The organism is Paenibacillus sp. YIM B09110, from assembly GCF_037167145.1.
Lineage (GTDB): Bacteria > Bacillota > Bacilli > Paenibacillales > Paenibacillaceae > Pristimantibacillus.
The window spans coordinates 1-461,373 of record NZ_JBANSP010000002.1 but is presented as its reverse complement, the minus strand read 5'-3'; the positions used below and the strand labels follow the sequence as shown (position 1 = coordinate 461,373).

Below are 461,373 nucleotides of genomic sequence, written 5' to 3'. Positions count from 1 at the left end.
TCCGTCACTCCATAAAGCTCGTTCAAACTGCAGCATCATATTGTTTCCCCCTAGCCCCGGCTAGTCGTTTCTTCCAGGCATATCATCATACGGCGCTTCAAGCGTAATCCGGCCAAGCTTGCCAGCTCGCAGATCGCGCAAAATAATGCCCGACGTTTTCTCCAAGTCTACTCGCCCGCCGCCAATCAAGCAGCCTCTGCGACGTCCGATATCTTCCATGACTCGTACGATTTCATCCGAATCCTGAATATCCTTCGGCGGTGTATCCAGCCCGTAACGTTCGCTAATCGTCGGCCAATAACGGTCTGCCAGCTCCCGAACGGCAAAAAACGCAATATCATCAACGTTCAATATCTGCTCTTTAATTGCTCCTGTCATCGCAAGTCGATAACCAACGAGCTCATCCTCGAACTTCGGCCACAAAATGCCCGGCGTGTCGAGCAGCTCAATATCGCCGCCAACGCGAATCCATTGCTGCCCCTTCGTCACACCCGGACGATCGCCCGTTATCGCAATATTGCGGCCGGCGAGACGATTAATGAGTGTAGACTTGCCGACATTCGGAATGCCGACGATGAGCGCTCTAATCGCGCGCGGGTTCATGCCTTTCGCGATTTGGCGGGCAATCTTCTCATGAAGAATTTGCTTCGCCTTCACGGGAATGTCGCCAATTCTTGTGCCTGTCGACGAATCGACCGCTACGCATTCATGACCTTCATTGGCAAAATATTGCATCCAGCTTTCCGTTGCTTTCGGATCGGCAAGATCTGACTTGTTAAGCACGATAAGACGCGGCTTATTGTTCAGAATATCGTCGATCATCGGATTACGGCTGGAGATCGGCACACGCGCATCAAGAAGCTCGATCGCGATGTCGATTAATTTGAGCTTGTCCTGTATCTGTCTTTTGGCCCGTGTCATATGACCGGGAAACCATTGAATCGCCATTCCTTCACCTCAAACCTCAATCAAACTTCTGTTACTTCGTCCAATGCTTAATAAACTCCAGCTTGTTCAGCGGCCAGAAAATAATGTCCGCGCGGCCGACGATTTCTTCGTCCCTTACGAAACCGATAAACCGACTGTCCGTACTGTTGCTGCGATTGTCGCCAAGCGCGAAAATCGTATTCTCTGGTACCGTTGCCTCTGTAACTTGACTATTCGGAAAGTCGGTATTAATGCCTGGCTCATTGTAAAGACCGCCATTTGCATGAGCTTCTTCGATCGCTTCCTTAATATACGGCTCTTCGACTTTTTTATCATTAATATATAGATCGTCACCTTCAAGGCGAATCACATCGCCCGGGACGCCGATTACGCGCTTAATGAACTTGCGGTGCTGATCAGGCACGTCGAACACGACGACCTCGCCAAACTTAGGCTCACGAATCGAATACAATATTTTATTAACAATTAGCCGCTCGCCAGTCTCGAAGTTAGGCTCCATCGAGGGACCATCGACAATAAAAGGCGAGAACAAAAATTGCCGTATAATAAACACCAGCACTACCGCAATGACGAGCGCTTTAATCCATTCCACGATTTCCTTATAAGCGCCGCCCTTCTTAACCGATCCTGTTCCATATGTAACAGCACGCCCCGGGAGCGGGTTCTGCCCATCCTCACCAGCTGTATGCTTCATTTCATTGCTGTCATCATTCTCTGAAACACCATTGTTCTTCTGTAGGTCCATCTGTCCCGCCCTCTTTCCTTAAGCGTTGTTAAGTAAGTAAAGCTGCAAAAAAACGAAGAGGAGCTTGTTTGCGCAAGCCCCCCTTGTTTGTTCATCTTAACGAATCTCTTTAATTCTAGCAGCTTTACCGCGCAGACTGCGAAGGTAGTACAGTTTCGCACGACGTACTTTACCACGGCGAGCCACTTCGATTTTTTCGAGTTTTGGCGAGTGCAGCGGGAAAGTTCTTTCCACGCCTACACCGTAAGAAATTTTGCGCACTGTAAAAGTTTCGCTAATTCCGCCGCCGCGACGTTTGATAACAACGCCTTCGAACAACTGAATACGCTCACGAGTACCCTCGATAACTTTAACATGTACTTTCAAAGTGTCGCCTGGACGAAAGTTTGGAAGATCTTTGCGCAATTGCTCTTGTGTAATTGCTTGTACGATATTCATTTAAAATTTCACTCCTTCCACCATAGACGTTCATAGAAGCTCGCCGAATTCCATTGAATTGGTTCATCACTGCTAGCGGACCGCCCGATATACGAACAACATTAAAAATCTTACCACAACCACACTTACAATTCAACTTGTTTTTCCTACGGACTGAATCATGTATACTAATACGTATATATATAATGACAAACTACGACAGAATCGAGGTGCAAATTGCTTCATCATTCCCGAAAATCCAACCCAATGATGAAATTCGGTATCGCCATCATAATCATCTATGCCCTCTCAGCATTTTACTCAGTCAAGCCGCTCGCGGCAAGCTCCCCCGTACCGTTCGTCGATACGGATGGGCACTGGGCGCAGTCCTACATAAGCTGGGCAGTAGATGAACATCTGGCAGCAGGATACGAGGACGGATCCTTTCAACCGAACAGGCCGATTAGCGAACCTGAGTTTTTGGCAATGCTGCTCCGGGCTTATAGCCTCGTGCCGCAAGCCTCCGAGTCTGGCAGCTCATGGCATAAGCCTTATTACGAGTATGCAGAGGAGCATGGATGGCCCGTTACCTATGTGACATCAAGCCATGTTTTCCAGCGCGGACAAGCCGCTCAGCTTCTTGCCTCTGCCGCAGTAGGCAAAGCATTTACCGAGACCGAGGCCATCAAGTGGCTGCTTGACGAAGGGATATCGAACGGTCGAACATCGGCTACCGTAAGCGGATTCGATGCAAACAGCTTGCTTTCACGAGCAGAAGCGCTTACCTTCTTCTATAAGCTCAAGCTGCATAGTCCTTCACTCTCGAGCGTTAGGATTACTCCGGCGGGTTATACATTAGGCGGCATCTCGATTGGTGATTACGGTCAACGACTGGAACATCTGTTAGGCGTCCCTACAAGAATAGAAGCAAGCGGATACAACTTTGCCTGGCATATTTACAATACCGACAAAAGCTACAAACAATATCTCATGATCGGCATGCAGAGCAACCGCGTTGTAGCTCTATTCTCAGGTTCTAAGTCCGTATGGCAAGCCAAGACCGGCATAGTACCGGGTATAACGATCGCCGAAGCGAAGACGAGGACTGGGACTGTCGGGCAGGCAGCCGCACATGACGACTACTATGCATACATCTCAGAAGGCGTTCATACAACGCTTTTCATTGACCGCAAGGACGGAAATAAAATAAGCGGGATGCTGCTGGTTGACTCCGCAAGCATGAACGCCGATTATTCCAAACCTTCCGAGACGCTCCAAGCCGCGCTCGAGCAGCAAAGCTTTGACCTCACGAACGCCGAACGAGCGAAGCGCGGTATCTCCTTGTTGACATGGGACAAGCTGGCTGCTGCTTCAGCCCGCTCACACAGCGTCGATATGGGTAATAGAGATTTCTTTGCCCATACGAACCTTAACGGCAAATCGCCATTCGACCGTATGAAAGCGATGGGCGTCCGTTACATGCTGGCAGCGGAAAATATAGCTGCAGGTTATAACAACAGCATTTACGCTCACTACGGCTGGATGAATTCCGATTCCGGTCACCGAGAAACATTGCTGAACAGCAAGCTGGAGAAGCTTGGAACAGGTGTCGGCTTCGGTAACTCTAACAGTACCTATAGCATCTATTATACCCAAGATTTTTATACGCCATAATCAGATCACTGTCTAAAAAAACAACAAGCTGCTATCGGTTGCAATTTACCGAACGCAGCTTGTTGTTTTTCCGCCTCTTATGTTTTCCACTTGATTCCCTCTTGGGCGGCAGCCTCTTTAAGAAACTTGCGCTCCTTCTCCGATAAATCTGCGTGCTCCAGCAGATCAGGACGACGTCGCAACGTGCGCAGCAGCGATTGTTGACGTCTCCATACGACTATGTTGGCGTGATGCCCGGACAACAGGATATCGGGCACTCCCCAACCTCGGAACTCAGCTGGCCTCGTATAATGCGGATACTCTAATAAACCGGTGCTGTATGAATCCGTTACCGCAGACGTTTCATTGCCAAGCACCCCCGGAAGCAGCCGAACAACGCTGTCGATGACGGTCATCGCTGGGATCTCTCCGCCTGTTAGCACGTAATCGCCGATCGAGAGCTCGTCCGTGACCAGATATTCGCGTATACGCTCGTCATAGCCCTCGTAGTGGCCGCAGATAAGGACGATATGCTCTTCGCCCGCAAGCTCCTCGGCTTTTTTCTGCGTGAAGGTTTCTCCCTGCGGACACATCAAGATGACGCGAGGCTTCACATTAGGGGCAAGCTTCAGATCCTCTACTGCGGCAAAGACTGGTTCTGCCTTCAGCACCATACCGCCGCCTCCGCCATAAGGGTAGTCGTCGACGGTATTGTGTTTATTGTTCGAATAATCGCGGAAGTTGATCGCCTGCAGAGAGACAATGCCTTTATCCTTCGCTTTGCCCAATATGCTCGCACCGAACACGCCTTCGAACATTTCCGGGAACAACGTCAGCACATCAATCTTCATTCGTTAGATCAATCCTTCCATCAACTTAACCGTAACCATCTTCTCAGTGACGTCAACACGAAGCAGCACCTCATCAATAACCGGAATAAGAATCGGCTTGCCTGCTCCCTTAGGGCGTTCTACGACCCACACATCGTTTGCTCCAGGGCTAAGTATTTCAGTAATCGTGCCGAGCTCCTGACCTTCATCCGTCTTCACCTTGCAGCCGATAATTTCGTGGTAATAATATTCGCCTTCATCCAGCTTGCCTTGCTGGTCCTCCGATATTTTGAGCGCCCAGCCTTTGTATTTCTCCACAATGTTAATATCGTCGAAACCAGCCAGTTTTAAAATATATACGTTTTTGTGCGCTCTTGAGCTTATGATCTTCACTTCAAGGGAAGTGCCTTTTTCTTCATCTTGCAGCAGCAGCTTGCTGCCAGGAGCGAACCGCTCGTCTGCGAAGTCCGTCTGCGACAACACCTTGACCTCGCCTTTAATGCCATGCGTGTTAACAACTTTACCTACCGTTAAATATTTTCCGCTCATTGTGACCAGCCTTTCACCTATATGTATATATGTATTATACATGAAAAACAGCTTCGTTCCACGTCAAGCCCGCGGAAGGAAGCCGTCTAGAATGTCTCCCTAAAATGGAAAAGGGTTAGGACTGTTCATCCTAACCCTCGCATGCGTGTATTATGACATGATATCGACGACGACGCGCTTCTGCGATTTGACGGAAGCTGAAGTCACAACTGTACGCATCGCTTTCGCAATACGTCCTTGTTTACCGATAATTTTACCGATATCCTCAGGGTGAACCGAAAGCTCGTAAATCGTATTGCGGTCATCATCCTTCACGTTCACACGCACTTCCTCCGGATGATCCACCAAAGCCTTCGCTATGACAAGAATTAATTCTTTCATCTCAAAGCCCTCCGCTGTTCAACCGTTATTATTTTTGAAGTTTAAGCTCGTGGAACTTTTTCATGACACCAGCTTTGGAAAGCAGGTCGCGAACAGTGTCAGAAGCCTGAGCACCAGTTTGCAGCCATTTCAACGCTTTCTCTTCGTCGATCTTTACTTGAGCCGGTTGTGCAACCGGATTGTAAGTACCGATTTCTTCAATAAAACGTCCGTCACGCGGCGAACGGGAGTCCGATACAACAACGCGGTAGAAAGGTGCTTTGTGAGCGCCCATCCGTTTCAAACGAATACGTACTGCCATTAGAATTCACCTCCTTCGAAAAATAAACGTTTCGTATTTCTGCTATGCAACCCGCATTAGAACGGGAACTTCATATTTTTGCCGAGCATGCCTTTGAGCCCTTTCTTGCCGCCTTTAGGCCCTTTCGGTCCCATCATCGACGAGAACTGCTTCATCATTTTCTTCATATCGTCGAACTGCTTAATCAAGCGGTTAACCTCAACGATTGTTGTACCGCTGCCCGTTGCGACGCGCTTGCGACGGCTATGGTTGAGCAGCTCAGGCTTCTGCTTCTCTTCCTTCGTCATCGAGCGAACAATCGCTTCGACGCGGCCGATCTGCTTCTCGTCGATCTTCATATCCTTAACGCCCTTCATCTTGTTCATGCCGGGCAGCATATCCATAATTTGATCGAGCGGGCCAAGCTTGCGCACCTGAGCCATCTGTTCCAGGAAGTCGTCAAACGTGAATTCCGCCGTGCGCATCTTGCGTTCCATCTCTTTGGCTTGATCCGCGTCGATTCCGGCTTGCGCCTTCTCGATCAACGACAGCATGTCGCCCATGCCGAGTATACGCGATGCCATCCGCTCCGGATGGAACGGCTCAAGCGAATCAATCTTCTCGCCCATTGCGGCGAACTTGATCGGACAGCCTGTTACAGCCTTAACCGACAGCGCCGCGCCGCCGCGAGTATCGCCGTCAAGCTTCGTCAGTACAACACCTGTAAGCTCGAGCTGCTCGTGGAAGCTTTGGGCTACGTTTACGGCGTCTTGACCAGTCATTGCATCGACTACGAGCAGCACCTCATCAGGCTTAACGATCTGATGAATGTTCTTGAGCTCTTCCATCAGCGCTTCGTCAATATGTAGACGGCCCGCTGTATCGATAATGACGTAATCATTATTGTTTTCCTTCGCGAACTGCAAGCTCTGACGAGCAATCTCAACGGGCGATGTCTGATCGCCAAGCGCAAATACTGGCGCATTAATCTGTTCGCCGAGCACTTGAAGCTGTTTAATTGCCGCCGGGCGATAAATATCGCACGCAACAAGCAACGGCTTGTGATTGCCCTTCTGCAGCAGCTTCGCTAGCTTACCGGACGTCGTTGTTTTACCTGCGCCCTGCAAGCCGGCCATCATGATGACAGTCGGAGGCTTGTTCGCCTTAGCAAGCTTGCTTTGCGTACCGCCCATTAATTCCGTGAGCTCTTTATTTACGATATCGATGACGACCATGCCGGGCGTAAAGCTCTTGGATACGTCCAAGCCCAAAGCCTTTTCCTTCACCTTGGCGATAAAGTCCTTCACGACTTTGAAGTTAACGTCCGCTTCCAGAAGCGCCAGCCGCACTTCGCGCATCGCTTCGTTCAGATCGTCCTCGGTTACTTTTCCCTTACCCCTCAGCTTGCTGAATACATTCTGAAGCCTATTCGATAAGCTCTCAAATGCTGCCATGAACCGTCACCTCCTTCTCTAGTCGATTATCCGCCGCTCGGAATGCATCTATCACATTCACTAGCGCGGCTCTTGCTGTATCATCTATTACTAAGCTCATTACACTCTTCTCCAACTGTTCGGTTAGCTTTAGCAGCGTTTCATGCTTTGCAAGCAGGTTCAGCTTGCTTTCATAGCCTTCGAGCGCTTGCTCCGCTCGCTTCACGTTATCGTATACAGCCTGACGGCTAATGCCGAATTCCGCGGCGATCTCGCCGAGTGAGAAGTCGTCGTGAAAATAATATTTAAGAAACGTCTGCTGCTTCTCGGTTAGAAGCGGCTCATAAAAGTCGAATAGCAAATTAACTCTGGTAGTCTTCGATAAGGCGTCTGGTTCATTTGCTTTCATCCCCTTCGCCTCCCGATTCCCTAACTTCACTATTGAGCTAACAGCAAGCCGTCAAGGCATTCACCTTTACAGCATTGCAACGTCTCTTATCATACATGACGCAATGGGCGGCTGTCAAGCTTTTGTACTTGTCACCAAAATGAATTATTGACCAGCCTGCGCTTCCTCTTCTTCGCGCTGAATTAAGCCGGCGAACAGCGCATGCACGAACTGCTCGGAATCGAATTGCTGCAGGTCGCCCATCTTCTCGCCGAGACCAACAAGCTTCACCGGCAGATTAAGCTCGTTGCGGATTGCAATGACGATGCCGCCTTTGGCCGTACCGTCAAGCTTCGTCAGCACGAGGCCGGTTACGCCGCTTTTCTCGCCGAACAGCTTCGCTTGGCTAAGCGCGTTCTGTCCCGTTGTCGCGTCGAGAACGAGCAATACTTCATGAGGCGCATCAGGCAGCTCGCGCTGGATAACGCGGAATATTTTATTAAGCTCTTCCATCAGGTTCGTCTTGTTCTGAAGACGTCCGGCCGTATCGCACAGCAACACGTCAACGCCGCGCTGCTTAGCCGCTTGAACGGCATCGAACATGACGGCTGCAGGATCGGAGCCGGATTGCTGCTTAATGACGTCAACGCCTACGCGCTGTCCCCAAACTTCAAGCTGCTCGATCGCTCCGGCACGGAACGTATCGCCGGCAGCCATCAGAACGCTCTTGCCTTCGCTCTTGAACTTATGCGCAAGCTTGCCGATCGTCGTCGTCTTGCCGACGCCGTTAACGCCTACGAACAGAATAACGGTAATTCCGCTGGAAGCCATTCGCAGTGCCGATTGGTCGTCGCCCTTCATCAAGCCGATCAGCTTCTCAGAGAGGATCGGCTGCAGGTCGGCAGCATCCTCGATCTTGCGCTTCTTCACCTCTGCGCGCAGCTCGTCAATAAGCTGCATAACCGTATTAACGCCTACGTCAGCGCCGATCAGGATTTCTTCAAGCTCCTCGTAGAACTGCTCGTCGATTTTTTTGCGGCGAAGAATAAGCTCTTCAACCTTCTCGACGAAAGCGGTACGCGTCTTGGTGAGACCTTCCTTAAATATATTCGTAACCGCTTCTGTCTTTGTAGCGATACTTTCCTTCAGTTTCTTAAAAAAGCTCATTCTCTATTTCCTCCATCCTAAGCATAGGGGCCATTCTTTACCACATCAGAATATTTAAGTGCTTTACAGCGATAAAGCGTAACGGAGATCATTAAGATTGGCGATAAAAACTTCCGATTAAACGCGGTCGCTCATCCTCGAAGTACTCCGATAGGAGTTTTTCTCATTTCTACGTTTCTACGCCGAAACCGGTTCTTCTTCTTCCAAACGCACGGACACCAGCTTCGATACGCCGCCTTCTTCCATCGTTACCCCGTATAGCACGTCGGCTTCCTCCATTGTGCCTTTACGGTGCGTCACGACGATGAATTGCGTCAACCCGGAGAATTCGCGTAAATATTGGGCGAAACGCGCGACGTTCGCTTCGTCGAGCGCAGCTTCTACTTCGTCCAGTACGCAGAACGGCACCGGCTTCACTTGCAGGATCGCGAACAACAGCGCAATCGCTGTGAGCGCCCGCTCCCCGCCCGACAACAGCTGCAGGTTTTGCAGCTTCTTGCCCGGCGGCTGAGCCACAATGTCGATACCCGTATCGAGCACCTTATCCGGCTCGACCAGGACGAGATCGGCACGTCCGCCGCCGAACAGCTTCGCAAATACAACGACGAAGTGGCCGCGAATCGCTTCGAATGTCGTCTTGAATCGCTTCGACATCTCATCGTCCATCTCGCGAATAACTTGATACAGCGTCGTCTTCGCTTCAATAAGATCGTCCTTCTGCTCCGACAGGAAGTCGAAACGCTCCTTCACGCGCTCATATTCATCGATCGCGCCAAGGTTCACTTCACCGAGTGCCGTAATCTGACGCTTCAGATCGCGTACTGCCGTCTGCGTGCCAAGCACATCCTCCGGCACCGGATACTGCTCCTTCGCCAATTCGAAGCTAAGCTCGTATTCTTCGCTTAGCTTGCGAAGCAGGTTATCAAGCTCTACGTCGAGTCTATTAGCGGCGATTTCGGTCTGCCGCATTTGCTCTTCGACTGTTCTAAGCTGAGCGCGCTGCTCCTTCGTCTCGCTCTCGCCTTCCTCGATTTCCTGGAAGCGCTGCGAGCGTTCGGCACGCTTCAGATCCGTCTGCTCCGCGCATTGCTGCTTCTTAATGCGCAGCGCATTAAGCTGTTCGATCTGGCGAACCGACTCCTCGCCATGACGAGCGAGCTCCTCATCCTGCTGCTCGGACAACGAGCGCAGGCTTGCAAGCTCTTGCTTCGCCCGCTGAATGTCCGAGCGCACCCGCGTCGCTTGATCATCGAATGACTGCTTCTCTTGATCAGTCTTCGCTGCGGCGATCTTAATATCGGTTAGCTGACCTTGCAGCTCCTCCTTCGCGAACTCGCTCGCTTTGCGCCGCTCCTCTGCCAGACGAATCGCTTCCTGCAGCCTCGCTTCATCTATTACGAGCTGCTCTAACCGCTTCTCGGCAGCTGCCGCAGCCTCTAGCAGCGTCTCCAGCTCATTCTTGTTCGTGCTGCGGTCAGCCGTATGCAGCTGCTGCTGCTCGTCCAAGTTCTTCGCTTCATTATTTAATTGCTGGAGCTCGGCGCGGATTTGCTGCTCTTCGATCCGGCACTGTTCTGCCTTTGCACGCAGCTCTTCCATGTTATGCGAACGAATGGACTGCTCCTTGCGCAGGTCGCTTAGCTTGTCCCGCAATTGTTCAACTGTAACTCTTGCATCAGCTATCTCTTGGTCGAGCGCTTCGATCTGACGCTGTCTGCCAAGCAAGCTCGCGCCTTTCTTCTGCAAGCTGCCGCCTGTCATCGATCCGCCTGCGTTCACAATATCACCGTCCAGCGTAACGACACGGTAGCGGTATTGGCACTTGGACGCGATACGATTCGCTTGCTCCAACGTCTCGGCGAGCAATACGTTGCCGAGCAAGTTGTTCACGATCGCTTCGTACTTCTTGTCGCTTCCTACGAGGTCGGCTGCGACGCCAATGAAACCTTCGACTTCGGATGCGATCCGCTTATCATGTTCAGGCACTTGCCGCCCGCGAATGACATCGAGAGGCAGGAATGTCGCTCTGCCCAGCTGTCTTTGCTTCAAGAAGCTGATTGCCGCGCGAGCCGACTTCTCATCTTCCATTACGACATGCTGGAGCGCTCCTCCGAGCGCCGTCTCGACAGCTGTCTCGATCCGCTCCGGTACGCGCACGAGCTCAGCGACCGCTCCATGAACGCCGGATATGCCGCCTGAACTGCGGCGTGCAGCCTTCAGCACTTCCTTAACGCCGTGCATGAACCCATCAAGCGCATCCTGCATTTCTTTCATCGTGTCGCGGCGCGATATATGACTGTCCAGCTTCTGATCCCACTTGCGAATAGCTATCGTCACTTCATCGATTGTCTGCGTATTCGACTTCGACTGCTCCGACTCCGCTATCGATTTACTACGCGCTTGCTCCAACTGCTCCAGCGTCGTTTGCAACGCTTGCTGCAATTGTTCTCTTCGCTCGCTTACACGGGTCTGCTGCTCGGACCATTTGGACTCGTCCTCGCTCATCCGCTCCATTCGGCGCTGCAATGCCTCTTGCTGCTGCGCAGCATAACGAATTTCGTTGCGGCTTTGCGCCATCGAACTGAGCACCTCAAGCAGCTCGCTCTTGAGCGTCTCCTCTGCATCGGGAGCCGTTCCGCCGGCAACGCCGAGCAACCGGAATTCTTCTTCCTTCATCTTGGCGCGCAGATCGGCAAGCTCCAGCTCCAATGCCGCAGCTTTGCTTCGGAATTCAGCTTCTTCCTTCGTCAAAGCGCCAATACGCGCATCTTGCGAAGCAACCGATTCCTCCAACTGCCGCTTATTCTGCTCCAAGTTACGAAGACGTTCCTTAAGCACCTCTCCGTAGCCTTCACACTTCTCGAAATCTTCGCTGATTTGCAGCATTAATTCATGCAGCTGATCCAGCGTCGTCTCCAGTTCGCGAAGCATATGGCGATCCTTCTCCAGGTGAGCGTCATGTGAGCTTACGATCGTCGACAACTGCATCTGCTCATTCGTCAGCTTCTCAAGCTTGCCGCTCGCTTCCGTCCACGAACCGTGGATCTGCTCGATATTATGTACGTACATGGAGATTTCTTTGTTTTTCAACTGTTCCTTAAGCGCCTTGAAGTGGATCGCCTTCTCCGACTGCTTACGCAGAGGTTCAACCTGATCCTCAAGCTCGGTGACCAGATCGTGAATCCGAAGCAGGTTCTGCTCCGTTTCATCCAGCTTCTTCTGTGCTTCGCGCTTACGGGATTTATATTTGACGATACCCGAAGCCTCTTCGAAAATACCGCGGCGATCCTCGGAGCGCGTACTCAATATCTCCTCGATTCGGCCTTGTCCGATAATCGAATACGCTTCCTTCCCGATGCCCGTATCCATGAACAGCTCGGTAATATCCTTCAGCCTGCATGGCTGTTTATTAATTAAGTACTCACTGTCGCCGCTTCGATGAACCCGGCGGGTGACCGTTACTTCATTATATTCGAGCGGCAGCGCGCCATCCGCGTTATCCAGCGTCAGCGATACCTCACCGTAGTTAACCGCTTTGCGGGCGTCGCTTCCGGCGAATATAATGTCTTCCATCTTGCCGCCGCGCAAGCTCTTCGCGCTCTGCTCGCCCAGCACCCATCTGATACCGTCGGAAATATTACTCTTGCCCGAGCCGTTCGGCCCGACAACAGCCGTAATGCCGGTTACAAATTCCATTTCCGTGCGGTCGGCAAATGATTTAAAACCTGATAATTCAATCCTCTTCAGAAACATGGTTTGGCTTTCACCTCACCCTACATTGTACCACAACCGAGCGGCATTCGTTAACCATAATAGTAGACAAAACGACAGTTGCAGCTAAGTCTTTTAGCAGAAAGCAGAGTGTGTCGATTCATTCGGCCCGCTTAGAAGCACACTAACTTTTGGGATGGATTTGATTCAATCAAATGATTAGGAATGAAAAAATTGCAGGGTTTGAGTGAATTTTGTACAGCCAAAAGGACGGTAAAAGGTTGCTGAAGGCTGAAATGCCGGTTTTGGCTGTGTAAAATCCGCTCATACGTCACTAAACAGGCGAATGCTGTTCTGAGAGTATAAAGTCGTAGACTTGAACTGAATCCAATAAATAGAGCAGCGACAGAACAAGACTTGATAAATAAAGTCTTAGACTGCCGCTGTTGTTGTTCAGGGCCCTCCCTTTCCCGAACCAATGTATCCCGTCCCGCCAGAAGGATGACCCTGCCCTTATTAGACCATATTATAATAGCTCATCTGCTATCATTTTTGCTTGTTCTGCAAGCTTCCTCATATCATCGGCCGGAACAAGCTTGGCTAAATCGTAGGATAGTGGATGACGAGAAAACTTGTTCAATTCATCCCTAAGCTGGTTTCTTGTTTCATCGGAGGCATCAATATAAAGTTTGCGCGACTGCCTAGCCTCATCCAAATCATGCAAATCGACATAGCCTGATTTAAGACTCTCCAATACAATGGCTGAAAGATCGATTAGAGCACTGCAGGCAATATCAATTTCTACTCGAAACATGCCGTTAGCACTTCTCCTATCAAAACCAATATTTCCGCCTTTTTTCAAATCTCCCTCGGAAAGCAGAATATCGAAACCAAAGTCCTTTAAAATATGATTGAGCGTCACATCCGTTAAGTCCGATTGTTCCAAATAGTCTATTAATATAAGCGAGTCATCGGAACCGCCTATCAAATCCCCCCACCATTTGCTTATGTACATGTTCATCTCCACTTTCTTTTGAGTAACTTTTTCACTGTATAGGTCTTCATTTTGCTTTCACTACACTAATGTCTTTTTCATAGTGTTGGAAAACTCTCGGTAAGCATGTCGGGTAATATCATTTCGATGCAACAGACGACTATTGTACTTAGATAATTCCAATCAATCTAATACAGCTCGTGAAAAAAGGTCTTTCATTAATGCGTCATCTTCACATGCTTCCTTAAAGGCGATTGCAAAACCAAGTATGGCTTCTATATTGTCTGAATAAACGCAGAACGTATCGGCTTCCGGGTCAAATCGTATGACATCAACGAAGTGAGGCATTTTTTCTTCAAGAAACACGGCTGCTAATGAACCCCAATCATAGCCATTGCCTTCAAAACCTTCTTCGGCTCTTGTTTGAAAAATTTCATGCTTATATTTGCCAACACCTAAAATCATCGATACGCTTCCATTATGATGAGCAACTAGTCCAAATGGGTTTATTTTTTCTTCAACTTCTAACAACCGGGGGTCATCCCCCATCCGCAGCTCTTTTTCGACGTTCACTATATGGATGGTTTCATCTCCAGCTCTAGCAGCGGCGTTGATACTCATATTTAAAAACATGCTGGCTTGTGAATCTTCAGGGTCTAGCGCTGCAGATTGTTCAAAAGCAACGATCGCTTCCTTATACTGTTTAAGGTGATAATAAGCATATCCTATTCGAAAATGCCAAAGAGAGTCGTGCTCGCCTTGCTCTTGAACAGATAAAAAACATTTGATAGCTTCATTATAATTATCTTGATTATTCAATGCTCTTCCCAAATGGCAGATCAAGTCATAGTCTCTGTCTGCTTCGGGTATTTCAATAATTTTGTTAATGATTTTCTTATACTGGTTCTTGTTATGCCAAAGAGTGAGTTGTTCCAATAGAGCGTTATCCATATTTATATTCTCTCCTCTAACTTTAATCCATATTTCAATAGTATTATATTTCCACAACAAATTACCAATCTCGATCACGAATAGCTGCTTCTGGAAGAATCACTTTTACTTTCGTTTAACCCAGTATTTAGCCAGGATGTATGCAATGCTTCACTAAGGGCATTGACGAGAAATTGCAATTCACTTTCGTTATATCGTTTCAAGTAGCGGTTTACACCGATATCTATCTGGCGATGCATGTCAAAATGCAACTGATAGATTTCTTTACCCAATGGTGTGGTACGGAACAGGATTTCTTTTTTGTTATCAGGAAGATACTCAAATTGAATGATTTGTTTATCCGCCATTTTTCTCGTGATTTTAGATATGCTGCCTTTAGAAAAACCAAATTGTTTAGAAATCGTGATGCCATTTACAGGCTCAAGCTTTCCAATCGCATCCAGTACATGGAGCATCATGACAGTCATTTCTTTGACAAGCTCTGCAATTACAGGATTAGGACTGTTCTCGATCAGCCATTGTCTCTCTTCATCCTCTTCCGATAAAAATTTTGTTTGTATGTTTTGAACAACTTCCAATAATGCCTTAATCAAGGCATCTTTATTTTGTTCTTCTGAATGTTCTGAATGATTGACCATTAACTTTCCCTCCAGAAATTAACCTGCATCCAGTATATCATGGTAAAGCCTATCTTTTAAAGTTGCCAGGAAACAATATTGACAAAGACAAGGGGCGGCATTATTATTGTTGCTAGGAAACAAAATGATACCTTTTCGTCACTCGTCGCATTGAAAGCATTTTTTACTCATTCAATAGAAATCTGGAGAACCATCATAACGGAGGTCATTACTCATGATTGAACACTATAACATCGACGTACTTATCGCCGGAGCAGGACCAACAGGCTCAACGCTTGCGGCCGACCTGCTTCGGCGCGGCCTTCGTGTCCGATTGGTTGACAAAGCTCCGCACGCATTCAAAGGCTCCCGTGCAAAGGGGCTTCAACCACGCACGCTGGAGGTCTTCAAAGACCTAGGTATCTTAGACGAAGCTTTGGCTGAGGGGGGAGCATATCCTCTCGCTGGTATCCATCTCGGACCTATGACCTTGCCGTGGCGTATGATAAAGAAAAATAGACCAACACAAAGCATTCCCTATCCAAACACCTTGCTTTTACCGCAACTTCGCACCGATGCCATCTTGCATCGACTGATTGATCGCTTCGGTCAAGGTATTGAGTTCAATAGCGCGGTAGAAGGATTCGAACAAGATACAGATGGAGTGACTGTTACGCTTTCTTCGGGAGAAAAAGTCCGCTGCAGATATTTGGTCGGGGCTGATGGCGGGTCTAGCACTGTGCGAAAGGTAGCGGGAATCGGGTTCGTCGGTGAGACCGACGACTCCGACAAATGGCTCATCATCGACGGTACTATCGAAAAGCTTTCACGTAACCGTTGGCATATGTGGCCACGTGCTCATGGCAAGCAAGTCGCAGCTTGTCCATTACCTCATTCCAATCAATTTCAAATCATGATTCGCCTAAAAGCAGACGAGACGCCGAATCTCGATGAAACCGCATTGTCGGAACATTTTCACACTCTCACTGGGTTCCGGTTACACAGTATCACCTGGTCTTCGGTGTTCCGGCCCAATGTCCGGCTCGCACAGAATTACCGTGCGGGAAGGGTCTTCTTAGCAGGCGACGCTGCCCACGTTCACACACCGGCCGGAGGACAAGGTCTCAACACCGGCGTGCAGGATGCCTATAATCTCGGTTGGAAACTCGGTCAGGTTATCTCTGGAGCATCCGAAAGCCTCCTCGACACATACGAAGCCGAACGGCAGCCAATTGCTGCACGTGTTCTTGGAAAATCAAATGAGCTTTACGCAAGCCTAGACAAGCGTAGCCTATCCAGTCTCAAGCGTGATGACGAGGAACGACAGCTCGGTATTTCGTACAATGCAGGGCCACTCGCTCCCGCTGACGGCCCGTCCACTAAGACGCTTCGAGTTGGTGACAGGGCACCAGACGCGCCATGTGCAGGACCTGGCAGGGTCCGTCATATATTCGACATTTATCAGGGACCACACTTTACACTCTTAGCCTTCGGCGCTAATGCTGCCAAGTCATTGCTCCAAATAAAATGGCCGACTAACGGCGCGCAATTGCGCAGCTATATCGTCGGCGCCAAACAAGTTGGCGATGAAAATTACATCAATGACGCCGCTGGAAACTTGACTAGTATATATGGTATTACTGGCGACACGTGGGTACTGATTCGGCCAGATGGTTACATCGGGAGTATCATCAAAAACGATTGGCTGACAAACTTCAATAGAGTAACAAAGATCATTACCTAATTCCTTCGTTTATCAACAATTACTATGTCCGAATCGAAATAAGCCGCTTTATAAACCAGCAAACACCCCCCGGACGATTAACTCCTCCGAGGGGTGTTCCATTATCGTTCTATGCTTGCTGCTCTTGCGATAAGTTGCGCCATGCCTCAGCAGCCGCACGTTGCTCCGCTTCCTTCTTCGTCCTGCCCGAGCCGATGCCGAACCGTTCTGGGCCAAGGTAGACTTCCACAACAAACTCCCGGTCATGTGCTGGGCCGCGCTCCTCCACGATTCGATACTCGACCGGCCCAAGTCCATGATGCTGCGAGCGTTCCTGCAGCTTGGACTTGGCATCCTTCACTAGTAGGCCGTAATCATTGGAATCGATGAACGGAAACATATGCTGCTGCAGGAAACTGCGTACCTGCTCAATGCCCGCGTCGAGAAATATCGCGCCTATAAACGATTCGAACAAGTCCGCGAGCAACGCTTGACGCTGCCGCCCGCCCAGCTGTTCCTCGCCGCGACCGAGCAGCACATGCGCGCCAAGCTCCAGCCGTTCGGCGAATTGAGCGAGGGATGGCTCGCAGACGACAGATGCGCGCATCCTTGTAAGCTCGCCTTCCGGCCGCTGCGGATAGGTCATGAATAAATACTCCGACACCAGCAGTTGCAGCACCGCGTCGCCGAGAAACTCCAGCCGCTCGTTGTCCTTCGTCTGCGAGCCTTTGTGCTCGTTCACATATGACGTATGGGTGAAAGCCTGTTTCAGCAGCCGCGGACGTTTAAAATGGAGCTGCAGCCTCTGCTGCAGCTCCATAAAGGAATCACGCTTCATAAACTTTCATCACGATCGTTGCGTTATGGCCGCCGAATCCGAATGAATTCGACAGTGCCGTCTTCACATCCGCTTTGCGCGGCTTATTAGGCACATAATCCAGATCGCACTCCGGATCTTGGTTATCCAAGTTGATCGTTGGCGCAATAATACCGTTCTTGAGCGTAAGTCCTAAGATGACAGCCTCTACACCGCCGGCAGCACCGAGCAAATGACCTGTCATCGACTTCGTCGAGCTTACGGCTACTTTGTAGGCATGGTCGCCCAGCGCCTTCTTGATCGCTTTAGTCTCCGAACGGTCGCCTACCGGCGTCGATGTGCCATGCGCGTTGATGTAATCGATCTCCGAGGGCTCTATGCCCGCATCCTTAAGCGCTTTGGTCATGCAGCGTGCCGCGCCATCCGGATCAGGCTCTGTCATATGGTGAGCGTCGCCGCTCATGCCATAGCCGATAATCTCCGCATAGATCTTAGCGCCGCGTGCTTGCGCATGCTCCAGCGACTCAACTACCAATACGCCTGCTCCCTCGCCCATTACGAAACCATCGCGATCGACGTCGAACGGTCGGCTTGCCTTCTCAGGCTCTTCGTTGCGAACCGACATCGCGCGCATCGAGCAGAACCCTGCCATGCCAGTCGGGCGGATCGTTGCTTCCGCGCCGCCGCAGATCATGACGTCAGCGTCGCCGCGTTGAATGAGCTTGTAAGAATCGCCGATTGAATGCGTGCCCGTCGCACAAGCGGTAACCGCCGTGCTGTTCGGACCTTTCGCACCCGTCAGCATCGATACTTGGCCGGAAGCCATGTTCGCGATCATCATCGGAATGAAGAACGGGCTGACACGCTTAGGGCCTTTCTCGAGCAAAATATTATGTTGATCTTCCCACGTGCCAAGACCGCCGATACCCGAGCCGATCATGACGCCTACGCGTTCTGCGTCAATGCCTTCTCCGATCTTCAAGTCCGCATCTTTAACCGCCAATTGGCTGGCTACTGCCGCGAACTGAACGAAACGGTCCATTCTGCGCGCTTCTTTTTTATCTAAACCGTAATCTTCAGGATTAAAGTTTTTGATCTCTGCGGCAATGCGCGTCGGATATTCGGAGAAATCAAATGCTTCTACAACGGAAACCCCCGACTTTCCTTCAAGCAAATTGCCCCAAAACTGTTCCAAATCAGAACCTAATGAGGTCATAACCCCCATACCGGTAACTACAACTCGTTGTTTCATTCGCTTCACCTCTACGGACAGCAATATGGATGACCAAGCGTGCGTCATCTTTATATTTATATAAAAGCTATAACGCTAAGTATAATTGTTAGGAATAAGCCCTCAGGCCTTGTGATCACGTGTCGTTTGAAAACGGTTAAGATGGAGAGAAGTCCCGTTTGTTATAACGGGACTTGTCCTTCTTAGGTATGAGATTGTATGTATTTAACAACTTCTCCCACCGTTGTGATTGTCTCTGCATCTTCATCAGAGATCTCCATATCAAACTCGTCTTCCAGCTCCATGACCAATTCAACGACATCAAGAGAGTCAGCGCCGAGGTCATCTTTAAAGGAAGCTTCCAGCGTGACTTCCGCTTCGTCTACGCCAAGGCGGTCGATGACGATACGTTTTACACGATCTACTACTTCGGACATCCGGTTCACCTCCTCCATGGTATTATACGAGAATTAAAGATAAAATGCCATACGTAACCGTTTTAATTGAATCGGAAGCGAATTTCACCGTCTCTGGCGGCGAGGGCTAACGTTTCGTGGTTGCGGCATTAAGGCTGCTTTACATGTACATGCCGCCGTCAACGTGGACGGTCTGGCCTGTCATATATGCAGCAGCGTCCGAAGCCAGGAAGCGAACCGCGTTCGCAATATCTGACGCGTCGCCTAGACGCGCAAGAGGGATTTGCCCAGCAAGCGACTGGCGCATTTCCTCAGGCAGCTTGTCCGTCATTTCAGTCTGAATGAAGCCAGGCGCCACGCAGTTGACTGTGATGCCTCTTGAAGCGAGCTCGCGCGCGCTTGCCTTCGTCAGACCGATAACGCCTGCTTTGGCAGCAACATAGTTCGCTTGACCGGGATTTCCAAGCACGCCAACAACCGAAGAAATATTAATAATTCGGCCGGAGCGCTGTTTCATCATCGAACGGGTAACTGCTTTGATACCGTTGAACACGCCTTTGAGGTTCGTTTCGATTACTTGATCGAACTCTTCTTCCTTCATTCGCATAATAAGATTATCTCTTGTAATGCCAGCGTTATTCACCAAAATATCAAGAGCTCCCAATTGCTCAATAACTTCCTTCACCATCGCATCGAATTCATCGACTTTGCCGACGTTCGCTTTCACGATGACAGCGCGTCTGCCGAGCGCTTCAACGGCAGCTGCCGTCTCCGCAGCTGCCGCTTCGCTGCCGGAATAATTGATCGCAACATCCGCTCCTGCTTCAGCAAGCGCAATCGCAATCGCTCTGCCGATCCCGCGGGATGCTCCCGTTACGAGCGCTTTCTTGCCTTCCAGACTGGCAAACATAAACTATCCCCTCCGTTTGGCGTTAATTAAGTTGCAGCGCATCAAGCGCAGAGATGCTATTCACCGAAATAATGCGAACATTTTTGTCAATCTTCTTGATCAGTCCGGCAAGCACCGTTCCAGAACCGATCTCGACGAACGTATCAACGCCCTGCTCGATCAAGTAACGAACGCTGTCTTCCCAAAGGACTGGCGAGTAGACCTGCTCTACCAACAGTCCGCGAATGTCGCTTGCGCTGGTCACTTCACGCGCCGTTACATTAGCAACGACTGGAATCGAAGCATCTTGCAGCTCCACGCTTGCCAGCGTTTCGCCAAGCTTCTCTGCAGCCGGCTTCATGAGCGAAGAGTGGAAAGGACCGCTGACATCAAGAGGAATGACACGTTTGGCGCCAGCTTCCTTACCGCGTTCCGCTACGGCCTGGACGCCCGCTGCCGTACCAGAGATAACAATCTGACCCGGGCAGTTCACATTGGCAAGCTCCACAGCCGTTCCTACGGACGTCACCGAGGCACAGAGTGCAGCAAGCGCTTCACGTTCAGCGCCAAGCACAGCGGCCATCGCGCCTTGACCATTCGGGACCGCTTGCTCCATGAACAAGCCGCGTGCGCGAACAGTGCGAACCGCGTCTTGGAACGACAAGGCGCCGGCTGCGACAAGCGCGCTATATTCGCCAAGGCTATGTCCAGCAACATAATCGGCTTTAAGGCCGCGACCTTCGAGCGCTTCAAGCAAAGCAATGCTGACAGCGAGAAGTGCCGGCTGCGTGTTAGCCGTCTGCTTCAAAGTCTCTTCAGGTCCTTCAAAAATAATCTCGCTAAGCTTGAAGCCTAATGCTTCATCCGCTTGCTCGATAATCGCCTTCGAATGATCGAAAGCGTCGTACACGTCTTTGCCCATGCCAACGGCTTGAGCGCCCTGGCCGGGAAATACGAATGCTGTTTTGCTCAACTAAATTCCTCCTAAAAAGTTTGCGTATGCAAACTTTACTTCGAAAGCATTCACCTAAAGTTTGCGAATGCAAACCTAACTTCGAAAGCATCCACTTAAAGTTTGCGTATGCAAACCTTACTTCGAAAGCATATTACCACACAAGAACCGATGCGCCCCATGTCAGGCCGCCGCCGAAGCCGACTAGCACAAGGCAATCGCCTTGCTTCACGCGACCCTGCTCTACAGCTTCTGCCAGCGCGACCGGAATCGAAGCAGCCGACATATTGCCGTACTTGTCCAAGTTGATCATTGCTTTCTCTTCGGACAGATCCAAGCGGTTAAGCGCCGAATTAATGATGCGAATATTCGCTTGATGCGGCACAAGAAGATCAATATCTTCCTTCGTCATGCCCGCCTTCTGCAAAGCATCCTCCGCCGCGCTGCCCATGATGCGCACCGCGAACTTGAACACGTCGTTGCCAGCCATATGAATGAAATGCTGCCTAGCCGAGATGCTCGCCTCTGACGCAGGAACGCGCGAGCCGCCTCCGCATACTTTGAGCAGGTCGCCGCCGCTGCCGTCCGCTCCAAGCTCGAACGAGCGGAAGCCTCGTCCTTCCTCCACTTGCCCGAGGACAACCGCACCAGCACCGTCGCCGAACAGGATGCAAGTATTGCGGTCCGTGTAGTCCGTAATGCGCGATAGCGTCTCTGCGCCGACCACAAGCACATGCTTATACATGCCGGTAGCAATCATGTTTGAAGCAGTAGCCAGGCCATAGATAAAGCCAGAGCAAGCAGCCGACAAGTCGAATGCGGCAGCCTTCTTCGCGCCAAGCTTATCTTGCAGCAAGCAAGCCGTCGATGGGAAGAACATATCCGGCGTAATTGTCGCGACGATAATGAGATCAATGTCTTCAGCCGTAAGACCTGCCGCTGCAATCGCTTTTCTTGAAGCATGCAGCGCAAGATCCGACGTCGCTTCCTCCTCGGAGGCGAGACGGCGCTCCTTAATGCCTGTGCGAGTGACGATCCACTCGTCGTTCGTTTCAACCATTTGTTCTAATTCTTGATTCGTAAGAATTCGTTCCGGAACATATTTACCCGTTCCTATAATGCCTACAGGATATAAACTCATAACACACACTCATTTCCCGTTGATTTCATCTGCGATCGATTCAATCAATTGTCCTTGAATCGCTATGCGTGCTTGCCGAACTGCATTTTTCACAGCGACAACATCGGACGAGCCGTGACATTTCACGACGAGACCGTTCAAACCGAGGAGCGGCGCCCCGCCGTGCTCCTTATAATCCATCTTATTCTTCAATTGACGCAAGCGCGGCATCATAATCGCTGCCGCAAGCTTTGTCAGAAGCGTTTGCCCGAATGCACCCTTAAGCTCAGTGAAAATCGCGCCAGCCGCGCCTTCCATCGCTTTTAACATAATATTCCCCGCGAAGCCGTCGCACACGATGACATCGCAGTTGCGCGTAAGCACATCTCTTGCCTCGACATTGCCAATGAAATGAATCGGAGCTTGCTGAAGCAAATCATAAGCAGCCTTCGACACTTCATTGCCCTTCTTCGCTTCCGTGCCGACATTGAGCAAGCCTACTCTCGGCTTCTCCAGGCCATGCACTTTCGAGCGATAGATGCTGCCCATTATTGCATATTGCAGCAAATGCTCCGGCTTCGCATCCATGTTCGCACCCAGATCAAGCGCCAGCACGCCTAGGTTATCCATCGTCGGCATCATAGGCGCGAGCGCCGGACGCTCAATGCCGTCCATTCGGCCAACGACGAGCAATCCCGTCGCCATCAGGGCACCGGTATTGCCGGCCGACAGCATAGCGTCAGCTTGTTTCTCGCGGACGAGCTGGCCTGCTACGACCATCGACGCGCCTTTCTTACGGCGCACCGCCTTAACGGGCTCATCATCCGGGCCGATTACTTCATCGGCATGACATATTGTAATATTAGCAGGCTTAGAGCCGCCAATCAGCTTCTCGATTACGGCAGTGTCTCCAACGAGCAGAAGCTCCGTATCGGGCCACTCTGCCGCAGCCTCCAAAGCGCCTTGCACGATTAAGCCAGGGGCGTGATCTCCCCCCATCGCATCAATAGCGATCCGCATGTTCGTCTCCTCCTTCACTGTTTGCAGCACCCGCGGATCTGAATATAACAAAGTTCCCTTGGAAAACCATCTCGTCGGCCACGTAAGTGAACAGCTCCACCTTCGCTTTATTCCGCTCGCCCGAGATTGATCTCACATAAGCTTTGGCTATACATTTCTCACCGAGCTTAACAGGACGTATGAACCGAATGTCCGCCGTTACAGTAAGGGCAATCTCATCGTTGATTACGGCAACCGCAAGCGAGTTCGCCTGTGCGAACACATGATGACCGCGCGCGATGCCGGTTCTGGAGAATACATGTTCTTCCCGAATCTCGAATACCGAGATACCGCTTTTATCGAGCTCCAAATCAACGATGTCGCCGATGACCTCATGCAGCGGCAACGAACGGACAGAATCGTATGAGCGTTCTGCCATCAGCTTCAATCGTTCCCTCAGCTCAGGGATACCAAGCTCCATACGATCTAAACGGATCGTCTGAATGCTGACTTTTAGCTGGCGGGTAAGCTCCCTATCGGTGATGAAAGGATTTTCTTCTATAAGTCGGGCAAGCTGCTGATGCCGCTGCCGTTTGGGCATTCGTTCGATGTCCGGCACCGCCTTTTTTGACAAAAATAGTGACCGCATGTATAGATGACCTGATCGCAGACACAGCACCGCCATAGCTTGCTTGGTTTGCGATTAGTATATGTATGAAAGCAGATATTATCACCAGGTACTAAATATGAGTATATAAAAAAAATGGCCCAAGCGCAATGAACGGAGAAAAAAAATAGCACCTCATCGCGAGATGAAGTGCTATTATTGAAATCATTCTTATTGGGAAATGATCTCTTTTGTTTTGTAATATCCGCAAACTTTGCATACGTGGTGAGCCAATTTCAGCTCTCCGCATTGCTCACATTTCACCATGCCCGGTATTGCGAGCTTGAAATGCGTACGACGTTTGTCGCGGCGAGTTTTGGACGTTCTACGTTGAGGTACTGCCATATTTCCCACCTCCTTCACAAAATCAATCGAGCCGTTATTCCTTAAATAGATCCTTCAGCGCTGCAAAGCGAGGGTCAATCTTCTCCGTCTTGCAGCTGCATGTGCGCTCATTTAAGTTTTGTCCGCATTCTTGACATAGACCTTTACAATCATCGCTGCAAAGCGGCGCGAATGGCATGAACAGCAGAAGCGCTTCTTCGAGATAAGGCTTCAGGTTCAGTCGTTCTCCGCTTACTTCGATGAAGTCACTCTCATCTTCCTCATCCTTCTCTTCGTCACCCGAAGCAGGCTTGAATTGTTCGAAGAATGGAATGACTGTATGCTCACTTGTCGGATCAAGGCAACGCGAGCAAGCCAGCTCCAGATCGATGGAAAGTTCTCCATCAACCGTAATGAAGCCTTCATTGCCGGTTACTTGAAGCGAGACGCGAAGCGGTCCAGTACGAATAACATCTTGGCGTCCTTGAAATAGGTCGCTGACGTCCAATTGTTCATTGATCGTCGACTTTAGACCTTTGGACATCGTTTCTTGAATATGAAACTGCATCAGATCACCCCAAACAAACAAAGATTATTATATCTATCAGCCTACCGTTTTGTCAACATTTTCACACGGTTATTTCGTTTGTCCACTATGCAGCCGTGTATGGCGCGCCTCTCTATGTTATGATAGAGCGACCAAGATTTAACAGAGAGAGGTTAGAGGATGCGTACGGTAGGACTCATCGTCGAATACAATCCGTTTCACAACGGTCACCATTATCATTTACAACAATCGCGCAAAATAACGGGAGCCGATACTGTAGTCGCTGTCATGAGCGGTAATTTCTTACAACGCGGCGAACCCGCGCTGCTCGATAAATGGTCCCGCACGCGTATGGCGCTGGAAGGCGGTTGCGACCTCGTCATCGAGCTGCCCGTCGCCTACGCCACGCATGCCGCAGAATGGTTCGCTTACGGCGCAGTTGCTCTGCTCGAGGCGACAGGCGTCGTAGACGCCTTCTGCTTCGGCACGGAGAGCGGTGAGCTTGCTCCATTACAACAGGCAGCCGATTTGCTTGCGGACGAGCCGCCGGACTTCCGTGCATCGCTGAAGCAATTGCTCGATACCGGGATGAATTACCCTAACGCGTACAGCGCGGCCGTCGCCGCTTATTTATCGGAGCAGGGTCATACGGATACGGCTACATTCCCGTTCGCCCAGCCTAATCATACGCTAGGTCTTCATTATTTGCTAGCCTTGCGGCGTCTGGAAGGCCGAATGCAGCCGTTCACGATTGCCCGCGAGAAATCGCAATACAACGAGCAGACGATCTCGGACAGTCAGATTGCCAGCGCGACTGCTATTCGCAAGCTGCTGCTCGAGGAACGAAATCTGGCACCTATTCGCGCATACGTTCCATCATCGACCTATCATATCATAGAAGAGCAATGGTCGGCCGGCCATTGCCCGATCAGTTGGACCAACTTCATGCAGCCGCTGCTGCATCAGACCGTGACCCGCTCCGCCAGAGAACTTGCCGAGCTGAGGGACATATCGGAAGGTATGGAGCATCGCTTGCTCCGTACGCTCCCGGAGCTGACCTCGATGCAGTTCGAAGAGCTGCTGGACATGCTCAAAACAAAACGATACACACGCACACGTCTGCAACGCGCGCTGCTGTCGGTGCTTCTCGGACATGCGAAGCCGTCCTTCACAACAGAGAAGCTAGCCTCCGGCGTTCAGTACATTCGCGTTCTTGGCTTCACTGAGAAGGGCAAGCAGCTTCTGCGCCGCATGAGAACAACCGCTTCTCTGCCTGTGCTGCTCAGCGCTGCCAGGGCGCCCGAGCCTTATCCCTACTTAGAGCTCGACACCCGAGCAAGCGCCGTCTACATGCTTGGCCGCGGAGACACCGTTCCGTCTGAAGCGCTGTTCAGAGATTTCAAGGAGAAGCCGGTCATCCTGTAAAGGATGCCGCGCTTCTTTTTTCTATTACTGGCCGCCGCTTGCGGCAACGTTGAACTGTTTTATTTTGCCAAGCGCATCCTCAAGATCCGTAACCTCTACAATCTTCATCGCCGTGCCGAGTTGCTTAGCCTTCGCTGCCGCTTCCTTATAATTGCCTTCCGGAACGAGAAACAGCTGCGCGCCCTCCCGGCTCGTAATCACGACCTTCTGCTTAATACCGCCTATCGGTCCAACCTTGCCCTCTGGCGTAATCGTGCCTGTAGCAGCGATACGGCTTCCTCCCGTTAAATCGCCCTCAGTCAGCAAATCAATCGATTGCAGAGCGAATACGAGACCGGCTGACGGCCCTCCAATGTCTCCCGCCTTAATCGTAAGCCGGTCGCGCGTATCGGTTGGCTCAAGCGCCCTAAGCTCCGTCAACCCGGATGCGCCGAACAAAGCGGGCAACTGCTCTTCCGTTAAGGCTGGACCAAGACGAGCCGCATCCAGTTGTACCTGCATGCGCGCGCCGCTGCGCTCTATTTCGACCGTTAACGGACTGCTTTCCTCTGCGTTGCGCAGCTTGTCCAGCATATCGGCTGCATTCTCAAATCGCGGACCGCCAGTCATTCCGATCAGCTTGTCACCGGTCTGGAATAAGCTATTTCCCTCTTCGACCTGGGAGGCATTATCCGATACGATGATCGCTTGTACTTTGATCGTATAGGATAAATTCAAATGATGGTAGGCAGCTTCGACTGCGTTATTTTGCGAGCCCTCCATAATGACGGAAAGCCGATCCGCATATTGCTGCTGCGTATAGCCCCTGAACACATCCTTCTTCATGAGGATATCATCATCCTTGTCCCATGCCGAACGCAGGACGTTGAAGAAATTAGGATCGCTAAGCTTAACCGCAGTGAGCAGGAAGCTTCCATTCCCTTCGGCATCTCCCTGCTCAGCTGCCACCATCGGAGCTACCGGTGTTGCAATACCCGGCTCATAGACGACATAAGGCGTTGGCGCATACAACAGAATCCACATGGCTGCCGCCGTCGCAACCGCAACAAGCGTAATCCGTTTTAAATCCGAAACCTGCCTATTCACAAGAAGCAAGCCTCCTATTCCTCTGTACCTGACTTCCTCGCGGTTACAGCTCTCTAGTCGTGCTGCCGTTCCTCCATGTCCTTGCTTGGTCTATCTGCTGCGCCATAAGCGTACTAATTAACTTATACGAAGAGATTGTCCTAGGAGTTGAACGGCAATGGCCAAAACGATACTGATCGCCATCATTTCCATCCTGCTTGTCGGTACGATTATTATACAGCCCGATGCCGCCTTCCAAGCGTCGCTGCAAGGACTGACCGTTTGGTGGAACATTGTGTTTCCCGGCATTTTGCCCTTTCTCGTCCTGTTCGAGCTCATGACCGCCTTCGGGCTCGCTCATGTCACTAGCGCCCTACTAAGTCCAGCAATGAACAAGCTGTTCAAGCTGCCTGGCGAGGCGGCGCACGCCATAGCGCTTGGCTGGATGGGCGGTTATCCAGCGGGAGCGGAAGCAACAGCCTCTCTGCGCAAACAAAATAAAGTCGACCAAACGCAAGGCCAACGCCTGCTCGCCATCGCGCATATGCCTAATCCGCTTTTCATGCTCGTTGTTATCGGCGCAGGCTTCCTTCATAAACCGATTGTCGGCATTATGATAGCAGCAGCCGTTTGGCTGTCTGCTCTCTTCCTGCTCCTTCTATTGTCCATTGCAAATATCGGAGCAAAAAATAATGTGATTGCTCCCTCCATAGAAACGGCTTCCCCTGATAAGGTGCAGCAAAGCAGGCTATTGGGGCAGCTGGGAGCAGCTATGCAGCTTGGCAGAGACCAAGACGGCCGCAGCTTCGGCAAAGTGCTCGGCGACGCTGTGACCGCAAGTGTACAGAAGCTGCTTATGATCGGCGGCTTCATGATCTTCGCCTCCGTGCTCGCAAAGCTTGCACAGCCGCTGTTCGCGCCAATTCTAACGAAGCTGAATGCCCCATTCATCGGGCCAGCGCTATTCGAAGGACATATTGGCGCTTATGCGGCCGCAATCTGGGAAAGCCCTGTTGGCGGAAGCCTGTTGAATGCCGCGGCTATTGCAGCGGTGCTGGCCTGGAGCGGTCTTGGCGGTATTTTGCAGACGGGATATACGATTGCGGGGACCGATTTGAAGCTGCTGCCCTTCGCCGCGTTCCGCATGATGCACGCAGTTGGTGCTTTTTTGCTCATGCTGCTGCTATGGAATCCAATGTCAGCCTTGCTGCGCTATGTAACGCCTCCTGGGACGTTCCCCGTATTCAGCCCTAATCAGACCGATGGGGTCTGGGACGGTACGTCAGTTATGACCGTAAGTGACATGCCTCTGTTATGGTCCTATTCCATCACAGCGAGCTTGCTCCTGCTCGCAGTCTTCACGCTATTGCACCTTGCCTCGCCTCGCTGGCGTGCTCGGCGTATAAGACGCTAATACCGCTTATTTGCGGGCGTTATACTTCTTCCTTAATTCACGTTCAACCGCAGGAGGCACTAGCTCCTTCACTTCGCCGTCGAATTGCGCGATTTCTTTCACAATGCTGGAGCTCAAGTACGAATACTTCGGATTCGTCATCATGAATACCGTATCGATCTCGCCATCAAGCAAATGATTCGTGGAAGCAAGCTGCAGCTCGTACTCGAAGTCCGTTACCGACCGGATGCCGCGAATAATGACATTCGCCTGTCTTGACTTCATATATCGAACGAGAAGATCGCGGAAGCTGTCAATCTCAACGTTAGGCAGATCCTGTGTAACCTCCGCTAGCAGCTGTTTTCGCTCATCTACTGTAAACAGCGGGTTTTTGCTCGTATTGTTCAGTACCGCTACAATTAAGCGATCATAAAGCTTGGCGGATCTTCGGATTATGTCTAGATGCCCGTACGTAACCGGATCGAAGCTGCCTGGGTATACCGCCACTCTCTCGTTGCCTGTGTTAATCGTTAACATCGGTCTCACTCCTGTCGTCATGGCTGACCTGGCTGTAGTATTTGTATATGGACACGGCAGTATCTCCGTATTTGGCGTATTTGATTTGGTCAAAATGTTCCATCGCTTCCGGGTACCGTACCGACGAATCATGCTCAACGACAATAACCGCCGCCTCTTCAAGCATGCCTTTCGCTGCCAGCTCTCCCATAAGCTCGTCCATCGTCGTTAGCTTGTATGGCGGATCAAGAAAAACAAGATCGAACTTCAGCTCCCGCTTGGCGAGCGCTTTCAACGCGCGCTCCGCGTCGTTGCGGTATATTTCCGCTGCGCTGCCCATGCCGGCTGTCTGTATGTTCTGACGGATAATATCGATGCTGATTTTTTCCCGGTCAATGAAGATGACACGTTCCGCGCCTCTGCTCCACGCCTCGATCCCAAGTCCTCCCGTACCGGCGAACAGGTCAAGCGCTGCTCCTCCGTCGAAATAAGGACCGATCATGCTGAATATCGCTTCCTTCACCTTGTCGGTCGTCGGCCTCGTATTCACGCCGGGCACCGCTTTCAGCGTGCGGCCTCTAGCCTCGCCCGCAATGACTCTCACTTGCAATTGCCCCCTTCTGTCTCATTCCCGCCTATCGTACCATACATTCCCTTTGTAGATAAAGCTGTTGAATGTCAGGCTAATGAGCGATTTTGGGACTATCTACAAGCTTCGCTCAACTTTTTTGTCCTAATTAGGTATATTCCCCCACAAAGCGGACAAGATAATGTCATCGGCGTCGCAAGATGCCGTAGACAACCGCGGAGAAGACTTACGTTTCCCCATAAGCTCTTCGTCCGGTTTCTCCTCTCCCATGAAAAGGGCATCCTGAAAGGGATGCCCGATTTTTTTGTGCAATTCTTTTTATACGGTCAACCTGCACTTCTTCCGCCCGCATTTAAGACGCTTCATTGTAATCCTTTACTTTCAATCCCAAACGAAGTTAAGAATTGCACCTGCAACTTCCGATAAATAATGTGAAGTATCATAATGAAGGAGGCAGCAAATGGACATCGCGGCGTTATCCGTATCCCTAGCCCAGAGCAATCTATCTCAAGCTGTTGGAATCAGCGTTCTTAAAATGGCTACTGAGCAATCTACCGATCAAGTTCAGCAGTTGGTGAAAATGATGGAACTTAGCGTGCAACCAAACTTAGGCGGAAATCTAGACATAAGCGTATAGGATTTTCGTACTATCCATTATTAATTATCCGATTTCAACTAGAACATTGAGAAAGGATTTGATGATGTGAATTATTCTGCAGGCGGTGTTATGCTGCGTTGCCCCTGTTGTCAAAATGACGCCTTTAACAAAGATTATCGTCAACTCAATTCAAGAGGCGCTACATTTTTCGGCGTCGATTGGGCAAATAAAAATGCAACCATTCTTGTATGCCAACGATGTACTTATATTTCATGGTTTATGAATGAGCCTAAAGCCGTTAGTAGCTGAAAGATCAGCAGACTCTCCAACGAAAAAAGAGCGCTCTCGAAAGAGGGCGCCTTTTTCATTTCTGCAATAACTTTGTTCGAAAACAGCTCTTTTATGGGCAAGAGGGAAAAGTTCATGCCAATATCCAATATAGCTAGTAAAGGCGAGATAAGATGCAGAAAGTTACTGCAACTAGCCAAGTATGCTAACCCCGCTCCCGTAGCAAACTAACACTGCTTGCCAAACAAACCATAGGGAGTGTTGGATGATGCGTGAAGGATTGATACCTGCCGTTCTTGGAACCGTGGTTACAGCTTCTGGCGCTACACTGCTGAAGAGCAAGTATAAGCTTATAGGTACGGGTGTTCTCGGCTTCGGTCTTGCCCATGTCATTCTTGGGGCGATCGATTTAGTCGAGCATCGTTAAGTTTGGCAAAGCATACAAAAGGAGAGCGGCTTAATCGCCCCTCTCCTCCTTTTTCACAAGCCTCAGCTTCTTGTCTTCCAGCTTGAACATATAGGTATAGCCTTGCTGCTCATCCTCTGTCGACTCCAGCACAAGCTGCCCCGCTTCTATATAGGGCTCACTCTCGGGAGCTAGGCTAAACTGATCTAATAACTGCCCTTCTACCTCGAAGCTTGCTTGATACGCATCTTCTTCACTCACTACATATACATAAACTGCATCCGCGCGGCATTTGTTCTGGATAGGTTGAAAATAATACAATTCCACGCCTTCGGACACCAATCTGCCCAATGTGCGAGGTTCGTCGGATCCGCCTTCCGAGACGATCTGCGTCTCAACTAAGTTGCCGACACTTGCCTCTGTTCCGTCCGTTCGCTTGAACACGACATCATAGTCGCCGGATGATATGTAATCCGTCTCTTCTCCTAGACATGACGGTGCTCCCAGTGATTCCGTTACTCCGCCGTCTTCCGTCAACGGCAACACATGCAGCTCTCCATATTCCCCTTGTCCGACAGCCCGAGGAGCATCGGCGAACTCGGCACTATCGGCAATCACGGGTTTTTCTTCTGTATTCGATTGAACTTGCCCGCACGCACTCAACATGGCTGCAACCAAGAACATCAATACGAGCTGCTTCATCATTGGCATTTCCTCCATCAAAAGTCGGTTAACCAATAAACGGGAATTTTGCCCACAATGTTTCAGCCCAAGCCACCAATTAGCAGCTTAATACGGGTTCTCCACCTGCATAATATCCATAAAAGGGATTTTCATCAGTTCGCCTTCGTACTCGACATGTACGAGCTTCGTCCTAGGGTCCATCTTCACGATAATGCCGCGAGGCTGCTCGTTCCAATTCCAGACGGTGAACAGAAGCTCAATTTCTTCCCGCTGCGCTTCGACCAAGCGCTCTCCAAGCTCCTCCATTTGGAACTCGTCCCGCGTCGGCCGTTTCGGTCCTTTTGATGCCATTCCATTGCCCTCCCTCTATTCAATAACCCGCTTATAATCAGTCGTTCAGAAACATTAACGTTATCATGAATGGCCTCCGGTTGCCACAACGATTTTGAGAAAACCTCTATCGAGGCTATTCGAAGATGAGCGACCGCGTTCAGAGGAAGGTTTTATCGCCAATAAGAATTTGTTCTTCCGCAATGCTCGGAAACTTATAAATTCTTATGTGGTAACAAAAATGACACAATTTCATGACATCACCCTGGACTTGCCTCCAATAATTATGAGAATAGTTCAACACATCGACAATTATTTTTAAGGAAGCGTTAAGATTAGATCCGTATACTAGTCCTATCAACCCCACAGTTGATGACGAGCTAGGACAGACCCACAGCGATGTGGGTCCTCTACACTTTTACGTCCAATTTTTTCGTACTCCTGTCCCTTTTTGGCATAACCCAATTGTAAAAGAAGGGAATTTACAGTAAAATGATGTATGCTTTAGCTTAACAGTTACATCTTGGACCTTACGTAGGAGGACACTTTAAATGCATAACTGTGTTTGTCAACAACAGATTGAGGCGTTGAGAACAGAGATGGTTCGTGTGTTTGGAGTATCCAATAGCTTTTCGGACAGAGTTGTTATACAGATAAGTCAGGAGCTCGACAAAAAGCTGATGGAGTACACGAATTGCAGCTCCAGGATTCAAAAAACAGATAATCGCGATACATTATGTTACTAAAGCCTATTTACTTTCCTTTACTTCCCCGGCCCCTCGGCCGGGTTTTATTTTGCCCTTTCATCGTCCACATCCAGCTATCCTTATCGGCGAACAGAAATAAGCATCTTCCTAAGCGGCTTTCCGCTGACCGAAGATGCTTTTCTTAATTCCGAGCTTTGACTATGCTTTGATGATGGCAACGCCCCATGCTGAGATTCTAACGGTATCGCCGGCTATGACGACGTTACCCGACAGCAGCTCTACTCCGTCTGCATACGAATAACGAATGGACGTCTCGTCGCCTGAATAGTTGAAGTAATAGCGAATTTGCTTTTCGGCTTCATTGATGCCCGAACGGATAATGACGGGGAAAGACAGCTCCTGTGCAGCCTCCCAAACTCCCGCCTCCTTTACGGCTCCTGACAGCACCTCGCGAATAATCGCAGCGCTAGGCAAACATCCGATATAGGTCGCAGTGCCTGAGCCGTATCGATTGCGCGTTATAGCCGCATATTCTCCCCACTGCTTATGGTCATACCAAGCAAGCACCTCCGCCGATCCCGGTGTCAGAAGCTCCATCCACGACTCGACGGATGTCGATTCGCCTTCGGGTACCATCGGACCGCGCAATCCCACCTGAACCGGTGCGATGAACATATTGTAAGTGACGCCGCAGGCCTCCTGAATGATGCCTGGCTGCTGCGTCTGGCGTACTTTGACGGTTTCATCGGCAAAGCCGCTTTTGAATGTAAAGACGACATGACCTCCTCCTTGGACATAGTCGTTCAGCCGCCTCAAGCAATCATCCGGTGCCGCATACAAGGCAGGCACAATTATCAGCTTGTAACGGTCAAGCTCCACGCTGGAAGGCGAAATAAAATCACATTCCACATTGAGCTTGTACAGCTCGTCATAGAGCGCGCGCACCACATCGTTGTAGAGCTTGCCGTCAGGCAGCTTAAACCATTCCATTGCCGTTAGCGCTTCATTGCTGACCAGTATCGCCACTTTGTTCATTTTGCGCAAATTCACAAGCTCAGCGCTTAGCCGCTGGAAGTCGGCACCTACCGACTTCGCCTCATTGTATACCGGATTAGGACCAAGATCATGGCTGAGCAAGCCCTTCCAGTACGTCTCGATAGAATTGTGAATGGAATGCCAGTGCCAATAAGCAACCATATTCGCTCCCGATGCCAAATGGCTGAACGCCAGCTGGCGAAGTTGACCTGGATAAGGCGTCCAGTTAGGGAATGCTTGCGCTTGCGTCTCCAGTACTAGATAGTTGTCGCGCTTGAGTGAACGTGCCATATCCCCGCCGAAGGCAATTTCAATTCCCGTCAACTCATCCTGCGATGGATGATAAATATCCACGCCTGCGATATCGAACGGAGCCGCAGCTGCAAAATGGTCCACCGACGGCTGTATGCCATACGAATGGCCACGCCATTCAAAATCGAAATTTTGCGTAACGAATTGTAGCGGCTGCTTGTATTCATTCACTATCGATACCTGCCAAGCCAGAAACTCGTTAACGAGCAAACGCTGGAACTTGGCGAATTCTGCGCCCAGACTGCCGTTAATCGTGCCAACCATAGAAGGAAAGTCCTCCCAGCTGTTAATTCGATTGCTCCAATAGTCTAGTCCGAAGCGTTTGTTGATGACATCGAGATCGCCGTAAGTATCACGCATGTATTTCACGAACCGAAGCTGGACATTCGGTCCTGCCGTATCGTAATGCTTTGTTTCATTGTCCGTCTGATAACCGATTACAGCGGGATGGGCGGCAACGCGTGAAATGAGCTTGCGAATAATACGTTCCGCAAAAAACAAATAGGTTGGATTCGTGATGTCCATAATTTGGCGGGCGCCATATTTGCCTGGTCCGCGCGGCGTTTCGGCCAGCACCTCGGGATGCTCCTTAACCATCCAGGTTGGCACCGCGTAGGTCGGCGTGCCCACGATTACATGAATGCCAGCTTCATGCATCGCATCGAGCACGCGGTCAACCGAGCGGAAATCGAATACCCCGTTTTGAGGTTCATGAGTGCTCCAGGTGGACTCCGCGATGCGAACGACGTTAATGCCCGCCTCCTTCATCATCCGAATATCCTCAGCGAGCCTTTCATAAGGCATATATTCATCATAGTAAGCCACGCCGTACAATATTTGCTTCAATTCGATTCGCTCCTTCGATTAGCCTTTGACCGCGCCCTCTGCAATACCATGCATAATAAAGCGCTGGAAAAACGCATAGATGATAATGACTGGAATAGCCGTCAGCACGAGGGCGGACAAAATCAGCGACCAATCTTTGTTGTATTCGCCGAACAGCGTATTCGTGGATAAAATAAGCGTAAAGTCCGCCGAGTCCGTCAGCATCAGCAGCGGCAGCAGGAAGTCATTCCAGATCCAGAGAAAATCGAGAATGGCGATTGTAACCGTAATCGGCACAAGCAGCGGGAAAATAATTTTGAAAAACGTCTGGTATTCGTTGCAGCCGTCAATTTGCGCTGCTTCCTCCAGCTCGCGGGGTATCGACTTCACGAACCCATGGTACAGGAAGATCGCCATATTTACGCCAAGTCCGATATAAACAACCGCTAGACCGTAGGTGCTGCCTTGCACGTTCAACGCTTTGGCAATTCTGGTGAGCGGAATCATAATCGAATGGAACGGCACAAGCATGGACGCGATGAACAGAAAGAATATAAATTGGCTAAGCTTCCCGCTCGTTCGCGACAGCTTGTAGCCGGCAAGCGATGCGCATAACACGATGCCGCCAATGCCCAATACCGATATCACGACTGAATTTAATGTGCTTCCAAGCAGATTCAACTTATCAAAAGCTTGCACATAGTTATCGAAGCTCATGCTGGTCGGCAGTGAAATAAACGAACGGAACATATCTCCCTGCGTCTTGAATGAGTTGATAACGGCCAAATAAATAGGGAAGAAGGAGATAGCTGCGCCGATTGTGAGCAGAATGCCGATGAACAGCGATGTCGATTTTTTCTGTCTCATGCCTCCACCTCCCGTTTTTTCATAACCTGAATTTGAATGAACGTGAAAATCAGAATGATAATAAACAAAATAACGGATTTGGCGCTTGCATAACCGTAACGGAAATTGTTTGAGAACGCCTCCTCGTAAATATTCATCGTAATAACCTGCGTGCTGCGGCCCGGGCCGCCGCCAGTGAGACCGTATACCGCCTCGAACACTTTGAACGCGCCATTAAGCGTCAGGAAGAAGCAAATCGTAACGGCATGCGTAATCATCGGCAAAGTAACGTTGCGGAACGTCTGGAACGGCGTTGCGCCGTCAATGACGGCAGCTTCCTTCAAGCTTTGCGGTACGCCCTGCAAACCTGCCAAATAAATAATCATCATATAGCCTACGCCGTTCCACAAGGATACGATAAGTATGGAGAAGAAGGATACGTCCGGATTGCCGATCCAGGCTTGGCCGAAGAAGGCAATGCCCGTTTTCTCTGCCAATTGCGGCAGCACCTGCGCGAACACAAACGTCCACATAAACGCGCTGATGATCATGCTGATCATATTCGGCATAAAGAAGATGGTACGGAAGAAACCTTTGCTGCGCGTCCGCGTCTCGATGAGAACGGCGAGTCCAAGAGCGAACACATTTTGCAGAACGACCATAAACACTACATATTTAAGCGTGAAGAGCAGCGAGTTTATAAAATCGGGGTCTTCTTTAAGCGCTTCCACGAAATTTCCAAGTCCAATAAAATCGTAGTCCGTATTCAGCCCGTTCCAGTCGGTAAAGCTGTAGAACATCCCGCCAATTGTCGGGATTAATAGAAAAGCGGCATATAAAACAAATGCTGGCGCAATAAATGATAGAAATGTTGCATATTTTCGAAAGCCTTTCGCGAGCATCGGTTACGCCCCCTCCCTATGATAATCTGACAGCGTACCCGGCGGGCAGGGAGCTTTCACTCCCCGCCATGCCCGGATAACTGTTTTATTTATTTACTTTATTGAATGATTTCCAAGCTTTATCAAGCGCCGTAATGACATCGTCTTGAGAAATTTGTCCGGCATAATACGATTGCAGTCCTTTGCCTACCTCATCCTTGACCGCTTGCGGAATGGAAGGATCTTGATACGATTTGCCCTCTTTTACATAAACGGTAGCATCATTCACCCATGGATAGCTGTCATACGTATGAACCGTCGCAATCGGATTAAACTTCAATGCTTGGAAGAAATCATTTGAAGCTTGGTCATCCAGTACATAATTAATGAAATCCAGAGCCACCTCTTTGTTTTTGCTCGATTTGGAAACCGCTAAAGAAGTAGAAGCGCTCAAGTTAATCATCGTCGCTTTTTCGTTATCGTTTATTGGCAGCGGAGCTACGCCAAATTCAATATCAGGGTTGGATTTGAGAATCGTTTCCGCATACCAAGGGCCTTGCAGCCACATGGCTGCTTTGCCTTCCGCGAATGCCGCCGCTCCATCGTCCGCGCCGACCTCTGTCGCGCGCTCCGTTCCATTGCTGTTGATCAGGTCGAATACGTCAAACATGGCCGACTTGATTTCCGCGAAGGAGCCTTCGTCCTTGTTCATGCGTTCGATGAAATCCGGGTTTTCGGTATTGATTATGGCTCCGGCCGCTAGAGGAAGAATCAATTGCGGTACCCATGACTCTTTGTAAGACAATTCAAAAGGCGTAATATTGTTTTCCTTCAGCTTCTCTACAACCGCTTTCATTTCTGTCAATGTAGCCGGAGGCGTCAGTCCAAGATCGTTGAAAATCTTTTTGTTGTACAGATAGCCCCAGGACAACGTTTCTAGCGGAACAGCTACGACCTTGCCGTCTGTTGTCGTTACCGCAGGCTTGATGCTGTCAAGCAGCTTCCCTACGAAAGGCTGATCGGACAGATCCTCCAGATAGCCTGCTTTATAGTAAGTCGGAATCTCGTTGATCGCATGCAGCGCAAAAATATCCGGGGCATCGTTGGATGCAAGACGCGTCTTCAAAATTTGTGCCGCATTGTCGGCTGTAGGCATTTCAAGCTGTACGGATACATCGATGTTTTTGTCAGCTTTCTCTTTGGCAACAAAATCTGCGATAAATTTGTCGTAGTGCTCCTTAAGCCGCGGCTGTGCGATAAACAGCTTGAGCTTGACGGTTTTCGCCTCGCCGCCGGACGCTCCTCCAGACTCGCTATTACTGTTCGCGTTATTTCCGCAGCCTGCCAAAAGCGTTACCGAGAGCGCTGTAACCAACAAGCTCTTAACCATTTTTTTCATCTGTTGCGACCTCCCAATTGTCTAGTTTTGTTTACATGTTCAGTGTAACCGAATAATGAAAGCGTTTAATTGGACGGATTTATGCTTTTGAGTTGGACATTTTTAAACCTCTTTGTTTTTGCGCATTTCGCCCGGAGCGATACCGAAGCGCTTTTTGAATACCCGATAGAAATAAGTCACGTCCTCATAACCTGCCATTTCGGCGATTGCTTTAATCGGTATACTCTCGTCGAGCAGCCATTCCTTCGCCTTCTCCATCCGTAAATTCAGCAAATAGTCGGTAATATTCTGGCTAAATTCCTGCTTGAACATTTTGCTTAAGTATTCCTTGCTTACATAGAAGCTTCTTGCGAGCTGCTCAAGCGTAATCGGCTCCGCATAATGAGTGTCCATAAACTTGCGTACTTCCTCTAAATTAAGCTTGTTCTTGAATTTTCGCATTTTGATCAATTGATCAAGCATATGACCGTAACACACGCGCAAAAAAGCCGTAGTTCCGCCAGGCGACGCGAACGTGCTGGATTCATAAGAAAACTTTAGGCTGTCCGCGCTCTGAGAATTGACGTCCATCAGCTCCTTAAGCAGCAGCAGCAGCTCTTGCGCAACCTGCTCCAACATAGAGGACTTCATAACCGCTTTCGCATCCAGCTCTGCCCGCAGATGATTTAGCACCGTCTCGACACCTTCATGGTTGAGCTCGTTGTAGTAGCTGCGCAGCCGATTCTTGAAAGGGGATAGCAGATACGATATGTCAATATCCAGTCCCCGAACATTCAAGCTCGGCTGCGCCTCTTCTACCTGCTCCTTGCATTTAAGTAGCGCTGCATGGAGCTCCGCCGGATCCACCGGCTTCAGCAAATAATCGACAGCTCGAAAACGTACCGCATGCTTCGCATATTGAAAATCATCGTAACCGCTGACTACTACCGTAGTGATGTTCGGAAACTGCTTGTCCAGCAACTCAAGCAATTTCACGCCGTCAATACCTGGCATGCGCATATCCGTAATAACCACCTGCGGTTTAAGCTCCCCGACTAGCTTCAACGCCTCCATCCCGTCCTCCGCTTCTCCAACGATCTCCATGTTAAGCAAGTCCCAATTGCCAAACGTTCTCACGATATCCCGCGTCCAGCCTTCATCGTCTACGAGCAGAACTTTGATGCGTTTACTCAACTCCGACTCCCCCCGCCTCGCCAAGTGGAATGATTACCGTTACCGTCGTACCTAGCCCCGGCTCGCTATTGATCCTAATAAGGCCATCCTTGCCAAAATGCAACCTGATTCGCGATGCGACATTCTGAATGCCAATCCGGCTTCCGCTAGTCCATGCTTGTCCGCTATGACCGTTCAGTCTGCTCCTGACAAGCGCCAACCGATCGGCATTCATGCCGACGCCGTTATCCTTGATGCGAATATGTATCGCATTCTCTTCCTTGCAAACGTCGACATCTAATTGCCAGTCTCCCGATTTCGTATCCAGCCCATGGAAAAAAGCATTTTCGACAATAGGCTGCAACGTGAGCTTAGGAATCGGGCTCGCTAGCGCCGACTCATCCTGCCGCACATTGTACCCGAGCCGCGCGCCGAAGCGCTGCTGCTGAATTTTCATATAATTGTCGAGATGATCCATTTCGGTCTTTAACGTTGCCAGACGGTCCGGGTCGCGGATCACATACCTGAACATCTCGCTAAGCGAACGAATAATGGCATAACATTCCGCAGGTTGCTTGGTGAATAGCATGCTGCCGATCATTTGCAGCGTATTTTGCAGGAAATGCGGATTAATCTGGGCTTGCAGCGCCTTAAGCTCCGCCGTTTTCTTCTCCAGCGTGATGCTATATTCGTTCTTAATATGCTCCTTAATTCTCAGCGACATGTTGTTCAGCTTCGTCTCGAGCAATCCGATTTCATCCACCCGATTGCTGACGGTAATCTCCGTCTCCCGTATAAGCCCCAGCCCTTGCATCGATCTTGCCAGCTTCACGATCGGGGTAGCCATGCGCCATGCGAGAAATACGGCTATAATGATCGCAGCGAGGGCGGAAATGGTTCCTACGATGAAACCAAACCGCATGGTCGCAAGCGCGCTTGCGTTAATCGCGCTTCTCGGAACGATGTTGACGAGGCGCAGGCCGACGGGGTCGATCGTATTGTAGAACACGTATTCATCATCCGTACTGAAATAGCCTTGCCCCTCGTCCGCTTGCCGAATGCGTTCCAACGTGGATTCCGGCAATTTTTGCCCGCCTGGCAAGTAAAGCTCCTCGCCGTCTCCGCTAACAATAAGCACCTGCTGCTGATCGCCTCTTCCGAGCAAATCAAGCGTCTGATCGAACATCGACCAGCGAATCCGCAACGAAATATAGCCAAGCCGGTCCTGATTCTCGAAGCGGTTAATGCTTCTGATCAATTGGAATTGATCGGGCTGCGCCTCGTCCGTCCGCACCATAAAATCCTGGTTGTTAGCCGCCATAGTCTGGAACGGTTCCGGCTCGACAGACACCGATTCGATATCGTTTTGCGAGGCGTTAATAAAAAACATCTTGTTCGGCTCGGCCAGATACATCTCCAAACCGATGACCTTATTGCCGGCGGAGTAAAACAAATTGTTCAGCGTCTCGATCAGGTTCTTCTGTATGGTGAATTGCTTTGACGGGCTGCCCTCCTCCGCATTCGCCAAATAATCGTTAAGATGGGGACTGATGAGGGCGCTATAGATCAAATTGTTTAATTGTGTGAACTGGTCTCCGACGTATACGCCTGTCCATTTCATATTGGACTGGTTGGTCGTTATCACTTCGGTCTCCATCGATTGACGGCTGTTGTCGGCTGCAAGTCCCGTTATTGCGGCAATCGGTACGATCGCCAATAAAATCATCGCAAGTATCAGCTTGTTCCTGATGCTGCGTTTGAATGGATCAACCAGCTTGTTCCCTATTTTTTTCAACATTTGACATCGCCCCCGTTTTGCAACCATTATAGCCTTGAATCCGGCCCGCTCAAAAGGTTAACTCAAAAAGCACGAACGCCCGCAGTTGATGAGGGCGTTCGTGTAATAAAGCCGGTTAGCCGGGCCAAACGATCGTATGGAATGATTCAGGTTCCAGTCGAAAGCTATATCCTTCAGAACCGTTCGAAAGTCGCAGCTCCTTTTCCTCCGAATAAGGATTAGCCAGTACAATAATCTTCGTTCCGTCCGGCTTCAGGAAGGCTGTTGCATGCCCCGACCACGGACCTTGCAGTCCGATTCGGATATCGCCCGGGGATACGAAATGCGCATAATGCTTCATCACGTAGTATTCCGGATTTCGGACATATTGCCCTGTCGCGGGATCAACGGTAACCATCGCATTTTGCTCCCAGCCCCAAGTGCTTCTGCCCTTCGGCTCCAGCACCATATTCCAGTATATATACGCATGAACGCCGTTAAACAAATAATGCTGGTACAGATTGAAAATGTATTTGGCATAAAACCAGGTGTTCTCGCCGTCGCCGCATTCGTTCTCGGTCTGCATATAACGCAGCTCCGGGTAGCTTTGTACGGTCCGCTGAATTCCGTACTTGCCCGCCCATTGATAGCCGACGCCTTTGATATATTTATACGCCTCCGGGTCTCCAAGCACCGTGCCCGCATAGCCTTCAAAGTCAGTCGCCTTTTTTTTCAACCACTCGTCCCATGCCTCGGGCGCATTGATCGTGCCTAGCCAGATTTCCGTATCCAGCTCATGCCGCTCAAAGGCAGGACCCAAATAGTCGCGGATAAATTCCCGCAATTGCTGTCCGGTCCATACGCAGGACGGGAACTTCTGATCGGCCACCACTTCATTCTGCACATGCACCTGATGAATCGTGATTCCTTCCTCGGCATAGGCTTGCACAAATTTGACAAAATACAGGGCGTATGCCTCCAATATGTCCTTCTCCCAGCGCAGCGTGCCATAATTGTACGCCTTCGGGAATTTCATCCATGTCGGCGGACTCCAAGGAGAAGCGAACAATACGAGCTCAGGATTTAACTTCAGCGCTTCTTTAATATATGGAATCAAGTGCTCTCGATCTCGTTCTATAGAAAAAAAGTCCATCGCTACATCGCCGTCGGTTTCGTTATGGCTGTACCAGTCGAGCGCATAATCGCTGGCTCCAATTGGCAATCTGCATACGCTAAGCTTATGCTCGCCCTCAGGATGGAACAGATCGTACATCACCTGATTGCGTTCCTCTGCCGGCAAGCCGCCAAGCGCCACATGGCCGAGCTCATTAAAGCACCCGCCAAATCCTTCGAAAGTCTGGTACTTCCGGTCCGTTATCGTTAAGTTGGCTGATTCAATTGTTGTTGCGCCTGCCGCCTGCTCCTGCCAACGGCGCTGCTCTGTGCTTGCCATCCAGCGAAGCTTATGTTCTTTCATGACCTTAGTCCTCCCTAGTAACCGGTTAAGCATCACCTTAGTTAAATGCATTGGGGCTCAATTGGTTACGGTTACATTATAACCTTCCAAGGAGGAATTAAGATTGGACAGCGTTAGCTATTTCAATTGGATAAATTTAAACCACGAACGAATCGGTCCGATGTGACCGGTTTCCCGCAGCCAACCTGCTGCTCTATCCTGCTATATCCGTGAATATACTTCTTTGTAGCTTGCGGTATACAACTGAACATAGGCACACGAAAGGAGCAATGGCATGGAAACGTTCGGACGAGGTTGTCTGTATATTATTTTAGGCGTTATCGTCGTTATGGCGCTTGCCTTCATCGTCGGAGGGACGATTACGATCCCTTGGTTTATTTTGCTGCCGCTTATTGCGCTGGCGTTCTGGGCAGCCTCTAAAAAAGGTAAATAACATCCGCACGTACGCACCAGAAGGCCACGTAGGCTGCTGATCATAGATCAGCAGCCTTTGCACCTAGCCACCTTACTCATTCATGCTTTTTGTTCCAACTGTCCTTAAGCGGCACAATTCGGTTGAACACAAGCCCGTCGTCGGTTGTGTGTTTCCTATCCGCGCAGAAATAGCCATGGCGGAAAAATTGCAGCTTTCGCTCCAGAAGATCTTCTCCATACTCCACATAAGGTTCGATCAGAGCATCCTTGACGACGACGAGCGATTCCGGATTAACGAGCTCCGTCCAATCCCCGTTAGCCGGCGTATCCTTCTCCGCAGCTTCCAGCAGCAATTTATCGTACAGATGAACGTCTGCCTTGACGGCATGCTCTGCCGATACCCAGTGAATCGTCCCCTTCACCTTACGACCGTTAAAGCCCGTACCGCTCTTCGTCACAGGATCATACGAGCAGCGAAGCTCCGTTACTTCTCCCGTGTCAGAGTCCTTAATGACTTCCTCGCAACGGATAAAATAAGCGCCCTTCAATCGAACCTCGGCATTCGGAGTTAATCGATGAAAGCCTTTCGGCGGATTTTCCTCGAAGTCGTCTTTTTCGATATAGATCGTTTTGCCAAAAGGAACTTCCCGTTTGCCCAGCTCCTCGTTCTCGCTGTTATTCTCGATCATCAATAGCTCGGTTTCATCGTCTGGATAATTCGTTATGACGACTTTGAGCGGATTCAGCACCGCCATGATGCTTACCATCGACGCTTTCAGCTCTTGCCTGAGACAATGATCGAGTAAGGAAATATGCACCGTGCTTTGCGTACGGATGCTGCCGATCTCCTTGATGAAGCTGCGTATGCTCTCGGGCGTGAATCCTCTCCTTCTTAAGCCGCGGAGCGTCGGCAATCTTGGATCGTCCCAGCCGTCTACATAATCGCCCTCGACCAACTGCCTCAGGAAACGCTTGCTCGTCACGACGCCCGTCAGACTTAGGCGGCCGAACTCCCTTTGCCGCGGCGGACTCTCTACCCCGAGCTCCCTAAGCGCCCATTCGTACAGAGGCCGATGGTCCTTGAATTCATTAGAGCAGAGCGAATACGTAATGCCTTCGATAGCGTCTTGAATCGGATGCGCGAAGTCGTACATCGGATAGATGCACCATTCGCCCCCTGTTCGATAATGCTCCGCATGAATGATGCGGTATATAACGGGGTCGCGCAGGTTCATATTAGGCGAGCCCATATCGATTTTGGCACGCAGCACTTTGGAGGAGGCCGGAAAGCCGCCTTCTTTCATTTTCGCAAAAAGCGCCAGGTTCTCTAGGGTAGACCGCTCCCTATAAGGGCTGTTCTTGCCCGGCTGCGTCAAGGTGCCCCGATACTCCGACACTTCCTCCGGCGTCAGATCGCATACGTATGCACGCCCTCGCTCGATTAGATGAACTGCAGCACGGTAGATTTCCTCGGAGTAATCTGACCCGTAGTAGATATGCTCACCCGGATCATAGCCAAGCCACTTGATATCCTCAATGATTGCATTAACGTAAGCAATGTCCTCCTTAAGCGGATTCGTATCGTCAAAGCGTAAATGAAACTTGCCGTTGAATTCTCTTGCTATCGCGTCATTCGTCTGAATCGCATAGGCGCTGCCGATATGAAGATAACCGTTCGGCTCGGGCGGAAACCTCGTGCGCATCTCCCTCGTGAACGGATACTGCTCCAGTTCCTCCGTTATCAGCCTAACTAAAAAGTTGTTGCTTGAATGCTCTTTCTCATTATCCAGTTCCATTGTCGGCTCCTCCTTAATGAAAATAACTGTAATAGCCAAGTTGCCGCATATGCGCCCTAGTAAACGCAAAAAAGAACCTCACCTCCAAGACGTTGGTCTTGGGGACGAAGTTCTCGCGGTGCCACCCCAGGTTCATTAACATGTCGCCATATTAACCTCTTCAAGTACGGCATTGCATGCATTGCTTATACTCTAGCTCTGTAACGGGAGCTCCCGTCATGCCATCCTCGCCCAGGGCGATTCCGACATGCCGCTCAGAGGCTTGGTTCAGGGAAACGCCGTTCGCCCCCTCTCAGCTGCCAAGGGCTCTCTGTGCAACAACCTATTCCCTTACTCTTCTCATCATCGCGTTTCAATGTTGCCTATAGAATACCAAATGAGCAGCCTCGATGTAAACCGGCTGATCCTCTTCGTTAGTCGATCGAAGCCACTCGCGCCATAGCGTCCCAGCTGGCCGTAAGTCCAAGCCGATCTGCCAGATCGCGCAGCTTGACGTAGCCCTTTGCATTAGACAGTATAGACTCGATTGCAGCCCCGTTCACCGTAACCTGCTTCCCGTTCCAGTCAATGACCGCTCCAAGCCGCTCGCCGACCAGCCTTGCAGGCACCCATGTAGCGCCATGAACCAAGTAACCTTCCGACACCGCTCGCCCTCCATGCACAACCGCCACGATTTCAGCGTCTTTGAACTTCTCCGGCTTAACGGGCGGTTTACCCTTTAGATCATATTTCATGAGCGAGTACTGCTTAATGATTGCCATTAGCTTGAGCGGATAATTCGGATCGGTCGCATATCCGCAAGCGAGCAGCATTTGGGCTTGGCGCTCAGGCGTTTCCGCCTTCCTAACGCGGTCGTAACGCGGCGTTGCCAGCAGCAGATCAAGATCCTTATAGAAGTGATATAGGCTGGGGTAAGCGCGGAACGCCGCCTTCGTATTAACATTGCGGCCATCGACATATTCCCACGTCCCCTTCACGACTGCTTCGCCGTGCCAGTAAGCATTCGTCTGCCCATTGCCAACCTTGATGCCGCCAAGATTGTTCCACGCGTGAATAACGCCTCCAGTTTCGAGCAAATTTTGAGCTAGCCGTACGGAAGGAAACATCGTCGAGCCTTCCCCCCTTACCCGAATGACGGTTGGAGCCAGTGCCGCAAAAAACTGTTCTCTAGTCAAAGCTGCCATCATAGAACTCTCCCTTCTCTCATCCCTATTGCTATCTTTGTATGCAGAAAAGTAGGACGGCGCAATGGACAAAGCGGTATGAATCGGTAAGGCGCATTAAAGGCGATAAGCAGCAATTAAATTAACGCTTCTGGTGTCCTCGACGAAACCAAAAAAAGCTGGCGTCGCATCATGCGCAAATGCCAGCTTGTTGTCGTATTCCTGCTATATTCCGTACAACCGTTTCGTGTTTTGCAATAAAGTTGTGCGCACATGCTCCAGCGGCTGCTGCTTAATAGCCGCAATATGAGCCGCCACGTCCTGCGACATGGCAGGCTCGGTCATTCGCCCCTCATAAGGACCTTCGAACGGCCATGGCCCGTCCGTCTCGGCCATCAGCAAATCGACCGGATATTGCACTGCCAGCTCTCTAATTTCCGCTTCGTAAGCGATATCCGGCGTCACCGACACGAAGTAGCCTGCGGTGATCATTCGCCGCACGGTCGCTTCGCTTCCCTTGAACCAATGGAAGTGCGCGCTCCGTACGCCGCTCCGCTCAAGTATGTCGCAAGCCTTGTCCGCGTCCTCATAGACGGCGTGCAGCACAATCGGCCGCTCCAGTTCCGCGGCAAGCGCCGCGAACCGTTCGAGCAGCGCGAGGTAAGGCAATTCGTCGAACGACTGCCCCACAGCCTCCGCTTCCGTTCGCGTATAATACGGCAAGCCGACTTCGCCGATTGCGAAGCTCTCGCCTTCCGCATGACGCGCTCTAATCCAAGCGAACAGCTCATCCAGCTCACTTGCAGACGGTATCGGCTGCTCCGGATGGAAGCCATAGGCGGGATGAACGCGATTCGGCGGGTGCGCTAGCGCCAACTCTCGATTGACAATCGAGGATGGCAAGTGCATCGACACGGCTACGACAGCAGCCGCACCCGCATCAAACGCCCGCTCCAGGAGCGATTCCCGTTCCGCTTCTTCATAATGATCGACATGGATATGAGCGTCGATCCACGTCCCTGCCGCAGTTTCCCCGTTAACGACGCTTGGCATATTCCGCTTCCTCCTTCTCTCCCGCTCCGGCCTGAAGCAGCTCATAGATCCGCTGCTTCAAGTCAATGAACGCAGGCTCCGTCCACATCACTTCGCTGCGCGGCCTTGCCAGCGGCACGTCGAATTGCTCGAGCACGACTGCAGGCGAGGACGACAGCACGATAACCCGATCGGATAAGAACAACGCCTCATCAATGCTGTGCGTGACAAGCAGCACCGACCTGCGGTTCTCCTCCCAGATCGACAGCAGCCACTTCTGCATCTGCAGCCGCGTCAGCGCATCGAGCGAACCGAACGGCTCATCGAGCAGCATGAGCCGCTGCGGCGACAACAGCGCCCGCAAGAAGGATACGCGCTGCTGCATGCCCCCCGAGAGAACATGCGGATAGCTCTTCGCATATTCCCCAAGCCCGATGCGGCGCAGCCACTCCTCCGTGCTGCGCTTCGCTTCCTTGCGCTCCATGCCGGCGATCGTCAGCGACAGCTCAATATTGCCGGCTACCGTCTGCCACGGCAGCAGCGACGATTGCTGGGGCATATACGAGATATGCCCCGTCTGTCCCGTCGCCTGCCGGCCATCAATCCATATCTCGCCGCTAGTCGGACGCTCCAAGCCGCCTATGACCTGGAACAGCGTCGACTTGCCGCTTCCTGACGGACCGACGATGGAGACGAATTCCCCTTCGCCGACCGTCAGCGACAGCCCTCCGAGCACTTCCTTCACGGTTGTTCCTTTGCCGAAGCTTTTGCTGACCGATTTAACCTCCAGCGCTTTGGCATCAGCTGTCTTCCATTGCTCTTGATCTGTTATATCGCTCATTGCTAGTTCCCCTCCTTCTTGGCAGGACGCCAGCGTAAGAGCAGCTTCTCGGCAAGCGTCATCAAGCCGAACAGCGACAGGCTGAGCGCCACGATGATGAATACCGACGCGAATACCCGCTCCGGCATGAACCCTTTGGCCGACAGCTGCATGAAATATCCCAGTCCCTTATTCGTGCCGAGCCACTCTGCGACAATCGCGCTAAGTACGCTATAGGATGCCGCAAGCTTAAGTCCCGAGAACAAATGAATGACGGCATGGGGCAGCTCCAGCTTCCAGAACAGCTGCCACTTGCCTGTGCCGATCATTTGCAAATAATTGCGCAATTGCGGATCTGTATTCGTGAGGCCGCTTAGCATGGCTACCGAGATTGGGAAGAAGCATACCATCATAACGAGCAGCACCTTCGGCAGCAGCGTGTAGCCAAGCCACATCGTAAGCAGCGGTCCGATCACGACGATCGGGACGTTCTGCGAAACGACGAGGAGCGGGTAGACAGCGGTACGCAAACCCGGAATTAGATGCAGCAAAGCGGCGAGCAAGAAGCCCGCCGCCGATCCGCCTGCAAATCCGAGCAGCGTAAGCCGCAGCGTCGCACCGGTATGTTCCGCTAACCGCGGCCATACGTTCGCCGAGGCCGCCTCCTGTACGATCGATAACGGGCTGGGAAGCAGCCATTGATCGACCTGCCCCCACATCGTCACCGCCTGCCAGCAAGCCAGCAGCGCAGCGATAACGATTACCGGAGGCCATACCTTTGCCCATGCGCCCGACTTATTGCCCATCGGGGTATTTCTCCAGCAATCTGCCCATAGAAGCGCCGTTTGCCGGATTATAATAGATTTTCACTTGCGAAATAACGGACGGGCAGCCCATCTCTGCCATCGCTTCGCTCATCTGCTGCACAACGGCTAGGAGCGAGCTCAACTCGCCTTCCATTGTCGTCTCCAGCGGAGCTACCCTGTAGGGCACGCCCGCTGCCTTAATGATGTCAATCGCCCGATCCACGTACGGAATGACGCTTTCTCCGCCCGGCGTCGTCGGCAATATTTGAATGCTTACCAGTGCATTAGCCATTCGTTTCCCCTGCTTTCGTCTGTATGAATTATTTCTTAGGCAAAAAGTCGTTCGTAAACGCTTTGTCAGCCTCAAGCTCCTTCTCCAGCAGCTTGTGGTCGAACATCCAATTCGCATAATTTTCCCATACGCTCAGCTTCTGCTCGCCCCATTGCGCGGCATCGTCCTGGTATTTCGGGCTGAGCCACTTTTGGCTCGCGCGAACGAGCTCGGCATTCAGATCCGGCTCTGCCTTAATCAATACCTCGGCAGCATCCTCTGGATTGTCGATCGCATATTGGTAGCCTGCCGCAGCGCCCGCAACGAACGCCTTAACGAGTTCCGGATCCTCGGCGATCAGCTTCTCGCTCGTCGCAAGCACCGGTGTATAATAGTCAAGCTTGTCGCTATAATCGGTCAAATATACCATGTTGATTTTCTCGCCGCGCAGCTCGGCCTCAACACCCGTCCACGCGTAATAAATCCAAGCGAAGTCGATATCGCGCTTAACAGCCGAGAAGAAATCGCCGTCGCCGATGCTCATAATATTAACCTTCTTCACATCCGCTTGCTCCTCTTGCATGAGTGAATCAATGACCGCTTCCTCAAGCGGAGCGCCCCAGCCGCCGTATGTTTTGCCTTCGAACTTCTTCGGCGAATCGATGCCTTTATCGACAGGCGAAGCGAAGCCCGACGTGTTATGCTGAATAACTGCCGCGAGCGATACGAGCGGAACGCCTGCTATACGAGCCATGGTGATCGACTCCTGATAGCTGACGCCGAATTGTACGTTGCCGGAAGCGACCATTTGATCAGCGCCGCTCTCGCCCGGCTGAATAATTTCAACGTCAAGCCCTTGCTCCTTGAAGAACCCTTTATCCCGAGCCACATACAGCCCCGTATGGTTCGTGTTCGGCGTCCAGTCGAGCACGACCTGCACTTTCGTCAGCGGCTTATCCGCGCCGTTTCCTTCATTCTCTCCCGCGTTGCCGCCCTCCGGCTTACTGCTGTTCGCTCCGCAGCCTGCAAGTACGATAACGAGCGCCATCAATAGCGCCGTAAGCCTCCAAGTTATTCGTCCAGTTTGTTTCTTCATCATGCTGTCTCCCTCTCCCTGTATCTCTTTATTGTGTTAAAACGAAACGAATCGAAAGGATATCTTGTCTGTGTCCGGTTGGTTGCCCCGTGCGGTCGACCGTTGCCAAATACAAAAAAAGCGTCCTCCCGCATGGAAGGACGCCTGAAATTCGGCTGCACCTGTGCACGCTGCTTCGGCATGACGTTAGAAGCACTATCTAACGGTCGTCCCTTGCATGAAACGCGCAAAGCTTATCTTCCCTACGCTGGCATTATCCAGATCAGGTTTATAGGGTCGGGATTGCATGTACATAAATCCCCTCTCAGCCGGCCTAACCAGCTCCCCGGAACATATTCGGTTTCGTCAATATGCCTATTATAGCAAATCCCGACTAAATAGCTATCTTTTTTTGAAGCTGGATGGTCGGCATTAACCGGTTTGCCCTGCGTCGGAATGCTGCTGCGCCGCCTTCTTGTACCGTTTGCGCACACCGACGATCAGCAGAAGCAGCGGCAGCACGATTTGGAATAACGGTACGATTTTCAGCGTCACATCAAACCCTAGCCATATATGATACGTATTATTCGGCTCCAGAAACGATGCCGCGTAGATGGCCACCCCGACTGGCCAGACCAAATGACGGTAAGCCGCCCCCGTCACTTCCTTAAGCGTAAGGACCGCCGCCAAGTACAACGCCGTCATTTTCACATAGAGTCCGATGTATAGAAGCAGCGTAACTATAACGTCCAGCCGCTCGAGGAAATTCGCGAGCCGAATCAATTGCACCGCCTGCAGCAGCGGCAACGCCGTAACCTCGGACAATGAGAGGCCCAGTACGCTCATCACGAGCATATTCATAAAAATCAAAAAGGCAGATACGCCCACTTGCGCCCAAAAGGTGACCTTCCGCAGCACTTGCTTCTCCTTCAAATATTTCCAATAAACAAGAAAAATGACCATTTGGCCAAAAGGAAACGAAACCAGATCCGGAAACGCCGCCTTCGCAACCGGGCCTATCCCGTTCTCCATCAGGGGCAGCAACTGGTGAATATCAGGCAGCTTCGCGATAAACAGCAGCAAAATAATAAGCAAATAGCTGATCCCTGCAATCGGGAACAGCAGCTGTGCAACTCGCGCGAACACTTCAAGCCCCTTGCTGACCGTGTACGCAGCGACAAACAGAATGAGCAGCATAATCATCCATTTGGGCGTTACGGTCAAGAGCGCCATATTCGTCAGTTCCCCTACGTCTCGCACATTACGCATCGATTCATAAGCGAACCATAGCGCATAGATAAGTCCAACCGCTCCGCCGAGCCATTTGCCAAAATGAATCAAGTACAGTTCACCGAGTCCCGCTTCGGGCGCGCGCTTCTGCACCGTCACATAAATAACGGTCAACAGCAATCCGATGACCGCCGCCATCGTCATCGCAAGCCATGAATCGGGCTTCGCTTTGATGCCAAGCTCGAACAGCGGCGTGCTGCCGATTAAGAAAACAATAATCAGAATAGACAACTGTTGTTTGCCGATCTGCTGCATGGCATCTCCTTTCCGTCTATGAACGCGCCTTCTCCTGCAGTTTCTTAAATCCGCCGCCGCTCATGCCCGCTGAATTCACTTTCACCTTCACGTCAATCTTCACTTCCATCTCTGCAAATAGGTCAGGCCAATCCCCCTTCATCTGCTTCCAAGCGTCCGGATGCCTCTGATGGATGATATTGCCAAAACCGACCACGTCCGCCTTATATCCCGCAACAGCTTTCCAACCGTTTTTCATCGTCGCTTTGATCGTCTCGGCAATCACTTGCGCGGTCTCGTCTACTTCTTTTGGCTTATTCATGTCGCCGCCGCAGCTGTACTCGAGCAGCGTGCCTTCCGCTTTTGTCTCAATATGCATCGTCCACTTGCTGCCGGAACGTTGCGGGCGAAGCTTCGTTTTCGCCTTCGTAATGCGAATCGAGGAGGCTTTGCCCTCCTTTCCGTCATTCGGACAGCCGAACGCTACCGTCGTCTTCTTGATCTGATTTTTGATCCACATCAGACCTGAGCTTTCTTCCTTCGAAATCCAGCCTACGAGCTTATCGCCGGAGACGATGCCTAGATCCATCAGCCTCACCTTGGATGACGTATTCGTTCTGCTAAGCTTTTCAACCTGATCTAGACTTTCTCCCGTTCCGGAGATCGCCAGACTCGGTATGCCAACAACCTGTGCCCCGCCAAGCAAATCCTTAAGCAACTTATGCATCGTCGTTTCCTGGAAGGTCGAGCCGCTCAACTGCTCATTGAAGATCATCTGCTGAATGGCGGCCCCCGGTATTTTCTCCAATGGAATAAGCTGCTCCAGTACGCGGCGCGCATTGCCCTTCGTCAGAAATACGCTGACCGTCTCTCGTGAATCGGGGTTTCGGAGATAGGCTTCCGCAAGCGCGGATATGCCTTTGCGCGCTGCATCCTGTCCAATAATAACGATCTGGTTATGAGCGAAAAAAAGCCGCCTCGGCGTCTCCAGGCTCGCCTTGCTGATCGCAATCCGAAAGTTGTCCCCTTTGGTGGAGAACACATTAACCGCCGCGTTCGTGCCCGCCGTAGCGCTTTGACCGGAAATTGCTTGCGGAATGACGACCTGATAGGACAACTGCCACTGCCCATCCTTCCAATCGATGCCCGTTGCCGATACGATCGCGATATCACCTAGCTCAACCTTGCCCCAGCAGCCCGCCAGCGGCAAGCAAATGAGCAGCGCCAGCAGTCCGGATAGCAGCCTCCTCCTTCCGATCACACGCCCCTCTCCTTCCGTTATGGATTGTCTGAATGCCTCTGTGCCGGCGGCTTCCGGCGATTAGCCAGCCGCCGCGGATTGCGAAGCTGAAGCTCGAAAGGACGATAGATCATCGCCCACCACGGCAGGCGGATGAACATGTCACGGAATGCCGACTGGCTTGCCGACCCCGGCGCCATCGGCGACATATAGGGCACGCCGAACGAGCGCAGCGACACGAGATGAACGAGCATAACCAGCACGGAGATGAAGATGCCGAAGAAGCCGAACATGCCCGCCATCACCATGAAGATAAACCGGATAATGCGTGATGCCGCACCCATATTGAACTCCGGCATGACGAAGTTCGAGATCGCCGTGAACGACACGACGATTACCATCACCGCCGATACAATGCCGGCCTGCACGGCCGATTGCCCAAGCACGAGGGCGCCTACAATCGATATGGCAGGTCCGATGGCCCGAGGCATCCGCAGCCCTGCTTCGCGCAGCACCTCGAACGTCATCTCCATCAGCAGCGCCTCTACGAGCCCCGGAAAAGGGACGCCCTCTCGCTGAGCCGCTATGCTAATAAGCAGCGTCGTCGGCAGCATTTCCTGATGAAAGGTAGTAACGGCAATATATAAGGCCGGCAGCAAGATCGATACAATGAACGCCACATATCGGATCACCCGCACAAGCGTTGCTATATCGAACCGCTGATAATAATCTTCCGGCGATTGGAAGAAGCTGAAGAACGTAATCGGCGCCATCAGAGCAATCGGCGTGCCATCCACCATAATCGCCACCCGTCCCTCCAGCAGGATGGAGGCTACCGTATCGGGACGTTCGGTGTTCAGGATGGTTGGGAACAGGGTGAATGTCTCGTCTTGAATGAATTCTTCGATATAGCCGCTCTCCAGCACGCCGTCAATATCGATATCCCCAAGCCTGCGATACACTTCCTTAAGCACGCCTTCGTCGACGACGCCGTTCAAATAAAGCACCGCAACGTCGGTGTGCGTTTGGCGGCCGATCTTATGCATCTGCACATGAAGATCGCTTGAACGGATAATACGCCTAACAAGACTGATATTGGTCCGGATATTTTCGACAAAACCATACTGCGGACCGCGTATGACCGTCTGCGTCTGCGGAATCGTTACCGATCGTTGCTCGCCCCCTGTAACGCTGGCCGTCAGCACCGACGTGCAGCCTTCCGCGACGATTAGGCATAAGCCGTCAGACACCGCCTGCAGCGCCTCCTCCAGCGTGAACATTTCTCCTACGGAGCCAACGGATACAATGCAATCGCGCAAAGCCTCCAGCAGCTTAGTTCCCTTCGTATGCGCATGCTGCGGAAGCTGCATCGACATCAGCGGCTCCATAATGCTGACGTTCACGGTCTCCGCGTCGACGATACCGTCGATATAGATAAGCGCAAGCTCCCGGCTGGGGGTCGCATCGCTGCGGAACAAACGAACGACCAGATCGAAGCTGCCGCCGAAGCGGCTTCGGATTGCATCTGCATTAGCCTGAAGCGATGGACTAAGCGGCGTTCGCGCCTTCTGGGCATTTTTTTTCATAGCGGCATTCGGACACCTTTCCGTTTCCATGTTGCCTCTATTTTGGCGCAAACTGGTTGAATATATGTAAGATCATCCCGTCTCCTCATTGATTGTAAATAATAACCATAGCGAAGCCTATAGCATAAGAACGTATGTTCTGTATATAATAAGGCAAGGTGAAACGGCTAACGCCGTGCACAGTATAAGCATCCCTTTTTATACTTTCTTATATTTGAACAAACGTTCTATAGGAGGAACACGATGCCCCGTCAAAGAGTTGTCATGCTGGCGGACTGCCAGTCGTTCTACGCCTCCGTCGAGAAGGCGGAGCATCCCGAATATAAGGATCTCCCGCTCGTCGTCGCCGGCGATCCCGAGCGCCGATCCGGCATTATTCTCGCAGCCTGCCCCCTGGCGAAAGAATTCGGCGTCACAACCGCCGAGCGGCTAGGCGACTCGCTCGCCAAATGCCCGAATCTCGTCATCGTAAAGCCCCGCATGAAGCTTTACATTGATACGTCGATGAGAATTACGCAAATTTACGAAAGCTTCACCGATTTGGTCGAGCCGTACTCAATCGATGAGCAATTTCTCGACGTGACGGGATCGCTGCAGCTGTACGGTCCGCCGGAGAAGCTCGCCGAGCTCATACAGGCTCGCGTACTGGCCGAGACCGGCATCTATACCCGCTTCGGCATCGCCGAGAACAAAATTTTGGCGAAGACCGCCTGCGACAATTACGCCAAGAAGAACGAATCCGGCATCTGCACGCTAACCAAGGATTTGCTGGAAGAGACGCTGTGGACATTGCCGGTAGGCAAGATGTTCATGGTCGGCAACCGGATGAACGCCCACTTCAATGCGATGGGTATGCCGACGATCGGCCATATCGCGCGAACGCCGCTGGATAAGCTGAAAGCGATGATGCGCCGCAAATTCGGCAAAAACTCGGACATCAACGCCGAGCTGTATTGGCGCATTGCCAGCGGCATCGACGACAGCCCCGTAACGCCTGGCACCCATCAGGTCGCGCCTACGACCGTCGGCCATATGATGACGCTGCCCCGTGATTACGGCAGCCTGGCGGAGATTAAGGTCGTGCTGCTTGAGCTCGTCGAGCTTGTATGCCAGCGCTGCCGCAGCAAAGGCTACATGGGACATGTCGTTTCCGTCGGATGCATGGGCGCCGACTACGACCGTCCGAGCGGCTTCAATCGGCAGATGAAGATGGAGGACCCGACCAATATTACGAATCAAGTATACCGGGCCGCCGCGACGCTGTTGCAGAAGCATTGGGACGGCCTGCCTGTCCGGAAGGTCGGCGTCAGCCTCTCGCAATTTTCGGCGGATGACGAATACCAGCTCTCCTTATTCGATCTGCACCGGGAGAAGTTGATCGCGCTGGAGAAGACGACCGACGCCATTAAGCAAAAATACGGCGACGCCAGCATTATACGCGCCGTATCGCACACACCGAGCGGCCAAGCGCGAGACCGCTCCGCCAAAATTGGAGGCCATTACAAATGAGAAAGAAGCTTGAGGGAAACGGACTATGGGAATCAAGCCGCATGATGCTGCCTGAGCACAAGGCCGAGATTGTCCGGAACAACGAAGCGTTGAAGCGGCGCGTGCGCGCCTCGCTCGACGAGCAGGAATGGGAAGCCGTCTCCCGCGCCGTCGCCGAATCGCTGCAGTTGCGGGTGCCGATCACGCTGCGGATGTTCCACCCGCTGGAGGAACTCACGATTATCGGCATCGTTGATCGGGTCGATTCACTGAAGGGCCGGTTCATGATAGACGGCGAGTGGTTCCCGGTCCAGGATATCGAAGGCGTCGCGAGCAGCGACTAAAGCTTTTGCCGCTGCGCCGCAAGCACGGCAAGCTCAATCTTATTCAGGATGAGCCCGTATTCGTTCGTCAGCTCGAACACCGGCGGCAGCGGCAGCTTGGAGAAATAATACAGCACTTGATCTGCCGAATGAAACCAATCTCCCTTCTCGGCAGGATCAACAGGGCGATCCCCCCAAGCTGACGGTAATTCCGGGCTGTACAGCGGCTTCGCTCCCGGCTTCAAAGCGCCGCCTATAAGCTTCTCCTTATAGACGCGCTGCGGCGGCAGCTGCCGAATGCGAACGTAAAGCTGGGGCGCGAAGTCGGCCCGCGAGCCCGTATGCTTCACGGCGGCAGCGAAGCAGCGGGCGCCGTGGAGAACAGGAGCGATACCGAACAGCATCGCATAGAGCTGCTTGCCGAATTCGACCCGCTCCTCGACATTCTCGAATCGCTCGATAATGATACCCGCCAGCTGCGTGCCTGCCTCCGTGCTGCAATCCCCGTCGGCAGCCGAATTGCCTCCGCTGCCATAAGGAAACACGACGCCGTTCAATTGCAGCACGGACTGCAGGCCGAAGAACAGCGTTTGCAGCACCTTTTCTTTGAAATGCGCGTTCTGTATAACGCGCTGCTCGATGTAATGCTGCTCGTTAACGATAAGCGCCACGGTCAAGGGAACAGGATCCCTCTCCTTCCAGAACTGCCGCCACACCGGCGTCATGAACACCGAAACGTCGAACGCCGGCAACAAATGGAACAGGCTTCTGCCTTCTCTCAGGCTGCGCTCGTAGAGCAGCAACTGCGGATAGGCATCTTGGAAAATAAGCGCATTCGCGCGTTCCAGGAAAGAAAACAGCTCCTCCCGCTGATCGTCCCGAAGCAAATAGGGCAGCCATTCCCCTTGCAGATCGGTCATATTCCAGCCGCCGTTGCGCGAGACGAGATGCGCAAGGAGCGCCCAATGAAGTGCAGGCGTGCGGAAATATACGGTCCGATACGCCTCGGTCCGTGTTACGTTATTGCGATTGCACTTGTCCGTCTCCGTGCGAATCTGAGAAATGAGCGCCAGCTCCTCGGCCGTCCACGATTCGGAAGCATGAAGGGGCGGCGTCTCAGCATCCTCCTCTAGCCTTCTCCACGCAGCCGTCAGCCGGGATATCGCAGCCGGCGACAGCAGGAGCGGAGAAGCTTCCGCGATCATCTGCTCCGATACGCTCATTGCTTTCCACTTCCCGACAGCATAGGCGACAGCAGCGCGCGGAAGCGCAAGCAGCCGGCCGAGCAACGATTCGCTGCTTCCCCGCTGCTGCCTTTGCCCTCGGAAACTTCCCTGTTTATCCATACACGCCCCTCCCGATCATCACCTTATAAGACCAGTATCCTCCAAGTCGCAGGCTGCCATACGGAAGCGGGCGTGCAAGTTGGGCATACAAGGAAAGTCATAGTATAATAGAGCCAAATTCACGCTCTGCCTTAAGCGAGCAGCAACAGACGGAGGTTGGAAGCGATGTGCGGAAGATATACACTCACAATAACGATAGAAGAGCTAATGGTGCGGTATATGGTAGACGAGACAGGCATTCCGTTCCATCGCCCCAAATATAACGTAGCCCCAAGCCAGCAAGTGCTCGCAGTCATTAACGATGGGAGCGCCAATCGGCTCGGCGAGCTGAAGTGGGGTCTCGTTCCGCCATGGGCCGATGATCCGAAGATCGGCTTCATGATGATTAACGCGCGAGCAGAGACGGCAGCCGCGAAGGCTGCGTTCAAGAAGCCGCTTCGAAGCAAGCGCTGCCTCATCCCTGCGGACGGATTCTACGAGTGGAAGAAGCTGAGCGGCGGCGGCAAGCAGCCGATGCGGATTACGTTGAAGAGCCGTGAGATATTCAGCATGGCTGGTCTGTATGAAACTTGGATCTCTCCCGATGGCGCCAGAATAAACAGCTGTACCATCCTTACGACAGAACCTAATCCGTTAATGGCCCCTATTCATGATCGTATGCCGGTCATCTTAAAGCCAGAGAATGAAGCGTTATGGCTTGATCGCAAGACGCAGGACGTAGAAGCCATTCTGCCGCTTTTGCGCCCATATGACGAACGCGACATGGTTGCTTACGCGGTCTCTTCCGCTGTAGGCAACGTCCGCAACGACTCCCCCGAATTAATTGAGCAAATGATGGTGGACGAGCAGTTGCGGCTGTTCTAAGCGCGGGCGAACACGCACCATCTAATCCATAGTAAGGTATAGCTGCGGACACCTGAGGCCTGTGTCTATAGCGAACTCCTGAGTCCGCAACGGCACTGCAATGCAATTTAATGCAAGCTAAGCTTGCCCCACAACAAAAAAAAATCGCCGACCGGATAGGTCAGCGAAACATGCCCCAAAGCTTGAGCAAATGAAACGTATTGTTCGGATCAATCTTTTGTCCCAAAACGAAGGCGACGATTTGATCCTCCTGCACATCGGTGAGCGGCTCCTGCAAAACAACGGCAGCAGCCTTCACCAGCCTGCGCACCTTCGGACGTTCCTGCAAATCATATTTCGTTACGTTGCCCAGCAGCTCTCGAATCCGGTCCTTCGTGACCGGATTTTTCAACTTATATTTGACGCGCTCGACCAACTGCGGCTTAATGCCGTACTTTTGGTAACTCACAGTCTAGACACCTCCAACCGGCAGTGTTAACGGTTAACTATATGCCGGAATTAAGGAATTATTGCCTAGTCCAATTGCTCGCCTTGAAAAATTTGATCCTTCTGCAGCAGCGCGCGCAACCTTGCATAGGATGCATTTGTCCAAAAATCGTCTTGCCCCGTTATCTCTCCCGCGTCATCGCGCGCTTCTTCCAGCGTCTCATAATCAGCCACCATATCGGCCAGCCTGAACTCGGGAAGCCCGCTCTGCTTCGTCCCGAAGAAGTCGCCCGGTCCCCGAAGCTCTAGGTCGCGCCGCGATACCTCGAAGCCGTCATCGGTATCCGTCATGACCTTCATCCGCTCGCGTCCGGTCTCCGATTTCGGATCGGCCACGAGAATGCAATGCGACTGATGCTCACCTCGCCCAACGCGTCCGCGAAGCTGATGGAGCTGTGACAGACCGAAGCGCTCCGCATCCATAATGACCATTAACGTCGAATTCGGGACGTCGACGCCAACCTCAACGACGGTCGTCGCTACGAGCACCTGCGTCTCGTTCGCACCGAAGGCACTCATGACGGCATCCTTATCGGCCGCAGTCAGCCGCCCGTGAAGCAGAGCCACCTTATATTGCGGGAACGCCTGCTGCATTTGGATATGCAGATCAATCGCGTTCTGCACGTCAAGCTTCTCCGATTCCTCGATAAGCGGACAAATAATGTACGCCTGACGCCCTTGATCCACTTCCTTGCGAATGAATTCCAACACGCGATCCATCATGCTGTGCTTCACCCAATACGTCTTGATCGGCTTGCGCCCGTGAGGCCGATCGCGAAGCGTTGACACGTCCATATCCCCAAATGCCGTAATGGCAAGCGTTCGCGGAATTGGCGTTGCCGTCATCGTCAGCACGTCCGGATTCAAGCCCTTGCGCCGCAGCACGCTGCGCTGATTGACGCCGAACCGATGCTGCTCATCGGTCACGACAAGCCCAAGACTACGGAAAAATACGTCGTCTTGAATAAGCGCATGTGTGCCAACCGCGATATCGATCATCCCCATCTGCAAGCCGGCAAGCACGTCGCGGCGCTTACGCTCCGTCAAGCTGCCCGTCAGCAAGCCGACCTCGATCCCCATGCCGCTGAACAGCTTCTGCAGCGAGCGCATATGCTGATCGGCCAATATTTCCGTCGGTACCATAAGCGCGCCTTGATGGCCGGTCTTGACGGCCCCATACAGCGCGATAGCGGCAACGACCGTTTTGCCCGAGCCGACATCGCCCTGCAGCAGCCGGTTCATGCTAGATGGACGGCGCATATCCATCAATATTTCGTTGACTACCTTCTTCTGCGCATCGGTGAGCTCGAATGGCAGCGTCGCCGCGAACTGCCGTATCCATTCGCTCTCGACACGCATCGCCAAGCCGTCGGCGCGCTTGCGATTCAGCGCGCGGTAGGCTTGCAGCTTGAGCTGGAACAGGAACAGCTCCTCGTACACAAGCCGCCGCCTGGCAGCTTGTCCTTCCTTCGCGTCCTCCGGCAGATGAATATGGCGCACGGCGTCGCGCCTCGCCATAAGCTGATGTCGCTGCACCAGCTCATGCGGCAGCACTTCCTCAATCATCGTCTCGTACTGCGTCAGTGCCTGGCGAATCGTCTTGCGCATCCACGGCTGCGTAATGCTGCCGCCTACAGAATAGACGGGCTGAAGCGTACCGCTCTTAGCCGCCTTGCCTCCTGCGCCTGCGCTTCCGCCGCCATCCTGAAACTCCGAATCGGATACCGTCATCTGCAGCCTATGCTGCTCCCACTTGCCTGTCAGCATCACTTCACGCCCCAGCGTAAGCTGCTCCTGCAAATAATGCCGATTGAACCAGACGGCCGTCACAAGCCATCCGTCAATCTCAATCTTGCACGTCAGCCGCGACTTCCCTTTACCATATCGTTGAAGCAGCGGATTACCGCGGATCTGGCCAAGCACCGTCACTTTCTCGCCATCCTTGGCATCTGCCAAATTACGAATGCGATAGTCCTCGTACCGATATGGAAAATAGTTGAGCAGATCGGCGACGGTTTGAATGCCAAAGGCGTGAAGCTCCTGTTCCTTAGGAGCGCTCACGCCTTTAATTTGTTTAACGGAAACTTGATCTAAGCTAATCATCATTCACTCACACCTTGTACATAAATACGGCCGATAGCCCCGGTCCCGTATGCGTTCCGATAACCGCTCCGATTGTCGTGAAGCCTATATGCTGAATATTGAAATGGCCCTTCAAGTATTCGCACAGCTCCATAGCTGTGTCTTGACCCGAAGACCACGCAATCGTCATCGACACAGGCTCCTGCGCGCCGAAGCGCTGTTTCAACATCTCAAGCACGCGCGCCATCGCTTTTTTCGTTCCGCGCACCTTATCGACCGGATAGACCGTGCCGTCGGACTCTAGCGACAGAATCGGCTTAATATTAAGAATCGAACCTATAAGTGCCGAAGCTTTGCCGATCCGTCCGCCCTTCTGCAAATATTCAAGCGAATCCACCAAAAAATAAATTTGCATCTCGCCTTCGAGACGCTGCAGCTCAGCCAGAATGACATCCTTCGATGCGCCGGCCTGCGCCATCTCGGCCGCCCGAATAGCGCGCATGCCGAAGCCGTAAGAAGCCGACTTGGAATCAAGGATCGTAATATCGCCGGCGTCCTCCAGCATCGACTGCGCAATAACAGCCGATTGATACGTTCCGCTCAGCGCTGCCGATAAGTGCAACGAAATAATCGGCCCTTCCGGATCATCAGCGAGCAACTGCTCGTACATCTCCGAGAACTCGTTCGGCGACGGCTGCGAGGTTGTCGGCAGAACGGACGATGAGGTCAACTTCGCGTAGAACTCCTCGTTCTGGATCGTCACGCCGTCCAAATACGTTTCGTCTCCGAACAGAACCTTAAGCGGCACCATCGAAATGCCCAGCTTCTCTCTTACCTCGAGCGGAATATCAGCGGTACTATCCGTTACAATTCGAACCTTACCCATAGGAATCCCCTCCCGGACATAAATAACGATTGCCAATTATTCAACGGCGAACAAATAAGGGTAAAGAGGCTGCCCGCCTTCTTGCACCTCGGTCTCCAGCTCTGGGTACTGCTCGGCAATCCATTCACACAACGCCGCAGTTACGCCCGGGTCGGCATCCTCGCCTGTAAGCACGGTTACAAGATCGCCGCCGTCCCCCAGCATGCTGGCTAGCAGCGATTGGCAAGCGCCCAGCACTGCCGGATCAGAGACGACAATCGTCTTCTCCTTAATGCCGATATATTCGCCTTCGCGAATCGAAACCCCTTCGATCGTCGTATCCCGTACGGCCTTCGTTACTTGGCCGGAAACAACCTGTTCAGCCGCATTCCGCATCCAGTCCGTATTGCGCTCTATTGATTCATCCTCTTTGAAGGCAAGCACAGCCGCCAGCCCCTGAGGAATCGTCCGAGTAGCAATAACCGTCACACTGCGTTCACTAAGCTCGGCAGCTTGTTCGGCAGCAAGGATGATGTTGCCGTTATTCGGCAGCAAATAAATATGCTCAGCAGAGAGCGCCTCAATCGCCTTCACAAAATCTTCTGTGCTCGGATTCATCGTTTGTCCGCCGGACAATACGGTATCCACATCATTTTCGAGGAAAATGTCGGCAATACCGTCGCCAAGCGCTACTGCGACGATCCCATAAGGAGCGCGCTCATATACTTGTCCAGGCGCTACCGCCGCATCCGGCACTTGCCCCGCCAGCAATTCCGCTGCAGCTAAGCTTGCAGGCGAATAATCGGTTGCCGCATGCTCCTGCTCCAGCAGCTCGCGGTGCTGCTCTCTCATGTTTAAGATATGGATATCGGTCAACTCGCCGTAAGGCAGAGATAAGTTAAGCACGTCGCCAGGCTTGCGCGAGTGGACATGCACTTTGATAATGTCGTCGTCCGTAATGACGAGAATGGAGTCTCCATCCTTCTCGAGCGCACGTTTGTAAGCGGATTCATCAAAAAACGCCGCTTTATTGCCGATCAACTTGCGATTGATAAAAAATTCCATGTCGTATAAAAACTCAATGGCATCCGTCGACAATCTCGCTTGCGCAGAGCTTGGCTCCTGCTTGCGAATGCTTGGAGCTGAGCCAGGAACGGCTACTTCCTCTGGAGGCGCAGCTTCAGAAGGCAATGTATAGCCTTCTTGCTCTACGATTCCGGCACCCGCATTCAAGCTATGCACGAAGCCTTCGTAAATAAATACGAGTCCTTGTCCGCCGGAATCGACTACGCCGACCTGCTTAAGGACAGGCAGCAGATCAGGCGTGCGCTGCAGCGCCTCATGCGCCTTCGCGTGCACTTCGCGCATCAAATCGGCAACATCATTCGTTCTGCGCGCATACTGAACCGCATGCTTGGCAGCTTCTCTGGCAACCGTAAGTATTGTTCCTTCGACCGGCTTAACAACCGCCTTATAGGCCATGTCTACACCATGCTGAAGCGCATTCGCAAGCTGGAGCACTCCCGCTTCTTCTACCCCGCTCAGCGACTTCGAGAAGCCCCGGAACAATTGCGATAGAATAACGCCGGAATTGCCGCGCGCGCCCATGAGCAGCCCTTTCGAAAGAGCTTCTGCCGCTTTGCCCACCCCTGCGGACGGTTTACTGCGCAGCTCGCGAATACCGGAGGTCATCGTTAAATTCATGTTGGTTCCCGTATCGCCATCCGGCACAGGAAACACATTCAAAGCGTTAACATGTTCGGCGTTACGCTGTAAATATTCTGCACCTAGCAGTGCCATTGCGGCAAAATCAGATCCGTTAATAAAGCGCTTACTCAAAGAAAATTCCCCTTCCGCTACCTGGATACCCTCACGTCTTGAACAAATATATGGACTTGTTCCACTTGTAGATCGAATACATTGTTAAGTACATATTTCACTTTTGATTGAATATTATGGGCAACCTCGGAAATCTTCGTGCCGTAGCTCACGACAATATGAAGATCGATATGCAGCTTCTCTTGCTCACGCCGCACTTCTACCCCGCGCGTATAATTATCTCTTCCCAATAGCTCGGCGATACCGTCCTTCAGTTGCTTTCGCGAAGCCATTCCGACAAGTCCATAACAATCCAAAGCTGCGGAGCCAGCAATAACGGCAATGCAGTGATCTGTAACGTGAATGGAACCAAGCTCGGTGCTAAGCTGCAGAGGCATAGAACTACACTCCCTTACTGTAAGTATTATGGACTATGTATCATTGTACTATAAACAGCGCCTTTATAGAAGTGTACACGTCAAATACGGTCATTATCAAGCAAAATGCTTAATTATTCATTATATTTCACACGCTGCATCCTTTAGAATTGGGTTGAACAGAAACTTAGTTTATGATACGATGTTCAAGTGTGTTCAAATGCGTTCTAATGAATATCCGCTAACGAACTTAAGTTTTTGCATACGCAAATCTTGAAGGAGGTGTAGTCATGTCCCGCAAATGTTTTCTTACAGGTAAAGCACCGGGCAAAGGGAACAACGTATCCCACGCCAACAACAAAACGCGTCGTACTTGGGGCGTAAACGTTCAAAAGGTTCGCATCCTTGTTGATGGTAAACCGAAACGTGTTTATGTTAGTGCTCGCGCACTGAAGTCCGGCAAAGTTACACGCGTATAATCATGGCTTTGGCCATAGATAAAAGCACCTGAGACCTCAGGTGCTTTTTGTTATCCCTTTACGCGATCGCGGTCGTAAGGCGGCAGCCAGGAACACTATCAGCTTTTTTGGAAGGTATTCAATATCGCCTTTACGAAACCGCCCAAAAATTTCGGCAGTTTGATCGTGTAAAATTTCATGCCTCATCCCTCCTCAGACACGCTCATCGAATTGTACCGTGACCAGAACATACGCTTATGTAACCATCCTATGCGTCCCTGGTCTGTCCTATTCCATCGTGAGCGTGCTCTGAAAGGGCTGTTATACGTTGTTTATCAAATCCGGATTATCGCGCATATACGTAACGATTGAGACGATGATCGCGACCACAAGATAGAAAAGGATCGCAACAACGAAAAAAGCGATTCGCAGCCCGATGCTATCGTACTTGCGGAAGAAACGGATGCCGATGTATAAGGCCAAGAGCGAGAACAAGTATTTCACGAAACCCGGCGTAAAACTGAATGCGGCCAGCAGTGCCCCTGCCGCGAACGAGTAAACAATCATCCATACGATCGACTTGAATCTATCGCTCATCGTTATATCCCCTATCTGAGCGCCGCAATCGCCGCAGCGCGATCGTTCTCGGCGAACACCGCGTTACCCGCCACAAGCACGTTAGCGCCTGCCTCACGGATAAGCGGAGCCGTCTCGCGATTCACGCCGCCGTCGACCTGAACATGCACCCCGTCCAGACCGCGCTCATTCAGAGCCGCTCGCAGCTGGCGCAGCTTGACGAGCGAATAAGGAATGAACGATTGACCGCCGAAGCCCGGATTCACTGTCATAATTAACACCAAATCGAGATCCTGTAAAATCGGATCCAGTACGGACACCGGCGTAGCGGGATTAAGCGCGACGCCAACCGGCAATCCTTTTTCTTTAATAAAGTGAACCGTACGGTGAAGATGCACGCACGCTTCCGCATGTACGGTAATTCGATCCGCACCTGCGGCAATATAATCGGATAGCGACAGCTCAGGACGCTCAATCATGAGATGAACGTCGAAAGGCAGCTTCGTTGCGCTGCGAACCGCGGCAATAACCGGAGGTCCGAACGTTAGGTTCGGAACAAAATGTCCGTCCATGACGTCCACGTGAATCCAATCCGCTCCTGCTCTCTCCGCATCCTTAATTTCTTCGCCAAGCTTGGCGAAGTTGGCCGACAATATAGAAGGCGCAATAATAGTCATAATGGGTTAGTACCTCCGTTTCTTGTCGTTCAATTCATTCATGAACAATACATAGTTGTCATATCTGCTCCGCTCGATCTCGCCTTTATCAACCGCAGCAAGCACCGCGCAGCCAGGCTCATGCAGATGCGTGCAGCCGCGGAACTTGCAATCGGAAGCAAGATGGCGCATCTCTACGAAGCAGTAGCTTAAATCCTCAATACCCAGTTCAGCAAAGTCCAGCTGGCTGAAGCCCGGCGTATCCGCGACATACCCTCCGCCAATCGCGATCAGCTCAACATGACGTGTCGTATGCTTGCCGCGGCCAAGTCTGTTGCTGATCTCATTTGTCTCGAGCGTAAGTCCAGGTACGATTGCGTTGAGCAGCGACGACTTCCCGACGCCCGATTGACCTGCGAAGACGGCCAAGTGGCCTTTAAGGCGCTCATGCAGCGCTTCTATGCCTTCCCCCTTGCGCGAGCTTGTACCGAACACCTCATAGCCGATAGAACGGTAAATACGGTTAACGGAGGAGGCCGCAAGCTGCGCCTCCTCCGTCTCCATACCGTCGTTTTCGAGATCCTGCTTGCTTAAGCATAGAACGGGCTCGATGCCCGCATGCTCGATATGGACTAGAAATTTATCCAGAAGCTGCAAGTTAAGCGCAGGCTCCGTCACTGAGAACACGAGAATGGCAAGATCGATATTAGAAACCGGAGGCCGAATGAGCTCCGTGCTGCGCGGCATCACTTCCTCAACCGTTCCTTCGCCGTTATCCGTCATGCTGTACAGTACCTCGTCCCCAACAAGCGGGGATATCCCCCGCTTCTTGAATACGCCGCGCGCACGGCATTGGACCGGAGCTGTATCGGAGGATACGCCCTCCGCGCGTACATAATAATATCCGCTAAGCGCTTTGACGATCGTGCCTCTCAGCTTATCTGTACCATTACTATTGTTATTGTTGGTCTTGCTGCTCTTGCTGTTGTTGTTCTTCTTGCTTTGGCTGCTCATTGCCTTCGCCTACCTCCGCTTGGGTCGGCTCCTCGGATGGAGGCGCCTCGTTGCCCGGAATCGTCACGTTCGATGAGGTTGACCCTCCCGCAACTTCATCATACGTAATCGTCATCGTCTCGACGAATTGATTATCGCGGATGATCGTTACTCTCGCTTCGGTATCCGGCGCGACGACAACCGTTACCGCGAATGTCCGCGTGCTGTCAATTTGCCGCGGTTTGTCCCATTCCAAATCTTCGCCGCGCGCGTCGGAGTACATGATTCGTATTTGGCTCGTCTTGCCCGCTTCAGCAGGCGAGATAATGAAATTGAACTTATGCTCCTTCGCATCGGCCGGCGGCCCCGAACTTACAGTAATGTTGATGGTCTCGCCCTTGGCGACCTTCTGATTCGGTTGATACGGATCTTGCTTAATAACATAGCCTTTCTGATGCAGATAGCTTGGCTCATAGAGGATGTCATCATTGTTGAGAACGAGCTCGCTCGCTTTCAACAGGTCCTTCGCCTCATCTAGCGATCGATCGATCAGATTCGGCATCGAAACCTCCTCCTTGCCTTTGCTGACCATGAACGTGATCTCCACTTGCTCCGGATCGAAGTCCGTGCCGGCTTCAGGTGTTTGCTTCAGAATCGTACCCTCGGGTTCTTCGCTGAACACAGGATCGGTCTTAATCTGTCCATCCTCCACACCAAGCGCAACAAGCGCGTCCTTGGCATCCTGAAGCAGCTTGTCAACGTAATTATCCAGTTTCTCCATCTCGGGTCCGTCGCTGACCCACAGCTCGATAAGAGAGCCTTCCTTGACAAACATATTCGCCTTCGACTGCTGGAATACTTGATCCTTCGGAATGTCCTTCTTGAACTCCCGAGTAACCGGATCTTGCACCCTCAGACCAGCCGCTTCGATCTCCGCCTTGGCGACCTCGAATGATTTGTCTACAACATAAGGTACTTTAACCTCTGGAACGTCAAGTCGGCCGAGCAGCGCTATGAAGCCCCAAATAATGAGCGCCAGCACGGCGAGCGTAACGCCAACAATCGTAACCGGCTTCTTCCAGCCCTTCTCTTTGGCTGCCAAGCCCTTCTCGTTCCATTGCACATCCGTATTCGTATTCGCAGCCGCGGATTGCTCCGTCCGATCGCTTCCAGTAACTGGCTTCGACACCTGCATGTCGCGAATCGCGGGCATGACTCTCGTTTCTTCCATATCGCTGTCGCTGTTAAACGTAATTTTCTTTTCTTTCAGCCGATCCGGACGCAAGCATGTATCCAGATCGAGCAGCATTTCGCGAGCCGAGCTATAGCGCTCGCTTTGGTTTTTGCGCATAGCTTTGAGGATGATATTCTCCACGCTTTGCGGAATATGCGGGTTAGCCACGCGCGGCTCCTCAAAGTTGTCCTGAAGATGCTTAAGAGCTACGCTAATCGGGCTTTCCCCTAGAAACGGGAGTCTAGCCGTCAGCATCTGATACAGAACGATACCCAGCGAATAGATATCCGATTTCTCGCCGGTATTGATGCCCTTGGCATGCTCCGGAGAGAAATAGTGGACGGAGCCGATAACCGAACCCGTCTGCGTAATCGTCGACGAAGTTACTGCGCGGGCAATACCGAAATCGGTTACCTTTACACGGCCATTCTTGCCAATCAGTATGTTATGAGGCTTAATATCGCGATGAATAATATGGTTCTGGTGAGCGTGATCGAGCGCATCGCAAATTTGCATGGCAATGCGCACCGCTTCATCAGCTTGCAGCGGCGCTCGCTCTTGAATGACTTCGTTCAGATTATTGCCTTCCACGTATTCCATGACGATGTAATGCGTATCGTCCTCTTGCCCTACATCATAGATGCTTACGACGTTCGGATGGGACAACGCAGCAGCCGATTGCGCCTCGCGGCGAAAACGGCGTATAAACTCTTCGTCGTGCACGAACTGCTGCCGCAGCACTTTAACGGCCACCTTGCGGTTCAGAAGCACGTCATGCGCCTTATATACGAGCGCCATGCCGCCGCCGCCGATTCTAGTCAGTATCTCATAGCGTCCGCCTAGATCATGTCCGATCATCCAACTCGCTCCTCTCGATTCGCGCCAGCCGCATCCTGTAGAAGAACAATCGTAATATTGTCGTCTCCACCTGCATGCAGCGCCAGCGAAATGAGATGCTCCGCCTTCGCGTCCAGCTCCAAATGCTCATTCATTACTGTCTCCAGCATCTGCTGATCGGTAACCATATTCGTGAGACCGTCGCTGCATAGCAGCAATACGTCTCCTTGCAACAAATCAACCGTTTGAATATCAATGTCTACATGGGAATCCGTTCCCACTGCGCGTGTCAGCACGTTGCGGCGCGGATGATGAGCCGCTTCTTCGGCGCTTAGCTGTCCCGACTTGACCAACTCATTGACAAGCGTATGATCGACCGTCAATTGCGTAATGTCACCTTCGGCAATCTTATAGGCCCGGCTGTCGCCGACATAGCCGATGATCGCATTGTCGCTCTTTACAAGCGCCGCTACGATCGTCGTGCCCATATTGGAATATTGCTCGTTACGGGAGGCCAAGTCATAGACAGCCTCATTCGCAGACGAAATCGCCTGACGAATAAGCATCTTGCCCTCCTGCAGCGATAGATCGGGTTTGGCTGCGCCATGCTCGACCGTACTGCGGAAGGCGTCAACCGCCTTCTGACTGGCAACGTCGCCCGCTTTGTGTCCTCCCATGCCGTCGGCCACAATGGCAAGAGTAACTCCGTTATTGAATTGGCTCACCCATGAAAAATCTTCATTAACTTGCCGAACTCGTCCAATATCGCTGCGATTTGCAGTCAACAATCGATCTTCACCTACCTCGCTTGGGACTCCATATGTTTGGCTCTTAATTGGCCGCATGCGGCCGCTATATCATGGCCTTGCTCTCTGCGGATCGTCGCGTTAATCTTATTTCGCTCCAAGATGCGTTGGAATTCGAATATATCCTCGCGCGGTGTACGTACATAATTGCGCTCCGGTACATGGTTGACCGGGATTAGATTGACGTGACACAACATACCTTGAAGCACGTCTGCCAGCTCTTGCGCATGCTCCGGACGATCGTTCACGCCGCCGATCAAAGCGTATTCGAACGTAATCCGGCGTCCAGTCTTCGCAATATAATAATGGCAAGCGGCCATTACGTCCTCGAACGGGAAGCGGCGGTTAACCGGCATCAGCTTCGAGCGAAGCGTATCGTTCGGCGCATGGATCGAGAGCGCCAGATTGATCTGCGTGTTCTCGTCCGCGAACTTGTACATGCTAGGCACGATTCCGCTCGTGGAGACGGTAATATGGCGTTGGCCGATATTAAGCCCCTTCTCATGAATCATATTACGAAGGAACGTCATCGTTGCTTCATAATTCTCGAACGGTTCGCCAGAGCCCATAATAACGATACTGGATACGCGGTCTCCTGTTGCGTCGAGCATCTGCTGCGAGGTAACAACCTGTGCGATAATCTCGCCTGCAGTCAGATTGCGCTTCAGTCCGCCGAGCGTAGATGCGCAGAACGTACAGCCGATACGGCAGCCAACCTGTGTCGTTACACATACGCTGTTGCCGTAATTATGTCTCATAATTACAGTCTCAATTGCATGGTTGTCATGAAGACCGAACAGAAACTTAACGGTGCCGTCCTTCGATTCGAACTTCGTAATCTCCGTCAGCGTCACGAATTGGAATTGATCCTCCAGCTTATCGCGAAGCTGCTTCGGCAAGTTGGTCATATCTTCAAAGCTCTTGACCCGCTTCACGTAGAGCCAGTCAAACAGTTGTCCCGCGCGGAACGCAGGCTCACCGTTTTCCTTCACCCATTCTTGAAGCTGCTCGAGCGTATAGTCATAAATGAACGGTTTCATCTCATCACACCTGTACCTTAAAGTAGAGCGGCTTCGAACTATTGCGAGCCGCCATCGATTTATTTTACCACAAACGCCCATATTCAGCCATAATCGTCCTAAGAGCGCCGAATCATCCTCGCAATGAAAAATCCGTCACTGCCAAAATGATGCGGGAGAAGCTGTGCCTGCCCGTCAAAATCTTCGCCAATTGCGCGCGCCTCTTGCAAGCTGTCTACTATAGCGTCATTCCAGCCGGCCGCATCGAGCTCGAATTCAGGATGACGCTGCAAAAATGCCGCAACCTGTTCCTCGTTCTCTTCCGCCTCCATCGTACACGTACTATAGACGAATACGCCGCCTATGCGTACTAGCTCGCATACCGCATCGAGCAGCCGATGCTGCACCGCTGCAATCTCTGCGACATCTCCCGCTGTCTTCGTCCACCGGATCTCCGGCTTTCTTCGAATGACGCCGAACCCGGAGCAAGGCGCGTCCAGCAGCACCGCATCCATCGACCCGGGTGCGAACCGCTCGTTCAGCTTTGTCGCATCCTCCGTAATCGCTTCAACGTTGCGCAGCTTCAGGCGCTCCGTCTGCGACACGATCAGCTCGCGCTTGTGTTCGTGCAGATCATTCGCCCACACTTTGCCTTTGCCGCCCATAAGCTCCGCAAGATGCGTGCTCTTGCCTCCCGGCGCCGCGCAGCAATCGAGCACCTTCATGCCCGCTTCAGGAGCAACAACTTCCGCGACGAGCATTGAGCTTTCGTCCTGCACCGACCATAATCCGTCACGGAATTCGATCGTATCGGCCAGATTGCCTCCCTTGCCCACGTTAATGCCGGACGGAGCAAGCTTGGACGCTTCAGCGTCGTAACCGCCTTCGCGCAGCAGTTCAAGCGCCGCTTCACGGGTAGACCGAAGCGTATTGACACGTATGCTGGAATGCGGCTGTTCATTGCCTGCCGCACATATGGCTTCCGTCGTCTCTGCGCCGTATGAAACCAGCCACCGTCTAACGAGCCATTCCGGGTACGAATGGCGAAGCGAAAGCTGCACAGCCGGATCATCATGCTTAATATGATCAGGTTTAAGGTCGCTTTTGCCGCGATCCATGCTTCTTAAGACGCCGTTCACCATGCCGGAGATACCCATATGTCCGCGTTTCTTCGCAATCGTAACCGCTTCGTTCACCGCCGCATGCGGCGGAATCCGGTCTAGATAAAGAAGCTGATAAGCGCTCAGGCGAAGCAGCTGATGCACCCAAGGCTGCAGCTTGCGCACACCTTTGGCTACGAACTTGTCGAGCCAATAATCCAGCGTCAGCTGACGCTGGATCGTACCGTAGACAAGCTCGGTAACAAGTCCGGCGTCAGCGCGCTCCAGCCTAGCATCCTGCAGCGTACGATTAAGCTGCAGATTGCTGTATGCGCCTGTCTCGGCTACTTTGACGAGAACATCCATCGCCAATTCACGCGGCGACTTCGCCTTGCGGGATTGTGTCTGCGGGGCCGCTGATGAAGAGACAGCTGCTCCTTGCGGAGCCTTCCGAGGCGAATGTCCGCCGCTTTGCCGTCTGCCTTGCGGGTTGCCGTTCTTTGCACCGGTCATTGCGCACCTCCGTCATCAAAGCTGCTGCCAGCTTCGATGCGGGCTCCCTTCAGCCACTCTGCGGCAGCCATCGCCTTCTTGCCTGCTGGCTGGATGTCTGTAAGCAGCAGCTGACCTTGTCCCGTCTGAACGGTAATTCCCGTATTATCGGTTCGAATAATCGTTCCCGGCGCAGTTCCAGCCTTGTCCCCGTTCACCGCAGACGAGCAAGACCAAACTTTGAACACCTCTCCGCCCAAATAAGTGAAAGCACCCGCCATCGGCGAGAGACCGCGCACTTGATTGTATATCGCTCGAGCTGATTTGCTCCAATCAATACGTTCGTCGTCGCGGCTCAAATTGGGGGCGTAGGTCGCTTCTTCGTTATTTTGCGGTACGGCAACTGCCGTACCGTCCACGATGGAAGGCAGCGTTCTGCCCAACAGCTCTGCTCCTGCAGCGCTTAGCTTTTCGAATAATGTACCCGAAGTGTCATGTTCTTCGATTGCTACCTCTACCGAGCTGATCATATCGCCGGTGTCCAGCCCTTCAGCCATATACATGATCGTAACGCCAGTTTTGTCCTCGCCGTTAATAATCGAACGCTGAATCGGCGCTCCTCCGCGGTATTTCGGAAGCAGCGAGCCATGCACGTTAATGCAGCCAAGACGCGGAACATCAAGCACGGCCTTCGGCAGTATTTGCCCATAAGCCGCCGTAACGATCAGATCAGGCGCCAGTTCGGCAATCGCAGCTGCCGCTTCTGCGCTGCGCATCCTCTCCGGCTGCAGCACAGGCAGTCCAAGCGACAACGCCGCTTCCTTCACAGGCGGCGGCGTAGGCGTTTTTTTGCGGCCCTTCGGCCGGTCTGGCTGTGATACAACAGCAACAACCTCGTAGTTCTGCTCCAGCAGAAGCTTCAAGGAGGGAACGGCAAACTCAGGCGTTCCCATGAATACAATACGCATGAATCTACTCGCCGCCTTTTCTTGGTCTCTCCGAAATGTCGTAAATGCTCTCGGCAAGATCGGTGAACAAAATCCCGTTCAGATGGTCGACCTCATGCTGGAAGGCGCGTGACAAGTAGCCGCTGGCTTCTATGGTAAAGTGCTCGCCGTCTGCGTTTTGCCCTTTCACGACAATACGATCGGCGCGCATAACCTCGCCGTTCAAATTCGGGATGCTTAGGCAGCCCTCAGGTCCAAGCTGTTCGCCCTCTTGCTCGACGATAACCGGGTTAACCATCTCGATCAGACCCGTCTCATCGCCTATGTCTACAACGATAACGCGCTTCGAAATGCCGATCTGCGGCGCGGCAAGGCCAACGCCCTCCGCATCGTACATCGTCTCCGCCATATCCTTGAGCAATTTTTTCAAGTTCGGATTAAACTTCGTTACTTCCTTCGCCTCTTCCCGCAATACAGGATCTGGGTCCTTCACAATTATACGGATACTCATGGTATTCCCTTCCTTTACTCATGTTAATAGTGAGAAAATAACGTCTATATGGTATGGACGTATATCTTGAACATGCTTATGTTTATAAAATAACTTGCGGATCCACATCGACGCTGAATTGCACCTGACGCTGGGGCGGACCGTCGCTAAACGGTGCGAGCGCCTCCTTAATAAGCGCGGAAGCGTCAATGCTACCACGATATTTTATCACACATTGAAAACGGTAGCGATCTTTCATTCTAGATATTGGCGATGCGACCGGTCCAAGCACGTCGAAAGCTCTCGGCAAACCGCTGCTGAGCGGAACGAGAATGCCCTGCTCCTCCGCCAGATCGCGCAGTCGCGAAGCGAATTGTTCGCCTACCGAGGACAGCAGCGTAAGCTGCTCATGCGACATCGTTATGAGGATCAAGCGGCAATAAGGCGGATATCCCATTGCCCCGCGATGGCGCAGCTCCTCCGTTATGAATGCTGCATAATCGTGGTGCTGAGCGGTTGTAACTGCATAGTGCTCAGGTGAATACGTCTGAATGACGACCTCCCCGGGCAAATGATGCCGCCCCGCGCGTCCCGCCACCTGTGTAAGCAACTGGAACGTCCTCTCCGCCGCGCGAAAGTCAGGCAAGTTAAGCGACGTATCGGCCGCGATAACGCCCACTAGTGTAACGTATGGAAAATCCAGCCCTTTGGCTACCATTTGCGTGCCTAGGAGCACATCGGCTTTGCGCTCGCCGAACTGCTTTAGCAGCTTCTCGTGGGCGTTTTTCTCAGTCGTCGTATCCACGTCCATCCGAATAACGCGGATGCCGGGGAACAGCTTGGCAAGCTCCTCCTCGACTCGCTGCGTGCCTGTTCCGAAGTAGCGAATATGCTCGCTCTCGCAAGAAGGACAATTGGCAGGCGCTTGTTCGGCATGTCCGCAATAATGGCAGCGCATGACGCGCGTCTTCTGATGATAGGTAAGAGAAATATCGCAATGCGGACATTGCGCGGTGTACCCGCAGGAGCGGCACATCACGAAGGTCGAATAGCCCCTCCGATTAAGCAGCAGCACCGATTGCTCGCCTTTCTCTAGACGATCGGTTAGCAACTCATGCAGCTTACGGCTGAACATCGAGCGATTGCCTTCGCGAAGCTCCTCGCGCATGTCGATGACCTCAACCGGCGGAAGCGGACGTCCGCCTACTCGTTCTGGCATCGGCAGCAGCGCCGGCTCCCGCCCGCCAGATGCGCCCGATAGCTGCGCCGAACGGTTCGCTGCCGCGAAAGACTCGATCGAAGGCGTAGCCGAACCAAGCACAACGGCTGCGCCATGCTGCCTCGCCCTGCGCACCGCAACGTCGCGCGCGTGGTATTTCGGACTCTCCTCCTGTTTGTAGGAGGATTCATGCTCTTCGTCGATAATGATAAGACCGATCGACTCGAAGGGAGCGAAGATCGCCGACCGCGCGCCGATAGCGACCTGCACTTGGCGGCTGCGGATTTTGCGCCATTCATCGTACCGCTCGCCATTCGACAGCCGGCTGTGCATAACGGCTACCGCATCGCCGAAGCGCCCCTTGAACCGCTCCACCATCTGCGGAGTCAAGGAAATCTCCGGCACAAGCACGATCGCTTGCTTGCCGCGCTCCAAGCAATATTGAATCGATTGCAGGTAGACCTCGGTCTTGCCGCTGCCCGTGACGCCGTGCAGCAGCATCGTATCCGGCTCGCCCGATTGTACCGAGCGAACAATACGCTCGAACACCTCTTGCTGCCCCGGCATGAGCGGCAACGGCTTCGTGCGCTCGAACTCGCGACCGGCATATGGATCGCGCTGCTGCTCAACCTCTTGAAGTACGAGCAACCCTTTGCCCTCCAGTGCCCGAACAGTCGATGCCGAACCTCCGGTTGCCGCGATTAACGCCTGCAGTTGAAGCGGCTTGCCATGACTGAGCATATAAAGCAGCATATCGCGCTGCTTCGCCGCTCTTGCGGGCAACTCCTCTGCTGCGTCCCTAATGGCCGCCTCTCCCGCTGCGCCGAGGGAGACGGTCAACACTTTCTTGATCGATAACCGATCTTTAATAGAGGCATGCTCGATGAGCTCGCCAGCTCGAAGTCCGCTCTTCACTTCCTTCGCATAGTGAGGGAACAGCATGAGCAGCGAATCAAGCTTCGCTGCGCCCCCTTGCGATTTCAGCCAGTCCAACAATTCATCTGGGAGCTCCCGCTCGTCTTCCTCAGAAGCCTCCCCCAGCTCGATTACACGTTCGGCTTTCCCCTTCAAGGCTCCCGGTACCATCGCTTGCAGCGCAGTCGTCCATGAGCAGCAGTATTTATCGCTGAGCCACTTCGCGAGCTCTACTAGATCAGGCAGCAGCGGCGGCATTGGATCAAGCAGCTCAGACACGGCCTTAAGACGCCTCGGATCAATATCAGCCTCAGCCGCAAGTCCAACAACGAAGCCTTGCAGCACGCGTCCGCCGAATGGCACGCCGACTCTGCTGCCGATCTCGATCCACGTCTCCATCTCGAATGGGACCAAATAGTCAAACGGCCGATCCGTCTGGCGGCTCGGCACGTCTACGATCACTTTGGCAATCATGACTTCATTCCCCCGCTGCTGTGCGGCAACCGTTCAGCGACAACCTCTAGAAGCCTGCGGGCGATCGACCGTTTCGATTGCAACGGCAACGATTCCACGAGCCCTCCGGCATCGAACAGCTTAACGATGTTCGTCTCGCCATTGAAGCCCGCTCCGCTTTCGCTCACATCGTTCGCAACGATCAGATCGCAGTTTTTGCGTTGCAGCTTGTCCATTGCATAATGGTCCAGCTGCTCCGTCTCAGCAGCAAAGCCAACAAGAAATTGATGCCGCTTCTTCTCGCCTAACGTCTTCAAAATATCGGTTGTCCTCTCCAGCTCAAGCGTGAGCCGGTCACCGTTTTTCTTAATCTTCTGTCCGCTGACAACGACCGGTCGATAGTCGGCCACAGCCGCCGCCTTCACGACAATATCAGCCTCGTCATAATCCGCAGTAACGGCAGCCAGCATCTGCTCAGCTGATTCTACTCTAACGAGCTTAACTCCCGCAGGCGGGGCGGCAGACGTTCTGCCCGCTATGAGCGTCACGTCCGCGCCCATCAGCAGGGCAGCCTCTGCAATTGCGAAGCCCATCTTGCCGGAGGAATCATTCGTCAAATAACGAACGGGATCGAGTCGCTCCATCGTTCCGCCAGCCGTCACGATGACCCGTTTGCCGGCAAGCAGGCTGCCGCTGGACAGCCAGTCTTCCACTGCCGCAACAATATCTTCCGGCTCGGCAAGACGCCCCTTCGCGACATAACCGCAAGCGAGCTGCCCGGTGCCAGGCTCGACGAACATAACGCCTCGCGAGGCGAGCAGCTCCATATTCGCAACAACGGCCGGATGCTCATACATATGCACATTCATGGCCGGAGCAACAACGATCGGACACGTCGCAGCGAGCAGAGTCGTGCTCAGCATATCGTCTCCATGCCCTCCGGCAAGCTTGGCAATCGCGTTCGCGGTCGCCGGAGCAATAATAATGAGATCAGCATGATCGGCGAGGTCGATATGCGAGACGACAGCCGGGTCGCGCTCATCGAACGTATCGATATATACAGGATTTCGCGACAGCGTTTGCAACGTTAGCGGCGTAATGAACTTCGTCGCGGACTCCGTCATGATAACGCGAACCTTAGCGCCAGCCTGTACAAGCTTGCTGCATAGCGCTGCTCCCTTATAAGCGGCGATTCCGCCGGTAATTCCAAGAATAATAGATTTTCCTCTTAGCATGCTTATGTCTCCTGTCACTGCCCATTCGTCCGTTCTTTCGCTATATTGATATGCGCTACATGATGCTTGCCATGCCAGGCAACGAAACCCAGGAAATAAGCAAGACCGATCTGCTTTCCTTCCCCGGGATGATAAAACTGCTTATCGTAATCGGAGCGCTCCATTGAACGTAGCAGCAGCACCCAGCGCGCATAAATGCCTTCGACGATTGCCAGGCTGATATCCGGTGATGCGTTCAAGCTATCAGCTGTTTCAGCCCACTGCTCTTCGTCGAATGGCTTAATCGTCGGATTTTTCTCCGTCAAGGCAAGCTTGAAGCGGGAGAAAGAGTTCATTGCGGCGTCTGCAAGATGATGCGCGACTTGACGGGCTGTCCAGCCGCCGCTTCGATAAGCGGTATCAAGCCCTTCCTCGGACAATCCGGATAACGCCTCTCTAAGCTGAGCGGGCAATTTTTCCATATCGGAAATCCATTGATCCTTCTGCTTCGTCGTCATACCTTCGTACACATATCTGCCAATCGGGTAACGCAGCTTTTCCATTTGCTTCGCCTCCTGACACCTATTTTCCCTATCATACCATATGCCGATTTAAAATCTAACTGCGCTTTCATCTTTTTTTGGCCGATTACAGACGTCTTTCCGCTTGCCTTAATTGATGCGCCAGCAAGTAAAGTTCGGCGATATCATGTCTGCCGATCTCCTCGAAACGCCGCACGGCTTCATCAATATCTACGACGTCGACGACAGCAATTTGTTCCCCATCCGGTGGGTTCAGCGGCTTGCCGACAAGCTCAACCTCGCCATAGCCGACGAGCCTAATAAAGCTGGGATGCGGAATATGCGGCCGATACGGCTCAGAAGCCGAAGAGCGGCATTTGAAGCAGCCAAACCGCGTATACGACTTCAGCTCGGCTCCAAGCTCCTCTCGCACTTCACGCACAAGCGCATCCTGATAATGCTCACCCGGCTCAAGCGTCCCCCCTGCGAGCTCCCACCGTCCATCCTCAAGCTGAATGACCGCGTAATGCTCACCGACTGTCGGTATGATGCTAATGTTGCTCACAAGCGATTCATCTATCTCCATATCCAGCGTAAAACAATTTTCTACCGCTCCCCACACAATAGGCTGCGATAAAGCTTTATATTGCTCCAAGTCTGTGTACATCCGTTATTTCCCCCTGCCCTCGTCATTACGCGCCTACTCTATGAAAATACAAAGAAGCTGTCCAAAGGTCGATGACCATCGGACAGCCTCCATATTCCGTGCCTTATTGCTCGTCTTTGGTGACGTTGGCTTCCACTATTAAAATATCGTTATAAATTTCTTCAAGCGCTACGCCAACATATTTGCGGGAACGCGGGTTGCGAAGCTCGGATTTCTCACCGTTGCGAAGCATGCGTGCGCGTCTGGAAGCCGCAACGACCAGCGTGTACTTGCTGTCTACCTTCTTAACCATTTCGTCAATGGACGGATATAACATTATTCATTCTCCTCACTCATGCTTTCTCGATAGCCGCTTGCGCTTCCGCCAGGTAAGGCATAACCCTCTCACTGCGGCAATGCTCAGCGACAACAATGCTCTGAATACGATGGCAAGCCGAGTCGATCTGGTCGTTCACGACTGCATAATCATAATGGCGAAGCAGGTTCATCTCTTCCACTGCTACGTTCATCCGATGATTAATCGTATCTTGCGATTCCGTGCCTCGGCCCGTAATGCGCTGCTTCAATTCCTCCATGGAAGGAGGCATTAGGAAAACAAATATCCCTTGCGGGAACTTCTCCTTCACCTTTAGAGCGCCTTGCACTTCAATCTCCAGAATAATGTCCTTGCCGCTCGCAAGCGTGCGTTCGACAAAGTCTCTTGGCGTTCCGTAGTAGTTGCCTACATACTCGGCATGTTCAAGCAACGCGTCGCGCGCGATCATGTCCTGGAACTGCTCTTTCGATTTGAAGAAGTAGTTGACGCCGTCAACCTCTCCCTGTCTCGGCTGCCTCGTAGTAGCTGACACAGAGTAGACGATATCCGGCATCTTGCTCCGAAGAGCCGTACACACCGTTCCTTTGCCGACACCGGCAGGTCCGGATAAAACAATTAGCAATCCCATATTCTTAATACTCCCCGTACTATTCGTCGTTATCGTCATCCTTGGTGGATAACCGGTGTGCAACCGTCTCCGGTTGTACAGCCGATAAAATGACATGGTCGCTGTCCGTAATAATAACGGCACGCGTCCGGCGTCCATATGTCGCATCGATAAGCATATGACGGTCGCGCGCTTCTTGGATGATCCGCTTAATAGGCGCCGATTCCGGGCTTACGATCGAAATAATGCGATTTGCCGATACAATATTGCCAAACCCGATATTAATAAGCTTTATAGCCAACCCAGGTTCCCCCTTCGCCCCCACTAATCCTTATGCTTCTGCCTCTAATAAACTTCTATTATTAATAATGTGAATACGACGAAGTTTGCGTTCTTGCCAAATACCGACAGAACTACTGCACTATTGTTGACGAAAAAACCTCGGAGCATACGTGATACAATTGCTGCCCGCCTCGTGTTGGGGCACAAATTCGTGCTTGTCTGAATTGGAAGGAGCATGGCAACGGTATCCAAACTTTATTATATTCTAATTGATTTTCCGCTTACGAACAAGGGAAAAAGCGAAAAGAGCACAAAATGCTCATATTCGCTCTTCCTTAGGCGACGCTGCTCATTGTTTCTCTGTTTTGCGCCATACATATTCCGTCAATTGAACCGCCATGTCGTAGAACATGAACGGAGTAATCAAGTAAATGCCGTTAAAATGAGGCAAAGCGCAATCAAGCAGCTCCTTTGCGATCTTAACGCCCTCCGCGCGGCCTGCCTCGCCTTCAAGCCCGGCCATCCGTTGCCGCACCTCGTCCGACAATTGAATGCCTGGCACTTCGTTATGCAAATACTCGGCGTTCCGTCCGCTGGCCAGCGGCATAATGCCGATGAATACCGGAACGGACAAGTGTTTGGTCGCTTCCGCAACCTTCACGATCAGATCGCGATCATAAACAGGCTGCGTCATGATGTAGTCAGCGCCGGAAGCAATCTTCCGCTCAAGTCTCTGAACCGCTTTGTCCAAATGCTTGACGTTCGGATTGAACGCTGCGCCGACCACGAACTTCGCCTTCTGCTTCAGCGGCTTGCCGCTGAATGCCGTTCCGTCGTTAAGCTGTTTAATCATTCGAATCATCTCGAACGATGTTAAGTCATACACCGAGCTGGAGTCAGGCAGATCGCCGAAGCGTGCCGGATCGCCCGTTACGGCGAGCACATGGTCGATGTCCAGCGCATCAAGCCCCATCATATGCGACTGCGTGCCGATCAGATTGCGGTCGCGGCAGGCAATATGAACGAGCGGACGGATGCCGACGCGCTCTTGAACGAGCGCGGCCAAGGCGATGTTGCTCATTCGCGTAACCGCAAGCGAGTTGTCCGCCATCGTAACGGCGTCCGCGGACGCCGCTTTAAGCGCCGCCGCGCCGTCCATGAACTTGCGAATGTCGAGATCGCGCGGAGGATCAAGCTCCACGATGACCGTATGCCGCTGCTTAACGAGATCTACGATCGAAGGCTCGCGTTCAACCGCCGACTGATCAGCCGGCTGCTCTTGAGACGCTCCATCGTTAGCGGTTCGCGGTGTGATCGTTTCCGTTTGCGGCGCCGTAGGCGTACGCAACGGGGCAGAGTTTCCGCTCTGCGGCACATAGCCGTCTAACGCCTGTGCGATAGCGGCGATATGTTCCGGCGTCGTACCGCAGCAGCCCCCGATAATACGCGCGCCGCGGTCCGCGAAGCGCAGCGCCGTCTCGGCAAAGTATTGCGGTCCTGCCGAGTACGTATATTTGCCGTCCACATAATCCGGGAAGCCCGCATTCGGGAATACGGACAAAGGAAGTCCGATCGGACCGTCTATCGTATCGATCGCCCGCATTATCCCGTTAGGACCGCTGCGGCAATTAAGGCCAACAACGTCTGCGCCTTCCTGGCGAAGCGTCTCATAAGCATCCTTTAGGCCGATGCCGTCTTGCGTGCGGCCGATATCGTCAACTGCAAACTGACAAATAATCGGCAGCTTCGATACGTTTCTTGCAACCCGCAAAGCAAGCAGCATCTCGTCCAAATCGTAGAACGTCTCGAACAAGAGGCCGTCCACGCCCTCCTCAAGCAAAGCATGGATTTGGCGTTCATAGGATTCGCTTACGATCGCCGTACGCATATTTCTCAGTTTGCCGTCTCGGATCGAGCCGACAGCCCCGACAACATAAGCATCCGTACCGACGGCCGAACGCGCGATTCGGACACCTGCGCGGTTAATCGCTTCCATCTCTGCCTCAAGGCCGTATTTCAACAGCTTCTCGGTATTCGCCGAGAACGTATTCGTCTCAATCACTCTTGCGCCCGCTTCATAATAGCTGCGGTGAACATGTTCAATGACATCAGGTCTTAGCGTATTGAATTCCTCGTAAGAAACGCCAACAGGGAACCCCATCTGATACAGATAGGTTCCCATCGCGCCGTCTCCGGTCAATATGCGCTCTTGCAGAGCTTGTCTCAAATCCGGCTTCATCTTGTCTCTTTCACCCATCCTGCGCGGACGCCTACAGCGTCCCGCGGAATACTTCCGCAGCAGGTCCTGTCATATATACGTGATTGTCCGCTTCATTCCATTCAATCAACAAATCGCCGCCTTTAAGCGATACGGTTGCCTCGCGCTCTGTCGCTCCGTTAAGCACGGACGCTACGACAGTCGCACATGCGCCTGTACCGCAAGCGAGCGTTGGACCTGCGCCGCGCTCCCATACGCGCATATCGGTTTGCGTACGGGAATTAACCGTAACGAATTCCACGTTGATCTTGCGCGGGAACATCGGATGCGTTTCAAGCTTCGGTCCCCATGTATTCAGATCGAAGTTCACCGCATCGTCCACATAGATCACGGCATGCGGATTGCCCATCGATACGGCAGTGAAGCGGAATTCCCGTCCGTCAACCTCGATCGGATGCTCGATAACGCGCTCTGCGTCTACCGTCGTCGGCACTTGCAGACCGTTCAGGATCGGCTCGCCCATATCGACGCGTACGCTTTGTACTTTCGAGTCGCTAACCGTCAGTTGCACTTTTTGCGCGCCTGCGCCCAGAGTCTCGATGGTAATCTCTTCTTTATTCGTAAGACCGTTGTCGTAGACGTACTTCGCGACGCAACGAATCGCATTGCCGCATTGCTCGGCCTCTGACCCGTCCGAGTTAATGATGCGCATACGGAAATCGGCGATATCCGATGGCAAAATATACACAAGACCGTCTGCCCCGATACCGAAAAATCGGTTGCAAAGCTCGACTGCAAGTTCACCCGCGTTGCCCGGAAGCTGCGGCTCGCCTGCGACAACGATAAAGTCATTTCCTAGTCCGTTCATCTTTGTAAAGTTCATCTATTAGCCCTCTCCTTAACCTTACGTATGTCTAATTAGCTATTAATAATGCTATTAGCATACCGTAAAGAAAGGAGAAAGGCTATTCATAATTTGTATCATCATTTGCATTATTCCGTTATCTGGCTGCCGTTTGCGGACGGAATGGCGTCTTCGATTGCGACTTGTTTTTACGCGTGCCCATGACGCTGCCGATACCCATAAGGAAGGTAGGAATGCCTGCTGCGACGAAGACGAGACACCATTCGCGGAAGCCAAGCGGTACCGTCTTGAAGATCGGCTGCAACGCATCGATATAAAGCACGCCTAACATAAGGATGAGCGATGAGAGCACAGCCAGCACCAAATATTTGTTTTGCAGCGGGTTGCGGTGGAAAATCGAGCGCGAGCTCCGGCAATCGAATACGTGAATGAGCTGAGCCATAACGAGAGTGGCGAATGCGACGGTCTGCGCCTTCATCAAGTGGTCGGCGCTTCCCGGCGCCTCCTTGAGCGTAATCCAGAACGCGCCTAGCGTACAGACGCCAATCAGAATGCCCCTGCTTATGATCTTCCAGCCTAACCTGCGAGCAAATATGCTTTCCTTGGACGTTCTCGGCTTATGCTGCATCAGATCCTTCTCTGCCTGATCGACGCCAAGCGCCATGGCAGGCAGGCCGTCGGTTACAAGGTTGACCCACAAGATTTGGATCGGTACGAGCGGCAGCGGCAGACCCGCCATCATCGCAAGGAACATAACGAGTATTTCGCCGACGTTGGATGCGAGCAAGTAACGAATAAACTTTCTAATGTTCTCATAGATGCCCCTGCCCTCTTCAATAGCAGCTACGATTGTGGAGAAGTTGTCATCGCTCAGCACGAGCGCCGATGCTTCCTTCGATACGTCCGTGCCCGTTATGCCCATCGCAATGCCGATGTCGGCCGCCTTGATTGCAGGAGCGTCGTTCACTCCGTCGCCGGTCATCGCCACGACATGGCCCTGACGCTGCAGCGACTTAATAATACGCAGCTTATGCTCAGGCGATACTCGCGCATAGACGTACGTGTTATCGACGAGTCGATCAAGCTGATCGTCAGTCATCGCTTCAAGCTGCTTGCCGCTCATTGCGATACCACCGCGCGGCATAATGCCAAGCTGCCCGGCGATAGCTTCCGCCGTCAATTGGTGATCGCCTGTAATCATAACCGTCTTAATGCCTGCGCGGCGGCAAGTCGCAATCGCGTCCTTCACCTCGCGGCGAGGCGGATCGATCATGCCCGTCAAACCGACGAATACGAGCTGGCTCTCGACATCATGCTCCGAATCGCACTTATCGGTCGTTCGCAGATCACGATATGCGAAGCCTAATACGCGAAGCGCCGACTGCGCCATCACTTCCCCCGCATCCGCGCACTTGCGCTTCAGCGTCTGCGTGAACGGCACGACCTTGCCGTCCCACAGTACGTAGCTGCACAGCTCCATCAGCATATCCGGCGCGCCTTTCGTGCATACGAGCCTGCCCCCCTGATGAGATACAACGACAGACATTCGTTTTCGATCGGAATCGAACGGAAACTCCTGCTCCCTTTTATAGAGCATTTCCAACGATTTCGCCGATGAGCCGAGCTTCGCGGCAAGAACGGAGAGCGCTCCTTCTGTCGGATCGCCCTTCAGAACCCATTCCTCCTGCGGCTCCTTGCTCTTGCGGCGCTTCGTCTCCTCCGCCTCAACCTTCACAATCTGCGCATTATTGCATAACGCGCCAACTTGCAGCAGCCGCTTGACCGACTGATCATGCTTCACATCAAGCGCCTTGCCGTCCTCGTATATGCTGCCGACAGGCTCATAGCCTTCGCCGCTCACTTCGAGCCGGCGGCCTCCAAGCCATACATGCGTAACCGTCATTTTATTTTGCGTCAGCGTTCCCGTCTTATCGGAACAGATGACCGAGGCGCAGCCGAGCGTCTCAACGGAAGGCAGCTTGCGAACGATCGCTTTTCGCTTTATCATCCGCTGCACGCCGAGAGCAAGCGCAATCGTCACGATGGCCGGCAGTCCTTCAGGAATAGCCGCGACTGCCAGACTTACGCCTGCAAGGAACATGCCGTAAGGCGGTTGTCCGTGCAGAATGCCCGCAACGACGACCATAATCGTAAGCCCTATGGCGACGATGATAAGCAGCTTCCCAAGCTGCTCCAGCCGATGCTGCAGCGGCGTCTCCATCGACTCCGTCTGCTGGATCAAATCCGCGATTTTGCCCATTTCAGTGTTCATGCCTGTTCGTACGACAACGCCTTTGGCCGTGCCTCTCGTCAACATCGTTCCCATGAAGCCGATATTACGCTGGTCGCCAAGCGGCAGCTCATCATCATCGATCGCGCCGGCATGCTTGCCCACCGGAACCGATTCTCCGGTAAGCGCCGACTCCTCCGCATAACAACTGTTTGCTTCGATCAACCGCAGGTCGGCCGGAATACGGTCCCCGCTCTCCAGACTGACGATATCGCCGACGACAAGCTCCTTAGCAGGTATGGTAACCCATTCGCCGCCGCGCATCGCCTTGGCTGCCGGGGCAGATAACTCCTTAAGCGCGCGCAGCGAACGTTCCGCCCGAAATTCCTGCACAAATCCCAGCACCGCATTAATGACAATAATGGCGATAATCGTAATAGCATCCAAGTACTCGCCGAGCAGCCCCGATATAAGCGTTGCGCCCATTAAAACAAGCACCATAAAGTCTTTGAATTGATTTAGAAATAGAATAATCGGAGAAACGCGTTTTCCCTCAGACAGCTCATTGCGCCCGTTCTCCTCCAGCCTTTGCGCCGCTTCGGACGCGGTCAGCCCCTTCTCAGGGGAGATGGACAGCATGTCGACAAGCTCACTTGTCCCCATTTGATGCCAATTCTTTTGTTCCATGGTATAACTCCCTCCCATATTGTACCCGCTACCCGCTGCAAGCGAAGCAGCGTAATGGCCGACGCCGGCCCTTCGGACAGCCTCTCTAGGGTAAATGTATTCGGACATCCTGGAAATTATCCCAAAAGGGACTTAAGTTTTTGGCTTAACTATGGCATGATAGGAGAAGACTTACGCGAAGGAAGAGAGGAATAACAGCTATGGCTTTAGACGGCATTGTCACCAGAGCAATAACCCATGACCTGCAGCGCTGCATAGGAGCGCGTATACATAAGATCCATCAACCAACCGAGCATGAGCTTGTGCTCAGCATCAGAGGCGCGGGCGTGCAAGGCAAGCTGCTGCTGTCGGCCAATCCGACATACCCTAGGGTACACTGGACGACTTCAAGCTACTTGAATCCAATGGAAGCGCCGATGTTCTGCATGCTGCTCCGCAAATATTGTGAATCCGGCATCATAGAGGGCATTCGCCAAATCGACAACGAGCGTGTCATTCATATCGATGTGAAGCATCGGGACGAGCTCGGCGACATTTCAGTCAAGACGATTATTATCGAAATAATGGGCCGTCATAGCAATATCATTTTAGTGGACCCCGCCACACAAACGATTCATGACGGCATTCATCATGTCACGCCATCGATCAGCAGCTATCGGATCGTCATGCCGGGCAGCAACTATACGCCGCCGCCTGACCAAAGCAAGACAAATCCGTTCGTCATTGATAGCGAGGAACAATTCCGAGAAGCGTACGAACATACAACGGAAGGCTCGGCTGCAGGCAAACGGCTTGTTGAAGCATTCAGCGGACTAAGCCCGCTTATCGCCAAGGAAATCGCTTATCGCGCTGGATCAGACGCTGAGGACACGGGGGCAATATGGCGCAGCTTTGAATCGTTTATAGGTGAGATGAGATCGCACCGATACTTCCCCGTCATTAAGACCGATGAAACGAGCGGCAAAATGTTTTTCTCCGTTACCGAACTAACTCATATTAACGGTGATGAGGCCTCCTATCCCTCCGTTAGCGAATGCCTGCAGGCGTTCTTTGGAGACAAGGCGCAGCGCGATACTGTCAAGCAACGCGCAGCCGATCTGATTCGTTTCGTACAGAATGAGAAAGCGAAGAACATCTCGAAGATCACGAAGCTGGAAGATACGCTCGTAGAAGCGAAGGATGCTGAGAAATATAGAGTGCTCGGCGAACTGCTGACCGCTTATATGCATCAGATGAAGCGGGGCGATACGACAATCGAGCTTGTCAACTTCTATGACGAAGAGCAAGCCGTCGTTACGATCGAGCTTGATCCGCAGCTCACCCCTTCAGACAATGCCCAGCGCTACTTCAGACGTTATACAAAACATAAGAACAGTCTCACGATCGTCGCCGAGCAGATGGAGATCGCCCGGAAGGAGATCGAATACTTCGAATCGCTGCTCCAGCAGCTCGATAATGCGGCTATTACCGACATTGAAGAAATACGCGATGAGCTCGTAGAGCAAGGTTATATGAAGGAACGCGGTCGGCGAGGCCCTAAGAAGAAAAAATCGCTTAAGCCTACGCTGCTGCGCTACACCTCTTCTGAAGGCGTAGAAGTATACGTTGGCAAAAACAACACGCAAAACGAATTTTTAACGAATCGTCTAGCCTCTCCGTCCGACACCTGGCTGCATACCAAAGATATTCCTGGCTCCCACGTCGTCATTCGGGGCGGAGACTTCGGCAATGCGACGCTTGAGGAAGCGGCAATGCTTGCTGCGCATTATAGCCAAGCGCGAGACTCGAGCTTGATTCCAGTCGACTACACGTTCATCCGTCATGTCCGCAAGCCGAATGGCGCTAAGCCGGGCTTTGTCATTTACGATAATCAGAAGACGCTGTTTATTACGCCGGATGAAGGACGGATCAAGAGCTTGGTATCCGTAAGCAGCTAACCTTCCACCATCATCGCAAAAAAAATCACGGACTTGTTCTACTGAACAAGCTGCCGTGATTTTTTTGCGTTATGGATCCTTCACAAGTTCGGTCGACGCAAATATGCAATCGTGCCTGCATCTACCGTACGGCTGCCGACCGCGCCATGGAACACTTTCCCTTGCCGAGAGCCGTGAAAGTCCGAGCCACCTGTAACGATCAGGCTATATTGAGCCGCCATCGCAGCATACCGAGACTCTTCTACCTCGCTATGATCATAATGAAATACTTCGATTCCGTTCACGCCGTGCTTCACAATAGCGTCGACAAGCTCATCGTCCCCATACAAACCTGGATGTGCAATAACACTCGTTCCGCCAGCTTCGCGTATCCAATCGACCGCATCGAAAGGCGTAGGCCGCGGTGGATTGACATAAGCGGCAGCGCCGCTCCCCAAATACTTATCGAACGCCTCGCTTATCGAAGAGACGGCGCCTAGGCGAAGGAGCACCTCCGCAATATGCGGCCGTCCAATGCTGAATGCCTTTGCGGAGGCCTCGCTTGAAGCCTGTTTGGAACGCTCTGCTTCACGCACATCGTCCATCGTAATGTCTACACCGAGTTCATTCAACCGATTAACGATCATATCATTCCTGCGATTACGGACATCTCTTAAGCTCTCCAGCCTCGCGAGCCACTTTGCATCTGATCCATTCGTGAAGTAGCCGAGAATATGAATATCGTTGCCGCTTGCGACGGTGCTTACTTCTACGCCCGGCACGACAGTTATGCCGAGACGCTCGCCTTCGGCTATCGCTTCGTCTACTCCCGCCACTGTATCATGATCAGTTATCGCAATAGCAGCCAGTCCAGCTGACTTAGCGAACTGAACAATTTCCGTTGGCGAATGCAAGCCGTCCGATGCCGTCGTATGTGTATGAAGATCAGCTAGCCCGTCTTTTATAACCATTGCTGCAAGTCCCTCTCTCTCAGAAACGTCAAAAATGTAACCGCTGAGATCGGCAGCAGCGCCGATTTCAAATAGATCGAATAAAATTGCCGCTGGAAGTTGGCATCAGGAACTTTTATCATCCGAATAAGTCCAAGCGCTACCTCGTGCTTGACTGACGACGCAGAGAGGAACGAGATGCCGAGACCCGCTTCCACCGCCGACTTCACTGCACCTGTGCTCCCCAGCTCCATTACGATCTTCATGCTTGCCGGATCGATCTTTTTCCGCTTCAATTGCTCTTCCATGACAATTCTCGTGCCTGATCCCTGCTCCCGCAAGACGAACGCATATTCCATGACCTCCTCAAGCGCTACCGATTCTCGATCCGCAAGCGGATGATCTTTCGAGACGATAAGCCGCAGCTCGTCGCTCATCACCGCTTCCATATGCATATCGGGATGATTGACAGGCGCTTCGATTAGGCCGAAATTTAATTGATGATTCAGAATATCTTCCATTATTTGAGAGGTATTCATGACCTTCATGCTGATTGCTATATGCGGATATTCTTGACCGAACGGCCCTAGCAGCCTCGGCAATATATACTCTCCGATCGTTAAGCTTGAGCCTAACTGCAGTCTTCCTTTCAACTGCTTCGTGAAGGCTGACATCGCCTGATCGGTATCTCGTATCAAATCAATGCTGCGCTGCGCGTAAGGCATAAGCGCTCGGCCCGCCTCGGTCAGATCAATTCGCTTGGTCGAACGCTGCAGCAGCTTCGTCCCGAAGTAATCCTCAAGCGACTGCACCTGCATCGTCACGGCCGGCTGGGTCATATGCAGCGCCTGTGCCGCTGCCGAGAAGCTGCCCCTCTCCGCAACCGTAAAGAAAATATGCAATTGATGAAAATTAAGCGCCATTGGTAAGTCATCCTTCCTTTGTATTCCCGTTATTATACTACAAAGCGTTTGCATAGTCGTATCGTTCATGCAAAAAAAGCATGCAATCCATAAAAGATCGCATGCCTACGGGCTGTACATCTATGTTGTTGCCATTACTTGCGCTTTCTGCTGTTCTTCACTAAAGTCATGCGGCGCGAATGGCGCAGCCATGAGTAATAGGACTTAAGGTCACGTAGCTCGATTGTCTCCGACATGCGTCCTAGAAACGTCACAACAATCATCTTCTGCAGCGGGCGGCCCGTAATATCGGTTTCTGTAAAGGAATCTGCGAATTCGGCCACAAATACTAAATCGTCGTCAATCAAATAAACGTCCTGCTCGTTGCGGTAGTACGGCTCGATCCGTCCGTTCTTAAGACATTCCCACAAATACTCGGCAATATCTTCAAATCCGGTCTTCTCACTCTCAATACGGTCGATCCAGCGGCTTTTGGCGTGATTCGTAATTACGATATCAGCTACTTTTTTATCGCCAAGACCGACATAAAACGACTCATATGTATTCCATCTTCTCGTCATTTTATCCTTCATTACGCAACCTACTCCTCCTAACGAACCAGGGCTTTTTTACTATGAATTTAATTCCATTCTAACACGCTCGTCCGATTTTTCAACATTAAATTAAAGACGATACATATATGTAATTATATGTAAATCTACCCTAACAAAAAAGAACGCGTCTAGCAACTTTAAGATGCTAGACGCGTTCTATTCTACTTATGCCTCATCCGCTTACAGGCTATAAGATCTTGTCTTATCTTCGCTATCCTTGCTGTATTCCGTCTTGATCTCATTGCGGTAGGAGCGTTCGATCTTGCGGACATAAGGCAATCTATCCATCTGGCGCACCGCTTCTTCTGCACGGTCGGCATTCATGTACATCACAACGTAATGCATCTTGCGCGACATATAATGAACCGTTCCGAAGCGCTCCAGCGACCTTGCCGCCTTCAAATCACTTACCCATACGATATAACCTGTTCTCTCCGGCAGCATCGCTCGCTTACCTCCTGCTTCATATATTAACCGCAGCCGCCGCTTCCGCAACTGCAAGAGCCGCCGCTTCCGCAGCCGCCGCCAGACGCTTTCTCGTTGCTAGGCACTTTGATATTCTCAGATACCGATTCGGCAATCATACGCGACACTTCATACAGCATTTCGTCGACTGCCTGCTCGGCAAGCTTGAAATTGCGTACGCTCTCAATATCGCCTAAGCTCCGCTCGATCAACTTTACTTTGTCCTTAGCGGCATTATAGTCCGGATGGAATCTTCCGAAGCGCTCGCATTCCTCGAACAGCTCCTTCGCTTTCGCGAACTGCCTGGACATTTGCTTCACTTGCTCATCGGCATTCACAGCCGACTTCCAATATAAATATTCGGCAACTTCCACCGATTCATTGATCCAATCACCTAATTCGTAGGCACAAAGCAGCAGCGACGCCATATCGAGCGAAGACACGCCGCTTTCGGGCTGCTCATACAGAGTCTCCTGCACCCCTTCGACAGTTGGCATTCGTCCACCTCTTTTCCACTTGCTTACTTCTACACTATCATATCATAACCGCTTAGCCAATAGGTAGAGATTATTATGGATATGGACGGCCAGGAATAACGATCCTCATCTCGTCCCACATATCCGGTGTCAGCCTTATCGGCATATGATCCGTCGCCTTATCGTTCCTGAGTATGCCCACAACTGCCCAGTCTCCGCCCTGCTGCTCGAGACGCTCAGGAACGAATGAATGCAGCTCGCTGTCCATCCGAAGCTGGAGAGGAGATTGCCAGGCTAACGCTCTCTCAATAAGCTCCTTGCGCGTGGAATGATGGTATACGCGTAGCTGCTTCGTCCACATGGCGGGCACAGTCTGCTCCTGCGACTGCAGTTGATCGTTCAGGCGTTCCCGAGCGCTCACGAGTTCAAAGTGCGCAAGCGTATTCGGCGTGTGTAGAAACGAATACGCACCTGTGCGCCTTACTTCAGCTTCATCCCATTCGGCTTCGGTATCAGAACCGGACACTGCCTCGCGAATAACAGGATACGACGCTGATACGTATGATGCTGCTGTCTCCTTCGAGCGCAGCGCCTTCTGCGCCGGATAACCGGCACGCTGCAACAGCTTTCTGATATCAGGTACTAGCGATGCATCCACTATGAAATCGGTTGATCCGATTTCATGCAGAAGCATCGGGGCAAGCACACTGCTCATACGTACCCAATCTGCCATCTGCTTATTGTCGCATCGCAGCAGCGTTACTTCCTCGAACCAAGTGCGGCAAGCTTTGCCCGTCCACTCCTCCAGCATCACGCCGACGGTTTCGGGCAGCGGCAATTGTCCGCTCTGCTGCTCCAGCCATGAGATCATTGACAGCTTCGTCCGTCCGAACTCCAGCGCACGCGTCACGGAGCTTGCTGTCAATCGATATATAGCCACCGTTTCATCAGCGACTAGCTCAGCGATCAGCGCGAGCTCCCAATGAACTGCCAAGCGGCAACCAGGCTCTACGATGATTTCACCATTCTGCTGCACACGCAGCTGGCGATCACGATAATTGACACTAGAAGCAGATCCCTTCTCTGCGTCTATCTTCCTTGTATAAGCGTTCAGCTTCCATCTAATAAGCTCCGTTGTCTTCCCGCTTGACGTTGCTTGGGCTGCTTCCATCCATCCGAATGCTAGCAGCAGCGACAGCCAATCAAGAGCCTTCCCTTCAGCCTCCTTGTCAAGCCTCCATCGATTCTGCAAATTGCGAATATCTTCCGTTCGATACCATTTGCCAACTTCCAGCGCACAAAGGGCAGAAACAAGATGTGCGGATGCGGCATCCACAGGCAGCAGAAGATCCAAGCACCATTGCAGCAGACGCCATTCCCGTTCTTCTTCGTCTTGCCATAGCCAGGAGGCTAGACGATCCTCTCTCCAGCGGAGCATATTGTCATCGAATCGAACCAAATCGAATGCCGCTGCTGCTTCTAATAGGAATGCCGCCTTCAAGGAATAGTGCTCTCGTTTAGACCAGCTTAATCCAGAGGCCATCAACGTTTGCTCCTCGAACACCGCCTTTTGTACGATAGCGGCGACTGTTTTTTTCGCTAATACGCCTTTGGATGTTAATGCCATGCTACATTGCCCCATGACAGCCAGTGCATCCATCAATTGTTTGCCAAGCGGTTTGTTGACTGGCATTGCCGTCACTGTGCCTGATAACAGCATATCGCTAGACGAGACCTGCTGTACTTCGGAAGGAAACAACGATTGCTGCCATGCCAGGAAGCAGTCTCTAGGCAGGAAGCATATCCGCTCGCCCCATACTTTAACGACAGCAAACAGAATACCCGCTTGCTCAAGCTCCGCCTGTGCCATATCGCATTCCGCGCCCGACATCATCGTTCGTCTCCGCACTTCTCTTATGAGACGCTCCTCGGTTATCGGCTCTGCCCCGAATGCTCTGATCATTTCTGTAAGCAGCATCGCGGCATGAGAAGACAGCTTATCCGCAGCCACCCCAACCGCCTGGAGATTTGATGCAGCTTCCACCCAGTCCAACTGCCTTCGATTAGCGTCCGACCAGACGCGATGATTAATGAATTCCATTTGTTGCTGTTTCGTTAACTTCTTGGACAACTCGCTCAGCTTCAATGGTTTACAACCTCCTTATCGGCATCCAGATCAGAGAGCAGCAGTCGATCGTAGGTATAGCCTTGTTCCAGCATGAACAGCTGACGTTTCAACGCGAATTCCGTTTCTTTCGTGTGATCGGTGACGATCGTATAGAACCACGCCTCGTTCGCGGCTGCCTTCGGACGAAGCAGCCTTCCAATGCGCTGCGCCTCCTCTTGTCTAGACCCGAAGCTGCCCGAGAGTTGGATCGCAACTGCCGCGTCCGGCAAATCAACGGCAAAGTTGGCCACCTTGGATACGATCAGCACCCCGATCTCGCCCGACTTGAACCGTTCATAGAGCTTCTGCCGCTCGACATGCGGCACTTCCCCTGTGAGTAAAGGGGCATCAAGCTTCTGCGATACGTCGCGCAGCTGTTTCAAATATTGGCCGATTATAAGCGTCGGCTTGCCTGCGTGCTCTCCCAATAGCTTCTTCAACGCTTCCATCTTGCCAGGATTCTCCGCTGCAAGACGCAAGCGCGAACGTGCTCCCGCGATGTTATATTCATCCTTATAGGCTGGCGTCAGAGGCACTCTTATTTCCGCACAGGAGACGGCAGCTATATAATCGTCCCGCTCGGCTGCTTTCCATTGCAGATCGAACTGCTTCTGACCAATTAGCGAATATACGTCCTCCGCACAGCCATCCTCGCGCACGAGCGTAGCCGTTAGACCGAGTCTCCTTGTAGCTTGAATGTCCGCTGTCATCCGGAACACCGGTGCAGGAAGCAGATGCACCTCGTCGTAGATAATGAGTCCCCAATCCCGCTCCGAGAACAGCTTCATATGCGAGAAGGGCTCATCCTTCGACTTCCGATGGGTCAAAATATTATAGGTTGCAATCGTGACGGGACGCACCTGCTTCAATGCCCCGCAATACTGACCGACTTCCGACTCGCTCAGAGTCGTTTTATCGATCAGCTCGTCCTTCCATTGCTTAACGGACGTTGAATTAGATGTCAGAATAAGCGTGGCGCTGCTCAACTTCGCAAGCGCGGCAATACCGACAATCGTCTTCCCTGCGCCGCAAGGCAGAACGACAACGCCGCTGCCTCCCTGCACCGTACCGTCACGATAGAATTGCTCAGCCGCCAGCCTCTGATACGGCCGAAGTCCGAACGACTTTCCTTGCAGCGTTACGTCTCTCAGCTTCACGGCAAGCGCTTCTCCCGTATGGTAGCCGGCCAGGTCAATAATCGGATATCCAAGCCTTGTGAGCTCCTGCTTCAATTCTCCTCGGCAAGCATCGGATAGCTGCCAAGTCTCCGCTGTACGTCGCTTGGCGACCCACTTATCTATGGCAGAAAGAGCAGCAAGTTCCTCCATCAATTCCTTGTCTCCGCTAAGCAGCAGCACGTCTTGATCAACCGTCAGCGTCAGCCTGCCGTACCTTCCAATCAGCCTGCGAATGGATGATTCCGCAGCGAAGGGCAAGTCATAACGTCCATATGTGTTAAGCCAGCCAATGAGCTCCTCCGCTCTATAACCGGCAGCTGCCGCATTCCACAAAGACAAAGCTGTAATCCGATAGGTGTGCAGCGTACCAGCCTGCTTCACGGCTTCGGCGAACAGCAGCAGCTTTTCTCTTGCCTGCTCTGCGCCGCTACTCTGCTCATCCAGCAATATCGTCAAATCGGATAAGACGATTATCGCTCCTTCTGATTGCTCCAGCATTGATTTCCCTCCTCAAACAGAGTCCTTCTTCTGTCAGTATGAAAGGTTTTTTATGATTTTATGCCACTCCGTGACCAATGAATTGCGATTCTTGGTCGTATTTTGTGGTATATTAATTGAAATAGGCTTCATCATTACGACTGATTGGAGGTATGCGAAGGTGAAACGAATAGGAATAACGTTGCTGCTGCTTGGCTGCTTGACGTTAGCCAGCTGCTCTTGGGCAACAACAACCCCTCAGAAACTACAAACGAACGTATGGTATTCCGTATCCGATTACATCGACGGCGATACCTTCAAAATAAATGTCGGAGACGACAACCGTACCATCCGACTGCTCTATGTAAATACTCCGGAAATTGCCCATGAGGATTCGAATAGACCTGAAGAGCCTTTCGGCAGCGAGGCATCCATATATACGAAGCAAGTGTTAACGGAGTCTGCGGAGGTTCGGCTTACTTTCGATAAGGAGCAGATGGACAAGTACGAACGAACCTTAGCCGTGGTTGAGCTGAAAGACGGGCGAATATTGAATGAGCTGCTGCTCAAAGAAGGCCTTGCCAAGGTCATGATCGTCGAGCCAAACGTCAAGCTTGAGAACGTGTACAAGCAGATTGAGCAAACCGCGAAACAAGCGGAGCTGGGCCTCTGGGGAACCGATCGCGAGAAATTCAAAAATGCCTATCCGGTCAAGACGGCGGAACAAACCGGAATCGAGCTTACCGTCAATAAGCAAGACGAACTTGCCACGATAAGCAATGAATCCGGACAGGACATAGAGCTAGCCGGTTGGAAGCTCGTGAGCGTCCGAGGCAATCAAACGTATGAATTCGAGAAATATAAGCTGGCCGCAGGCGAGAAGGTTACTCTCTCTTCTAATAGCGGCAATGATCTGCTGCCTGACAAAACGCTGCGTTGGGGCAAGGAAAGCGTGTGGAGCAATAGCGAGACGGATCCCGGCGAACTGTATAATGCGAATAATGAGCTTGTCACCGTGTGGGAAGATAAGTAGTGCAAAAGAAAGGCTGGCAAGAGGCATGTACAATGCCCCCGCCAGCCTTTTATTAATTAATGCAGATGTCCGCTATGACTATGCTCGGAAATAGCGCTAAGAGCAGCCTCGGCTTCATTGGCATAAATATCCCTTACAGCTAGATCGCCTATGGCGATTACGCCAACGAGCATCCCTTCCTGAACGACGGGCAGCCTTCTAATCTGATGCTCCGCCATTAATGCCGCTGCATCGTCAGCGGAGGACGGAGGCTCGATCGTGATTGGAGAAAGCGTCATTACCGTCTCCACAGCCTCTGAGCCTGGGTTTTTCTCGGCGTATCCTCGCACGACCAAATCCCGGTCCGTTACGACACCGACCAGCTTATTTCCATTAACAATCGGTATGAATCCGATATCATGCTGCTTCATCTTCACCGCAAGCTCGTAGACATTATCGAGCAGCGTCGCAGTAACACAATTCGTTGACATTAATTGTTCGACCGTATGATTACTCATTCCATCATCATCCTTCCTTGAACGTGCATCGGCGATTAGCTTGCCCTTCGGCCGCAGCGTTCATACGAAGTCTAGATAACGGGATGTTTATGATTAGCCTACAAATTCACTCGCATAATGCTCTGCCATACCAATTAGCAGCGAAGCGGAGTTGCCCATCGCCCGCTCGTCGATATCGAATCTTGGATGGTGATGCGAATACGTTGCTCCGCACTCCTCATTGCCAGCGCCAACAAACATGAAGCAGCCCGGCACCTCGTTCAAATAATAAGAGAAGTCCTCGGCAACGGTTAGCGGCTCTGAATGCTGAACCGACTCTTCGCCGAATAAGGTTGCGCCTACTTGGAAGAAGCGTTCCGCTTCCTTGTCGTCATTGACGACCGGCGGGTAGCCGATCCGCATATGATACTCGTACTTCGCTCCGTGCATCTCGCAAGTATGCCGGATCACGGACTCCAGGCGTTCGTGTATAAGCTTTCTCGTATGCTCGTCGAACGTTCTTACGGTCCCTTTCATACGGCATCTCTCTGCCACAATATTGTTCGTCGTTCCGGCTTGGAAAGATCCGATCGATACGACAGCCGGGTGCAGCGGATTAACGCTGCGGCTCACGATCGTCTGCGCGGCTTGCACGATGGCCGAACCGACAACGATCGAGTCAACCGTTTGGTGCGGCAGTCCGCCATGGCCTCCACGACCGATAATATCGATAACGAATTCATCCGCGGCCGCCATGAACGCCCCAGGTCTCGAGGCAACTATTCCATAGGGAATCGGTGTCCACAAATGTACGCCGTAGATGGCATCTACACCATCAAGCGCCCCGTCCTCGATCATCGGCTTCGCTCCGCCAGGCGTCTGTTCCTCGGCAGGCTGGAACAGTAGGCGGCGTTCTCCGGCGATCTGATCGCGATTCGCCGAATAATAAGCGGCTACGGCCAGCATAGCTGCCGTATGGCCATCATGTCCGCACGCATGCATCACATTCGGCACCTTCGATGCGTATGCGCACTCCTTCTCATCCTGAATCGGCAATGCGTCAATATCTGCCCGCAGCGCCACTACGGGGCCGGGCTTATCTCCTTTAATCGTAACGATTAATCCATGTCCGCCTACGTCGCGCTGCACTGCGCAGCCAAACTCTGCAAGTCTGGTCGCAATCCATTGCGATGTTACTCTCTCGTGAAAGGATAACTCAGGAAACTGATGAAGATGTCTGCGCCACCGTACCATATCGGGATAGAGACGCTGCATCGCATGCTCTATTTTTTTGTGATTGTGCATATCTCGAGTCTCCCTCTCCGCACGAACTTTTTTCATCTATTTTAACAGATAATCGAGGCTTTGAGGAAGCTTATTAAACGAGCCGCTATACCTTCCGCTACTGTTCTCAAAAATGTCACTATTAAGGTAATGATGACTAAGGAGTAAGGGTTGCGCTAGCTGGGGAAACATACTATCATGAGTAAAGAATGGACAACTTATGTCTGATGATTGGAAGCAGTAGCTTGCAGAGCCAGGTTTGCTTCAACAAAACCTTTAGGAGGAACTACCATGATTATTGAAAATACCGGATTAAACGGTGTTAAGAGCGAACTGCACCATTTGGACGAATCCGCCGAGAAAGTTGGCTTTGTTCGTTGGCAATGGGAATACTATCGCGCTACATACGATTTGAAGCTTGAGGATCACGTGAACGGCAACGAATACTTCCTGCGCATCAACACACGCGCCGTCGAAGGCAAGCTGGAATCGCCGCATGCTGTTCTCGATATCGAGGCCGTTTATATTGGACGAGCTACTTTCCCGCACGGAATGGAATATGAATCGCCGATTCCGCAAGCGATCATGAACACGGCTACGCAACGCATCGAGCAATTGAAACAACTGTTGGCTTAGGCGGTCGATTTATGAAGCAACCGCAGAACGGTGGCCGTGGAAGACCAGACTTTCTGCTTCTCGTAATGACGCTTCTGCTCGTCGGCTTCGGACTTGTCATGGTCTACAGCGCAAGCTCCAGCATTGCGCTCGTTGAAGAGAACGACGCGCTGCACTTTACTAAACGCCAGCTCATGTGGGCTGGCCTTGGCGTATTCGCCATGCTGTTCAGCATGAACATTCGCTACCAGGTTTACAAGAAGCTTTTCCTGCTCTACTTCATTCCGGTTATGTTTCTGCTCGTGCTCGTGCCCTTCGTCGCTCCTGATATTAACGGCGCAAAGAGCTGGATTCAGATTGGCCCCTTCACGGTACAGCCAACGGAACCAGCTAAGCTTGCTGTTATTCTGTACCTTGGAGCGCTTATTTCGAAGAAGGGCGACAAGTTCCGAGACTTCAAGAAGGGGCTTCTGCCGGTTATCATTATCGTTGGCGCCGTGTGCGGCATTATCATGATGCAGCCGGATTTGGGCTCCTGCCTCGTTCTTGCGGCAAGCGCGATCGTAATGATTTTTGCAGGAGGAGCGAACTTGAAGCAAGCAGCGACATCGGGACTTGCCGTTGTGCTTCTCGTCGCCGTCGTATTCAGCATTTCGATGGCGATGGACCCTAAGAAGTGGGAATATCGGATCGATCGCTTCACCTCTTATGCCGATCCGCTAGCTGACGCACAAGATTCAGGTTGGCAGTTAGTATCTTCCCTTCAAGCGTTCGGCCATGGCGGTATAAGCGGCGCCGGATTCGGTGAAAGCGTACAGAAGCTGCATTATTTGAAATTTGCGTACAATGACTTCATCTTTGCGGTTATCGGCGAAGAATTTGGATTTATTGGCGGTACATTGTTCATGCTCTTCTACTTATTCTTCTTATGGCGGGGCCTCATCGTAGCATTGCGCTGCTCGGATGAATACGGTACAGTCGTTGGCGTCGGTATTGTTGGACTTCTTGCCATTCAAGCCTTCATCAACATCGGAGGCGTAACCGGAGCCATCCCTCTTACGGGTGTTACTTTGCCATTCATTAGCTATGGCGGCTCGTCCTTACTCGTCTGTCTGATGAGTATGGGCGTCCTGCTCAGCATATCGAGAGAATCGAATCGAAGCGAGAAAGCAAGCACCACCCGCAGCACAGCTGCTACGACTCGCTCAAGCCAAAAAACGGTATCCATCCGCTAAGATGGATACCGTTTTATTATGGAGTGCTTTATTTAAGTCTTTGAGCCTCTTCAAGCTCTTCCTCTTTGAACGCGACGCCCTCTACCTTCACGTTCACCTCAACAACATGCAACCCTGTCATATTCTCAACCGATTCACGTACGTTCAGTTGAAGCTGACGGCATACCTCTTGAATCGGAATGCCATAGTGAACGATAATCCGAAGATCGATTGCTGCTTCGACTTGGCCAACCTCGACGGAAACGCCTTTTTGAACGTTTTTGCCGCTGAGACGTTTAGCCAGACCTTCCGAGATGCCGCCCGACATCGCTGCAATGCCCGGTGTCTCAAGTGCCGCTAGTCCCGCTATCGTAGCTACTACATCATCAGAAATACGAATAATACCTGTTTGAAGGTCTTCGGTCATGTGATTCACTCCTCGTTTTTGCCATATATGAACATTGTAATAGATGGATACGATGTAATCAAGGAGGCTATGCTTTGAATATACCCGCGAATGTTATTATATTGGTAAAAGTTTACTTCCCTCCTTTTTTTCGCTATAGTATTAACAGGATTTCAGCACAGTCAAGATGAGGTGGAGCTATTGAATCAGAAGTTGTTTTTCTCGGGGCTTATTGTCATGTTCGCTCTCAGCGCAGTAGGGCATTACGCTCATTGGGACATGACGGTGCAATTCGTCATATCCGCGATCGCGATTATATTTGTGGCGGGCTTCCTAGGCAAAGCTACTGAAAGTGTCGCACACTATGCCGGGCAACGGCTTGGCGGCTTTCTGAACGCCACGTTCGGCAATGCAGCTGAACTCATTATCGCCATCTTCCTCGTCAAGGAAGGTTTGTTCGATATGGTGAAGGCGAGCTTGACGGGCGCTATTATCGGCAACCTGTTGCTTGTGCTTGGACTTAGTATTCTGCTTGGCGGCTTGAAGTACAAGGAGCAGCGGTTCAACAACCGGCTCGCCGATCATAACTCTACGCTCATGATTATGGCCGTCATCGGTCTATTCGTCCCAGCTGTATTCGTCGTATCCGAGAAGTTCACCTTCGACAAGGACCAATTCCTAAGCCTTGCGGTAGCGGGGATACTCATTGTCTCTTATGTGCTGTGGCTTCTCTTCTCGATGGTAACGCACAAGGATATGCTTGCCGACGTGGAGATGAATGCCGATCACGGCGAAGAGCCTGCTTGGTCGAAGATGAAATCAATCCTGTTCCTCGTTCTAGCTACTGTAATGGTCGCATTCGTCAGCGAATGGCTCGTACATACGCTGGATACATTCTCGGAGCGCTTCGGACTGTCAGAACTGTTCATCGGGGCATTCGTCATTGCCATCGTCGGCAACGCGGCAGAGCACAGCGCTGCGGTCATTCTCGCAATGAAGAACAAGATCGGGGCAGCCGTGGAGATCGCTATCGGCAGCAGCTTGCAGATCGCTTTGTTCGTTGCTCCAGTGCTCATTATCGTCAGTACGCTATTCGGCAATACGATGGATATCGTATTCACCCCAATCGAGCTGACCGCGATCGGCGTATCGGTCTTTATCGCCAAGTCTGTTTCCAGGGACGGCAATACGAACTGGTACGAAGGCGTACTTCTGCTCATGGTATACGTCATTCTGGGGATTGCGTTCTATCTCGTATAACGTAGCGCATGACAATTATATAGGCAAAAAAAAAGGAGTAGTCTCCCGAATCGGGGGACTACTCTTTGCGATCTAACGCTTCATACAGCAAGGCAAGATTTCTTTCAAGCCTGCTGACGATTTCTTTCCCAGCCAGCTCAGCAAGTAATCCGGCGCGAACGGCAAAGTCGACCTCTCTCGAGAAACCGTACATTTGCGTATCTAGAACTTCCTCGTACAGCGGACATTGACGAGTCGTCAAGTTCTCCATCTGAACTTCGATCAACTTTTCTATTTTACTCGCATCTTCCTGAAGGAGACGAAGCGCTTTCTCATGCAATTGAACAGTTATTTCCGGTGAAGACATCGTTTTCCCCCCTGTGCGCGTACCGCCGTCTTCTATACCTTTTATATTAGACGAAAAAGGACGAATACACAAGGACAAAACAGAAAAGCACTCCTTCGCGAAAGCGAGGAGTGCTTCAGTTGGAAACAATCGTACAATTATTCCGTAATTACAGATACATTAAGGTTATGCTTAGCGAATACAGCTGCCATTGCAGCCTTCGCTTCTTCAGCGTCAGGTCCGTGAACGTGAAGCTCGTAAGCGTGACCCCCGACAAGCGTCGTGAACAGTCCGAGAATGCTCTTTACATCGATATATTTACTCTCGGCTTGTAGAACGATGGATGAGCGGAATTGGCCAGCCGTTTGGGAAATTTCAACTATTGCAGCATTATTGGACATGGGAGATCCCTCCAGTTAATTTAGTAAAGCTTACCTTTGACACCATGATAACCTGAAATCTCACATCCATCAAGAGGGAAAATGAAAAACGCTTTATTTTCCAATTTTCATAGCTTGAGATACACTGTCGTAACGCTTTTTATATTTGAGAATAGAAGCTATTATTATTCGCCCTTTAGGTTCTCCGGATTGAGCGCTTCAAGCTCTGGAATAACGAATCGACCGTCTTTGCGAATCAATACGTCATCGAAATAAATTTCTCCCCCGCCGTATTCCGGTCTCTGAATAAGCACCAAATCCCAATGCACAGACGAACGATTGCCATTGTCCGTCTCTTCATACGCTTGACCCGGCGTGAAATGCAAGCTGCCGGCGATCTTCTCGTCGAACAGAATATCATTCATCGGATGCAAAATGTACGGATTAAAGCCGATCGCGAACTCCCCGATATATCTAGCCCCTTCGTCTGCATCCAATATTTCGTTTAAACGTTTCGTATCGTTGCTCTCTGCATTGACGATCTTGCCATTCTCGAACGTAAAGGAAATGTTCTGGAACGAAACGCCGGAATATACGCTAGGCGCGTTGTACGTAATCGTACCCTGCACGGAATCGCGAACCGGAGCCGAGAACACTTCGCCGTCAGGAATGTTCCGATGACCGGAGCATTTCTTCGCTCCTATGCCCTTGATTGAGAACGTAAGGTCGGTGCCTGGCGCGACAATACGAACTCGGTCCGTCCTCTTCATCAGCGCTTGCAGCGGATCCTGCGCTTTATCCATATTCGCATAATCAAGATTGCATACATCAAAATAAAAGTTCTCGAACGCTTCTGTGCTCATGTTGGCGAGCTGCGCCATAGACGGATTCGGATAGCGCAAAATAACCCACTTCGTCTTCTTGACACGCTGCTCCATATGTACGGGGTTGCGATATATTTGCTCGTATAAACGCATTTTCTCTTCCGGAACATCGGACAGCTCATTCGCGTTCTCGCCGGAACGAACGGCAATATAACCTTGCATATTTTTCATGCGCTCCAGATCAAGCGCTGCCCATAGTTCAAGCTGCTCCTTTGTTGCATGAAGCAGCATTGTCCGCAACACCGAGCGGTCGCTCGTCTCGATGAATGGTCTGCCGCCGCGCTTAGCTACCTCCTCGATCAAGCTTTTGGCAAGCTCACGCTCTGAACCGATTATATCGATCAACACATTGTCGCCAGGCTGTACGTCGATGGAGTAACAGACTAGATTTTGTGCAAGTTTCTGAATTCTTGGATCGCGCATTCGTTCATCTCCCTTTTATGTTTAATTGCTTATTTAGCGACTTCCCTTCCATAGTATCGTACCATAAGGTAAAACGACTGTCGCCGTTCTTACGGCTCAATGTCATTGAACAGCTGCGCTTGAGGCTCCGTCGAAGGCATGAAACCGGATTGTCGTATGGCGCGCCTCGGAAGCCTTCTTACCACCGTATTCATACTGAAATTCCGTATGCTCATCCAGCCTGAGCGGAAGCAGCCGGTTCTCGTCAATAACGAGCTCATAGCTCGTCTTCGTACTCATCGACCTCAACATCGCTTCTAGCTGCTTGCGAGAACGCTCGGCCTCCTGCTCCCACTCTTTCTTATAAGGAGCAGAGTCGGGCGGCTCATTCACAATAAGCGCCTCAAGTTGCTGCCTAAGACGCTGCTCCCATTTTCCCTTGGCAGAAGCGGCTTCCTCGGCAATATGCAGCGTGATCTTATCTGGCTCAGACGTATCGCTTACATCGATTTTCAGGTTGTCGGATTGCGCAAGCGACTCGAGAACCTGAGCAGGGTTAATACGGAGCTGATCACCGCTGTTCGTTTGGAGCGTTAACTGTTTATGATCGGTGACTTTGCCTTGGAACGTCTGCGGGCTGACTGGCATCGCCCCGTCCAAGCTCATGTCCATTGATCCTGTGAACGCATATTGATCCATGGCCGCAAGACCCGAATAAGATAACGACAGCCACTGCTCAGGCTCTCTCTGCACTGTCAGGCCGCCACAGCCCCCCAAAGCGATACTAGCGCATAATAAGATACAAGCGGCATTCTTCTTAGGTTTGTCTCTCATAAGCTCTCCTTTCGCATTACAGACCTTCTACGTAGACTCCCCTCACGCATCCCCGTCTTATTCCTCATGCCGAAGAGAAAACAAAAGAAAAGAGCGTCGAAATCGACGCTCCCCTAAAGATTTACGTTATTCTTTATACATTTCGACCCATTAGCTTTGTCCGACAAAAATACAGTTTCTACCATTGTTCTTCGCTTCATACAACGCCATGTCTGCACGATAAAATAACGATTCCACGCTAATTTTCTCGTTCTCGAACGTCCATTCCGATACACCGCAGGATACGGTGACAACCGGATCGGTCTCCGCTTCGACATGCATCCGTATGCGCTCGGCAATCCGATACGCTTGCTCCGCTCTAATGCCCGGCAAATACACCGCGAGCTCCTCGCCGCCCCAACGCGCAGCTATATCGCCTTGCCTGATCGATGCGTTAATAATATTGCTCACTTGGATCAATATTTGATCGCCTACTTGATGTCCGAACGTATCGTTTACTTTCTTAAAGTAGTCAATATCGACCAGAATGAGTGCTCCGAACGGATCCTTGCGCTGGCGGTTCTGAATTTGCTCATTCAAATAATGACGCGCGTGCAGACCGGTTAAATTGTCGGTAATGACCATTCGTCGCACCTCAGCATGCAAGGAGGCATTCGTAACGGCAAGACCTATATGCGTACTCATCACTTGCAGCAGCTTATAGTTATCATACGAGAAGAAGTTCGGTACCTTGTGCGTGACAAGAATAACACCTACCACTTCTCCATCCACCATAATCGGTGCGGCGATGAGCGAGCGCGAGCCCGTATTGTCCATTAGCTTCGATGTCACGACTCTCGTATGCCAATAGTCCGAAATGATGAGCGGTTCTCTTGTCCTGTATACCATGCCGCAGAAGCCGTATTCCGGCGAGAAATGCTCGCTCGCCAGCGCCGGGAAGTTGCTCGACATTACGACGAACTGATCCTTCTCCTTATTCATCTGCAGAACGCAGCAATAATCGGCATCGAATATCGTAAGCAATTCGCTCGTCGCGAATTGAAATATTTCCTTAAGGCGCAGCGACTGATTAAGACGCTTCGTCAGCTCATTAATAAGCCTCAGCTCATTAATAAGCAAGTTGGACTGCTCGTATAACTTGGCGTTCTCGAACGCCGATCCAGCCGTGTCGGCAAGCAGCAGAAATGCCGGCAGATCTGCCTCATCCCATTTGCCAGGTCCAATCGTCATGCACAAGACGCCGTATGCGGCTTGCTTACCCGTCATCGGAACCGCCAGACGAATCGTGCCGTCACGGTCGTGCTCGCTTGCATATTGTCCGTCCAGGAACGCTTTGGCTACGAGATCATGCGCCGCATTCTTGAATACGAGCGGCTTCACGCGCTCATCTCCGTTGAGATGATCCTGCGATAAGTACAGATGAACCTCGGAGCTTGGATAAAGCTGCTCGAGGCTGCTCAGCATCTCTGACAGCACCGATGATACATCGATCTGATCATAAAGCCGCTTCGCGGCAAGAAACAGCGCGTCTCTTCGCTTCGCTTCCTTCTCCGTCTGCTTCTGTTGCACGAGCAGATCCTGAACATAGAGCTGCTCGAACATGCGGTAGAAGCAACTGCGGAAGTGATAAGCGCATATCTCTACATTAGGAGCATGGCGCGCTGATGAGGCATCTGCTTCCGCTTCGGTCACATAACATAAGACCGAGAACACCAGATCCTCCGTACGCTTCCTTATCGGCACGCCCACTACATGCAGCTTGTCCAAAGTTATTGCAACCGTCAACCTCTGTTCAAACACGGAGGAAATAACGGTATCCAAAATAGCGGTTAAGCCATCCGGCCGATCAATGCTGAGCTTCCCAGCAACAGCAACACGCTGGAAATCCGCGCCGAATAATGAAAATTCACCAGACTGGAACAAAGGGAGTCCTTCCGCCTCGTTGATCCACTGGTGAAAGCTGTCGTCTAGTAATGGCGGCAAATAAGGCTCGTCCGCTTCCGTAATATCTTCGCTGGCAAACCAAACGGCTTCAGTACTTGTTGATGCGCGATCTTCCGTTAACGATTCGCTATAAGCAGCATCGTTATTAATCCGATTAACCATACGGCACCCAACCCTTCCGTCTGTAAAGCCAGGAGATGAGGTTACATTATATGATAGGCATACATGTTAAGCTCAGCTTATACCGTAGCTTATTCAATAAGCAGAAAGCAATTAATGACCCGACTTAAATCCGGTACGTCAACCAATAATTCCTTCTTGTAATAATTATTATCTTACTCCATTTTTGATATTTTTGCACTACTCTCCCCAAAATTTATAGGACTTTAGATGCTTATTACAAAGTTTTAATTTTATGAAGTACAGCTTGACATTCAGTGTGAATCTCATATAATATTTATTGTTGAATACATGGGCGTACGGTTTTGTGTCACCCTCAATGATTACGTACACTGATAGGCCAGCGGCTGAAGTGCAGATCAGGGACGAGCGAGCTCGGACATTGGACGTAAACGGCGAAACACAACCCCATTCTCAAAATTTATTTGATGAAGGAGTTAACACGACGCATGTCACGTTATACAGGACCTAAATTTAAACTAAGCCGCCGCCTAGGCATTTCTTTGAGCGGTACAGGAAAAGAATTGAAACGCAATTTCCCTCCGGGTCAACACGGCCCTAACCAACGCAAAAAAATGAGCGGTTATGGCGTTCAATTGCAAGAGAAACAAAAGCTTCGCCACATGTACGGTTTGAACGAAAAGCAATTCCGTAACTTGTTTGACAAAGCGGCAAACATGAAAGGTAAAGCCGGTGAAAACTTCATGGCTCTCCTTGAAAGCCGTCTTGACAACCTTGTATACCGTCTTGCACTTTCCAACTCCCGTGCTGGAGCACGCCAATTGGTAGCTCACGGTCACGTAACAGTTAATGGCAAAAAAGTCGACATCGCTTCCTACACGGTTGCTGTTGGCGACGTAATCGGTTTGCGCGAGCGCAGCCGCAGCCTGAAAGCTGTTAAAGAAGCTATGGAAGGCCGTCATCACCTTCCTAACTACCTTGAGTTCAGCGAGCAAGCAATGGAAGGCAAGTACGTTCGCCTGCCAGACCGCGGCGAGCTGTCCCAAGATATCGACGAGAAACAAATCGTCGAGTTCTACAGCCGTTAATAAGACGAAGCCGAATGAATGCAGCTGCATTCATTCGGCTTTTCTTTTATTACAGCAAGCCTTTGCTTCCCGCCCATTTTGCCTCTAAACGATAGCCTCCCGTAACATATACCCAATCAATCTGCACAAGACATTCATACAGTAAAGAGTACTCAACACGTAAGGAGGTGCATTTTTAATGTCCGGTTGCGTAGGTGGTGCTTCCAACAACATTGGTTTCATTTTGGTCCTCTTCATTCTGTTGGTAATTATTGCATGTAGTTGTGGAATTGGCGGCTGGGGCTACTAATTGAATGCTCTGTAAGTTGCCTCCATGCACATTCAGACATTTAACTCTATATCTGCATACAAAAAACAGCCAAGGGGCCTGCTGTGCGGGCTTCTTGACTGTTTTTGTAGTTTCCATAACAATGTTTAATCTTGCTCAGTCATTCGGCTTAGCGCGGATGAGGCGGGCGAGGTTGAAGCTGTCGCCCGTGAGGTGAGCCCTCTGATCAACCCGTTCACATCGATGCCGGACACACTCTTAAGCATTTCAGGAGCGGTTGCCATTAGATCGGTCACATAGTTGCTTAGACGGGCAGCGCCTTCCCCTTTGCCGGTATCCACGACGGTGAGCGTATCAATCGCCCCAATCGGCGAAGCGATCTGACCAGCGAGCTCAGGCAGCATTTTCACGATAATATCGAGAACCGCCGCTTCGCCGAATTTCTCGAAGGCTTCGGCAAGCTTCTCCTTCGCTTCCGCTTCAGCCAGTCCGCGCAGCCTTATTACGTCGGCTTCGGCCGTACCCTTTGCCCGCTCCGCTTCGGCAACCGCAAGACCGTCCAGCCGCTTCTGCGCGGCGAGCGCTTTCGCCTCGGCTTCAATGCGGTATTGCACCGCGTCCGCCTCGCGCAGACGCTTCGCTTTGTCCGCTTCAGCCGCTTGCTCTACGGCATATCTGTCGGCATCAGCCTTCTTCTTCACTTCCGCGTCATATTGCTTCTCGCGGCGCAATATTTCCTTCGCTTCGAGATCGATCTCGCGTTCCTTTCTCACGAGTTCGACCTTCATTTGCTCCTCGACGACGCTTTGCTTGGCACGCGCCTCTTGAATCGAATAGGCTTGATCGGCTTCGGCCTTCGCTGTATCCTGATCGCGCTTGAACGAAGCCACCTTCATCTCCTTGTCCTTCTCCGCCTCGGCAATATTCGTATCGCGCAGCAGTTCTGCCTTCTGCCCCGCCTCAGCCGCTAAAGCCTTCTGAATACGCGCATCGCGCACCGCTTCCGCCTCTGCAATCTCCGCATCGCGCTTCACCGCTGCTATTCTCGGCTTACCCAGCGCATCGAGATAACCGTGCTTATCGCGCAAATCCTTGATCGTGAATGATACGATCTGCAGCCCCATTTTCTTAAGATCCTTGGCGGCAACTCCTTGTACTTCTTGAGCGAACTTATCGCGGTTGCGATACACTTCCTCCACCGTCATCGATCCTAGAATCGCTCGCAAATGCCCCTCCAGCACCTCTTGGGCCTCGCCCTTAAGCGCTTCGGTCGGCTTGCCTAGAAACTGCTCAGCAGCCGTTGCAACATCCTCTACAGCTCCGCCGATCTTAATGATTGCGACACCGTCAGCCATAACAGGGACGCCTTGCTCCGTATACACCTCCGGGGTTGATACATCCAGCTTATGCGAAAGCAAAGATAGAAACTCAGCCTTCTGGAAGATCGGCAGAATGAAGGCGCCGCCGCCGCGAATGATTTTCACTTTCCTTCCAGAGTCATCGGTCAGCGCATTACGGCTGCCCAAGAATGATCCTGTAACCAGCATCGCTTCATCAGGACTAACGGTTCGATAACGAGCCCAGAAGGCAAGCCCCAGTACAACAATTACTCCAACAACAATGATCGGTATTAACAAATGTTCCGGCATATCGAATGACTCCTCTCTCGTGCTTGGATTTAGGATAAGTCCACTTCAGATACAAATAAGGTACTGTCCTTCACTTCGACGACGACGACGCGGGAACCGGCAGTAATCGGGACGCCTTCAAAGCTCGCCGCGATCTGATTCGTAAACCCCGCTCCGACTTTAACGAGCACTTCGCCATATCCTTTATCGGGAATAGAGACAAGCACCTCTGCGAGCGATCCTGACAAAGCATTCATTGAGAAAGCAATGGAATTCTCGCTTCGCTCCATCGGTCGAACATATAGAAAGAACACGCCGACGCCAGCGGCTAAAGCAATGAGCAGCGCAAGCGCCAATACGACGCCTATACTTAGCGAAGTGTATCTGGTAAGCATAATCCCGGCGCCGCCAAATACGGTAATACTTCCAACAAGTGCGGTTGGCTGCAGCCACGAATGGCCGTCAAACGAAAGAAAATCAAGCACGCCGTCCAATGCCAGGCTAAGCCAATCTCCGAATATGACGCTGACGATCGCATACAGAATGCCGCCGATCAGACAGGCTAAGTACAGCGTTTCCACCTTCCCTCACCCTCTTCCTATAACCATATTTTCCAACTATTCCCCATTATGTATTACGCCCTAAAACCCAATATGTTTCAAAATCGTCGAAAAATAAGCAAAAAAGTTGTAAATTGCTCCGTTTACAGCAGTTATTACGGTCTCAGGCTGATTATTGCTGAATTTCACGTTTAAGCAAAACATTTTAGCCCCCCGATACGTCAATGAAATAACGAATATATATGAGCATACGGTTAGTACCTGCTTCTATTGGTGTTTTATGTTATAATGGACTTGCTATTTTGGAGGGGGAATTAAAAAGATGCAAGAAGATCGTCAGCCGGCGCCAACGAAACGAAGCAAATGGCGAACATTCGGAATCGTAACTTTTATAACTGTAAAATGGATGGTATACTTCGGAATATTCATCGGCTTGCTAGCAGGCGGAGCCGTAACCGGCTATGTGGCTGCTCTCGTCAAAAACGAAGAGGTCAGGCCCCGTACCGTCATCGAGGAGAGAGTCGGGGAGAACTCGCTCACCGGTTATGTTTACTTTAATGATGATTCGCTTGTCGGTCAGCTTCGTACCGACGAAGACCGTATGATCGTAGAATATGAGGATCTGCCTCCGCAAGTAATAGACGCCCTGCTCGCTATTGAAGACAACAACTTCTTCGAGCATTACGGCGTAGATATTAACGGCCTTGGTCGCGCGGTCAAGCAGAAGCTTCTTAACGAGGAAACACAAACAGGCGGCAGTACGCTGACGCAGCAGCTCGCAAGACGCGTATTTCTGAGCTTGGACAAAACCGACAGCCGGAAGATCAAAGAAATCTTTTTGTCGCTCCGTATGGAAAGATATTTGACGAAACCGGAAATATTGGCCGCTTATTTGAACAAGATGCCTTTCGGCAACGGTTCGAGCGGCTATCAAGTATTCGGGATTAAGGCTGCAGCCAAAGGAATATTCAACATTACCGATCTGAATCAAATTAATATCGCACAGGCCGCCTATCTCGCAGGCTTGCCGCAGCGCCCGTCCGCTTATACGGCATACACGGGCAAAGGGCAATACAACGAAGAAGGCATCAAGCTAGCCATCGAGCGCCAGCAAATGGTGCTTCGCCGCATGCTTGAGACTGGACGCATCGATCAGCAGCAATATGATGAAGCGCTCGCCTTCGACGTTCGCAAGACACTTGCTGCGCCAAGCGAGAAAGCTTATACGACTTATCCTTATCTCATGCTGGAAGCCGAGCGCCAAGCCGCGGAAATTATGCTTATGCAGCAAGACCCGGACTTGACGAAGGCAGACCTGAAGGAAAACCCGCAATTGCTTGAAGAAGCTAGAGATCATCTGCTTCGCGGCGGGTACAAGGTATACACAACGATTGATAAAGATATTTACAAGTTTATGCGCGAGATCGGCTCCAATGAGGAGAACTTCACGCCTTATAGCGAAGAGAAAGGCCTTGAGCAAATTGCTGCCGTCATGCTGGATCATAAGACTGGCGCCATTCTCGGTATGCTCGAAGGTCGCGATTTCTACGAAGAGCAAATGAACTACGCTACCCAAATGACTCGCCAGCCAGGTTCAACGATGAAGACGATCGCTGCTTACCTGCCTGCGATTGAGCAAGGCATCATCCAACCGGCCAGCATTATCGATGATTCGCCGATCGTCATGAAAGATTATCAGAAGGGCTTCCATATCCCAATGAACGTCGATAAGAAGTTCTCCGGACTTGTGACGGCACGCGAAGCGCTTAACAAATCGATGAACATACCAGCGCTAAAAATATTTAACGAAGAGCTTAAGATCGAGAACGCTTGGGCGTTCGTCAAGAAGCTTGGCATTACTACGCTTCAGCCGGAGGACGCTGGCGCTCAGACAGGCGTAATCGGCGGTCTAAGCGTCGGTGTCTCGGTGGAAGAGCTTACGAACGCTTACGGCTCTATCCCAAACAACGGCATATACAATGATTCATACATGATTGAGAAAATTACCGATGCTGAAGGTAAAAGCATTTATGAGCACGAGGCAAAGCCTGAACGCGTATTCTCCGAGCAAAGCGCGTTCCTTATTACAGATATGCTGTCGACCGTCATTTCCAGCCCATCGGGCTCAGGTCATGGACTGACCTCTCAGTTCGAGCATTACGGTGACATTCCCATTGCCGGCAAAACAGGCTCAACGCAAAGCTACGGCGATGTATGGTTCATGGGCTTCTCGCCAGACGTTACGCTAGGCGTATGGGCGGGCTACGAGGAGCAGATCAACTCTCTCTCGACCGAAGGCAAGAAACGCGCTCGCGCAATCTGGGCAAAGATTATGGATCAGCTTGTTGAGAAGAAACCTGAGTTGCTCGTTACGGATAAGTTTAATAAACCGGACGGCATTGTGAAGGCAACTGTATCCAGCGCAAGCGGATTGCTTCCTTCTCAATTGACGAAAGAAGCAGGCATGCTTGTAACCGACTGGTTCAACAGGAAATATGTGCCGAAGGCGGTTGACGAATCACTTGTGAAGATGGCTTTCATAACCTATGAAGGCGTCAACTATGTGCCGAATCCGGCTACTCCGCTCGATATGCTGAAGGAGCAGATCGTTGTCAAGCGCAAGAAACCGCTTGATGCGCTAATGGATGAGATCAACGCAGCGCAAGCGAAGCTGCCTGCGAAGAGCAGACGGCCGATGGCGGTCTACTTGCCGAAGGATGCGGCTAATGACGCGCCATCCAAGCCCGATCCTCGTGTAGACGATGGAGCAGCGCCTCCGCCCCCGAGCAATGTAAGGCTAAATCAAGCCGACGGCGTACTCATTCTAACGTTCACCGATAGTGCAGCGAAGGATGTTGTTGGCTACCGTGTGTACAAAGCAATTGACGGAAACGCGCCTACGAAAGAAGGCGAATCGATACCTGCCGGCAACGAGTACAAAGCGAAGCTATACGCGTCGAACGCGCATAGCTACAGCTTCTATGTTACCTCTGTCGATGTCGTGGGCAACGAATCTCAGCCTAGCTTGATGGTTCAGTACGGTGACGCTCCAATCATTCCTGAGCTGCCTACTGACCCTGGGGAAGGCGGCGGAGAGCCTGGCGGCGGCACAGAGCAGCCTAGCGGCAATGCTCCAGCTGCTCCGGAAGGCTTGCAAGCGACCAAGAACGAAGTTAGCGTTACGCTCAGCTGGACGCCGAACTCCGTATCGGATCAAGTTACGCAGTACCATATCTACCATAGTCCGGGCAACAACGGACAGTATTCCTTAATCGGCTCCACTAGCGAATCGCAATTCGAGTATATCGATGTACTCGTAACAGGCGCATTCTACGTCACCTCCGAGAACGCAAGCGGCCAATCCGCACCTTCTCAGGTCATCGTTGTTAACAACTAACAACGATAGGAAACGGTATCCCCTCAGCCATTGGCTTGCAGCGGGATACCGTTTTTTCTTTAATCATACAATCCCGACTTGACAGCTGAGAAATAGATCGATAACATAGAGCAGAATTAATTCGAATAAGAAATGAAGGGAATGGTCGTTTTGACTAATAAACGTATCGATCATGTAGGCGTAATGGTCAAAGATATGGAAGCCTCCATCCGATTTTATACGGAAGTAATCGGTTTTGAGGAGAAGGGCCGCGTGCCGCATACAAATGGTGTAATCCAGCTTGCATTCCTAGGCTTCGGACATTCGGACGAAACCGATCTGGAGCTCGTTCAGGGCTACAACGGCGATCTGCCGACCGAGGGCAAGGTGCATCACTTTGCGGTCAAGGTGGACGATATTGAGGCGGAGTTCGAGCGTCTGAAGCAGCTGGAAGTTCCATTCGTTGATGAGGATATTACGACTTTGCCAAATGGCTATCGCTACTTCTTCGTCAGCGGTCCTGACAGCGAGCGGATCGAGCTATTCCAGCGATAAGCAGATCAAGGACAAATAAAAGGCGTCGCAGGATCTTCCTGCGACGCCTTCGTTTCATTATTGGATTAGTCCTCGATTGTAGATAAATCGCCAGTCGGCAAGTTAAGCTCCCACGCCTTCAGCACGCGGCGCATAATTTTGCCGCTGCGCGTCTTCGGAAGCTTATCTTTGAATTCAATCTCTCGCGGCGCCGCGTGAGCGGACAAGCCAACCTTAACGAATTGCGAGATTTCTTTCTTAAGCTCTTCAGAAGCGACGTATCCTTCGCGCAGGGCGATAAACGCTTTAATAATCTCGCCGCGCATCGGGTCAGGCTTACCAATTACGCCTGCCTCTGCTACCGCTGGATGCTCGACCAGCTTGCTCTCGACCTCGAAAGGTCCTACCCGCTCGCCGGACGTATTAATAACGTCATCAATCCGTCCTTGGAACCAGAAGTAACCGTCTTCGTCCATATAAGCGGAGTCTCCTGATACATACCAGCCTTCCAAACGGAAGTATTCCTCGTATTTGGACGGGTTGTTCCAAATCTTGCGCATCATCGACGGCCATGGCGTGCGTATAGCCAGATTACCCATGCGATACGGCGGCACTTCATTGCCGTTGTCGTCAATGATCGCGGCTGACACACCTGGAATTGGCTTGCCCATGGAACCTGGCTTAATATCCATGCTTGGATAGTTGCAGATTAGCTGCCCGCCTGTTTCTGTCATCCACCACGTATCATGAATACGCTGGCCGTATACTTTCATCCCCCAGCGGACAACCTCTGGATTAAGCGGCTCGCCAACGCTCAAGACATGACGTAGACTTGATAGATTGTATTGTGTTACGACGTCATCGCCAGCCCCCATAAGCATCCGGAAGGCCGTCGGAGCGCTATACCATACGGTTACGCCATACTTCTGAATGACGCCGTACCAGTCGCCAGGGCTGAAGCGACCGCCGCGAATGACGATTGTAGCGCCGTTCAACCACGGAGCGAAGATGCCGTACGAAGTGCCCGTTACCCAGCCTGGATCCGCTGTACACCAATAGACATCGTTTTCTTTCAAGTCAAGTACGATCTTGCCCGTATAATAATGCTGAATCATTGCGTTCTGAACATGGCATACACCCTTCGGCTTGCCGGTTGATCCGGATGTATAATGCAGGATCAGACCATCTTCTCGATCAAGCCATTCAATCTCAGCTTCCTCCGAGGCTTGGCTCATCTCAGCGGCAAAATCCAGTATGCCGTCTTCCGTCTGTACATCGTTGCCGAATACGAAAATATGTTTAAGCGCAGGCAGCTCCTCGCGTTTGATCCGTCCAAGCAAGGAAGGAGTCGTAACGATTGCCGTAGCTTCGCTGTCTTGCAGTCTATCTTTTACAGCTGTCTCCATAAATGCTTCGAACAGCGGTCCAACGATTGCGCCAACCTTTAGCGCGCCGAGCACGCTGAAATATAATTCAGGCGTTCGCGGCATGAAAATAAAAACACGCTCGCCTTTCGTTATACCATGCTTTCGAAGCACATTCGCGAATCGATTCGACTGCTTGCTAAGATCCTCGTACGTGTAGGACTCATCGCGGTCGTTGTCGCTGTAGTGAAGCGCGATTTTGCTTCCTTTGCCCTGCTCGACATGACGATCTATCGTTTCATAACCCATGTTTACTTTGCCAGTTGAATACCAACTGAATTGACTTTCGATTTGTTCCCATTTAAAGTTAGCTGCCGCATCCTCATAGTTCGTCAAATTCGTATTTGTCGCCGTTGCTGGAATACGCTCTTGATGCAAGTTGATCATTCTATCACTCTCCCATCAAATCTATCTATTGCTACCATAGAATACGCTTTCATAATGTAGTCTATTCTTGCAGGCAAACAAGCCGACTAACCTAAACGATTCGTATGGCATTTAACCGCCACAACTATTATAGCATAACCTTTTTCATCTCGACTATGCTTTTCATTTCCCGCAATGTTTGTTATAACCATTAATAGAGCATCGCCTTGAGCACGGGCTGCATGAGTATACGAAAGGGGGATTTGCTTTTGGAACATCGAAAACGGTTGCAGCATGAGCGTATCGAGCTGCCTGGCAATCGTGAGCTTGTTATTGAAGGTCCTGTGCCGCCTGAGCAAGTTGCACAGCTCGTTATGCATCCTGCGCTTGACGCATTCAGAAGGCCGCGCGACCAACATGAGGCGTTGGTAGAAATTGCAGCGCTTGACGAGGGCCGAATTATACTCGTAAGGGAAGCGGATACGATTGTCGGTTATGTAACATTCCATTATGCAGACGAGCTTGAACGCTGGTCTGAGGGCGGGATGAACGACCTGATCGAGCTCGGCGCGATTGAGGTTGCTGACGATTACCGCTCGTATGGACTAGGTAAAAAGATGATAAATCTCGCTTTTGCTGAAGAACAGCTGGACAATATGATTGTATTTACAACCGAATACTATTGGCATTGGGACTTAGAGGGTACGAAGCTTAATGTTTGGGAATATCGCAATATGATGGAGAAGCTGATGAAGTCGGTAGGCATGATCTGGTTCGCAACGGATGATCCCGAGATTTGCTCCCACCCTGCTAACTGTCTAATGGTGAAGATCGGCAAGGAAGTGCCGCTAAGCTCCGTTGAACAGTTCGACCGCGTCCGGTTCCGTCAGCGATTTATGTACTAACACGGTTAGAGCTTAAGACATAGGCTTAACCTTTCTAGGAGGCTATAAGGGGAATGTCTTCAAAAGCAAACGCAATATTCTTTCACCATCCGGGTTCTGAGAACTATAAATTCGGAGAGGAGCATCCCTTCGATCCGAGGCGCCTTACGTTAACGATTGATCTGCTGAGACGTATGGGAGCGTTGACGGACGATCAAATAAGGCAGCCCCATCTAAGCGCAAATGAGGAGCTTCTTGCGTTAGTGCATAGGCAAGATTACGTGGACGCCGTTAAAAAATTAAGCGCGCCTGTCGATCATAACGACACGCTTGCCGAGAAATACGGTCTGCAAACCGAAGACACCCCGTTCTTTGCCGGCATTCATCAAGCCGCTTCTGCGATCGTTAGCGGCTCCGTAGCCGCTGCTGATGCCGTCATGAGCGGACAGTCGCTCCATGCGTTCCACCTCGCTGGAGGGCTGCACCACGCCTTCCCTGAGCGCGCATCGGGTTTCTGCGTCTACAATGACGCCGCCATCGCAATCGAACATATACGCCGTACATACGGCGCAAGAGTGCTCTACATCGATACAGACGTCCATCATGGCGACGGCGTTCAGTGGGTATTCTATGCCGATCAGGACGTATGCACCTATTCGATTCACGAAACGGGGCGTTTCCTGTTCCCGGGAACGGGCTTCGTCCATGAGAAAGGCGCGGATAGCGGGTTTGGCGCTTGCTTCAACGTGCCGCTCGAGCCTTATACCGAAGATGACTCGTGGCTGGAGAGCTTTAACGTGACGCTTCGCAAAGTCATTGCCGTTCATAAGCCTGATGTCATCATCAGCCAGCATGGCTGCGACGCTCACGCCTATGATCCTCTCTCCCATATGCATTGCAGCATGCATATCTATCAGCAAATCCCGGCCATCATACATGAGCTTGCGCATGATTATACGAACGGCAAATGGGTTGCGCTTGGCGGCGGAGGTTACGATATATGGCGTGTCGTTCCAAGAGCATGGGCGCTCGTGTGGCTGACGATGACCGAGCATCCCGTAACGACTGAGCTACAAGACATTCGTACAATGCCGCAGCTGCCAGCAGATTGGCTGGAGCATTGGTCGCCTTCATGTCCGCATGAGCTTCCTTCACAATGGTTGGATGATCTGACGCACATCCCTCCTATCCCGCGGCGTGAAGAGATAACGCTCAAAAATCGCGTGACGCAGCAAATTGCCATTCAGGATTTGTAGAACTGTATTTCATACAATATAGATATGATCTCAATTCATATGATTTATCACACAAGAGCAGTTAAACAAGTTATACACTGTCAAAACTTATACGATTTATCTTATAAAAGTGGTTAATCCATCCACGCAGCGTATGATTTTGGACGATTTTTCGAACAAAAATCTTGGTTTGACCTGTCTGTAAGGTTGGTTTATACGATATATCGTACAACTATTGGTTAGTCACGGTTAATTGACAGTCTCCGAAATCCAAATAGACTCGCAATAATTCCAATCGGAAGGCTAACTAATACAGCTATAAGGGAGATCATTAAAAAGCACCCGCCGGTCGATCGAAAGCGATCAACTGGCGGGTGCTTATGTGTCTAATCATAATAATTACATATGCTTGACCATATCATCAATGATCTGGTACGAGTTATTAGCGGCTTGAATCGTAAATTGCGCAAAATTCACATGAGCAGATCCATCAGCCTTGTCCGACATGGAACGAATGACGACATATGGGATTCCATTCATGTCGCAAACTTGCGCAACGGACGCGCCTTCCATCTCTGCACATGCGCCATCGAACGTCTCATGCAACAGCTTGACCGCCTCGCGGCTTGCAATGAACTGATCGCCGGACAATACGATTCCCTTTAGACTGCGGCCTGGGAAATGACGATCGCTAGCCGATACAGCAAGCTCGATCAGTCTGTCGTCAGCAGGAAACTCCGAACGGCTATGGAATGGAATCGTACCTCTGGCAAAGCCAAGCGGCGAGCAATCCATATCGTGCTGAATGCTGATTGTAGATACGACGATATCGCCGATGTTGAGTCGCGGGTCAACCGCGCCTGCAACGCCTGTGAACAACACGCAGTCTGCACCGAGATCAAGCAAAATTTGCGTACATACGGCGGCATTCACTTTACCTACACCCGACTTGCAGAAGATAACTTCCTTGCCGTGCAGTTTGCCCTCGTAATACGTAATCCCTGCCTTCGTCACCTCGGAAGCTACTTCCGTATGCTTATGCAGCAATTCAATTTCTTCAACCATAGCGCCAATAATTCCGATTTTGTTAAACGGCATTTCTATTAAATTCCTCCAACTGATTGACGCACAACAATTTCATGAGGCAAAACCACTTGAGATTGTTCCACGTTTTCTTTCTTCATCAGCTTCGTAAGCAAACGCATCGATACTGCGCCAATATCATACATAGGCTGTGCTACAGCTGTTAGCTGCGGTCTTACCATTGAAGCCATACGGCTATTGTCCACGCTAATAACGGAGAAGTCGTTAGGCACTTTCAGTCCCGCATCTTGAATCGCATGAATAGCGCCGATCGCCATCTCGTCCGTAGCTGAAAATACAGCCGTAGGACGCTCAGAAAGCTCGATGAAATATTTCATTGCATCAGCACCGGACTCATAACGATAGTTGCCTATACGAACGAGTGAATCGTCATACGGAATGCCGGAAGCTTCCAGCGCACGCTTATATCCTTGGAAACGAGCATAGCCGTTAGCCGGGTCTTGCAGCGTTCCGCTAATCATCGCAATGCGCTTGTGGCCTTTCCCAACCAAGCTCATCACTGCGTCGAAAGCAGCGTTCTCGTGATTAATATCTACCGATGGAACTTGTCCGCTCTCATCCGTAGTCGCGCATAGCACGATTGGCACATTAGCCGTCTTGAACGCTTGCAAGTGCTCTTCGGTTACAGGCGCTCCTAGAAACAGCAAACCGTCGACTTGCTTCTCTAGCAGCGTATTGATAACGCGAATCTCCTTGTCCTTCTTCTTGTCCGCATTAGCCAAAATAATATTATAATGATACATATTAGCTATATCTTCTATGCCCCTGGCTACCTCTGCATACAAAGCATTCGATATATCGGGGATAACGACGCCTACTGTTGTCGTCTTCTTGCTTGCCAATCCGCGTGCGACGGCATTCGGACGATATCCTAGCCGTTCAATCGCTTCATATACCTTCTTGCGTGTTGCAGGCTTTACGTTAGGATTGTTGTTCACAACCCGAGAAACCGTTGCCATGGATACTCCTGCTTCTCTTGCTACATCATAAATGGTTACAGTCACGGTCCTTCTCTCCATTAGCTCAGATTTTTATTGTTACGTACGCCGCATATTACAGTAATGATACGACAAAATATTACTTTTCGCAATGTTAACGCTTATCGTTTACGCTCACGGTGTAAGTAAAATAGCCGTATGAACGATTTAATTACACATCGCCCACCCGGGTAGATCTGGCTAAAAGTGCAGTCGTTGTACCGTTATGTAAGAAGCGTGCGACGGCTAAGCTGTTTCAGCCGCTTATCCAAATCTTGAATCCATGCTTCGTCATTCAGCGTTTGCGCAAGCAAATATAGATCTAGCAATTGATTGACGCGCTCCTCGAAGAGGCGCTCGACCGCGCTGCGATCCGTATGCTGCTTATAGGATTTCGCCTCTACTAACAAACTTGCCCATTCATTGCATTCGTTAAACAAAAACGTTTGCTTATCGGGTTCTGCGCCAAGCTGGGCGATTAGTCCAGTCAAATCAGGCTTAACCTCGGGAATAACCTCGCTCCGGTTGCATATCGTGCAGGAGAATATCGGAACGTTATCAATTTCTACTTTTCCGGAAAATATAACTGTTCGCAGCTTCATCGTCATAATGTCGCCGCAATGACACCGCTTTTGCAAAGTGGTCCACTCCTTCTCATGGCAGCTTGAGCCTAAGCTGAAATCTAGGCACAAAGAGATAGATAGGTAATTCGACCTTTTTCGCAAAAAATCCTGCTTGTGTCGTCTATGTAATTTTTACTACAGCAGGCAACAAGCGTTAATCGCCAGCCTATTGACTATTCGCTCTGGACAGCTTCGATCTTAACCGCTTCACAGGCGGCAGTAACCCGATAATAACCCATAAAGTTGCTCCAATTATGTCGTTCCTTAGGTCATGCGAATCAAGCATCCGGCCTCCTACGAATGACTGATGATACTCATCAGTGATGCCGTAAACACCGCATAATAAGATCACGAGCAGCTTGAAAGATAAAAGCTCCGAGCGGCGTCCAAACCCATAGTCGAGCAGCATGGCAAGCAGAAAGTAGGAAACAAAGTGACCCCAATTGAAATTATCCATGAATGGAAACAGCTTCTGAAAGAGCGGCAGCACGGTATCCAGCTGTTCGCCTGTTCGTGAGGATAATATAAAGATAATGGCCATCCAAAGGAAAGCGGGAATAAATCGATAAATGGAAATACGGCGTCGAGTCTGCATCATTATTTGTTCTGTTTGCTTCATTGAATCTCCTTCGCTACAATAATAGGGATGGTTAAACGTACACGTTGGAGGGGAAAATCGAAATGTCCTTACATAATAAGACGGTCATTTGCTTGCTGGATGATGAATTTGAAGATTTGGAATTGTGGTATCCGGTATATCGCGCCCATGAAGCCGGAGCAACGGTGCTCTATGCTGGACCCGAGAAAGGCAAGAAGCATATTGGCAAGTATGGCGTTCCCGCTGTTGCCGACCTCTCGTTCGATGAGGTGAGCAGCGAAGATATCATCGGCTTGCTCGTTCCTGGCGGATGGGCGCCGGATAAGCTCCGCCGTTATCCGAAGGTGCTCCAGCTTGTACAAGAGCTAAATGCGCAAAATAAGCCGATCGGACAAATTTGCCATGCCGGCTGGGTGCTCATCTCTGCCAAAATACTCGAAGGACGTAAAGTTACGTCGACTCCGGGCATTCGGGACGATATGGAGAACGCAGGCGCGACCTGGTACGATGAAGCCGTCGTTGTCGATGGCAATCTCATATCAGCGAGACGTCCGCCGGATCTGCCGGAATACGCAAAGGCTTTCGTAGACGCATTAGAGCAGCGAATGGGTTAACCATTCGCTGTCTTTAGGTCCACGCGTTCCATGAAACGAGTCAGCACATCAATAATCTCATTGCTTGTGCGGCATTCCAGCACTTGATGGAGCACCTCTCGGCTCTCATTCTGCATCGTGCTAAGCAGTCTCTCCTTCACAGGCAAGATCGAGTGCGAGGACATGCTCAGCTCCTCGACATCCAGGCTTAGCCATATCGGCAGCGCCCGCAAATCCCCCGCCAGCTCACCGCATACGCCTACTTTGATTCCATTACGCTTTGCCGCGTCTACAGTCAACATCAGCATTCGAAGCAGCGCAGGATGGAATGGCTCATACAGATGTGAAATTTCCTCGTTCATCCGGTCGACCGCTAGCGTGAATTGAACGAGATCATTCGTTCCGATGCTGAAGAAGTCAACCTCCTTCGCGAGCATGTCGGCTATCATGACCGCTGCAGGAACCTCAATCATTATTCCGATCTTAATTTCTTTATCATATGGGATGTCTTCCTGCTCCAGCTCCCGCTTTGCTTGTTCCAGTATGGCATTCGCCGCTCTCACTTCGTCAACCGAGGAAATAAGCGGGTACATCAGCTTCACCTGACCGTAATGACTGGCTCGAAGAATCGCTCGAAGCTGCGTCTTGAACAAATCCTGCCGATCAAGCGATATACGAATCGCACGATAGCCAAGGAACGGATTATCCTCTTCCGGAAGCTCGAAATAATCAAGCTGCTTGTCGCCGCCGATATCGAGCGTTCGAATGACGAGCGCATCTCCTGCCAACTTCTCGGCTACACCCTTATATACGTCGAACTGCTCATCTTCTCTAGGGAATCGATTACGGTCCATGTATAGAAATTCGGTTCGGAACAAACCAACGCCATGCGCCCCGCTTGCCATCGCAATCTCCAGCTCCTTGAGGGAGCTAATGTTGGCAGCAAGCTCTAGCGTCTTGCCATCTGGCGTCATCGGGCGATGGCCAGCAATATTATGGAGCTTCTTCTTCGCTTCCTTCTGCCGGCTGTGCAGTTGCGTGTAGGTCTCAATGATTTGTTGCGTCGGCTCCATAAATACTTTGCCGTCGCTTCCGTCGATTATGATTGTCTGACCGGTCTGAAGCGGCTCCTCCAAGGAGATCTCGACGCCAACGACTAGCGGAACGCCTAGCGCGCGCGCCATTATGGCAGAATGGGAAGTCGTGCTGCCTTGCAGCGTCACAATGCCAAGCACATGCTGTGGATTAATATGAGCGAGCTGTGAAGGGGACAGCTCCTTAGCAATAAGAATAAATGGCTGCGTGTCGGAAGGAAGCGTAATTTCCGGAGCGCCTAGCAAGTGCTTGAGCAGCCGGTTGCCGACATCCTTAATGTCCAGCGCGCGTTCCTTCATATATTCATCGTCCAGCAGATCGAACATCGTCACGAAATGATCGATCGCTTCCTTCACAGCAACTTCAGCCGCCTTGTATTGGCGCTGAATGATGCCTTGAATTTCATTCATGAATACAGGATCGTCCAAAATAGCGAGATGCGCGTCAAATATATGCGTCTCCTCCGAACCGACAACCTCTCGCAGCTCATCCTTGATTTGCTCGATTTCGACTTTGGACGTCCGAATGCCCTCATATACACGCTCGAACTCCCGCGCAAAATCGGCAACGTCAATTTTTTGCTCCGGAAGCTCCCACTCCCAATTAGGCAGCACGAACGCTCTCCCGATCGCAATGCCTGCTGACGCTCCTATACCTTGAATCATTGTGCTTCCCCTCCACCATTTCTCTCTTTAAGTACAACCGACATCACCGAAGACTGACCTTTCTTCACTGCTTTGAACGGCGCAAAGCGCCAGGAGTGTACGAGATCGGAGTTCGTAATGACCATTGGAGTTGCAAGCGACTTGCTCTCCTTCTTAACGCGCTGCAGATCAAAGCGGATAAGCAGCATCCCCGGCGTAACCTCGTCCCCTTCTTTCACGACAGCGTTGAAGTACGATTTGCCGGCAAGCTTCGACGTATCGATACCGATATGAAGCAGCACCTCAAGTCCTTCCCCTGTCTTAATGCCTATGGCGTGCATCGTCGGATAAATGTGAATGACGACGCCCTTGACCGGCGATACGAGCTCCCCTCTGTCGGGAATGAAGGCCACCCCTTGTCCGACAAGCTTGCCGGCGAAAATAGGATCGGGCACTTCCTCGAGCGGAATCATTCTGCCCTGCATCGGGGAATTAAACAAGATTTGCGCCTGGTCGCGCTGGATCGTCTTGTTCATCTCCTCGCGTATAAGCTCGGAATAGGTGCCGAAGACGACTTGCACATGCCCGCCGCCAAGCTTGATAACGCCTGCCGCGCCGAGATTGCGCAGTGCGTTCGTATCTATTAGCCTCTCGTTTGATACTTTAAGCCGCAGGCGAGTAATACAGGACTCCATTTGCACGATATTTTGCTTCCCGCCGATCGCTTGAAGAATGAGCGGCGCGCGGTAAGGAATATCGCCTGCCCATTCGTCGAGCTGCGAACCTTCCTCGCGCCCCGGCGTTGGAATGCGGAATCTCCGAATCGCCCAGCGGAACAGAAAGTAATAAACCAAACCAACGACGATGCCAATCGGAATGAGAAGCCATCCGCGCGTAGCCAAATGTTCATTAATAAGATAATCGATCGCGCCGCCCGAGAACGAGAAGCCGTGTTTAATGCCTAGCTCATACGTTACCCACATAATAACGCCCGACAGTATCGCATGAACGACGTACAAGTAAGGAGCGACGAATAAGAAAGCGAATTCGACGGGTTCAGTAACCCCTGTCAAAAAGGAAGACAGTGCCGCATACATAAACGTTTTGCGGATTTTCGGCTTCAAATCCTCGCGCGCTTCATGAATGATCGCGAACGCAATCGCAGGCAAAGCGAACATCATCGTAGGGTACATACCCGCCATGAATGATCCGGCCGTTGGATCGCCGGCGAAGAAACGCGGCAAATCGCCGAAGACCATCTCGCCTGTTGCTGTCTCATAGCCGCCAATCTGGAACCAGAACACATGGCTGACGAGATGATGCAGGCCGAATACGACGAGTATCCGATGAACGAAGCCGTACAGGAACACGCCGAATCCGCCGCCTGAGGCAACGATGTCGCCAAGATCAATCAGTAACTGCTGCAAATAAGGAGCTACACCGACCATTCCTATAGAGAACAGCAGCGAAATAAAGCTGACGAACAGCGGCACGAACCGAGGACCGCCAAAAAACTGTATGTACTCAGGCAGTTTAAGATTTTTTAACTGTGCATGGCTTAAACCTGATGCCACGCCTATAATGGTGCCGATGAGCACAGTCGGCTCTATCTGCACTTCTACGGAACCCGTAATCCCTTCGTAAATAAACATCCCTACAAGGGCAGCCATACCGGCCGACAACGCATTTCCTGTCATGCCCAGCGCGATGCCAACGGCAAATATGAAAGGCAAAAACATAAATACAGCTTCGCTCGCCGCTTGCAAATAGCCGGACATGCCGGGCATCCCGACCATATCCCATGGCAGCGTGCTTAAGCTTAAAAATATAGCTGCCGCAGGCAGCACGACCATCGGCAGCATGATCGCTCTGCCGAGCTGTTGAAAACTCCCAATGGAGATCATTACGCACCCCCTAACCGTTTGCGTCTGTTGTGATATGGAACCAAAATGTCTATTACGATGTTAAGCGCATACGTCCGTTTTGTCAAAACAAAACCCGCCTATCTTTAGTCTAGCTGTTTGAAATCATTCCTACAACGAAGATGCAAGGTGAAACGGCTATCGCTGTCTTTTGGCTGCGTTGCGCGTTTCATTCCGGAGAAATATAGGCGTCAGTTTAGTGTGACAACATATACTATCCTATATTTTAAGAAGAATCGCCTAGCGGCGTCCTATCTATGGACGCCAACGCTTCGTCGAAACGTATAGAGAAAGTATGTGTAAAATCATATACTTTCCTGTACGTCAAAAAAACGCAAGCACCTGAGGCTTCGTCAGCCTTGGCACTCGCGCTTGGTTCATGAGTTTAATCACGATCGTCGTCATCATGCTTGTCATCATCGGAATCATAATCATAATCATCGTCATCGTCATTGTCATTGTCATCGTCATTGTCGTCATCATCATTATCGTAATCGACATCCAGTACCTTGCCTGTTGCAGCTGCAATGTCCACTTCTGCCCTTCCTGCAGCTGTTCTTAGCTTGACTTCAAATTTTTTCATGCCGTCATCCCAATCTGTCTCCACCCGAATGACTTCGCCTTTCACCTTCTGCTGTGCCAGCTTGCCTGCTTGCTCCTTCGTAATCGTCGTCGATGCCGATTCGGCTGACGGAGCACTTGTCGGCGATGTTGTTGGTGCTGTTGTCGGTGCAGTCGTAGTACGAGGAGTATCATCGTCATCGTTTTTAACCTTCAGCACTTTACCGGTTGCCGCGTCTACATGGACATCCACGTCTTGGAAGGTGTCCTTGCGGTCGATGTCCACCTCGTAGTACACCGTATTGCGTTCACGATCCAATTCAATATCCGTCACGGTTCCTGGAGCTGCGTTTAAGGCGATTTGCTTCGCTTTGATCTTGCCGATATAGGAAGTTACCCCTTCGGCCGCCACGGCCGCGCTCGTCCCTCCTAGCGCCACGATAAGACCCAATCCGATAATCCAGCCTTTTCTCTTCATCATACTCCGACATCTCCTTTATCATTCTCTGATTGCGAACCGTTGCCGGCTCTTGCTGCTACATCTATAACTTACACCCGCAATCTAAGAGAACCATTACAGAAACATTAGAATTTGATGATAAAACTAGTCGTCATCGTCATCCCAAGTTACAGATACGACCTTGCCGGAGGCGGCATTCAGCTGTACGTCCGCTTCCTTTCCGTCTTTGCTTTCGATTTCCACAAAATAGTACCACTTTCCGCCCTCTTGCTCCATGTCGATATCCTTGACCATGCCTGGAATTTTGCCCAGAGCCAGCTCGGTTGCCTTCTGCTCGGTAATCTGAATGGACGGATTGGTTGACGGACTGCTTGCAGGTGGAGGAGAAGTCGGCTTAGGTGTCGCCGTTGGCGGAGGCGACAGCGACGGTTCAGGCGAACCCGGTTCCGGAGACGCGCCCCCCTCTTCGATGCCATAGCGTTCCAACGTTCGAATAGAAGCAATACCCGCCGGTCCGACTGTCAGCTCATACAAACCTTGCGTTGATCGGAGCTGGATCACGTACCCTTCGCCTAACGGTTTGCTTCCAACGATCTCGCCCGAATATTGTCCGAGTACCTCCTCCTCGGCCGCAGCTAGCGTAAGTTCGGGCGAGCTATCGGCCCGGACCACCAAATAAATAGCTGCAGCGGCAACAATAACGATGACGGCTGCTGCCGCTGCACCGAGCCGCCATTTTGTGTGATTCATGCAATCCATCCCTCCAGACGTTCCTTAATACCGTCTATTCTAACTCCCTTTTCTTACAATTTACTGAGAACGACCGGCTGGCGCCTCGATAGGGATGACGATTGTTGCCGTCGTGCCAACGCCCGGCACGCTTTCCAGCACAAGCTCGGCGCTAATGGCTTGCGCAAGCTCCTTGCCAAGCGACAAACCGAGCCCTGCGCCGCCCACCGGCTCCTGATCTCGGCTGCGGGCTTTATCGACGCGATAGAAGCGCTCGAATACTTGCTTGAGCTCTTCTGCCGGAATCCCGATTCCGCGATCCGTCACCCGAATATATCCGCCTTTATCCTCGCGTCCCACATCAATTTGAATCATCTCGCTGCTGTATTTGCGAGCGTTGTCCAACAAAATGAAAAGGATCTGCTTAAGCATGCCTTGATCCGTGCTAACCGTCACGTCAGCAAGATCCAGCGCCGCTACCCTGACATCGCGCTTATATGCGCTGCGGAAAAACTCGGCGGTCTGCTCGGCAAACGGCAGCAGCTCCAGCGGCTCCCGTTCCACCTTCCACTCCCTCCGGGACGTCGCGAGCAGCAGCAGCCGTTCCGTCATCCCTTTCATTCGCACGGCTTCGGAATGAATAGCTTCAATTGATTCCTCGAACAGCTCCGGCCGATCAAGTCCTCTTCGCTTGAGCAGACTGGCGTAGCTTTCGATAATCGTTAACGGCGTCTTCAGCTCGTGCGAAGCGTTGGACACGAATTGCTCCTGCTTCGCGAAGCTGTCTTCCAGCAGCCCGATCATCTCATTGAACGTTTCTCCCATTTCCACGAGCTCGTCACGGGAACGTCCCTGCTGCTTCAGCTTAACGAACTCGCCGCTGCGGGCAATTTGACGCATCGTTCTGGTCATAGCTGAAATAGGACGCATCAGCACCTTTCCTAATACGACGCTCGAAACGAGCACAGGTATCAGCACCGCTGCCGAAACGCTGATCAGCACAAGCCGCAAAATCCGCAGCAGCTCCTTGAGCTCCTCGAGACTCGCCGTCGCCTGCACGTTCGCAACCGCCCCATCCCCTCCGATAACCGGAATGGACACGAAGCCGTAGCTTTTGCGCGCGATATTCAATCGATGCTGCTTCTGCTCGCTGGAATATACAGCCGCTTGGCCGCTTAAGTCTGTTTCCGAGGCTGAAGTAACGAGCGTTCCGCCGCCGTCCGCCTCTTCAGGCACCCACCTAAGCATGCCGTTAAGCGGCACGTATGCTCGAAGCAGCTCCACTAATGCAGCGTTATGATCTGCCTGACGCAAGGCAGTTGCCGCCTGGCGGGTTTCCGCCGCGAGATTGTTCAGCTCGCGCTCCAGCATCATGGAAGAGAACATGGTGTATACCGTTGCATTGGCAAGCAGCAGCAGCACCGTAAACAATACCGATGAATACAGATGTATTTTGCTGCGCAGCTTCATGTCGCGTCCTTAATACAATAGCCGATGCCCCGAACCGTATGGATAAGCTCCGTATCATAGCCTTCGTCTATTTTTTTGCGTACATAGCGGATATAAACATCCACGACATTCGTATTGCCCGCATAATCATAGCCCCACACCTCGGCGAGCAACTGATCCCTGCTTAAGACTAGTTTTTTGTTGCGAAGCAAATAGGCCAGCAGGTCGAACTCCCGCTGAGTAAGTATAATCGGCTGCCCGGCCCGCTCCACCTCGCGCGTGCTTTCGTTCAACCTGAGATCGGACGCCGTCATCCACTGGCCGGGCTGCTGCTCTCCCGCGACGTGCCCGGCAGCTTTGCGCAAAGCCGCGCGAATGCGGGCGAGCAGCTCCTCCATCTCGAACGGCTTCGTCATATAATCATTGGCGCCCAGATCAAGACCGGTTACTTTATCCGATAAAGCACTCTTGGCAGTTAGCATAATGACTGGAATGTTTGCATCCACAGCGCGAATGCGCTGCAGCAGGTCAATTCCGCTAATCCCCGGCAGCATCACATCGAGCAAAATGAGGGCGATTCCCCCTGCCTTATATTCTGCCCATCCCTCCACGCCATCTGGCGCAAGTCTTACCCCGTACCCTTCGCTCTCGAGCTCGATTTGCAGTAAACGGGCGATCCGGCGCTCGTCCTCTACAATCAGTATTGTGTCGCTCACTGGCAATTCCCTCCCGGCTTCTGTTTTCTTTCCTATTAGCATAGCTGAAAGAGTCGTGCTCGTCTAACCCGGCAGGACCCGCAACGGACGCAAAAAAAGCTTTTTAACCGAAGTGCGGTTAAAAAGCTCTCTGTACCGATTTATTATTTGCCGCCTGGAAGAAGGATGGAATCCTCTACCTTAATGCAACGATCCATAATGACATTCAGGCCGCCTGATTCTGCAATGGAAGCTGCTTCCTCGCTTGCGATGCCAAGCTGCAGCCACAACGTCTTCGCCCCGATCGCAACCGCTTCTTCAGCCACTGGCGGCGTATGCTCGCTCCGTCTGAACACATTCACGATATCGACGGGCACGGGAATCTCTTTAAGACTAGCATAGCTCTTCTGACCGAGAATCGATTCCGCGTTCGGGTTCACCGGAATAATTGTATACCCTTTGGCTTGCATCGCCTCGGACACCATATACGATACACGGTCAGGCTTATCAGACAGCCCGACAACTGCAATTGTTGTGCTTCCCTTCAGAATCGACTTGATTTCCTCGCGAGACGGATGTTGATAGGCCATTGCCGCACCTCAATTCATCATATTGAATTGCTGTATTATTCGAGTATTCTTTTGCCCGTTACGCTTCGATCCATTCTACGTTCGCGCCAAGCGCCTTCAGGTGGTCAAAGTAAATCGGATAAGACTTAGCGACATGATGCGCGTCACGAATGCGGATCGGTTCTTTCGAGCGCAAGCCTACAATCGTAAGCGCCATAATTACTCGATGGTCGTAATGCGCATTAATCTCCACGCCGCCCTCAACGCCTTCGGGGCGTCCGTGCACGATAATTTCCGCTTGGCGCTCCTCGACGTTCGCTCCTGCTTTACGCAGCTCATTCAAGTAGTCGGTAATCCGGTCGCATTCCTTGTATCTTAAGTTTTCTACATTATAGAAGCGCGAAGTGCCTTCCGCGAATACGGCAGCCGCTACCATGGCTAGGACAGCATCGGTTGCATGGTCGCCATCGAACTCGACGGCTTTCAGCTTGCCGTTGCCCTTCACGTGAACGATGCCGTTCTCATGAGTCAGAGGAGTCTCCATCATCTTAAGCACGTCTACTACAGCACGCTCGCCTTGCTTGCTGCGCTCTTCGAGACGATGTACGATCACGTCGGATTCCGTAACCGCAGCAGCCGCCAGAATCGCTGCCGAGCCCGGGTAGTCTCCTTGCACGGAGTACGTCTTCGCCGCATAGCTTTGGTTGCCTGGAACGCGGAAGCGCATGTAGTCCTCGTCGGCATGGATAACGATTCCTGCCTGCGTAAGCACTTCCAGCGTCTGGCCTACAACGACTTTCGACTTCAAATCATGAAGCACTTCAATCTCGCTGTCTTCCTCAAGCAATGGAGTAAGGAATAGCAACGCGCTAAGGAACTGCGAGCTAATATTGCCGGATACTTGAATGTGGCCGCCCTTCGGCTTGCCGCCTTGAATGCGAATCGGCAGTTTGCCTTCGTTGTGCTCAATCTTAACGCCCATCGAGCTCAGTGATTCGATCAGATCATCGTGCGGACGCTTGCCAAGCGAATCCGGGTAACGATTTATAAACGTCACGTCGGGGCAAAGCGCCGCGATGGCCATTAAGAAACGAAGCACCGCTCCCGCATTGCCTACATCCAACTGCTCGGCAGGCTTCGGATTGCGGCCGAAGCCGGTAATGACGATTTTCTCGTCATCCTCTTCGACGATAGCGCCAAGATCGCGAATACAGCGGCGCATCGCATCGCTGTCCTCGCTATGCGCAGGATAATAAATCGTACTTGTTCCTTCAGCAAGCGCGGCTACCAGCAAGTAGCGCGTCGTATAGTTTTTGGAGGAAAGCGCTTGAATTTCCCCTTGTAGCTTTGGAGTAGGTGTCACTAACACGTCCATAGTTCGTATGATCTCCTTTTACTATAATAGTATCCTCTACTGCTGCTTTCCTTTGCCCCAACGTTCCATTATAACGGCCACTACCTCGTCTGCCGTCAAGCTTGTCGTATCCACGGTGATATGCGCAAAGTCATACGCATGCTTCCGCTGCTCGAGCAGCCTATTCACCCGGTTTGCGGCGTCGCCTTGAAGCAGCGGACGAGCGTCGTCCGATTGCACTCTGTCAATAATTTGGGCAGCATCCGCCTTAAGCGCAACGACGAGTCCCGATGCCAGCATCAAGTTGCGATTCGCTTCGCGAAGCACAGCTCCGCCACCAGTAGCTATAACCGATGAAGCCTCATCTGCCAGTATGCTCGCAAGCACATCCGACTCGATATCCCGGAAGCCTTCTTCCCCGCTCTCGGCGAAGATATCCGAAATCGCTTGTCCTGCTCTGCTAACGATCTGCTCGTCGACGTCGACGCGTTCCCATTCGAGGCGGCCGGCGAGCAGTTTGCTGACGGTTGATTTACCCGTTCCCATAAAGCCGACCAAAATCAGTTTGTTGCCAAGCTGCCGTTCCATTGTAGCTGATCCACCCTTTATAACCATTGTATCTTCGTACATATTCCACAACATCATATCATTTTTTTTGAATACTAGGGTATAAAAAAGTTGCATATGCCGTATGGATGTTAAAGATGCATAACTTCCGGACAGGAGTGAAGCTAGAGATGAATAGCAAGCTGGATTTACCTCCGCCGCACCGAACCGAATCGCATATCGACCGCATAATGGATCCCGACCATCCGTTATGCCGCTCAGATGTCGTATGGATGCTTCAATATATCAAAAAAAAGGTGGCTGACGAGGATCCCGCCTTAATGGATCTCTCGCAGCCACGCTTGTTACAGAACTTTCATTACTTTGCCGAAGTGGCTATGTCCCTCATTAACCGCAAGCATTACTGCGATCAAGAAGCCGATCGCTTACGCGATTGGCTCAGGGAAGCTTCATACGGCATCAACTCGAACAACGCAAGGTAATCGATCGCCGCGCGGGCGCTGACGATTAGGATTGAATCCAGTTGTAGTGGAACGTGCCTTCTTTGTCGATGCGTTTGAACGTATGCGCTCCGAAGTAGTCGCGTTGCGCTTGCAGCAGGTTAGCTGGCAGACGCTCTGTGCGGTAGCTGTCGAAGTATGCGATCGCGCTTGCGAAAGCCGGTACCGGTACCCCGTTAGCAACTGCGATTGATACAACTTCACGCCATGCGCCTTGGTACGACTCGACGATTTCCTTGAAGTAAGGATCAAGGAGCAGGTTGCGAAGGCCTGGATCAAGATCATATGCGTCCTTGATGTTTTGCAGGAAGCGAGCACGGATGATGCAGCCGCCGCGGAAGATCATTGCGATGTCGCCGTAGCGAAGATCCCAGCCGTACTCTTCGGAAGCAGCGCGCATTTGTGCGAAGCCTTGTGCGTACGAGCAAATTTTGGATGCGAACAATGCTTTGCGAACGGATTCGATGAATGCCGCTCTGTCGCCTTGGAAAGGCTTCTTAGCCGGACCGCTAAGCACTTTGCTTGCTGCAACGCGCTCTTCCTTCATAGCGGACAGGAAGCGAGTGAACACCGATTCAGTAATGATCGACAAAGGTACGCCAAGATCAAGCGAGCTTTGGCTTGTCCATTTGCCAGTACCTTTCTGGCCAGCGGAGTCAAGAATGACGTCAACCATTGGTTTGCCAGTCTCTTCATCATATCTGGAGAAGATGTCGCGCGTAATCTCGATCAGATAGCTGTCGAGCTCGCCTTTATTCCATTCCGTGAAGATCTCGTGGAGCTCTTCAGCACTAACGTCCAGAACGTTTTTAAGCAGGTCGTATGCTTCGCAGATCAGTTGCATATCGCCATACTCGATGCCGTTATGAACCATCTTCACATAGTGGCCGGCACCGTCTGGTCCGATGTATGTGCAGCATGCGTCTTCGCCGACTTTCGCGGAGATAGCCGTAAGGATTGGCTCTACAAGCTCGTAAGCGGATCTTTGACCGCCCGGCATGATCGAAGGTCCTTTCAAAGCGCCTTCTTCGCCGCCGGAAACGCCCGTGCCGATGAAGCGGAAGCCTTTGGCTTCAAGGTCTTTGCTGCGGCGAACGGTGTCAGGGAAATAAGCGTTGCCGCCGTCTATAATAATGTCGCCTTGCTCCAGATGCGGAACGAGCGAGTCGATTGTTGCGTCTGTGCCTGCTCCTGCTTGAACCATGATCAGGATTTTGCGCGGTACTTCAAGCGATTGAACGAACTCTTCGATCGTATAAGTAGGAACGAGGTTTTTGCCTGCTGCTTCTTGTACAAGATCGTCTGTTTTCTCGCGGGAACGGTTGAACACCGATACCGTGAAACCTCTGCTCTCGATATTGAGTGCCAAGTTTTTGCCCATTACTGCCAATCCAATTACGCCAATTTGCTGTTTCGACATTGGTTTCGTCCATCCTTTGTTATTTATTTGTTTTGCAATGACTTTATTCTACTCCTTTTGCTGGCAGAAGAAAACCGTTTGGATGAAAAAAAATTTCTTTTGGTTATTAATAAATTTGACCGCTTGTGAAAGATTCTCTTATATTTGATCAAAAAGCCAATCGTGACGCGGCTTTCAGGCATTAGGCCGTTGCTTGCCGCACAACAAAAAACGATCAAACGCTGTGCCTCATCGGAGCAGCATTCAATCGTTTAGCATTTTAGTATGAAAAAAAATTTCATGTCTATAGCTCTAATTGCAGCATTTCTGTTCGAAGAACAGCCAGCTTCTCCTTCGATGCGTTTGCCGCCTCCTCATTGCCGTCCTGCAGCGCGTCGAACAACATCGACAACTCGTAATCAAGCTCGTAGCGCAGGACGATTGCTCGCTCTTCCGCTCTCTTCGACTGGAAAGCTTTAATCATTTCCTCTATTGTCACGAAAGGCTTCTTTTGATAAATAATGCGATGTTCCATACCTGACACCTCCACGAGTCGTATAATCTCACCGAACATAATGCTCTCAATGACGATTTGACGATCTTTGATTCGCTTCACTACCGCATGTCCACGCGTGTCATTAATCAGCTTCTCGATCAACTCAGACAACTTTTCGTCCTTAATGATATAATCTCCGACAATTTTATACCGACTCTTCATTCGCTGAAACCGAAGCTTGACGAGCTTGCGGCCGGTGCGGATGGATACGAGAAACTGGCCCTCCGTCTCGCTCCAGTATAAGGAGTACCCTTCCTGAATCAGATCACGGATGAGATTTTGGATTTGCCGGCGGTCAAATCGCAGTTCTAGATTGCAATATTCGACTTCATAGCTCTTGTTCACGGCAATCCCTCCCTTGCTTCATGATAGTTAACGAAATAATCTGATAATTTGTTCTTACCATTATCTTATACTCCATCTTATGTAATGGCAACTTGGATTATTGACTAATTTTATAGAATCGGGCGCCTGTTTGTAAAAAAAAGGGGCAAGCCCGCCTATATGAAGCGGTTTGTCCCCCATCTGTACAACTATTGACCGGCACTCAGCAATGACGCCATTGTAAGCGCTTCTTCGATCGTCAACTCCTTAGCCGCCGCTTCTGTCCTCAGCTTCGCTTCGACGATGCCGTTCGCCGCCTGCCTGCCGACCGTCAAGCGCAGCGGAATGCCGATCAGATCGGCATCCTTGAACTTAACGCCCGGCCGCTCATCCCGATCGTCGAGCAGCACTTCAATGCCGGCAGCCGTAAGTCGTTCTGCCAGCTGCGAGGCTAGCGCCATTTGGGTGTCATCCTTCGCCGACACAGGCACGATATGAACATGATACGGCGCGATTGAAGCCGGCCACACAATGCCTTGCTCATCGGCATGCTGCTCGATGACGGCCGAGAGCAGCCTCGACACGCCAATGCCGTAACAGCCCATAATAAGAGACTGTGCCTTACCTGAGGCATCGAGGAAAGTGGCTTCCATCGCTTCGCTGTATTTCGTCCCCAGCTTGAACACATGTCCGATTTCGATACCAAGGTGGAATTGAAGCCGCCCCTCTTCGCAACGGGGACATCGGTCGCCTTCCGCCGCATTGCGGTAATCGCCGCTCGCCATACTGTTGAAGTGAACGCCAGGCTGTATATTGGCAAGGTGATAATCCACTTCGTTAGCCCCGACAATGGCCGAAGCCATTTGCGTAACCGCAATATCCGCATAGACCGGGATCGCCAGTCCGACTGGTCCCGCAAAGCCTGTAGGCGCGCCTGTTACCCGTTCCGTAGTCTCTTGATCAGCGAGCGCAAGAGTGTCTATGGCCAGTGCCTGCTTCACCTTAATCTCGTTCACCTCGTGATCTCCGCGAACGAGAATGGCTACCGGATTGCCATCTGCTACGAAGATAAGCGTTTTAATGAATACGGATGCGTCATGGCCTAGCGATTCCGTAAGCTGCTCGATTTTTTTGATGCCTGGCGTTTGCAGCCTTTCAGGCGTTGCTGGCTCAACTACCGCGGCATCCATGTGCGCGATACCGTACTCCGCCTTCTCCAGATTGGCTGCATAATTGCAGCAGGTACATGAGGCAATCGTATCCTCGCCTATATCGGCGAGAGCCATAAACTCGTGCGTGCCCCCTTCTCCGCCAATCGAGCCCGCATCTGCCTCTACTGCGCGGAAGTTGAGACCGCAGCGCGTGAATATGCGGTGATAGGCGTCATACATGGCCATGTAGCTCCGATGAAGCCCTTCCCAATCCGCATCGAATGAATAAGCGTCCTTCATCAGAAACTCTCTGCCCCGCAGCAGCCCGTAGCGCGGACGCTGCTCATCGCGGAATTTGGTCTGAATCTGATAGAGTGTCGCCGGCAATTGGCGATACGAACTGATCTCGCCGCGCAAGAGCGCTGTAATAACCTCTTCATGCGTCGGACCTAGCGCGAATTCCCGATCATGACGATCCCTCAGCCTGACAAGCTCCGGTCCATACACCTCGTAACGACCGGATTGCCGCCAAAGCTCCGCGGGCTGCAGCGCCGGCATGAGCACCTCTTGCCCGCCAGCCTTATCCATTTCCTCGCGTACGATTCCCTCCAGCTTCCGCAGCACGCGGCGCCCAAGCGGCAAGTACGTATAGATGCCTGCCGCAAGCTGTCTGACAAGACCTGCTCGCAGCAGCAGTTGATGGCTGATCGCTTCCGCTTCAGCCGGCGCTTCACGCAATGTAGGCATTAGCAATTTACTTTGACGCATGAGAATTCCCCCGTTTTCATGGAATTTAAGATTTTAAGCATAAAAAAAGAACGCGTTCGTCAGGGACGAATGCGTTCGCGGTACCACCCTAATTCTGACCGCCCAAGAAAGCGGCAGTTCTTCATTCAATAACGGAATGTTGACATTCCGACGATAAGCTCCCCATGACGATCGTCTGGCAGCCACCGCAGCTCGCAAGGCAGGGAGCCTATCGGCCATTCGCAGAAGCCTTTCAACCGGGTGGGCTTCCTCTCTGTCGCGAACGTTGTTCCGATCAGCATAACCTTGGTCAATGCTATTGTGATATCGAAAGCAAAGCTTTTGAATAATTTACAATATTCGCTTACCACAAGTCAAGACGCTTCCGACTTCAGCCTACAGACTTTGCTTGCTCGGCCTAAGCACAGCCGAACCGAAGGCGATGAGTACGGCCGCGAACAAGACAAGAATGGCTAGCTGCAAACCGATATCCGCAATGCTTCCTCCGCCGCCCAGCCGGTCGATCGCTTGAAGCGCCCATTTCTGCGGCAGGAAGTTCGCGAGCTTCTGCATGAACGTCGGCAGCATCGACAAGGGGAAGAAGCAACCGCTGACCATGCAGCTTGGCATGATGACGAGGTTATTAATTTGCGTAAGTTGCCGGCTGTCTCTGACCAGCCCGGCAATGGCCGACGTAAGTCCGACAGCAGCCAGCAAGAAAAACTCGAGCACCAGCAGCATATAGCCAAACGAAACGCCAGGATCGTATTTAAACACAAAGTACGTCAAGCTTAGCACGATGAGAAGCTGCAGCGTCCCTACGGCCATGCTGCCCAGAAAGTTGCCCAGCGAGATGTCGATCGCTCTGACCGGCGCCGTATACATCCTCGCCATCGTGCGGAGCTCTCTGTCCTCCATTATGAAACCGATGGATTGACTGACGAGCATCATGACGAACATAAGCAGAATACCGACCATAATCGGACTGGACAAAATATTGCCGAGTTTCGTCCCTACATGCTCCGTCGTGACAATCGGCTTCTCCTGCGCGGCCAATAGTTCCTTGAGGAGCGGCATGATCCCCTCCTTATCGACTCCTACCGTACCGGCAACCATCGCGGCGGAGACGGACAGCTTCTTCGTCTCTGCTTCCAGCGTCGTAGCCAGCGAGGCGTTCCAAAGCTGAATATTCATCCGGTACATGACAGCTGGAACGTGATTGCCCTCGAGCAGAGCGGCTGTATAATCCGACGGAATGAATACGGCGGCATCCGCTTTTCCATCAAGCACCTGCTGCTTGATTTCCTCCTCGGTACTCCCTGTCACATCGCGGACATCATACAGCTTTTCCCGTGATAAAGCTTCTTTCACATAAGCGCCAAGCTCCCCGGAATCCGCATTCGCAACAGCGATAACGGCTTGTTGACCTTGCGCGCCGAGCAGGCCCGTCAACACGGATAATATGATAGCCGGAAGCAGCATGTTGAGGAATAACCCCCGTCTTGAGCCCATTGTCCGTTTGATTAACTGCATAGCAATATGGATACTAGGCATCCTGCTTCACCACCTTTGGCAATCTGATCACGGCAAGTACGGATAGTGCGACCGCGATTATAGCCAGAATCGTTACCGCTTGGCTATAAACGGACCAACCTGAACCGTTCATAATCGCCCGGAGCCCCTCATTGGCCCAGTGATTAATCGTCCACTTGGAGGCATCTCCGATGATGACGTCTATATCCGCAATCATTCCTCCGCTTACAAAGGTCATGGCGAACGCCACGATACCGAACACCGTTTGCGTTGTCTTGACCGACTTGGCGAAGGAGGCAATGATGATCGCGATGCCCGCTCCGATAGCCGCCGTGAGCATGCTGATGAGGAATAGCCAAACGTAATTCGAGCCCCAGTCGACGCCGTACGCGTAAGTCGTGAAAACGACGATAACAACAGCCTGCAGACCAGCAACGAGGAAGGAGCCCGTTATGATGCCGAGAACAAGCCCGGCGAAAGATAGAGGCAGCGTGAACATGCGCTGCAGCGTGCCGTTCTTATGCTGGTTCAACAGCTCGATGGCTGCCAGCATACCGCCATATAGAAGGAACATGATCAAGTAAGTCGCCGCATAATATTGCATAGCCGATACGGAGTGGAAAATCTGGTTGCTGTCAACGCCAAGCATTCCGACCTTTACGAACGGTTCGGTCGAATCCGTTCCGCCGGATGCCGCTTGCCCGTTTCCCGAATCTGGCCCTAGTACGACTTGCGCCGCCACACCTCGGTTGACCTCTGCCAAGTAACTGTTGATGACCGATTCCACGGCCAAATTTTTCTCCGCATATCTCCCTGAGTACATGCGCCAAGTTACATTCTCGCCGCTTAGAACACGGCTGGAGTAATCAGTCGGAATGACGATGCCATAGTCGGACTCGGATTCCGTCACGGACGGCTGTACGTCCTCCTCTTCCTCCGCGGCAATAAGCCGAACGTAAGGTTTGATGGCATCATTTTCCCAGAAGGCGTCCACGCTTGCCCGCAGCTCTCCATGATCACCGTTGTATACGATCACTTTCGCAGGCTTAATCTCCGTATCGAAAGCACTTCCGAGCATATAAATAAGAATAAGCGGCAATACGATCAATATTAAAATCAATGATTTTTTGCGACTGTATTTAAGCAGCTCGTAATAAGCCGTTGTCCACCAAATCCGCATTTCCGTTCCCTCCCCAAGCTAGTTAACCGGGCATCCGGCATTTCCGCTACTAATCGTCCCGCAGCGTGCGACCCGTCATTTGCAGGAACATCGATTCCAAATTCGGCTCGACCCGCGTCAGCTTGCGAAGCGTAATGCCGTGCTTTTGAAGGATGAACAGCAAATCCTGAAGCATCGAAGTCGACTCCTTGACCGTCACCTCTAGCATCGTTCCGTTGTTCTGCTCGTCAATCTGGCGAACGCCTGGATGCTGCTTCAACTCTTCCATCGCTTGCCCCAGCTGACGGTCGATCTCGAAGATCAGCTTCTCGTCTTGGCCGGCCTGCTGCTTAAGCTCCTCCTTCGTTCCGCATGCAATGAGCTTGCCGTTATCCAGTATCCCTACTCGCGAGCAGATCGCTTCTACCTCTTCCATGTAATGACTCGTATAGATGACGGTCGAGCCCAGCTTATTAAGCTCGCGCACCGAATCCAAAATATGATTTCTGGACTGCGGGTCAATGCCAACCGTCGGTTCGTCCATAATAATGAGCTTCGGCCGATGCATAATCGCGCAAGCGATGTTCAGCCTCCGCTTCATGCCGCCGGAGAACGTCTGAGGTCGATCGCCCGCCTTCTCCAGCAATCCGACGAACTGCAGCGCCTCCGCCACGCGCTCCTGAAGCAGCTTGCCTCTAAGTCCATACAACTTGCCGAAAAACGTAACGTTTTCTTTGGCCGTCAGTGTCTCATAGATCGCAAGCTCCTGCGGCACGAGACCGATTCTTCGCTTGACCTCCAGCGGCTGCTTGCCGATCGAGTAACCGCCGACGGTAATGTCCCCGCTGGTGACATTCAATAATCCGGCCAGCATGTTGATCGTCGTGCTTTTGCCCGCTCCGTTCGGACCAAGTAAACCGAACACTTCGCCTTCGCCTATTTCGAGCGACAAATGATTGACCGTCACCTTCGTATCGTATTTTTTGACCACATCTCGAAATGAAACCAAACTCATGTCTGTTCATCCTCTCTCTTGCGCCCTTGTTAACTCTGATTATACGGAAGGAAATGGATGCAGGCAGGTCTCCAAAGTCATGAGATCGAGGTGACGAAAGTCATTTTTGCCAAAATGATGCATGCCTGCGATACCGGCGACCAGGTTGACTGTCTGTGATATAATGAGAAAACGCCTATCGCAGTTCATGGAAGCGCACGTGGCTAACGCCGTGAGAAATCCTCTATCGAAGCTATTCGAAGATGAGCGACCGCGTTCAGAGGTAGGTTTTATCGCCAATAACATTTGTTCTTCCGCAATGCTCGGAAACTAATAAATTCTTATGTGGTCAAAAAAGCATAGATTGGGAACAAATTCAGTTTCGGGAGACCATTCCATATGAATGTCATACTGCTCCGAATGCGAAGCTTGCTCATAGCTATACCGGCACTTGTAACCATCATAGATATTGAAGCAAGAACATACGCCCCGTATACCGCATTCGCACTGATCGCCCTCTTAATTAGCAAAGCCGACAACATCATGCCTAGATTAGCAGGACCGATACTGATTGCGGAGCTCTTATTCTTTACCTGGTTTTCTTATACGTACGGTGGAATTTTATACCTCCTGCCTTTCGCAACGCTCATCGCGGCATTCCGCAGAAGAGCGTCCGTGCGAGAGTGCGCGGCTTGGACGGCCATCGGCTGTGCGGCGCTTACGATCGGACTGTACGGCAGAGAGCTTGAGTTGATTGTTGCTCTCCTCGTCTTATGGGGAACGGCCGCGGGCATGCTCTTCGTTACGAATGATTTTGAGAAAAAGAGGTTTAAGTTCGAAGAACTGTATGAAGCGCTCACGATCAGCAACGAGCAATTGGATGCCGCCAAAGACCGTATGAAAGATTACGCCGCCCAAATCGAGCAGTACGCCCAGACCGAGGAACGGAATCGTATAGCCAAGGATATCCATGACGATCTCGGGCACCGGCTCATTCGAGTAAAAATGATGTCGGAAGCCGCACTGCATCTGTTTGACGTCGATACGGATAGGGCCCGCGGCATTGTCGAGCAAATCCGCGATCAATTACAGGACAGCATGGAGCGCATGCGCCGAACCGTGCGCAAGCTCGCTTCGGATAGCGATAGCGAACCGCGTCGTTACGCGCTGGATCGGTTAATGGCCGAATCAGTAGACGGGCAAGGCTACGAGGTCCGATTCGAGGTGCACGGCAATCCGAGGCCGATATACCCGAGCATGGAGCTTATATTATTCAAGAACGCACAAGAAGCGATAACGAACGCGGTCAGGCATGGCGAAGCAACGGTCATTACCGTCGACCTCAAGTTCGAGAGCGACAGCGTGTCCTTGACGATTGCAAATGACGGCATGCTGCCGAGCGAGCCTGTAGAAGCCGGACTTGGCATGCGCGGCATGCGAGAGCGGATCGCCCTCATAGGCGGAAGGCTGGAGGTTGCGACCGCGGAGCAATTTGCCATCACAACTATTTTGCCTCTGTTAACGAAGTAGGTTAGTGCAAACGGATGGCGGCGGCGTGATTCGGAATTACATATGCGAACGCCATAAATAAGGAGGTGCTCACGATGATCAAGGTTCTTGTCGTCGATGACGATCCGTTCATTCGGGAAAGCATGCATGTGATTTTGGATCTGGATAAAGAACTTCAAGTCGTCGGCGTAAGTCAGAACGGCCGAGAAGCCGCCGAATTCGCGGCTGTTCATCCTGTTGATGTCGTGCTTATGGATATTCGAATGCCGGTCTGCGACGGCGTGGAAGGCACGAAGCTGCTTCGTGCCTTGCCGATTCCGCCTGCCGTCCTCATTCTGACGACATTCGACGATGACGATTATATTGCGCAGGCCATTCGCAATGGGGCGAACGGCTACTTGCTTAAGAACGTTTCGCCGAGCCTCATTATCAACGGAATTAAGACCGTTCATCAAGGCACGATGCTCATTCATCCCGACATTGCCCGCAAACTGGCTGGCATGCTTGAATCGCCTCGCAGCGGTTCCGCTGAGCCATCCTATCTATTCGATCAAGCTAGCAAAAGCTTAGCCGGGCAAGGCTTAACGCAAGCGGAATGCCAGATTGTCCGTCACGTAGCGGACGGTCAGTCGAACAAGGAAATTGCTTCATCGCTCTTTCTAAGCGAAGGAACGATTAAGAACTACATTTCCGAAATTCTTAACAAGCTTGAATTGCGGGATCGGACGCAGCTTGCGATCTATTATTTGAAGCTCATGCAGCGCATGTAAGACCATAACAGACATAGAGGAGAGTAATCATATCATGGCAACAAAAACAACAAACGGACTTATCGGCTTCACGCAAGAGGATTTTGACGTATTTCAACTGGAAGGCTTAGAGGAGCGCATGGCTGGCATCCAGGGGCTTATCCAGCCGAAATTCCAAGCCATCGGCGAGAGGCTGGCAGGCGAGCTTGCCGTCCATGCCGGCGACGAAATGTATCTGCATATCGCGAAACACGCCAGACGCACGGTCAACCCTCCGAAGGATACTTGGCTCAGCATCTGTAATAACAAACGCGGCTATAAATCTCATCCGCATTTCCAATTGGGGTTGTTCGATGACCATCTGTTCCTATGGCTGGCGCTCATCTATGAAGTGCCGAACAAATCGCAGATAGCTGCCGCTTATTTGGACAAGCTCGATGACGTCATTGCCGCCGTGCCTGACAACTATATGATATCGCTTGACCATACGATGAAGGAAGCGACGAGAACCGGAGATATGAGCACCGAGGATTGGAACAAGGCTCTCGTCCGGTTCCGCGACGTGAAGAAAGCGGAGCTGCTGATCGGCCGTCACATCCCTGCCGATGACGCTTTGCTGCGCAGCGGCGACATTTTGCTGAAATTCGCTTCCTCGACGTTCGAGACGCTTATGCCGCTTTATCGCATGTCGCTCGTATAAACTGCTTGTTATATTCACGAAAGGCCGCCCTGCACGATCTGCAGGACGGCCTTTGTTTTCGTTATATCTAAATTATTGCGCCGATACCGCCGCTTCCTTCGCAGCTCCGTTCGTATTCGCGATACGTTGCTTGCGCGACTTGCGGAAGTAAAGCAATTCATAAATACATGGCACGATGATAAGCGTGAGCAAAGTCGCAGCCGTCAGACCGCCAATAACAACAATGGCAAGGCTTTGCGAGACAATGCTTCCAGACTCATGCGAGCCGAAGATGAGCGGCAGCATTGCAGAGACGGTCGCCACCGCTGTCATGACGATTGGACGCATCCTTGTCGTTGCGGCCTCAATAAGCGCCTCGCGAATCGACATATGCTCCTCATTCTGTCTGACGCGGTCGAGCAATACGATCGCATTCGTGACGACGATACCGATCAGCATAAGCGCCCCGAACATCGCAGTGAAGTCTGGCGTTACACCTGAGATAAGCAAGCCTGTCACTGCGCCGATAGCCGCAAGCGGCAGCGAGAACATAATAGCAAGCGGTGTGCGCAATGTCTTGAACGATAGAACCATAATCAAGTATACGAGACCGATGGAGATTAACGCGGTTAAGCCCAGATCCGCGAAATCACTCGCTTGCTCCGCAGATGCACCGCCTACGGATAACGCAACCCCTTCCGGCATCTTAAGCTCATTCGTCTTATCCGTAATCGCGCTGCCGACGACCGACAGCTCTTTCGGTTCAACGGTTGCCGTTACGCGTACATACATTTTACCGTCTTTATGGTAGAAGCTGCTCGGCTCTTCCTTACGAACGAGCTCGGCAACATCCGACATCGCTTTCGGACCAGCTTCCGTCATAACCGTCAGCGATTTTAGGTCCGTTTCGGAGGTGGGGTTAACAATCGGCTGCAAAATAACAGGCGTGTCATGATCCTCTATTCGGATGCTGCCAATCGGCAGCGGGTTCAGCATGCTTTGCAGTTGCATCGCTAGCTCTTCGCCCTTCGCAGCAGCCGGATCAATATGGAACGAGTAGACTGGCTTCTTCTCCTCGAGATTGCTTTCCACCTTTAGCACGCCGTCAACCGGTTTCAGCGCTGCAAGCAGCTCTTGTGCCGCTTGTTCAACCTTCGCCGGATCTTCGCCCGTTACGTCTACGAAAATTTGCGATGAGCCTCCGCCCATCATCAGATCGGTAGCGTTCACGAGCAGTTCCGCTTCTCCATAACCATCCTTCTGTTTTTTCACATCATCCATGAACTGCTCGGCATCGACTCCATCGTTCAGATCGACGATATAACTGACAAGCGTTGGCGAATTGACTCCGCCATACTGTGCTGCGTCCGAGCTGTTGCCCAGCGTCATCATGACCCATTCCGCGCTTTTGTTCGCCGTCAAGTACGACTCGAGTTTCTTGCCGCCCTCTTCTACCGTCTCAGCAGGCGTATCGCTCGGATATTGCAGCGAGACGTTTACCGTTCCAGCGCTGGAAGAATCGAGCGCGCCCTTCGGCATCGCGACGTATGCGCCGATTGAGCCTACGAACAGTACGATTGCAATAACAATCGGCACCCATTTCCGTTGCAAGTTCCAGCGGATGAATGCAGCGAACTTCGGTGAGCCTGTATGCTCCTTCTCCTTCGTGCCGCGCAATAACCACGCGCTTAACAATGGAACAACAGTTAGCGCTACAATAAGCGATGCTAGAAGCGAGTAAGCAACAGTCAATGCGAATGGCAACAGGAACGCTTGGAGCGATCCGCGCAGAAGTCCCATTGGCAGGAATACCGCTACCGTTACGAGCGTAGACGACGTAATCGCCGATGCCACTTCCTTCGTCGCATCTGTAATGAGCTTCATGGAGAAAGGCTCTTTTTGTAATCTTCTATATATATTTTCAATGACGACGATACTGTCGTCGACAAGTCGACCGACCGCAACCGCAACGCCGCCTAACGTAATAATGTTGAGCGAAACGCCGGATAATTGCAGCAAGTAGAGCGTAATGCCGAGTGACAACGGTATGGATACGACCGTTACGATCGTCGCCTTCAGATTGCGCATGAACAATAAAATAACAATTGTAGCGAATAATGCTCCGAGCAATACTTCGCGAAGCATGCTGTTCACCGAAGATACGACCGATTCAGCCGTGCTAAGCACGACGGAAATTTCGATCCCCTCTACGTCTTCGTTCAGTCGGTTAACCGCCTCTTCGATTGCGTTGCCGGCTTTAACCGCATTAGCGTCCGCCGACTTGGAAATGGTGAACATGATTGCGTCCTTGCCGTTCAGTCGGTTAATGCTCTCCTTGTCATTGGCATAGTCGACTTTCGCGACGTCAGCAAGCGTTACACCTGGAATGATTGGGAGTTTGCGCAGCGTCTCGATATCCGTAATTTGATCGTTAAGGACAATATTGGCCGCCGATCCGTCTACGTTCTTCTCGCCTAGCGATGCCGTTACGCCGCGTCCTTGCAGTACGCCTATGAGCGTTTGCGCAGGAATGCCAGCCGATGCCAGCTTATCCGTTAGCGGTGTCACTTGAATGGTTGGCGTCGATTTGCCGCCAATCGAAATCTGTCCCGCTCCCTCAGAACGCTGCAGCACCGCTTTTACTTCCTTGAACTTGTCATCCTTCTGCTGATCCGTCAATCCTTCTTCGAAGGTCAGTACGACCCATGAGATAGGTATCATCGAAGTGTTGAATTGCACGACGAACGGCTTCATTACGCCCGCCGGAAGCTGTACCTGATCGACGATGCGTTCGATCTCCGCCTTCGCTTCCTTCATATTCGTTTTCGAATCGAAATTCAAGTTCACTTGGGCGTAACCATCGCCTGAGGTCGAGAACATATCCGTCTTGCCTTTCACGAAGGCCACTGCTTCTTCAATCGGCCCCGTCACTTGCTGTTCCATCGACTTCGCGTCATTGCCCGGCCCGATTGCCGTAATCATGACTTGCGGATTGTCCGCAGCCGGCAAAAACTCCATCGGCAGCCTGAGGTAGCTCATCACCCCCATCGCTAGTGCCATGATTACAATCAAAATAATAGCTGCCTTATTACGGAAGGACCACTCCGTCAATCTACTCATCTTTCCCGACTCCTTCTCCCATACGGTTTCTTTGTTTTTGTCTTTCATAATCATAAGGGTCAGGCAGACTTTGTAAAAACGTCTCGAGAACGTTATTTGATCTCGCCTTTAGTCGGAACTATTCTACGTCTTAAGTCTAGGTAGACTCCGAAAATGAGTAAGTACTCACTTCTATTTCTATGAAACCTCGCTTATAATCAAAGAAAGTGAGTAATCACTCTTTCACGAAATTCCATTCGAGGAGCGTATATTTCATGTCGGCTACCCCTTCGGTAAACGGACAATCGGTGTCTGCTGTACAGTTGCATCAGATACAGCGTCGATTTCATGGCAAAACCATACTCGACGGCATATCGCTTACCATCCCGCAAGGCGAGCTGTTCGGGCTGCTCGGCCCCTCCGGCTCTGGCAAAACAACTCTTATTAAGCTCATAACGGGTATCGACCGCGCCGACGGCGGCAGTGTTCACATGCTTGGCGAGCCCATTCCCCAGCTTAAGATGCTGCAAGCGTTCGGCTATATGGCGCAATCCGACGCTCTCTACAATGAGCTGACCGGCAAACAGAACTTAGCATTCTTCGGGGCGCTATTTGGCTTAAAAGGCGCTAAGCTGCAAGCACGCATTCAAGCGGTTGCCGCACTCGTTGAGCTGTCTGACCACCTTAGCAAGCAGGTTAGCGCCTACTCAGGCGGAATGAAGCGCCGATTATCGCTGGCCACCGCACTGCTTCATGAGCCTCGGCTGCTCGTTCTCGACGAGCCGACCGTAGGCATCGATCCGGTGCTGCGGCGATCGATCTGGGCGGAGCTGTCCGCTCTTAGCCAGCAAGGCGTAACGATTATCGTTACGACTCATGTCATGGACGAGGCTGAGAAATGTGACCGTCTCGGCATGATTAGAGACGGCAAGCTAATCGCTGTCAATACGCCGCAAGCCATTATCGAGCAAGCGGGAGCGGCAACGATCGAGGAAGCGTTCATCACTCTCGGGCAGCGGCAAGCTGCCGGAACGGAGGCGGCACAATGAGAATACGCGCACTGGCCCTCCGCATCATCCGGCAATTTATTAGAGACAAGCGAACGCTCGCTCTATTATTCCTTGCTCCATTGCTCATCTTAAGCTTGATGAAGCTGGTCTTCGACGGTCAAGCGATAACCCCCGAGATTGGAACGGTCAACGCGCCGCAAGCATTCGAAGACGAGCTGATTGCAGCCGGCGCGTCGATAACGGAGTACGCCACGACCGACGAGGCGCAATTGGCGATTGAGCATGGGGATCTTAATGCTTTCATCCAAGTCGGCACTCCCGGATTCGCAATCACACTCGAAGGCAGCGACCCGGCGATGAATAAGGCGGTTATGCTGCTGTTCCAAAACACGCTTCAAGCAAAGGTCAGTTCGTCACTGCCGGCGATCACCTATTTGCATGGCGGTCCGGATATGGCCTCCTTCGACTCATTTGGTCCGGTTCTTATCGGTTTCTTCTCGTTTTTCTTCGTCTTCCTGCTCGCTGGCGTGTCATTTCTGAGAGAGCGTACGACCGGTACCCTGGAACGTCTGCTTGCCTCCCCGATCCGGCGCAGCGAGGTGGTGCTCGGTTACTTGGCAGGCTTCGGACTGTTCACGCTCATACAGGCGATGCTGATCGCTTGGTATTCCATTAACGTGCTAGGCATGTATATGGCCGGTCAGATCGGTTATGTGCTGCTTATTAACCTGTTGCTCTCATTAACCGCGTTGACGCTGGGAACTCTCCTGTCTTCTTTTGCCAGCAATGAATTTCAAATTATTCAGTTCATACCCATTGTCATCGTGCCGCAGGCCTTTTTCTCCGGCTTGTTCAATCTTGATGCGATGAATCCTTGGCTGCAAAAGATCAGCTATGCTATGCCGCTCTTCTATGGTGCTGACGCGATGCAAGGCATTATGATTCGCGGCGAAAACTGGCGTGACTTCGGGTTCGATGTGTATGTGCTCATTGGCTTCTCCTTGCTGTTCGCGCTGCTGAACGTGCTGGCGCTGAAGAAACACAGGAGTATGTAAGGCTTTAATTACTTTGCTATAATGACTTCAATAGATAGAGAGTGGTAAGGAGTGAGGAAGTGTCTGAGCGTAGGGATGAGCAAGAACCGATAGAACAATGGCTGCAGGAGCTTCTGAAGCTCGACGAGGCTGATCATGCGATGACCGATAAGCAGCTCAAGATCGTGCAGGCTGCCGCCGATATTTTCGCGGAGAAAGGGTTCGCCGCTTCCTCAACAAGCGAGATTGCGCAGCGTGCAGGCGTTGCGGAGGGGACGATATTCCGTCATTACAAGACCAAGAAGGATTTGCTGCTGTCGATCGTAACGCCAGTGATGGCGAAGCTGATAGCACCGTTCGTCCTGCGTGACTTCAATAAAGTGCTGGATAGCACCTATGACAGCTACGACCAACTACTGCGTGCCATTATTGTTAATCGTATCGAGTTTATAGAAAAGAACATGAAAATCTTAAAGATTTTCATTCAGGAAATTCCGTTCCATCCCGACATGCAAGAGCAGTTCCAGAAGCAAATACTATCAAAAATATTGGAGAAGCTGACCGCCAGCGTTGAGAAGTTCCAGCGCAACGGCTCGCTTATCGATTGGTCGCCGCTCACGATCATTCGTTTATCAGTGTCTAGTTTAATCGGGTATGTGCTATCGCGTTCATTGTTCGGTTCGAAGGATACGGTGAACTGGGATGATCAAGCGGAGCGAGAAGCTACAATTACATTTGTATTAAAGGGATTGGCTCCATAAAAAGTAAGGGCTGTGACATTAGCGAATCAGATCGCTAATCTCACAGCCCTCTTTCATGCTCTTGCCCAGCCTAAGCTTCTGTCGTAGTTTCCTGCTTGTCTAGCGAGCGGAAGCGGATCAGCAACAACAGTGCTGCTAAACATAAGATGCCGCCGATCAAATAAGGCAGACCCATCGAGATGGTGAATACGAACGAACCAAGCAGCGGTCCGGCAATACGTCCTAGACTGTCCATTGAGGAGCTAAGTCCGGAAGCAACGCCTTTCCCTACCTTCGTCTTCTGAGTAATTAACGACGTTACACAAGGTCTGATGAGCGAGTTCCCGATACCGAATACGGCCAGCGAGAGTGTTGCCCACCATAAGGAATGCGCACCTAGCAGCATAAAAAATCCGATCGCCGAGATGACAAGTCCGATGCCGATATATTTCGGTTCATCGCCTGTCTTAATTCGGCGTCTTACGAAGCCGCCTTGCACAAGCGCTCCGACAAAACCGCAGACGAAGAATAAAATACCGACCTGCAGCGGCGTCACATCAAATCGTTTCATTCCGAAAAACTGCAGTGTCGCCTCCATGCCCGCGAGCGTAAAGGTTACGAAAAACGCTAACACGTACAAATACTTGAGCGGTCCTGTAAATGCTGCAAAGCGTGACTCCCGCTTCTCCGTGCTCTTGCGACGCTGCTCTGGCGGCAACGATTCCTTCAGCATCATGAAAGCCAAAATGAACGTAATTAGCGCTAGACCCGATGCGGTGTAGAACGGCGTCTCCAGCGATATGAGACTTAATATCCCGCCGAAGCCCGGTCCAACAGTGAAACCCAGACCGATCGACATGCCGACAAGTCCCATCCCTTTCGTCCGTTGCTCGGGCGGAGTAATGTCTGCTACATAAGCGACGATAACCGAGGCAACCGCACCGGAGAACAATCCGCCAAGAATACGGGATAAGTACATGAGAGTCAAGTCGCCTGAAGACAGACCGAACAGCAGGAAGCTGACTGCGAAGCCCAATATGCCGGTTAAAATAATAGGTCTTCTGCCGATCCGATCCGACAATCCGCCCCATAACGGGGACAGAACAAATGAAACAGCCGAATACAAAGCAAGCATCCAGCCGGTATGAATCTCCGCACCATCCGGGTCGGCGGCTTGTATAATTTCTGGCATAACCGGGATGATAATGCCAAAGCCTATGAAAGTCGTCATTAAAGTTGCCATTACGATAGCCATACGATTTTTTAACATGCTGTAATCCCTCCACCCACCTATGTTACCATAACCGTTTATGGGATTGGTATGAACAATTCGAGAACAAATAGCCAATCCTATCCTTAGAGCCGTTTACGCTTGAATGAAAATGAAGCTTGCATTCCCCCCTGTTTTTGCTATACTGGGGCTTGTTTGCACATCAGATGAAAGGCAGGGATGAAAGCGATGGATCATAGCAATACCCCGCTCTTCAACGCCCTTCGCCGACATGCGGCGCAGGATCCCGTTCAGTTCCACATACCCGGTCACAAAAAAGGGCTAGGAAGCGATTCCGAATTTCGTGAATTTATAGGCGACAATGCTTTGTCGATCGATCTCATCAATATAGCACCGCTTGATGACCTGCATCAGCCAACCGGAGTCATTGAGGAAGCTCAGAAGCTTGCCTCCGATGCGTTCGGTTCCGATTATACGTACTTCTCCGTACAAGGAACGAGCGGCGCTATTATGACGATGATTTTGTCCGTATGCGCTCCGGGTGATAAAATTATCGTTCCACGCAACGTTCATAAGTCTATAATGGCGGCTATTATTTTCGCAGGTGCGAGACCCGTTTTCATTTCTCCCGCTCGCGACAGCAACCTTGGAATTGACCATGGCATTACGACCCGTTCCGTTCGCAAAGCGCTAGAGCGCCACCCTGACGCAAAAGCCGTGCTCGTTATTAATCCGACCTACTTCGGCATTTGCGCTAACTTAAAGGAAATCGTTGAACTCGTTCATAGCTACGATATTCCTGTCCTTGTAGACGAGGCGCATGGCGTGTTGATTCATTTCCATGAAAAGCTGCCGATGTCCGCCATGCAAGCAGGAGCAGATATGGCGGCAACGAGCGTACATAAGCTCGGCGGTTCCATGACACAAAGCTCGGTGCTTAACGTGCGCAAAGGTCGTGTTAATCCGCAGCGCGTGCAGACGATCATCAGTATGCTAACGACCACTTCAACTTCTTATATATTGCTTGCGTCGCTTGACACTTCACGCCGCAATCTAGCGCTCAATGGACATGAGCTTGCCGAGAAAGCGATCTCGCTTGCCCAACATGCTCGTGCGGAAATCAATAAAATTCCGGGACTTCATAGCTTCGGAGAAGAAATTCTCGGAGGCGAAGCGACGTATGATTACGATCCGACGAAAGTATGCATTCACGTCCGCCATCTCGGCATTACCGGCTACGAAACAGAGAACTGGCTGCGCGACAATTATAATGTTGAGATCGAGCTTAGCGATATGTATAACATTCTTTGCCTAGTTACGCCAGGTGATACATCCGACTCGGTATCAAAATTAATCGAAGCGCTGAGCGGACTGTCCGATAAGTTCCACGAGGGCGCTGAAGCCCGCGAGCTCGTCGTCAAGATTCCGGACATTCCGCAGCTCTCGCTGACGCCGCGCGACGCCTTCTACGCCGAGACAGAAGTCATTCCGTTCAAGGAATCGGCAGGCCGGATTATCGCTGAATTCATTTATGTTTATCCGCCGGGAATTCCGATTCTATTGCCTGGCGAGGTCATCTCGCAAAAAAATATCGATTACATCATCGATCATGTCGAAGTCGGCCTGCCAGTCAAAGGACCGGAAGATCGCAGCATCGAGTACGTGAAAGTAATCGTCGAAGAAACGGCTATCAGCTAATATCCTTTTATTGTCACTTCCAAACGGCCATGCTATGATGTTGACAGAGGTGAGAGTCGATGAGTCAGAGCGCTTATATTAAATTCGTGCAAGGTTCATTAGCCCCGAGCTTAACGTTAGACGATGTACGCAGCAAGCTGCAGCATTACAGGGAACAGACAGCGCTCACCGGCACCCAGCTCGAATGGGATTATGCTGAAGCCGCATTCCCTTACACGTTCGAATCGAAAGGCGACGATCGCTGGTTCTATTTGAAAGGAATCACATCTCACTACAATCACATTCTATTCGGCACTGGTGAAGCGACTAGCGCGGGTGGCGATACCGTTCCTTGCGTACAGGTCGTCCTGCCGGACAGCGCGACGCATGGCGACAAGGCAAAAGCTAATGAGCTATGCAAGTACATGGCGAAGCAGCTGCAAGCCGAGCTTACGCTGTTCAACGGCCGGACCGTTTATTATTACCCGCGCAAGTAAACGAAAGCATAAGAAAAGAAGGGGCAGCCGCGGCTGCCCCTTCTTTTCTTATAGCAATGATAGTCTGCGAATTACTTCGCTTCGTTCTCAGTACGAGCAATTTCCTCATAAATAGCTGTAACGCGATCCCACTCGGCGTCGTCTTCGATGCCAACGAGGAATGCTTCTTCGTTCTCTTCTTCAATACGGAAAATAACGCCGTCCGCTTCTGGATCGTTGCGATCCAGCAGAACTGCGTATACATTGTTCTCGGATTCAAACGTATAAACCATTACCATCTCACGCTCTATGCCTTCATCGTCAGTCACGATAAACACATGCTCTTCGTGCTCATGGTCTTCACCGCAACCGCAATTATCTCCATGCTCATGCTGATGCTCGCTCATGATATTACCCCATTTCAGTTATATATGCATACCCTGCTATCCTACCACGATATGTTATGCTGGTCAAACAAAACGCCTCCCCGTTACGGGGAGACGTTCATTAAGGCGCCAGAGACGATATTTGCTTCTCGGAGATGGCTTGCCATTCATCTGAGCCCTTCAGTTTAACGAAAAATAGAATGGGATATTTCCCAACAGATTCGAACTTGTACTCGATATCCTCCGTTGCATACCAGAAGTTATCGCTCTTCGGATTAACTGCTCCGCTCTGTATGACTCTCTCCTTGCCGCCAGGGTCGAATATAGATACCTTAACAGCCGTTATATCGGCCTTCAAGTTATCAATCTGGGCGAACACCTTAAAGCTGCCTTGGAAACCTTTGTTGACGTTGCCGAAAACGTTATTGTTCCGGAAGAGGAACATATGCACATTTGGTTTGTCGACCGTAGCCTGCTTGCTTTGATTGTCCCACTCCACTATAGCTTGCATAGAAGATGCGATCTGCCGCAGCGGCAAGTAAGTCTTGCCGTCTACTATAATTCCGCCGTCATCTTGATTTATGCCATTAATAATGACTCGTACCTTCTGTGTTGCAGCATCCGCGAACAGCATCGTTCCGCCCCATAGGGAGAGCAGCACCAACAGAACAATTACCTTTCTGAATCTCATCGCTGTGGACCTCCATCCGATTGCTTGGATGTAAGTTTATACTCACAGAGAAGTCCAAAGTTGCGGGACCGCTTCATATTTTTTCATTGCTGCCGCAAAGCGCAATGACTGTCGTCAGTCGCTGTCAAATGCTGTTGAAATATGCGCTTGCCTGGGAAATAGTCAGAAAATTAATTTTATTACCCATAGGTTCTCGTAAGGACGCAAGGTACCCCTTTGCCAACGGCTCCCGGCTGCCTCATCCGATCCAAATAGCGCATCCCTCTTGTGCAAGGCGTCTTGCATACTGCGCATGTATCCGACAACACAAGCTTATAATGATATTGTTTCCTCTCGCTCGCCGGTTTCTTTTTGGCTACTTTCCCTTTTCCTTTGCCTTTGCTCAACTCGGATGCACCCCTTCGATAATATCCATTCGCTCCTGCATTGTATGTAGAGAGGGGCGAATGTGCATCTACATTTGGCATCAACAAGCAATTTTTGGTACAGTGATTACATGATAACGATGGAGGAATCATTATGATTATTCAAATGGTTGGGACCGGTAGTGCTTTTGCCAAAAAATACGATAATAACAACGCCTTGATCGAAGCGGGAAGCTTTCGCTTGCTGCTGGACTGCGGCATAACGCTTCCTAAGGCGCTTCATCAAACAGACCTAACTTTCAATGATCTTGACGCCGTATTAATTAGCCATATCCATGGCGATCATGTTGGCGGATTAGAAGAGCTTGCCTTTCAAATGATGTTTAAATATGGGCGTAAACCGGTTCTTTATATTGTAGAAGATATTATCGAACCTCTATGGGAGCAGACGCTTCGCGGAGGGCTTACGCAAGGCCCTCTGCAGACGCTGAACGATTTTTTTGAAGTGCGAAAGCTTCGTGCTGACCGTGAAACCGAGATTGCGCCAGGCTTAACGGTGCTGCCGATAGAAACGAAACATATCGAGAACAAGAAGAGCTACTCCTTCCTATTCAACCGCCGCTTCTTCTACAGCGCTGATATGCGTTTCGACGGAGAACTGCTGCAGAGACTCGTCAATGATGGGGTTGAGACAATCTATCATGATTGTCAACTGGAAACGCCGGCCGTCGTTCATGCAGGCATAGACGAGCTGATGACCCTGCCTGACGAGATCCAACAGAAAACGTGGCTCATGCATTATGGCGATTCGATGGAACAATTCATTGGCAAGACGGGTTCTATGCGATTTGTAGAGCAGTTGAAGCGTTACGAGGTATAACAATGAGGATATGACGATTTCCGCGTCCGTGTATGAGTGCAGTTTAAAGTTCGCATACTATTGGGCGGGAGGCTGATCGCAATGGAACCGAATAACGGACAAGAAGAAGTAGTAGCCGTCAGAAAAAATGGCGATGGCAGTATCGTCAAATTCAAGCTTTCGTCTGGCAATGTGGTCGACTATCTAACTGCTCAGTCAATGGTCCGCAATAACGAGATCAACAACCTGCAATTGTTCCGTGGCCGCGACCATGAAGAGCATTTACGGTCGGTGCCTGACGGGCGCACAGATAATAATCTAGATAGCTTACCAACTTTCTAAGCGTTGATTAGTACGCATTGCGAAGCAACGCAACAAAGAAGAACCGACTGACGTCGGTTCTTCTTTGTTTGTTCGTGCATGCATGTATTGAATTAAGATGAATCTCATCGGACTATTCCTTTTCAGTGCTTTCTAGGGCCATCCTTCCCCAGCTTCCTTCTCCATATGAACTGCTCATCGTAAGCAAGCGAGTCGTCCTTCACAAACTTGGCGACACTTCCAATGACAATGCCGATAATCCCAAACATGCCAATCAGCCAAATAGCCAAATACGCATATTGCTCCGCCAACCGATACCGCCTCCTGCACGCTTTCTATATGTGTACGCGGATATGATCGGCTTTAGAATACGTATTCATAGGCATTTGCCAGCTATTATTAACCTCCCTAACAAACACCCAATCACAATGGAAACAGCCAACATACATTACAGAGTACTTTATGACAAGGAGGTGCATCGTATAATGTCTGGATATGTAGGCGGCGCCTTCCACCACAACAACAACAACATCGGTTTTATCTTGGTATTGTTCATCCTGTTGGTTATTATTGCTTGTAGCTGCGGAGTAGTAGGCGGCTATGGAAAAGGCTGCTAATTAGTACACACCGCTGCAATAATAATGCAGCATAAGCATTGCGCATGAACGATAGGGCTATCCTTAACAACATTAAGGGTAGCCCTATTTGCTCTATTTGCAGTGATCGAACTGTTTCTTCGAATAAAAATGAATATTATGGTTGACTTCGGTTTTCGATCCTGATATATTATTACTTGTCGCTAATGCAACTTGATCTGTTAGCTCAGCTGGGAGAGCACTATCTTGACAGGGTAGGGGTCAGTGGTTCGAGCCCACTACAGATCATACATGAATAAAGCCCGAAACGCCTTTACAAAAGGCTTTCGGGCTTTTTCCTTATTAATTGAACCTTGATGATTATATTAACGTGCTTGGGGGCTAATTAGGGTTAGCGAAAGCATTTAACGGTATAAAGTTAAGATGATAAGAAAAGTCTGTTTAAGGAAAATGTAGAATTGGACAAACTACGCGACATTAAGCTAACGTGCAGATTAGTTCAATCGCTTCGCGAATAATTCAAATAAGATGAATTTACCACTGCTACCGGCTTCGATAATAAAATAAGTTAATCCCCTGTCTTGTGAAAGTTTATCTTTCCCACATTAACCCCTATGCACACAAAGCATGTCCAACGACACCCTATCCACAAGTTATATTATGTCATGATTGATTCCAACCACAGTATTAATGGCCTGCTTCGCACCCTCTGCCACTTCTTTGAGAAAGGTCTTTGTTCTCCATTATTTCCTTCATGTGATTAACAATCAGGACGCAAACTAAAAGTCTGGCCAATCTACCATGCTCTATCAAAATGTGCGAATCTACCATGTCTTTAGCCTCGTCCGATATTTGCCTTCCATCATATGTTTATAGAGTTATATCTATCTTATTAATGAATTGGAGTGCTTTCAGAAATGGCGAAAAAGGCATGCAAAAAAAGATCACCCAGAACTAGAAAGAAATGTGGATCTTCCAATCAACTACAGCTTCTATTACAAGCCCAATTACAATTTCAAGCTCAAGTGCAAGCACAGTTGCAAGCTCAAGCTCAAGCCCAATTACAATTCCAAGCACAAGTTATGTCACAGATGCAAGAGCAGGCACAAGCAGATCAACAAGCACAAAGTCAATTGCAGGCTCTCCTTATAACTCAACATCAGGCGCAAATAGCATTACTAAGTCAAAGACAAATTCAATCAGATCGAACAATCGTGAATGTCAGAATGTCCGAGCCACCTCCACCGCCACCTCCAGAACCGCCAACCACGTAAGTAACGGCCTTGTAGTACGTTTCACATAACACTGCCATTTTCCAGCACGATTTATTTGCATAATACAAAGCCACCCTATATAAAGGTGGCTTATAATGTCTTCAGCTATTAGTGGAAATCGCTATACAAAAATCGCACTTATCCTTGAATAGCTGCTTTGTATCCCCATTACTCAAGAACGATTATAATTATCTAGCCCTTGTAATCCTTCCCGCAATGCATTTACTTCCGCCAATTCCATATAACGTACGCTCCCTGCTCATTTCTTTTTTCGCTGCCGACTTACGATCCGGCATTTGCCAACCTCGCTGTCGTCATCAATTTGAAACCATACTTCTGCATTGAACATCAGCAGCGGCACGATCACATTGCCATATACGGCGTAGTCTAAATATCGGTATTGTTTCATGAAGCAACCTTCCTCGAAGCCGGAGATCTGCTAATCAAGCAGCCGCTTCATGCTAATTGATATTGTGCGTATAACTTATCGAAAGCGTTTGATGTCACCTTATAACTATTCAATCTATGTCTACCTATTTCCTCCTGCACAATTCCGCGGCCTTAAACTACATCTTTGTGTACAGATAGTAATATGTACCTTAGTAGCTGAGGCTCTCCTCGATTTATACATTGACCTTGCGTTTCTTCATTTCGGGGTAACGTGGATGATCCCCTACCGTAAGTATTGCTCTTCTAAGCCCATTATACTGATTGCTTGAAATGGTCATCAAATTAGATTTAAGCCGAATTTCGCCTTTTTAACCAAAAAAATATGTTCTTGTTACGTTTATCTCTTTCGCAGGCCAGTTTCTATGAATAAAAAAAACGCTCATGAGAGCGACCTAGTACAACAAGCCAGTCAGAAAAACTACACTCGTTTTTCTTCTTTTTCAATGTAGTTCAATCCGCTCAAAGTTATTTTGGCTGTGGTTGTAAAATACATCATTGCTTTTCCACCTTGACCAGATCTGCTTACATTTGCGTTTTTAACAAAACCTTCATCAATCGTTATCTCAAGAACGTCTGCCAATATTTTGACAACAGGAAGGAACTCCCTCATTTGGTGTCGAAAGAATTTGGTATACAAGGAGTGATTCAACAAAGAGTAGAATAAGAGACTCAATTAGCCTTACTCAATTTATGATAGCAGTAATAGCTGCATTTGCTATCTTATACTTTTTCATTTCTGATTCAGGACCAAGTATGCTAGATAAGGTACAAGAAAACGTTAACAATTTTAAGGTGGTCAAGTAGCATGTTAAATCCGGCTTCACCCTAACTACTGAAGCCCATTTCACGGCGACCATCTACGAGCAAGCTCATGTCATTGCTTGGCAAGACGGCGAGATCATCGACTTTGGCGGTGTTATTGAGCTGCAAGACAAGCATACAGATGATCAACGGTATGTATTACATAAAGGCAAATTGTAGCTTTTACATTCGCTAGTATAGCAACATGAAGGGTGAATAAAATATTGTTTGAAATTATTAAAGAACTCGCAATAAATAATATAATGGGTTTTATACACTACATGACTGGACCTGCCCCATTTGTTTTTAAACTTGCTGTATTTTCAATTGTATTAATAGCTATATACTTAGTTTATCTTGCACCCTACCTCTACATTTTTCTCGCATCGTTTGTTACTCTCTTTCACTATGATCATTTGTTATTAGGAATTACTCTCTTTCTGCTCGCTTTAATTACAATGGTACTTCGACACTGGGATTTTTCTACCCCAGACTACTCACAAGATAATTAACCGAATGCACTACTATAAAAGCCGCTTGCGAAATCAAGGTTCGCTAGCGGCTATTCTTCATCGAATGTTCCTTTTCTCAATTCATCAAGCAGTCTAATCTAATATGGAGCGAACGGTACGCATCGAGCAGGTGGCGATGGACGGGATCGCCTCCCCCGGTCATGAAGTCATATTGCACCCAAATGGACAGGTAGACGCTTATTGGACAATCATTATCATGAACCGCCTTCGTTCGATCATACAATAGGTATTATTTTGAATGAAGGAGTCTGATAAACGATGAATTGCCCATTGTGCCAATATGAGCATACCGATTTGTTCGCTCAATACGAAAATCATGCCTTAATGCAGTGCAGCCGTTGTGATCTAATCTATCAAACCGAACAGGAGCAGCTTGATTTGCCGGCGCTCGTGGACGGCATTTACAATGTGGAATGGATTCAAATGCGCGCCGCTTACGCAGAGTCAACCTTCCTCGACCACGCTCTGTTCAATACGTTGCTGCTTGACATTATGGGTCAACGCAAAGGAACTTTGCTAGAAATCGGCTCCGGCACCGGAGAGTTTGCGTTGACGGCGGGCAACGCCGGTTGGCAAGTGACCGGGATAGAGCCTTCGTCTATTTCCTGCCTTTATGCGAAGGAGAAATACGGCGTCACTTTGCGGAACGGAATGTGGGATCCTGTAATATGCCGGGATTTGGAGCCTTTCGATGCAATCGCCTTCTGGCATGTGCTTGAGCATATTCGGGATCCGCTCGACTTCTTAACCGGTCTGCGCGACTACATAAAGCCCGGCGGCATGCTGTATTTCAGCATACCGAACAAAAATTCATTTACGAACGAAACGTACGGTCCCGCCTCTCCTTTGTATACCGAACGCGACCACTTGTACCATTACTCTAGCCGAAGCCTGCGTCTGACGCTCGGGCTTGCCGGCTATTCCGTCGTTTCGTTGTTTTCCCGCCAGCTTCCACACAATCTCGATCCATTGATCCACGCGCATCCGGGCTACGGACACCACAGCTTCGAAAACAAAGCAGCGCTGCTAACCAAGCTCCAGGCGCAACTTCGTGGTCATGAACTATGCTGCGTCGCGCGAATCGCCGACAGTTAAGCCTGTTCGCTCCACTTCAGCAAGCGAGGTTTCGCATCCAAAATCGATTCGTATTGCTCCCGCCAGCCGTAACGCCCATCCGGGTCAAGCTGCAAATACCGGTCGTATTTCGCTGCTCTAATTGCCGGCGTCGACCAGCCCAAATGCTTGACCCGATATGGATGAGTAAAAGAAGGCAGCTCGAATATATTGTCCGGAAATCTGCCGCAATGCAGCGGTTGTTCTTTCCATCGGCACGAATGATGCTCGCGATACCGCAGAAGCATCGGGCGATAGACATGATGGGCGCGCCAATATTCGTCCTCGCGGTATTCCGAAGCCGACCACATATCGTATAACCGGAAACAACCTACGTCGCCGGACGTCTGACGGAGGACATCTTCTATTCCTTCCGCGAAGGCGTCTTCGAATATTTCATCCGCATCCATATTGAGTATCCATTCCGGCTTGCGCTTAATCGTTTCCTCCCATTGCTGCTTTCGAAGCTGCACCTCGTTCGTAAACCGAGTCTCTTGATTGCATATTAAATGCAGCGGAATGCCTTCCAGCACCTCCCGGCAAATGTCGACGCTATTGTCGGTGCTTCCATCGTCGATAATGACCGCTTCGTCGATATATTTGCGGTGCTGCTCCAGAACCGGCCTCAAAAACTTTTCCGCTTCATTACGGACAATCATGGACAGCATCACCCTCGGACGGGGCGGCACTGCAGCGTACACCGCCTTACTTGTCGCGCGGAGGTCCGCCTGTTGCCGTTCAGGACGCGCGGAACCCGGCGTCTCATTATTATGCTTGGCTGTCCATGCTTCTGCCTGAAGTAAATCCGTCTCCCTATAAATATGGAACGCCGGATAATGCGTATCGACGTATAGCTGCAAGCCGAGAGCCTGAGCGCGAACACAAAAATGGCGGTCTTCGCCCCAAAACGAAAGATTGTTGATTTTACTGAAATTGATGCCCTTCATGAGCGCTTCCTTGCGAATTAACGTACAGGCTCCTAGCCCTCCAACCTCGTAAACGCCTGGCACTCTCAGCTTCCCGAGAAATAAATGCTGTCTGACGACTTCCTGTTCCTTCGTCAACTTCTCGTTCCCGTTACGTTCGAACATCGTGTATTCATCGCTCACCCAAACTTGGGGAAGCGGTATCGTGTGCGGCTGCCAGCTTGTCCAAAATATTTCGGATATAATCGGTTTGCCCGAATGAATCAGCGAATGAAGCGTATCCGGATGCAGCAGCAAATCCGAGTCGATAAGAAACAACGCATCATAATCATGGTCTAAAGCATAATCAATGATGCGGTTTTTATAGCGGGCTACTTTCCAAATTAGTGAATCCGTCCAATAGTGGGTCGTATTATCTCGGAAATAGGCCTCTTCTGGACTATCTTCGCCCATAATTATCGCCTTATCTTGATGTGCACCTGCAAACTCTTGAAGCAGTTGCCGGGACAACGGGTCCGAGTTATTATCGATGAACAAATAATGAATGTCCGAAAGCTTGCCGTCCAGCCGTTCGATAGACTGCAGAAATAATGTTAATATCGCGGGAGTCTGGCAAATCGGGCTACCAATGAGGATTCGCTGCTTCATCACTTCATAACCTCCTGCTTTTTGACTTTCAACTGGCTGCCTGCGCTGGCAATCACCCATCCTGCCTTCCGGAATAAGATAGTAGATCAACATGCGGGAGGATCAATATGGCGCTGGATGATAACGATATTAATGCGTTGCTGGCCTGTATCGCCTTTCAAGAGCTGGCGATGAGCCACATAATTAATGCGGAAGGCGAAAAGATTCAATATGCTGTCGGTACGCTGCCGGGGCTAACGCCGCCTGCCGCGACAATCAGCGAATTGCTTGCCGTCAACGCCAGCGTCAGGTCGGTACTTGATTGTACGGTTAAACAAGAGCTGCTGCTAGTTTCGCAGCTTGAGCATATCCTTAATCCGTCAGACATTACGGGGGTAACATGCTGCCTGCCGTTCCCCTGCGGCGCCACTGGGGTCACGGGGGTTACTGGCGCTACTGGCGCTACCGGTGCTACTGGCGCTACCGGTGCTACTGGTGCTACTGGCGCCACCGGAGCGACCGGTGCAACTGGCGCCACCGGAGCGACCGGCGCAACCGGTGCTACCGGTGCCACTGGTGCTACTGGCGCTACCGGTGCCACTGGCACTACCGGTGCCACTGGCACTACCGGTGCCACTGGCACTACCGGTGCTACTGGCGCTACCGGAGCGACCGGCACCACCGGAGCGACCGGCGCTACTGGCGCAACCGGAGCGACCGGCACCACCGGTGCGACCGGCACCACCGGAGCGACCGGCGCTACTGGCGCAACCGGAGCGACCGGTGCCACTGGCGCTACCGGTGTCACTGGTGCCACTGGTGCTACTGGCGCCACCGGCGCTACTGGCGCTACTGGCACCACCGGAGCGACCGGCACCACCGGAGCGACCGGCGCTACTGGCGCTAACGGTGTCACTGGTGCCACTGGTGCTACTGGCGCCACCGGAGCGACCGGCGCTACTGGCGCAACCGGAGCGACCGGTGCCACTGGTGCTACTGGTGCCACCGGAGCGACCGGCGCTACTGGCGCTACCGGTGCCACTGGCGACACAGGTGTGACCGGCGCCACTGGTACCTCTGGCGGACTTCAAGCTGCTCTTAGCCGTTCAAATATCGGTGGCGTCGTATCTATCCTCGTCGGAGCGCCCATCCAGTTTAATACGGCAGGCGCATCGACGGGTACGGCGATTACCGTCGTCAATAACAGCACATTCGGTATTACGCAAACAGGATTATACAAGGTTAGCTTTGTCGTCTATACTTCTGCGCTTTCCTTGCTAGGCGGCTTTCAACTGCAATTTACCGGCACGGCGGCACCGAATCCGAACACCAATACGTTTACTTTTTTAACAGCTGGCGTATCAATGACAGGGATGGTCATGTTCCAAGTAACCGCTGTCGGCAACTTGCAGCTCGTCGTTACCGGCTTGCTGCTGACCCTGTCCGGCTCAGGCACGAATGCGGTTATCGTCATCGAGAAAATCGCCTGATTCAGGCTCCCGCGAGCCTTGTTTGTAAGAGTCCGCTATAAGCGCTGCGGCATATCGCTCGTAAGCGCGAGCTTCTATGGTCCGCCCCATATGCGACAAGCAGCGGGCAATGTTAGAAGCAGCAAAGTGACTTCCCGTTCCCTTCAAGCTTAAATATTCCAAATGGTTCTCTCCAAGCTCAAGACATCGTTCGAAGGCTGCAATTGCCTCCACATACAAACCATGCTCCATGAGAAATACGCCTTTATAAAAATGCAAGTCGACATAGTTCGGATACAGCTTAATGACGCGTTCAATGCCCGGCCAAGCGCCTCTCATGCTGCCGTGTCGAAACAATATTTCGTATTTCAGCTTATACGCGAGTGACGGGGGAAGTTTGTTTATCGTCAAAAAGCCGACAATCGATTCGTTTACAAGCTCGAAAGCTTTCTCCAACTCATTGTTCCGATAATATTCCCCAGCCAAATGATATTCGCACCAAGGATCATGCCCCGCTGTCGCCTTCTCCTCGTTGAGCAGCGAAATATTGCGTTGATATTTTTCCTTTTGACTGACGAGATCGTCCATATAACCGTAATGATGCACCGTTACCGGAATCATCGCAGGCTGAAGCCTCTCGTCATCCGCTCCTTTTCGCTGCAACGTCTCGTGTATGTCTCTTTCGAAATAAAACGTTCCGTCATTGCGAAACATACGGGCTTGAGCCAGCAAATAGGCTTGCTCGGCCTGCGGCTGCTCCGATTTTTCGCCATAATAATTAACGACCCGCAAGCACAGCACATCCGAATGGGCTGAAGCGGCAATGCCGCGAAACAAGCCCTTATCCATCCCATCCAGCTCCTCATCGGCATCCAGCCACAATATCCAGTCTCCCGAAGCTTCGGCAATCGCAGCATTACGAGCCCTGGCAAAGCTGTTATCCCATGCATAAGCAATTACTTTGGCGCCATAGGAACGACATATTTCATCGGTGCCATCATTCGATCCCGTATCAACGACGATCAACTCATCCGCTACGCCACGAACGCTTTCCAAGCATCGCCGAATCGTATGCGCTTCGTCCTTAACAATCATGCACAGCGAAATTAGCGGCCCATCCATACAACTCTTCCTTTCATTGAAACGAATCTTCTATAAAGCTATTCCTAATAGCGCAAAAATATGATGAAAGCAATCATATCCTCGCATATCGGTTAATAGCTTAGTAATAGATGTATTCGGGGAGGTCATTTCAGTGATCACTATAAGTCTGTGCATGATCGTAAAAAACGAAGAGGATTGCCTGGACAGATGCTTGTCCTCCGTGCAGGACATTGCCGACGAAATCATCATAGCCGATACCGGTTCCACCGATCGCACAAAAGAAATTGCAGCGCGGTTCGGAGCCCGAATATACGATTTCGAGTGGATAGACGATTTTTCCGCCGCTCGCAACTTTGCATTCGGACAAGCCACTCAAGAGTTCATCTTGTGGCTGGATGCGGACGATGTGCTGGAGGCAGCCGATTCGGCCCGCCTTCTGGCGTTAAAGGACCAATCCGACTTCCCGTACGATAGCGTAACGATGTCTTACCATTTAACGTTCGACGAGCATAACCGCCCCGTCCACAGCTTAAAGCGGAATCGTCTCGTACGAAGAAGCCGAGGCTTTCGCTGGCACGGAGCCGTTCATGAATATTTGGCCATATCCGGCCCGACCTTTCATAGCGATATTGCAGTCACGCACCGCAAGGAACGCGCCTATACAGACCGGAATCTGCAAATTTATCTCCGCCGGAAGGATCAATGTGAACTATTCGATCCCCGTGATCAGTACTACTTCGGCAACGAGCTGCTGGATCACGGCATGCACCGGGAAGCGGCCGAACAATACGAGATTTATTTGAATGAAGGCAAAGGCTGGCCGTCTGATCAAATCGCCGCTTGCATGAAGCTGGCGCGATGCTACGCCGCTCTCGGCGAATCTGACAAGCAGATGCTGTCACTGGTACGAACACTCGCCTACGATGCGCCCCACGCTGAATTTTGTTGTCAGATCGGAGCTATGTTTGCCGAGAAAGGCCACCTTGATGGTGCTATCTATTGGTACCGACAGGCGGCATTGATGGAGCAGCGGGCCGATTCCATGGCGATTACGGACAGCTCCGCATCCACTTGGCTCCCGCATGTACAACTCACTTACTGCTATGACCGGATCGGGCAGCGCGAAAAAGCGAAAATTCACCATGAAATGGCCAAGCTACATAATCCCACTCATCCAAGCGTTATCTATAATGAAGCTTATTTTAACGGCCAAACCGTCAATCAATAAACGCAACAAACAAATTCCAACCCCAATGGAGGCTTACTATTATGTCCATGCCCAAAATTCCCGATATCAACCCTCTTATTACGCTGACTCGGCAAGAAGTAATCAATCTGCTGCTTTCCTCCATTGCGATGGAAGAAATCAGCATGTCCCACATAATGAACGCCGAGGGCGAGAAGCTGCAGCGCTTTTTGCAAAACGATCAAATCGACGTCAAAGATATGCTGAAGATGAACCGCAGCGTCGAACGAATGATGCGAAATATTATTAAAAATCAAATGCTGCTGCAATTTAAGCTGGAAGACATTACGGAAATGGAAGACAAGCATTGGTGCGGGGAAGATTACCATGATGAATAACGCCGCCGAGCAAGCGATCCAAGCGCTTGAGCGCTATGAGCCTAACCGGATAAAAAGTATTTCGACCTACGAGGAAGCCTTCGCGACGCTGGCAGAATGCCTGTGCATCCAATTGCGAAGGCTTCTCCGCATGCAAAAAGGAAGCCTTAACGGACCTTTGAACGAAATGGACATTCATTGGATGGAATCGATCGTGAAGTATGCAGACGGATTGAATCAACTGCAGCGCATGATGAGCTTTCGTCCGGAATCCATGCACACCGGCTCGTCGTTTGAGACCGCGGACAGCATCTGCGAAATAACGAACCGTACCGATAAAGTCATGCTGGAGGGCATCGTGCTTCTTCTTCACTTGATGCTGCATTGCCTGCTTCAGTCTGCCTCTCTTTCCAATTCGCCGAGCCATTCTCCGTATATGATCCGAATAATGAATACATGCAACTCGCTCATGTGGATAACCGAAGAGTTGTTTGTTTCTATCGGTAAGAAACGGACAATGAACGATCGGCTGCAACTCGCGAAAGCCGGCAAGGCCGATCCTCCCTTTCGCCCGCTTCATCCGGAATCGCTGTATTTTATAGGCCTTCTGGAGACGACGCTCATGTCGCAAACCCCGCTGCTGAGAACGTTTCATTCGGCCAAGCTGCATCTCGACTGGATGAAGAGAATCAAATTGTGGCTCCATATGTATACGGAAGAAGTTCAAACCGATCATAGGCCAAAGCCTTATCCCGCGCCTACTCCTCTGTTCCAACAACCCAAAAAAAAGAATAAGAACGATATTCATAAACCATAAACGAAACCCATACAGATAAAATATCAGTATTGTGCTTAGTGTTATACGACTATGCCGGTGCTTAATTCAAACGAATAGGAGGCTGACTATGTCCTTACCTAGCATACCTAATATTAGTCCCACAATAACGATTACAAGGGACGATGCGATCAACCTGCTGCTCTCCTCGATCGCGTTGGAGGAACTTGGACTTAGCCATATCCTTAATGCTGAAGGTGAGAAAATACAGTACGTTCTTGGAACGTTGCCCGGCATTACAGGCCCAGGCGCAACGATCCAAGACGTGCTTGCGATTGACCAAAGCGTCAAAGCGACAATGGAAACGGCGATCAAGAAGGAGCTGCTGCTTCAATCGAAGCTAGAGACAGTACTCTCCGCTCCAACCTTATTGGGACCGACTGGAGCAACTGGCCCGACTGGCCCGTCAGGTGGGCCGGTTGGACCTGCTGGACCGACCGGTGCGACCGGTGCGACAGGCGTTGGCGTCGCGGGAGCGACCGGCGCTACGGGAGCGACCGGCGTTGGTTTGACAGGCGCGACTGGCGGTACGGGCGCAACCGGCGCTACGGGCACAGTCTTTACCGATGTCCATGCGTATGCTGCAAATACTGTGGGCACTGTAATAGCCGTCGTCCTTGGAGGCACGAATGTTCCGCTTCCAAGCAGCCATGTCTTAACCGGCGGCTTTGTTATTAATGGCGCCAACGAAATTATTACCATTCCATCGACCGGTACCTATATGTTCTCATATCAGGTCAACTTGACTGCCGCCGTGCTCTTAAACACGCAAATATTGCTTAACGGCGCTGCCTTTACGCCTTCTATCGTCGATCCCCTCATATCGCTGTCCAATTTCACCAATACATTTATAGCCCCCTCGGTAGCGGCAGGCACTACCGTACAATTACAATTGTTCGGCTTCATTGGCGCTGCGACGCTTCTGACAGGAAGCGCTGGCGCAGCCTTGACCATCGTGAAGCTAAGCAATTAATTCCAGACAAGAGGTTCATAACAAAGCAAAGGGGGCTGTCCCAAAAGTTATCGTTAGATGACTGAAGGACGCCCCTTTTCTTATTGCCCAAAATCATAATTATATTTTTGGTGCGAACAATATCGATCAGTCATACCGACATACAAACGAAAACTCAAACGGGTTTTCGCTCAAATTCACCCTAATAAAATAACCCCTTCACCATCTGCTCATTTGGCTGATGATTTGGGGGTTATTTTTCCAAGCCTGCAAGGTTACATCAGGTGTTGATTAACGGCTGCCGCCGCTCAATTGTTGCTCAGCGATTTGGACAAGCTTCTTAGTGATGTATCCACCAACAGATCCAGCATCGCGAGTCGATAAGTTGCCATTGTATCCGTCTTGGGAGAACTGCACGCCTAGAGATTGTGCTGCTTCCATTTTCAACTGATTGATGGCTTGTTTCGCTTGTGGTACAACCAAGTTGTTTGAACTGCTCGAATTTTGGTTAGCCATGTATGCTCACTCCTTTCTTGGATGTGAGGTTATTTTGTGATGGATCTTGGTTATATATACATCGCATTAAAAAAATTTTTTAATGATCTAGTTGCGAATATGAAGTTCCACATAATTTAGAAATCAAAACTGCCTATAGATGCAACAATAACCGTATATTGCACGTCAAATAAGTGCTGCAGCATATTATAAACGAGGTGATTCGATGAAGAAGAAATCTTTCCTGACGTTCACAATAATCGCCGTGTTGCTCCTTGCACTCGGACAAACTGTGTGGGCATTTAAGGATGTTAAGAACGACCCGAATGAAGCGAAAATCGCGGAGCTGAAGAAACTTGGGTTGTTGAGCGGCGTTGGCCAAAGCGATAACTTCGATCCCAAAGGGAATCTAACTTACGCCGCAGGTATTTCCCTAATCGTCAAAAGCTTGGATCTTAACTTGGACCATGTCCGTTTCATCAGAGCTCCTAAAGCGACGGATTCATTTCCGAATTTGAAGGATGATGTTTGGTATTCCCAATCATTCATTATCGCTGCATTCTATGGTCTTGAAGTTCCGAAAACGGTAAAAGCAGGCGACATCATGACGAGAGAGCAATTCGCTCATCACCTGTTCAAAGCAATTTCCATCAAAGGCGACTATGCCTTTATAGAGATTTTCCTCATGCTTGAGGATCAAGCTGACGTTAATCCGTCTTACTCGGACAGCATTCAGAAGCTCCTCATAAGCAAAATAGCGCAGCTCGACAGTTCAAACAAGTTCTATCCGAAGCAGCCGATTACACGCAGCGAAGCAGCAGGCTGGTTGTTTGACAGCATTCAATTCGTCAAGAACACGGAGCCTGTCGTTACACCAGAGCCAACGCCAGATCCGATTATTGATGCGAAGCTTTCTGTAACGCCACTTACCGGAGACGTGAACAAAGTAACCGTAACAGCTCAGGTGCCGCATCCAGGCTATGGCGTTCGGATTGCATCCATCGTATTCGAAGGGAAGCAAGCCATCTTAAGGCTTGAAGCAACGCAGCCAGATCCAGAAAAAATGTATCCTCAAGTCATTACGGATGTTCAAGTATCCACTTATATCGATGCAGCTTATGAGCCTGTTATCGACAGCTCTGAAGGCGGCGGTACTTCGGGAAATGAAGGTGTTAGCTCCAGCGAGGGCTTCCCTATTTCCGAGTAACCACCTATACACTCCTAAATCTCTATTGTATCGAAAAGGCTTCTCCCGCAATCCGATATTCGTATCGGATCACGGCGAGAAGCCTTTTTATATAAAATATTTAGAAAACAAAACTTTCCTGTGTCGCCTCTGCGTGGTTTGGAATTTGCCAATCAATCTCCGCGCTCCCTATGCTTGCCAAGAAGGCATTAGCCTGGGAGAATGGTTTGCTGCCGAAGAAGCCTTTGCGCGCCGCTAATGGGCTTGGATGAGGCGAAGCGATGATATGATGCTTGTCCGCTTGTATATTCGTCGCTTTCGCTTGAGCATGATTTCCCCAAAGGATGAATACAACCGGTGCCTCGCGTTCATTCAGCGCTTCAATGACTGCGTCTGTGAAGCACTCCCATCCGATTCTCTGATGTGAGTTAGGCTTACCCTCTTCCACGGTCAGCACCGTATTGAGCAGCAGAACGCCCTGTTCTGCCCAGTGCTCTAAGCAGCCATGATCCGGTATTGGACAGCCGATGTCAGCCTGAAGCTCCTTATAAATATTTTGAAGTGAAGGCGGCGTCTTCACACCTTTTCTAACCGAGAAGCTTAAGCCATGCGCTTGGCCCTCCCCATGGTAAGGGTCTTGCCCGAGGATTACGACTTTTACTGATTCGTAAGGTGTATAGTGAAGGGCGTTAAATATATGTTCTTTAGCCGGATACACAATTTCATCGTTATACTTTTGCTCGAGAAGAGACAGCATCTGCTGAAAATAAGGTTTCTCCAGCTCCTGTTCCAGCCGCTGTGCCCAGTCGTTATTTAGCTCGAAGCTCATTCGTATGCACCTCCAATGTTGCTCAAAATTGCTTAAGTCCAACAATTAATCGTCCCATAATTCATCCATTAATTTCTTCACGGCATTTCGGCGAGCTTCTGTCGCTTGTTTATCCGTCTTCCACAAAGCTCCGCACAGCTCGACAACATCACCTTGTTGCACACTGACTTCTAGCTGATCTCTTCGTACATCATGCATCTGTCCGTCAATTTCAATGATGGCATATTCACCTTCAAAGCGATCAACAATTCCACTCATGCAAAGCCACCTCCACATGTACCTTATTCGCAAGCAATCCCATCATCGTCACGGTCAAGCTTAGCATTAAAACCAGGGTCACCTTTGCGAATAGGTGCTTTGCCCGCTTCCCTAACCGCTGCACAGCTCTCAAACACGTCCTGCGTTGTGAGCTTATCGCTTGTAGTGGAATTTGCCTTCGCATCGATTAAACTGTCAGTATGATCAATTTCAAGCGAAGTACCGTCTGAAACAAATAGAATGTTTCCCAATTGATCCGTACGATAGACCTCTGTACCTTGTTTCTTAAGCCTACCCAGCACCTCGCTCGTAGGGTGGCCGTAGTTGTTCGTCCCTGACTGGATAACCGCATACTTCGGCTGAATCTTTTTCAACCATTCGGAAGAGGTTGACGAGTTAGAGCCATGATGACCAACAAGCAGCACATCTGCATTTAAACTAATTCCGGATTTCATAATATCGTTCTCGCTCTCTGCTTCTGCATCGCCGGTTAGAAGAAAAGAATGTTTCCCGTAGCTTAGCTTAACGACCGCACTCATTTCATTCGTATCCTCATAGACGGATACAGGCGCGATCATGAGAACCTCGACATCCTGCTCCCATTCAAGCGACAATCCGGCTTTCGCCGTAGAGATCTTTAATGACTTCTCCTTAATCGCCGTCAGTACATCCTCGAACGTCTTTGTATTGGATTGAACCTTCGGCATATAGATTTTACCTATATCGAAATGGCGAATGACCGCATCCAAACCGCCAACATGATCCGCATCAGGATGCGTGGCGATCAAAATATCGATTTTGCTTATCCGCTGACTTTGGAGGTAGGCGACCATCTTCGCTTCTTCGCTATTATTACCGCCATCGATAAGAATGGTTTTGCCAGTCGGACCTATTATAAGCTGTGATGCGCCTTGCCCGACATCTATGAAATGGACGCTCAGCTTTCCGGCCGTAGCCACCGCCCCGTCCTCGTTCGCAGGTGCAATCTGGCAGGCAGGCAATAGTACCAAAATAATGCCCATTAACATGCAGAGCACTCGTGTTTGCAATCTCGTCATTCCTGTCTCCTCATCTCTACTGCTTGTCTAACCCTTTCAAGAAATAAGACAGCTTAATCTCAACCTCTTCTACTAAAACATCTTTAATTCGCGAATCACGCTCGAACTTCCATTTTTCATAGTATTCCGGTTTCATATAAACGTAAGTATTGTAAGAACCGATCTTGAACGAAACTTTATACCCCTCGAACTTGCCGCGCGACATGCCTGCTCACGATCCTTTGCATAAGGTAATGAATGAATGCTTTCTCTCTTCCTATTATACTATCTCATAATGTCATAGGTTGTCACCAAACAAATGTTCGGCATATATCTCTATCAATAAAAGACAACTATCAAGAAAAAACTCCCTCTTCTCAGCTGCATTGCACAGGCAAGAAAAAGGAGTTTTATGTACGTCAATCATATAATCCGATTAAGGATGCCGAGGACGGGAATCGAACCCGTACGGTGGTCACCCACCGCAGGATTTTAAGTCCTGTGCGATCCTAATTCACGTATAAACCCAATAAAATCAATACTTTGCAGAATCTGAATTACTTAAGCTTAACAGGACTTAATCTAATTCTCAATAGAAAATAAATCAATCCTGCAAAGTAAATAATGCTTATTCTAACATACGAAAATCAATAAATTCAAGTCTTTGTGTTGTTTCTGTGGTAAGTGGTAGGGGGTATTTCACCTAAATCATGCAGACTACTTCAAAAGTGACTTACGCACATTCATATATATATAATGGAAATTTCAAACCATTTCTCTATTCATTAAGAATCCTTTAATTATCTATAAAGATACTGATCAAAAGTTAGTAGAATATCACGATTAACTTCACACTTATGATTATGGATTTGGAGTTTCTGAATCTGCATTTGCAGTCTTAATGATACTAATGACTTCAACGATTTCCTTAAGGTTTGCGACTGTTAAGGAATTTCGATTTTGTGCCAGCTCCTCGCTTACGTGATTTATTAATATTGCTTGAAGTTCGTCTAATTTAGGTAGATCAGGCTTTAGAGCTTCACTCATTTCCTTATAATGCTCGAATAGAATATTAGCAAATAAGTTTATGTCCTTATTACTTTTAATTAAAATGATTCTAGCCACGTCATTCATGTCCAAATGCTCAAATAATGGTTTGTTCCAATGCTTTCTGTCAACAGCAAAGTAATACTCTTGAATGTTATTCTTTAAAGACTCTAATAATTCATTAGCAATATGCTCATCTTCTTTAACTTCCAATTTTTTTCTAGTTTCAATAATTTTCTGTTTTATCTCGTTAATGTCATCCTCATAATTTGTTGGTTTTCCAAATCGAGTGAATGAGGTTTCGATATCTTCTATATTGGCCTTTTCTACTATCTTCTCTAATCCATTTATAAATAACTCCTTTAATGAAGTTATATCTTCATTTATAAGTTCAAGTTCCATCAACTTCAAAAATACAATAAAACCTGAAAAGTAAAATCTAATACTCATCTTACCACTTTTTATTGCTTCATATGAATCGGCAACTGCAACGTTAAAATCATCATTTGTTAACTCCCAGTATCCTTGTTTAATTATTTTCACATAACCAGGAACTTCTTTTCTTTCTTTATCTTTAACTTGTTTGTCGATTTCAACTTTAAAAAATTCTGTATTAAGAATACCATCTACAACTAACTCCTTAACAAACTGAAAAAACACTATGCCAGATTCAGTATGTACTCCACGATACGTTGAAAGTAAGCTAGTGATATATGATGACTTTTTATCCATCTTGTCCATAATAATACGCTGTTGAAAATCTAGATCTGAATTAATTTCCAACAATTCTTTATTGGGTAACTTTCCTGACTTTATTTCAAAGGACAAAATTAATGTGAAAATAAATATTGACTTCACTATTCCTTGATCAATAACAGGATAATCAGATTTCAATTTCTGAAATATCCTTTCAAAATCATCAATTGCCTGAATTAAAATCCTAAAATTCTTAGTCTTACTTTTTTGAAAGATTTCAATAATGATATCGCTACCTGTTAGAATATAATCATATGATTTGTAATGTTCATTAATAGAAATTATATTGTTAATAATATCATTCTCATTTGAAGAATATAATAACGTTTTTCCAATAAGCTTCTCTTTTATATGCTTATAATCATTACTTTTACTAAAAAGCATCTGAATAGTATCATCAATTATTTGATTTGTAGATTGCTTTAATTCTGATTGTCTTGATTTTGTATCTTCTTTTTCACCTAACTTTCCCTCAATATTTAATAAGTATGTTGCAGTAAGTTTTTTTAACTCGTTATTCTCAGAGTACACTTTAGAATTAACTTCTTTTTCATTACAAATAATAATTGTTTTAACACCGTCATGTTCAACAAAATTATTTATGTACCCTAGTATTTCCGAAACCTCTAGGTTAGCTCTTTCCAAATCATCAAAACATAACACTTTATTTTTGAGCGAGTATAATTTATCCCAGTCAATACTTGAACTTCCAATAGGATCGATACCCATTTGTTTACCACCAAAGTTCAAAATTACCTTACTCAATTCAGGAAGTGCATTGCCTACCTTACTATCAATTAGTTTTTTTAAATGTCCTTTTTTTTTCAGTGCAGATGCGTAAACTTCATAGCAAATCCTTTTGCTTATCTCCTCAGTAGTAGAAACTCCATACAGTGATACATATACAGTCTTTAGTGGTTTTCCATTAATACTTTCAATTTTTGGACTAAGTACATTGTCCCAGAAGTATGTCTTACCACTTCCCCACTCACCATTTATCATTAATCCATAGTTGGCTCTTTCATTTTTAACATATTCTAGTACGCTCTCTAGAAGAAACTTCGAATCTGATTGTCCGGTCACTATTCTCTTCCTTTCACATAAAGTATTCATACAACAATGACTCAATATTTGATTTTTAAATACGTCGAAAGTTATTTTATTAATACAAAGTTCTGATTAATAACTTCTATCACGCAATTGTTTCGAATATAGTAATCACCATTGATTTGTATTGTGTCATTATCATATTTTTCAATAACTCCAACATCCTCTACCTCGTTGTTCATCCATATCCGCACAGTACTTTGCAACTGAACACACACTTCTATTTCCGAGTCAGACTTAATCGGTTTTCTCAGCAAAGTTACCCCTCCATAAAAATATCACTACTTCGCATTTAGCAAAGTAGTGAATACATGTAGATTAAATATATATTATCTTTTGGCATATCTTTAGCTAGTTTATAATTCGGTACATTGAACGAGGGATATTAGTTACTTGACATATGAAATGCAATAAAGTTTTAGCTCCAATTAACAATTCATCATAATTTTTAAACAGAGTGCGCACATCAGCTTCGCTAATTACCTTTGATTGAAGGTCATATTCCATAAAAATGAAGTCTAAAAATCTCAATAAATCATAATAATACATTGGATTATTTGTTATTCTTAAAATTAAATCAATAAACGATTCAGTGTAATTCGGTGGCGTTATATTAAATGAAGGCATTTTCGAAGGTATGTTAAAATCAGGTATTTGAGTTTTAACTACGTTATATGCTACCCTAAACGCCGAGTCAAAAATCTCCTTCCTTTTTCTATTGGGTATATCACCCGAACTTAATCCTTCAACTACCGTTTCACGTTTTTCACTATCATTAAAATAGTATAGCTCTTTTGCTATATCAAGTACGGCTAATAAGAACAGATTAGTTAATTCATAGATAGACCATTGAATAGTTTTTGTTTGTTCCTCGTTTAGTTTTAAATTGTTATAGGTTGATAAATCCCTAATTCCTGATAAGGTCTTCTTTACTTTGGAATAATTATCAATTACCCAGTAATCAGATGAAATATATTTTGCAATTCTCTTATACAAATCGTTAGTTGGAATACTAAATTTAGATAACTGGTTAATTTTATTATGCTGTGTATCTGGATTCCAAGAACCTCGCCAGTCGTCTTGATTGATTTTATAATCAGCTTCAAGTTTATCAACAATATTTATGTCTAATAGTTGTATTCCTGCTTTCCTTGCGTATTGCTTCACTGATGTACGTGCACTATTTACAACAAAAATCATATCGTTAACTGTTATTTCACTCATGATGCCTTTAATCCAAGTTATTCTATCATGAATTTGAACTGAACCAGATTTGCAATCTACCCATAAGGACTTACTGGTAAAATCACGATGAACATATAAACCATAGACATCTAAATCGGTAATCTTATCCGAAGCATCATCATAGGAAGTACGAACATCTATCCCGATTTTAGGGAAATATCCCATATGAAATAATAGCCTTTTCATTCGGTATTCCAACAAATATCCCTTTTGTAGAGTCTTCTCTTCGGTTGTATTTTTATTTATTTCTGATTGTACTGGTTTTTTTCTGTTGTAGCTTTGAGCACGAGGCTTCTTTTTTGTTCCCTTGTTATAAGTCTCCACCGATTTACTCTGATATTGTTTACTTTCTTGAATTGGCAAATTAGGAGAAGGTATTGTAGAACTACCTTCCCCTTTATCGATTATATCTAAATTAAGTTCGGACTGAACTACAGGCTCATTTGACGTTTTACCCTCAGAACTTTGTTGTTGTTGTCCATCACTCAAACCATTCTGAGGAGGCATACTCTCTAGATCTTTCTCAATTGACTGTGGCTTATTATTTAAATCAGACAAGATTCCACCGCCATTCTTATATATTTTCTCCTCTAAGTACTCTTAGAGTATGTTCTTCGATTTCTTTCAAAGTTTCAGGCATTTCAGCCATATTCATTCTTTCTTCTTCAGGAGTTACAAAAATCCCTACATCCATCATTGAACCGAAGTCTGTAATTTCTGCATCATTGTTCATTGTGTAGTTTGGATTCTTAATAATGTTTAAAGCTTCCTTTGCGACATCTGTTCTTATCAATTCAAGACATGGACCAGTTCGATATGTCCCATAGTAGGAATTAAACTTTTGTTTTCTTACAACTCTTACAATACCCTTTTTCTCAAGCAAAGTGTAATCTGTTGCATTTGCATCATGAGGACCGATATCCCCATATTGAATTAACTTTGACAGGAATTTTTCAGGGTCATTAATTGTCGAATAAGGAGTGTAATTTTCTCCAAAACGAATCGAAGCAAGTAACAATTTAACATCATCAAGGATATCATTGTTATATTGCTCAGGTTGTAACAAGTTTGTACTAAAACCAAAATCTTTCTGAAAACCTCTTGTTGAAACAATTGTAGTAGGATTTATCATACCAGTTTTTTTGGCCATTAGGAGTAAGTTGCTTGCCTCAGGTGCTATTTTCTCTAAAGGAAATCCTTGGAAATTTTGAATCGAATCTATTATTTCTCTTAAAGTGTCTTTTTCAAACATATTAAGTCCTGAGACAGCCATAGCAATTTTCTCATGATTATCGCCCCAGACGTACTCATTGCTAATAATAGGTTCACGATTCTTCATTTTATTTAAAACTCGAATTAACTTAAAATTATTTTGCAATGCAATTGATAATGAAACATCTCTTTCGCTAAATCCTTGCTGGATAAGTAATTGAATAAGATGGCTTTGCGCATAAGGAATCTTTTTCGTTTCATCCATAGTCCTTATTACTATTCTTTCTACATCTGTTGGATGTTGATTTTCAAATACCTGACCTGAAATGCCTAGTACTGTAGGGTTATCGTAGACATATTCGGCAATACCAGTTATATTCCCTATAGTATCTCTCATTAATTCAATTCTTTTATCTGATGCTGATTCCAACTCAGGAAGTACAATCTTAAGGAGTTCCAACTTATTATTAATGCCTACACTGTTAGCCATTAATTCAAGCTTATTCATATCAGTTATTTGTCCATTGCCTCTTATAACACCTAGGAATCTTCCTACTTTCCCAGTCAAATTGAGATTACCTAATTGCGATAAGCCAGTCGCTTCACTTTTAAAGACTTTCAAATGCTTTTGTGTCGAAATTGACCAGTAACCGCTTTTTACTTTATCAGAAATTGACATAACAAGTTATCCTCCTCATGACAGCACATATACTATTGGGATTTATTCTAAATTATAGTATACTTGAAGGATTAGTTATAGGGAATATGTGTTATTAAATTTCGAAGGGTGCTTGAATCTATGATAACTATTTATCATTATCCTCCAGAACTAATTAGCTTACTAATTGATACAATTCCTTTATTAAATCGTTCTAAACAAGATGTACTTTTATTCTTTCGCGGTGCTGGTGTGAGTGAATCGTTATTAAATGATATTTCAATAAAAGTATACAATAACAAAGATAGCATAAGTAAGTACGAAATCACTAGGATTATGGTAACTAGAATCAACGAACAGAACAATGACATGTTCCTTAAAATCCGACGAGAATTATTAAAAAGAATAGTCGAATTCGACAGTTATGAATCTTGTTGGGATAATGACAGAATAAAAGCCAAAGGGTATGTCGCCGAGATACGTCAAGTAATCAAAGTAAAAGATGCTTTTTCAAGAATGGAAAGAGAAAAAAATGAATTAGCCAGAAAACATAAACAAACATACCTTGAACAAGTTGAAAAAGTTAACAACCGAAAACGTGAACTAGAAAAAATAAAGCTTGAGATAAGTGAATTAGTCAAGTTAAATGACCCACACAAAAGAGGTAAGCTATTTGAAAATGTCTTAAATAACTTGTTTAATTATCATGATATTCTCGTCAAAGAATCCTTCTCTATAAATGGAGAAGAAAACGAAGGGATAATTGAACAAATCGACGGCGTTATCAAGATAGATTCTGATTACTACCTAGTTGAAATGAAGTGGTGGGGAAAACCAGTTGGGAAGAATGAAATTTCCAATCATCTTATGGGTGTTTTTCTTCGTGGTCAAGCAAGGGGGATATATATATCTGTTAGTGGATTTACAGAACCAGCGATTACTACGACTAAAGGAGCACTTGCAAAAGCAGTTGTTGTATTATGTGACTTATATGAAATAGTATCTTGTTTAGAAAATGAAAATGATTTTGTTGAATTTTTAAGAACGAAAATTCAATCAGCTATAGTTGAGAAAAACCCCTATTATAAAACAACATAAAAATTCATTATGATAATCGATGAATCAAGCAGAAACAACCCCTAGCTAAACTAGGGGTTGTACTTTCATCTATACTCACTTATCTTTACTAATTAAATCTGCAAACCCTCGAAGTATACCGTTTTCATTACTAGCTCTTGCTTTTACTAAGCTTCTTATAACCTCAGAGCGAGAAACACCATTTTCCATAGCGATAAGTTTCAACATCTTGTCTGAGAAATCATCAAGTGTCAACGATACTTTAACCATTTTTATACCCCCTTGCTTTATCAACTAGCATTGCTATTACAGCAAATTCTCTAATAATATCCCTATTAGGTTTAAAAGTTGAATCCTTCAATTTTCTTAATAAATTTGGAGTTGCGTTGGCATTCATCATATATGTTCTAACTAACCCTGACTCCGTTTCATTAAATGATACATACATAGAATCACTAAATGTTATGTCATACGAAGCAACCTTATCAAGTACTTCCATACTAATTCCCCATTGATCAGCCAAAGAAGCATAATCAAAACAATATATATCCTTCTTAATGCCATACTCAATTAATCCTAATGGCTTCACTTTGAACAGCGTATAGCCCTCCATGATGTAGCTACTTAATACCTTCACTTTCTCCATTGACTTATTTACCTCCTCGTATATGGGCGAATGGTTCGGTTTCTATTAATTTATTGACCTTTGGTCTCAAGTGAGCGAAAGCTTCTGATGCATCCTGAGTTGTTGTTTTAATTGTTTTTGTTTTCAAGTGTTTGAAAGCGTCTGTAAGCTTATTAATTGGCGTTGTAACTGGCTCTCTAGCCGGCTTATGCTTTGGCTTATTCTGTGGCTCAGAAACCGTTTTAGCAAGCTTAGATGGCTCTTCTTTTAGTGACTCAGCAATAAGTTTATCTAGGTCTTTACTACTCAATATTGGCTTTATTCTTTCTGTACCATAAGCAATTTTATAATTATCCATATCATTAATTCCTTTCGGGGTTATTAATATAAAACGTAAAAGGGACTGGATCTCCCCTTCATTCGGAGGAAGAATAGAGAATTTGTTGAACCCAAAATCGTAAGGTAACCCTACGTATGTGAGAGCCTGGCAAAGGGACTCTCACTAGAAAAAGCTATTGAATAGAAAATGTACTTGAAAGGTTGAAGTTCTTTCAAGACGTTTAAATGTAATTAGTTTTGTTCCTACTACTTAATCTTCTTTCAATTGAGAAAAATATGCTACTAATAGTACTACTAGTGGTATTTCTGGAGTCGACAAGATAAGAAAAAAGACAGGAAATTATAATCCTGTCTCTGCAATTTAACTTACATAATGGTTCACATCTCTTTTGCCATTAACAATACCCCAAATGGTAGTAGGGTTTACACCAAATTTCCTTGCCAATGCACAAGTCCCGTATTCTCTACTCCCGAACTCATAATGTCCTAATATAAACAACAAATCATCATAGCTAATTTTTATTGTGCAAGTATTCACCAATCCAATTTCCCAAGCATGTTGAACATTTTCCATTTTTGTGCAGTATTCAAGATTCCAGATCGCGTTATTGAGCTTATTGCCATCTATATGATTAACTTCTGATTTATTATCAGGATTATCGATAAAGGCGGCAGCCACAAGCCTATGAACTCGGTATGTAGTTGACTTCCCATCTTTGCTTAGTCGTAACCTTGAATATCCTCTATTACATATACCTGTCTTTAACATTCTTCCCTTTACTGGCGTTCCCACAACCTTTCCATTTTGTTCTTTATAAACAATCCTGTCTAAACTTCTAACATCCCCTAGATTTGATACTTCATAGTATCCCTGATAACCAACTACTTCTCTCCAAATTTCATTCATTTTTTTCACCTTTTTTATTTTAGTATCAGCGCAACATTAAATAATTCTTTATCACAATAAAGCGTAAAATAATCATATTCTAATCCACATTCGCCGTCCGTCATTTACAATCATGAGGACGACAAAACTTCTCAAATTCTTACTACATCAGCAACTAACAGTAAATGTATCGGGACGAATCGATTAGCAAGCAATATGAAATCGGTTTCGAATGCTTCCTTTGGTATCGTTAAATATCAAGGAATCAAATTCTTTGTCTGCCTTTATGACATTGATGTAGCTAGCTACTGTGAAGTCAATGACTTCATTTGAAAGCATAAACTCGAAACCAACGCTAACAGCCATTCTTTTTAGGCTAATCGTTGTTTTCTTGTTTTCCCCGTAGTTAAAAATTAACACTTCAACTCCATCACAACCAGAATTAAGGTTATCTATCAGATACTGCCTATAACTCTCGATATTACTTTTATCAACGGAAACAGCTTCACCATTGATAACAACGGCATTCTTATTTTCTTTTCGTTCCTTCTGGATCAATGACTTCTTAATTTTATTCATAATATTGAATCTGGCTTTATCAGGAATACTGTTTAGCTTCTGGTTAGCAATTGATATAAATTCTTCAATGTGCATTTGTAGAACATATAACTCAATGTCAGCATCCTTAATGAATGCACTAAGGTTAAGGTTGTTCCAATTCCCCCATTCAATTGATTTTGCATTTGTAACTGAAGGATTATGCTTTTTAGGCTTTTCTTTCTGTGTTATTTTGTCTTTAGCATTACTAGTCGCGGAAATATCTTTTATTTCTTCATTCTCAGCGGCGACAGAAATAAGTTCTTCGTTCTTTTCGTCACTAATCATTATTTGATTATGTTTATTGAGAAACCATTTGGTAGAATGTTGCTTAATCAATCCGTTGTTGTCTCTGTACCTCTCTCCTTCAACACAGTATATTTTTTTATCTTCAACCAACTTGTTAATAATTTTGTTTCCTGTGTTCTTTGAACCGTAGCCAAGTATATCTGACCATCTATCTTTGGCTTTCTCAAAGCCGTTGAACGGCTCTCCGGTAAATCTCTTGATTGTGACCAATACGAAAAATTCGGCGGGGCAAGATGCCAGTGAGTACATATCAGGTGTTATTTGCTCATGACCTCCAAGATCAGGAAACCTAATTATTATTGGTGTATTTGCTCCTAATTCGCCTTCATAATCTATCTGTATGATTTTCCTTTCTTGCAATTGTTCTAATAGCTCTTTTATTAGTTTCACCTTTCTTTTGGTATTAGTAGTAGATAATACATTTCCTTGGGCAAGGATTGTTATTGTTGTTGATGTATAGCCATTAAAGATTGAATAATCTGCCTTGAGCATAGCATATAGGTATATCTGTTCTACTTTTTGATTAGCTTCATTATCAAGTAAATAATTATAAATTTTTATAAAACTCATAGTTGTTACACTCACTCCTAATTCTTGTGCCTAAGCAAAGATATAATATTGTTATATGTATTTATGTTATAAATCTATTTGTTAAAGCACCCCAAAATCTGTCCGATTTCGGTACAAGTTTTGACTAGTCAGTGTACCGATTTGATACAAAATTTGACCAATCGCTGTACCATTCAGGGACAATTTATAATATATTTTTACGCTTATGTAGCGACTTGGTACAAATTTCGACCTCTGGTTTAATTCTCTGTCTCTGCTCCTTTTTGTTCCTTATTCCTTTCCTTTACCCATTCCATAACAGATATAAGATCATATCTGACGATGTTGTAAGACAATTTGATTGACGGTAAGCCTTCATTCTTCCACTTGCAAAGGGTACGCTTGGATATACTTAGCTTGTCGCAAACTACCTTTGCTGTAACGATTTCTTCCATTTTCTTTTCTCCTTTTTTGTTTGGTATAATACTTAACTTCTTCGATTAGGCAAAGTTATGCGGTATCGTGAAGCTCATACTTATATTTAAGAATCTCTATCCAAAACTCCTCACATAGGAGATTTTTTTATATAAGCCGTAGAACAAAAAAAGCAGCTCACCTTGTTAGGCAAACCGCTAATAGTATTTTGCGCTTTCTAATTGCTATATCATTTCAAATGTTTACTTGCTTCAAATACTAAATCAATTGCCCTTGCATTCGCTTCTTCGTCGTTATCAGCAATCTGTTTTCTAGGTATACATACATTACAATCAGGCATAAACCACTTTTTTTCATCTTTATCTTTGTATAAATCCTTCTGTACTATTACATCAAAATCTGATTCGCCCCAAACATAATTGGCCCTGCCTGTCACTTGGTAACGTATGTAATTCTTTGTGGATTCAACTTTTATCACTTTTGTATTATGTAGTGATATTAAATCTGCAGGTTCAGAGACATTTTCTTGGAAAAGATACTTAGTTTTTTCAAGTACTTCATCTGAACTACTATCATTTGACGAACACCCAACTAAGAACACCATTAACAAGATAATTACAAACAATAACTTAAAGTTCATCCATATCCCCCCAGTTTGATGATGACAAAAGTATTGTAACAAAAATATAGTCTATAGGCTATATAAATAGAAAATATTATACTTTAGACGATTGGATAACTTGTTCTGCTCCGATAACGTGAAATTGTTAGGAGGGGTAGTTATGAGTGATGTAATCGGGAAAGTAATTGGTGAACGTATTCGCATATTTCGTAAACGTAAAGGTATCACACAAGAAGAATTAGCTCACCGCGCTTCATTTTCTACATCGTATATTTCTGATGTTGAACGCGCTGAAAAATCGCCCACAATTGAAAGTTTAATTAGAATAACTGATGCACTAGGCATAACGTTAGAGGAACTATTCGCAAATGCTCAATCAAAAAGGAAGACAAAAGAAGCTGATACTGTAGATTCAATCATAAACAAAGTTAACAATCTGCCACTTTCGGAACTGCAAACAGTTAATAACATCCTTGATCTACTGCTTAACTTTAGAGAAAAGTAAAGTAAAAGAGCCTAATAATACAGGCTCTTTTCTTTTGAGCGGCTAAACAATCGCAAATCAATCCTGTCCCCTGCCTCGTCTGCATTATCAGGAAGACATATAAGCGTATTGATCCTAGATAGCTCCTCTAATCCCGATCCTACGCGCTCACTAACGCCATTAGCGGCGTTACAACTGTCTAATAGTCATTTCCCACTTACATGAATACGTATGCCTTATATAGTCTTCTCAGAAGCCCAAATTTAGCGGCTAAAGCGTTAAAATCATGATTATACTCATATAAGCAATCATATTCAGGAAATTGCAATAGTACGGCATTCTTAACAGCTCGTAAGCGGTCTATTTCCTTCCTCTAGACTCTGCGTCTGGTGTCTGTAGTTCCTCATGCTCTTATGTAGCTTACAATGTAATCCTGCAATGCTAATCTGTCTAAAGTTGGTTTTCTCATCCACCATGGCTTTATAAGCTCTAATTTCCATACTTCTCTTTCTCATTTCTTACTGATATTTCTAAGTCGTTTATTTTGAGGTAAGATTCTATTAACTGGAGAAGCCATTGTATGCTGTTCTTTTACATCACTATTCGTTAATCTGACATATCGTTTAGTCATTGTCATATCTATATGACCTAGCATCATTTGTAGCGCAAACGCATTACCCTTGCCTCGCAAAAACATAATTGAAAATGCATGACGTAGTGCATAAGGATGGAAACGAGTTCCAAGCTTCTTACAATACATTTCAATGCGATCACCCCATGTATGCCTATTTAGTGGTTTGCCCTCATTAGTACAAAAGATAGGCGCTCTTTCCTTCCACTCTATAGGTCGAACTGACAGTAGTTCATCTATTGCCTTTGCTGTTTGAGGCATAATATGAAGGGTTCGTGATGTTCTTGTTTTAGCTTTGTCTGCATCTACTACTAGTTCATACGCACGATTATTGTAATCAGACTCCATCAGGCTAAAAGCTTCTTTCGGTCTTATACCACTGTCTAAGAAAACAAGTAGAAGTGCATAGTCGCGCAAACCTGCATATGTGCTTTGGTTGGGTAATTGAAGTAGATCTGAAAGAACACTTTCATCAATTTGAACTATTCTACCCTCATCTTTTCGCTTTTTAAATCCTTCTAATGGATTATCAGATAAGACACCTTGCTCGACACACCACATGAAGAAACTACGCAAATAGACAAGACGATTATTGTACGTTGCTGGCTTAATATTTTCTTGCCCTAAGTGTTCAAAAACTGATTTTTCAAGCAGTTCATATGACTGCGCGGCATTTGGATAACGTTTAAAGAGAAGGTTTACGTGCGTAGTGTAATCAAGAATTGTTTGTTCACTCAAATTGTTCGCTTTCTTCCAATTGATAAACTGTGTTAAAGCTTCTTCCATTGTAGCTGGCGCTTTCTTCGTAACTTTTGTGAGTCGCATAGACAACAAAAAAACCTCCTATTGTAATCTGATTTTAATCAGATGCTACAAAGAAGGTTTACTGTATTATACGTGAATCCTGTGCAGCTATATTTAGCACACAGGATTATCATTTAACTACACATATGTAGTTCATGAAAAACCTTGAGATATCAAGGATTTGAAAGGATGCCGAGGACGGGAATCGAACCCGTACGGTGGTCACCCACCGCAGGATTTTAAGTCCTGTGCGTCTGCCAGTTCCGCCACCCCGGCATGTGTGTAAAAAAGCTTGCAAATGGTGGGCCCTGAGGGACTCGAACCCCCGACCAATCGGTTATGAGCCGACCGCTCTAACCAACTGAGCTAAGGGCCCTCGAAAAACGCCGGTTGACGTTGAGATCGAAAGGTTGGTTGCGGGGGCAGGATTTGAACCTGCGGCCTTCGGGTTATGAGCCCGACGAGCTACCGGGCTGCTCCACCCCGCGACGTAATTCCATTTGAATAAAAGCTTTTTTTGAAATGGCGACATCAATTAATATACTATATATGCATATTTCAAGTCAAGCAAATTATTCTAATTTTCTTCAGATTTCTTTTTAGCCCCTCCCGTATTATGGCAAGAACCGTACTCCGTACCGTCCCTTGCGCGATTTGAATACCTCGACCTCACGCGGACATTCGTAGCCGTATACCCACCAATCGTTCTCCATCCTCCTTACGAGGCATCCCGCTTGGAATTTGGTCTCGTACAATCTCACCCAGTATACCCACCTCATCATGAGTCCTCCCTGCCGCTCGCTATTCCTTGCGTTTTTCTTCCTCAAACGTGCTTGTAGCCATAGAATACCCCAAAATCGGAAATTCTTATCTTTTCATGCATTCGGGTATACTTGAATCATAAGCTTTATTCAGGAGGCTGGTGGACATGAAATATGGCATTGCGGTTTATCCCGATAAAAAGGTACAGGAAGCTGCCGATCGATTACGAATTAGGCATGATCCCCACTATTCGCTCATCCCCGCCCATCTGACGGTTCGGGAGGCTGAGCCATGGAGTGAAGAGAAGCTCGCTGCAGCGATCGCGCATCTGGAGGCCGTAGCAGCGGCTCTATCCCCGTTCGCAATCGCGTTCAATCGGGTATCCTCCTTCTTCCCCGTCAGTCATGTACTGTATATGGCGCTGGAAGACGCTGCTCCGATGGTTCATCTGCATCAACAGGTTTGCACCGGTCCGCTAGCGTTGGAAGCGCAGCGTTACGTCTACACGCCTCACTTGACTCTAGCCCAGCAACTAACAGCCGATGAGCTGTACGATTTATACGGCAATTGGCGAATGAACAAGGTGAACCTAACCTCCATGATCGAGAAGCTGATCTTGCTTCAGCAATCGGAAAAAGGAATATGGCAACAAGTAAGAGCCTTCGAGCTTAAAATAACATAAAGAGAAGCCTGCACGCGACGCAAAGTCGGATGCAGGCTTCTCTACTTTTCTATTATTGTTTAACCCATGGGCCGAACGATACCGCCGCCGCCGTCTCCCATGCCGCCTGTAGGATCGGTCTTCAGCTTCTCAAGTGTAGCGTTGCCTCGCGTCTCCCACTCGGCGAGCGCTTCCTTAACCGTCTTCTCTTCGGTAAGCACTTGTTGGAACAATTCGTATCCAGGCGACTGTGCTTCCCAGATACCTGGTTTCTCTCGGTAAATCTTCTCCTGGTCGGAGCTTACTGGAGGAAGCGGTTTAAGCGTCGTGAACGCGTCCATATTGTACTGCAAACCGCCGATTGGCGCCAAGAACTCTTTGCGCGCAACCATTTCGTACAAGCTTCTCGACTTCAGCTTTGCCCATTCCTTGCCATTCGTGAACTTAATGAAATCCCATGCTCCGTCAGGGTTTTGAGCTTTCGCGTTAATACCCATAAGCGAGCTTAGGTAGATGTTGCCGCCAACATCAGGATTTCCAGGGAACGTAGGGACTGTTACAACATCCCAATCTACTGGCGTAAAGTCTTTGATCTTCGTAGCGTTGTCTGTAGCTCTCTTCAGTTCGTTAATATAATTGTAATCGCCAATCGTCATTGCGACTCTGCCTTTGATGAACAGATCGCCATAGAATGGATCGTTGCCGCCTTCTGCACTAACTTTTTCATTCATTTGTTGAATAAATTCTTGCGTTGGAACGATCTTCTCTTTGTAAAGATCGGATACAGTCTGCCATACGTCCGCCCATTGATCGCTGTTTACAAGCATTTTTTCTGCTTTATCGTCCCACATCTTCAATTGAAGCGCAGAAGCGTACGTTTGCGTGTCGCTGAAGCCGTCATTCGACCAACGATTGAACGAGAAGCCGAAATTGCGGTCTTCACCTTCGCCTTTCGTTACTTGGCGAGCAAGGGACAAGATTTCAGACCATTGCATTTTGTCGGTAGGAGGCGTTACGCCCGCATCTGAGAACAGCTTTTTATTATAGAAAAGTGCAGAAGAGCTGAATGTTGGCGTCAGTGCGTAAATATTGCTGTCGCCAGCATCTTTAATGCCGTCAATTACAGTCGGAACATAATCCGTCAGATCGAATTTGTCCTGTTGAATGAGCGGATCAAGCTGCTGAAGCAGGTTATCCTGCGTCAAACGACGAAGGAAGTTGTAGTCGAAGATCATAACGTCAACCGGATTCTGGCCGGTAAGCAGCTCTTTCACTTTCTCGTACGTATCCGGTTGTTCCGTGACAGGCTTCGAGGAATCCTGTGTTTCAAAACGTTGATCATCATAGTTGATCGCGCCTACGATCTCGAAGGTTACGTTCGGATTCATCATTTCGAACATATCCGTATATTGCTGGCGCATGTAGGGCTCGTTGTCCGAGCCGCCGTACATAACTCCAACTCGCAGCACTGATTTCTCCGCAGACTTATCCGAGGAGCCGCTGCATCCCACCAAGACGCCGCCGAGCATTACAAGCGACATACTAACTCCAACCACTTTGCGCAAAGGCAATTTTGCAATCTTATTCATCCGATTTAACCCCCCAATGATTTAGGCGGAGTAATAATAATCCGCTCTCCGTCAAACTCCATCGTTGCTTTGTCTTTAATGTTGAGCGCCGTCAAATATTCTTTTGGCACTTGCAAACGTCCGACACGGTCTACAACGACATACGCTTCATGTACCGTCTGCAGCCCGCTTGCTGCCGGAAGCTCTGCTTCACCTCCACCTAGAGTAATGTTTGGATTGCGCTTAATGAATTCGGTACTCGTAAGTCCGTCACGGATCGCAACGACACGGTCCACCTTGCCGGCTAACGTCAAGTCATGCGTTACGATGACAACCGTAATGCCAATCTCTCGATTGAGCCGCCGGAATATGCCCATAATCATATCCGAGGTTGCCGTGTCTACCGAGCCTGTCGGCTCATCGGCAAGCAGCAGCTTCGGACGGTTCGACAACGAGATCGCAATCGCAACGCGTTGCTGCTCGCCCCCTGATAGCTGATGCAGCTTGTTATGCATACGCTCCTTGAGACCTACCCAATCAAGCAACTGCTTCGCGTAGGCGCGATCAACCTTGCCCGAAAGCATCATCGGCATTTCAACATTTTCAAGCGCGGATAAGTAGGGCAGCAGATTGCGGGCATTATTTTGCCAAATGAAGCCGACCGTCTCACGCTTGTATTGCACGGTTTCTTCTTCCGTAATCTTAAGCAGATCCCATGGACCTACCTTCACCTGGCCGGCGGAGGGGCGGTCGAGACCGCCCAATATGTTCAGCAGCGTTGATTTGCCGCTGCCGCTGTTGCCGATGATCGCCATCAGCTCTCCGTCTTCCACCTTTAGGTTCAAACCTTGAAGCGCGACGACCTCGAGATCGTCCGTTTTGTAAATTTTGACTAGTCCTTCGCAATCGATCATCGCTTAACGCTCCTCTCCCATTTTGACCGCTTGATGAACCCTCAGTCTGCGGATATGGAGGAACAGCAGCATAGCGCCGATCAACATCATGAATCCGACGACAAAATAGAGCTGGTTCGTATCGTCCGAGTTGAAAACAACCCGGAACGGCGGAACGGTTTCTGCGACGTTCTCGGTTGTTTGCAGGAAAGGCAGGAAGAGCAAGCTGACCGACTTGCCTATGAGAACGCCTAGCCCAATCGCTAGACCTGCCGTAAAGATTTGCTCCAGCAGCAGCATACCCGTCAATTGCTTGCGCGACAGCCCCATTGCCCTAAGTACGCCGAATTGAACGGCGCGCCCTGATAGGTTGAAGAACCAATATAAGACGTAACCGGCAAGCGTAATGATGACGGAGACCAGGAAACCTAAGCTTAATATCCCGAACACGCCGCCTCTGGTAGGAAGCTTCGATTGAGAGATGAGCTCTGTGCGCACATCCTTGACCGATGCGAGTTCAACGCCTGCCTTCTGAAGCGACTCAATGATAGGCGCAACCTTCGCGTCCGGCTTCATCTTCAGCCATACCTCATAAGGTATGAGCGGCAATTGATCGTAAATATAATCCAGATTGGCGATTACGAAAGGCGATTTGTCCGGATATTGCGTAGGCCAATACGGAATAATTCCCGCTACTGTAAATTCCAGCATGCCGTCCGTAAAGCCAACGGATACGATGTCGCCGAGCTTGAGCTGATATTGCTCCGCTACTCCCGATGGGATAAGCGCGCCATACTCGTATTTGCCTAAGTTGTTCAAGTATTCGAACGGATGCGCCGGGAACAAGTCATCGCGGAACCAAGCCACTTTCGAGAAATCAACGTTGTCAATGCCCATTACAGTGCCTTGCCCAATGGATTTGCCCGAAATAACGATATTGCCTTTGGTCTGCATGACCCTGGCGGCAGCTTCTACGCCTTCCAGCTTGCGGAACAGCTCGAACGGCGGTTCGCTGTACAGCGTGCGAGTCGGTGTCGTTTGACCGCCGCCTCCGCCTCCGCCGTTTCCACCACCATTGCCTCCGCCGCCATTACCGCCGCCGTTATTTCCTCCCGACGTCGTAATTTCGGTCGTACCTTCCCATACGCTTTGGATAATGACATCCGAACCGTACTTATAAAGCGTACGCTCTGTGGAATTGAGATCAATCGTTCTGGCTGCCGAGGCATTATATACGCCAAGCCCCAGCGTAAGAACGAGTAGAATCATAAGCGGATAATAACCTTTGGATGAGCGGGACAGCTGTGTCAGCGTCAAATAAATCGGAACGGGCAGGAACTTCCGTCCGAGCCAGTTGAACAGCTTAAGCAGCCAAGGAAACAGCCGCAAGCAGAACAGTCCCAGCGCGAATATGGCTAATGCCGGCACGAAGAACAGGAAAGGCTGAACGTTAAGCTGATCCGTCGTCATACCCGTCTGGAACGTCAGCATTTGACGTTCATTGAACAGATACCAGCCGTAACCGGCTAGACCAAGCAGAAGTACATCAAGGAACCATCGCTGCCATCCCGGCTGACGATCGGAGCGTGCAAGCTGCTGCTTGTAGTTGACGATCGAGGCGCGGGCATAAATGACTGCAGGTATAACGGTCGCCAGGATCGCAATGAGCACAGCTGCCGCGCCGGCGATAATGGCTTCTGTCGAGAAGCCGACCGGAATCGACTTACGGCTGACGAAGGACAGGAATCCGTTCGCCGAGCCGATGCTCTTCGCCATGAACCAGCCAATGAATGGACCGGCTGCAAGCGAGAGACCGCCGAGAATAAGTCCTTCAAGCAAATAGATCCATATAATCTGCCTCGTTCCCGCTCCCCGGCTGCGAAGCACCGCAATGTCGCTTCGTTGCTTATCAAGCGACTGTCGAGCATTCATCGCGATGAAGAAAAAGACCATCGCAAGCATTGGCGCTGCGAGCGTGAACAGCAAAGTCTGAAGCTGCAAGCTCTGTTTCTTGAACTCAGTCAGCGTAGAAGCAAAGGATATATCGACCCTTGTATCCTTCAATCGTTGATACAGCTCTATATTCAAACGATCCAGCGTCCGACCAAGCGGCGACAGCTGACTCGTCTGAATCTCTGAAAGATCGAATGCATAATACCAGCTTGCATTATGAAGCGGAATGCCATGCTTCTCAAGCAGCGTCTTCGTGAAAGCCTGCTCGCTGATTTGGAACGTATTCAGCAAACCCTCCAAGCCTTGATACCAGTAAGGGTCTGTATCGAGCAGCGGCTTTACCGCCCCTACGATCTTCACCCGCAGCGTCAGATCTAGACCGCCGTATACCGGATATTCGAATACATCTCCGATATGTACATCATTGCGATACATCGCTTCCTCGAGCATGACGGCCTCAAGAATCTCGCCGTCGCCCTCGCTGTTCGTGAACCATCTGCCCTGCGTCAGCTCGGTCTTCGACTCCAGCTCGGACATCGTCATGAGCGTAAGCTGGCGATTGCGTCCCGCATCCACCTTCGTGGGATCCTCGGGTACGACGTCGCCGCTTCGAATCGAATAACCTTTTACGTACGTGCCGAACGGAAATCCAATCTCCTTCGGCACATCCTCGGTAATATAACGTTTCAGCTCCGATAACGCCGCTAAATCCGTTTTTCCGCCTGAGGGAGATTGATACCGCATGAGCAGCGATCCGGCAGGAAGGCCAGAGCTCTTCTCCTGCAGCGAATCGGCAACGACCCGCTTAAGCGCGCCGTCCGCGTACATCGGTATACTGGTCGCAAACGCGACCGCCAAAGTCAGTCCCGCCAGCGTGCTTAACGTAAGCCAGCGCGTGTTCCACATTTTGCGGAACAAAAAACGAAACAACGGAATCCCCATCAGCTATCGACCTACAACTTTCTGCCCCGGCGTTAAGCCTTGCAGAATCTCGATCTGCGTAGCCGTCTGCTGTCCAACCTCGACGTCCACTTCACGCTTTCCTTCAGCGTCGACAACCTGCACATAGGTGCGCGAGCCGATTGAACGAAGGGCGGAAGGAGGAATTACGATCGCGTTTTCCGTACGATTCGTAATAATGCTGATCGACAGCGGCGCGCCGCGATTAAGCCCTTTAGGTAGATCAGCTAGGCTCACGATCATAAAATCTTCCGGACGCTCAGGTTTCGTCTCGCCTGGTTGACCGCCGCCGTTGTTATTTTCTTCGGCCTTGACTGGAAGAGACTTTATTTTACCTTTGAAAGTGCCGACACTGTTCATGTTGACGACCGCTTCCATGCCCGGCGCTACTTTCTCCAGTTCCGTCTTAGACAGCTTCGCTGCCGGCGTCATTAGCGCCGTATCCGCTACGATTGCAATAGGCGCATACGCCTTAATCAGATCGCCCTTCTGAACGTTCAAGGTCACAATCGTTCCGCTGAATGGAGCAACGAGCGTCGCTTTGGCGATCTCCTCTTCCATATCGACGAGCTTCTGTCTCTTCTCCTCGAAAGCAATCTGACGCTCTTCGAAGTCGGTCGGATCCATCTCGTCGCGCGTACGGAGCAGTTCCTTCATTGCGATTTCTTCCTTCTTGAAGCTTAAGCGCTCCAGCCGAAGCGCCTTCGTCAGATCATCAACGTCAAGCTCGCCAATGACTTGCCCAGCCTCGACCTTAGCTCCAGCTTCGATATACAGCTCTTTCAGGTTTTTACCATCCAATGTAAAAAATAAGGTCTCTTCCTTCAAAGAAATCAGCTTGCCGATCACCTGCACCTTCGTTTCCAACGTCGCCGTCGTTACTTCGTACTCCGGCTTCTTGGAAATTTGAGGCGGCGCGATTTCCGGGAGCACCTCTTCTTCCGGCTCCTTCGGCAGCAGCGAGCACCCGCTCGCAAAAACAAGAGAAACACTCATTAAAGCAATGACGGACCGCTTAAATAAACTTACCGTCAACCATTTCGTAGACATGGTCGGCAACCTCCAAAATCGTAGGATCGTGAGTAGTCATGCATATTGTGACATGTTCAGTGGAAATAATGTTTTGAAAGACGGCCATAATTTGGGCAGACATTCCGGAATCCAGCTCAGCCGTCGGCTCATCCGCCAGCAGAAGCATCGGCTTGTGGGCAATCGCCTTCGCGATGGCTACACGCTGCTGCTCGCCGCCTGACAGCTCGAAAGGCCTATGATGCATGCGCTTCTCAAGCCCGACCAGCTCCAGGCACTGGGCTACGCGTTCCTTCCACTCCGCGCGTGGCGTTCCGGCCATCCGAAGCGATAATTCGACGTTCTCCCAAGCCGACAAAAGGGGCATAAGAGCGAATGCTTGGAATATAAATCCCATATGCTTACGCCGCACGATCGTCCTTTCATTGTCGCTCATGCGATGGAACGGCATGCCGTTAAACCATATCTCACCCGAGCTCGGCGTGTCGAGACCGCCAAGACTGTTCAATAGCGTCGTTTTGCCGGAGCCGGAACGGCCCCTAAGCATGACAAGCTCACGTTCCTTGAGCTCCATGTTGATACCCTTCAATACGCGTAGCGGCGATCCACCAACTAGAAACTCACGTTCCACCTGGTTAACGGACAGCAGTTTCCTTGGTTCGTCGCTTGGTGCGGACTGCTGCTCTACATCTTGTTCTGCTTCCTTAGAAATTGCCATTTGCGCTACTCATACCTCCCCCTCGTAAGTCTAAACCTCCTGCATAAAAACCATGAAAAATGACTGGCAATACTTTCATAATTCTCATCTTACATGATAGACGTAGGACGTGCTCAAAAAGTTACGACTTTTTTCGGGTAAGTTTTTATATTGCTGTTTAATGAAAAAAAGAGCTGTATCCGGCGGCATGTGCTGCTCGCCAGTAACACCTCTTCCTTCCATTACTACAGCTTGAATTTGCTTACGCCGTTGTTCAAAATAGTCACAAGTCCAGATAGTTGCTCGGCGGTAGACGCAATATTCTCGACCAAAGCCAGCTGTTCCTCCGTGGCTGCCGCCACTTGCTCGGTTTTGGTCATGTTCATGGAAGCGGTAGCTGCCGCCTGCTCCATCGAGGCGTTCACCTGCTGGGAGCTAGCCGACATTTGTTCCGTGATCGCAGAGTTCTCGTGCAGCTGCTCCGTCATCTGACTAATGGCATCCACGATAACCTCCAGGCTTTGGCGAATGTCTGTTACCCGTTCGGCGCCGGCGCCGAAGCTTTCCTTCGTTTGGGACATGTACGTCGATGCGCCGTCGATCTCCGCGCGAGTGACGGTTACGAGCTGATGAATACCGTCTGCCGATTCCAGCGAGCTTGCTGCCAGCTTGCGAATTTCCGAGGCGACAACCGCGAACCCTTTGCCATGCTCGCCCGCACGCGCGGCTTCAATAGAAGCATTCAGCGACAGAATATTCGTTTGGTTGGAGAACGACGTAATGTTCTCGGCAATGGCGCCGATTTGCTTCGAACGATTTTCTAACGAAACGATCGTTCCAGACAAATTCTCGATCGCCGATTTGATCGATTCCATCTGTTCAATTAAGCGTTCAAGCGCATTTTTGCTTTGATCAACCTGTTGGGAAGTCGACGTCGAATGCTCCGCAAGCGATGCCGTATTCTCGGCAATTCGCTGAATGCCGATCGTCATTTCCTCGATTGCCTTCGACGTTTCTTCGGAACCGCGGGCTTGCATCTCCGAACCGTTCGCTACCTCTTGAATGTTAAGAGCAACATGATTCGCTGCATCCTCTGATTCTTTGGACGCTGATGTAAGATGCGCCGAAGATTCGGTCACTTCTTTCGCGTGATCGACAATACCTCCAATAAGCCGCTGCAGCATGCCTATCATTTGATCAACGGATTGATTAATATCGCCCAGCTCATCCTTGCTGTACTTCGCGTCTGCTTTTACTGTCAAGTCAAATTCCGTAACTCTTCTCGTCTTCGATACGACGTTGTTAACCGTTCTCATAATCTTCCGAACGGTAATGAAGACCATAATGATCGATATGATCGTAACAACAATGATCCCGATGAAGGTCGAAAGCAAGCTGCTGCCCAGTTCTTCATCCATTTCGGCAATGTTGATTTCCGCATATTTCTCAACGTTTTGTCCGATCTCATCAATGCCCGTGCGACTCGCAAGGAATCCGTTATCGACCTCTTCATTGTGAATTTGGTAGACATTATTCGCAGCCGATTCCGTCACCAGCTTGGACCATGCGCCGAAGTTGACCGCGAGTTCCTTGGACAATTCGTCGACCGAACGGCCGCTGTCCCCGTATGTATAACTTCCTACGCCTGTATCTGCCAGCTTCAGCTTCGCTTCCGTCAATCGATCGCTCGCTTGCTTCAGATTTCCGGAAATGTCCTCGCTCGCCGTTTTTTTGCCCGCATCGTCAAGCGATCCCGATTCCAATCGCAAGTAAGCCGTATACGCTTGATACATATCTCTATCTGCGTTTAGAATCAGTCTGTCCACATGGCTTGCCGTATCATAAATCTCAAGCTTCATTTCTTCAAAATTCTTTTTTTGCTGGTCAAGTAAAAAGATGCTCGTGAACACATAAAGCACAAGAGGCACAGCTGCAAGTAACGCAAGCCTCGCGAGTACAGTAAATCTCATTATTATTCCCGCCCCTTCTCTCATTCAAAATGAACCTACTCCCTTATTTATCGGGGAGACCCGCTGGTTTCAAGAGGGCTTCGACAAAAAAAAACACAAAAAATTATTGGAATTTATCTCTATGCACACTAATAATCGTTATTTCGCTCCAAAAAAAACACGCCGGCTAGCGGCGTGTTCATACTTGTATTTCAAAGCATATTGTCACTTACCGAACGAATGCGGATCATTGCGCCACGCTTGCAGCGCATCAACATCGGTCTCGTCCACTTTGCCGACTTCAACAGCTGCTTGAATAAGCGCGCTGTAGTTAGACAACGTTTGAAGCGGCACACTTTCCGCTTCGAAGGCTTGTACGGCCGATTCGAATTGGTAAGTAAATATAGCAAGCACAGACTGTACTTCAGCCCCTGCTTCACGAACAGCAAGCGCTGCTTTCAGCGAGCTTCCGCCTGTGGATATAAGATCCTCGATAACGACAACTTTTTGACCAGGCGCGATACGGCCTTCGATTTGATTTTGCTTACCGTGACCTTTCGCTTTATCGCGAATGTAAGCCATCGGCAGGTTCAGCTTTTGCGCTACCCATGCCGCATGCGGAATGCCAGCAGTCGACGTACCAGCAATTACCTCGGTGTCCGGATATAGCTCTCGTATAAGCGTTGCGAAGCCTTCTGCGATCAGATCGCGAATCTCAGGATAACTCATTGTGAGACGATTGTCGCAATAGATCGGCGACTTGATGCCAGAAGTCCATGTGAAAGGATCGTTCGGACGAAGTGCCACCGCCTCTATGGCAAGCAAGCTCTTTGCGATCGTCAGCGGCAATTCCGTTAAAGTTACTTTACTCATAAGCTACCAGCTCCTCAATGATGGATTCAAGCGCAGCGCGCGGTGACGGCGCTGCTGTAATCGGGCGTCCGATGACCATATAGTCAGTACCTTGACGAAGCGCCTCGCTTGGCGTCATAATGCGCGATTGATCGTTCACCTCGGCGCCTATAGGACGAATACCAGGTGTAACTGTCTTGAACGAAGCGCCGCATGCGGCCTTAATCGCTTCCACTTCGGACGGGGAAGCGACAACGCCATCAAGACCGGATGCCTTCGTCAGCTTCGCGTATCGAAGCACAGCCTCCTCAACCGTTCCGGCTATGCCGATCTGTTCGTTCAATGTGGCTTGGTTCGTGCTCGTTAATTGAGTAACCGCAATAACGGTCGGCTTCTTCATGCCGCTTATAAGCGCCGCGTCAACGCCTTCCAGTGCTGCCTCAAGCATCGCGCCGCCGCCAGCAGCGTGGACATTGAACATATCTACGCCAAGCTTCGTTACGCTGTTCGCTCCGCCTTTGACCGTATTCGGTATATCATGCATCTTCACGTCAAGGAACACGTAATATCCGCGCTTCTTCAAGCTCTCTACGAAGGACGGCCCAGCGGCGTAGAATAGTTGCATGCCTACCTTCATGTAACAAGGAATGCCTTGCAGCTCTGCGATCAGCTTCTCTGCAGCAGCAGCTTCGGGATAGTCGAGCGCGACCATAATGCGGCCAGCCGCCTGCTCTCTTGTCAGCTTCATTGTAATCATCCTTCCTATTCTTAGAGCTTAGATGTGCATAATAAACGGCCATACGCACGGATCAAGCAAGCCTTAGGGGAAGATAACACTCATCCTCCCCAGCCTGTCAAAAATCCGTTAACGCTGGCCGTGCTTATGTGCCCAGCTTAAGGGCTAGTTGGTTTAAGGCAATTACTTCTGCAGAACCGGCATAGCATGCGACGAGAAGTTGATTGTCTCAAGCATGCGAAGCAATGCGCGGACCGTATCGAGCGATGTCATGCAGACAACGCCGTTCTCTACCGCTTCGCGGCGGATTCGGAAGCCATCGCGCTCAGGTGTCTTGCCTTTCGTAAGCGTGTTGACTACGAAGTGCGCATGGCCTTCGCGAATGAGATCAAGAATGTTCGGCGAGCCTTCGCTCAGCTTGTTCACATGCGTTACAACAAGACCTGCTTCTTCAAGCGCTGTTGCCGTACCGCCTGTTGCGTAGATTTTGTAGCCGATATTGTAGAAGCCGCGCAGCAATTCCGTTGCTTCTTCCTTGTCCTTGTCCGCTACCGTAGCGATGATCGCCCCGGAAGTAGGGATTTTCATACCTGCGCCGATAAGTCCTTTGAATAGCGCCTTCGCATACTGCACATCGCGTCCCATAACCTCGCCAGTCGACTTCATCTCTGGTGTCAGTGTCGGGTCAACGCGGCGAAGCTTCGCGAAGGAGAATACCGGAACTTTAACCGATACGTATTCGTCCTCAGGCCACAGGCCGTCCGTGTAACCAAGATCAGCCAGCTTCGTGCCCATGATTGCTTTTGTTGCCAGGTTAGCCATTGGCAGGTTCGTTACTTTGCTTAGGAACGGAACCGTACGCGACGAACGCGGATTCACTTCGATTACATACACTTTATCTTGATGAATAACGAACTGGATATTTACAAGTCCGATGACCTTAAACTCTTTGGCAATCTTAATCGTAATATCGATAATTTGCTGTTTAATGTCATCCGACAACGATTGTGGCGGGTATACCGCGATCGAGTCGCCGGAGTGAACGCCTGCGCGCTCTACATGCTCCATAATGCCTGGGATCAGAACCGTCTCGCCGTCGCAGATTGCGTCAACTTCGGCTTCTTTGCCCAGCATGTAACGGTCGATTAGAACCGGGTGTTCAGGATTGATCTTAACCGCAACTTCCATATAGCCGAGAAGCTCTTCATCAGAATATACGATCTCCATAGCGCGTCCGCCTAGAACGTAGGACGGGCGAACGAGTACCGGATAACCGAGCTTCTGTGCTGTAACGACTGCTTCGTCTACCGAAGTAACCGTGCTGCCGTCAGGCTGAGCGATGTCCAGCTTGCGAAGCAGCGCTTCGAATTTCTTACGGTCTTCCGCAGCATCGATGCTCTCCAGGCTGGAGCCCAGAATTCGAATTCCTGCTTTAACCAGCGGAGCCGCAAGGTTGATTGCAGTCTGACCGCCGAATTGAACGATTACGCCGATCGGCTTCTCTTGCTCGATGACGTTCATGACGTCCTCGAAGAACAGAGGCTCGAAGTACAGTCGATCGGAAGTACTGAAGTCTGTGGATACAGTTTCCGGATTGTTGTTGATAATGACCGCTTCGTAGCCCGCTTTCTGAATGGCCCATACCGCATGTACCGTCGAGTAGTCGAACTCGATGCCTTGGCCGATACGGATCGGACCGGAGCCGAGTACAAGCACCTTCTGCTTGGACGTTTCCGTCACTTCGTTCTCTACTTCATATGTCGAGTAGTAGTACGGTGTTGTAGCTTCGAATTCTGCCGCGCACGTATCTACCATTTTGTATACAGGCTTAAGGTTGTGCTGCAGGCGGAATGCGCGAACGTCCTCTTCCGTCGTATGGCTGCCGTTCGGGAAGCCTTCGCGGCGAATTTCAGCGATGGAACGGTCCGTGAAGCCTTTGCGCTTCGCTTCATACAAAGTCTGGTACGAAAGCGTCGATTCGCTGCGCATACGATCCTCGAATGCGACGATCGATTGGATTTTGTCCAAGAACCACCAGTCGATGTTCGTAAGATCTTGAATGTCTTGCAGAGCATAGCCCCGGCGGAACGCTTCCGCTACGAGGAACATACGCTCGTCGTCCGGCTTCGCCAGGCGCGTGCGGAGTACGGATTCCTCAAGCGACGAAGCTTCCTTCAGGTGGATGCGATGTGCACCGATCTCAAGCGAACGAACCGCTTTGTGAATCGATTCCTCGAATGTACGGCCGATGGCCATAACTTCGCCAGTCGCTTTCATTTGCGTGCCGAGCTTACGGTTCGCGTTAACGAACTTGTCGAACGGCCAGCGCGGAATTTTCGATACGATGTAGTCAAGCGTTGGCTCGAAGCAAGCATAGGTTTGACCAGTAACCGGGTTAACAAGCTCATCAAGCGTGTAACCTACAGCGATCTTAGCAGCCATCTTCGCGATTGGGTATCCTGTCGCTTTGGAAGCAAGCGCCGAGGAACGGCTTACGCGCGGATTAACTTCGATGACATAATATTGGTAGCTTTGCGGATCAAGCGCGAACTGTACGTTACAGCCGCCTTCGATGTTCAAAGCGCGAATGATCTTAAGCGATGCCGAGCGAAGCATTTGATACTCTCGATCGGACAATGTTTGGCTTGGCGCTACGACGATGCTGTCGCCTGTGTGTACGCCAACCGGGTCGAAGTTCTCCATATTACACACAACGATACAGTTATCGTTGGCGTCGCGCATAACTTCGTATTCCACTTCTTTCATGCCCGCAATCGATTTCTCGATCAGACACTGGCTGATCGGGCTGTAACGAATACCCGATGCAACGATCTCGCGCAGCTCTTCTTCGTTCGCGCAGATGCCGCCGCCTGTTCCGCCCAGCGTGTAGGCAGGACGAACGATAATTGGATAACCTATCGTGTTAGCGAATGCAACAGCATCCTCTACCGTTGTAACGATATCGCTGTCTGGTACAGGTTGTTCCAGCTCGCGCATCAAGTCACGGAACAAGTCACGATCTTCTGCTTTCTCAATTGCTGTAAGCTGTGTTCCGAGCAGCTTCACGTTCTCGCGTTCGAGAACGCCCGCGCGTGCCAGCTCGACCGCCATGTTAAGACCCGTCTGTCCGCCCAGCGTCGGCAGCAATCCGTCGGGACGCTCTTGACGAATGATTTGGGATACAAACTCAAGCGTAATCGGTTCGATGTATACTTTGTCTGCCATGTTCGTATCTGTCATGATTGTAGCCGGGTTGCTGTTAATAAGGACAACCTCATAGCCTTCTTCTTTAAGCGCTTGGCAAGCTTGAGTACCTGCGTAATCGAATTCCGCCGCTTGTCCGATGACGATCGGGCCGGAGCCGATTACGAGAATTTTTTTGAGTTCATTATTTTTGGGCATACTGAAGCTCTCCTTTCAACGTCTCCGATAACACAGCTTGACGGCGTTTTTGTGGGTTTGTTTGTTTGTGCGTACGGATCATTTCCAGGAATTCATCGAATAGATAGCTGGAGTCGAATGGACCTGGCGCAGCTTCCGGATGGTATTGCACCGAGAAAGCAGGGAAGGTGTTATGCTTCAAGCCTTCGATTGTCCGGTCATTGTTGTTAATATGCGTAACAACTAGCGGCGTTCCTTGGATCGACTCTTCAAGAACAGTGTAGCCGTGATTCTGCGAAGTGATGTAGCAACGGTTCGTAGCAAGCTCTTTCACCGGGTGATTGCCGCCGCGATGGCCGAATTTCAGCTTCGTTGTATCGGCGCCGCAAGCTAGTGCGAACAATTGATGTCCTAAGCAGATGCCGAAGATAGGGAATTCACCTAGCAACTCAGAGATCATTTTAACCGCGTAAGGAACGTCTTTCGGATCCCCAGGGCCGTTCGACAATTGAATGCCGTCTGGAGCAAGGCGACGAATCTCGTCAGCCGTCGTGTTGTGCGGAACAACAACTACGTCACAGCCGCGTTGCGTCAGCTCGCGCAGAATGCCGCTCTTCGCGCCGAAGTCAACAAGAACGATACGCTCGCGGTTACCTGGGCTTGAGAACACATTTTTCGTTGATGTGCGTGCCACTTGATCTGTCATCAGCTTCGACACATTCAGGCGTTCAGCCAGCTCTTCAATGCGCTCGTTGCCAGTCGTGATGAGGCCTTTCATTGTGCCGTAATGGCGCAGCTTGCGAGTAAGCATCCGTGTGTCGATGTCGTGAATGCCTGGAATGTCGTATTCCTTGAGCAGTTGCCCAAGCGAAAATTGCGCGCGCCAGTTGCTTGGCACCGGTTCATGGCGACGTACGACGAAACCGTGGATGAAAGGACGAATTGACTCGAAATCGTCGCGAGTAATGCCATAGTTGCCGATGAGCGGATACGTCATCGTAACGATCTGTCCGCAGTACGAAGGATCGGACAATACCTCTTGGTAACCCGTAATACCTGTATTAAAAACAACCTCGCCCATCATTTGCGCTTCCGCGCCGAACGAAAGACCCGTAAACAACGTTCCGTCTTCCAACAATAATCTTGCTTGCATCCGTATTCACTCCTCAGGTGTTGAATCGTTCTATATGTTCTAGCACGTTCATCTTGACTACTGCCATTTAAGCTATTAGGTCAATAACGTGTTATTCAGCCCAAGCTACCTTGCCAGCTACAATCGTCGCTACCGGCCAGCCGCTAAGTTTCCAGCCTCCGAACGGCGTGTTGTTGCTCTTCGAGGCGAAAGTGCTTGGATCAACCGCACGTTCGTTATCCAAATCGATAATGGTAATATCCGCAGGTGCGCCTTGCTCTAACCGTCCAGATTCCAAACCGAACACGCGGGCAGGGTCTGAAGTCATTCGTTGCAGCAAGAAACCGAGTGTCCACTTGCCTGTCTGTACGAATTTCGTGTAAAGCAGCGGGAACGCCGTCTCGAAGCCGACGATACCGAATGGCGCGAGCTGTACCGCACGAGCTTTCTCTTCCGCGCTATGCGGCGCATGGTCGGTTACGACCATGTCAATCGTGCCGTCCTCAAGCGCTTCGATGACCGCTTGAACGTCTCTTGGCGTACGAAGCGGAGGATTCATTTTCCAGTTCGCATCGTCAACACCAGGAATATCTTCATCGGACAGGATCAAGTGATGCGGGCAAACCTCGGCTGTGACGCGAACGCCGATCGACTTCGCCAGTCTGATGAGTCGAACCGATTGCTCGGTGCTCACATGACAGACGTGATAGTGAACGCCCGTTGCTTCGGCAAGAAGCACGTCGCGGCCGACGTGGATCGCTTCGGACTCGTTCGGAATGCCTTTCAAGCCATGTTTGCGGGAGAACTCGCCTTCGGACGCCCAAGCGCCTTCGACAAGCGTATCGTCTTCGCAGTGCGCGATGATCGGCATGTTCATCGATTGCGCCAACGCCATTGCGTTCTTCATCATTTGAGCATTCTGTACGCCTACGCCGTCATCTGTAAAGCCGATTGCGCCAGCTTCCTTAAGCGCTGCGAAGTCCGTCAGCTCGCGGCCAAGCTCGTTCTTCGTAATCGAAGCGTATGGAAGCACATTAACGACGCCTTCCTGCTTCGCTTTGTTCGTAATGTATTTCACCGTTTCCGGCGTATCTGTAACCGGGCGAGTGTTCGGCATGCAGGCGATCGTTGTGAAGCCGCCTTTCGCTGCAGAACGTGTACCCGTTGCGATATCTTCTTTGTATTCGAAGCCTGGATCGCGAAGATGGACGTGCATATCGATCAGACCTGCCGAGACGAGCTTGCCCTTCGCGTCGATTACTTCTGCGCTGCCTGTATCAGGAGTCTCCGCTCCGTCAACGATTTGTTCGATCTTGCCGTTCTCAACCTTCACATGCTTTGTTTCCAAACTGCCCGAAGCTTCATTCCATATGCTGCCGTTAATAATCCACAATGACATTGCTAGATCCACCCTCCGGTTTAATTGGCCTTCTTGCCTGCTCTAGGTTAGCTAAGTGCGCGTTCTACGACGGCCATTCGAATCGGAACACCGTTCTCCATTTGCGGGAAAATACGGGATTGCGGATGTTCAACTAATTCATCATCAATTTCTACATTTCGGTTAATCGGCGCCGGATGCATAATAATGGCGTGCTCGGCAAGCTTAGCTGCCCTCTCCACCGTTAAACCGTATTGCTCCCTGTAGCTCTCAGCGGAATTCAACATCCCGCTCTCATGACGCTCAAGCTGAACTCTCAGCATCATGACGACATCGGATTTCAGCGCTTCGTCGATGGATACGTAAGGCGCATCGAGGTCAGGCGCTTGCATATTCGCCGGTGCGCAGAAGCGGACATTTGCTCCGAACTTCTGCAGCGCCCACAGATTGGAACGCGCAACGCGGCTATGCTGGACATCTCCTACGATAGCAATGTTCAAGCCGTTCAAGTTGCCGAATTGCTTGCGCATCGTGTACATGTCGAGCAGCGCCTGTGTAGGATGTTCGTTATTGCCGTCTCCCGCATTAATGAGCGGCACTTTGATCTTCGTTGCTATGTCAGCCAGCACGCCGATCGGCTTCAGGCGAATGATGCCTGCGTCGATCCCCATCGACTCCAGCGTGCGAACCGTATCGTAGATCGATTCGCCCTTCTGTACGCTCGATACGGCGGCAGAGAAGTTAAGTACTTCCGCGCCCAATCTCTTCTCGGCAACTTCGAACGAGAATCTCGTTCTTGTGCTGTTCTCGAAGAACATGTTGGCCGCGAACTTTCCTTGCATCGCGTTATGAACTTTATTTGGGTGATGCTCCCAATAAGCTGCGCGATCGAGTATGGACTCGATCTCATCTTTGCTGAGCTCTTTCAAACCGAGCAAACTGCGTTGTTTAAGCTTCGTCATCGTCATCCGGCTTGCCCCCTCTGATGAATTATTATGACTTGATCGGACGAATCAACTTCGGTCAGCGACACTTCGATTTGCTCTTGCTTCGAGGTTGGGACGTTTTTGCCTACAAAATCAGGTCTGATCGGCAGTTCTCGATGCCCACGATCGACTAGAACCGCGAGCTGAATGCTTTGCGGCCTCCCGCAATCCATAAGCGCGTCCATGGCCGCTCGAATCGTTCTTCCTGTGTAGAGCACATCGTCGAACAATATGATCCGCTTATCCTGCACGTCGATCGGCAACCCATCGGTATCGCCGATACCTGCAGCGACTTCAATATCCGAAGTCAGAACTGCTTTCGAGCGATCGTCGCGATAGCGGGTAATATCAAGTTCGCTTACCGGCAACGGCTTACCCTCGATTTCCTTGATTCGATCCGCAATCCTTCGAGCCAAGTAGATGCCTCTCGTCCTTATGCCTACAATGATGCAGTTGTCGATCCCTTTGTTCTTCTCCACGATCTCGTGAGCAATCCGCGTCAATGCCCGGCGAATTGCCGTTTCATCCATGATGATTAAGTGCTCTTCTTCCGCCACTTCCGCGCCGCCTCCCTCTGATCCGTCAATTAAGCCTTGTTTCTTGTTTTCGCGCAAAACAAAAGCTCCTTGCGTATGTTCGCAAGGAGCTTTGTGATCAGTCGTCAAAAGATAGAGGGTCATGCCCTGAGCGCTCTCGTCACAGAGGGCGCTGTCATGGGATGTCCTACCGTTATCTGTTGATCGGCCTGTTATTCACGCTACCTTGCCAGCCTCTCGGGACTGAGTTAAAGGTACTGCCGTTTATCAAAAGAATTATCCCACGTTCGACAAAACTTGTCAAGCGATGTTGGACTATTTCCGTTGATAAATAGTGTGCTTATAACCCGCACGACTATGCAAGAGCAGCGTTTCCTATTACAGGCTTAACTTACGGATACGATCGACTGCTTTTTCTGTATTTTCACGGCTGCCGAATGCTGTTAGACGGAAGTAGCCTTGACCGCTTTGGCCGAAGCCTACGCCTGGCGTACCCACGATATTCGCTTCGGAAAGCAGCTTGTCGAAGAAGGACCAGGAATCCATGCCGCCCGGCGTCTTGAGCCAAATGTACGGAGCGTTAACGCCGCCGAACACTTCCAGCCCAATCGAAGCAAGTCCGTCGCGGATAATGCCTGCGTTCGTCATGTAGTAATCGACAAGCGCTTTGATTTGCTCCTTGCCCTCTTCCGAATAGATCGCAGCAGCGCCGCGTTGCGTAACGTAAGATACACCGTTGAACTTCGTCGTGTGACGACGATTCCACAGATCGTTAATGAGCACTTCGTTGCCTGCAGCGTCGAGGCCTTTCAGCTCGCGAGGCACAACCGTGTACGCGCAGCGTACGCCAGTGAAGCCAGCTGTCTTCGAGAAGCTGCGGAATTCGATGGCTACTTCCTTAGCGCCTTCGATTTCATAAATGCTGTGCGGAACGTCCTCTTCTTGGATGAACGCTTCGTATGCCGAATCGTAAAGGATAATGCAGTTGTTCGCTTTCGCGTAGTCAACCCATACTTTAAGCTCTTCCTTCGTCAGCGTCATGCCTGTCGGGTTGTTCGGATAGCACAGGTAAATGATGTCTACCTTGCGGTCAGGCAAGCTTGGCTTGAAGTCGTTCTCGGATGTGCATTCCAGGTAAGCGATATTCTCATAACGCTTCGTCTCTTGGTTGTACTTGCCGGAACGGCCAGCCATCACGTTCGTATCGACGTATACCGGGTATACAGGGTCTTGTACGGCAACAATGCTGTTGTCGCTGAAGATTTCCTGAATGTTGCCTACGTCGCATTTCGAGCCATCGCTAACGAACACTTCGTTCGTAGCAATGTCGATGCCGCGAGCTTTGTAGTCGTTCTCGATAATCGCATTAATAAGGAAATCATAACCTTGCTCTGGGCCGTAACCGCGGAAGGAACCAGGGGCAGCAAGCTCGTCCACTGCGCTATGCATCGCTTTCAATACCGCGTCAGGCAAGCCGCGCGTAACGTCGCCAATGCCCAAGCTGATGATTTCAGCGTTCGGGTTTTCTTGAATGAATTTCGTGCGGCGTTTAGCAATTTCGGAGAACAAGTAGCTGCCTTGCAGCTCCAAATAGTTCTGATTAATGGAAGTCATTGTATGGAGTCACCTATCCTTCATATTTTTAGCTCGATGATATCAATAGAATATCGTACTTCTTGCTATCAAATAATGAAGAATGTAGCGAAAAGTTTGCACTATTACGCTTCAAGCTTGGCTTTATCGCAAACGCAAACTATTCAACACATGCTCCATATCCGCCGGTATCGGTACTTCGAAATCCAATCGCTCGCCCGTACGCGGATGCGTGAAACCAAGCTGCGCTGCATGAAGCGCTTGACCGTTCAAGGCAACCGTCTTATTGCGGCCATATACTGGATCGCCTGCAAGCGGATGTCCGATATATTTCATATGAACGCGAATCTGATGGGTGCGTCCCGTCTCAAGCTGCAGCTCAACCAACGTATAGTCGAATCCGATTCTTTCTAACACGACAAAATGCGTTACCGCATGCCTGCTGTTATGATCGGTTACAGTGAACAGCTTGCGGTCACGAGAATCACGGCCTATTGGCGCGTCAATCGTTCCTTGATCATGCTGCAGATTGCCATGTACAAGCGCAATGTATTTGCGTGTTACGGTATGCTCCTTCAATTGCTGAGCAAGCGATACATGCGCGAGATCGTTTTTGGCTGCCATAAGCAGGCCTGTAGTATCCTTGTCAATGCGATGCACGATACCGGGACGAACGACTCCGTTAATGCCCGACAAGTCTTTGCAATGGTACATAAGCGCATTGACTAACGTTCCCGAGGAATGACCAACTGCAGGATGCACGACCATGCCTCTTGGCTTATTCACTACGATTACGTCAGAGTCCTCATACAAAACGTCAAGCGGAATATTTTCCGGTACAATCGCCGCGTCTTCCGGTTCTGGAATTTGCAGCTGAACGACGTTGCCTTCCGCTACTTTGAAATTCGCTTTAACCGTCACACCATCAACGACTGCAGCCCCCGACTTGATCCATTCCTGAACTTGCGTACGCGATATGCCTTCTGAATCTATACTTTCCGTTATATACTTATCGATTCGCTCGCCCGATTGCTCAGACGCTACGATCCATTCCAACGTCTCTTCATTAAACTGGCTGCTGCTCATGTTCGTTAGATTCCTTGTCCTCTCCGTTGTTCATCGTTTTTTTCTCATCGCGGGCTGTCAGCAATGTATCGATCAGGATCAATATCACACCGACCACGATTCCTGAATCAGCTACATTAAAGATTGGGAATTCGTACGAACCGAAGTTGAACTGAAAAAAGTCCACAACCTCGCCAAAGCGTACACGATCGATAAAGTTGCCAAGCGCGCCGCCAAGAACGAGACCGAGGCCTGTTAGCAGCCATGGCTTGGACGACTTGCGCATCGCTTGAATGTACCATATGATGCCCGTTAATATGACGACCGTAATAATGATAAAAAACACTCGTTGCTCTTGTAAAATACCGAATGCAGCGCCGCGATTGCGATGCGAAGTAATGAGGAAGAAGTTGCCGATGACGCTGATCTGTTCGGCAATCTCCAACTGAGTTGCAATGATTTTTTTCGTTACATAATCAAGTACAAACACAACCACCGCAATCCAATAAAAGTAAAAGCGCATCTTATCACTCCTAAATTTTCTGTGAAGCTGATTCTTAGGTCATCCAAATTATTGTAGCATAATGCCGCCGACAAGAGCTAGCAAGCTGCTGATGTCCAGCATCCGGCTTCCATCGAAGTCCATACTGAAAATAGGCTAAGCGGCAAAAGCTAATGAAGCAATTATGTTCAATTATGTTCACAACAAAGGACGGTGCTTTGAACATGTCAACCTTAACAAGCGCCCAGCTTGCGCTGCTGCGCATAAGACTTGAGGATGAACGTCGCGAGATCGAGACTCGACTGTCGCGAAACGATCATTATGGGCTAGGCTCTTCTCTTCGCGACTACACTGGCGAACTTTCGCCGATCGACAATCACCCTGGCGATACGGCTACCGAGCTGTATGAACGCGAGAAGGATATTGCCCTCCACGAACAAGAAGAGCTTCATATCGAACGAATCGATGCCGCGCTAGCCGCCATGGAAAATGGAACGTATGGCATATGCAAGGCATCCGGCCAACCGATTCCTTATGAACGATTGGAAGCTGCGCCTGATACGCTCTATAGTATCGAGCACGCACCACGCCAGCAGCTGTCGCATACGCGTCCAGCCGAAGAAACGCTTCTAAATCATCCATTCGGCAGAACAAGCATGGATGAGCATGAGGATGGCTATAACGGCTTCGACGGCGAAGACGCTTGGCAGATCGTCGAGCAATGGGGGAATGCCGATTCGCCCGCGTTTTCCGAGAATCGCGATGTCGCCGACTACGATCACGTTGGCATCGAAGCAGAAGAAAACGACGGTTACGTCGAATCGATTGAAAGCTTCCTTGCTACCGATATAACCGGGCGGCATCTATCTGTTGTGCGCAACCGGGAATACAACCGCTATCTGGATACCGGAGAAGGCGACCATGGTCTTGAAAACCCGGATGATTCCGACGCTCTTCAATAAGTTTTGCCTTCAAGCTGAATTTGTACAATTCGTACGATGTCTGCTATGTAATCGCCGATAATCGGTAAGTTCAGCGCCCCTAATATACGAAGCACATAAAGAATCGTTGCCGCAAAAAAAGTAAAGCCGATCGCGATGCCGACGCCTCTAGCGCTACCGGCAAGCAAATTGCGCCATATAAGCTTTATTGGGCGGTTCAGCAGATCCACATAATCAGCGATATGCGTTCGCTCCATCTCCGATGCAATATGCTGAAGCCGCTTATCCAGTCTGCTTAAGGATGCTTGAACTTCATTCAAATCTTCCGCCTGTTGGGCTGTATCATCGTTATTTGGTTTCAAGAGAAGCCTCCATTTCTGGCAAGCATTGAGCTGCGTTTAAATTAGGTTTAATATAAATGATTACACCAAACTCAACTTTTCAACGCATATAAAAAACGAGGCCTGCTTGGCAGCAGCCGCTGCGGTCAAGCAGGCTTCCTTCCCTGCTTGAGACAGCGGCCGCCAAGCTTCGGCGCTCGTTCTTCGCATGTCATGCTTCTCTTAGGATAACCTTAACCTTTGATGAAAATCCCAACTTGCTTGTCGCCCAGCGTTACACGTTCCATCTCCGCCGCTTCCTCATACGAAACCGTTTGAATCAGAACGTTGTCGCGCAGCACATCATCGAAAGTTGTCAATGCAGCTTGAAGCTCCGCATCAACCGCAAGGACCAGATCGATGCGCTTCTCAATCGGCAGATCAAGCTTCTTACGCGTATCTTGCACTGCGCGGATAACCTCGCGTACCCAGCCCTCTTGTTCAAGCTCAGGCGTAATGTCCGTATTCAATGCGACAGTTACGCCGCCTCCCGATGCGGATGCGAAACCAGACTTCGCTTGCTTCTCAACCAGCAGCTCTTCGATCGTAATCGTCAGGGCCTCGCCTTCGGCGCTGGTGAACACCAAGCTTCCTTCACCAACAACAGCTCTCGTCTGTTCTGCAGTCAATCCTTTCAGATAGGCCTGGATTGGACCCACATGCTTGCCGAATTTTTTGCCGGCAACCTTCAGATTAAGCTTGAAGGCGAAGTCAACGAATCCGCTGTCCGTGTTCTGGATCGTAATCGTCTTCACGTTGATTTCGTCCTTCACGATGTCCTCATAGCCTGCCACATCGAAGTCCCGATCGAGTGAAACGATCAATTCCGACAACGGCTGACGTGTCTTGATTCCCGTTTCGTTACGAACGTTGCGCGCAAGTTCTACAATCTGTTTCGCACTCTCCATATCGCGCTCCAGCGTTTCATCAATTGCGGTTTCGTTCGCTTGCGGATAGTCGGCCAGATGTACGCTGCCGCTGCCGCCAAGGTTGCCGTATACGTCTTCCGCCAGCAATGGCGCATAAGGCGCGATAACGCGGGACAAAGTCAATAGTACGCTCTGAAGCGTTTGATAAGCGGCTACTTTGTCATCCGACAAGCCGCTGCCCCAGAAGCGGTCGCGCGAACGGCGGATATACCAGTTGCTAAGCTCATCGACGAACGTTTCAATCGCTTTGGCAGGGTTAAGGAAGTCGTTGACTTCGAGACCCTTGTTAACCGTGCGAATCAAGCTGTTCAACCTTGAAACAACCCAGCGGTCAAGCTTATTCGTCGAAGCTTTCACCGGATGTGCCGCAGGATCGAAGCCGTCGATCGATGCATATAGCGCATAGAATGCATGTGTATTAACGATGGTGTCAATGACCTTCGACTTCGCCTCGCCAACGATGCCTTTGGAGAAGCGTTTGCTATTCCATGGCGCGCTGTCTGCAAGCAATGCCCAGCGGAAGGCGTCCGTGCCGTATTCGTTGATGATTTCCCAAGGGTCGATTACATTGCCTTTCGACTTGGACATCTTCTGGCCGTTCTCGTCAAGAATATGTCCTGTCGAGATGACTGCTTTGTATGGCGCTTTGCCATTGTACAGCGTCGACACCGCAAGCAAGCTGTAGAACCAGCCGCGAGTTTGGTCGATGCCTTCGCAGATGATGTCAGCCGGGTATTGGTCGGCGAACTGCTGCTCATTCTCGAACGGGTGATGCTGCTGCGCGAACGGCATCGATCCGCTGTCGAACCACACGTCGATTACTTCCGGCGTGCGCGTCATCACAGCGCCTTCCGCGAATGGCGATTTCAGCTTGATGTCGTCCACATACGGCTTGTGCAATTCAATGTCTTCCGGAACGAAGCCTACAGCCCGTTCACGAAGATCGGCAATGCTGCTCGGCGCATATTCCTTGCCGGTAGCTTCGCATACCCATACGTTAAGCGGCGTTCCCCAATAACGGTTCCGGCTGATGTTCCAGTCTACCAAATCCTCGAGGAACTTGCCGAAGCGTCCCTCACGGATATGGCCTGGGTACCAGTCAACGCTATTGTTGTTCGCGATCAATTGATCCTTAACCGCAGTCGTCTTAATGAACCAGCTTTCCATTGCATAATAGATAAGCGGCGTTTTGCAGCGCCAGCAGAATGGATAGCTGTGCTCATAGCGCTCTTTGCTGTAGAGCAATCCGCGTTCGCTCAGCGACTTCACGATGTCGATATCAAGCTCAGGATCCTTCACGAACCGTCCTGCAAAGTCTGTCACTTCTGCAACATAACGTCCTGCAAGATCAACGACATTCAGCATGCTTATGTTGTTTTCGCGTGATACTTTGTAGTCGTCGTCACCGTGAGCCGGAGCGATATGAACGATACCTGTACCGCTCGAATCGCTGACGAAATCACCTGCGATAACGATATGGCCGTGCTCGACAGGTACATAGCCGAATGGCGGCGTGTAGCGTTGACCGACAAGCTCAGCGCCCTTCAAGACCGACAGCGTCTCGTAGTCCTCTTTCAATACCTTCTCAGCCAATGCCTCAGCAACGATATATACTTCACCGTTCTTCGCTGCGCGGATATAATCCAGCTCAGGATTAACGGCAAGCGCCACGTTCGCAGGCAGCGTCCAAGGCGTTGTCGTCCAAGCCAGTACATACTCGCCCGACGTCTCCAGCTTGAACTTCACTGTCGCGCTTAAATCCTTCACATCCTCGTAGCCTTGCGCTACCTCATGAGAGCTTAGCGTCGTTTGGCAATCCGGGCAGTATGGGCTGACGCGGTGACCGCGATACAGCAAACCTTTGCCGTGGATATTGGAGAGGATATGCCACACGCTCTCGATGTACTCGTTCTTCAGCGTGATGTATGGATTGTCGAGATCGGTCCAATAGGCGATTGCTTCAGTCAGCTCGCGCCATTGCTTCTCGTATTCGAATACGCTCGCTTTGCACTTCTTAACGAATTCTTCTACGCCGTAATTTTCGATTTCCTGCTTACCGGAGATGCCAAGCTGCTTCTCGACGCCAAGCTCGACAGGCAAGCCATGCGTATCCCAGCCTGCTTTACGAATGACGCGATAACCTGACATCGTCTTATAACGGCAAATAAAATCTTTGATAACGCGTCCAAGCACGTGTCCGATATGCGGCGCTCCGTTCGCGGTTGGCGGTCCTTCATAAAATACGAAATTCGGTTTCCCTTCACGATTCGCAATCGATTGCTTGAACGTATCGTTCTCTTTCCATTGATTCAGTACGCGCAGCTCACGGCTGCGGGCGCGTTCTTTCACATCTACGCGTTGCATAGCTTCATCTCCCTCTCAGTCAACACTGTTAATAAAAAAAATAAAGCCCCGTCCCCTGTAAAAAAGGGACGAGGCTTGCTCGCGTTACCACCCTTGTTCCGCTCTTGCCCCGTATAGCCTAGGACAAGCCGATTATAGCGCAGCCTATATTATAGACCGTGCTTATCATGCGGCACCTTAGTCGCGAACGTATCATTCGCGTTCCCTATAACGGGGGACAGCCGTCGATGCTTACTTCACGCTTCAGCATCGCTTCTCGGAGATGATTTTCCGCATGGACCACTCGCCGGACTTTCAGCAAACGCCGGCTCTCTGAGGAGTGGTAAACAAACGTACTCTTTCTCGTCAACGAAGTTAGAACATAACAATTACTATTAGTTATAGCGTATCGGACAGCCAATTGTCAAATGTTAAGCTGCCCAATTATCGGTTCGATTACCCGCGTTGCAGCTCGATCTCAGCATGTCTGGACTGCGAGTCCAGCGTATCCCAGCCGTCTTGGCTAAGCAGCTCAAGCTGAGCCTCAACCAGCGTACGGAAACGCGCGCGGTAGATCGAGGCTTGCTTCTTAAGCTCCTCAACCTCCAGCGACACTTTACGCGACTTGGACAGCGACTCATTAATAATCCGGTCGGCGTTCTTCTCCGCTTCCTTGATTATGAGCTGCGCTTCCTTCTTCGCATTATTGCGTACCTCGTCCGCAGCTTCCTGCGCTACGATAATCGTCTTGCTTAACGTTTCCTCAATGTTCGTAAAATGATTTAGTTTCTCTTGAACATTCAGAATTTGATTTTGCAGCTCTTTATTTTCACGAATAATCGATTCGTAGTCCTTAATGACCTGATCGAGAAATTCATTTACTTCATCCTCGTCATAGCCGCGTAATCTGCGTCCAAACTCTTTGTTATGTATGTCCAATGGCGTTAACGGCATTGGCGCACCTCCTCAAGGTATTTGTATTGCTGGCATCCGGCTTGTACCTTTGTTGAGAACATTTTCGACAGCGACGACTGAATTCCTGCAATCCGCTAAATAAATTTACCAATTTTAACGCGAATTCTGCCCTTTTTTGTCACACCGTCGACTTCAAGCACTTTGAATCTGCCTAGCCCCTTGAAAGAAACGACATCGCCTTGCTTAAGCGACTCCGACGGATCCTCTTCCGCCTTCCAATTCACTCTGCATCTGCCTGCCCTTATTGGATCGACGATCTTGGAACGGCTAATTCGGTACACATCGCTTGCAATGCCGTCCAGTCTCATTGAAGCTACAGACAAGCTCATTTCCTCAAGCTTCGGTATTACTGTGCTAAGCTCGGACAATGGAAGCACATCGGTCAACACGCTAACTCGATGCACTTGACGCAAGTGTATATTCAAGTAATCGGCAATCTCATCCATAACGATAATATGACTAAAGTCCTCATGTACATGAATATCGCCGATTCGGTCACGTTTAATGCCTAACCCAAGCAGCGCGCCCAAGTAATCGCCATGGTCAAGCTCATGCTGCGTCCCGGCAGGACTGTTGACAGCTAATACGGATACGCCCGCTTCCTCGCTGTCCAAATCCCGATAATCCGGGCCGATGATGGCACGCTTCCGTTCCGCTTCCGGATACCCGCCCTCGAACCGAATAGCTACGTCGGCATTCCGATTGGCGAGCATCGTAACGATTTCAATCTGCCTTGGGTCCAAAAAATCGGTCCGCTTCAGCTCATGCTGCTGTGCGGACCGCTCAACCCATTCCAACGCCCGATCGACGAAAGCTTTCTCGTCGGGGTGAAAATGATTATATATGGCTTGCTTCATCACAAGTCATTCCCTTACTAAAAGATGCCGAAGATAAATTCGACAACGGCCGTCAATCCAAGCCCGATGAAACGAAGGGCGAAGATCGCGACGATTGGCGATATATCTAGCATACCGCCGATAGGCGGAATAAATCTTCTGAATATGCCAAGGTATGGCTCAACTACTTTGCCTAAGAAGACGCCGATAAAGCTCTCGCGTGCGTTAGGCAACCAAGACAACAGCACATATCCGATAATCAAAAAGCTATAGATGCTGATTATTGTTCCGATCAATCCTGCAGGACTCATAAATTGTGTGGTCACCTCATTTTCGTGTAGTCGTTATCCTCCGCCAGCATCTCCGTTATCGCGCCTTGAATCTCTACGGATTCCGGCGTGCATAGAAAAATATTAGGCCCAAGCTTAGAGATGTTGCCGCTTAAAGCGTACACTGTGCCGCTAAGGAAATCAACAATGCGTACGGCTAGGTCTGTCCGAACGCGTTGCAGATTCACAATGACGGCCCTGCGCGAACGCAAATGATCGGCAATTTCCTGCGCTTCGTCATAGGAACGCGGCTCGCTAAGCACGACTCTTACATTTTTCTGCGAATGGATGCTGACGACGTTATTGCTCTTCGTATTTTTACGTGTCTCGAAGGGCGAGGTTTCAGGTTCTTGTTCATCCACCTGCGGTATTCTCTCACGCTCTACAACTTCCTCTTCCTCCTGCAAGCCAAGAAAATTCATAAATCGATTCATGACGCTCATTACTCATTCCTCCTCTTTACCTATTAGTACGGTGCCTAAGCGGATCCATGTTGCTCCTTCTTCTATCGCCACCTCGAAGTCGTTGGACATCCCCATCGATAATTCCGTAATCGTGTTAGTCGTATTCATTGCTTGAGCGCGTTCGCGCAGCGCGTCTCGCAGCTCCCTTAACGCTTTGAATACAGGTCTTGTCTCTTCGGATTCTGCTTCGAAAGGCGCCATCGTCATAAGCCCAATTGGCTTAATTGACGAGAGCATTGTCAGCTCATCCACGAATTCGTACAGCTGATCCGGCGAAAGCCCATGCTTCGAGTCCTCGCCTGACACGTTAACTTGAATGAAGCAAGGTACGATGATGCCTAGCTGGGCAGCTTGTTTGTCGATCGCTTGCGCAAGAGACAGCCTGTCCAGCGAATGAATGTATGTAAACTTTCCGACAACGTCCTTGGCTTTGTTCGTCTGCAGTGATCCGATGTAGTGCCAGGTCGGCTTGCTGATGCTGCCTATCTCGGCTTCGCTTTCCAGCGCCTCCCACTTGTCACGCGCATTTTGCCATCGATTCTCGCCCAGATGCTCTAACCCGAGCTTTACGGCAGCAAGTGTCGTTTCCGTGGATACGTATTTCGTGACTGCAATAACGTTGATTTCTTCCTTGCTGCGCCCTGACCTCAGGCAAGCCTGTTCGATCCGCAGCTCTACATCCTTGATTCGTTCCGATAAATGACTCATTATGCCTCACCTTTCACGAATGCCGATCCAACTGGCCATACGGCCGGTTAAGCCGTTCTCCATACGATGGGAAAAAAACAAATCCCGTCTGCAGCCCGTGCACCACTTTGTTAATTCGATATGGATCGGCAAAATTCCTGCTTTTATCATAATCTGTCGGTTTATTTCTTTCAAGTTTATGTGCGCTTTGCCGTTATCGCTTTTTTGCAGAACGATATCAGCATGTTCAGAGCTAAGCTCGAGCGACTCAATAACACGTTCGACATGGTCGATCACAACACCGTCCACCTCATAGCAGCAGCTGTCGATCGCCGGTCCAATTGCTGCTTTAAGCTTCTCTCGCTTCGATCCATACTCCTTCTCCATAGCCGCGATTGTCTCCTCGGCAATTCCCTGCACGGTCCCTCTCCAGCCGGCATGAGCGAGCGCTATCGCCTGATGCTCGGGATCATAGAAGTATAGCGGTACGCAATCGGCGTAAAAAGAGGTCAGCAGCACGTTCGGTTCATCCGTAATAATCGCGTCGCAGCTTTTAATTACATCATCAAGCGATAATCTGCCGTTGCCCTTATCATCTGCAGTTACCTTGTATACCTTGTTGCCATGCACTTGCTCTGCACAGGTCCAAGCCTCGAACGGCCAATCAATGGCCGCTGCGAGACGCTGCCTATTGGCGACAACGTCAGCTGCATCATCGCCAACATGCAGCCCAACATTAAGCGAATGCCACTGCCCGCCGCTAGCGCCCCCGTTACGACCAGTGAAACCTGCCGTTAAGTTAGAATTATCGTTATTCCATTCAGACAACAAAAAAAGCGAAGGTCCCTTCGCTGAATGATCTTCCATAAACGCTTCCATCTGTACGTCACCTCTGTCACCAAAAGATACTTCATTTCGCTATCATACGCCATATGTGCTATAAATCACGCTTATGCACAGTTTACAGCCTTATGAGCGAGCGTGCAAATCATCCTCATCAGCTCTTAATGATTTCGTTTCGTCCATACGAACAAGCACGACGTCTGCTCCTATCTTCACAATATTGCGCCATGGAATGACAACCTCCGTACCACCGCCGCCAAACACGCCGAAAAACTTCGTAAACTGCGGGACAACAATTGAATCGATACGTCCCTGGCGCAAATCAAGCTCCAGATCAGAAATATGCCCCAGCTTCTTCCCATCTACTATATTAATAACGTCCTTCGTCTGAAAATCAGATATTTTCACTATCAATCACCACTTTTCCAGCGGATTTGTCGTCCGAACCGTCTTCTTATTACTATATGAGCCAAATGCCCAAAATGTCCTGCTGGCGCAAAAAAACGAGCCCCGCAAGATCAAATCTGAATGTTTTATGTACGATACCGTACAAATATTTACAACGGATGATAGATGCGATATATTATTTGTACGGTATCGTACAATTAGCAGCAGGAGGTCGACTCATTAACATGCCAAAGAAAATCGCATCAGAACTGGATTGGATTGCGTTAGGTATCGATAAGTTCGCGGAAGGAGGCGAGTCGGCGCTAGTCGTCGAGAAGCTCGCGAGACAGCTAGGAAGCAGCAAAACGAGCTTTTATTGGTATTTTAAAGACCGTTCGCAATATGTCAGCCGAATAATCGCCGAGTGGAAAGAGAGGGCAACCACGTCCGTTATAGCAAGAAATACGGCACTGGAGTCGCTGCCTCCGCAAACACAAGTACGAGAGCTTATGCTTACGATGTTCAGCTTCAACGGCGGCGGTGATTTCCTGTTTTATCTCCGGAAGCTGGGAGAAACCGAAGATTCTTATCGTACAATGCTTCATCATTTGGAACAGCAGCGTCTTCGGTACATGAGCGAGCTGCTTATTCGCTGCGGACTATCGCAAGAGGCGGCAGTGCGGAGCTCAGAGCTTGTATACAGCTATTATCTTGGATGGTACGAACGCAATAAGTTTCAGACGATTACAAAGGATCATGCAGAAGAGCAGTCTGATTTCCTCATGGCTTTTATTAGGATTGATTCGGATCATTAACGAAGGAGTGATCGTTATGCAAGCAGTTCTTGCTAGCATTGTAAGCGTATTGTTGTTCGCAATCGGGGCTGTTCATCTGTATTGGATGTTGGGAGGCCGCAAAGGAATGGCGATTGCTTTGCCATCTCGCGGGGACGGCAGCGGACAGCCGCTGTTTAAGCCCGGGCGCTTCGAGATCGGAGCTGTCATCGTCCTGTTCTGGGCAGCAGTAATGTTGATTCTCATGTATGCGGATCTCATTCCCGTCATAGGTCCTCAGCAGCTTCCGCGACTGGCGGCATGGACACTCGCAATCGTGTTCGCTATTCGAGCAATCGGGGAGTTTCATTACCTAGGCTTGTTCAAAAAGCACCGCAACTCTCCATTCGGACGACTTGATACGTATGTGTATAGTCCGCTTTACCTCGTCATGGCCGGTATGACTTGGTGGATGATCGGGATTTCTTGAATTGTAAAGAGCCTGCCGGGAGAAGAATCCCCGGGCAGGCTCGTTTGTTCACGTTTTAACATGCTTCTGCATTTGTTGAATCGCCGACTTCTCAAGCCTCGATACCTGTGCCTGCGATATGCCGATCTCGTCGGCAACTTCCATTTGCGTCTTGCCTTCGAAGAAGCGCATCGACAGGATCATCTTCTCCCTGTCATTCAATTTGTGCATCGCTTCTCGCAGCGCGATCTCCTCGATCCACGATACATCCTTATTACGATCATCGCTAATCTGATCCATCACATAGATCGGATCGCCGCCGTCGTGGTAGATTGGCTCGAATAGCGATACCGGATCCTGAATCGCGTCAAGCGCGAATACAACGTCCTCTTTCGGCACATTCAACGCTTCGGATATTTCAAAGATTGTCGGCTCGCGACTATTTTTGTTCGTCAGGCTGTCCCTAACCTGAAGCGCCTTATAGGCAATATCTCGAAGGCTGCGCGACACTCGAATCGGATTGTTGTCACGCAAGTAACGGCGAATTTCACCGATAATCATCGGTACGGCATAGGTGGAAAATTTGACGTTCTGGCCAAGATCGAAATTATCAATCGCCTTCATAAGTCCGATGCAGCCGACTTGGAACAAGTCGTCCACAAACTCTCCCCTATTGTTAAACCGTTGTATGACGCTGAGAACAAGCCTCAAATTGCCGTTAACCAATTTCTCTCTTGCTGCCCACTCGTTGCGGGTTTGCAATGCCGTAAACAGCTCGCGCATTTCGGCATTCGTTAGGACAGGCAGTTTCGCGGTATCCACTCCACAGATCTCGACTTTATTTCGGGTCAACGTGATTACCTCCCAAGGAGAAACATTACTGTACATTATCTCCTCGGGACCTCTTTTTATTCCTAATCTGACATCGTTCGACATTCAAATGTCGATTTGTGATTAGACCATTTTGTTAAATTCCTTACGCAGCCGCTTAATTATCCGTTTCTCGAGTCGAGAAATATAAGATTGCGATATGCCGAGAAGATCGGCAACGTCCTTCTGTGTTTTCTCCTCGCCATCGGCAAGTCCGAACCGCAGCTCCATAATAATACGTTCGCGCTCCGATAGCTTTTCCAGCGCCTTATGAAGCAGCTTGCGGTCCACCTGCTCCTCAATATTACGGTAGATCGTATCGTTCTCCGTCCCGAGAACGTCCGATAGTAGGAGTTCATTGCCGTCCCAGTCAATATTAAGCGGCTCGTCGAACGACACTTCCGTACGCGTCTTGCTGTTGCGGCGCAAGTACATCAATATTTCATTCTCGATACAGCGCGATGCATAAGTGGCGAGTTTGATCTTCTTCTCCGGATCAAACGTGTTGACCGCCTTGATCAGGCCAATAGCGCCTATCGACACCAAATCCTCGATATGAATACCGGTATTCTCGAATTTACGGGCGATATACACAACGAGCCTAAGGTTGCGCTCGATCAGCATCGCTCGAATCGCAGAGTCGCCGCTAGGCAGCTTCTCAAGCAAATACTCTTCTTCCTCGCGCGTCAAGGGAGGCGGAAGCGCTTCACTGCCGCCGATATAATAAATCTCATCGCTTTTTAGTCCGAATAAAAATAAAACACGATAATAGTATAACTGCAGGATCAATTTCCACTTGACGAGCATTGGGCCCATCCCTCCCCGATTGTATGAGCTAGCTTGCGATCGTTATTCTCTAACCATTGACGGATGAATGATCGCTTGATAAGCCCCATCAGATGCTAACTTTCCGCCGTCAAGTCCGATGAGCACCTTACGTGTTTCAAAAACTTGCCCTTCCCTGTTCACTTCAACATGATCCGGTTTGAGCGCAAGCATGAATTGCGATCCGCGATTGACGCCTCGATACGGAACGAGACGAAGCCGATCTTGCCAAACAAAAGGCTGACTGTCCATACCGGCTACGAGCCGATCGACCTGGGAGCTGCGAATGCTGTTCATCCACGCAGGAGGCAAATCCGCTTCCCAAACCGATGCTTCCATCACCATAACAGGCGTTCGGGTAAGCGGATCGTACAGCTGATTGCCTGTATCGATAAGACCGACACAGGTTTCCGTTCGTTCACCGATTGTAATTGTTACAGCAGCCAAATGGGTATGCACCAGCTCCCGTTCTCGTTTTTGCGTCAATACGGTACGGTATATATACAGACCGATACAAAACGCAGCAATAAAATAAAAAAGTCCCATTTTCAACTCAACATGCATGCTTCCGCTAACAAATGTGATCGTCCTCCATACTTCCCCAGAGCCCTGCATAAGTAAATAATAGATACCTAATATCGCACCCGCTGCTATAAAGTTGACTGCATAGAAAGCAGCGACAGTGCGCAAATAATGTTGTACCGTCGCAAAGCCAAAAGCAATCCATACCATAACGAGCGACATCGCGACCTTGACGCCAAGCGTAAACATAAAGCTAAGCTGGGGGTAAAACATCAAGATGACATAGCAGCCTCCGACAGCAGCAGCGAGAAGAATCCGCCAATGGCGGGGCTTCAGGTGCCGAACCCAGGCCGTCGTCAGCAAGATAGCACCATCGACAAGAAGCTCACGCAGAAACATAATATCGACATACATGTAGAGATTGGCCACCTTCCTGCCCTACCTTGCAGCTGGCGCCCTAGAGAACGATTGTCACTAGTATATAAAAATTGTATTTCAAAGTCTGTCTATTCATGACGTCATGACATATCTTTTTTTGTCGAGTATGTATATAAAATCCGCGAGTGAATACGTAGGCAAATAGAGGCGGCAGAGGTTGATATTATGGGGTTATTAAGCAATAAGACCTCTGTAAGAGCACATAGACTCTTACAGATCACGAGTAACCCATGTGTTCGCTCCGTAAGTGCACATACGCTCTTACAGCGTTCATCCGAGGCAGCAAGTTTGGCTAGATTGTCCTGTAAGAGCACATAGGATCTTACAGCTCACGTGTAATCAGTGTGTTCGCCCCGTAAGTGCACATACCCTCTTACAACGTTCATCCGAGGCAGCAAGTTTGGCTAGATTGTTCTGTAAGAGCACATTGGCTCTTACAGCTCACGAGTAACCAGTGTGTTCGCTCCGTAAGTGCACATACGCTCTTACAGCGTTCATGCGGCACAGAACAATCGACTTATGGAAAAGGCAATCCTTTTTTGTCGAGCATTAGTGCAGAGTTAACTCTATAAGATCGTATCCTTACTTGCCCCGCACCGGAGTGAACTAATAGCTGCTTATCCAGCATCGAACGAAGTAACTTCCGGGAATTCCTTGTGTTCAACTCCAACTTCGCACATACATCTGCGACACGAATACTACGTTGGAGTCGAAATCCTAGACGAATGACCTCAGCTTCAAAAATATTAACTCCATCAAGTTATGCTGTTGTCCCTCCGAAATAATTGCCCAAAAACTGTTGAATAACCTGCTGGCACATTCTCGGCTTATCATTGATATGATCAAACGAAAATCTTAATATGCGCCATCCGTCAAGCACGAGATGATTTTGTCTCATTAACGAGTCAGCAAATTGAGCGCGAGTTGCATGCGAGGCATGTTGTTTATACCCATCAATATAGTCTTCAACTTCATACTCAGGATTTAAGCTATCAAAATGATGAAATACAGGGAACCAAACCTTCTCCAAAAATAACTTTTCAGCATACCCATGTTCGGCCAAGTCTTCTTCTGTCCTCACCTTTTTTCTCCTTCAAACACTTTGCAATCCACGAGTTATAGCTATTTTGAAAATCTGTCACGGCACTTCAACACCTCTCTCAAAAAAATAAAACACCGCTTCCTATAGAACGAAAGATTCGTCCCAAGAAAGCAGTGTTCTTCACTGCTAACACCTTTTTTGTATAATTTTACTATGTGCAAATTCAAGTTACAACCTTGAATTTGCTTTATGTGATTCTTTAATCACAACAAAAAAAACCGCTCGCTCGGCTAGGCCAAGTGAGCGGGTTTCGTCATATTAGCGGTCGCCGCGTGGACGATTGCGCAAAAAAGCAGGAATTTCGAGTTGATCGCTCGATGCAGTGCTTGTGCCAAATGGCTTAACCGTGTTCGAACTAGCAGTCGATTGTCTTGTTTCCGGTTGCACGGCTTGAGGCTGAGCTGCTGCATGACGCGATGGCGATGGCTTGTGCTCGAAACCTGTTGCGATTACCGTAACTTTAATTTCGTCTTTCAAATCTTCATCGATGATAGCGCCGAAGATCATGTTCACGTCTGGATCAGAAGCAGATGTAACGATCTCAGCTGCTTCATTGACTTCATAAAGCGATAGGTTACTGCCGCCTGTAATGTTCATGATAACGCCGCGTGCGCCGTCAATGGACGTTTCCAGCAATGGGCTCATAATCGCTTTCTTTGCCGCTTCCGCAGCACGATTCTCTCCTGTAGCAATACCGATACCCATAAGCGCCGAACCGCGCTCAGTCATAATCGTCTTAATATCGGCAAAGTCAAGGTTGATAAGTCCAGGTACCTGGATCAAATCAGAAATACCTTGTACAGCTTGACGAAGCACATTGTCCGCTTCGCGGAATGCTTCGAGCATCGGAGTCTTTTTGTCAACAATCTCTAGCAACCGATCATTCGGAATAACGATAAGTGTATCTACTTTTTCCTTAAGCGCTTCGATACCCAGCTCTGATTGTCCAGCACGCTTGCGTCCTTCGAATGTGAATGGCCTAGTGACGACACCTACCGTCAAAGCGCCGCATTCGCGAGCGATTTCAGCAATGACAGGAGCAGCTCCCGTACCGGTACCGCCGCCCATGCCGGCTGTGACGAATACCATGTCAGCGCCTTTGAGCTGATTCGTAATGCTCTCGCGTGATTCTTCTGCCGCCTTATGACCAACATCAGGATTAGCGCCTGCGCCAAGACCGCGTGTAAGCTTATCGCCAATTTGCAGCTTATGCTCCGACTTAGCCAAGTGCAACGCCTGTGCATCCGTGTTAACGGTAATAAATTCAACGCCTTTAACGCCGTTTTCTATCATTCGGTTAACAGCGTTGCTTCCGCCGCCGCCAACGCCGATTACTTTAATTTGAGCCAACTGCTCAAGATCGATATCGAATTCCAACATCCTTCTTTTCCCCCAGTCATGCGTAAACGGCAGAAGCCGTTTCTACCCGGCGCAGCTGCGTTTCGCGTTGAAATATAAGCATCTTATACTAGATGACATATAGAATGTTATATTTTCAAATAAATTCGTTAAACATGTTTTTGATTCGTTCCATCATACCGGGTTTGGATGTAGTTGCCGGAGCTGCCTTGGTGCGGCTTGTTTGTTTCTTCACAGTTCCTGTTCCGCGAGGCCCCATATACTTCGATACGTATTGAATCATACCGACGCCGCTGCTGAAAGCAGGGTCCCTTACACCAATATAATCCGGCAATGCAATACGGACGCTGGATTCGAGCTCGGACTGAGCGAGCGCTAGCGTGCCTGGCATGGAAACCGTACCGCCTGTCAACACATAGCCGTTGACTTTGTCTCCATATCCCAGCTTGCGAACCTCTTGCCGAATGAGATGGAATATTTCTTGCATCCTAGGTTCAATAATGCTTGCAAGGTCAAACTGTGAAAATTCCTTCTCCGCGTTGCTGCCCATACGTGTCACTTTGAACTTAACGTCCTCCGCCGCATCGGTCACATTCGCGCAGCCGTATTTCAGTTTGATTTTCTCTGCTTGATCGCTCTGCGTACGCAGACCGTATGCTATATCGTTAGTTACGTATTCTCCGCCGATCGGCAATGTTGAAGTAGCGGCAAGTCCGCCTTGATCGTAGATCGCAATCGTACACGATCCTGCGCCAATATCGGTAAGAACCGTGCCAATCATTTTCTCGTCCTTGGTCAAAGACATGACCCCAGAAGCAAGAGACAATAGAATAACGCCGGATATGCGCAGTCCAGCCTTCTCCACGCACCGCATTAAATTATGTATCGCGGTCTTCGTCCCTGTAACAATCGTAGCTTCGACTTCGAGTCTAACGCCGATCATACCGCGCGGATCTGATATGCCTTCCAAACCATCTACCAAATATTGTTTAGGAACAAGATTAATAATTTCACGTTCCGGCGGCAAAGCCACTACTCTCGCAGCTTGTACCACGCGTTCTATATCCTCTTCACCAATTTCCCGATCCTCATTGGATACGGCTACTACACCACGGTTCGTCTGTAGAGCAATATGGTTGCCCTGAATGCCTACGTAGACATCCGATATTTGAATACCCACCATGCGCTCCGCATGCTCGACGGCGTTGCGGATCGATTGCACGGTCTGGTCAATATCAACAATTGCTCCCTTGCGAATACCTTCAGAGTCGGCAGAACCAACCCCAATAATATTAATGGCTCCGTTAGATACTTCGCCAATGATCGCACGAACCTTGGATGTACCGATGTCCAAACTGACGATGATGTCGTTGTTACTCAACCCGCGGCACCTCCGTTTCAACTTATTAATTAATACTTCATTTGCAAACGCATACGGTAAGTCTTTGTCCTCTTGCGGTCAAAGCTCCCGTTTCGTACCGTCATTCAGCCGCTCATAATAGAACGTCACCGAAAAAAACGGTATTCGGTGAAATATAGACATGTGTATCGGTCAGAGACCTGCACATCCCTACAATTTCAAAACAAGGTATTTCTACATATTCAACGCGCCTATTATTTTCCCTCTTTTTTCTACAAAATTTTCGGTGCTTAATTCACTTACAAACGAGCGCTGCCCCTTGCAGAGCTCATATCACCACGTTCTTTCAGTCAGCTTCAGCGAGTATAAATGCGATAACTAAAATTCTACCATTCTTTCAAGCTATTGAGTAGTCTATTTTTTCCTACTGCGCCATGTTTAAGCGCTTTTACAAGTGCCAATTGATTGAAAACGAGTACTGCGAACGAAAAATACCGACTTTATCGAGATCTTCCATCACACGGGGTGATCTTCAACCGAATGTTTATTCCGAATCACTTTCTTCGTCTTCCAAATTACCTGAGTTAAACGGAACGTATGTATCCGCAAGCAGCATCGTAATCCGCCCCGGCTCCTGTGTCTCGATGACGGCATTAAGCGCTTCGATCTTCTCCGGGAGAACGGCCACAGATGTAATGACCTCGAATTTAGTACGCGTATAGATCTTGATGCGGTCAGGATAAGCTTTGGACGGATCAGGAATAATTTCCGAGAGATCGGACAACTGCTTAACCGGAATTTTGCCGAGCTGCTTCATCAACGATACTTTTACTTTGTCTTTGGCCGCCCATCCGGTGAGTACGGGCTTGTCCGCTACGAGCATCGCTTCTATCTTAGATGCTATGCTCGTGCCGTTCGACAATAGAGCTGTTAATTCGCCCTTCGGCGACAACTCGAACGCTACGATGGGATATTCCTGCACCGTAATTTGGACAACTCCTGGAAACACTTTATTGACCGTTGCTTGTTCAACTTGGGGCAGCTTTTCTACCCGTTTCTCGATCGTGCTCGAAGTCGTCCCGAAGAATGCGTCGCCTGCCGCAACGGCGGCCGCTCCGGCAACCTCGGCATTGGTGGCCAGCTTCGCGCCAACAATTTGCACTTCTTCTATTTTGCTAATGGAAGAGTTGAAGAAAAGCACTGCAAGCAATACGAGGAATAACAAAAAAAGGACAATCAGCAGCTTTCGGCTGCCTCTGCGTTTCTTGGCTGGCTCTTTTAAGACCGGCATGTTTTCACTCATAACTTGTCCCTACTTTCTATGCGAAAAACTCCAAACGCAGCCATTCCTCAAAAGAGCGGCCATGTTCAGAGCATGTATCTTCTCGTTCGTATGACGCCATAAGCAGCTTTCATTACACAAAGACGCCGGCTCCGCATCAAGTATAAAGGAGGATGAAGCCGGACGTTTCTAACTCAGAACTTGCTTGCATACTATTAATTATTAGGCACTGGCGAGTAGCGCGAGATACGGGCACCCAGCCTCGTCAACATCGATTCGATCTTGTCGTAACCGCGGTCAATGTGGTGAATCTGCTCCACAACCGTACGGCCGTGAGCCGCCAAGCCCGCTATAACAAGAGCAGCGCCTGCACGAAGATCGGTTGCTTCAACCGTTGCGCCATACAAACGAGGTACTCCGCGGATGAATGCCGCATTCATATCGACGCGAATATCGGCGCCCATGCGCGATAATTCATCGACATGCTTCAAACGTCCTTCGAAAATCGTTTCCTTCATAATGCTGACACCGTCTGCCAGCGTTAGAAGAACCATCAGTTGAGACTGCAAATCGGTAGGGAATGCCGGATAAGGCGATGTAACAACTCTCTCAACCGCCTTCGGTCTAGTGGCGCAGCCCACTTTAATTATATCACCGTCGACAACAATTTGAACACCTGCGCGACGCAGCACATGGATTAGCGATGACAGATGCGCAGGCTGCGTGTTCTGAAGCGTAACCTGGCCGCGAGTTGCGGCTGCCGCAACCATTATCGTACCTGCTACGATACGGTCCGGAATGACTCGATATTGACAGGGATTAAGCGACTGTACCCCTTCTATCGTTATCGTATCTGTTCCGGCACCCATGATTTTCGCACCCATTGCGTTTAGAAAACGTTGCAAATCTTGAATCTCCGGCTCGCGCGCTGCATTCGTAAGCGTCGTCCGGCCTTCGGCCCTGACAGCGGCCATCATAATATTTTCCGTAGCTCCCACGCTTGGAAAACTTAGATGAATATCCGCCCCGCGCAGCTTCTCTGCACGGCACACAATTCGGTTGCCAAACTCCTCAATCTCCGCTCCTAGCGCTTGCAAGCCGTGCAAATGAAGGTCTATCTTTCTCTCGCCGATTGCGCAGCCTCCCGGCTGATACACTTCAGCTTCGCCGAAGCGGGCGAGGAGCGGTCCCATTAGGAAAATAGAAGATCGCATTTGTTTCATTAACGATTCCGGCACATGGGACGTATGAGCGGGCTCTGTATCCAGCACAACCGTATCTCCCGAATGCTCGGCGCGGCATCCCAGTTCGCGCAAAATGTTCAGCATGACGTCGATATCCAGCAATTCAGGCACATGTTCAATCCTAAATGTGCCCTCGGCCAGCAAGCTGGCAGCCAATATCGGCAACGCGGCATTTTTCGCTCCTTGGATAACTATGGTTCCTGAGAGAGGTTTCCCACCTTCAATCACCAATTTGTCCAATGTATCACCTCCGAATTACCGCTCACCCACCACCAATACTTCCGGCACCAGTTCTACGCCGAAGCGCTCTTTTATGGTGCTCTGAATATGGGACATGAGGGCGAGAACGTCTTCAGCAGTCGCTTGCCCGGCATTTACAATGAAATTGGCATGAACTTCTGACACTTGAGCGCCTCCGTAGCGATACCCCTTTAAGCCTGCCTCTTGAATAAGCCTTGCTGCAAAATCATTCGGCGGATTACGAAATACGCTGCCTGCACATGGCATCTGTAGCGGCTGTGTTTGGCGGCGCTTATCCTTGAAAGCGGATAGTACTGCGGAAATTTCCTTGCGATTGCCCTCTGCAAGCTCGAAAGTCGCTTCTACAACCGACCCTCGCTGCTCTTGCAAAATCGAATGCCGATAGGAAAACTTCATGTCGTCTCGATCGTAAGTTACCAATTCTCCTGTCTCCAGCACAATCTCAGCTGACTTAAAAATACGTGACACATCAGATCCGTGCGCTCCCGCATTCATGTAGACGGCTCCGCCGACCGTGCCCGGAATTCCCCCCGCGAACTCTAGACCTGTCAGCCCCTCTTTGCCTGCCACGACAGATAGCTTAATGAATGAATAGCCGGCGCCTGCAGTTACCAGACAACCGTCGAAACGCACAAAATCCAACCCACCGCTCGGCTTAATCACAACACCGCGAATCCCTTTGTCGCTCACGAGCATATTCGAGCCTCGGCCCAAATTCGTCCAGCTTATCCGATGCTTATTCATCAGCCGAATCGCAGCAACCAGCTGCTCTTTGCTCTCCGGTAGAATTAACACATCGGCAGGGCCGCCGATTTTCCATGTTGTATAGTTCGATAGCGGCACATCGTACAGAACTTCGCCGATGCCGGCTTGTTCCAATTCCGCTTTAATTGCTTCCATTGGTTGACCCTCCTAAAAGGTTTTACGAAGTAAAACCTACTTCGTAAGCGTAGACTTAGGTTTTACGAAGTAAAACCTACTTCGTAAGCGTGGACTTACTCCCGCTGATTCACGTTTATAGTTGCGACATCCGCCGCCTGGGCGATGGTCACGAATATAGTGTATATTATGCCTATGCGTACTTTTGTGTGACAATCGCCCACTTACTTGCGCGCTTGCAGCCGCTTCAGCTCTGATGCGATAATCGTTGCGGAATTAGGCATAGCAAACGTCTTCGACGCCTCAGCCATTTGTTTCATGAGCTTATCGTCCCTCAACAGCTTCTGAATGCGGTTCAGCAGCGCTGAACCTGTTAGATCCTTCTCCAGAATCATCTCAGCCGCTCCCGCGTCAACGAGACTGCGAGCGTTCGCCTCCTGGTGGTTATTAGTTACGTTAGGCGAAGGAATTAAGATAGACGGCAGGCCAAGCGCTGTCATCTCCGCCAGTGAGGATGCGCCAGAGCGGCTTACGACTATCGTCGCATCCATTAGCACCTCTGCCATATTGTTCAGGTACGGCACAAGCTTTACATTAGCAACTCCACCAGGACTAGCTTCTTCAATGCGACTCGAAGTCGAAGCATAATAACTGTCCCCGGTGACGAAGACGAAATAAACGTCCGGTATTTGGCCAAGCTGTGGTGCCATCTCGACCATCGACTCGTTAAGCGCCTTAGCCCCACGGCTGCCTCCTACAACGAGCACGAAGCGGCTGCGAGGCGGAATGCCTAGCGACGCGCTGCCTTTGCCTGCTGTCGCCCGAAGTACGTTCGTCGCGCACGGGTTGCCCGTATACAGTGTCTTCTTCGCCTTCGGGAACAGCTTCTCCGATTGCTTGAAGCTAACGCCGATCGTGCTCGCGTAACGAGACAGAAACTGATTCGTTAAGCCGGGAATCGCATTCTGCTCGTGAACGAGCGTCGGAATCCCCAGCTTTGCCGCAGCATACACAACTGGTCCGCATACATAACCGCCCGTTCCGACAACGACATCCGGCTTGAACTTACGCAGCAGCGCCTTAGAGCGTCTGACACCTTTTAGAAACCGCAGCACCGTCTTCACATTATCGAGTGACAGCTTGCGGCGAAAACCTGTAATCTCTATCGCTTCAAAAGGAATTCCTTGCCCTGGTACGATGCGGCTCTCCATTCCTTTGTTCGTTCCGATATAAAGCAGCTGCGTGTCCGGATTGTCCTGCTGCATTTGCTTGCCGATTGCGACGGCCGGATAAATATGGCCGCCGGTACCTCCTCCGGTCAATACGATACGCATATGAACCTTCACCTCGAATAACGGGATATATTAAGTAAAATGCCAAGCGCGGTTAGCAGCAGCGTCAGCGATGATCCCCCATAGCTGATAAGCGGGAGCGTAATGCCTGTTACTGGCATCATCCCGATGACTACGCCAACGTTGATCAGCACCTGAACGCCGACGATGCCCGTAATACCTACAGCGAGCAGGCTGCCAAACGTATCCGGAGCCGAGATCGCCGCGCGCATGCCGCGCCATATAAGCACAAGGAATAATAAAATTAAAGCAGCGCCACCAATGAAGCCCAGTTCCTCGGCAACGATGGAAAAAATAAAGTCGGTCTGCGGCTCCGGCAAATAGCTGTATTTCTGACGGCTCATACCAAGTCCGAGGCCGACCAAACCACCCGGTCCGATTGCATAAAGCGATTGAATGATCTGATATCCGCCTCCAAGCGGATCAGCCCATGGATCGAGAAAGCTCGTAATCCGCTGCAGCCGATATGGAGCAGCTAGGATAAGACCGACGAAACCGACTACGCCAAGCATGGCAAGTCCGCCCAAGTGCGCTATTCGAGCGCCAGCCGTAAAAATAAGAATGATCGACGCGCCCATCATAACCGTTCCTGAGCCAAGATCGGGCTGCAGCATAATAAGTCCGAATGCTAAGCCAACGAGGCCAAGCGGCGGCATAAGCCCTTTCGTAAAATGCGTAATCGTCTGCTGTTTCTCCGACAGCCACTTGGCAAGAAACAACACCATCGCCAGCTTCATGAACTCAGACGGCTGAATGCCGAACGAGCTAATTCCCAGCCAGCTGCGCGCGCCGCCGCGAACGACGCCTACGCCAGGGATTAAGACGATAATGAGCAAACCGAAACATACGAGAATCGCTGCCGGCGCCCATTTCTTCCACGTCGAATAATGCGTATTCATAGTAAATAGTAACGCACCTACGCCTAGTCCGGCAAATAAAAGCTGGCGTTTGACAAAATAAAAACGATCGCCGTGCTCATGAAAAGCAAGCACGGCGCTCGCGCTGTAAACCATCACAAGCCCGATCGCCAGAATTAGCCCAATTGCTGTCAGCAGCCAAATATCCGGGGCAGAACGCGCTTTAACCATAGCGAACACACCTCTTAGCATGGGAAAGTAGGGACATGCCCCCTACTTACAAGGTATGCGCTGAATCTTTAAAAATGCGCCCTCTCTGCTCGTATGAGGCAAACATATCCCAGCTCGCGCAGGCCGGAGACAATAACACGATGTCACCGGGCTCAGCAAGAGCCGCCGCCTGCTTAACCGCTAGTCGCAGCGTCTGCTCGGCGTCCTCCACAGGTTCGGCGATTTCAACGCTGCCTAAACCTGCCAGCTCGGCAACGCGGGCCAGCTTGCCGCGCGTCTCGCCAAGCGCGACGAGTCCTTTCAACCGATCGCGGAAGATTGGCAGCAGCTCCATGTAGTCGGAGCCGCGGTCTAGCCCGCCTGCAATCAATACAATTTTACCCGGCAGCGAGCCGATTGCCATCATTGTTGAAGCAGGATTGGTCGCTTTCGAATCATTATAATATTTTACGCCGCCGGCCTCGCGTACGTACTCCAACCGATGCTCAACCGCTCTAAACTGCTGCAGAGGCTCTACAAGCCGCTTTATCTCAGCCCCTGCCGCAATGCTTGCAGCAACGGCTGCAAGCGCGTTGGCAACGTTATGACGCCCTGGAATACCTAGCTCATCGACGGGAACGACCACAATGGCGTCATTATCTGCCGTCAAGCCGGAGCGATATACAATCTTCCTAGCCACGGCCTCGCTCGAAGCCGCTGCTTTCTCTTCTTCCCGGCTGAACGGAGGCTCTACATATACACCTGTCTCCAGTCGTTCATATAACGAGAAAGGCAGCAGCTTCGCCGTAAGTCCTTCTGAAATTCTGCGGCATATGGGATCATCCCAATTAAGGACAGCGACGTCATCAGCCGTCTGATTCGCGAACAGCTTCGCCTTCGATGCAATATAATCGTCCATGCCGCCATGATAATCGAGGTGCGTCTCCGCAAGATTGAGCAGCAGTCCTATCCGCGGCCGGAAAGCGATTGTCCCCTTAAGCTGGAAGCTGCTAAGCTCAGCCACGAGCCAATGCTCAGGCGATGCCTCAAGCGCAGCCTCGCAGAGCGGACGGCCTATGTTGCCGGCGATAATCGGCGAAAGGCCTGCTGCTGTCAGCAGCTCGCCAAGCCATGTCGTCGTCGTCGTCTTGCCGTTGCTGCCGGTAATGCCGATGATCGGCGCGGGTGAAAGCCAATAGGCAGCCTCAACTTCAGTAATAATCTCTACGTTATGCTCCAATGCCTGCTGAACAGGTGCTGCCGTATATGGAATGCCTGGATTTTTGACTAACAACGCGGTTTCAGCCGTTACGAGATCGCTCGGATGATAACCGCATAGCACAGAAATGCCCAAAGCAGCCAATTCGTCCGCTTCGGGGCATAATTCACGTTTTTTCATATCGTTAACGACAACCTCGGCGCCGAGGCTATGAAATACTTTGGCGACGCTAACGCCGCTTCTGGCCAAACCGAGTACGACGACCCGTTTACCCTCGTAAGCTGACGGATGATTCATAACAGACAGTCCCTTCTATGGATCATAGCGACGCCCTATGGCTAGGGCGCCGCTGAATCTTCTATGTTTTGATAACGAACAGCAAGCCAAGCGCTGCGAATACAAGTCCTACAAGCCAGAACACCGTAACAACCTTCCATTCGGACCAACCGACCAGCTCGAAGTGGTGATGGATCGGGCTCATCTTGAATATACGTTTGCCGCGAAGCTTGAAAGAAGCGACCTGCAGAATCACGGATAGCATCTCAAGTACGAATACGCCGCCGATAATGATAAGCAGAAGCTCCGTCTTCGTCAGAATCGCCACTGCCGCAATACCTCCGCCGATGCCAAGCGAGCCCATATCGCCCATGAACACTTTAGCCGGATGCTTGTTGAAGACTAGGAAACCAAGCACCGCTCCTACCATAGCCGCAGAAAACACAGCCGATTCATGCGACGATGTCTGCAGTGCAACAATGGTGAAAGCGCCGAATGCGATTGCGCTTGTCCCCGCAAGCAAGCCGTCAAGTCCATCCGTGAAGTTCACGGAATTGCTTGCCGCGAACATCATAATGACAACTAGCGGGTAATAAAACCATCCGAGATCGACGCCCCAGCCTGTACCGGGAATGGACACCTCAGTACTATGACCCATATTGTAGAGCAGCGCGCAGACGATAATCGAGAACAGCAGCTGACCGAGCAGCTTCTGCCGAGCCGTCAAGCCGAGCGAGCGTTTGAATACGATTTTAATATAATCATCAAGGAAGCCGACGAGACCGAAACCAAGCGATGCGATAAGCAGCACCCAGAACTCATTCGTCTTATCCGCGAACTTCAGGAAGGCAATCATGAGCGCCACCATAATAATGATGCCGCCCATCGTCGGAGTCCCGCTTTTCTTCAGATGGCTTTGCGGGCCGTCCGTCCGAATTTGCTGGCCGAACTTCATGCGGCGAAGCACGGGAATGAACAATGGTCCTAGCAGAACAGCTAGCAGAAAGGAAGCGCCTATAGAGAATAAGATGACCATCATATCCATTTCCTCACCTCGTTTCTAAAGCTTGGACAATCTGTTCCATCTTCATGCCGCGAGAGCCTTTGACGAGCACGATGTCATCCGGCGCAAGCTGCTCCGCCAGCCAACCTGCAAGCTTATCCTTATCTTCAAAATGAATGATTGACGCATCAGCGCCGCTTTTCGCAAAATGAGTTCTTGCTCCGGCTGACGTATGCTCCGACAACGTTCCGAACGTAAGTACCGCATCCGCCTTGTCAGGCGTTACATATGCGCCTAGATCATAATGGAACTGATTCTCATCAGGACCTAACTCCAGCATATCGCCAAGCACGATCCATTTACGGCGGAAGCCGTCCAGCTCCGCAATTAAATCGATTGCTGCGCGAGCAGCGGTTGGATTCGCATTGTACGCATCATTCAGCATAATAGCGCCGTTGAACGCTCGTACCGGCTGAATACGCATCCCTGTCAGCTTAATTGCGCTTAAGCCTTCTGCAATGCTTGCAGTCGGAACCCCGAATAACCTGCCAACCGCAATTGCGGCTAGCGCGTTACTGACGTTATGCACACCCGGAACTGGTACGCGAATATGCTGCAGCTCGCTTGGCTCGCCATTATATAGAACAGTGAACGTAGAAGCTTCCGGTTCCAGCACGATATCGGTCGCCGACCACTCGTTCCCGCTGCCAAGACCGAACGTACGGCATCGCAGCCCATCCGGCAGCGTCATGCTGCTAAGCTCTTCCTTGAGCAAGGGCTCATCGCCATTGAAGAACAAGACGCTCGTATCGCCGAGTCCAGCCGTAATTTCCAGCTTGGCCTTGGCAATGCCCTCCCTTGAACCAAGCTGTTGCATATGTGCGTCGCCGACATTCGTAATGATCGCTGCATCAGGCTGAGCGATCTTCGTGAGCAGATCGATTTCACCGAAGCCGCTCATTCCCATCTCCAGCACCGCAGCTTCGATCTCTTCTTCGAACTCGAGAACCGTCATGGGAAGGCCGATCTCATTGTTCAAGTTGCCTTCCGTCTTATGGACATGGTAGGTCGTGCCTAAGATTGCAGCTGTCATATCCTTCGTTGTTGTCTTGCCGTTGCTGCCGGTAATACCAACGACGCGCACGGGAAGTTCGCTGCGATAAGCGGCCGCAAGACGCTGAAGCGCGACAAGCGTATCGCCCACAATAAGCAATGGTACATCAGCCAGTGCTTCCGGCACTTCATGTCCTTTTTTCCACAGCGAAGCGACCGCCCCGTTCTCCACCGCTTGCGCGGCAAAGTCGTGACCGTCGAACTTCTCACCAATAATCGGCACGTACAGCTTGCCAGCCGAAGGAAGGCGCGAGTCCTTCGTCACGCCGTGTATGATCATATCCTTGCTGCTTCCGGCATATCTTGCTCCAGCCATCTGCGCTATCTGCTCAATCGTTCTTCTAATCAATGTAATAATCTCCTTATCGCGTCTCTCGCTACACTGCGATCATCGAATGGATGCTTGACGCCTTCAATCTCTTGATAGTGTTCATGACCTTTCCCCGCAATCAATACTACATCGCCTGGGCTTGCCATTTCAACCGCTTTTTCAATAGCGGCTTTGCGATCAGCAATAAGTTCATACTTATTCGAGCTAATCACGGCCTCTCGCAAGCCAACCTCTATATCCTTTAATATCATAAAACGCTCCTCTGTGCGAGGATTATCTGAAGTAACTAGCACATAATCCGAGTAAGCCGCCGCAATCGCCCCCATGATTGGCCGCTTCTTGCGATCTCTATCTCCTCCGCACCCGAACACGCACAGTACTCGCTTCTCCGCGAATTGGCGAATAGCAAGCAGCACATTCTCAAGTCCATCGGGCGTATGGGCGTAATCCACGATGACGGCGAAGTCCTGACCCGCATGAACGGATTCGATCCGTCCGGGCACGCCTGGAATAGCTTCAAGACTAGCTTTAATGCGCGACAGCTCAATACCCTCGATAAGAGCAGCCGATATGGCCGCTAGCGCGTTATATACGTTGAAGCGGCCCGCCATCTGGAGCGAAATGTCGATCTCGCCCCGGAACGTCGAGACATGAAACGTTGTCCCGCTTGCGGTAATGCGAACATTCGAAGCACGCACATCCGCTTCATGATCAATACCGTAGGTTACAACATCCGCCGAAGTCAGCTTCGAGAAATACGCAGAAGCTTCATCATCGGCATTAAGCACCGCGTACGTTCGTTCAGATCCATCAGCTGTGAATGTATTGCCCAGCCTGGAGAAGAACAACCCTTTGGCCGCCGCGTAACTCTCCATCGTTTGATGGTAATCGAGGTGGTCCTGCGTCAGGTTCGTGAATACCGCTGTGCGAAAACGGCAGCCCTTCACCCTGCCCTGGGCTAGCGCGTGCGAGGATACTTCCATCGCACAATAAGCAGTGCCTGCATCTCTCATCTCTGCGAGATAACGATGCAGCTCTATCGAATGGGGTGTCGTGCCTGACACCTCGAAGGCGCGGCTGCCATATCTCCACTCAATCGTACCGATTACGCCGGTCGGTTGCTGCTGGTCCTGCAATATTTGTTCAATCAAATACGTTGTCGTCGTCTTGCCATTCGTACCTGTGACGCCGATCAGCTTCATTGCTCGGCTTGGATAACCGTAATAATGATCAGCGATGACGGCTGCCGCATGTCTGCTATCCTTCACGATCAGTTGAGGTATATCGATATCCAGTTCTCTCTCTGCCACGATTGCGCAAGCACCGCGGCGTACTGCCTCTGGCGCATGCAGATGTCCGTCCGTCTTGCTACCGGATAAGCAAATGAACAATTGACCGTTCTCCACCTTGCGCGAATCGGAAGCAATGCCGGTTGGCGCTATTTCTCCGTCTCCTATAAGCCTTGCGGTAATGAGCAGCTCAGCTAGTTCGATAATACGCATCCGCAAAAGTCTCCTCCCTCGATGTAACTCGACAGGATTCAATATATGCAGGCGCGCGCCCAATCGTTAATTGATCGGCAGAATAGAGCGAACACTCGATAATTACTCGTTAACGATCCGTATAGTATAATCAATGCGAATGGTTTATATCATCCTCGTCGCCCAAATAGATTCGAATCGTCGATCCGCGCTCTACTCTCGTTCCTGCTGCAGGCGCTTGGCGAATGACCGTTCTGCCAGATCCGGCCGACGTCAGGTTGAAATTCATGTTCATATCCTCGTAGATGTCCGATACCGTCTTGCCTACAAGATTCGGAACAGCGATAATAGGTGTCTCTCCAAGCTTATACGTTTTGTCGATCTGCTTATCTCTCCGAGGAACTTCTAGAATCGTAAGCGCGTCCTCCATCATGTTTTTCACGATCGGAGCCGCTACAAGCCCGCCGAACTGAATCCCTTGAGGATTGTCGACCGCAACATAAATAACGATTTGCGGATCGTCAGCCGGAGCGAAGCCGATAAACGATACAATATGCTCATTCGGCGAATAACGTCCGTTAATGACTTTCTGCGCCGTTCCTGTCTTGCCGCCGACGCGATAACCGTCGATGAAGGCGTTGCGGCCCGTACCCTTGGCTACGACACTCTCCAGCGCTTCCCTTACCTGTCTTGAGGTATCTTCCGATATGACCTGGCGCACCGCCTCGGGTTCAATCGTCTGGACGGTCTCTCCCGTGCTCGGATTGATCCATGACTTTGCCACATGCGGCTTATACAGTGTACCGCCATTAATTGCCGCCGACACGGCTGCGATTTGTTGAATCGGTGTGACGGATACGCCTTGACCGAATGCGGTCGTCGCAAGCTCGACAGGCCCAACCTGGTTCAGCTTGAACAAAATGCCATTCTCTTCGCCACCAATATCAATCCCTGTCTTTTGCCCGAAGCCGAAGTTTTTAATATACTCGAACAGCTTCTCCTTGCCAAGACGATTGCCTAGCGTGACGAAGCCCGGGTTGCAAGAATTTTCTACAACCTCAAGGAATGTCTGACTGCCATGGCCGCCCTTCTTCCAGCAGCGAAGTCTAGCGCCGCCGATCTCGATCGCGCCAGGATCGAAGAAGCGCTCATTCGTCAGATTAACCTTCTTCTCTTCCAGTGCCGCCGCAAGTGTAATGATCTTAAAAGTCGAGCCTGGCTCGTACGTCATCCAGATCGGCAAATTCCGGTTATACACTTCGGATGCAACTTGCTTGTAATTCGCCGGTTCATAGGTCGGCCGGCTTGCCATGCCTAGAATTTCACCGTTTTTCGGGTCCATTGCAATTGCAATGACGCTGTCGGCTTGCAGTCCTGTCATCGCTTGATCGAGCTCCCGCTCCATCACCGATTGAATTGCCTTGTCAATCGTCAATTGAAGCGTCAAGCCGTCTTTAGGCGGTATGTACGTATCTGAGGAATTAGGCATTTGCCGACCGGCCGCATCTGCAAGAAAAGATACATTGCCCGCGATGCCGCTCAGCTCCTCGTTGAATTTAGACTCAACGCCTGTAAGCCCTTGGTTGTCGATACCGGTGAAGCCAAGCACATGCGCCGCCAAGCTTCCGAAAGGATAATATCGTTTGTTGTCTTCGGCTACGACGATGCCGGGAATACTCAGATCGCGAATTTGCCGTGCCTTGTCCAGCGTCATCTTGCGGCCGCCCGGCTTCAAGCTTACGATCATCGTTCCCGGTTTCATTTTGTTATACAACGTTTCTTCGGACATATCCAGAAGCGGCGCAAGCGCCGTTGCGGCTGCTTGCCTGTCCTTAATTTGAGCTGGAATGGCAAAAACGGTGGGCGAGCTTATATTATACGCAAGCTGAACGCCGTTTCGGTCCCATATCTCTCCGCGCTTGGACGCATAAGGAATATTGCGCCGCCACGAGTCTTCGGCTTTACTGGCCAGCTTCTCGCCCATCCACAGCTGAACATAGCCAAGACGGACACATAATGCAACGAACAATACTCCGGCAAATAGGAGCACAATAAATAAGCGTCTTCTCACCGTTACATTTGATACCTTCATTACATGTTCCCCCTTAAGCCCCGCTGATTAAGACGAGCGTACGCTAACGCTCATTCCCAACCTATTCGGGACAAGGGGGTTATAGAACAAGCTTCCTGCTGCAAAGCCGCATGCAGCAAGCTTGCAAGCTACTCCGAGGTAATCGACTTCGGCTGTTCGCCGCCGCTTTCGTTACTGCTGTTGTTGCTATTACCGCTATTACTGCTTCCTTTGTCGCTTGCGCTATCGTTGCTATCGGATGCACCCTCGCCCGCAGCTCCGCCGTCGTTCGTTGAATTCGAACTGCTCTGCTCGCCCGAAGGCGGATCGTCACTTTTTGATTGAGCGTCGCCTGCATTCGATTCTGGTGCTCCTTCATCTCCCTCGATCGCGTCCGCCCCTGTCTGAGGCGCCAATACAATCTTAAGCGACCGCTTGCCGTTCTTCGTCTCCTCCTTCTGCGAAACGACGTAGCCTTGCCCCTCAGGGATAAGCTGAATGCCTAGCAACGTCGTAATTTCTAGCGCATCGCGCAAGGAGAGTCCTGTCATATCCGGAACTTTAAGCTTGTCTCGCTGTTCCGTCAGCAAGTAGACGCGCTGACTCGGGTTAACGACACTTCCGGCTGCTGGAATTTGCTGCAGAACGGATTTACCATTGCCAATAATCTCGAACGTAAGGTTTTTCGGTGACAATGTCGCTTTCGCTTGCGCAAGCAATAGATCCGTCACCGGAGGCACGACGATCGCTGCTTCCTTCTTAGCCTCTTCCTTAATTAAGCTTGTATCCGGCATGATGCCCATATGACGCAAGCTCTTCAGCATAATTTCGCGGAATGCCGGCGCTGCTACCAAACCGCCGCCGACCGTGCTGTCATCGGGCTCGTCGACCACAATATACAAGACGATCTTCGGGTTCTCTACCGGTGCATAGCCGACAAAGGAAACGACAAATTTATCCTCGGAATAACCTTTTCCATCCGACTTCTCCGCCGTACCTGTCTTCCCTGCGATTCTGTAGCCTTCGATAAACGCTCTTCTGCCCGTACCAATCACTTGGTCGGATACGACCTGCTCCAAATATTCGCCGACTTTGCGCGACGTCTCCTTCGAGATGACTTGGCGAACGACCTTTGGTTCAAATACGGTCGTTTTATTCGTCGTCGGATCGGTTATGCTCTTAATGATTTGCGGCTGCATCAGCTTGCCGCCATTAGCAACAGCCGCTACGGCAGCCACCTGTTGGATCGGCGTTACCGCAACCCCTTGCCCGATCGCTGCAGTTGCTACCTCAATCGGGTACTGCATATTTATTACGCCCGTTCGTTCGCCGCTAAGCTGGATACCCGTTTTCTGAGCGAAGCCGAACTTAGTCAAATAGTCGCGCAGCTTCTCTGCACCCAGCTTCTGATAACCTAGATTGACGAAGGCAACGTTACTGGAATGCTTAAGGCCGTCTAGATAAGAAATCGTCCCCCAGCCGCCGCGTTGGATATCGCGAATCGTATCGCCGTAGATCGTTACGCTGCCCGACTTATACGTTTCGTTTGGATTGAAGACCCCTTCTTCCACCGCAGCTGCAAGCGTCATGATCTTGAACGTCGAGCCCGGCTCGTACAACGATACAACGCCATGATTATTGTAATTGGCATAATTGCTGTCCCAGTACGAGTTCGGATTGAACTCCGGCATATTCGCCATCGCCAGTATCTCCATCGTATTTGGATCCGCAGCGATAGCCGTAATGCTTTTTGGATTGTATTTGGCAACAATTTCGCGAAGTGCTTCCTCCACGTAATTCTGAATGTTGCTATCAATCGTCAGCGCGATATTCTGACCATCCTTCGGCGCTTGGTACTCCACTTCCCCGTCCGACAGCTGTACACGCTTGCCATCCTTCAGGAATTTGATCTCACCGTTTACGCCTTCCAACTGATCATTGAAATAAGCCTCTACGCCAGATTTCGCCTTGCCTTCCCTATCGACGAAACCTATTAATTGCGAGGCTAGCAATTGACTCGGATAATAACGTTTCAGCTCGTCCATCAAATAAATGCCAACATCATTCACTCCTTTTTTCTTATCCTTTGCCAGCTGCTCTTTCAATTCGTCGCGCAACGCCTTGACTTGATCCGCCAGCGCTTTATCGATCTTATAGCCCTCCTGCCGCACCTCCCGCTGACTGTAAAATGTACCATCCTCACGTTTTGCCGTCACGAGCTTACGCAGCTCGGACTCCGGCTTATTCAATATTTTGTGCAGACCCGCTATCACTTCTTCTGTAATTTCGGCATCATTGATCGCCTGCGGATTAACCGCAACCGTGTATGCCCGCGCATCCATCGCGATCACATTACCGTCACGGTCAGTAACCGTCCCGCGCTTCGCAACAAGTGTCTCCTGAGCCGACCAGCGCTGCTTGGCCTTTTCATACCATTTTGCTCCCTCTACAACTTGTACAAAATAGATTCTGCTTATTAAAACGAGAAAAAGGAGGGTCATTATCCCTCCAAATGCCAACGTACGCAATTTAATTCTTTTTTTCATCGTTCAACCACCCTATTCACGCATAGCGGATTGTACGCCGTTTTCGTTCACGCCGGTCTTCACCGTAATACCGCTGTCGGTTATGCTTACCATGCCTTGCGTCTCGGCCATCTTGCGAATGCGCTCTGGAGCGCTTAATATCTCGACTTGCTTCTTCAGTTCTTCCATCTCGATATTCATCGTCTTGTATTCATTGTTAAGCTGCTTGATTTGAAGGTTCATATCGTAGATTTGCGCGTATCTGGAAATAATGACAAAGGCCACAACAACGCACATCAGGACAGTGAACAAATAGAGCAGTTTCTCTTGCATCGGTATCGTTTTTTTCTTAACCACTACACGTTTCGTTTCTCGGACAGCCTGTTGCTGCTGCTCCGTCTTGCGCTTCGGTTGTAGTGCCAAATTGCCATTCACATACGCCATCTCATATCCCCCTCTAGCTTACAATTTTTGAGCGACTCTAAGCTTCGCCGACCTTGCCCGCGGATTCATCTCAAGCTCTCTATCGCTTGGTACAATCGGCTTGCGATTCACTAATTTCAGAACGCCTTCATTCCCGCATACGCATAAAGGAAAATCTGGCGGACATGTGCATTTTTCAACATATTTCGCAAAAATCTGCTTACAGATCCGATCCTCCAGCGAATGGAACGTAATGACGGATGCCCGGCCGCCCGGACTTAAGCATCTGACCGCCTGCTCAAGCGCTTCTTCCTCTGCGCCCAGCTCGTCGTTAACCGCTATCCTCAGCGCTTGGAAAGAACGTTTCGCCGGATGACCGCCGGTCCTCCTGGTCGCTGCCGGGATTGCCATCTTAATCAGCTCGGCTAACTCTCCGGTCTTCTCGATCGGCGCCTTGTCCCTTGCCTTTACGATCGATCTAGCAATATTGCGCGCAAACTTCTCTTCGCCGTAACGATCGAGTATACGGGATATATCCCGCTCCTCCCACGTATTCACAATCTCATGTGCAGTTAACTCTTCCTCCCGATCCATCCGCATATCAAGCGGCGCATCGTGATTGTAGCTGAAACCTCTCTCCGCCTCGTCAAGCTGCGGACTTGAGACGCCAAGATCGAATAGGATGCCGTCGACCTGAGGTATTCCGTCTTTCACTGGCACTCCGCAGCCAAGCAACTGCTGCTCAAGCTCCCGAAAGTTGCTTCTGACGAGCGTTACTTTATCCATATATGGCGCAAGTCTTACGCGAGCGTTATCCAGCGCCAGATCATCTTGATCGAATGCGATCAAACGGCCTCCGTCACCTAGCCGTGACGCAATTAACTCACTATGGCCCGCTCCTCCAAGCGTACAATCGACATAAATGCCGTCCGGCTTAATATCGAGGCCATCAACTGCTTCTTCCAATAACACGGTAATATGCTGAAACACGTATCCGCCCTCCTCATCTTGTTGTCATCTCTAGAAGTTGAAATCGAAATCAACGAGCTTCTCCGCAATTTCGTTGAACGCTTGCTCTGATTGCTCATAGTAGCCGTCCCATGTTTGTTTGCTCCATATTTCCACGCGGCCGGACACGCCTAATACCATACATTCCTTGTCCAGCTTCGCGTAATCGCGCAGATGACTGGGTAGGTTTACCCTTCCCTGTTTATCCAGCTCGCATTCCGTTGCCCCGGAGAAGAAAAACCGGGTGAACGCACGAGCATCCGCTTTCATTAGCGGCAATGATTTAAGTTTCTCTTCCAGTACGGCCCACTCGCTCATCGGGTAGACAAACAAGCAGTTATCGAGACCGCGGGTAGCGATAAAGGTTGCACCGAGTGAATCGCGGAACTTTGCTGGGATAATAATGCGGCCTTTTTCATCGATGCTATGTTGAAACTCCCCCATAAACATAAGTCCGCTCCACCTCTCCCCACAAACTCTCCACTTTCCCCCACTTTTCCCCACTAAGATAAACTAGTTCGCCACCTAAAATAAAAATCCTGCTCTGTGAGCAGGATTTTTGCGAAAATGTTCAGTTTTAGTTATAGAGTCACGAATAGGACGAAATTAACTTAGGAACTAGTACCTATATCCCATATTCGTCAAGAAAGGAATATTTTCGACATCCCGATAAATTCGCGCCCTTACTCCCTTGATCGTCTACAAAGCCGGAGGCAAATGATCGTCGCTTGTCGGAGGATTGTTGCTGCCGCCGCTCGCCCGTCCCCGTTTCTTCTTCATGAACCATAGGATCGGAGCGGCAATAATGGCGAGCAGAAGAAGTACCGGGAGCGCTCCTGCGACGAATACAAGCAGCAGCTTCAACCCGCCAACCACCGTTTCGGCACTGCCCGTCAACGCATCCGACATTTTTGCGCCAAGTCCCTTTTTCTCCCCGCTGGCTGTGTATAAGCTCTGATCCGTTTGGTAGAGACGGAGCTCTACAGTCGAATATGCAACATTATGATCCAAATAACGAAGCCGGCCTTTCAATACTTCGATCTCTTCCTGCACGGCGGACAGCTGATCCGAGAACTTAAGCAAATCATCAGCCTTCGTTGCTTGCTCCATCATGACAAGCAGCCGAGTCTCCACCAATTGCTTCGCCTTCAGTCTTGATTCCGTACCGACATACTGCTCCGAGACATCCTTGCCGTTCACATTCGTTTCGAAGTGGCTATGCTTGATCTCGCCGATCCGATCGATGAACGGCATGAAGCCGTCCGCGGGCACTTTAATCGTATAAGTCGAGCCAACCTCTCCGCTTTGCTTCGTGTCCTGGAACTGCAAGATGTACGAACCGCTCTGATGAATGGCGTTCTTGAGCGCAGTTTTCGCTGTCTCTATTTCTTCCACCTCCATCGTCAGCGCAGCCGAATAAATAATCTTTTGGCTGTATCCGTCTTCTTGAGCCGCCGCCCCGCCAACAAAGCCGGTTCCGGACTGTACTGCTTCGCCGTCGGAATCGCCCCCATCTTCCATAGGAGCTCTTGCTGCTTCATCTGTTAAGAGCATATCCCCACTGGAGGCGGTCCCTTCTTCAGATGCAACGATGTCAGCAGACTTCTGATTGCTGCTGTTCATATCAGCAGAAGCGCAAGCCGTGAGCAGCATTAGCATAATGACCGCCAAAGGTGTGAGCCAGCGCAAACCCTTTCTTATTCTCTGTACCATTGATACTCCCCCTTGCTTATTTTTCCATACTGACGTGTAATGGCGGCAAAAGGTTTCCACACTGACATGTTAACCGCCCGAAACGCAAAAAAGCCGCCGGATTGCCCCGACGGCCGTCTTGCCCTATCATCTACTCTTCTTTCCAGCTATCCAAATACGCCTTCTGCTGTTCGCTCAGCGTATCAATGCTGAAGCCTAGCGATTCCAGCTTCAAACGCGCAACTTGCTCATCCAGCACGTAAGGAACCTTTTCCACATGATTGCCAAGATCCTTGTATTGCTCGTTCACGTAACGAAGCGACAATGCTTGAAGCGCAAATGTCATATCCATAATTTCTGCAGGATGGCCGTCGCCAGCCGCAAGATTCACGAGTCGTCCTTCGGCAAGCAGGTAGATGCTGCGCCCGTCCTTCAACTTATACTCTTCGATGTTTTTGCGTACGGTACGAATGCTGCTCGAAAGTGCCGCAAGCTCCGGTTTGTTCACTTCTACGTCGAAATGTCCGGCATTGGACAAGATTGCGCCGTTTTTCATTACTTCGTAATGCTCGCCGCGAATAACATCACGGTTGCCTGTTACGGTAACGAATATTTCGCCGACTTTAGCCGCTTCGCTCATTGGCAAAACAGCGAAACCGTCCATGTAAGCCTCGACCGCCTTAATCGCGTCGATTTCCGTTACAACGACGTTCGCGCCAAGTCCTTTCGCACGCATTGCAACGCCTTTGCCGCACCAGCCGTAGCCGACAACAACAACCGTCTTGCCGGCAACAACGAGGTTCGTCGTACGATTGATGCCATCAAACACCGATTGGCCTGTGCCGTAACGATTGTCGAACAAATGCTTGCAATACGCGTCATTAACCGCCACCATTGGGAATGCGAGCGAGCCGTCCTTCTCCATAGCCTTCAAACGAATGATGCCTGTCGTCGTTTCTTCCGCGCCGCCGCGCAGATTAACAGCGAGATCCTTACGCTCGGAATGAAGAATCGTTGCCAAGTCGCCGCCGTCGTCAATAATGAGATCCGGCTTTGATTCGAGCGCCTTTATGTTGAGCGCCTTGAACTCCTCAGCAGACGGATTGTATTTAGCGAATACAGTAATTCCGTCTTCAACAAGTGCTGCGCATACATCATCCTGTGTCGAGAGCGGGTTGCTGCCCGTAATCGCAACTTCCGCACCGCCGGCTTGAACGACTTTGGCCAAGTAAGCCGTCTTCGCTTCAAGGTGAAGCGCGATCGTTACTTTCAGCCCTTTGAACGGCTGGTCCTTCTCGAACTGCTCGCGAATGCGGTTAAGAACCGGCATATGTGCGCTGACCCAATCGATTTTCAGATGGCCTTCCGGCGCTAAGGATATATCCGTAATAATGCTTTTGTCTACAGTGCTCATTTCGTTTCGTCAGCCTCCAATATTATAAATATACGATTTCATGTCCGCCTGAACGGCTATAAGGCGCTTCAAGCAATTTATCCAACCAATTAAGACCATATCTATTCCAATAGATTACCATGTTAAGCACACGTTCTTGCGGCTTACCCGCCGGCTTAATGGACAAGCCGATTCGATCCAATTGCCTAATGGACGCTTCGAACTGTTTGTTGAACGTATCCACCGTCTTCGAGCCCATATATTCAATCTGCTCTACGATTTTCTGCATATTCGTGTCGCCCAGCTTCGCAAGCGATGGAGCTACCGAAGTCGCCAAATCAAGCAGCGGCTTATACAGCTCGATGAACGCCTGCTTCGCGCTATCGAACTGCCCTTCGATCGAGAGACCATCCTGCTGCTTCAGCCACTCCGCCTTCCGATCCTCGAATTGCTCCATCACATCGGCGAAGCTCAGCTCATACTTCTGCATATGCTTCGCGACCGTTCCCTCAATTAAAGTGAACGACATGCGCGGAACGATAATCGGCATTTCCATGCCCAGAGTACGGAATGCACCGCCGGTCAACGCCCAATAGGCGATTTCGCCTGGGCCAAGCACTGCCGCAAGCACCGGAAACAGATAATCCTGCATAATCGGACGCGTCAATACGTTGTTGCTGAGTTGCTCTGGACGGGTCTCCGCAAGTTGCAGCAGTTCATCCTTCGTCAGCGATATCGATTGCTTGCGATCTTGGAAAGTGCCGCCATGCTTATGAAGAAGCGTACGCTCATCGCCCTTATCCGTTTGGAAAAGGAACAGGTTCGCACTGCCCGCTACAACATCGGCCTGCAGCGAATAACCTAGCGCCTTCACTTGATCGGCTGCCGCCGCATACGCTTGCTCCAGCTCATCGTTTCTCTCGATCAATCGCTTGAAAAGAGGAGCTTCAACGCGCCGCAGCGCCGGGTCGTCGGCATCCAGCAGCACAAGTCCCTCTCTGCCGAACAAGCGGCTTAGAATTGCAGCGAACATATCGGACAACGATCCCGAATGTTGCGCCATTTCGCGCAGCTCTTCAACGATCGGTCCTTTGAATTCGGAATACGGCAGCGCTGTCTCAAGCTCTTGCAGAAGCTGCTCCCATACCTCTTCAGCGACTGTCGTCCGGCTTACACAGGTGCGAGCCCCTTCCGGCCTTGCCAAGCTCAGCTTGCGCAGCTCCTGCTCAGCAGTCAGCACATAAGCATGATTCGCTTCATCCCAATCATGATCTTCGCCGGCAATCCAGAACACGGGCACAACCTTTCTTCCCAGCTGCGCGCTCGCCGACTTGGCGGCGCCTATGATAGATACAGCTTTATGTATAACGAGAAGCGGCCCTGTCCATAGTCCAGCCTGTTGGCCGCCTATGACGACCGGCGCCCCTTCCGCAATAGCGGCAATATTCGAAGCTGTCTCTGAAGACGGCTTCAACCCCGCCTGATAAGCCGTTAATACTTCGGCAACATCCGTCGCATTCGCCCTTACATTGGCGCTTGCAGCAAGTTTATCGAGCCTTGAGGCCCAGTCCTGCTCATCTCCAGGATGATAGCCGTACAAATCATGAACACGTTCATCTGTCCGATATATGAATGCTTCTGTCAAAGGCTGAGCACTCGTCAGCGTATACGTTTCGTTATTCATAACGCAGCCATTACCCTCCTAGTTGCTTGTCGTCCGTGCTCCAATTGTACACAAAGGATAAGCCGCCCGTCAAAACAAAAACGCCTCGCGCGCCAGCGAGGCAACTTACGCATTTATATTTTGAAAAAAGCTTGTCCCAATCCAATGAACATGAGCAGGATATACATCAGGGCCATAGAGAAGAAGCCAAGCCTCCAGATGGTGCGAAAAATTTTTTTCGCATCAACAACTCCGCGCTTGCGGAATTGCGCATTTCCTAGCAAACCCGCTCCAAGCACCATGACGAGAAGAATACCGTAAAGCCCGAAGCTGCTCCCGAACTGCTTGTCGAACAAAACAGCAACGATGCCGATTAAAAAAACCGTCGTTACGTCCATAGCGAGCCGTACCGCCTTCTTTGTATCCTTCGCATAAATCTTATACGCGAAAAAGACGATGATGAAAGGAATGACCGGGAGTATCGCCAAATAACCGTATATATGTACAATACTATTCCATATCGTATCCATCCTAGCTCTCTCCTTTCGGAATCGTCCTTGCCTGCATCGCTCCAATCATCGCAATGACGGCTAGGTTCAGCGGCGCATCTACTCCTTGCCGCTTTGCAAGATCCACAATGCCGCCGTTAATGGCATCGATCTCCGTCGCCCGCCCTGCTCTCACATCGCTTAACATGGAAGATACATTCCCGCTAGTCCGGCTGCACACATCAAGCACACGTTGCCAGCCTTCTTGTACCGGCTTCATTCCCGCCTTCATGAGAACCTGCTCCGTTTCCTCATAAAGTGCCCGCATGAGCAATTCTCGCTGCGGCTGGAGCGGCAAGTCGCCATTCTTAACGTCGAAGATGGATGTGAGCGGATTAATGACGGCATTTACCAGCAGTTTATGATAGATCCGATCCAGCATCTCTTCGGAATCATTCGACAGAAAAGCGGTAAATCCTGCCGTTTGAAGCGCATTCAGCAACATTTTTTGCTCATTTACGCGACTATTATCCCATTTGCTCCTGTTCTCATCTACAGCCCCGAACCAGAGCTCTCCTTCGCCCGTATGGCTTACGGCACGCAAGTCCAATCGTCTGGCGCCTGCCGATATGACTGCGGCATAGAGCGGCACCTCAGGGAGCGTCTCGTAAAGCTTCTGCATATGCCCAATTCCGTTCTGCAGCGCAAGTACGGCTGTGAAACCTTGTCGTTCGCGAGTCAACCCGGCAAGCGAGGCAATATGGGAAAGCAGCACATCGTTCAAATGCGTTTGCTTCACTGTGACAATGATCCATCTCGAAGCGTGCACTTCCGTGGAAGTGTCTGCATCGGCATTCTCAATCCAATTGCTTTCTATATTTACGACCTGCTCTGTTCCATCTAGCCGATGAAGCAGCAGTCCCTGCTTTGCTATACGATCTGCTTGCTCCCTCGACCTTGTCCATATCGTCACTTTGGCGCCAGCTGCCGCGAGCATCGCGCTTATTAATAGTCCAATGGAGCCCGCTCCGACGACATGTATATGCACGTTAATGCCCCTTCCGAAATTCCAATATTCTCCTCTATCGCTTCCGTTACATGGTAACAAACGTCCCAGCAACGAGCAAGAGGCTTGCCGCTATTCGCTCGGCAAGCCTCTTTCCCAGTTCCATCCTATAAACTTATTCAATACGTTCCAAATTGCCGTTTGCGTCCATCTTGAAACGCGGTTTAGCTTCTTCGTCATTCGTCAATACAGTCAATCGCCTAGCACGGTCCATAATTTGAATCAATGTCTTGTAATCGTCATTGACCGCACGGTAATCATGTTGGACGTTATTGACCTCGCGAGACAATCTCTCATTCTCGTCCCGAAGTCGATATAACTCTTCGTCCCTGTCTTTCAGTTCTTTCTCAAATAGCTTGATTTGACGCGATAAATCCTGATAGGTCGTCTTCCAGCCGCGCAAAAAACGAATAACGGCGTCTACCGACAAACCTTCTTCCATAGAAACGGCATCGCGTCCAAGACCTAGACTGCGCTCCTCCGTCTCATATACCGCTAGCGATGATACATGCGGCGTTGCCACTATCGTTTGTTTCTTCAAATAATTGCGCTTCTGGCGCTGCTGTTTCGCAATTTGAATCGCTTCCTCGTATTTCTTGCGAACACAGCTGTTCCAGCGGAATCCGCATGCTGCGGAAGTGCGCCCGATACGCTCGCCTACCTCTTCAAATGCTGCGAGCTGGGTACTACCCTCTCGAATATGGCGTAGTGTAACCTCGGCGAGAATCAAATCATCGTCCGGACTCCACGCATCTTGTCTGACTGCTGTCATGCAACCATAACCTCCTAACGTAAAGGCGCTTACTTATCTCTATGCCCTTGGTAGAGTTCATAGAATCTATTGGATACTAATTTGTATAACCATTTTTTCAAAAAATCATACATGTTTGCCGCCATATTGATGCAAACTAAAGACAGACCGAAGGCTTCGGACAAAAAGTTTGCGATTTCGTCACGCTTGAAGGTTTACACTCCTTTGGGCAAACGTTATAATGATTCTAGAAAATCGGGTCTTAGCGGAAGGGGGATGTTATCATGGCGCGCATGTATCGAGTACTTGGTTTTTGGACCTTGGTAATCGGACTAATGGCTTTCGCAGGCCACATGACGGAGTTTGCGTTACTGTTTTTTGCTCAAGCCGTCGCTTTTGTCTTTTTGGGGTACTTGAATTTCTCCGAGAAAACTTACATAGTGATGTTCTGGGGATATATGGTCATTGCTTTTGTAGGCTTCACGTATTGGTCCGTATTCAAGATGGATCTGCCTTTCTAACCAACAAAACAACAAAAGAGAACAGAACGAAGAACGACGCCTTCCATATGGACAGGCGTCGTTCTTTTATTATTTTTCAAGCACTAGCACCTTGAACGCTTCACTCATCTGATCGCTAAGCAGCAATTGCCGCACAGCTCTATTCATTCGAGCTTCGGCGCTGAACGGATCGCGTCCGTCATGCTGCTGCAAAACCTCCATAATTCCGTTATCGAGCAGAAATTGTTTTTGAGTCGCATAATAGACCGTCCGCCACCCTTGACGTTCGGCAGCATCCCGTATTTGCGTGTAATTAACATGCGAAGTGATATCCTGCTCTCCAGGAAAAAGAAGCGGATTATCGCTGGCTTGATGTTTCCGATAACAGAGCAGCGTTCCCTGCATGCGGTGCTCTGATGCGTACTCCTGCGCCTCATGACCATAATCGATCACGACAAGTCTCCCTCGCTTAAGTTGTCTTCCCAGCTTCCCCAGCCAAGCCTCTGCGTCCAAATTCACCTCTGTTATTTGTCCCTCGCGAAGCTTTATGCCGCTCCGAGCGAGCGAATGCTCAATCCGTTCGTCCGTAAGAGGCATTCGAACATAACGAAAGCCTTTCACCTCGTCACAAGCAACACCTAGCTCAACGAGCTCTCCTCCATCTAGCTGCACGCGATGAACGGGAAACGCGTCCAGCAGCTCGTTAGCCAGGACCAAACTCAGCCCGCTCCATTCCATAGCCCCTGCCTGACGAGAGGAGAGAATGCTTATTTGCCGGCCTCCAGCTTCCGCCAATTGCAGCTCTGCCGCAACTGCTGCTGCTTCCCGGTGCGCAGGATTATCATCCACGAGTATGTGACGCACCTGATGAGCCCATTCCGCATCGAAGGATATGCAAGCGTTCACTAGTTGAGTTGACAACCGCCCGGTCCCAGCTCCCCATTCCACAATCTGAAACGCTGGCTCTCCGAGCTCGCGTCTGTAGTTCACCGCATAGGCTGCCAGTGACCTTGCCATAACGCTTCCAACAGCTGAGCTTGTATAGAAATCCCCATCTTTGCCGATTCGAACAGCCCCGCTTCGATAGTAGCCATATATATCGTCATAAAGGCAGCTATTCATATACTCGCGGAAGCTTATGCAAGGCATCGTTCGTCTTATACCGCCTTCATCCGTAATCCAGCCTTGGAAGGCAGATTCGTATATGTTCTGCTCAATTCGCCGTTTCAGTTCGTTATCGTTCATTGTATGTTTCATCCTTTTCCAGATGTAAGATATAATAGAATTGATTGCCGCATAAAATGAATGCTGAGGAAGGAGGATGCCGGTGAGACAACCCGCCATTCGAAGACGTATCGCCTTGACAGGCGTTGCCGCGCTAATCGCGGCGCTGCTGTTAATCCGACTCCCCGTTTCGGCCGAGCCTCAGCTAGAGCTGAATGACGACGTCCACTCTGTTCTTGAGAAAAGCTTATCCGTTGTCGAGATTGATAAAGAGATCGGCCGCATTCAAGAGGAGAAGCAGACATTGCTGGCGACGATGACCGACACCGAGCAGCAATTGGCTGCTCAACAGGAGAAGATTGAGAGCAAGCGCGAGCAGGCAGGAAGTGTTCTGCGTGCCTACTATATGGGAGAACGGGATTTTCTATTTACGGCTTTACTGTCGGCTAATTCGCTGCCTGACCTCTTCCAAATTATCGATTATGTAGACATCCTGCTTACACATGACAAGCATACCTTGAACAGCTATGCGGAGCAATACGAGAAGGTGAAGGCAGGGTATGAGCAGCTTAAGGATCGGCAGGCCGCACTCAGCGATCTGGAGGATCGGCTTCAGACGCAGCGAAGCCGAGTGCTCGCACTTGAGGAGCAGTTAGACGAGCAGCTTGCGGGAAGGTCTGACGCCGAACGGCTTCGTCTGATGATTAGCGAGCTGACCTCGTTTTGGGAGACGGCTGGCCTTAAGGAAGTAAGGCAATATTTCCGCGAGCTGTCGAAAGCCATGCAGAAGCTGCCTTCCTGGGTACAGGACAACAAGTCTTATTTGGAAATCGAAGGTTTCAACTATACGCTCCGCGTGCCACAGGACGATCTAAACGCCTTTCTGCGCGAACAGAATGAAATGTTCGAACGATTCGCTTTCACATTCGAAGATAACAAGGTGACGGCTACCGGCAAGCGCGACAACATGGAATTAAGCATTACCGGCACTTATACCGTTCAGGACGAACCTAAGAACGGCATTATCTTTCATGTTAAGGAACTGCTCTTCAACGGATTCGCGTTACCCGATACGACGCGGTCATCTCTAGAAGAAGAATTCGATCTCGGCTTCTACCCCGGACTTATTATTTCGTTCTTAAAAGCCAAATCCGTCGAAATTAAGGACGGCGAGCTCATCGTCAAGCTGAGCATCAATCTCTGACCCCTACATAAATCAAAAAATAAACAGCGGCTCTCCGTATGGACGGAACAGCCGCTGTTTTATTTATACTTGGCGATATAGTCGCCGAATGCGAAAAACTGCGGCGAACCGTTGATATGAGTATCCCATTGCGATTGCCAATCCAGCCATTGATCCGGCCAGTTCGTATCGATGGCTGCGGCGCTTTCCGCATTAGTCAAATCATTCATAATCCCAACCCACCAAGAAGGCGGTACGATTGCTTGCTCCGATTGGTATGTGTTGCTTTGACCGAATAGCGATGACCGGGACGGCAATACACCCGAATCCTCATAGAACTGTTGTTGCGCGTATGAATCAGTCATCTCCTCTATCCATAACAGCGCCTCGTCTTCCGCCTCTGTGCGAGCAGAGACTGCGAAGCTGCGCGCATTAAGCCAAGGACTGACGATCGCATCACGGTCGATCTTCAGGCGGCTCTGAACGGACTCGGTTAACTCCAGGTAGTCGGACCACGGGATGATCGCAGCAAGCAGCTCATTTTTATTAACCGCATCACCGATCAAATAACTGCTACCTTGCGCGCCAATCTTACTAATTCGCGATTCCGCGAGCTGAAGCCAGTTCAATTGCCCGACGACCGCCGCGTCCGACTTCAACAAGAACTCTCTATTAGCTCTGCCCTTCGAATCGAAAGTGTGCAGCCAGACGAGCAACTGTTGCAGATTGCCCGGCACGAGATTAACAAGCTTCGCCTCCGGCTTCAGCTCGTTCAGCTTAAGCGCTGTTTCCTCGAAGCTTTGCCAATTGCCAGGCGGGACGGATAAGCCAGCTTCCGCGAGCAACTGAGAATTCCAGAAGACGAGATACGGATTATAGTCCTTCGGCACGCCCCAGACGTAGCCATTCCACTTAAGAGGCTCCAGCAGGCCCGACATTTGGTCAGAGAGCGCGTCGCCGGTCAGCAGGCTGTCGACAGGCTTCAAATACCCTTGCATCGCGAACGGCCTAATCCAAGGGCTCGGAAGCAGCATCACATCTGCCGGCGTTCCTTGTCTGCTATGTTCCAACCACGTTGAATAAGCCTCGTTCTCATTTGCTTGATTCAACAATTTAACCTTAATATGTGGATATTTCATCATGAAAGTTCGATTCAATTGACTAAGCGTCATGAATTGCTCAGCGTTCACGGAAACGTTTACATTTAGTTCAATAGAAGTATCAATGGTCTGTTCTCCGCCCGGGGGCTGATCGACTGACTTGCCGTCCGGCTTGCCCGTGCTTGTCGGATCGACGCCTGGGGATAACGGAATGTCTAGCAAAGCAATGATGAGGATAGCACCGATTACAAGGGGCATCCATCTTCTCAGGGACACAGCTTTCTTCCTTTCCGGCTATTTGATCTCCACACATAGGATAGCAATAAATCCATAATTTGTCCAAATCCCTTTTTTGCCACAAGGAGGTACTATCTTGCCTCTTTCTGTTGCAAAATGACAAAAGTGGAGGAGCAGGGTAATCCCTGAGCTCCTCCACTTCAAATACACCAGTATTTTCTCCAATCGTCTGCAATCGGGCTACAGCAAATCTGCAGCAAGCTGCGCGAGCTTCGACCGTTCGCCTTTCTCCAGCGTCATATGACCGCTGATGCCTTCGCTTCTAAAGCGCTCAACGATGTGTGTAAGGCCGTTGCTTATAGAATCGAGATATGGATGGTCAATCTGCTCCGGATCGCCCATAAGCACGATCTTGCTGCCCTCGCCGACGCGTGAAACGATCGTCTTCACCTCGTGTTTCGTTAAGTTTTGCGCTTCGTCAATAATAATGAACTGCCCTGGTATCGATCTGCCGCGAATATAGGTTAACGCTTCGACTTGAATACTTCCGAGTCCCATTAAAATCTTATCGATGTCCCCGGATTTCTTCGTATCGAATAAATATTCGAGATTGTCGTAGATCGGCTGCATCCAAGGACGAAGCTTCTCCTCCTTCTCCCCTGGCAAATAACCGATATCTTTGCCCATTGGAACGACGGGACGCGCAATGAGCAGCTTCTTATACTTATGCTCATCCTCTACCTTGAGCAGCCCGGCGGCAAGCGCGAGCAGCGTCTTGCCCGTCCCCGCCTTGCCCGTTAACGTGACGAGCGGAATATCGTCATTCAAAAGCAGCTCAAGCGCCATTCGCTGCTGAGCATTGCGTGCCGTAATCCCCCATACGGGATCGTTGCTAAGGAACAGCGGCTCCAGCTTTACCCCATCCTGGCTGACCTTGAGAAGCGCGGATTTGGATGTGCCCATCTCGTCCCGCAAAATAACGAATTCATTAGGATTCAATCGAATATTCAAATGCATATTGTTAATCGTCAAGAAACGGTAGGAGTAGAATTCGTCAATGACCGCAGGATGAACGTACAATGTCATATAGCCCGCATAGAAGTCTGACGAGACGACCACTCTGTCGGACAAATAATCTTGCGCCTGCAGGCCAAGCACGTCCGCTTTAATACGGACAAGCACGTCTTTGCTGACGAGTACAATGCTGCGTTTCTCCGTTTCATTGTCTTGTTCATTATGATAATTAAGCGCTACAGCCAATATTCGGTTGTCATTGGACATTTCTCCGAACATTTCCTGTACGCGAATGAAGCTGCGATGATTCAACTCTACCTTCAGCAAGCCCCCTCCAGGAAGCACGATGCCTTCATGCAAATGACCGTTCTCGCGCATTTTGTCGAGCAGGCGGGATATCGTCCGGGCGTTGCGGCCAAGCTCGTCGGCCAGCCTCTTCTTCGAATCAATTTCCTCTAGTACAACCGCGGGAATAATGACTTCATTATCGTCGAAAGCGAAGATCGCTTGCGGATCATGAAGCAGCACATTAGTATCAAGCACGAATATTTTTTTCATGAGAACCCTCCCGGCGTAGGAAATTCATTAGAAGCTTAGCGAGCCTTGCTAATGGTTTGCGTTGTACATAGTGTGAGCTGCGATCGGTTACACTAGGACAGATAAGAAGAATCCTATACGTCAACTGTCATTACAACTAAGCCTTACACTAAGCACGCTTAAAAAGAGGTGGAATTCATGTTCAAATGGCTCGCTTCTGCGTTCATTATTGCGATTGTAGCGACAGGCTGCAGCTCCGTCGCACGTAATGAAACATCACCCTCTCCACAAAATAATGGCCGCGTGGAGGCCCAGCAAACCGATCCGCGCAAAAAAGAAATAAAAAGCTCCGAACAGGTTGCGAAGCATTTGGAGCAGCTTGCTAAGGGCGTCGACGGTGTCAAAAATGCCCGTTGCGTCGTATTCGGAAATACGGCAATCGTCGGCATTGACGTGGACGCCAATCTCGAACGCTCTCGGGTAGGCACATTAAAATATTCGGTTGCCGAAGCTTTCCGCAAGGACCCTTACGGCATCGATGCGCTCGTGACGGCGGACATTGATCTTAACCAACGTATTAATGAGATCGGCGACGACATTCGAAGAGGCAGACCAATTGCCGGCTTTGCTGAAGAGATGGCCGATATTATCGGACGCATCGTCCCGCAGATGCCTAGAGATCTCATGCCGGATTCTGGCGACGGTCAGCAAGAACCGAAGTTGAAAAATAATAAAAAGCAATAAAGTTCTTTGAATCAACTTATGAAGATTTTGCAAATACGGTCCAAAAGACGCAAAAAGCCTAGTGAATGCTCACTAGGCTTTCTCTATGGCGGCGGATACTTGTACTTCCATTCTATCCGCTGCAAATCTGTCGTCTGCAATGATATGGATCTCTTTGCCTGCGGACAAGCGCAAGCCGCAACGCATAGCATCACGGTCCTTCTCACTCGCTAAATACCAAGAAGACTCAGCGTTCGCTAAGAAGGAAAGGCTGCTTCTAACCTCGTTTTCTCGTCCGGTTCGTACTGGAATAGGTATCACCATCGCATAGCCTCCCTTAGATAGGAAATTGGTTTGCGTAGCATTATTATACCCAGTTTATTAAGCCGAGTCTACGGTTATTCAGCCATTTTTGCTTGCAGAGCGGTACGCGCTTCATCCAACTTTTGCTCATTCAAATATACGTAAGGACTTTTCCAATTACCCTCAAGCGGGATGAACGTAATATCGTCGCCACCCATGCCGAAATAACTAGCAATCATTGCCTTAATTTCTTTGGAAGGCATATCCATCGTCATATTGTCGCCAACCGCATCAATGACCTTGTCGATCTTCGAAATCCCGCTTAACGACTTCATCTTGTCGGCAAGTGCCCCTAACACTTCCGATTGTCGTCTATTGCGGTCAAAGTCGCTCGACATGTTTTTTCCGTCATTCGATTGGCGATATCGTACGAAATCAAGCGCTTTATCGCCATTCAGCTCCTGCAGACCTTTCTGAAGGTCAATGTTCGTGCCGTCCGCGTTGCTCTTGTATTTCATTCGCATATCAACATCTACCTCTACGCCGCCCAGCGCATCGACGACATCGACGAAACCTTGGAAGTTAATGACTGCCGAATATTTGACGTCAATGCCGAAGAATTCGCTCATCATCTCGCGCGAATGGCGTTTCGCCTCCGCATGAGCTGCTTCCTTCTCCATGCCTTCCTTAATCGCCGTATTATAAAATGCCGCATAATAGCCGTTAGCCTTGCGTGTCTTGTAGCCGTCCACATCGATTCTCGAATCGCGCGGGATCGACACAACTGTCGCCGTCTTGGACGTTGGATTGAATGCCGCAACCATCATGACATCCGTGTTCAAACCTCCGCCGTGAGAGCGCGAATCAAGCCCCATGATCACGAGGCCGACAGGCTTCTCCTTAACGGATTCACCTTTAGGTATGACTACTGTGTTGTTGTCTGCCCCAATCTGTTTGATCGCGTCATCCGTCTTGAACACCAAATAAACAAGAGCCGCCGCAACGAGAAGCAGCAGCCCGAACAGCAGAACGAAAAACGTTTTTAGAATCGAACGTTTCTTCTTCGGTTTCTGCTTTTTAGGTTGATTGGACGGCGTTTGACGCGAGCTCGATCTTGGAGGCAATGAAGTCGATCCTTGACTCATAGTATCCACCTTCAAGCTTAGTTGTATTTGGGATTGGATTCGATGTCCGCCAGCAGCTGCTCAGCCGCTTCGCGAGGGAAGAGCTGCAGCTTTGAGCGTCCATCTTTCTCGTACTTGAGATAAATCATCGTATCGTCCGTCTTCGTGATCTCGAAGCGGTCAAGCTGATGATCCTCTACCAATATTTGCGCAAAAAAGGCAAGTGTATCGGCGGCCGCTCCATCTTCGGGTCTAGCAGCCGATACGATCTGAATTTGCAGCCAATTGAATAGAGCGTCCTCAAGCTTCATTTGCCAGGCTCCGCCTTCTGCGAAGATGCATCATCCGGCCCGTTGCCTTTCCATTTATCGTAGAGTTGGCGCCCACGAAGCATGAGCATCATAAGAACGGCAATGCCCATACATTGAATAATCGGCAGCTTATCCACTTGCAAGATCATCAAGACGAAAGAACCAAATGCAATGAGCGCATAAACGAGTATTTCCTTAAACAACGGCAGCTTCTGCTGTGCCCGGAACACCTTGTTGAAAATATAAATTGTAAATCCGAGTATAAGCAGATATGAAACGAGTTTATGGTCGCTTAGCCATTCCTGCATAATTCGAACTTCCTCCTTAAGTACAAGCTAAGGTTTTGCATGATGCAAAACCTTAGCTCCATCTTCATTATTAAACGCTGGCTTGAGCTGTTTTGCGGTGTTTCTCCGCACGCTCGCGCTCGCTCTTATTCAAGATCTTCTTACGAAGACGAATCGACTTCGGAGTAATTTCGCAATACTCGTCATCGTTCAAATACTCAAGCGCTTGCTCTAGAGAGAATAGGCGCGGAGTTTTCAGCGTAACAGTATCGTCCTTGCCTGCGGAACGAATGTTGTTAAGCTGCTTCACTTTACAGATGTTGACGATAATGTCGTTCTCGCGCGTGTGTTCGCCTACGATCATACCTTCGTAGATCTCTGCACCCGGCTCCAAGAACTGGATACCGCGATCCTCTACGCCCATCATGCCGTAGAATGTCGATACGCCGTTCTCGCTTGCCACGAGTACGCCTTGGTGACGTCCGCCGACATTAGAGCCCGCAAGCGGACCGTAGCTGTCGAATGCGCTGTTCATAATGCCGTAACCGCGAGTCATTGTAAGGAATTGTGTACGGTAGCCGATCAAGCCGCGCGCTGGAATAATGAACTCCAGACGAACTTGGCCATTGCCGTTGTTGATCATGTTAACCATCTCGGCTTTGCGAGTTCCAAGGCTCTCCATAACGGCGCCCATGCTTTCCTCAGGCACGTCAATTAGCAAGCGCTCGTAAGGCTCTCTCTTCTGACCGTCAATTTCCTTGATAATAACTTCCGGCTTCGATACTTGAAGTTCATAACCTTCTCGACGCATATTCTCGATCAAGATGCCGAGGTGAAGCTCGCCGCGACCGGATACGATGAACGCGTCCGGGCTGTCCGTTTCTTCAACGCGAAGCGCTACGTCCGTCTCAAGCTCCTTGAACAGACGCTCGCGAAGCTTACGGGATGTAACCCATTTGCCTTCACGTCCCGCGAACGGGCTGTTGTTAACAAGGAACGTCATTTGGAGTGTTGGCTCATCGATCTTAAGAACGGGAAGCGCCTCAGGGTTCGTTGGATCAGCAATCGTCTCGCCGATATTGATCTCACGGATACCTGCGATAGCGACGATGTCGCCAGCGCCTGCTTCAGCAATCTCAACACGCTTCAAGCCTTGGAAGCCGAACAGCTTCTCGATTCTTGCTTGCTTCGTGCCGCCTTCGCGCGTCATAACGGCAACCGGTTGACCTTGACGAATAATACCGCGGTTTACGCGGCCAATCGCAATACGTCCCAAGTATTCGTTGTAGTCGAGCAAAGTTACCAGGAATTGAAGCGGTTGTTCTACGTCTTCCGTAGGCGATGGGATATGGCTGACGATCGTTTCGTACATCGCTTCCATGTTCTCATCTTGTTTCTCAGGATCAAGGCTGGACGTACCCATCAACGCCGATGCGTATACGACAGGGAATTCAAGCTGCTCGTCGTTCGCGCCAAGCTCGATGAACAGGTCAAGCACTTCATCAACCACTTCAGAAGGTCTTGCATTCGGACGGTCAATCTTGTTCACGACAACGATCGGAGTCAGCTTCGATTCAAGCGCTTTGCGCAATACGAACTTCGTTTGCGGCATACAGCCTTCGAAAGCGTCGACTACGAGCAATACACCGTCAACCATTTTCATAATCCGCTCAACCTCGCCGCCAAAGTCGGCATGTCCAGGTGTATCCACGATGTTGATCAAGTAATCTTTGTAATTGATTGCCGTGTTCTTCGCTAGAATCGTAATACCGCGTTCACGTTCCAGATCGTTGGAATCCATTGCTCTTTCTTGTACCGCTTCATGCTCGCGGAAAGTACCCGATTGTTGAAGCAGTTTGTCGACCAATGTTGTTTTACCATGGTCAACGTGGGCAATAATGGCGATATTCCGTAAATTCTCTCTTGCTTGCATAACTTGTAATCCACTCCATTTTGTTTTTATTTATTACCTTACCAACGCCTGCGACTTCCTCTGCCGATCGTCATCCATGCGCCTGCCCCGATCAATACGACAGCAATTGCATAGATTCCCCAGCTCCACATCAATACAAGAACCATAAATACGGCCGAAGCGGCTGCAAGCGCAATAGCCGCCCTGAACACAACCTGTTGCCTGGATGAACCGAACAAATAATATTCGTAAAGGCCTGCTGCTACGCCGAAAATAAACAGCGGCCACAAATATTTCAGATTATCCCATCCAAATAAATTGCAAACGACGAACAACAGGGCATAGACGACAAGCATCCCGCCTGGGACAAGAGCAGCTGCTGGTAGAAGTCTGCCGAAATAAAGCACATGCAGCAGAACTCCTGGAATTAAGACGAGCAGCGGCCAAAAGATAGCCCCCATAAAGCTGAATACTCCTAATTTGCCCAACAAAATAACGACCCCGGCTAACAGCAAAATAATTCCAGCGGAATATTTGTTATTAGGCATTCTCGTTCCGCTCCTTACGAGTCATTCGCAGATGTTGACGAAAGACGACAGTTTTTATCTATACTAGTTTAATGGAACGGCGACGAAAATACCAGTGTGAACAATACCTGTTCACAAAAAAAACCGTTCAAGCCATCTTAGGCCCTGAACGGTAATGGCAATAATGCCTGTTACCACTGCTTTCTGCTGACGGTCGCGAGTGCAATTACGAGCGGTATACATAACAGCGGAATCGCCTCAGCAAGCACCTTCGAGCCGTGGAATAGCAGGTTATTCAGCCCCGGGTCATGCATAAGCATGTCGCCTGCCGCGTAACCGAGCAGCGCTGCGCCAATGTATGAAAGTGCCGGAAACTTCTGGAGCAGCACGCCCAGCATTTGGCTGCCCCATATGATCATCGGGATGCTGATTGCAATGCCAAGCAGAATGAGAATGAGATCGCCATTCGCAATCGCCGCGATCGCGAGCACATTATCAAGGCTCATAATGAAGTCAGCGGTGACAATCGTCCAGACGGCTTGTCCGAGGGAACCCGCCTTCTTGACCGTGTGTCCGTCATGCCCGCTCCCCGCGTCCGCAAGCAGCTTCACGGCAATATATAGAAGCAATAGCGCTCCGGCAGCTTGCAAATACGGAATTTGCAGCAGCTTGATGGCCACGAGCGTAATTATAATCCGCAGTCCGACGGCAGCCAGCGTTCCCCACCATATCGCCCGCTTTCGCTGATGAGGCGGCAGCTGTCCGCTCGCCATCGCAATTACAATCGCGTTATCTCCGCTTAACAACACATTAATCAATACGATCTGCAAAAATATAAGTACGCTGTCCAATGCTCATTCCCCCTCTTATCAGTGGTATGAACAAGCTATGGCGAATATGTCCATGATTGATGAATATACTTTCCACAGGGCTGAATTCACGCGGCGGACGCCGCAGCAAGATTCCAAGATGAAGGGGGCCGTCTAATGGATCTGTTCTCGGTCGATTTCTGGTCGGCGCTCGCTACGATCATTTTCATCGACCTGATCCTCGCTGGCGACAACGCAATCGTAATCGGACTTGCAGCTAGAAATTTGCCTAAGGAGCAACAGCGAAAGGCAGTTATGTGGGGAACGGTCGGCGCAGTCGGCATTCGCGTCGTTGCGACATTGCTTGTCGTTCAATTACTGGCTGTTCCATGGCTGAATTTACTTGGAGGGCTTCTGCTCATATGGATTGCTTACAAGCTGCTTGTTCAGGAGGATGCTCACGAGAATATTCAGGCAGGCAATACGTTATGGCAGTCGATTCGCACTATTATTATTGCCGATGCGGCAATGGGCATCGATAATGTTATCGCCGTCGCCGGCGCGGCGCATGGCGATACGCTGCTCGTCATTATTGGCTTGCTCATTAGCGTGCCAGTCGTCGTATGGGGGAGTACACTATTCATTAAGCTTATTAATCGCTTCGAGTGGATCGTTTATATTGGCTCAGGCGTCCTCGCCTATACAGCAGCCAAAATGATTACGCACGAGAAATCATTCGCCGAATATTTTGATCGGTATCCGCTGATCAACTGGGCTTTCATCATCGCTATAATCGTAATCGTAATTGGAGCAGGTTGGCTCACCAATTACAGCCAGCGGAAAAAGAAGAATCCAAACAAACAAAGCGACACATAAGTACGGCACAAGCGCTAACAGCCCCCACCATTCTTAGGTGGGGGCTGTTAGTGCTTGCGCCAAGCTAGTTAGAACCAGTCGTCCTCGCCTTCGGTGTGGACCGTCTGAACGCCGCTCGGGGTAAGAACGAGCACCTCTGTCCCTTCAACGGCAGCATCAATCATATCACCAAGCTCCGGAATGAGCGATTCGACTTTCTCTACGATGCGCAAATTCGGATTCGTGCTTGGCGACTTCGGCAGGAACAGCGTACAGCAATCCTCATAAGGCAAGATTGATGTCTCGAAGGTGCCGATCTTCTCCGCCTCGCGAATAATCTCTTGCTTGTCCATCATCACGAGCGGCTTGAGCAGCGGCAACTCCGTTGCCCGCCCAATAACGTTCATGCTAGCAAGCGTCTGGCTGGCAACTTGACCGAGGCTTTCGCCCGTTACGATACCGCCGGCCCCATTACGCTCAGCCAGCTTGTCCGTAATCCGAAGCATTGCGCGGCGCATAAGGGTAATAATGATATTATCGCTCTTCTGCTGTGCCAGCCTCGTCTGAATGTCGGTAAACGAAACGAGATGAAGCTTGAGCGGCGCGCCGCTGTAATAAGACAACCGCGTTGCGAGATCAATTACCTTGTCCTTCGCCTTCTCGCTTGTGAACGGATAGCTGTGGAAGTGAACCGCTTCGATCTCCAGCCCTTTGCGCAGCGCCATCCACCCTGCAACGGGACTATCGATGCCGCCTGACAGCAGCAGCATAGCCTTTCCGTTCGTTGCGAACGGGAATCCTCCGCCTGCTTGAATCACTTCCCAGAAGACGTAGGTGCCTTCCTCCTGGATATCAACCTTCAATTCGACCTCAGGCTTGCGGACGTCGACTTTCAGATCTTCCATGGCGCGCAGCACATGGCCCCCTACGAGATGATTCATCTCTTGCGAGCTATGTGGAAACCCTTTCCAAGCACGCTTCACGCTTACTTTGAAGGTTGCGGGCGGCTTTTCTATAGATTGCATAAGCGTTATGGCTGCAGCTCGAATCGCTTCCAGCTCCGACTGTACACTGACGACCGGGCTAATGGTCGTAATACCGAACAGATCCTTCAAGCGATCTGCAACGGGCTCATAGGGCTGGCCGTTCAACAAGACGTACAGGCGTCCGAACGACTTGAAGTACGAGACGCGCTCGAACGGAGTCAATGCCTGCTTCACCTGCTGAAGCATCCGCTTCTCGAACTGGTTGCGGTTGCGCCCCTTCATCGTCAAGTCGCCGTAGCGCACAATAATTTGATCGTATAACAAACTTAAGTCAATCTCCTCTCGAGCGGCTTAAGCTCCGCGACAATCTGCCGCAGCGCCTTGCCAACACTATCAATGTCCTGGGTACGGTGTTCATCGCCGAAGCTGAGCCGAATGCCGCTTGAAGCATGCTCCGTGCTCGCTCCAAGCGCAAGCAGCACCTGGCTTGGCTTATTGTCCTTCGACGAACAAGCCGACTTCGTTGAAGCCATTATACCATGCTGCTCCAGCTTATGGATGACGACCTCCGGCTTCATGCCGGGGTAAGAGAAATGGACGATGTTCGGCGCAAGCGGCGCGCCGCCGTTCAGCTTCAGTTCGGGAATGGAAGCTACGATAGATACAAGCTGCTCTCTTAATTCCGACATGCTGGCTCGTCTTGCCGATTCGGTCTCACGGGTCATTCGAAGAGCTTTCGCTGCAGCGACTATCGCCGGTACATTTTGCGTTCCTGAACGCATGCCCTCTTCCTGAGAGCCCCCTGTCAGCAGCGGGTACAACGTTATTCCGTTTCTTACATAGAGCAAGCCGACGCCTCTCGGTCCCCGGAACTTATGCGCCGATCCGCTGACAAGATCGATACCCCACTGTTCAATATCAATCGGCAGCTTGCCTATGCTTTGCACTGCATCAACATGGAAAAATACTTTCGGATATTGCTTCAACCGTTGTCCGATCTGCTCAATTGGCTGAATTGTACCGATTTCATTATTCACATGCATAACACTGACGAGAACCGTTTCATCTGTCAATGCCTCTGCGACCTGTTCCACGCTCACATGACCGCTGGCGCTGACCGGCAAGTACGTAACGTTGAAGCCCTCTTGCTCAAGCTGCGCAAATGTTTCGGACACAGAAGCATGCTCAATTGCGGTAGTGATCAGATGTTTGCCTCGCCCGCTATATTGTTTGGCGATGCCTTTAATCGCCATATTGTTCGATTCGGTACCGCCTGAAGTAAATATCCACTCGCCGCTGCGCGTGCCGAATTGCTCCGACACAAGCGAGCGTGCCCGCTCGATCAGCTTACCCGCTGCCGAGCCTCTCTGATGCAATGATGACGGGTTCGCATAATGCGCCTTCATTACTTCCATCATCGTCTGTATGACCTCTTCATAGGGCGGCGTAGACGCGCAATGGTCAAAATACAGCATCGTTATTCCCTCCTTCTCACGCTCTTCCTACAATAAAAACAAAAAGATCAGCGACAGCCGCTCGCAGCTAGCGATGCGGCAACTGTCGTGATCTCAAGCAGGAACGACTCCGCCTCCAAACTGCGGCATGCACAATCGTTCCACGGATAAATTAAATAAATTATTGCATAGCTTGAAGCACTTTCACAACATAACGTTGTGTTTCTTTCGGCAAGCTCTCGATAGCTAATTGAAGCTCTTCGTTCGTTCCGATACCCAAACGGTCGATTCTGCCCGGTCCGGCATTATACGCGGCAAGCGCGACTTGCTCATTGCCGTTATATTTGCTGAGTAACAGCGACAAATATTTCGTTCCCCCGTTAATGTTCTGCTCCGGGTCGAACACGTCGCCGACGCCAAGTCCTCTAGCTGTTCCATCCATCAGTTGCATAAGTCCTTTCGCTCCCGAGGAAGATACCGCATCGCTTTGGAAGCCGGACTCGGTCTTAATTACCGCTTCGATCAAGGATGGATCGACGCCGAATTTAGCCGAGGCTTGCTGGATTAGCGAATCATATTGACCAGAGCCCGTCCACTCTGCATTAGGAAAGCTGTCGGAAAGGCCAAGTTCAGATAGGCTGCTTAGACCGCTAAGGCTGCCAAGCGACGATAGCTGCGATAACAGATCAGTCGGGAGGGTCGAAGCTACATCTGTGCCTGTCTCCGTCGCACCGCTCATATATTGCGATAATAATGTATCGAATAAGGAAGGTGTGCCGTCCGTCTCCGTCTTCGTAAGCGGATTTGAATTCGCTTTAAAGTCAACGCTCGGAGCAAGCTGAAGCTGCAGTAAAGCTTTCATCTGTCGTGGGTCAATGCTCATAATTACCTCCCTAGCTATGTACCTTCATATGTGAAAGGATATTTACGTATGTCTGTTATATCGGTTTTTATTGTATCGCTTTTTAGAGCGGACCGCCAGTTGCAAATGAGAAAAACTCCTATCGGAGTAATTCGGGGATGAGCGACCGCGTTTAAGCGGAAGTTTTTATCGCCAATCTAAATGATCTCCTTAAAGTTTTAACGCTGTAAAGCACTTAAACATTCAGATGTGGTAAAAAACGCCGCTCAAAGCGACCACGCTTCGAACGGCGACTTGATTACTTGAATATTTTGACACGCTCGTCGATCGGCTTGTATTCCTTCTCTCCCGCAGGAGAGGTTGGTTTGCCGAATGGCAGTTGCGCAAGCAGCTTCCAAGAATCGGCAATGGACCATGCCGCCTTTACCTGCTCGTCAATGAGCGGATTATAATGCTGGAGAGATGCTCCGAATCCTTCATTCTCAAGCGCTGTCCATACGACAAATTGATGCATGCCTGATGATTGCAGGGACCATAGCGGAAAGTTCTCCGCATAAGGGGGAAAGCTGCTCATAAGGCCGTCAATGACTGTCTGATCCTCGAAAAACAATACGGTGCCATATCCGTTCTTGAAACTATCCATCTTCTGCTGGGTCGGCTCGAACTTATCGGCAGGAACAACGCCTTGCAGCGTACTCGTCGTAAGATCCCAGAGCTTATCATGGTTTGCTCCGAGCAGCAGAACAATTCGCGCGCTCTGCGAGTTGAAGGCAGATGGCGTATGCTTAATGGCGTCTTGTACGATCTGGGAGATCTTCTCGTCAGAAATATCGGATTGCTTGCTGATGCCGTAAATACTGCGACGGTGCTTTACCGCTTCCATAAAAGCAGCCGATGTCCCCGTCGAATTCATTGTGGCGTTAGTTGACATTGCCTCTCCTGCCTTTCGGTTGAATGGTTTAGGACGACAATTTATTTTCCCCAGCTTGTTCACGGTTAGTCTAGAAAGGATAGGGATTCATCACAAGATTAGGTCCGAGCTCTAACGCCTTCCAATCTGTAAATCCTGCGAACCAGTGCGACACTCCACAGGAGCAATACACACAGAACTACAACAACGACCTCCAGCTGCAAAATATACCAAGGCCATGGCGCGAGCATATCCAGCAATGATGCCGTTCCAGGCTTTCGCGCCAAAAACATAAAGTTCGTATAGCCCGTCAAATAATTCGTTAACGCCGCCGGAATTGCCAGCACGTGAAGCCAGACCCAAGCGCGCAAGACGGACTTATATGTCGGCTTGTATCGTTCAATGACAAGGATAAACAGCCCAGCGGCAATGATGCCTATATGCGCAATGAAGAAATGAAAGTACCTAAAGTGCGGGAAACCCCAACCCAGATTCGGCGTTATTAACGCTTGCAGCGCTCCCAGGATCCCAAGGAAAAAGACAATATCATACAACCGTTCGCTGCCGGTCAAGAGCATCACTGCCGCAATGAGCAGCGTAATACTGCACAGCTGAAGCGGAAGCGATCCGAATGACCACTCGTCCTCGATGATGTAAGAAGCCTGGAGCGCAACTTCACAGCTTATAAGGACCCCTGACAACCCGATGCGGAAATAACGGTTAATAGCAGGCACACGAAGCTTTTTTCTCATCAAGAAGATGCTTGCGAAAACAATAATCGCCGACAGCAACGCAGCGTAGTGCGCAGCGGTAAACATTTCGAACGACATGGCTCACGATCCTTCCCATTATGGAACTTAACTTTTAACTGCTTACCTTATTTTTGCAATATTAGGGCAAAAAAAATAGTACCAAGTTTATTTGGTACCATCCTCCTTATTAAGCAGCCCTAAATCCTTAACTTTCTTGGCCGCTTCCTTCGATCCGGGCAGATGCAGCTTTTTTAATATATGGTTGACGTGATTTTTCACCGTTCGCAGCGATACGACGAGCTTATCGGCGATCTGTGTCTGCGAATAACCTTGGTCGATCAAATTCAGGAGCTGAAGCTCAGAAGGAGTAATCAAATCTTCGACCTTCTTCACCTCGAACTCACGCTCGACAAGCTTCAGCCTTCGGAATTCTCCCCGCATCTGCTCGGCTGCCGCTGCGCTAATCGTCGATTGCTTCGCATAAGCTGCCCTAACAGCTGCCGGCAACGTCTCAAAGTCCGACTTGATCTGATAATCGATTGCGCCAGCTTGGAATGATCGAAAGATGAGCTCCTTCTCTTCCATAGATGTCAGCATGATGATGCGGGCTCCTGTTCGCCTGCTAGCCTCGTCGGCAAGCTCAATCCCTTCAGGCCGCCCTTCCATCATAATGTCCATCAAGATCACATCTGCGGCATCCATCGTCTGTGACTGAATCATTTGACGTGCTTGCTGCGGATCGGATTCGGTCCATACGACCTCGATATCCTGCTCTTTGTTCAAGAAGGCTGTCAAACCGCGAAGCCAATCCAGATCATCTTCTATTATCCATACTTTAATCGACGACATGAGCTTCCGCCCCCTTCTTCAAAAGCGATTCTGTCTTCACCGCCTGAATGGCTTTCTTAGGAAATGCCATAAGAACCGATGTGCCTTGCCCCGGTTTGCTCATCACATGAAGTACTCCCTTATGCTTGCGCATGACTTGGAACGCATATGGCAAGCCTAATCCGAAGTTCGCGCTGCTGCCTGCTTTCGTCGTATAGAAAGGTTCAAACGCTTTGGCTATTTGGCTTTTGTCCATGCCCGCACCTGAATCGCGGACCTCAATGACAAGCTCACGCTTCTGCTCGCTTAATGCAATGCGCAGTTCGCCCTCGCCCTTCATTGCCTCCAACCCGTTTACAACAAGGTTGCTAAGCGCTTCGCCGATCTGAGCCGAATCGATCATGCCGCTCCAGCCCTCCTCAAGTGCAAGCTGGAAGCTCGCACGGGGATAGAGCGTCTCAATGGGCTTCACCGTTCTGACCACTACATCGGTAATCAGCTCGCGATGAGGCTTTAACGTCAAGTCTTCCGTACGCCGATGCACTCTGCCTACCATATCCTGCATATGCTTCGACGCTGACAGCACCGTCTCAATATCGGCCAGCAGTTCGGCTTGATTCGTCTCGATTGCATACGCCTTCATTTTCTCGGAGAACAATCGCATCTTTGCGGCATCGTTCTTGATTGCATGGTTCAAGATCGCCGTGCCTGACGTGACTGCACGATACGTCGTATCGAATCTTCGCCGGTCAATCAGTACTCTTACTCCCATAAAGCCGTAAGTAAACAAACCTACTACAAATACGGTTGCGCCTAATCCTACGAACCAGGTGTTATACACCCACATCCGAAGCATGCCCATGCTCGGAAGCACGTAATTCATCAACATGCTGAACAAGACAGGCGGCAATACAGCCGAACAGACAATCCAGTGCTTTCTGGACAAAGCCGCATAAGGCTGACGCTTCAGCAATATGAGCACTGTTCCGAACAAGATATACGGAACGGCCCACCATACAACTAGCTTGAACGTAATCGGATACATTTCGTTGTAATACGGCGTGAACAGGATGCAGCACAAAATGGGGAGTATAAGGATCCATTGCACTAGCTTGTATAACACGAGAGGCATAGGAACGCGATGATAGGCAAGTGCGAATAACAGGAAAAAATACGGCAGACCGTAATAAGACGTAAGAGACGATACGGCCTGCACGTAATAGAGCATCTGCTGGCCGCTGGCGCTCATACCGGCCTCTGTCGCTGCTGGAATCCAGCTTAAATCAAGTACGGCCGCCAGCGCACCTGCGCCGCCGCTGAATGCAACGGCGCCTAATCGGCGATTGATGTCCGAGCGGCCATCGGTTAACCAAAGAATAGCCGCTATGGCCCATAATGCGATTAGAACGAACAGCATGCGTTAGCTCCTTTGCGTATGTGATGCTATGAACTGATCTCGATCGTTACCGGCGACCATTCTCCGATAACCGTCTGGCCGTGTACGGAGACACTGCCTTCAGGCGTGAGATCCTTCTCGGTCATAATCCCGAGCGCGACTACGAATTGATTGAACTTAACCGGAACGTTCTGCTCACGGCGCACTTCTCTGCCGTTTACATAAAACACAACTTCGTCCTTGGCTTGGTTGTATACGATCTTATACGTATTGAACTGTCCGGCATCGAAGTCGGCATCTTCTTTAAACACGCAGAAATACCGCGTCTGATCGGTCTCAGGCACCTTCACGCCAGGAAACGGCAATACGGCATATACGCTTGCATACTTGTCCGGCGATGCGAAGAAATCAAGCGCCCCGCCTGTTGTGAAATCGAGCAGATTCAAGGATACGAAGCCGTCGTACAGATCGTCCTTAGCCGTATTTTGCGCACGTGCTCGAATTTGAAGCTCGAAGCTGATTTCTCCGCCCTCCGGCACGCTAACCGGTTCTGCCGAGTAATACATATGCTTGGCGTTGTCTAGAATTTGGATACGGTCATGGCTTCGGCTGAGCGGTGCCCGTACATAGAGCAGTCCATTGCGGACGATAACTACCGCGTCAGGCTCGCGATATTGCCAGAAGCTGCCGTCAGGCAATGGAAAACCGCCCATTTTCCAAACTTCGCCTTCGTTTAGAATCGTATGAAAGTCGCCTAATACCCATTGCTTGTCCATGATGTGTACCTCTTTCTTCGTTGTGGAAATGATATTATTGAATGATGCCTTGAATGAATAACGATACGATCATAATAACGCCGCATTGCATAGTAGCCTTCAAAGATCCGCCCATTAACGGCAAATACGCTTTCGATTCATTGCGAGTTCCCAGCTTGCCATATACGAGATAAAGCGGAATTGCCGTTACTACGCCAAGCAGAGCATAGACAGGAAGCGCTTCTTGAATGACGCAAATTGCGAGTGCAAAATAAGCCAAATACATAAGCACCTGCGAGAAAAGCAGCGCTTTGCGCTCGCCCCAAACGACAACAAGCGTCCGTTTGCCAGCCTCGCGGTCAGCCTGCCAATGCAGGAAGTGATGATTGAACAAGATGAGCGTCGTCAAGAAGCCGATCGGCAGCGACAGCAGCAACGCCCGCGTATCGAGCAGCAGCGTCTGTACATAATACGAGCCGACTACCGGCAAAATGCCGAATGAAAAAAGAATAGCAAGCTCACTGTAGCCTTTGCCGCGATAACCGAAGCGAATCGGCGGCGCTACATAGAAGTACGCCAGCAGCGCGCCAAGAACGGCGAACACCATAACTTCCCAGCCGCTGTAAATACTAAGCACGATACCGCACACCGCTGCAATAAAGAACAGCAGCCAAGTGACGAAAGCGAACTTTTTCACGCTCCATGTGCCATTGGTCAAATAACCGGAGTTCGTCGAGATGGCATCCTTGTTAGCATGAGCCGCCTCATCCGTCCCATTGTAGTAATCCCATAGATCGTTGATCATATTGGAGAACAGATGCGCACATGCCGCGCCAATCAAGGTCAATAAGAAAAGCCATACATCGAACACGCCGTCCCATACATAAGCAGCCAGCGAACCCATAACGATTGGTATGAGCATGACCGGAATTACCCGAATTCGTGAAGCTTTCAAAAATTGTTTCAACATATCGAATCATTACCCTCTCTGCCGTCGTTATTACAATTGAACCACTACCATTCGATTGTCGTCAACAGTCCGATCAGTGAGTACGACGATTCCAAACTTGATTTACCTTTTGTGCAAGCTGCCCCTGACAATATCCATTGCCGTTGCGAGCATCGAAAGCCCTTGCCAGCCTTTCACTTTCGGCATCAACCCATTCGCTTGTGAAAGAATTGTGAACAACCAGCTTCCTTCTCCGCTTCTTCTCATTCCATAGCGAATAGAACGCTCTCGCTCCGATCAAATATTGGAATCGATTCCAATCTGTTTTGTTGCTCAACACATATTCGGCTGTACTTTCCAACAGTTTAGCCGCTTTGCTCAAGTCCGTTGCGGAATAATAACTGATCAGTCTGCCGTATTCTTCTAAGTAGCCGGGTCCTTTGAGCATACGCGAACTTTTGCGTGCAAGCTTGGCCGCCTCTTCCTGCTGATCGGTCTCAAGCAGCGGCATGAGGGCATGACTGTACGTATTTTGCGGGATCGAACGGCAGAACATCTTGCCGCTTAATATTGGCTTCAATGTCTGCAGCCCCCTCTTGTAACGACCAGATGCCAAGTGAAAGTAGCCAATTAAATTTTGCTCGCAAGCCCGGCAATCGGACATTTCGTCATACGGCGCTTTTTTCCACTGCTCATAATACGTTTGGGCAAGCTCGGCATGCCCGCCAGCTAGCGCATAAAGATGAATTTTCGAATAATAAGGTCGCAGGCTGTGTCCGTATTGTAGGCATTTTCTTTTAAAATCATCAAAGATGTCTTCAATCTGGGCTGCTCCAAATTGCGGAAACCGCCATATAATGCCGACCAGCCACTTGTAATGCCAAATGATCTGGTGACTGTCGAATAGGTCCGGCTGTTTCTCGAATTGAGATAAGCACCAGGCGAAGGAGACAATGAAGCGTTCCTCGAAGCCAGACACTAAAGCTGCCTCCGAATACGTCATTCTTGCGTGATAAGCTTCTTCCTTCGACATGTACAGATCGGCAATACGGACAGCCTCCTCCAGCACGGTCACCTTCTGCTTGCCGTCAGGTAGACTCCAAGCCTCGCTCTGCAGCTCATCGTACCGTTGCTTCATCCCTGCTTGTCACCTGCCCGACCAAGTCCGATGGAGAGAGAACGCATGAACGACTCGTTCATGAGCTGCATCTCTTCCGAGCTCATTGGATAATGCCCAAGCAGCAGCGACTGGGTATACAGCGTCTCGATACTTAGCTTCTGCATCTCCGGATTGCCGCATGTAATGGCCTGCTGCACGATCGGATTATTGTAATTAAAGCAAAGCCTTGCATAAGGCACATCGTGGATTTGATGAATGACAACGTCCAGAACACTTTCGAACAGCTCGTTCGACTCCCTCCTCGTCTGCTCCGCCATCCGCAAAAAGTTGAATTCTTCATTCGTATTATAGAGGACGGCAAGCTCTTTCGGCTCGAACCGTTTCACAGCGCTGCGACATTGGAATCGCTCTAAGAGCTTGTCCGCAAGGGCCAGAAAGGGCGAAGCTAACCTAAACTCTAGAGCCGTTAAATCCTGGAACAGATTAGAGAAGTTAATCGGATCAAGAACCCCGACCTGAATCGCCTCGTCATACTCCTCTAGCTTGCGCACAAGCTCAAAGTCATGCACGTAGCCTCCGTTGATGACCATAACATTCTGTGCTTTCGCCACGCGTACCACTTGGCGGAACTCATCCAATGTTGACGAAACAACGATATTGGAGCTGTGCTGCAAAATATCTCCCATGCGCATCATCCCGTAAGGCGTCTCGAACGAGAGGTGGCGAATGAACAGCTGGTACAGCTCATCATCCTCCACGGCCAACGCCTTCAACGAAACGTAATGAATCTTCACGATTTTCTCGAACAAATCGGGATCAGTCAGAGCCAGCATCATCAGATGGCGCTTCAGACATTGTCCCAGCTCGTCTCGAACGGTATAGAACAGCTCGTTCTCAATAAATGACTCCCGAGATGCGGTAGGCTTCAGTCCCCCAACATTCACGATGCAGGTGACGAAAAAAGCCCATTCCGGCAATAGTTGGCTCATCTGATCGGAGAGCAGCATCCGTTTCACATATACTTTATGCTTCTTCTCTGCTTGCAGACTCACAGCATAGGGCAAAATATAGGCAGTACCTTCCGCTTCGCCAATAAGCGACTTGATCGGAATAGCCTCTAGAAACCGATGACCGAGCTGAGCCTCGCCATATTCCAGCGCATGCTGAGCGTCCAATTGCCAAGGCGGCAGCGCACCGTTAATATTTCGCTCGAAACGATCCTCGGACAAACTGATCGGCACCGGCAGAAACTCGCCGTAATGAGACAGAAGCTGCTCTAATTTATACCATTCATAATATTCCTCATAGTCTTCCTTGCACGTCAAATAAATCGTTGTGCCGATCGGCGCTTCGCGCTTCAGCTTGCGGATCGTATACGTGCCGTCTTGTCGGCCGCGCCATTCCAGCGTATCGCCTTCCAGCGCAGAACGTGTAATAAGCACGATCTCAGCGCTTACAACGAAGCAGGACAGCATGCCGACTCCGAACTGGCCGATATAGTCGTCATCCCCATCGAGCTCCTCGCGCTTAGACGTGCTTCCGATCTGCGAGAGGAAGCGGTGAATTTCGGGCTCCGTCAAGCCGATGCCGTTGTCATGAATCGCGATTGTTTTCGAAGCGTATAGCTCAAACAAAATTTTCGGTTCGAATTGATGCCCAAGCTTCCTGCGAGCTGTGATAGCGTCGACGCCATTTTGCAGCAGCTCTCTTACGAACACGCCCGGATTCGAATATAGATGCTTGGAGAGCAGTTCAATCATGCCCTGTAAATTTACTTGAAAGTTCATTTCGCTCATCGTATCACCTGTCTCCAATATGTAAGTTAAACCCAGCCCAAAGGCAATTCCGCTCCTATATAAAGTATACGTTCATCATTCGCTGTTTTTGAACGTTATCCTTCTTTATCGACATATTGATCGATGTCCGACACTCATTGCTGCCATAAATAAAAAGAGTGCAGAGCGGTTATCGCTCTGCACTCCCTGACCTGACTGATCTGTCCTATATTTTGAATACCGAAGCGCGCTCCTTAAGCGCCTCCGATGATTCCGTCAACCGTTTCGACAGCTCTCCCAGCTCGTCGGAAATGCCGTTCTGCGTGTCGGACAGGCCGCTTATTCCTTCCATCTGACCGTTCACTTCCGTCGATTTCTCAAGCAGCTTATCGACAGCCGTAACGATATGCGTCATACCTTGCGTAATCTCACTGATAGCGGTCGAAATTTCACTCATCTGATCAGATAACACGCCGCTCTGCGATTCAATCGCCTGGAACGTCTCGCTAGCCGTTTCCGACGTCTCGCGGGTAGACTTAATAACATCCGAGAATTGGCTTATCGTACGACCGCTGGCTGCGACATCCGCTTGAATAAGCGCCAGTTCCTTCGTAATTTGCTTCGATATCGCGTCGGTTTGACCGGACATCTTGCGAATTTCATCAGCAACGACCGCGAAGCCGCGGCCGTGCTCGCCGGCGCGTGCCGATTCGATTGATGCGTTAAGCGACAATAGGTTCGTCTGTGTATTAATATCCTGAATGCCTGCAAGAAACTTCGCAACATTGCCGTAGCGTTCGTTCATCGATTCGAAGGCGGCCGTCAGTTTATCGAACTGCTGCGCCGTCTCATTCACTTTCAATACAACGCCCGCCATCTGCTCGGAGCCGTTAAGGGATGCTTGCTTCATTTTTAGCATATCGCCATTTATGTATTCGCTGGACGCGGCGATCTCTTCCGAACTTGCCGAGATTTGCTCGGTTACCGCCGATATCGAAGATGCGTCGTCATACTGGGCCTGCAGCGAAGTCTTGCCAAATTCGATCTGGCCTTTGACTTGCTCGGAAGCATCGCGGTTGCTGCTTATCTTCTCCGTCATCTGATTCGATACGCCAAGCACTGTACCGCTCACGTCAATCGTCGCTTTGATCGTCTCTCGCAGGTTACTGCCCATGTCGGCGAGCGATGCGTCGATATCTCCGAATTCATCGGCGCGCTGCAGCTTCGGAAGCTCCGTGAATTGATTGTTCCTGTATGCTTCGATCCGTTTCATAATGCCGGACAAGCCCGTCTTAATCGAACGCGTAATGCCGAAGATCATAACAGCAGGAAGCACGGCCAATAGGATGATATTCACTAGAATGATGATATTCGCGCTATCTACGCTTTTGTTAAGCGACTTCTGCGTGTCCTGAGTATCCTCGGACAATTTTTTCTCCATTGCTTCTTTGGAGAAATCAATAATGATCGTATAGACACTGATCAAATCCGACACGCGCAACGATTTCTCTTCGGCCGTTAAAGCATTGACATCAATAGAAGTCGTACTCAAATTCGTATAGGCGAGATCAAGCACTTTAATCTGATTCACATATTTCTGGGCATTCTCTTCAGCTGGATATCTAATATCCATAGCTTCGAACTGCTTATTCAACTGCTCTAGGCTCGAAGGGATCGTTGCCAGCTCCGTCTTGATCGCAACTGCGCTTTCTTCCTCGGTACCGTTCTCGATCGCATCGATCATTCGGAGCATCGTCTTCAGCAGCTTGCCCGACACCGCTTGGTAGTTGCGCTCAGCTTCGGACAGCTTCTCGGACTCATTTACCGCATTTGCTACCGACAAGTTCTGGGTGTAGATGAATGCCCCGGCACCTACGTTAAATAGCGTAATAATGGCCGAGATGATAAACAACCTCGTCGTAATCTTCTTCCCGTTCAACTTTTTCAAGCGTACTTGCTTTGCTGTTTGCACGGCTTTGCCAAGCCATGCTTTTCCTGTTGTTGCCCACGATGCTGTCTTCATGCTGGTTCTCTCGCTCCCTCTGTCTGTCCGAAAAATAGCAAAAAAGCTATCCAGGCCCCAGTCGGCGGATAGCTAAATAAGCTTATCTAACCTGCTGGCGGTCTGGCAGCCATAGCGTCTTGCCCCTTAGGCCCATAACTTTGCGTCCCTGCCTTTCGGCAAGTTTGCCTTTTTCAGTTTGTCTGTTTTTTACATCAGCTTACAGTATAGGACAGATTTCCTCTCATGTACATCCCTTTTTCCTATTTTTTCATGGAGAATTCAGGAACAGGGTCGCATTGCAGTACCTTCTCGCGAGAGTATGAAAATAGGACGTTTGAATCGATATGACAGCTACCAGCAAAATATTGCGTATCGCTTCCCGCTGCTTGTCCGTCAATCCCGACAGCCTGTCCGCAAACCGATTGGCTGCACCTCGTATGACTTCCTCCGTAAGCAGGTCCTGATGAGGCTGCCCGTTTAGATGGCCCGTAATATCGAGCAATTGATCGTTATTCGCGTCGAGCTCTTCGAACATCTTCGTATAAGTGGCATACAGCTCGATAGGGCCGACAAGATCGTGGGACTCGTCCTCCGGCTTGCCGAGCACGATTTCAAACAGCTTGCGAATCGACTCGAAGTCGAGATTCGACTTCAGATCATCGATAATGAACAACAGCGCAGCTTGATTAAGGGAATATTTCTTGCCAGCCTTTGGACAGTCAAAATACGACTTAAAGTCTCTTTTGACCCAATTTTGCATAGAAGTAATGGAAAGGTTCGAATATTCAATTAGCTGACCCAGCGCTGATATTTCCTGCAGCGAGAAGCCTTTCACCTCACTGCCCTTAATTAACTTCTCTATTATAGGCGGCAGAAGCGTGGCGAGAAAGGCAGGCAATGTCGTCCCCTTCTCCAGTTCGTACTGATGCGACTTCGCCCAAGCGCTCTGCAGCACTTGAATCGGCTTCTGACTGCTGCTGCCGTGTAAGGAGAGCAACAGCTCCGCCATCTCTTTTCGAGTAAGCGTAAAGGACTCCATATTCTTTCCTCCTCGCATTCACGACTTCGTCAAATTTGCTTACAAGTTCTTATGAACTTATCATATGCTCGCATTAGAGGGTTGTAAAGGGACGATATTCAATGAAAACAAGCTATCGTGCTTTCCAAAATACCGTTTATCGTGCATAAACGGCGCTTAACGTTGCATACGACGGTTGTCATATGTTGTAATCATTCGGTATAGTTTAAATACCACACTCCTATCGTTAGGAGATGTAAAGATTGGTCAAATAAAAAATTCAAAAAACAAAGGGTAGTGAGAAACGAAAATGGGTATAGGATTCAATTTATTCATGGTTGCTCTTCTTATTTTATTAACTGCTTTTTTCGTGGCAACGGAGTTCGCGATTATCCGGCTTCGCTCCAGCAGAATCGATCAGTTAGTGCTTGAGGGCCGGAAGAACGCGCTTGCCGTTCAACGGGTTACGAGCAATCTGGATGCCTACTTGTCAGCCTGCCAACTAGGTATAACAATTACTGCGCTCGGGCTGGGCTGGTTGGGAGAACCGACCGTTGAAAAAATGCTTTTACCCTTATTTGAACGATTTGAACTCAATAGTGATATTAGCCATATCTTATCCTTTATTATCGCTTTCGTTTCAGTAACGTTTCTACACGTCGTTGTCGGTGAATTGGCGCCGAAAACCTGGGCCATCCAAAAAGCCGAGTTTATTAGCTTCCTAACGGCTAAGCCAATCATTTTCTTCCATACAATTATGTACCCGTTCATCTGGTTGCTTAACGGCTCAGCTAACGGAATCGTACGATTGTTCGGCCTTAAGCCGGCCAAGGAGCATGAAGAAGCTCATTCCGAGGAAGAAATTCAGATTATTCTTAATGAGAGTTATCAGAGCGGGAAGATCAACAATACCGAATATGGCTATGTGAGCCGAATCTTCGCATTCGACGAATTGCTAGCCAAGGAAATTATGGTTCCCCGCACAGATATGATCTGTTTATATACGAACAAATCGTTGCAAGAAAATATGGAAATCATTCGCAAGGAACAATATACCCGCTTTCCGGTCGCACTGGAGAGCAAAGACAATATCGTAGGCATGATCAATACGAAGCAGCTTTTCCTAGAATATGAATCGAACAGCAACTTTGAATTCAAGAAGCTTGTTCATCCGGTACTTAGCGTATCTGAGGTAACGCCAGTTAAGTCGCTGCTGAAGAGAATGCAGCAGGAACGCGTCCATATCGCCATCTTGGTTGATGAATACGGCGGAACATCAGGACTCATTACGATTGAAGATATATTAGAAGAAATCGTCGGCGAGATTCGCGATGAATTCGATGCTGATGAACGCAAGGACGTAGAGCAGCTGGCTGATAATTGCTACTTGCTGGACGGCAAAGTATCGCTTGATGAACTAGCGGACCTTACAGGAACGATCTTCGAGGACGAGGATGTCGATACGGTGGGCGGTTGGCTGTACAGTCAAGTGCAAGACCCGAAGCCGGGCAAGGAGCATCATTACGAGAACTTGATGTTCATTATCCGCGAAACGAGTAAGAACCGCATTCGTAAAGTAGAGATGCTTATTCAACAGAACGAGCCCGTTGTCGAGGGCGAACCGGCCTAATCTTATGCTAATAGCAAGAGGATGCTTTCTCCGTGAATCGAATGGATTCGCAGAGCAGCATCCTCTTTTTTTTTTGCTAGGCTGGGCTTGCTATTGCTCCTAGCTAACTCTTAGCCTGGCCGACTGTAAGTCCATGCTCGTACATCTTCCCCGGGACGGTCGCATTTTCCTTCGCGGTCAACGTCTCACAGCTTACTTTGTACACATGGGTTGCGCTGCCTTTGGAGGAGCGATAGCGCTCCAGGTGCGTTCTCGCCAGCGGGTCCTTACAAAAACCTGGCACATACTTGTCAAGCAGCGCCTGCATTGCCCCGTGCGCCTCCTCCCGATCCGTAACATGCTCTGCTTTACCGAAGATCATAACGCTCATATAAGCGGTATCGGTATGCGCAGGTACTGGATGCGTAATCGTCCCATAATTTTCACTAACCGTAAAGCATGCTTCTTTATTGTCCGCAATGATCGTTACCTTTCTGCCCTCCTCTGCTCCGTGAAAATAGATCGCTCCATTCCACCAAACGAAATTAAGAGGTACTACATACGGCAGCTTGCCGTCCGAAAGACCAAGAAATCCGGTCTGTGCCTGACTCAGAAAAAAATCGATCTTAGATTGATCGCTGCATGCTCTTACATCGAGACGTACAGTAAACATGTGCTTCACCTTCCCAAATGAAATCGATATGTGTTACTGTCATGTTATACAATTGTTGTCACTACGAAAAGTGACAAAAACTATCATTCCAAAGGGGTCAGTGAAAGTCGTGACGATGATCGCCATTTCTCCCATACTCGATAAACGGAACAGCCAGCCGGTCTACATGCAGCTGTACAAATATATTAGAGCCCAGATTGAAGCTGGATCGCTTGCCGAAGGGGTACAATTGCCGGCTATCCGGCAGCTTGCGCTACATCTTGGCATCAGCAAAAATACGGTAGAAGCGGCTTACCAGCAGCTTCTGTCGGAAGGATATGTGGACAGCAAGGAACGCGGAGGTTACCGCATATTGCCGCTAGAGGAGCTCATATGGCCTTTGAAGACAAATAAGTCGGAGACGGAGTCCGAGCCTATTGAGAACACGGCTGACGAGCCTCTTTTGCCACGTAAAGTCGATTATGACTTCCAGTATGGAGATATGGAGATCGGACGGTTTCCTCATGAAGTATGGAAAAGCTGTCTCGTCGAAGCCGTTTCAAGCAGGTCAAGCGAGGTGCTTGGCTACGGACACTACCAAGGGGATGCTGAGCTGCGTGCGGAGATTGCCCGCTACGCTTTCGAATCACGAGGAGTCCATTGTCACCCAAACCAAATTATCGTATGCGCAGGGACACAACATTCTGTGAGCATGTTGTGCCAGTTGATGTCGCTGCGAGAGCAACGCATTGGCATGGAAGAACCAGGCTATGCGGGTGTTAAGAACGTGCTGCGCAATCACGGCTGCTCCTTAACGCCTATTCCATTGGAACAAGACGGTATTCAGATTGAGCGTCTTTATACGGCTGGCGTGCAGGTCGCATATGTAACCCCCTCCCATCAATTCCCGGTAGGTATGGTACTTCCTATTCATAAGCGAACAAGGCTGCTGCAATGGGCGATTGATTGTGACGGTCTAATATTGGAAGACGATTACGATAGCGAATTCCGCTACTACGGTCAACCTGTTCCAGCGCTCAAAGCGCTTGATACGGCCGACAAGGTCATTTATATGGGAACGTTCTCTAAATCCTTCCTGCCTTCGGCACGCTTAAGCTATCTTGTGCTTCCCCCGACCTTAATGGCAACCGTTCAGGACAAGCTTGCAAATTACAGTCAGCCCGTCTCCCCTATTATTCAGAAGGCGGTTATGCTATTCATGAATCGGGGACATTTCGCCAGACATATCCGTAAGATGAGACGCATCTATCAAGGGAAGCATAAGGCAGTTACAACTGCCATTCAACGCTGGATGGGCGAATACGTCGAAGTGATCGGCGACCGTTCCGGTCTTCATCTATTACTGCATGTGAAGGGGCGGCAAAGCGAAGAACTGCTGCAGCTTGGAGAACTTGCGGGCTGCCGTGTCTATTCCCCTTCCCGCCATTGGAATCATGCTCCGGATTGTCCGGGGGGCTATATTATGCTTGGATTTGGAGGCATGGAGGAAGCCCAGCTTACAGAGGGTATTCGGCTCTTAAGCGAGGCATGGTTCGGCGGCAAAAATTATCTTGAGAGGAAGATATAAATTTTTTTCAAAAAAAAGCTTGCATAAAGGATGATTTGTGTGCAATAATACATCTTGTGTCCAAGAGAATAACACGCCGTTGTAGCTCAATTGGTAGAGCAACTGACTTGTAATCAGTAGGTTGGGGGTTCAAGTCCTCTCGACGGCACCATCTCTTTCACGGGACGTAGCTCAGCTTGGTAGAGCACCTGGTTTGGGACCAGGGGGTCGCATGTTCAAATCGTGTCGTCCCGACCATAGTGAAACTATGAAGGTACAGCAATCATACATAGCTTTAACAAAGAAAGAGAAGCTTGAGCAATCAAGCTTCTCTTTCTTTGTTATGATAAAGCGGGAGAAGCAGCTAAGCTGCTTCTCCCATTCCCGGCTTCAACTTCTCAGCCAGCTCCTCGTAACCTGATTCTAACGCATAGTCAGAAGCCGCCCACCCCGAATCATCTATCGTAGACGGATCAGCCCCATATTCGAGCAGCAGCATAACCGCACTCTCATCACCATGTGATGCGGCAGTCATTAGAGGCGTCCACCCATAGCTGTCTTGCAAATTCGGGTCTGCCTGATGGTCAAGCAGCAACTTAGCCATTTCAACATACCCGCCCGTTATTGCTACCGTCAATGCTGTATTTTCATATTCTTCCTCGATCAAATCAATCGACGCACCTGAATCAAGCAGCGCTTTTGCCATTTCTAAGTTATTCTGATCAGCGGCACTCATAAGCACGGTCCAGCCATCATAATCGGTAGTATTCGGATCAGCCCCTGCCTGCAGCAGCTCCGTAACGCGAAGAGTTTCCCCGTTCAATGCCGCGTCCAGCAGTTCCTCGTTTTGCGTACTGTCCTCAAACGCGCTAGTCGCCACTTTGAAAAGCGAAGCGGATAAAACAATTCCGGTAATAAACATTAATAGAATCGCAACACAGACGGAGCCAATTATGATGTAGGTCATCCTCGACGACCGGAACCGCTGAGTCAGATGCGGATCGACATACCGCTGAATCGCATCGATTCGCTTAGGAAGCGGAGGATGGGTAGACAGCTTCTCCGCAAGCCAGACGAAAAGTCCGCGCTCACTGCTGCTCTGAAGCAAATAATCTTCACGGTCCACCTGTTTGTATAAGCTCTTGCCCACTGCCAGTACAGTTAGTCCATTCATTGCTGCTTCGGAATCCTCAGTGAAATGAGTAGCCATTCGGTCGCATGTGTACTCACAAGCTCGCGAGTAGGCATCTCCAAGGAACGGCATCCACATGGCCGGAATGATGAACAGCTGCTTCGTTAGATGCCTCCGCTGTAAGTGCGCAAGCTCGTGACTGATGACGAACGTGAGCTCCTTGCTCCCGCCTCTGTTCATCAGCTCGAATAAATCCGAATAAAGCACGACCATATTTCGGCCAAAGAACCGGGTTGCGAAAGCGTTCAATACCCCGCTTGACTCCATGATATATACATCCGGCAACGCTGGAAGCCCCATCCGCAAGCTCTGTTGATATACGATTTCGTATATCTCGGGAAATTGCTTCTGCGTAATTCGCACGCCATTTATTCGAATGCTCGCGTTCAATATCGCTTGAGCAATTAGCGGCACGACGACAATAAACAATAAAATATAAATACCTATAATCGAAATCAACAATACGAGCGAAGCTATAATACTAAATACGAGCGCTATTACATAATACGTTTTTTCTTTCTTGTGCACCAACGACGGATCTACATACATTCCTTTAAGCAACCCCTTCTATCAACAATACCAACAGTATACATGAACTGGTAGATTTGGGGTATAGCCAATAACAAGAAAGAGAGCTGTCTTCTTGCGAAGCTAGCTCTCTTCCTATCATTAAACGCATGTATGGTTTTTACACTTGGTTTTTAACGAATCGAGAAGTCGCTATCCCGGAAATGGACCTCAAAATAGAGTTATAACGAACTACAGTAACGTTATTTTTAAAAAAGAAGCTTGAAATATGCGGCTCATGACCAAATAGCGTTTACACCATTCGTTAGCCGCTAGCGGCTAACACCTATAGTACTTCATAATCATTTTGTAATTTGACTAGTCAGCACCTCGGAAGTAATCCATTTACGGAACACTATCAGTAGAATGATTGGCGGCAAACTCATGATCGCGCAATATTGCCAAACGCTTGGATCGGTGAAATTCGCAGGATCGCTCATGAGCAACCGAAATCCCTTAGCAACCGGCGAGAATCCATCCTCTCGAGCATTGTAAATAATGGAAGGTAAATAAGCATTCCACAATGCGATGAATTGCAGCACGCCAAGCGCCAGCAGCGGCTTCCATATCTTAGGAATATACAGCGTGAAGAACGTATGCAGCTCGCCGCGTCCGCCTGCCTCCGCCTGTTCCTTCAGGTCGCTGTAACGGCTGTTGAAAATCGACTTCAGCACGAAGACGGAAGCGAGCGCAAAAAATCCGATGAACATTTGCGGAAACATCGTATTCACCATGCTAAGTTCCATGTAAAACATATATTCGCTAATCAGATTCGAGCCGAAGAGCAGCACGAAGAGCAGAAACAGTTTATAGATGCTGCGGCCAGGTAGTCTTTTTACGGTCAGTGGATACGCAAGCGTTACGGTAATGAGCATAAAAACGACAGCAGCAACCAAATAAATACTCGTAAACCCGGCTATATTCCACACCGATATATGATCCCATAAACTGACGCCCGAGGCGCTATTTCTCGTGAAAGGATCCACCAGCAGGAAATACAAGAACAGCAGCACAACCGCTGCATATATAGCGGAGATAGCCGTCCCCCACCATGTAATCTTCTTATTAGCGTCTTGCTTTGCATTCCGATGTTGGATCCCGCTAAACAAATCGCGCAGAAATTTGCCTCTCACTAGCAGGTAGGCCAGCAGCACAAGAACGAATTGGATAATCGATACAATTGCTCCCGCAGCGGAAGCTAAGCTGTATTTAGCTATCATCAGCCCGTTCATCATGATGTAATTGTCGATCGTGTTGCCGGTTTCCCTCGACAAAGGATAGACTAAATTCGCCGTCAGCTCAAGCTGGCCGGATAGAAGGAACGATAGGCAGAGAATCGAGTATGCAGCTATCGCTCTTACTGCAGCAGCAAGATTCGATCTGGCGTGCTCTCCTGCCGCTTGTGCCGCGCGATTGGATAAGATGGCAGCAAGACCGATTAGTACCGGAATGCCTAAGCTTCGGAACACCTCAATCGTTATGATGATCGGCTTCGTCCAAAGCGGGTTTGCAAGAAGCAGCTGATCGGTCAGATTGAGAGGCGAATGATCCGGCGACAATAAAAGCATGGCCATTCCGGCAATAAAGATCGACGGCACCGCGTAAGGAATGAGGAAAATAGTCTGAAACACGGCTCTAACCGCTCTTGAAGGTATGGCCCCGAGCGCAAGAGCCAGCAACAAAGCAATAAGAGCGCTTACGAATACGAAACCAAACTGAATGACAACGGTGTTGCGAAGCGTTTGCCAGAAAAAATCTTCCTCGAACAGCGCCTTAAAGTTGTCGAAGCCTACCCAAGGACTTCCCCATAAGCCACGAAACGGCTCATAATCAACAAGCGAGTAAATGATATTTTGGAACATTGGAATAAGCTTGAATATGAAAATAAGCAGTAAAGCCGGCAATACAATAAGGTAATGAAACTTGTACTTCCAAATGCGATCCATCAATTCGGGTGCTCCCTCGCTCTATTTCATATGAATAGGTATAATGAGTATTAAGGACGATTAAATAGAAACTGAAAGATTGGGGACTGCAAAATGGATTTCCGTTTGGATTTATTAGATACGAAAATCGAGTTTTTTGAAGCAACGGATTTGAAGTCGCTGGAGCGTATGGTCAATAGTCAGATCGATATGAACAAGGCGCTTATGCTTGATGTACACTCCATTAGCCATCAGGTTACGTTCCATCCGAAGATGGAGAAAATGGTATACAGCGCCGTCGTACACTTTAAAGTTAAGCGTTAGCCTTCATCGCAGCAGACCTTAGACGTAACTCTTAAGCGACGGCGGCTTGCGGACGAGCGAGCTTTGCTCGTAGTCATAGGCCAGCTTAATAAGCGTCGGCTCGCTGTATGCCGCTCCGGCGAACGTCACGCCGAACGGTACGCCTTCGGATGTGTAGCCTGAAGGTACGATGATACTCGGATATCCGGCGCGAGACGTAATTCTAGCGCCGAAATCGGCCGGGAAGAGCAAGGCGTCGAGCTGATGCTCGGCAAACGTCGCATCGATGCCCTCGTCCTTGCAGAGCCGCAGATCAGCCGCTCGATCCCGCAAGTAGGGCGTTTCGGTCAACATACCCGTTGTCGTCGTCTCTGCCGCAAGCAGCGTCGTCTGACCGTAACGTAGCGCTTCAATGGGATGTTCATTATTGAAGGCGATAATATCCTTGAGCGACCGCAGCTTCGCACCTGGCGGCAGCTTGCTTAAGTAAGCATTAAGCGCCGACTTGAATTCATTAAGCACAACCGAGGAATAAACGATTTGACGAGCTGTCTTAATATTGGCGGCATCAATGATAATTGCCCCCTGCCCCCTCATCGCTTCGACGGCGGCATCGAATATCGCAAGCTGTTCCTCCGTCAGCTCCTCGAAATAATAATCTCTTGGAATACCGATTCTAGCACCTTTCAGACCGCCGCGCGCCAAATACTGCGTGTAATCGCCATGCCCCTTCCACTGCATCTCCCCTGTCGCCGCATCCGATTCATCATAGCCGGCTATGGCGCTCAAGACGATAGCCGCATCCGTCACCGTCCGAGCGATGGGTCCAACCGTATCTTGGCTCGTCGATAACGGGAGTACGCCGGAACGGCTAACGAGCCCCACAGTAGGCTTGATCCCTACAGTCGAGCTCAGATTCGCCGGATTAAGTATCGAGCCCGACGTCTCCGTTCCAATAGAGACCATACAGAAGTTGCACGCAACGGCAACGCCGGAGCCTGCGCTCGAGCCGCCAGTCGGCTTGGAGATGTTATACGGATTGAGCGTCTGGCCGCCGCGCGAGCTGTATCCCGAAGGCATGCCGTCTGTCATAAAATTCGCGAACTCCGTCATATTAGCTTTGCCGAGTATAATGGCGCCCGCTTCCCGCAATTTCTTCACAACCGTTGCGTCTTCTCCCGCATAGGAGCCCGCCAGCGCCAGCGAACCTGCGCTTGTGCTCATCTGATCCTTTGTATTGATGTTGTCCTTAAGCAGAATAGGAATACCGTGCAATGGCCCTCGAACTCCTCGGGAAGCTCGCTCGGCATCAAGCGCCGAAGCAATAAATAACGCCTCCGGATTCACACACAGAACCGAATTGATCGTTAGCCCATTTTTGTCATGAGCTGCTATTCGGTCTAGATAGATAAGCGTAAGTTCTCTAGAGGTAATCTCTCCTGATGTCAGTGCAGCCTGCATAGACGTAATCGTAGCTTCGATAACCTCAAAACTCATAGGATCGCTCATCTCCATTAGCACCAAGGTATATTTTGGAATTAATATACCATATCATCCTGCCCGCTACTACTTGAATCTATGAATCTAACTAAAACAACCGCACATAGAAACTTTTTCCCGCAACTTCACGTCTAAATGGAAAAATATCCAATTTCAAGGGAGAGTTCATATGGATAGCCCTCATCGCCAGCCACAACGGTTACGTATCATTCTAGTAGTCATGCTTAGCTCCGCTTTTCTTCTGATGATCGGGTGCAAGTCGGAAGATCTGCCTGTTGCTTCCCCGTCCACTACCGCGACACCAAAGCCTACTCTTGCGCCGACGGCTACGCCGCTTCAATTGCTTACGATAGATGGCCAAGTAACACTCAGCTCCCTAGCACCGATCTTCGCAGGAGAAGCAGACACTACGTCAATCCCGCTTGAAGCCAGCCATTACGGCAAAGCTGGCGATACATTCAAAGTGTCCGAGCAGCGAGGCGAATGGATTTCCTTCATTACGGATGAAGTAGGTCCGCTCTGGATTCCGAGCTGGTACGGTACAGACGCCGCCAAGGATATTCGGGTGAGTCAACCGGTCAAGCTGAATGTGATGCCTGGTGCAAGGTATTCTTTATTCCCCGGCAGCACGCTGACAACGGACGGCAGCCATCTTGGCGAGTCGATCTACAGCGCTATCCGCTGGAACGACTGGTACGGCGTTCTTCAATCGCCGGTTAACCCTTATGGTGAATATCAGCCCAATCGGCCTGTGCTGCTCTGGATCCCATCTGCACAGATTGAATCGAGCGAAGGCGTGCAAGGCGGCATCCTTGATGCGAATAGTTCGCTCCCGATCACCGAAGCGATCTCCATTATCGAGGCTGTTATATCCAAAGGAACGGATGCTGAAGCGGTAAGACAGTTGCTGGGCGAACCGAATATGATCGAGACGTCGCGCAATATGAGCACTACGGATGAAGCGATGCGCCTTGGCGTTACATGGCGCTATGAGCCGGGAGAAGTCCATTTTACGATTACGTTTAATAAGGAGAAGAAGGTTGAGGAATGGCGTCTGATTCAGACTGCAACCTTAGCCGAACAAAAGAAATTAAGCAGTTATACGTATCCTGTGGAGTACATGCACGAATATCGTGAACTTCCGCCAAGCTCTACCAAAGCTGTGAATTGGACATGGCGCAACGAATACAATCTAGGTTATACGTACTTGCAAGCTGTTACGGATCGCATCCTGCTGCTCAAAGGGGATGACGGCGGTTATAGCGGCATGCATAATAACGGAGGTCTATACGCGGTCGATCGGGAAACCGGCGAGACGTTGTGGAGGATCGATGCAGGGTTTGGCGGTTTCGCAGCTTACTTGGACAACAACAACGAGTATGCTACCGTATTCATTGACTATGACCCCGCTTCGCAACAATATGTACAGCGGATAAGCCGCGTGAGGCTGTCCGACGGCAAGCCTGTATGGACGTTCGACGGGAGTAAGCTCGAAGACTTCAGAGTGGCAAGGGCGAAAAACACCGTTGTTATCCATCAAGGATCATCCGTGCCGAATGCGGAAGGCAAGATTATCGCCCTTGATGCTGCAACCGGTAAAGAAAGATGGACCAAGTCAACAAATGACAGCTATGAGATTATAAACGATAGTGATCGTTATGCTGCCATAATGATTGTTCAATATAATACATTGCAGGCATTCGATCCGCTTACGGGCGAACTCATGTGGGAAGAAGCATCGCAGGGCACACAAGCCGAGCCGGCAAGCTATTATTCGCGCCCGTTCATCGAGTCGCCAATCAACCCCTTCGAGCCGGAGAAAACCGATCAATGGATTATGCTTGGCAATGAGATCCTATTAGTGAATACGAGCACGAAAACAAAGCAGGTTAAAGCGAGGTATACGATAGGCGACCATGAATTCGTGCATGCGCTCGAGGGACAATACCTGCTCATTCAACGGCCTGCAGATGACAAGACGGAGGTCGAGCCGACACAGTATAAGACAACGTTATACGACGCGGTAAACGCCAAGACGTTATGGTCGATTCCGGGCAAAGCAGCAGGAGCGGTCTTCGATGGCGATATCGTCTACATGACCGTGGACGGCATACCAACGGCTGTTAGCCAAGCAGATGGCAAGATTCTATGGAAGACAAAAGAGTCCTCTTTCATGGGTTCAGTATCCTACTACGGAGCAAACAAGTTCATTGTGCTGGACAATAAGCTACTGCTTTCTTACGGCGAAGATCTATTGCTCCTTGACAAGCAAACCGGCAAGCAGCTGAACCGATTACAGGACGTCATATTAGGGTATCCCGACTTGCGCTTAAAGGACATTTTGAATGGATTAATAAATCAGGACGGCGATGAGCTGTATATCGGCTCAAGCAACGGCTACTTCTCGCGCATGAAGCTAGACTTCTAATCACGATTACACATACAAAAGAAGCTGACTCCTGCACTGGAGTCAGCTTCTTACTTTAATATCACAAATCCTGAGACAGCCGAACCATATCGATAACTTGGATACCGTTCTCATAGATCGGTTCATGATAGTGGCGGATAAAAAAGTCTCTATCAATGCCGACCATTCTAAAGCCGCATTTCTGATAAAGCGCCAGTTGACCGACTCCCGAATTGCCCGTTCCGATCTCGATTGTCTTGTACCCAAGCTGCCCAGCGGTCTCAATCGCATGTTTGACCAGCTGCTTGCCGATTCCCTGCCCCTGCTCGCTCTCAGCGACTGCCACATTCACGATCTCGATCGTCTCCGGCCGAGTTGGCAGCAACACATAGACCCCTATAATCATACCGCCGGCTTCGGCAACCATACATTGACCCCGGTTCAAATATTCGTTCACCAGCTTCTCCGAAGGATCGGCCATTAACAGCAGCTCCATCGGCGGAGGCTCGCGGTAAGCCAGCATTCTAATTTGCATCGTATACTCTCCTTGCCATATCAGTCGCTATGGTAATCTAGCTTCTCCTATACGCTTGTTATTAAGACGTAGTTGGGAATGGCAAGGTTTCAAATAATTACTGGCAGAGCCTCTCAAGCTGCGGCACTATGCGTGAGCTGCTTGCGATATACAAGCTTAGAAATCGTAATGCTAATCTCATACAGCAGGAACAGAGGTACAATAACGATCAGATCGGATAAAATGTCAGGCGGCGTTATCGTAATCGCAACAATAGCCAAAATAAAATAAGCAAGCTTGCGCGCTTTCGCCAGCCTCATCGGATTCAATATGCCAAGCTTCGTTAGAAACATAACTATTGCCGGCATCTCGAACAGCAATCCGAACGGGACAGTCATATGGATCATAAAGGTGAAATATTTATCCGCCGTATACATCGTATTGAAATCTCCGGCAGCCATCTGCGTCATGAAATGAAGAACCATTGGGAATAGGATGAAGTAGCCGAAGCAAATGCCAATAATGAACAACAGGCATATGCCGGGTATGAACAGCAGCGTTGCTTGCTGCGCTTGCTTCGGTACGGCCGGCTGCACGAACTTCCATATTTGATAAGCTGCAATCGGCAGCGTGATTGCTATGGCCACGACTGCCGCAATCATCATATACACCCATACGACATCCGATGGCCCCAGCAGTACGAGCTGGTGATCCATATCCCGTACGAGCCAGCGGTAAATATCTTTGACATAAATGAAAGCTGCGGCCATCGCAACGACGAATGAGACGAGCGTGCGAATCAGACGCTGTCGCAGCTCGCCTAGATGTCCGATCAGACTTTGCTCATTCGGATTCGCGTTCGCCATTATTTGCTCGATACCGCCTGCGCCTGCGCGTCCTGCGGTTCTCCGTCTTTTCTTTCTTCAGCGCCGCTCTCCCCGCTGCCGTTAACAAGTCCGCGCGTAGCACTCTTGAATTCCGTTAGCGTTCGTCCGAAGGCGCGGCCAAGCTCAGGAAGCTTCGATGGACCGAACAAAATAAGCGCAATCACCAATATTAATACTAATCCCCCGATACCAATCTGACCAAACGGCATATGAATCTCTCCTTATTATCAGAACTATAATAACCACCTCAGCCGCAGTCTCGTTCACAAACGGCTGGGTGGCCTTAATCATTGATTAGCCAAGCTTGAAACCGCTAATCGCGACGACTGCGCATCTTGCTTTGCTGTCGCCAGCGCGGTGAGGCCATCTGCTCGTCGGATTGTTCAGATCGGTCGTATTCTCTCCCGGATGCTGCACCGACAGGAATAACGTCTGCTCGTCCGGCGTGAAGAACGGACCTGTCAGCTCGCTTTCGACCGGCGCCGATGCGAACTGGAGCGCGATCGCCTGATCGGGTCCACTCGTCGGAATAACGAACAAGCCGTTGTTCTTGAAGGGTTTGTGCACGCCTTTATTTTGGCTGGAGCTGGATATGTCAGTTACGACCCACAGATGCCCGTTGGAATCGAACGCCAGGTTGTCCGGCGAGCTGAAGCCCGATTGGCGGCCGCCGGCGGCGAAGATTTCGAAGTCGAACGTTAACGAACCAAGATCGCTGCCGGTCTCGAATATGCGCGTAATATGCCCATGAATGTTGCCATGGTTGTCGTTGTTCGTGTGGCAGATAAAGATGGTGTTATCGAAAGGAGAGATTTCGATATCTTCCGGACGATCCGTCGGCGTACCGCCAACGAGAAGCGCCGCTTCCTGGCAGAAAGTGATGACATCGCCTTGTGTTTCAAACTTCTTAAGCAGCTCTGGCTTGTCCTTCGCTGCCTTCTGCACTGCTTCGAGCGTTACAGGCGCCCATTCACCCTTCTTCAAGTTGGCTACATACAGCGTACCCTCTTCAAGCAGCGCGGAGTTGCCGCGTCCAAGCGACTTATTGTACTTGCCCTTGGATATAAATTTATAGACACAAGCATCCTTCTTGTCATCGCCCATATAAACGACTACGCGGCCGTCCTTCGCGATGCCCATTGCCGTGTTCTCGTGATTGAAGCGTCCAAGCGCGGTATGTTTCTTCAAATACTTCTTGTCGAACGGATCGATCTCGATGACCCATCCGTAATGCGTGTCCGGCAGGCTGGAAGCGGCTGCCGTTTCGGCGAAGTTCTCCTCGCATGAGAGAACCGTATTCCACAGCGTAACGCCGCCTGAGCAGTTCGCGAACGTGCCGATAGCCGTCGTCGCTCCGCCAAGAGCCGTAGCTCCTTTGGCCGGACCGGTCAGATCAAATTTTGTATATCCATTGATTCTGCGGGCATTGGAAGAATTAATGTCCATCTTCCATACACCTTTATCGTCGCGATATACCTCGATAACGGACATGCCTTGGTAATAAAGATTGTTGTGCAGTTGCTCCTTCGTCATCTTGCCATCCTTAACCGGGCCTATGGAGAAAATCGTGCTGTATTCATGGTTATTGACGAGAAGCCCTCTTACATTAGAGCCCTCAAGCGGGAAAAAAGCGTTGTAGTCGCAGCCGGAGCCGAAGCGCTCGCCTGCTGCATTGATGACATCGTCGAATGCCGCTACAACGTCATATTTGAAGTTATTAGGGAGCAGAAGCTTATCTTCCGAGGATGGTGCAATCGGCTCGAAATAGCCGCTAACACGATTCGTGTTGAAGCCAAAAAGGTGATCAGCCGTGGATGACATCGCAGAAGCTTTGCCATTCAACGTTCCGAGGCCGGCGGAAGCTGCCGCCAGGGCAGCAGCGCCCGTACCTAAGTAAGACAGAAATGTTTTACGGTCAATCGTTTTGTTCAACTTGTCCACTCCTTATTCATCATTTGATCTACAAGATCAAGTGTAATAAGGAATTGTTAGTGTAATATCACCTACATTTGTAACTATTGTAAATTGGTCTTGTCTTCAACTGATGCGAGCAGTTCGCTTACCGTCACAAACTGGTAGCCCCGCTTCTTCAAATCGATCAAAAGCAGCCTTACGGCCTCCACCGTCTGCGAACGATCGCCATACCCGTCATGAAATATGAGTATGCCGCCGTCCCTCACTTGCTCCATCGTTTTACTCACGATATGATCTACACCTGGAGCTGCCCAATCCATAGCCTCCATGTTAACGGCGCCAATCATGCTATAATTCAAGTCAGCGGCATCCTCCGACACGTCGTCGTTGAAATCAATATAAGGCGGCCTGAATGTCGCCGGACTGCTGCCCGTTAATTCCTTGATCAAGGCATCCGTCCGCTCGAGCTGTTCCTTGCGTTCCGCCGGGGCAATCTTCGTTAAGTGAGGGTGGTTGTAGGTATGATTGCCAATCTCATGTCCTTGACTATGAACCTCTCTAGCAACATCCGAATAAGCCTCTATTGAACTTCCTATCATGTAAAATGTCGCCTTAGCTCCGTACTCCGCCAGCACCTGCAGCAATTGAGCCGTATACGTCACATCCGGCCCATCATCAAACGTCAATGCAAGCAGACGTTTCTTCGTCGCCACTTCATGAATAATACCGTTAATCGCCATACGATTAACCACCATCCCTTTCTTCTAATAGCAGAAATAGCCTGTCAGCGACAGGCTACTCTAACTGCATCTGATATTCTACTATTACCCCTTCACACCGCCAAGTGTCAAGCCTTTGACGAAATAACGTTGAAGGAACGGATATACCATGATGATCGGCAAGCTTGCTACAATCGTCATTGTCGCCCGAATCGAAGTTGGCGTTACATAATTGCCGCCGCCCTGACTGGCATTCGCTGCCGCTCCTGCCGCGTCCCCGGTACTGACGGCAGCGTTGGAGTTTTGCAGCATTTTCATCAACTCGTATTGCAATGTACTTAGCTCGACATGCGAGGAATTGTACAGAAACACGTCGAACCATGAATTCCAATGATACACTGCCGTGAACAACGAGGTGGTCGCTAGAACCGGCATCGACAATGGCAGAACGATGCGAAGAAACGTTGTGAACTCTCCCGCTCCATCCATTCTGGCCGACTCCAGGATGCCCTCCGGCAATCCTTCAATAAATGAACGAATAACAATAATATTGAATACGCCGATAATGCCTGGAATGATGTACACCCAGAAGGTGCCCATCAAATGCAGATCCCGCACGAGCAGGAAGTTCGGAATCAAGCCGCCGTTGAAATACATCGTCAGCACGAAAGCAATGGATACGAATTTGCGAAGCACATATTCCGGACGGCTGATCGTGAACGCGACCATTGCCGAACAGAAGGTCGAGATTATCGTGCCGAGCACCGTACGCAGCACCGAGATACCGGTTGCGCCAATGATTGTCGCTTCATTGAATACATACTTGTAATTGTCCAACGACCATACCCGCGGCCAGAAATAGATGCCGCCTCGAACGGAATCGCTCGCATGGTTAAAGGAAACAGCCATCATATTGATGAACGGGTAGATCGTGACAATCATGAGCAGGATCATGAACGTAATGTTAGCGGCATCGAACAGCCGGTCCCCCGGCGATTGCAAACGTTTATAGCTTGTTTTTGCGTTAGCCATGATGGATCCCCCTTTCTAGAACAGCCGTTCTTGCCCGAACCGCTTAGCCAGAGCGTTCGCCGAGAACAACAGAATGATGCTAATAACCGTCTTGAATATGCCTGCCGCTACCGACAACGAATAGTTCCCTAAATTCATACCGTATTTCAGAATGAATATTTCGAGGTTTTCCGAGAAATCGATATTAAGCCCGTTGCCAAGCAAATATTGAGGCTCGAAACCTGTCTCCAGTATTTGACCAAGATTCAGAATAATCAAAATAATGATGACGGATTTGATACCAGGCAATGTGACATGCCAGATGCGCTGGAATCGGCCCGCTCCATCTATTTCTGCCGCTTCGTATTGAGCGGGATCGATCGTAGTCATGGCGGCTAGATAAATAATCGTATTCCAGCCTACGTTTTTCCACACTTCGGATGCACCCATAATACTCCAGAAATACTTCCCTACGCCTAGCCATAATATCGGCTCATTGATTAAGCCTAAACCTAACAATATCTCGTTTATAATTCCGCCGTCAGCAGACAGCACGCTTTGGATGATCGTCGCGGCGACGACCCAAGATAGGAAATGAGGTAAGTAACTGATCGTCTGAACGACCCGCTTGAACATGACATTACGCAATTCATTAAGCAATATGGCAAGAATAATAGCCGTTACAAATCCGAGCACGAAGTTGATTAAGCTCATCGCTAACGTATTGCGCAGCACTAGAAAAAAACGCTCATCCTCAAACATAAATTTGAATTGCTTGAGTCCAACCCATTCCTGTTCGCTGAACGACCTTCTAGGCTTGTAATTTTGGAATGCTATCGTCCAGCCCCAGAGCGGTACGTACTTGAATACGAACAACCATAACAGGAACGGGATCGACATGAATACGAGCGTACGCTGCTTCACCAGCATTTGGAGAAATCGGACTGCTTTAGCAGGCTCTTTTAGAGGCAAGCTGACGCTATTGGATGTTTTCATTTCATTGTGAACGGTCAATCTAATCGCTCTCCTCTCTCGGCGTCAGGCGGGCAGGGAAGAAGGAAGGGGCAAAGCCGCATACGCTTGGGCTTGCCCAGCTTTGCCCCGCTTCTTCATGCTTCATTAACCTTTAATTTTTTCAACTTTTTTCTTAATCTCTTCTGTCATCGTTTTTTCATATTCGGCAACAGTAAGTTTATTGTATTCAGCTACATACTCATCCCATAGCTTGTCGAAATCAGATGCCGGCGCAAGAACGATCTTGGCAAAATATTTGCGAAGCAAATCTGTTTTCTTAACGCCATAGATTTGAGCATCCGATCCTTGCTCCAGCGCGATACTCCATGCTGGGTACCAAGGGCGTTCATCTGGTGCAGCGAACATCTCAGCATACGTTTTCACGCCGTACTTCTCTAAACGCTCCTTCTCCGCTGCCGAATACGACGCTTGCGCCACTTCAGGCTGTCTGCCTGGATCGACTGCATTGCCGTCAGCGAACGACGAGCCTTGACCATACATTGGCCAGTAGTATTCGTAGTAGCCAATACCGCTTTCTCTTTTGTAGTCGTTATTTTGCAATTGAGCAATTTGCTCAGCTGTACGATACAGACGGCCGTTCGCGTCTTTCGTATAATGCTTGCCTTCAATGCCCCAACGCGTAAGAAGCTGGTTCTCGTCAGTCAAGAGATTATCGAAGTACTTAATGATACGTTCAGGATCCTTAGCGCTTACCGTAATTCCGATACCGCGGTTGTTAACGAATGATGCCGGCTCCAAATATTGATCTTTGATGCTGCCATCGAATACGATTGGAAGCGGGAAGTACTCAAGATCATCATTGCCGTTAGCTTTAAGCGTTTGTGTAGCTTGATTGATCTGCCAGCCGTAATCGAAGAAGCCTAGTACTTTACCGCCTGTCAGCTTCGCCAAGTATTGGTCGTAATTGTCTACAACAGAAGACTTGTCGAACAGCTTCGCTGTATTCAGATCGTTCAGCGTCTTCATCCAACGCTTCGTATCTTCGTTGTTGCCGTATACTTTGGCATCCATCGTAGCCAAATCGACTTGCACTTCACCGTCGTTCGGGTAACCGGCCATGTGGTTCGGAGGATTCGTAGCCGCGAAGAAGCGCCAGTCATGCGTCAGCGTCGTCATGCCGATCAAGTCCTCGTCTGCATGAGCTGCAGCGTAGTCAGTGATGAGCTTGATGTATTCGTCAAGCGTCTTCACCTTCGGATAACCGGCTTCCTTCAGTACGCGGTTTTGAATCCAGAAAGCGCCTTGATCGATGTTCGGCGCAGGGATGAATTCGCCAACGAGCGGGCTGAATGGCAGGAAGTAGATGTTGCCGTCTTCTGCTTTCATCAAGTTGTAGTACGGTTCGTATACACGTTTAATGTTAGGAGCGAATTGGTCGATTAGATCGTTCAGCGGGATTAGCGCTTCGGCTTCAACAATTTTGTCGATGCCTGCGTCAGGCGAAATAACATCCGGGTATTCGTTACTTGCGATCATCGTTCCGATTTTTGTATTCAAATCGCCAACAAGAAATTCCATCTTAAAGTTTACGCCCGTTTGATCTTCAAGCACTTTGCCGACTTCGGTTTTGTTCGAATCGGTGTCTTTGTTAGCAGTTGCGTTAAAGTACGTGAACGTCACCGGATCCGGTTTCGCAGCCGCAGGTTCAGCCGTTGCAGCGTTGTTTGCAGCAGGGTCATTCTTTGCGGCAGGCGTGTTGTTGCCGCCGTTGTTGCTTGAGCAACCGATTAGCGAGATTGCAATTACGGATGCGAACGTTGCCATCAGCCATCTTTTTTTAGTCATACAAGTTGTTTCCCCTTTCGCTATCTTGTAATTTGTAAGCACTTTCAGTGTATAAGAGGATGGCTTCGCTGTTTACCTAGCAAACTTTATGTTTTACTCTCAAAAACTTATATCATTTTGAAAACGCTGTCACAATTTGACCATCTTAAGTTAAATGTCATTATTCTCAGCTATCACAATCGTGATTTCGGTCCCTTGACCCGGCTCGCTCTTGATTTGGAAGTCTGCCTTGTCTCCATAAAATCCTTTGAACCGCAAATAGACATTGCGCATGCCTACATTGTCAGAAACCGCGTCATCCTTATCTAGTCCAGCGAGCATGTGCGTCAGCTTCTCCTGAGGAATGCCTACGCCATTATCTTTAATCGTATAGGCAAGCCCCGTTGCCCTTCTCTCGATATGGATGTGTATCCATCCAGCCTCCTTGAGCGGTTCGATCCCGTGAATGCTTGCATTCTCAACAAGCGGCTGCAGTGTCATTTTCGGAATCATCGTGGACAGTACACCTTCATCGGCATGAATCGTATAGTTCAACTTATCGCCGAACCGGTATTTCTGAATTTCAAGGAAACACGCGACAAGGTCTAACTCGTCCTTGAGCGTAATCCAATCCTTGCCCCAACTAAGCGACTTGCGGAAGATCTTGGCCATATTATGAATGATCTTCGCCGTCTCAAGCTCGTCCTTCATCAAGCTTCGCATCCGAATCGTCTCCAGCGAGTTGAACAGGAAATGCGGATTGATCTGGCTTTGCAGCGCATGAAGCTGCGATTGATTGCGGCTCAGCTGAAGCTCTTTCTTCTGAATGTCGGCAATATAGACATCGTCGATCAGAGACTTGATCTGCCGTGTCATCCGATTAAACTCCTCGGTGAGCTGGCCGATCTCATCCGCTGACGGAGGATCGTTAATCGTCTCAAACGAATGGTTCTTCACCCGCTTCATCTGCTTAAGAATGCGGACTAGCCGATCGCTTAGCGACCGAGTGAACCATACGAGTATAAGTGTCGGAACGAGAATATTGGCAATGGACATATACACAACGAAAAGCTTCGATTTGTTAACGTCCTCCAGCACCTCGCGCTCCTTGAACTCGCCAACGATTTTCCAGCCTTCCAGATAAGTAACGTTGCCAAAATCTTTCTCCAGCACGATCATATCGCCTGAGGAATCCGGCTGGTCATAGCGTATGCTTCGTCCGCTACCGTCATTAAGCGGCTGCTTCGGATCCGACGAATATTGAATTTCATTATCGCGAATTAAATAGACCGTTCCCTCGAGCGTAACGTTTTGCAGCATTTCTCTTATCGTTTGGGGATGCATATCGATCTTAATCAGCTTCTCTGCCGAACCATTAACACCAGAATCGACCATTTTCCGGATGATGCTCAGTGTATTTGGCGCTAGTCCTGGATACTCAGGATCATTGCGTTCCAGAGCCGGCTGCGCCGATAATTTGCTCATCACGCTTTTGTACCAATTTTGCTCACGTACGTGACTGTTGATTTTTTGCACGCGCCCGCCATATAGTATCGTATCATTGGTGGAATAGATCGTGACCGCCTGAATAGCCTCATATACCGGACTGTATTTATCAAGCAAGTTGATCATGTACGTATGGTAATTTTCCACATAATCGGACTGATTGCTGTATTGTCTCTCTATATACTCATTCAATAACGTGTCATTGTATAGAACGGTCGATATGCCTACCGCCGACTCGATCTGATCATCGACTTCATTGCGTATTTGCTCAAGCCCCCGGTTGATATCAGCCAGCTTCTGCTTCTTCACGCTGCTCGTCGTCAAGTTAAAGAAGATGACGTTCGTCAACACCACCGGGATGAATACGGCAAGGATGAACACGATGACCATTTTATTGCGCAGCCGAATATCGTTCATTCGTTGGAACATGTTCTCACCTACCGACTTTATTATGTTTTGCTGCGCGCGATTAACGCTTGCTTATATTCCGTTGGCGTCTTGCCTTCAACCTTCTCGAACTGGGTTACAAAATAATCGGCGTTGCTGAAGCCAACCTTCGCTGCGATCTCATATACTTTGCAGTCGGTCTGTCTGAGAAGACGCTTAGCTTCCTGCACCCTAAGACCGAGCACATAATCATTGAAGTACACCTGATACGTCTTCTTGAACAGCTGGCCTAAGTAGACGGGATTCATAAAAAAAAGTTTGGCTATACTCTTAAGACTCATATTCTCCCGATAATTCGCATCAATATACAGCTTAATCTTATGAATGCCTCCGCTTGCCTTCTCGCAGCGCAGCTCGCTTAAATATTCGGCGCTCTCTTCAATGAAGTCGAGGAACAGCCCTTTCACGCCAGCAGCCGTCATCGGACGCAGCGTCCAGTCCAATATCGGTTTCATCGAACGCAAATGGCTTTCTTGGCCTTCCATTCTTGAGACGATGCCGGCTATACTTAACACGCATTTGGATAGAAAAGCGTTAACGGACTGCCCAGCTAACCGATCGTATTGAAAGGAATGGAAGGCGGCGTCCACCGTCTGCTTGACCGCTGCGAGGTCATTCTCCTCTAGTTTGTCTATGAGGATATCGGCTAATTGAGCGTCGGCATCCTTGTACTGCAAAGTTAACAGCATCGCTTCTTCCGCGAAAATAACTTTTTGATCCCCGAGCGCAAGCTTGCGCAGCATGGCCTGACGGGTGCTCTCGTATGAAGTCTTTAGTTGCTCCGGCTTGCGGAAAGGGATGCCTGCATAAATCTGTAATTGTGCCTCATCTGCATACACCGCAAGCTCGCGAATCAACCTGTCCGCGAGCCGCTCCCATGAATGCGAATAAGGACCAAGCAGGCCGGAATGAAGAAACATGCCAAAAGCATAGCTGCCCCGATCATGGATAATCATATCAGGGGGACTGCTTAAGAACGTTAGCGCCGCAAGCTTCAGCTTCTCCAGATTGGCAATCGCTTGCTGCTGTTCCTCTTCCGGCGCATTATTTCTCTCGACTAACAAATATCGATACTCATGGACCCCTTTGCACAAGCCAAGCTCCAGCACAAGCTCTTCATTTCGTTTCTGATCGAGATTCCCATGTAATAGCTGATCCAGTAAATCTACCGCATTTCGCTCTCTAATCGCTTCCTTCTGCTTCGAGGATTGCTCCAGCTTGACCGACAGCCGCTTCAGCGTTTCGATCATTTCGTCCTCGTCAATCGGCTTCAGAATGATGTCTTCAACGCCGTATCTAAGCGATTGCTGCGCATACGTGAAGTCATTGTATCCGGTAATTACGATAAATTTCGCCTGCGACAATCGCTTTTCTTTCACTAGATTGATCAATTTCAAGCCGTCAATAACCGGCATCCGAATATCCGTCACGACCAAATCAGGTTGAACGGCCTCGATCAGCTCGAGCGCTTCTTCACCGTCAGACGCTTCGCCTGCAATCGTATATCCGAGATCCTGCCAAGGAATAAGGACTCGCAAGCCTTTCCGCGCAAAAACTTCATCATCGACGAGAATGACCTTTTTCATCCTGCACCTCTCCCAGCTATAGTTATGGAATCATGTAAACGCATTCAAAATGTTCGAGCTTCACAATTCAGAAGCACCGATTATTATAACTTCTAGACGGCATACTCGTAACCCTAAAATAATTAGTTTTTGGTGCAATATATTTAGTTTCTTTTCTTTTACTTTGATTTAGAGCAGCAAAAAACCCAGGAAAGTTGCTCCCGGGCCGCTATTAATTATATTCAGTCCTTAGTAGATCTTTCTGCCCAGCGTATCGGCAATGCCTGATTTGCGGAAGAAATAGGTGTTCAGCATATCGCGCCATTCCTTTGCATGCTCCGCTTGCTCGTTGAGCCGATCCCATATCAGCTGATAAATTTCCTCATGAACATCAGCTTTTATGGATTCCCATCTCGCTATTAACAAAGCCGCGCGCTCCGCGCCTTCGAAACGCGTATCATAAATATGCTGAATGACGGTTTTGCCGGAATGAAGAATATGCGTATAAGGGACATGATGGAAGAACAGCAGCAGCTCATCCGGACATTGCTCAAGCGATTCATATTTTTCAAATTGACGCGTTGTATATTGCCTCGAGTAACCCGTTCCCGAACGAACGGTTCGATCAACGCCAATACCGTTGCAATCCGCGAAGTGGTAGGTGCCCCACTTGGAATATTCATAACCGTCTACGTTCGGGCCGTAATGATGGTTAGGATTAACCATCCAGCCAACTCCAAGCGGCGCCGTATACGACTCATAGATGGATAACGAATCAAGCAGCATCTCCGTTATAGTGCGATTCACTTCTGGATCGTTCCCGAACGTCATGGCCGTCCATTCTGCCGCAATCTCGTCCGCGCCTAAGGACGGATTCCACGCCAGCCTTGCAAACCCGTACAAATTCGCCCCGGCCAGCGGATGTCCTGTCCAGCAATCGTCATTTCCAACATTGGATACCGCTGCTATTCCCCCAAGCTTCCTGCCGAACAGCGCTCCGCTTGCAGCAGACGCAACGGTTGAGCCTTCGCCTCGCGCGAAGGTATCGAACTCCAATACCTCTTTCCACTGCGGGACGAGATAACATAAATGGCGCTGTTGTCCGGTGTACTCCTGCGTAATCTGCAGCTCAAGCAGTTGATTGGTCTCCGCCAACCCGCCGAATAGAGGCGATACCGGCTCGCGCACTTGAAAGTCCATCGGACCGTTCTTGATTTGAAGCAGCACGTTATCGCGGAACTGTCCGTCCAGCGGCTTGAAATGATCGTATGCCGCGCGCGCACGGTCCGTCGATCGATCGCGCCAATCCTGCAAGCAATTGTAGACGAAGCATCGCCAGATCACATTCCCTCCGAATGGATCAAGCGCATCCGCCAGCATATTCGCGCCATCCGCATGATTGCGGCCGTACGTGAATGGTCCTGGCCGGAATTCGGAATCGGCCTTGACAACGAAACCTCCGAACGTCGGCACGAAACGGTAGATCTCTTCCGCCTTCGCAGACCACCATGCGGCCACATCAGGATGAAGCGGATCTGCCGTATCCAGTCCTCCGATCTCGATCGTGCTTGCATAGTTGACGCTTAAATAAAGTCGAATGCCGTAAGCGCCGAACAGCTCGGCAACCTTGGCAACGTCCGGCAGGAAATGTTCCGTAATAAGCTTCGTTTCCTCGCGATGGACATTGACATTATTGATCGCAACGGCGTTAATGCCCACGGAGGCGAGCAGTCGAACGTAATCGCCAATGCGCGTCATATCGGCGACAAAGCGATTGTCCTCGAAAAAGATACTATTGCCCGCATATCCTCGTTCAATCGTACCGTCCATATTATCCCAATGATCAAGCATCCGCAGCCCGTTAACCGAACGCTCCCGAATGAGCACCTTCTCTATAGACTGTCCCGTCTGCAGCAATCGCAGCAAGTGATAAATACCGTACAACACACCGTTATCGGACGCCGCAACGATCTGTATCGGTCCGCTCTCCTCCGCATAGATCGTGTAGCCGTCTTCACCCGACTCCTCCAAACGGAAATCCACAGGCAGTGTGCTGACTTCCAGCAGCGGATCACTTCCGCGCACGCCTGCGATAATCCCTTTGAAGTCCGAACCTGCTTCAACACCGCCATTTACTCGGGGCTGCTTGCCAAGCAATGCAGTCAGTGCGTGACCAAGCTCCTCTCGAGCCGTTCGTATGACAGGCGAATCGCCGATCACTAGCAGCTGCGAACACCGTTTCTCATAGGCATGTCGTTTGTAAGCGTCTTCAATATAAATGAACCGAAGCCATCCCTCATAGCCTCTGCCTCGTCGCTTTGTCGTCATTTGTTTCTTATGCCTCCTATCGATTCGTATTTATTCATAATAACGAAATGTCGATCATACACAACCTGTGAAAGAATAGTTTTCACTTAGAAAATAATAGATCGACAGCTCTGCTATATGCTATACGATTCTGAATAGCGGCGTTTGCTTCACAAAGGATACGGGCACCTGACAGAACTCGCGTTCAAGTATGGATGCCAAATAACGCATGCCCGGTTCTTCACTCTCCGCATGACCAAGCAGCAGAAACGCCTTGTTAGCCCCCTGATGCATAGCGTCGCGTACATACTCAGGCGCCTCCCACTCCTGCCCTTCGCCGGATATGATAAGATCAAGCTCGTAATGATGGAATAATGGGATGCATACAGCTCCGCCTCCCCGATAGCCTGCCGATAGGCCGATCCGCCGGCATTTCGCCGAAGCCTCGCCGACGACCCGCACGTATGACAAGCCGAGCTTGTCTTTCGCGGCGTACGCGATTTCATCTACCGAGTGTTCCGCCGGCAGCTCAATTATAGAAGCATACGGCAGCACTTCTTTGACGTATTCGCTCCACCCCAGCGTCTGAGTGAGTCCTTCCGTAATTCCGTCCGGCCTGTACGCATGCCAATAATCATGGAAACGGTAGATCGCAATGCCCGACTGTTCGATCAATCGACTCTTCTCCATAACGATGGGATCGTCCTGCCACTGCTCTTGTCCGCCGCGATGACTGAAATATTCGCCTTCATGAGTGATGAGCAGATTAGCTCCCTGAGCAATTGCTTCTTCGATTGCTTGCTGCGACGCCATGAAAGTGACGGCTATGCCCGATACTTCCATCGAAGACACCCCAGCATTCAACCCATCAACGGTGTTGTCTATCGTTTCGACCTCTCCCTCTAAATATTCGATAACGTCATGAACTTTAATCGCCATTTTTGCATCTCGCTTCCCCATACATAATAAACGCATCGACGCTGCTTTCCTGCATCTTACATCAGATCCATCATCCATTCAAAGGAAAAAAAAGCAGCGGTCTCTCGCATTCTGCGAAAAACCGCTGCTTAAAATGTAATAGCTTAACCTTTACGAACGCGGTGTCAACACGACGTTCATATCGTCCAAATACAATGTTGTAAGCCCTTCGTAACCGGAATCGCTGCCGATAATTACGAACAGCTCGCCTGCCGCATTCGCCTTCAGTGTTGCGGAATGTTTCATCGGCTTCGGCTGGAACCCTTCTACCGCATCATCCGGCTTCACCATATTGCCGACGATCTTCATATCGGCACCTTCAACCGATTGGTTGCCCTTATCTACGTTTACTTTATAGTAAACGTTGCCTTCTTCACCCTCTTGCACGATCTTCGGCTCCTGCGATACGAAGCCCGCTTTAATGCTGACCGCTTCGCCCGGCGCCCCGCCAACACCCATCATGCCTCCGGCTTGATTCGTATAGAGCGTAAACGATAACGAGGCATCATAAGTCGCGTTCGGCTTTAAGCCGGTTATCTTCTTGGTCGCGTACATAAACAAATCGTCGCTGCGGTTCATCCCGTTCAGCTTCAATCCGTAATTCGTCTTATTGTCCTTGAGCGGCAATACTTCTCTCGCGTAAAGGAGCTCGTAAATCGCCGGATCGTAATCTATTGGCAGATCAGCAAAGCCGCCTTGCCACCCTTCATCACTCGCATTGAAATGGAAGGATTCCGAGATGACGCCTGCTTCTTCGCCTTTTGCCTTGACCGTTACCTTCTTCGTCTTGGCTTCCCAAGTCGTGTCTGCACCTAACAGATCGGATACGCTCTTGGCGGGAACGAAAGCTTGTCCGCGAACGATTGCGACCTTTGCAGGCAGCTTAATCTTCTTGACGTACGTACCGACGACGGAATCTTCGCCCGCTTTCAGCGAAACGGTTAAGCCGCTTCTCTCCAGCCTAATGGTCTTGTCCGTGGCATTCCACTCCAGCTGCGCCTCTAGCCCGTCGGCCAGCGCGCGCACGGGCACCATGGCTACGCCTTTCTCAATGTACGGCGCGTTCGCCAGCTTAACTTCTCCGTTATTATTCGCAGCCGTAAGGCTGCCTATTTGGAATTGTACGGATGGCGCTGCTTGCGCCGCCCCGAAAGCCGCAGCTGCAGGAAGCGTTGCCGTCAGAGCCGCAGCCGCTACTAGAGCAGCAATACCTTTTCGATTACGATGTTTCGATAGAAATGACATGAGATGCACCTGCCTTATAAGATTCGTATGCGTTCTTCTTCTAAACGCGCCTACCGTAAATAATGTTGCCGACAGCAGAAATACCAACATATTCCTTAACCGCAAAAAGGCAGCTGGGCAAAATCCAATCGGATCTTGCCCACCTGCCTCTTATCGTTAAGCTTCAAAAAACTTTGGCAAATACGCCTTGTTTTGCTCCAGCATTTCCGCTAGCATCTCTTCCGCTGCGTTCGCGGAATCGACAAGCGGGTGGCTGGCCAGTGCAAGCAGCGCCGTTGCGCGGTTGCCTGTAACGGCCGCCTTGATCGCTAGCGATTCATACGTCTTCACCGCATGAATAAGTCCTTTCACCGACTCGGGAACAATCTGGACCTGCTGCGGAATCGGCCCATCCTTCGTCACTTTGCAGTTGACCTCGATGCACGCGTCATCCGGCAGGAAGTCCAGAATGCCGCCGTTTCGAACGTTTAACGTCTGAATGTCTCCGGTATCGTTATACAGCGAATTCATGAGCTTTACGGCTGCTTCGGAGTAATAAGCCCCGCCGCGCTGTTCAAGCTGCTTCGGCTTCTCGGCAAGCTCCGGATCTTTGTAGATTTCGAACAATTCATCCTCCAGACGCTTCACGGTCTCGGCCCGCGATTCGCCTTTCGCGGCTGCCGCCTTCTGCTCAGCAAGCATCTCGCGATGCAGATAAAAATATTTCAAGTAATACGACGGAATCGCTCCAACCGACTTGATGAGACTCTCGTTCCACGCGAACTGCGGCACGTTCGCCGCATTGTAGCCGCTGCGGCTGTCCAACAATTCTTCGAGCTTCGATTCGCCGTCAATCGTTATGCGGCTTACCCAATGAAGATGATTAAGTCCGGCGAACTCGCAATAAATGCGGTCAATAGGAACGTTGTACAAGCCCGACAGCCACTTGTAAGCGGCGATCGGCGAGTTGCATAATCCAATCGACTTGATCGTCGAATGCTTATGAATCGCTTCGGTTACCATCCCTGCCGGATTCGTGAAGTTCAGCAGCCATGCATCCGGACACAGCTCCTCCATATCCTTGCAAATATCGAGCAGGACGGGAATCGTGCGGAGCGCCTTCATCATGCCGCCGGCGCCTGTCGTTTCTTGCCCGATCATATCGTACTTAAGCGGAATGGATTCGTCCCATCCACGTGCCTCAAGCAGCCCGATCCGCATCTGGGTCGATACGAATTGGGCTCCGACCAGCGCGCTGCGACGATCAAGCGTCAACGACAGGTTGATCGGCAATCCCGATTTCTCGATCATGCGCAACGCAAGCTGTCCTACGATAGCCAGCTTATGCCTGCCCTCTGGAATATCGACCAGAACAATATCCGTTACCGGAAATGTAGCGTAGTTCAAAATAAAGCCTTCTATAAGTTCAGGGGTATAAGACGAACCGCCTCCTATAACTGCAACTTTCAATCGAGTGCCCATTCCGCGTTTCTCTCCTTTACCGCCAAATTGGCGTTCAAATGATCGTATACCGTAGATTCCACCTGCTGTCCGCTTTTCTCCATCGCCAGCAATATCGCTCCCGCAACCGGCTCCATCTCTAGAACGCGCAGCGTGCAGTGGGGAGCAACCGCTTTCACTTGCTCCTCGATATAAGGCTTAATATACCTACTATCGCCGCGAGTCAGCACGCTGCCGACCATGACGAGATCGAACGTATCATGACTCATGTTCAGTCTGCGGATTACCGCGCTGGCCGAGATGCCAAGCTCTCGTCCTTGCCTTTGCAAGATCGCCCTTGCCGCTTCATCGCGGTCCGCTGCTTCGAACAGCAGCTTCGCCAGCGTATGCGGCGCTCTTTTGTATTCGTCAAGATAAGCATGAAACATCGCTTCTACGGTATCGAAGCCAAGCATGTCTAGCGTCAATTCCGTAAGCGCAGTCGGCTTCTCACGGCCTTCCCAAGCGCGGATCACCGCACGGAACGCCTCGACAGCCAAGTCTCCGCCGCCTCCGAAGTCGCCGAACGAATAACCGAAGCCTCCTATCTGCAACTCCTCGCCTAATGCATTAACACCGTAGCAGTTCGTGCCGCTGCCGCAGATGACGACGACGCCGTCCTGCTGCTTCGTTCCTGCTCTCAAGCCGATTACCGTATCGCATACGATCTGATAGTGCTCGAAACCCATTGCAGCGACCATGGGCCTCAAGATTTGAAAGTCGGCTTCACGGTCAGCTCCGGCCAGTCCGAACGTGGCGAACGCAATATCCTCATGCTTTACGTTCGCTTGCACCATAGCCGCATGGATCGCTGCTCGAATGCTTCCGTCCGCAAGCTCTACGCCGATCTGATGATTGCCGCATCCGCTTACGCCGCGACCTATGACATGCCCTGAACGGTCCGTTACGACCGCCAGCGTCTTGCTCCCTCCGCCATCGATTCCCAAGTAATAGTTCAAATATGATCTCTCCCATGCGGTTACTAGGCTATTAGAGACCGGCTCTCCGCTCGTGCCGCGCCCCTTCCCAGGAGGCGCATGCACGAGAAGCGAAGGCCGGTCTCATCAACCTTATTGTCTCTCTTACAACCTACTTGCTAAGCTTTGCTACGTTTTCTTGCCATTTCTCTGTTTTGTAAGCGAGAAGCTTGTCGTAGCCTGCTTTTTGCGCATCATTCTCAGCCTTGTCAAGAATGGCGATAACCTCTTCATCCGATTTTGCATTCATAACCGCTTTCGCTCTCGCTTGCTCATAGATGGATAGAATGCTTTGTGCGATAATGCCTTCATCCGAATCGCCAGCTGGATCAAGATTTACGTATTCAGTCGTATTGAACTGTGTTTTCCACGTAATCTCCGACTGCCAGTACGTCTCCCAGCTGCGTTTCTCGGCCGGCAAAGTCGATTCGAATTTGGATTTGGAATTGTCGACGTATACCGTATTGCCGTTCCATTGGAAGTTGACCGTCGAGTTCATCAGCTCGTCGCGGCCTTTCGTGTCGCTTGTGAATTTGTCCGTGAAGAGCGGAGCTTCCTCAGCATCTACGCCGTCCCAATACAAGCCTTCAGGTCCCCACATAATCGTACGTTGTCCTTCCGGACCTGTGAACCAATCAAGGAATGCGAAGATCGCTTCCGGATCTTTTGCGTTTTTAGTTATGACGTTAACATTCCAACCAAGCTGTTTGTAATCGCCAGGGAAGATTTTATTTTTGTCCAAGCCTGCTTTATGAACCGGCCATACCATAATATAGCCTGCTTCCGGATCTTGTGCGCTAAGCTGCGAGTTGCCGATAGCCCCGAACTCCGTAGGACTTGAAGCCACATACATCGCAACTTTGCCGCTAACGACCTTCGACTCGACTTGCTCCAGCTTCTGCGTAAATGTGTCTTGCGAAATCAGCTTCTCGCGGTACAGCTTGCTAGTGAATTGCAGCAGCTCGCGATATACGGGATCAGCGAACAACGATACAAGCTTGTCGCCTTGCGGTACAGCCATCATCGAGTTGAACGTGAACGGACGGTTTTCCGCGAAAGCCGATACCATGACGTCCATGCCGGCAGCCGTCTGACCAAGCTCAAGAGGCACAACATCCGGGTATTTCTCTTTGACTTGCTTCAGGTAAGCATACAGATCGTCAACCGTTTCTAAACTTGGAGCGCCAAGCTCGTTATAGATTTTTTTGTTGACGAGGTAACCCGAGTTGCCGTTCGGCTGCGTCGTATACCAGTTCGGGAACTGATACAGCTTGCCGTCCGGGGAACGAAGCATGTCGAGCGTCGACTCTCCGGCCCACTTTTTCAAATTCGGATATTTATCCAAATAATCGTCGAAAGGTACGAGGAGTCCCTCTGCACGAAGCTTCTCTACATCGGCGCCGCGCTCCATCCACATAACGTCAGGAAGCTCCTTGGACACGATCATCGTGCTTAGCTTGTTTTTCGCGGCACCGCCCGAGCTGATTGGCACGACGTTGACCTTTTTGTTCTCTTTGATCCATTTGGTCGCCAAATCTTCGCCCCAGACAGGCATCGTGTACCAGTCATAATGGCCATAGAAGGAAAATTCCAGCGGCTCTTTGCCGAGCTCGTACACCTCGCTCGCCTGCTCGGTCCCTTCATTTCCTTTGTTGTTGCCTGTGTTTGCCGGCGGTTCGTTGTTGCCATTGTTAGAGCCCGAACATCCTGCAAGTGCGAGTGCCGTAACGATTGTGACTGACATTGTTGAAAGAAACGCTTTGTTCACCTTTTTCATGTTATCTAGCTCCCTTCCCCTCGCTTATCTATGGTTAAGACTAATGCCTTATACCCTCGCCTATTCCTTAAGAGATCCAACCAATACGCCTTTGACGAAGTACTTCTGAACGAATGGATACACGCACAGGATCGGTACCGTAGCGACCATCATCGTGGCCATAGATAACGACTTGCTCGTTACGTTCCTCATCTTGCTCAATCTGCCTTGCGCAGCGGAGTCCATATTCTGCATTTGCTCGAGCATAATGTTGGAGTTCAGTATCTGGTTCAGCTTCGTCTGAATCGGCAGCAGGTCCGTGTTCGTTATATAAATACTTGGCGTGAACCAGTCATTCCAATGATAGACGGCCGTGAACAATGCCAATGTAGCGATAACAGGTCCCGACAGCGGCAATACGATCCGGAAAAATATACCCCAGTTCGACGCGCCGTCAATTTGCGCCGATTCTTCAAGTCCTTGCGGAATACCGTTAAAGAAAGTGCGGAATATGATCATATTCCATACGCTGATAATTCCGGGTATTACCATAACCTCGAAAGTGTCCATTAGATTCAAGCTTTGAATTAAAAGATAGCTAGGTATTAGGCCGCCGCCGAAATACATCGTGATGACACACATGATCATATAGTATTTGCGGCCGATCAGTCCTCGCTTGGTCATGCCGTAAGCGAAAATTGCCGTAGCTGCAATAGACAATACAGTACCTATAACAGTACGCTTGACAGATATGAAGAAGGCGTCAATGAGACGTTTATCCTTGAAAACAACCTCATAGTTCTGCAGCGTGAACTCCCTTGGCCAGAACGTAACGCCGCCAAGCATCGTATCGGAACCCGAGTTGAACGAGATGACCGCCGCGTTCCAGAATGGATATATAGCCGTAAAACCAAGTACAGCAAGTACGATATAGATCAACGAGACAAACATTTTATCTTCCATCGCCAGCTTCATGCCGTTACACGCCCCTTCCCTTTACCATAAGCTGTTGCCTGATTTGCGAGCCATATAGTTTGCTCCGGCCAAGAGTCCGACGCTGATCAACGCTTTGAACAACCCAGCTGCAGTCGCATAAGAATATCTGGCATTGAGTACGCCAACGCGATACACATAGGTGTCGATGACCTCGCTCACTTCGCGCAGCCCCGGATTCGTTGCCAGCAGCAATATATCATCGAAGCCGGCGTTCAGCAGGTTGCCGATAGCAAGGATGGAGAATACGACGATAACCGGTACGATTGAAGGAATCGTAATCGTGAACATCTGTCTGATTCGGCTTGCGCCGTCAATGGATGCCGCCTCGTAAAGATGTGGGTTAATGCCCGCAATGGCCGCCAAATAAACGATGGAGGAAAATCCGATTTCCTTCCAAACTCCCGTCGTTACGAGAATCGACCAGAAGTATTTCGGTTCAGCCAGGAAGTTGATCGGCTCGTCGATAATATTCAGCGCTTGCAGCAGCATGTTCACGCTGCCGTTGTCCGTCGACAGCAGCGAGATGACGAAGCCTGACACGATGACCCACGAGAGGAAGTGGGGCAAATAACTGATCGTTTGTATGAGCCGTTTGAACACCCGGCCCCCGATCTCGTTCAACATGAGCGCCAGCAGGATCGGTGCAGGAAATCCGATTCCGAGCTTCAGCAAGCTAATAACGAGCGTGTTGCGCATCACCGTCCAAAACTCCGGTGCGTTGAAGAACATTTCGAAATGTTTCGTGCCAACCCACGGACTATTCATGAACCCTTTGAACAAGCTGTAATCTTGGAATGACATCAGCACCCCGTACATCGGAATGTAACAGAACACAATGATAAAGATCAGCGCTGGCACGACCATGAGTTGAATATCCCACTGCCTGCCTATTCTTTGGAGCAGATTCGGCTTTCTGTAAACTTCTTCCGCCGTCTTCACGCTCAATTGCGGCATAACATTCCCTCCCTTTCCTAGTTGCATGTAACACTCGAGTCAGTTTTCATAACATTTGCGGTTAACTTGATATATTCCTATTGTAAAGCCAAGTTATAGCCTATTCCTCGCCTATACGTTTGAAAACTAACACTATCTTACTGGTCAAGAACCGTGAAAACGTCTAGACTGCTTAGGCGATGCGCCTATATGTTTTTTGAACAGTCTATTGAAATTCGATAACGTGCGAAATCCGCATTCCAGGGCGACGTCCGTTATTTTCAATTGATTGTTTTCGAGCATTGCGACAGCTCTCTCAAGTCGTATATGAATGAGGTACAACAGGGGCGGCATACCGACCGTCCGCTTGAAAATATCACTGAATCGCGAAGGGCTGAGATAAACGAGCGCAGCCAGCTCCTCCAGCGTCCACGGGTGGGCGAAGTTCTGCTCCATCTCATGAATGACATAACGCATTTTATCGAGCTGGCGCTCGCTGATCGGACTTGCGGCAATAGCAGCCCCTTCGATTCTGAATTCCCGGTTGACGATCGCGAGAAACCGCAGCAGCAGTGCATATACGATCGTCGTGTAAGAACGTTCACCGCTTTCATGCTCCTCTTGCAGCTCTAATAACAGCGCTCTCATCGTATGTATTCGCGGGTGCTTGCGATCGAGCAAATTCGAGAAATTTACCCCCATTTCGCGGAATGGACTAAGAAGCTCCGGATCGAGGCGCAGGCTGCTTATGAGCCATGCAGGATCGAATGAAGCCACTTGCATAACGAGATCCTTCGTTTCATAAGCGCAATGCAAATCATTGGAGTTGATGAGCAAAATATCGCCTTCCTGAAACTCGAATTTCTGACCGTTAATGATATAGTAGCCCGTGCCTGATTTAATGAAATTTATCTCTAGCACATCATGCCAATGGAGCTTTTGATAATAGCTTGTCACGCCTATCGTATCCCCAATATAGAACGGATAGTGCTTAGCCATTTTTACTTTTTCCCGTGGAATGTCTCCGCCTTTGAACTTCGTCATGAGCGTTGCTCCTTTACAATGTTTTCAGATAAGTAAGATAATTGTAAGGCTCATGATGTCATAAAAACTATCATTCGACAAGGGGAGTATTTACTAATATCCGAACATTCTCATCTTTCGCCTTTATGCGACACGATCCGCGCCGCATTCGTTTTATGATATCTTGTCGAGCAAAACACAGCAAAAAAAAGCTAACCCACCAAGTCTATTAGGACCTGGCAGGTTAGCCTCATTAAGCAGCTCTTTTGCTGCGGACTAACGTATGCGTAATACAGTGACGGATTGTTCGGGGGACAATTTCCTTTCGTCAGGCTTCATTGGCCTATTCCAGAGTGAACGACGCCAGACTCACGTTGCCGATGCCAGTATACGTGAAATACAAGGCTTGAACACCATCCGGAACGGTAATGTCGGCCGCATACGTCGTCCATACGTTCGTGAAGTCGACCGGAATCGATCCGAGCGACGGACCGTCCCATGCAGTCTTGACCTCGAAGCTGCCCTGGGCATAACCGCGAGCCTTGATCTTGACGCGCTTCACGCCTTCGCATTGAAAATACTTGAAACCCGCCGTTGCGGAATCACGCATATTCGCGATGTAACCGACCTCTTCGTCCCCGTCCTTGCCGTCTTGTGTTATTTTCGGGAATCGGCCGTCCATCCACGCGCCGTACGTGCCTGTATATAATTCATCCTTATTCGTGAACAGATGGCAAGCCAGATATGCCGGATACTCGCCTCGTCCGACAAGAGGTCCGCCGTTCGGGCCGCTTGTCGTGATCTCGACTTGCGGGATGGTGCCGTCCTCAAGGAACTTGATCGGTTCGATACAGCCCTGTCGGCTGAAGCTCGTACCGTTCGTATGTCGATGATAGAACATGTACCATTGCCCGTTCGCTTCCACCATGCCCCCGTGATTGTTGCCGCCATAATACATGGGTTTGTTTGCCGGCTTGTACGTATCGATATGCAAGTCGTTGTTGCTGACGATGACCCCGCGGTATGTGAAGCCCTTCGTCGGATGCTTGCTAGTCGCGTAGCACAGCTCGTGCATGACTTCAGAGGAGTAGACGAAGTAATACGTGTCGCCCCGCTTACGGATGGATGGCGCTTCAAAAAAAGCATGTCCTTCGAACCCGGTTCCCTTGCTATACGGCTCGCTTGGCAAGATGAATGTCGGTTCTTCGATAATCGTAAGCATATCCGATCCGATTATCGTTGCCATCGCGCCACTGCGCGACTTGTCGCCAATTGCGCAGAATCCAGTATACAGGTAAGTGAGGTCGCCTTCCGTCAAGACGCCTGGATCGAATTGCGGTTGATCGCCCGCACGGTCGCCTAAGCGCGTTCCGTCGGCGTACTTCACGTAACCGTAGAACTCGTATTTGCCAGCCGGCGTATCGCAGACCGCGACCGAGACGACGGACACCTTGTCTAGGACATAATACAAATAATAGCGCCCATCCGGACCGCAGGTGACGTCTGGCGCATAGAGACACATGCGTCCGTCCGGATTCAGCGGATCGTCCGTCTTCTCGTAAATGACGCCTTCATATCGCCATTCCGCAAGATCGTTGGCTGGCGCCGACCAGCATACATAATCGTTCAGACAGAAGGCATGCCCGTTATAGCGGTCATGCGATCCGTATACATACACTCTATCCTGAAAGACATGCGGCTCTCCGTCAGGAATATACTCCCATGACGGCAAGTAAGGATTTACGCCTTGTTTCTTCATAAGCATGTTTTCCACTCCTCTAGCCTATATGGACTCTATTACCCTTTCACTCCGCCAACGACCATACCTTTGACAAAATACTTCTGCAGGAATGGATAGACCAAAATAATCGGCACGCTTGCAACGATCGTCATTGTAGCGCGAATCGAAGTCGGCGTAACCATCTGCGCATTTCCTTGCGCATCCGCATATTGGTCGGCTGCAGTGGCGCTTGTATTGGTGGTGGACAAAATCTTCATCAATTCATATTGCAGCGTGCTTAGATTAGGCCTCGAAGAATTATACAGAAATACATCAAACCAGGAATTCCACTGATATACCGCTACGAACAAAGACACAGTAGCAAGAGCCGGTACGGTAAGCGGGAGCACGATGCGGATAAACGTGGTCAGATCCCCCGCGCCGTCGATTTTGGCAGATTCCATGATTCCCTCCGGCAAGCCTTCTATGAAGGACCTAATGACAATCATGTTAAATACGCCGATAATACCCGGAATAATGTAGACCCAGAAGCTGTTAATCATGCCGAGCTCTTTAATGAGCAGATAGTTCGGAATTAATCCGCCGCTGAAGTACATCGTGAAAATGAAGGTAACGGAAACGAACTTCTTCAATTTGTACTCGGAACGGCTGATCGCATAAGCAAGCATCGCTGTACAAAATACGGAAATGATTGTCCCGACGATTGTCCTCGCTGCGGAGATGAAGGTTGCAGAGAACACGTTTGATTCACCAAACACATATGCATAATTGCGAATTGTCCATTCACGCGGCCAAAAATAGATGTCGCCACGAATAGAGTCATTGGCATCGTTAAACGACAAAGCAAGCATATTGATGAACGGATACAAAGTGAAGATGACAAGAATAATCATGAAGCTGTAGTTAAACACATCGAATATTCGATCGCCCGTCGAAGAATATCGAGCTGAATTATTTTTTTTCATCGTATCGCCGCCTTTCCCATCTAATACAATCTGCTTTCGCCAAGACGTTTGGCAAGGTTGTTGGCAACGATTAAGAAGATGAAGCTGACAACGGTCTTAAACATACCTGCTGCCGTCGCCAAGCCATAGTTATTCATTTGTATCCCGTATTTTAATACGAATATATCAAGATTTTCCGAATATTCAACATTCATGCCATTGCCAAGCAAGTACTGCGGTTCGAAGCCGGACTCCAGAATATGGCCCAGATTCATAATGAGCAAGATGACAATGACGGGTTTCATGCCCGGGAGCGTAATATGCCACATTCGCCGTAAGCGTGAGGCGCCGTCGATTTCGGCTGCTTCGTACTGCGTAGGATCAATCGTCGTAATGGCGGCCAAATAAATGATCGTATTCCATCCGATGTTCTTCCACACTTCGGTCACGCCTAGAATGCTCCAGAAATACTCGCCGACGCCGAGCCACAGAACGGGCTTGTCGATGATATTGAACTGGAGGAGCAATTCATTGAAGATCCCTTCCGGAGCGAGCGTTGTCTGGACGATATTAGCCGCAACGACCCACGAAATGAAATGGGGCAAATAACTAATCGTCTGGACCGTTCGCTTGAAGAAGATTTTTCGAAGCTCGTTCAAGAGAAGCGCCAATACAATAGCGGTTACGAATCCTAACACCAGATTAATAGAGCTCATTACGAGCGTATTGCGCAAGACTAGATAAAACTGTTCTTCCTTAAACAAAAACTTGAAGTTATCCAATCCCGTCCAAGCTTGGTCGAATATATCTCTGCCAAGCCGATATTTTTGAAAGGCAATCGTCCAGCCCCAGAGCGGAACATATTTAAAAATGATTACCCATGCAAGAAAAGGCAGCGACATCAGCATCAGCATTTTCTGCTTGGATAATGCTTTGAAATAGGCCCTTAGGCGCGAATCGCCTGAAGACGTTCCTGTCAATTGCACGCTATGTTTCTCCACCCGATACGTCTCCCTTCCGGCAAAATCTTATCTCTCACTAAGCATAAGTAGATGGGAAAAGTGAATGGCTTCACTTTTCCCGTTTGGATTACATGATTTTTTGCATGCTTGCACTTACCATTTACCAGCGACGCGATCCTTCACCTTGGCGGTCATGAATGCTTCGAAGCCGGCTGCATCCAATTTGCCGAAGTCTTTGAGATAATCGGCCCAGACGGACTCGAACTGGCCTTCGGAAGCAAGCACTAACTTAGGAAAGAATTTTTGCTGAAGATCTCCTGCTTTCTGATTGAAGATATCTTCGGGAGATCCTTGCGCCTTCTCGATACTCCAGGCTGGATACCACGGTCTTTCCACAGGTTGGGCGAAGAAACCAGAGAACGTATCGCTTCCATAAGCTTTAAGCAATGTACGATCGCCGTCTGTATAGTTGACATCCGCTACTTCCGGTTGGCTGAATGGCACATGCGCATTGCCGTCCTCGTATACGGAGTTGTTGCCGTAACGCGGCCATTCATAATCGAAGTAAGCCCAGCCGTACTTGCGTTTGAACTCGTTATCGTTACGGTTCGTCAATTGCTCTTTGCTCATGATGAAACGGCCTTCTTCGTTCACTGAATAGGAGTCGCCTTCTACGCCCCACTGGACAAGCTTCTGGTTCTCGTCCGTAAGCAGGTTATCCCAGTATTGAATGATTCGAACCGGATCCTTGGCACTCACGCTGATGCCGAGACCTCGGTTGTTGACGAAAGAAGGCGGGTCCATGTAAGCATCTGTCGTATTCTCGTCGAATACGATCGGAAGCGATACGTAACGCAGATCGTCATTGCCTGCTGCCTTCAGGTTGTTGATCGCATTACCGATCTGCCAGATGTAGCCGCTGAATCCGAGCACACGGCCGGAAGTCAGCTTAGCCATGAATTGGTCCCCGTTAGCTGTGAAGCTCTCTGGATCGAACAAACCTTTTACGTACATGTCATTCAGCTTTTGCAGCCATTTTTTCTCATAATCCGTTCCCTGGTACAGCTTGGCTTCATGCGTCTTCAGGTCAACCAAAACATTGCCGTCGTTCGGATATCCGGCTAAATGCATAGGTGCATTCGTTATCGTGTAGAATTGGCCAGGCTCGCCTGCGAAAGTAGCGTAGCCAATCGTATCTTTTCCATCGATGGTCGGATACTTAGCCTTATATTTCTCGATCAGTTCAAAATATTGATCAAGTGTCTTAACTTCCGGATAGTTGAACTCTTTCAGCACTCTGCGTTGAATCCAGATGCTGCTGCCCGCATCCGGCTCCGTCAAATAACCGCCAATGTTGGCAGTGAAAGGAAGAATGTAAATGTTTCCGTCTTCATTCGTGATCTTGTCCATATAATCGCCATACACGCGCTTAATATTAGGACCATGCTGCTCGATCAAATCATTGAGCGGGATTAACGCTTCTGCATCCAATAGTTTTGCAAGTTCAGCTACCGGAGAGATGACATCCGGATATTCGCCGCCGGCAATCATGACGCCGGCCTTGGTGCTTGGGTCGCCGACGACAAACTCCATTTTCCAATCGACGCCTGTTTGTTCTTGAAGTTTTTTACCGATCGTTGTTTCGCTTGCCAGTACGTCGTTATTCGTTCCGAATCCGAAATAAGTAAAGGTGACCGGGTCTTTGCTGACTTCTCCGGTCTTGTCATCAGTCGCGGTGCTGTTGTTCGTGTTGTTCTTGTTGTTTGTTTTTCCTCCTCCGTCATTATTCGACGAGCAACCGGCAAGGAGAACTACTGTGGCCGTTAGTATGGCCAGGCTGGTTTTCAGCCATCTTTTGTTGCGCATTTCCTAACCCCTTTCTTCTTTTAATGTGATGTAAGCACTTTCAGTTTAGGATAAAAAGTAAACGATTGTTATATAGCAAACCTTAGATCGGTCTTTGAATAGTTGTGAACTTATTTAGCGAATCTATAATCTATGTGTAATCGGCAATCGCAGCGTAATCCGTGCTCCTTTATTAAGATCGCTCGAAATTTCGAAGCTGAACGATTCTCCGTAGTATATATTTAGACGAGTAATGACATTTTTCATGCCTATGGAATCGCCTATGTCGGCATCCTCGTGTAAATAGCGGTGAAGTTCATCGATTTTCGCTTGATCGATACCCACCCCGTTATCCGAGATGACAAAGATGATCTGTTCCTGTTCTTTCGCGATCTGAATCGTAATATATCCAATGCCGAGAATATTCTCGATGCCGTGAATACTCGCATTTTCCACGAATGGCAAAAATGCCATTTTTGGAATTTCTATATCCATAATGGATTGATCGATCTCGATATGATACTCCAGCTTGCTGTCAAAACGATACTTTTGAATTTCCAGGAAGCACTCGATTAGCTCCAATTCCTCGCGGATCGTAACAAAGCTTCGCTTCCATAAAATCGATTTTCGGAAAATTTTTGCCATGTTCTCTATCGTCTTAGCCGTCTGAGATTCGCCTTTCATTAAACTTCGCATCCGAATGGTTTCAAGCGCATTGAATAAAAAATGCGGATTGATTTGGCTATGAAGCGCGTATAACTGGGCTTGTCTTTGTCGCAGCTCCAGTTCTTTCTTCTGTATCTCGGAAACGTACACGTCATTGATCAAGTTTTCGATCCGAGTGCTCATCCGATTGTATTCCACGGCTAGTTCGCCTATTTCATCCCGTTCCCGGCTGTAGGGAATCCGTTCAAAATGTTTGCTTTTGACAGATTTCATACGCTTCAGAATAGCTTGAATTCGTGTATGGATCGAGCGGGAGAATATTAAAATTACGATTGTAGGCACGAGGAAGTTAACCCCTGCAAACCATAGGATAAATTGCCCCGATTGTCTGACATCGTATAAGATTTTCTCTTCGTCAAGAACGCCGTACAGTTTCCAGCCCCCCAGATAACGATTAGATTGATATAACTTGCTAATAATGATTGCCTTTTTCGGCTTAGTGATTTCATCAAGTCCAAGCGCCCGATCAGACGTGATCTGCCCGCTTGGCTGACCGCTTGCCAGACGGCCGTAACGAGCCTGATCTGACGGATCCAGCAAATAAATGTCGCCTTCAAAGCCGGATAAATCGAATATTTGCTTTATGTAATTTTCATTCAAGTCGATTTTGATCACATTTTCATATGAATCGTATCGGCGATCCGATAGCCTCTGAATAACGCTGATACCGCCCGATGATACATACAGATGAGGATAAGTATTATTGTATTCTTCGCTTTGGCGATACCAGTTGGTTTCCCGCATTTCATCCTCGAGCTTGATAATATGACTGGAGGTTAGAATCGCGGGGTTGTCGCTCATGATCGTAACCGAGCTGATGGTTTTGTACTCCTTGTCTGCGCGATTGAACAGACTCGATACGCCGTTTAGCGATTCTACATAACGATCGTACGAGGTATGATCGCTATTCAGAAGAAGGCTCAGCTGATTATCGATCGAATATAAATATGAAATACCTGCAGCATCGTCAATCAGGGCCTTTAATTCGGATTGCAACAAAGCAATCGCTTTTTCCGCATCCGCAGTCTTCTGGTTCTTGATGTTCATGGTTGTCACCTGATAGAACATCACATTGGTCAGCACAATCGGTATGAACACGCATATGACATAGATGAGGATCAATTTGCTTCTGAGCTTTAAATGGTGCAATCGAAAATTGAGCACGTCGGGCCTCCTTTATTTTTGATCGATCATCTTATTGCGATAATCTGTCGGCGTCATTTTCTCCAGCTTCTCGAACTGGGTGGCAAAGTAATCCGCGTTTTGAAAGCCGACTTGCTCGGCGATTTCGTAGACGCGTTTTTTCGTTTGGCGAAGCAGACGCTTCGCCTCCTCGACGCGGAGTGAAAGCAGGTATTCATTAAAGTATGAACCGTAATTTTTGCGAAACAGCTGTCCAAGATAGATCGGATTCATATGGAACTCGGCAGCAATGCCCTTCAGATAAATATTTTCCCTGAAGTGTCCATCAATATATTTTTTCACTTTTTCAATGTTTCCTTCGCCTTTATCTCCTCGTTTTTCCGCGATATACGCTGCAGCTTCCTCTATGAAATTTTTGAAGACATGCTTTAGCTGATTCAGATTACGGTATTTCCTCTGCCAATTAAGCAGTTCCTCGAACCATTCTAGATTTTGCTCCGTTCCGTCCAGTTGTCGGATAATATTGATTGTTGCAATCATGCTTCGCCTAACGGTATTCGCAACTGCTCCGGGAGCGAAGTATCGCTCCTGAAAAGCTATGAAAATCGCATCGATAGCGCTGTTATACCCTTCGACTCGATTGGCTTCAACCTCATAGATCAGCTTGCTGTGCAGTTCTTCATCTACATCAAAATAATACAAGGACATGTCTAACAGTTCGTTAGCCATAAAGATACCGTTAAAGCCTGCGGCAAACCGATAATTCAAACATTCGTCTGCGCTCTTACGGGAATGAACGATCTGTTTCAAGTGTTCGACCGTATGACCGATAAACAACGCAATTTTCGTTGAGTGGTTATTCTCCAATCTTTGAAGCAGTCTCCTATAATCAATCCCCTCCATCGACCGCGGCGGGGGCACAATAAAGCCGTATTGATTGTAATCGCGAGCATGAATAAGAAGGGGTTGTCTCTCGAGAAGGAAATACTGCTGGAGCTCCGTTTGCAACGGGATCAAATAGTCAATTCCCCTATGAGGAAGCTCATCTTGGAATTCTACGATGACATAGGTATAGGGGGCGGAGAGAGTAAGCTCAAGCGTATTCGCAATTTGCGCCATTACTTGGTCGTCCGGCTCGTCCTGAACCAAGCTTTCGATTACGATTTCGACAAGCGGCTTTTCCCTTGTCATCGATAGGAGCTGTCTTTGATTCATGATATTCGCTATCTTTTTTAAGGCAGTTGTAAGCTCCGTCTCATCAACCGGCTTCAAAATATAATCGGACACATTGTAACGGAAAGCTTGCTGCGCATACGAGAAATCAGGATACCCGCTTAGAATGACAAATATCGGTTGGTGCTCTCCTTCCGCAGTCACCTGTCGAATCAGCTCCAAACCGTCAAGCACGGGCATTCTTATATCAACAATGACGAGATCCGGGGTTAACAGTTGGATCAGCTTCAATGCTTCGAGCCCATTCTCCGCTTCGCCGCAAATCTCGAATTGCAACGACGACCAATCGATTAGATTAATTACACCTTTACGCACAAAAATCTCATCATCTACAATCAGTACCTTATGCATGAGCCTTCCTCCTCCGTAAAGTTCGCGAAACTACAATTCAAGATTGTACCGTGAATAGCTCAGGACTACAAGCAAGCGTTGGTTGGGCGAATTGGCCATAACGAATAAGAAGAGGCCAACCCGCCAAGTCTATTAGGACCTGGCAGGTTAGCCTCATTAAGCAGCTCTATGCTGCGAACTAACTTATACGTAACACAGTGACGGAGTGCGCGGGGAACGGATGAGTAAAGCTGTTGCCATCGAACTTGAACTCGCGCTCCACAGGCGCAATCTTCTGCGGTTGCTCGAAGCTATTCTCGTCCTGGGGCATATGACCTGACAATTCGTAGCTGGCAACATGGCGCAGCCCATCCGCCGCTTGCAAATCTTCCAAAGCGATTTCTGCACATACTGCCGCTTCCTGCATATTGACGACTTTGACGATCGTATCTCCAGTAGCATCTTCTGTGCTGGATGAGTAGTAGAGCGGCTGGATTACGGCAATCTTATCCTCCGTCTCGTGCATCAGCTCGTCGTTAATGAAGGCGCGAATCTTCCTTCCCGACACTTCAAGCGCAAGCTTGTAGGTGACGTCATTCTCGACGGTGAACAAGCTTTGGGTTAAGCAGGAACTGCGTCCGTTCACACGGGAGCTGATCATGGAGTCTTGATTTTGCCAGCCGCTAATTTCCCAGTATAAGCGGTTATCGTCATCCGACTGGCCAAACGATACGACGAAGCCTTTCGGGCCATCCGTTCTCATTGCCGTCGCATACAGCGTATAGCTCGACCAATCCACAACGTCCAACCGTTCAAAACGCTTATCCGTACCCGCAAGACGTGCTTCCGCGGTATCCGACAGCTCGGCCGCACAGCCCTCGAAAGCCCGCTCCTCACCGGTATCGTTATTGACGATTCTCACGTCGGAATATACAACGCTGCTGCCGTCTGTCCCGAGCTCGATCGCGCCCTGGATCGGCTGGATCTCTGCCGTATCCAGCTTCTCGAAGCCGCTCGCCTCGATACCGAGCAGCCGCTCGCCTTGATGGTGCATGAACAGCTTCTGCACGTAATAGTTCGCTGTGCCGAACACCTCATGGTTGTTGAACCAAATAAGATCCGGCTTCCAGTTCACATAATCGACATTGCAGAGCATTGGCGCATAGCAGGCAAGACCGACCGCATGAGCGTTACGCTCCAAGCCGGTCATGAATGCCGCTTCCGCGAGCGCATTGTAATACGTATTGCCCCACGAGGCGTATTCCCCTAGAAACACCTTCGGCTCATCCGCCTTGAATCCGTCATAACGGTCCACATTGGCTAGGAACCATTCCGGCGACTGATAGTAATGCTCGTCGACGAGATCCGAGCCGTTCTCCCGCGCCGACTGCCAGCCTCGCTCGTATTCCCCTCCGGCGGCGAACGGACCGCTGGAATTGATGACTTTGATAGCAGGATATTTCGCTTTGATCGCTTGATGGAAGTACGTATATCGTTCGAAGAACGGTTCGCCGACCTCCTCGTTGCCGATGCCGATATACTCCAGTCCGAACGGCTCTGGATGGCCAAGCTCAGCTCGAATTGCCCCCCACTCCGAATCAGAATCGCCATTGGCGAACTCGATCAGATCAAGCGCATCGTCGATCCATGGACCAAGCTCGTCTATTGGCACAATCCGCTTATGATGCGGGTCGTACCCGCCCGGCAGGATCGGAATCGCCTTCGCGCCAATATCCTCGCAGAAGAGGAAATACTCGTAATAACCTAAGCCAAGCGTTTGATTGTAGCTCCAATTGTTCCTCCTCGAAGGGCGTTGCTCGACTGGGCCAATGGTGTTCTTCCAACGGTACATCGAATTGCGGTCATCGGAATTCAACGAGCCGTCATGCACGAGGCAGCCGCCCGGGAAGCGCATGAACTTCGGCTTCAGATCCGCCAAAAGCGTTGCAATATCTTCGCGCAGCCCTTTCGTACGTCCTCGGAACGTACGAACGGGGAACAACGAGACCATGTCCACATACAGATTGCCTGTGCCGCCCGTCGTAATCGTAAGCCTGTTGCAATAATCCGTCTCGCCGGCTGTTATCGAAGCTTCGTATCGTTTCCACTCGGACGAATCCACGATAACAGTTGCTTTCCCGTGTGCGATGCCCTCTTTACTTTCAATGGCAATGACGACTGGCTCGTCCAGACTCGCGTCTCGCCTTGCGTAGAAGGAGAACCGATATTCCTCTCCGGCTTGTACCGGGATACCAGAATTAAAGCCCCTATTCGAGATACCGACACCGTCGCCTGCTTCATGAATCGCAATAACGGCGTAATGCGGATTCCTTCTGTTCAACGGATCCGATTGCTCAATCGATAGCTCCGCCTTCCCGCCGCCTCTCTCTACCTTCTCCCATGCGGTAAGCGCATGGAAATCCCGATGGTCAATCGGATCGAACTCGAAGGAACGGTTGCGCACCAGCTCCGCATACAACCCGCCGTCGGCTGCATGATTCAAATCCTCGAAGAAAATGCCGAACAAATCGCCAAGCTCAGCTCCCCGCTGCTGCGTGTGGATCGTCAGTTTTCCTTGCGGCTTGCTCATTTCGCTTCTCCTCCATCAACAGATAACCAGTGATCTACATCAACAACCGGCTTGCCTTCGATGAATTCAACTTTACTGATGCATGTTTCGCGCAAAACGCCAGTCGCCGGGTCAATAAGACGGTGGTAGCACAAGTACCAATCACCTTTATATTCCGCCATCGAAGCATGGCCTGTGCCGAAGTACGTATCGGAAGGGCGTGTGACGCGGTTATCTTGCGGAATCTCGTAAGGACCATAAATATGGTCGGCCGTTGCGTAACAAATTTGGTATCTTGGATCGCGCGTGTCATAGTTGCTCCACGTAAGCAGATATTTACCGTTGATCTTCTGCATATGCGGTCCTTCATTGTAGACGCCGCTATCGAATACTTCAGGATCTTGGCCGCGCTGCTCATAGAACTGATTCGACACCAGCACCGGTTCCGACTTGAAAGAAACCATATCGTCGCCCAGCGGAACGATCCAGCACTTGCCTTGTCCCCAAAGCAAATAAGGCTGACCGTCGTCGTCGACGAACAGATCGGCGTCAATGCTTTGGCAAGCATACTCATCCTTCGTGAGCAACGGTTTTCCAAGAATATCCTTAAACGGCCCGAGCGGCGAGTCGGATACGGCAACACCGATCTGCGCTTCCGCAGAGAAGTACATATAATATTTGCCTTTATACTTGTTGATGCCAGGAGCCCAAGCACTCGTCTTCGCCCATTCGACATCGTTCAGATCAAGCGCCAAGTAAGGACCGTCCCAATTCACCAAATCTTTGCTATGGAAAACATGGAATTTCTCATATACCCATCCTGGGCTGTCCCCTGTCGGGTACATATAATAATCATCGCCATCCCGCAATAAGAATGGGTCTGCCCATTTGCCGATAATTGTAGGTTGCTGTTGTTTAGTCATTCGATTAACCCCCATATGTTTGTAATAATCGATCGTATTCGGACTGCGTAACCGGAATAACCGAGCCGTGGCGCGGCGAAGCCGGCAATGCGTAGCGGTCAGGCAACGACCATACGCCTGAGCTTAAATCCGTCGTTTCCAGCGGAATATAACCTCGATCTACATATTCATCAATGAATGCGTACCACTTTTCTTCCGTATTCGACTTGAAAATAATCGGACCTTCGCCCTGACGCAAATGCGGCTGTTCAACGCTTTCATTTATAAGTTCAAAAGTTGGATCGTAGAAGGAGCTTCCCGACTCTTGCATAATGTTATGTCCTTTGCTTATCCGGTACACGCTGCCCTTGTCTTCAATCATCGTCGTATCGATAACCGAATACCCGTAATCCATATATACTTTCGGCTTGCTGAACGCAATAAAATCGTTGGTCTCGGACACCATCATGCGATGATACCGCTCCTCCGGATTGCCTCCCTTGTCATTGCCGTCAAGCATGGAAGCCCAGAACACGTAATACACGTCGGAGCCTTTATCCAGAAAAACTTCCGGCGCCCACGCGCAGCCTGCCCCCTCCGGAGCAAGCTCAACCATCGACTGCTCGGACCAATCTACGAGATTGGAGGACTTCCACACCATGATGGATCGACTGCCCGTCGTGACAGCTCGTCCCCAATCCCCGTTGCCGTGAATGCGCAGATCTGTCGCTACCATATAGAACGAATCGCCCTGCGGCGAACGAACGATATACGGATCGCGAACGCCCTTCTCTCCCAGCGTAGATGTAAGGACCGGCCGGCCTCCGTTCAGCTCTCTCCATGCGAGAGCGTTATTGCCTTCGCTAAGCGCAAAATAAACCTGTTCCCCGTCTTCGTACCGCTCGCCCTTGAAATAAGCGAACAAATATCCCGCATACTTTTCCGTGTTCGCGCCCATCTGTTTCACTCATCCTCTTAACTGAAATATCATCCATCCTTTTTGGCTGGTTCACATCCTATTTTCTATCTTTATTTCATCTTCGTAAATGATGTATGATAGGCATTAACTGACTTATTGTCCAATTATGAACGGAGGAACACGATTGATCCAGATTAAACGATGCGGTTATAACATCACCCATGAGAATGGATTTACCGTCGATCGGCCGGATGGTTCCGGGGACTTCCTATTCGTGCTGTTCCGCAGCAAGATGGAAGTCGAATTGCAAGGTAAACCTGTCATCACTGAACAAAACAGCTATATTCTTTATGGCCGCAACAGCAAGCAATATTACAAAGTAATCGAGCAGCCTATGGTTCATGACTGGTTCCACTTCGATTCCGATGAAATGGACGAGCTGTGCGGGCAGCTTGGGCTGCCGCTCGACACGATCATAACCGCTCACGACCCTTTTTACATTTCCAGAAAGGTGAACGAGCTTCAAACCGAACACATCCATAACGGCCCTTACAAGCGGGAGATTATGGATGCCACCGTACGCTGCCTATTAATGAAGCTTAGCGAGATGCGTACGCGCATCGACTCCAACCATCACATCAGCAAGCATTATGATCAGTTTATTAATCTTCGGAACGTCATCTACAACTCCCCTTCGGTTTCATATTCGATCGATGAGCTGGCGACAAGCATGAATATGAGCCGATCGCATTTCCAACAGCTGTACAAAGAAATATTCGGCGTGTCCGTGATGAACGACATCATCCGTAACCGGCTTGAATTCGCGCTTCATTTGCTGGAAAACTCCGTCCACGACATCAAGACGATCGCCGAGCTGTGCGGTTACGACAATGAGGTTCACTTTATGAGGCAATTCAAAAAGAGCGTGCACTTGACGCCGACCCAGTATCGCCGAAAATACCGTTCGCCTGCCAATTGACGCTCTCATAAAAACCGTGAATCCATGAAAGCACAAGACCTGCTCGCCAGATACGAACAGCCCGCTGCTCCATCGTCTATGAATAACTTTACTTCAGTCCCCCTTGAACAGGTCCCATCGCACCGATCGCAAACTTGACGTTGATGGAAATGTCGGCATCGGCCAAAGCATCCCCCCAGTGTTCTTGCACCTTCTCGTACTGCCTGAAATGATGGGCTCTTGCATAGAGACCAAGGCCGATCGGATCGATCCGGTGGGATTGGAATTTCGCGATCAGCTTCTCGAGCTGTTTTTTGCTTTGTTCGTTGATTCTCCTCGCCAGTTCGTCATTGTCGCGATCGATATTGTACGCAAACATTTCCTCCGACAACGTAATAAGCGAGGCGAGCGTAATATCGAAATGAAATTTCCCTTGCTTATAGCCGGATTTCACTTTCACCTTTACTTTCCCCGCGCTGAAGCTGACGATATTCGTATGAAACGGTCCCGTCATCGGTTTATCCGGCATTGGATAAGAAAGGCTTATGCCCGCCTTGGCATCGCCTTTAAGAATATTCAGCAAGATCGACTCTTGCGGGCCAAGAGACTCCATATATTTGCCTCTATGGTTTAACAAGGCGCTTCCGAAAAGAATGACCTTATTGTTCTGCAGCCTTACCTCGCTGATCGAAGGGGTTATTCCCGTTTCGTATATTTGTCGATGCAGCTCCTGCGCGGTTGTATGAACGGTCTCGGAACGAGAGCTGTTCGAGTCTATCATGCCGCGCAGCAAGATCGGCAACGGGGGCTGGTCCACTTGATTGAACGCGATGATTTCGGACACGGCCCCGTCATACATGACCATCCGATCGGTAACCGTATTCCGGGCATCGCGGTAAATCACATCCATCATTTTGAACCAGTCGTCATGCTGCAGCATTCGTTTGCCCACGATGATTACTTGATAGTTCCGTCCTTGCGCGGCTCCGGCCAGCTGAGCATCCTGTTTGGCGCGGGATTCGCGCAAGGTTAGGGCAGATCCGCCGGTTTCGACGCTTTTTTTCTTAATATTTTTACTGAACACCGGCGCCGAGGAGTAGAACTTGAAAGTACCGTTTTGATCCAAATCCATGCCTAGCGCTAGTGGCGTCGCCGCATTTTCTAGGCTTAGCTGATCGGAGCAGCCAGCAAGCAGAAGACAGACGACGCACGTACCGACGAACCTGCTAAAGAGCGTGCTCATTGAACAAGTCTCCCTTTCCATTTCGTATATACCGCCAGAACCAAGAACAAGCATACCGGAAACGCGTATTCCAGCCAAAAACCGATCTTTCCGATCCAAGCCTCAAAGCTGTTGCTCCAGCCGAAAGTCGGACGGAAAAAATAAATACCGACAACGATAGCCGCGCATACGATTCGCAAATGGCTGCGATTGTCCGGCTTGTTCAGAAGCCATCTTGAGCAAAAGGTCGCCAAGTAAAGAAACGGTATCCAGGATAAGGAGAACACAAGCAAATAATAGGAAATAAACGGAACCTCGATCCTCTCGATGAATTTGAACTCGATCGATTTTAATATCGAGATCGTCGGCTCGTTGTATTTATTGATTTCGTCCGGACTGAAGTAAAGATAACAAATCAACGTAAAGAACATGTAGGCGGCCGTCGTCAACGTATTGGCAAGCAAAATGCCCATGGTCGCCTTCTCTTTATGCTTCAAATACGGGTAAAAGACGAAAGCGGCCGTTATGCCGAGCGTCGGGTATATCGTATCCTTGACCGCTTGAAGCACCGGTGCGACTCCATGCTTCAAGATCGGAAACAGGTGCAGTACGTTAGCTTCCTTGAGCGTAAACAAATAAACGAACGGTATCCATAAAGACATCAGCGTCATGAGCTCGGAATATCTGCCGACAATGCGCGGACCGTTGCAGGCAACAAGATAGGTTGGGACAAGAATTAAAGCCATGAGCAAATAGATGGGCGTGTTGCCGAGCAGCCATATTTTTGTAATGAGGACCGACCTTGTCAATGTGTCGACGGCTAAGCTTAGGAAATAAAACATAAAAAGCAGCGCCAACGTTCTTCCGACCCACTTGCCCATATAATGGGACGCGAGATCGAATAAAGTGTCTTGCGGCCTTTTTTTCATTATGCCGACGATCGCCAGGCTGACGATCAGGCTGATCGCCCATCCGATCAAGATGGATATCCACCCGTCCGTTCCGGCCGTATCGGATAAATTGGACGGAATCGAAAGCACGGGCAAGCTTACTTGCAGGCCGGAGATAAGACATATAAACTGCATCGTCGTTATTTCGTTGCCCTTTGTCTTAATCATGGCTTGTCCCCTTTTTTTATACGGCTGTCCGCTTGTCTACGCTCTTGCTTAGGGGAGGTGCTTTTGGGCCGTTTGTCCATAAACCACAGCGGTACGCGAATGACTGTATCCTTCCAATCCGCGAAGCGAACGGGAGCAAACGGATGACCGTAAGGCACGCCTAGCGATTGCAGCGAAATCAAGTGCGCCACCATCGTCATCAGACCGACAATAAGCCCTACGAATCCGAACATGGAAGCGAGGATCATCATCATGAAGCGGATAAGACGGACGGCCGCTACCATATCGTAGTTCGGCAAAATAAACGAGGAAATAGCGGTGAAAGCGACGACGATGACCATGATATTGCTAATCAAGCCCGCCTGCACGACCGCTTGCCCGATGACGATGCCCCCGACGATGCCTACCGTTTGGCCGACGGGAGCAGGCAGGCGCACGCCCGCCTCCCTCAGCATTTCCAGCGTAATTTCCATAATGGCCGCTTCCATGAACGGCGTAAACGGCACCTGTCCCCGCGATTGTCCCAAAGTTAGCAGCAGCTTCAGCGGAATAATCTCGAAATGATAGGAGATAACCGCGATATAGAACGCAGGCAGAAACGCCGCAACGAAGAAAGCAAACAAACGCAGCCAACGAATGAAGGTCGAGATCGGCCACCTTGTGCTGTAATCGTCCACGCTTTGAAAAAATGACATGAACGTGACCGGAGCCACCAGCACGCTCGGCGATCGGTCGACGATCACGATGCATCTCCCTTGCAATATTTGCGATGCGGCCGCGTCAGGACGTTCGGTCGCGATGAATTGCGGGAACAACGAGCGCGGATTATCCTCGATAAAATCGGACAATTCGCCCGTATTGATAATCACATCCGTATTGATGGCTTGGATTCGTTTCTCAAGATCGGCCAGAAAATCGGCGTTCACCACGTCTTCCAAATAAACGATCGATATAGGCGTCTGACCTCGCTTCCCTACGAGCAGCCGTTTAATTTTCAGTTCGCGGTTCGGGATGTAGCGGCGCAGCAGGGCAATGTTCTGACCGCCTGTTTCAACGAAGCCTTGATGCGCGCCTTTCAGCGACGATTCCAACTGCGGATCTTCGATGGCCCGTTGCGGCCAGCCTTTCGTATCCATGGCAAACGCTTCGGTTCTTCCTTCAACGAACAAAAGACTGCTGCCTTGCAGCAATTTCTTCTCAATCTCCGACCAGCTAACGACCGGATCGATATAGCCCACCGTCGTAATCAACTCGCCTCCCGGCGTGCCGCTCCCTTCATGCAACTGCAGCGGGAGCAGCACGTCATGGTTAATGGAGTTTTTGTCGGTTAGCCCTTCGAAGTAAACGAGAATGGCTTTCTCGTTCGTTTGTTTAATGCGGAAATGGCGTAAAATTAGATCCGGTGTATCGGAGAAAATGCCGGACAACCGCTCGGCGTGCTGCTTGATGTCCGTCCCTAACCGGTCGTCCTCGCTTCCCTCCGTCCTATTCATTCCTTGATCCGACATCCTACGCACCTCCCGTTCGCATCCAATGGATTTTATGCCCGTACAAAGATCGTGCATATTTTTTCCATTATTTACGGGGATCATGCATGGCAATGATTGTTGCAAGCAAAAACAAAGCGACCGCCTCCCATTCGAACATGGAGAAGCGATCGCTATATGAATAACTGCAGTACTATCGGCCCTTGCGCCGAATCAGCCGATTAATGGCTTGAGAGTTGATTCAAGAAACGCCAAAGACAGGAAATGCGCGAAAACGCTGCAGCTTGTCCGGGTTTCGGACTACATGCAGCTTTTGCGCCTTACCCCCCTCGACATGGATCATCGCAACGCTATGAACCCCCTCTGCCGAACCAAATATAAGAGCTGGCACTCCGTTGACCTGAACGATTTCGATCCTTGCATTGCCTTTGACCATCGAAGCCTGACGCAGCCGACCTAGCAGAAGCTGCGCGACCAGCTCGCGTGTTTCGACCGGCAGATATGAAGCCGTTACTTTGCCGCCCCCGTCGGAAACAAGCACGACGTCCTGAGCCAGCATTGACTTGATCTGATTCAGATCGCCTTTTTTGAGCGCTCCCATGAAATTTGCGACCCATTTATGACTGGCTTCTTCGGAATGGATCGGTTCATCCGGCGCAATTCCCATTTTCGTTCTCGCGCGGCTAAGCAGCTTGCGGCAATTCTGTTCGCTTTTATCGATTAGCTCGCCTACTTCATGATACTCGAAGCCGAGTGCTTCGCGCAGGACGAAGACCGCCCGTTCCGACGGGGATAGCCGCTCGAGAAGCACAAGCATCGCATAGGACAACAAATCGTCTTTCACAACCTGTTCGATGGATTGCTCGTCCCCTGAACTCAGGAACGGTTCCGGCAGCCATTCTCCGTAATAGATCTCGCGCTTTTTCATTGCTGATTTTTGCAAATCCTTGCAACGGTTCGTGACCATCTTGCACAAATACGCTTTAGGGTGCTCCACCTGTTCCGGCGGGACATCGTATATTTTCAGAAAAACGTCCTGCAGCACATCCTCCGCGTCAGACGCTGATCCCGTTAGCTGATAAGCAAGCTTAAACAAAAGCCGATTATATTTTCCGTACCACTGCTCCATTCTTCCGCCTCCGTCTCATCCATTCTTTCAAACCTTAGACAAATCAAGGACCCTTTTTGTGACATTTAACGATTCTGCATTATTTCGTAAAGTCGGGTAGAATATTGTCACGGAACGGAACAGAGCGTCGTCTTATTCATGCAGCGGTTAAAAATGAGGAGGATTTGTATGAAAATCGTAGTTATAGGCGGCACAGGCCTTATCGGATCTAAACTTGTAAGCCAGCTTACAGAGATCGGCCACGAGGTGGTCGCGGCATCGCCTTCGAAAGGCATTAATGCGGTTACCGGCGAAGGACTTGCCGAAGCGCTTAGCAACGCCCAGGTTGTCGTGGACGTCGCGAATTCCCCGTCGTTCGAGGACGATGCGGTTTTGGCATTTTTCGAAAAGTCGACCCAAAACCTGTTGGCGGCCGAAGCGGAAGCTGGAGTAAGGCATCATGTGGCTTTGTCCGTGGTCGGTACGGAAAAGCTTCTCGATAGCGGTTATTTCCGTGCGAAAATGGCTCAGGAAAATTTAATCAAGGCTTCTTCGATTCCTTATACGATCGTCAGAGCAACGCAGTTTTTCGAGTTTATCAATAGCATTGCTTACGTGGCTACCGAAGGAAATACGGTCACTTTGCCTAACGCCTTCGTACAGCCAATCGTATCCGACGACGTCGCCGCGGCGTTGGTCGACTTTGCGCTCGAACCCCCGGTCATAGGCACGGTTGAGCTCGCTGGTCCGGAACGCATGCGTATCGACGAGCTGGTCGGGCGTTACTTGCAGGCAGAGAAAGACGAGCGCCAAGTTGTGACCGACGATAACGCGCTTTACTTCGGCACGAAGCTGAACGACCGCTCGCTCGTTCCTAGCGGCAACGCGCGTTTGACGACAACAACGCTCGAAGCTTGGCTTAACCGTACGGTCGTTTCATCGTAATCGGACAAGCTTTTTTTTAAAAAAAGGGGCAGTATCCCGCGGAAACCGGGACACTGCCCCAAAACGCGTTGTCGCGCTTTCAAGATCAAGCAGTTTTGTTGCTATTGTTAACCATCCTCGAATCCCCCGGTCCAAGAAGATTCCCGCAACGCTTTGATATCCTGCAACGGAGGCAGGCCAAACAGCCTCCGGTACTCCCGATTGAATTGGGACGGACTTTCATAGCCTACTGCAGATCCTGCCATTGTCGCTCCGACGGAACCGCTTAGCATCAGGCGTCTGGCTTCCTGCAGACGCAACTGCTTCTGGTACTGCAATGGCCCCATCGTCGTGATCGCTTTGAATTTATGATGCAACCCGGAGACGCTCATGTTGCACATTAACGCGAGCTCTTCTACGGTAAATGGACGTTCTACATTTTGTCTGATCCATTGGATCGCCTTCCCGACGCCATCCGCACTATGATCGAAGATCGTCTTCTGGAAAAACATATGCCCGAAATCGCCTGACAGCAAGGTGTAAATCATTTCTTTCTTGATCAAATCGGACAGAAACCGAATGTCTTTAGGCTTGTCGATCAACTTCAGCAACCGTAAAAAGATGTCCAGCAACCCGGTATCCGACTTGCCGATAAAAGCCCCGGCTCCGGGACCATTCCTTTTCGACTCCGTGACGATTTCCGCCTCCATCGCCACGGATGCGATTTCTTGCGCCGTAAAATCGATTCGCAGCCCCATGTAGGGCGAATCCTTCGTAGCGCCTATGACTTGGGCGGAAGCCGGCATATCGATCAGCGATGCCAAATAATCTCCAGCTGAGTAGAGAAACATGTCTTGTCCAAGATACAGCTTCTTCTGCCCTTGAAGGATCAGACAAAAAGAAGGAGTCAATAAGCCCGGATTGCGAACCGTTTCGCGACTATGCTTGACGATGGAAAGAAAGGGAACGACGGTAGGCGTTCGGCCATCCGCGATTGCGATCCGATCCGCCACAGCAATGAGCCGTTCCAACTGATTACCTTGTATTTCAACAGTTTTCCCCTGTTCATTACGATCTTCCAGTGTTTGATGCAGCATATGATCCATCCCCCGTCCTTCACTGAAATTATAGGAGCATCGACATATATTGTAAAGCGAAGCTTTGCGACAAGATGTCTGCAGAAATGCAGCTTTAGGCAATTTCACGACAGGAACGGTCTACTTCCTCCCGGCGTTCCCGCCTATACTATCCCTAGAAAGAAAAACTTTACTCAGGGAAGGAACTTGCCTCATGAATCAATTCAAATGGATCATTTTGGCCATTATTATTACCTGTCAGCTTATCGTCGTACTCGATGCTTCCATTATGGTAACGGCCATACCGGAAATCGGCCGGTCGCTCCGCATGTCGACGACCAGCTTGACTTGGGTCCAGAACAGCTATATTTTGGCGTTTGGCGGCTTCCTGCTGCTCGGTGCCCGGGCTGGCGATCTTTTGGGGCGCAGAAGAATGCTGGTCGCGGGCATTGGATTATTTTCGCTTACCTCGCTGCTGGCAGGTTTGGCGCCGACAGCCGAATTTCTACTTATCTCCCGTGCATGCCAAGGTTTCGCGGCTGCGTTGGCCACGCCCGCTGCTCTTGCCTTGCTGTCGGCCAGCTTCGTAGAGGCGAAGGAACGTTCGAGAGCGATCGCGATGTACAGCGCGGTATCGGCTGCCGGAGGCAGTGTCGGCCTCATCCTCGGCGGATTTTTTACCGATTTCATTTCTTGGCGCGTAGGGATGTTTATTAATGTACCCATTGGATTGGCATTGGTGTATCTGGTACAGAAGTTTATTCAAAAAACGGATTCGAGAGCCGGGCGTTTCGATATTTGGGGAGCGTTGACGTCCGTAATCGGTATGACTTCGTTGGTTTACGGCTTAGTTCAAGCTGCCGATCATGGCTGGAGTGGGCTTGAAACGTGGACTTGGCTTGCAGCAGGAATTGTTTTGTTGACTGCATTCGTTCTAATCGAAGCCAGAGCGGCAGAGCCGATCGTCCCGCTCCGGTTGTTCGCGAACCGTCAGCGGTCCGGTGCTTATCTTGGAAGGTTCTTGGTCGTGTGCGGCAATTTTTCGCTCTTTTTCTTTATCCCGCAATATTTGCAAAACGTCCTCGGCTTCAGTTCGTTCGAAGCAGGCTTAGCTTTCCTGCCGTTTACGGGAGCTCAATTCGGGATGATGTACTTGATACCTGGGTTGGTGCAACGTTTCGGGAATCGAAATGTGTTGACGGCCGGCATGCTATTGGTCATAATCGGCACGCTATGGACGAGCCAAATCGTCTCGTTGCAAGCTCATTTCTTTCCGCTGATGTTCATTCTATTGGCCGTCATGGGCATAGGCTCCGGCATGGTATTCCAGCCGCTCACCTTTATGGGACTCTCGGATGTCGAACCTAAAGATAGCGGTGCAGCTTCGGGTTTGATCAACGTCGCGCATCAAAGCGGTTCCTCGTTTGGTTTGGCTGTGCTCATAACCGTATTTAACGCGGCGGGCTATACGGATGAACCATCGAAGCTGCATTTCGCCAACGCCGTATCGCACTCCATATCGGGATCGGCAGCCTTTGTCGCAGCGGCCCTTATCACGTCGCTGATTTGTTTTCTGCCGGCACGCAACAGGTTTCAACGACACGTCCGCTCTGAATAAGAGCTGACCCATTCGAATTGGAAAATCGTCCAATCAAACAACCTTTTGAGTGGAGAGCGACAATGAGGTGTCGCCGAAAGCGCAACCTTTCCTGATATCGCTGCGGCTAATCGGATTTGTACACTTCCCAACAGCTGCTTCTAGGATCATAATAAAGAGAACGATAATTTAACTAGGAGCACGATAAGAATGGACAATATGGTCAACTGGAAAAATGGCGCTTACGGGCATAAATTTATAGCTTCTTTTAGCGGTGGTAAGGACAGCATGCTGGCGCTTTATAAATCAATGAAGGTTGGAGAAGCGCTCGGACTCATTGTCATGCTGGAGGAAGAAGGGAAACGTTCCAGATCCCATGGCATGCCTCCCGAGCTGATCAGCGCCCAAGCTGAATCGATCGGATTGCCCGTTTATACGGCGGCTGCAAGTTGGGATGACTATGAATCCGTGTTTATGGGGCTATTGGAACAAGCGAAGCGTCAAGGCGCAGAAGTGTTAGTAACAGGGGACTTGGATATGCCTGTTGACGGCTGTTGGCATGACAAGGTTACTCGAAATGCCGGCTTAAAGCTTGCAATGCCGCTATGGGAGATGGACCATTATGAGGCTGTGACCGAGTTTATCAATCTAGGATTCGTATCTATCCTGGTTACTGTAAATTTATCGCTAGGGATGCGGGAGGACGATCTGGGACAAACGCTCACTCACGAATACATAAAAGAACTGCAAGCTCGCGGGATTGACCCGTGCGGAGAAGGCGGAGAGTTTCATACAACCGTAATTGACGGCCCCCTCTTTAAACAGCCTATTGCTGTTCAAAGAGGCGGCATTGTTAAGAATGGGGAATATGCCTTTTTGCCTTTGGAGTTGCTATTAGAGCGCAGCTAATTCTTCGACAATCCTTGCGAGCTTATGACTGGACACTCGCATCATCGTATTATCGCCGATTTGTTCAAGAGACAGCGGCTTAGCTATATTAACCAACGCACCTTCAAGCAGATTTGGAGCATGTTCACGAATAATGGCAGTCGCCTTCTCGTCCATAAGAATTTCTACCAATTTGGTCTTAGCGTCATAAGATTCACGGAATAGTCCATCAGCACAATAATGAAAACGATACGAACCAGAACCTACGACAATTAGCAAATGGTTTTCGTTTTCGGTAATAGACTCGATTCCTTCCGTTTGATCCAGCGTTACCCCGTTTTCGGTAGTATCAGCAATCTTAGCTCCAACAAGAACGATTTCGGCAGTTGTATTTCCAGGTATGCGTACCTCCACTTCCATGCGATCTCCGGTTAAGCGCCAACCGGATTCGACAAGTCCGTACATAGAATGATGCCCGGCCTTCGCAAAAGATAATTTCGTCGAGCCAAATAGCGGTTCGATACGTGTACGCTTAAATCCTGGAACGGAAGGCGACATATTAAGCCCTGCTACGCATTTGTACATCCAGTCACCAATTGCTCCATATGCATAGTGGTTAAACGAGTTCATATCGTCGCTCCAGAATGAGCCATCCGGCTTCACGCTATCCCAATGCTCCCATATAGTCGTTGCGCCTTTGGATACGGAATACAGCCATCCTGGATAACTTTCCTGCAGCAAGAGGCGAACGGCTGTCGTATGATATCCGTTGTCCGATAATGCAAAGCAGAGATACGGAGTACCTACGAAACCGGTCGAGAGATGGTAATCATTTTCCACAATCAGATTATTGAGATCCGCTGCGACTCGTTTCTTCACCTGATCATCGACCAAATCGAATACTAGCGCAAGCACATGAGCCGTTTGAGTCGGCGAAGCAATGCGCCCCATTTTCGTTACAAATTCATCCTGGAAAGCTTGACGAACTTGTTCGTAAAGTCTTCCATATCGATCCGCTTCGTTAGATCGTCCAAGTACCTGGGCCGCATCGCGCACAATACGCGTGGAATAGGCAAAATAGGCGGTTGCTATGAGAGAGGTTGGCGTTGAGCCAATATAACTGTTCTCTTTGGCATCCAACGCCAACCAATCCCCGAAGTGGAATCCCGTATTCCACATGAACTCGTTCTCGCCTTGCGCTCGAATGTATTCCACCCATTTTTTCATACTTTCGAATTGTTCTCCAAGCAGCCGGACATCTCCATAGTATTGATAAACGGTCCATGGACAAATAACGGCCGCGTCGCCCCATGCCGCGGAACTCGATCCGCCAACGATATCCGGAATGACGTACGGCACGCCTCCATCTTCATGCTGTTCCGCTTTTAGATCGCGCAGCCATTTCGTGAAGAATGGCGCTCCTTGATAATTGAATAGCGCCGTACTGATGAACACTTGAGCATCACCCGTCCAGCCCAGCCGTTCATCCCGTTGCGGACAATCCGTAGGCAGGTCGAGAAAGTTGCCGCGCTGCCCCCACTTGATGTTGCGTTGCAATTGATTGACTCTTTCATCCGAGCATTCGAAATAGCCAGACTCCTTCATGTCTGAATGGATGACTTCACCTTTGAAAGCCTCGAGCGGCAAGTGATTGTTCAGAAGCGGATAACCGGTTACCTTCACATAACGAAAGCCCATGAACGTAAAGTGCGGGGCATACTCTTCGGTCTCGCCGCCACGCGCGACATAAGAGACCGCTTGTTTCGCAGTACGCAAATTGCCAAAGTAAATATTTCCATCCGCATCGAGCACTTCGGCATGTTGCATGGTAATGATGGTTCCCGTTGGAGCATTCACGCGGAAGCTTACTCGGCCAACCATATTTTGCCCAAAATCTAGCACATGATCGCCTGCCGGCGTAATAAAAGTCGAAACAGGAGAAAGAACTTCTGTTACAGCGTTCCGCCAATTTTCTTGAGCTACCAATCGTTCGTATCCAAGATCGACGGTTTGGACGGCTTCCCATGACGCATCATCAAACAGGGGTTCTGTCCAACCGATTCGTTCCAATCGCGCATCGTAAGTTTCTCCATGATAAATATTCGAATATAATACGGGACCTGTCACAGACTTCCATGTTGCGTCCGAAGCAATGACCTCTTCCGTTCCATCCGAATACCGAACATGCAGCTGCACCAGAGCCGCGCGCTGATCCCCATATCTATAGTTACGACCATCAAATCCCAATCCGCCACGATACCAGCCATCGGCGATCATGACGCCAATACCGTTGCCACCAGCCTTGAGATCGTTTGTGACATCGTAAGTCTGAACCTGAATTCGATGATGGTAACTTGTCCACCCAGGTGCAAATAAATCTTCTGAAACCTTGTTTCCGTTCAAATAAAGCTCGTAGATTCCTGCAGCCGTTACATATACACGTCCAACGACGATGTCGGAACGAAGGTTAAAACCTTTACGAAGTAAAAACGCGGCTTCGGAATCAACCGGAATAACGGTTGCTTCGGGCGTAATCCAATTTGCTTGCCATTCCGAGCTCTTCAGTCCAAGTTCAAGCTTTCCTTCATCGCTCCAAGGAGATTCGTTGCCGGCAGTATCCCATGCCTTTACCCGAAATCGATACGATTGACGAGTCTCGAGAGCCGGCCCCTCATACATACAATGAAGGGACTGATCGGATTCGCAGCGGCCTGTATCCCATACCGGTGCCGAATAATCATCTTCTTGTTTCTTCAGTTGCAATTGATAGGCAACCTGTACCACGCCTCGTCGATTGCCGGTTGCGAGCATCCAACTGAATCTAGGAGTTGCTACATCACTGCCTAATAAGTAATTATGATACTCACACGTTAAGGATTCTATCGTTAAATTGGATATCATCTCATTATCTCCTTTGAACCGTTTTTTGCTTTTTTTGCGAACCTAGCCTTTGACCGATCCAGCTGTCATTCCCGCAACGATGCGTCTATTGAACAGTAAGAATAAGATGAGCGGCGGAATCGTGATCAGCAAAATATTCATAAATAATAAGTTGTATTGTGTAGTGAATTGGCTTTGGAAATTATACAGCGTAAGCTGAACCGTTACGTTTTTGGAACCCGGCAAAAAATATAATGGATTCGTAAAGTCATTAAAAATATTAACGGCAGACACGACGACTACGGTTGCCGTAACCGGCTGCAACAACGGGAGAATAATAGAGAAAAACAAACGCATGCCGCTGCTGCCATCTATGACAGCCGCCTCGTCCACCTCACGCGGAATAGCAGCCATAAAGCCCTTATACAGCAGTACGGCAAACGGAAAACTTAAAGCGACTTCAATTAAAATAAGGCCTAACATCGTTTTGAATAAACCAATGCCGTCCATAACCCAGATCGTTGGCACAATGGCCGGCGGGATGATTAGACCTGCCAAGATGAGAAAGTTCATGAACGGAGTCAACCGGTCTTTACGACGCTGCAATACATAGGCAGCCATGGCGGCCAAAACAATGAGTATAATAATCGATACTAACGTTAGCAGCGTACTGTTGAAAAATGCGCGAATCAGCATATAATCTCTAGCTTCAATGACTGCCTTCATGTTCTGCCAAAAGTACGTAGTGGATGGCCAAGTCAGGTTCAGTAGTGAAGCTTCTTTGGCATCTTTGCCGCTATTCACGATGATAAAGTAAAACGGAATCCAGAAAGCAACGATGGAGAACAAAACTCCGATTAGTTCTAGCGCTAGCTTGCGTACCTTTCTCACAAGTCTACCTCCTTACGATTCAGGTACGTATACAGCGGAAATACGAGTGCGGTAACGACGAGGAACAGGATGACGTTTCCAGCTGTAGCAAGACCATAAAATCCGCCTTGATATTGCTTATAAATAATGGACGCGATCAAGTCGGTCGTAAATCCAGGACCGCCTTTCGTCATAGCCCATACAAGATCGAATGAACGCAAGCCGCCAATAAAGGCCAGAATGATGACCGAATTCGTAGCTGGACGGCTTAATGGAACGATGATATTCCAAAACTTATGCCACCCGTTCCCGCCGTCAATCTGAAGCGCTTCATAATATTCGTTCGGTATCGAGAGAATGCCGGCAATATAAATAACAGTCGCGAACCCAACACCTTTCCATACATCGACCATCGCAACGGATAGCAAAGCGATGCTAGTGTCTCCGAGCCAATCCGGACCTTGAATGCCCATGAAATCCAATGCCGTATTTATGATCCCTTGACTTGGATGCATCATTACGCTGAATACGATGCCGACGGCTATCGTACTTACCAAGGTAGGAAAAAATATAACAGACCGTAAATAATGCTTGGTCCATATATTCGAAGTTAAAAGGACGCCTAGCAATAAACCAATAACAACCTTTAAAGTGCAGGTGACTATTGCATAGATCAACGTATTTTTAAAACCAATGCTAAGCGACTGCTCGTTAAAAAAGGTGATAAAGTTATCGAATCCGATAAACTCCCAGTCCGAGAGGTTCCACCTGGTGAAGCTAAAAAAGAATGACATGATCGTGGGCAAAATAAAAATAATGAAGTAAAGGATGGCAGCAGGCAATAAGAAATAATAAGAATAGGTTTTTTTGAAAATATGGTTCATGAGTATCTCTCCTAAGCTCTTGAAGTGAATCGGCCCTGCGTTTGCGACACAGGGCCGAACCTCCTACTCGAGTTTTCTATCGCTACGCTGGCTTACCAGCCTTCCATGCCCAGTTGTTTAGCCTGTTTCTCAACGTCTTTGTCGTAAGCGGCAGCACCTTCTTGAGCGTTCTTGATGCCTGCGCCTACTTCTACCGTAAGCTGCTCAAGGCTTGGTCCTTTAATCGGAGAGACGAACTCTAACGCAGGCGCTGTTTTGCCCGAATCAAAGTATGGGAGCATTTCCTTCACCAGCGACGGCACGTCATCTGGAATAACCGCATCTTTAATGATGTAAGGACCGACTGGTTTCGATATAGCCGAAATCGCTTGCGTTCCTTCTACGGACGCAATGTAAGCTAAAAATTGCTTAGCTTCCTCGGTATGCTCGCTCTCCTTATAGATGTATGCGGAGGTTGGCATCCATACCGTCAGGCCGTTCTGCGAGGCATCGTCACTTGGCTGAGCAAAAAATCCGATATTTTCGATAAGCTCCGGGAAGTTTTGTGCCATAGTCGGCGTTGCAAGCGAAAGCATCGGATAGTGTGCTCCTTTTCCTTCCGCTAACATTTTCATGCCGGCGTCATAGGTTGTTGCCAGTTTGTCTTTGTTATAAAACCCCTTGTCGTTCAGCTCCTGAAGCTTCTCGAAGCTGCGCAATGCTGCAGGGGTACCTGCGTTGGTCGCTTTATGTGCCGTGTAGTCGTCAGCAAAAGTCGGAACCTGCGCCTGCACGTTGTAGAAATCGGCAAGCACGACAATTTGCGAAGTCCACGTATCTTTGAAGGAACCAATAACCGGGGTAATACCTGCCGCTAATATTTTTTCGTTATTCGCAATCAGCTCCGCCCACGTCTTTGGCACTTCGAGTCCTAGATCGGCGTACACTTTTTTATTGTAGAACCAGCCGCCGGCAACCGTCGACCCTGCAGGCACTCCATAGACTTTGTCATTGACCGCTACGGTTGGCTTGTAAGAGTCGATTACGTTAGCCATAAATGATTCATTCGTCACATCCAGCAAATACTCTTCGGGATTTAGCGCTTTCATCAACGAGCCGGAGTTATAGAAGAACACGTCCGTCATATCCCCTGTTGCCAAGCGGGTTTTGACGAGATTGTCTAACTCCGTTCCCCCTGGACCCGTCTCTAGTTCGATCGTAATGTTCGGCTTCACCTTCTTGAAGCCTTCAATTAATGCATTTGCCGTATTAACCGTATCCTGAGTATTGCCAGTCATAAGCGTAAGCGTGACTTCCTTATCGGCATTCGCGTTTTGCCCAGCGTCGGTGCCGGCATTCTCGTTCGTATTTCCGTTCCCGCATGCGGATACGGTTGCAGCTACAAGAAAAGCACTTAGTATACTTGCCCATCTTTTTTTATTAATCACATGCATGTTCTTTCCCCCTGTACGTTTGCTCGAAAGCTGCTAGCTTCCTGCTGCTTTTATTGTAGAGCGGTACAAGAAATGTTGTAAGCGCTTCATTGTTCAGGTATTTGTTCCGGTTTCTTTAGGTGGCATCGGATTAAATCTCAGAGTAACTTTTGTCCCCACGTCTTTTTGACTCCATATTTCCATCGAGCTGTCCGGTCCATAATACAGTTGAAGTCGCTCTCTCACGTTTTTCAAACCAAAACCATTTTCGACTTGCGATATATCCTTCATACCGATTCCATCATCTTCAATTATAAAAACCACGTAGTGACCTTCTTTGCGGCCAGTCAGTTTAATGGTGCCTTTCCCGATTTTCCTCTCCAGCCCGTGATAGATGGAATTCTCCACAAGCGGCTGCAATAGCAATTTCAACATTTCCATGGCTAAAATAGCATCGTCGACGTCTTCAATGTAGCTAAACCGGTCAGTGAAACGGATGTTTTGAATTTTCAAATAGTGCTGAATGTGTTTTAGCTCGTTATAGATAGGCATCGTTTCTTTCCCCTTATTAAGACTGAGCTTAAAGCTTTCAGATAACGAAACAGCCATATCCGCTACTTTGTAGTTTTTCTCAAGGTACGCCAGCCAGTACATCGAGTCTAACGTATTGTACAAAAAATGAGGTTTAATCTGCGATTGCAAGACGCGGAGTTCCGCTTCCTTCTCCTTCAATTCAGAATGAACCAGCTTCTCGTTCAGCTCGTCGTATTCAACTGCGATTCGTCTAAAGGTATTTCCGATTACTCCGACTTCATCCTCGGCAAAAACCTCCGGAAACTGCTTAACCCCTTTCGTCCAATCCAGCATCATCTTTTTTACCTGAAGCAAAGGGCGCGTTATCGTTCCGGAAATGACATAGGATACCGCTATTGCAAACATAGCGAAGGCGGCGGCAATCAAAGTTGTCACCCACCTAATGTTTTTTGCTTCTCCAAGCAGTTCTTTCTTCTGTACCAAATGAAGCAACGTCCATTTCGTCGTCTGATTATAGAAGGAATTAATAACGTACCCTCGCTCCTCTAGCTGTCCTATTACTTTGCTCATTTCTCCGTCTCCTAACGGAATATCGAACGAGCTATTATAGACGGCTATAGGCGTTCCTTCCAAATGATCCAGCGCCATATAGGAGCCATATTCAGCGCCGTTGGCATTAAACACTTTGTGGAATATGGACTTGGACACATTTATGACCAGGATGCCGATAGGCTCTCCGCTATTGCTATCCGCATCACGGAACAACTTAACCGTGGAGAACGTATCGTTCGTTTCACCAAACAAATCGGAAGGCAAATACTCGATCTTCCCTTTATTGGCATAAGCGTTCTTATACCAACCGGACTCCTTGATCCGAGAAACTTTATCCGCTCCCTCATAAGCACCCGCATCATCGGAGCGCCCTGAGCAATACGTTCTAAACTGCAAATCAAACACGCAGATGGACGTTACAAACCGCGTATCCGCATAACTGCTGCTGACCATTCGTTGTAATCGTGTTGTCGTTCTAAGCGTTTGAACATCCGGCCGTAGTTCTGAATTCTGACTATTACTTCTTAGCTCATCTCGAATCTCCTCATTGTTCACAAGTGACCAATGCAAATTTTTGATATTGCGAAAAAGCAAATCTGCGACTTCACTGGACGTTCTTAACTGATCTTTGTTAGATTTTTCGTTCACCGCGATCAGTGCATCGTTCGAAATATTAATCGAAATGAGGCCTAGTAAAATAATAAGCGGCAACGATAACAGGATTATGGCTGCAAGAATCCTGCTGCGAACTCGTTTGAATCTCATTCGGCTCCATATGCTTTTCATTTTCATCACTATCTACATCCTTAACGGGAGGAATGTTTGTCCTTATACTGCCCCGGCGTCATGCCAACCTGTTTCTTGAATATTTCATTGAAATGCCTATGGTTCAAATAACCTGCCTTCACGCTTACTTCATTGACTCGCATACCTTCCAGCAGCATAGACTTGGCGTGTTCAATACGAAGATTCGTAAGGTATTTAATGTATGTGATTCCCATTTGCTCGCGAAAAAGAAGGCTGAAATACGTCGGGTTTAAGCCGACATGCTCTGCTAATTCCTGCAAGTACACATCGTTTCCGTAATTATTGTCCAAATACACAATGGCTTTTTCTACGGCGATATTTTTGTTGGAGGGGCGATTCGCCTTTAGCCAATCCATAACCAGCTCCAGCTTGCCTTTCAACCAAATAATCATTTCTACTCTTGTCTGCATACCGCTCAGTTCCTGATGCGGGATAATCATCCCGGGCAACTGAATATCGCGATCAACATCCTTTACGACTTCAATTCCGCGATACACCAACTTTAAAATCTCATGTTCGGCTTTTTCAGGATCGAGCTTTTGTGTCTCCATCCATACCTCGAACGACTCCAATCCCTTGTCCAAGGCATCCTTATCCAATGTCCTTAGAGATAATACAACTGCTTCTTCGTGCTTGCTTAAATCGTTCGTATAATCCGTATTTCCTTCTATGTCATGAATACGGATCCATCCGGTTTCCTTCATAAATCTGCCGTAGCGAAGTGCGCGTAATGCTTCACGATAACTCTTTGGTGCGTCACTAACGGAAGCATAGGTTCGGCCAGAGCCGAATAACACTGTACTTTCGTTAGACCACTCCATCAACGTTTCCCAGAATGGCTCTGTCGGTATCTCGTGATGAACCATAACGGCGAGACGTTCAGCGCCATTTGATACATGAATAATATTGCTCATCAAATTTCCGGTAAATTCATCGCTTTTATCGTTAAAAGCCAGGACGGTAACGCCTTGTATCCATTCGGAATTTCCATGCAATTGAGTCCATTTTTCGAGCGCGTTCCCGCCGATCAATAATAAATCAAGAGTTGCTTTTTCAAGCAAGTCCATATGATTTTCTTCCAGTTTGGATTTCATGGCGCTAACCTCGTATTGATGAACGATGCGTTTAATTGTTTTTTCGATTGCGCTCTTGATTTTATCTACCGTTACCGGCTTTTCCAAGTAATCGACTACGCCAAGCCCTATAGCGCGGCGAACATATTCAAATTCATTAAATCCGCTAAAAACAACAAACATCGTATCCGGCGCTTCCATTGAAATTAATTCGATTAATTCAAGGCCGTCCATGCCAGGCATTCGAATATCCGTAAGTACAATATCAGGGCGCAACTCACGAAAAATCCGAAGCGCCTCAATTCCATTGTCGGCCGTTCCAACCAGCTCGATTCCATAGCTTTCCCAATCAATTACCGCTCTCAGCGCCATCAACACAATATTCTCATCATCAAAAACAACAGCCTTAAGCATGCCATTATTTCCTCCCTTGTTTTTGATTAGCGTACTTTTTTAATTCACCATGGTTTTATTCATCGTAACTTACATAGGCTGTTTCATATACAGCTAATTATTCAGGTTTTTGTTCTGTTTTTTTTAGGTGTTATTCAGCTTTAGTAATGAATGACAATAAAAAAATAGTTGTCTATGTCTTTAGAAATCAGACATAGACAACCATATTGAAACACAAAAATATTTGGCATCTCCGATGAGACGACCAATATACGGCATCATTTGACACCTGCATTCAACAGGCGAACCGGTATTCAGCTTCGCCATCCGTTCGTTAAGTTACTTATACGACAAAAAGATTGCCGTTTGCCTCCCTAAGTCTGATAAACATCACACGCTCGTTTGGCGTGTCGTTAGGTGAATGCAATGCCAGCATCAACTCTCCATCGAATGATTTGAATAACATCCCATGGCCTCCATCACCTTCGAACAACGGATTTTCATTTTGTATCCATGGTCCTTGGATCTGACCGGACTCCGATTTTGCGATCGCTTGGGCATATTTTCCGTCTTTGAAGCTAGACCAAAGCATTAGCAAAGTTCCATCTTTGCAGCGATGCATGAAAGGTCCATCAGTGACATAGAAAGGAACGCCGGGATTGATCTCGCTCACCCACGTTGCTTCCGTAGCCGCGAATAAAGTAATGGGGTCACCGACCGAGCCGTCCAATGATTCAGTTAGTCGTATCGCGTCAATGGTTCCATTCTCAATTTGCGTCCATTCGTGACAAAACACCATCCAAGGCTGATCGGTTTCATCAATATACAACGTTCCGTCAAGACATTCCCAATCTTTAGGCGTTACCGGCATATTGCTATGAGGGCGGAACGGACCAATTGGCTCGTTTGAAACCAAAACCTGTGTTCCCCTGGCAAATTCGTTTGCTTTGAACGAAGCAAGCATATAATACTGACCTTTGTATTGGTGAACTTCCGGGGCCCAGTAGTTCATGGTTGCCCAGAAATCAGGCTTCGGCCGAAACGCGGGATACGGTCCTTCCCACTGGTCCAAGTCTTTACTTCGGTAAACATCGAAGCCTCGGCCTGGTCCGTTCCAGGTATCTCTATCCGTTGTCCCATATAGGTAATAAAGTTGATCAGACTCGTTACGCAGAACGAACGGATCGCGAATTTGAATAAGTTCTTTTGACTTGATGGTGACATCTTCTCTAATCGTTTGCAGGATTTTATTTGTTTTATTATCTGCATTCGTCGTTATGACACTGCTCGATTCAAACGTAATCATTTTTAAATCAGCAACGATTGCGGCAATCATTTCTTCAGATAGATTCGCCTGAGGAAATGCAGCCAACAATTTGAGTGAAAACGAAGCAGCCGAGCTAATCATTGCGTTTGTCGTAATTGTCGGCAAATGTTTTTCAAGTACCTTAACCGCATCTGCATTGGACAAAAGATCTGCAAGCTTGGTATTTTCATTGAAGTTCATTCGGATCCCCTCCGTTATATTCATTCTCTTCAATGCTTTTTCTTCTATTACCACATGAGGCTTTGAATATTACAAAGTCAAGCCGCCGTCCACCGCAACGATTGAACCTGTCATATAACTTGAACTGCCGGATGCGAGGAATACGACCATTTCCGCTAGCTCTGCAGGTTCAGCGAAACGTCCGATACGCATGTTCGGAAACTCTTCCGGGGTGTAGCCGCTGTCTTGCATCATAGCTGGAACGGCTTGCGTCAATGCCGTGTCAACGCCTCCCGGACATATCGCATTGATTCGGACGCCTTTGCGCACATACTCTATCGCCGCTGCCTTCGTGAGTCCAATTACCGCATGTTTGCTTGCGGTGTAGGCAGCCATACTATGCTCCGCGCGCAGTCCCGCAGTCGATGCCGTATTGATGACAGAGCCGAAGCCTTGTTTTGCCATTACTTTAAGAACATGTTTTAAGCCAAGAAATACACCCCTGACGTTGACGTTCATAATACGCTCATACTCGGCAAGCTCGATGTTCTCAAGCATGGAAAACTTCTGCAGCACACCCGCATTGTTGAAGAACGCGTCGATTCTTCCGTACGTTTCGACTGCTGTATTCACATAACGTTCGACGTCATCGTTATTCGAAACGTCGGCTTGCACGAATATTCCTTCGCCGCCTTGCTCGCGAATAAGAGCGAGTGTTTCCTCTCCAGTAGCCGCATTGAAGTCAACAGCCACGATTTTATAACCTGCTCTGGAAAGCTTCAGCGATGCAGCGCGGCCGATACCGCTTCCTGCTCCTGTTATTACGGCAACCGACCCATTTGGAACCATTAAACCAAGATTGTTGGAGGTGTCCGTCTTAGCCCCGGATACTGTCCCAGCATCCTGTACGCCTAATCCGGCCAAGTCCGCTACGATCGCAGCTATCAACTCCTGCGGCATATTCGCTTGGGGAATTGCCGAAAGCTGCTTGAGCGATAATCCTTTTCCCATACTTGCCATCGGGTTCGTCGAAATTCCCGGAAGATGCTTCTCAAGTACAGCAACGGCCGCATCGTTAGCCAACAAGTCGCCCAGTTTCGAATTTTCATTGTAACTCATATGATCTCCTCCGCTCTTATGCTGACGCTCTTGTTTTCCTTGTTCGCTTTGTACAGCTTGATTAAACTGTTCAACTAACATGCCAAGCGTATCTTCGGTCATTGCTCCCCCACTGAAAGACAGTAATGCTCGCAAGGGTAAATATTTCATCGATGCAGCCATCATTTCTGGAGATACCGCATCGGATGGAGTTGCTGACGAAGGAGCCATACTTTGCAAATGGGCAAGAATCGGGAGCGTCTTGGCATTTCCCATCAGCTCGCCAATCGTCGTGTTCCGATGAAAAGCAGGAATGATTTCGGTCGTGGAATGCAGCTTCAGGACCGCTCTAAGCGCAATTTCACGAGATGAGCTGCCTACTGCGATTTCATACTCGCCCGTTTCCGCATGCCAATCTTTTATATTTGTGTTGTAAAAGGCAAAGCTTCTTTTATCCAGCGTAAATGTAACTCTTTTCTCCTCGCCGGGTTCTAATGCCACTTTCACAAAACCTTTGAGCTCTTTTTCTGGTCGAATGACACTTGAATGGCGGCTTTTCACATATAACTGAACGATTTCTTTGCCGAAAAGCACTCCGGTATTTTTGACAATAACGCTGACTTGCACGGTATCTTGGTCGGTTATTTCGTTTTTAACAAGATCAATCCCGGAGTATGCGAAGGTCGTATAACTTAAACCGTGACCAAACGGGAAGAGTGGATGGATGTCCTTTGCTTCATAATATCGATAACCGACAAAAACTCCTTCTCGATATTCCGTCCGGTCCTCTTCACCAGGAAAGAAGGGATGTGCGGGACTATGCTTTAAGTTTTGAGGAAACGTTTCGGCGAGCTTACCGCTCGGATTGGCGTCACCAAACAATAAGTCAGCAATTGCCCCTCCAAGCGCCTGGCCTCCAAGGTAGGCTTCCAATACGGCTTTAACATTGCCCAGCCATGGCATGACAATTGGGGAGCCGTTGCTTAAAACCACAACGATATTGGATTGGACGGTTGCGATTTGCTCGATCAGCTCAATCTGGTTAGCCGGCAAATTTAAATGTGTACGATCGTATCCTTCGGATTCGTAACGGTCAGGTAGCCCTACAAACAAAATCGCAGTGTCGGATGCAGCTGCTGCTTGCTTGGCTTCGTTCAGTAAATCTTGAACGCTTTCGTCCGCTTCGATAAGATATCCTTTGGAGTACATAATTTCCGCGCCTGCCGCTGATTTTCCGATTTCATCTTTTATGTTGTCGAGCTTCGTAGGATTTATATGAGAGCTTCCGCCGCCTTGATATCGGACTTGCTCAGCCATTGCCCCGATTATTGCAAGCTTGCCTGTCTTGTTAAGCGGCAGCAAGTTATCGTCATTTTTAAGCAGTACCATGGAATCCCGAGCGATTTCGCGCGCCAACTGATGATGCTCTTCTTTGTCGTAATTCGTACCTGTTTTTCGGTTGTCAACCGCTTTGAATATAACGGTTAGCAATCGAATGACCGCCCGATCAAGAGCCTCGATGGACAGTTTCCCACTTTCCACGGCATTTGCGATTTTGCTTTGACTGATTCCACTGCTGGATGGCATCTCTAATTCCATTCCAGCAGCGACGCTGTCCACTGCTTCATTGACCGCGCCCCAGTCGGATACGACGATTCCTTCATGACCCCACTCTTCCTTAAGAATGCCTGTCAGCAGTTTCTCGTTCTCCGAGCAGTATGTGCCGTTCAACCGATTGTAAGCTGACATGACCGTCCATGGCTGAGATTTCTTAACCGCGATCTCGAAACCGGTCAGATAGATTTCTCTCAGTGTTCGCTCATCAACGATTGCATCCGTTGTCATGCGGCGATGCTCTTGATTGTTGACGGCGAAATGCTTCAGAGACGTGCCGACTCCTTGACTTTGTACGCCCTCGATATGCGCAGCAGCAAGTTCGCCAGTCAAATATGGATCTTCCGAGAAATATTCGAAGTTTCGGCCGCATAGCGGGGAACGCTTAATATTCGCGCCAGGACCGAGCAGAATATCGACGCCTTCAGCTTGGCACTCTCGTCCCAATGCTTCGCCGAGTCTCCTAATCAGATCTCGGTCCCACGAACTAGCTAATCCGGCTGCTGTAGGAAAGCAAGTCGCCGGTACGCTTGCGTTCAACCCTAGGTGGTCAGAGTCGCCAGCCTGTTTGCGCAAGCCATGTGGTCCGTCCGTTAGCATAATAGACGGAATGTCTAATCGATTGATTGACTTGGTCATCCAGAAGCTTTCTCCGGAGCAAAGGCTTGCCTTTTCCTCCGTCGTCATGGCTGCAACCAGTTGTTTGATCTTCGTATTCATTGGGTGACTCCTTTCATTGGAATAGCTCTTAGCTCCTGATCCAACTCACTAAGTTCAGATTCTGATAATAATTGTCCTCCGTAATCGATGATCACCCGCAGAGAAATGCCCATGGCTTCCTCTAGTTGAGGACTGCTCTGCAGAATAGGGAGCCTTGCTGCAAGAACCTGCTTGCATAAAGGATTTTTCCACAGCACGCCAAGTTGAACGTCTACGGAGTATTCTTTGAAATCTTCATTCAGTACAACATCTAAATCATGATCGAATTGACCGAACACATTGCTAAGCCAGCTAACGCAGAGACCGAACCACCGCTCCGCGTTGGAATCCGTCATCGACCGCAGCCCGCCTGAAGTAAATGGTTTCGCAAGTGACAAGCCGTGGCTGCCTCTCTGAAAGATATGCAGCTCGAAGGGGACCTTTTCCCGTTCCATAGCGGAGGCCATCGCGAGCGCATTGCCAACAGGTATAAGCGCATCCTCATAGGTATGGAATATAAAGGTAGGCGGAGTTTGATCGTCGACGGCTTGGTCCACTGCCGGAATCGGAGCAGGGAGTATCCCTCCCATCGACTCCAATATGCAAGGATATCCCAAAATCATGGCATTCGGACGGATTCTTCCCATTGTCCCTAGTGCGGCGGCCAAGTGGCCTCCAGCAGAGAAGCCGCATACCGCTACTTTGTCCGGATCGACGTCCCATTCCTCGCTGCGTTCTCGAATGATTTTGAGCGCTTCCTCAGCGTCATTCAGCGGCTGCGGAAACGCAGCCGCTTCTCCGAGCGAATACCGTAGTACGAAAGCTTGATAACCTTCCGCTAGGAACGCCATAGCGATCGGCTCGGCTTCCCTGTCCGAGCACACTCGATATGCCCCGCCCGGACAAATCAGGACTGCCGGACGAATACGGGTATTCGGCATCTCAGGGGATGATTCCAGCAAATAAGTCGTTAAGGTTACGTTAGCGTTCTTTAAAGATATCTTCGACGTTCTCACGTTTTAGTTCCCTCCTTCCTTCACCGCCTATTCAGACGGTAATTTCCTTCAGCTTGACATCAAGATCGTCTAGCATCGACGCTTCCATCGGATAGTAGGCGGCGAGTTCACGAAGCGAGGCGTCCCCTATCGATGCACCCAGCGTATCCGGATTCAGCTCTATACCAGGAGGTAGTAGTGTTACGATCAGAGCGAGTGCCTTCTCGTGACGCAACAATTCAGCAAGTGGCACATGAGTGCTCAGCCTTTTGATATAGCTCTTCGTCGGCGTGTAATGGATCAAGTAGCTGCCGCTTACCAGGTCCAGCACCGTCTCCTCCCCGTTTTGGTCGCCGCGGATACCGCTGCCATCGAGTGCTTTACCGTTAATCATGATCGCCTCCGCTTCCGCACGGGGTAAGCGGACTGATGCCTTCGCGTTGAACGGTATCTGGAAGAAGAACGTGAGGTTCCCCTCTTCATCGAACGACCATTCGCTTTTGTAGATACCCGATGCTGAAGCGACTTTTGCCTTGGCCCACCGTAAGCGGAAGTCCGGTTGCGGAGCGAGCACGGTGTATCGGAAGCCCGGTGCCTCCTCCGTCGGGTTGATCCCAGCTACGGTCCGGTACATCCACTCGGCAATGGCGCCGTAGGCATAGTGATTGAGCGAGTTCATACCGGTACTGCTGATCGAGCCGTCCGGCAAAATGGAATTCCAACGTTCCCAGATGGTCGTAGCTCCGAGCTTTACGGCGTAGAGCCAGCTCGGGTAATCGTCGTTCAGAAGAAGCGTGTATGCTAGGTCGACGGCTCCGTTATCGGACAGTGCGCTGTTCAAGTACGGCGTTCCTACGAAGCCGGTTCTCAGATGGTTGCGGTCTTGCCGCAACCGCTTGTTCAATCCTTCCGCAACTCTCGGCTTGAATGCTTCCGGTACGAGATCCATGTACAGAGCTACCGCGTATGCGGTCTGCGTATCAAGCGCCAAACGACCGTTCTTGGAGAAGAACTCATTTTCGATCGCAGCCTTAACCTCATCGGAAATTCGGCTGTAGTACTCGGCGAGCTCGTTCATCCCCAGCACTTTCGCCGCTTTGGCCGTCAAGCGAGAGGAGTAACAATAATAGGCCGATGCAATAAAGTCGGTGTCGGTGCCTCCCATCGGGGAGTCGGGATTGCTGCCGTCAAGCGCCAGCCAATCGCCAAACTGGAAACCGACCGTCCACAGTCTCCTGCCGCCCGATTCCTCGTCTGCACGAATGATAAAATCTACCCAGCCCTTCATGCTGTCGAACTGATTCTCCAAAATTGCCTTGTCTCCGTAATGGAGGTAGACATTCCATGGAATGATCGTGGCGGCGTCCGCCCAAGCGCTGGAGCCGCCTCCCTGCACGTTCGTCGCTGGAACGACCATCGGCACCATCCCGCCGCGAGTCTCCTGCTCGAGCCCCATATCATAGCCAAACTTACGGTAAAAGGCGTATGAATCCATATTGAAGCACGCCGTTCCCGAGAATACCTGCGCGTCTCCTGTCCACCCCATCCTCTCGTCACGCTGCGGGCAATCCGTCGGGACGTCGAGGAAGTTCCCCTTTTGTCCCCATAGCGCATTCAGGAAGAGCCGGTTCACAAGCGGATCGCTCGTCTCGATGCTTCCGGTCTCTTCTAAATCGGTGTACAGCACGCAGCCGATGAAGTCATTCGGATCTAGCTCGCCCCGCCAGCCTTCCACCTTGACGTAGCGGAACCCGTAGAACGTGAAATAGGGACGTACCCACGCATCGCCTCCATCCGCGGTGTACACGTATTCGGCCTTCGCTGTGCGAAGATTGTCGCGGTAGAAGTTGCCTCCCTGCAGCACTTCACCATGCTGGAGTCGAATAACGGTTCCCTTCGGGGCTTGCGTGCGGAACCGGATCCAGCCAACCATGTTCTGTCCCATATCAAGCACCGTCTCGCCTGCGGGAGTGCGGATGATCTCGATCGGCTTCAACTCTTCTTTGACGACAACAGGTAAGCTTAGCCTCGCTGTCAACCTTTCATAGCCGAGATCGCATTCACGTACCGCGAACCTCTCTTCGGAATCGAAGGTCGCATCATAAATTTCTCCATCGTACAGATTGCCGCCAACCACTTTGCTTCTAGCAGCCGTCCAAGTAGGATCGGAAAAGATGACATCCGTCTTTCCGTTCCGGTACGTCACGCGGATTTCGCATAGCAACGCAAATTCTTTCCCGTACAGCTCGGCCGAATAACCGTCAAAGCCGAATCTTCCTTTGTAAAGCCCGTTTCCGAGTTTAACGTCGACTCGGTTGTCTCCTGCTAGAAGCAGCTTCGTCACATCGTAGGTTTGGTACTGCAGCCACTTGTCGTAAGCATTAAAATGAGGAGCCAAATACTCATTCCCGGCCTTTACGCCATTCAGTTCTATCTCGTATAAGCCAAGTCCGCAGACGTAAGCGCGCGCGGAAACGATATTCTTCTGCAACTCGAACGACTGGGAAAGCACGGGATGAATTTCATTGTCCATCTCCGGAACAATCCACTTTCCAGTCCAAGATTCATCTAACTTCGCCGTCTCGAACCATGCGGCCTCGCTGACGGCGTGATCGCCATTGTCTGCCCAGACTTCAACTCGCCAATAGTATCGTGTTCTCGGCTCCAGCTTGATCGGCAGCTCGAAAGCGAGACTGTCGATGTCGTCCCGTTTGCCGCTGTCGTAGAGGGCAGTTGCGAATGATTCATCTAAGGCGACTACATATCTGGCGGCCGTCTGCGACCTAGCCTCGGTCTCCTCAACCAAGTAGGAGAAGCGAGGGCGATCCAGCGAGAATCCAAGCGGATTATACATTCGATTTGTTTTAAGCTTTGTAATTTTCATATGTTTTCTTCCTCTCGTTCATATTCAGATACTGTTCCATCCGTGAGCAGCCGTATCAAATCTTCTGAAACGACCTCCCCGTTCTCGTCCACGAGACCGAAATCCATCGCCTTATACGTCCAGCAGGCGCTCCCGATCCCGTTGTCTCTCAGAAAACGGACGACTTCTCTTGTCCAATTCACACGGCTGACGGGATCTGCAACCGCCACAGAACCAAACTCGCCGCAATACAACGGAACTTCGTGGGCGGACTGGAACTCTCGCGCCTTGTTCAGGTGAGCGAGCAGTAGCTCACGGTTCATCTTCTGGCCATCCAGCTCCCGAACGTATTCGTATTGCGGATGTTTGTGAATAAATTCAGGAATACCTGTTACTTGGCCAGGGAAATAGAGCGCCTTATCGTAATCGCGGAGCACGTCCACCCATTGCATCCGTTGGTGCGTGAACAGATAAGGTTCGTAAAAGTGAAAATTATAAACGATGCGGCCGTCCTCGATCAGGCTCAAGTTCCTCAGCTCGCCCACCGCATTGTAGCGGTTCCCGCCCACAATAATCCAGCGAGCTGAATCCGATTCGCGAACGGCCTGTACAAGCCGAGGATAAAGAACATTCCACCTTGAACTGTCGTCCTCCACCACTTCATTGAGCAGTTCGAACAGCAAATTCTCTCCTTCGTGAGAATATCTATCCGCGATCGCTTTCCAGATCCCAATCAATCTCTCCTGCATTCTTTCGTCTTCAAACAAAGTGTTATCGTTCTCGAAAAAGCCGTAACCAGGAGCTTTGTGAAGGTCGAACACGACATTCAGGCCGTACTCCGAGCACCAGGATAGAAACCGGTCAATATAGCGGAACCCTTCCTCCTTATAGATGAAAGGAGCGGCATCGTCCTCAAGCAGCGGATAATCAACGGGAAGTCGAATATGATCGAAGCCCCAGGACGCGATGCGCTCCACGTCTTCTTTGCTGATGAAGGTATCGAAATGATTGTTGCTAAATGACGGATATTGCGAGAGCCAGCCACCTACATTTACGCCTTTGCGATATCGGTTCATGATCATTAATAACTCGTCCTCCTTTACAGTGGGTACTATTTCACTGTAAACGAGAGCAAGTATGGAAACGATGGGCAATCGCGCCATTCTACGTTTATGTTCAATAACGATACTGGAGCCGGAAAGCGGCAGGCGTCACCCCGCAGCGATTGCGGAAGAGACGATAGAAGTGATGCATATCGCTAAAGCCAACCGTCTCTGCGACCATTTGAACACTCAAATTAGTGAACTGAAGAAGTGCGCAGCTATGTCGGAGCCGAATTTCCTGGAGCATCTGCACGAAGGAGCGCCCGGTCAACGATTTGAACATTCGCTGAAAATGACGGCTGCTCATCGCCACGACTCGACTGATCTCGGCGACCGTTAGCGGGTTCATGAAGCGGTATCCCATTACATTGAGCGCTTGACGGATCGGCGAGTCGTCACTTTCGCATGGCTGCAGGACTGCTCCTCCCGGTTCGGACAGAAGCAACTCCAGAAAGCGTGTCCAGTGACCGCACCTTCCTTGCAAAGCTTGATTTCCCGTGTGATTTTCTAGCAGACCGATTAATAAATGCTTAAATTCCGCTTTCTTACCGTTAATAATCGTCCATCTCATCGGCACAAGAGGGGCTGCCATTCCTAGCGTTTCAGCTGCGACCCGATACCGGATCACTTCCACCGCAGTTGTCGCAGGAGAGGAAGTTTTTTCTTCCGTCGACACAGGGACGATGTACAACTCGCTGCTGGTTGCCCGAATCTTATGGTCTCCTACAATCAATAATCCGGAGCCGTTCTCTATGAGGAGAATATCGATCATCATTGGTTCGATCAAAGCAGGGAGAAAACTACTCATTGGCCCCACTCCTTTCAAAAATCTTATTCATTCCCAATAGGTGGTTCGAAAGTATCGTTTTTTCTTCGGTCTAGATCGTCAAGAACTCGTGTATATTGCTTTTCCAGCGAAAAGAACATTAGCAATACGGCAATCAAGACGTAAATAACAGCCGGAATATAGAGGTTCAGTGCGATAATCATCTGCGTAGCCCGCTCTCCTTGTTCGGATACTCCTTCTTTGTAATGTCCCCATGCCAACATCCAGCCGATCAAAGCCGTCCCGAGCGCTGCCCCCATTTTCCCGCCGAAGCTGCTCACGCTATTCGTCATTCCGACAATACGCTGCCCGTACTTCCATTCCCCAAACTCAATCGTATCCGCCGTAAGCGGCGTCAATACAACCATCAGTGGAATCATGCCGAACGATTGAAAGATAGAACCGACAAGACCAAGAGGAATGCTCTCTGTATCAATCAGACGAAGAAGAATGCCCAGTATGCCGATTATGAGACCAATGATAGCTGTGTTGCGTTTACCTATTCGCTTCATCACTGGCCCCGACAACAGAAATACAGCCACGACGGGAATAAGACCTATTCCACCCATAATACTGACTAGATTAACATCGCCCCAAATGTACTTGGCATAGTAGGTGCCTGTTGTCCCTGACATCGCGAATAAAATTTGAGACAACCCTCCGACGGCGAATATAATCAGCCAATATCGATTTTTTAACAACAGCTTAATAGAGGTACCCATCGATAACGTCTTTTTGATATCGCCTGCCTGCTTCAGTTGCTGTGTATTGTACTTCTCCTTCGTGGAGCGAAAAGCAATATAGACGCCGCATGCTGCAATGACCGCGAATAAGGTTGCCAGAAACGTCCAATCATTCTGGCCTCCACCCATCAGGTTCACGATCGGGATGAATCCAATAGCTACTACCATCCCTGCCAAATAGCCGAAACCAGCCCTGTAGACGCCCATCAGCCCCCGATCCTCCGAACTACGCGTCGTCAATGCCATCAAGCTGTTGTATGGAATGGAGAGAGGGGTAAAGACGAACACGAAGAACAGTACGTTTGTCGCTACCGCGTAAGCAATTTTCGCATCATGTCCGATATCCGGTACGGAGAACAACAGTACGATTGAAACAAATAAAGGAATAATCGTCCAAAGCAACCATGGCTTCGCTTGGCCGTGCTTCGATCGGGTTCGATCTACGAGAGCGCCCATGGCGATATCGGCGAATGCATCTACTGCCTTCGTCATCAGCATAACGGTACCGACGAGTCCGGCCGATACTCCGACGATATCCGTGTAGTAATAAGTAATCATGCCTAGCAATCCGGTTGCGATATTCAAGGAGAATTGGCCCATCGCGTCTCCCATGAGCGACTTATGCGACAACTCACGACTCATATGATGCCCTCCAGTTCTGACTAAAGTTAGCCTAATTCAAGTGTACAGGAGGTACCTGAAGCCTTATATAACGCGTTCTAAAGGTTGGATAATCGAATCTTAACTTGGGCCAAAAAGTAACAAAAAAAGCAACAAGTCCAGATTCGCATCCAGCCTTGTTGCTTATAAAATTAATAATAAATAATAACCGGGCCGATAAGTCCGCATTCTTGTTGCTCTCTTTGCGGTTCGTAGACTCGGAGCGCATTGTTCAGCGTCGTCGCTACCTCGACTTCCAACGTATTGTTCTCATTCGTCTTAATATAACTGCCGATCGGAATGCGTCGGTCGAGCTGATCGACCGCTCTCAATGAATGACCGTTGATTGACAGCCGGAAGGTATCGCTTACTTCACCAAGATCGAGCAGTACCTCCTCTCCCTCCCCCGCTGTACGATCCAGCCGAAAGCGTGCGAAGTATCGACTGATTCCCGACTTGTCCTTCAGTTCCGGAATGAGGGTCCATGACTGCAGTTTGTCCAGCTCAAGCTCAATTCGATCAATCTTTGTTTCAGTCGGCTTCTCCCCGGCGCTCCAGCTGTCAACAACAACCGACCATCGCTCCAAGAAGATTTTCTCTTGATATCCGTCAAAAACGTGTTTATCACTCGTCCTCTCTCCGCTCCACTCGTTCGCCACTGCGATCAACGCCGTAGCGTTCGGAGCTAGACGAAGTTTCACGGTAGATTGCTCGGGGCTTTTTTGCTCCGCAACCATAGCGTGAACCGTACCGACCCAAGCGTTCAAACGAAACGGATTTCCAGTTCCTTCGAGCTGCACATCTCCTTCAAATGTTTCCTTCAGGTTGGGATTGTAAAGGTAGTAATAGTTTACGCCATCTTGATAACGCCTCGCGGACAGCAGATGCAACCCGCTTCCAACTTGAACGGCCGGAGATACGGAGAGGCGGGCGAGTGCCTCCACTGCGTCATGCTGGTTCGCGACTTGGCAAACGGAGGGCATCTGCACGAGATGGTCGATTCTCAGGCGCAGATCAGACTCTTCAGCGGCCATTGTTTTCCGATCGCCTCTATAAGACAATACATGGCGCAGAGTTTCTCCGACGATAACGATAGGCAAACCGCTCTCCGCGAAAGTAATGAGACGATTCACTGTCGTCAAAGGCATATCTGAGGGCATCCAGTCTCCAGTTTCCGTGTTCTTACGCATATCAACGAGGATCGCGCGGTAAGCTGGTCCTTTCGATGCCAGCGCAGGTCTACCGTCAAATGTTCCAACCTCAGCCTGTTCCAGTTCCAGCAGGCAGGAGCTGACAAAATCGTATGTGTATCCGGATCGTTCATAAAGAGTAGGATCCGTTCCCATTCCATGATGAATTCCGTCAATATGATGACGATAGATCGCTAAGTCGACCTTCGGGCTGCCGATTCTCAGGACATACTGATTACGGGAGATGTAATTGATGACATCACGAGCATGCAAGGAGTTCGGCTGACGTCCTCCCCATTCGTTGGAGAACATGGATCCCATCAGCGAGATCCCCGGCCACTTGAACATCGTGCCGAAATGCCCTGCAACAGATTGTGACTCGTATGACATGCCATGAAGAATGGCCTGATTAACGCCGCTCGCGAAGCCGCGATGCAGTTGCCAGAGCAAGCCGTAATCCTTGCCGGTCCATGTCTGCTTATAACCGTAGCCCATGACCGCGCCTACCTCGAACGAATAAATCTCCCGATCGGATAAATGAACGGCTCCCGACTGAAGCCGATAACCGTCCGTGGAATCTCCGAACCCAAGCGATTCTGTCTCAGGAATATCCAGCTCAAGCAATCCTGCCGTCAATTCCGTTGATAACCCATAGGTTTGGTAGCGAAGCGTCATTCGATGTCCATTTGCCCAATGTCTCAATACCCTCAAGTGATTGTAACGGAACATATCCGTCAACGTCTGGAAGAAATCGTTGCGGATACGACGATTCACCGTCTGGTCGGAGAAATCGTACTCCGAATCCCCATCCGTTCGGTTGCCTGCCCCCAATTGATACAAGCCTTTTACAAAAAGTGACGGCAGATATGGAGTCAGATCATAGCCTCTCCGTATACGGAATTCATCCAGAAGGCCTGGTGACCAGATCGATACGGCCATCGGCGTAGCCCCATACATGCCACCGAGCATCGTGGCATTAAGTTCGATCGAATCGCAAAACAAGCATCCAGCATTTTGCTCATAGAGATCTCGTATCTCCGAATCCCCCATAAGTCGATCATCCCAGAAGCCCGTTACCGCCTCCGCAGCCGTACTTGAGAAGTGATCAATGACTGGAGCTGCGATGGAATCGTTCATCTGTCCGTTCGTCTGGCTCCAGAAGCCGAACAGACACCATTCGCCTTCAGTAGGAGCGGACCATTCGATTCGCTCATCGACCCTATGAGAGGTTAGGTCGACGGCAGTATCCGTATCAAACGTGAGCAGTTTGCCAATCTCCTCTCCATTGTGTCGTCGGGCGGCCGTTATAGCCACAAGCTTGCAAGGACGATCGCCATCAATCGTATCAGATGCAGGAACAGCTCCTGCATATGTGCCCTTGAACGAAGCCATACCGACATGAAGACCGTGCGTGCAGCGTTCGTCGTTCTTGTCCATAATGACGGGAGTCGCGATCGGCCATAGAGGTCCTACCGTAAAGTCAAGTTGGAAGTCCAAAGGTATGGCGGTCTTAAGCGCCGCCTTCATACGGTTGTTCCACTCCTCAGAACCGAAAGTGTAAGAACCATAATCCGCAGAATCCACATCCTCAGTAGGAATGCCAATAAAATGAATGATTTCCGCTCCTCCATATCCCTTTTCTAACATCCACTCTATTTCCCGCTTGATCTCATCATCGTTCATGAAACCGCCAGGGAGCCACCATCTCATTTTCGGACGATATCGATTTGCCGGACTATTAAATTGCTCGAACATTTCCACCATGCAGATCTGCCTCCTTCTTATAATAAAAATCGGCCTCAGATTTCTCCGAAGCCGAGAACTTACGCTCTGCTATTTCACCGAGTCATACCAATCATTGACTTCTTTCGTAATATCGTCACCGCCTGAAGATTTCCACTTCTCGACGAACGCATCAAATGCATCAACCGTTTTTTTGCCATAGATAATCTCCGTAAACGTATCCATCTGCATCTTCTTAAGCAGTTCATTTCTCGATGACATTGTTGTTGTCGAAGGGCCTTGGAAATACTCTCGAACGTCGGCGTCAGTCTGCGCCGCAATCACGAGCGTAGCTTGATCTGTTATTCTCTCAAGAGGATTGCTGTCCGTCGAGAAGATCGCAGACGTTGCGAAAGCTGCCAAGTCTTTATTACTCAGTTCCTCGCCTCTCGCACGTTTGAGCGTAGATTCCAATAGTTTCGATGAATATACCGTCTGCGAGCCGGAAATCGTATACTTCATCGTTGCGACTTTGCCACCTGGGATTTGGGCCTCATCCATTACGGCTTTGCCGTCTAAGATCGTATAATCATAACCTTCCTGGAAAGCTTTAAAGAGGAATGGATCCTCGGTGTTATACGAATCATAAAGCGCATTCTGATAATGGAAAAATGCTTGAAGCGCCTCGTCGGAAATATCTTTACTGATCAAAATCGCACTCGTATACGAGCTAGCAATCGTTCTCATATTCTTGCCGTCTACACCTTTAGGAAGCGGATACGGTGCGTACATCGCTGTAGGGTTCGATGCTAGCATCAAAGATCCTGGGTAAACCATGACCCAATTCTCGCCGCCCAACATGCCAACCTTGCCAGTCGCTACATTCTCTGCTACTTTATTGAAATCGTGCAGAGCAATATCTTCCGTGATATAGCCCTTCTCCTTCCATTCCCGAAGTTTCACTAGCGTATTCTTAATACCCGGTTGAACAGATCCGTATTGCAACTTGCCGTCCTCTCCCGGATACCAGCGTTCCGGTATCGCACCGAACAATCCGAAGATCCAGGATACGTCTCCTGCCGGGTATCCGATCAACGCATCTTTCATTCCGAAGTCTAACGCTATCGTGTCTTTCTTACCATTGCCATCGGGATCTTTGTTGACGAATGCATCCATAACGGCTTCCAGCTCCTCGACGGTTGTCGGTGCCTTCAACCCCAACTTATCCAACCAATCCTGACGAATCCAGAGCGGTGATTGAGTCCCCATCGTCGGTCTCAATACCGGGAGCGCATATTTCTTGCCGTCCTTCATGAACGGCTGCCATGCTTCCGGTACTTCGGTCATTGCCGCTTTGTATGTTTCGGATGCATATTTCTCGAACGCTTCCCCGACGTCCAAAACTTTGCCCGACTCTAGAAACATGTTCGTCGTGTTCGGCTGCGTAGAGACGAATACGTCTGGCAGCTTGTCTCCTGAAGAAAGCATCAGTTTAAGCTTGGTGTCATAGGATGAATCCGCCGTAGGGGAGCTCCACAATGTTTCCATGTTAACTCCGAGCGTATCCTTCGCCCACCGCGTATGCACGTTGTCGGCGTAAGTCTCGCCGTTCTTGAATTTGGCCGTCGGGTCCTCTCCGCGAACCATCGTAATGGTTACGGCTGGTTCGATTTTACCGTTTACGATATTAAGCTTGTCCTCATTTGCAGCATTTCCGCCGTTACCGGTGCCTGCGCCGTTACCTTCCTTCTCTCCTTTGCTGCATGCCGCCAGCAGCCCTACCATCATCACTACGACAAGCGTCGAAGCGATAAGTCTCCCTTTCTTCCCCATGTTCGAAACCCCCGTCTTCATATAATATAGTTGCTTCTTCATTATAAAAACGCTTTCTTCCGCGAGATATAACGCATCATAAACTTCGAATAACGTTATCTTAACATGGGACTGTCAACCGTTCTTTATTCTTTTACAGCTCCAATCACAATGCCTTGTGTGAAAAACTTCTGCAGAACAGGATAAATGAGCAGGATTGGCAGTGCACCGATCATAATCTGTGCCGCTCCTATCGCGCGGCTATTCAGTTTAGCGACCTCTTCTGCGTTGCTTGCGTCAATGATCGGAACCGCTATGATCGACTTTAAGAACGTACTGAGCGGGACATTGTCCGTCTTCATGTAAATAGATCCCGCGAGCCATTCATTCCAATCATTGACGACCATGAACATCCCTACCGTTGCAAGGACGGGGAGCGATAACGGCAAAAACATTCTCGCGAACACCTGCCAATGGTTCGCACCGTCCATGAAAGCAGCTTCCTCCAGTTCCTTAGGCAGCGCTTTGAAAAAATTCATAATTAGAATGAGATAAAATACGTTCACAAGCGCCGGGAGCACTAATGCCCAAATCGAGTCGTATAGCCCGATCTTCGTGACGAGCAAGTAAGTCGGAATCATCCCGCCGTTAAACAGCATGGCGACGATAAAAAATCCGACGAATCCTTTATACCCCGCGATGCCGTCTCTTCCCCCGCCTTTGGACAGAACATACGCGGCCAAGCAGTTGACCATAAGACCGAGCAGCAGACTGAGCACCGTTCGCTGAATCGAGATCCAAAGTGAACCCAGAAGCTTCGGATTCTCTAGCGCGACGACATAAGCGTTAAAATTAAGGCCCTGCGGCCAAAAGGTTACGCTGTTAGACATAATTGCCGCGCTCGAGCTGAGCGAGAGAGAAACCACGTGTACAAGAGGAATAATGCAAAGTAAAGCTAGAATGATCATCAATATGTTATTGAATCGTTGGAATATGCGCTCTGCTGAAGACATTGCTTGCATCATAAATCGCCCCTTAGAATATTCTGTACCCGGCTACCTTGTATGCCATTCGGTATGCACCGATGATTAGAACCAGACCAACAATCGATTTGAACAATCCGATAGCCGTGCCGAAACTGTAATTGCCATCGATCAGGCCAATGCGATAAACGAACGTATCGATGATGTCGCCTTTCTCGTAAACAAGGGTGTTGTACAGGTTGAAGATTTGGTCGAAGCCTGCATTTAAAATTTGACTAAGAGACAAAGCGAGCACTACGGCAATCGTCGGAATGATTGCCGGAATCGTCACGTGAAGCGTTTGCTTCCATTTTCCTGCACCATCAAGTTGAGCAGCTTCGTAAAGCGCCGGGTTGATGCCAGCCAGCGCCGCGAGGAAAATAATTGCGCCGTACCCGAATTCTTTCCAAACTTCGCTTGTAACGACCGTGACCAGAAACCAGTTGTTGTCGCCTAAGAAGAATATCGGCTCGTACCCGAACGCCGCGATCAATTGGTTCACTAAACCGGTCTTGGGATCAAGCAATTCGATAAAAATACCTCCTAGCACGACCCATGATAAAAAATGCGGAAGAAAAACGAAAGTTTGAACCGTATTACGTACGACTTTTTTGCGCACCTCGTTCAATAATAAAGCGAACGTAAGTGTTGCGGTTGTTCCGAAGACTAGCTTCAGCACCGCGATGCGGAGCGTATTCCAAATGACCTGTACGCTATCCGGATATTCAAATAGAAATTTGAATTGATCCATCCCAACCCATTTCGAGCCAGTAATGCCCAAATACGGCTTGTATTCCTGAAACGCCATTACGAGGCCGCCCATAGGGACGTAAGCAAAAACGGCGGTAAGGACGACGGCCGGCAGCAGCATGAGATAAAGCTGCCAGTTGTCTCTTCGTCGTACGATCTTTTTCTTGGGTTCCCTTGTGATTGCTTTTGATGCGGTGTTCATTGCGGTTTCCATAAGAACCTCCTACACATGAAGTCGACTTTCTGCCTTCATTGTAAGACCGCCGCTTTCCTGTCCGATATAGAGAAATCCAAAGATGGATAACGCGATCTTAAGTTCCCCCTGTGATTCAGCCCTTCGGCATTGTAAAAGGGGTTCTGGACGCCTACAATGGGAGCATACCCGAACCTCCCGTAAAGGAATCGATACGTTATGTTCAAACAATATAAAACATTCTACAGTATGCTGCTGCTAACACTGCTCACGACCGTCATCGTTTTGATTATGTATACGTATACCGTCAATACGAGCCTGGATACAGTTAGAGATGATATCCGCAACAACAATTTAAATCGAATCCGTTTCTTGGTGAACAATCTTGATCATAATGTCGAGCAGTTGGACATGCTGGCCACTGCGCTCCAGACGGATTCGAAAGTCGGACTACTGCCTTCTATCGACCTGCTGGACAGCTATGAACAGATTCAACTCGTGCTGGATCTGACGGATAAAATGAAGTTGCAGAGTTTCTCCGAAGGGTGGAATAACCAAATCAGCATCTTTTCCGACCATCTTGGCAGATGGATCGGTACGACGTCTGAACGCTCCGCCCCGCCGACGGAATCGTCTGCGGACACGTGGTCGTTCGATCCCAATCTAGGGAGATTCTCCTCGTACCGAGTGCAACAAGGCTTTACGATTCGAGTCACATTTCCGCAAAACAATTTGCGCGAGATGCTGGACAGAGCCAAAATAGAGAATAACGTTTCGTTTTTCTATCAAACCGGCGGTCCTGTCATTCCAAATCAAGGAGCAGACAAGACGGAAATTGCCGAAGTATTGGACAAGCTAAAGCCTTTCATATCGGGACGCGACGAAGGTAGCGAGGTCGTTACGGTTAAAGGGATTGATTATATGGCGAATTTCATACGATCGGAGAAACTGGGTTTTTTTATGGTTGATTATTTGCCCCTTGACGTTGCACTACAGCCTATCGAGAAGACGAGAACCTTTTTCTACATTGCCTGTGTCATGCTATTCTTGGCCGGTGTCGCCATCGTTTCTTTTTTGTATCGGAAAGTTCAAGTGCCTATTATTACATTGATTAAGAGCGTCCGACTTCTCAAGCGCGGCAATTTTAATCATCGGATTACGCGGATGAGCCGGAACGAATTCGACTTCCTCTACGAAAACTTCAACGATATGGCTGCCCAGATCGAGGATCTGATCGAGAAAGTGTATAAGGAAAAAATCGTTTCGCGAGAAGCCATGGTCAAGCAGCTGCAAGCTCAAATCAATCCGCATTTCTTGTATAATTGCCTTTTCTTTATCAATAACATGACTCGGCTAGGCAATGATGAAGCGGTTACGGCCATGACTCAAAATTTGGCTCAATATTTCAGGTATACGACCCGGCTTAACGAGCCGCTTACAACATTGGAAAAAGAATTAGGCGTTGTCGAGAACTATCTCAACATTCAGTGCCTTCGGATGGAGCGGCTCCGCTATCAAATCGATGTACCGGATACCATGAAGCGGTTATCCGTTCCGAAGCTGCTCCTTCAACCGCTAGTGGAGAATAGCGTCATTCATGGGATCGAGAGGAAAAAACTCGCAGGCTGCATTCGTATAACTGGACGTGAAGGCGATAACCAATACAGTCTGATCATCGAGGATGACGGGAAGGGCATGTCATTGCAAGATATCCAATTATTGCAGCAGCGTATCAAACAACCTCTTGATGATACAATGGGCTGTGCTCTCTGGAACATTGTGCAGCGCATGCATATTCATTTTGATCCATCAGCAAGTATGGAAATCGGCCAAAGCGAGCTCGGAGGCTTGTACGTTACATTGCGTTGGCCGATCCGCGAATATGAGGAGGAATAATCCATGTACCAATTGCTAATCGTCGATGACGAGTCATCTGTCGTTGACAGCTTGGCGCTGACTATTCCATGGGAAGAACACGGCTTCGATGAAGTTCACCGAGCGTACTCGGCAGATGAAGCGCTCCAAATTGCAGCCAAGCACGCCGTCGACGTCATGATCACGGATATCCGAATGCCTGAGATAGACGGCCTGGAGCTAATCGAACGAGTGAAACGTTTCTCTCGCAAAATCCGCTGCATCATATTGTCCGGCCATGACGAATTCGAATACGCCCAGAAGGCGATTCAGTATCAGACGATCAACTACCTTCTCAAGCCAGTCAACGTAGAAGAGCTAGTCAAATCCGTCGGAACCGCTATTCAAGATATCGAACGCGAATGGGCCGAGATCAGCTCCAACCAGCGGATCAAACAAACGCTGCATGCCAACAAACCGCTCCTGCGCAATCAGTTGCTCAACGACTTGCTTCAAAACAAACCGATTTCTGAGGATGTACTGGACGAACGATTAGCCATGTTGGACATCACGCTCCGTTCATCCGACCCGTTCGTCATGATGGTCATTCGCTTAGAGGTGGAGTTTTATGAGTATGATTTACATTCCTTATCGCTACTGGAGTACGCGGTAGGCAATATTGCGGAAGAAGTATACGGAGAGTCCTTCAACTTATGGCACTGTACAACCGATCAGGGCTACTTAGTGTTTCTAGTCAAATGTACGGACATGCAATCGCCCGATTTGATAGATTCCTATGCGATAAAACTTCAGCAGCATGTCCAAAAATATTTAAAATGCTCGATTTCCGTCTGCTTAAGCGGCATTCGCAAGTTCCCCCGTTCTTTGGCGGATCTTTATCACGCTTCTGTTATGGCGTTTACTCGCAATGTCGGAGGAAATAGAAGCTACTTTATAACGATTGATGAAGTAACGGAAAAAATCCCGAATCAGAACCTCGTCACTCTGTTCGAGCCTCCGCTACTTCCGGCATTATTGGAATCGGGAAGCTGGCAAGAATCGATCGCCAAGATCGGCCGAATTCTGTCAATAAATACCCCGAACGACGAGCGTTCGCACGATCAGCTGTTCACAATACTGCTTTACTTGTCGTCTTCGTTCAGTTTGTCATTCTCTGTGAAAGACGGAACGCTCGAAGAACAGCTCGGCGAAGAATTCGATCTTATGCTGCGGAAGAAGAGCTTGCTTTCCAGTCAGAGAATATACGAATGGGCCAAGCGAATCATCGGAGGTCTCAAAGATAAAGCCTCTGGTCAGATCGAAGACTCTCATCAACTAATTGCTTCAAAGGTTCGGAGCTTTATCCAGGGGCATCTAGCGGAAGGTATCGCGTTGCAAACCGTAGCCGAACACGTCGGCCTGCATCCCGTCTACCTGTCTAAGGTCTACAAAACGGTGACTGGCGAGACGATTGGCGATTATCTGTATCGGACCCGTATGGAACGCGCAGCCCATTTGCTTCGAACTACCGATCTTAAAATAAATGAAATAAGCGGTCAACTCGGATTCTTGGCTCCTCCACACTTCATCAAAATCTTCAAAAGACAATATGGCAGCACCCCACAGGAGTTTCGAAACAAATAAAACAAAGAAGCCTAACATTAATGTCAGGCTTCTTTCGTTTGAACAATCTGAATTACGACCAAATGATCGACATTCTAACTACTCCCACAATTAAAATTGTTTACCGTTCTGATTATATATCTAGTTACACTTGCTGTATCCGCACGTACTGCACTGCTTGCATCCCTCGATATTAATAAGCGTTGCTGACCCGCAAGATGGACACAAGTCAATGGATGTCTCTGCTCCACGCTCATCATATGGAGGAGCTTGGGAGGTAGCCAGAGTTAATGGAATTTCTACTGTTGCCGCATACTCCTCAGCGCCCTCCGTATGAATCTCCAACGCCTTTGCCACAGCATCGGCAATCGACTCTACCCGATTCACGCCGAATCCGATTGCCCCCGAGCCTCCAATCCCTTTCAAATGCTTAATAAGCAGCTTCGACTTATTGCCGTGATCGCCGTAACGAAGGAACAGCGAGCAGACGCGACCTAGTGCTTCCGCCATGGCGAATACGTCCGACCCTGCCTTACCAACGTTCAAGAAAATTTCAGCAGGCGATCCGTTCAAGTCGTTGATCGTAATATAGGCCATTCCGAACGGCGTGTTGACCTTATAGGTAGCACCCTTCAACACTTGAGGACGGCGTTTGTATTCTTTATCGAATACTTGCTCCGTTTTATTAGATTGCGGTTCTACTATCCGAGGCTCAACAACTGCTTCCGTAATCGCTGAATCCTCCTTCTTCGTTGACAGCACCTGCACATCGCGGCTACCGTCGCGGTAGATCGTTACGCCTTTGCACCCTAGCTCGAACGCCAGCTCATACAGCCGCGCGGTCTCCTCTACAGTGAAGTCGGCGGGGCAATTCGCAGTCTTCGAGATCGAGCTGTCCACCCAGCGTTGTATCGCAGCCTGTACGCGAATATGATCCTCCGCCGACAAGCTCATCGACGTTACAAAATAATCGGGAAGCTCCTCACCCGGGTGCTCCTCTTTCCACTGCGCGGCAATCGGCACATATTGCTTGTCATGGCCAAGTCGGCTTTGCCGGTAGTATTCGAATGCAAAGTAAGGTTCAATCCCCGTAGAAGTGCCGACCATCGTACCCGTGCTGCCCGTCGGCGCTTGCGTTATAACGGTCACATTTCTCATCCCGTTATTCTTAATCGCTTGCCCGACCTCGGGGAACTGTTCAGTCATGTTGCGCATGAATCCGCTTTGCAGGAACGGCTCTGACTCGAAAGCCTGGAACGATCCCTTCTCTCCGGCAATGTCGGATGATGCCAAATAGGACTCTCTCGCCATAAACCCATACAGCTTATCAAGAAACTGAAGCGATTCTGGACTCCCATAACGAATTCGCAGCTTAATCATCAATTCCGCAAGCCCCATTGTCCCAAGCCCAATACGGCGCTCCAGCTTCTGGTTCTTTTCATTTTCCTCAAAATGATACGGCGTCGTATCGATCACATTATCTAGAAAACGTACCGACCATCGCGTCACCTTCGCTAGCTCATCCCATGCAACATCATCTTTCTCTTCATCATAAAATCTCGACAAATTGATCGCCGACAGGTTGCATACTCCCCATGCAGGAAGCCCTTGTTCCGCGCAAGGATTAGTACTAATAATCGGATTAAAATACCAACTGTTCGACATTTGGTTGTAATACTCCATGAAGACTACGCCGGGCTCTGCAGACTTCCAAGCCGATTCGATGATTGTCTGCCATATATCGCGCGCGCGAACGGTTTTATAATGAATAACCTTCTTGCCCATTCGGCGCCACGCCTCAAGATCGCCACTCCATAGCTCGTCGTAGCCTTCTTCCTTCGTATCCGGAAAAACAAGCTCCCAATCGAGGTCTTCCTTAACCGCATGCATGAACGCATTACTGACGCATACGGACAGATTGGCATTCGTCACCTGCCCCATAGTCTGCTTGACCGTAATGAACTCCATCACATCAGGATGCCAGTCATTGATCATTAGCATTAAGGCTCCCCTTCGGCTTCCGCCCTGCTCGATTAACCCCGTCGTATAACTGAACAAGCCTCCCCAAGAAACTGCCCCGCTGGATGAGCCGTTAACGCCTGCGACGATCGAACGGCGCGGACGGAGCGAGGATAGATTCATGCCGACGCCGCCGCCGCGGGCCATAATTTCCGTCATCTCCGTGAGTGATTTCATAATGCCGCCTCTGCTATCCTTCGGCGATGGGATGACATAACAATTGAATAGAGTCAGCTCCTCGCTCGCGCCAGCCCCTGCCGCAATCCTGCCTCCAGGCACAAGCTTCCAATCGTCTAAAATATATCGAAAACGCTCCTGCCACTCCTTGCGTTTATCTTCTGTCAGCTCTGCCGAAGCCATTGCTTTCGCTAGACGTTCCCACATTTCCTCCGGTGTTCGCTCGATCGTAAGCGACAGCTTCTCGGTTGTCGTATCAACAACATCGCCGCTCCTCAGCCGAACTTTGACATTGCCTCCGCTGCTTGACAACTCCGTAACTTCACCGACCTCTTTGGTTGGAAACTTCGTATCATCCTTCGTCAAGACGAGCACCGTATCGCCGACCTTGACTTGACTGGAATCGGCTTGCTTCCATGCGTAACGATCCAAAAATATTTTCTCGCTAAGTCCCTCGAGTCTCGTTCCCTGCTCTGTACTCATCTCCGTCACAGTCTCCTCTCAAGCTCCATTCGCTTCGTCTTCCCTACGTTCGAATCCAACGATATTCACAATATATTGTGCCTTGACCTTATTATACTATACTATATGTTGATTTATAGTCTTGTTTTCCTCGAATTTCCTACACGAACTCCGCTTACATGACATCTATCTCGCTCAGGCTTGTCCGCACTCTTTTTTATAAGCCATCTTATTAATCTTTGTTGAAAGGGCCATACTAATGACAACTTATGCCTAATCCATGCGGAAGGGAGCTGATCTCCATGTCATTTACGAACCAGCCACAGATTAGTTCAACCGATACGGGAATCTCTTACGTTACGAAAAAGCTTCATCCGCTAGTCGATCTGCAATACGATCGTTCCTGGTTCGATGAGCTTCAGAACCGCATTGCCAAGGGTGGTCCATGGGATGACTGGACACTCTATCAGCTCGCGATGGAAGCAGAGCAAGCGCGTCGAATTGAAAGCTTCGAACAACTGCAGTGCTTGCGCAGCCTACCCGAATTCGAGCCTATGCCTCATCAGATCAGTACCGCGCGCAAAGTGCTGCACGAGATGGGAGGCAGAGCGATTCTCGCCGACGAGGTAGGCCTTGGCAAAACGATCGAAGCAGGCCTCGTGCTCAAAGAATATATGGTTCGCGGGCTTGTGAAGCGCGCGCTCATTCTCGTTCCCGCTTCTCTCGTGCTCCAATGGGTGCGGGAGCTGAATCAGAAGTTCGGCATTTCCGCCGTTGCGCAGAAACGCGAGCATACCTGGGGTTATGACGTCGTCGTTGCCTCGATCGACACCGCCAAGCGCGATCCGCATCGCGAGCTCGTATTGAACACCGACTATGACCTCATCATTATCGACGAGGCGCACAAGCTCAAGAACAAGAAGACGACGAACTACCAATTTGCGAATCTGCTTCGCAAAAAATATTGTCTGCTGCTGACCGCGACGCCTATTCAAAATGATCTCGACGAGCTGTTCAATCTCATCACGCTGCTCAAGCCGGGCCAACTAGGCGGCCAAAGCGACTTCGCAGCCAACTTCGTTGTCGACAAGCGTCTTCCGAAAAACGAGGATCAGCTGCAAGAAGCGTTGTCCGGCGTCATGATCCGCAATCGGCGCGGCGACGGAGGCATTCATTTTACGAAACGGGTCGTACGCAATATCCCGCTCTACTTGTCCGAAGACGAGAAAGCGCTCTACGATGCCGTAACCGGCTTCGTTAAGGAACGCTATAACGAAAGCGGAGGCGATCTGACCAGCATGCTGTCGCTCGTAACTTTGCAGCGTGAAGTATGCAGCAGCCGCGACGCCGTTTTCCTTACGCTTGTTAATTTGTTCAAGAAGACGAGCGAGGATTCGCCGATGCGTCCGAAGATTTGGGAGCTCGTCGAGAAGATCAAGAGCATCAAAGCGAATACGAAAGCCGAGAAGACGCTCGAGCTCGTGAAAGCTATGGACGAGAAGGTCATTATTTTCACGGAGTATCGGGCAACGCAAGAGTATTTGCTGCAGTTCTTCCGCGCGCACAATATGATTGCCGTCCCTTATCGGGGCGGTATGAATCGGGGCAAAAAGGACTGGATGATGGATCTGTTCCGCGGACGCGCTCAGGTGTTGATTGCGACGGAGGCTGGCGGCGAAGGCATCAATCTGCAGTTCTGCCACCACATGATTAACTTCGATCTGCCTTGGAATCCGATGCGCGTCGAGCAGCGAATAGGACGGGTGCATCGTCTTGGTCAGACCGAGGATGTGAAAATTTATAACTTGTGTACCCAAGGAACGATTGAAGAGCATATCGTGGGGTTGCTTCATGAGAAGATCAACCTATTCGAGCTCGTGATCGGCGAGCTGGACCATATTCTAGAGCGTTTCGAGAAAGGCGACGGCTCCATCGAGCAACGGCTGGCTCGTATGCTTCTCGAAGCGGGAAATGATCAAGACTTAAAACGCCAGATGAGCGAGCTGGGCAGTTCGCTTAGTCAAATTCGCGGTGAGGTGCAATCGACGGCAACGGCTGACGAGCCTCTAACTCCTTCACGAACGCAATCGCATTCTCATGAGCTGATTATCCACACGGACAAGCTCGGACAAACGGTGGAGGTGCGCCCATGAACGAGAAACAAGTCCATAAGTTCGTCAACCGGTATTTGGAAGCAACGGAATGCTCGATTTTGGAAAAGTCGCCGTCTCATTTCACCGTCAAGCTGTCCCCTTTTGCAGACCGCGAACTGACGAACCGCCCCTATTATTGGAGCTTCGTAGATCGGTTAGGTACGGAGCCGGAGACGATGACCTATCTGCTCGTTACCGATAAGCAGAAGTATGACGCGATGGAGGCCGACAAAGCAGCAGGCTCCAAGACAGCCGCTGCCCCCGCAGAAACAGAAGAGGATCAAGCGGCGAATGCGGCTTTAAGCCGCTCCCTCGGGTTCGTTCACGGCAGCTTGGCTTCGAATGTTCGCGTGCCGCGCGAGGATCTTTATTTTGGCTCGCGTAAGCTGGAGCAGCTGTTCGATGCGGCCAAGTCCAAGGGCAGCTTCGTTTATCTGTTTCAGGAGATGGACAAAAAAAGTCCGCATCCATACAGCTCTTCTCCTTACACCGCTTGGCTGGCCGTCAATATGCGCGTCGAATTCGCTTGCGATCGCAAGCGCGAGGAGATTCACAGCTTTGGGGTATCGCTAGCCACCGGCTTATGCGTGGAGCAATTCCATGATCGTTTGGTCACTATGAAGCTTACGCCCCGTCTGCCTTCCAACATCCACATTACGCGCAATGGCCTGTCTTACAACAAAGCGATGAGTATCGTAGAAGCCGCGCTGGAACGTAAGCTCAAGAGCTACGATTACGGCTGGGCAGGTGAAGCGTCCGCAAGGCTTGAGGAAGAGCTGGCAAGAATCACAGGCTACTATGAGCCGCTGATCTCGAACGCCCTTGAAGAAACGAAGGCTGCTATCGAGGAGCAATTCGTTCAGCGGCAAGCCGAAATTCGTTGGCAATTCGAGCCGCGCGTGACGGCATCCGCCATTAACTGCGGCATCATCCACCTCGAGGGCATCGATTGACAGAATTATGACCACATTCGCATGGATACGTCAAAAAAAGGCGGTCGGAAGGCCGCCTTCGCCTGACAAGTTGCAACAGTCTTTTTGCTGCCTGCAGCGTACAATTCTAGACATAGGACAGGCTTGTCCCTAATCGAGACAATGCGGAAGGGGGATCATTCCTTGCCACTTTTGAAATGGCGGAAAATTTTAGCTTCAATTGCTTTGATCGGATTGCCGCTTTATTCCTTAGGCAGTCTCACTAATGCGAATTCTATTGTTGGGTCAGAGGAAATTCGTGCTAATGCAGCAGCTGTTCAAGCTACGGTAATATCTGATGAAATTAGCGATCAAGCCCGTATTTTTGCCAATCAAATCGCATCAGAGCCTCAATTCACAAGCTGGAATAATGCGGACTTATCGATTTCCGCACTGGGACCGGGTACGCATAGCTGGCTTGTGCTTGTGAAGAATAATAAGCAAGCCATCCTCGGATATATGGTATTGAATGCTTTGGAAGCGGGAGGTTATCAATTAGGGGAGTATGGCTTAAGCAGTGCGCCTCTATTCGGTGGACAATCTTTCGAGCATTCTATGCTCCAACTAGGACTTAACAAGTCTACAGGCATCGATAAGGTTAGTGCTGAACGCATCTACATTCACCCGTTGCTTGCCGCTTGGAAAATAACGTCCGACAGCAACCCCTATTACACCGATGCTGCGACCGGCGAACAATTGCCCGTTACCGCTGAAGGTTGGGAAACGTCTGCCAAGACCGAACGATCGCAAGCTGCTTTATTCCAAGCCCATACCGAGCATAAGCTTCAAAAATCACATTCGCTCGCTTCATTCGATCCATACGCCAAGCTGTCTTGGCCCACGAATAAGCCGCTGGACATAAATCCAGTCAAATACTCATCCCTGCTTGTCAAAATAAATGGCCAACAACAGCTGCGGTATATCGCCGAGCGGTTCGATGGCCAAATGTTATATGCCTGGTCTGTTGTCGGCTATCACAGCTGGACAAGCGGGCATGCTTATATCGCTTTGGAAGCTGGCGAAGATAGCGGACTGCGCCGCTACATTCCGCTACAGCTCTTGTTGGGGCTTGGCTCTTTTTATAGCTGAGACGCTCTGACGCTCCGCCCTTATTTTCCACCAAATCATCAAGCTTGCCGGTCCCCATCCGAACCAACGTGTCAGCCACGGCTCCCTCAATGCTTTGGCTGACGATTTCGTTTGTTTCCGCTGTTCCTTCGGCGTCTCCATATAGGTCACGAATTGCTCCGTCACAAAAGTTGCTAATTCTTTACCGCCTTTGATAGCCATTGCGATCACTCCTCCAGCCCATTTTGTTCAAATATAAGAAAGTATAAAATCTTTGTTTATACTGTGCTTATTTTTCTCCGCGAAACGTTTGCTTGCGCCGCCAAAAAATGGCGACTGCCGTTTACGCTTGATAATATAAGCTTTCCCCGCCTGCTCCCAACATAAACATGCATGAGTTTTCCTCCGATAAGCCACGATAAGCGTATCACTTTACGCGATGGAGGAATTCCTGTTATGCACCGTTCCCTGCTTATGTGCCTAATCGCCTTATTACTGCTGGCATCCAGTTCTTCGCATTCGGCGGCTGCGATGCCGTTCCAGCCTGTCATATCGAAGTCGGGGTTTGATTGGGCGCTTCCGAATACCGTCGTCATCATCGACGTTGGTCATGGAGGCGTCGACGGAGGCGCTGCTTATGGCGATATGCTGGAAAAAGATATTAACCTCGCTGTAGCCCATAAGCTGTATGCGATCTTGCGGGCGCAAGGCATTGCTGCCGTTATGAACCGTACAAGCGATTATGCGCTTAGCGAAGACAATCGTTGGCATATTAGCCGATCCCGCCATCGCAAAGACTTGTCGCAGCGAAGGCAATTAACCGAAGAAATCGACAGCGAGCTTCTGGTCAGCCTGCATGTCAACTCAACCAAGAACAAGTCCAAGTACGGTCCGCTTGTACTTCATCAGACTAGCGGCGAAAGCGCGCTGCTTGCCTTCTGTATTCAGGATGCGCTTAATAGACAGCAAAACACGAAGTTTTTGCCGCGCGAAGGCACACCCTTCTATTTACTGCGACGCGTTCATCAGCCGTCCGTCATCGTTGAGATGGGCTTCATCAGCTCCGAAAGGGATCGCGCCATGTTAACCGATCCGGTCAAGCAGCAAGAAATCGCCGAAGCAGTCGCTTCAGGGATTCGGCAATATAAATGGATCGCCCGCTGAGCCGCTCACAAGTGCGGAAAGCTTCACGAACTGTACGTCGGATTGCATGAGTGGAATTGAATGTCTCAGCACGGAAGCTGTTTTAAGACCAGATGGGCCGACATGACCGATCGTAATGCCTATCTGATGTGATTCCATATGCTTGCGCAGCAGCAATATTTGCTTTGAAATATGCTGTTCCGTATACACATCGTCTAGAAACACATCATTGGATACGAGTGGTACGCCAAGCTCTCCTGCAATTTTGGGAACAACCGTCTTGTAAGTGGTGCGGCTGTCTAGGAAAAACAAGCCGCGCTCCTTGCAGACGCTAAGGACAATACGCATCATGCGCTCGTCTGCCGTCACCTTCGAGCCCATATGGTTGTTCATGCCGACTGCATACGGCACATCATCGATCGCCGCCTCCACCCGCTTGCGAACCTCTTCGTCGGATAGATCAGTCGTGAGCGCGCCTGGACCCAGCCATTTCTTAAGCCCTTTATTCGGCTCCATCGGCATATGGACGATGACATCATGTCCCATCTTATGCGATTGTTCGGCATCCTGCTTCGTCGTAGGCAGGAACGGCATGATGGCTGTCGTGAACTTCACCGGCAGCTTCATCATTTCTTCCGTGCCTGTCATCCCGTTGCCGAAGTCGTCGATGACGATAGCAACCAACCGTTTTTGCGGATCTGATGTCTCAGAATCCACTCGATGTGCGCTCGCCTGCGTCTGCCCGGAAGCTAATGAACATAATGCTAAAGTGACAATAAGTACAAGTATCCATATACCGTGATTTCGTTGTTTCAACATGACCGTTCCACCATTCTGCTTTTTTATTTCATTGTTTGTGTAAAGGAAGAAAAATATGCTGAATATTATAACTTTAACCAAACAGTTGACGCATGGCTGCACGCCATGCTAACATAAGAAACGTAATTAAGGCATGCGGTCGTGGCGGAATTGGCAGACGCGCTAGATTCAGGTTCTAGTGGTGTAACAGCCGTGGAGGTTCGAGTCCTCTCGACCGCACCAACTTTTATAACCAACAAGCTCGCAATATCGCTCTAGCAGCGTTTGCGGGCTTTTTTATTTCTTTGAAGAAGTAGACAAAAGGGACAAACGCCATTATGGTGATTGTCCCTTTTGTCTGCCTTCCTGCACGTTCAATCTACTTCAACAGTTGCGGTTGCAATACACGATCCCAGTGGCGGTGCTGCGCTATCCCATCAATGAACGATGTGAAGAATGCTGCATCGGCACTCTCTTGACCGGTAAGCAACACGCCTGCCGGCTGCGACCCGTCACTCCCTGCATCTTGTGCCGCGCCAGCGGCAATAAGCAGACGGACACCGTCTCCTACGGCAGCTATCGTCTTATAATGCTGGAACGCTTCACGGACGAAACCTGCCGATGCGATATCGCTTAGCAGCTCATCAGCGCCCTGTGCTCCTCCAGCTACATATACGGCGTCGTACAGGACCGACGCCGCAGTGAGCAGCGATTGCTGCGGCTCGATAAGCGTGCCGTCGTTGCCGCTTACGGGAACGAGCGTTTTGCTCACAATGTCCGCCCTTACTTTCGCCGCGGTCAACGCCTTCAACAGCGCCTGTACCTCTGCCGTGCGGTAGCCTGTTCCAAGCATCACCGCAACCTTGCGTGTAGCAGCAGTCTTCGTCTTTGTCATCATGCTGAGGGCAGGAGAGATTGCTGTTGGCTCCGTCGCAACGCCTTTTGTCGCAGTCGCTCCAATACCTTCTGCTATTTGTTCCGCTAGATCCTCTGCCACATGGCTGAACACATCCACTACACGCTGCCGAATCTGCTTGGAAATAACTTTACCGAGCTCGAAGCGGAAGGCGTTTACGATTTGGTTTTGCTCGACCGGCGACATGCTATGCCAGAACATCGACGCCTGGCTGTAGTGATCCTCAAAGCTGTTGCTTCTTGCTTTGATCTTCCGCCCATCTACCTTCTCCTCGTAATGGCGGTAGCCCCCTTCGCTTGGCGGTACTGGGGCTGGATCATTGTTCGCTAGGCCGTTCTTATGATAGCTCGTCTGTCCCGGATTAATCGTCATCCGGTGCATGCCGTCTCGTTGATTGTTATGTACTGGCGTAATCGGTCGGTTAATCGGGATTTCCGCAAAGTTCGGTCCCCCTAAGCGAAGCAGCTGCGTATCTGTATACGAGAACAGCCGACCTTGCAGTAAGGGATCGTTCGTGAAGTCAATGCCGGGTACGAGATGTCCGACATGGAAGGCAACCTGCTCCGTTTCCGCGAAAAAATTGTCCGTGTTCCGAGTCAGCGTCATTTTGCCAACGATCCGTATAGGGACGATCTCCTCCGGCCATAGCTTCGTCGCGTCCAATATATCGAAGTCGAAGCTGAACTCATCCTCTTCCTTCAGTATTTGAACGCCAAGCTCGAATTCGGGATAGTTGCCCTGCTCGATCGCATTCCACAAGTCGCGGCGGTTGAAGTCCGGATCCTTGCCGGCAATCTTCTGCGTCTCATCCCACACAAGCGAGTGAACGCCAAGCTTCGGCTTCCAATGAAACTTTACGAAGTGAGACTTTCCTTGCTCGTTAACGAATCGGAACGTATGCACGCCGAACCCTTCCATCATACGGAAGCTGCGTGGCAGCGCCCTTCCTGACATAACCCACATAATCATATGGGCGGTCTCCGTATTCATGCCTACGAAATCCCAGAATGTATCATGAGCTGATGAAGCTTGCGGAATCTCATTGGGCGGCTCAGGCTTCACGGCATGAATAAAGTCGGGGAACTTAACCGCGTCCTGAATGAAGAACACCGGCATGTTGTTGCCCACAAGATCATAGTTCCCTTCCTCTGTATAAAATTTCACCGCAAAACCGCGCACATCGCGCACCGTATCGCTTGAGCCGCGAGAACCTGCTACGGTAGAGAAGCGGACGAACAGCGGCGTGCGAAGCGAAGTGTCCGTCAGAAACTTCGCTTTCGTATATTCCGCAAGCGATTCGTACAGCTCGAATTCGCCATGCGCGCCGAACCCTCTAGCATGCACGACACGCTCGGGAATACGCTCATGATCGAAGTGGGTCATTTTCTCCCGGAAATGGAAGTCCTCCATAATGGTCGGACCGCGCGGACCAACCTTCAAGGAATGCTCGTCATCCTCGACTCGCAAGCCTTGGTTCGTCGTTAACGCCTCGCCTTGATCCGTAACGCGATAGGCATTTAATTGCTTCTGCTTGGCGTTGTCCACACTCGGACTTTTCTTGCCATTATCCTTACCCTCCATCTGTGTTAAGCCTCCTCATCAAGATTAATCATAGTATCCACAGCAGATACGATATTTATCCTGTTATTTCCACTTAGAAGGTTTCATCATCCTAGCTTACTTCTTGCGATTCGCTAGCATATTAAGGGAAACTATAAAGTTAATGTTTGATTTTGTAGATGACTAGGTTAGGAATTGAACCCTGCTTGAGAGATTTAGCCTGTGTGCGATTATTTATCTTTACATACAGGGACTAATTACCTATGATTATTTTGTCGGAAATTGTCAACGACCAATTTTTTCAACTCTTATTTACGAAGCTGTTAAATAGAAAGTTTTGGAGACGATCACATGGCGTACGGTAAGCTTGTAAAACGAATGGTTTTTGTACTAACTACGCTATGTATTCTGACCTCGTGTCAAGAAACAAGCATTCAAACGGATTCGCCTATGGCAGAGCCTGAAGAAGCGGCCAAATGGCAATCCGTGAACGATTATTACCGCGTTGCCGATCTGCACTCGCAGGGCTTTACGGGGCGCGGCGTACATGTGGCGATCGTAACGTTCGACACCTTCGAAACGTCGGATATTGAGCTTTTCTCGAAGCAATTCGGATTGCCGAAGCCGATTATTAACGTTATTCCGCTGTTTGGCGGCGCCGTCCATCAAGGTGCAGCGGCCAATGGTCATGTCGAGTCGACGCTGGACATCGACGTGGTGCACGCAGCAGCTCCGGATGCGGTGCTGGATGTGTATTCCGTCCCGCCTGCCGTACCTTTCTCCTACGTTCTTCAGAAGATTTTGGACGACGGACAAGCTCGAATCGTTACCTTCTCATGGGGACGAGCGCCGAACCCGCAGGATGACAAAATAGCCTTTGAAATCATAGAAGAGATGAGCAAACAGGGAATTACCGTATTTGCTTATACGGGCGATAACGGGCCGAGCCAGGAAAACTCGCATTTGCTGTCCCCCTCCTATTTGCCCAATGTCGTTGCGGTTGGAGGAACAATTGTAACCGTCGACCCCGCTTCCAAACGCGTAAACGAAAAGGTCTGGCCGCTTTCGGTAGGCGGCTGGAGCGTCCATTATTCATCGCCTGGCTATCAAAACGCCGCTGCGGCTTCGATGAAAGGGATCGCAGATAGCGGCAAATATCGGATGGTGCCCGATATCGTTGGGCCGTCTATCGTTACGGCAACCGATTCGCCGACTTCGGAGCGAGACGGGCTGCCGATCTTTGTCACCGATCCGAAGACGGGCAAGGGAGAATGGATGCCAGCTATAGGGACAAGCGTGGCTGCCCCGTACATTGCCGGCATATTCGCGAACATCGTCGGCGGATTGAAACAAGGCTTAGGCGATATACATGAACCGCTCTACAAGCTGATGGAACAGCCGGCCTTTAATCCGGTCGGCCCAAGCAGCAACCAAAGCGTTTTTGAAGGAGGTGATGTCTATTCGATGTCAGCAGGTCTCGGAAGTATTAATGCCTATGAAATGGCGGTCGCGTTCGGTCTGCCGTTAAAGTAAGGCGCAGCGCAAGGCTTCATCACATACAGACATTTGGAAGGATGACATCTATGACGAGACGATCAATGAGTAAGGCTCTATGCTTGGTTTTGATTGCATGCTTGCTGTGTGCAGGTTTTCCTTTGAACCAATCCTATGCGGAGGCGGGTCCGGAATCTCCCGTTAGAGAGGTAACTACCTCGGAATGGGGTTCCGTATTGTCCGTGACGGACGGCAATCTAATCGATAACGAAAACGGAACCTATTCCCTTTGGTTAACAAGTTCCAACGTAACGTTTACTTACGAGAATGATACCGAGAATGTGAATAGCGAAGATACCGCCGCTTACCAGAAAGCGGCTTATGGCGCTCAACCGAATATCAATACTTGGAATCCGGGAACGTTCCAAAGCGTGGTGGCCGGCGTAAGTTCGGATGATGGACTCAAACAGGATATTTTCTTTCGTATAAGCGAAGAACAAATAAAGGTTACCGTTCACTTTATGTTAATAGAAACATCGCCTAACGCTTACAATACGGATACGGATGCTACTCTTTGGGGTACCGCAAACGAATTCGACGAAGAGACGTATGTAGGATTCGAGTATTCGAAAGATGTATCTTTCACAAATTCTTCAACAACCGAAGATACAGATACGTCGATAGGTTCCAATTCTACTTTTTTCAGATCGATATCGGAACTGGAACGCGGCACGACTTATTATTACCGCGCTTATGCCGTCGTTGACGACAATTTCATTTATGGAGATACCCAGTCGTTGAAGACTGCAGCTATTGCCTCCCTTGATGTGAAAGCTGCGAATGGAAGCGTGCTGACGAAATCTCCTGCGGCTTTCAGTTACGGCACGACGTCTTACGAGGTGCATGTGCCGCATGACACGACGATCGTGAACGTCGTTGAGACGGTGGATTTAGGGACGGCGCCGGCCATTCAGGACTTATCTTTCGAAGTAGACGGGAACCAAAACTTCGAAGAATGGGTCACGCTGTCCGGCACGAGTCAAGCAGCGACGCATGAGGTCAGCATTACAACGGATTTGACGACTGTCTGCGTAGGCTCACCGGTATTTACAGGGCTGGGTACGCTGGCTGGTGCTTGCGATTCCGATCAGTTCGAAGTTAAGATCATTCGCGATGCTGTGCCTTTCATACAGACCTTGTATGCCTCTTATAATACGGACGTCGATGCCTTTTTAATGGGATCGGCGGCAGGCTACGACCAAGAGACCATTGTTGGATTCGAGTATTCGACGGATGCGAACTTCTCGAATTCCGCAACGACAGAAGACATCGATACTGCAATCGGCTCCCATCCAAGTTTTTATAGACCGATCTCGGAGCTGGAACGCGGTACGACTTACTACTTCCGCGCTTACGCCATCGTTAACGGTACGCCGGTTTACGGAGCTGCCAAAACATTCAAGACGGCGACCATTACCCGCCTTGACGTGAAAGGCGCTAACGGGCAAGTGATTACGAAATCGCCTGCTGCCTTCAACTACAATACGAAGTCTTACGAGGTGCATGTTCCGCATAGCACAACGAGCGTGAGCGTCGTTGAAACGGTAGATTTAGGAACGGCAATTGCCATTCAGGATTTATCGTTTGAAGTAGCCGGAAACCAGGATTTCGAACGCTGGAATGCAGTGTCCGGCACTATCCAAGCCGCGGCTCATCAGGTCAGCATTACAGAGGATTTGACTACCGTCTGCGTTGGCGCTCCGGTATTTACCGGGCTGGGCACACCGGTAGGCGCTTGCGGTTCCGATCAATTCGAGGTCAAAATCATTCGCGATGCCGCGCCGTCCAAGACAAGCACGACAACAACGGAAGCTGTGCTCGTTCTGGAATCCGACCCTAACAAAACGGACCAATCGGCTAAAACAGCCATCACGCAAATCGTTGGTCAAAACCTGACGCTGTCGGCCACGCTAATGACTTCCGACGGAAAGCCATTGGACATTCCTGACATACAGATCGGCGCGGACGGATCGTTCAGTCTGAGCAATGTGCCTCCCGGCGTCTACAAGGTCGCGCTTAGCATCGTGGCTCCTACGGGCGAGAAGCTCGCCGGCCGCAGCGGAACGCTCACTGTGAACAGTGACGGAACCGCTCGGTTAGAAGCCGGACTCATCGATCCGTACGGCATCGTGACGGATGCGGTTACAGGGAAGACAATCGACGGCGCGAAGGTTACGCTGCACTGGACGGACACCGAGCTAAACCGTTCCAAAGGCAGAAAGGCTAGCGACCTCGTAGTACTTCCGATATTGCCGGATTTTGCGCCGAACCAAAACCGCGATCCGCAATCGACCGTAAACGGCGGGCAATACGGCTGGATGGTGTTCCCTGACGGGGACTACTACATTTTGGCCGAAAAAGACGGATACGAAACTTTCGACAGCCGCAACGATACACGCGACGAGCTGCAAGGCGACGACAGCTATATCCAAAACGGCAATATCCATGTCGGCACGTCGATCGTGCAATACGACTTTGTGATGGAACCGAAAGTCGTCGATACCGGCGACCACAAGCCGTATATGCTTGGCTATCCAGACGGCAGCTTCCGTCCGGAGCGCGGTCTTACAAGAGCGGAAACGGCGGCTATCCTTAACCGCTTGTTCGCTGGAGAAATAGACAAGGCGGCGGCTGGCAATCCATTCGCAGATGTCAAGAAATCGCACTGGGCAGCGAACGATATCGCCGTTGCCACTGCGCAGAGGTGGATGGTTGGCTATACGGACGGCAGCTTCCTTCCGGAGCAGCAAGTAACGCGAGCTGAGCTTGCACAAATATTGCTCAATGTGAAGAAGTGGAGCAGCGCGGCGGAAATCACCTTTGCCGATGCGAAGGGACATTGGGCGGAGAAGGCCATTGCTCAGTTATATACGCAAGGTTTGATTGCAGGCTATCCAGACGGTACCTTCCGTCCGAATGAACCGATCAAGCGCGTCGAAGCGGATATCATTTTCAACCAAGTGACCGGCCGCACGCCTTGGAAGGTTCAGGTTGAACCAATATGGACGGACGTCGACTCGAGCTATTGGGGTTTTGACGCGGTAATGGAAGCGTCTGTTCCGCATCCTTATGAGGAGTTCGAGAGCGGACTTGAGAACTGGACGTCAAATTAAACAGCTTTGCAAGCAGCTACTTTGATCTGAAGTTAGTCGATAAACGTTATGCAATGAGTATTGGGCTGGCCTGCAGGTCATATCGACCTTTGGGCTCAGCCCTCTTTTTGTATATATCAAGCATCTTACCCGCAGCCTCAATCCAAGAAACAAAGCAAAATATGCAAGAAACTGAGAAATAGCCATTTTAACCCACCATATCCAAGAGAATGACCTATAATCCTGCCAAATTGAACGAATTTGGATGATAACGGCGTTTGCAAGCGCTTTAATCAGCATTATATAATGATTGCGTGATAGTTAGGACATCAGGAACATGTTATAAGACAATATGAAGGCGATGTTACCTGTTAAGGTACAACCTCGTGCACGTTATGTGTAATCGAGGGTGTGCCTTTTTGTGTTGTCCACCCAAGAGAGGAAGGTGTCCCCGTAAGTATCGCTCCGGCCTACGACAAGCAATGAGTCAACCTACCCTGCCGCCGGATTGATTCGCAAGACCTGTTTGCCAAACCTATCGAAGGGGTGTTCCTATGTTAAAAAGATCAAAATGGTTTTCCCTGGTTGTCAGCATGATGCTCGTCTTCGCTCTCGCCGCATGTAACTCAGCCGGCAACAATGGCAATGAAGGCAATCCCGCTCCTGCCACCAACGCGCCTGCCAATGATACGGCCGAGGAAGGAAGCACCGATGAACTAGTTCCCGAGAAAGGGGCTAAGCTGGTCGTGTGGGAAGCACAGGAGCAGCAAGCTTACATGCAGGAGATCGGCAAAGCGTTCGAGGAGAAATACGGCATTCCCGTATCGGTTGAGGTTGTAGCAGGCGGGGATCAAGGGGCTCGGCTCACGACTGACGGCCCGTCCAAGACAGCCGCCGACGTATTGACGCTGCCGCATGATCAGATCGGACTTGCTGTGAAGGCGGGCCTGCTGTTGCCAAACGAAGTATTCGAGGAAGAGACGCGGGCGAACAACGTGGAAACAGCCATTAAAGCTTCTTCTTACGATAACGTTCTGTACGGTTATCCGAAATCGGTAGAAACGTATGCCATGTTCTACAACAAGGACATCCTGCCCGAGCCTCCAAAAACATGGGATGAGATTCTCTCATTCGCCGAAACGTTCAACGATCCCGCACAAAAGAAATATGCGATTATGTGGGAGTTCGTCGGTTATTACACGTATCCGTTCATCGGCAGCTACGGCGGCTACATGTTCGGCGACAATAATACGAATGCCGACGATATCGGCTTGAACAAAGGCGATGTCGTGCAGGGCTTCGAGTTTCTGCGCAAGTTGAAGTCGATTCTGCCGATGAATGCGGGAGATATAACGTATGACGTCAAAACGCAGCTGTTCCAAGAAGGCAAGCTGGCGCTGAACATCGACGGTCCTTGGTCGGTCGCGGCGTTCAAGGATAAAGTGAATTTGGGTGTCGCTCCGCTGCCGAAATTCCCGAACGGCAACGACTCGATAACGTTCTCCGGTGTCAAGTCGTATTACGTCAATTCGTACACGCCGTATCCGGTCGCTGCGCATCTGTTCGCGAACTTCGCCAGCAGCAAAGAGAACCAACTCAAAAACTACCAGTTGACGGGCGCAATTCCGGCCAACATTGAAGCAGGCGAGGATCCTCTCATTAAAGACGATCCTATCACGAGCGGGTTCTTCCAACAATTCGCTAATTCCGTGCCGATGTCTTCCGTACCTGGCGTAGACCTTGTATGGGAAGCACTGAAGGCTACCTTCATCGCACTATGGGACGATACGAGTCTTGATATTAAGACGACGCTCGACAACATGGTCCAAACGATTAAGGACGGTATGAGCGCAAGGTAACGAGCATTCAAAAACGGCCCATTCGCCCGCTCCTGCAAGAGGAGCGGACGAGGGGCCGTATCCTGCGAGAAAAGAGGCTGCTGCCCCATGACCAACCGACGCGCGGGCGCGATATTATCGGCCCTGCTGATAGGCTCTGGCCAGCTCTACAACAGGCAATGGCTGAAAGGCTTATTGTTTGCGGCTTTAGGCCTGACGAGCATTTACTTCTTCATCTTCGAGCTATTCGACCTTCTCCGAGGTTTGATTACGCTTGGTGATCGTCCGAGCGGCTTCATGAAAGTCGGAAAAATGACGCGCCTCGTTGAAGGCGATCATTCAATCTTCATGCTGATTAAAGGGCTTGTCGCCTTAATTGCGGCTTTGCTCATTCTTTGCTACTACGTATTGAACATTCGCGACGCTTATCTCGTCGGCAAGCACCGGGACAACGGCGGCAAGCCGAACCGCTTCACGGAATCGCTGGCATTGCTCGGACAGAAGCATTTTGCTTATCTGGTGCTGCTTCCCCCGTTTATTGCCATTGCCTTCTTGACCGTTCTGCCGCTTATCTTCTCGATTCTGCTCGCCTTCACGAATTACGCGGATCCAATCCTGCCGCCAGCGAATCTCGTCGACTGGGTCGGGTTCGATAATTTTATGAAAATGATCAATATGAAGGTATGGAGCAAAACGTTCATTGGCGTGCTCCAATGGACAATCGTATGGGCAATCCTCGCTACGTTCACGACCTATCTTGGCGGCATCATCGTTGCGGTGCTTATCCACCAGCCGGGCGTGAAGTTCAAGAAGTTTTGGCGGACGGCGCTTATCATTCCGTTCGCTATTCCGAACATGATCTCTCTGCTCGTTATGCGCAATATGTTCAACAATCAATTTGGTCCTGTGAATGATTATTTGCGAGCGATTGGACTGAATGGCCTCCCTTGGCTGACCGATCCGTTCATGGCGAAAGTAACCGTCGTACTCGTCAATATGTGGATGGGTATCCCGATCACAATGATATTGGCGTTCGGCGTTCTGACTACTATTCCGCGCGATCTGTACGAGGCCGCGGATGCTGACGGCGCAGGTTCGCTGCAGAAGTTCCGCTACATTACGATGCCGATGGTGCTGTTCGCTACCGCTCCGGTGCTCATCATGAATTTTGCGGGCAATATTAACAACTTCAACGTCATCTACTTGCTCACGGGCGGCGATCCCGTTAACGTCGGGTATCAATTCGCTGGCCATACCGATTTGCTCGTTACGTGGCTATATAAGCTGGCGCTTAACCAGTCGCAATTCAGCTTTGCGTCCGTTATCGGCATTTTCATCTTTATGTTCATCGCCTCCTTCTCCATCTGGAGTTATACGCGGACGCGATCCTACAAAGAGGAGGATATGATCCATTGAGACTCTCATCGGCCAAATGGAAACTAGGCGCTACCTACCTCCTATTAACGATACTTACGGTCATCAGTATTTATCCGGCATTATGGATTTTGTTATCCTCGCTGAAGACTGGCAACAGTCTGTACAGCGAGTCATTCATCCCTAACGAAATGACGCTCCAGCATTATTACGATTTGTTCGAAAAAACGAAATACGGCACTTGGTTTCTTAATACGCTTAAGGTCGCCGTCTTCTCGACCATGATTGGAACATTTCTTCTGCTCATCACCTCTTACGCCATCTCCCGCTTCCGGTTCGCCGGTCGCAAGACGACGCTTAAAGTATTTCTTGTGCTGCAGATGTTTCCCGGCTTCATGGCGATGATCGCGATCTTCGTCTTATTGAATTCCATCGGCTTGCTTGACTCCCATTGGGCGCTCATTCTCGTCTACAGTACAGGCGCGATCATTACGAACGTTTTCGTGGCCAAAGGTTTTTTCGATACGATTCCGAAGAGCCTTGAGGATGCGGCCCGCATCGACGGCGCAAGCCATCTGAGAGTGTTCATGAGCATCATTGTTCCTTTATCAACACCTATGCTGACCTATGCCAGCCTCATGATCTTCAATGGCTCCTTCGTCGACTTCATATTCGCTGATCTCATCCTCCGCACGGAGGAACAGCGTACGCTTGCTGTCGGGCTCTATCGTATGGTGAGCCAACGCAACTCGACGGAGTTCACGATGTTCGCTGCCGGCGCCGTTCTTGTCGCCGTGCCCGTGACGATGCTGTTCCTGTTCCTTCAGCGCTTCTTGATTGAAGGCTTGACAGCAGGCGCTTCGAAAGGCTAAATATGAGCGGAAAAAGGAGGTGCCCCTAAAGCATATAGCTTTGGGCACCTCCTTTTGTATTCTTACTCATTGCCTATTTTCTCAGCGACATCGCCTGCGATCTCGGCTAGCGTAATTTGGGCAAGCTTATTTTCCATCGCTTGCTGAGCTTCGTTGAAGGCTCTTTCCAGCGAGGTTTGAATGTTGCGCCCGACGCCGCAATTCGGATTCGGCTTCTCGTGAATCGCAAACAGCTCATCCTGCATGGGACTTGTTACGGCATGATAAATATCGAGCAGCGTAATCTGATCGGTTGCCCTCGTAATGACGGCACCGGCTACGCCCGCGTTCGTCGTGACGAGTCCTGCCTTGCTTAACATCCCGATAATCCGGCGAATAACGACCGGATTCGTATTGACGCTTCCGGCAATCAGCTCCGAGGTCATCCGCTCGCCTTCGCTAACGTCCAATAACGTCATAATATGAACCGCTACCGCGAATCGATTACTAGTCACGTCCTCACCCTCTCGTCGTTACAATATGTAAGCATTATAGTTACACGAGACAGCGATTGTCAATGATCTGCGAACGTGACCTGACCGCCTTCGAGCGACTGAATTCTAGCAAGCGACTCCACATGATAGCCAAGATCGATCAGCTTCCGTCTGCCTGGCTGGAATGTTTTCTCGATGACGATGCCAATCCCAACGACCTTTGCCTCCGCTTGCTTCACAATGCCAGCCATGCCGAGCGCGGCGTCGCCATTAGCTAGAAAGTCATCAATAATAAGCACGCGCTCGCCTGCCGAGAGAAACTTGCGGGAGACGGACACCTCGCTCACTTCCTGCTTCGTGAACGAATAGACGCTCTCCGTGTACAAATCGTCCTTCAGCGTTAACGATTTGCGTTTGCGCGCGAAGATCAGCGGTACATCAAGCTGCAATGCAGCCATTACTGCAGGCGCGATACCGGACGACTCCAGCGTCAATATTTTTGTAATGCGGCTGCCTTCGAAACGTTCGACGAACAGCTTGCCGATTTCCCACATCAATGTCGGATCAACCTGATGATTCAAGAAGGAATCCACCTTCAGTACATTTTCATTTAGGACGATGCCGTCCTGCATTATTTTTTGCTCCAGCTTGTTCAACGCGTGCTCCTCCTAATCCAATACTTGACTATGTTCTATTATACATGATATGATAAATTCCGTTGACACATTATTTTGCGGTCGTGGCGGAATTGGCAGACGCGCTAGATTCAGGTTCTAGTGGTGTAACAGCCGTGGAGGTTCGAGTCCTCTCGACCGCACCATAATCATCAAAGGCTACAGCTCACGAGCTGTAGCCTTTGTTCGTTTAATCGCATGATTTTTCCCACTCGGATTTGTGCATCATATGACTAGCCGATGCTTACAAAAAACCTGTATAGAGGAGAATCAATGCAATCTTTGAAACGCTTGTTTAGTTTAACCGTTATAATTGGCGGCATGTTCGTTTTCGCCATCAAAACGGACGGGACGACCGAAATTCCATTACTGCGTTTCTCCGTCATGAGCGATATTCATATTAGCGCGAAAGATAGAGAATCCCATACCCGGTTTGTTAAAGCGCTTCGCGATCACCTCAAAATTAATCCAAATAGCTCATTATTGGTTCTAAACGGAGATTTGACGAATGGAAAAGAAGAGGATTACAGAATGCTTGACGCTTTATCCGGAAAGGTTCTCCACCCTCCCATACATGCAACGATCGGAAACCATGAATATTATAAACTGTGGATATTCGAAAACAAATCGCTTCGACTTAATCCGGACTGGTCGTCCGAACAAGCCAAAAATCTGTTTCAAAACAGTTTTGGCTACAGTAAGCCTTATCACCATCTTTGGCTGAATGGCTGTCACTTTATTTTTTTGGGCAGCGAGCGTTATCGGGACGTTGATCGGTCAGTAAGCGAAAATGCCTTTTTGAGCGTTGCCCAATTAAGCTGGCTTACTGAACGGTTACAAGAAAAGCCCTCTGCATTATATGGTAAGGAACCGTTTCCGATCTTCGTTTTTCTTCATCAGCCGCTCTTCCAAACGGTGGACGGATCGGAATCTAGGCTCGGAGTCGTCCAGTTCAAGCAATTGCAGGAGCTTCTACAGCAATATCCTGACTTGATCTTATTTTCGGGGCATACGCATATGGATTTGGTAACGACCAGGCAGCTTGTTTATAAAGGCTTTTATTCAGTGGGAACAGGAGCCATTCGCAAGGTTAAGTCGCATTCCAAGAGAAGCGAAAGCTTAGTCGTAGAGGTATACCGCAAACGCATCATTATCAAATATAGAGAACATTCGACTAAACGCTGGATATATCCCAATAAGTCCGTTTATTACGGTTCATAACTGGGACGAAAATAAAATGCCGTTATTTGGCGCGCTTCGTGTACACAACGAGTCTTGCCTCGTACTCTTTTTTTTGTCGAATGTATTTACCCCCGCATGTTATCAAATTCAATCTCGCTTCATTCGTTGGACCGAATATTTTTTGAATAGGAGCTTCGTCGGTTTTATACAACTTAACCGACTCTAGGATGAATTCAATCTTTTCCCCCTCATTGCTCTTAAGAATAACGGAGTCGCCTCTTTTGAGCTTTTTCAGGGGGAAGAACACTGCGGGGCCTTCTCTGCTATCCACATGCCCATCCATAATCACGTTGCCGACGGCTCCGGGTAAAATGTCTGCAGGCGAAAAATATCCGACATCCTCAAAATTCGCAGGAACGCCCAATTGGCCATTATCCATTACGGATACCGGTTCGACATCCGCATGGATTCGGACTGCTGGAATATATAATTGAGCGGGGGCGATTCCCTTTAACTCTCGCTGAGCCCGATTGCCATCGATCTCAATTTGTTTGTGGATTTGCGGGAAAAATCGAGTTGGATCCGCTCGATTCGATTGTATGTTTAATGGCGCAGATTGTGAGGCAGGGTCAGGAATGTGATCGGACTTAGAGCAAGCGACATTCTTCGTGCTTCTTCTCGCTTACAGGTGCCGATGATGCGTAAGCTGCCGTGTCGGATGTTAACATCATACATGCCGTAAATACCGCAACGATTGTTTTTTTCATGTTGTCGCCTCCTAGAGTTAATGTGGGGCTTACCCTGATAAATTGTCTCCCCGTTGACTGGCGACTATTAGTGTCAGTAATCGCCATAAGAGACAATCGTTTGTACGTTGCAGGCTAGTATAGATTACTTAATAAAGCTTCATAATATCCGTGAATCTAACACACAGGAGGATGAAGAGTGAAAGTAAAAATCGGATCGTTTACGCTATGCTTTATGATATTGCTGCTGGCGACTGCGGGGTGCTCGACTGCTAAGGTGAAAACAAACGAGTTTAAGGCTCGTTCCATTGAAAATCGAGTCATCCATAACGGCAACACAACGCGGTCACTCAACTATCCGAACGCAGTGGACAGAACAAAATCGGCTCCATCGGATCATGTTACGGCCAAGCAAATCGAGAAAGAAATTGCTGCGATCAAAGGTGTCGACAAACATACCGTCATCGTGCACAATCGCAACGCAATCATCGGTCTCGATGTTAAAGCAGGCCATAATGCAGCTGTTGTCGCTAAACAGATTAAACAAAAGGCCGAACAGGTTGGGAAGGGCTACACCATTCATGTGACCTCGGACAAATCGATTCATTCCCGGATTCAGAACATGAGTCAACAAATGGTACCGCTTGACGGCCATCCCGTTAGAAACTTCACAGAAGATGTAGGAATCATCATTCGTGATATTGGCCGTACGGTTACTGCCCCTTTCCGTTGAGTGAAAGCTGAAGCATCCCTCTGATTTGATGACATACAAAGAGGCCGTTCTCTCGTAAAAGAGAACGGCCTCTTGTGATATATTTGTGCCGGCATCGTTAATCGAACAATTCGCCGAAGATGTCGAGCACCGTTTTTTGGCGCTTTTTGGAATGGCCGTATTTGTTGTAGCCGTGCTGATTGTAGCCGTGCTGATTGTAACCGTATTTGTCATAGCCATGCTTGTCATAGCCGCCATGATTAAAATTATGGTTGTGATTATGGTTATTGTAGCCTTGCTGCCCGAACGGAGGCTGTTGCCCGCCGCCGAACACTTGAGGTTGGGAACTGCCGTAATTGTTCATTGGTGTCACCTGCGGGTTGCCTGGATTGCTATAGTTAGGCTGATTGTTATATCCGCCTTGCTGAGGTGGTATAGGCTGGCCCTGCTGAGACGGCGTTACGAATGGATTGCCGCTGCTTACTTGAGGGAAACTTGGCGTTCCTTGCCCTTGCGGCTGATTATTGTTAATGGGCGGATTGGGGCTCGGGTTATTGGCTGCCCATGATCCTGGAGCAGGACCGCTTATCGGTTGTGCAGGAATTGCGGATGATCCGCCGAACGCGCCTGCGCCCGATGAATATTGCTCGAGCCGCTCAACCTCCTGCTTCATATCCTTGACGCCCTGCATGAGCTTATCGAGCTCGCCGCGGTCAAGCCATACGCCTTTGCAGTCTGGACATACATCGATCAGCACATTGTCCTTCACAACCTCGCGCATTCTTACATCATTACAAACGGGACATTTCATCCGTCATTCTCTCCTTTAACAATCGATCAGAACTTGCTATGTCTCATACTCAGCATACGCACAGCCTTTTACAACGTTTCATCTATGTAGCTGTATATGGCGCAGGTCTCTCTTCCGTCGCAAGGGCGATGCTGTATATACGGCTCAGCTTCACGACACGTCGATTCTGACGGCGCACGACAACGGATGAGTCATCCCAAGCCACAACAATTCCGACGACATCATTCATCTCAAGCTCATCGCGTACGACGCGAACTTTCTCGCCGCTTAGACGATATTGATTAAGCTGTTCTTCGCTAATCAAGGTAATTCCTCCAATTCGATAGGCCCTAATAGGCCGACATCACTTTATTTGGAAAAACCTCAACGAATGCGCTCAGCACTCCTTGAGGTTCTCTTTTTGTTGCGGGTTATTATATGCGAGTCTCATTAAGCTTTAACCAACATGCTCCTTGGAATCATTCGTTTCATACCATTCGTCGAGCACGCGCGAGGACATGACACGCTTGGCAATATATTCTGCCTGTTTGTCAGTGAATTGACCGCGCCATTCAATAGACAGCTCATCGGACAGCTTTACGATCGTCAGCAGCTCCGACCAAGCCACATATCTTTTGTACCAGAAAAATTGCGGATGCTCAATCATATAAGGATATAAATCGTCAAATTCGGTATGTTTGCAATCCAAAGCACGCTCAAAATGAATTTTTGCGTCGTTCAACTTCGCATTCATAAAATCAGTAGACATTTCCCCCATAGCATGTGCCTCCCCTCAGGTCGCTTCTGTATCATTATAAGCCATTTTGCTTTATCGCGAAAGAGCGCATTCGCTGGAACATCTTACTCGAACTTGATTTCACCATTGTCCAGCGATGAAATTTGTACGAGCGGCTCGACTCTGATGCCTTGCTCTCTGAGCGATTTTCCGCCTGATTGGAACGATTTCTCGACTACGATTCCGAAGCCGACCAACGTCGCTCCCGAGCGTTCGATAATTTTGATAAGACCGCGTGCCGCATCGCCGTTCGCTATAATATCATCGATGAACAGCACCTTATCCTCTTTGGTCAGAAATTGCTTCGACACCATAATATCTGTAACGATGCCTTTCGTGAAAGAAGGCACACGTTCGGTATAGGCATCCGGATCGGCGATCAGTGTCTTCTTGCGCCTAGCGAATACGAGCGGAACGCCGAGCACATGCGCCGTAGCAAAAGCAGCCGGAATGCCGGACGATTCAATAGTAATAACCTTCGTGATCTCCTCTTCCGCAAATCTTCTTGCGAATTCCTGTCCCATCTCCATCGTAAGCGCCGGATCCACCTGATGATTAATGAGTGCGTCCATCCGCAGCACATCGTTCGACAACACCGACGACTCTTCCAATATACGTTGTTTCAATCGTTCCATCTTATTTCCCTCCGCCAAAAATCCCTTTTCGATAACGTAACATAGGTCAGGCGGATAGTGCAACCTTCATGGCAGGTTACATAGTAAACCTATCGATTTTGCTATCTTCATGAGGGAAATATTCCAAAAAGGTGGGTAAAAAGAGAAACTTTTTCCTATTTTTGAGCGTCTTATTCATGTAGATAGAAAGGAATGAGTGCCATGAGACCTCCTAGAGTAGAAACACCTGTACTTGCGAAGCTAGCTGCTGCAGCCGTATTCGCTTTCCTTATCGCTGGTTGTCAAAGCCAGGCTGAGCCGTCATCACCACCTGTCTCTGAATTAGCGGATGTGCAGCCGCTTCAAGAAGATAATAACGCGAACAGCCCACAGAAGACGTATCTGGAGGATGAACATGGTCAGGTTTCGTCCGATGGGCCAAGCCCAGGCAGCGCAGGCAAAGAAAGCCTTACTCCCGGCGAGGCGTCTGCCCTCCATAGTGACGAGCCCGATAAGGCTATCGTGAAGACGGAGAGCGAGGGGCAGAACTGGAACTCATCAAATCCGAAGCTGATCGGAATAGGCATAGGTGATTCCGATGCCGAGATGACCCATTTATTCGGAGAGCCGATGGACAGCTACATCCTTGAAGAAGGAGAAGACTCGGTCACCGTCAATGAGTATGAAGGGTTCGCTGTAGGTATTAACGGGTCTCATTCTGTGCAGTATATTGAGGTGTTCAGCAGCCACATACCAGCAGGGCTTAGCGGACTTGCAGTTGGCGACAAGCCGGACACAGCTATTTCGCATCTAGGCAAGCCCTCCACTCAGACCGAATACTTGCTCACATACGAAGCGGATGGAGCATTGCTGAAGATTGACATCGATCCTATGCTGAACGGCATCGTTTCCATTAAGCTGCTTGTTGCTGCAGACAACTAAGACCAGCTTTGAATACATAAACCAAGCAATGAAATTAGCAAAATAGGCAGCGTTAGGACGATACCGTATTTGGTATACTCCTTCCATCCGACCTCGACGCCTCCCCGTCTCACAAGCTGCATCCAGAGCAATGTGGCGAGTGAGCCAATTGGCGTCAGCTTAGCGCCGACGGACGTGCCGATCAAGCTTGCATAAGGCAAGTAGTCAGGTCCGTTCACGCCTTCAATAGCAAGCGACGAGATGAGCACAGCCGGCAAGTTATTAATCGCAGAAGCCAGCAAGGCGAAGATGAGCCCTGATCCGTAAATACCGACCCATTCATGCTGTTCCGCCGCCAGCGTCAGCAACGAAGGAAACCAAGCGACTGCGCCGTGCACATGAAGACTGTATACGACCAAATTCATCGACAATGCAAATACAATAATAAGCCAAGGCGCTTGCAGCACCGTTTGCTTGAATGGAGCCCGTCCCGCTGCGGCCGAGGCAGCCCATTGGACTGCTGCGCAGCCAAGCGCAATTGCCGCAACAGGTACACCTAGTCTCTCCGAGCCTAAATAACCGATCATCATCAGAACGATGATGACCCACGACAGCCTAAACACTCTTTTGTCGCCAATAGCAGACGCTGGCTTCGGAAATGTATCTGATGTCAGATGATCCCCTTCTCCCCCTACAATTCCCTTACGCAGGATAAACGCCGTGACGCCTATGGTAGCCGCTATAGCGAGCGCACCCGGCAGCAGCATTCTCGATGCATACTCTCCAAAAGGAATATTGAAGAAATCAGCCGTTAATATATTCGTCAGATTGCTCATCATGAGCGGAGCGCTTGCCGTATCGGCCATTAACCCGATTCCGAGCAAATAAGCAAGCCTGCCTCCGCGCGTAAGACGCAGCAGCGCCGTCACTTCGAGTACGATCGGCACCATAATAAGGATCGTACCGTCGTTGTTGAAGAATATCGTAATCAGCGCCGCCAATAGGGAAAGACAAACGAATAATACAATTTTGCGATGATGAAGACGGTGAACGATATGAAGCGCAGCCCATCGGAAGAAGCCGTTCTGATCAAGTAATGCCGTGAAAATCATAATACCGATTAACGAGAACGTCGCATTCCATACGAAACCCCAAATATAAGAAGCATCCTCTAGCTTCAATAAGCCTGCAATGAAGAGCAGGATAGCGCCCGCAAGCGCGAAAAATGCTTCGTTAATTCCTTTTGGCTTAATCAAAATAAGGATGAGTGCCGCTATAAATACGGCTATAGCAATTGCCATGGTCATGATTGCAGTTCCTTTCTAGCAAATATGTCATGCCTGTCCTCCCTGTGACATAACTTCTTAATAGAGAAAGTTTGTTGCCGATTGGAGGAAGGTAGACGATGTGGAAGCGTACAGGCAAAGTACTGCAAATCGCTTCAACCTATGTAGGTACGATTGTAGGAGCAGGCTTTGCATCCGGTCAAGAAATATTGCAGTTTTTCACCCGCTTCGGCTATTACGGCACGTTCACGATTGCGATTGCGACGATGCTCTTCATCTGGCTCGGCGCGAAAATGATGCTGATCGCAAGCGAAATAAACGCCAAATCGTATGAGGATCTTAATAAGGCGTTGTTTGGCGACAAATACGGTCGATGGATCAGCCACTTCATGCTCGTCGTCCTCATGGGCGTCACCGCCGTCATGCTCGCCGGAGCCGGTACCATCTTTTATGAGCATTGGAACATTTCCTACCAGTCAGGCCTGCTCATTACGGCCGTCGCTTGTTATTTCCTGCTGCGCAAAGGGATGAAAGCGATCCTGACGGTTAACTCCATCGTCGTTCCGCTTATGCTCATCTTCACGGTATTCGTTATGTTCGATACGTTCCGCTCTCCCGGTGCGGACAAGTTCCTTACGCTGGAAAGCGATTATTCCCCGTGGGCCGCATGGTCGGCGCCCTTCTTGTATGCCGCGTTCAACCTAACGATGTCCCAAGCCGTTCTCGTGCCGCTGGGGGCAGAAGTGAAAGATCGGAAGACGATTATTGCCGGTTCTTGGGTCGGCGGGATCGGGATCGGCTTTATGCTTCTGGCCGGACATATCGCCTTATCGGTCCATATGCCCGGCATCCAGCAATTCGCTATACCAATGGGCGGCATAGCGAGACAGCTTGGAAGCAGCGTTCAATTTATTTATGTTTTTCTTATTTTTGCCGAGATTTTCACGACGCTTATTGCGGATATCTATGGCCTGACGCTTCAACTGCAGGAACGGATGAAATGGACTCGCGGCGCGCTGACGATTATCGTCCTCGCCATCTGTTATGTCGCCAGTCAGATCGGCTTCGGCACGCTGTTGTCGACGCTCTATCCGATATTCGGCTTAATCAGTCTCGGTTGGCTGCTTCTCATCATTCGCAGGCAAGCTCAAGCTTGATATTAGTCAGTGTTGGCGATTAATTAGCAACAGAGCTTAGCTCTACAAGCGAAGCAGCGCTGCCGTATTCTAGCAGCGCATCGCGCACATGCTCATGGCAGGTCATGACGATGACCTGCCTTTGCTGTGACAGCTCGGCAATAAGCTTAGCTGCGGCGCGCAGCCGATCCTTATCGAAGTTGACGAACACATCGTCAAGCAGCAGCGGTAGCTTCATATGATGCGAAGCTTCCTCCGCTAAAGCAAAGCGCATCGCTAAGTAGACTAGCTCAGCCGTACCGCGGCTTAGCAGGTTGCTGTCAATAATACGGCGATCGGCCGTCTCCAGTCTTATCGCCGTCGCTCCAGGATGGCTCAGCACCCTTATATATTTACCGTCCGTGAGCGTCTCGATCAGGCTTGAGGCATGACGCAGCACGACGGGCTGACGTTCCTCCTCATAGATGCGTTTCGTCCGGCTAATCAAGGCCGCGCTTACGGCAAGCATTGCATACCGCTCGGCATCGCCATCCAGCTGCGCTAAGAGCAGCTCTCTGTCGGCCACCAACCGCTGACGCTCCTTCGTCTGCAGCAGCTGATCGATCGATTGACGCAGCCTCCCTTTTTGCTCCAGCTGGTCCTTCTGCTCGGCTTCGAGCTTCGCAAGCTCATGCACCGCTTCGTCATGGAGCGCGCGCAGCTGCTCCTCGTCATAGCTGTGAAGCAGCTCTTCAAGCTCTGCCAGCCGCTGCTCGCTGAGACCGGCTGTCAGCTCGAGCTGCAGCTTGTTCAGCGCGAGCTCGAGGTCGGCGAGCGTGCTGAGATGAAGCAGCGCTTCTTCGTACGCTGCTTCGCTTGGTAGGTCCGCTTCATGCAGCAAAGCTTGCATGAGCGGACGAAGCTCGGCGAGCGAGGATTCGATGCGAGCTATGTTATGCAGCAGCTCGTCTTGCTGCTGCCGGGCGCGAAGCGCCTGTTCCTTGGCGGCGGCATGACGGCGCGTCTCGGCCTGCAGCAGTCGCAGGCCGAGCGCCGGATCTGCCGGCAGTTGCCCTGCTGCGTCAGCGAACGCTGCGCAGAGCTTGGCCGCTTGCGCCTCGAAAGCGGCGAGCTGCTGTGTGACGGCGGCTTGCTTCGCCGTCAGCTTGTCATATTGGCGCAGCCGCTGCATCGCTTGCTCGGCAAGCTCGATCGCTTCGAGCGCCGCTGTCTGCGACATATGCGGCGGCAGCGCCCGTACCTCCAGCCAGCCGCGCCACTCGGCAACGGCTGATTGCTTCGTTAATGCAGCTGAGGCGGCTGCCTCGCTGCGTTCGTTTAATTGCTCGCGCAAGCGGGCGAGCTTACGCGCTTGTTCGCCCTTATTGCTTTCCAGCCGCTCCGTTGCCTGAAGGCGCTCCAGCCTTGCTTCAACAGCGGCATGCAATCCGCTGCGCAACCGTTCGGCAGCCAATGTCTGCTCTGCCGATCGACCCTCTGCCTGGCTCGAGGAGGATAACAGAGCTGCCGCCGCGTGCTCAGGTTCACGGACCACAGCAGAAAGCGCAGTTACGAGCTGCTGCTCCCGATCTCGAAGAAACGAGTCATTCGGGTATCGACCGGATGTTCCTGCGCTGCGACCGCCGCTGCGTGAACGCCTGTCATTCGTCTTCTGACTTCTCCCCAATGCCAGGACCATGAGCATGAGTGCGACGACTGCCAGCACGATTGCGGCAATCCAACCAAACCCGCTGCCGCCTTCAGCACCGCTTGCTGCTGCGGCAATGCCAAGCGCCACCGCAGCTCCGCCTGCTCCTGCCGCTCCAGCCCATACGGGCCCGGCTCCGCCCCGGCCCGCTGCCTCGCCGCGCAAAGCCGACGGGTCTATCCCGTCGGCCGCAGCGGCTGCGGCAAGACGCGTCCGCTCGAGCTCCCACTCGCGGAAAGCCAAGTCCAGGGCGTTCCACGCCCCTCGCAGCGCTTCCCGCGTACGCGGCAAGAGCGCGAAGCCGCCGGCCGCCCGCTCGCCATCCGCGGCCGCGCGTTCGAGCGCCGCCTCCGCTTCGCCGAGCGCGCTCTCCACCTCGCGCTCTTGCCGCTTCAGCGCTTCATGCTCCGCGGCGATCCGCTCCTCGCCGCGCATACGTTCTTCCTCCTGCTGACGCAGGCCGCGAATATAATCGCGGTCGGCAACCGTCACGCGGAGCTCGCGCAGCTGGCGCTCCGTCCACTCCGGCGCGATGCTGCCCAGCAGCCCGCCTATCGCTTCATCTTGCGATAGCAGCTCAGCTCGCAGCTCGGCCAGCTCCAGCTTAAGCAGTCGATAGCCTTCCGCCGACTGCACCATCGCTTCCGTTTCATCAGCGGTATTAATCAACGCTTGATCATATTCGATCGCTTCAAGCTGCTTTTCCGTCAAATACAATTGCTGCTTGTAGCGCTCCAGTTCGGATAGATGCTCGGTTCGCAGGCGCGATGACTCACGCCAACTGCGTTCCGACTCGGTGTTTATCCGTGCTGCATACGCGTACCGCTCACGCTCCATGAGCAGCTTCTGCTTCTGCAGCCAACCCGCCCTTGAAGAGCAAGCTTTCGCAAGCAATTGCTGCTTGGACGCCAGCCGAGGAAGCGCTTGATCCCGCTCTGCGATATCCTCCTCCAACCTCTCCGACTGGTGAACGAGCGAGTTGTATGCATCGATTGAATCCTCATGCTTGCGCAGCGCAGCTTCGATCTGCTCCAGCTCCTTAAGCTGCTTGTTCATCGATTTCGTCGATCCCTTAGGCTTGAACAGCTCCTCCATCTCATCCCGCAGCTTTTTCTCGGCCGCAGCGATTGACTTGCCGTTATCCCAGCCCGCTTGATACAAATATTGACCAAGCTCCTCGCCGGACAAAGCTCCGACCTGCTGCAGCTCCGATAAGGTCACGGCGAACAACTGTCGATACATTCGTTCACCGATACCGCCCAAATAACGTCGCTCTAGCTCCGCTTGCTGCAACATCACGCCTTCTACTAGCCCGCTGTTGCTGCCAGCTTCCGCATCAAGCTCTCGCAGCGACAGCTTCCCTGAACCGTCCGTCGCATAGCGCTGAATGACATAAGAGCTGCCCGTCCCGTCGCGCCAGAACAGACGGCCGCCATGTCGACCGCCGTTCACCGGCTCCTGCCGCTCGGGAGCCTGTGCCGAGCCTCGGTTCGCGAAGCCGTACAGCATCGTCCGGATGAATCCGAATACGGTGCTTTTGCCAGCTTCGTTCGGTCCATATAAAATGGTAACGGGAGCATCTAGATCGACCTTTGCGTCATGCAATTGGCCGAACCCATCGATCTCAGCCTCCACAAGCCTCATTGTTATTCCCCCTCTAGCTGATCTGCCTTCAGCCCCGCCGAAGCGCTCAGCTCCTATCCATTCCCGCGCTCCTCTTCCGCAATAAGTCCAATCACATGCTCACGCGAGCGCTCCAGCCATCGCTCAGGCAGCTCTTCCCACTTGCTTCGCAGCAGCTTGGCTAACTTCTGATTTCCTGCCATCACCTGAACAGCATCTTTCGCGAATGAACGCCAACTCTCGTCGCTAGACGCAAGCTCAGTGCTTAATCGGCACAGCTCACCGGCGAAGCTGTCCTCCTCTGCAATCTTCGTCCAATCAAGCTCGGAGGCAGTCATATTGTCGAGTTCATATACCCATATCATTCGATCGCCGCTTTCCTCGCTTAGCTCCTGAAGCTGTCCCAGCAGCGCAGTTATCGCCTGCGGTTCTGATATTTGTCTATGAATCGGACCTCGCCCTGTAAGCTCCAATCGAATCATTGCAGAGCGCCCTTCCGCATCCAAACCAAGCCTAGTCATCGTCGCTTCAAGCTGCTGCAGCAGCTCATGCTCCGATTGGATGCCGGCAATTGATACTTGCTCGTCCAGCCAACGCACATCGTCGAGCGGCGTGAATCTAAGCTCTACCGCTCCCGCTGCCGTTACATCCACGAGATAGCAGCCCTTCTGACCGGTCTCCCGCGGGTTTCTGCCCTGAGTATTGCCCGGATAGACGACATGCGGGTATTCATGAAGCACTTTGCGGTGATGAATATGTCCCAGCGCCCAGTAATGGAAGCCTGCATTACTCGCAAGCTCGTCCAATGAACAAGGCGCGTAGGGATCATGTCCGTTATCTCCGCCTACGTTGCCGTGCAGCATCGCGATGTGGAACCCAGCTCCTGGCATTGACCGGTAACGAATTGCTAAGTTTTCCGTTACGCTTCGGGATCCGTAAGAAATACCGTAAACAAAAGCAGCCAGCTCACCATCTCTTCGGTAAGCCGGCTTATGCTCGATATGATCTGCGCCAAATATATGTACATTCGAGGGCAGCTTAAGCTCTGCCCTTGCCCCGCTAAGCGGATCATGATTGCCATGAATAACGAATACGGCGATGCCATGAGCGGCAAGTCGCTCCCATTCGCGTACAAGCCGCAGCTGTGCGCGAAGTGAGCGATCAGTCGCATCGAACAAATCGCCTGCCAGCACGATAAAATCGACCTTCTCGGCAACTGCCGTATCCGTTAACTGGCGCATAGCTGCGAAGGTCGATTCGGTTAGCCGTTCCCGAAGCGCTTCCGGCGCTTTGGCCAAACCTTTGAACGGACTGTCCAAGTGCAAATCCGCTGCATGAATGAATCGAAACGGTACTGCCATGAACTCAATCCCCGCCTCTGTATCTATATTAGCCGAGCTGTTTTACTCCGGCTTCAGGTTTGTATAAACTTTCTTGAGCTGTGAAATGACCCGTTGCAGAGAGTATACTTTTTTAGCTTTGTCCCAGCCGGCACGCGCTAGGTTATAGCGGTAAGTAGGATCTGTCACGACCTTCTCCAGCGCATCGGCGAGTGCCAGCGGATCTTCCGGCGGTACGAGCAGCCCGTTGACGCCGTCATCGATTTGTTCGGCGATACCTCCGACATTCGTTCCGACTAATGCCAGCCAGCACAAGGCTGCTTCTGCGAATACAGAACCGAACGCCTCCGCCCTTGACGGCAGAACGAATACATCAAAGAACGGCATGAACTCCTCCGGATGAAGCATATAGCCGTAAAAAATAATATCGTCGTACAAGTCCAGCTCCACCGCGAGCGCCTCCAGCTCCTCGCGAATCGGTCCGTCGCCGATAATATGAAGTACGAAAGGATTTCCTCTGCGCTTTAGCTCGGCACAAGCCTTCAACAAAATATCAAGTCCCTTTGCCGGCACGAGCCTGCAAACGGTAATCAGCTGCGTCACTTCGTTTTCGTGCGCGCTCGGCCTGAATCGTTTCTCATCGAAGCCGTTTGGTATCACTTTTATAGCCTCAGGGTGTTTAACTTGCGGCGCAATATAGGAACGGAACGACTCCGATACGGTCAACAGCTGATCCGTCTTCGCTTCCAATTCCCCATAGATTTTCATTAAGAATTGATGCTCCGGTCCGCCCTCTTCAATTCTCCCATTCAAAATGAGCTCGCGCTCATAACTCGAGTGAATCGTCATCGCAACCGGTGTATCCGGGAACAACTGCTTCATGACGAGAGCTGCGATCGGATGATGCGCATGTATAATATCAAACGAGCGATTGAGACGTAGCCGTGTCCACCATACGTAATCGCGATACGTTTGAATGTATTTGTCGACCATTGCATTACCGCTGAATTCCGTCCAATCGAACGTTTGGAAAACAACTTCCTCTTGCCCTTTGCCTCTTACGCGCTTAGGCAGCGAGAACAACTCCATCTGCCAGCCCAGCTTAATGAATCTTTCCTGTATATAAGGGACCATCGATGACACCCCACCCGGCTGTTCCGGGGGGAAAAACAAAGCTTGCAATATATTCATGTGTCCCACACTCCTTCTTCCTGCTTCATACCAGTCTATGCTCGGCAGACAATGTGCCCAAAAAGCTTTTCCGTCACCGTAAAACATGATATATTAGAACATATGTTTCTGTAAAGCTAGTACATAACTTACTTGATAACGAGGTTTAGACATGACAATTATTCAGTGGCTTACGGGACCTAACGGACAGCTATTCTCTTCGGCGGCTGTCATCATTATTCTTATTCTTATGCTCTTTATGTCCATTAAGCTTTACGTCAGCTATCGCAACAAAGGGATCTATAAGTGGCTCACAAGCGCAATTCCGCTCATCATAGCCGAGCAAGTATTGCTCATTCTGCTCGCATATCCCGGTTGGTCGTTATCGCCATGGGTCTATTTAACCGCGACAGTGCTGCAAATCATTTCATTTATTATTATAAACTTTGTTTTCATGAAATTATATACTCATCGTTCCGCTCAGCTTAAAGTAATTCCTTTCATAATTATGATTATGTTGACGATCGTCATAGCAGGCGTTCAGTACGCAATTAATCCGTTCACGCCAGGGGCAGTTCCGGCCGGCTCGATACTGACCTTTCCGGCGCTTGATTTCTATGCCGTTATCGTGACATTCATTATTCTGCTTGATACGCGCGGAGCCGAGATGAATGCGAAGTATAACGCAAGCCTAATTGTTTTTTTCATCTATGAGCTTTCCCGGCTTGCTGACAATTATTTATTCCAAGGCTCGTTGTCATGGCTCATTCTGCTCAGCCATCTGCTGCCGATTATCTATTATACGATATTATTTTTATTGCTCTTTGATTGGGTTATTGATCGGCTTATCTCGACCTATCAATCCTCTGTTGTAGACGGTCTGACCGGTCTTTACAACCGGCGCCACTTCTCGGCCAGAGCGCAGAAGCTGCTCGCTCAGAATCGGCCGATGGCTATTATCTTCTGCGATATCGACAACTTCAAGAAGCTGAATGATACGCATGGCCATCACAAGGCAGACGGCGTATTGAAGCAAGTAGCCGAGATCCTTAAGGAAGAAACGAGCGGCATCGGCTCAGCCGGACGATATGGCGGCGAAGAACTGCTCGCTTGCATGACCGCTGACAAAGTCAAACCAGAGATCGTTGCGGAAGCGATCCGCAGACGCGTCGAGCAGGAAACCATGGTTACCATCAGCGTTGGCGTCAGCACGAATAAGGAAGGCAAGGAAGTGCAAGAGCTTGTCAAGCAAGCCGACGAAGCGATGTACCATTCCAAGTCGACCGGCAAAAACAAAATAACGATGTTCAAAGCCATCTCGTCCGCCAAAAAAACAGTCTAACAAGCTGACACCCCTGCCTACCGACTGATACATGTCGGTAGCGCGCGGGTGTCTTTTCATTTTTTCACCTGTCGCTCTTCTCCTGCTCCTCCCGCTGTTCCTGCACCTGCCCTAACTCTCTTTTTCCACTTTGCTCCACTATCCCTGCAACTCAGGAGTCACTATACTCATATCTGTTATTGGTACTTGTACGCAGTCCCTTACCGTTACGGCGGCAATTTGAGCTGTTCTAATCCCTTCTATCCTGAGTAGATGGGAGATTGAAGCAAAAGGAGTTCTTACATGAAGTCCTTCTCTGAATTCCCTGAGCAAGAGAGATAGTGTCGCATTAGAACGCAAAGAGACGTGAACCTGCAACAGCGATCTCGAGTATCGTCTGTGTCACAGGTTCACGCCTCTTCGAGCAGCTCATCTCAAATGAAGTGTGTTGTTGCGCTTATCGTTTGCCGCCTAAAACGGGCTTCTCTAGTGCGTACAGCTCGTCTTCTAGTGACTGCATCCGTTCCAATACGGTTTTGCGCGCATCGCTCATCGCGTGATTGTACAGGAATGGACCGAGCTGCTCGATCATAAAGTCGAGCAATTGCTCTGCAGCGAGCGTGCCTATTTCCTCGGAACGCTCTAGTTCGAAGTAGCCCTGCAATTCATTTACTAATTGCTGCTTATTTTCCTTCGTCAGCTTCATACCCATCATTGTTATGCTCCCCCTAATCGTCCATTCAGTACGGTTACAGCTTGACCTTCTAATATGACGCGATCACCATTATGCTTCACTCGCACGATACCGCCTCGTTCCGACGCCTGATAGCCCACCAGCTCGTCTTTCTTAAGGCGCTTCACCCAGTAAGGAGCTAGCGCGCAATGTGCCGAACCGGTTACTGGATCTTCGTTAACCCCAACTGCCGGATAGAAAGCTCGCGACACAAAATCATAACCGGTGCCTGCGGCCGCCCGGCTCGTCACAATTACGCCTCGTGCTTGCAATCTCGCTATCATCGCAAAATCCGGCTTCAATGTCCGCACTGTCTCCTCTGAGTCCACCTCAATGAAATAATCCATGCGGTTTCGACCTGCGAACCTCGGGATAAGACCAAGCCCCTGAACCAGCTCCTCCGGCACTTCCTCCGCCACTGGCGGCTCTGCCGGAAAGTCCATCACGATCCATTCTCCTTCGCGCCTGGCTGACAATAATCCGCTTTTCGTCTGAAAGCGCGCCTCTGCATCTCCAGCGAGCCGTCCCGACTGCCATAGCTGATACGCTGCGGCAAGCGTAGCGTGACCGCATAGGTCAACCTCCGCCTTCGGCGTGAACCAACGAAGCCCATAATCGCTTTGCCCTGCAACCGGAGCCACTACATACGCTGTCTCCGATAAGTTCATCTCAGCCGCCACGAGCTGCATCCAGCCTGCATCTTTCTCCTTATCCAATAAGCATACCGCTGCCGGATTCCCTCTAAACGGTTCATTCGTAAATGCGTCAACAATATACAGTTCTATTCCTTCACTCATTTTATTGTCTCCTTCCTTGCCGCCCTCAGGCAACAAAAAAAGCTTGCCACTGTGCGCCGCAAGCCCCTATTTTCCATAATTATGTTAGCCCTTAAGCGGGATAAGCAGCTCAACAGGCTCTTCCTCTACATGATGTTCATCGATATAGAAGAGCTCAAGCGCCACTGCGTGGTTATGTTTCTCTATGCGCATCTCGTTCATCCACGTATTAAGCTGCTCATACCCTTCCCCGATTCGCTTGTTGGAGCAGCCTGCCATTGCGTATCGCATAGCCGGAATCGTGATCTGGACCATACCAGGCGGGAGCTCTTCCATATGTGAAACCTCATAGCATGCCCAATACGTTACGAATACTTCGTTACCGTAATACGGGCTGTAGAGCACCGGCGACTTCGACGCGCCGTACAATTCATGTTTCCTTGCTAGAAATTCCGTCTGCAAGCGAATCGCTTCGTCAGGAAATTGCGAGTAAGGTCCGCTATAGCTGATTCCAACCAAATTGAGTGCAGGCTTCGAGATGATTGAGCAGTTTTCCACGCGATTTCCTCCTTAGATTCCATCAGGACTTGTACGCAAGGATGAGCTTTCTCTGCCCATAGTGTAACACGTATTCCCATTATAAGGGTAGTCATTTTAAGTTTTCGCTCCACGCGATCTCAGCCTGCGAAGTATCATTGCAAAAACGGCCGTTATTGCTATATATACGGCAACGACGATTAAGAACGTCGTTCGCCTCTCTTCAGGCGTACCGTCAGCCAGCAATACTGGGCCTAGCCCGAAAAAAGTAACTAGCCCGTATAGCACGACAAACAAAGCAATAATTAACGCTTTTAGCATCATCATCCCGCCTTCCTCTACTAGAGATTATCCCTACACCTCATAATCTATATGCAGACAAGTCCTAAATTAAAGAGAGCACCCAGCCGCAATGGCCTGATGCTCTCTTAACTTGCATGTATTTAGAAGTTGAATACGAAGTCATCGTCGTTAAGCGGCTCGACATGGATCGTACGAACATAACCGTTGCCTTTTTTGGAGAAAAAGTCATGCTGCTTCGTATGTGTGCTAATTCCGTTGAACACGATCGGGTTGACCGGCTCTTCCGGGAAATGCGCTTCGAAGCCCAGGTTCATAAGCGCTTTGTTGGCATTGTAACGAACGTAGGTATTCACTTCATCCTGCAACCCAAGCGGACTGTACAGATGGTTCGTGTATTCGACTTCGTTCTCGTACAGCTCAACTAGAAGCGCAATTAGTTCAGTGTGCAGTTGCTTCTGCTCTTCTACGCTGAACGTTTGGTACAGCTCTTGTGCAAGTACGCCTACGTACAAGCCGTGGATACTCTCGTCGCGGAGGATCAAGTCAATGATCTCGCCGCTGCTCGTCATTTTACCTTGACCAGCGAGGTACAACGGATAGAAGAATCCGCTATAGAACAAGTAGCTTTCCAAAAATACAGATGCCGCCATTGCTTTGTACAGCTCTTTAGGGCCTGTAATATTGGAGTACCACGAAGCGATCAGGTTCGCTTTTTTCTGAAGCTGTTCATTCGATTCCACCCATTTGAAGATCGCGTCGATCTCCTCGTTGGATGCCAGCGTCGTGAAGATGCTGCTGTATGACTTCGCGTGGATTTGCTCCATCATGGACATGAACGACAGCACCGCTTTGCGCTGCAAGCCTTCCACATGCTCAAGAATCTTCGGCATGCCTACGCCGCCTTGAATCGTATCGAGCAACGTCAGACCGCCGAGCACATTTTTATACAGCAATCGCTCGTCTTCTGTCATTTCCATCCAGTCCATTTTATCATCCGACAACGGAATTTCTTCGTCCGTCCAAAATTGCATTACATTTTGCTGCCAGAACGTCAGCGTAAAATCGTCGTCCGGGCGGTTCCAGTTTACTGCTTTCATTAGGTGAGCTCCTTCTTTGCTACGTAAGCAACGATATAATGGGTCTTATACGGCGCAGCTTGTGCATTCCTCAACGGAAAGACGCTTCGTTCTCGTATAGTAGAGTGATTTGAGCCCCTTCTGCGCAGCATATACATAGAAGCGCGCCAGCTCACGAGTGGTTACGTTGCTGTTAACGTGCAGGACAGTCGAAATACCTTGGTCGACGTGCTGTCCGATCTCGGCAATCAGGTCAATCAGCTTGAACTGATCGATATTGTAAGCCGATTTGTAGTAGAAGTAATTTTCCTGCGCCAAATAAGGCATTGGATAATACGTAGTCGAGTTGGCATACGTACGTGTCTCGATATGCTCAACGATCGGCATAACGCTCGAAGTCGCGTTTTGAATATACGAGATACTTTGTGTTGGAGCAATTGCAAGGCGGTAAGCATGGAACAGACCAAACTTCTGTACTTGATCCTTAAGTGCTGCCCAGTCTTGCGGTGACGGAATTTCCATACCTTCGAACAATTCCGCTACCCGTGCTGTCTTCGGACGGAAGTCGTTCTCGATATAACGCGTGAAGTAAGTGCCCTTCGCATATTCAGAACGGTCGAAGTCTTTGAAAGTCGTGCTGCGTTCTTTCGCGATCAGCATGCTTTGCTCGATCGAGTAATAGTTCATCATCATGAAGAACACGCCGGCAAAGTCTTTCGCTTCTTCGCTCTCGTAAGCAATTTTGTTTTTCGCCAAGTAGCCGTTCAGGTTCATCGCTCCAAGACCGACAGAGTGCAGTTCCTCGTTCGCCTTGCGTACGCCTGGCGCATTGTCGATTTTGGACAAGTCGCTAACAGTCGTCAACGCTTCGATGCCCACATGAACCGATTCCTTCAGCTTCTTGCGTTCCATTACGTTCACAATATTGAGAGATGCCAAGTTGCAGCTAATGTCGCGCTGAATGACATCGTCATATCCGTAGTCGTTGATTTCCGAAGTCTCTTGCAGCTGGAAAATTTCCGTGCAGAGATTGGACATTTTGATCGAACCGATATCCTTCAAAGCGTGGATTTTGTTCGCGTTCGACTTGTTCATGATGTATGGGTAACCCGATTCAAGCTGAATCGAAGCGATTTTCGTCAACATGTCGCGTGCGTTCATTACGGTTTTTTTCGTTACTTTGTCATTCGCAAGAAGCTCTTCGTACATCTCGTCCATATCGAGATCGTCCAAATGCTTGCCGTACGCTTTCTGTACGGAATGTGGTCCGAATACGACTAGCGGTCTGTTGGTAGCTGCAAGCTCGTAGAACTTGTTCGGTATAATAAGGCCGATTGACAACGTTTTGATCCGTGTTTTCTCGTCGGCGTTAATTTTTTTGCAATCGAGGAACTCGATAACGTCCCAGCCGAAAATATTATAGTAACCGGCGCCGGAGCCTTTGCGTTGGCCCATTTGGTCCGCGTAAGAGAAAGCATCTTCCATCAGCTTAAGCACAGGCATAATGCCTTTCGCTGCGCCCTCTACACCTTTGATCGGTTCGCCGCGTCCGCGCAGCTTCGATAGGTTGACGGCAACGCCGCCGCCGATTTTAGAGAGCTGCATACAAGTGCCAAGCACGTAGTTGATCGAGTTAAGCGAGTCGTCCATTTCCAGCAGGAAGCAGGAAACCATTTCGCCGCGGCGGCTCTTGCCAGCGTTCAGGAACGTCGGCGTTGCCGGCTGCAGGCGCTGTTCGATCATCGCTTCAGCGATGCGAAGCGCGCGGGCTGCGTCGCCTTCACCAAGGTGCAGAGCTACGATCGCTACACGATCCGAGTATTGCTCTAAGTATTGCGCTTTGTTGTTCGTCTTCATCGCATAGTCTTTATAGAACTTCGATGCTGCCATGTACGATTGGAATTCGAAGCCGCTGCTTGCTGTCAGCGTAAATACGGCCTCAACCTGATCGTATGTATATTTGTCAAACACATTATCGTAATAGTCGTTCTCGATTAAATAGTCCAGCTTATGACGAAGCGAATCAAACTTCACGCTCTTCTCTTCTACTTCCGCCATAAAAGCGGCTACTGCCTCTTTATCCTTCTCGAGCTGATAGAAACCGTCTGCGCCGCGTTGCATCAATTCGTTGTTCAATTCAATATGCTTCAATAGTTCGCACCCTTTCGACAAAATGCTCAGTATCTTGACTCGTACCGGATAATTCAAATTTCAATATAACGGGTACATCGTACATCTGTGAAATCGTGTCCGCGCTCTTAGCGAAGCCCGCACCCCAATTTCGATTGCCGCTCGCCGATACACCGCGAAGGTGCTCGAAGTTGCGTTTTAAGAAAGAAGTTACCTTCTCGGGCACTTGTCCAAATCCTGTCGTATACGTGACGAGAACAAAGGGCTCTTCTACCGGTTTTTCCTCATCAATTGGCATTGCCCGCATATTCAATTTGTTAATAAATCGCTTGACATTGCCTGTTTTTGAATCATATACGACTAGCATTGCGACTCGCTCCCTACTAAAATTTTAGCAATCAAAAAGCGCTCTCTGACTGCGGTTTCGTCAGATGCGCTTAATCAAGATTTGCTAATGCTCGTCCTTTGAAGGCACCTATATACATCAATATGTAGTTGATGTTCTTGATTTTACATCAAGATATAGGTTGAGTCAATGCAAATTATGGAGAAACTATTAATCTATATTTTTAAGGCACTCGACTATTTTAACAGATGCGGATATGATGGGATAGTGACATTTTATAGTTATTTTGGAGGTCAATATGGACGAATCAAGAGAACCCGCGCCACTACGCGATTGTGTGTCTGCATTATTCCGGGATGCCGGTTACGAGGTACCTGAATTGCTCGCTTATATAGACAATTTGGAACGCGAAAATGAAAAATTAAAGCTCGAAAATCGCAAACTGAAAACTGACGCCGTCCGCCGCTCGCCATCGGCGCAAGGAATGAACAGCCGGCTAAAGGATGCTCTTCGGGAGTAAATAACCTCGTCCAAGAGGTATGAATCGTTCAATATGTAGTGCTCCTATATCCTTCTCGTTTCACGGACAGCATTCGACAAGAAACTACGACCCTCACCCTAGATGTTGTGTTGCCCCTATGAGAATCATCGCCATCGCAAACTAAAATCCCGGCCGCATGACCGGGATTCCATTCACAGCTTTCCAACTCTTGTTTTAGTAAGCTCTTTTGTACTGATCAGGCAATTCCGGATTATGGCCGACAGCCTGAAGCGCATGAGTCGCCCAATACGGGTCCCTTAGCATGCCCCTTGCTACGGCGATCAGATCGGCGTCTCCGCTTTCAATCGCGGCATCCGCAACAATCGGATCTTCGAGTTGGCCGACAGCAATGACGGGCACGGAGAGCGCCGCTCTGTACGCTTTGGCCAGAGGCAGTTGATAACCCGGGAAGTTGCCAGGCTTCCTCTCGCCGATCGGCCCGTCGCCTCCCGATGAGACATGGAATACGTCTACGCCGGCGGCCGTATAATCTTTGGCAATCGCAATGCTGTGATCGAGCTCGTATCCCCCGTCCATGTACTCAACAGCGGAGATGCGCATGATGAGCGGCATATCGGAAGGCATTACGCTCTTGACCGCGCGGATGACCTCGACTCCGAATAGGGACAACTGCTTGCCATATTCATCGGTGCGATTGTTGATGCCCGGCGAATGAAATTGATGGATCAGGTAACCGTGCGCCCCGTGCAGCTCGATCGTATCGACACCCGCAGCTACCGCTCGGCGAGCCGCATCGCGGAACTTAACGACCATTTCCTTCACCTCGCCTGTGGTCAATGCACGCGGCTTCTTCGAATTCGAATCGTACGGCAGCTCGGATGGACCGACGGGCACTTCTGCGTCGAGCGCCTTGCGCCCTGCATGAGCGATTTGGATGCCGATCTTGCTGCCATGGCTATGCACGCCGTCGACGATTCGTTTGAATGCCGGTATTTGCTCATCCGACCACAAGCCAAGATCTTGATCCGTAATCCGGCCATCCGGCTCGACATCGGTCATCTCCATAAGGATTAAGCCCGTTCCGCCGACTGCCCGCGATAAGTAATGGACATAATGCCAATCGTTCGGCTTGCCGTCCTTCTCGGTAACGGAATATTGGCACATCGGCGCCATTACGATCGAATTGTTAAGCTGCAAGCCTTTGATCGAGAAAGGAACATTCAAGAATGACATCGGTATCGTCTCCTTTTTTTAAAAAAAGGGATCGCCCCATGATGTCGCCGTGACGACGCATCGTTGCAATCCCTCTGCACTATTATCTATGATTTCACTGCCGCGAAGAAGAGTCGTTCAGACTCGCTGCTCGCAGGCTGAAGCTGGAAGTCGGCGTAACGATCCACGGTCTTAAAGCCCGCACGGCGAAGAGCAGCCTCGATCCAGTCCGGATCGTAAGCGCGCTGCACATGCGTTTCCTCGAACCGATTGAACCGCGAATCCGAATCACGCGCGAAGATTGTCAAGTTATGCTCGATCTCGCATCGCTTCTCCTCGAAGTCGCATGTCCATATGTAAGCCACGTCCCGCTCATCCAACACGAACGGCTGCTCCTCCGCATAACGAATGAATTGCTTCGGCGGGTGAACATCGAACAAGAAGACGCCTCCTGAGCGAAGCCCGGCGTATGTCGCACGGAACGCTTTCTCAACGTCGCTCTCTTCAGTCAAGTAGTTCAAGCAATCGCAGAACGATATGACCGCGTCCACAGGCTCCGGAAGCTCCCATCCGCGCATATCCTGTTGGATCCACCGAATCGTTCCCGCACGCGGCCTAACAGCCTGCTGGGGAGTCTCATCCCACTTGCTGCGCGCAACGGAGAGCATATCTGCGGATAAATCTATGCCGTATACGTGGAACCCCGATCTAGCCAGCGGAATCGATAAGCTGCCTGTTCCGCAGCCAAGATCGACTACCGTCGACGGCATTCCGTAGCGTACCCAGCTCGCTCTAGCGAATCCGAGCCATTCCGCATACGGCATGTCCTCCATCAATTGATCGTATACGGTAGCGAACTGCCCGTACGAACGCGCCACTAGCCTTCATCTCCTTCTGCTTCATCGGAAGCAGGTGCAGCTTCAGCTGTTGGCACGAGATAGGTCCAGCTTCCCTTCTGCGTTACTAATCCTTCACGCATTAGCTTGCCGATCGCGCGCTTGAACGCCCCTTTGCTGATGCCGAACTTCAGCTTGATAATATCAGCTTCCGTCTCATCCGAGTACGGCATGCCGCCGTTCGGACGTTCCTTCATGAACGCAAGTATGCGGTCCGCATCCTCTAGACGCCCAATTTCCTTTCGCTGAGCCATTGACAGATTCACCCGTCCATCCTCGCGGATGAAGGTCACGCGCGCTCTAACGCGCTCGCCAAGGCGAAGCGGCTTTGTCCGCTCCGAACTAGGTATAAGTCCATAGGCGCCGAAACCAATGACGCCGCCGTCCACGATGACGAAGGAGCCCAGCTGCAGCGTCTTGGACACCCAGCCCTCAACCCATTGATTATTCCATGTCGTCGGAGCCGGAAATACAAGCTTGGACAATTCTTCCTCGTATGCGATCTTCGCAACAAGTCTTCCGATCTTATCATGCTTCATAACGACAAATACTTCATCGCCCGGCAGCGGCCTGTAATCAATGCTCTCCGGCAGCTCAGACAGTGGCAACAACAATTGTCTGCCAAGGCCCATCTCCAGGAAGCAGCCCAGCTTCGGATGTACATCAGCGACCTTCAAGCGCGCGAGCTCGCCCAACAGCATGTAGGGGCGCTTCATCGTTGCGGCTAGCCGATCCTCGGAATCATAATAGATGAAAGCATCGATCTCATCATCAAGCTTCGGCTTCTTGCCTACGAGCTCGGTATAATGAAGCAGCACATCGTCTTCTCCGTTAGTTAGAAAATAACCGTAGGGTGACACTTCGCGTGCCACCCTTAATTTTTCAATCGTCCCGGCTGTTAGGGTCATGCAAATTCCACAACCTTCGCGTCGGACCATAAACGCTCGATATTGTAGTAATCGCGCTCGTCGCGATGGAAGACGTGTACGACAACGTCGCCAAGGTCGATCAAAACCCATCTCGCCGAATCTGCACCTTCAATACCACGCACACGTACGCCGTTCTTCTCGGCTTGCTTGCGAATTTCCGTTGTGATCGCTTGCACCTGCGTATCGGAATTGCCGCTGCATATTACAAAATAATCGGCAACTAACGAAATTTCCTTCAAGTTCAAAGCAACGATCCTAACCGCCTTTTTGTCTTCTGCAGCCGCAACCGTAATTTGAAGCAACTCATCTGAATGTACCGCCATTGCTCAGCCTCCTTTAAATATATGATTCCAATAATGCGTTTCTCGCTTCAATCGTTAGCGGAAAGATGCGCCTGTTCTTCTGAAGCAGGAAGGAGATCGTAGAGTCAAAGCCTGCAACTAACGCTTTGTCGAGGTCCTGCTCGCTTAGCTCGCGTATTTTATCCACGCCAGGGAAGTCCCTTCCCGGTTCCATATAATCAGCAAGACATACGACCTTATCCATCTTCGTCATGCCTCTGCGTCCCGATGTATGATAGCGAATGGCGTCCAATACTTCTACATCGTCGATGCCATATTCATGCTCTGCAACCCATGCGCCCACCGGGGCATGCCACAGCTCTTTGTCATAGGCCAATAAAATAGAAGGCAGCCCCCGCTCACGGATGACCGTCTCCATCCGATCCGTCGCCCAATATTTGGCGACATCATGCAAAATAGCGGCAAGCTCGGCTCGTACCGGATCTTCGCCGAAGCGGTTCGCCAATATAATCGATGTCTCCATGACGCCCACCGTATGCAGCCATCTGCGTTCAGGCATTTGAGCGCGGACCGACTCAATCAGTTGCTCACGATTCATATAAGCCGTGCCTCCTTATATAGCCGTACACCGTATCCGGCACCATATATTGGATCGATTGTCCAGCGCTTAGCCGGCTGCGGATATCTGTAGAAGATATACCGATCGGCGGCATTTCGACGATCGTCAGCCTTTGCTTTAAGAAGGACGGCAGCTGATCGAACTGAACCTCCTCGCTCGGCCGCTCCAGCCCGATGAACGTCACGAGCTCTGCCAGTTCCTCGATCCGATACCATTTGCACAAATCATTGATTCGATCTGAGCCGATAATATAAGCGAAGGCATGACCGGGATATCGATTCATTAGATCGCTGACCGTATCGAAGGAATAGCTTACTCCTCCGCGCTTAAGCTCAATATCGAGCACGCGGAATGAATCATTCGTCGCAACTGCGGCTTCGACCATCCCGTAGCGATGCTCGCTGCTCACACCGGGCTCATTGGCCTTGAGCGGAGGCATATAGGAAGGAATGAACCACACTTCCTGAAGACCGCATTGCTCGCGAGCCTTCTCCGCAGCAAGCAAGTGGCCGGTATGAATCGGATCGAACGTGCCGCCCATTATTCCGATCTTGCTCACGAGAGCGACCTCCTTGCATAGGTTTACTTTGTATCGTGCCTTTAGCGATTTATTTCGAAGTCGCTTTAGGAAGCTCGATTTGTTTGTTGTCCTTCGACTCTTTGTATAGAACGATCGTTTTGCCGATCACTTGCACAAGCTCTGCCCCTGACGCTTGCGCGATCTCGACGCCGATTTCTTTCGGATCGTCCAAACAGTTGTTCAAGACAGATACTTTAATTAGCTCGCGAAACTCAATCGCTTCTACAATATGGCGAACGAGGTGATCGTTTGTACCGCCCTTCCCCACTTGGAAGATTGGCGTCAAGTGATGAGCCAATGATCTTAAATACCTTTTTTGTTTACCTGTAAGCATTTATTATTTCCTTCTTTCATTCAACTATATCGTATTGGATAAAACAAACTTCTACTATCTTAAGCTTGACCGAGCAGCGCATCCATAACAACTTCGCGCATCGCAGCGGTCGGTGCAGGCTTTCCTGTCCAATATTCAAAAGCGTACGCTCCTTGATATATGAACATGCCCAGCCCGCCATGGATGATGCAGCCCCGCTCCTCTGCCTCTTGCAGCAGCTTAGTCTTCAGCGGATTGTATACAATATCGCTTACAACCGTACCTTCCCTAAGCCATGACGCGTCAAGCGGGCTTGCGGCCGTGTTCGGATACATACCGATCATCGTCGTATTAATGACAATGTCCGCATCCTGGCACGCGTCCTTCAAGCTCTCTAGCGGCAAGGCCGCAATATCGGCGCGGCTGCTGAACGTTTCGGCGAGTTCGGCTGCCTTAGATACCGATCGATTGACAATCGTCATGCGACCAGGCTTCTCTCCGGACAGCGCATAGACGAGACCGCGCGCGGCTCCGCCTGCGCCAATCACGACGATACGCTTGCCTTCAAGCGAGCTGACCGCTTCTTCCTTCAATGAACGTACATAACCAATCCCGTCCGTATTATAACCAGTCAATCGGCCGTTATTATTAACGATCGTATTTACGGCGCCTAGCGTTCTTGCGCCGTCGTCAATCTCGTCCAATAATTCCATCACGTCAAGCTTATGCGGGATCGTCACATTCACCCCGCGAATGCCCATCGCTCTTACGCCGGCGATAAAACCGCTCAACTGATCATTCGTTACATGAAAAGCCATATAAGCGCCGTTGATCCCCGTTTCGCGAAACGCCCGATTCATCATAATCGGCGATTTCGAGTGATGAATCGGATCTCCAATTACGCCGTATAGCGTCGTATGGCTGTTAATCCGGTTGCCCTCTCCTGCAATCGTCAACGCCGTTCCCTCCTCCGTCGCTCTTGCCTAGATCATCGAATCGCGCAGCATGACTTTAACGCCCTTCGGCGCATAGAGATCAAGCAGCGCTCCATTTGTCCCGTTCACTTGAATCCAGCCTAGACCGGAAATGAATAGGTCTTTATTCGAGCCCCGAGGCACACGAAGCGAATGTCTTGTCCACGCCGGAATCTCCTCCAGCTCCTCACGCGTAGGACCGCCAAGCAGCTCGCCGCGATGATCCTCGTAGAGCGCGTCAGCCCTCTCCAGCTTCGTACGATGTACATTCAAAGCGTTCGATATATACAGCGTAAACGACTGGCGTTCACCTTCAACAAAATCGAACCGCACAAGGCTGCCGATAAACAGCGATTGCCCGGAATTCAATTGGTACACGAGCGGTTTGATCGGCTTGTCCGGCAGCAGGGATCCTAGGAAGCTGCGCGGCACTACCTCGGTCATTCGAGTCGTGTATACGATTCCTGGCGTATCAATAATCGATTTGCCGTCGTCAAGCGGAATATGCACAGCATCGAGCGTTGTCCCCGGATAACGGGAAGTTGTAAGCTCTCGCTCCATATCGCTATAATCGCGAATAAGCCTATTGATTAAGGTCGACTTGCCTACATTCGTCGCTCCGACAACGTAGACATCACGATCCCCGCGATAGCGGTCAAGCGCATCGATGACATGCTCGAAGCCCATGTTGCGCTTCGCGCTGCATAACACAACATCGACCGTACGCAGACCTTCAGCCTTCGCTTGCTTCTGCACCCAATTGCGTAGGCGGTTCACATTCATTGCTTTCGGCAGCAGGTCGATCTTGTTCACGACGAGCAAAACCGGGTTGTTGCCTACAAACCGCTGCAAGCCAGAAATCAAGCTGCCCTCGAAGTCATACAGATCGACGATATGCACAACAAGACTATCCGTCGAACCGATGCTGCTAAGCAGTCGAAGGAAGTCGTCTTGGTCAACGGCTACAGACGATGCTTCATTATAATTGCGGATGCGGAAACATCGCTGGCATATTACTGGATCTCTAAGCAAGGCTGATTCCGGCAAAAATCCAGGCAAGTCCGAGCGCTCCGATTGCAGTTGGACGCCGCAGCCTGCACAAGACCTTGCAGTCTCGCTATGTTGTTGTTCGTTCACTTTGAATCCCCCTCGTACCATAACCCTTTTTTGCGCAGTTGTCTGAGCGCAATCCGTTCCATTAATCGGTTGACACGCGTCATTATCCCTTCGTCGGAAGGCGATATAGCCGCGACCAATATAGTGAATAGCCCCATGCGGTTGCCGCCAAGCACATCCGTCATCATCTGGTCGCCGATTACGACCGTCTCATCCGCTGGCAGCTCCAGAACGCCGAGCGCTCTGCGAAACGCTTTCGCAGCGGGCTTACGCGCCGCATGGATGAACTTAATTTGCAACGGCGTTGCAAACTTCCCAACCCGCGATTCATTATTATTAGAAACAATTACTACTTTAAAGCCGCGTGAGCGCACATAGTCCAGCCATGTGACAAGCTCTGGCGTCGCCAAAGCTTCCTTTGCGCCGACGAGCGTATTATCCAAATCCGTAATGATGCCGCGTATACCCTGCGCGTGCAGCACGTCTAAGTCAATATCATAGACCGTATTGACGCGCATGTTCGGCAACAGCCGTTCAAACATATATTCAATCCCTCTGCTTTCTGCCTGCTATCTTACGAAACTATACCATACAATACAAATTTGTTGCAAAAAAAACCGCCGCCGAATTGCGTCGGCAAGCGGTATAATGTCATTTGAGCTGATCAATAAGCGATTTCACCTTGTTTACGAAACGTTCGACCTCATCATTCGATGCTAGCGTCGTGCTGTATTTGGCTTGCTCGAAGCCATCCAGAACGAATCTGAAGTCGTCGCGCAACCGTTTCTGGCTCTGCGACCATCTCAGCACCGCTTCGCGCATCGTCTCATGCTCCTCGCGTTCCATTCCCCGCTTCTTGCAAATCCGAAGCAGCTTATGCGTCTCTAGCACAATACGGTCATTCGACGTGAATGCCCCGTGACGAACCTTCCTCCATGCACCCATCAAACGATCGCGACGAACAATCATCCACAACGCCGCAGCCACGACGATCAATGAAATCGAGCTCCATAGCCATGCAGGGTGAATGCTGCCGTTATCCGCATTCGTAACCGTCTCGTTGCCGGAATCGTTAATGTTAATATCGGGCAACGCTTCGACTTCTTCCTCAGGAAGCGTGTAGGGGAACGAGAACCCAGCCGTTGCTTCGAATGGAATCCAGCCATAACCTTCAAAATAAATTTCGACCCAAGAATGCGCATCCGAGTTGCGTACCGTGTAAGTACCCGAACCGTTCGGATTCACATCCTCCCCCATCATCTCCTCAGGAGGACCGCCAAATGCGCTGGCCGGCAACGAACCCGGCGAGAAACCTTTTACCCATCGCGTAGGCAAATCGAGACTTCGTGACAGCACCGCCATCGCGGAAGAGAAGTAATCGCAGTAACCTTCCTTAATCTCGAATAAGAACGTATCGACGAAGTCATTGCTCTTGCCCGTTGCCTTGGATAGATCAGGCTTATTATTATAATTGAAGTTAAGCCTCAAATATTCAACGAGAAGCTTCGCTTTATCATAATCGTTCGTTGCCGATTGGGTCACTTCCTGAGCTAGATCTCGCACGCGTTGAGGCACCGTGTCAGGCAACTGCAGATATACTGAATTCCGGTTCGTATCGCTCCATCCGGCGCTAGCCCCCCTTAGCGCTTCTTCATCCAGAACCGTCACTTGGGAGGTGACGGAATACGTTTCCGGATATTCTACCTCACCCCAGTGGAGCTCCCAAGAGCTGGTTAACCATTCAAGACCGCGAGGGAATGTCGTCTCTTCGCTGCCTACCCAGTTGATTTTATTGATGGGAGCGGCTGCGAACAATACCGGATATACGTCTTCGCGCACCATCGTGACGATTTGGCTAACCTCTGTCGTCTCTGCGAGAGGACGCTCGTCCCGAAGAGGAAGTACCTGCTTGCGAAAAATATCACCTACCCGCGAATCGTCTTCAGCCTCACCCGTCGAGATCCAACCTTCGCCCGTGTAGAAGGATTTGGTCTCACCGCGCCAATAGCTTCGATGAGACGTCGATACCGTCATCATTGGTGAGTAGTCGAAGTCGAATCCGCCGCCTAATTGCTCGTCATTTCGACTATAACCCGAGCTCGAATTACCCTTGCCGAACGGAGAAACCGCCTCAAGGCCTTTCTCGCCGAGAAATACTTGCACGGTCTCTCCTTTCGATTCCTTCCAAATCGTATACGGATCTTGAAGAATGGGAGACAATGACGGCATGTTCAGCCCTACGGTCATAAGCACCGCAAGAACAAGCGCAATCGGCAATATTAATTGAAGCGGATATTCGATTAACTCGCTCCAACTGCTCGGATGTTCCTTCTGCAGGCGATGCAAATGACCTGCTACAAGCCACAATAGTCCTACAAACACGACAATGCCAACTTCTTCCCATAACCAGATCGGTGTGAAGGAATCAGCGACCGTTAATATCATTATCGTTACGCCAAGAAAAGCGAACATCCGCGCTCGTTTCGTTACCCACAATCCAAAGAGCAGCTGAATGAGTAATAAAGCTCCGCTAATCCAGATGAATGGATGCAGCTGAACCGCATGAGCTTGAGCCCACCAAAGCCAATCTCGGAAGTTCTCAGGCTTAGCGATAAGCCACTCCATTGGCGCGAATCGTACGGTAATTATGATGGTTGCTGCAATCTGCAGCACTAGCTTAATAATATGGAAGCGATAAGGAATAATAATGCCGACAATCGCGCTGGCCAGCAGCGTTCCTCTAGCGATGGTATACGTTTCTTCCCACCAGAAGCCCTCGAATATCGAAATCGTCTGCCACACCATTAAGGTAACGAATAACAATGTCAGTTTCCTGTACCAATGGTCTGCAAGTCCAGCTCCGATTGCTCGGAATAGTTTTCTCATGCAATTCCGCCTCCTTCCAACACGCCCGGAAGCTCCTGCAATTGACGGATCGAGTATACCTGCCAGCCCTTCTCGCCCATTACGCGCTTCCAAGCCGTATTATGGCTAAGCAAGTCCACCGAGGAAGCAATATGAAGCAAACAAGGAGTAACCCCTTTGCGCGCGAGCCATTCCATGCTTTTCACTACATCTGGTCCGGTATCAGGCGTAATAACGACGGCGAAGCTGCCCGGCTCAATAGCTTGATCGGCCATCATAAGCGACGTATAGAGCGAATACGTAGCGTCGGCATCCACGAACGTAAGATGACGCATCAGCATATTCCGCTGCTCCATGCCTGACTTAGGAGGCACCATCGTAATGCTTGACCCGATGGACAACAAGCCCATCGCCGTATCCTCCTTCAGGCCGTTCTCCAGCAACGAAGCGGCAGTAGAGACAGCCAGCTCGAAACGATCAGGCAGCTCTCCGCCATATGCACCCGGACTGCGATCAAGGACGACGAGCGTTCGCGGCAGCGATTCGCGCTCGAAGGCTTTCGACTTCCATTGTCCCGTCTTCGCCGTAGCATTCCAATGCACGCGAGAAAGCCGATCACCGTACAGATACTCGCGAACACCGTTAATTTGCGTTGTCTCCTTCGCCGATCGAGAGGCGATCGCATGGGAGTAAGGTCCGCGTATGCCGCGCTGAACGCCCTGCCAGCGCCGCAGCTGAACCGTCTGCGGGAGCACCGTGAACACCGTCTCCGAGCCGAAGCGGCCCGCATGCTCGAATAACCCAAAGACGTCATAGGTCAAACATTCCGTACCTGCGAAACGATATTCTCCCCGCTGAAGCGGCGGCGTCTGATAAGCAACTTTGCCCACACGCTTCCAATTCGGGACAAATGACGTTTCAAAGGAAAGCGCTTGCCCGTTATGGCGATGCAGCCGATCCCTGACGATTACATAGGGCAACGGGTATATGCCGGGAATTTTTACATTCAAGCTAACCTCAAGCGAACTGCCGGCAGCAAGCGATTGATCCATAGCAACTGTGCCTTGGCTTGCATAAGCTCTGCTGCCGTCGACCCGATTAATACCGCTCCATTTCCCTAAGAGCAAATAAAGCAGCAGCAAATTAAGAATGACAAAAAGCATAAATGCGGTTTTGCCGCCTTGAAACAAAAAATAAAAAAGGCTGACGGTATAAATAACGGTCACTAACTGCCAACGCCTCTTCGAGGTTCTCGCGCTTGACATCGGCTTAACGCTCTAGCCGGACCGGCACTTTCGTAGTCTGCAGCACCTGTGATATAACGTCCTCCGGACGAAGACCGTTCATCCGCGATTCCGTGCGAAGCAATATTCGATGGGCCAGCACATAAGGAGCAAGCTCCTTCACATCGTCAGGCGTTACGAATTGTCTTTGCTTCATATAGGCGCTTGCTTTAGCCGCTCTCGCCAAGGCGATAGCCGCGCGCGGACTAGCTCCCAACATGACGCTAGCATTCTCCCGCGTACTACGAATGAGTTGAACTAAATAATTGCCGACTGCATCGTCAATATGAACGCTCATCGCTTGCTTCTGAATCCGGATCATATCCTCCATGCTAATCAATTGCTCTACACGATCGGAAGGATGAACGCCCTCTGCGGATAACACCATTCGCTGTTCGTCCTCCTGATTCGGGTAACCGAGCGAGAGCTTCATCATGAATCGGTCAAGCTGCGCCTCCGGCAGCGAATACGTCCCTTCGAACTCGATCGGATTTTGCGTAGCCAGCAGCACGAATGGCTGAGGCAGCTCATACGTATCGCCGTCAACGGTAACATGACCTTCTTCCATCGCTTCAAGCAAGGCGGATTGGGTTTTGGTCGTTGCCCTATTTATTTCATCCGCCAGCAAAATATTCGCCATCACAGGACCTGGACGGAATATAAACGCTTCTTGCTTCGGATGATAGATAGAAACGCCTGTTATATCGGTTGGCAGTAGATCCGGGTTGCATTGAATCCTGCGAAACTGACCGCCGATTGTTTTTGCTAACGCTTTCACTAATTGCGTCTTGCCTGTACCAGGTACATCTTCCAGTAATACGTGTCCGCTAGCTATAACGGCTATGAGCAATCTCTCAATCTCGTCGTGTTTTCCCAGGATACAAGATTCTAAGCTACGTAATATCGAAGAGCATAATTGCATGTCAGCAGGACGAATATCCATTTCATTACCTCCCGGAAAGTTACAAGTATGAATATAGCACTAGTACTATTTTACAGTAATTCCTTTAGAAAGCACAAATTTTTTCACTCCAAAAAAAATTGGAGAATCCCACAGGACTCTCCAATTTACATCTATTCGCCTGCAATTGTTACCCTTTTGGTCGAACAACAAGCGCCGCAAGAAATGAAAATATTATCGCTGCGGAAACGCCTGCGCTTGTAACTTTGAATATGCCGGAAATAACGCCTATCCAGCCCTGATCATGAAGCTCGGTCAAAGCGCCGTGCACGAGCGCATTGCCGAAGCTCGTAATAGGAACGGTTGCTCCTGCCCCCGCGAATGCGATAAGCGGCTCGTACAAGTCGAATCCGTCCACGATCGCCCCGATTACGACCAGCGTCGCCATCGTATGCGCCGGCGTAAGCTTGAACACATCGAACATAATTTGGCCGACAACACAAATTGCTCCGCCAACTAAGAATGCCCACAAAAAAATCATACCGCTTAATCACCTCCGTTCGAGATTGCGACGGCATGCGCAATGCATGGAATGCTCTCGCCTTGCTGGAACGATAAGGGAGAGAGCAAAGCGCCCGTTGCCACAACCAATATCCGATTAAGCTCTCCTTGCCGAAGACGCTTAAGCAGATGACCGTAGGTGACGACAGCTGAACAGCCGCAGCCGCTTCCGCCTGCTTGTACCTTCTGCCGCTTCACGTCATAGACCATAAGGCCGCAATCACTGAAAACCGTATCATCCATCGGCACCCCGTCCTTGATAAGCAGCTCCTTCGCGATGGGATGGCCAACTCCGGCGAGATCGCCGGTTACGATCAAATCATAGTCCTTGGGCGTTCGTCCCGTATCATTAAAATGCATCTGTATCGTGTCGACCGCTGCCGGCGCCATCGCTGCTCCCATGTTGAACGGATCCTTAATACCAAGATCAACGATTTTGCCAATTGTTGCGCATTCGATAACAGGACCTTCGCCCTTAGCGGCTATCACCGCAGCGCCTGCCCCCGTTACGGTGTACTGCGCTGTGGGCGGCTTCTGCGACCCGTATTCTGTCGGATATCGAAACTGCTTCTCCGCCGTACAGTTATGGCTGCAAGTACCTGCTAACGCATAATGCGCTCCCCCTGCATTAACAATCATTGCCGTAAGCGCGAGCGACTCCATCGATGTCGAGCAAGCGCCGAACACGCCAAGATATGGAACGCCAAGCGATCTTGCCGCGAAGCTGTTGCTAATAATTTGATTCATGAGATCGCCGCCGATGTAATATTGCAGATCGTCACGCTCAATGCCCGCTTTCTGAATGGCGAATTCAGACGCCTGCTCCAGCAGCAGGCGTTCCGCCTTCTCCCAGCTCTTCTGCTGCATATCAAGCTCGGGATGTATAAGATCAAAGTCGGCGGCAAGCGGTCCGTCGCCCTCATCGGGCCCAACTACAGTAGCAGCGCCTAAAATAACCGGGCGTTTGTCGAACCTCCAGGATTGTTTGCCGAGCAGCATCTTATTGCCCCCCAGTTCCAAGAATCAGATGTGCGATACCGACGAAAAAAGCGGCTACAACGCCAAAAACAATAACGGAGCCAGCCAGTTTGAACATATTAGCTCCAACGCCAAGCACAAGACCTTCGCTTCGATGCTCCAGCGCTGCTGAGCACATCGAGTTCGCAAACCCTGTAACGGGAACTGCTGAACCGGCGCCAGCCCATTGCGCAAGCTTGTCGTAAACGCCGATGCTCGTCAATATAACCGACAACAATATCAACACAGCTACCGTCGGATTGCCCGCGGCCTCCCTTTCCATACCCATCAGATGTACGAACATCTCCGTAATGACTTGCCCGAGCACACAAATTAAGCCGCCGATGATAAAAGCTCTAATGCAATTAGTGAACACCGACCTGGAAGGCTCGCGCGTCTTGGCGAATGTCTGATATTCCTTTGGCGACATCGACATTTTTTTGTACTTTTGACCGCCCGCACTTTTCGTTGACAACCCTTCATCCTCCTTCACTCGTGCGGCTTACCTCATTAACGCCGCCTGTTCATCATGACAGAACAATCTGTCTTCCCGTTCATTATTTGTCACCACGGCGTTACTTATGCTTCAAATTCCAATCTAGTCAACATCGGCCAAGCTCTTCTACATTCTTTTCTTCCGTTCAGTTCGTCTCCTCGTTTTTTCCCTTTTAGTCCAATCTCCCCTCAACTCAGGAATAACCTAAATGAATCAATCGTAAATTCATAGCAAACCAGCTATTGTATATCACTTCCATTTTTGATAAGATTAAATAAGAACACATGTTCTCTTTTAAGATGAAGGAGTTGCTCTCAATGGCATTAACGGCTTATATAGATCAATTCAATCAGAGCTTTGCAACTGAGCAGCAATGCTTGTCATTTATATATGATTGGAAGTGGCCTAACGGTTTTCGTTGTCCACGATGCAGCCATTCTGCCGCATACACAATCACGACTCGGAACCAGCCATTATTTGAATGCAGTAAGTGCAAACACCAGACTACCCTGACAGCTAACACAGTATTCAACAAAAGCCGCACAGCGCTTCGCAAGTGGCTTTTGGTTCTCTTCCTCGTATCCTCAAGCAAGGAGGGAATTCATGCTGTCCAGCTTGCGCAATTGATTCAAGTGACATACAAGACGGCTTGGTCCATGCTTAACAAAGTCCGTGCTGCCATATCGGAGTATGATGAGCGTACGCTCCTTGACGGTTTCGTCGAAGCTAAGTTAGAAGTATATATGAAGCAATTGCATCCCACTTATGAAGCAGAGAATAAGGAGCATGCAGCAATAGCTGCCAGCGGCACATTACCCAACCAATCTTCTTCCTATTTCAAAATAAAACTGGCAAAAGAAAAAGGCATTGCACGCAACCGGCTTTCTTCTTCAATGGAAGAAGCGTTCATAAAAGATCATGTCCATCCCGAACTCGATCAACTCACCATTAATCGCTGGTATGTAAATGTTCCTAATTCCACAGCGACACTGCCTCAACTAGCTAAGTCAGCTTTCAAATGGATGAATGATTATTTTCACGGACTTTCCCTGAAATACGCTCAATCTTATTTGGACGAATATTGTTATCGTCGCAATATTTCTTACGACCATTCATGTACCCCACTCGTACATCTGCTTAGCCTCTGCCTTTCTAATAAAGGTTCTGCCACTGACAAGCCATACTGGACGGATTCAAAGCTATCGGCAATTAACAAACGATATATAGAGAGACAGCGCATCGACTGGTCCTCCATGTTCAATCCAGCCAGTGCAATCGATCAAGTCATCTAGAACTCTTTTCAATGACCGTAATTGACCAGAATACTGTGGACCGCTGGAATTAAATCTGTCGACAGTCGACTGTTGGCTGGTTTGGTTTCTTCCTGAGCTAAAGGGAGAGTGGAGCAAAAGAGAATAAAAGAGAACTAAAAGAAAAGAAAAGGAAAGGAAAGAGAAAGAGAAAGAGAAAGAGGAGAACCATGTGGCCTAAGGAAGATGATTGCTGGATCAGAATAAAATAAAAAAGCCGAGCTCAGCTCCATAGGAGGTGGGCTCGGCGGTAGATGGTAGTTACGGGCGATTCTTAGGCACTTGAGCATTTATTTATAGCCATGAAGTGAGTAATAGGATAACGAGCAATACGTACAGCACGAGTACAATAAGCGATAACGATAGTGGTGTACGCCGTTTCCTTGACATCTGCCGTCCCCCTCGCAGTGGGCTTCTACCGTTACTATATGCCGCCGACTGCGAGGACGGAGCTTGTCTGGTTCGTCGTTACCGATATTATTCGGTGCTATTGCTCAATTATTAGAACGCCTTTGGCAGCAACGCTGTATTCACCACTGACAAGCTCTCCAGAAAGCAAATCCTTGCGCGGCTCATCTTGAAGCTGTACAACCGAAGCTTCGGAATTATGGTTAAGCACGAAGGTGAACGATTTGCCGTCTTTAACACGGCGAGTCACTTCCACGCCGCTTGGCGCTGCTAGCAGAGGCTCGATTCCCTTCTCCTTGCAAATGGTGGAAAGCAACGATTGCAGCATAGCCTTATCCGGGCTGGAAGCGACATACCATGCCTCGCCTTCACCGAATTTGTTGACCGTCAATGCCGGCATGCCTTGGTAGAAGTCGGATCCGTATTCCGCGATGACTTCTGCTCCTTCGGAATGGATAAGGTCGCATAGAATGCTACATGAATAGGTGCCGCTCAGTTCTCCTCTCGCATTGGTCACAACGATTTGATTCGTCTGGCCTGGCAGCAGCGAGTCGATCTCCTCTGCCCAGATGCCGAGCACGTTGCGCAGCTTGCCTGGGTAACCTCCGATCGTTACGAGATCGTTCTCGTTCACGATGCCGCTGAAGAAGGTCGTAATGAACGTGCCTCCACGGGCAACGAATTGTTCAACCTTCTCAGCAAACCCTGGCTTAATCATATACATAACCGGCGCGATAACGAGATCATACTTGTCCATGTTTTCTTCTACGCTGATCATATCGGCCTGAATGTTCAATTCAAATAACGCATCGTAGTACTTATGCACCTCGTCCACGTACTTCAGCGCAACGCTTGGTCCACTCGACAACTCGACAGCCCAGCGGTTTTCCCAATCAAAAACGATCGCCGCTTTAGCATCGTTACGAGAGTCTAGAAGCGTATCGCCAAGCTGCTTCAGCTCATGGCCAAGCTCGGCGCATTCACGGAATACGCGCGTGTGTTCATGGCCAACATGTTCGATGACCGCGCCATGATACTTCTCGCAAGCGCCGATTGAGCGGCGAAGCTGGAAGAACATCACGGTGTCCGCGCCATGCGCTACCGCTTGATAGCTCCAAAGCCGCATGACGCCAGGACGCTTCAACGAGTTATACGCTTGCCAGTTCTGCTGGCTTGGCGTCTGCTCCATCAGCATGAACGGCTGTCCGCTCTTCAGACCGCGCATAAGTGAATGCGTCATAGCGGTAAAGCTGACCGGCGTATCGATGGAAGGATAGTTATCCCATGAGACAACGTCCATATGCTTAGCCCATTTGAAATAATCGAGCTCAGGGTAAGTGCCCATTAAGTTCGTTGTAATCTGTATATTGCTCGAATGCTTGCGGATAGCATCATACTCAAGAAGGTAGCAATCCAGCAGGCTGTCCGATTGGAAACGGCGGTAGTCGAGCGAAATACTTTGGAAGTTGGTCCGGCTGCCGCTCCACTCCTCGCTAAGCGCGTTAGGAGGAACGATCTCGTCCCAATCATAGAACGTATGACCCCAGAAGCCTGTGTACCAAGCCGAGTTGAGCTGTTCGATACTGCCGTATCGCTTCTGAAGCCATATACGGAATTGCTCCGCGCAATTGTCGCAATAGCAATAGCCGCCGTATTCGTTAGAAATATGCCAAACGACAAGTCCGGGATGATCCTTATAGCGATCAGCAATTTTCTCTGCTAGGAGTGCGGAATACTTACGATAAGTCGGGCTGCTCGGACAGGAGTTATGGCGTCCGCCGAATTTACGCTTGCGTCCATCGTAATCAACGCGAGTCACATCCGGGTATTTCTTAGCCATCCATGCCGGATGCGCGCCCGTGCTCGTTGCGAGCGTAATATAAATATTGTCCTTGTAAAGCCTGTCCATAATGCGGTCGAGCCACTCAAAGTTGTATGTATCCTCGTTAGGCTGAATGCGCGCCCAAGAAAATACGTTCACCGTTGCTACATCGATGTCCGCGAGCTTCAGCATGCGGATATCGTCTTCCATCACTTCGTCCGGCCATTGCTCCGGGTTATAATCGCCGCCGTACCAAATTTTCGAAAGTTTATTATTGATCAAAGTTAGTCACTCTCCCTCGATTTAAACAACGGAAAGAGCTCATCTGCATGAGCTCTCCGTTTTCTTATTATTTTATGCTTATTTGGACCAAAGCTCAACGCGGTCTTTAACCATCTTCGTGAACTCAGCATTCAACTCAGCTGCGCCTGCATCTTCAAGATCTTTCAAGAATGCATCGTATACTTTGTCGAAGTCAGCTGGCTTCGCAAGAATGGCTTCAGGGATACGTTTCTTCATGATATCTTGTGTCTTTTGGAAGATAACGTTCGCTTTGGAGCCAGTCTCGAACGGCAATGTCCAAGCAGCGCCGTATTTGCGCTCCGGGAACGCGTCGTCAGACGGCCAGAAGTCTTTATACACTTTTACGCCGTAAGCCGCAAGCGTCTTTTTGTCTTCTGCGGTATAGCTAGTTTGGATTTGCTCTGGGAACGTCGTTGTGTAATAGTTGCCCGATGGATCCAGAACGCCGTCGCCATAACGAGCGGACAAGAAGTAGTTGCCGATACCTGTCGTTTTCTTGAAATTGTTGTTATCGTTTGTTTTCATAGCTTGTACGTCTTCAGGGATAACGCGTTTGCCGTCCACGACATTGTAGTGCTTGCCTTCAATACCCCAGTTCACAAGTACTTGGCCTTCGTCGGAAGCAAGGTAGTCCAGATATTTGATCAAACGAACCGGATCTTGCGCGCTTGTCGTAATACCTACGCCGTAACCGGACAGGTAACCTGTTCCTTGGAACGAATGGTCTTGATATTGATCGTTAAGCGTTACAGGGAAACGAGCATATGTTGCACCGAATTTGCCTTCGGCTTTCAGAGCGTTCTCAGCATCGCCGTAATCCCAGTTTTGGTCGATTAGACCGATAACACGGCCAGAAGCGATTTTTGCTTTGTATTGATCGTACTTCTGAACGAAGCTTTCTTTGTCAAGCAAGCCTACATCGTTCATATGGTTCAACCAACGGAAATATTCTCTTTCTTCAGGACGTTGGTAGTGCATGATTGCCTCATGTGTATCTTGGTTGACATAGAATTCGCCGTCATCCGGTGCGCCAGTAGCGTAGAACGCAGGGTTTGTAACGGAAATCAGAATTTGCCATTCGCCGCCGTTCAGCGACATGCCGATACGCGGTTGGCCGTCTTCTGTTTTTGGGTTTTTCTCGAGGTACGCTTTGATCGCGTTCTCGTAATCTTGAACGGTCTTGATCTCAGGATATCCAGCTGCTTCAAGCACTTGATGCTGCAATTGGAAACCGCCGCCCGCATCGAAATACGTGTGGCCGACAAGATCTAGAGGAAGAGTATAAATGGCATCGTCATCCGCACTCCATACAAGACGATTGAGGTATTCGCCGTAAATCTTTTTGATGTTAGGAGCATATTCTTCGATCAATGGACGAAGATCGACCATTGCGCCTGCGTCAACAAGCTTGCCGATATTGCCTTTCGGCATTACAAGATCCGGATAATCGTCACTTGCTACCATTAGGGCGAACATATCAGCGTCAGAGCCGCCTACGGGAAACTCAGCTTTAACCGAAACGCCTGTTTTTTCTACCAGAAATTTGCCGATGTCGCTTTGATTATCGTCCCAGTTCGCATTAACGTCACCGGAAGCGAAACGGATTGTCATCGGTTCAAGGTTTTCGGATTCTGCCGGCGCATTCGTGCCGTTACCGGCATTCTCGCCAGTGTTGTTGCCAGTGTTGGAGCCGCATGCCGTCACGAAAACGAACACAAGCGCCAGAAGCAACGTTAGAGCGTACTGTGTCTTTCTTTTCATTGCCTTAAAGCCTCCCTTTTCTTGTATAAAGATTATTGTGTATATAACAGGGAACCTGCTATTACCAATGTTAGCTTTTCACTGCGCCCAATGTCATTCCTTTGACGAAATATTTCTGAAGGAACGGATAGACGAGCAAAATCGGTACGGTAACGACGATCGTAATCGCCATCTTGATCGATTCCGGCGATACGGATGCGATCGCTTGCTGTGCGTTCGGGTCGCGATAGTTGTTGCCCGATTGCGTCGACTGAAGGACTTTCATTAATTCATATTGCAACGTCGTATTTCCTGGAACGCGGGCATTGTACAAATACGTATCAAACCAAGCATTCCAATGTCCTACGGCGATGAATAACGCAATTGTGGCAAGAACCGGCTGGCATAGCGGAAGAATGATCCGCCAGAAGATAATCCAGTCGTTCGCGCCGTCGATTTTAGCCGACTCTTGCAGCGCATAAGGCAATCCGTCGATGAAGGAACGAACAACGAATACGTTCCACACGCTTAGGAGAGCCGGAATGATGTACACGTAGAACGAACCGATCAAACCTAAGTTTTTGATAAGCAAGAAGCCTGGAATTAGACCGCCCGAGAAATACATCGTCAAGGCGAACAAGAAGGACATCCATCTTCTTCCCTGGAAGTCGGGCCGGCTTAACGTGTACGCCAGCATGGAAGCGGCGATAACGCCGAAGAGCGTACCGACAACCGTCCGGATCACCGAGTTTCTGAACCCGGTGATTAGACCCTCAAAGCCAAAAATCGTTTCGTAGTTTTTCCAAGTAAACTCCCGCGGGAATATCGTTATGCCGCCGCGCACGGTATCAACCGAATCGTTGAACGAGATTGCGAGTACGTTAAGGAAAGGGTATAAAGTTACGATCCCTACGATCGCCATCACTACATAAATGAATATATCGAATAATTTGTCGCTGCTTCTCTGTACAGTCCCTTGCATATGCCGCTCCTCCTATATGATTGATTCTTTGGTGACTCGCTTGTATATACCGTTCGCAATTAATACGAGCAGAATGCTGACGACGGAGTTGAATATGCCGATTGCCGTACCATACGAATAGCGGCTCATCTGTATCCCGTACTTGAGCGCATACAAATCGAGTACTTCTGAATAATCCGTTACGAGAGGATTGCCTAGCAGCATCTGCTTCTCGAAGCCAATACCGATCAAGTGGCCGATCGAAAGAATGAACAGAACCATGAAAGTCGTACGAATGCCAGGCAGTGTAATATGCCACATTTTGCGGAAGCGACCTGCGCCGTCCACGGTCGAAGCTTCGTACAGTTCCGGATCAATACCGGCCATTGCGGCTAAGAAGATGATCGAGTTCCAGCCTAGCTCCTTCCACAGATCCGACAAGGTTACGATACCCCAGAACCATTCGCCTTTAGCCATGAATTGAATCGGCTCATCGATAAGATGCAGCGACATTAGCAATTGATTGATTGCGCCGCCGTCGGTTGACAGCATCTTCGATACGAGACCTGCTACAACGACCCATGATACGAAATGGGGCAAATACGAAATCGTTTGAATCGAGCGCTTGAAAACCTGCCCTTTCATTTCGTTAAGTAAAAGAGCGAATATGACAGGAATCGTAAATCCGACGATAAGTCCCATCGAGCTCATTGCCAGCGTATTTCTAAGGACGAGATAAAACCGTTCATCCCCAAACAATTCAATAAAGTTGTCCAAGCCTACCCACTTCTGATCCAAGAACGAGTTTTTGGGCTTGTAGTTTTGGAACGCCGTTATCCAGCCCCATACCGGTACGTAGCTGAATACGATGACCCAAATGACGAATGGCAACGACATCAGATACAAGTAGCGCTGCTGAAGGGCTCTCTTCCAAACGGAAGAAGACTTCCTCGTCCCTTTCTGCGGAACGTCTTTTGCTGTTAGCGATTTCATGAATGCTCCTCCTATTTAACGAACACAGTCGGCTTGGCAAGCGTTGATTTTATTTTCTATAGCTTGCCCTCTCTCTTATGTCCTAATGATACCCGACAGGAAGGACTACATTGCACCCGACAAATCCGTGCGAAAATCATATAAAAATACGCTCTTTCAAGCGCTTTCATTTGGACAATCGGCACAACAAAAAAACGAGCTGCCTCTTTCGTTCGGAGTGCGAACGATCGGCAAGCCCGTCTTATATTTTCTTATACGTGGAAGGAGATACGCCTTTGTACTTCTTGAATTTGCTGTGGAAGTAGTCAACGTTAGCGTATCCAACCCTCTCGGATACTTGATGGACCTTCATCCCCTCCTGCAGCAGCTCAATAGCGTGCTGAATTCGGACTTCGTCCAAGTAGGTATTAAAATGCTGACCGGTGTGGCTTTTGAACATTTTCCCCAAATATCCGCTATTGTAATTGAATAGATCAGCTAATGTCTCCAGCTTAAGATTCTCATAATAATGACGATCAATAAAATCCGTAATTTGCTTCATAACCGAAGATGCGTCTGAGCTTCCGATCTTCTGAGCTAGCTCAATAAGCTTGGCATTCAGCTTATCCAGCATCTCATTATAATGATGCTCCAGATAGAGTGCGGTAATCATCGGCAAATACTCTTGAATCGGCAACGTCGGATTAGCTGTTGACACTTTGTTCAAGACCATCGATACGATACCCGCCCAGGTTGACTTGAGCTGCTGTTCAGTGATGTCGCCGGCTCCTCCTAGTTGAGCCTCCGCTTCACGAAGCGCCTTCTCAACACCTTCAGCGCTGCCGATATCGATCATATAAAAGAAACGTTGAGCGAACGACTCCATAATTGGCGTCAAATCGCTTTCTATTTGATGATCCTCTCGGGTCTGCGATGCGGTGTGAATTTGTCCGCCCTTCAGCATAAACCTGCGCTTCAGCAAGCCGCTTACATAGGGTGCCCAGTCCTGCAGCTCCCGCCAATCGCGAACTGGCTCGCTGACCGCTGCCGCAAATCTGGCATTCGGTCCGCATAGCTCAGCCAACCAGCCATTCATTTGCTCCCGCGAGCCGCTCTGCAGCAAATAATCTTTCAGCAACACACCGATGTATGGCTCAGCGCTGAATACGAAACCAATCTCTTTCTGCTCAATAAGATCAGCAAGCTTTTTCTTAAATGTATCGCCCCTCGTTAAAGAATGCTCGCGGCTGTATACCTCAATCAGCATGAGCTGATAATATTTCGCCGGCGTGCCTAGCAGCTCTTGAGCCTCTCCATCGAACGTCGTTTCCTCAAAACTTTGGTTGCCAGCCAGCTTCTGGAGCAATTCATCCCGACGCAGCAGCATCGTCTGTTCGCTGCTAGCCTGCTGCTCGCCTCTTCTCTTCAAGCTGTCAGCGATGCGCTTAACATAGGTCTCGAGCTCGTCCTCGTCAACCGGCTTCAAAATATAGCCGTCAACGCCAAAGCCGATCGCTTGCTTCGCATAGTCAAAGTCAGCATAACCGCTCAATATAATGAAGTTCGTAGTCGTATCGTTCTGTCTCACTTCTTGAATGACTTGCAGTCCGTCCATTCCAGGCATACGAATATCAATAAGGATAAGATCGGGCTGCAGTTCCCGATATTTAGTTAAAGCATCACGTCCGTTCGACGCTTCGCCTACGACGGTGAAACCATGCTTGTCCCATTCGATAATTGATTTAAGCCCTTCACGAATCATCGGTTCATCGTCTACGATCATGACTTTATGCAAAATGATGACCCCCCAGTGGTATTTCGAACGCAATGCATGTACCCTCAGCACTGCTCTGTATTTGAAGACCGTGTGCCTCTCCATATATCATAATCAGCCTTTGATGAACGTTGCGAAGACCAATGCGGTATTCATCTTCTTCCTCCATATCGTGAAGCGATTCGGTAATCTGATTCATTCTCTCCTCGCTAATCCCAACACCGTTATCAGCAACCTCCACACGCAACTTGTTACCGTCTACCCTTGTTATTAAGGAGATGAAGCCCCCCTCCGCTCGATCCTCAAGTCCATGTACGACCGCATTCTCAATAAGCGGTTGAATAATGAGCGGAGGAATCTCAATCCCTTCGCTTTGAGGCGCAATATTTAGAACGAAGGTTAGGCGTTCGTCCCCATACCTGAACTTCTGAATTTCCAAATAGCTGTGAACGATCTCAATCTCAGCCTTTAAGGCAATCTTTTTCGTTCCGATCTCGAGATTGCGCCTAATCATCTTGCCAAGCATCCGTACAATGTACGAGATCTCTTTCTCGCCTTTAATATGGGCCTTCATCCGAATGGATTCGAGCGCATTAAACAAGAAATGTGGATTGATCTGGCTGGCCATCATTTTCAGCTTAATTTCCTTCTGCCTTAACTGCAGTTGGGCCTGCTGCTGATGCGATTCGGTAACTTCGTCCATGAGTCCCCTAATGCTGACTACCATGTTGTTGAACTGTCTCGACAGCAGACCAATCTCGTCATTGCCGCTCACATCGGAGATTACATTGAAGTCGCCAAGCGCCACCTTGTTCAAATCCTTGTTCAGCGCAAGCATCCGCTTCGCGAGAATAGCAGAGAAGAAATAAATTAAAATGAAGGCGATAACGAGACTGATCAAAATAACCCCAAACCCGAGCAAGCTAATCCGGTTAGCGCCGCTCACGATGCTATCGATCGTAAATACCGATACGATCTTAAGTCCGTTGCTGCTGGATGGCGGCATCAGATTCTCGATTACGACTTTGGACGGCTTGCCTTCGAATTTGAACTCGTACGTCCCCTCAGGCTTGTCCGTCAATTCGCTGGCGAAGTCCAGATCGGATATTTTCAGTCCGACCCAAGCTGTGTTTTTGGCAGCAATAATATATCCGTTATCATCAAAGATCATCGTATCGAACGGTTCTTGGCTGATCATTCCATTTAGTTCCTGTTGGTTGACATCGATGACGAGCACGCCGCTCGTGCGGTACGTCGGGAATGATATTTTACGAATAAGGCTTAAATATTTGTTGTTGTTTTTTGTCTCATCCTTAATATACGCCCAAATGATATTTTCTTGCGCAAGCGCTGCATTGTACCATGGCATTGCCTCTATCGTGTCATCTACCTTCAAGAACTCCCAATTGTCTAATATCGTCATATTGGTCGTATAGAAACGAATATTGTAGACTTCGCTGTACAGCTTAATGTAATCGCGAAAGTCGCGGTAATCCCAGAAAGCCTTCACGACCTCGAAGGTCGAATCGTAATGCGTATTAACAACATTCGTCAATCGGCTGTCAACGAGCAGCTTATCAGAAATTTCAATCGGCATCCCGATAACATCCGTCGTCTGCTTCTTAATACGCTCCACATTATTCGTTATTTGCTGGGTCGCCTGATCGAGCACGTTCTGCCTGAACGCAACGGTTAGACACACGCCTACGATTAGCACCGGCACAAATACAACGAGGACGAATGAAAAGATGAGTTTATTTTTGATGCGGACGTTATTCATTTTCTTCGTTAAAGACTTCATGCTGAACATCGTTCGGAATGCCTCCTCGGCAAGGAAAGCGTTTACTTAATTTCACATTTGAAGAAGTTACATCGCTTATTAAATGAAGCATCCTATATAATATAACATTGTTTGCTCAGAGCATACCTTCATTATTAGTTATTTTATCAGATGTAAATTAGAGATATACGCCAGAAAAAGAGACCTGCCGGAGTTGGCAGCCATATCGCTGTTCACTCCATAGGATCTCTTTGTCAATAGGATTATGTTAATTAATTGCTTTAGTGAATACGAAAGTTGCTTAGCTTTACGCTGCCGCTTAGCTCCAGATACAAGTCGTTCAATGCATCAACTCCGCTAAGCTCCGCTGAAACGGTAATCCAAGCTTGCTCTTCACCTGCTTGAACCTCGAGGATAGCCGCAACGGCGCCGTTCTCGCTGCCAGCTCGAACGGTAATGGACCCGCCTGCTTGACCGCCTGCTGCTCTTACCTCGATTACCGCTGCACCATTGCTCCAATCGATGTCATTGAAAGCGATCCATCCTGTTTCGCCAGACAGACGAACGCAAGAGCCGCCTTCCTTGCTCTCATCCAAGTACACGCCTGCATACTCATCATAGTTGTCCGCGCGTGTCGTCAATGACAGATTGCGGGCTGGAATGCTCTCTCCGGCAATGGTAACGGTTGTGGTTGCCTTTACGTCAGAAGATGAGCCGCCTGCTATAAACGTATATTCAGCTGCTTCCAGACAGAATACATCGCGCGTTACGTCCCACATTGCTAGCTCTTCAGCCGGTACGGCAAGCTGGACTAGTTTCGTTTCGCCCGGCTGCAGCGCAATACGAGTGAAACCAACGAGCTTCTTAAGCGGACGTTCCACTCTCGAGCCTTGGACGCGGACATACAGCTGAACAACTTCATCCGCTTGGATAGAAGATTCATTCGTAACGCGGAGCTGTACTTGCACTTCGCCCTCCAGCCCTTTCGTGCGATCAGCAACCTCTAAGCCGCTGTACGAAAATTGACCGTAGCTAAGTCCATGACCGAATGGGTAGAGCGGCTCGCCGTCAAAGTACAAGTATGTCCGCTTCCCTTTGCGAATATCGTAGTCCATCAAGTCAGTCAACTGCTCCTCTGACTTATACCAAGTCATGTTCAGACGTCCTGCCGGCGAGTAGTCGCCGAATAGCACATCCGCAACCGCGTTGCCGAGCTCTTGCCCCGCATGGGACAAATATACGACAGCCGGAATGCTGCTATTCACCTCGTTCAACGCGAACGGATAGCTGCCGATAACGATAACGATCGTATTCGGGTTCACAGCATGTACAGCTCTGATCAGCTCGTTCTGCGATGCGGCAAGCTCAAGGCCCGGACGATCAATCTCTTCTTTGCCATTAATCAACGGATTGTTGCCGACGAAGACGATAGCCGTTTCTGCTGCTTTCGCAGCTGCAACTGCTTCCGCAATGCCGTCGCTTACGATTTTTTTAGTGAACAATTCGGATTGAGCGGTCACGCCTTCACTGTCCTGTTCAGATACAACGAGCGAGCCCGCTCCGTCTTCCGAAGCAACGACGGCCTTGCCGTTCCAAGTACGGAGAGCGAACTTCCCGTTTTCTTGTTCTTGCGAATCCAGCTTGAATACTTCCTTCACGAACCAGCCAAACGCTTCGTCCGCGTTAGCTGCAATGTTCGTATCGTCGGCACTCGTAAGCAGCTTGCCATTCTCCGTGCTCTGCAGCGTGTAGCTGCCCCAGCCCCAATCGGTCAACTCAAAGATGTCGCCGGCGCTGCCCTTGCCCGCGCCCTGCAGACGATTCTCGTTGTCCGCCGCAATTCGCAGCTCTTCGCCGCTTGCTGCCGATTGCAATACAATACGGTCATTGCCGCTGTTGTAGGATACTCTTTTCCCTTCCAGCTTGCTTGCAATCCCTTGCAGCGGAGTAACTTTGTAAGGGAGCGAGCCGGAGTACCAGTCACGGTACACAACATCCGCAAGCGGTCCAATAACGGCTACACTGCTAAGTTTATCCTTGCTGAGCGGAAGCGCGTTGTTCTCGTTCTTAAGCAATACGATCGACTCGCGTGCCGCTGTCAGCGACAGCTCGGCATGCTCTGGCGCGCATAGCTTCGACTCTGGCGTATTCGCATACGGTACCTCTTCCTCCGTATCGAACTCGCCAAGCATGAAACGAACTCGGAACGTATTGACAAGAGCCTTGTCGAGATCACTCACCGTTAACAGCCCTTCTGCAAGCGCCTCGCGGATAGCTGCGCATGACTTTTCCTTGTCGTCGGTAATACTATCGATGCCGGCTTTGATCGAGTGTGCGACCGCTTCCTTGTAGTTGTCATAATAGTGGTGATCGTTCACGATACCTAGCAAATCGCCGGCATCGCTTACGATAAAGCCGTTCATGCCCCACTCTTCCTTCACGACCTTATTTACATCGTCATGAAGAATCGTCGGCGTACCGTTGACGGAATTGTATGAGGTCATCATCGAATGCGCGCCGCCCTTAACGAATGCGGGCTTGAATGCGGCTTGATAATATTCCTTCATATTGCGCGGGTCGATGCTCGCCGAGCAGCTTCCGCGATTGATTTCATTGTTGTTGCCGATAAAATGCTTCAACGTCGCAACGGCCTTGAAGTATTTCGGATGATCGCCTTGAATGCCTTGCACAAGACCAGCGGTAAGCTCGCCCGTCAGCTTCGGGTCTTCACCGTATGCTTCCTCCGTGCGTCCCCAACGCGGATCACGCTCCATATCGACTGTCGGCGCCCACAGCGTGAGACCGTTAATTGCCGGATTGCGCTGGTAAAAGACTCGCGCCTCGTCGCCGATAGCAGAACCAATCTCCTTCATAATATCCGGATTCCATGTGCAGCCGAGTCCGATCGGCTGCGGAAAAGTCGTCGCTTCGCCTAACCATGCCATACCATGCGCTGCCTCCGTACCGTGCTTATAAGCTTTCACGCCAAGCCGTTCAATCGCCGGCTGATATTGCACCATGGACTCGACCTTCTCTTCCAGCGTAAAGCGGGATACAAGATCGACCGCGCGCTCATGCGCAGGCAAGGCCGAATTTTCATAGGGGTACCGTGTTTGATTCGTCATTAAGACACTCTCCTCGTCTATTTCGTACTACTAGATGTTTCTCTATTTCAATGTGACGGTAAACGACTCTCCTGCAACAGTAGGGAAAGGCTTGCTCATATCCAGCGTTGCTCCGTCCGCTGAACGAACGACAAGAGCTATATCTCCATAAGACAACACGCAATTCTGACCATGCGTTGAGCGAACTCGCGCATCAATCAGCTTGCCGTCCGCCCAGTTAAGGTCGATCTCGAAGCCGCCCCTTGCCTTCAATCCTCGAATATAGCCAGTTGGCCAAGCCTTCGGCAAGGCAGGCAATAGCTCGATGTTGTCCAAGTGACTTTGGAGCAGCAGCTCCGCTATCCCCGCTGTTCCGCCGAAGTTTCCATCGATTTGGAATGGCGGATGATCGTCGAACAGATTCGGGTGCGTTGACCGGGCAAGCAGCGTATGAATGAACCGATAGGCTTGCTCCGGCTCGCCAAGGCGTGCGTACAAATTAATAAGCCAAGCACAGCTCCAGCCCGTATGCCCGCCGCCATTCGAAATACGACTCGCCAGCGACAGTCTGCCCGCTTCCAGCAGATCCGGCGTATTCTCGAGATTAATGGCCGTCCCTGGATAAATCCCGTAAAGATGAGAAACATGACGATGACCAGGCTCTTGCTCTTCGAAAGCATGATGCCATTCCTGCAGCATCCCGTTAGCACCAATCTGAAGCGGCGGGAGCTTGCCTAGAGCCGTTTCAATTCTTATGCTCAATTGCTCATCTGTATGAAGCAGCTTAGCCGCTTCAAGCATATGCTCGAACAGCTCGCGGATCAGCGTAATGTCCATAGCGGATGAAATTGCTACGCTGCATGCTTCTCCCTCGGCCGTCAGGAACTTATTCTCAGGCGAAGTCGATGGCGAGGTCATCACGTATCCGTCTTCCGTCTCAATCAGCCAATCGAGGCAGAACAATGCCGCGCCGCGCATGATCGGGTACGCTTTGTCACGCAGAAACTCCAGCTCTGGATTGTACAAATAATGCTCCCACAAATGCTGCGTCAGCCATACGCCGCCAAGCGGCCAGAACGCCCAGCTCGGATGACCTTCGGTCGGCGTGGAAGCCCGCCATAGATCGACGTTATGATGAGCAACCCAGCCCTCTGCGCCATAATGAATGGCCGCGGTCCGCGAGCCGCTTTCGCTTAGTTCCTCGATCATCGTCAGCAACGGCTCATGGCATTCGCTTAAATTCGCGAGTTCGGCTGGCCAATAGTTCATTTGTGTATTAATGTTCGTCGTGTAATCGCTGTTCCACGGCGGTTGAATGCGATGATTCCATATCCCCTGCAAGTTCGCAGGCTGTGTGCCCGGTCTTGAGCTTGCCATCAGCAAGTAGCGGCCATATTGGAAATAAAGGGCCTCCAGCCCTGGATCGCTCTCGCCTTGCTTATAAGCGGCAAGACGCTCGTCCGTCGGCAGCAGTCCATTCTCCGTCTCGCCAAGATGAAGCTGTACGCGGCGGAACATCTTCTGGTGCTCCGCGATATGCCTCTCGCGCAGCTTCTCGTAACCGAGTGCAGCTGCTGCCGCCAAGATGCGATCATTCTCTTCGCTCAGCTCGTCCACCGAGCACTCTGGCTGCTTGTCGAATCGCTTGAAGCTCGTTGAAGCTGAGAAGATCAGCGTGATTGAACTCGCATGCGTCACCTTCATGCAATGCTGATTGTACTGATCCGTCGTTATCGAGCTATCACCCTGCAGGACGGCAAGACGCGCTTGGAAAATAATGCCATGGTCGCTCTCGTATTGCACGGCTCTAGGATGGTCGCCCCAGTAGTTGTCCGCCACATGCGTCGGACAACGACCGTCAAGCGTCAGCGAGCGGTCATTCTCGCTGCCTAGCTCATTCGACTGCGGGGACGTGAGCGACGCCTCGATCGTTAAGCCGCCCTCGCCCTCCGCCTCATACTTGACGCACAGCACCTGATCGACGGCGCTGACGAACAGTTCGCGGCGATAAATCGTGTCGCCAACGCGGAAGCGAACAGACTGAATCGCTTGATCGAGATCAAGCGACCTTATATATTCGGCGGCCTCTTGCTCACCGCCGTCGTCAAACGTTTGCTTCAGCCACATATCGCCTAGCGGCTGGTATGATTCCGTATTGCGCCCCAGCATCTTCGACTGGACGAGCTGCTCCGCTTCCACATATTTATGGTCTGCCAGCAGCTCTCGCACACGCTTCAAATAGCGAAGCGCCTCATAGTTGTTCGTATCGCGGGGAAACCCCGACCATAACGTATCTTCGTTCAATTGAATGCGTTCTTGAATGATATCTCCGAACACCATACCGCCGATTCGGCCGTTGCCGACCGGAAGCGCCTCTTCCCAACATGAGGCCGGCTGCTTATACCATAACGACCACGGTTGCTCGTTATTTGTTTGTTTGTCCATGTGCTTCGCTCCTGTTACCGCTTTCATCAACTGTGAAAGAAGGTTATTATTCATCATAGCTACTATGTACTTACTGCAACACCCGTAAGATCTCATGAAAAATCATATAAAAATTAGCGTTGACCCTGTCCACATCATAGCATTGCAGGATGACATTTACAGTCCGATTTTTGTTTGATAATAAACTTTTCGAAGCAGCAAAGAAAGAGCAAGGAGCGCTCGCGCTCTCCCTGCTCTTCTACTTTATCCTAATTCTATTTGATTAATAAATTGCACCTGTTGGGGACCGCTCACGATTTCCCCTATCTCATAGGAATGGCAATCAAATGACTTTAGATGAGCCTTAATATGAGGAATCGATGCCGAATCAGCGACCAATGCGATGCCTACGCCCATATTGAACGTCCGCAGCATATCTTCTATTGGCACTTGACCCTCCGCTTGAATCGTTCTGAATATGGGCAATACCTCGATTCGGCTCAGGTCGATTCGCGCGCTGGTCCCGGCAGGGAGTATTCGGTTCAGATTTGCCGCGATACCTCCGCCCGTAATATGCGCCATTCCATGAATTTCTACATCGTTTACGTTTCTAGATATCAATGCTTTAAGGGGCTGGTAATAGCATTTGTGCGGTTCCATAATAACATCCAGGAAACGTGAGCCTTCGAGGGTCAGGTCAAGAACATCCGGCTTGTCGTCGATTAACTTGCGGATAAGTGAATAGCCGTTCGTATGCACGCCGTTCGAAGCGATCGCGAGTACCGAATCTCCGATTTGGATGCGGCTGCCATCAATCACTTTGTCGCGATCGACAACGCCTAGCACGGAAGCGTTCAGCATATATTGACCTTCGGGCAATACGCCCGGCTGCTCCGAGGTTTCTCCCCCGATTAATGTACAATCCTGCTCACGGCATGCTTGCGCTAAATGTTTCACCAGCGCGACAACGGTGTCCTTCTCGATCTTCCCGCACAAAATCGTATCCAGAACCGCCTCCGGTTTTGCCCCCATCACAACAATGTCATTCACTAGATGATTGATCAGATCAAAGCATATGCCCGCTACTTTGCCATACTTGAACGCCAATTGCTGCTTCGACCCCGGCTCTTCCGCCTTTAATACGAGGATGGGATGTTGAATTCCCTTAAAATCAGCTTCGAATAACGATGCGAATGCACCCGGTTTATTCATTACTCGGCGATCCTCTTGCGACTGCGACATGACATCAGCCATCACCGCTTTTGCATCATCTGCTTGTTCAATGTTGACACCTGCGTCCTTGTACGTATACTTTTTCTTCATAACGTCCACCCCAGTCTGTATTCATACTGTCCATGAAACTCATTATAAAGATTAATTGTCATTTCCAAATGTACAGAAAAATAATAAAATAGATGACAGATTACGATCCCGATCGATGCAGGATGAAAGGAATCTAACCGACCATGCTTATACCGCCGCAGTGGAGTGATACGTCTTCGGAACCGATCTATATTCGGATTTACCGTTTTTATAAAGAAAACATACTAACAGGCTCTTTGTCGCCGAACTCGAAGCTCCCTTCGATACGAGCGCTTGCGCAGCATTTGGGAATTAGCCGCAATCCCGTAGAAACCGCGTATGGTCACCTCGTCGCTGAAGGTTATATTGTCAACAAAGCCAAAAGCGGCTATTACTCAGCCTACATTGAGCAGCTTACTACCGGGAATGGCAAGCTCACACGCTCGCTTCCGATTACTCCTCCTGTTCGGCATGTTACGCCAGCCGTTGACATCGATTTCAGCCATGACAAAATGAGTACGGAACATTTTCCGCTGCCTTTATGGAAAAAGATGACGTTGAACATTTTGCGCTCAACCGATCTTAACCTATTCAACTATGGAGACAACAAAGGGGAGCCCAAGCTTCGCTCCCTCATCATTGAATATTTGCGTCAGAACAGAGGCGTTGTCTGCGAACCTGGGCAAGTCATCATCACTTCAGGCACTCAGCAATCCGTGTATATATTGAGCTCGCTGCTCCGTAACAAAGAAGGTGCGATAGGCGTGGAAGCCGCTATGCATCCCGGAATTTATCATATGTTCAAGCAGTTGCTAACCCCCGTTCACTTACCTCTGGATAGAGATGGCCTTTCCTGCAGCGAGACGACGTCTTGGGATACCATTCCATTAAAAAGCATCTATGTAACGCCTTCTCATCAGTTCCCATACGGTATGGTGCTGCCAGCCGCGAAAAGGACTCAATTGCTGAATTGGGCAATCAACACGGACGGGTATATTATCGAAGACGATTACGACAGCGAATTTTTGTACGAAGGCAGTCCGCTGCCCGCCTTGCAGGGCATGGACAATAATGGACGCGTTATTTACTTGGGGACGTTTTCCAAGGCGCTTGCGCCCGCCATTCGGCTTAGCTATCTCATCTTGCCGCAAACGCTGCTGGAAGACTTCGAACGCGAATATGTCCATTACGATCAAACCGCTTCTAGGCTGACTCAGAAAACGATGGAGCTGTTCATGGAACAAGGGCATCTAGGCAGACATGTACGCAGGATGAGGAAATTGTATCGGGAAAAGAGGGATCAGCTCATTCGCGCCATACAAGCCTCCTTCGGCAATAACGCGAATGTGCTGGGTTCGGCTTCCGGTCTTCATCTCATTCTTGAGATCCATAGCAACTACAGCACCGAACGGCTTGTCCAGCTTGCAGAGAGCCAAGGAATCAGGGTCTACCCGGTGTCTTACTATCATGTGGCAGGACAACATGTTTTCACGACTGCCTCAGAAACAACAGCAGCATCACACTTTGTGCTCGGGTACGGCGGATTAACCGCCGAGCAGATTACACTTGGCGTGGAGAAGCTCGCCGAAGTGTGGCTTGAAAGTTGAATAAATGAAAACGGGATAGAGCAGGGTTTATTCTGCTCCATCCCGTTTTCATTTGGGTCGCTTAATGCTTGTCATAAACTCGCTTCGTTGCACTCTTTGCAACAGATAAGGCTTTTAAACGGCTCTTCATTGGTTGCCGTTGCAGAAAATACAACAGAATACTGAATATAGCTTCGGCTATGACCATGACAACCGAATTCTGTTGCATAATATGCAATCAGCACTCAGCTTTGAGTGATCTTTAGCTCATTACGTTGCATATTGTGCAGCGACGGACTAACTAAATATTATAAACCTGCAGCTGCGTACACCTTGTCGAAGCCGGCTTTGGAGCGCTCGACGAGGCTTTCCGCCGTGCCTTGCGGCGCTTCCGCGCTCAATATTTCCTGCACAACCGCGCCTTTGTAGCCGATTTTGTGAAGCGAGCTAAGGAATCCGGCCAAGTCGATAACGCCTTCGCCCGGATATCCCCTGCCATTATCGAGCGCTTCCGCGACCGGTACGTTAGGCGCGTCGTTGATATGAACATGAACGATCTGCTCCGGACGAAGCGCCTCAATGTCCGCTGTGCCGAGCTCATTCGTGTACCAGTGGTAGGCGTCGAACAGCAAGCCGACGTTGCTCTCACCAATTGCATCGATCCAATCAAGCGTCTCTTGCAGCGTCCAGATGAACGGATTCGCCCAGCGCGTACGCAAGTGATGCGGGCCTACGAACTCCAGGCCGAGACGGATGCCGTAAGCGCCAAGCACTTGCGCGCAAGTGCGCAAGCGGCGCGTTGCCAGCGTCATGAAGTGCGCGGCAGGCAAATCCGTAGACGGCAAAATATACGTACAGCAGCTCGTGCAGCCCAGCGATTCCGCAGCAGCAGCAGTGGCAGCCAGACCCTTCAAGCCCTCGCGAAATGCCTCCTCTGTCCCGCGCCATTCCACAGGAAGTCCGATCGAGCCGATCACGACTCCGTTCGATGCGAGCAATTCGCGAGCTTGTTCCAATCCATGGCGCTCAATAAGGCCGCGAGCGTCGATGTCGACGGCTTGGAAGCCGTATTTCGCCGCAAGCTCAATGAGCTGCTCGTCGCTGTCCAGCTTGCCTAGTCCTGCGCCTGACAATCCTCTTAACATGTTGTCGCTTCTCCCCTCATTAATAAGTTATTAAATATCCCAGTTCAGCTTCACTTCATTGCCCGTACGGGACGATTCGTAAATCGCATCTAGAATCAGGTTGTTCGTAAAGCCGGTAAGCGCCGAAGTGATTGGCTGTTTGCCCTCGCGAATGCATTCGAGGAAGTGACGGCTTAGACGTTGTCTCTCGCCTTCGTCATTGTCCGCTTTGGACAGCTCGGTTTCGATCGGACGATCGAACTTCTCGGTCAGCAGCTTGCCCTTCCCACCGCGGTAGCTTGCGCCGCCCTCGGAACCCATCAAGTGAATGAACGGAGTGTTGTCGGTATCCATATGAACCGCCCAGCTTACTTCGAGCGACAGCGTGCTGCCGTCTTCCATTTTGATAAGCGCCGTTGCCAAGTCTTCCACATCGTAGCTGCCGTCCCAGTTCGGCTTGCCCCATGTGCCGATGCCCTTGCGCTTCGGTCCAAACTCCGCATACGTTGCGCCGTATACCGATACTGGTTTTGGATTGCCCATTAGATACAATGCAAGGTCGAGCATGTGGACGCCGATATCGATCAACGGGCCGCCGCCGGCCTCGTCCATTTTCGTAAACCAAGTGCCCCAGCCCGGAATGCCTTTACGACGGAACCAGCCTGTTTTGGCCGTATAGATCTTGCCTAACTCGCCGCGCTCAACCTGCTCCTTAATCTGCATCGGAACCGATTCCCAGCGCATTTGGTGTCCGACCATTACGACTTTGTCAGACGCCTGGCTTGCTTTCAAAATTTGACGGGCAGCGTCGCTATTGATTCCCATCGGCTTCTCAAGCAGAACATGTTTGCCTGCTTCCAGCGCTTGAAGCGCAAGCGGAGCATGGAATTGATTCGGAACGCCTACAATAACCGCGTCCACGTCCGGGCGGGCGATAAGCTCCTCCGGGGAAGCAGCTACGTTCGCTATGCCGAATTCCTTCGCGCGCTCTTGCGCCAGCGGCAAGTAAGTATCTGTGATCGCCGTAATCTCACATTGGTCTGCTAGTTTAGTAAATTCCGTCGCATGTACACGGCCGATATTGCCTGCGCCAATGATGCCAATTCTAATTTTATTGTTGCTTGCCATAATAATAAGTCCTCCCGCAATGTTTCAGTCATTGTTATTTGTGCTGCATTTAGCTAACTTAAATCCATTCACCCTACGTACTTTATGGTAAAATAAATAGATAAAGAAAGCGCGCTCTTTCTTCGATAAAAGTCTCAGTTTTTCGGAGGTAGCTATAGAAGATGACCTATTTTCCCGATTACTTGAAATCGTTTCCAAATATGGATACCTCTTCACCGCTTCATATTAATTTGAATCGGTTGGATAGCGGCTTCCGCCCTCATCGGCATGATTTTTTGGAATTCTCCTATGTGATTGACGGCGCAGGCGCAGAAGCCATCAATGATGTAACTCATGTTATGAAGCCCGGCACGTTCACCTTCGTGCTTCCATATCAAGTGCATGAAATATTCACGGAGCAGGACAGCACGCTTGTCCTCTATAATTGCAATTTCAGCATGGACTTGCTGATGGGACCTGGGCGTGATGAATCGCTCAATGATTTCATCGAACAATCCGCGCTTCCGTCCTTCGTCCAGTTAGAAGGGCAAGCAAGCGCGAAGATGCACGCCCTCGTAGAAGAAATGTACGCCGAATATAAGAGCGCAAAGCCTTGGCGATTAACGCTGCTTCAATTAAAGCTTAAGGAAATATTGATCCACTTCGATCGCGAAAGGCGTATAGCAGCTCCGCAGCATATGGATGCTCAGCCCGCCAGTAAGAAGAGCTACTCCGTATGGCCGATCATTCACTATATCCATATGCATTACCAAGAGGATCTGTCGCTATCCGACCTATCTGCCAAGTTCTCGATGAGCATATCCCGCATTAGCGAGGTAATTAAGGAGACGACCGGCCAGACCTTCGTCCACTTCCTGCACGATTTACGGCTTCGCCACGCTTGCAGCCTGCTCGTATCGACGGAGATGAGCGTGTCGGAGATCGCGTTCGAGGTCGGTTATGGCTCGTACAAGACGTTCTCGCGTATTTTTCACGAGAAGAAAGGCATCGTGCCGAAGGATTATCGCAAATTGAAAAGTATTAGCGCCAGCACGGCAGCTGCAGTTATAACCGATGCTCATTAGAGTTCGTAATGATGATTATCGAGCGAAAGCCGGGCCCGCTTGTTAAGCTGGCTCGGCTTTTCCCGTTCAATTCGTATAATGAATAACGGCGCTTACAACCCCTGCCACAACGAGACAGCCGTAAACGATAAAAGAAATAATCATCAACTGTCGCCTGCTCACAGCTCCGCTTCCCTTCTGCGTCTTAATAGGCTATGCCTCTTTCCTATGCCATATTATGCAGGCCGTGACAAATGCGGAGATTGTCCGCGCTATTTCTTTATTTCCGCAACCGGGGCTATTTGCATGTTCTCACCTACCAATAATTGTATTACAATAGACGTAATCATTAGACCGACATCATTCGTCATGAATCGCCTTAAGCTGAATACTGATTCGAAGAGAGGTACGCATATGTCATTCGAGCATCAACAGAAGGCGGCGAACAAGCAGACTGCTGCCAAATCCAGCGATACGACGGCAGCAGCCGGGAGCGCGGCGAATCAAGCTTCCATGTCCTCCTCACAGCAGCAGCAACTGCAATTACAGCAAGCTGTCGGCAATCAGGCTGCATTGCAATTGCAGCGCGGACAAGCCGCTCAGCGGAAAGCTGACGGAGGCCCAGCGGAAGGCGGTGCAGCCTCAGGCGGATTAGGGGGCGGCAAGCTTCCGTTGCCTATGTATGACAAAATTCAAGCCGCATTCAATGTCGACCCATCCAGCGTAAACATTCACGCGAATTCATCCGAAGCTTCGAAGGTTGGCGCACTCGCATATACACAAGGAAACGATATCCACTTTGCGCCGGGTCAATATAATCCCGAATCCTCACAAGGACAAGAGCTGATCGGCCACGAAATGACCCATGTCGTGCAGCAACGAGCGGGCAAAGTGAAACCGACAACGGAGATTAGCGGCATGCCCGTCAACGACGACCCGAAGCTCGAACGCGAAGCAGAGAGTATGGGCAGGCGTACTGCCGCGGCCAGCAGCCCGGTCCAGCGCTCTGCCGATCCGACTGCCGCAGCCTCCGCTTCCTCAGGAGGAGGCTCGCATGCAAAGACGCCTATTCAGCGGCTGCCTACCCGCAGGCAGATGGAGAAGGAATTAAATCCAAAGTCGAACTTTCTTTTCATTAAGAACAGCACGCGGGTGAAGTCATTCCTCTCCCTCCTCGACAAGTTCAATAACTATGTGGACGGGACGGATGTTGGACGAACAGCCGACGCGATCAAGAAACAGATGGTCGTGCTCAAGTCGCTGTACGGCAGCATCGAGCAATCCGCGCTTCAATATATAGAGAGCAAGGAGGAGGGCGGCAAGCAGGATGCGATGGCTCAATTCGTTGAGCGATTGAAGCGAGAACGAGCGCTTATGCTTCTGAAGGCGCAGAACTTTGTCGACTCCCCTCCCGATCTTCCGCCAAAATGGTTCATCGTCATGACCAGCCTGCGCGGCATGGACCCGACGACAATTAAAGATATTAACAAAACCGGCGAAAGCGGCAGCGGCGCGCTCAACTCCGTTGACTTCGTCAATCTCGGTGATCGCGAAGGCGTCTTTAAGGGCGACAAGCAGAGGATCGTGGAAGGAAGCGAGCTGCAGGACGCATCCGAAGCCGAGAAGCGCTCGGCGGACACGGAGCATTGGGTAGCGAGCAAGATGGCCAAGATCAATACGAACGATGCTCATATGGCAGCGCGCAACGTAGCGGCCTCAAGGCTCGACAAATGGCTGGGAGCAGGCGTCATCGCACACGCCGAATTCGCGCTACACGAGAGCGGAGGCGCAGTCAAATCCGGCTCTTTCATGGAGAAAGCCAAAGGCCAGCAGGCGGGCAAGTTCGAGACGACGACAATCGACTTCGCCGACCCGGTGCTGCAGCGGAGTCTCTCGCGCTTGCAGCTTATGGATGCGCTGTGCATGCAGGTCGATCGCCATACGGGCAACTTTTTCGTCCAGACAGACGATAGCGGCAACGTTCTTGGCATTACCGGCATCGATAATGATATGTCGTTCGGTGAGCGGACCGAGGTGCATAAGGGGTCACAGGAATATCCGGGCCTAAGTCGTTTCGTCGACAAAGACTTGGCGGAGCGCATCATCGCGCTTCAAGACGACGATCTCATCTTCATTGTCGCTGATCTACTGTCTGCCGCCGAGGTGAAGGCATTGCTTACGCGGCTAAGCTTGCTGAAGGCGCATCTGAAGAAGCTGAAAAGCGAAGGCAAGCTGCTGGACGCCGGCGACTGGAACAAACAGACATCGGACGACCAGATGGAAGAGAAAACAAACTACTTGAACAACTTCAATTGGAAGCTCTCGAAGACGTAACAAGCAGGACTGCGCGGCAGTCCTGCTTGTTTTCTTTGTTTACGGTACATTCTACTCTACCAGCCAGCTGTCTATGATCCTCATTTGTCTCGTAAGGCTATGGCACAAGCCATTCCAATGGGATGAGCATATCTTATATTAGACTACTAGGAAAGGAGCTGACAGAATAATGTGTTGCAAACCATTTTGCCCAACTGTTCGCGTATACGATCCTCCTGTCACGGTTGTAAACGATGTATTTCACCCACAAATCGTGGAAGTCGTTCATCAAGTGAATGTCGTTACCCGTCACCACTGCGTGCCGTGTGAAAAACATATCTATGAATATTGTTACCACGATGAAGGGCTCTCCCAAAGTGGGGAAGATAGCAGTAACGGCAGTAACGGAACCTCTACTATTTCCAGAACGAAATCGAGAAAAAAACAAAAACGTTCCAAACGATAATCCAATCGGGTCAAGCGTAAACGGCTATCGCTACGCACGAACCGTTAGCTGCGTCTATGCGCAGCTCGGTTCTGCGCCGTCCTTTGGCGGCGTTAGCTAACGTTTCGCGGATGAAATATAAGTCCGTTTATAAGCCTGAAACTTATAAAATTCTTATATTTTAGAAAACGAAGAAAAAGGGCAACCGATCGTTTCATCGGAATGCCCTTCTCTTGTTTTTAAGCCTTTACTACTTATATAGGCTCGCTTTTTCTTTCAGCAAAATGATAGACGCCCAGCCTTTGATCGGTCTCGTGAATCCGATGAATCAGCCGGCACAGATTACCCATCATATCAGCATCCCTCGTGGTCGAGGCGGCTTGATACAAGGTGTGGAGACAGCCTAGCGCGTGGTCCCTGTTGACCGCGCCATTCCTTAAGTTACTTAGAACTTTCTCCGTCTCGGCATTAATGAACCATACGACACGCTGTTTTAAAGAAGAATTTTTCAACGATCAGCCCTCCGATGAATGTCATGAAGCTTACATTAATCAGTATAACGATCCTCTGCCAAAAACACTGTCGAAGAACGACGTCGAAAAACAACTTGTTTGGTTGGTTTTCTGCCAATAAAAGTCAATTATTTCGATTCGCTAACCGTTCCACGCTGACGGGATGGAATGAACGCCGATGCAAGCAGGACAAGCATGCTTACGGCGCCAAGCCATACCAGCACGGTCGTCGCATGGTTCATCGATAAGCCTTGGCCGAAGAAGAAGATTTCGCGCAATCCGTCGACCATGAAACGCATCGGAAGCCACGTCAGCACATAATCCTGATAGAACGAAGGCAGAAACTCAGCCGGCATATTAAGCAGCGGTCCCCCGAAGAATAAAAAGATCACGAAGATTGCCATCCCTTTAATGCCGATCAACGAAAATACGGCAGAAATCATAAGGAAGAAAGCGATGTAGCTGATCGCAAGGAATAGCGCCGTTTCATTGAACTGCGGAATGTTAAGACCCCAGCTGTCAGCGAACCATGTGAAGCTATAGCCTGCTATTAAGGCGAGTACAAAGCCGCAGATGACTTGCATAGCATTTACCTTTAGTTTCGCTATAGGGGATGTGAGCTTCAAGCTTTGTTTTACGAACAAGAAAATAATACTGCCTACAATGCTTGCCATCCATAGCGGCTGGAACAATGCGAAAGGCGCGTTGCCGCCCGCACTATGCGTACCTGTCACGTTCACATTCGTTACGTCTTTGACAATCGGCGCTGCCAGCGCTGCTGCTTGTTTCGTTGACACCGTTCCTCCCTGCTCATCGAAAAACGTTATCAGCTCGCTTTGCAGCTTCGCATTAACGCCGTCTACCATCTGATTCAGCGCTTGGCTTGCCATTGTTGAAGCCATCGTGCTCATCCCTTGATTGACGTATATGCTAATATGAGCTTGCGTCGGTTCAGGTGAGCGCAGTGAAGCTTGATTGCGGCTGAAGTCGGCAGAAATGACGAGCGCTGCGTAATATAGCTGATCATTAAGGCCTGCTTGAACCTCTTCGTCACTTCCAACGGCTACCCATTTGATCGGCGCCTCCTCATCTGTTGCGCCAGCCGCAGCTTGCGCATTTTGAATGATAAGCTCGCCCATATTCACATTGCCTTGATCCGGAATGTCGACGCCTTCATCCTCGTTCACAATCGCAATCGGTAATTGCTTCGGTGCCGGATTAATGGAAGGAATAGACGTCAGGCTGAATACAAATAATACAGCAATAACGATAATCGGCAGTAATAAAGTCAGTTTGTTCTTGAATAAGTTCATGGTAAACATCTCCCTCTCTTTTCTCAAATCTTTTCATTGATTGAACGTACGTTCAATTAAACGGCCTAAATAAATCCTTGAACGCCGGTTGTTGCGAAGCTGTTCAAGGATTCTATTGCTCCCATAAGGTGACGGTAAAATCAATCATCTCTTTAATATACTTTCCTTTGTCCACCTCATGCACGAATTCAATGCCGATAATTTCGCTAAGAATGAGCTGCATGGCAGCGCCGACCACTTGCCTCGAAGCAAGATCGTAATTAAGCTCGCGAATCTCGCCCTTCTCATGCCGTGCTTGCAGGAACTCTCTGAAAAATTGCTTCTGTACTTGAATAAATCCGCTTAGCTTCTCTCGTTCTTCCTTCTCGAGCACATCGCCCTCGCGAATCAATATCCGAGCCGAATCCATATCTTCCATGAACAGCTCGTACATGCGTCTAATCAGCGCGACAAGTGCTTCACGGAGCGGCAATTGCTCGATATGTTTATTGACTAACGATATTTCCGTGAATCTCCGCTCGAAGCTTTCTTGAAGCAGTACCGACAAAATTTCACGTTTGCCGCCAGGAAAATAATGATAAAGAATACCATCCCCCATGTTCAACTTCCGATTAATTGCACGTACGGGAGTGCCGTGATAGCCTTTCTCGGCGAACAGCGCTTTAGCTGTCTCAAGCAGCTTCTCTCTTGTTTCGGCTGCCTGTTCCTTGCGTGTGTTGCGAGTCATGCTGATCACGCTCTCCTTTCATTCAACGTTCGTTTAACGAAATATTACGTCAATTCTGTAATAATGTCAATTCGCAATCGATCCTTTATTTAGGACAACAGACGCCCGCCACATTGGCGGACGTCTGTATCGGATCTAGATTGTATTATCCAGTACCTGATTACATTGTTCCTCCGCCTCGGCGGATGTTAGCTGGGATCTGCTCAGGACCACGATTAATATTGTCATAGATAAACTGGGCAACTGCCCGTTCGTTGAAGCCGTCCAGCACCATTGTCTTCGTCCATGCTGTCACAACAAGCTCCGTGCCTTCTGGCAGCTCATCGTTAGGAACCGCTAGTACGCCAGCGCCTGCCTCACGGAACTTCGCTAAATATTGCAGCAGGTTTACTTGGTCGTGAGTAGCGGAAGGACGGTAATGGATAATAATGTCGCCATGCTCCAGATTGTGAACGAGCAGCTCGAAGTCCGGCCGTTCGCTATAGAAGCCGAATTTAATGTCATGCGGGCTATGCGGTCCCGAAGTCGGGATGCTCATCTCGTAATCGACCTTGCTGTCGGTATGATCTGCGCCAAAGTATTCGTCGGTTTTTACTTCTATCTTCATATCGTAATTCAACTCTGCGACATCATACGTCTGCATCCACTTTGGCAAATAATGAACAAACACAAGAATAAGAGCGACGACAATGAGCAGATGGCCCGATAGACGCCACTTCTTCACAGTCTGCTTCAACAAATTCCGCTCTTCCTTCTTCATTCGGTTGACATTTTCTTTATTTTTGCGGGCGGCCAAAAAATAACTTACGATGGCAACGATAAGGATAAGTCCTGCAGCGTATAACCAAATTGCCGATTCAGATCCTTGATTGTGCATGTTAATATGAGTTTCCATAATGGGTTACAACACGACCTTTCTTTCTTTAGTTATGTCATTGCTAATACGGTCAGCGCCATAAGAAGCAGCAGCGCGTAAACGGAGATTACGATAGCAGGCGTCTCCAGCTTAACCGGAATGGCTCGCTGCGGTTCAATCAGTTGACGCAGCCTATAGTTGATAGCTTCATCAGAGAACGAAGCGAGAACGGGACTAGTCGAAGCGCTGCGGATGATGCCGCTGCTTTGCACCATTTTCAGCAATGCGCCTCCAAGCCCAAGCTCTGAGCCCGTTGCCTTGATGGCATGTTCGTCCGCTCTCAGCTCGCTCATAATTTTGTAATTCGCATACGACCATCGCGTTAACGGAATGAACCAAAGCGACTGTGCAATAAGCTGGAGCACAAATAGCTTCAGCGTGTCGTAGTTGTGACGATGAGACGCCTCATGCGCAATGACGGCCTCGAGCTCCTGCTCGTCCAGCAGTCCTACAAGACCACTCGATAAGACGATCATCGGTTTCCGAAATCCCATGGTGAACGCAAGCGGCTCCGCTCGGTCGATGACGATCATAGAGGCACGCGATGAAACATGAAATCTATGCTTCAATTCCTCCGTGTACTGGTGCAGTTGAAGCGAAATCATTGCTGCTTTGAAGCGTGTTAAGCGTACGTATTGCTGAATGATTCGAATGAATGCTATGAGCAGCATATGGATGATGAACGCATTCATCGCGTAAGTAATCAGGTTATAATACCACGAATGCTGCTTGAATAAGCTAAGACAGAATTTGAAAATATTTAGATGCACGTTCATTCCGAACATAAGATGAGCCGCATACATGCCGATCTGTCCAATCACGACCAAGGCGATAAGTACGCTTAACGACAGGACGATATTCGACTTCGTTTTCCAATTCGTCATTGGCTGTCCTTCTTAAGCTGTCTTAACTTGGCCTCCAGCTGCTGAATCAACGACTCGTCAACGTCTTTAATCGCATCGAGCATGTGATTGATGACGACGCCCCCGAACTCGTCAATCAAGTTCTCGGTCAGCTTCCTTGATTGCTCTTCGATGAAAATCTCCTTCGACTGGGTCGGACGATACAAGGAAAGCCTTCCTTGCAGTCTCCTCTCCAGAATGCCCTTCTCGACTAACCGATTCATCACGGTCATAACCGTATTGAAGTTCACGGGCTTGTCTTGTGCAAGCTTGTGCTGAACGTCCTTGATGCAAAGCTCCTCCGCATCCCACAGCAGCTCCATCACTTTCGCTTCCAAGGAGCCAAAAAACCGGTTCAAACCGATTTCATCATATTTAAAATGATTGATTTTCATTCCGCTCCCCCTCCACTACACATTATAGTGCAACGACCCGCACCAGTTCAAGCTACTTCCTTTTAATAGCAACACACCTCTAACAATCCGACAAAATATCGCCATATTTGCAAAACGTCCTCCAATACTACTACAATAGTAATTAACAAATCTAAGGAGGCTCCCACTATGAGCACATTTAAATCTTGGCTGCAGAGCAGCAAGCAAGGGCTGACCGATCAAGTTAAAAAGTTTAAAAATAAAGAATTTCTGGACGCAGTCGTGGCAGGATGCGCGATTGTAGCTGGAGCCGACGGCTCTATTGATTCCGCCGAGAAACAAAAAATGACCGGTTACATAAGCCGCAGCGAAGAATTAAAAGTATTCGATATGAGCGATGTCATTAACCGTTTCAACCATTTCGCCAGCAATATCGAATTTGATGGCATGATTGGCAAGCAAGAAGCGCTTAAGGCGATTGCGAAGTTCCGCAGCAAGCCTGATGTCGCACGCGTAATCGTTGGCGTATGCAGCGCGATCGGCGCGGCGGACGGCAACTTCGATCCGCATGAGAAAGCGGCGGTTACCGATATTTGCAACGCGCTTGGTTTGAACCCTAGCGAATTCAGCTTGTAATCGTTATGGAATGAAGAAGAGCCCCGTACGCGAGATAACGCGCACGGGGCTCTTTTGGTTGATGTTTATGGGATTAGATCGTGTAGATTTGAGACACTTTTCCATTCTTGAATGTTACATACTGGCTGCTTAAGCCGTAACCCCAAGTTTCAATTACAATGCCGCTGCCGCTTATGACACTAGTGGAACTCGGATTTCCCCACGACAGTAGGACTTGATCCTTCGTCATGCCGACGCCGATTTTCTCGGCTTTGACCGCTGTCCATATTTTCGTGGACCAGTTATATTTTTTGTACGGATCATACGTCAACAGATAGTAATCTGTAGCTAGATACGATTCTACGGCACTGCTGCCATACAATACGCTTGACTTGACTTTAACGCCTTTCGTCGTTTGGAAAACAATTACGAAATCTTTTGATGCATCGGGAATGATATCAACAATCGTTAGTTTAATGAATCGGTCTGCACCTGGAATATGATTAGACCAATAAGACTTTCCAATGTACTTCGTTAAAGTGCCAAGCGCCTCTCTCTTCAGCACGTTCGCTGTATCAGGCGTTTCGATTTTCATTTTGGCTGCGCCGAACAAGATCGTGATCGTCTTGTACTTGGTATCCCATTGCAGCTTAGCTCCGAATACTTTCGTCAACAAGGCTGCGGGGAACACGGCCGTTCCGTTTGCCGTTTGAATCGGACCTCCAAGCACTACCTCCTTGCCATTCACGGTGGCTTTGGCTTCGTCTGACTTCAGCTTGATCGCCGTGCTTCCAACCTTAATATCGAATGTCTTCGATGCTGCCGTATACACAACTGTACCGCCAATCGATTTGAAGACCGATTGGATAGGCACGTAAGTTACATTTTTAATCTGCGCTGCATTTTTAAGATTCGCGCTCAGGCTTGTCGTTACAGTAAGCGTTTTCGCTGCAGTCCCGGATGTAACTGTAACTTTGGATACTCCGACGCCGAGTGCTTTAAACGTACCATTGCCCATAGCTTTCAATAAATGCGGTTTGTCGATTTGTACATTGGCTTGGCTCAAAGGCACTTTCTTCGTTTCACCTGTAGAATACGTCTCGGAAATTTCCGCTTTAATGCTATCTCCTACATTCGGAGTTAGATTAGATAGTTCAAAAGTTAGATCGGCTACTTTTGGAATCTCAATCTGCTTCTCCAATCCATATTGGTACAATTTCCAATCTCCGCTATTAGTTAAGAAGTAAAAAGATTCATCATCTTTTAAAGCCGAAATCTGCTTCACATTTTTTATACCCGTAAGTTGCTTCTCTAGTTTATATCGGTATTCATAATCACCAGTTACCCACACGGTTCCATCCTTAAGAGTTACGAGAAGCTGTCCGTTGTCGGCGAATACGATACCCGATGCATCTGATGTCACCTTCTCAGGTATAATCTTCCATCCGTTCTCGTAATCGATATTTCTCTCATCATAAATCATGACTTCACCGCTGGAACTTAAAGTTGCGGTCCGCCCTTTATTGTATTCCATGAGAGTGGCATCAATAGCAATAATAGATGCAGCGTCACTTAGAGTATAGTTTTCTTCCACGCCTGCTGCCGATAATACCCCTGACTTTGTAAGGTAAGCAAGACTTCCTCCGCTTCCGCCGATTAGGCGAACATTAGAAGTCATTTTGTAACCATCGGTTGACCATAATGTGCCATCAGTCTTCAGATATGAACCAAACACTAACTGGCTGATGCCTGTTTGTTTGGTGTCTACTGCCGGTTCAGTAATGTAATCCCAAGAAACAAGCTCTCCCTTTTTCGTTACACCGAAGCCCTCTTTGCCATATCCTACGATCTGCGCGATATCCAAATTCTTACGGATCGGGCCATTCGAATTTTTCACCCAGATAGAGCCGTCATCCAATAAAATGTTGTCGTAAGCCACGCCTATTACTTTAGTACCGGTACTAGCTGCTGACGCTACAGTTCCGAGCGAAGCAACGGACAATACAGTTAAGCAAAAAACGACCAATAGTGATAAATATCTCTTCAAATCTATCTCTCCTCACCTATCTAGTAGGAATATTGTACCATGTATGTAGCCTACAGGTAAGGAAAATTTCGGAATCTATAATTACGATATCTTGCTTTTTTATTGATGTCAGCGTACAAACGACTGTTATGGAGGGTATACTAGAGCAAGAGGTGAAAGCAGCATATGGAACCGTGGAATGAGAAATTTGAGAGACGTCCAACTCAAGAGACAGGAGTATCAAGGGTAGACTTAAACGAAGAGAAATGGCAGGCAATCCTGCAAAACAATGCCTCTTATGACGGCAAGTTCTGGTACGCCGTCAAAACGACGTCCATCTTCTGCCGCCCGTCCTGCAAATCTCGGCCCCCTAAGAAAGAAAATGTCCGCATCTTCATGGCGCCCGAGCAAGCGTTAGCGGCCCGATTCCGCCCATGCAAGCGATGCAAGCCTACAGGCGAGAAGCTGCCGGACGACGAATGGATCAGCCTAGTCACGGATTATATGGACAGCCATTATAACGAAAACATCACGTTGGAGCTGTTGGCCGAGATTAGCCATAGCAGCCCCTTTCATTTGCAGCGTACGTTCAAGCGTCTTTGCGGCATAACTCCCACTGAGCATATGCAGAACCTGCGAATAGAGCATGCCAAAAGATGGCTTTCCGAATCCGATCTTAAAATTGCCGACATCGGCTTGCAGGTTGGAATGGCCAATACGCCATATTTCGTCACCTTATTCAAACAGAAGGTCGGCTGTACGCCAGCAGTTTATCGGCGACAGAACAAGAAAGGAGATCACATTCATGAAAGCTGATAACCATTCATCTATCTATTGGTCGCTATTATCAGTAGACGATTGGAAGCTTCATCTAGCTGCTACACCCGCAGGACTTTGCTATATTGGCTCGCAAAATCAATCGCTGGATGAGATTTCCCTTTGGGCTAATAAGAAGTTCCCCGGCAGCGCGCTCGTACAAAATGATGAAATGCTGGAGTCATACAAAACGGTATTAATCGGTTATCTGCGTGGTACGGTGGACAACGTCGACATGCCGCTCGATCTGCGAGGAACGCCTTTCCAATTGGACGTATGGAAAGCGTTATGCGAAATACCGTATGGACAAACTTCGTCGTATTCGGACATCGCAAGCCGCATCGACAAGCCTTCTGCCGTACGCGCCGTTGGCACCGCGATCGGAGCTAATCCCGTCCTCATTACTGTCCCTTGCCATCGGGTAATTGGCAAGAACGGCGCGCTAACCGGTTTCCGCGGCGGCCTTAGCATGAAGTCAGCGTTGCTCGAACTAGAGCAGAGTCGTTCCGGCATCGATAACAATACGAAGGAACACATCGTACATGGCTAACGAGACTTACAAGCGCACGCATCCGAAAACCATTTCGAACAAAGGAACCGGTTATCTATCGGGATACAGCCATACGCTTAATCCGTATGCAGGCTGCTCTTTCAGCTGCTCATACTGTTATGTACGCCAAATGCCGATCTCCCTCTTCCGGCAGGAAGCATGGGGATCATGGGTAGATATTAAGCAGGACGCGGCGAAACTGCTCCGCAAGGAGCTAGTGATTGCGAAGCGCAAAGGGCCTGTGACGATCTTCATGTCTACGAGCACCGATCCTTATCAGCCCGTCGAGCACAAAGAAGGCGTCACCCGATCCTTGCTGGAAGCAATGGTCGATGAACCGCCTGATTTTTTGTTCGTGCAGACGCGGAGTCCGCTAGTGCGCCGCGATATTGATTTGTTCGCTCAGCTTGGAGATCGCGTACGGATCAGTATGACGATAGAGACGGATCTCGAGGATATCCGAAAGCAATTCACGCCAGAAGCTCCGCCGATTGCGGCGAGGCTGAAGACGCTGCAGCTGCTCCGAGACGCCGACATTCCTGCTCAAGCGACCATCGCGCCTATTCTCCCAAGCAGCGAGATGTTCCCAAAGCTGCTGAAGCCGCTCGTTAATCGCGTATGTATCGACGACTACTATATGGGCGACGGAAGCGGAGGCAAACGAACGAGGTCTATCGGTATGGAATCGATCTATGCCCGATTAGGACTCGAGGATTGGTACAAACCGGACGCCTATCGTTCCGTCTATGATCGCTTCGTCGAAGTATTTCCCGCCGAACAGGTATATATAAGCCAAACAGGCTTTGAGCCTTAAAAAAGCTTATTCGGAGGATAGCTGCCACAAATAGATCGAGGCGACTGTACCGAAGGGCGAATAGAACGCACGATACTCGTCGAACTGCTTTTTGGACAGCTCGCTTAAGCCGTATAACCTCATCATTCCCTTGCGGATCGCCGCGTCGCCCCAGCTTACGATATCCGGCCGCTCCAAGGCATGAATAAGCAGCATCTCTGCCGTCCATTGCCCGACACCTTTAAGCGACGTAAGCTTCGCTGCAACCTCGGAATCCGGCATGTCATTAAGCTCTTCCAATTGCAATTCGCCGTGCACAATCGCGCTCGCAATCGCATGGATGTTCTCAGCCTTCCTCATGGACAACCCGCAGCTTTTGATCGCTTCTACCGTATGTTCCGCCACATTATTCGGTGTCATTGCACCGAGGCGCTCCTGCATTCTGGCCCATATCGTATCAGCGGCCTTAACCGATATCAGCTGACCGACCATCGCTTCCACGAGGGAAGCGAATAAATCAGGTGTAACCTCGCGCTGCGGCAAGCCCAATCGATCAATCGCCGCACCTAATACTGGATCGGCGTTCCTTAAGTAACCCAGCTCGCGCTGTCCGTAATCGAAGTTTTTTTTATTAGCAGTCGCCAATGGTATCTGCCTCCTCATCACAAGTATACCGAATATGTCTACACTATAACGCTTCGGAGGCTTTTTGTGCGGCTATTCGAATAGAATAGCAACATTTTAAAATCGAACGCTACAGCTTCCGAGCCGCTTCGCAGAATTGCTCCAGCGCCTGGGCTAGCAGCGATCTTGGACAAGCCAGGTTAATCCGAAGCCAGCCAGCTCCATCCTCGCCGAAGCCGGAGCCTTCGTTAAAAGCTACCTTCGCCTGATGGAACATAAGCTCCTTCAAGCCGCGCGAATCTAGACCGAGCGATCGACAATCCACCCAGAGCAAGTATGTCGCGTCAGGCATCATCGTCTTCACTTGCGGAAGATGCTGAGCTAAATATTGACTAGCGAACGCGATATTCCCCTCAATATATACGAGAAGCTCATCCAGCCACGCCTCTCCTTCATTAAAAGCCGTCTCTACCGCGTCTTCGGCGAAATGGTTCGCATTACGGAGGCCGAGCAGCTTCAAGCGCTGATCCATTCTCCTCCTGGAGGAAGCATTCGAAATAACCATGAATGACGTGTGAAGACCTGGGAGATTGAACGTCTTTGTAGCCGAAAGGCAAGTAATCGTAATGTCTGCAAGCTCTTGCGACAATGATGCGAATGGAGTATGAAGATTCCCCGAATGAACGAGGTCGGCATGTATTTCGTCGGATACGACCGTTACCCCATACCGCAGGCAAAGATCGCCTAATCGGCGCAATTCATCCTCGTTCCAGACGCGCCCGCCCGGATTATGAGGACTGCAGAGCAGAAGCAGCTTCGCACCGGCTTGGAACATCGCTTCCATGCCGTCGAAGTCCATCTCATACCGATTGTTGACGACGCGCAGCGAGCTTGCCCCAACCACGCGGTCGTTGCCCCGAATCACTTCATAGAACGGGTAGTACACCGGCGTCTGAATGACAACCGTATCGCCTGGCTCGCTGAACAGCTGAACGGCTAAGCTTAGCGAAGTGACGACGCTTGGCGAGTCGACGATCCAGTCATTCTGTATGGTCCACTCATGCCGGCGGCGGTACCAGCTTACGATCGCTTCATGATAGCTGTCTGTTCGAACCGAATAGCCGTAAGACCCTAACTGGGCACGTTCCACAAGACGTTGCGTGATCGCAGGTACAGTTAAGAAATCCATATCCGCAACCCATAATGGAAGAAGATCCTTCGCGCCGAACATCGTTTCCGCATGATCCCATTTAAACGAACGCGTATTTTTACGATTCACGATTTGGTCAAATTGATAGTTGGCTGCCATGTAGCTTCACCAGTCTTTCTTCATAAAGGATGTCTTAATCATAGTGCTTCTTGCCGTAAAAGAAAATAGAGAGCAGCAGCGCCGCTCCCTAATGAATTATACCGTATATTTGCGAACCGCCGGCAAGATAACCGTTGCAATCAGCTCAAGATTACGAGCCAACACTTCAAAGGATACGCCGCCAAAATCCATTTGTGCGATATACCGTTGATGGCCGAACAGCTCATGCTGATACAATATTTTTTCAATAATTTGCTGCGGACTGCCCACCATCATAGCATCCTTTACATCCGAGCCTTGGGCAAAATGCTGCATCGGGTAGCTTCTCCCGTTAATAAGCTCCATCCCCTTGTTCACATGAGGATAGGCCTCGCTAAGCGCCTGCTGCGTCGTATCGGCGACATGGAATAAACCCGCGGTCGCTACCGGCAGCGCCGCAGCGTCATGTCCGCTGCGCGAAGCAGCCTCCCGATAAGCATCGATCGATCGCTTGAAGCTCGTCGCCGGGCCGCCGAGTGTAGCCAGCATCATCGGAACGCCTGCGGCACCGGCCTTCATCGCGCTTTTCGGCGGTCCCCCTACCGCTCGCCAGATCGGCAGCTTGCCGCCGCGAGGGCGGGGAAAAACGTTGGCATCGTTAAGCGGAGCTCGGAACTGACCTTTCCACTTGACTGATTCCTCTTCGTTAATCTTTACGAGCAGATCGAACTTCTCTTCGAATAATGCCTCGTAATCGCGCACGTTATAGCCTAACAACTCGAACAACCCGATACGGGAAGCGCGGCCGGCTATAATTTCTGCACGCCCCTTCGAGATCAGATCGATTGTCGCGAAGTCCTCATAGACGCGGACGGGATCGGACGTGCTTATAATCGTGGACGAGCTTCCGATCTTGATTTTGTTCGTTGCCTGAGCGATAGCGCCCAGCACGACCGAATGCGCCTGCGTAGTGAAGTACTCCTGGTGGCTTTCTCCAACGCTAAAAAAATCAAGTCCTGCTTCATCAGCCATCTTCGCCAATTCAATGATTTCGTGAATCCGTTGCTCGGCGGAAATCCGTTTGCCCGTATGAGGGTCCGGAATATGATCGCCTAGCGTATATAAACCAAATTCCAGGCCTTTGCTCTTATTCAATCGATATGGTTCCATGCTGATTAGCCCTTCTTTCTATCTGTTTGGATGAATATCACCTTGTTGCTTTTCTCATGGGCTAATCTTATACCATTGCTATTCAAATTGTAAGTATGCACTTATAAGTGATATAGTATACAAAAAGATACTAATGGAGGAACTATGAAGATCCAGCCCGAGCTCTGCAAAGTGGAAGACGCGCTTACCATCATCGTGGGCAAGTGGAAAACGAGTATTTTGCTGCATCTCATCTCCACAGGCACGATGCGTTATAGCGAAATCAAGAAAGCCATGGGCACGATTACGCCCAAAATGCTAACCACCCAATTAAAAGAACTAGAGGAAGAAGGAATCATCCAGCGCGTCGTTTTTCCTCAGGTACCGCCAAAGGTTGAGTATTCGATGACGGAATACGGCATGACTCTTGAGCCGATATTGACAGCTCTTCATAATTGGAGCGCAGCGCATCAGACTCACAAAGCCAGGACAAATTCTACACAGACTACGGTTCATTAAAGGAAAGATATTCATAAAAACTATCCCGAAAATGACACCTTATATAAACCTCTCTACCTCGTCTCCTGACCAAATGACCAAATAGAAACTTATTCCTATTGTTCGAAGGACGATAGGATTGGAAATCCATCCTATTCGCACAAATATGAGTTACTTAAGGTCAATAAGATCGAAAATCCAGCTTATGGTTGGTGAAAACGGCGATTGTGTTGGGACCGGCGGGGCTACAGACAGAATAGG

The 461,373-nt window shown here is 49.8% G+C and carries 413 protein-coding genes, 8 tRNA genes, 3 pseudogenes, 2 riboswitches and 2 other annotated features (1 of these 428 only partly in view); of the genes and pseudogenes, 94 read left to right on the top strand and 330 right to left on the bottom strand.

Annotated features, from left to right (window positions below):
• The 4 genes from V8F51_RS04430 to rplS all read right to left on the bottom strand — a co-directional run.
• Positions 1 to 36 carry the beginning of a ribonuclease HII gene (locus tag V8F51_RS04430; RefSeq protein ID WP_337098907.1) on the bottom strand. Its footprint begins 579 nt before the window's first position, so only the first 36 of its 615 coding nucleotides appear in the window; the start codon lies at positions 34 to 36; its stop codon lies beyond the left edge, outside the window.
• 24 nt (positions 37 to 60) lie between these two features.
• Positions 61 to 948 carry a ribosome biogenesis GTPase YlqF gene (gene ylqF / locus V8F51_RS04425; RefSeq protein ID WP_337098828.1) on the bottom strand — a complete coding sequence of 296 codons (888 nt, stop codon included), beginning with the start codon at positions 946 to 948 and terminating at the stop codon, positions 61 to 63.
• Between the two features lie 31 nt (positions 949 to 979).
• Positions 980 to 1,693 (bottom strand): signal peptidase I, encoded by a 714-nt coding sequence (gene lepB / locus V8F51_RS04420; RefSeq protein ID WP_337098827.1) that lies wholly within the window; start codon positions 1,691 to 1,693, stop codon positions 980 to 982.
• A gap of 96 nt (positions 1,694 to 1,789) precedes the next feature.
• Positions 1,790 to 2,131, bottom strand: a complete 342-nt coding sequence (gene rplS, locus V8F51_RS04415) for a 50S ribosomal protein L19 (protein ID WP_307204005.1) — start codon at positions 2,129 to 2,131, stop codon at positions 1,790 to 1,792.
• A gap of 246 nt (positions 2,132 to 2,377) precedes the next feature.
• On the opposite strand from rplS, the gene V8F51_RS04410 reads away from it, so the two are divergent.
• On the top strand, positions 2,378 to 3,784 hold the full coding sequence (locus V8F51_RS04410; protein WP_337098826.1) for a CAP domain-containing protein: 1,407 nt from the start codon (positions 2,378 to 2,380) through the stop codon (positions 3,782 to 3,784).
• Positions 3,785 to 3,861: 77 nt separating this feature from the next.
• Here the strand turns inward: V8F51_RS04410 and trmD are convergent, their stop codons facing one another.
• The 11 genes from trmD to V8F51_RS04355 form a co-directional block, all read right to left on the bottom strand.
• Positions 3,862 to 4,614 carry a tRNA (guanosine(37)-N1)-methyltransferase TrmD gene (gene trmD / locus V8F51_RS04405; RefSeq protein ID WP_337098825.1) on the bottom strand — a complete coding sequence of 251 codons (753 nt, stop codon included), beginning with the start codon at positions 4,612 to 4,614 and terminating at the stop codon, positions 3,862 to 3,864.
• 3 nt (positions 4,615 to 4,617) lie between these two features.
• Positions 4,618 to 5,142, bottom strand: coding sequence for a ribosome maturation factor RimM (gene rimM, locus V8F51_RS04400; RefSeq protein ID WP_337098824.1), 525 nt, complete (start codon positions 5,140 to 5,142; stop codon positions 4,618 to 4,620).
• Positions 5,143 to 5,292: 150 nt separating this feature from the next.
• Positions 5,293 to 5,523 carry a KH domain-containing protein gene (locus tag V8F51_RS04395; RefSeq protein ID WP_307204001.1) on the bottom strand — a complete coding sequence of 77 codons (231 nt, stop codon included), beginning with the start codon at positions 5,521 to 5,523 and terminating at the stop codon, positions 5,293 to 5,295.
• 28 nt (positions 5,524 to 5,551) lie between these two features.
• Entirely contained in the window at positions 5,552 to 5,824 is a 273-nt protein-coding gene (rpsP, locus tag V8F51_RS04390; RefSeq protein WP_337098823.1) for a 30S ribosomal protein S16, read from the bottom strand.
• 56 nt (positions 5,825 to 5,880) lie between these two features.
• A complete protein-coding gene (ffh, locus tag V8F51_RS04385) occupies positions 5,881 to 7,257 on the bottom strand; it encodes a signal recognition particle protein (protein WP_337098822.1) in 1,377 nt (458 codons plus the stop codon).
• The gene (locus V8F51_RS04380) at positions 7,244 to 7,645 is read right to left on the bottom strand and encodes a putative DNA-binding protein (RefSeq protein ID WP_337098821.1); all 402 of its coding nucleotides are present in this window, start codon (positions 7,643 to 7,645) and stop codon (positions 7,244 to 7,246) included. Before V8F51_RS04380 ends, ffh begins: the two co-directional genes overlap by 14 nt.
• 144 nt (positions 7,646 to 7,789) lie before the next feature.
• Positions 7,790 to 8,791, bottom strand: a complete 1,002-nt coding sequence (gene ftsY / locus V8F51_RS04375; protein ID WP_337098820.1) for a signal recognition particle-docking protein FtsY — start codon at positions 8,789 to 8,791, stop codon at positions 7,790 to 7,792.
• 177 nt (positions 8,792 to 8,968) lie between these two features.
• Positions 8,969 to 12,544 (bottom strand): chromosome segregation protein SMC, encoded by a 3,576-nt coding sequence (gene smc / locus V8F51_RS04370; protein ID WP_337098819.1) that lies wholly within the window; start codon positions 12,542 to 12,544, stop codon positions 8,969 to 8,971.
• A gap of 484 nt (positions 12,545 to 13,028) precedes the next feature.
• Positions 13,029 to 13,517: an imm68 putative immunity domain-containing protein gene (locus tag V8F51_RS04365; protein ID WP_337098818.1), complete on the bottom strand. Its 489-nt coding sequence runs from the start codon at positions 13,515 to 13,517 to the stop codon at positions 13,029 to 13,031.
• Between the two features lie 162 nt (positions 13,518 to 13,679).
• Positions 13,680 to 14,447, bottom strand: a complete 768-nt coding sequence (locus V8F51_RS04360; RefSeq protein ID WP_337098817.1) for an Imm51 family immunity protein — start codon at positions 14,445 to 14,447, stop codon at positions 13,680 to 13,682.
• Positions 14,448 to 14,521: 74 nt separating this feature from the next.
• Positions 14,522 to 15,085 (bottom strand): MarR family transcriptional regulator, encoded by a 564-nt coding sequence (locus V8F51_RS04355; protein WP_337098816.1) that lies wholly within the window; start codon positions 15,083 to 15,085, stop codon positions 14,522 to 14,524.
• Between the two features lie 214 nt (positions 15,086 to 15,299).
• Between V8F51_RS04355 and V8F51_RS04350 the strand changes: the two genes are divergently transcribed.
• Positions 15,300 to 16,808: an FAD-dependent monooxygenase gene (locus tag V8F51_RS04350; protein WP_337098815.1), complete on the top strand. Its 1,509-nt coding sequence runs from the start codon at positions 15,300 to 15,302 to the stop codon at positions 16,806 to 16,808.
• Positions 16,809 to 16,917: 109 nt separating this feature from the next.
• Here the strand turns inward: V8F51_RS04350 and rnc are convergent, their stop codons facing one another.
• The 10 genes from rnc to V8F51_RS04300 all read right to left on the bottom strand — a co-directional run bounded on the left by rnc (position 16,918) and on the right by V8F51_RS04300 (position 24,746).
• On the bottom strand, positions 16,918 to 17,625 hold the full coding sequence (gene rnc / locus V8F51_RS04345; RefSeq protein ID WP_337098814.1) for a ribonuclease III: 708 nt from the start codon (positions 17,623 to 17,625) through the stop codon (positions 16,918 to 16,920).
• Positions 17,615 to 18,856: a beta-ketoacyl-ACP synthase II gene (gene fabF / locus V8F51_RS04340; protein ID WP_337098813.1), complete on the bottom strand. Its 1,242-nt coding sequence runs from the start codon at positions 18,854 to 18,856 to the stop codon at positions 17,615 to 17,617. Before fabF ends, rnc begins: the two co-directional genes overlap by 11 nt.
• A gap of 182 nt (positions 18,857 to 19,038) precedes the next feature.
• Positions 19,039 to 19,272, bottom strand: a complete 234-nt coding sequence (locus tag V8F51_RS04335; RefSeq protein ID WP_053375686.1) for an acyl carrier protein — start codon at positions 19,270 to 19,272, stop codon at positions 19,039 to 19,041.
• Positions 19,273 to 19,411: 139 nt separating this feature from the next.
• Entirely contained in the window at positions 19,412 to 20,161 is a 750-nt protein-coding gene (gene fabG / locus V8F51_RS04330) for a 3-oxoacyl-[acyl-carrier-protein] reductase (protein ID WP_337098812.1), read from the bottom strand.
• Positions 20,162 to 20,183: 22 nt separating this feature from the next.
• Positions 20,184 to 21,113, bottom strand: a complete 930-nt coding sequence (fabD, locus tag V8F51_RS04325; RefSeq protein ID WP_337098811.1) for an ACP S-malonyltransferase — start codon at positions 21,111 to 21,113, stop codon at positions 20,184 to 20,186.
• Between the two features lie 133 nt (positions 21,114 to 21,246).
• The gene (locus V8F51_RS04320) at positions 21,247 to 22,233 is read right to left on the bottom strand and encodes a beta-ketoacyl-ACP synthase III (protein WP_337098810.1); all 987 of its coding nucleotides are present in this window, start codon (positions 22,231 to 22,233) and stop codon (positions 21,247 to 21,249) included.
• Between the two features lie 9 nt (positions 22,234 to 22,242).
• A complete protein-coding gene (gene plsX, locus V8F51_RS04315) occupies positions 22,243 to 23,232 on the bottom strand; it encodes a phosphate acyltransferase PlsX (RefSeq protein WP_337098809.1) in 990 nt (329 codons plus the stop codon).
• Positions 23,216 to 23,812 carry a transcription factor FapR gene (fapR, locus tag V8F51_RS04310; protein ID WP_337098808.1) on the bottom strand — a complete coding sequence of 199 codons (597 nt, stop codon included), beginning with the start codon at positions 23,810 to 23,812 and terminating at the stop codon, positions 23,216 to 23,218. Before fapR ends, plsX begins: the two co-directional genes overlap by 17 nt.
• Before the next feature lie 237 nt (positions 23,813 to 24,049).
• On the bottom strand, positions 24,050 to 24,223 hold the full coding sequence (gene rpmF / locus V8F51_RS04305; protein ID WP_116043433.1) for a 50S ribosomal protein L32: 174 nt from the start codon (positions 24,221 to 24,223) through the stop codon (positions 24,050 to 24,052).
• A gap of 34 nt (positions 24,224 to 24,257) precedes the next feature.
• Positions 24,258 to 24,746: a YceD family protein gene (locus V8F51_RS04300; RefSeq protein ID WP_337098807.1), complete on the bottom strand. Its 489-nt coding sequence runs from the start codon at positions 24,744 to 24,746 to the stop codon at positions 24,258 to 24,260.
• Between the two features lie 183 nt (positions 24,747 to 24,929).
• Here V8F51_RS04300 and V8F51_RS04295 point away from each other — a divergent pair, with 183 nt between their 5' ends.
• On the top strand, positions 24,930 to 26,174 hold the full coding sequence (locus tag V8F51_RS04295) for a nucleotidyltransferase (protein ID WP_337098806.1): 1,245 nt from the start codon (positions 24,930 to 24,932) through the stop codon (positions 26,172 to 26,174).
• 24 nt (positions 26,175 to 26,198) lie between these two features.
• On the opposite strand, the gene V8F51_RS04290 is transcribed toward V8F51_RS04295, so the two are convergent.
• Positions 26,199 to 27,260 (bottom strand): S16 family serine protease, encoded by a 1,062-nt coding sequence (locus V8F51_RS04290; protein WP_337098805.1) that lies wholly within the window; start codon positions 27,258 to 27,260, stop codon positions 26,199 to 26,201.
• A 157-nt stretch (positions 27,261 to 27,417) separates the two neighbouring features.
• Here V8F51_RS04290 and V8F51_RS04285 point away from each other — a divergent pair, with 157 nt between their 5' ends.
• Positions 27,418 to 28,653 carry a nucleoside recognition domain-containing protein gene (locus V8F51_RS04285; protein ID WP_337098804.1) on the top strand — a complete coding sequence of 412 codons (1,236 nt, stop codon included), beginning with the start codon at positions 27,418 to 27,420 and terminating at the stop codon, positions 28,651 to 28,653.
• Between the two features lie 6 nt (positions 28,654 to 28,659).
• Here the strand turns inward: V8F51_RS04285 and coaD are convergent, their stop codons facing one another.
• From coaD to V8F51_RS04270, 3 genes are all read right to left on the bottom strand, one after another.
• The gene (coaD, locus tag V8F51_RS04280; RefSeq protein ID WP_337098803.1) at positions 28,660 to 29,169 is read right to left on the bottom strand and encodes a pantetheine-phosphate adenylyltransferase; all 510 of its coding nucleotides are present in this window, start codon (positions 29,167 to 29,169) and stop codon (positions 28,660 to 28,662) included.
• The gene (gene rsmD, locus V8F51_RS04275) at positions 29,156 to 29,752 is read right to left on the bottom strand and encodes a 16S rRNA (guanine(966)-N(2))-methyltransferase RsmD (RefSeq protein WP_337098802.1); all 597 of its coding nucleotides are present in this window, start codon (positions 29,750 to 29,752) and stop codon (positions 29,156 to 29,158) included. Before rsmD ends, coaD begins: the two co-directional genes overlap by 14 nt.
• 129 nt (positions 29,753 to 29,881) lie before the next feature.
• The gene (locus V8F51_RS04270; protein WP_337098801.1) at positions 29,882 to 30,007 is read right to left on the bottom strand and encodes a hypothetical protein; all 126 of its coding nucleotides are present in this window, start codon (positions 30,005 to 30,007) and stop codon (positions 29,882 to 29,884) included.
• 190 nt (positions 30,008 to 30,197) lie between these two features.
• Here V8F51_RS04270 and V8F51_RS04265 point away from each other — a divergent pair, with 190 nt between their 5' ends.
• Positions 30,198 to 30,374 (top strand): YjfB family protein, encoded by a 177-nt coding sequence (locus V8F51_RS04265; protein ID WP_337098800.1) that lies wholly within the window; start codon positions 30,198 to 30,200, stop codon positions 30,372 to 30,374.
• A 517-nt stretch (positions 30,375 to 30,891) separates the two neighbouring features.
• Positions 30,892 to 31,050 (top strand): asparagine synthase, encoded by a 159-nt coding sequence (locus V8F51_RS04260; RefSeq protein ID WP_337098799.1) that lies wholly within the window; start codon positions 30,892 to 30,894, stop codon positions 31,048 to 31,050.
• Positions 31,051 to 31,080: 30 nt separating this feature from the next.
• Here the strand turns inward: V8F51_RS04260 and V8F51_RS04255 are convergent, their stop codons facing one another.
• A complete protein-coding gene (locus tag V8F51_RS04255) occupies positions 31,081 to 31,734 on the bottom strand; it encodes a hypothetical protein (protein WP_337098798.1) in 654 nt (217 codons plus the stop codon).
• Between the two features lie 84 nt (positions 31,735 to 31,818).
• Positions 31,819 to 32,064 (bottom strand): YolD-like family protein, encoded by a 246-nt coding sequence (locus V8F51_RS04250; protein WP_337098797.1) that lies wholly within the window; start codon positions 32,062 to 32,064, stop codon positions 31,819 to 31,821.
• Positions 32,065 to 32,594: 530 nt separating this feature from the next.
• Between V8F51_RS04250 and V8F51_RS31525 the strand changes: the two genes are divergently transcribed.
• The gene (locus V8F51_RS31525) at positions 32,595 to 32,789 is read left to right on the top strand and encodes an aspartyl-phosphate phosphatase Spo0E family protein (protein WP_442956396.1); all 195 of its coding nucleotides are present in this window, start codon (positions 32,595 to 32,597) and stop codon (positions 32,787 to 32,789) included.
• Positions 32,790 to 32,948: 159 nt separating this feature from the next.
• Here V8F51_RS31525 and V8F51_RS04245 read toward each other — a convergent pair whose 3' ends face one another.
• From V8F51_RS04245 to V8F51_RS04215, 7 genes are all read right to left on the bottom strand, one after another.
• Entirely contained in the window at positions 32,949 to 34,943 is a 1,995-nt protein-coding gene (locus tag V8F51_RS04245) for a beta-galactosidase (RefSeq protein WP_337098796.1), read from the bottom strand.
• Between the two features lie 18 nt (positions 34,944 to 34,961).
• Positions 34,962 to 35,789, bottom strand: a complete 828-nt coding sequence (locus V8F51_RS04240; RefSeq protein WP_337098795.1) for a carbohydrate ABC transporter permease — start codon at positions 35,787 to 35,789, stop codon at positions 34,962 to 34,964.
• The gene (locus tag V8F51_RS04235; RefSeq protein WP_337098794.1) at positions 35,786 to 36,670 is read right to left on the bottom strand and encodes a carbohydrate ABC transporter permease; all 885 of its coding nucleotides are present in this window, start codon (positions 36,668 to 36,670) and stop codon (positions 35,786 to 35,788) included. The genes V8F51_RS04240 and V8F51_RS04235 overlap by 4 nt, the downstream gene beginning before the upstream one ends.
• An 85-nt stretch (positions 36,671 to 36,755) precedes the next feature.
• Entirely contained in the window at positions 36,756 to 38,048 is a 1,293-nt protein-coding gene (locus V8F51_RS04230) for an ABC transporter substrate-binding protein (protein WP_337098793.1), read from the bottom strand.
• Between the two features lie 102 nt (positions 38,049 to 38,150).
• The gene (locus V8F51_RS04225; protein WP_337098792.1) at positions 38,151 to 39,221 is read right to left on the bottom strand and encodes a response regulator transcription factor; all 1,071 of its coding nucleotides are present in this window, start codon (positions 39,219 to 39,221) and stop codon (positions 38,151 to 38,153) included.
• The gene (locus V8F51_RS04220) at positions 39,214 to 40,998 is read right to left on the bottom strand and encodes a sensor histidine kinase (RefSeq protein ID WP_337098791.1); all 1,785 of its coding nucleotides are present in this window, start codon (positions 40,996 to 40,998) and stop codon (positions 39,214 to 39,216) included. The genes V8F51_RS04225 and V8F51_RS04220 overlap by 8 nt, the downstream gene beginning before the upstream one ends.
• 115 nt (positions 40,999 to 41,113) lie before the next feature.
• Positions 41,114 to 42,454: a glycoside hydrolase family 30 protein gene (locus tag V8F51_RS04215; protein ID WP_337098790.1), complete on the bottom strand. Its 1,341-nt coding sequence runs from the start codon at positions 42,452 to 42,454 to the stop codon at positions 41,114 to 41,116.
• Between the two features lie 274 nt (positions 42,455 to 42,728).
• On the opposite strand from V8F51_RS04215, the gene V8F51_RS04210 reads away from it, so the two are divergent.
• Positions 42,729 to 42,887, top strand: coding sequence for a hypothetical protein (locus V8F51_RS04210; RefSeq protein ID WP_337098789.1), 159 nt, complete (start codon positions 42,729 to 42,731; stop codon positions 42,885 to 42,887).
• 76 nt (positions 42,888 to 42,963) lie between these two features.
• On the opposite strand, the gene V8F51_RS04205 is transcribed toward V8F51_RS04210, so the two are convergent.
• From V8F51_RS04205 to V8F51_RS04160, 10 genes are all read right to left on the bottom strand, one after another.
• Positions 42,964 to 44,664: a glutamine--tRNA ligase/YqeY domain fusion protein gene (locus V8F51_RS04205; RefSeq protein ID WP_337098788.1), complete on the bottom strand. Its 1,701-nt coding sequence runs from the start codon at positions 44,662 to 44,664 to the stop codon at positions 42,964 to 42,966.
• A gap of 97 nt (positions 44,665 to 44,761) precedes the next feature.
• Positions 44,762 to 45,019: a binding site (T-box leader), on the bottom strand.
• A 58-nt stretch (positions 45,020 to 45,077) separates the two neighbouring features.
• Positions 45,078 to 45,848 (bottom strand): glucosaminidase domain-containing protein, encoded by a 771-nt coding sequence (locus V8F51_RS04200; RefSeq protein WP_337098787.1) that lies wholly within the window; start codon positions 45,846 to 45,848, stop codon positions 45,078 to 45,080.
• 204 nt (positions 45,849 to 46,052) lie between these two features.
• Positions 46,053 to 46,880 (bottom strand): TatD family hydrolase, encoded by an 828-nt coding sequence (locus V8F51_RS04195; protein WP_337098786.1) that lies wholly within the window; start codon positions 46,878 to 46,880, stop codon positions 46,053 to 46,055.
• Positions 46,864 to 47,700, bottom strand: a complete 837-nt coding sequence (locus V8F51_RS04190) for an ABC transporter ATP-binding protein (protein WP_337098785.1) — start codon at positions 47,698 to 47,700, stop codon at positions 46,864 to 46,866. Before V8F51_RS04190 ends, V8F51_RS04195 begins: the two co-directional genes overlap by 17 nt.
• A gap of 2 nt (positions 47,701 to 47,702) precedes the next feature.
• Positions 47,703 to 48,485: an ABC transporter permease gene (locus V8F51_RS04185; RefSeq protein WP_337098784.1), complete on the bottom strand. Its 783-nt coding sequence runs from the start codon at positions 48,483 to 48,485 to the stop codon at positions 47,703 to 47,705.
• Complete coding sequence (locus V8F51_RS04180; protein WP_337098783.1) at positions 48,475 to 48,777, bottom strand: thiamine-binding protein; 303 nt, start codon at positions 48,775 to 48,777, stop codon at positions 48,475 to 48,477. Before V8F51_RS04180 ends, V8F51_RS04185 begins: the two co-directional genes overlap by 11 nt.
• Before the next feature lie 28 nt (positions 48,778 to 48,805).
• The gene (locus V8F51_RS04175; protein WP_337098782.1) at positions 48,806 to 49,855 is read right to left on the bottom strand and encodes an ABC transporter substrate-binding protein; all 1,050 of its coding nucleotides are present in this window, start codon (positions 49,853 to 49,855) and stop codon (positions 48,806 to 48,808) included.
• A gap of 219 nt (positions 49,856 to 50,074) precedes the next feature.
• Positions 50,075 to 50,190: riboswitch (TPP riboswitch) on the bottom strand.
• Positions 50,191 to 50,263: 73 nt separating this feature from the next.
• Positions 50,264 to 51,376 carry a GerAB/ArcD/ProY family transporter gene (locus V8F51_RS04170; RefSeq protein ID WP_337098781.1) on the bottom strand — a complete coding sequence of 371 codons (1,113 nt, stop codon included), beginning with the start codon at positions 51,374 to 51,376 and terminating at the stop codon, positions 50,264 to 50,266.
• Positions 51,377 to 51,392: 16 nt separating this feature from the next.
• Complete coding sequence (locus V8F51_RS04165) at positions 51,393 to 52,616, bottom strand: Ger(x)C family spore germination protein (RefSeq protein ID WP_337098780.1); 1,224 nt, start codon at positions 52,614 to 52,616, stop codon at positions 51,393 to 51,395.
• A 17-nt stretch (positions 52,617 to 52,633) separates the two neighbouring features.
• Entirely contained in the window at positions 52,634 to 54,181 is a 1,548-nt protein-coding gene (locus tag V8F51_RS04160; protein ID WP_337098779.1) for a spore germination protein, read from the bottom strand.
• A 243-nt stretch (positions 54,182 to 54,424) separates the two neighbouring features.
• Between V8F51_RS04160 and V8F51_RS04155 the strand changes: the two genes are divergently transcribed.
• Both V8F51_RS04155 and V8F51_RS04150 read left to right on the top strand, forming a co-directional pair.
• The gene (locus V8F51_RS04155; RefSeq protein ID WP_337098778.1) at positions 54,425 to 55,690 is read left to right on the top strand and encodes a DNA polymerase IV; all 1,266 of its coding nucleotides are present in this window, start codon (positions 54,425 to 54,427) and stop codon (positions 55,688 to 55,690) included.
• Positions 55,687 to 56,013 carry a YolD-like family protein gene (locus V8F51_RS04150; protein ID WP_337098777.1) on the top strand — a complete coding sequence of 109 codons (327 nt, stop codon included), beginning with the start codon at positions 55,687 to 55,689 and terminating at the stop codon, positions 56,011 to 56,013. Before V8F51_RS04155 ends, V8F51_RS04150 begins: the two co-directional genes overlap by 4 nt.
• On the opposite strand, the gene V8F51_RS04145 is transcribed toward V8F51_RS04150, so the two are convergent.
• Positions 56,010 to 57,338, bottom strand: a complete 1,329-nt coding sequence (locus V8F51_RS04145; RefSeq protein ID WP_337098776.1) for a DUF2515 domain-containing protein — start codon at positions 57,336 to 57,338, stop codon at positions 56,010 to 56,012. The genes V8F51_RS04150 and V8F51_RS04145 overlap by 4 nt on opposite strands.
• A 165-nt stretch (positions 57,339 to 57,503) precedes the next feature.
• On the opposite strand from V8F51_RS04145, the gene V8F51_RS04140 reads away from it, so the two are divergent.
• Complete coding sequence (locus V8F51_RS04140) at positions 57,504 to 58,202, top strand: SOS response-associated peptidase (RefSeq protein ID WP_337098775.1); 699 nt, start codon at positions 57,504 to 57,506, stop codon at positions 58,200 to 58,202.
• Positions 58,203 to 58,362: 160 nt separating this feature from the next.
• Here the strand turns inward: V8F51_RS04140 and V8F51_RS04135 are convergent, their stop codons facing one another.
• The 5 genes from V8F51_RS04135 to V8F51_RS04115 form a co-directional block, all read right to left on the bottom strand.
• Positions 58,363 to 58,650 carry a stage VI sporulation protein F gene (locus tag V8F51_RS04135; RefSeq protein ID WP_337098774.1) on the bottom strand — a complete coding sequence of 96 codons (288 nt, stop codon included), beginning with the start codon at positions 58,648 to 58,650 and terminating at the stop codon, positions 58,363 to 58,365.
• Positions 58,651 to 58,715: 65 nt separating this feature from the next.
• Entirely contained in the window at positions 58,716 to 60,794 is a 2,079-nt protein-coding gene (recG, locus tag V8F51_RS04130) for an ATP-dependent DNA helicase RecG (protein ID WP_337098773.1), read from the bottom strand.
• Between the two features lie 4 nt (positions 60,795 to 60,798).
• Positions 60,799 to 61,656 carry a DegV family protein gene (locus tag V8F51_RS04125; RefSeq protein WP_337098772.1) on the bottom strand — a complete coding sequence of 286 codons (858 nt, stop codon included), beginning with the start codon at positions 61,654 to 61,656 and terminating at the stop codon, positions 60,799 to 60,801.
• 36 nt (positions 61,657 to 61,692) lie between these two features.
• On the bottom strand, positions 61,693 to 63,435 hold the full coding sequence (locus V8F51_RS04120; RefSeq protein WP_337098906.1) for a DAK2 domain-containing protein: 1,743 nt from the start codon (positions 63,433 to 63,435) through the stop codon (positions 61,693 to 61,695).
• A 56-nt stretch (positions 63,436 to 63,491) separates the two neighbouring features.
• A complete protein-coding gene (locus V8F51_RS04115; RefSeq protein WP_337098771.1) occupies positions 63,492 to 63,851 on the bottom strand; it encodes an Asp23/Gls24 family envelope stress response protein in 360 nt (119 codons plus the stop codon).
• 269 nt (positions 63,852 to 64,120) lie between these two features.
• Here V8F51_RS04115 and rpmB point away from each other — a divergent pair, with 269 nt between their 5' ends.
• A complete protein-coding gene (gene rpmB / locus V8F51_RS04110; protein WP_337098770.1) occupies positions 64,121 to 64,309 on the top strand; it encodes a 50S ribosomal protein L28 in 189 nt (62 codons plus the stop codon).
• A gap of 98 nt (positions 64,310 to 64,407) precedes the next feature.
• Here rpmB and spoVM read toward each other — a convergent pair whose 3' ends face one another.
• The 20 genes from spoVM to V8F51_RS04010 all read right to left on the bottom strand — a co-directional run bounded on the left by spoVM (position 64,408) and on the right by V8F51_RS04010 (position 85,632).
• The gene (gene spoVM / locus V8F51_RS04105; protein ID WP_040711006.1) at positions 64,408 to 64,488 is read right to left on the bottom strand and encodes a stage V sporulation protein SpoVM; all 81 of its coding nucleotides are present in this window, start codon (positions 64,486 to 64,488) and stop codon (positions 64,408 to 64,410) included.
• A 121-nt stretch (positions 64,489 to 64,609) separates the two neighbouring features.
• Positions 64,610 to 64,885: a hypothetical protein gene (locus V8F51_RS04100; RefSeq protein WP_337098769.1), complete on the bottom strand. Its 276-nt coding sequence runs from the start codon at positions 64,883 to 64,885 to the stop codon at positions 64,610 to 64,612.
• An 11-nt stretch (positions 64,886 to 64,896) separates the two neighbouring features.
• Complete coding sequence (gene rpe, locus V8F51_RS04095) at positions 64,897 to 65,541, bottom strand: ribulose-phosphate 3-epimerase (protein ID WP_337098768.1); 645 nt, start codon at positions 65,539 to 65,541, stop codon at positions 64,897 to 64,899.
• Positions 65,542 to 65,547: 6 nt separating this feature from the next.
• A complete protein-coding gene (rsgA, locus tag V8F51_RS04090; protein WP_337098767.1) occupies positions 65,548 to 66,534 on the bottom strand; it encodes a ribosome small subunit-dependent GTPase A in 987 nt (328 codons plus the stop codon).
• A complete protein-coding gene (gene pknB / locus V8F51_RS04085) occupies positions 66,479 to 68,605 on the bottom strand; it encodes a Stk1 family PASTA domain-containing Ser/Thr kinase (protein WP_337098766.1) in 2,127 nt (708 codons plus the stop codon). Before pknB ends, rsgA begins: the two co-directional genes overlap by 56 nt.
• A complete protein-coding gene (locus V8F51_RS04080; RefSeq protein ID WP_337098765.1) occupies positions 68,602 to 69,372 on the bottom strand; it encodes a Stp1/IreP family PP2C-type Ser/Thr phosphatase in 771 nt (256 codons plus the stop codon). Before V8F51_RS04080 ends, pknB begins: the two co-directional genes overlap by 4 nt.
• An 11-nt stretch (positions 69,373 to 69,383) precedes the next feature.
• Positions 69,384 to 70,430, bottom strand: a complete 1,047-nt coding sequence (gene rlmN / locus V8F51_RS04075; protein WP_337098764.1) for a 23S rRNA (adenine(2503)-C(2))-methyltransferase RlmN — start codon at positions 70,428 to 70,430, stop codon at positions 69,384 to 69,386.
• Between the two features lie 98 nt (positions 70,431 to 70,528).
• The gene (rsmB, locus tag V8F51_RS04070) at positions 70,529 to 72,022 is read right to left on the bottom strand and encodes a 16S rRNA (cytosine(967)-C(5))-methyltransferase RsmB (RefSeq protein WP_337098763.1); all 1,494 of its coding nucleotides are present in this window, start codon (positions 72,020 to 72,022) and stop codon (positions 70,529 to 70,531) included.
• The gene (fmt, locus tag V8F51_RS04065; protein WP_337098762.1) at positions 72,019 to 72,969 is read right to left on the bottom strand and encodes a methionyl-tRNA formyltransferase; all 951 of its coding nucleotides are present in this window, start codon (positions 72,967 to 72,969) and stop codon (positions 72,019 to 72,021) included. The genes rsmB and fmt overlap by 4 nt, the downstream gene beginning before the upstream one ends.
• A gap of 4 nt (positions 72,970 to 72,973) precedes the next feature.
• The gene (def, locus tag V8F51_RS04060) at positions 72,974 to 73,459 is read right to left on the bottom strand and encodes a peptide deformylase (RefSeq protein ID WP_337098761.1); all 486 of its coding nucleotides are present in this window, start codon (positions 73,457 to 73,459) and stop codon (positions 72,974 to 72,976) included.
• Positions 73,460 to 73,541: 82 nt separating this feature from the next.
• Entirely contained in the window at positions 73,542 to 76,046 is a 2,505-nt protein-coding gene (gene priA / locus V8F51_RS04055) for a primosomal protein N' (protein WP_337098760.1), read from the bottom strand.
• Complete coding sequence (gene coaBC, locus V8F51_RS04050; RefSeq protein ID WP_337098759.1) at positions 76,043 to 77,260, bottom strand: bifunctional phosphopantothenoylcysteine decarboxylase/phosphopantothenate--cysteine ligase CoaBC; 1,218 nt, start codon at positions 77,258 to 77,260, stop codon at positions 76,043 to 76,045. The genes priA and coaBC overlap by 4 nt, the downstream gene beginning before the upstream one ends.
• A 14-nt stretch (positions 77,261 to 77,274) precedes the next feature.
• On the bottom strand, positions 77,275 to 77,802 hold the full coding sequence (locus V8F51_RS04045; protein WP_337098758.1) for a YfiT family bacillithiol transferase: 528 nt from the start codon (positions 77,800 to 77,802) through the stop codon (positions 77,275 to 77,277).
• 85 nt (positions 77,803 to 77,887) lie between these two features.
• Positions 77,888 to 78,427 carry an NUDIX hydrolase gene (locus V8F51_RS04040; RefSeq protein WP_337098757.1) on the bottom strand — a complete coding sequence of 180 codons (540 nt, stop codon included), beginning with the start codon at positions 78,425 to 78,427 and terminating at the stop codon, positions 77,888 to 77,890.
• Between the two features lie 103 nt (positions 78,428 to 78,530).
• A complete protein-coding gene (gene rpoZ / locus V8F51_RS04035) occupies positions 78,531 to 78,743 on the bottom strand; it encodes a DNA-directed RNA polymerase subunit omega (RefSeq protein WP_337098756.1) in 213 nt (70 codons plus the stop codon).
• Positions 78,744 to 78,759: 16 nt separating this feature from the next.
• On the bottom strand, positions 78,760 to 79,371 hold the full coding sequence (gmk, locus tag V8F51_RS04030) for a guanylate kinase (RefSeq protein WP_337098755.1): 612 nt from the start codon (positions 79,369 to 79,371) through the stop codon (positions 78,760 to 78,762).
• Positions 79,372 to 79,390: 19 nt separating this feature from the next.
• The gene (gene remA, locus V8F51_RS04025) at positions 79,391 to 79,651 is read right to left on the bottom strand and encodes an extracellular matrix/biofilm regulator RemA (protein WP_005548256.1); all 261 of its coding nucleotides are present in this window, start codon (positions 79,649 to 79,651) and stop codon (positions 79,391 to 79,393) included.
• 330 nt (positions 79,652 to 79,981) lie between these two features.
• Positions 79,982 to 81,871, bottom strand: a complete 1,890-nt coding sequence (locus V8F51_RS04020) for a bifunctional homocysteine S-methyltransferase/methylenetetrahydrofolate reductase (protein WP_337098905.1) — start codon at positions 81,869 to 81,871, stop codon at positions 79,982 to 79,984.
• Positions 81,872 to 81,902: 31 nt separating this feature from the next.
• Positions 81,903 to 82,733: a diaminopimelate epimerase gene (dapF, locus tag V8F51_RS04015; RefSeq protein ID WP_337098754.1), complete on the bottom strand. Its 831-nt coding sequence runs from the start codon at positions 82,731 to 82,733 to the stop codon at positions 81,903 to 81,905.
• A gap of 118 nt (positions 82,734 to 82,851) precedes the next feature.
• Positions 82,852 to 85,632, bottom strand: coding sequence for a calcium-translocating P-type ATPase, SERCA-type (locus V8F51_RS04010; protein WP_337098753.1), 2,781 nt, complete (start codon positions 85,630 to 85,632; stop codon positions 82,852 to 82,854).
• A gap of 200 nt (positions 85,633 to 85,832) precedes the next feature.
• On the opposite strand from V8F51_RS04010, the gene V8F51_RS04005 reads away from it, so the two are divergent.
• A complete protein-coding gene (locus V8F51_RS04005; RefSeq protein WP_337098752.1) occupies positions 85,833 to 87,569 on the top strand; it encodes an Rqc2 family fibronectin-binding protein in 1,737 nt (578 codons plus the stop codon).
• An 80-nt stretch (positions 87,570 to 87,649) separates the two neighbouring features.
• On the opposite strand, the gene V8F51_RS04000 is transcribed toward V8F51_RS04005, so the two are convergent.
• The 7 genes from V8F51_RS04000 to V8F51_RS03970 form a co-directional block, all read right to left on the bottom strand.
• Positions 87,650 to 88,519: a PHP domain-containing protein gene (locus V8F51_RS04000; protein WP_337098751.1), complete on the bottom strand. Its 870-nt coding sequence runs from the start codon at positions 88,517 to 88,519 to the stop codon at positions 87,650 to 87,652.
• A complete protein-coding gene (locus tag V8F51_RS03995; protein ID WP_337098750.1) occupies positions 88,510 to 89,421 on the bottom strand; it encodes a selenium metabolism-associated LysR family transcriptional regulator in 912 nt (303 codons plus the stop codon). The genes V8F51_RS04000 and V8F51_RS03995 overlap by 10 nt, the downstream gene beginning before the upstream one ends.
• Positions 89,422 to 89,555: 134 nt before the next feature.
• Complete coding sequence (locus tag V8F51_RS03990) at positions 89,556 to 89,993, bottom strand: hypothetical protein (RefSeq protein ID WP_337098749.1); 438 nt, start codon at positions 89,991 to 89,993, stop codon at positions 89,556 to 89,558.
• A gap of 201 nt (positions 89,994 to 90,194) precedes the next feature.
• On the bottom strand, positions 90,195 to 90,458 hold the full coding sequence (locus V8F51_RS03985) for a YlbG family protein (protein WP_337098748.1): 264 nt from the start codon (positions 90,456 to 90,458) through the stop codon (positions 90,195 to 90,197).
• 26 nt (positions 90,459 to 90,484) lie between these two features.
• Positions 90,485 to 90,976: a YlbF family regulator gene (locus V8F51_RS03980; protein ID WP_337098747.1), complete on the bottom strand. Its 492-nt coding sequence runs from the start codon at positions 90,974 to 90,976 to the stop codon at positions 90,485 to 90,487.
• Positions 90,977 to 91,049: 73 nt separating this feature from the next.
• A complete protein-coding gene (locus V8F51_RS03975) occupies positions 91,050 to 93,101 on the bottom strand; it encodes a helicase-associated domain-containing protein (RefSeq protein ID WP_337098746.1) in 2,052 nt (683 codons plus the stop codon).
• Positions 93,098 to 94,798 carry a DNA repair helicase XPB gene (locus tag V8F51_RS03970; RefSeq protein WP_337098745.1) on the bottom strand — a complete coding sequence of 567 codons (1,701 nt, stop codon included), beginning with the start codon at positions 94,796 to 94,798 and terminating at the stop codon, positions 93,098 to 93,100. Before V8F51_RS03970 ends, V8F51_RS03975 begins: the two co-directional genes overlap by 4 nt.
• Before the next feature lie 160 nt (positions 94,799 to 94,958).
• On the opposite strand from V8F51_RS03970, the gene V8F51_RS03965 reads away from it, so the two are divergent.
• On the top strand, positions 94,959 to 95,810 hold the full coding sequence (locus V8F51_RS03965; RefSeq protein WP_337098744.1) for a thermonuclease family protein: 852 nt from the start codon (positions 94,959 to 94,961) through the stop codon (positions 95,808 to 95,810).
• 56 nt (positions 95,811 to 95,866) lie between these two features.
• On the opposite strand, the gene V8F51_RS03960 is transcribed toward V8F51_RS03965, so the two are convergent.
• Complete coding sequence (locus V8F51_RS03960) at positions 95,867 to 96,307, bottom strand: CBS domain-containing protein (protein WP_337098743.1); 441 nt, start codon at positions 96,305 to 96,307, stop codon at positions 95,867 to 95,869.
• 93 nt (positions 96,308 to 96,400) lie between these two features.
• Positions 96,401 to 97,591: a M20 metallopeptidase family protein gene (locus V8F51_RS03955; protein ID WP_337098742.1), complete on the bottom strand. Its 1,191-nt coding sequence runs from the start codon at positions 97,589 to 97,591 to the stop codon at positions 96,401 to 96,403.
• A gap of 270 nt (positions 97,592 to 97,861) precedes the next feature.
• On the opposite strand from V8F51_RS03955, the gene V8F51_RS03950 reads away from it, so the two are divergent.
• A complete protein-coding gene (locus V8F51_RS03950) occupies positions 97,862 to 98,206 on the top strand; it encodes a YugN family protein (RefSeq protein WP_337098741.1) in 345 nt (114 codons plus the stop codon).
• Between the two features lie 11 nt (positions 98,207 to 98,217).
• Positions 98,218 to 99,420, top strand: a complete 1,203-nt coding sequence (gene ftsW / locus V8F51_RS03945; RefSeq protein WP_337098740.1) for a putative lipid II flippase FtsW — start codon at positions 98,218 to 98,220, stop codon at positions 99,418 to 99,420.
• Positions 99,421 to 99,448: 28 nt separating this feature from the next.
• Here the strand turns inward: ftsW and V8F51_RS03940 are convergent, their stop codons facing one another.
• Positions 99,449 to 99,826, bottom strand: a complete 378-nt coding sequence (locus V8F51_RS03940) for an Asp23/Gls24 family envelope stress response protein (RefSeq protein ID WP_337098739.1) — start codon at positions 99,824 to 99,826, stop codon at positions 99,449 to 99,451.
• Between the two features lie 180 nt (positions 99,827 to 100,006).
• Between V8F51_RS03940 and cax the strand changes: the two genes are divergently transcribed.
• Positions 100,007 to 101,065 (top strand): calcium/proton exchanger, encoded by a 1,059-nt coding sequence (cax, locus tag V8F51_RS03935; RefSeq protein WP_337098738.1) that lies wholly within the window; start codon positions 100,007 to 100,009, stop codon positions 101,063 to 101,065.
• Positions 101,066 to 101,123: 58 nt separating this feature from the next.
• On the opposite strand, the gene V8F51_RS03930 is transcribed toward cax, so the two are convergent.
• From V8F51_RS03930 to V8F51_RS03910, 5 genes are all read right to left on the bottom strand, one after another.
• Positions 101,124 to 101,411, bottom strand: coding sequence for a YlaN family protein (locus V8F51_RS03930; protein WP_337098737.1), 288 nt, complete (start codon positions 101,409 to 101,411; stop codon positions 101,124 to 101,126).
• Positions 101,412 to 101,548: 137 nt separating this feature from the next.
• Positions 101,549 to 101,791 carry an HPr family phosphocarrier protein gene (locus V8F51_RS03925; protein WP_337098736.1) on the bottom strand — a complete coding sequence of 81 codons (243 nt, stop codon included), beginning with the start codon at positions 101,789 to 101,791 and terminating at the stop codon, positions 101,549 to 101,551.
• 164 nt (positions 101,792 to 101,955) lie between these two features.
• Positions 101,956 to 103,077: an aminopeptidase gene (locus V8F51_RS03920; RefSeq protein WP_337098735.1), complete on the bottom strand. Its 1,122-nt coding sequence runs from the start codon at positions 103,075 to 103,077 to the stop codon at positions 101,956 to 101,958.
• A gap of 102 nt (positions 103,078 to 103,179) precedes the next feature.
• The gene (locus V8F51_RS03915) at positions 103,180 to 103,890 is read right to left on the bottom strand and encodes a hypothetical protein (protein ID WP_337098734.1); all 711 of its coding nucleotides are present in this window, start codon (positions 103,888 to 103,890) and stop codon (positions 103,180 to 103,182) included.
• A 150-nt stretch (positions 103,891 to 104,040) separates the two neighbouring features.
• Positions 104,041 to 105,996, bottom strand: a complete 1,956-nt coding sequence (locus V8F51_RS03910) for a diguanylate cyclase (RefSeq protein ID WP_337098733.1) — start codon at positions 105,994 to 105,996, stop codon at positions 104,041 to 104,043.
• Between the two features lie 467 nt (positions 105,997 to 106,463).
• On the opposite strand from V8F51_RS03910, the gene rpsD reads away from it, so the two are divergent.
• Positions 106,464 to 107,063 (top strand): 30S ribosomal protein S4, encoded by a 600-nt coding sequence (gene rpsD / locus V8F51_RS03905; protein ID WP_337098904.1) that lies wholly within the window; start codon positions 106,464 to 106,466, stop codon positions 107,061 to 107,063.
• 414 nt (positions 107,064 to 107,477) lie between these two features.
• Here the strand turns inward: rpsD and V8F51_RS03895 are convergent, their stop codons facing one another.
• A complete protein-coding gene (locus V8F51_RS03895) occupies positions 107,478 to 108,980 on the bottom strand; it encodes a flotillin family protein (protein WP_337098731.1) in 1,503 nt (500 codons plus the stop codon).
• A 29-nt stretch (positions 108,981 to 109,009) separates the two neighbouring features.
• Complete coding sequence (locus tag V8F51_RS03890) at positions 109,010 to 109,540, bottom strand: protease (RefSeq protein WP_337098730.1); 531 nt, start codon at positions 109,538 to 109,540, stop codon at positions 109,010 to 109,012.
• Between the two features lie 301 nt (positions 109,541 to 109,841).
• Between V8F51_RS03890 and V8F51_RS03885 the strand changes: the two genes are divergently transcribed.
• Together V8F51_RS03885 and V8F51_RS03880 are read left to right on the top strand one after the other, a co-directional pair.
• Positions 109,842 to 112,916 carry a transglycosylase domain-containing protein gene (locus V8F51_RS03885; protein WP_337098729.1) on the top strand — a complete coding sequence of 1,025 codons (3,075 nt, stop codon included), beginning with the start codon at positions 109,842 to 109,844 and terminating at the stop codon, positions 112,914 to 112,916.
• A 141-nt stretch (positions 112,917 to 113,057) separates the two neighbouring features.
• Positions 113,058 to 113,450: a VOC family protein gene (locus tag V8F51_RS03880; RefSeq protein WP_442956395.1), complete on the top strand. Its 393-nt coding sequence runs from the start codon at positions 113,058 to 113,060 to the stop codon at positions 113,448 to 113,450.
• Positions 113,451 to 113,515: 65 nt separating this feature from the next.
• On the opposite strand, the gene acsA is transcribed toward V8F51_RS03880, so the two are convergent.
• Complete coding sequence (gene acsA / locus V8F51_RS03875; protein WP_337098727.1) at positions 113,516 to 115,240, bottom strand: acetate--CoA ligase; 1,725 nt, start codon at positions 115,238 to 115,240, stop codon at positions 113,516 to 113,518.
• Positions 115,241 to 115,488: 248 nt separating this feature from the next.
• On the opposite strand from acsA, the gene V8F51_RS03870 reads away from it, so the two are divergent.
• The gene (locus V8F51_RS03870; protein WP_337098726.1) at positions 115,489 to 116,124 is read left to right on the top strand and encodes a GNAT family N-acetyltransferase; all 636 of its coding nucleotides are present in this window, start codon (positions 115,489 to 115,491) and stop codon (positions 116,122 to 116,124) included.
• A gap of 53 nt (positions 116,125 to 116,177) precedes the next feature.
• Positions 116,178 to 117,359 carry an acetoin utilization protein AcuC gene (locus V8F51_RS03865; RefSeq protein WP_337098725.1) on the top strand — a complete coding sequence of 394 codons (1,182 nt, stop codon included), beginning with the start codon at positions 116,178 to 116,180 and terminating at the stop codon, positions 117,357 to 117,359.
• A gap of 378 nt (positions 117,360 to 117,737) precedes the next feature.
• Here the strand turns inward: V8F51_RS03865 and V8F51_RS03860 are convergent, their stop codons facing one another.
• The 4 genes from V8F51_RS03860 to V8F51_RS03845 all read right to left on the bottom strand — a co-directional run bounded on the left by V8F51_RS03860 (position 117,738) and on the right by V8F51_RS03845 (position 120,640).
• Positions 117,738 to 118,436: a 5'-methylthioadenosine/adenosylhomocysteine nucleosidase gene (locus V8F51_RS03860; RefSeq protein WP_337098724.1), complete on the bottom strand. Its 699-nt coding sequence runs from the start codon at positions 118,434 to 118,436 to the stop codon at positions 117,738 to 117,740.
• Positions 118,437 to 118,441: 5 nt separating this feature from the next.
• Positions 118,442 to 119,446: a catabolite control protein A gene (gene ccpA, locus V8F51_RS03855; RefSeq protein ID WP_337098723.1), complete on the bottom strand. Its 1,005-nt coding sequence runs from the start codon at positions 119,444 to 119,446 to the stop codon at positions 118,442 to 118,444.
• Between the two features lie 197 nt (positions 119,447 to 119,643).
• A complete protein-coding gene (locus V8F51_RS03850) occupies positions 119,644 to 120,057 on the bottom strand; it encodes a hypothetical protein (RefSeq protein ID WP_337098722.1) in 414 nt (137 codons plus the stop codon).
• A 151-nt stretch (positions 120,058 to 120,208) separates the two neighbouring features.
• A complete protein-coding gene (locus V8F51_RS03845; RefSeq protein WP_337098721.1) occupies positions 120,209 to 120,640 on the bottom strand; it encodes a VanZ family protein in 432 nt (143 codons plus the stop codon).
• Positions 120,641 to 120,723: 83 nt separating this feature from the next.
• On the opposite strand from V8F51_RS03845, the gene V8F51_RS03840 reads away from it, so the two are divergent.
• Positions 120,724 to 121,254, top strand: a complete 531-nt coding sequence (locus tag V8F51_RS03840; protein WP_337098720.1) for a type 1 glutamine amidotransferase domain-containing protein — start codon at positions 120,724 to 120,726, stop codon at positions 121,252 to 121,254.
• Here V8F51_RS03840 and ptsP read toward each other — a convergent pair.
• The 9 genes from ptsP to V8F51_RS03795 form a co-directional block, all read right to left on the bottom strand.
• The gene (ptsP, locus tag V8F51_RS03835) at positions 121,251 to 122,993 is read right to left on the bottom strand and encodes a phosphoenolpyruvate--protein phosphotransferase (protein ID WP_337098719.1); all 1,743 of its coding nucleotides are present in this window, start codon (positions 122,991 to 122,993) and stop codon (positions 121,251 to 121,253) included. The two genes, V8F51_RS03840 and ptsP, sit on opposite strands and share 4 nt — an antisense overlap.
• Positions 122,990 to 124,876, bottom strand: coding sequence for a glucose PTS transporter subunit IIA (locus V8F51_RS03830; protein ID WP_337098718.1), 1,887 nt, complete (start codon positions 124,874 to 124,876; stop codon positions 122,990 to 122,992). The genes ptsP and V8F51_RS03830 overlap by 4 nt, the downstream gene beginning before the upstream one ends.
• Positions 124,877 to 125,279: 403 nt before the next feature.
• Complete coding sequence (locus tag V8F51_RS03825; protein WP_337098717.1) at positions 125,280 to 125,936, bottom strand: PepSY domain-containing protein; 657 nt, start codon at positions 125,934 to 125,936, stop codon at positions 125,280 to 125,282.
• 123 nt (positions 125,937 to 126,059) lie between these two features.
• Positions 126,060 to 126,665 (bottom strand): PepSY domain-containing protein, encoded by a 606-nt coding sequence (locus tag V8F51_RS03820; RefSeq protein WP_337098716.1) that lies wholly within the window; start codon positions 126,663 to 126,665, stop codon positions 126,060 to 126,062.
• Between the two features lie 60 nt (positions 126,666 to 126,725).
• A complete protein-coding gene (locus V8F51_RS03815; protein ID WP_337098715.1) occupies positions 126,726 to 128,114 on the bottom strand; it encodes a sensor histidine kinase in 1,389 nt (462 codons plus the stop codon).
• Positions 128,111 to 128,851, bottom strand: coding sequence for a response regulator transcription factor (locus V8F51_RS03810; protein ID WP_442956394.1), 741 nt, complete (start codon positions 128,849 to 128,851; stop codon positions 128,111 to 128,113). Before V8F51_RS03810 ends, V8F51_RS03815 begins: the two co-directional genes overlap by 4 nt.
• A gap of 101 nt (positions 128,852 to 128,952) precedes the next feature.
• Entirely contained in the window at positions 128,953 to 129,378 is a 426-nt protein-coding gene (locus tag V8F51_RS03805; protein WP_337098713.1) for a CoA-binding protein, read from the bottom strand.
• Between the two features lie 58 nt (positions 129,379 to 129,436).
• A complete protein-coding gene (gene aroA, locus V8F51_RS03800) occupies positions 129,437 to 130,732 on the bottom strand; it encodes a 3-phosphoshikimate 1-carboxyvinyltransferase (protein ID WP_337098712.1) in 1,296 nt (431 codons plus the stop codon).
• 36 nt (positions 130,733 to 130,768) lie between these two features.
• A complete protein-coding gene (locus V8F51_RS03795; protein ID WP_337098711.1) occupies positions 130,769 to 131,299 on the bottom strand; it encodes a shikimate kinase in 531 nt (176 codons plus the stop codon).
• Between the two features lie 149 nt (positions 131,300 to 131,448).
• Between V8F51_RS03795 and V8F51_RS03790 the strand changes: the two genes are divergently transcribed.
• Positions 131,449 to 131,760, top strand: a complete 312-nt coding sequence (locus V8F51_RS03790; RefSeq protein WP_337098710.1) for a hypothetical protein — start codon at positions 131,449 to 131,451, stop codon at positions 131,758 to 131,760.
• A 25-nt stretch (positions 131,761 to 131,785) separates the two neighbouring features.
• On the opposite strand, the gene gndA is transcribed toward V8F51_RS03790, so the two are convergent.
• The 7 genes from gndA to V8F51_RS03755 form a co-directional block, all read right to left on the bottom strand.
• Positions 131,786 to 133,198, bottom strand: a complete 1,413-nt coding sequence (gene gndA, locus V8F51_RS03785; protein ID WP_337098709.1) for an NADP-dependent phosphogluconate dehydrogenase — start codon at positions 133,196 to 133,198, stop codon at positions 131,786 to 131,788.
• Between the two features lie 283 nt (positions 133,199 to 133,481).
• The gene (locus V8F51_RS03780) at positions 133,482 to 134,078 is read right to left on the bottom strand and encodes a hypothetical protein (protein WP_307203870.1); all 597 of its coding nucleotides are present in this window, start codon (positions 134,076 to 134,078) and stop codon (positions 133,482 to 133,484) included.
• Between the two features lie 188 nt (positions 134,079 to 134,266).
• Positions 134,267 to 135,976, bottom strand: coding sequence for a proline--tRNA ligase (locus V8F51_RS03775; protein ID WP_337098708.1), 1,710 nt, complete (start codon positions 135,974 to 135,976; stop codon positions 134,267 to 134,269).
• A gap of 125 nt (positions 135,977 to 136,101) precedes the next feature.
• Positions 136,102 to 136,269 (bottom strand): hypothetical protein, encoded by a 168-nt coding sequence (locus tag V8F51_RS03770; RefSeq protein ID WP_337098707.1) that lies wholly within the window; start codon positions 136,267 to 136,269, stop codon positions 136,102 to 136,104.
• A gap of 82 nt (positions 136,270 to 136,351) precedes the next feature.
• Complete coding sequence (locus V8F51_RS03765; protein ID WP_337098706.1) at positions 136,352 to 137,488, bottom strand: ABC transporter permease; 1,137 nt, start codon at positions 137,486 to 137,488, stop codon at positions 136,352 to 136,354.
• Between the two features lie 13 nt (positions 137,489 to 137,501).
• The gene (locus V8F51_RS03760) at positions 137,502 to 138,668 is read right to left on the bottom strand and encodes an ABC transporter permease (protein WP_337098705.1); all 1,167 of its coding nucleotides are present in this window, start codon (positions 138,666 to 138,668) and stop codon (positions 137,502 to 137,504) included.
• Between the two features lie 49 nt (positions 138,669 to 138,717).
• Complete coding sequence (locus V8F51_RS03755; protein ID WP_337098704.1) at positions 138,718 to 139,662, bottom strand: ABC transporter ATP-binding protein; 945 nt, start codon at positions 139,660 to 139,662, stop codon at positions 138,718 to 138,720.
• A 378-nt stretch (positions 139,663 to 140,040) separates the two neighbouring features.
• On the opposite strand from V8F51_RS03755, the gene V8F51_RS03750 reads away from it, so the two are divergent.
• From V8F51_RS03750 to V8F51_RS03740, 3 genes are all read left to right on the top strand, one after another.
• Entirely contained in the window at positions 140,041 to 141,171 is a 1,131-nt protein-coding gene (locus tag V8F51_RS03750) for a sensor histidine kinase (protein ID WP_337098703.1), read from the top strand.
• Between the two features lie 74 nt (positions 141,172 to 141,245).
• Positions 141,246 to 141,920, top strand: a complete 675-nt coding sequence (locus V8F51_RS03745; RefSeq protein ID WP_337098702.1) for a response regulator transcription factor — start codon at positions 141,246 to 141,248, stop codon at positions 141,918 to 141,920.
• 34 nt (positions 141,921 to 141,954) lie between these two features.
• A complete protein-coding gene (locus V8F51_RS03740; RefSeq protein WP_337098701.1) occupies positions 141,955 to 142,599 on the top strand; it encodes a YktB family protein in 645 nt (214 codons plus the stop codon).
• Positions 142,600 to 142,671: 72 nt separating this feature from the next.
• On the opposite strand, the gene V8F51_RS03735 is transcribed toward V8F51_RS03740, so the two are convergent.
• Positions 142,672 to 145,698, bottom strand: a complete 3,027-nt coding sequence (locus tag V8F51_RS03735; protein WP_337098700.1) for an efflux RND transporter permease subunit — start codon at positions 145,696 to 145,698, stop codon at positions 142,672 to 142,674.
• A 254-nt stretch (positions 145,699 to 145,952) separates the two neighbouring features.
• On the opposite strand from V8F51_RS03735, the gene V8F51_RS03730 reads away from it, so the two are divergent.
• Genes V8F51_RS03730 through V8F51_RS03720 form a run of 3 tightly spaced genes read left to right on the top strand, consistent with a single transcriptional unit; the run spans position 145,953 to position 148,482 of the window.
• The gene (locus V8F51_RS03730; protein ID WP_337098699.1) at positions 145,953 to 146,726 is read left to right on the top strand and encodes an ABC transporter ATP-binding protein; all 774 of its coding nucleotides are present in this window, start codon (positions 145,953 to 145,955) and stop codon (positions 146,724 to 146,726) included.
• Entirely contained in the window at positions 146,723 to 147,742 is a 1,020-nt protein-coding gene (locus tag V8F51_RS03725; protein ID WP_337098698.1) for an ABC transporter permease, read from the top strand. The genes V8F51_RS03730 and V8F51_RS03725 overlap by 4 nt, the downstream gene beginning before the upstream one ends.
• A gap of 59 nt (positions 147,743 to 147,801) precedes the next feature.
• Positions 147,802 to 148,482, top strand: coding sequence for a TetR/AcrR family transcriptional regulator (locus V8F51_RS03720; RefSeq protein ID WP_337098697.1), 681 nt, complete (start codon positions 147,802 to 147,804; stop codon positions 148,480 to 148,482).
• A gap of 70 nt (positions 148,483 to 148,552) precedes the next feature.
• Here V8F51_RS03720 and V8F51_RS03715 read toward each other — a convergent pair whose 3' ends face one another.
• Positions 148,553 to 149,731: an MFS transporter gene (locus tag V8F51_RS03715; RefSeq protein WP_337098696.1), complete on the bottom strand. Its 1,179-nt coding sequence runs from the start codon at positions 149,729 to 149,731 to the stop codon at positions 148,553 to 148,555.
• 189 nt (positions 149,732 to 149,920) lie between these two features.
• Between V8F51_RS03715 and V8F51_RS03710 the strand changes: the two genes are divergently transcribed.
• Together V8F51_RS03710 and V8F51_RS03705 are read left to right on the top strand one after the other, a co-directional pair.
• Positions 149,921 to 151,390: an aminotransferase class I/II-fold pyridoxal phosphate-dependent enzyme gene (locus V8F51_RS03710; RefSeq protein WP_337098695.1), complete on the top strand. Its 1,470-nt coding sequence runs from the start codon at positions 149,921 to 149,923 to the stop codon at positions 151,388 to 151,390.
• A 59-nt stretch (positions 151,391 to 151,449) separates the two neighbouring features.
• The gene (locus V8F51_RS03705) at positions 151,450 to 151,866 is read left to right on the top strand and encodes a DUF1885 family protein (protein ID WP_337098694.1); all 417 of its coding nucleotides are present in this window, start codon (positions 151,450 to 151,452) and stop codon (positions 151,864 to 151,866) included.
• Between the two features lie 71 nt (positions 151,867 to 151,937).
• Here the strand turns inward: V8F51_RS03705 and V8F51_RS03700 are convergent, their stop codons facing one another.
• The 3 genes from V8F51_RS03700 to V8F51_RS03690 form a co-directional block, all read right to left on the bottom strand.
• Positions 151,938 to 152,252: a DUF1292 domain-containing protein gene (locus tag V8F51_RS03700; RefSeq protein ID WP_337098693.1), complete on the bottom strand. Its 315-nt coding sequence runs from the start codon at positions 152,250 to 152,252 to the stop codon at positions 151,938 to 151,940.
• 100 nt (positions 152,253 to 152,352) lie between these two features.
• Positions 152,353 to 152,922 carry a stalk domain-containing protein gene (locus V8F51_RS03695; protein ID WP_337098692.1) on the bottom strand — a complete coding sequence of 190 codons (570 nt, stop codon included), beginning with the start codon at positions 152,920 to 152,922 and terminating at the stop codon, positions 152,353 to 152,355.
• 179 nt (positions 152,923 to 153,101) lie between these two features.
• Positions 153,102 to 153,308, bottom strand: coding sequence for a hypothetical protein (locus tag V8F51_RS03690; RefSeq protein ID WP_337098691.1), 207 nt, complete (start codon positions 153,306 to 153,308; stop codon positions 153,102 to 153,104).
• Between the two features lie 127 nt (positions 153,309 to 153,435).
• On the opposite strand from V8F51_RS03690, the gene V8F51_RS03685 reads away from it, so the two are divergent.
• Together V8F51_RS03685 and V8F51_RS03680 are read left to right on the top strand one after the other, a co-directional pair.
• Positions 153,436 to 154,167: an MBL fold metallo-hydrolase gene (locus V8F51_RS03685; protein ID WP_337098903.1), complete on the top strand. Its 732-nt coding sequence runs from the start codon at positions 153,436 to 153,438 to the stop codon at positions 154,165 to 154,167.
• Between the two features lie 81 nt (positions 154,168 to 154,248).
• Entirely contained in the window at positions 154,249 to 154,488 is a 240-nt protein-coding gene (locus tag V8F51_RS03680; protein ID WP_337098690.1) for a DUF3892 domain-containing protein, read from the top strand.
• 122 nt (positions 154,489 to 154,610) lie between these two features.
• Here the strand turns inward: V8F51_RS03680 and V8F51_RS03675 are convergent, their stop codons facing one another.
• Positions 154,611 to 154,778 carry a hypothetical protein gene (locus tag V8F51_RS03675; protein ID WP_337098689.1) on the bottom strand — a complete coding sequence of 56 codons (168 nt, stop codon included), beginning with the start codon at positions 154,776 to 154,778 and terminating at the stop codon, positions 154,611 to 154,613.
• A 174-nt stretch (positions 154,779 to 154,952) separates the two neighbouring features.
• Here V8F51_RS03675 and V8F51_RS03670 point away from each other — a divergent pair, with 174 nt between their 5' ends.
• The 3 genes from V8F51_RS03670 (at position 154,953) to V8F51_RS03660 (ending at position 156,337) form a co-directional block, all read left to right on the top strand.
• Positions 154,953 to 155,084 (top strand): hypothetical protein, encoded by a 132-nt coding sequence (locus V8F51_RS03670; protein ID WP_337098688.1) that lies wholly within the window; start codon positions 154,953 to 154,955, stop codon positions 155,082 to 155,084.
• Positions 155,085 to 155,278: 194 nt separating this feature from the next.
• A tRNA-Val gene (locus V8F51_RS03665) sits at positions 155,279 to 155,351 on the top strand.
• A 629-nt stretch (positions 155,352 to 155,980) separates the two neighbouring features.
• Positions 155,981 to 156,337: a hypothetical protein gene (locus tag V8F51_RS03660; protein WP_337098687.1), complete on the top strand. Its 357-nt coding sequence runs from the start codon at positions 155,981 to 155,983 to the stop codon at positions 156,335 to 156,337.
• Between the two features lie 259 nt (positions 156,338 to 156,596).
• On the opposite strand, the gene V8F51_RS03655 is transcribed toward V8F51_RS03660, so the two are convergent.
• Together V8F51_RS03655 and V8F51_RS03650 are read right to left on the bottom strand one after the other, a co-directional pair.
• Positions 156,597 to 156,746, bottom strand: coding sequence for a hypothetical protein (locus V8F51_RS03655; RefSeq protein ID WP_337098686.1), 150 nt, complete (start codon positions 156,744 to 156,746; stop codon positions 156,597 to 156,599).
• A 459-nt stretch (positions 156,747 to 157,205) separates the two neighbouring features.
• Entirely contained in the window at positions 157,206 to 157,367 is a 162-nt protein-coding gene (locus V8F51_RS03650) for a hypothetical protein (protein ID WP_337098685.1), read from the bottom strand.
• A gap of 836 nt (positions 157,368 to 158,203) precedes the next feature.
• On the opposite strand from V8F51_RS03650, the gene V8F51_RS03645 reads away from it, so the two are divergent.
• Together V8F51_RS03645 and V8F51_RS03640 are read left to right on the top strand one after the other, a co-directional pair.
• Complete coding sequence (locus V8F51_RS03645; RefSeq protein ID WP_337098684.1) at positions 158,204 to 158,347, top strand: hypothetical protein; 144 nt, start codon at positions 158,204 to 158,206, stop codon at positions 158,345 to 158,347.
• A 32-nt stretch (positions 158,348 to 158,379) separates the two neighbouring features.
• Positions 158,380 to 159,216, top strand: a complete 837-nt coding sequence (locus V8F51_RS03640; RefSeq protein WP_337098683.1) for a class I SAM-dependent methyltransferase — start codon at positions 158,380 to 158,382, stop codon at positions 159,214 to 159,216.
• Here V8F51_RS03640 and V8F51_RS03635 read toward each other — a convergent pair.
• Positions 159,213 to 160,808 (bottom strand): glycosyltransferase, encoded by a 1,596-nt coding sequence (locus V8F51_RS03635; RefSeq protein ID WP_337098682.1) that lies wholly within the window; start codon positions 160,806 to 160,808, stop codon positions 159,213 to 159,215. The genes V8F51_RS03640 and V8F51_RS03635 overlap by 4 nt on opposite strands.
• 107 nt (positions 160,809 to 160,915) lie before the next feature.
• On the opposite strand from V8F51_RS03635, the gene V8F51_RS03630 reads away from it, so the two are divergent.
• Complete coding sequence (locus V8F51_RS03630; RefSeq protein ID WP_337098681.1) at positions 160,916 to 162,277, top strand: BclA C-terminal domain-containing protein; 1,362 nt, start codon at positions 160,916 to 160,918, stop codon at positions 162,275 to 162,277.
• On the opposite strand, the gene V8F51_RS03625 is transcribed toward V8F51_RS03630, so the two are convergent.
• Complete coding sequence (locus V8F51_RS03625; protein ID WP_337098680.1) at positions 162,236 to 163,378, bottom strand: glycosyltransferase family 2 protein; 1,143 nt, start codon at positions 163,376 to 163,378, stop codon at positions 162,236 to 162,238. The two genes, V8F51_RS03630 and V8F51_RS03625, sit on opposite strands and share 42 nt — an antisense overlap.
• Before the next feature lie 133 nt (positions 163,379 to 163,511).
• Between V8F51_RS03625 and V8F51_RS03620 the strand changes: the two genes are divergently transcribed.
• The 4 genes from V8F51_RS03620 (at position 163,512) to V8F51_RS03605 (ending at position 166,731) form a co-directional block, all read left to right on the top strand.
• Positions 163,512 to 164,588, top strand: coding sequence for a glycosyltransferase family 2 protein (locus V8F51_RS03620; protein ID WP_337098679.1), 1,077 nt, complete (start codon positions 163,512 to 163,514; stop codon positions 164,586 to 164,588).
• Positions 164,589 to 164,629: 41 nt separating this feature from the next.
• Positions 164,630 to 164,944, top strand: a complete 315-nt coding sequence (locus V8F51_RS03615; RefSeq protein ID WP_337098678.1) for a hypothetical protein — start codon at positions 164,630 to 164,632, stop codon at positions 164,942 to 164,944.
• The gene (locus V8F51_RS03610; RefSeq protein WP_337098677.1) at positions 164,937 to 165,740 is read left to right on the top strand and encodes a hypothetical protein; all 804 of its coding nucleotides are present in this window, start codon (positions 164,937 to 164,939) and stop codon (positions 165,738 to 165,740) included. The genes V8F51_RS03615 and V8F51_RS03610 overlap by 8 nt, the downstream gene beginning before the upstream one ends.
• 88 nt (positions 165,741 to 165,828) lie before the next feature.
• Positions 165,829 to 166,731 (top strand): BclA C-terminal domain-containing protein, encoded by a 903-nt coding sequence (locus V8F51_RS03605; protein ID WP_337098676.1) that lies wholly within the window; start codon positions 165,829 to 165,831, stop codon positions 166,729 to 166,731.
• Positions 166,732 to 167,001: 270 nt separating this feature from the next.
• Here V8F51_RS03605 and V8F51_RS03600 read toward each other — a convergent pair whose 3' ends face one another.
• Complete coding sequence (locus tag V8F51_RS03600; RefSeq protein ID WP_337098675.1) at positions 167,002 to 167,226, bottom strand: alpha/beta-type small acid-soluble spore protein; 225 nt, start codon at positions 167,224 to 167,226, stop codon at positions 167,002 to 167,004.
• Between the two features lie 205 nt (positions 167,227 to 167,431).
• Here V8F51_RS03600 and V8F51_RS03595 point away from each other — a divergent pair, with 205 nt between their 5' ends.
• Positions 167,432 to 168,412: an S-layer homology domain-containing protein gene (locus tag V8F51_RS03595; protein WP_337098674.1), complete on the top strand. Its 981-nt coding sequence runs from the start codon at positions 167,432 to 167,434 to the stop codon at positions 168,410 to 168,412.
• A gap of 100 nt (positions 168,413 to 168,512) precedes the next feature.
• Here the strand turns inward: V8F51_RS03595 and V8F51_RS03590 are convergent, their stop codons facing one another.
• From V8F51_RS03590 to V8F51_RS03560, 7 genes are all read right to left on the bottom strand, one after another.
• The gene (locus V8F51_RS03590) at positions 168,513 to 169,220 is read right to left on the bottom strand and encodes a uracil-DNA glycosylase (RefSeq protein ID WP_337098673.1); all 708 of its coding nucleotides are present in this window, start codon (positions 169,218 to 169,220) and stop codon (positions 168,513 to 168,515) included.
• Positions 169,221 to 169,265: 45 nt separating this feature from the next.
• A complete protein-coding gene (locus tag V8F51_RS03585) occupies positions 169,266 to 169,478 on the bottom strand; it encodes a DUF3006 domain-containing protein (protein ID WP_337098672.1) in 213 nt (70 codons plus the stop codon).
• A 23-nt stretch (positions 169,479 to 169,501) separates the two neighbouring features.
• Positions 169,502 to 170,536: an MBL fold metallo-hydrolase gene (locus tag V8F51_RS03580; RefSeq protein WP_337098671.1), complete on the bottom strand. Its 1,035-nt coding sequence runs from the start codon at positions 170,534 to 170,536 to the stop codon at positions 169,502 to 169,504.
• Positions 170,537 to 170,552: 16 nt separating this feature from the next.
• Positions 170,553 to 170,741: a hypothetical protein gene (locus V8F51_RS03575; protein WP_337098670.1), complete on the bottom strand. Its 189-nt coding sequence runs from the start codon at positions 170,739 to 170,741 to the stop codon at positions 170,553 to 170,555.
• Positions 170,742 to 171,376: 635 nt separating this feature from the next.
• Positions 171,377 to 173,431: a P-loop NTPase fold protein gene (locus tag V8F51_RS03570; RefSeq protein WP_337098669.1), complete on the bottom strand. Its 2,055-nt coding sequence runs from the start codon at positions 173,429 to 173,431 to the stop codon at positions 171,377 to 171,379.
• Positions 173,432 to 173,776: 345 nt separating this feature from the next.
• A complete protein-coding gene (locus V8F51_RS03565; protein WP_337098668.1) occupies positions 173,777 to 175,228 on the bottom strand; it encodes a hypothetical protein in 1,452 nt (483 codons plus the stop codon).
• A gap of 16 nt (positions 175,229 to 175,244) precedes the next feature.
• On the bottom strand, positions 175,245 to 176,561 hold the full coding sequence (locus V8F51_RS03560; protein WP_337098667.1) for a hypothetical protein: 1,317 nt from the start codon (positions 176,559 to 176,561) through the stop codon (positions 175,245 to 175,247).
• A 120-nt stretch (positions 176,562 to 176,681) separates the two neighbouring features.
• On the opposite strand from V8F51_RS03560, the gene V8F51_RS03555 reads away from it, so the two are divergent.
• Complete coding sequence (locus tag V8F51_RS03555) at positions 176,682 to 177,638, top strand: restriction endonuclease (RefSeq protein ID WP_337098666.1); 957 nt, start codon at positions 176,682 to 176,684, stop codon at positions 177,636 to 177,638.
• 75 nt (positions 177,639 to 177,713) lie between these two features.
• On the opposite strand, the gene V8F51_RS03550 is transcribed toward V8F51_RS03555, so the two are convergent.
• The 7 genes from V8F51_RS03550 to V8F51_RS03520 all read right to left on the bottom strand — a co-directional run bounded on the left by V8F51_RS03550 (position 177,714) and on the right by V8F51_RS03520 (position 181,997).
• Positions 177,714 to 177,887 (bottom strand): ribbon-helix-helix protein, CopG family, encoded by a 174-nt coding sequence (locus V8F51_RS03550; protein ID WP_337098665.1) that lies wholly within the window; start codon positions 177,885 to 177,887, stop codon positions 177,714 to 177,716.
• Entirely contained in the window at positions 177,880 to 178,263 is a 384-nt protein-coding gene (locus tag V8F51_RS03545; RefSeq protein ID WP_337098664.1) for a hypothetical protein, read from the bottom strand. Before V8F51_RS03545 ends, V8F51_RS03550 begins: the two co-directional genes overlap by 8 nt.
• A 4-nt stretch (positions 178,264 to 178,267) precedes the next feature.
• Complete coding sequence (locus V8F51_RS03540) at positions 178,268 to 178,600, bottom strand: hypothetical protein (protein WP_337098663.1); 333 nt, start codon at positions 178,598 to 178,600, stop codon at positions 178,268 to 178,270.
• 342 nt (positions 178,601 to 178,942) lie between these two features.
• The gene (locus V8F51_RS03535) at positions 178,943 to 179,488 is read right to left on the bottom strand and encodes an NUMOD4 domain-containing protein (protein ID WP_337098662.1); all 546 of its coding nucleotides are present in this window, start codon (positions 179,486 to 179,488) and stop codon (positions 178,943 to 178,945) included.
• A gap of 183 nt (positions 179,489 to 179,671) precedes the next feature.
• Complete coding sequence (locus V8F51_RS03530; protein WP_337098661.1) at positions 179,672 to 180,943, bottom strand: hypothetical protein; 1,272 nt, start codon at positions 180,941 to 180,943, stop codon at positions 179,672 to 179,674.
• Between the two features lie 239 nt (positions 180,944 to 181,182).
• A complete protein-coding gene (locus tag V8F51_RS03525; protein ID WP_337098660.1) occupies positions 181,183 to 181,377 on the bottom strand; it encodes a helix-turn-helix transcriptional regulator in 195 nt (64 codons plus the stop codon).
• Positions 181,378 to 181,586: 209 nt separating this feature from the next.
• Complete coding sequence (locus V8F51_RS03520) at positions 181,587 to 181,997, bottom strand: hypothetical protein (protein ID WP_337098659.1); 411 nt, start codon at positions 181,995 to 181,997, stop codon at positions 181,587 to 181,589.
• 142 nt (positions 181,998 to 182,139) lie between these two features.
• On the opposite strand from V8F51_RS03520, the gene V8F51_RS03515 reads away from it, so the two are divergent.
• On the top strand, positions 182,140 to 182,484 hold the full coding sequence (locus tag V8F51_RS03515) for a helix-turn-helix domain-containing protein (protein WP_337098658.1): 345 nt from the start codon (positions 182,140 to 182,142) through the stop codon (positions 182,482 to 182,484).
• Between the two features lie 490 nt (positions 182,485 to 182,974).
• Here V8F51_RS03515 and V8F51_RS03510 read toward each other — a convergent pair whose 3' ends face one another.
• The 5 genes from V8F51_RS03510 to V8F51_RS03490 all read right to left on the bottom strand — a co-directional run bounded on the left by V8F51_RS03510 (position 182,975) and on the right by V8F51_RS03490 (position 184,677).
• Positions 182,975 to 183,919 carry a tyrosine-type recombinase/integrase gene (locus V8F51_RS03510; protein WP_337098902.1) on the bottom strand — a complete coding sequence of 315 codons (945 nt, stop codon included), beginning with the start codon at positions 183,917 to 183,919 and terminating at the stop codon, positions 182,975 to 182,977.
• Positions 183,920 to 184,088: 169 nt separating this feature from the next.
• A tRNA-Leu gene (locus V8F51_RS03505) sits at positions 184,089 to 184,174 on the bottom strand.
• A gap of 23 nt (positions 184,175 to 184,197) precedes the next feature.
• Positions 184,198 to 184,274: transfer RNA gene (locus V8F51_RS03500), tRNA-Ile, on the bottom strand.
• A gap of 35 nt (positions 184,275 to 184,309) precedes the next feature.
• Positions 184,310 to 184,386: transfer RNA gene (locus tag V8F51_RS03495), tRNA-Met, on the bottom strand.
• Positions 184,387 to 184,512: 126 nt separating this feature from the next.
• Positions 184,513 to 184,677 (bottom strand): hypothetical protein, encoded by a 165-nt coding sequence (locus V8F51_RS03490; protein ID WP_337098657.1) that lies wholly within the window; start codon positions 184,675 to 184,677, stop codon positions 184,513 to 184,515.
• Between the two features lie 149 nt (positions 184,678 to 184,826).
• Between V8F51_RS03490 and V8F51_RS03485 the strand changes: the two genes are divergently transcribed.
• The gene (locus tag V8F51_RS03485; protein WP_337098656.1) at positions 184,827 to 185,342 is read left to right on the top strand and encodes a 2'-5' RNA ligase family protein; all 516 of its coding nucleotides are present in this window, start codon (positions 184,827 to 184,829) and stop codon (positions 185,340 to 185,342) included.
• A gap of 59 nt (positions 185,343 to 185,401) precedes the next feature.
• On the opposite strand, the gene V8F51_RS03480 is transcribed toward V8F51_RS03485, so the two are convergent.
• From V8F51_RS03480 to lspA, 16 genes are all read right to left on the bottom strand, one after another.
• Complete coding sequence (locus V8F51_RS03480) at positions 185,402 to 186,910, bottom strand: ABC transporter substrate-binding protein (protein ID WP_337098655.1); 1,509 nt, start codon at positions 186,908 to 186,910, stop codon at positions 185,402 to 185,404.
• Between the two features lie 5 nt (positions 186,911 to 186,915).
• Positions 186,916 to 187,803 carry an ABC transporter ATP-binding protein gene (locus V8F51_RS03475; protein WP_337098654.1) on the bottom strand — a complete coding sequence of 296 codons (888 nt, stop codon included), beginning with the start codon at positions 187,801 to 187,803 and terminating at the stop codon, positions 186,916 to 186,918.
• Positions 187,804 to 187,806: 3 nt separating this feature from the next.
• Positions 187,807 to 190,677: an ABC transporter permease gene (locus V8F51_RS03470; protein ID WP_337098653.1), complete on the bottom strand. Its 2,871-nt coding sequence runs from the start codon at positions 190,675 to 190,677 to the stop codon at positions 187,807 to 187,809.
• 3 nt (positions 190,678 to 190,680) lie between these two features.
• The gene (locus V8F51_RS03465; protein WP_337098652.1) at positions 190,681 to 191,745 is read right to left on the bottom strand and encodes an efflux RND transporter periplasmic adaptor subunit; all 1,065 of its coding nucleotides are present in this window, start codon (positions 191,743 to 191,745) and stop codon (positions 190,681 to 190,683) included.
• Positions 191,711 to 192,442, bottom strand: coding sequence for an ABC transporter ATP-binding protein (locus tag V8F51_RS03460; RefSeq protein WP_337098651.1), 732 nt, complete (start codon positions 192,440 to 192,442; stop codon positions 191,711 to 191,713). Before V8F51_RS03460 ends, V8F51_RS03465 begins: the two co-directional genes overlap by 35 nt.
• 224 nt (positions 192,443 to 192,666) lie before the next feature.
• Entirely contained in the window at positions 192,667 to 194,391 is a 1,725-nt protein-coding gene (locus tag V8F51_RS03455; protein ID WP_337098650.1) for a methyl-accepting chemotaxis protein, read from the bottom strand.
• 204 nt (positions 194,392 to 194,595) lie between these two features.
• Positions 194,596 to 195,243: an orotate phosphoribosyltransferase gene (gene pyrE / locus V8F51_RS03450; RefSeq protein WP_337098649.1), complete on the bottom strand. Its 648-nt coding sequence runs from the start codon at positions 195,241 to 195,243 to the stop codon at positions 194,596 to 194,598.
• Positions 195,236 to 195,970: an orotidine-5'-phosphate decarboxylase gene (gene pyrF, locus V8F51_RS03445; protein ID WP_337098648.1), complete on the bottom strand. Its 735-nt coding sequence runs from the start codon at positions 195,968 to 195,970 to the stop codon at positions 195,236 to 195,238. The genes pyrE and pyrF overlap by 8 nt, the downstream gene beginning before the upstream one ends.
• Before the next feature lie 171 nt (positions 195,971 to 196,141).
• Positions 196,142 to 199,360: a carbamoyl-phosphate synthase large subunit gene (carB, locus tag V8F51_RS03440; RefSeq protein WP_337098647.1), complete on the bottom strand. Its 3,219-nt coding sequence runs from the start codon at positions 199,358 to 199,360 to the stop codon at positions 196,142 to 196,144.
• On the bottom strand, positions 199,347 to 200,492 hold the full coding sequence (gene carA / locus V8F51_RS03435) for a glutamine-hydrolyzing carbamoyl-phosphate synthase small subunit (RefSeq protein ID WP_337098646.1): 1,146 nt from the start codon (positions 200,490 to 200,492) through the stop codon (positions 199,347 to 199,349). Before carA ends, carB begins: the two co-directional genes overlap by 14 nt.
• Positions 200,493 to 200,583: 91 nt before the next feature.
• Positions 200,584 to 201,870, bottom strand: a complete 1,287-nt coding sequence (locus tag V8F51_RS03430; protein WP_337098645.1) for a dihydroorotase — start codon at positions 201,868 to 201,870, stop codon at positions 200,584 to 200,586.
• A 47-nt stretch (positions 201,871 to 201,917) separates the two neighbouring features.
• Entirely contained in the window at positions 201,918 to 202,817 is a 900-nt protein-coding gene (locus V8F51_RS03425; RefSeq protein ID WP_337098644.1) for an aspartate carbamoyltransferase catalytic subunit, read from the bottom strand.
• Positions 202,814 to 203,365 (bottom strand): bifunctional pyr operon transcriptional regulator/uracil phosphoribosyltransferase PyrR, encoded by a 552-nt coding sequence (pyrR, locus tag V8F51_RS03420; protein ID WP_442956400.1) that lies wholly within the window; start codon positions 203,363 to 203,365, stop codon positions 202,814 to 202,816. The genes V8F51_RS03425 and pyrR overlap by 4 nt, the downstream gene beginning before the upstream one ends.
• A gap of 384 nt (positions 203,366 to 203,749) precedes the next feature.
• Complete coding sequence (locus tag V8F51_RS03415) at positions 203,750 to 204,985, bottom strand: LL-diaminopimelate aminotransferase (RefSeq protein ID WP_337098643.1); 1,236 nt, start codon at positions 204,983 to 204,985, stop codon at positions 203,750 to 203,752.
• Positions 204,986 to 205,108: 123 nt separating this feature from the next.
• Positions 205,109 to 206,050 (bottom strand): RluA family pseudouridine synthase, encoded by a 942-nt coding sequence (locus tag V8F51_RS03410; protein ID WP_337098642.1) that lies wholly within the window; start codon positions 206,048 to 206,050, stop codon positions 205,109 to 205,111.
• The gene (gene lspA / locus V8F51_RS03405; RefSeq protein WP_337098641.1) at positions 206,031 to 206,552 is read right to left on the bottom strand and encodes a signal peptidase II; all 522 of its coding nucleotides are present in this window, start codon (positions 206,550 to 206,552) and stop codon (positions 206,031 to 206,033) included. The genes V8F51_RS03410 and lspA overlap by 20 nt, the downstream gene beginning before the upstream one ends.
• Before the next feature lie 203 nt (positions 206,553 to 206,755).
• On the opposite strand from lspA, the gene V8F51_RS03400 reads away from it, so the two are divergent.
• Complete coding sequence (locus V8F51_RS03400; RefSeq protein ID WP_337098899.1) at positions 206,756 to 207,493, top strand: TraR/DksA C4-type zinc finger protein; 738 nt, start codon at positions 206,756 to 206,758, stop codon at positions 207,491 to 207,493.
• On the opposite strand, the gene V8F51_RS03395 is transcribed toward V8F51_RS03400, so the two are convergent.
• The 9 genes from V8F51_RS03395 to V8F51_RS03355 all read right to left on the bottom strand — a co-directional run bounded on the left by V8F51_RS03395 (position 207,487) and on the right by V8F51_RS03355 (position 215,666).
• Positions 207,487 to 207,762: a DUF5665 domain-containing protein gene (locus tag V8F51_RS03395; RefSeq protein ID WP_442956399.1), complete on the bottom strand. Its 276-nt coding sequence runs from the start codon at positions 207,760 to 207,762 to the stop codon at positions 207,487 to 207,489. The genes V8F51_RS03400 and V8F51_RS03395 overlap by 7 nt on opposite strands.
• Positions 207,763 to 208,046: 284 nt before the next feature.
• Positions 208,047 to 211,145 carry an isoleucine--tRNA ligase gene (ileS, locus tag V8F51_RS03390; protein WP_337098640.1) on the bottom strand — a complete coding sequence of 1,033 codons (3,099 nt, stop codon included), beginning with the start codon at positions 211,143 to 211,145 and terminating at the stop codon, positions 208,047 to 208,049.
• A gap of 61 nt (positions 211,146 to 211,206) precedes the next feature.
• Positions 211,207 to 211,503, bottom strand: a binding site (T-box leader).
• 77 nt (positions 211,504 to 211,580) lie between these two features.
• Positions 211,581 to 212,078 carry a DivIVA domain-containing protein gene (locus tag V8F51_RS03385; RefSeq protein ID WP_337098639.1) on the bottom strand — a complete coding sequence of 166 codons (498 nt, stop codon included), beginning with the start codon at positions 212,076 to 212,078 and terminating at the stop codon, positions 211,581 to 211,583.
• 95 nt (positions 212,079 to 212,173) lie between these two features.
• On the bottom strand, positions 212,174 to 212,956 hold the full coding sequence (locus V8F51_RS03380) for a YlmH family RNA-binding protein (RefSeq protein WP_337098638.1): 783 nt from the start codon (positions 212,954 to 212,956) through the stop codon (positions 212,174 to 212,176).
• A gap of 17 nt (positions 212,957 to 212,973) precedes the next feature.
• Complete coding sequence (locus V8F51_RS03375) at positions 212,974 to 213,246, bottom strand: YggT family protein (protein WP_337098637.1); 273 nt, start codon at positions 213,244 to 213,246, stop codon at positions 212,974 to 212,976.
• 11 nt (positions 213,247 to 213,257) lie between these two features.
• Entirely contained in the window at positions 213,258 to 213,707 is a 450-nt protein-coding gene (locus V8F51_RS03370) for a cell division protein SepF (RefSeq protein ID WP_337098636.1), read from the bottom strand.
• Positions 213,708 to 213,710: 3 nt separating this feature from the next.
• Positions 213,711 to 214,436: a YggS family pyridoxal phosphate-dependent enzyme gene (locus tag V8F51_RS03365; RefSeq protein ID WP_337098635.1), complete on the bottom strand. Its 726-nt coding sequence runs from the start codon at positions 214,434 to 214,436 to the stop codon at positions 213,711 to 213,713.
• Between the two features lie 6 nt (positions 214,437 to 214,442).
• Complete coding sequence (pgeF, locus tag V8F51_RS03360) at positions 214,443 to 215,294, bottom strand: peptidoglycan editing factor PgeF (protein ID WP_337098634.1); 852 nt, start codon at positions 215,292 to 215,294, stop codon at positions 214,443 to 214,445.
• A gap of 90 nt (positions 215,295 to 215,384) precedes the next feature.
• On the bottom strand, positions 215,385 to 215,666 hold the full coding sequence (locus tag V8F51_RS03355) for a YlmC/YmxH family sporulation protein (protein WP_337098633.1): 282 nt from the start codon (positions 215,664 to 215,666) through the stop codon (positions 215,385 to 215,387).
• 224 nt (positions 215,667 to 215,890) lie between these two features.
• On the opposite strand from V8F51_RS03355, the gene V8F51_RS03350 reads away from it, so the two are divergent.
• A complete protein-coding gene (locus V8F51_RS03350) occupies positions 215,891 to 216,460 on the top strand; it encodes a TetR/AcrR family transcriptional regulator (protein WP_337098632.1) in 570 nt (189 codons plus the stop codon).
• Between the two features lie 16 nt (positions 216,461 to 216,476).
• Positions 216,477 to 216,908 carry a DUF3995 domain-containing protein gene (locus V8F51_RS03345; RefSeq protein ID WP_337098631.1) on the top strand — a complete coding sequence of 144 codons (432 nt, stop codon included), beginning with the start codon at positions 216,477 to 216,479 and terminating at the stop codon, positions 216,906 to 216,908.
• Between the two features lie 48 nt (positions 216,909 to 216,956).
• Here the strand turns inward: V8F51_RS03345 and sigG are convergent, their stop codons facing one another.
• The 26 genes from sigG to V8F51_RS03215 all read right to left on the bottom strand — a co-directional run bounded on the left by sigG (position 216,957) and on the right by V8F51_RS03215 (position 247,972).
• The gene (gene sigG / locus V8F51_RS03340) at positions 216,957 to 217,739 is read right to left on the bottom strand and encodes an RNA polymerase sporulation sigma factor SigG (RefSeq protein ID WP_337098630.1); all 783 of its coding nucleotides are present in this window, start codon (positions 217,737 to 217,739) and stop codon (positions 216,957 to 216,959) included.
• 102 nt (positions 217,740 to 217,841) lie between these two features.
• Positions 217,842 to 218,564 carry an RNA polymerase sporulation sigma factor SigE gene (gene sigE, locus V8F51_RS03335; RefSeq protein WP_307203808.1) on the bottom strand — a complete coding sequence of 241 codons (723 nt, stop codon included), beginning with the start codon at positions 218,562 to 218,564 and terminating at the stop codon, positions 217,842 to 217,844.
• 42 nt (positions 218,565 to 218,606) lie between these two features.
• Positions 218,607 to 219,518, bottom strand: a complete 912-nt coding sequence (spoIIGA, locus tag V8F51_RS03330; RefSeq protein ID WP_337098629.1) for a sigma-E processing peptidase SpoIIGA — start codon at positions 219,516 to 219,518, stop codon at positions 218,607 to 218,609.
• Positions 219,519 to 220,302: 784 nt separating this feature from the next.
• Positions 220,303 to 220,623: a hypothetical protein gene (locus tag V8F51_RS03325; protein ID WP_337098628.1), complete on the bottom strand. Its 321-nt coding sequence runs from the start codon at positions 220,621 to 220,623 to the stop codon at positions 220,303 to 220,305.
• Between the two features lie 279 nt (positions 220,624 to 220,902).
• Positions 220,903 to 222,024, bottom strand: coding sequence for a cell division protein FtsZ (gene ftsZ / locus V8F51_RS03320; RefSeq protein ID WP_337098627.1), 1,122 nt, complete (start codon positions 222,022 to 222,024; stop codon positions 220,903 to 220,905).
• 115 nt (positions 222,025 to 222,139) lie between these two features.
• Positions 222,140 to 223,384, bottom strand: coding sequence for a cell division protein FtsA (gene ftsA / locus V8F51_RS03315; RefSeq protein ID WP_337098626.1), 1,245 nt, complete (start codon positions 223,382 to 223,384; stop codon positions 222,140 to 222,142).
• A 523-nt stretch (positions 223,385 to 223,907) separates the two neighbouring features.
• Positions 223,908 to 224,666, bottom strand: a complete 759-nt coding sequence (locus V8F51_RS03310) for a cell division protein FtsQ/DivIB (RefSeq protein ID WP_337098625.1) — start codon at positions 224,664 to 224,666, stop codon at positions 223,908 to 223,910.
• A gap of 194 nt (positions 224,667 to 224,860) precedes the next feature.
• Entirely contained in the window at positions 224,861 to 226,129 is a 1,269-nt protein-coding gene (murA, locus tag V8F51_RS03305; protein WP_337098624.1) for a UDP-N-acetylglucosamine 1-carboxyvinyltransferase, read from the bottom strand.
• Positions 226,130 to 226,144: 15 nt separating this feature from the next.
• Entirely contained in the window at positions 226,145 to 227,050 is a 906-nt protein-coding gene (gene murB, locus V8F51_RS03300) for a UDP-N-acetylmuramate dehydrogenase (protein WP_337098623.1), read from the bottom strand.
• A gap of 203 nt (positions 227,051 to 227,253) precedes the next feature.
• The gene (murG, locus tag V8F51_RS03295) at positions 227,254 to 228,363 is read right to left on the bottom strand and encodes an undecaprenyldiphospho-muramoylpentapeptide beta-N-acetylglucosaminyltransferase (protein WP_337098622.1); all 1,110 of its coding nucleotides are present in this window, start codon (positions 228,361 to 228,363) and stop codon (positions 227,254 to 227,256) included.
• An 8-nt stretch (positions 228,364 to 228,371) separates the two neighbouring features.
• Complete coding sequence (gene spoVE / locus V8F51_RS03290; protein ID WP_337098621.1) at positions 228,372 to 229,469, bottom strand: stage V sporulation protein E; 1,098 nt, start codon at positions 229,467 to 229,469, stop codon at positions 228,372 to 228,374.
• A gap of 46 nt (positions 229,470 to 229,515) precedes the next feature.
• Positions 229,516 to 230,964: a UDP-N-acetylmuramoyl-L-alanine--D-glutamate ligase gene (murD, locus tag V8F51_RS03285; RefSeq protein ID WP_337098620.1), complete on the bottom strand. Its 1,449-nt coding sequence runs from the start codon at positions 230,962 to 230,964 to the stop codon at positions 229,516 to 229,518.
• Between the two features lie 61 nt (positions 230,965 to 231,025).
• On the bottom strand, positions 231,026 to 231,988 hold the full coding sequence (gene mraY / locus V8F51_RS03280; protein WP_337098619.1) for a phospho-N-acetylmuramoyl-pentapeptide-transferase: 963 nt from the start codon (positions 231,986 to 231,988) through the stop codon (positions 231,026 to 231,028).
• 4 nt (positions 231,989 to 231,992) lie between these two features.
• Positions 231,993 to 233,408: a UDP-N-acetylmuramoyl-tripeptide--D-alanyl-D-alanine ligase gene (locus V8F51_RS03275; protein ID WP_337098618.1), complete on the bottom strand. Its 1,416-nt coding sequence runs from the start codon at positions 233,406 to 233,408 to the stop codon at positions 231,993 to 231,995.
• Positions 233,405 to 234,892 (bottom strand): UDP-N-acetylmuramoyl-L-alanyl-D-glutamate--2,6-diaminopimelate ligase, encoded by a 1,488-nt coding sequence (locus V8F51_RS03270; RefSeq protein WP_337098617.1) that lies wholly within the window; start codon positions 234,890 to 234,892, stop codon positions 233,405 to 233,407. The genes V8F51_RS03275 and V8F51_RS03270 overlap by 4 nt, the downstream gene beginning before the upstream one ends.
• A gap of 130 nt (positions 234,893 to 235,022) precedes the next feature.
• Complete coding sequence (locus tag V8F51_RS03265) at positions 235,023 to 236,963, bottom strand: stage V sporulation protein D (RefSeq protein WP_337098616.1); 1,941 nt, start codon at positions 236,961 to 236,963, stop codon at positions 235,023 to 235,025.
• 128 nt (positions 236,964 to 237,091) lie between these two features.
• The gene (locus tag V8F51_RS03260; RefSeq protein WP_337098615.1) at positions 237,092 to 239,488 is read right to left on the bottom strand and encodes a penicillin-binding protein; all 2,397 of its coding nucleotides are present in this window, start codon (positions 239,486 to 239,488) and stop codon (positions 237,092 to 237,094) included.
• A 12-nt stretch (positions 239,489 to 239,500) separates the two neighbouring features.
• Positions 239,501 to 239,911, bottom strand: a complete 411-nt coding sequence (ftsL, locus tag V8F51_RS03255) for a cell division protein FtsL (RefSeq protein ID WP_337098614.1) — start codon at positions 239,909 to 239,911, stop codon at positions 239,501 to 239,503.
• A gap of 18 nt (positions 239,912 to 239,929) precedes the next feature.
• Positions 239,930 to 240,880 carry a 16S rRNA (cytosine(1402)-N(4))-methyltransferase RsmH gene (rsmH, locus tag V8F51_RS03250; RefSeq protein WP_337098613.1) on the bottom strand — a complete coding sequence of 317 codons (951 nt, stop codon included), beginning with the start codon at positions 240,878 to 240,880 and terminating at the stop codon, positions 239,930 to 239,932.
• A 30-nt stretch (positions 240,881 to 240,910) separates the two neighbouring features.
• Positions 240,911 to 241,348 (bottom strand): division/cell wall cluster transcriptional repressor MraZ, encoded by a 438-nt coding sequence (gene mraZ / locus V8F51_RS03245; RefSeq protein ID WP_337098612.1) that lies wholly within the window; start codon positions 241,346 to 241,348, stop codon positions 240,911 to 240,913.
• A gap of 249 nt (positions 241,349 to 241,597) precedes the next feature.
• A complete protein-coding gene (locus tag V8F51_RS03240; protein ID WP_337098611.1) occupies positions 241,598 to 242,611 on the bottom strand; it encodes a DUF4349 domain-containing protein in 1,014 nt (337 codons plus the stop codon).
• A gap of 130 nt (positions 242,612 to 242,741) precedes the next feature.
• A complete protein-coding gene (locus V8F51_RS03235) occupies positions 242,742 to 244,004 on the bottom strand; it encodes an adenosylhomocysteinase (protein ID WP_337098610.1) in 1,263 nt (420 codons plus the stop codon).
• 22 nt (positions 244,005 to 244,026) lie between these two features.
• A complete protein-coding gene (gene bshC / locus V8F51_RS03230) occupies positions 244,027 to 245,667 on the bottom strand; it encodes a bacillithiol biosynthesis cysteine-adding enzyme BshC (protein ID WP_337098609.1) in 1,641 nt (546 codons plus the stop codon).
• Positions 245,668 to 245,780: 113 nt separating this feature from the next.
• Positions 245,781 to 246,176 (bottom strand): DUF3397 domain-containing protein, encoded by a 396-nt coding sequence (locus V8F51_RS03225; protein WP_337098608.1) that lies wholly within the window; start codon positions 246,174 to 246,176, stop codon positions 245,781 to 245,783.
• A 1-nt stretch (position 246,177) separates the two neighbouring features.
• On the bottom strand, positions 246,178 to 247,182 hold the full coding sequence (locus V8F51_RS03220; protein ID WP_337098607.1) for a ketopantoate reductase family protein: 1,005 nt from the start codon (positions 247,180 to 247,182) through the stop codon (positions 246,178 to 246,180).
• A gap of 133 nt (positions 247,183 to 247,315) precedes the next feature.
• Positions 247,316 to 247,972, bottom strand: a complete 657-nt coding sequence (locus V8F51_RS03215) for an RsfA family transcriptional regulator (protein WP_337098606.1) — start codon at positions 247,970 to 247,972, stop codon at positions 247,316 to 247,318.
• Between the two features lie 263 nt (positions 247,973 to 248,235).
• On the opposite strand from V8F51_RS03215, the gene V8F51_RS03210 reads away from it, so the two are divergent.
• Positions 248,236 to 248,472: a DUF2626 domain-containing protein gene (locus V8F51_RS03210; RefSeq protein ID WP_337098605.1), complete on the top strand. Its 237-nt coding sequence runs from the start codon at positions 248,236 to 248,238 to the stop codon at positions 248,470 to 248,472.
• Between the two features lie 69 nt (positions 248,473 to 248,541).
• Here V8F51_RS03210 and V8F51_RS03205 read toward each other — a convergent pair whose 3' ends face one another.
• On the bottom strand, positions 248,542 to 249,696 hold the full coding sequence (locus V8F51_RS03205) for a class I SAM-dependent methyltransferase (protein ID WP_337098604.1): 1,155 nt from the start codon (positions 249,694 to 249,696) through the stop codon (positions 248,542 to 248,544).
• 82 nt (positions 249,697 to 249,778) lie between these two features.
• Between V8F51_RS03205 and V8F51_RS03200 the strand changes: the two genes are divergently transcribed.
• On the top strand, positions 249,779 to 250,879 hold the full coding sequence (locus tag V8F51_RS03200) for a coiled-coil domain-containing protein (RefSeq protein ID WP_337098603.1): 1,101 nt from the start codon (positions 249,779 to 249,781) through the stop codon (positions 250,877 to 250,879).
• A gap of 59 nt (positions 250,880 to 250,938) precedes the next feature.
• Here V8F51_RS03200 and V8F51_RS03195 read toward each other — a convergent pair whose 3' ends face one another.
• Together V8F51_RS03195 and V8F51_RS03190 are read right to left on the bottom strand one after the other, a co-directional pair.
• Positions 250,939 to 252,234 carry an ABC transporter substrate-binding protein gene (locus tag V8F51_RS03195; protein ID WP_337098602.1) on the bottom strand — a complete coding sequence of 432 codons (1,296 nt, stop codon included), beginning with the start codon at positions 252,232 to 252,234 and terminating at the stop codon, positions 250,939 to 250,941.
• A 201-nt stretch (positions 252,235 to 252,435) separates the two neighbouring features.
• Positions 252,436 to 253,767: a PhoH family protein gene (locus V8F51_RS03190; protein WP_337098601.1), complete on the bottom strand. Its 1,332-nt coding sequence runs from the start codon at positions 253,765 to 253,767 to the stop codon at positions 252,436 to 252,438.
• Between the two features lie 177 nt (positions 253,768 to 253,944).
• Between V8F51_RS03190 and V8F51_RS03185 the strand changes: the two genes are divergently transcribed.
• The gene (locus V8F51_RS03185) at positions 253,945 to 254,490 is read left to right on the top strand and encodes a YhcN/YlaJ family sporulation lipoprotein (RefSeq protein WP_337098600.1); all 546 of its coding nucleotides are present in this window, start codon (positions 253,945 to 253,947) and stop codon (positions 254,488 to 254,490) included.
• 72 nt (positions 254,491 to 254,562) lie between these two features.
• Here V8F51_RS03185 and V8F51_RS03180 read toward each other — a convergent pair whose 3' ends face one another.
• The 7 genes from V8F51_RS03180 to V8F51_RS03150 all read right to left on the bottom strand — a co-directional run bounded on the left by V8F51_RS03180 (position 254,563) and on the right by V8F51_RS03150 (position 259,784).
• Positions 254,563 to 254,793, bottom strand: a complete 231-nt coding sequence (locus V8F51_RS03180; RefSeq protein WP_337098599.1) for a hypothetical protein — start codon at positions 254,791 to 254,793, stop codon at positions 254,563 to 254,565.
• Between the two features lie 74 nt (positions 254,794 to 254,867).
• Positions 254,868 to 255,917 carry an LCP family protein gene (locus V8F51_RS03175; protein WP_337098598.1) on the bottom strand — a complete coding sequence of 350 codons (1,050 nt, stop codon included), beginning with the start codon at positions 255,915 to 255,917 and terminating at the stop codon, positions 254,868 to 254,870.
• Between the two features lie 17 nt (positions 255,918 to 255,934).
• Complete coding sequence (locus V8F51_RS03170) at positions 255,935 to 256,207, bottom strand: hypothetical protein (protein WP_337098597.1); 273 nt, start codon at positions 256,205 to 256,207, stop codon at positions 255,935 to 255,937.
• Positions 256,204 to 256,515 (bottom strand): YlaH-like family protein, encoded by a 312-nt coding sequence (locus V8F51_RS03165; RefSeq protein ID WP_337098596.1) that lies wholly within the window; start codon positions 256,513 to 256,515, stop codon positions 256,204 to 256,206. Before V8F51_RS03165 ends, V8F51_RS03170 begins: the two co-directional genes overlap by 4 nt.
• Before the next feature lie 70 nt (positions 256,516 to 256,585).
• Positions 256,586 to 258,427 carry a translational GTPase TypA gene (typA, locus tag V8F51_RS03160; RefSeq protein ID WP_337098595.1) on the bottom strand — a complete coding sequence of 614 codons (1,842 nt, stop codon included), beginning with the start codon at positions 258,425 to 258,427 and terminating at the stop codon, positions 256,586 to 256,588.
• Positions 258,428 to 258,465: 38 nt separating this feature from the next.
• On the bottom strand, positions 258,466 to 258,954 hold the full coding sequence (locus tag V8F51_RS03155; protein ID WP_337098594.1) for a hypothetical protein: 489 nt from the start codon (positions 258,952 to 258,954) through the stop codon (positions 258,466 to 258,468).
• Positions 258,955 to 259,124: 170 nt separating this feature from the next.
• Positions 259,125 to 259,784 carry a TerC family protein gene (locus V8F51_RS03150; protein WP_337098593.1) on the bottom strand — a complete coding sequence of 220 codons (660 nt, stop codon included), beginning with the start codon at positions 259,782 to 259,784 and terminating at the stop codon, positions 259,125 to 259,127.
• Positions 259,785 to 259,919: 135 nt separating this feature from the next.
• Between V8F51_RS03150 and V8F51_RS03145 the strand changes: the two genes are divergently transcribed.
• Complete coding sequence (locus tag V8F51_RS03145) at positions 259,920 to 260,618, top strand: TerC family protein (RefSeq protein WP_337098592.1); 699 nt, start codon at positions 259,920 to 259,922, stop codon at positions 260,616 to 260,618.
• A 68-nt stretch (positions 260,619 to 260,686) separates the two neighbouring features.
• Here V8F51_RS03145 and thiI read toward each other — a convergent pair whose 3' ends face one another.
• From thiI to V8F51_RS03080, 13 genes are all read right to left on the bottom strand, one after another.
• The gene (thiI, locus tag V8F51_RS03140; RefSeq protein WP_337098591.1) at positions 260,687 to 261,907 is read right to left on the bottom strand and encodes a tRNA uracil 4-sulfurtransferase ThiI; all 1,221 of its coding nucleotides are present in this window, start codon (positions 261,905 to 261,907) and stop codon (positions 260,687 to 260,689) included.
• Between the two features lie 2 nt (positions 261,908 to 261,909).
• Entirely contained in the window at positions 261,910 to 263,058 is a 1,149-nt protein-coding gene (locus V8F51_RS03135; RefSeq protein ID WP_337098590.1) for a cysteine desulfurase family protein, read from the bottom strand.
• Between the two features lie 160 nt (positions 263,059 to 263,218).
• A complete protein-coding gene (locus V8F51_RS03130) occupies positions 263,219 to 263,920 on the bottom strand; it encodes a lytic transglycosylase domain-containing protein (protein ID WP_337098589.1) in 702 nt (233 codons plus the stop codon).
• Positions 263,921 to 264,197: 277 nt separating this feature from the next.
• Positions 264,198 to 264,830 (bottom strand): nitroreductase family protein, encoded by a 633-nt coding sequence (locus V8F51_RS03125; RefSeq protein WP_337098588.1) that lies wholly within the window; start codon positions 264,828 to 264,830, stop codon positions 264,198 to 264,200.
• A gap of 98 nt (positions 264,831 to 264,928) precedes the next feature.
• Entirely contained in the window at positions 264,929 to 265,639 is a 711-nt protein-coding gene (locus V8F51_RS03120; RefSeq protein ID WP_337098587.1) for a YwaF family protein, read from the bottom strand.
• Positions 265,640 to 265,726: 87 nt separating this feature from the next.
• The gene (locus V8F51_RS03115; RefSeq protein WP_337098586.1) at positions 265,727 to 266,410 is read right to left on the bottom strand and encodes a response regulator transcription factor; all 684 of its coding nucleotides are present in this window, start codon (positions 266,408 to 266,410) and stop codon (positions 265,727 to 265,729) included.
• Positions 266,397 to 267,806: an ATP-binding protein gene (locus V8F51_RS03110; RefSeq protein ID WP_337098585.1), complete on the bottom strand. Its 1,410-nt coding sequence runs from the start codon at positions 267,804 to 267,806 to the stop codon at positions 266,397 to 266,399. The genes V8F51_RS03115 and V8F51_RS03110 overlap by 14 nt, the downstream gene beginning before the upstream one ends.
• A 26-nt stretch (positions 267,807 to 267,832) precedes the next feature.
• Positions 267,833 to 268,561 carry a DUF6081 family protein gene (locus tag V8F51_RS03105; RefSeq protein WP_337098584.1) on the bottom strand — a complete coding sequence of 243 codons (729 nt, stop codon included), beginning with the start codon at positions 268,559 to 268,561 and terminating at the stop codon, positions 267,833 to 267,835.
• 34 nt (positions 268,562 to 268,595) lie between these two features.
• Positions 268,596 to 269,510, bottom strand: a complete 915-nt coding sequence (locus V8F51_RS03100; protein WP_337098583.1) for a prenyltransferase — start codon at positions 269,508 to 269,510, stop codon at positions 268,596 to 268,598.
• A gap of 73 nt (positions 269,511 to 269,583) precedes the next feature.
• The gene (locus V8F51_RS03095) at positions 269,584 to 270,627 is read right to left on the bottom strand and encodes a hypothetical protein (RefSeq protein WP_337098582.1); all 1,044 of its coding nucleotides are present in this window, start codon (positions 270,625 to 270,627) and stop codon (positions 269,584 to 269,586) included.
• On the bottom strand, positions 270,624 to 272,405 hold the full coding sequence (locus V8F51_RS03090) for an HSP90 family protein (protein WP_337098581.1): 1,782 nt from the start codon (positions 272,403 to 272,405) through the stop codon (positions 270,624 to 270,626). The genes V8F51_RS03095 and V8F51_RS03090 overlap by 4 nt, the downstream gene beginning before the upstream one ends.
• Before the next feature lie 205 nt (positions 272,406 to 272,610).
• Positions 272,611 to 274,407 carry a methyl-accepting chemotaxis protein gene (locus tag V8F51_RS03085; RefSeq protein ID WP_337098580.1) on the bottom strand — a complete coding sequence of 599 codons (1,797 nt, stop codon included), beginning with the start codon at positions 274,405 to 274,407 and terminating at the stop codon, positions 272,611 to 272,613.
• A 93-nt stretch (positions 274,408 to 274,500) separates the two neighbouring features.
• Positions 274,501 to 274,586: riboswitch (cyclic di-GMP riboswitch) on the bottom strand.
• A 71-nt stretch (positions 274,587 to 274,657) separates the two neighbouring features.
• Positions 274,658 to 275,428 carry a DUF1836 domain-containing protein gene (locus tag V8F51_RS03080; RefSeq protein WP_337098579.1) on the bottom strand — a complete coding sequence of 257 codons (771 nt, stop codon included), beginning with the start codon at positions 275,426 to 275,428 and terminating at the stop codon, positions 274,658 to 274,660.
• A gap of 289 nt (positions 275,429 to 275,717) precedes the next feature.
• Here V8F51_RS03080 and V8F51_RS03075 point away from each other — a divergent pair, with 289 nt between their 5' ends.
• Positions 275,718 to 277,037 (top strand): hemolysin family protein, encoded by a 1,320-nt coding sequence (locus V8F51_RS03075; RefSeq protein WP_337098578.1) that lies wholly within the window; start codon positions 275,718 to 275,720, stop codon positions 277,035 to 277,037.
• A 103-nt stretch (positions 277,038 to 277,140) separates the two neighbouring features.
• Here V8F51_RS03075 and V8F51_RS03070 read toward each other — a convergent pair whose 3' ends face one another.
• Positions 277,141 to 277,689 carry a pyridoxamine 5'-phosphate oxidase family protein gene (locus V8F51_RS03070; RefSeq protein ID WP_337098577.1) on the bottom strand — a complete coding sequence of 183 codons (549 nt, stop codon included), beginning with the start codon at positions 277,687 to 277,689 and terminating at the stop codon, positions 277,141 to 277,143.
• Positions 277,690 to 277,789: 100 nt separating this feature from the next.
• Here V8F51_RS03070 and pdxR (V8F51_RS03065) point away from each other — a divergent pair, with 100 nt between their 5' ends.
• The 3 genes from pdxR (V8F51_RS03065) to V8F51_RS03055 all read left to right on the top strand — a co-directional run bounded on the left by pdxR (V8F51_RS03065) (position 277,790) and on the right by V8F51_RS03055 (position 279,493).
• Positions 277,790 to 279,256, top strand: coding sequence for a MocR-like pyridoxine biosynthesis transcription factor PdxR (gene pdxR / locus V8F51_RS03065; RefSeq protein WP_337098576.1), 1,467 nt, complete (start codon positions 277,790 to 277,792; stop codon positions 279,254 to 279,256).
• A 75-nt stretch (positions 279,257 to 279,331) separates the two neighbouring features.
• Positions 279,332 to 279,407 (top strand) — tRNA-Thr (locus V8F51_RS03060).
• 9 nt (positions 279,408 to 279,416) lie between these two features.
• Positions 279,417 to 279,493, top strand: a tRNA-Pro gene (locus V8F51_RS03055).
• A 106-nt stretch (positions 279,494 to 279,599) separates the two neighbouring features.
• Here V8F51_RS03055 and V8F51_RS03050 read toward each other — a convergent pair.
• Together V8F51_RS03050 and V8F51_RS03045 are read right to left on the bottom strand one after the other, a co-directional pair.
• Complete coding sequence (locus tag V8F51_RS03050) at positions 279,600 to 280,955, bottom strand: M48 family metallopeptidase (protein WP_337098575.1); 1,356 nt, start codon at positions 280,953 to 280,955, stop codon at positions 279,600 to 279,602.
• A gap of 341 nt (positions 280,956 to 281,296) precedes the next feature.
• Positions 281,297 to 282,940: a hypothetical protein gene (locus V8F51_RS03045; RefSeq protein WP_337098574.1), complete on the bottom strand. Its 1,644-nt coding sequence runs from the start codon at positions 282,938 to 282,940 to the stop codon at positions 281,297 to 281,299.
• Positions 282,941 to 283,033: 93 nt separating this feature from the next.
• On the opposite strand from V8F51_RS03045, the gene V8F51_RS03040 reads away from it, so the two are divergent.
• The gene (locus V8F51_RS03040; protein ID WP_337098573.1) at positions 283,034 to 283,243 is read left to right on the top strand and encodes a YrzA family protein; all 210 of its coding nucleotides are present in this window, start codon (positions 283,034 to 283,036) and stop codon (positions 283,241 to 283,243) included.
• Positions 283,244 to 283,261: 18 nt separating this feature from the next.
• On the opposite strand, the gene V8F51_RS03035 is transcribed toward V8F51_RS03040, so the two are convergent.
• Entirely contained in the window at positions 283,262 to 284,719 is a 1,458-nt protein-coding gene (locus tag V8F51_RS03035; RefSeq protein WP_337098572.1) for an amidase family protein, read from the bottom strand.
• Positions 284,720 to 284,891: 172 nt separating this feature from the next.
• Between V8F51_RS03035 and V8F51_RS03030 the strand changes: the two genes are divergently transcribed.
• Positions 284,892 to 287,150, top strand: a complete 2,259-nt coding sequence (locus V8F51_RS03030) for an outer membrane protein assembly factor BamB family protein (RefSeq protein ID WP_337098571.1) — start codon at positions 284,892 to 284,894, stop codon at positions 287,148 to 287,150.
• 61 nt (positions 287,151 to 287,211) lie between these two features.
• Here the strand turns inward: V8F51_RS03030 and V8F51_RS03025 are convergent, their stop codons facing one another.
• The 28 genes from V8F51_RS03025 to V8F51_RS02890 all read right to left on the bottom strand — a co-directional run bounded on the left by V8F51_RS03025 (position 287,212) and on the right by V8F51_RS02890 (position 323,538).
• Positions 287,212 to 287,664, bottom strand: coding sequence for a GNAT family N-acetyltransferase (locus tag V8F51_RS03025; protein WP_337098570.1), 453 nt, complete (start codon positions 287,662 to 287,664; stop codon positions 287,212 to 287,214).
• A 113-nt stretch (positions 287,665 to 287,777) separates the two neighbouring features.
• Positions 287,778 to 288,509, bottom strand: a complete 732-nt coding sequence (tatC, locus tag V8F51_RS03020) for a twin-arginine translocase subunit TatC (RefSeq protein ID WP_337098569.1) — start codon at positions 288,507 to 288,509, stop codon at positions 287,778 to 287,780.
• On the bottom strand, positions 288,509 to 288,739 hold the full coding sequence (locus V8F51_RS03015) for a twin-arginine translocase TatA/TatE family subunit (protein WP_337098568.1): 231 nt from the start codon (positions 288,737 to 288,739) through the stop codon (positions 288,509 to 288,511). Before V8F51_RS03015 ends, tatC begins: the two co-directional genes overlap by 1 nt.
• Positions 288,740 to 288,824: 85 nt before the next feature.
• Positions 288,825 to 290,462: a PhoX family protein gene (locus tag V8F51_RS03010; protein ID WP_337098567.1), complete on the bottom strand. Its 1,638-nt coding sequence runs from the start codon at positions 290,460 to 290,462 to the stop codon at positions 288,825 to 288,827.
• A gap of 83 nt (positions 290,463 to 290,545) precedes the next feature.
• Positions 290,546 to 291,196: a polysaccharide deacetylase family protein gene (locus V8F51_RS03005; protein ID WP_337098566.1), complete on the bottom strand. Its 651-nt coding sequence runs from the start codon at positions 291,194 to 291,196 to the stop codon at positions 290,546 to 290,548.
• 72 nt (positions 291,197 to 291,268) lie between these two features.
• Positions 291,269 to 292,195, bottom strand: a complete 927-nt coding sequence (locus V8F51_RS03000; protein WP_337098565.1) for a carbohydrate ABC transporter permease — start codon at positions 292,193 to 292,195, stop codon at positions 291,269 to 291,271.
• A 15-nt stretch (positions 292,196 to 292,210) separates the two neighbouring features.
• Positions 292,211 to 293,104, bottom strand: a complete 894-nt coding sequence (locus tag V8F51_RS02995; RefSeq protein ID WP_442956398.1) for an ABC transporter permease — start codon at positions 293,102 to 293,104, stop codon at positions 292,211 to 292,213.
• A gap of 189 nt (positions 293,105 to 293,293) precedes the next feature.
• Complete coding sequence (locus tag V8F51_RS02990) at positions 293,294 to 294,994, bottom strand: ABC transporter substrate-binding protein (protein ID WP_337098564.1); 1,701 nt, start codon at positions 294,992 to 294,994, stop codon at positions 293,294 to 293,296.
• A 150-nt stretch (positions 294,995 to 295,144) separates the two neighbouring features.
• Entirely contained in the window at positions 295,145 to 296,896 is a 1,752-nt protein-coding gene (locus V8F51_RS02985; RefSeq protein WP_337098563.1) for a sensor histidine kinase, read from the bottom strand.
• A 32-nt stretch (positions 296,897 to 296,928) separates the two neighbouring features.
• Positions 296,929 to 298,512, bottom strand: coding sequence for a response regulator transcription factor (locus V8F51_RS02980; protein WP_337098562.1), 1,584 nt, complete (start codon positions 298,510 to 298,512; stop codon positions 296,929 to 296,931).
• Between the two features lie 228 nt (positions 298,513 to 298,740).
• Positions 298,741 to 300,819: an alpha-glucuronidase family glycosyl hydrolase gene (locus tag V8F51_RS02975; protein ID WP_337098561.1), complete on the bottom strand. Its 2,079-nt coding sequence runs from the start codon at positions 300,817 to 300,819 to the stop codon at positions 298,741 to 298,743.
• A 120-nt stretch (positions 300,820 to 300,939) separates the two neighbouring features.
• Positions 300,940 to 301,737 carry a Nif3-like dinuclear metal center hexameric protein gene (locus V8F51_RS02970; protein ID WP_337098560.1) on the bottom strand — a complete coding sequence of 266 codons (798 nt, stop codon included), beginning with the start codon at positions 301,735 to 301,737 and terminating at the stop codon, positions 300,940 to 300,942.
• A gap of 150 nt (positions 301,738 to 301,887) precedes the next feature.
• Positions 301,888 to 303,021 (bottom strand): copper amine oxidase N-terminal domain-containing protein, encoded by a 1,134-nt coding sequence (locus V8F51_RS02965; protein WP_337098559.1) that lies wholly within the window; start codon positions 303,019 to 303,021, stop codon positions 301,888 to 301,890.
• Positions 303,022 to 303,177: 156 nt separating this feature from the next.
• Complete coding sequence (locus V8F51_RS02960; protein WP_337098558.1) at positions 303,178 to 304,482, bottom strand: 6-phospho-beta-glucosidase; 1,305 nt, start codon at positions 304,480 to 304,482, stop codon at positions 303,178 to 303,180.
• Complete coding sequence (locus V8F51_RS02955; protein ID WP_337098557.1) at positions 304,467 to 305,459, bottom strand: N-acetylglucosamine kinase; 993 nt, start codon at positions 305,457 to 305,459, stop codon at positions 304,467 to 304,469. The genes V8F51_RS02960 and V8F51_RS02955 overlap by 16 nt, the downstream gene beginning before the upstream one ends.
• Positions 305,460 to 305,589: 130 nt before the next feature.
• Positions 305,590 to 307,254: an extracellular solute-binding protein gene (locus V8F51_RS02950; protein ID WP_337098556.1), complete on the bottom strand. Its 1,665-nt coding sequence runs from the start codon at positions 307,252 to 307,254 to the stop codon at positions 305,590 to 305,592.
• Positions 307,255 to 307,314: 60 nt separating this feature from the next.
• Entirely contained in the window at positions 307,315 to 308,208 is an 894-nt protein-coding gene (locus tag V8F51_RS02945; RefSeq protein ID WP_337098555.1) for a carbohydrate ABC transporter permease, read from the bottom strand.
• A 21-nt stretch (positions 308,209 to 308,229) separates the two neighbouring features.
• Entirely contained in the window at positions 308,230 to 309,183 is a 954-nt protein-coding gene (locus V8F51_RS02940) for an ABC transporter permease (protein WP_337098554.1), read from the bottom strand.
• A gap of 144 nt (positions 309,184 to 309,327) precedes the next feature.
• Positions 309,328 to 310,206 (bottom strand): AraC family transcriptional regulator, encoded by an 879-nt coding sequence (locus V8F51_RS02935; protein ID WP_337098553.1) that lies wholly within the window; start codon positions 310,204 to 310,206, stop codon positions 309,328 to 309,330.
• A 322-nt stretch (positions 310,207 to 310,528) separates the two neighbouring features.
• Positions 310,529 to 311,944, bottom strand: coding sequence for a family 43 glycosylhydrolase (locus V8F51_RS02930; RefSeq protein ID WP_337098896.1), 1,416 nt, complete (start codon positions 311,942 to 311,944; stop codon positions 310,529 to 310,531).
• A gap of 38 nt (positions 311,945 to 311,982) precedes the next feature.
• Complete coding sequence (locus V8F51_RS02925; protein ID WP_337098552.1) at positions 311,983 to 312,891, bottom strand: carbohydrate ABC transporter permease; 909 nt, start codon at positions 312,889 to 312,891, stop codon at positions 311,983 to 311,985.
• Positions 312,892 to 312,911: 20 nt separating this feature from the next.
• Positions 312,912 to 313,871 (bottom strand): ABC transporter permease, encoded by a 960-nt coding sequence (locus V8F51_RS02920; protein ID WP_442956393.1) that lies wholly within the window; start codon positions 313,869 to 313,871, stop codon positions 312,912 to 312,914.
• 114 nt (positions 313,872 to 313,985) lie between these two features.
• Positions 313,986 to 315,698 carry an ABC transporter substrate-binding protein gene (locus tag V8F51_RS02915; protein ID WP_337098551.1) on the bottom strand — a complete coding sequence of 571 codons (1,713 nt, stop codon included), beginning with the start codon at positions 315,696 to 315,698 and terminating at the stop codon, positions 313,986 to 313,988.
• A gap of 123 nt (positions 315,699 to 315,821) precedes the next feature.
• Positions 315,822 to 317,501 carry a sensor histidine kinase gene (locus V8F51_RS02910; RefSeq protein ID WP_337098550.1) on the bottom strand — a complete coding sequence of 560 codons (1,680 nt, stop codon included), beginning with the start codon at positions 317,499 to 317,501 and terminating at the stop codon, positions 315,822 to 315,824.
• Positions 317,502 to 317,579: 78 nt separating this feature from the next.
• Positions 317,580 to 319,130: a response regulator gene (locus V8F51_RS02905; RefSeq protein WP_337098549.1), complete on the bottom strand. Its 1,551-nt coding sequence runs from the start codon at positions 319,128 to 319,130 to the stop codon at positions 317,580 to 317,582.
• Between the two features lie 178 nt (positions 319,131 to 319,308).
• On the bottom strand, positions 319,309 to 321,699 hold the full coding sequence (locus V8F51_RS02900) for an alpha-L-arabinofuranosidase C-terminal domain-containing protein (RefSeq protein ID WP_337098548.1): 2,391 nt from the start codon (positions 321,697 to 321,699) through the stop codon (positions 319,309 to 319,311).
• On the bottom strand, positions 321,696 to 322,601 hold the full coding sequence (locus V8F51_RS02895; RefSeq protein WP_337098547.1) for a family 43 glycosylhydrolase: 906 nt from the start codon (positions 322,599 to 322,601) through the stop codon (positions 321,696 to 321,698). The genes V8F51_RS02900 and V8F51_RS02895 overlap by 4 nt, the downstream gene beginning before the upstream one ends.
• Positions 322,602 to 322,605: 4 nt before the next feature.
• Positions 322,606 to 323,538, bottom strand: a complete 933-nt coding sequence (locus V8F51_RS02890; protein WP_337098546.1) for a glycoside hydrolase family 43 protein — start codon at positions 323,536 to 323,538, stop codon at positions 322,606 to 322,608.
• A gap of 145 nt (positions 323,539 to 323,683) precedes the next feature.
• On the opposite strand from V8F51_RS02890, the gene V8F51_RS02885 reads away from it, so the two are divergent.
• The gene (locus V8F51_RS02885) at positions 323,684 to 324,478 is read left to right on the top strand and encodes an AraC family transcriptional regulator (protein ID WP_337098545.1); all 795 of its coding nucleotides are present in this window, start codon (positions 323,684 to 323,686) and stop codon (positions 324,476 to 324,478) included.
• 88 nt (positions 324,479 to 324,566) lie between these two features.
• On the opposite strand, the gene V8F51_RS02880 is transcribed toward V8F51_RS02885, so the two are convergent.
• The 4 genes from V8F51_RS02880 to sigJ form a co-directional block, all read right to left on the bottom strand.
• A complete protein-coding gene (locus V8F51_RS02880; protein WP_337098544.1) occupies positions 324,567 to 325,700 on the bottom strand; it encodes a Ger(x)C family spore germination protein in 1,134 nt (377 codons plus the stop codon).
• Complete coding sequence (locus V8F51_RS02875; RefSeq protein WP_337098543.1) at positions 325,697 to 326,797, bottom strand: GerAB/ArcD/ProY family transporter; 1,101 nt, start codon at positions 326,795 to 326,797, stop codon at positions 325,697 to 325,699. The genes V8F51_RS02880 and V8F51_RS02875 overlap by 4 nt, the downstream gene beginning before the upstream one ends.
• Positions 326,794 to 328,305, bottom strand: coding sequence for a spore germination protein (locus V8F51_RS02870; RefSeq protein WP_337098542.1), 1,512 nt, complete (start codon positions 328,303 to 328,305; stop codon positions 326,794 to 326,796). The genes V8F51_RS02875 and V8F51_RS02870 overlap by 4 nt, the downstream gene beginning before the upstream one ends.
• A gap of 220 nt (positions 328,306 to 328,525) precedes the next feature.
• On the bottom strand, positions 328,526 to 329,413 hold the full coding sequence (sigJ, locus tag V8F51_RS02865; RefSeq protein ID WP_337098541.1) for an RNA polymerase sigma factor SigJ: 888 nt from the start codon (positions 329,411 to 329,413) through the stop codon (positions 328,526 to 328,528).
• A gap of 168 nt (positions 329,414 to 329,581) precedes the next feature.
• Here sigJ and V8F51_RS02860 point away from each other — a divergent pair, with 168 nt between their 5' ends.
• A complete protein-coding gene (locus V8F51_RS02860) occupies positions 329,582 to 330,337 on the top strand; it encodes an SDR family oxidoreductase (protein ID WP_337098540.1) in 756 nt (251 codons plus the stop codon).
• 107 nt (positions 330,338 to 330,444) lie between these two features.
• On the opposite strand, the gene V8F51_RS02855 is transcribed toward V8F51_RS02860, so the two are convergent.
• A complete protein-coding gene (locus tag V8F51_RS02855; RefSeq protein WP_337098539.1) occupies positions 330,445 to 331,413 on the bottom strand; it encodes an AraC family transcriptional regulator in 969 nt (322 codons plus the stop codon).
• Between the two features lie 193 nt (positions 331,414 to 331,606).
• Here V8F51_RS02855 and V8F51_RS02850 point away from each other — a divergent pair, with 193 nt between their 5' ends.
• The gene (locus V8F51_RS02850) at positions 331,607 to 333,010 is read left to right on the top strand and encodes an MFS transporter (protein WP_337098538.1); all 1,404 of its coding nucleotides are present in this window, start codon (positions 331,607 to 331,609) and stop codon (positions 333,008 to 333,010) included.
• Between the two features lie 189 nt (positions 333,011 to 333,199).
• Positions 333,200 to 333,898, top strand: coding sequence for a diphthine--ammonia ligase (locus V8F51_RS02845; RefSeq protein WP_337098537.1), 699 nt, complete (start codon positions 333,200 to 333,202; stop codon positions 333,896 to 333,898).
• On the opposite strand, the gene V8F51_RS02840 is transcribed toward V8F51_RS02845, so the two are convergent.
• The 18 genes and pseudogenes from V8F51_RS02840 to V8F51_RS02755 form a co-directional block, all read right to left on the bottom strand.
• Positions 333,884 to 336,775 (bottom strand): family 78 glycoside hydrolase catalytic domain, encoded by a 2,892-nt coding sequence (locus V8F51_RS02840; RefSeq protein ID WP_442956397.1) that lies wholly within the window; start codon positions 336,773 to 336,775, stop codon positions 333,884 to 333,886. The two genes, V8F51_RS02845 and V8F51_RS02840, sit on opposite strands and share 15 nt — an antisense overlap.
• Before the next feature lie 45 nt (positions 336,776 to 336,820).
• Positions 336,821 to 337,648 carry a carbohydrate ABC transporter permease gene (locus V8F51_RS02835; protein ID WP_337098535.1) on the bottom strand — a complete coding sequence of 276 codons (828 nt, stop codon included), beginning with the start codon at positions 337,646 to 337,648 and terminating at the stop codon, positions 336,821 to 336,823.
• A complete protein-coding gene (locus V8F51_RS02830) occupies positions 337,645 to 338,511 on the bottom strand; it encodes a carbohydrate ABC transporter permease (protein WP_337098534.1) in 867 nt (288 codons plus the stop codon). Before V8F51_RS02830 ends, V8F51_RS02835 begins: the two co-directional genes overlap by 4 nt.
• A 92-nt stretch (positions 338,512 to 338,603) precedes the next feature.
• Positions 338,604 to 339,944: an ABC transporter substrate-binding protein gene (locus V8F51_RS02825; RefSeq protein WP_337098533.1), complete on the bottom strand. Its 1,341-nt coding sequence runs from the start codon at positions 339,942 to 339,944 to the stop codon at positions 338,604 to 338,606.
• A gap of 93 nt (positions 339,945 to 340,037) precedes the next feature.
• The gene (locus tag V8F51_RS02820; protein ID WP_337098532.1) at positions 340,038 to 341,774 is read right to left on the bottom strand and encodes a cache domain-containing sensor histidine kinase; all 1,737 of its coding nucleotides are present in this window, start codon (positions 341,772 to 341,774) and stop codon (positions 340,038 to 340,040) included.
• A gap of 41 nt (positions 341,775 to 341,815) precedes the next feature.
• Positions 341,816 to 343,303, bottom strand: coding sequence for a response regulator (locus tag V8F51_RS02815; RefSeq protein ID WP_337098531.1), 1,488 nt, complete (start codon positions 343,301 to 343,303; stop codon positions 341,816 to 341,818).
• 322 nt (positions 343,304 to 343,625) lie between these two features.
• A complete protein-coding gene (locus tag V8F51_RS02810; RefSeq protein WP_337098530.1) occupies positions 343,626 to 344,789 on the bottom strand; it encodes a glycoside hydrolase family 43 protein in 1,164 nt (387 codons plus the stop codon).
• Positions 344,790 to 344,858: 69 nt separating this feature from the next.
• Positions 344,859 to 345,596: pseudogene (locus V8F51_RS02805) on the bottom strand (SDR family NAD(P)-dependent oxidoreductase); the annotation flags it as partial.
• A gap of 345 nt (positions 345,597 to 345,941) precedes the next feature.
• Positions 345,942 to 348,200: pseudogene (locus V8F51_RS02800) on the bottom strand (beta-glucosidase family protein); the annotation flags it as partial.
• Entirely contained in the window at positions 348,197 to 349,195 is a 999-nt protein-coding gene (locus tag V8F51_RS02795; protein ID WP_337098529.1) for an alpha/beta hydrolase, read from the bottom strand. The gene V8F51_RS02795 and the pseudogene V8F51_RS02800, both read right to left, overlap by 4 nt.
• A 31-nt stretch (positions 349,196 to 349,226) precedes the next feature.
• Complete coding sequence (locus V8F51_RS02790) at positions 349,227 to 352,058, bottom strand: alpha-L-rhamnosidase (RefSeq protein WP_337098528.1); 2,832 nt, start codon at positions 352,056 to 352,058, stop codon at positions 349,227 to 349,229.
• Positions 352,055 to 353,119 (bottom strand): glycoside hydrolase family 5 protein, encoded by a 1,065-nt coding sequence (locus V8F51_RS02785; RefSeq protein ID WP_337098527.1) that lies wholly within the window; start codon positions 353,117 to 353,119, stop codon positions 352,055 to 352,057. Before V8F51_RS02785 ends, V8F51_RS02790 begins: the two co-directional genes overlap by 4 nt.
• 94 nt (positions 353,120 to 353,213) lie before the next feature.
• The gene (locus tag V8F51_RS02780; RefSeq protein ID WP_337098526.1) at positions 353,214 to 353,948 is read right to left on the bottom strand and encodes a helix-turn-helix transcriptional regulator; all 735 of its coding nucleotides are present in this window, start codon (positions 353,946 to 353,948) and stop codon (positions 353,214 to 353,216) included.
• Between the two features lie 23 nt (positions 353,949 to 353,971).
• The gene (locus V8F51_RS02775) at positions 353,972 to 355,351 is read right to left on the bottom strand and encodes an MFS transporter (protein ID WP_337098525.1); all 1,380 of its coding nucleotides are present in this window, start codon (positions 355,349 to 355,351) and stop codon (positions 353,972 to 353,974) included.
• Positions 355,352 to 355,521: 170 nt separating this feature from the next.
• Complete coding sequence (locus V8F51_RS02770; protein ID WP_337098524.1) at positions 355,522 to 358,323, bottom strand: glycosyl hydrolase; 2,802 nt, start codon at positions 358,321 to 358,323, stop codon at positions 355,522 to 355,524.
• Between the two features lie 69 nt (positions 358,324 to 358,392).
• Complete coding sequence (locus tag V8F51_RS02765; protein ID WP_337098523.1) at positions 358,393 to 360,156, bottom strand: extracellular solute-binding protein; 1,764 nt, start codon at positions 360,154 to 360,156, stop codon at positions 358,393 to 358,395.
• 83 nt (positions 360,157 to 360,239) lie between these two features.
• On the bottom strand, positions 360,240 to 360,983 hold the full coding sequence (locus tag V8F51_RS02760; RefSeq protein WP_337098522.1) for a carbohydrate ABC transporter permease: 744 nt from the start codon (positions 360,981 to 360,983) through the stop codon (positions 360,240 to 360,242).
• A 145-nt stretch (positions 360,984 to 361,128) separates the two neighbouring features.
• Positions 361,129 to 362,079 (bottom strand): ABC transporter permease, encoded by a 951-nt coding sequence (locus V8F51_RS02755; RefSeq protein ID WP_337098521.1) that lies wholly within the window; start codon positions 362,077 to 362,079, stop codon positions 361,129 to 361,131.
• A 198-nt stretch (positions 362,080 to 362,277) separates the two neighbouring features.
• Here V8F51_RS02755 and V8F51_RS02750 point away from each other — a divergent pair, with 198 nt between their 5' ends.
• On the top strand, positions 362,278 to 363,954 hold the full coding sequence (locus V8F51_RS02750; RefSeq protein WP_337098520.1) for a histidine kinase: 1,677 nt from the start codon (positions 362,278 to 362,280) through the stop codon (positions 363,952 to 363,954).
• 3 nt (positions 363,955 to 363,957) lie between these two features.
• Positions 363,958 to 365,556 carry a response regulator transcription factor gene (locus V8F51_RS02745; protein ID WP_337098519.1) on the top strand — a complete coding sequence of 533 codons (1,599 nt, stop codon included), beginning with the start codon at positions 363,958 to 363,960 and terminating at the stop codon, positions 365,554 to 365,556.
• Positions 365,557 to 365,676: 120 nt separating this feature from the next.
• Here the strand turns inward: V8F51_RS02745 and V8F51_RS02740 are convergent, their stop codons facing one another.
• Positions 365,677 to 368,214 (bottom strand): adenosylcobalamin-dependent ribonucleoside-diphosphate reductase, encoded by a 2,538-nt coding sequence (locus V8F51_RS02740; RefSeq protein WP_337098518.1) that lies wholly within the window; start codon positions 368,212 to 368,214, stop codon positions 365,677 to 365,679.
• Positions 368,215 to 368,495: 281 nt separating this feature from the next.
• On the opposite strand from V8F51_RS02740, the gene V8F51_RS02735 reads away from it, so the two are divergent.
• The 3 genes from V8F51_RS02735 to V8F51_RS02725 all read left to right on the top strand — a co-directional run bounded on the left by V8F51_RS02735 (position 368,496) and on the right by V8F51_RS02725 (position 372,406).
• On the top strand, positions 368,496 to 370,346 hold the full coding sequence (locus V8F51_RS02735; protein ID WP_337098517.1) for a DEAD/DEAH box helicase: 1,851 nt from the start codon (positions 368,496 to 368,498) through the stop codon (positions 370,344 to 370,346).
• The gene (locus V8F51_RS02730) at positions 370,343 to 371,299 is read left to right on the top strand and encodes a YqhG family protein (RefSeq protein ID WP_337098516.1); all 957 of its coding nucleotides are present in this window, start codon (positions 370,343 to 370,345) and stop codon (positions 371,297 to 371,299) included. The genes V8F51_RS02735 and V8F51_RS02730 overlap by 4 nt, the downstream gene beginning before the upstream one ends.
• 171 nt (positions 371,300 to 371,470) lie before the next feature.
• Entirely contained in the window at positions 371,471 to 372,406 is a 936-nt protein-coding gene (locus V8F51_RS02725) for a hypothetical protein (RefSeq protein ID WP_337098515.1), read from the top strand.
• Here V8F51_RS02725 and V8F51_RS02720 read toward each other — a convergent pair.
• A complete protein-coding gene (locus tag V8F51_RS02720) occupies positions 372,368 to 372,607 on the bottom strand; it encodes a YqzE family protein (protein WP_337098514.1) in 240 nt (79 codons plus the stop codon). The genes V8F51_RS02725 and V8F51_RS02720 overlap by 39 nt on opposite strands.
• 234 nt (positions 372,608 to 372,841) lie before the next feature.
• Here V8F51_RS02720 and V8F51_RS02715 point away from each other — a divergent pair, with 234 nt between their 5' ends.
• Positions 372,842 to 373,549 (top strand): N-acetylmuramoyl-L-alanine amidase family protein, encoded by a 708-nt coding sequence (locus V8F51_RS02715; protein WP_337098513.1) that lies wholly within the window; start codon positions 372,842 to 372,844, stop codon positions 373,547 to 373,549.
• Here V8F51_RS02715 and V8F51_RS02710 read toward each other — a convergent pair.
• Entirely contained in the window at positions 373,514 to 374,347 is an 834-nt protein-coding gene (locus V8F51_RS02710) for a divergent polysaccharide deacetylase family protein (protein WP_337098512.1), read from the bottom strand. The two genes, V8F51_RS02715 and V8F51_RS02710, sit on opposite strands and share 36 nt — an antisense overlap.
• 135 nt (positions 374,348 to 374,482) lie before the next feature.
• Between V8F51_RS02710 and V8F51_RS02705 the strand changes: the two genes are divergently transcribed.
• Positions 374,483 to 374,569, top strand: a tRNA-Leu gene (locus V8F51_RS02705).
• A gap of 136 nt (positions 374,570 to 374,705) precedes the next feature.
• Here the strand turns inward: V8F51_RS02705 and V8F51_RS02700 are convergent.
• Positions 374,706 to 376,823 carry a catalase gene (locus tag V8F51_RS02700; protein ID WP_337098511.1) on the bottom strand — a complete coding sequence of 706 codons (2,118 nt, stop codon included), beginning with the start codon at positions 376,821 to 376,823 and terminating at the stop codon, positions 374,706 to 374,708.
• A gap of 429 nt (positions 376,824 to 377,252) precedes the next feature.
• On the opposite strand from V8F51_RS02700, the gene V8F51_RS02695 reads away from it, so the two are divergent.
• From V8F51_RS02695 to V8F51_RS02675, 5 genes are all read left to right on the top strand, one after another.
• Positions 377,253 to 378,335, top strand: a complete 1,083-nt coding sequence (locus V8F51_RS02695) for a S53 family peptidase (protein ID WP_337098510.1) — start codon at positions 377,253 to 377,255, stop codon at positions 378,333 to 378,335.
• Positions 378,336 to 378,457: 122 nt separating this feature from the next.
• On the top strand, positions 378,458 to 381,469 hold the full coding sequence (locus V8F51_RS02690; protein ID WP_337098509.1) for an S-layer homology domain-containing protein: 3,012 nt from the start codon (positions 378,458 to 378,460) through the stop codon (positions 381,467 to 381,469).
• A gap of 533 nt (positions 381,470 to 382,002) precedes the next feature.
• A complete protein-coding gene (locus V8F51_RS02685) occupies positions 382,003 to 383,307 on the top strand; it encodes a sugar ABC transporter substrate-binding protein (protein WP_337098508.1) in 1,305 nt (434 codons plus the stop codon).
• Between the two features lie 87 nt (positions 383,308 to 383,394).
• On the top strand, positions 383,395 to 384,702 hold the full coding sequence (locus V8F51_RS02680) for a carbohydrate ABC transporter permease (RefSeq protein ID WP_337098507.1): 1,308 nt from the start codon (positions 383,395 to 383,397) through the stop codon (positions 384,700 to 384,702).
• On the top strand, positions 384,699 to 385,532 hold the full coding sequence (locus V8F51_RS02675) for a sugar ABC transporter permease (RefSeq protein ID WP_337098506.1): 834 nt from the start codon (positions 384,699 to 384,701) through the stop codon (positions 385,530 to 385,532). Before V8F51_RS02680 ends, V8F51_RS02675 begins: the two co-directional genes overlap by 4 nt.
• Before the next feature lie 62 nt (positions 385,533 to 385,594).
• Here the strand turns inward: V8F51_RS02675 and V8F51_RS02670 are convergent, their stop codons facing one another.
• Together V8F51_RS02670 and V8F51_RS02665 are read right to left on the bottom strand one after the other, a co-directional pair.
• Positions 385,595 to 386,026 carry an Rrf2 family transcriptional regulator gene (locus tag V8F51_RS02670; RefSeq protein WP_337098505.1) on the bottom strand — a complete coding sequence of 144 codons (432 nt, stop codon included), beginning with the start codon at positions 386,024 to 386,026 and terminating at the stop codon, positions 385,595 to 385,597.
• Positions 386,027 to 386,085: 59 nt separating this feature from the next.
• Complete coding sequence (locus V8F51_RS02665) at positions 386,086 to 386,661, bottom strand: xanthine phosphoribosyltransferase (RefSeq protein WP_337098504.1); 576 nt, start codon at positions 386,659 to 386,661, stop codon at positions 386,086 to 386,088.
• A gap of 77 nt (positions 386,662 to 386,738) precedes the next feature.
• Between V8F51_RS02665 and V8F51_RS02660 the strand changes: the two genes are divergently transcribed.
• Both V8F51_RS02660 and V8F51_RS02655 read left to right on the top strand, forming a co-directional pair.
• Positions 386,739 to 386,825 (top strand) — tRNA-Leu (locus tag V8F51_RS02660).
• A 127-nt stretch (positions 386,826 to 386,952) separates the two neighbouring features.
• Positions 386,953 to 387,900, top strand: coding sequence for a metallophosphoesterase family protein (locus V8F51_RS02655; RefSeq protein WP_337098503.1), 948 nt, complete (start codon positions 386,953 to 386,955; stop codon positions 387,898 to 387,900).
• A 22-nt stretch (positions 387,901 to 387,922) separates the two neighbouring features.
• Here V8F51_RS02655 and V8F51_RS02650 read toward each other — a convergent pair whose 3' ends face one another.
• Entirely contained in the window at positions 387,923 to 388,345 is a 423-nt protein-coding gene (locus tag V8F51_RS02650) for a class F sortase (RefSeq protein ID WP_337098894.1), read from the bottom strand.
• A 461-nt stretch (positions 388,346 to 388,806) separates the two neighbouring features.
• Here V8F51_RS02650 and V8F51_RS02645 point away from each other — a divergent pair, with 461 nt between their 5' ends.
• Positions 388,807 to 389,340 carry a YhcN/YlaJ family sporulation lipoprotein gene (locus V8F51_RS02645; RefSeq protein WP_337098502.1) on the top strand — a complete coding sequence of 178 codons (534 nt, stop codon included), beginning with the start codon at positions 388,807 to 388,809 and terminating at the stop codon, positions 389,338 to 389,340.
• A 634-nt stretch (positions 389,341 to 389,974) separates the two neighbouring features.
• Here the strand turns inward: V8F51_RS02645 and V8F51_RS02640 are convergent.
• From V8F51_RS02640 to V8F51_RS02625, 4 genes and pseudogenes are all read right to left on the bottom strand, one after another.
• A pseudogene (locus V8F51_RS02640) lies at positions 389,975 to 390,130 on the bottom strand (TFIIB-type zinc ribbon-containing protein); the annotation flags it as partial.
• Positions 390,131 to 390,212: 82 nt separating this feature from the next.
• Positions 390,213 to 390,434, bottom strand: a complete 222-nt coding sequence (locus V8F51_RS02635) for a hypothetical protein (protein ID WP_337098501.1) — start codon at positions 390,432 to 390,434, stop codon at positions 390,213 to 390,215.
• Positions 390,435 to 390,566: 132 nt separating this feature from the next.
• On the bottom strand, positions 390,567 to 390,887 hold the full coding sequence (locus V8F51_RS02630; RefSeq protein ID WP_337098500.1) for a hypothetical protein: 321 nt from the start codon (positions 390,885 to 390,887) through the stop codon (positions 390,567 to 390,569).
• Between the two features lie 83 nt (positions 390,888 to 390,970).
• Positions 390,971 to 391,540, bottom strand: coding sequence for a xanthine phosphoribosyltransferase (locus tag V8F51_RS02625; protein ID WP_337098499.1), 570 nt, complete (start codon positions 391,538 to 391,540; stop codon positions 390,971 to 390,973).
• Between the two features lie 201 nt (positions 391,541 to 391,741).
• On the opposite strand from V8F51_RS02625, the gene V8F51_RS02620 reads away from it, so the two are divergent.
• Positions 391,742 to 392,461 (top strand): hypothetical protein, encoded by a 720-nt coding sequence (locus V8F51_RS02620; RefSeq protein WP_337098498.1) that lies wholly within the window; start codon positions 391,742 to 391,744, stop codon positions 392,459 to 392,461.
• Here the strand turns inward: V8F51_RS02620 and V8F51_RS02615 are convergent.
• Positions 392,458 to 393,747, bottom strand: a complete 1,290-nt coding sequence (locus tag V8F51_RS02615) for an ArsB/NhaD family transporter (protein ID WP_337098497.1) — start codon at positions 393,745 to 393,747, stop codon at positions 392,458 to 392,460. The two genes, V8F51_RS02620 and V8F51_RS02615, sit on opposite strands and share 4 nt — an antisense overlap.
• A gap of 98 nt (positions 393,748 to 393,845) precedes the next feature.
• Between V8F51_RS02615 and V8F51_RS02610 the strand changes: the two genes are divergently transcribed.
• Positions 393,846 to 394,883 (top strand): YkvI family membrane protein, encoded by a 1,038-nt coding sequence (locus V8F51_RS02610; protein ID WP_337098496.1) that lies wholly within the window; start codon positions 393,846 to 393,848, stop codon positions 394,881 to 394,883.
• Positions 394,884 to 394,902: 19 nt separating this feature from the next.
• Here the strand turns inward: V8F51_RS02610 and V8F51_RS02605 are convergent, their stop codons facing one another.
• From V8F51_RS02605 to V8F51_RS02595, 3 genes are read right to left on the bottom strand one after another with little or no spacing between them, the layout of a single operon-like run.
• Positions 394,903 to 398,193: an AAA family ATPase gene (locus V8F51_RS02605; protein WP_337098495.1), complete on the bottom strand. Its 3,291-nt coding sequence runs from the start codon at positions 398,191 to 398,193 to the stop codon at positions 394,903 to 394,905.
• A gap of 53 nt (positions 398,194 to 398,246) precedes the next feature.
• On the bottom strand, positions 398,247 to 399,533 hold the full coding sequence (locus V8F51_RS02600) for a metallophosphoesterase family protein (RefSeq protein WP_337098494.1): 1,287 nt from the start codon (positions 399,531 to 399,533) through the stop codon (positions 398,247 to 398,249).
• A 42-nt stretch (positions 399,534 to 399,575) separates the two neighbouring features.
• A complete protein-coding gene (locus tag V8F51_RS02595; RefSeq protein WP_337098493.1) occupies positions 399,576 to 400,703 on the bottom strand; it encodes a glycosyltransferase family 4 protein in 1,128 nt (375 codons plus the stop codon).
• 151 nt (positions 400,704 to 400,854) lie between these two features.
• On the opposite strand from V8F51_RS02595, the gene V8F51_RS02590 reads away from it, so the two are divergent.
• Entirely contained in the window at positions 400,855 to 402,024 is a 1,170-nt protein-coding gene (locus V8F51_RS02590) for a GGDEF domain-containing protein (RefSeq protein ID WP_337098492.1), read from the top strand.
• Between the two features lie 436 nt (positions 402,025 to 402,460).
• Here V8F51_RS02590 and V8F51_RS02585 read toward each other — a convergent pair whose 3' ends face one another.
• The 7 genes from V8F51_RS02585 to nrdI form a co-directional block, all read right to left on the bottom strand.
• Positions 402,461 to 402,718, bottom strand: a complete 258-nt coding sequence (locus V8F51_RS02585; RefSeq protein WP_337098491.1) for a DUF2164 domain-containing protein — start codon at positions 402,716 to 402,718, stop codon at positions 402,461 to 402,463.
• 2 nt (positions 402,719 to 402,720) lie between these two features.
• Entirely contained in the window at positions 402,721 to 403,533 is an 813-nt protein-coding gene (locus V8F51_RS02580; protein ID WP_337098490.1) for a PhzF family phenazine biosynthesis protein, read from the bottom strand.
• A gap of 84 nt (positions 403,534 to 403,617) precedes the next feature.
• Entirely contained in the window at positions 403,618 to 404,070 is a 453-nt protein-coding gene (locus V8F51_RS02575) for a GyrI-like domain-containing protein (RefSeq protein ID WP_337098489.1), read from the bottom strand.
• A 96-nt stretch (positions 404,071 to 404,166) separates the two neighbouring features.
• Positions 404,167 to 404,370, bottom strand: coding sequence for a DUF6954 family protein (locus V8F51_RS02570; RefSeq protein ID WP_337098488.1), 204 nt, complete (start codon positions 404,368 to 404,370; stop codon positions 404,167 to 404,169).
• A gap of 122 nt (positions 404,371 to 404,492) precedes the next feature.
• Entirely contained in the window at positions 404,493 to 405,449 is a 957-nt protein-coding gene (nrdF, locus tag V8F51_RS02565) for a class 1b ribonucleoside-diphosphate reductase subunit beta (protein ID WP_337098487.1), read from the bottom strand.
• A gap of 45 nt (positions 405,450 to 405,494) precedes the next feature.
• On the bottom strand, positions 405,495 to 407,579 hold the full coding sequence (gene nrdE, locus V8F51_RS02560; protein WP_337098486.1) for a class 1b ribonucleoside-diphosphate reductase subunit alpha: 2,085 nt from the start codon (positions 407,577 to 407,579) through the stop codon (positions 405,495 to 405,497).
• Positions 407,566 to 407,925 (bottom strand): class Ib ribonucleoside-diphosphate reductase assembly flavoprotein NrdI, encoded by a 360-nt coding sequence (gene nrdI / locus V8F51_RS02555; protein ID WP_337098485.1) that lies wholly within the window; start codon positions 407,923 to 407,925, stop codon positions 407,566 to 407,568. The genes nrdE and nrdI overlap by 14 nt, the downstream gene beginning before the upstream one ends.
• A gap of 277 nt (positions 407,926 to 408,202) precedes the next feature.
• Between nrdI and V8F51_RS02550 the strand changes: the two genes are divergently transcribed.
• Positions 408,203 to 408,424: a hypothetical protein gene (locus V8F51_RS02550; protein ID WP_337098484.1), complete on the top strand. Its 222-nt coding sequence runs from the start codon at positions 408,203 to 408,205 to the stop codon at positions 408,422 to 408,424.
• Between the two features lie 195 nt (positions 408,425 to 408,619).
• Here V8F51_RS02550 and V8F51_RS02545 read toward each other — a convergent pair whose 3' ends face one another.
• From V8F51_RS02545 to spoVAC, 16 genes are all read right to left on the bottom strand, one after another.
• Positions 408,620 to 409,639, bottom strand: a complete 1,020-nt coding sequence (locus V8F51_RS02545; RefSeq protein ID WP_337098483.1) for an NADH:flavin oxidoreductase/NADH oxidase — start codon at positions 409,637 to 409,639, stop codon at positions 408,620 to 408,622.
• Positions 409,640 to 409,725: 86 nt separating this feature from the next.
• Positions 409,726 to 410,451: a class I SAM-dependent DNA methyltransferase gene (locus tag V8F51_RS02540; protein WP_337098893.1), complete on the bottom strand. Its 726-nt coding sequence runs from the start codon at positions 410,449 to 410,451 to the stop codon at positions 409,726 to 409,728.
• A 44-nt stretch (positions 410,452 to 410,495) separates the two neighbouring features.
• On the bottom strand, positions 410,496 to 411,422 hold the full coding sequence (locus V8F51_RS02535; RefSeq protein ID WP_337098482.1) for a CvfB family protein: 927 nt from the start codon (positions 411,420 to 411,422) through the stop codon (positions 410,496 to 410,498).
• Complete coding sequence (rsfS, locus tag V8F51_RS02530; protein ID WP_337098481.1) at positions 411,419 to 411,766, bottom strand: ribosome silencing factor; 348 nt, start codon at positions 411,764 to 411,766, stop codon at positions 411,419 to 411,421. Before rsfS ends, V8F51_RS02535 begins: the two co-directional genes overlap by 4 nt.
• Positions 411,767 to 411,779: 13 nt before the next feature.
• Positions 411,780 to 412,343, bottom strand: coding sequence for a bis(5'-nucleosyl)-tetraphosphatase (symmetrical) YqeK (yqeK, locus tag V8F51_RS02525; protein WP_337098480.1), 564 nt, complete (start codon positions 412,341 to 412,343; stop codon positions 411,780 to 411,782).
• Positions 412,333 to 412,923, bottom strand: a complete 591-nt coding sequence (locus V8F51_RS02520) for a nicotinate-nucleotide adenylyltransferase (RefSeq protein WP_337098479.1) — start codon at positions 412,921 to 412,923, stop codon at positions 412,333 to 412,335. Before V8F51_RS02520 ends, yqeK begins: the two co-directional genes overlap by 11 nt.
• A 49-nt stretch (positions 412,924 to 412,972) precedes the next feature.
• Complete coding sequence (gene yhbY / locus V8F51_RS02515) at positions 412,973 to 413,278, bottom strand: ribosome assembly RNA-binding protein YhbY (RefSeq protein WP_337098478.1); 306 nt, start codon at positions 413,276 to 413,278, stop codon at positions 412,973 to 412,975.
• A gap of 59 nt (positions 413,279 to 413,337) precedes the next feature.
• Entirely contained in the window at positions 413,338 to 414,213 is an 876-nt protein-coding gene (locus V8F51_RS02510; RefSeq protein WP_337098477.1) for a shikimate dehydrogenase, read from the bottom strand.
• A gap of 27 nt (positions 414,214 to 414,240) precedes the next feature.
• The gene (gene yqeH, locus V8F51_RS02505) at positions 414,241 to 415,389 is read right to left on the bottom strand and encodes a ribosome biogenesis GTPase YqeH (RefSeq protein WP_337098476.1); all 1,149 of its coding nucleotides are present in this window, start codon (positions 415,387 to 415,389) and stop codon (positions 414,241 to 414,243) included.
• Positions 415,365 to 415,889 (bottom strand): YqeG family HAD IIIA-type phosphatase, encoded by a 525-nt coding sequence (locus V8F51_RS02500; protein WP_337098475.1) that lies wholly within the window; start codon positions 415,887 to 415,889, stop codon positions 415,365 to 415,367. The genes yqeH and V8F51_RS02500 overlap by 25 nt, the downstream gene beginning before the upstream one ends.
• 109 nt (positions 415,890 to 415,998) lie before the next feature.
• Entirely contained in the window at positions 415,999 to 418,233 is a 2,235-nt protein-coding gene (locus V8F51_RS02495) for a DUF4129 domain-containing transglutaminase family protein (protein ID WP_337098474.1), read from the bottom strand.
• On the bottom strand, positions 418,230 to 419,438 hold the full coding sequence (locus V8F51_RS02490; protein ID WP_337098473.1) for a DUF58 domain-containing protein: 1,209 nt from the start codon (positions 419,436 to 419,438) through the stop codon (positions 418,230 to 418,232). The genes V8F51_RS02495 and V8F51_RS02490 overlap by 4 nt, the downstream gene beginning before the upstream one ends.
• Positions 419,439 to 419,481: 43 nt before the next feature.
• Positions 419,482 to 420,438 carry an AAA family ATPase gene (locus V8F51_RS02485; protein WP_337098472.1) on the bottom strand — a complete coding sequence of 319 codons (957 nt, stop codon included), beginning with the start codon at positions 420,436 to 420,438 and terminating at the stop codon, positions 419,482 to 419,484.
• Positions 420,439 to 420,586: 148 nt separating this feature from the next.
• Entirely contained in the window at positions 420,587 to 420,937 is a 351-nt protein-coding gene (spoVAE, locus tag V8F51_RS02480) for a stage V sporulation protein AE (protein ID WP_337098471.1), read from the bottom strand.
• A gap of 5 nt (positions 420,938 to 420,942) precedes the next feature.
• Complete coding sequence (gene spoVAD, locus V8F51_RS02475; protein ID WP_337098470.1) at positions 420,943 to 421,956, bottom strand: stage V sporulation protein AD; 1,014 nt, start codon at positions 421,954 to 421,956, stop codon at positions 420,943 to 420,945.
• Position 421,957: 1 nt separating this feature from the next.
• Complete coding sequence (gene spoVAC / locus V8F51_RS02470; protein WP_337098469.1) at positions 421,958 to 422,449, bottom strand: stage V sporulation protein AC; 492 nt, start codon at positions 422,447 to 422,449, stop codon at positions 421,958 to 421,960.
• Positions 422,450 to 422,787: 338 nt separating this feature from the next.
• On the opposite strand from spoVAC, the gene V8F51_RS02465 reads away from it, so the two are divergent.
• A complete protein-coding gene (locus V8F51_RS02465) occupies positions 422,788 to 423,762 on the top strand; it encodes an IS1595 family transposase (protein WP_337098468.1) in 975 nt (324 codons plus the stop codon).
• Between the two features lie 505 nt (positions 423,763 to 424,267).
• Here the strand turns inward: V8F51_RS02465 and V8F51_RS02460 are convergent.
• From V8F51_RS02460 to purM, 9 genes are all read right to left on the bottom strand, one after another.
• Positions 424,268 to 426,292, bottom strand: a complete 2,025-nt coding sequence (locus tag V8F51_RS02460) for a beta-galactosidase (protein ID WP_337098467.1) — start codon at positions 426,290 to 426,292, stop codon at positions 424,268 to 424,270.
• Positions 426,293 to 426,370: 78 nt separating this feature from the next.
• Entirely contained in the window at positions 426,371 to 428,074 is a 1,704-nt protein-coding gene (locus V8F51_RS02455; protein WP_337098466.1) for an ABC transporter substrate-binding protein, read from the bottom strand.
• 70 nt (positions 428,075 to 428,144) lie between these two features.
• Entirely contained in the window at positions 428,145 to 429,035 is an 891-nt protein-coding gene (locus tag V8F51_RS02450) for a carbohydrate ABC transporter permease (protein ID WP_337098465.1), read from the bottom strand.
• A gap of 12 nt (positions 429,036 to 429,047) precedes the next feature.
• On the bottom strand, positions 429,048 to 430,007 hold the full coding sequence (locus tag V8F51_RS02445; RefSeq protein ID WP_337098464.1) for an ABC transporter permease: 960 nt from the start codon (positions 430,005 to 430,007) through the stop codon (positions 429,048 to 429,050).
• Positions 430,008 to 430,248: 241 nt separating this feature from the next.
• Positions 430,249 to 431,781, bottom strand: a complete 1,533-nt coding sequence (locus V8F51_RS02440; RefSeq protein ID WP_337098463.1) for a response regulator transcription factor — start codon at positions 431,779 to 431,781, stop codon at positions 430,249 to 430,251.
• Entirely contained in the window at positions 431,774 to 433,570 is a 1,797-nt protein-coding gene (locus V8F51_RS02435; RefSeq protein WP_337098462.1) for a sensor histidine kinase, read from the bottom strand. The genes V8F51_RS02440 and V8F51_RS02435 overlap by 8 nt, the downstream gene beginning before the upstream one ends.
• A gap of 251 nt (positions 433,571 to 433,821) precedes the next feature.
• Entirely contained in the window at positions 433,822 to 436,665 is a 2,844-nt protein-coding gene (locus V8F51_RS02430) for a glycoside hydrolase family 3 C-terminal domain-containing protein (protein ID WP_337098461.1), read from the bottom strand.
• A 42-nt stretch (positions 436,666 to 436,707) separates the two neighbouring features.
• Positions 436,708 to 439,089 (bottom strand): glycoside hydrolase family 95 protein, encoded by a 2,382-nt coding sequence (locus V8F51_RS02425; protein WP_337098460.1) that lies wholly within the window; start codon positions 439,087 to 439,089, stop codon positions 436,708 to 436,710.
• Positions 439,090 to 439,332: 243 nt separating this feature from the next.
• Positions 439,333 to 440,391, bottom strand: coding sequence for a phosphoribosylformylglycinamidine cyclo-ligase (gene purM, locus V8F51_RS02420; RefSeq protein WP_337098459.1), 1,059 nt, complete (start codon positions 440,389 to 440,391; stop codon positions 439,333 to 439,335).
• A gap of 143 nt (positions 440,392 to 440,534) precedes the next feature.
• Between purM and pdxR (V8F51_RS02415) the strand changes: the two genes are divergently transcribed.
• Complete coding sequence (gene pdxR / locus V8F51_RS02415) at positions 440,535 to 441,977, top strand: MocR-like pyridoxine biosynthesis transcription factor PdxR (RefSeq protein ID WP_337098458.1); 1,443 nt, start codon at positions 440,535 to 440,537, stop codon at positions 441,975 to 441,977.
• 287 nt (positions 441,978 to 442,264) lie between these two features.
• Here pdxR (V8F51_RS02415) and V8F51_RS02410 read toward each other — a convergent pair whose 3' ends face one another.
• A complete protein-coding gene (locus tag V8F51_RS02410; protein ID WP_337098457.1) occupies positions 442,265 to 443,101 on the bottom strand; it encodes a sugar phosphate isomerase/epimerase family protein in 837 nt (278 codons plus the stop codon).
• Positions 443,102 to 443,131: 30 nt separating this feature from the next.
• Positions 443,132 to 444,208 carry a Gfo/Idh/MocA family protein gene (locus tag V8F51_RS02405; RefSeq protein WP_337098456.1) on the bottom strand — a complete coding sequence of 359 codons (1,077 nt, stop codon included), beginning with the start codon at positions 444,206 to 444,208 and terminating at the stop codon, positions 443,132 to 443,134.
• A 161-nt stretch (positions 444,209 to 444,369) separates the two neighbouring features.
• Between V8F51_RS02405 and V8F51_RS02400 the strand changes: the two genes are divergently transcribed.
• The 3 genes from V8F51_RS02400 to V8F51_RS02390 all read left to right on the top strand — a co-directional run bounded on the left by V8F51_RS02400 (position 444,370) and on the right by V8F51_RS02390 (position 448,130).
• Positions 444,370 to 445,272 carry an AraC family transcriptional regulator gene (locus tag V8F51_RS02400; protein ID WP_337098455.1) on the top strand — a complete coding sequence of 301 codons (903 nt, stop codon included), beginning with the start codon at positions 444,370 to 444,372 and terminating at the stop codon, positions 445,270 to 445,272.
• 393 nt (positions 445,273 to 445,665) lie between these two features.
• A complete protein-coding gene (locus tag V8F51_RS02395; RefSeq protein ID WP_337098454.1) occupies positions 445,666 to 447,585 on the top strand; it encodes an eCIS core domain-containing protein in 1,920 nt (639 codons plus the stop codon).
• 320 nt (positions 447,586 to 447,905) lie between these two features.
• Positions 447,906 to 448,130 carry a hypothetical protein gene (locus V8F51_RS02390; RefSeq protein WP_337098453.1) on the top strand — a complete coding sequence of 75 codons (225 nt, stop codon included), beginning with the start codon at positions 447,906 to 447,908 and terminating at the stop codon, positions 448,128 to 448,130.
• A gap of 133 nt (positions 448,131 to 448,263) precedes the next feature.
• On the opposite strand, the gene V8F51_RS02385 is transcribed toward V8F51_RS02390, so the two are convergent.
• The 6 genes from V8F51_RS02385 to V8F51_RS02360 form a co-directional block, all read right to left on the bottom strand.
• On the bottom strand, positions 448,264 to 448,521 hold the full coding sequence (locus V8F51_RS02385) for a hypothetical protein (protein ID WP_337098452.1): 258 nt from the start codon (positions 448,519 to 448,521) through the stop codon (positions 448,264 to 448,266).
• Positions 448,522 to 448,649: 128 nt separating this feature from the next.
• Entirely contained in the window at positions 448,650 to 449,834 is a 1,185-nt protein-coding gene (locus tag V8F51_RS02380; RefSeq protein WP_337098451.1) for a YhgE/Pip domain-containing protein, read from the bottom strand.
• 112 nt (positions 449,835 to 449,946) lie between these two features.
• On the bottom strand, positions 449,947 to 450,561 hold the full coding sequence (locus V8F51_RS02375) for a TetR/AcrR family transcriptional regulator (protein ID WP_337098450.1): 615 nt from the start codon (positions 450,559 to 450,561) through the stop codon (positions 449,947 to 449,949).
• Between the two features lie 160 nt (positions 450,562 to 450,721).
• Positions 450,722 to 451,438, bottom strand: a complete 717-nt coding sequence (locus tag V8F51_RS02370; protein ID WP_337098449.1) for a DUF3105 domain-containing protein — start codon at positions 451,436 to 451,438, stop codon at positions 450,722 to 450,724.
• Positions 451,439 to 451,488: 50 nt separating this feature from the next.
• A complete protein-coding gene (locus tag V8F51_RS02365) occupies positions 451,489 to 452,361 on the bottom strand; it encodes a M56 family metallopeptidase (protein WP_337098448.1) in 873 nt (290 codons plus the stop codon).
• A complete protein-coding gene (locus tag V8F51_RS02360) occupies positions 452,358 to 452,774 on the bottom strand; it encodes a BlaI/MecI/CopY family transcriptional regulator (RefSeq protein WP_337098447.1) in 417 nt (138 codons plus the stop codon). Before V8F51_RS02360 ends, V8F51_RS02365 begins: the two co-directional genes overlap by 4 nt.
• A 168-nt stretch (positions 452,775 to 452,942) precedes the next feature.
• On the opposite strand from V8F51_RS02360, the gene V8F51_RS02355 reads away from it, so the two are divergent.
• On the top strand, positions 452,943 to 453,389 hold the full coding sequence (locus V8F51_RS02355; RefSeq protein ID WP_337098446.1) for a tellurite resistance TerB family protein: 447 nt from the start codon (positions 452,943 to 452,945) through the stop codon (positions 453,387 to 453,389).
• A gap of 73 nt (positions 453,390 to 453,462) precedes the next feature.
• Here the strand turns inward: V8F51_RS02355 and V8F51_RS02350 are convergent, their stop codons facing one another.
• On the bottom strand, positions 453,463 to 455,415 hold the full coding sequence (locus tag V8F51_RS02350) for a stalk domain-containing protein (RefSeq protein WP_337098445.1): 1,953 nt from the start codon (positions 455,413 to 455,415) through the stop codon (positions 453,463 to 453,465).
• A gap of 165 nt (positions 455,416 to 455,580) precedes the next feature.
• On the opposite strand from V8F51_RS02350, the gene V8F51_RS02345 reads away from it, so the two are divergent.
• The 3 genes from V8F51_RS02345 to V8F51_RS02335 are packed head-to-tail and all read left to right on the top strand — an operon-like array spanning position 455,581 to position 457,574.
• Complete coding sequence (locus tag V8F51_RS02345) at positions 455,581 to 456,210, top strand: bifunctional transcriptional activator/DNA repair enzyme AdaA (protein WP_337098444.1); 630 nt, start codon at positions 455,581 to 455,583, stop codon at positions 456,208 to 456,210.
• Positions 456,200 to 456,760 carry a methylated-DNA--[protein]-cysteine S-methyltransferase gene (locus V8F51_RS02340; RefSeq protein WP_337098443.1) on the top strand — a complete coding sequence of 187 codons (561 nt, stop codon included), beginning with the start codon at positions 456,200 to 456,202 and terminating at the stop codon, positions 456,758 to 456,760. The genes V8F51_RS02345 and V8F51_RS02340 overlap by 11 nt, the downstream gene beginning before the upstream one ends.
• The gene (locus V8F51_RS02335) at positions 456,753 to 457,574 is read left to right on the top strand and encodes an SPL family radical SAM protein (RefSeq protein WP_337098442.1); all 822 of its coding nucleotides are present in this window, start codon (positions 456,753 to 456,755) and stop codon (positions 457,572 to 457,574) included. The genes V8F51_RS02340 and V8F51_RS02335 overlap by 8 nt, the downstream gene beginning before the upstream one ends.
• A gap of 6 nt (positions 457,575 to 457,580) precedes the next feature.
• Here V8F51_RS02335 and V8F51_RS02330 read toward each other — a convergent pair whose 3' ends face one another.
• From V8F51_RS02330 to V8F51_RS02320, 3 genes are all read right to left on the bottom strand, one after another.
• Positions 457,581 to 458,198: a DNA-3-methyladenine glycosylase family protein gene (locus tag V8F51_RS02330; protein ID WP_337098441.1), complete on the bottom strand. Its 618-nt coding sequence runs from the start codon at positions 458,196 to 458,198 to the stop codon at positions 457,581 to 457,583.
• A 109-nt stretch (positions 458,199 to 458,307) separates the two neighbouring features.
• On the bottom strand, positions 458,308 to 459,486 hold the full coding sequence (locus V8F51_RS02325) for a MalY/PatB family protein (RefSeq protein WP_337098440.1): 1,179 nt from the start codon (positions 459,484 to 459,486) through the stop codon (positions 458,308 to 458,310).
• Positions 459,487 to 459,582: 96 nt separating this feature from the next.
• Complete coding sequence (locus V8F51_RS02320; RefSeq protein ID WP_337098439.1) at positions 459,583 to 460,635, bottom strand: LLM class flavin-dependent oxidoreductase; 1,053 nt, start codon at positions 460,633 to 460,635, stop codon at positions 459,583 to 459,585.
• A 144-nt stretch (positions 460,636 to 460,779) separates the two neighbouring features.
• Here V8F51_RS02320 and V8F51_RS02315 point away from each other — a divergent pair, with 144 nt between their 5' ends.
• A complete protein-coding gene (locus tag V8F51_RS02315) occupies positions 460,780 to 461,133 on the top strand; it encodes a winged helix-turn-helix transcriptional regulator (protein WP_337098438.1) in 354 nt (117 codons plus the stop codon).
• Positions 461,134 to 461,373 lie beyond the last annotated feature (240 nt).

Bases quoted from the DNA above. Each gene is read 5' to 3' on its own strand.
- rpe (WP_337098768.1), bottom strand. From the start codon at position 65,541: ATGACTATTATTGCGCCTTCTATATTGTCGGCCAACTTCGCCAAGCTT.
- V8F51_RS03725 (WP_337098698.1), top strand. From the start codon at position 146,723: ATGAGAATACGCGCACTGGCCCTCCGCATCATCCGGCAATTTATTAGA.
- V8F51_RS03120 (WP_337098587.1), bottom strand. From the start codon at position 265,639: ATGTCGTTCGAAATGTTTACCGCTGCGCACTACGCTGCGTTGCTGTCG.
- V8F51_RS02535 (WP_337098482.1), bottom strand. From the start codon at position 411,422: ATGACCCTAACAGCCGGGACGATTGAAAAATTAAGGGTGGCACGCGAA.
- V8F51_RS03460 (WP_337098651.1), bottom strand. From the start codon at position 192,442: ATGGCAATTTCTAAGGAAGCAGAACAAGATGTAGAGCAGCAGTCCGCA.
- V8F51_RS03410 (WP_337098642.1), bottom strand. From the start codon at position 206,050: ATGAGCAGCAGCCAGTTTAATGAAGAGACGTTGGAATGGATCGTAGCG.
- V8F51_RS03070 (WP_337098577.1), bottom strand. From the start codon at position 277,689: ATGTTTACTGTACGTCTCGATGTAAGAGCATGCAGCGATCAATCTAAG.
- V8F51_RS03985 (WP_337098748.1), bottom strand. From the start codon at position 90,458: ATGCTGCCGGAGAGAACAGGTTATATCGTATGGGTAAGTGATTTGAAG.
- V8F51_RS03775 (WP_337098708.1), bottom strand. From the start codon at position 135,976: ATGCGTCAAAGTAAATTGCTAATGCCTACATTGCGTGAAGCGCCGGCT.
- V8F51_RS04380 (WP_337098821.1), bottom strand. From the start codon at position 7,645: ATGAAAGCAAATGAACCAGACGCCTTATCGAAGACTACCAGAGTTAAT.
- V8F51_RS02890 (WP_337098546.1), bottom strand. From the start codon at position 323,538: ATGGGCGCGAACACGGAAAAGTATGCGGGATATTTGTTCGCTTATTTC.
- V8F51_RS02925 (WP_337098552.1), bottom strand. From the start codon at position 312,891: ATGAAAAAAAATAATTCAGCTCGATATTCTTCGACGGGCGATCGAATA.
- V8F51_RS03080 (WP_337098579.1), bottom strand. From the start codon at position 275,428: ATGGAGTCCTTTACGCTTACTCGAAAAGAGATGGCGGAGCTGTTGCTC.
- V8F51_RS03740 (WP_337098701.1), top strand. From the start codon at position 141,955: ATGGCAACAAAAACAACAAACGGACTTATCGGCTTCACGCAAGAGGAT.
- murD (WP_337098620.1), bottom strand. From the start codon at position 230,964: ATGAATCATCCGTCAGCTTACGAGGGTAAACGGGTCGTCGTACTCGGT.
- V8F51_RS03680 (WP_337098690.1), top strand. From the start codon at position 154,249: ATGGAACCGAATAACGGACAAGAAGAAGTAGTAGCCGTCAGAAAAAAT.
- rplS (WP_307204005.1), bottom strand. From the start codon at position 2,131: ATGAATATCGTACAAGCAATTACACAAGAGCAATTGCGCAAAGATCTT.
- ylqF (WP_337098828.1), bottom strand. From the start codon at position 948: ATGGCGATTCAATGGTTTCCCGGTCATATGACACGGGCCAAAAGACAG.
- V8F51_RS02465 (WP_337098468.1), top strand. From the start codon at position 422,788: ATGGCATTAACGGCTTATATAGATCAATTCAATCAGAGCTTTGCAACT.
- V8F51_RS03525 (WP_337098660.1), bottom strand. From the start codon at position 181,377: ATGGAAGAAATCGTTACAGCAAAGGTAGTTTGCGACAAGCTAAGTATA.
- V8F51_RS02715 (WP_337098513.1), top strand. From the start codon at position 372,842: ATGCACCGTTCCCTGCTTATGTGCCTAATCGCCTTATTACTGCTGGCA.
- V8F51_RS03560 (WP_337098667.1), bottom strand. From the start codon at position 176,561: ATGTCAATTTCTGATAAAGTAAAAAGCGGTTACTGGTCAATTTCGACA.
- V8F51_RS04235 (WP_337098794.1), bottom strand. From the start codon at position 36,670: ATGCTCGCGAAAGGCTTTCGAAAATATGCAACATTTCTATCATTTATT.
- V8F51_RS03710 (WP_337098695.1), top strand. From the start codon at position 149,921: ATGGATCATAGCAATACCCCGCTCTTCAACGCCCTTCGCCGACATGCG.
- V8F51_RS03470 (WP_337098653.1), bottom strand. From the start codon at position 190,677: ATGGGGATTCCGTTGTTTCGTTTTTTGTTCCGCAAAATGTGGAACACG.
- V8F51_RS03125 (WP_337098588.1), bottom strand. From the start codon at position 264,830: ATGTCAACTAACGCCACAATGAATTCGACGGGGACATCGGCTGCTTTT.
- recG (WP_337098773.1), bottom strand. From the start codon at position 60,794: ATGATGATTAGCTTAGATCAAGTTTCCGTTAAACAAATTAAAGGCGTG.
- V8F51_RS03790 (WP_337098710.1), top strand. From the start codon at position 131,449: ATGAATAGCAAGCTGGATTTACCTCCGCCGCACCGAACCGAATCGCAT.
- V8F51_RS03885 (WP_337098729.1), top strand. From the start codon at position 109,842: ATGCAAGAAGATCGTCAGCCGGCGCCAACGAAACGAAGCAAATGGCGA.
- V8F51_RS31525 (WP_442956396.1), top strand. From the start codon at position 32,595: ATGCATAACTGTGTTTGTCAACAACAGATTGAGGCGTTGAGAACAGAG.
- V8F51_RS02345 (WP_337098444.1), top strand. From the start codon at position 455,581: ATGGAACCGTGGAATGAGAAATTTGAGAGACGTCCAACTCAAGAGACA.
- V8F51_RS04240 (WP_337098795.1), bottom strand. From the start codon at position 35,789: ATGAGACAGAAAAAATCGACATCGCTGTTCATCGGCATTCTGCTCACA.
- V8F51_RS02595 (WP_337098493.1), bottom strand. From the start codon at position 400,703: ATGAATATATTGCAAGCTTTGTTTTTCCCCCCGGAACAGCCGGGTGGG.
- V8F51_RS03105 (WP_337098584.1), bottom strand. From the start codon at position 268,561: ATGGACAAGCAATGGGTATTAGGCGACTTTCATACGATTCTAAACGAA.
- trmD (WP_337098825.1), bottom strand. From the start codon at position 4,614: ATGAAGATTGATGTGCTGACGTTGTTCCCGGAAATGTTCGAAGGCGTG.
- V8F51_RS03700 (WP_337098693.1), bottom strand. From the start codon at position 152,252: ATGAGCGAGCATCAGCATGAGCATGGAGATAATTGCGGTTGCGGTGAA.
- purM (WP_337098459.1), bottom strand. From the start codon at position 440,391: ATGAAGAAAAAGTATACGTACAAGGACGCAGGTGTCAACATTGAACAA.
- rimM (WP_337098824.1), bottom strand. From the start codon at position 5,142: ATGAGCGGAAAATATTTAACGGTAGGTAAAGTTGTTAACACGCATGGC.
- V8F51_RS04145 (WP_337098776.1), bottom strand. From the start codon at position 57,338: ATGGATAAACAGGGAAGTTTCCGAGGGCAAAGGCAGCAGCGGGGAAGC.
- V8F51_RS03165 (WP_337098596.1), bottom strand. From the start codon at position 256,515: ATGCAGGAATGGCTAAGCGACCATAAACTCGTTTCATATCTGCTTATA.
- V8F51_RS02785 (WP_337098527.1), bottom strand. From the start codon at position 353,119: ATGATCATGAACCGATATCGCAAAGGCGTAAATGTAGGTGGCTGGCTC.
- V8F51_RS02995 (WP_442956398.1), bottom strand. From the start codon at position 293,104: ATGCTGGTGAAGCAGCGTACGCTCGTATTCATGTCGATCCCGTTCCTG.
- V8F51_RS02380 (WP_337098451.1), bottom strand. From the start codon at position 449,834: ATGAACTTATTCAAGAACAAACTGACTTTATTACTGCCGATTATCGTT.
- V8F51_RS02405 (WP_337098456.1), bottom strand. From the start codon at position 444,208: ATGGCAAGCAACAATAAAATTAGAATTGGCATCATTGGCGCAGGCAAT.
- spoIIGA (WP_337098629.1), bottom strand. From the start codon at position 219,518: ATGTATGTCGATATTATGTTTCTGCGTGAGCTTCTTGTCGATGGTGCT.
- V8F51_RS03595 (WP_337098674.1), top strand. From the start codon at position 167,432: ATGAAGAAGAAATCTTTCCTGACGTTCACAATAATCGCCGTGTTGCTC.
- V8F51_RS03265 (WP_337098616.1), bottom strand. From the start codon at position 236,963: ATGAAGGTATCAAATGTAACGGTGAGAAGACGCTTATTTATTGTGCTC.
- V8F51_RS03090 (WP_337098581.1), bottom strand. From the start codon at position 272,405: ATGAGCGAAATGAACTTTCAAGTAAATTTACAGGGCATGATTGAACTG.
- V8F51_RS03180 (WP_337098599.1), bottom strand. From the start codon at position 254,793: ATGGTGATACCTATTCCAGTACGAACCGGACGAGAAAACGAGGTTAGA.
- fabF (WP_337098813.1), bottom strand. From the start codon at position 18,856: ATGAAACAACGAGTTGTAGTTACCGGTATGGGGGTTATGACCTCATTA.
- V8F51_RS02740 (WP_337098518.1), bottom strand. From the start codon at position 368,214: ATGAGTACAGAGCAGGGAACGAGACTCGAGGGACTTAGCGAGAAAATA.
- ileS (WP_337098640.1), bottom strand. From the start codon at position 211,145: ATGCAACGCGTAGATGTGAAAGAACGCGCCCGCAGCCGTGAGCTGCGC.
- V8F51_RS03580 (WP_337098671.1), bottom strand. From the start codon at position 170,536: ATGACGAGATTGCAAACACGAGTGCTCTGCATGTTAATGGGCATTATT.
- V8F51_RS03480 (WP_337098655.1), bottom strand. From the start codon at position 186,910: ATGAATAAGATTGCAAAATTGCCTTTGCGCAAAGTGGTTGGAGTTAGT.
- V8F51_RS02935 (WP_337098553.1), bottom strand. From the start codon at position 310,206: ATGACGAAGTTCAAAGGCGGAGACATTCCACGGGAAAAAGTAAAAATG.
- V8F51_RS03715 (WP_337098696.1), bottom strand. From the start codon at position 149,731: ATGTTAAAAAATCGTATGGCTATCGTAATGGCAACTTTAATGACGACT.
- V8F51_RS02915 (WP_337098551.1), bottom strand. From the start codon at position 315,698: ATGCGCAACAAAAGATGGCTGAAAACCAGCCTGGCCATACTAACGGCC.
- V8F51_RS03430 (WP_337098645.1), bottom strand. From the start codon at position 201,870: ATGTCATTGTGGATTATTAACGGCAGCATATGGAATGAAGCTTCGGGC.
- V8F51_RS03705 (WP_337098694.1), top strand. From the start codon at position 151,450: ATGAGTCAGAGCGCTTATATTAAATTCGTGCAAGGTTCATTAGCCCCG.
- V8F51_RS04010 (WP_337098753.1), bottom strand. From the start codon at position 85,632: ATGGAACAAAAGAATTGGCATCAAATGGGGACAAGTGAGCTTGTCGAC.
- V8F51_RS02695 (WP_337098510.1), top strand. From the start codon at position 377,253: ATGGCAGAGCCTGAAGAAGCGGCCAAATGGCAATCCGTGAACGATTAT.
- V8F51_RS03485 (WP_337098656.1), top strand. From the start codon at position 184,827: ATGAAATATGGCATTGCGGTTTATCCCGATAAAAAGGTACAGGAAGCT.
- V8F51_RS03920 (WP_337098735.1), bottom strand. From the start codon at position 103,077: ATGCGCGATCCAAGAATTCAGAAACTTGCACAAAATCTAGTCTGTTAC.
- V8F51_RS04210 (WP_337098789.1), top strand. From the start codon at position 42,729: ATGGAAACGTTCGGACGAGGTTGTCTGTATATTATTTTAGGCGTTATC.
- V8F51_RS02500 (WP_337098475.1), bottom strand. From the start codon at position 415,889: ATGTTTGAACGGCTGTTGCCGAACATGCGCGTCAATACGGTCTATGAT.
- aroA (WP_337098712.1), bottom strand. From the start codon at position 130,732: ATGGACGTGTTAGTGACACCTACTCCAAAGCTACAAGGGGAAATTCAA.
- carA (WP_337098646.1), bottom strand. From the start codon at position 200,492: ATGCAAGCAAGATTATTGTTGGAAGACGGAACGTTGTTTACGGGTCTT.
- V8F51_RS03760 (WP_337098705.1), bottom strand. From the start codon at position 138,668: ATGCGGATTTGGTGGACAACGGCTTATTACGAGCTGCTTAAATACAGT.
- V8F51_RS04180 (WP_337098783.1), bottom strand. From the start codon at position 48,777: ATGGCTAATGCACTGGTAAGCATTCAAATATTGCCGACGACGCCGGGC.
- V8F51_RS03085 (WP_337098580.1), bottom strand. From the start codon at position 274,407: ATGAAGACAGCATCGTGGGCAACAACAGGAAAAGCATGGCTTGGCAAA.
- V8F51_RS03385 (WP_337098639.1), bottom strand. From the start codon at position 212,078: ATGCCGTTAACGCCATTGGACATACATAACAAAGAGTTTGGACGCAGA.
- V8F51_RS03515 (WP_337098658.1), top strand. From the start codon at position 182,140: ATGAGTGATGTAATCGGGAAAGTAATTGGTGAACGTATTCGCATATTT.
- V8F51_RS03605 (WP_337098676.1), top strand. From the start codon at position 165,829: ATGTCCTTACCTAGCATACCTAATATTAGTCCCACAATAACGATTACA.
- V8F51_RS03215 (WP_337098606.1), bottom strand. From the start codon at position 247,972: ATGACAGCAGTCAGACAAGATGCGTGGAGTCCGGACGATGATTTGATT.
- V8F51_RS02365 (WP_337098448.1), bottom strand. From the start codon at position 452,361: ATGACGAATTGGAAAACGAAGTCGAATATCGTCCTGTCGTTAAGCGTA.
- V8F51_RS03045 (WP_337098574.1), bottom strand. From the start codon at position 282,940: ATGGATCGCATTTGGAAGTACAAGTTTCATTACCTTATTGTATTGCCG.
- V8F51_RS03490 (WP_337098657.1), bottom strand. From the start codon at position 184,677: ATGAGGTGGGTATACTGGGTGAGATTGTACGAGACCAAATTCCAAGCG.
- V8F51_RS03030 (WP_337098571.1), top strand. From the start codon at position 284,892: ATGGATAGCCCTCATCGCCAGCCACAACGGTTACGTATCATTCTAGTA.
- V8F51_RS03995 (WP_337098750.1), bottom strand. From the start codon at position 89,421: ATGGCGCTTAATTTTCATCAATTGCATATTTTCTTTACGGTTGCGGAG.
- V8F51_RS04355 (WP_337098816.1), bottom strand. From the start codon at position 15,085: ATGGTCAATCATTCAGAACATTCAGAAGAACAAAATAAAGATGCCTTG.
- V8F51_RS04260 (WP_337098799.1), top strand. From the start codon at position 30,892: ATGCGTGAAGGATTGATACCTGCCGTTCTTGGAACCGTGGTTACAGCT.
- V8F51_RS03210 (WP_337098605.1), top strand. From the start codon at position 248,236: ATGGCGCGCATGTATCGAGTACTTGGTTTTTGGACCTTGGTAATCGGA.
- V8F51_RS02810 (WP_337098530.1), bottom strand. From the start codon at position 344,789: ATGAACTTCAATGAAAATACCAAGCTTGCAGATCTTTTGTCCAATGCA.
- pyrR (WP_442956400.1), bottom strand. From the start codon at position 203,365: ATGGATGAAACGGCAATTCGCCGGGCATTGACGCGGATTGCTCACGAG.
- V8F51_RS03810 (WP_442956394.1), bottom strand. From the start codon at position 128,851: ATGCTAATAGGAAAGAAAACAGAAGCCGGGAGGGAATTGCCAGTGAGC.
- V8F51_RS02400 (WP_337098455.1), top strand. From the start codon at position 444,370: ATGACCTATTTTCCCGATTACTTGAAATCGTTTCCAAATATGGATACC.
- V8F51_RS02735 (WP_337098517.1), top strand. From the start codon at position 368,496: ATGTCATTTACGAACCAGCCACAGATTAGTTCAACCGATACGGGAATC.
- V8F51_RS02985 (WP_337098563.1), bottom strand. From the start codon at position 296,896: ATGAACGATATTCGGCTGCGCAATAAAATGGTCATCGTGTTCATCCTT.
- rsmB (WP_337098763.1), bottom strand. From the start codon at position 72,022: ATGACCGGTGCAAAGAACGGCAACCCGCAAGGCAGACGGCAAAGCGGC.
- V8F51_RS02450 (WP_337098465.1), bottom strand. From the start codon at position 429,035: ATGCAAGGGACTGTACAGAGAAGCAGCGACAAATTATTCGATATATTC.
- V8F51_RS02905 (WP_337098549.1), bottom strand. From the start codon at position 319,130: ATGCATAAGGTACTGATTGTAGATGATGAGATTTTTGTGCGTAAAGGT.
- V8F51_RS02945 (WP_337098555.1), bottom strand. From the start codon at position 308,208: ATGAAGCTGGCGATGGAAGATAAAATGTTTGTCTCGTTGATCTATATC.
- V8F51_RS03240 (WP_337098611.1), bottom strand. From the start codon at position 242,611: ATGGTACAGAGAATAAGAAAGGGTTTGCGCTGGCTCACACCTTTGGCG.
- V8F51_RS03600 (WP_337098675.1), bottom strand. From the start codon at position 167,226: ATGGCTAACCAAAATTCGAGCAGTTCAAACAACTTGGTTGTACCACAA.
- V8F51_RS03940 (WP_337098739.1), bottom strand. From the start codon at position 99,826: ATGACCGAAGACCTTCAAACAGGTATTATTCGTATTTCTGATGATGTA.
- V8F51_RS02325 (WP_337098440.1), bottom strand. From the start codon at position 459,486: ATGGCAGCCAACTATCAATTTGACCAAATCGTGAATCGTAAAAATACG.
- rpsP (WP_337098823.1), bottom strand. From the start codon at position 5,824: ATGGCAGTACGTATTCGTTTGAAACGGATGGGCGCTCACAAAGCACCT.
- V8F51_RS03960 (WP_337098743.1), bottom strand. From the start codon at position 96,307: ATGAGTAATCATACGGTCGAACAATTAATGTCAACGAATTGTGTTACT.
- V8F51_RS03185 (WP_337098600.1), top strand. From the start codon at position 253,945: ATGTTCAAATGGCTCGCTTCTGCGTTCATTATTGCGATTGTAGCGACA.
- ffh (WP_337098822.1), bottom strand. From the start codon at position 7,257: ATGGCAGCATTTGAGAGCTTATCGAATAGGCTTCAGAATGTATTCAGC.
- V8F51_RS02315 (WP_337098438.1), top strand. From the start codon at position 460,780: ATGAAGATCCAGCCCGAGCTCTGCAAAGTGGAAGACGCGCTTACCATC.
- V8F51_RS03190 (WP_337098601.1), bottom strand. From the start codon at position 253,767: ATGAAAAAAATATTCGTGCTTGATACTAATGTGCTGCTTCATGATCCG.
- V8F51_RS03555 (WP_337098666.1), top strand. From the start codon at position 176,682: ATGATAACTATTTATCATTATCCTCCAGAACTAATTAGCTTACTAATT.
- pdxR (WP_337098458.1), top strand. From the start codon at position 440,535: ATGCTTATACCGCCGCAGTGGAGTGATACGTCTTCGGAACCGATCTAT.
- V8F51_RS03570 (WP_337098669.1), bottom strand. From the start codon at position 173,431: ATGAATACTTTATGTGAAAGGAAGAGAATAGTGACCGGACAATCAGAT.
- V8F51_RS03130 (WP_337098589.1), bottom strand. From the start codon at position 263,920: ATGAGCATTGACCCACGACAGATGAAAGCTTTACTGCAGCTTCAGCTT.
- V8F51_RS02990 (WP_337098564.1), bottom strand. From the start codon at position 294,994: ATGACTAAAAAAAGATGGCTGATGGCAACGTTCGCATCCGTAATTGCA.
- V8F51_RS04360 (WP_337098817.1), bottom strand. From the start codon at position 14,447: ATGGATAACGCTCTATTGGAACAACTCACTCTTTGGCATAACAAGAAC.
- rsfS (WP_337098481.1), bottom strand. From the start codon at position 411,766: ATGGCGGTACATTCAGATGAGTTGCTTCAAATTACGGTTGCGGCTGCA.
- V8F51_RS03110 (WP_337098585.1), bottom strand. From the start codon at position 267,806: ATGCTGTTCGTTCTAATCGCATTATGGGCCATAGCGGCTATTCTTTGG.
- V8F51_RS03670 (WP_337098688.1), top strand. From the start codon at position 154,953: ATGTCTGGATATGTAGGCGGCGCCTTCCACCACAACAACAACAACATC.
- V8F51_RS04005 (WP_337098752.1), top strand. From the start codon at position 85,833: ATGGCTTTAGACGGCATTGTCACCAGAGCAATAACCCATGACCTGCAG.
- pyrF (WP_337098648.1), bottom strand. From the start codon at position 195,970: ATGAAGCTGACAAGAGAGCAGGCGGCTGGCCGCATTATGGTCGCGCTC.
- V8F51_RS03865 (WP_337098725.1), top strand. From the start codon at position 116,178: ATGTCTTCAAAAGCAAACGCAATATTCTTTCACCATCCGGGTTCTGAG.
- sigJ (WP_337098541.1), bottom strand. From the start codon at position 329,413: ATGGAGCAGTGGTACGGAAAATATAATCGGCTTTTGTTTAAGCTTGCT.
- V8F51_RS02630 (WP_337098500.1), bottom strand. From the start codon at position 390,887: ATGGGGGAAATGTCTACTGATTTTATGAATGCGAAGTTGAACGACGCA.
- V8F51_RS02745 (WP_337098519.1), top strand. From the start codon at position 363,958: ATGTACCAATTGCTAATCGTCGATGACGAGTCATCTGTCGTTGACAGC.
- dapF (WP_337098754.1), bottom strand. From the start codon at position 82,733: ATGAACTTTACAAAGATGAACGGACTAGGAAATGACTTTATCGTTGTC.
- V8F51_RS02545 (WP_337098483.1), bottom strand. From the start codon at position 409,639: ATGTCATTCTTGAATGTTCCTTTCTCGATCAAAGGCTTGCAGCTTAAC.
- V8F51_RS02980 (WP_337098562.1), bottom strand. From the start codon at position 298,512: ATGAAAAAGGTCATTCTCGTCGATGATGAAGTTTTTGCGCGGAAAGGC.
- V8F51_RS04125 (WP_337098772.1), bottom strand. From the start codon at position 61,656: ATGGGTAAGGTTCGAATTGTAACGGATAGTACCGCTGATATTCCGCTC.
- V8F51_RS02585 (WP_337098491.1), bottom strand. From the start codon at position 402,718: ATGATGGGTATGAAGCTGACGAAGGAAAATAAGCAGCAATTAGTAAAT.
- V8F51_RS02615 (WP_337098497.1), bottom strand. From the start codon at position 393,747: ATGACCATGGCAATTGCTATAGCCGTATTTATAGCGGCACTCATCCTT.
- V8F51_RS02700 (WP_337098511.1), bottom strand. From the start codon at position 376,823: ATGGAGGGTAAGGATAATGGCAAGAAAAGTCCGAGTGTGGACAACGCC.
- V8F51_RS04045 (WP_337098758.1), bottom strand. From the start codon at position 77,802: ATGGAAAAGCTGCGTTACCCGATTGGCAGATATGTGTACGAAGGTATG.
- V8F51_RS03630 (WP_337098681.1), top strand. From the start codon at position 160,916: ATGGCGCTGGATGATAACGATATTAATGCGTTGCTGGCCTGTATCGCC.
- V8F51_RS03655 (WP_337098686.1), bottom strand. From the start codon at position 156,746: ATGAAACAATACCGATATTTAGACTACGCCGTATATGGCAATGTGATC.
- V8F51_RS02425 (WP_337098460.1), bottom strand. From the start codon at position 439,089: ATGGACAAACAAACAAATAACGAGCAACCGTGGTCGTTATGGTATAAG.
- fabG (WP_337098812.1), bottom strand. From the start codon at position 20,161: ATGTTTGCCAGTCTGGAAGGCAAGAAAGCGCTCGTAACGGGAGCATCC.
- V8F51_RS02430 (WP_337098461.1), bottom strand. From the start codon at position 436,665: ATGACGAATCAAACACGGTACCCCTATGAAAATTCGGCCTTGCCTGCG.
- V8F51_RS03530 (WP_337098661.1), bottom strand. From the start codon at position 180,943: ATGAGTTTTATAAAAATTTATAATTATTTACTTGATAATGAAGCTAAT.
- V8F51_RS03765 (WP_337098706.1), bottom strand. From the start codon at position 137,488: ATGCAGTTAATCAAACGGACAATGGGCTCAAGACGGGGGTTATTCCTC.
- yqeH (WP_337098476.1), bottom strand. From the start codon at position 415,389: ATGGTACGAGGGGGATTCAAAGTGAACGAACAACAACATAGCGAGACT.
- V8F51_RS02340 (WP_337098443.1), top strand. From the start codon at position 456,200: ATGAAAGCTGATAACCATTCATCTATCTATTGGTCGCTATTATCAGTA.
- V8F51_RS02965 (WP_337098559.1), bottom strand. From the start codon at position 303,021: ATGTCATTTCTATCGAAACATCGTAATCGAAAAGGTATTGCTGCTCTA.
- V8F51_RS02750 (WP_337098520.1), top strand. From the start codon at position 362,278: ATGTTCAAACAATATAAAACATTCTACAGTATGCTGCTGCTAACACTG.
- V8F51_RS03625 (WP_337098680.1), bottom strand. From the start codon at position 163,378: ATGGATGGGCCGCTAATTTCGCTGTGCATGATTGTTAAGGACGAAGCG.
- V8F51_RS04250 (WP_337098797.1), bottom strand. From the start codon at position 32,064: ATGGCATCAAAAGGACCGAAACGGCCGACGCGGGACGAGTTCCAAATG.
- V8F51_RS02770 (WP_337098524.1), bottom strand. From the start codon at position 358,323: ATGGTGGAAATGTTCGAGCAATTTAATAGTCCGGCAAATCGATATCGT.
- V8F51_RS04020 (WP_337098905.1), bottom strand. From the start codon at position 81,871: ATGAAGCCGGATTTGAGACAAGCTCTGCAAGAGCGCATATTGACCGGA.
- V8F51_RS03585 (WP_337098672.1), bottom strand. From the start codon at position 169,478: ATGAGTGGAATTGTTGATCGCTTTGAAGGTGAATATGCCATCATTGAA.
- V8F51_RS03795 (WP_337098711.1), bottom strand. From the start codon at position 131,299: ATGGAACGGCAGCTTGGCAACAAACTGATTTTGGTCGGCTTTATGGGA.
- V8F51_RS03695 (WP_337098692.1), bottom strand. From the start codon at position 152,922: ATGAGATTCAGAAAGGTAATTGTTCTGTTGGTGCTGCTCTCCCTATGG.
- V8F51_RS04335 (WP_053375686.1), bottom strand. From the start codon at position 19,272: ATGTCCGAAGTAGTAGATCGTGTAAAACGTATCGTCATCGACCGCCTT.
- V8F51_RS03750 (WP_337098703.1), top strand. From the start codon at position 140,041: ATGAATGTCATACTGCTCCGAATGCGAAGCTTGCTCATAGCTATACCG.
- V8F51_RS02445 (WP_337098464.1), bottom strand. From the start codon at position 430,007: ATGAAATCGCTAACAGCAAAAGACGTTCCGCAGAAAGGGACGAGGAAG.
- V8F51_RS04365 (WP_337098818.1), bottom strand. From the start codon at position 13,517: ATGTACATAAGCAAATGGTGGGGGGATTTGATAGGCGGTTCCGATGAC.
- V8F51_RS03400 (WP_337098899.1), top strand. From the start codon at position 206,756: ATGTCAACCTTAACAAGCGCCCAGCTTGCGCTGCTGCGCATAAGACTT.
- V8F51_RS04190 (WP_337098785.1), bottom strand. From the start codon at position 47,700: ATGAGCGATATAACAGATCAAGAGCAATGGAAGACAGCTGATGCCAAA.
- V8F51_RS03310 (WP_337098625.1), bottom strand. From the start codon at position 224,666: ATGAGTGAAAACATGCCGGTCTTAAAAGAGCCAGCCAAGAAACGCAGA.
- V8F51_RS02900 (WP_337098548.1), bottom strand. From the start codon at position 321,699: ATGAGCAAGCCGCAAGGAAAACTGACGATCCACACGCAGCAGCGGGGA.
- V8F51_RS02940 (WP_337098554.1), bottom strand. From the start codon at position 309,183: ATGCCGCAATTGAGCGTGAAGACGGCGGAAGAAGTTTACAGAAAGCCG.
- def (WP_337098761.1), bottom strand. From the start codon at position 73,459: ATGAGTATCCGTATAATTGTGAAGGACCCAGATCCTGTATTGCGGGAA.
- V8F51_RS03805 (WP_337098713.1), bottom strand. From the start codon at position 129,378: ATGGCCTATCAACATCCGTCTCGCGAGGAAATCAAGTCGATTCTGAAG.
- V8F51_RS04350 (WP_337098815.1), top strand. From the start codon at position 15,300: ATGATTGAACACTATAACATCGACGTACTTATCGCCGGAGCAGGACCA.
- V8F51_RS02580 (WP_337098490.1), bottom strand. From the start codon at position 403,533: ATGAGTGAAGGAATAGAACTGTATATTGTTGACGCATTTACGAATGAA.
- V8F51_RS03545 (WP_337098664.1), bottom strand. From the start codon at position 178,263: ATGGAGAAAGTGAAGGTATTAAGTAGCTACATCATGGAGGGCTATACG.
- priA (WP_337098760.1), bottom strand. From the start codon at position 76,046: ATGATTGCCAAAGTGATCGTAGACGTGCCGAGCCGCCAGACGGATCGG.
- V8F51_RS03860 (WP_337098724.1), bottom strand. From the start codon at position 118,436: ATGCCGTTTAACAAAATCGGAATTATTGGCGCTATGGTTGAAGAAATT.
- rnc (WP_337098814.1), bottom strand. From the start codon at position 17,625: ATGAAGCGTGATTCCTTTATGGAGCTGCAGCAGAGGCTGCAGCTCCAT.
- ftsY (WP_337098820.1), bottom strand. From the start codon at position 8,791: ATGAGCTTTTTTAAGAAACTGAAGGAAAGTATCGCTACAAAGACAGAA.
- V8F51_RS03615 (WP_337098678.1), top strand. From the start codon at position 164,630: ATGTCCATGCCCAAAATTCCCGATATCAACCCTCTTATTACGCTGACT.
- lspA (WP_337098641.1), bottom strand. From the start codon at position 206,552: ATGCGCTTTTACTTTTATTGGATTGCGGTGGTTGTGTTTGTACTTGAT.
- V8F51_RS03660 (WP_337098687.1), top strand. From the start codon at position 155,981: ATGGCGAAAAAGGCATGCAAAAAAAGATCACCCAGAACTAGAAAGAAA.
- V8F51_RS03540 (WP_337098663.1), bottom strand. From the start codon at position 178,600: ATGGATAATTATAAAATTGCTTATGGTACAGAAAGAATAAAGCCAATA.
- V8F51_RS04295 (WP_337098806.1), top strand. From the start codon at position 24,930: ATGCGTACGGTAGGACTCATCGTCGAATACAATCCGTTTCACAACGGT.
- V8F51_RS04140 (WP_337098775.1), top strand. From the start codon at position 57,504: ATGTGCGGAAGATATACACTCACAATAACGATAGAAGAGCTAATGGTG.
- V8F51_RS02855 (WP_337098539.1), bottom strand. From the start codon at position 331,413: ATGCTGCATCAAACACTGGAAGATCGTAATGAACAGGGGAAAACTGTT.
- mraZ (WP_337098612.1), bottom strand. From the start codon at position 241,348: ATGTTTATGGGGGAGTTTCAACATAGCATCGATGAAAAAGGCCGCATT.
- V8F51_RS02765 (WP_337098523.1), bottom strand. From the start codon at position 360,156: ATGAAGAAGCAACTATATTATATGAAGACGGGGGTTTCGAACATGGGG.
- V8F51_RS03910 (WP_337098733.1), bottom strand. From the start codon at position 105,996: ATGGTTAATCGGATTAATAACGATGCTGCTTATAGCGAATCGTTAACG.
- V8F51_RS02730 (WP_337098516.1), top strand. From the start codon at position 370,343: ATGAACGAGAAACAAGTCCATAAGTTCGTCAACCGGTATTTGGAAGCA.
- ptsP (WP_337098719.1), bottom strand. From the start codon at position 122,993: ATGATTCAAGGTATAGGAGCGTCAGCAGGCATTGCGATCGGGAGAGCG.
- V8F51_RS03380 (WP_337098638.1), bottom strand. From the start codon at position 212,956: ATGAAGCAAGCCATATATAATCATTTTCACCCCGACGAGAAAGCTTTC.
- V8F51_RS03535 (WP_337098662.1), bottom strand. From the start codon at position 179,488: ATGAATGAAATTTGGAGAGAAGTAGTTGGTTATCAGGGATACTATGAA.
- V8F51_RS03225 (WP_337098608.1), bottom strand. From the start codon at position 246,176: ATGGATACGATATGGAATAGTATTGTACATATATACGGTTATTTGGCG.
- V8F51_RS02825 (WP_337098533.1), bottom strand. From the start codon at position 339,944: ATGCATGTGATTAATAAAAAAAGATGGGCAAGTATACTAAGTGCTTTT.
- V8F51_RS03425 (WP_337098644.1), bottom strand. From the start codon at position 202,817: ATGACGATGACGAAGCTTAAACAACGCAGTTTGCTCGGTTTGAAAGAG.
- V8F51_RS03135 (WP_337098590.1), bottom strand. From the start codon at position 263,058: ATGCTGTATTTTGACCATTGCGCGTCTACGCCGCCCTATGAAGAGGTC.
- V8F51_RS02485 (WP_337098472.1), bottom strand. From the start codon at position 420,438: ATGGATATTCGTCCTGCTGACATGCAATTATGCTCTTCGATATTACGT.
- V8F51_RS03155 (WP_337098594.1), bottom strand. From the start codon at position 258,954: ATGCCTAATAACAAATATTCCGCTGGAATTATTTTGCTGTTAGCCGGG.
- V8F51_RS02820 (WP_337098532.1), bottom strand. From the start codon at position 341,774: ATGAGATTCAAACGAGTTCGCAGCAGGATTCTTGCAGCCATAATCCTG.
- ftsZ (WP_337098627.1), bottom strand. From the start codon at position 222,024: ATGTTGGAATTCGATATCGATCTTGAGCAGTTGGCTCAAATTAAAGTA.
- V8F51_RS02395 (WP_337098454.1), top strand. From the start codon at position 445,666: ATGTCATTCGAGCATCAACAGAAGGCGGCGAACAAGCAGACTGCTGCC.
- V8F51_RS02830 (WP_337098534.1), bottom strand. From the start codon at position 338,511: ATGAACCATATTTTCAAAAAAACCTATTCTTATTATTTCTTATTGCCT.
- fapR (WP_337098808.1), bottom strand. From the start codon at position 23,812: ATGCCCAAACGGCAGCGGCATCAGCAGCTTGCCCGACTTATAGAAGAA.
- coaBC (WP_337098759.1), bottom strand. From the start codon at position 77,260: ATGCTAAGAGGAAAATCTATTATTCTTGGAATTACCGGCGGAATCGCC.
- rsgA (WP_337098767.1), bottom strand. From the start codon at position 66,534: ATGAGCAGCCAAAGCAAGAAGAACAACAACAGCAAGAGCAGCAAGACC.
- spoVM (WP_040711006.1), bottom strand. From the start codon at position 64,488: ATGAAATTTTACACGATCAAACTGCCGAAATTTTTGGGCGGTTTCGTA.
- V8F51_RS02850 (WP_337098538.1), top strand. From the start codon at position 331,607: ATGAATCAATTCAAATGGATCATTTTGGCCATTATTATTACCTGTCAG.
- V8F51_RS04120 (WP_337098906.1), bottom strand. From the start codon at position 63,435: ATGGCACTGCTAGGTGCAGAATATTTACAGCGTAACGCCGAACATGTT.
- V8F51_RS03575 (WP_337098670.1), bottom strand. From the start codon at position 170,741: ATGTCGCGCGGCAAGTTCGAGGGGTATAAAGTTTCGTTCAAGATCGGT.
- V8F51_RS03735 (WP_337098700.1), bottom strand. From the start codon at position 145,698: ATGAGTAGATTGACGGAGTGGTCCTTCCGTAATAAGGCAGCTATTATT.
- V8F51_RS02355 (WP_337098446.1), top strand. From the start codon at position 452,943: ATGAGCACATTTAAATCTTGGCTGCAGAGCAGCAAGCAAGGGCTGACC.
- V8F51_RS03820 (WP_337098716.1), bottom strand. From the start codon at position 126,665: ATGAATCACACAAAATGGCGGCTCGGTGCAGCGGCAGCAGCCGTCATC.
- V8F51_RS03845 (WP_337098721.1), bottom strand. From the start codon at position 120,640: ATGATGCAGACTCGACGCCGTATTTCCATTTATCGATTTATTCCCGCT.
- rpsD (WP_337098904.1), top strand. From the start codon at position 106,464: ATGTCACGTTATACAGGACCTAAATTTAAACTAAGCCGCCGCCTAGGC.
- V8F51_RS04040 (WP_337098757.1), bottom strand. From the start codon at position 78,427: ATGTACACAGACTTGGAGCAATATAAAGCTTTATCGCAGCCTATTGTG.
- V8F51_RS04320 (WP_337098810.1), bottom strand. From the start codon at position 22,233: ATGAGTTTATATCCTGTAGGCATTATAGGAACGGGTAAATATGTTCCG.
- V8F51_RS02605 (WP_337098495.1), bottom strand. From the start codon at position 398,193: ATGAGGCTTGTGGAGGCTGAGATCGATGGGTTCGGCCAATTGCATGAC.
- rpmF (WP_116043433.1), bottom strand. From the start codon at position 24,223: ATGGCAGTACCTCAACGTAGAACGTCCAAAACTCGCCGCGACAAACGT.
- V8F51_RS04115 (WP_337098771.1), bottom strand. From the start codon at position 63,851: ATGCCTCTGCAGCTTAGCACCGAGCTTGGTTCCATTCACGTTACAGAT.
- V8F51_RS02320 (WP_337098439.1), bottom strand. From the start codon at position 460,635: ATGGAACCATATCGATTGAATAAGAGCAAAGGCCTGGAATTTGGTTTA.
- V8F51_RS02495 (WP_337098474.1), bottom strand. From the start codon at position 418,233: ATGAGAAAACTATTCCGAGCAATCGGAGCTGGACTTGCAGACCATTGG.
- gndA (WP_337098709.1), bottom strand. From the start codon at position 133,198: ATGTCGAAACAGCAAATTGGCGTAATTGGATTGGCAGTAATGGGCAAA.
- V8F51_RS02655 (WP_337098503.1), top strand. From the start codon at position 386,953: ATGCAATCTTTGAAACGCTTGTTTAGTTTAACCGTTATAATTGGCGGC.
- V8F51_RS02375 (WP_337098450.1), bottom strand. From the start codon at position 450,561: ATGACTCGCAACACACGCAAGGAACAGGCAGCCGAAACAAGAGAGAAG.
- V8F51_RS03100 (WP_337098583.1), bottom strand. From the start codon at position 269,510: ATGTTGAAACAATTTTTGAAAGCTTCACGAATTCGGGTAATTCCGGTC.
- V8F51_RS03145 (WP_337098592.1), top strand. From the start codon at position 259,920: ATGGATCTGTTCTCGGTCGATTTCTGGTCGGCGCTCGCTACGATCATT.
- V8F51_RS02845 (WP_337098537.1), top strand. From the start codon at position 333,200: ATGGACAATATGGTCAACTGGAAAAATGGCGCTTACGGGCATAAATTT.
- V8F51_RS03260 (WP_337098615.1), bottom strand. From the start codon at position 239,488: ATGAAAAAAAGAATTAAATTGCGTACGTTGGCATTTGGAGGGATAATG.
- V8F51_RS04230 (WP_337098793.1), bottom strand. From the start codon at position 38,048: ATGAAAAAAATGGTTAAGAGCTTGTTGGTTACAGCGCTCTCGGTAACG.
- murG (WP_337098622.1), bottom strand. From the start codon at position 228,363: ATGCGTATCGTATTGACCGGAGGAGGTACCGGCGGCCATATTTATCCG.
- V8F51_RS04155 (WP_337098778.1), top strand. From the start codon at position 54,425: ATGCCCCGTCAAAGAGTTGTCATGCTGGCGGACTGCCAGTCGTTCTAC.
- V8F51_RS02960 (WP_337098558.1), bottom strand. From the start codon at position 304,482: ATGGGCACTCGATTGAAAGTTGCAGTTATAGGAGGCGGTTCGTCTTAT.
- V8F51_RS03895 (WP_337098731.1), bottom strand. From the start codon at position 108,980: ATGCCGGAACATTTGTTAATACCGATCATTGTTGTTGGAGTAATTGTT.
- V8F51_RS04255 (WP_337098798.1), bottom strand. From the start codon at position 31,734: ATGATGAAGCAGCTCGTATTGATGTTCTTGGTTGCAGCCATGTTGAGT.
- V8F51_RS03370 (WP_337098636.1), bottom strand. From the start codon at position 213,707: ATGAGCGTCATGAATCGATTTATGAATTTTCTTGGCTTGCAGGAGGAA.
- V8F51_RS02435 (WP_337098462.1), bottom strand. From the start codon at position 433,570: ATGTTCAGCATGAAGTCTTTAACGAAGAAAATGAATAACGTCCGCATC.
- V8F51_RS02550 (WP_337098484.1), top strand. From the start codon at position 408,203: ATGGACGAATCAAGAGAACCCGCGCCACTACGCGATTGTGTGTCTGCA.
- V8F51_RS02950 (WP_337098556.1), bottom strand. From the start codon at position 307,254: ATGAAAAAGGTGAACAAAGCGTTTCTTTCAACAATGTCAGTCACAATC.
- V8F51_RS03915 (WP_337098734.1), bottom strand. From the start codon at position 103,890: ATGAGAGACAAACCTAAGAAGAATGCCGCTTGTATCTTATTATGCGCT.
- V8F51_RS03510 (WP_337098902.1), bottom strand. From the start codon at position 183,919: ATGCGACTCACAAAAGTTACGAAGAAAGCGCCAGCTACAATGGAAGAA.
- rlmN (WP_337098764.1), bottom strand. From the start codon at position 70,430: ATGAAACCGTTCATTTATGACTATACGCTCGAGCAGCTTCAAGAATGG.
- V8F51_RS02815 (WP_337098531.1), bottom strand. From the start codon at position 343,303: ATGCTTAAGGCTGTTGTTTTTGATGATGAGAATATTGTGTTGATGGCG.
- pgeF (WP_337098634.1), bottom strand. From the start codon at position 215,294: ATGGAAGCGTTTATGGAAGATCATTCAGCGAAGGGACCTTCGCTTTTT.
- V8F51_RS02930 (WP_337098896.1), bottom strand. From the start codon at position 311,944: ATGAAGAAACAAGGCGTAAATCCTTACTTGCCGTCATGGGAGTATATT.
- V8F51_RS03235 (WP_337098610.1), bottom strand. From the start codon at position 244,004: ATGAGCACTGTAGACAAAAGCATTATTACGGATATATCCTTAGCGCCG.
- V8F51_RS02790 (WP_337098528.1), bottom strand. From the start codon at position 352,058: ATGAAAATTACAAAGCTTAAAACAAATCGAATGTATAATCCGCTTGGA.
- V8F51_RS02410 (WP_337098457.1), bottom strand. From the start codon at position 443,101: ATGTTAAGAGGATTGTCAGGCGCAGGACTAGGCAAGCTGGACAGCGAC.
- V8F51_RS02875 (WP_337098543.1), bottom strand. From the start codon at position 326,797: ATGATTAAGACAAAGGGCAACGAAATAACGACGATGCAGTTTATATGT.
- V8F51_RS03000 (WP_337098565.1), bottom strand. From the start codon at position 292,195: ATGGCTAACGCAAAAACAAGCTATAAACGTTTGCAATCGCCGGGGGAC.
- lepB (WP_337098827.1), bottom strand. From the start codon at position 1,693: ATGGACCTACAGAAGAACAATGGTGTTTCAGAGAATGATGACAGCAAT.
- smc (WP_337098819.1), bottom strand. From the start codon at position 12,544: ATGTTTCTGAAGAGGATTGAATTATCAGGTTTTAAATCATTTGCCGAC.
- V8F51_RS02975 (WP_337098561.1), bottom strand. From the start codon at position 300,819: ATGACGACAAAGCGACGAGGCAGAGGCTATGAGGGATGGCTTCGGTTC.
- V8F51_RS04205 (WP_337098788.1), bottom strand. From the start codon at position 44,664: ATGGAACTGGATAATGAGAAAGAGCATTCAAGCAACAACTTTTTAGTT.
- V8F51_RS02685 (WP_337098508.1), top strand. From the start codon at position 382,003: ATGTTAAAAAGATCAAAATGGTTTTCCCTGGTTGTCAGCATGATGCTC.
- V8F51_RS03745 (WP_337098702.1), top strand. From the start codon at position 141,246: ATGATCAAGGTTCTTGTCGTCGATGACGATCCGTTCATTCGGGAAAGC.
- V8F51_RS02895 (WP_337098547.1), bottom strand. From the start codon at position 322,601: ATGACTAAACAACAGCAACCTACAATTATCGGCAAATGGGCAGACCCA.
- V8F51_RS02360 (WP_337098447.1), bottom strand. From the start codon at position 452,774: ATGAAAATCAATCATTTTAAATATGATGAAATCGGTTTGAACCGGTTT.
- V8F51_RS02720 (WP_337098514.1), bottom strand. From the start codon at position 372,607: ATGGCTATCAAAGGCGGTAAAGAATTAGCAACTTTTGTGACGGAGCAA.
- V8F51_RS02755 (WP_337098521.1), bottom strand. From the start codon at position 362,079: ATGGAAACCGCAATGAACACCGCATCAAAAGCAATCACAAGGGAACCC.
- V8F51_RS03925 (WP_337098736.1), bottom strand. From the start codon at position 101,791: ATGTCCAATAATGCTGCAATAGTTGAAATTTCCCAAACGGCTGGCCAA.
- acsA (WP_337098727.1), bottom strand. From the start codon at position 115,240: ATGATCAACTTGCATCAAGAGCGTATTCCAGCAACGGCGACAAATACG.
- V8F51_RS03990 (WP_337098749.1), bottom strand. From the start codon at position 89,993: ATGAAGGATAAAATGACGAGAAGATGGAATACATATGAGTCGTTTTAT.
- V8F51_RS03955 (WP_337098742.1), bottom strand. From the start codon at position 97,591: ATGCACAATCACAAAAAAATAGAGCATGCGATGCAGCGTCTCTATCCC.
- V8F51_RS02760 (WP_337098522.1), bottom strand. From the start codon at position 360,983: ATGTCTAACAGCGTAACCTTTTGGCCGCAGGGCCTTAATTTTAACGCT.
- V8F51_RS04200 (WP_337098787.1), bottom strand. From the start codon at position 45,848: ATGGCAGCTTTGACTAGAGAACAGTTTTTTGCGGCACTGGCTCCAACC.
- V8F51_RS04000 (WP_337098751.1), bottom strand. From the start codon at position 88,519: ATGGTTATAAAAGACGGGCTAGCTGATCTTCATACACATACGACGGCA.
- V8F51_RS03075 (WP_337098578.1), top strand. From the start codon at position 275,718: ATGGGTATAGGATTCAATTTATTCATGGTTGCTCTTCTTATTTTATTA.
- V8F51_RS04395 (WP_307204001.1), bottom strand. From the start codon at position 5,523: ATGAAAGAATTAATTCTTGTCATAGCGAAGGCTTTGGTGGATCATCCG.
- pknB (WP_337098766.1), bottom strand. From the start codon at position 68,605: ATGATCGGACATGATCTAGGCGGACGCTATGAGATACTGACTAGAATC.
- ftsW (WP_337098740.1), top strand. From the start codon at position 98,218: ATGAAGCAACCGCAGAACGGTGGCCGTGGAAGACCAGACTTTCTGCTT.
- V8F51_RS03465 (WP_337098652.1), bottom strand. From the start codon at position 191,745: ATGTCTACGAAATGGTTGACGGTAAGTTTATTTAAGCGGTCCGTCATT.
- V8F51_RS03040 (WP_337098573.1), top strand. From the start codon at position 283,034: ATGGATTTCCGTTTGGATTTATTAGATACGAAAATCGAGTTTTTTGAA.
- V8F51_RS04195 (WP_337098786.1), bottom strand. From the start codon at position 46,880: ATGCCAAGCGTCGTTAACGGGGAAACTGCGGCAGGGACGTGGATCGAC.
- gmk (WP_337098755.1), bottom strand. From the start codon at position 79,371: ATGGGATTGCTAATTGTTTTATCCGGACCTGCCGGTGTCGGCAAAGGA.
- sigE (WP_307203808.1), bottom strand. From the start codon at position 218,564: ATGCTCGTCAAGTGGAAATTGATCCTGCAGTTATACTATTATCGTGTT.
- spoVAD (WP_337098470.1), bottom strand. From the start codon at position 421,956: ATGCTGCTCGGCAAACAATCCTGGAGGTTCGACAAACGCCCGGTTATT.
- V8F51_RS03095 (WP_337098582.1), bottom strand. From the start codon at position 270,627: ATGAAGCAACGGTACGATGAGCTGCAGAGCGAGGCTTGGAGTCTACCT.
- V8F51_RS02390 (WP_337098453.1), top strand. From the start codon at position 447,906: ATGAATATTGTTACCACGATGAAGGGCTCTCCCAAAGTGGGGAAGATA.
- plsX (WP_337098809.1), bottom strand. From the start codon at position 23,232: ATGCGGATCGCTATTGATGCGATGGGGGGAGATCACGCCCCTGGCTTA.
- V8F51_RS02335 (WP_337098442.1), top strand. From the start codon at position 456,753: ATGGCTAACGAGACTTACAAGCGCACGCATCCGAAAACCATTTCGAAC.
- V8F51_RS03635 (WP_337098682.1), bottom strand. From the start codon at position 160,808: ATGAAGCAGCGAATCCTCATTGGTAGCCCGATTTGCCAGACTCCCGCG.
- V8F51_RS02620 (WP_337098498.1), top strand. From the start codon at position 391,742: ATGAGACCTCCTAGAGTAGAAACACCTGTACTTGCGAAGCTAGCTGCT.
- V8F51_RS02880 (WP_337098544.1), bottom strand. From the start codon at position 325,700: ATGAGCACGCTCTTTAGCAGGTTCGTCGGTACGTGCGTCGTCTGTCTT.
- rpmB (WP_337098770.1), top strand. From the start codon at position 64,121: ATGTCCCGCAAATGTTTTCTTACAGGTAAAGCACCGGGCAAAGGGAAC.
- V8F51_RS03825 (WP_337098717.1), bottom strand. From the start codon at position 125,936: ATGATGAAGAGAAAAGGCTGGATTATCGGATTGGGTCTTATCGTGGCG.
- carB (WP_337098647.1), bottom strand. From the start codon at position 199,360: ATGCCCAAAAATAATGAACTCAAAAAAATTCTCGTAATCGGCTCCGGC.
- V8F51_RS02860 (WP_337098540.1), top strand. From the start codon at position 329,582: ATGAAAATCGTAGTTATAGGCGGCACAGGCCTTATCGGATCTAAACTT.
- V8F51_RS03175 (WP_337098598.1), bottom strand. From the start codon at position 255,917: ATGAGTCAAGGATCGACTTCATTGCCTCCAAGATCGAGCTCGCGTCAA.
- V8F51_RS03350 (WP_337098632.1), top strand. From the start codon at position 215,891: ATGCCAAAGAAAATCGCATCAGAACTGGATTGGATTGCGTTAGGTATC.
- V8F51_RS03880 (WP_442956395.1), top strand. From the start codon at position 113,058: ATGGTCGTTTTGACTAATAAACGTATCGATCATGTAGGCGTAATGGTC.
- typA (WP_337098595.1), bottom strand. From the start codon at position 258,427: ATGCAAGCAAGAGAGAATTTACGGAATATCGCCATTATTGCCCACGTT.
- V8F51_RS04170 (WP_337098781.1), bottom strand. From the start codon at position 51,376: ATGCAGCAGATCGGCAAACAACAGTTGTCTATTCTGATTATTGTTTTC.
- V8F51_RS03830 (WP_337098718.1), bottom strand. From the start codon at position 124,876: ATGATCTCCATTGGGAGTTTTCAACAGCTCGGCAGAGCGATCATGCTG.
- V8F51_RS03455 (WP_337098650.1), bottom strand. From the start codon at position 194,391: ATGAGATTTACTGTACTCGCGAGGCTTGCGTTACTTGCAGCTGTGCCT.
- V8F51_RS04100 (WP_337098769.1), bottom strand. From the start codon at position 64,885: ATGAGCGATAGATTCAAGTCGATCGTATGGATGATTGTTTACTCGTTC.
- V8F51_RS02970 (WP_337098560.1), bottom strand. From the start codon at position 301,737: ATGGCGATTAAAGTTCATGACGTTATCGAATATTTAGAGGGAGAGGTC.
- murB (WP_337098623.1), bottom strand. From the start codon at position 227,050: ATGGAAGCAATTAAAGCGGAATTGGAACAAGCCGGCATCGGCGAAGTT.
- V8F51_RS04410 (WP_337098826.1), top strand. From the start codon at position 2,378: ATGATGAAATTCGGTATCGCCATCATAATCATCTATGCCCTCTCAGCA.
- V8F51_RS03415 (WP_337098643.1), bottom strand. From the start codon at position 204,985: ATGACTTCCATTAATCAGAACTATTTGGAGCTGCAAGGCAGCTACTTG.
- spoVAE (WP_337098471.1), bottom strand. From the start codon at position 420,937: ATGATTTTTTTGTGGGCATTCTTAGTTGGCGGAGCAATTTGTGTTGTC.
- bshC (WP_337098609.1), bottom strand. From the start codon at position 245,667: ATGAATAACGAAACGTATACGCTGACGAGTGCTCAGCCTTTGACAGAA.
- V8F51_RS03755 (WP_337098704.1), bottom strand. From the start codon at position 139,662: ATGAGTTTGGTTTCATTTCGAGATGTGGTCAAAAAATACGATACGAAG.
- spoVE (WP_337098621.1), bottom strand. From the start codon at position 229,469: ATGGTTAAAGCGCGTTCTGCCCCGGATATTTGGCTGCTGACAGCAATT.
- V8F51_RS03590 (WP_337098673.1), bottom strand. From the start codon at position 169,220: ATGAGCTTCGAGCTAAATAACGACTGGGCACAGCGGCTGGAACAGGAG.
- rpoZ (WP_337098756.1), bottom strand. From the start codon at position 78,743: ATGTTATATCCGTCCATTGACGAAATGGTTAAGAAGGTAGACAGCAAG.
- V8F51_RS02600 (WP_337098494.1), bottom strand. From the start codon at position 399,533: ATGGCAGTACCGTTTCGATTCATTCATGCAGCGGATTTGCACTTGGAC.
- pyrE (WP_337098649.1), bottom strand. From the start codon at position 195,243: ATGAGTAAAGTAACTTTAACGGAATTGCCGCTGACGATCGCAAAGAGC.
- V8F51_RS04270 (WP_337098801.1), bottom strand. From the start codon at position 30,007: ATGGGAGAGGAGAAACCGGACGAAGAGCTTATGGGGAAACGTAAGTCT.
- V8F51_RS03840 (WP_337098720.1), top strand. From the start codon at position 120,724: ATGTCCTTACATAATAAGACGGTCATTTGCTTGCTGGATGATGAATTT.
- V8F51_RS02570 (WP_337098488.1), bottom strand. From the start codon at position 404,370: ATGCTAAAAGCGTTAATTATTGCTTTGTTTGTCGTGCTATACGGGCTA.
- V8F51_RS04285 (WP_337098804.1), top strand. From the start codon at position 27,418: ATGGCCAAAACGATACTGATCGCCATCATTTCCATCCTGCTTGTCGGT.
- V8F51_RS02590 (WP_337098492.1), top strand. From the start codon at position 400,855: ATGACAATTATTCAGTGGCTTACGGGACCTAACGGACAGCTATTCTCT.
- V8F51_RS03950 (WP_337098741.1), top strand. From the start codon at position 97,862: ATGATTATTGAAAATACCGGATTAAACGGTGTTAAGAGCGAACTGCAC.
- yhbY (WP_337098478.1), bottom strand. From the start codon at position 413,278: ATGCTTACAGGTAAACAAAAAAGGTATTTAAGATCATTGGCTCATCAC.
- V8F51_RS03520 (WP_337098659.1), bottom strand. From the start codon at position 181,997: ATGAACTTTAAGTTATTGTTTGTAATTATCTTGTTAATGGTGTTCTTA.
- V8F51_RS03115 (WP_337098586.1), bottom strand. From the start codon at position 266,410: ATGTCGTCGATTAAAGTATGGATAATAGAAGATGATCTGGATTGGCTT.
- V8F51_RS03930 (WP_337098737.1), bottom strand. From the start codon at position 101,411: ATGTCTTCACCGGAAATAACTGTTCAATTGCATGAGAAAGCGCTTCGT.
- nrdI (WP_337098485.1), bottom strand. From the start codon at position 407,925: ATGCTAGTCGTATATGATTCAAAAACAGGCAATGTCAAGCGATTTATT.
- V8F51_RS03550 (WP_337098665.1), bottom strand. From the start codon at position 177,887: ATGGTTAAAGTATCGTTGACACTTGATGATTTCTCAGACAAGATGTTG.
- V8F51_RS04215 (WP_337098790.1), bottom strand. From the start codon at position 42,454: ATGAAAGAACATAAGCTTCGCTGGATGGCAAGCACAGAGCAGCGCCGT.
- V8F51_RS02455 (WP_337098466.1), bottom strand. From the start codon at position 428,074: ATGAAAAGAAAGACACAGTACGCTCTAACGTTGCTTCTGGCGCTTGTG.
- V8F51_RS03475 (WP_337098654.1), bottom strand. From the start codon at position 187,803: ATGATCGATTGCGAAGGACTAGTCAAAATTTACAAAACGGACGATCTC.
- V8F51_RS03610 (WP_337098677.1), top strand. From the start codon at position 164,937: ATGAATAACGCCGCCGAGCAAGCGATCCAAGCGCTTGAGCGCTATGAG.
- ftsL (WP_337098614.1), bottom strand. From the start codon at position 239,911: ATGGCGTATGTGAATGGCAATTTGGCACTACAACCGAAGCGCAAGACG.
- V8F51_RS04175 (WP_337098782.1), bottom strand. From the start codon at position 49,855: ATGATGAAGAAACAAACTGGACGAATAACTTGGAGGCTTACGGCGCTA.
- V8F51_RS03365 (WP_337098635.1), bottom strand. From the start codon at position 214,436: ATGAGTCATTTATCGGAACGAATCAAGGATGTAGAGCTGCGGATCGAA.
- V8F51_RS02775 (WP_337098525.1), bottom strand. From the start codon at position 355,351: ATGAGTCGTGAGTTGTCGCATAAGTCGCTCATGGGAGACGCGATGGGC.
- V8F51_RS03205 (WP_337098604.1), bottom strand. From the start codon at position 249,696: ATGAACGATAACGAACTGAAACGGCGAATTGAGCAGAACATATACGAA.
- V8F51_RS04300 (WP_337098807.1), bottom strand. From the start codon at position 24,746: ATGTCCAAAGGTCTAAAGTCGACGATCAATGAACAATTGGACGTCAGC.
- fmt (WP_337098762.1), bottom strand. From the start codon at position 72,969: ATGCGTATTGTATTCATGGGAACGCCTGAGTTTGCCGTTCCCTCCTTG.
- V8F51_RS03815 (WP_337098715.1), bottom strand. From the start codon at position 128,114: ATGAAGCTGCGCAGCAAAATACATCTGTATTCATCGGTATTGTTTACG.
- V8F51_RS03980 (WP_337098747.1), bottom strand. From the start codon at position 90,976: ATGCCAACTGTCGAAGGGGTGCAGGAGACTCTGTATGAGCAGCCCGAA.
- V8F51_RS02370 (WP_337098449.1), bottom strand. From the start codon at position 451,438: ATGCACAATCAAGGATCTGAATCGGCAATTTGGTTATACGCTGCAGGA.
- yqeK (WP_337098480.1), bottom strand. From the start codon at position 412,343: ATGAATCGTGAGCAACTGATTGAGTCGGTCCGCGCTCAAATGCCTGAA.
- V8F51_RS03025 (WP_337098570.1), bottom strand. From the start codon at position 287,664: ATGCAAATTAGAATGCTGGCTTACCGCGAGCCTCCGCCGATGGAGCTG.
- mraY (WP_337098619.1), bottom strand. From the start codon at position 231,988: ATGGATATGATGGTCATCTTATTCTCTATAGGCGCTTCCTTTCTGCTA.
- V8F51_RS04220 (WP_337098791.1), bottom strand. From the start codon at position 40,998: ATGTTGAAAAAAATAGGGAACAAGCTGGTTGATCCATTCAAACGCAGC.
- V8F51_RS03730 (WP_337098699.1), top strand. From the start codon at position 145,953: ATGTCGGCTACCCCTTCGGTAAACGGACAATCGGTGTCTGCTGTACAG.
- V8F51_RS03015 (WP_337098568.1), bottom strand. From the start codon at position 288,739: ATGCCGTTTGGTCAGATTGGTATCGGGGGATTAGTATTAATATTGGTG.
- V8F51_RS03270 (WP_337098617.1), bottom strand. From the start codon at position 234,892: ATGCGTATTATCGAACTAGCTGAGCTGCTCATTACCGCAAGGCTTATA.
- V8F51_RS02680 (WP_337098507.1), top strand. From the start codon at position 383,395: ATGACCAACCGACGCGCGGGCGCGATATTATCGGCCCTGCTGATAGGC.
- V8F51_RS03645 (WP_337098684.1), top strand. From the start codon at position 158,204: ATGGAGCGAACGGTACGCATCGAGCAGGTGGCGATGGACGGGATCGCC.
- V8F51_RS02870 (WP_337098542.1), bottom strand. From the start codon at position 328,305: ATGTCGGATCAAGGAATGAATAGGACGGAGGGAAGCGAGGACGACCGG.
- V8F51_RS03345 (WP_337098631.1), top strand. From the start codon at position 216,477: ATGCAAGCAGTTCTTGCTAGCATTGTAAGCGTATTGTTGTTCGCAATC.
- coaD (WP_337098803.1), bottom strand. From the start codon at position 29,169: ATGTTAACGATTAACACAGGCAACGAGAGAGTGGCGGTATACCCAGGC.
- V8F51_RS04265 (WP_337098800.1), top strand. From the start codon at position 30,198: ATGGACATCGCGGCGTTATCCGTATCCCTAGCCCAGAGCAATCTATCT.
- V8F51_RS03970 (WP_337098745.1), bottom strand. From the start codon at position 94,798: ATGCTGGAGCAATCAGAAGGAGCGATAATCGTCTTATCCGATTTGACG.
- V8F51_RS03170 (WP_337098597.1), bottom strand. From the start codon at position 256,207: ATGAAGCTTGAGGACGCTCTATTCAATTGGCTGCAAATTCAGATCGTA.
- V8F51_RS04150 (WP_337098777.1), top strand. From the start codon at position 55,687: ATGAGAAAGAAGCTTGAGGGAAACGGACTATGGGAATCAAGCCGCATG.
- V8F51_RS03035 (WP_337098572.1), bottom strand. From the start codon at position 284,719: ATGAGTTTTGAGGTTATCGAAGCTACGATTACGTCTATGCAGGCTGCA.
- nrdF (WP_337098487.1), bottom strand. From the start codon at position 405,449: ATGAAAGCAGTAAACTGGAACCGCCCGGACGACGATTTTACGCTGACG.
- V8F51_RS04185 (WP_337098784.1), bottom strand. From the start codon at position 48,485: ATGGGCAATAAGTCGGGCGCATGGGCAAAGGTATGGCCTCCGGTAATC.
- V8F51_RS02625 (WP_337098499.1), bottom strand. From the start codon at position 391,540: ATGGAACGATTGAAACAACGTATATTGGAAGAGTCGTCGGTGTTGTCG.
- V8F51_RS02540 (WP_337098893.1), bottom strand. From the start codon at position 410,451: ATGGAGGACATGCCGTATGCGGAATGGCTCGGATTCGCTAGAGCGAGC.
- V8F51_RS02780 (WP_337098526.1), bottom strand. From the start codon at position 353,948: ATGAGTAGTTTTCTCCCTGCTTTGATCGAACCAATGATGATCGATATT.
- V8F51_RS04160 (WP_337098779.1), bottom strand. From the start codon at position 54,181: ATGAAAAAAAATGCCCAGAAGGCGCGAACGCCGCTTAGTCCATCGCTT.
- V8F51_RS03640 (WP_337098683.1), top strand. From the start codon at position 158,380: ATGAATTGCCCATTGTGCCAATATGAGCATACCGATTTGTTCGCTCAA.
- tatC (WP_337098569.1), bottom strand. From the start codon at position 288,509: ATGGCGAACGCGAATCCGAATGAGCAAAGTCTGATCGGACATCTAGGC.
- V8F51_RS02610 (WP_337098496.1), top strand. From the start codon at position 393,846: ATGTGGAAGCGTACAGGCAAAGTACTGCAAATCGCTTCAACCTATGTA.
- V8F51_RS02710 (WP_337098512.1), bottom strand. From the start codon at position 374,347: ATGTTGAAACAACGAAATCACGGTATATGGATACTTGTACTTATTGTC.
- V8F51_RS03375 (WP_337098637.1), bottom strand. From the start codon at position 213,246: ATGAGTCCTGCAGGATTGATCGGAACAATAATCAGCATCTATAGCTTT.